Here is a 461,373-nt window from a genome sequence, read left to right on the forward strand (position 1 = left end):
CGCCAGCCCCGCGAGCAGGAGGAGCGCAACGGCGAACGCGGCCGCGCGACGGGAAAGCAGAGTTAAGGACATGGCGTTCATGGAGAGAAACGGTGGGCACTCGCGTGCCGGAGGTCGGCACGGCGAACAGGCCGCCGCGAATTCAGGAACCGTGTTCTTAGCATTTTTTTCGATTCGATGGCGCGGGTTCGGCGGCGCGATTATGACAATCGATGACCGGATAAGCAGAAAGCATGGCGCGCTGAATGTCGATGCAGCGGCGCGGCAGGAGTCTCCGGCCAGGCGCGTGCGCGATTTTCCGGCGTGGCGCAAACGCAGATCGAGCCTGGCATGTGGGTGGATTTCAATCGCGCTATTTGATTGGGCATGCTTAGCAGTGTGCCCGGGATAGGCCGCCCAGACTCAACCTCGTCCGCCGCGCATCGTCGCCGCATAAGCGATGAGTCCGAGCAGCGGGCCGGGCACGAGCAGCCACGTCGCGTCGAGTCCGATCTGGCCGAACAGCGCGGTCGTGGCCGCGATCGACACGACCGTGATCGCGAAGCCGATCGAATTCGAGATCGCCAGCGCGCCGCCGACCGCGCCCGGCGGGCACGCTTTCGCGGCGAGCGCCGAGAACTGCGGCGAATCGGCGATCACCGTCGCGCCCCACGCGAGCAGCAGCGCGCCGAGTGCCACGGGCGGCAGATGGCGCCAGGCGAGCGAGAACGTCAACGCGCACGCACCCGACATCGCCAGCGCGCCCAGCGCGACCTTTGCGCTGCCCGCGCGGCGCGACAACGATCCGCCGATCCAGGTGCCGAGCGCCCCGATGCCGATGATGCAGAACGCCACGCCCGAGACGCCGAGGCGCGGAAACGTGGCCGCGAGCGCGGTGCGCGAAACCAGCAGCGGCACCGTCGTCCAGAACGCGTACAGCTCCCACATGTGGCCGAAATAGCCGAACGTCGCCGCGCGAAACGCGCGAATCCGGAACATCGACCACGCGCTCGCGGCGATGGACGCGCGGTGCGCATCGTCATCGGCACGATCCGGCTGCGCGCGGGCGCGCGTGTACGGCCCGTCGCCGAGCGAGCCGACAAGCACGGCGCCGACCAGCGCGAGCGCCGACGACGCCGTGATCACGAGTTGCCAGGGAAAGCCCGCGCCGGCGAAGCGCATCGCGTGCGGCAGCGCCGTGCCGAGCGTCAACATGGCGACGAGCTGTGCGAGCGCCTGGCCGGTTTTCTCGGGCGCCCAGCTCACGATCAGCTTCATGCCCATCGGATAGATCCCGGCGAGAGTCACGCCCACGCAGAAGCGCAGCGCCGCGCCGCTGATGAGACCGCCCGCGAGCCACGCGAAGGCGAAATTGAAGCCTGCGCCCGTCACCGAGCTCAGCACGAAAATGCGGCTGGCGGCGTATCGGTCGGCGGCGCCCGTCGACGAGATCGTCAACGTGCCGAGAATGAAGCCGATCTGCACCGCGTTCGTGAGCCAGCCGATATCGGCGGCCGTGGCATGCCAGATGCGCATGAGATCGCCGGCGGTGCTGTTGGCGCTGAACCAGAGCGAGGTGCCGAAAAGCTGCGCGATGGCGATGGTGCCGACGGCGCCCGGCAGACGCGGCGCCTGCCGGCGATTCCCGTGGCGTTTGCGGGCGAGGGCGGTGTTCATGGTGAGGCGCGTGCGATGATTGTTCATCATAGCGAGCCCGGCAGGCGGCGAATGGCGTTTTTGTCGGCGATTCACCAGACAAATGCGCCTGGAGCACAGGTCGAGCGCAGGTCAAGCGCGTCCAGATTACGTCTTGAAGAACGCGGCATCGCTTTATAAAATTCGACCCGCACTATTCGGCGACGACATCCAATTGCGCGAATACGTCCCCGTTCCCCCGGCTTTTCCGCCAATTAACTTTGGGGCCGAGACCCGACAATTTTCATATTGCGGGGGCTATGCTCACCACCGATCGACCTGCGGTTGCGTCGATCGTCAATTTTCTTAGCGTTATCGAGGCGGATATGTCTAGCAGCAGTATTGCGATCACCGACGAACTCGTCGCTGAAATCGCGGACCGGATGGCCGAAGACGGCCAGACGGTGTCGCCCGTGGCCATCTGGTCGGAAGTCCATACCGGCTCCGTGGTCTCCGTCGCCGCGTCGCTGCGCAAGTGGCGCGAGGCGCGTGCGCCGCGCGTGCCGCAGGTTTCCGAGCGCCCGGCCTTGCCCGACGCCGTCACCGAAACGATGCGCGACGCGCTCGACCGTCTGTGGACGTCGGCGCAGGACGAGGCCGAGCGCGCCGTGACGCGCCGTCTGGCGTCGATGCGCGAGCGCGTCGAAGACGCGTGCAACGAGCGCGACGACGCGCTCGCCGAGTTGCAGAACACCGTCCAGGAACTGGATTCGCTGCAAGTTCAGCTGGACCGCATGACGAGCGCCTACGAAGCGAAGGTCGACGCCGGCAGCGGACTGGACGAGGACATCGCACTGGCCGTGCAGCGCACCGACGCCGCCGAAAAGCGCGTGCAGGAACTGACCGAGCGCGTCAACCTGCTCGAAGCGGAACTCGAGCAGGCCGCGTCGGAATTCGCGGCCGAGCGCGCGGCGCGTGAAGCCGCCGAGGCCGAAGTGGTCCGCCAGACCGAAATCGCCGCGGCAGCCACGGCCGCCGCGCAGCAGATCGTGGCGGAGCAGGCGGCGGCAGCGGAACGCGCGGCAGCCGAGCAGGCGGCAGCGCAAGCGGCAGCGGAACAGGCTGCGGCGGAAAAGGCCGCTGCGGATCAGATCGCGGCGGAGCAGGCGGCTGCCGAACAGGCCGCTGCAGAGCAGGCGGCAGCGGAACAAGCCGCCGAGCAGGCAGCGGCGGAACAGGCCGCGGCGGAACAAGCAGCAGAGCAAGCCGCAGCCGAACAGGCAGCCGCACAACAAGCCGAACCCGCCGTCGATAACGAAGCCGAGCGCGCCGCGCTGGAAGCCGCGCACGCGGAAACGGTCGCGCGTCTGGAAGGCGAGCTCGAATCGATCCGCGCCGCGCTGCAAGTCGAGCAGGAAGCCCACGCCGCGCGTCGCGACGAAGTCAGCAGCGTGCAAGCCGAACGTGACGCCGCCGCCAGCGAGTTGCAGAACGTGCAGACGCAGGTTGCCAGCCTGACCGAAGAGCGCGATGCCGGCGCGACCGAGATCGCGCGTCTGTCGGCGACCGTGACGGAAGCGCAGGAGCGCGCGGCCGAACTGTCGCAACTCGCGAAAAACGCGGCAGCCGAAGCCGCCGCGAACGCGGAAGCGATCGCCAAGGCCGAGCAGGCGGTGAAGGACGCGCAGGAAGCGCATGAGGCGCTGCAGGCGCAGGCACAAGCGCAGGCCGAGGAAGCTCAGGCAGCCGCGTCGGCGCCGCAGGAAGCGCAGCAAGCAGCGCAGCAGGACACGGCGGCCATCGAAGCGCTGGAAACGCTGAAGGCCCAGTTCACGCAGGAAGCGCAAACGCACGCCGCCGCGATCAACGAAGCGCGCGACAACCTCAAGAAGTGGGCCGACTACGCGAACGGCCTCAAGCAGCAACTGATCCAGTCCAACGAGCAGATGATGCTGATCCACGCACGCGGCGTGGGCGAAGCATCGCTGAGCCGCCGCCTCGCCGGCGAGCTGAGCCAGCTCAAGCCGGATCACGAGTTGCTGCGCAAGGAGTTCCAGCAGCGCGTCATCGTCGAGGCGATCAGCGCCCAGCTCGAAGCACAGGGCTATCGCTACGACGCGTCGACGGGCGCGGTCACGAAGCTGAACGCCGAGAACGCATCGGCCTGACGCTTTGGACGCACGCACCGGCGCGCCTCGCCGGTCGACAAAACAAAAAACGCGCGGATCGCTCCGCGCGTTTTTTTTCGCCTCGTGCCAATACCGGCAGCCGCGCTCACTTCGCCTTGTAGCCGTCCGTGAGCGTGCCGATGAACGCGATGATGTCCTGGATATCCTGATCGGACATCGCGGGCTGATCGGTCGGCTTGCGGTCGAACGGCGCATCGGCGTAATCGACGTTGCCTTGCCACGCCTTCGGAATGTCGTTGTACACCTGCACCTTGCCCGAAGCGTCACGCGGATAGATCTTGCCCGGATCGGTATTGCGCAGGTTGTAGAAGTCCATCACCTGTTTCAGATCGTGATAGACGCCGTTGTGGAAATACACGTGACGAATTGCGCTGTTGCGCAGCGTCGGCGTGAGGAACATGCCGCAATACTGCGTCTGCTTCGCCAGGTCCTGGCGGATCGGCCCGCACAGTCCGAGGTCGAAGAATTTCGGATCGCGATTCGCTTCCAGGCGCGGATTGCGCGGCACGCCGAGCGCTTCGTACTGCGTGTCGGTGAAGAGCGGCGGCAGGCCGTCCGAGGTCGGCTGGCTCAAGTGGCAACCGGCGCAATTCGCCTTCTTCGAATCGTTGAACAGACGCAGGCCGCGCAGTTCCGCGTGCGTGAGCCGCGCCTTGCCTTGCAGCCACGCGTCGTATTTGCTCGTGAACGCGTGGAAATCCGGTTCCTCGAATTCGAAGCGGCCGACCGCGAACATCGCCTCGGCGGTCAGCAAGGTCGGGTTGTCGAAGATGCGCGGGCCGAACAGTTTGCGGAAGGTGTCCGAGTACGACGCGTGCGCGAGCTTCGCGGCGACCGTGGCGGCATCCGGGTTCGCCATTTCGGTCGGATTGAGCAGCGGCCCGAGCGCCTGGCGCTGATACGAATCGGCGCGACCGTCCCAGAACAGGCCGCCCACTGGCACCATGGCGACGGTCGTGGGCGTCGCGCCCGCGACCTTGTCGGCGCGCTGCGTGCCCTTGGCGGCCTGGGCGAGCGCGTTGAAGTCGGGCGGCGCGGCGGCGTCGGCGGCATCGGGGCCGATGCTGAACGGCGCCTGGCGATACAGATACGCGAGCGAGGGCGGTGGACGATAGCTCTGGCGATCGAGATTCGGGCCGCCCAGTTGGGCGTCGAGATCGTTCGGCGGACCGTAGCCACGCGTCGCGCTATGACACGACGCGCACGACTGCTTGCCCGACGCGGACAACGACGTGTCGTAAAAAATCTGCTTGCCGAGTTTCGCGACCGCGCTCAGCGGCGCCTGCGGCGGCAACACGAGCTGCACGGGATGCGGATTGGCGCCGGTGAGGTCTTCCACCGCGTCGCCCACGGCGGCGGGCATGCGTTCGGGATAGGCGAGCGCGTAGCCGGCCAGCCCGGCGAGCGCGAACAGCGCGACCGCGCAGCCGGTCAGCAGGCGCGTGCGGCCGCGTGTCCGGCTGGCGCCGGGCGGCCCCTTGGGCGCGGAGGACTCGGCGGAAGGGGACGGACGGTACGGTTGCGTTGACATAGACGAGTGATGAGCGATGCCCGCGAGGCCCGGCGAACCTGCGTGCATGCCGGGCGCTGTAAAGAGGAACAAGCCAGGAAAAAAGCATCGGTCCGACCGTGGCCGGACCGATGCGCAAGAGCGTCCCCACACTGCGTCAAGCGATGCAGGCAGGTCGGGACGCCCGTCGATGGTCAAACAAACATTGCGCCGGACGCGACCGGTGCGACGCTTAGAGCGACGGCCCGGTGATCGCAGCGGGCGCCGACGAGAGCTGCGTGCCCTTGTTCGAGTCGAGATACAGCGGCGCGATCGGCGACGTGCTCGCGAAGTTGAACAGGTTCATGATGCTGCCCGCGTTCGCGTCGTTCGAGCCCTGGCCGATGCGCGCGCCGCCGAGCCAGTTGTCCTCGATGAAGCGCACGACCGAGGACTGCGTGACCACGGTGGTGCCGTCGACGAAATTCGCCTTGGCGTACGGCGAGATCACGAGGAACGGAATGCGCGTGCCCGGACCGCAGCGGCCATTCACGGCGCCGCCGTTCACGCCCGCGCCTTGCACCGCGCCCGTGGCGTTACACACGCCCGCGCCGTTGAGCTGGTCGGCGCCCGTCACGGCCGTCTTGGTCGTCTGGCCCGTCGTTTCCGCCGAGGTCGAGTCGAACGAGGAGGTCGTCGGCGCGATGTACTGGTGGTCGTACCAGCCGTCCGAGTCGTCGTAGGTCACGATGACCGCGGTGTTCTTCCAGTCGGGCTGCTGCTGGAGGAAGTTCACCACGCTCGTCACGAACGACTGTTCGTCGAGCGGATCGGAGTTGCCAGGGTGGGCGTCGGCGACCGCCGGTGCCTTCAGGAAGCTCACCGACGGGAAGTTGCCCGCCTTGACCGCCGTGAAGAAGTCGTTCACGTCGTACTGGTGATGCACGGGCGTGGCCGTGTTGTCGAGCGGATCGGTGTAGCCGATCGCCGCCACCGACGACGGACGCGTATGCGCGAGGTTCTGCGTGCTCGTGTAGTACTGGAACCACGCGTGATGCTGCACGTAGTCGTTTTCGCTCGCGCCGAGCACCGACGAATACGTCGAGCGGTTGCAGCCCGTCGTGCCGTTCGCGTTCACGGTCTGCAGATTGAAGCCGCCCATGAAGCCGCCCCACGTGACGCCGCTCGAATTCAGCAGATCGCCGATGTTCTTCGAGGACATCGCCGCCGTCGTGCTCGAACCGGCCGCGACCGTGCAGGCGTCGCCGGTCGGGTCGAGGTCGCCGACGAGCGTCCAGCCGCCTTGCAGGTCGTACACCACGTCGGTCGACGGGCTCGTCGTCGCGCTGCCCGTGACGACCGCGCCGCTCGACGTCACCACGGCGCCGTTGTGCTGGCCCGAGATCACCGAGATCGCGCCCGGCGTCGACGGACCGTAGGTGTCCGTGTACGCGTTGTCGCTCATCGCGAAGTGCTGCGCGTAGTTCCAGAGCGCGGTCACGGTGTTGCCGTCGAAATAACCCATCACGAGGCCCGGCTCGCCGAACGTGTTCGCCGAACCCACGGCGTTATTGCCGGTGTTCAGCGGATACAGATCCATCTTCCCGTCGTCGGCGGCGAGCTGTTCCGGCGTGTAGTTGTGGTTCTGGCTTTCCGTGGCGGCCTGCGAACGGTCGAGGCGGAACGGATTGATGTTGGTCCCGCTCGGGTTCTTCGTATTCGCGACGGTCGGGTTGCTCGTCAAGAGCGCGGTCGTGAGACCGTTGACGGTCGGCGTGCCCGAGGCTGCCGTAAACGTCGGCTCGCCTTCGGGGTTCTGCGCGTTCGGATAGGTGCCGAAGTAATGGTCGAAGGACTCGTTCTCGCCGAAGATGACCACGAGGTGCTTGATCGGCGTGCTCGTCGCGAGCGCGTCTTGCGGCGACACGGCCGCCGTCGTCGAACTGGACGGCGTGTTGTTGCTGCTGCCGCAGGCCGCGATGGTGGCGACCGCCGCAGCGAACGAGATGGATAGCAAAGCTTTTCTGTGTTGCATTTCGCGCGCTCCTGGATTTTAGTATGGCGCTTCGTCTTATTGGGTTGAAAGCAAGCAGTGGGTCAATCGCAATATTCGCAATCGGGATTCTTTGAGGCGCCGTCAAAGTGGGCGCATTGAATCATTCGAGTGTGAAACTTTTATAAAGAATTCCGAATATCCGGTAGGCGGTTTTCGGCGATTATTGCAGTCGATGCAGGTAATGAAGACGTTTGACGCCCGGCAGGAATCGGGCAATTGAAAGCCGGCGGCGAGCGGCTGGCGGGCAGGGGTTTACAGCGTGAAAAGCACAACGCGGTCGTCGAGGGCCGCGTTGCTTTGAATTAACTCGTTGATAATCAGGTTCTAATTTCTTAATTCGACGCTGAAATAAATCGTAAAATTACTGTTATTAATTTATTGAAATATTTCGATCGTATTTCGTGCGTATTTCGTTTTGCTTTTATTGACGGCGGACCTTTGCCGTTTTTGAAACCGGCGCGTGGGCGAGCGCCGGTAATTTTTCGTCATCCAATGTGCTGATTATCCGGTCAGCGAAGCGGCCACGGCTTTGCGGAACGGCGCGAGATGCGAGGCCGCGCGCAGCATGACGTTGCGCGCGAGGCGCGCGGGCAGCGTGCCGTTGGTGTAGATCTCGGTGATCAGGCGCGTGGCCAGAAACAGCGGCCGCGTCGCGCGCCGATGGCGGCTCTCGTAGCGGCGCAACACGTTCAGCGCGCCGATATCGCCGCCTTCGCGCAGCGCGGTCGTCAGGCACTCGCAAAGCGTTTCGACGCTCGCGAGGCCGAAGTTGAAGCCGTGCGCCGTGACCGGATGCATGCCCACGGCCGCGTCGCCGATCGCGGCAAAACGCGTGGCCGCGAAGCGGTCCGCGTAGACCGAAACCAGCGGATAGAGATGGCGCGTGCTGACCAGTTGCATCGCGCCGAGCCGCCGCGCGAAACGCCTTTCGAGATTCGCGCCGAACGCTTCAGCATCGAGCGCCGCGAGCGCGCTGATTTCTTGCGCGGGCAGCGTGAGCACGACCGACGACTGATGCGCGCCGCTCGGCGCATGCGCGTTCATCGGCAGCAGCGCGAGCGTCTGGCCGTAGCCGAACCACTCCCAGGCCGCCTCGCGATGCGGCAGCTCGTGCGTCATGCGGCAGACGAGCATGGTCTTGCCGAAGTCGTGCAGATCGGCGGCGATGCCCATCATGCGGCGCGTCGCGGAAAAGCGGCTGTCGGCGGCCACGACCAGCGCGCCCGTCAAGACCGTGCCGTTGTCGAGCGTCACGCGCGCCGCTTCGGCGCCGGTGTCCACAGCGCTGACCGCTTCGCCCGCGATCACCGTGACATCGCCGTGCGTGGCGATGTTCGCCTGCAACGCGTCGAAAGCCGCCTGGCGGATGACCTGGTTGGCGACCAGCCAGCCCAGCTCCGCATGCTCGCGCGAGTCGCTGCCGATTTCGAGCGCATGCGTGGAGAGGCCGTTGAAGATTTTCGCGGCGCGCATCGGCGAGCGGGCGTCGGCGTCGATACGCTCCCACAGGCCGAGTTCGCGCATCAGGCGCACGGAGGGTTGCGTGAGCGCGATTTCGCGGCCGTCGAAGGCGGGCGCGGCGATCACGTCGAGCGGCTGTTGCTCGACGAGCGCGATGCGCAGGCCGCGGCCGCTGAGCGCACGCGCGAGACAGAGACCGACGGGGCCGCCCCCGACGATGATGACATCGTGATTCATGGACCTGTTCTGCGGAGGGAGTGAGCGGAAAGGAAACAGCGATGCGCCGGAGCGCGGGCACGAAAGCGCGGCGCGCGTCAGACGACCGGCGCGACGCCGGTCTCGCGCATGTGGCCGATCATCATCGAATCCATCGTCTTGACGTGAAACGCGAACCACTCGCGCAATTCGCCGATCAGCCGCCGGCCGAGGTCGAAGCGCGCGTTCTGCGCGATCTCGTCGCGCACGAGGCCGGCGACGTGCAGCGCGTGGCGATGCTGGCCCGCGTGGCAATGACGCGGCCCGAATTCGAGCGCCTCCATCCAGCGCTCTTCTTGCGCAAAATGCTCGCGCGTGTGCGCGATCCACACGTCGAGCGCGCCGACGAGCGCCGCGTCCGGTGCATCGTGCGCGAGGTCGAGCAGGCGCACGAATTCGGTGTGCATGGCGTCGGTGACGGGCTCGCCGAGTTGCAGCTCGGGAGGCAAAAGCGAGGGAGAAGACGCGACGGGCGAGGACATGAGGCGGGGCGGAGCGAGCACAACGGCTGTCTCGGGGAAATTATCAAGATAGCAACGCTGCGCGGTTCGCTCGATGATCTCGCGCAAGGAGGCGGGCTGCCGGGGCTGCGGCAAATGGGTTCGCGCGACTGCGGCGAAAGCATGGGCACGTTCCTCGGCGCGACCTTGCGCGCCGCCCATGCGATTCAACTCGATCCGGCGATGTAGGCGCAGGTTCGGCAGTTTCGGCAAGTACGGCACGATCTGCGCGGGCCGTCGAGCAACATCGACACGCCCGCGCTTTTTTGACCAGATATCATTCGGGAAAACCCGAGCCGCGCGCCGCACGTCGTACCCTCGACACAGGCGCTCGCGGCCCGGGGACTGTCTCGCCGTGCGCGCGCAGGACCGGAGATCCCGGTTGGGCGACGCATCCGGCGTCCCCTCATCGCCGGGCTTCACGCTCGGACGTCGGATACGGCCACAAGCCGGATGCCGACCTGCACGGATATCGTCGACCATGATCGCCGCCGCCTGTTCACGCGCCGTCAACCGCGCACTGCTCCACGACCCCGAATTCGCGCGTCTACGCGGCGCCGCACGCTCCACGCTCGCGAGCCTGCTCACTGCGAGCCTTGGCGTGCCGTGGGCGCTCCAGCACCATCAGACCGCGACGCTCGCCGTCCCCGCCGCACTGTTCGCGATGATCGCGCCGCTCTTTCTGCGCGAGTCGCGGCTATCCGGCTGGCTGGTGTCGCTGCTGATCTTGTGCGGTTGCGCGTGCGCGGCGTTCGCGGCCGCCGCCACGGTCGCCGCGCAACCGATGTGGCGCGACGCGGGCTCGCTGCTTGTGGTGTTCGTCGGCATGTTGTGCCAGTCGCTCGGCGCGCGCGCGGTGGGCGCGGCGTTGCTGACGCTGGTGGCGTTTTACCTCGGCCTGTATCTGCATCCGGTGGATGCGCGCCTCGCGGAGATGCTGACCGGCATGGCGCTGGCGACGCTCGTCGTCGCGTTCGTGGGGCGCGTGTTGATTCCGGTCGAGCGTGTGGAGGCGGCGTCGTCGCGATCGCGCGCGGCGTTCGTGCGCGGCGTGCCCGCGAGCGTCGCTGCGGCGAAGGCGCGCATTGCATTGGCGCTGCGTCTTGCCGCCGATGTGCTCGTCACGGGGCGGCCTTCGCGGCGGCCGTTGAGCGAGTTGCTCGCACATCGGCTGCACCGGCTCGCGTGGCGCCCGGCGCTGGTCGCGACCGTCGCGGCGTTGCTGGCGATGCTGGCGGGCAGCGCGTTGTCGGCGGATCGCGCGATGTGGGCCGTCATCAGCACCTTCGTGGTGTTTCTCGGCACGACCTCGCATCAGGGCACGCGCGCCCGCGTGATGAAGCGCATCGCGGGCACGCTCACGGGCGCGGCGGCGAGCGTGCTGCTCATCGGCCTCTGCGGCCACGAGCCCTGGCTGCTGGTGGCGGCGACGGCCTTATCGGTGTTCGGCTGGGCCTATTACATTCTTCACGCGTATGCGCGCGGCGTCTTCTTCATCACGATGCTGGTCGGGCTCGTCTACGGGCAACTGGGTTTCGCGATCGTGCCGCTCGCGCGCCTGCGTATCGAGGAAGTGCTGGCCGGATGCGTCATCTCGCTCGTCGTGGCGATGCTGCTGATGCCGTCGGCGAGCGCGCCCGAGCGGGCGTGACACTGCACCTGAATCCGCGCGATCCATAAAAAAATAGCGCCGCAGGCCTGGAGCCTGCGGCGCTATCGGCATGGCGCTAAAACGCAAAACTGAAGAGCCGGACGACGGCGCGAATCTGCGTTTCCGCTATCGCGCCGTAGCCGCTCGTCGCGTTTAGATCTGCACGCTGTCGGCGACTTCCTTGAAGTCTTCGATCTTGTCGAAGTTCATGTACTGATAGATCTTGTCGCCGTTGGCGGTCAGCACGCCCATGTCGGCCATGTACTCTTCCTTGGTCGGGATCTTGCCCAGACGCGAGCAGATTGCCGCCAGTTCCGCCGAGCCGAGGTACACGTTCGTGTTCTTGCCCAGACGGTTCGGGAAGTTACGCGTCGACGTCGACATGACCGTCGCGCCTTCGCGCACCTGTGCCTGGTTACCCATGCACAGCGAGCAGCCCGGCATTTCGGTCCGCGCGCCAGCCGTGCCGAACACGCCGTAGTGGCCTTCTTCGGTCAGCTGCTTCTGGTCCATCTTGGTCGGCGGCGCGACCCACAGCTTCACGGGGATGTCACGCTTGCCTTCGAGCAGCTTCGACGCGGCGCGGAAGTGACCGATGTTGGTCATGCACGAACCGATGAACACTTCGTCGATCTTCGCGCCGGCGACGTCCGACAGCGTCTTCACGTCGTCCGGGTCGTTCGGGCAGGCCACGATCGGCTCATGCACGTCGGCCAGATCGATTTCGATGACGGCGGCGTATTCCGCGTCTGCGTCCGGCTGGAGCAGTTGCGGGTCGGCCAGCCACGCTTCCATCGCCTTGATACGGCGTTCGAGGCTGCGCGGGTCTTGATAGCCTTGCGCGATCATCCACTTCAGCAGCGTGATGTTGCTGTTGAGGTACTCGATGATCGGTTCCTTGTTCAGGTGCACCGTGCAACCGGCAGCCGAACGCTCAGCCGACGCATCCGACAGTTCGAACGCTTGCTCGACCTTCAGGTCGGGCAGGCCTTCGATTTCGAGAATGCGGCCCGAGAAAATGTTCTTCTTGCCTTGCTTGGCGACCGTCAGCGTGCCTTCCTTGATGGCCCACAGCGGGATCGCGTTGACGAGGTCGCGCAGCGTGACGCCCGGCTGCATCTTGCCCTTGAAGCGGACCAGCACCGATTCCGGCATGTCCAGCGGCATCGTGCCGGTGGCGGCCGCGAAGGCGACCAGACCCGAACCTGCCGGGAAGCTGATGCCGATCGGGAAGCGCGTGTGCGAGTCGCCGCCGGTGCCGACGGTGTCGGGCAGCAGCATGCGGTTCAGCCACGAGTGGATCACGCCGTCGCCCGGACGCAGCGCGATACCGCCGCGCGTGCTGATGAAGTTCGGCAGCGTCTGGTGCGTCTTGACGTCGACGGGCTTCGGATAAGCGGCCGTGTGGCAGAACGATTGCATGACGAGGTCGGCCGAGAAGCCGAGGCACGCCAGGTCCTTCAGTTCGTCGCGGGTCATCGGGCCCGTGGTGTCCTGCGAGCCGACCGAGGTCATCTTCGGTTCGCAGTACGTGCCCGGGCGCACGCCCTGGCCTTCCGGCAGACCGCAGGCGCGGCCAACCATCTTCTGCGCGAGCGAGAAGCCCTTGCCGCTGTCGACCGGTTGTTGCGGCAGACGGAACAGCGTCGACGGCTTGAGGCCGAGCGCTTCACGCGCCTTGGCGGTCAGGCCGCGGCCGATGATCAGCGGAATGCGGCCGCCGGCGCGCACTTCGTCGAACAGCACGTCGGACTTGACCGTGAATTCGGCGATCACGGCGCCGTTCTTCAGCGCCTTGCCTTCGTACGGACGCAGTTCGACCACGTCGCCCATTTCCATCTGCGACACGTCGAGTTCGATCGGCAGTGCGCCGGCGTCTTCCATCGTGTTGTAGAAGATCGGGGCGATCTTGCCGCCGAGGCACACGCCGCCGAAGCGCTTGTTCGGGATGAAGGGGATGTCTTCGCCCGTGAACCAGAGCACCGAGTTGGTGGCCGATTTACGCGACGAACCCGTGCCGACCACGTCGCCGACGTAGGCGACCAGGTGACCCTTTTCCTTCAGCGATTCGATGAACTTGACCGGGCCGCGCTTGCCGTCTTCTTCCGGCGTGATGCCGGGACGGGCGTTCTTCAGCATGGCGAGCGCGTGCAGCGGGATGTCCGGGCGCGTGGTGGCGTCCGGCGCCGGCGACAGGTCGTCGGTGTTGGTTTCGCCCGTGACCTTGAAGACCGTGATGGTCAGGCTTTGCGGGACTTCCGGACGGCTCGTGAACCATTCGGCGTCGGCCCAGCTTTGCAGCACGGCCTTGGCGTTTGCGTTGCCCTTGTCGGCGAGTTCCTTGACGTCGTGGAACTGGTCGAACATCAGCAGGGTTTTCTTGAGCGCGTCGGCGGCGACGGTGCCCACGGCCGGGTCGGCCAGCAGTTCGATCAGCGGGGCGATGTTGTAGCCGCCGAGCATCGTGCCGAGCAGTTCGGTGGCGCGCTCGCGCGAGATCAGCGCGCAGGCGGTTTCACCCTTGGCGACGGCGGCCAGGAAGCCGGCCTTCACGCGCGCGGCTTCGTCCACGCCGGCCGGCACGCGGTTGGTGATCAGATCGACCAGCGTGGCCTCTTCGCCTGCGGGCGGATTCGTCAGCAGTTCCACCAGCTCGGCAGTTTGCTGAGCCGTGAGAGGCAGGGGGGGATGCCGAGCGCGGCGCGTGCGGCTACGTGAGCACGAAAGTTTTCAAGCATGGGGACCTGCTGTATTGCGTTTCAGGGGAAGGCGTTCCAGACACGCCGAGGCTATTCCGGGCACTACCACTACTTTGACCGCGATTCTAATCGCTGTGCCGTCTATCGTCAAATGTCTTATGTCTTATATAAGAGTTGATCGGCGGAGCGGTTGGCGATGAGGGGCCGCGCGTGGGGCGGCGGGCGGGAGCGTGCGATTTGTTCGATTTGCGATAGATCGCTGTTTTAGCAGGATTTTTCTGTTGTGCGGACGAATTCAGGTGGATTCGTCGCGCGCGCCGCAAGGCAATCCGGGCCCGATTTTAGAGCGGAATCCGGAAAGGACATTTACCGGATGGGCATGTTATTCCACCATGTGAGAAGTGGGGCGAGGCGGTCGAAATCGCGTCTGAAAGTCACGTAAGGTTTGCTGCGCGACGGCCTCCGCCATGCTCAGAGATCGCCGCGCACTTCGCCGGTGCCGAGCGCGGTCCGCTGGCGGTTGACCTCCGCCCAGAGTGCGTCGCTTTCGTCGTCGCGCAGCACGATGATCCAGTCCAGTTGCTCGCCGGTCACGCCGAAGTATTCCTGCAATTCCTTGCGCACGGTTTCGATGAATTGCGCATATTCCGGCGTCGCCTGGGCTTGCGCGTGCAGCGCGTCGTACTCGGCGTCGTCCGCGCCGCCGCCACGCTCCTCGATGTAGTCCGTGAGCCATTGGTCGCGCTCGCGGTCGTAGTCGGCCTCGGCGCGCATCGCCTGCACGGCCGTGTAGAAGTCCAGTTGGGCAAACGCGGCAATCGCCGCTGTCGTGGCCGCGTCGAATGTCGTGGTCATGGTGTATCTCGTGGTTGAATGCGCCGCTTGAACAGCATCGCAAAGACAGTATCGGCTGCGGGAAACGTGTCGAATCCCCTCGGTCCGTGATACTACCTTGCGGCGTTGCCGGAAATGAATAACGCCCCGCAATATCCGCGCCGGATCGCGCCCCGGCGTCACGCGCTTTCGCTTCGTTCGCCGCTCACGTAAGCTAGGGCCGATAAAGACGACAACACAACACGGAGACGCGCATGCCCCTGCAGATCGACGACCTCCCAGGCGCCATTCGCGCCGCAAAGAATGAACTTCGCGAGCGGCTGCCCAACTATCGCGAGGTGTTCGCCGAAGTCGAGGCGGACATGATCGCGCAGGCCGAGCGCATCGCGGCGCTGCGCGAGCGCGGCGAGCCAGTGATTCCCGAGATCCGCTTCGACGATATCGCGGCCGGCCGCGTAAGCGCGGAGCAGATCGCGAACGTGAAAACGCGCGGCGCGTGCGTGATCCGCAACGTGTTCGATCGCGCGCGCGTCGAGCAATGGGACCGCGATATCGCCGACTATGTCGAGCGCAATCGCCTCGACAAAAAGCTCGAAAACCGCGCGGAGGATCGATACTTCGGACAACTGGCTTCCAGCAAGCCGCAGATTTACGGCGTGTACTGGTCGAAGCCGCAAGTGCTGGCGCGCCAGTCCGCGGAACTCACGCAGGCGCGCGTTTTTCTGAACCGGCTCTGGCGCAGCGAAAGCGAAGGGCGCGTGCATTTCGATCCCGACCGCGTGCCGGTTTACGCGGACCGTTTGCGCCGGCGTCCGCCGGGTTCGGAATCGCTGGGCTTGTCGGCGCATTGCGATGGCGGCTCGGTCGAGCGCTGGATCGAGCCGAATTTCCGCAAGGTCTATCGCGAGGTGTTTTCCGGCAACTGGCGCGCTTACGATCCGTTCGACGCGGCCTGGCGCACGGAGGTCGAGGAAATCGCCTCGCCCGCCGTGTGCTCGATGTTCCGCACCTTCCAGGGCTGGACCGCGCTGACGCAGCAGGGGCCGGGCGACGGCACGCTGCAACTCGTGCCGATCGCCAGCGCCATGGTCTACATCCTGCTGCGCGCGCTGCAGGACGATATCGCCGACGACGACCTCTGCGGCGCCATGCCGGGCCGCGCGCTGTCGATCAAGGCGGCGTATCACGCGCCGCTGTTCCGCGCGCTTTCGTCGATCCCGCTGATGCAGCCCGGCGACACCGTGTTCTGGCACAGCGACGTGATTCACGCGGTCGAGGACGCGCATCGCGGCAGCGGTTACAGCAACGTGATGTATATCGCCTCGCTGCCCGCGTGCGCGAAAAACGACGCTTATTTACGGCGTCAACTGCCGAGTTTCATCGACGGAGACAGTCCGCCCGATTTTCCCGCCGATCATTTCGAAGTGGATTTCACCGGCCGCGCGCGTCTCGACGATCTCACGGCGATTGGGCGCGCGCAAATGGGCGTCGGGCTGTAAATCGCGCGTCGTCACGGCTCAATCGCAGGACGGTTCGCGCGGCATCGTGGCCACGCGCCGGACCGACAGCGGCGCGCGCCACGTCTGCGCGAGCAGCACGCCCGCGAGCGCCACGCCGCCACCGAGCAGGTGATACGCATGCAGCCGCTCGCCGAAACAGCCGACGGCCAGCACCGCCGTGAACACGGGCAGCAGATTCATATACATGCTGCAGCGGTTCGGGCCGAGATGCTTCACGCCCTGCATCCAGAAGAACGGCAGCACGACCGAGGCGAGCGAGCCCGCGTAAGCGATCAGCGGCAGGCTCGCGCGATTGGGCAGCGCATCGGCGAGCGGCAGGCGCAGCATCAGGATCAACATGACGAGCAGCGCCGCGATCGCCTGAAAATAGGTCGATTGCCACGACGGCAAGCCGACGTGCCAGCGCCGCAGCAGCACGCCATAGAGCGCGTAGGCGGCGCCCGCGCCGAGCATCAGCAGATCGCCGGGGTGGACGCCGCCCGCGAGCAGGGCGGGCGGATTGCCGCCGGTGATCAGCCAGACGAGACCCGCGAACGACAGCACGCCGCCCGCCGCCATGCCCGCGGTCGGCGTTTCGCCGAGCAGCGCGACCGAGAGCAGCATCGTCAGCAGCGGCACGAGGGCGGTCATGATCGCCATATTGGTGGCCGTGGTTGTTTTCGCGGCTTCGTAGGAGAGGCACTGGAACAGCGCCATCGCGAGCAGGCCGAGAAAAGCGAGCTTCGGCAATTGCGGGACGATGGCGGCGCGGTTGCGCCAGGCGGCGGCCGGCACGAAAAGGCTCATCAGCGCGACGGCGAGCACGAGACGCCAGAAGGTGATCGCGTAGGGATCGATGGTGTGCGCGGACAGGCGCGACACCATGACGTTGCCGGACCACAGTGCAATCGCGACGATCGGGAACAGCGAAGGGAGCGCGGAGCGCGAAGAGGGAGCAGGCATGCGGGCCTCGTGGTTCAGGGGGCAGCGGTGGAAGGAATCAGCGAGCCCCGAGCATGCGCGTCGTGACGGTGGTCTGTCTCGCGCTAAAATGGCACGATCTGTCGTGAAACTGCCAACTCGGTTTTCAACCGGTTTTTCACCCCCTCCCGCCGATGCCCGCTATTCCGCCGCCGGACGTCCACGTCCCGTTCGAAGACACGCCCATGCCGCTCGCGGCGCTCGCCGCCGACTATCCGCACGGCGCGTTCGTCGCCACGCATCGGCATCGGCGTGCGCAACTGCTCTATGCGATCGAGGGGGTGATGCTGATCGAGGCGCAGGCGGGCCGCTGGGTCGTGCCGCCCACGCGCGCGGTCTGGATCGACGCCGGGCTCGAGCACACGGTCCGCATGAGCGGCAACGTGCGCATGCGCACCGTGTTCGTGGAGCCGCATGCGGCGCCGGATCTGCCGTATGGCAGTTGTGTCATCGCCGTGCCGCCCTTGCTGCGCGAACTGATCCTCGGCGCCGTGGACGTGCCGTTCGACTACGCGCACGGCAGCCGCGACGATCTGCTGATGCGCCTGCTGCTGGCCGAACTCACGGTGATCCAGCGTCTGCCGCTGCATTTGCCGTGGCCCGAGGACGCGCGTCTGCGCAAGCTCTGCGATGCGATCATCGACACGCCCGACGCGCCGCACGAAATCGCGCCCTGGGCGGCGCAACTGGGCATGGCCGAGCGCACGCTGCATCGTGCATTTCAGCGCGAAACCGGCATGACGCCGGGGCGCTGGCGACAGCACGCGCGGCTCTTTCTCGCGCTGGAGCGGCTTGCGAGCGGCGAGAAGATCGTCGCGGTCGCGCTCGATCTCGGCTACACGAGTCAGAGCGCGTTTGCCGCGATGTTCAAGCGGCATTTCGGCATTGCGCCATCGGAGTTTTATCGATGAACGCTCTGCCGGACATGGCCGCGTGGCGCGTTGTTGCTGCTGTCGCTGCGCCGTCGATTAAACCAGTTCGTGCAGCGAAGCCGGTTCGAAACCGCGCAGCCCGTCGACATCGCCCGAGCGCACCTTGGCGGCCCACGACGCATCGGTGATCAGCGCGCGGCCCACGGCGATCAGATCGAACTCGTCGCGTTCCATCCGCTCGACCAGGCGGTCGAGTCCGACGCTCGTCGAGCCTTCGCCGCCGAACGCGCCCATGAAATCGCCCGAGAGACCGACCGAGCCGACGCTGATCGTGGCCGCGCCCGTCAACTTCTTGGCCCAGCCCGCGAAATTCAGGCCGTTTTCGCCATCGACTTCCGGGAATTCCGGCTCCCAGAAACGGCGCTGCGAGCAATGCAGCACGCTCGCGCCTGCCGCGACGAGCGGTTCGAGCCATTGCGCCATTTCCTGCGGCGAGGGCGCGAGGCGCGCCTTGTAATCCTGCTGCTTCCACTGGCTCAGGCGGATCACGATCGGATAGTCGGGGCCGACGGCGGCGCGCACGGCCGCGATGATTTCCGCCGCGAAACGCGCGCGTTCGCCGATGCTCGGGCCGCCGTAGCGGTCGTCGCGCCGGTTCGTGCCGGACCAGAAGAACTGGTCGATCAGATAGCCGTGCGCGCCGTGCAGTTCCACCGTGTCGAAGCCGAGGCGTTTGGCGTCGGCGGCCGCTTGCGCGAACGCGGCGATCGTATCGGCGATATCGGCGTCGCTCATCGCCACGCCGCGCTCCACGCCCGGTGCGTCGAGACCCGAGGGGCTTTCGACGGGCGCGTCCGGCGTCCAGTCGGTGAGGAAGCTTTTCACCGCGCCCGTGTGCCAGAGTTGCGGGCCCATGCGGCCGCCCGCTGCGTGCACTTCGTCGATCACGTGCTGCCAGCCCGCGAGCGCCGCCTCGCCGTGGAAGAACGGAATGCCCGGATGGTTACGCGACGCGGGGCGGTTCACGACCGTGCCTTCCGACAGGATCAGGCCGACGCCGCCTTCCGCGCGACGCCGGTAGTAGGCCGCGTTCGACGGGCCGGGAATGCCGCCCGCCGCGAACGAGCGCGTCATCGGCGCCATGACGATACGGTTCGGCAGCGTCAGCGAGCCGACCGAGAAAGGTTGAAACAGGACATCGGTTGCAAACGAAGACATCGGGTGGGGCTCCGTGGAGGTCAAGGGCATGCGCGCATGCCGGTCTGAATTGCGGCTGAATCCCGCAGCACCCCGAATGGTATATTCCGGATACCTGGCGTCAAGAACGCACTTTGTTTCGCCTAGGTATCCTCGAGGAAACCTGCCCCATGTCGCCCTTGCCGCTCAAGCCCGATTGCCGCCAACATTTTTCCGTCGACTGCCCGAGCCGTCTGCTGATCGACCAGATCGCGGACAAATGGTCGATGATGATTCTGACCGTGCTCGACGCGGGCCCGATGCGTTTCAACGCGATCAAGCGCCATCTGGAAGGCGTTACGCAGAAGGCGCTGACGCAATGTCTGCGCCGTCTGGAGCGCAATGGTCTGGTGTCGCGCCGAGTGATTCCAGTGTCGCCGGTCGCGGTCGAATACGAGATCACGCAACTGGGGCGTTCGCTGCAAGGGCCGTTCAGGGCGCTCTATGCATGGACGCTGCACAACCTCGACGCCGTCGATATCGCGCGCGCGGCATTCGACGCGCGCGCTGCCAGCGAAGCGAGCGAAAGGTAAGAGGGCGCGTCAAACACCCCTCTGATGCCCTGGCGGCTTGTTCCCCCTCCCATCCGGTTTCGGAATTCGGTGTAGTATTCAGATACTCATCGGAATCTGAAAATCTGAAGCGGCGCAGGCCTGCGAAACGCGGGAATGCGGCGTGAATCGGGAGTGAAACATGACAGCGCAACTCAAGGGCCGACGCGTGGTGATCGTCGGCGGTACGTCGGGCTTCGGTTTTGAAGTGGCCCGCATGGCGCGCGATGCCGGTGCGCAGGTCGTCATCACGGGCCGCGATGCGCAGCGGCGCGACGCGGCGCTGGCCGCGCTCGCCACGCCGCAAAACACGGTGAGCGCGCTCGCGCTCGATATCGCCGACGAAGCCGCGCTAGCGGATTTTTTCGCGCGCATCGAACCGTTCGATCATCTCGTCTCGATGGCGGGCGGCGCAATGGGCGGCGGCTTTCTCGAAGCGCCGCTCGAAACCATTCGCCAGGCCGTGGAGGAGAAGTTCTACGCCAATCTGCGGCTCGCGCGTCACGCCGCGCCGCGTCTGCGCGAGGGCGGCAGTCTCGTGTTTACGGCGGGATCGGGCGGCCGGGCGCACAACGCGTCGGGCGCGATTGTCGGTAACGACGCCATTCGCACTTTGGTCGAAGGGCTTGCCGTGGAACTGGCGCCGCGTGCTCGCGTGAATGCGGTCGCGCCCACCTGGACGCGCACGCCGCTCTGGCGCAATCTGCCCGCAAGCGACGTGGATGCGATCGAGCAGCGCTTCACGTCGCTCATTCCGCTCGGGCGCACCGCCAAAGTCGAGGAAGTGGCCGCCGCGTATCTCTTTCTCATCGGCAACGGTTTCGTGACGGGCCAGACGATTGCCATCGATGGCGGCGTCACGCTCGTTTCCTGAGCGCTTCGTGCGCGTGCTCAGCGCTTCGTGCGCTTGCTTGCAGGAGCGGGCGCGGCGCTTGCGCCAAACACGCCTTGCAGTGCCACACGCAATAAATCGCCCGAAGTGGGCTGGCTGACGAAACTCATCGCGGGCGCGTAGGTCAACTCGAACACGAGCGCGCCGACCGTTTCGGGCGAGAGCGTGGTGCCGGCCGAAGTGGAAGTCAGCGCGAGCAGCCGCTCACCGAGTGCGCGCCATTGTGCGCGCAGCACTTTTTCCTGGGCTTTGCGAAACGCGCTGGCCGGTTTGGCGTGGCGCGCGTATTCGACGATCAGCGAAGGCCAGTTGCCGGTGCGCGACTGCTTGTCGGACCAGCGCGCGAGGCGTTCGATGGCATCGTCGAGCGTGTGCGCGTCGTGCAGCGCCGCGAGGATGGTGGCGAGGCTTGTCTTGCCGTGCGCATCGAGCACGTCGAGAAACAGCGCTTCCTTGCCGTCGAAATTCGAATAGACGGCGCCTTTGCTGTAGCCGGCTTCGTCGGCAATGCGTTCGAGCGAGGTGGCGGCATAGCCGTCGCGCGCGAAGAGCATCTGCGCGACGCCGATAAGCTTCTCGCGCGTCTGCGCCTGGCTTTCTTCACGGGTCATGCGGGGCATGGGCGGATTCCTTCGCAAGTGCCCTCGGCTGGCCGGTACGCGGATACCCATCGGTATGCGAGGGTATCCGGAGACCGCGGTAGGCGGTTTGTTTTTGGCACGCGGGACGTGCGGCCCGCGCGGCTGCACGCATTTTACCAAGGACGTTTCAAGGAACTTTTCATGACAGTCAATCCGGCGCCTCTCATCAAACTGGCCAACGGCGTGGAGATGCCGCAAACCGGTCTCGGCACCTGGCCGCTCGACGACGTCGGCGCGGCGAAAGCCGTGGCGAGCGCCCTGCAGGTCGGCTATCGGCTAGTCGATACAGCGGAAAACTACGCCAACGAAGTGGGGGTGGGCGAAGGCATTCGCGCGTCGGGCATCGCGCGCGAGTCGATCTTCGTCACCAGCAAGTTCAATCGCCAGTGGCATAGCGTGAACGGCGTGCGCGAGGCCTGCGAGGCGAGCCTCAAGCGCATGGGTCTCGACTATCTGGACCTGCTGCTCGTGCATTGGCCCAATCCCGATCAGAACCGCTACGTGGAAGCGTTCGAAGGGCTCGTGCGACTGCTGGAGGCGGGCAAGGTGCGCGCGATCGGCACGTCGAACTTCAAGCCCGAGCATCTGCAGCGTCTGTTCGACGCGGGCTTCGTGCCGCACGTGAACCAGATCCAGCTCGATCCCTGGCACGCGCGCGACGATATCGTGGCGATCCATGCGGAGCGCGGCATCGTGACGGAAACCTGGAGCCCGATCGGGCGCGGCGGCGACTTGCTGGCGGAAGAAGCGATCGTGTCGATCGCGCGGCGTTACGGGCGCACGCCCGCGCAGATCGTCCTGCGCTGGCATACGCAGCGCGGCTTCGTGCCGGTGCCGAAATCGGCGGACCCGGAACGTCAGGCGCAGAATCTCGACATCTTCGATTTTCGTCTGAGCGACGAGGAGATGACGGCCGTGAGCGCACTCAAGCGCGACGAGTCGGACATGCTCGACGCCGACGTGTTCGGGCACTGAGCATGCGCCGTTAAAGAGGCAGCGCGACGGCTTCGTGCCGGTCGCGCTGCGTCGTTTTGTAGCGCGTCAGTCGCCCGGCTGCGCGACGCTCGCGCCATCCACATGATGACGCGTGAGCGCCTCGGCCACGAAACCCGATTTCGCCATCTCGCCCGCGAATTGCGCGACGCAGTTCGCGGCGTCGTCGCCTTCGTTCTTGCGCACGCCCATTGCCTGGCGGATCACCATGAAGCGTCCGTCGAGCAGATGCAGTCCGCTGCCGGACGCGGCTTCCTGCGCGAGTTGTGGCTTCACACCGGCGAGCACGTCGATGTGCTGTTTCTGAAACGCGTCGAACACGGCCGACGACGGCGAAATCCGCACGAGCGTCGCATGATGCAGCGCGCGCGAAAGATAGAGATCGTAGGCGCTGCCGCGGCTGACCGCGATGCTCACGCCGGGCTGGTCGACGTCGGTGCTGCGCGCGATCGGCGAGCCGTCGCGCACCGCGTACGCGCCTTCGATCAGCACATAAGGCGCGGTGAAATGAATGTCCTCGCCGCGTTTGGGATCGATGGCGAAGAAGCCCACGTTGGCGCGTCCGCTCACGACATTGTCGAGCGAGGCGGCCGCGCTCGTCGCCGTGACGAGTTGCACGCGTGCGCCCAGACGCCGCGCGAGTTCGCCCGCCAGATCGACGGAGACGCCGACCGGCTCATGCGTGTTCGCATCGAGCGCGGCCAGCACCGGATTGCCGATGTTGATCGAAGCACGCAAGGTGCCGTCCGGCGCGAGGCTGCGGGCCGCGTTCGTGCAGGCGTTGGCGTCGGCGTTGGCGTTGGCGTTGACGTTTGCATCGTCCGTTGCCGCGACGGCGCTCACGCTGGCGAAGCAGAAAAGACCGGCGATCAGCGACGCGCCAGCGGCTTTGAATGCGTTCATCGGTTTATCTCAGTGGGCAAGGCGTCATTTACGGCATGACATGATGCAGACGCTCGTCGAACGGACCGCCGAGTATCGGTTGCAGCGTCTCGCGCAGCGTGCGCACATAAGGACGCGAAACGAACGCATCATAAGCCGCTTTCGATTTCAGCACTTCCACGAGCGTGAAATGATTTTCCGCGCCGGTTTGCTGAAGGATGTCGATGCTTGCGACGGCCGGGTCCTGTTTGGCCTGCGCTTCGAAGGCGCGCAGCGCAGGCAGGGCGTCGGGCACTTTCGGCGGTTCGATATCGACGTGAACGACCGCATAAACCGGATCGGCGGCGAGCGTTTCGGACTGCGCCGCGCTTGCGGCATTCGAGAACAGGGCAACAGCGGCGAAAGAAGCCGCGGCAAGTACAGTGAATTTCATTGCGGTAATCAAGTGCATGTCAGGCAGGCACGGCAACGCGCCGCGCCGCGCCTGCCTTTCATCGATATCAGTTTGCGGCGTTCGCTTCGGCGAGGCCGCGCAACAGGGCGGCGTGGAAGCGGTCGGGCACCTGCATTTGCGGAGCGTGACCGGCGTCGGGAAATTCCACGAGCTGAACATGCGGAATGACGCTGGCCGCATGATGCGCGAGCGCGGGGTAATTGCCGAGCGTCGGCCGGATGGCCGCCGGAGCGTATTCCTTGCCGATGGCCGTGGTGTCCTTATCGCCGATCATCAACAGCGTGGGCGGCTGGAGATGCGAGAGTTCGTAATAAACCGGCTGCGTGAGAATCATGTCGTAAAGCAGCGCAGAATTCCACGCCACGCTCGCGCGCTGCGGGCCGCGATACATGCCGGCAAGCATCTGCACCGAAGGCTCGTAGGCGTCTTTCCATTGCCCCGCGAAATAGGTGTTTTTCTCGTAGTTGCGAATGCGCGCGGCCGACGTATGCAACTCGCGTTCGTACCATTGATCGACGGAAACCGGCGGCACGCCTTTCGCGCGCCAGTCTTCGAGACCGATCGGATCGACGAGCACGAGTTGCTGCGTTTGCTCGGGCCACGTGAGCGCATAGCGGATCGCGAGCATGCCGCCCGTCGAATGGCCAATCATGATCGGATGGTCGACGCCCAGCGATTCCAGCAGCGCGTGCGTATTGAGCGCGAGTTGCTGGAAGGTGAATTGATAGTTGTCCGGCTTGCTCGATTTACAGAAACCAATCTGGTCGATGGCAATCACGCGATAGCCCGCTTCACTGAGCACCTTGATGGTGGGCGCCCAGGTGGCCGAGCAATAGTTCTTGCCGTGCAGCAGGACGGCGGTGCGGCCATTCGCTTTGGCGGCGTCGGGCGGCACGTCCATATACGCCATGTTGAGCGTCTGCCGTTGCGACGTGAACGTGAAGGTCTTGACCGGATACGGATAGTCGAAGCCTTGAAGTTCAGGGCCGTAGACGGGGCCGTCCTGCGTTTCGGCCGCGCCGGATGCCGCAGCGCTGTCCTGAGCCAATGCGCAATGGCTGGCGGAGAAGGCGAGTGCCGCTGCTATCGCCAGCGGCATGAATTGACGAAGCACTTTCATTCTTGTTGATCGACGTGACGAAGAGAGAGAAAGAGAGCGTGCGACGGGCGCGAATACTTCGCGCGTATCGATAGCAGCCTGATATTGTCGGCCACGCGTGTGAATTCGGGAATGTGTCCCGACATTGAAAGATTCTTCAGCTATTTTTGAAAATAATGCTTTCAATGTATTACGTGTAAGCTGAATCGAATAAAAAGCATAGCGATAAAAAAGCCCCGGCGAATTCCGGTCGCCGGGGCTGCAAACGAGGCTGGCGCCTCGGCTATCACACCTGGGTGTGTGAAGTCTTTCGTGTCGGTTAAAACGCTTTAAGCGTCAATGGAAATCAGCCCGCCGCCGACCACCCGCCGCCCAGCGCCTTGTACAGCGCCACGAGTTGTTCGCGCAGCGCCATGTCGGCCTGGGCGAGCGTGTCTTCGCCGCCGAGCAGCGCGTCCTGCGCGGTATCCACCTGCAGATAGCTCGAACTGCCTTGCTGATAACGCTGCGTGGCCGCCGTGAGCGCGGTGCGTTCCTGATCGACGGCCTGCGCGAGTTCGCTGCGGCGGCGCTGCGTATTGCCATACGCGGTCATCGCGTTATCGACGTCGCGCCACGCTTGCAGCACGGTCTTCTGATACGCGATCGCGGCCTCGCGTTGTTGCGCGCGGCGCAGCTTGAGCGTGCCGCGCAGACGCCCGCCTTCGAAGATCGGAATATCGATGCTCGGCCCGATCGAGAACGCGCGGCTCGCGAGACTGAACAGATTGCCGAATTGCAGCCCTTCGGTGCCGACGCTGCCGGTCAGACTCACGTCGGGATAAAACGACGCCACGGCCACGCCCGTTTCGGCGGTCGCCTGATGCAGCCGCGCCTCGGCTTCGCGAATGTCCGGACGGCGGCGCAGCAGCGCAGAAGGCAAGCCCGCCGGCACTTGCGGCGGCAGCAGCGGCAGCGCGGCGACGGGCGCGAGTTCGTCCTGCAGCGCGCGCGGCGGTTGCGCGAGCAACAGGCCGATAGCGTTGATGCTCTGCTGTTCCGTGGTTTGCAGATCCGGCACGCGCGCGGCGATCGCGTCGCGCGTGGCCTTCGCGCGCGCCACGTCGAGCGTATTGCCGATGCCGTTTTCGTACTGGTTTTCGACCAGTTCGAGCGCGTGCGTGGCGCTGTCGAGATTGCGGCGCGCGATGGCTTCGCGTTGTTGCGCGCCGCGCAGCGTCATGTAGTCGGCGGCGAGTTCGGCGAGCGCGTCGAGCGCCACGCCCCGGCGCGCTTCTTCGGCGGCGACGGTGCCCGCGTCGGCGGCTTCCACGGCGCGGCGCACGCGGCCGAACAGGTCGAGTTCCCACGACGCCGAGAGGCCCGCGCCCCAGTCGTCGTATTCGAGCGGCGCGCCGGGCGGATGCGTGACGAGCGTCGAGGTGCCCGTCGAGCTGATGCGATCGTGCGCCTGCGACACCGACGCGCCCACGCTCGGCATGCCCGCCGACGCCGTCACGCGCCGCGCCGCCTGCGCCTCGATCACGCGTTCGCTCGCGCTTGCGAGGTCGAGGTTCTGCTTGACGAGGCGTTGCACGAGGCTGTCGAGTTCGGGGTCCTGGAAGCGCGTCCACCAGGTTTCGTCGATGGCGCCCGTGGTCACGTCGCTGGTGCCGTCGCCGGGCGTGAGGTGCCAGACCGAGGGCGGCGGCGTGTCCGGTTTGGGCGGCTCGAAGCGCGGGCCGACCGTGCAGCCGCTAACGAGCGCGCCCAGCAGGGCGATGGCGCCGATCACGCCGGTCTTGAGCGCAAGCGGCCGCGCGCGAGGTTTGAGCTTGTCGAGGGCCATGCTCATGCTCCCGCTCCGTCCGCGTCGCTGGTGGCTTGTGCGGCTTGCGCGGCGCTAGTGTTGCCGGCGGCGCTGGCATCGCTTGCATGATAGGTATCGCGCAGCTTGCCCACGACATCGGCGTTATCGGTCAGCACGGTGGTTTCGACCGACATGCCCAGGCGCAGCAGATCCGCCTTCGGCTGGTCCGGCGCGAACACGATCTTCACCGGCAGACGCTGCACGATCTTCGTGAAGTTGCCCGTGGCGTTGTCCGGCGCGATGGGCGCGAACACGGCGCCCGTCGAAGGCGGCACGCTGTCGACCACGCCGTTCAGATCGATATCGTAGGCATCCACATGCACACGCACGTGTTGGCCCGGCTGCATATGCTTGAGCGCGACCTCGCGATACTGCGCTTCCACATACATGCCCTTCACGGGCACGAGCGCCATCAGCGCCGCGCCCGGGCTCACGTAATTGCCGGGCTCGACGGCGCGCTCGCCCACCACGCCGTCCATCGGCGCGACGATGCGCGTGTAGCTCAGATTCAGTTGCGCTTGCGCGAGCGCGGCTTCGTCGGCGTGCACGGTGGCGATCGCCGCTTCGTGCTGCGCCTTGAGCAGATCGAGCTGATGCTGCGCCGCGCTCACGGCCGCGCGCGCCTGCGCCAGTTGCGCGCTCTGTTCGCGCAAGGTGGTGTCGGCGGCTTCGGTGTCCTGCTTCGAGCCCGAGCCGAACGCGGCGAGGTTGCGATAACGCGTGGCGTTCGATTGCGCGAGCGCGAGGCGCGCCTCGATCTGCTGGACCTGGGCGCTGTTTTGCGCGATCACGTCGGGCTGGCGCGCGACCGATGCCGAGGCGTCGTCGACCTGCGCGCGGTCGCGATCGAGCTGCGATTGCGCGCGCTCGACGGCGGTGCGGTAGTCGCGGTCGTCGAGCGTCGCGAGCAACTCGCCCGCGTGCACGCTCTGGTTGTCCTGCACGCTTACGCTCGCGATCTGTCCGGCGACGCGCGGCGCGATCGTCGTGTAGTGCGCGGTGATGCGCGCGTCGTCGGTCCAGACGTTGGCGCTCGGCGCGTAGATCTTCCAGCCGGCGACACCGGCAAACAGCGCCACGATGGCGATGCCGATGACGAGCGGCACGCGGCTCTTTTTCGGCGGAGTTTCCTTGTGCATTTCTTTGTGCAACGTTTGAGGCGCGGACGGCTTGGCCGCTGCGGCGGCGGGTTGGGTCATATCGTTCATGGGTAAATCGGTAGCGTTAGACGTGTGGGTTCGACGCGTCGTTATTTCTTCAGGAGTGCGATGCGCGGCGGATGCGTGCGTTCGGGCAGCACCAGCAGCACGACGAAAATGAGCGTGGCGACGCCCGCGAGCAGCAGATAGTCGTCGCTGACGACCATCACGGCGCGCTGCACGTCGATGGCGTGCGCGAAGCCCGCGAGGCTGTCCGCGCCGCGTTGCGCGCCATCGGCGAGCAGCGGCGGCAGATGTTGCGGATCGAGTCCGCCGTTCGCCTGCACGGTCGAAAAGCGATGCGTGCCCGCGCTTTCAAGCAGACGCGTGGCGTGCAACTGGCCGCGAAAACGCGCCATCAGCGTGAGCAGGCACGCGCCGATCACTTCGCTCAAACCGCGCGGCATGTTCACGAGCGACGAGGCGAACGGACCTTCCTGCGGCACCAGCGCGTTGGTCGCCATCATCAGCAGCGAGAGCACCACGCAGGCCTGACCAAAACCGGAAACCGCCTGCCACAGATAGAACTGCTCGCGGCTCCAGGTCGAATCGAGCTGGCTCGAACCGATGCACGCAGTAATCAGGCACAGCAGGCCGAGGCCGTTGATCCAGCGTGCGTCGATCCATTCGATATCGAGCAGATGCACGACGAGCGGCAGAAAGATCAGTTGCAGCGCGGCCACTTCGGCCATCACGGTCCAGATCTGCATGGGCCGGAAGCCCTGTACATCGGCGAGATACTCGGACGGCACCGTCGAACTCGACATCGCCACGATCACGAAGCAGAACAGCGTGAACACGCCATACGCGAAGTTGCGGCGCTTGAGCAGTTGCGGGCGGAACAGCGGAATGGTCTGCCGGCATTCGTTGATGACCAGCAGCGGCAGCGCGATCGCGCTGATGAGCGCCAGCGTGCAGATGAACTTCGACTGGAACCAGTCGAGGCGGCTGCCGTGCTGGAGCATCGTCGTCAGCGCGCCGAGTCCGACGATCACGAGCAGGGTGCCGGGCCAGTCGTACTGGCGCAGGCGCTCGTAATGCGGCGGATCCTGCGGCATGCCGTACCAGACGCACAGCGCGGCGATCGTGCAGAGCGGGATCGCTTCGAAGAACACGAACTGCCAGCCGACCACGTCGGTCCACAGCGCGGACACGGCGGCGCTCAGGTTCGGGAAGAAGGTCGCGGTGAGCGCGTAGCACGCAAGCCCCCAGAGGCGGATGTTCGGCGTGAGGTACTTGAGCGCCGTCGTCATCAGCAAAGGGATCGTCAGGCCGTGCGCGAAGCCTTCGACGGCGCGCAGCGCGTAGAAGCAGGCTTCGTTGGGCGCGAGCGGCAGCAGCGCGGTCGCCACGCAGTTCAGCGCGATCGCGAACAGCACCATGCGCTTGAGCGTGACCGCCGCCGACCAGCACGGCGACAGCGCCATGCCGATCACCATGCCCGAGAGATAGAGGCTTTCGATCCAGATGCCGGGGTCGTGGCCGATGCCGAGCGCGCCGCGCACGTCGATCATCGCCGCCGAACCCACCTGATCGTTGAATTCGGCGGACATTGCTGCCACGATGACGCCGCCGAGCCCAATTAAGGGTTTTTTGTCCAAAATCATTTCCTTCTAACAACACGCTTGGGCGCTGCCATGCCTTGCGTCGATAATGCGAGTAACCGCAATGCGGTGCAATGTATCACAATATGGTTATTCGGTGCGATGACACCTCAGTGAGAACATGGTCAAGAAAAACGAAGTGACAGGAGCGGCCCAGGAGGAGCGCGACGACGCGCGTTCGGGCATTCAGGTGATCCGGCGCGCCGTGGGCGTGCTGCGCGTGCTGGCCGAGCAGGGGCGCAACGGCCTGAGCCTCGGCGCGATCGCCACGCGGGTGGAGTTGCCGCGCTCGACGGTGCAGCGCATCGTCGGCGCGCTGGAGGACGAGGGCATGGTCGCGCCCGCGCCGGCGGGCGGCGGCTTCTGCCTCGGCCCGACAATGAGCGTGCTGGCGCGCGGGCTCGACGCCGATCCGGTCGAGGCGTTCCGCAGCGAGATGAACCGCCTGCTCGCCGAACTCGACGAATCGGTGGTGCTGACCACGCTCGCCAACGGCCGCGTGCTGGTGCTCGAAGCGTTCAGTTCGCCGCGGCCGCTGCGCGTGGTGCTGCCCAAGGTGCTCGAAGTCGACATGTTCACGAGCGCGCCGGGCAAGGCCATGCTCGCGATCCTCGCGGACGGCCCGCGCGAGGCGCAGATCGCCGCCGCGCCGAACGCCGTCGATCGCGCCGTGCTGGATGAGGAACTGGCGCAGGCGCGCCGCGACGGCTACGCGATCGAAGAAGACGTGCCGTTCGAGGGCATTTCCGCGCTCGCCATCGCGCTCGAAATGGGCGGCAAGCCGTACTCGATCACCGTCACGCTGCCGACCGGGCGTTTCGCGGCGGAGCGCGACGCCATCGCCGAGGCGCTGCTCGAAAGCGCGCGCTCGCTGGCGCGGCGCATTTCGGGCGCGTCAGCGTGAGTGCGGGCCTGAGGGTTGGGCTGATGAGTTGAAGGCTGCGCCAGCGTCGCCCGCATGGCGTTCCCACGTCGTCTTGCTGCCGAACGTCGTGCGGTTGTCGGTGAGCTTGAGCCGCAGCAGATGAATGCGCCAGAGCGGCGCCGCCATGCCCTGCGCAAACGGAAAACGCGCGTGATAGAGCGCGAGACCCGCGCGGCGCTCGGCTTCATCCTCGATCACGCGCGCGAGGCCGTAGAACTGCACGCCGACGATCTCGTTCACCGCCGCGGGCTGGCCCGCGACCGTGCCCGCGACATGGCAATTGGCGAGCAGCATGCGCGCGTGCTGGGTGTCCAGATGGCCGAGCAGGGCGAAGCTCGCGGTGTCTTCGTCGAAGGCGAAAAAGGCGTTGGCGGCCCACGGCACGTCCTGGCTGCACACGGACAGCGACAGCACGTGATGCGCGCGCAGGACATCGACGATGGCGGACGGCAAGGCGTTCATGCGTGCGGGCTCCGGCGGGATCGAGGGCAAATCGGGCAAATCAGGCAAATCGTGCGAGGTCGGCGTTGGCGCGGCGTGGCTTACCACGCGAGTTCCTGTTCGGCGTCGAGCGCCGCGACGGTTTCGCCCCAGCGCGGCTGCGCCTTCGATTCGAAGCCGAGCAGACCGACTGCGCGCGCGGCGCTGTGCGTGATGATCGCGTCCACCGTCTGTGGGCCGGCATAGAGCGCGGGCACGGGCGGAAACACGATCGCGCCGTATTCCGTCACCGCCGCCATGTTGCGGATCTGGCCCAGATGCAGCGGTGTTTCGCGCACCATCAGCACGAGACGGCGGCGCTCCTTGAGCGTGACGTCGGCGGCGCGCGTGACGAGGTTTTCGGTCACGCCGTTCGCGATGCAGGCCAGCGTGTTCATCGAGCAGGGCGCGACGATCATGCCGGCCGTGCGGAACGAACCGCTCGAAATCGCCGCGCCGACCGCGCCGGTCGGATAGAACACGTCGGCCATGTCGATCACGTCCTGGCGCGAGAGCGTGGTTTCGTGTTCGCGCGTGAGACCGGCGGCCTTCGACATGACGAGGTGCGATTCCGCGCCCAGTTCGCGCAGAATCTCCAGCACCTTGACGCCATACATGAATCCGGTGGCGCCGCTGATTCCGACTACGACTCGTGGCTTTTGCATGATGTGACTCTCCAGTGTGCGTGTTGAGGAGCGGAGCGGGTCCCGCTGCGTGGCGGCTGGACGGCTTCCGTCGATAAGTGAAGTATGCGAGTTCTCAATCAGAAGATCGATACACTCGAACGCGCGAATTTAATAAGTTAGAACGTATGGATCGGGTGTGCCGGATCGCTCTGGAATGTGCGGCGGCGGCACGGCATCGGCGTCTGTGCCATGCCATGTCGCGCCGCGGGCGATCACTGCGGTTCGCGAAGCGTGCGGGTCAGCGCGTCGATTTCGTCGTGCAGGAATACGGCATGACGTTGCGGCCAGCGCGGCGACGCATCGCCGTCCAGATGGAGCCGGAGCACTTCGAGCCACTCCTGCGCGAGCACGTAATCCTCGAACAGCGTGGCCGCGTCGACGACGGGCGGGGCGTCGCGTTCGCCCACCGCTTCCTGCTCCCAGCAGGCGTTCAGCAGCCGGTAAGCGAGCCGTTGCGTGGCCGCCGCCGCGCTGCCGAGCGTGCGCGAGAGCGGGGCGTTGCGCTTCAGCGCGGGCGCATCGGCTTCGAAGACCTGTTGCAGCGTAATGGTCTGATGTTGCAGATCGCGTCGTGCTTCCAGCGCTTCGGGCGCGGTGACGGCGCCGTGCGACAGACAGCGCAGCACGCGCTGGGCGGCGGCGAGCGTGCGGGCCATTTCGCTGCGCAACTGCCGATGCGCGGAACGGCGCACCGTGAAGTGGAACACCGCGAGCGCGACGGCGCAGCCGATGGCCGTATCGAGCGCCCGCGCGCTGAACAGATGCGTGATGGCCGGAAAGCCCTGGCCGCCCGCCGCGATTGTCAGCGCATTCGCGGTGATGAAGATCGCGGCGACGGCGTACTGCAGCACGACCCAGATCTCGATGGCGAATTGCAGCAGGCCCACGGCCGCCGCGATCCAGAGACCTTGCGGATGGGCGGCGAGCACGGCCCACGCGAGGATCAGACCGGCGAGCGTGCCGAGCACGCGATAACAGGCGCGCCGGAACGTGCCCGGCCAGCCATAGGCCTGATTGAGCACGACGACGACGGCCGCCATGCCCCAGTACGCGCGATCCAGCCCGAGCGCCACGCCGATCCCGCCCGCGATCAACGTGGCCACGCCCACGCGCGCCGCGAGCAACAGAGGATTGGACCAGGGCACGACGCTCTCGCGCAGCGACGCGAACGCCGTGCGGCGGCTGAGCGGAAATCGGGCGGCAGCGGAAGGCGCGTCGGGCAGCGGCGCGTGGCTCGCCTCCTCGCCGAGATGGCGCGCCTCGCGCGCAAGCTGCAGGCATTCGGCGCGACGGGCGTCCTGAGCGCCGGTTTCCGTCAGCAGCTCGGAGAAGATCCGGTGCAGGCGGCGGCCTTGACGGCGCAAGGCGTCGAGCACGGGGTCGCCAGGCGTGCCCGATGAACGCTGCGGGGAAGAGAACGATTGCCAGGTGACGAGCGTGGTCCACGCGTCGTCGAGTGCGCGCGCGGCGCGGTGGCGGGCCACGACGCGTTTCGCGGCATCCTGGCTCTCGGCGAAAGCGGCCACGGCTTCGGCCGCGCTGGCGATGGCCGCTCGCTCCGGCCCGCGCCGATCAAGCAGCGCACCGGCCATGTGCGCGAGCCACGAGACGATGCCGCCGCACAGCACGTACAGCCCGCTATGGATCGGATCGGCGCCGCCGGCCGCCATGCCGGTGCCGCTCGCGCAGGCCAGCGCGAACATGTACGCGCCCGGTGGCCCGATATGCAGCGAATTACAGACGAAGGTGGCAAGCGCCGCGATCAGCGCGACCATCACGACGGCCAGCACGGCATGCGGGGCGACGCAGATGCCGAGCGAGACCACCGCCGCGAGCGCGAAGGCGATCGCGGCCAGATGCACGGCCCGGTTTCGATAAGGACGATCGCTGCCGTACAGCGCGGTGAAGGAGCCGATGGTGGCGAGCAGCCCGGCATGAATGTCGCCGGCGAACCAGCCGGCCATCACGGGGATGCCGCAGCACAGTCCGGCGCGCACGGCGAACGGGAAGCGCCGCTTCGCGGCAGGCGAGGCGAGCTGGGAAAGCAACGCGCGCAGCGCGACGAACGGCCGGCGTAGCAGGGCGGCGATGCCTGAGGGTGAGGGAGTCTGCATGAGATCGACCTTGTTCAGTCGTGCGCCGGTCACGATGAGGGCGGCTGCGCGTACGCGGCCGCGGTTCGATGCGATCGATTGATCGAGGGACAGCCGCTCCCGGCCGGACGATGCCCGGTCAGGATACGACAGGAGGGGTTCAACGTGCGTTTGAGCGCGCGTTTCAGTTGCCGTTGAAGCCCGGCAGGAAGCGGTTCACATCGACTTCGAGGAACTTCGAGCGCTCGAATTCGTGCTTGAGCTTGAACGGCACCGTGCAGTCGAAGATCGTCTTGCAGCTCGTGCCCACTTCCGGAATGCTCGGGCTGAACGCGGGCGTCTGCGACGGGTCGAGCGGATGGCAACGCACGCCGGGAATGCTGATGGTGTCGACATCGCCCTGAAAGCGCGTCTGCATGGCCCACAGCACGTCGTCGGTGTCGAAGATATCGACGTCTTCATCGACGAGCATCACGTGCTTCAGTTCGGGGAACGCCGCGAACGCGAGAATCGCGGCCTGGCGCTGGCGGCCCTCGTCGACCGCCGCCGACTTCTTGAACTGCATCACCGCGAGCAGCTTGCCGCCGCCCGAATTGTGCGCGTAGACGTTGAGCAGCTTGCCCGGCATCGCGCGCTCGACCATCTGCAGAATGCTCGCCTCGGTCGGAATGCCCGCCATGTTCACGTGCTCTTCGCCGGGGCCCATCGTGGTCTGCAGAATCGGGTTGAGGCGGTGCGTGACGGCCTTGACCTTGATGACCGGCAGCTCGTCCTTCGCTTCACCGGTGTAACCGGGGAATTCGGGCATGGCCTTGCCGGTGTCGGTGTTCTGGTCTTCGCGCTGGCGCACGTTCGGCAGCAGTTCGCCTTCGATAACGATCTCGGCGTGCGCAATGGCGCGCGCATTGATCGTCAGACACTGCGAGAGTTCGACCGGACGGCCGCGCAGCGCGCCGGCAATCTTCAGTTCGTCGTAGCCGAGCGGCGTGGTCGGCGGCTCGAAACATGCGGCCACGTAAATCGCCGGATCGACGCCGATGCTCACCGAAATCGGCAGCGGCTTGCCGGCGGCTTCGGCCTTCATGCGGAAGGCGTCGATATGGCGGCCCGGCGTGAGCCACATCGTCAGCTCGTCCTTGCTCTGCACGCACAGACGGTGAATCGTCACGTCGTGCTCGCCGGTTTCCGGATCGGCCGCGTAGCACAGGCCCATCGTCAGATAGGGACCGGCGTCTTCGGGCGTGTTGGTCGGCGCGGGGAGCAGCGTATGCAGATCGAAGCCGGGTTCGTCGGCGCGATGCACGATTTCCTGGCAGAACGCGCGGCCCGGTTCGGCGAGCACCGGTTCGATCGGATGCTGTACGGAATCCTTCAGCAGAAAGCCGAGCTTTTCCGGTTCCGCGCCGAGCAGACGCGCAACCCGCTTGCGCGAACCCAGCATGCCGATGGCGACGCGAAATGCCGGAAAGCCTTTGACGTTGTTGAACATCATCGCGGGGCCGCCGCGTTTGGTCGGACGCGCGGTCGTGCCGCCCGCGCCGACGTAGCGATAGACGCCGGACAGTTCGGCTTCGGGGTCGACAGGTTCGTTCGTTTCGACGTATTCGCCTTCGTGCTGCTTGAGCAGTTCGATGGCCGAGCGCAGGTCGGTCACGTTGGCGGCGGTGAGAGTCGGTTCGCTCATGTTCGTTTCTCCAGAATGGCGGGTTGTGCTGGACACGTGGACGGCTGCGTCCTTCCGTGGAGAAAAGTATGCAGTTTGCGATACGAAAGATCGATATACACGGACCGTCAATTTTAATAAGTGAAAACTTATGGAAAGAACGGTTGCGAAAAGCGGCTGCAAGACTGCTGCGAAGCGGCCCATCTGATTGGCGCGCGTTGCGTTGCGAGTTGTTTATCGGGCGGTGACGGCGCGGTCGGGCTGGCGCTTCGGCCCATCAAGGCATTCGCGGTGTGAGGTGTTCCGGAGTCGCCGTGATGGCGGGCGCGACGCGCGCCGCTTTCCCTTCAGTGCTGAATGCATCGGTCGATATCCCCGGCATGGAGCCGAAATCTGACTGGCTCTGCACGATAAATAACGGGAGACATCGAGGAACATGCGCAATCTCAGCTTCAAGGCGACGTTATGGAGCACCGTTGCCGTGGTGTGGTTCAGTCTGCTCACGCTTTCGGTCATCAATTCGATCGCGACCCGCAATCTGATGATGGACGACCGCGTGACCTCGCTGCGCGAGCAGGTGCAATCGGCAGTCAGCATCGTTCAGGGTTACGAAAAAGCGTCGCGCGAGGGCAAGATGCCCGTCGCCGAGGCGCAAAGCCGCGCGCTCGCGCAATTGCGCTTTATCCGATACGGCACGAGCGGTTACTTGCTCGTGGTGGATTCGTCGATGCTGCAATTGCTGAATCCGGTCAAGCCGGAATTCGAAAACAAGATCAACGATCTCGTCGACGAAACGGGCAAGCATTTCACTGCTGAAATCATCCAGCACGATCGCGACGGCACGTACACGACGACCTATCGTTTTCCGAAGCCGGGCGAAACGCGCACGCAGCCCAAAATCGCCTATGGCCAATATGTCGAAGCGTGGGATTGGCACGTCTATACCGGCGCGTATGTCGACGATATCGACCGCGAGTTTTATCTGCATCTTGCGTATGGCGTGGCCATTGTCTGCGCCGTGGGTCTCGCGGTCACGCTGGTGTTTGGTCTGATCATTCGCCGCGTGAATGGCCAGCTTGGCGGCGATCCGCAATTCGTGGCGGGCGTGTGCGAGCGCATTGCACAAGGCGACCTCACGATGCGGCTCGACGTGCGGCCCGATCAGGCGCATAGCCTGATGGCGTCCGTTCACGCGATGCAGCAACGCCTGCGTCTCGCCATCGACGCCGTGAAGCTGTCGGCGGGTTCGATTGCCGGGGCCACCAACGAAATCGCCACCGGCAACGCCGATCTTTCCGCGCGCACCGAAGCGCAGGCCGCCGCGCTCGAACAGACGGCGGCGAGCATGGAGGAACTGACTTCGGCCGTGCGCCAGAACTCGGGCAACGCGGAAACGGCCAGCGAATTCGCGTCGCAGGCGCAGCAGATCGCGCGCGAATGCAGCGCGGCGGTGTCGAGCGTGGTCGACGCCATGTCGCGTATCGACGATAGCGGACTGCGGATTGGCGAAATCATCGGCATGATCGAAGCCATCGCGTTTCAAACCAATATTCTCGCGCTCAACGCGGCGGTCGAGGCGGCGCGCGCGGGCGAACAGGGACGCGGATTCGCCGTCGTCGCGTCCGAGGTGCGTTCGCTCGCGCAGCGTTCGTCGGCGGCGGCGAAGGACGTGCGTGGCGTGATCGAATTGTCCGCGTCGAATGTGCAGCAAGGCAACGCGTCGGTGGCGGTTGCGGGCGACGCAATGCAGCGCGCGCATGCTTCGATCGAACGCGTGGCGACGCTGATTGGCGAGATCGCGTCGGCTTCGCACGAACAAAGCCGCGGCATCGATCAGATCAATCAGGCCGTGACGCAAATGGATCAGGGCACGCAGCAGAATGCCGCGCTGGTCGAACAGGCGGCCGCGGCCGCCGCTTGTCTGCGCGATGAAGCGCGCAAGTTGTGCGATGCAGTCGAGACGTTCAGAACGCAGGCATAAAAAAACGCCAGCGCGCGTGAGCGGCTGGCGTTTCTGATCCGGCGACTTCGCGCGCGATGCCTAGTTTTTCAGGCGATAACCGGTCTTGAAGATCCACGCGGTAATCGCGAGGAACAGCGCGAGAAAGGCGGCGGTCATGCCGAGACTGACGCCGACCGCCACATCGGCGAGCCCGTAAAAACTCCAGCGAAAACCACTGATCAGATAGACGATCGGATTGAACAGCGTGATCACGCGCCACGCCTGCGGCAGCATATCGACCGAATAGAAACTGCCGCCGAGAAACGTCAACGGCGTGATGATCAGCAGCGGCACGATCTGCAGCTTTTCGAAATTGTCCGCCCAGATGCCGATGATAAAACCGAGCAGACTGAACGTGACCGCCGTGAGCAGCAAAAACAGCATCATCCAGAACGGATGCTGGATCTGCAGCGGCACGAACAGCGCGGCGGTGGCGAGAATGATCAGTCCGAGCAGAATCGATTTGGTGGCCGCTGCGCCCACATAAGCGATGACGATTTCGAAATACGATACGGGCGCCGAGAGCAACTCGTAAATCGTGCCGGTGAAGCGCGGAAAATAAATCCCGAACGACGCATTCGAAATACTTTGCGACAGCAGCGAAAGCATGATCAGACCCGGCACGATGAACGCGCCGTAGCTCACGCCATTGACTTCCTTGATGCGCGAACCGATCGCGGAACCGAACACGATGAAATAGAGCGACGTTGAAATGACCGGTGCGACGATGCTCTGCATCAGCGTGCGCCGCGTGCGCGCCATTTCGAAACGGTAGATCGCGCGGATGGCGTAGAGGTTCATCGTGAGGTCTCCTGGTCCTGGCCGCTTTCGGCAGACGTAGCGGATGTAGTGGCCGTGCCGCGCGCGGCAGCCGCCGCGTCCTTGCCGACGAGACTCACGAAGATGTCCTCCAGCGAACTCTGGCTTGTTTTCAGATCGGTAAAGCCGATGCCGGCATCGCCCAGGCTCTTGAGCAGCGCGATGATGTCGTTGCGCTCGTTTTCGGCGTCGTAGGTATAGGTGAGTTCGGCGCCGTCGTTGCCCAGTTCCAGACGCCACGCGGCGAGCGCGGCCGGAATGGCGGTGAGCGGCGTATCGAGTTGCAGCGTCAACTGCTTGCGGCCGAGCTTGCGCATGAGCACGTCCTTGCGCTCGACCAGCATGATTTCGCCCGCATTGATCACGCCGATGCGGTCGGCCATTTCCTCGGCTTCCTCGATGTAGTGCGTCGTGAGGATGATGGTCACGCCGTTGGCCTTGAGGCCGCGCACGAGTTCCCACATATCGCGGCGCAGTTCGACGTCCACGCCGGCGGTCGGTTCGTCGAGAAACAGGATCTGCGGCTCGTGCGCCAGCGCCTTCGCGATCAGCACGCGGCGTTTCATGCCGCCCGACAGCGTGAGGATCTTGTTGTTGCGCTTTTCCCAGAGCGAAAGATCGCGCAGCACGCGCTCGACATAAGCGGGGTTGGGCGGCTTGCCGAACAGACCGCGGCTGAATGACACGGTGGCCCAGACGGTTTCGAAGGCGTCGGTCGTGAGCTCTTGCGGCACGAGGCCGATCAGCGAACGCGCGGCGCGATAGTCCGTGACGATATCGTGACCGGCGACGCGCACGCGGCCTTCGCTCGGATTGACGATGCCGCAGACGATGCTGATGAGTGTCGTTTTGCCCGCGCCGTTTGGCCCGAGCAGCGCGAAGATTTCGCCGCGACCGATATCCAGATTGATGTTCGAGAGCGCGCGGAATCCCGTTGCATAGACTTTCGAGAGATTCTCGATGGAGAGGATCGTTTGCATGTGCGTGACATTACCAGAATCGGCGCCGGAGCATGGCGAGCGGCGAACGCGCGGGCGCGTGCGCCGTTGAGCCGGGCCGATTGGTGTGCGAATCGTGTCTGGTCCGCGCCATTGTTGGCGTGGCCGGAATAATGCGGGTTAGTCGGTGGCGAGTCGCGCGTAGAGCATGAAGTCGCCGGGCGTGCCGCGCACCATGCGATAGCTGCGCAGCAGGCCTTCGTGGCGGAAACGGGCGCGTTGCAGCACACGCGCCGAGCGCGCATTGCTGCTCAATACCGTGCCCTGGACGCGGATAAAGCCGTACGCATTGAACGACCAGGCCGCGACCGCATTGCAGACCGCGCTCGCGATACCCTTGCCCCAGTGCGAGGGCGCAAGGTCGTAGGCAATTTCGGCAGTGTGGTTCACGTCGGAAATCGTGTGGAAGCCGATCGTGCCGATCAGCTTTGCGTCGTCGTCGCTGACCATCGCGAGGCGTCGCACCGATTGCGTCGCGGTCGATTCGAAAGCGTCGAACATCGGCAGGAGATCGGCTTGCGAGCGCAGATTCCAGCTCGTGTGCTCGACCACATGCGGTAACGACAGATACGCGTACCAGGCGTCGATGTCGGCGCGTTCGAGTTGCCGTAGCGAAATGCCGGGATAACCGGACACGGGAGGCGATTCGATTTGCATGAAGACTCACGAAAATGGGAGCGTGGGTTTTAAGCGAATCAGCCGTGATGAAATGGCCCACTTTGATTGATCGATTGTCGGCGATTTACGCACCGGGGTCGAGTGGCACGCTATGCGTAACGATTGCGGCCACTGACATGCTTCACCTTCAAATTCCTGACCGCTTGCCGACAGAATTATTTATCGGCTTATACTGAGCGTCGCCTGAATGGCTTTCGCGGCTTTCACTTCGGGTCCCACGCTGCACGCCAGTAAAACAAGACCTTAATCGACAAAACGGCACGCGATTCACGTTTCGCAACCGCAGTTCTTACCTCACAGGTGGGGCCTCCTATGCTTAATCGTGCTTTTTATGCAGTGCTTTCATCGTGGCTGGTGGCGGGCGCAGTCGCTGCACCGGCTATCGCCCAGGCCGACGACAGTTTCGCGCAGGACGACGGCGGTTCGCACGGCCGTCCGGTCAAGGTGATGATCATCTCCATGTTCGGCCCCGAAGGCCAGGTGTGGCTCGATCATCTCGGTCCGTGGCAGGACATCACCGTGGCGGGCTTGTCGCCCGATTATCCGGCGGTGCATTGCAATCGCCAGGATGTCTGCGTGATGACGACGGGCATGGGTCACACGAATGCCGCCGCGTCGATCATGGCGCTGACGTTCTCGCCGCGTTTCGATTTGCGTCACACCTATTTCATGGTGGCGGGCATCGCGGGCATCGATCCGCAACAGGGCACGGTAGGTTCCGCCGCGTGGGCGAACTGGCTCGTCGACTTCGGCATTCAGTGGGAAATCGACGGACGCGAAATTCCGGCGGGCTGGAATACGGGTTATCTCGGCATCAACACGACCGACCCCACGCAGAAGCCGCCGCTCGATTACCGCACCGAAGTGTTTCAGCTCAATCCGGCGCTCACGAATGCGGCTTTCGCACTGTCGCGCAACGTCACGCTTAGCGATAACGCGCAGGCGCAGGCGGCGCGCGCCAAATACAGCTATGCGCCGGCGAATCGTCCGCCGACCGTGATCCAGTGCGATACGCTGGCGGGCGATACGTGGTGGTCGGGCACCGACATCGGCGAGCGCGCGCGGCAGTGGACAAAGATTCTCACCGACGGCAAGGGCACTTATTGCACGACGCAGCAGGAAGATAACGCCACCTACGAGGCGCTCAAACGCGCGGCGGCGACGCATCGTGTCGATCTCAATCGCGTGGCGGTGCTGCGCGCCGGTTCGGATTTCGATCGGCCCTATGCGGGGCAAACAAGCGCCGATAATCTGCTGAATTACGCGGCGCAGGGCGGCTTTACAATCGCCATCGATAATCTGTATCTCACCGGCAATCCGCTGGTGCAGGATATCGTCAAGCATTGGGGCGAATGGCGCGACGGCGTTCCGCAGCGCTAAGCCATTTGCTGCTGCGCGTAGCGTTCGCGAAGCGTAATCGCGAACGCTATGCGTGCGTTCGGTTATGACGCCGACAAACGCTTGACTAAGAAATCGATGGCACTCCGTAGCATGGCCGTGGGCCGCAACTCGCGCGAATGGACGAGATGCATCGGCGTATGCACGTGGCTCCATTCGGGCAGTACCGGCACGAGGCGGCCTTCGGCGAGATCGTTTTCCAGCAGCAGGTCCGGTTGCAGCACGATGCCCGTGCCGCGCAGGGCCGCGGCGCGCAACGCTCGACCGTCGTTCGCAGTGAAGCGACCTTCCACCGGCACATGGCAGATCTGCTGATCGGGACCGACGAGCGCCCAGAAAAACTCCTTCTTTTTCCAGTAGGCGAGGCCGAGGCAGGCGTGATCGCGCAATTGCGCAGGCGATTCCGGCTGGCCGTGGCTTTCGAGATAGGACGGCGCGGCGGCGAGCACGCGTCGATACGCATGCAGCGGATGCGCGACGAGATCCGCGCTGTCGAGTTCGCCGATATGAATCGCGAGGTGATAGCCCTCGCGCATCAGATCGACCGGTGCATTGTCGAGCGTGAGATCGACGCTGACTTCGGGATGCCGTTCGAGATAATCGGCGAGCACCGGCGCAAGTTTTTCGCTGCCGAAGCTGACCGGCGCGACGATTTTCAGTCGGCCGCGCGGACTGCTGCGCAATTCGGCGGCGCTGGCTTCGGCCTGTTCGAATTCGTGCAGCGCGCGTTTGCATCGCTCGTAATAGAGCGTGCCGATTTCCGTGAGCTTGTGTTGACGCGTGGTCCGATGCAGCAGCCGCGCGCCAAGTCGCTCCTCGATCTCTCGCACGTGTCTCGCGGCCATGGTCGCGGTGACGTTGCTCAGTGCGGCCGCCGCGGCAAAACTTCCGGATTCGACGACGCGGACGAACATTTGCATTCCCGCTAATTTATCCGCCATGCGCATCCCCGTTTGATCGTGCAATTGATATTGCACTTGCTGCCGTATTCAATGCCGCATTCCAAACTGCGCGGTTTGGAGTATCCCAACCCGTAGCCCGTTTATCCATGCTTCGCGCTTCCCGATAATGACTGCGTCCGCGTCGATGGAACGCGGTAAAAAACGGAGTCATTATGCCTATCCTTCGAATTGAAATGCATCCGGGCAAGACGCTCGAACAAAAGCGCGAACTCGCAAGCGGCATTACGCGTGTGTTCGTCGAAACCTTGGCGTGTCCGCCCGAGGTCGTCGAAATCGTCTTTAACGAAATCGAAAAGGACGCGTGGGCGGTCGGCGGAAAACTGAAATCCGATACGTGATGTGAGTGCTTCGGCATTCGCCGGAAAAGTGGCTTTCCGTAGTTGAGGAAAGCCACTTTTCGTTTCGGCGCCGAAGCTGCACGTTCACTTTACGATTTTCTTACGCGCAAACCGGAGGTCGTCGGGCATCGACGAGATATGAAGTTTAACTTTGTAGTTTGACTTCATATCTTCTAGAATGCGTGCATGACTTCCTCACATGACGAACCGGTTTCCGAACTGGCCGGCGCGCTGGCCGGCGACCTGCGCGCGTTGGTCGGCAAGCTGCGGCGGCGCATGCGCGAGCAGGGCAGCGCGGGCGATTTCACGCCGTCGCAGATCGCCGTGCTGCTGCGGCTCGAACGCGACGGCGCCGCCACCGTGTCCAGCCTCGCGCGCGCCGAAGGCATGCGCCCGCAGTCGATGGGCACGATCGTGGCCGCGCTGGAGGCGCTCGGGCAGATCGAGGGCGCGCCGGACCCCGCCGACGGCCGCCAGACGCTCTGGTCGCTCACCGAGACCTTCCGGCGCTCGGTGCGCGCGAGTCGCGCGGCGCGCGAGGACTGGCTCGGCCACGTGATCGACGCGCGGCTCTCCGCCACCGAGCAGACACAGCTCGCGCGCGCGGTGCTGCTGCTCAAGCGCCTCGTGGACGAGTGAGGCCGCACGCATGAGCCAGCCGCAAGATTCCCAGGGCGCGACCGCGCGCGCCGAACCGGCGACCGGCATGTTCCGCTCGCTGCGCAGCTTCAATTACCGCGTGTGGTCGGCAGGCGCGCTGGTGTCGAACGTCGGCACGTGGATGCAGCGCACCGCGCAGGACTGGCTCGTGCTCACCGGCCTGACGCATCACAGCGCGGCGGCCGTGGGCATCGTCATGGGCCTGCAATTCGGGCCGCAACTGCTGTTTCTGCCGTGGTCCGGCTATGCCGCCGATCACTTCGATCAGCGTCGTCTGCTGATGTTCACGCAGGCTACGCTCGGCACGCTCGCGCTGCTGCTCGGCCTGCTCACGATCACGGGCACGGTGCAGCTCTGGCACGTCTACGTGTTCGCGTTTCTGTTCGGCAGCACCACGGCGTTCGATTCGCCGGTGCGCCAGACCTTCGTCTCCGAACTGGTCGGCGACGCCGATCTCGCCAACGCCGTCGCGCTCAACTCCACCTCGTTCAACGCCGCGCGGATGATCGGGCCGGCCGTGGCGGGCGTCGTGATCGCCTCGGTCGGCGTGGGCTGGGCGTTCGTGCTCAACGGACTGTCGTTCATCGCCGTGCTGGTGTCGCTCACGCGGCTGCGCACCCGCGATCTGCGCCTGCGCGCGCGGGCGAAACCGGCGAAGGGCAGCCTGGTGGCGGGGTTTCGCTACGTGTGGTCGCGCCCGGACCTGAAGGCGATCGTCGTGATGCTGTTCCTGATCGGCACGTTCGGCCTGAACTTTCCGATCTTCATTTCGACGATGGCGGTGCGCGTATTTCACGCCGATGCAGGCGGCTACGGTCTGCTCTCTTCGCTGATGGCGGTGGGCACGGTGTCGGGCGCGCTGTTCGGCGCGCATCGCAGCCGGCCGCGCTTCGAGTCGCTGCTGATCGCCTCGGCGGTGTTCGGTGTCGGGTGCGCGCTCGCGGCGATTGCGCCGAGCTACGGCTGGTTCGGCGCGGCGCTGGTGCTGATCGGCGTGGCGGCGCTCACGGTCACGACCGAGACCAACAGCCTGATGCAGCTCTCGACCGAACCGTCGATGCGCGGACGCGTGCTGGCGATCCGGCTCGCGGTGGCGCTGGGTGGCACGCCGATCGGCGCGCCCATCGTCGGCTGGGTGGCCGATCACCTCGGGCCGCGCTGGGCGCTGGTGGTGGGCGCCGCGTCGGGCATCGCGGCCGCGGCGGTGGCGGCGCGCGTGATGTGGCGGGAGAAACGGCGGGAGGACGCGCCGGAGGAAGAGTAGGCCATCTGCCAAATGTCTAGCCAGGATCGAAATCAAGCCCCCGCATGGGCGATATCGATTCCAGGACACGCTGGCGGGCATGCTGCCCGATCCGGCAAAGACGTTGCTCTCGCCACGCGCGCGCGAAGGCAGCGGAGGTGAAATTAACCTACTTGCCAAATTAACCGAGTAGGTTAAAATCCCGATGGAAAAGCGTACGCCGCATTGCAAACTCGCGCGGGTTCACGAACTGGTACGGGCCGGGCGCGTTCGCGCCACGCGCAGCGCTTACGAAGGCGCGCTCGAACTGGGCATCCGCGATCTCTCCGGCATGTGCTCGGTCGTGTTGTGCCTCGCACCCGGCGATTTCCACAAGAGCATGACGACCTATGCCGATCATCGCGTGTGGAAGACGTCTATCGCGCGACCGTCGAGCACGGGCGCAGCGTCTATCTCAAGTTGACCGTCATCGACGACGTCCTGATCGTCTCGTTCAAGGAGTGGTGATCGTGAAATGTCCGGCCTGCGGCGGTGCGAATCTGGTCCACGAGAACCGCGATCTTACTTACGCGTACAAAGGCGAGTCGACCGTGATTCCGGCCGTGACGGGCGACTATTGCCCGGCGTGCGGCGAGGCGGTATTCGAGCGTGTGCACGGTGACCGCTACGCCGAGTGCGTCGCCGCGTTTCAACGCCAGGTCAACGCCGCTTACGTCGATCCGCTGTTCATCGCGTCCGTGCGCCGCAAGCTCAATCTCGATCAGCGCGAAGCCGCCGAAATTTTCGGCGGTGGCGTCAATGCGTTTTCCCGTTATGAGAACGGTAAGACGAAACCGTCGCTGGCGCTGGTGCAACTGCTCAGGCTGCTCGATCGTCATCCTGATCTGCTCGGCGAGATCCGCGCCGCCTGACGCGCACAGTTTTCCTAAACCACCCGCTCCGACACCACCCGAAACGCCGCTCTGGGCACGACAAAACAAAAAGGCTCGCCGGTCGCGCCGATGCGTTCGAGAAACGCGCCTTGCACGGCCCCGGCGGCTGTTTCCAGCGGTTGCGCGGTGGCGATATCGATCGGCAGATCGATCAATGCATGCGCAAGCCGCTCGCAGTCTTCCACCCGCGAAAGCGCGCCGTCCTGTAGACAAAGCCATTCCACCGCGCTCTCCCACGTTTCGAAGAACGGCGCGAGCGCGGGCGTCAGCGCGCGTGTTGGCGTGCGTTGTGCTTCGCAGCGGAATTCGGGCGCGCTGCCGCGTCCGCTTTCGATCGACGTCACGTAGCGCCCGTCGTCCGTGCGATGCGCGAAACGCCGTGCGAGATGCGACGGCAGCGCATCGCTGAACAGCCGGCTGCCGATCGCGTAGAGCGGATCGTCGAGAATATTCTTGACGAACAGCACCGTCGGCGCCGTCGTTTCGACCCCGCCAAACGCCTCCACATAAAAGCGCCAGTTGCTTTGCAGCAGTGACGGAAAAAGCCGCCGCAGCGGTCCGGCGAGCGCCGGGCCGAAGTGCCGGTGCGCGTAGGTGAGGATCGTGAACAGCGTCTTGCCGTCGCGTTGCACGAGTTCGACGTTAGGCGGGACGAGCGCCGCGATGCGCGCCGCATCGACGGCCCAGGTGCAATAGACGATGTCGCGCACATCGCTGGCCAGTTGCATGAACGGCAGGCGCGAGAACAGGGCGCGGCGCGCGCGCAGCAGCGTCGGGCAGCCGACGAGGCGCTCGCTGATCGCGCCCAGCGCGCCGGGCCAGGGGGACACGAATGCGTTGTCGAACAAACGGGGCTCCGCAGGTTTCAGAACGACCGGCAGTATGCCCTGGCGGCCTGCCAGGCCACGCCACGCCGCGAAATTCGCCCCGGCGTGCAATGTTTTGTGTCGCCCACAAACGCAGATACATTGCGATACAAACGCCGTCTCCCGCTGCGCTATAAAGCATCCATCGCCATTACACGCAACGAGGAGCCCGCATCATGGAAGCCAGCCGCCTGCACGGCTCGTGTCACTGCGGCGCCGTGTGCTTCGAGGTCCGCACCGCGCTCACGCCCGCCGCCCGCTGCAATTGCAGCCTGTGCCGCCGCAAGGGCGCGCTGATGTCGCCGCCGTTCGAGGCCGCCGATCTCACGGTCGTCGCGGGCGAGGACGCGCTCACGCTCTATCAGTTCAATACGCAGGTCGCGAAGCACTATTTCTGCAAGCACTGCGGTATTTATCCGTTTCATCAGACGCGCAAGGACCCGAAGCTGTGGCGCGTCAATCTCGGCTGTCTCGAAGGCGTCGATGTCTACGCGCTCGAAGCCGGTGTGAACGACGGCGCGAGCCTTTCCGTGGTGGAGGACGCATGAAACGCCTGCTTGCCCTGTTCGCCTTGCTCGCGGGCGGTCTCGCGACGGAAGTGGCGCATCCGCTGTCGTGCACGCTGATGTCGTCCACGCGGCGCGAAAAACGCGAAGGCAGCAATGCCGCCCCCATCCGGCGCAGCGTGCGTCGGCAAACGCAGCCCGGAGTATGATCGGCGCATGGAAAAAATCGACCACATTCTGATCGTCGACGACGATCGCGGCATCCGCGAACTGATCGCGGGCTACCTCGAAAAGAACGGCATGCGCGTGAGCGTCGCCGCCAACGGACGCGAGATGCGCGCCGCGCTCGACAACGGCGCGCCCGATCTGATCGTGCTCGATCTCATGATGCCGGGCGAGGACGGTCTCGTGCTCTGCCGCGATCTGCGCGCAAGCCGTTTTCGCACGGTGCCGGTTGTCATGCTCACGGCGCGCAGCGAGGAAACCGATCGCATCGTCGGCCTCGAAATGGGCGCCGACGACTATGTGCCGAAGCCCTTCGCCGTGCGCGAACTGCTCGCGCGCATCCGCTCGGTGCTGCGCCGCACGCGCATGCTGCCGCCAGGCATGCAGGTGACCGAAACCGCGCCGATGCTCGGCTTCGGCGAATGGCGGCTCGACACCACGGCGCGCCATCTGCTCGACGAGGAAGGCACGCTGGTCGCGCTGAGCGGCGCGGAATACCGGCTGCTGCGCGTGTTTCTCGATCATCCGCAGCGCGTGCTCACGCGCGATCAACTGCTCAATCTGACCCAGGGTCGTCAGGCCGATGCGTTCGATCGCTCGATCGACCTGCTCGTGAGCCGTCTGCGTCAGCGTCTGCGCGACGGCGCGCGCGAGCCGCGCTACATCAAGACGCTGCGCAACGAGGGCTATGTGTTCTCGTCGTCGGTCGACGTGATCGAAGGTTCGGCATGAGCACGGCCACCCACGATGCGGCAGGCGCGGCGCCGCCCGCTGCGCGCGGCGGCGGTCCGCTGCACTGGCCGCGCTCGCTGTTCGCGCGTCTCGCGCTGATTCTCTGCGTGGGCCTTGTGCTCGCGCAGACGCTCTCGGTCTGGCTCACGCTCACCGAACGCGACGAGACCACCGCGAACATGATGATGGATTACGTCGAGCGCGAAGTGGCCAGTTCGGTCGCGCTGCTCGACAATCTGCCGCCGTCCGAGCGTGCGGCCTGGCTGCCGCGTCTCGCGCGCCGCAGCTATACGTTCATGCTCGATCCGGGCGTGCCCGGCGTCGCGCCCGATGCGACGCTGTCGCGGCGCTACGAGTCGGCCATCGAGCGCGGTATCGGCAAGCATTACGCGCTCACGGTCAACGCGATTCCCGGCGACGACGAGCATCTGCAGGTGCATCTGCGTCTCTCGGACGGCTCGCCGCTGACGATCGACGTGCGGCCGCAGACCGCGCTGCCGCTGTCGCGCTGGCTGCCGCTCGTGCTGATCGTGCAGCTCGTGCTGCTGGCGTTCTGCTGCTGGCTGGCGGTGCGCGTGGCGACGCGTCCGCTCGCGGCGCTGGCGCGCGCCGCCGACGGCCTCGGGCCCGACCTCAAGGCCGAGCATCTCGACGAGAGCGGCCCGTCGGAAGTGGCGCGCGCGGCGCGGGCGTTCAATGCGATGCAGGCGCGCATCGCGGGCTATATGGCCGAACGCATGCAGATACTCGCGTCGATCTCGCACGACCTGCAAACGCCGATTACGCGCATGCGTCTGCGCGTCGACACGATGGACGACGACGAGCAGGGCACCAGGCTGCGCCAGGATCTGCAGGAGATGGAACAGCTCGTGAAGGAGGGCGTGGCGTATGCGCGGACCTTGCATGGTGCGTCGGAAGTGCCGGTGCGTCTCGATCTGGACGCGCTGCTCGACAGCCTCGTGTGCGATTACGTCGATGCGGGCAGCGACGTGGTCTACGACACGCGCACGGCCGTGGCGGTGGTGACGCGTGCGAAGGCGCTCAAGCGCATCGTCGGCAATTTCGTCGATAACGCGCTGAAGTTCGCGGGCGCGGCGGAGATCGCGCTGAGCGCCGGACCGGGCGGCGACGACGTGACCATCGCCGTGCTCGATCGCGGGCCGGGCATTCCGGAAGAGTCCCTGGAGAAGGTGTTCGAGCCGTTTTACCGGCTGGAAACGTCGCGCAATCGCGGCACGGGCGGCACCGGTCTCGGACTTGCGATCGCGCGTCAACTGGCCTCGGCGATGGGCGCGCAGCTCACGCTGCATAACCGCGCGGGCGGCGGCCTGGAGGCGCGGCTCGTGTTGAGAAAGAATGGGGTGGCGCAAGCGGGGCGATGAGCCGTCTGCGCATCGCGCGTTGCAGCCGCGAATCGCCAACGGCGCCGTGTCCCGGCGCCGTTGGCTTTTGAGGTCCACTCGCCGCATCGCCAGCCGTGAACGCGGGTGCGGGCGTTGTCGTAATCCACCTGAACTATGGCGGCTCGCGCGCGTGCGCGTGAGGTATTGATGTGAGCATTGCCCGCCTCGCATCGAACGCAACCGGCCACGACCTCATGCACACGACGACCCACGGCGGACCGCGCCACACGCTGCGCCGCGCGCTCAAGCAACCGTTGCTCAACGTCGTCGCGCGGCTGCCGGACGGCGTGCAGCGCGCCATGTTCGCGCCGCGCATGCGCCGCATCTGCATCCGCGTGCCGCTGCTGCGCGCGGTCTATTCGGGCTGCCTGCGCCGCCATCCGTTCGACCTGCAATACGGCATCGATACGAGCGGTCTCGTCGATGCCCAGGCGCTCCAGCGCGATCCGGGCCTCGTCGCGCAACTGAATCCGTACATGGGCTCGCAGCCCACCATCATCCGGCGCGCGCTCGACACGCTCGGCGACATCGCGGGCTACACCTTCATCGACATCGGCTGCGGCAAGGGGCGTCCGCTGGTGGTCGCGTCCGAGTATCCGTTCGCGCGCATTCTCGGTTGCGACATCAGTGCCGAACTCGTCAAGACCGCCAACGAGAACGCCATCGCGATCGCGGGGCGCTTCGCGCATCGTCCGCCGATTCGCGCGATTGCGGCCAACGTCGCCGATCTCGCGCTGCCGCCGGGCAACGCCGTCGTGTTCCTGTTCAATCCGTTCGGCCCCGAGTTGATGGCCGCGCTGCTCGCCAAGCTGGAGGCGGCGCTCGCGAGCGGCGCGAGCGGTCATTTGTTCGTGGTCTACGACAACCCCGTATGCGGCGATGTGTTCGATGCCTCGCCGCATCTGCAGCGCTGGTTCGCACGCATGTTCGCTTACGACAGCGGCGAACTCGGCTTTGGGCCGGAGGAACGCGAGGGCGTGGTGATCTGGCAAAGCGTGCGCGGCGCGCGGCCCGACGCGTTCGCCGACCGCCATCGCCGTATCACGACCCGCGACCGCATGAGCGCGTCGCTCGATTAGCACGCGGGGTCCTGTGCCCGCTACCGCTCAACGAGGAGTTCCGTGACGACCACCACGATCCCGCTGCCCGCCGCCTCATCCGCGGCGGCGCCATTTCGCTTCGAAGTGCTGACCTGCGCGACGATCGAGGCGTTTCGCGCCTTGCAGCCGCAATGGCGTGCGTTGCTGGGGAAAAGCGAGGCGGCGTCGCCGTTCGTCGATTTCGCCTACGCGGAACTGGCCGCCGAGCGCGCGCTGGCGAGCGGCGCGATCGTCGAGGTCGCGGCCGTCTACGAGGAGCTCGACGTGTGCGTGCTGTGGCCGGTCGCGATCGAGCGCCGCGGCGTGCTGCGTTGCGCGCAACCGCTCGGCAGCGGTTGCGGCGAGGAATACGGCGGCCCGCTGATTGCCGATACGCGGCGCGCCGAACTCTACGAAGCGGCCGTGCGCGCGGTGCGGCGTCTGCATGCCGATCTGCTGACCGTGCCGATGCTCGAGGAAGGCAGCGCGTTGCAGCGCGCGCTCGCCGCCGCGCCGCAATCGTGGGTGCGCCGCCGCTTGCCCGCGCGCTGGCGCGTGATGCCGGGTTATGCGATCGGTCTGCGCGCCTGTGCGAACTGGGACGACTATCTCGCGACGCGCCATGGCTCGTTGCGCACGGCGCTGCGCGCTAGCCTCAAGCGGCTGCGCAAGCTCGGTCACGTGAGTTTCGACTGGTGTGCGAACGCCGACGAAGCGCGCACCGTGCTCACGTGGCTGTTCGCGAACAAGCGCCGCTGGGCGCTCGCGCGCGGCATCGATTCGCCGTATCTGATGGATGACGGCGTGCGCGACTTCTTCATCGAGCTTGCGCAGCGCATGGATCTGTCGCGCACGCCGCTGGTCGCCTGCGTGAAGGTGGAAGGGCGGCCGGTGGCGGCGTCGGTGAATCTCGTTGGCGCGCAGTCGGTCGAGTATTTCATCACGACCTACGACGAGGCGTTCGGCACCTATTCGGTCGGCAATCTGCTGGTCGAATTCATCGCGCAATGGGCGCATGCGCACGAGCGCGATTTCGATTTTCGGCCGCTCTACGGCGACTACAAGGTGCGCTGGGCCGATCGGCACACGCTGCACGAATCGCGGCTCGTGGTGCTCGGCGCGCGCGGGCGGCTGATCGAATTGCCCTTGCTGGCGCGCTTCGCGAAGCGCGTGGGACGCAAGCTGCTGTCGATCGCACGCGCCCGCAGAAAGCGCGACTGAGTGTGAAGCGGCGCATGCGTTCCGATGCGTCTCAGCACGCCAGCGGAATGAACACGTTGAACTGGCCTTCGTCGGGATGACGCGAGCGATGGCCCTTGCCCGTCGTGTCCTCGCAGAGGACGACCGTGCCGGGGTCGCAGCGACGCGTGTCGCCGTCGCTGGTTTCGAATTCCACCCAGCCCGTCATCCAGATCACGAACTGGCGCACGGGCGTCGTGTGCCAGTCGGCTTCCTTGAGCCCGGCGGGCACCCAGCCGAAGCGCACGGCTTTCGCGGGCTCCCACGTCGAGAGAAAGATCGGCGGGATGCCGGGAAAGAGTTCGAGCGGCGTGAGCGCAATGTCGATGTCCTCGAAATGGGACTCGCCCTCAGCGTCGGCATAGATGCGTAGGCATTTCATGGGGCGCGTCCTCCGGGCGGCCCCGGCGGCCGCATCGAGAACGATCATGCGCCACGCGTTCCGTTCGCGCAATTTGGGCGCTTGCCGCGCTGCAGCGTGCCGGCGTGCTTAAGACGTGCTTCCGACGCGATTTTCGTGCGGGTGTGTATCGCTATGTGTCTACGCTGCGGGCGGACACACGGCCTTGCAAAAGTACCGCACTGCGCAAACACGCCAGATACGTGCGGGGATTCAAATACCTCCATGCCAGTCAGCAACGCCGCAAACGGCGCAACGAAGCGGACTGGACACCGCGCCCGACGCGCGGTTCACATCAACCGAACCCGGAGGTGCATACCATGAAGCTGATCCAATCCCTGCTCGTCGCCGCTGTTGTCGCTGTTCCCGTCGCCCTGCCGGCCGCTGCGTTCGCGCAGTCGAATGCGCCGCTCACGCGGGCGCAGGTGCGCGCGGAACTGGTGCAACTGGAAAAGTCGGGCTACAACCCGGCCGCCGATTACACGCAGTATCCGCAGAATATTCAGGCTGCGCTGGCGCGTGAGAGCGCAAAGAACGGGGCGGATGCGTCGGCTTATGGCGGTGCGGCGAATAGCTCGGCTGGCAGCGTGGACAAGGGCGCATCGGTGTCGCCGTCGGCCGGGCAGGACGTGGTCGGTCTCGGCCCGATCTACGCGCACTCGTGATGGCTGGCGGCGGACGCGCGGGCGTCTTTGACAACGGCCGCGCGGGCGAGCGGCACGCGCACCCAGACGTAGCCGTTGCGTTCGTGCGCGTCGTGCACGGTGGCGTGGATCTTTGCGTCGCAGCGCGCCGACTGCGTGCTGTTGATCAGCCGGATCTGCTGACCGTTCACGTCGAAGCGCCAGCCGTGCGAGGCGCAGGCGATCAGGCCGCCCGCCACCACGCCGTCCGACAAGGTCTCGCCGCGATGCGGGCAGCGGTCGTCCCAGACGTGGATGCCGCCTTCGCCGTCGCGCCAGACCACGAGTTGCTTGCCGTCGAGCGTGGCGGCGCGCGCGCGATTTTCCGCCACGTCGCTGCTGGCGCATAACGGCGTCCAGCGCGGCGCGTCCTCTTGCGAGGTCGGATTCGGCAGATCTGGCGGATTCAGCGGCTCATTCATCGGCGCAATTCGGAAAACACAAAGCCGGCACGCGGCCGGCAGGTAAGCAGAGGGTTCCTGCGATCTTAATGGATCGCGCGGCAGTGTGCCGGACACCATGCAAAAAGCCCCGGCGAGCCGGGGCTTTTCTTCATCGCGCGTGAATCGATGTGTCAATCAGCGCCACATCACGACGACAGCTTCACCGACACCCCCGTCGACGTATAAACCGGCGTGGCCTTGAAGCCGTCGACGGTCACGCTCGTGAAGGACTTCGTCGCGCCGGCGCCGTCGATCAGGTCGAGCGTGTCGCCGGCCTTCGGCGTGTAGCCGTTGACGAACTTCACGTGCAGCGCGCCGCCTGCGATCGTGAGCTGGCCGCCCACGCGCAGACGTCCGCCGCCGTTGCCGTCGATATCGAGTTCGAGCGTGGTGTTGGCAAGCTGCGTGTACTTGCCCGTCACCGCCACCGGCGCGCTGGCGCTCACGGCCACGCCGCCGGCGCCGACGTAGACGTCGCCGCTGCCGAACGCGTTCGCCGATCCGGCCGCGAGCACGCCGCCGCTGATCTGCGTGCCGCCGCTATAGCTGTTGTTGCCCGCGAGCGTGAGCGTGCCGCTGCCTTGCAACGTGAGCTTGCCCGTGCCGCCGATGTCGTTGCGCCACGTGTCGGCGGCGTTGAAGCCGCCCTGGGTGGCGTCCATCGACACGATCACGTTGCCGTTGAACTGGCCGTAGCCGTCGCCGGCCGCGAACATGTTCAGGCGGCCCCAGCCTTCGGCGTCGTCCATCACCGGATAGCCCGAGGCGAGTTCCGTCGTCTTGAGCACGACGCGGCGCTGGTCGGCGCTCAGATACGGGAAGCGCGTTTCCAGCAGCACTTCGGCGCCCTTGGGCACGACGGGCGGCGCGTCGGTCGATTCGATCGGCGAGAAGCCGAAGGTCATGCGGCGCGCGAACTCCGTTTTGTTGGTCGCGTAGTCGGCGAAGCGGTCGGTCGTCGTGGTGCCCGAATGCGCGTAGGCGGCGAAGCTCGTCGCGTCGGTGCTCGTGGCCTGCATCAGCGCGCTGTGCGCCTGCGTGTATGCCGCGCTCTTGAGCGTCGCGTTGGCCGGATCGTAGAGATTCGCGGCCGTGGCGGCGAGCGCGAACATGCGGCCGCCGATCACGTCGAGCGGCGAATGCATGCCCGCGAGAATGCGGTTTTCGCCGAGTTCGAGGCCGCGGCTCGCCATTTCCTGGAAGCGCTCGGGCACGACGTAGGCCATCGTCATCGCGTCGCGCATGGCTTCGGCTTCGTGACCGCTGATGAAGCCGCCGTCCGTCGAAGGCGTCGTGCTGATCGCGGGGACGAGCGTCGGATCGACCACCACGGCGGTGCTCCAGCGGAACGGCCGCGCGTACTTGTAGAAGCGCTTGGCCGGTTCCGTCGACGCGTTGTTGCCCATCGTGTTGAGCAGATCGACGACCTTGCCGAAAGTGGCGTTGGTCGTGCTGCCCACGCCGATGTTGTTGCCCGAGTCGTTGTAGAGGACCGTGGTGGCGTCGCCCGGAATCGACGTGATGCTCGTGGTCTGCTGCGCCGCCGTGCGCCACGCGCTCGTGAGCGGGCCCATGCCGTCGGTCACGCTGTAGCCCTTGCCGCGACGGTCGTCGTAGTAGGCCGCGTCGGCCTGCGCCTGGGTGCGCTGCGTGGTGGCGTTGACGACGTACTGCACGTTCGCCGTGTGCACGGTGTTGTTGAGCACCGCGCCGCCGGGCGTACCGTCGTTGGGCAGGCCGGTCCACGTCGATTGCACGACGGCCGGGAACGAGCCGTTCGCGGCGGCGCTCACGCCCGCGTCGACGAGCAGCGTGAGCGGCTGCCAGATGTCGAGAAAGCGCGCGCCCACGCGCACGCCCGCATTCGTCGCGAGCGTGGCGTAGCGCGCGTCGCCTCGCTGGTTGGTCGCGATGTTGTCGACGAACGCGGGCACGTCGGGAATCGGCGCGTTATCGACGAAACCGGGATCGGCGGGCGCGGCGGGAATCGCGCTCGTGGTCGTGGCTGCGTCGTGGCTGCCGCCGCACGCGGCCAGCGCGGCGAAGCTCGACAGCACCGCGAGGCGCAGGGGAAGAAGGCGGCGCGAGGCGCGGCGGCATGAAGCGGACATCTGATAACTCCGTCGTCGTGGTTAACGGCGGCGGATTATGGTCATGCCCCATTACTCTGGAATTACGGAAATATTTCGTAAGTGTTAATCCGTTCACTATTTGAAAGCCGCGGAAGGGTGCGTCGTGAAGGAAAGCCGCGCATGAAAAGGCTTTGCTCGGGTTTTATCGTGCGCGAAATGGCAATCGAATCAGGGTTCTAATTACGTGATTATTTTTGCGTGGCCGCGGTTTTGCGTGCGCGCGGCGCGGCGCCCGCGCTGGCGCTGCCCGCGGCGGCAAGACGCGGCGACACCATTTTCTTACCGCGATGGCGGATTTCCTTACTGAATTCGAGGCAGGTTTGTGTCATCAGATCGGTGGAGCGATAGACCATATAGACGTGGTAATCCGGTAATTCGTCGCGAATCGGCAAGGGCTTGAGCGCCTCGGGATTCAGGACGAGCGGACCATTGCGGCCGTAAAACACGAAATCGGACCAGACGCTGATGAGGTCGGTGCAGGTCGCGAGTTGCAATCCGAGCAGATTCGAACTGCTTTGCACGACGTTGCGCGGCATCTCCAGCCGGTGCAGCCGCATCAGGCTCGCGAGCGGGCTGCCGGGATCGTCGAGCGGATCGAGCGTGAGCCATTCGGCGTCCACCAGCGAGCGGATGCGCGTGCTGCGTCCGAGCGGATGGCCGGGCCGTGCGGCGACCAGCATGCCCACGGAAAAAAGCGGTTCCCACTGGAAGGCGCTCGTCCCCGCGCCGCTGTTGGTGGAGATCAGCGCGATGTCGAGATGGCCCTCGCGCAGGCCTTCGAGAATCTGCTGCGGGCGCATTTCATAGGCGTGAATCGCCACGCCCGGATAGCGCGCGCGAAACGCGGCGATGGCCTCGGGCAACGGGCCGCTCGACGCCACGGCGGAAAAGCCGATATTCAATTGCGCCTCGGCATGGCCGCGCATCGATTCGATGTCTTCGAGCGCGTGCCGCAATTCATGCTCGACCACGCTCGCGCGTTTGACGAGCGCGCGGCCGTATTGCGTGAGACTCACGCCGCGCACGGAGCGCGAGATCAGCGTCACGCCGAGTTCGCGTTCGAGTTCGGCCATGGCCTTCGAGAGCGCGGGCTGCGAGACGTGCAGGCTGCGCGAGGCCTCGTGCATGCTGCCGTGCTGCGCGAGCGCGAGCAGGACGCGCAACTGATGCAGTTTCATCGGATGGATTCCTTCGGCGCGCGGCGCGAAAGCGATGTCACGACGCTCGGTAGTTATCCCGATGGCCCGTGCACATCGGTTATGAAAGCGATTCTATCTGGTTATCACGATGAAAATTTCTCACTTCTTTCAAAAAGGCGCTTGGCCTGAATATCGAATCGCCTGATGCGCGGACTGCGATGCGCACAGCGTGAACCGTCCCGAACGCGCCGTTCGACCCAGCCCGCGGAGATTCGCCATGAATGACGTAACGCTCAGCAGCGCCGACGACGCGCCCGTCCGCCAGTCGCACACACAAACGCGCGCCAGCCAGGTCCGCCTGATCGCCGCATGCTCGATCGGCAACGCGCTCGAAATGTACGACTTCACGGTCTACAGCTTCTTCGCGCTGCTGATCGGCCACCTGTTTTTCCCCTCCGATAGCCCCTACGGTTCGCTGCTGCTGGCGGTCGCGACGTTCGGCATCGGCTTCGTGATGCGCCCGCTCGGCGGCCTCGTGATCGGCAGCTATGCCGACCGGCGCGGCCGCAAGGCGGCCATGACGCTCACCATCGCGCTGATGGTCGGCGGCACGCTCTGCATCGCGTTCGCGCCCACGTATGCGCAAGCGGGCGTCTGGGGTTCGCTGGTGCTGCTCGCGGGCCGCCTGTTGCAGGGCTTTTCGCTCGGCGGCGAGATCGGCGCGTCCACCTCGATGCTGATGGAAGCGGGCGCGGTCAACCGGCGCGGCTTTCGCGTGAGCTGGCAACTGGGCAGCCAGGGCATCTCGGCGCTGCTGGGCGCGCTCACGGGCGCCGCGCTGTACGCGACGCTCACGCCGACGTCGCTCGAAAGCTGGGGCTGGCGTCTGCCGTTTCTCGGCGGCCTCGCGATCGCGCCCGTGGGCCTCTATATCCGCTCGAAACTCGACGAAACGCACCACGCCGAACCCGATGCGGCCAGCCCGCTCGGCACGCTCATGCGCGAGCACGGCGCGAAGGTCGGGCTCGGCATTCTCGCCGTGACGGCGGGCACGGTGGGCATGTACCTCGTCGTGTTCTTCATGCCGACGTACATGATCCGCGTGCTCAAGATGCCGCCGTCGCTCTCGCTGCTTTCGGGCTGCGCGACCGGCGTCACGATGCTGATCGCCTCGCTCGTGTCGGGCCGTCTCGCCGACCGGCTCACGCGCCGCAAACCGCTCGTGATGGCCTCGGTTCTCTTCAACATCGTCACGGTGATACCCGCGTTCTGGCTGATGACGCGCTTTCCCAGCGTGCCGCTCGTGCTGCTGCTCTCGGTCGTCATGACGGCCTGCGCCAACCTCGGCTCGACGCCGATGCTGCTCGTGCTCATGGAGATGCTGCCCGCCTCGGTGCGCGCGAGCGGACTGTCGGTGATCTACAGCGTGGGCGTGACGGTGTTCGGCGGCAGCTCGCAGTTCATCGTCACCTGGCTGATCGCGAAGACCGGCAATCCGCTTTCGCCCGCGCTTTACATGGTGGCGTGCGGATGCGTGACGCTGTTTGCCGTGTGGCGGATCCGCGAGCGCCGCGTCGCTTGATGGCGGATCCAACACGCTGCATCGAATACGAATATCCACGCCGACAAGGCCCAGGAACCTGAGAGGAGTCCATCGACATGAAGCGCGAATCCACCCTCACGCCATTTCAGCTGTTGCCGACGCTGCTGCCCGAGATCGAAATCGACGCGGAGACCTTCATCGGGATTCGACGGCAGATTCATTCGCAGCCCGAACTGGGTTTCGAAGTCGGCGCGACCGCGAAACTCGTGGCGATGCTGCTGGAACAATGGGGCTACGACGTGCATACGGGCATTGGCCGCAGCGGCGTGGTCGGGCAACTGAAGCTCGGCGCGGGCACGAAGCGGCTCGGCATTCGCGCGGACATGGACGCGTTGCCGATCGTCGAAAACACGGGGCTGCCGTATGCGAGCCAGCACGCGGGCAAGATGCACGCGTGCGGTCACGACGGCCACACGGCGATTCTGCTCGCGGCGGCGAAAACGCTGGCGCAGCGGCGCGATTTCGACGGCACGCCGAACCTGATTTTCCAGCCCGACGAAGAAAACCTCTGCGGCGCGAAGGCGATGATCGATGACGGCCTGTTCGAGCGCTTTCCCTGCGATGCCGTCTACGCGCTGCACAACATGCCGGGCATCGCGGCGGGCACGTTTCGCGTGCTGGCGGGCCCGGTGAGCCTGTCTTCCGATGTCGCCGACGTCACGCTCAAGGGCGTGGGCGGACATGGCGCGATGCCGCATCGCGTGAAAGATCCGGTCGTGGCCGCCGCCGCGCTGATCACGGCCTTGCAGACGGTGGTCGCGCGCAACGTCGCGCCCGACGACACGGCCGTGGTCTCGGTCGGTTTCATTCGCGGCGGCGCGACGCATAACGTGATTCCCGAAACGGTCACGCTCGGCGTGAACATTCGCGCCGCGCGCCCGGACACGCGCGCGCTGGTGGAGCAGCGCGTGCGCGAGATCGTCGCGTTGACGGCGCAGGCGCATGGCGTGGAAGCGCAGATCGACTATCGCCAGCTCACGCCGCCGATGGTCAATGCGCCCGAGGAAACGTTGCTGGCGCAACAGGTTTGCACGGAACTCGTCGGCGCGGACAACGTGGTGGTGCAGGCCCCGAAAGGCCTCAACGGCAGTGAGGATTTCGCGTGGATGCTCAACGCGGTGCCGGGCTGCTATCTGCTGCTCGGCAACGGCGAGGGCGAGTTCGGTGGCTGCATGGTGCACAACCCCGGCTACGATTTCAACGACCAGGTGCTGCCGCTCGGCGCGGCCGCGTGGGTGCGCCTCGTGCAGCGCTATCTCGTGGCTTGAGGCGTTGCTTGCGCGTTCAGGACGCGTCGATCATTTTGTCGACGATGCCGCGGCCCACGCTGTAGCCGCCCATCAGCGCATCGGCTTCGGACTCGAAGGCGCGGCCCGTGGTGCGGTCGATGCGCAGGCGCGCGTACGGTTGTGTGTCGGGGTGCTCCGGCGAAGCGTCGGCGGAAATCAGCAGCACGGCGATATGGTCGAGCGCCGTGGCGCCGCCGTCCGGCGCGCGGCAGACGGTTTCGACGCTGACGTCGATCACGTGGCCGCGATGGTGATAAAGGCGTTTCATGCGTGAGGCTCGGGCGCGGCAAGGCGCGGTGGACGAGCGCCGATTATGCGGGCCGCGTGCTTAGCACACGCTTAAGACAATGAACGTTGCCGGCAAGCTCGCGTCCAACTTTGGTTAGACGAATGAGCAGACTGCCTATTGCCGATCGCGTTCGAGGCTGGCGTGGCGGGCATGCGCGTTGCTTGCGCGCAGGGTCCCTGGCCGACGCGGTGCGCTCGCGCGCTGCTCGACCTTCGCCACAGGAGAGCCCATGAAGAAATTGATGACGATATTGACCGCGCTGTTCCTGACCGCCGCGCTCGGCGGTTGCTGGTGGGGGCCGCCTCCTGGCGGCGGTCCCGGCGGACCGGGTGGCGGCTATGGTGGCGGCCCCGGTGGTCCCGGCGGCGGCCCTGGCGGTGGTGGCGGCCCTGGCGGCGGTGGTGGTCCCGGTGGCGGCCCGCGTTAAACCGATGGGTTCGTAGTGCCGCGAAAAGAAAGGGCTCGTTCGTATCTCACGAACGAGCCCTTTTTCATGATGCCGCGCTGAAGAAAGCGCTGGCGCTAAAGCCTCACGCCGTTGCGACCGCCTTCGCGGGCGCCTGACCCGTTTGCTGGCGCGAGCGGCCCGAACTCAGATATTCGGCGATCGAGTCCTGCGTGATCTCGCCGACGTAGCCGCCATCGGCGTCGAGCACCGGCATCCACGAAGCGCTGAACTGATACATCTTCGAGAGCACCACGCGCAGATTGTCTTCGGCCGACACCGATGCGGCGAACGGCGTCACGCGCTCGCCGCATACACCGTCTGCGCCACGGGCCGCGCGGCGCGTGACATAGCCGAGCGCATGACGCGCGTCGTCGAGCACGGTGAGGTAGCGCGTATCCGCTTCGTCCATCACCGAGAACGCGTGCGTGAGCGGCGTTTCCACGCGTGCCGTTTCGGGCTGCGTGGCGGCGTCGCCGGCCTTCACGAGCAAGAGGCGCTTGAGCGTGCTGTCCTGGCCGACGAACTGTGCGACGAATTCGTCGCGCGGGCGGGCGAGCAGCGTATCGGGATGATCGTATTGCACGAGCTGGCCGCGACGGAACACGGCAATGCGGTCGCCGAGCTTGATCGCTTCGTCGATGTCGTGGCTCACCATGATGACGGTCTTCTTCAGTTGCCGCTGCATCTGGAAGAACTCGTTCTGGATGGTCTCGCGATTGATCGGATCGACCGCACCGAACGGCTCGTCCATCAGCAGTACGGGCGGATCGGCGGCCAGCGCGCGAATCACGCCGATACGCTGTTGCTGACCACCCGACAATTCGCGCGGATAACGCTTCAAATACAGCTTCGGATCGAGCGCGACCATCGACATGAGTTCGGTCGCGCGTTCGGCGCAACGCTTCTTGTCCCAGCCGAGCAGACGCGGCACGACCGTGATGTTTTCCTCGATCGTCATGTTCGGGAACAGGCCGATCTGCTGGATCACATAGCCGATATGGCGGCGCAGATCGACTTCGTTGAGGCCGGTCGTGTCCTCGCCGTTGATCAGCACGCGCCCGGAGGTCGGCTCGATCAGGCGGTTGATCATCTTGAGCGTGGTGGTCTTGCCGCAGCCCGACGGCCCCAGAAACACGCAGATTTCGCCTTCAGGCACCGAGAGGCTCACGGAGTCCACGGCCTTCACGGGCTGGCCGCTTTTCTGTGCAAAAGTCTTGGTCAGTTTGTCGAGTTCGATCATGTCTTCTGTACTCCTTTCGGTGTGAGCGCGCGTTGCAGGGCCTGCAACAGCAGGTCGGCGACGATCGCCACGATACTGACCAGCACGGCGCCGACCAGCAGCTTCATCATGCTGCTCTGGCCAATGGCGCGCAGAATCAGCGTGCCGAGTCCGCCCGCGCCGATCACGGCGGCGATCGTCATCACGCCAATGTTCATCACGACGGCGGTGCGCACGCCCGCGAGAATCACGGGCACCGCGAGCGGCAGGTCGACGAGGCGCAGACGTTGCCACGAGGTCATGCCGATGCCGGTGCCGGCTTCCTTGATGCCGGGATCCACGTTGCGCAGCGCGAGATAGGTGTTGCGCATGATCGGCAGCAGCGAATAGAGGAACACCGCCGTGATCGCGGGCACCGCGCCGATCCCCTGACCGAAGCGCGAAAAGAACGGGATCATCAGGCCGAACAGCGCAATGGACGGCAGCGTGAGCACGATCGTGGCGATGCCGAGCAGCGGACCGGCGAGCCATTCGTGACGGCTCACGAGCACGCCGAGCGGCACGCCCGCGATGATCGCGCAGCCCACGGCAATGCCGACGAGCCAGATGTGCTGGAGCGTGAGCTGGAGCAGCTCGGGCCAGCTCGAGGCGAGATAGTCGAATACGTTCATGCGTGCTCCTTCAAGGCAACGTGTGGGCGCGCAGGAACGCATCGGCCACATCGCGCGGCGACTTGCCGTCGAGGTCCACGGCCTTGTTCATGTCCTGCATCACGTCGTTGTTGAGCGCCGCCGAGAGCGCGTTGAGCTGCGCCGCGAGCTTCGGATTGTGCTCGAGCGTCTCTTTGCGCACGACCGGCACGGCGTTGTACGGCGGGAAGAAATGCTTGTCGTCTTCGAGCGGCACGATGCCGAAGCCCTTCACGCGGCCATCGGTCGTGTAGACGAGGCCGATCTTCAACTGGTTGTTATGCAGCGCCGTGTAGACGAGGCCCGGGTCCATCTGCTTCATCTGCGAACGCTTGAAGTGCATGCCGTAGGTTTCGAGCAGCGGCTTCAGGCCGTCGGGACGATTCGCGAACTCGGCGTCCATGCCGAACACCATACGCTTCGCCTTGGGATTCGACTTCAGATAATCCGCGAGCTGCGAGACCGTCTTGATGCCGGTCTGCTGCGCGAATTCGCTGGGCAGGCCGATCGCGTAGGTGTCGTTGAGCGTGGAGGCATTGAGCCAGATGAGCCCGCGCGGTTCGTCGAGCGCCTTCACGCGCTGGTACATGGCTTCGGGGCCGAGCTTGTCGGTGAGCTTGTCGTAGACCAGCGCCGCCGTGCCCGTGTAATCCCACACCATGTCGAACTGGCCGTTCTCCAGCGCGCTGCGCATGAGCGTGCTGCCGAGGCCCGAGCGCACTTCGACGTCGTAGCCGCGCGAGCGCAGATATTGCGCCGTGACTTCGGCCAGCACGTATTGCTCGGTGAAGTTCTTCGCGCCGAGCACGATTTTGGCGGCGAACGCCGAGGTGCTGGCCGCGAAACACAGCGTACCGATCACGCAGGCGCTCGCGAGGCGTCGTATCGTACTGCGAAACATCATGCGAGACCTCCGTGACGGAGCATCCATTGACGACTGCCGGTCGCGACAATGCCGTCGAGCACGAGCGCCAGAATCGCCGTGATGGCCGCGCCCAGCAGCAGCAAGGGCTGATTGTCGAGATAGATGCCGGGGAAGATCAGCGAGCCGAGGCTGTCCGCGCCGATCAGATAGGCGAGCGGTGCCGTGCCCACGTTGATGGCGAGCGCCGTGCGCACGCCGCCCACCATGATGGGCACCGCGTTCGGCAGTTCGACGCGCACGAGCGATTGCCAGCCCGTCATGCCGATGCCTTTCGCGGCTTCGCGCAGCGAAGCGGGCACGTTCTTCACGCCTTCATAGGTGTTGCGCGTGATGGGCAGCAGCGAGGCCAGAAACAGCGCGACGATGGCGGGGATGTCGCCGATACCGAAGATGCCCAGCGCGATCGCCAGCACGGCGAGCGAGGGAATCGTGTTGCCGATGTTGAAGATCTGCATGAAGCGTTCGGCCTGGCGCTGAAAGCGCGGGCGGCTGAGCATCACGCCGGCAGGCACGCCCACGAGGATGGCAAGCGCCATCGAATAGCCCACGAGCAGCATGTGCTGACCCGTGTAATACGCGAGATCGCCCGCATGGCTGCGGAACGTGTCGGCGCCGATACCGCGGGCTAGCGCCCACGCTATGACGGCTATCGCTATCAGGCTGCCCACGAGTTGGACAGTGCGTCGAGTCATGAAGATACGCCTCCTTGTAGACGAAACGGCGCGCGCAGGCACGCCGCGGGAGCGCCAGGCAATGGCGCCGCGAAGGAAGTTCGTGATCCCGGCATGGCCGCGATTGAACTGACGGAAACAGTCTGTACCGGCGCGCGATCAATGGGCGGCCGGCCGTCGAATGAACGCTATGGCGTTCGTCTGGTTGTCATGTTCAGTCCGGCTGCGCGTTGTGCGTGCCAGACATGGGCGCCGTTCGAACCTGCAACGGCAAGAGTGCGGTAGCAATTTGCGTGCCGCTGGAACCGGAGGTTCCCTTGATGGTGCGAGCCGGCTGCGAGCGTGAAACTTGCACGACGTTGCAGCGAGAATCGCAAGAGATGTTGCGTTTTGTAATTAAGACGAATCGAGTATAGAGGAATAAATTAAATGCGTCCACCATAGTGGCCGCACATAACGTGAAAGGCTCGATTGCAAAACGGCTATGAAAGTGACACAACGTGTCACATCGGTAAATTAATATGGATGCCGAAATAAAATGGTCGGGATGATTTTCCGAATTACGTTTTGATCCTGTTTTCAGGCGTGTTTCGTTGAAAGGCGCTTGCGTGCGCAAGGTGGCGCGAAGTGGCGCAATTTGTCGCATGCAAAAAAACGGCGCCGCATATCGCGACGCCGTCGATCGAACACCGTGAAGCGCGGGTAACTTCAGATCTCTCCGCCCGGCACGATCGGCATGCCCGGCGCGAAGCGATCGAGCGAGAACGGTGCGAGGTCGATGCCCGCATTGCGGCCTGTTGCGACGTCGGCGGCAGCGCGTCCCGCTGCGGGACCAATGCCGAATCCGTGACCCGAGAAGCCCGTCGCGACCGTGAGTCCCGGCACGCTCGCCGCGGGGCCGATATACGGAATGATGTCGGGCGTCACGTCCATATAACAGGCCCATTCCTGCACGATGCGTGCGTCGTTGAACGCGGGATAGAGGCGACGCATGCTGTCCATCGCGGCTTGCACGCCGCGTTGCGAAGGCTGCGGGTCCATCGTGCGCGTGCGTTCGAACGGGCTCGTCTGTTCGGCGTTCCAGCCCGGACGATCGCGAAACTCGCGCCATGCCGCCGAATCGAAACGCGGCCGGATCGTGCGCCAGTTCTGCTTGAGCAGCGGGGTGTATTCGCGCAGATATTTGAAGCCTTCGGGACTCACGGGCGTGTAGCGATGTCCGCTATAGCCGATGGTGTAGCCGCCGTCCGCGCGCTTGCGATAACCGATGTCGCCGAGCCAGCCGCACGTCGGCGGGCCGTTCTCGACGGGCGAGGTGCGCAGCACGGTGCCGAGCACTTTCAGTTGCGGCAGACGCACGCCTTCGTTCGCGCAGAACAGGCTCGACCACGCGCCGCCCGCGAGAATCACGGCGTCGCAGGCGATGCGGCCGCGGCTCGTGACCACGCCGGAGACGCGGCCCGCCGAGCGTTCGAGCGCCCGCACCGAGCAGTGCGCGATGAGCGTCGCGCCGCGCGCCTGCGCAGCGCGGGCCATTGCGGGCACGGCGCGCTGCGGTTCCGCGCGGCCGTCGGTCGGCACGAAAAGGCCGGCGCGATACGCGCGCGACGCACCGGGCATCAGCTTCGCGAGTTCCGCGCCGCGCACCATGCGTGCGCCCGTGTCGTAGCCCGATGCGTCGTCGAACCATTGCTGGAAGCCCGCTTCGTCTTCCTCGTTCGCGCCGATATAGAGCACGCCGCATTCGTGGTAGCCCACGTCGGCGCCGACGGCCTCGGCCATGCCGCGCCAGTGGCGCATGCTTTCGGTGATGAGCGGCATCTCGCGCATGTCGCGGCCCGCCTGGCGGCACCAGCCCCAGTTGCGGCTCGACTGTTCGCCGGCGATATGGCCTTTCTCGCAGAGCACCACGCTCAAGCCCTGCGAAACGAGGTGCCACGCCGCCGATACGCCGATCACGCCGCCGCCCACGATCACCACGTCGGCGCGTGCGGGCAGCACTTCCGCCGAGGGCACGGCGTCTACATACGGTCCCATCTGGTCTTCCTTGTCGACGATGGCGCGCGCGGCGCCGCCGTCCTTGTCTGTCGTTGTTTCCGGGGCCAGCAGTATAAAGGCAGACGGCGGATGCACGCGCCGGTGCCTGCGTGCGCATGCGCACGAGCGCAATCTGTGCATGCGCACAGATCACGGCTTGCCAAAGAGAAAGCGTTCGAACGCCGATAGCGCCGTTATCGCGGCGCGCGCATGCCCGCCACGGAGAGCGTGTGCTCGGCGAGCACGGCGTCGCGCTTGGCCAGCAGGTGCGAGCGCAGGATCGCGGAGAGCGCCGCGCCGTTGCGCGCTTCGAGCGCGGCGATCATCGCTTCGTGATCGCGAATCGCGCTGTCCCACTTCGCAGTCTGGAAATTCGAGCGGAAGCGCAGCGCCTGCAAGCGGCGGTTGAGCGTCACATAGGTCTGGCGCAGCGCCACGTTGCGCGCCGCCGCGTTGATGAGATCGTGAATCGCGTGATTGCGCGCGTAATAGCCGGACAGGTCGTTCTGCGCGCGGCAGACGAGCATGGCCGCGTGCAGCGCCTTGATCTGTGCCAGCTCGCCTTCGCTGATGCGCGCACACGCGAGTTCGCCCGCGAACGATTCGAGCCCGCTCATCAGCTCGAACATGTCGCGGATCTCGGCTTCGCTCAGTTGCGCGACGGTCGCGCCGCGATTCGGCGAGATCTCGATCAGCCCTTCGGCGGCGAGCACCTTGAGCGCCTCGCGCAACGGCGTGCGCGAAATGCCGAGCACCTCGCAGAGCTTGCGTTCGTTGAGCTTCACGCCCGGCGCGAGCTGCCCCTCGACGATGAACTCGCGCAGATGATCGACCACCGTGTCGTGCAGGCGCTGGCGCGCGAGCTTGGGCAGCGCCAGTTCGTGCGCCTCAGGCTGCGCGGACGCGAGTTGCGCGTCCGGAATGTCTGCATTTTGCATACGAAACCCCGATCGTCCGACGTGCCCCCATTCTAGCGTGATCGCCCGAGAACCCACGCTGCACTGCATCGGCGGGTTTCCCCTGGGGCATTTCATGCCAATTGAGCCTTGCATCTGCGGCTGGGTGGACTAGAGTATTTTGCATGCAAAATGCCATTTCGGCGTAAGAGCAGCTGCCGGGTGGCTTCGAACGCAGTGCGTGTGACTTCCGACCTTTCCTGAACGTGGGACGCCTTCATGCTGAAACTCGACTTCCATCCCGCCGGCCGCCATTTCCTGCAGATTCCCGGTCCGAGCCCTGTGCCGGACCGCATCCTGAGGGCCATGAGCTACCCGACCATCGACCATCGCGGGCCTGAATTCGGCGCGCTCGGGCTCTCCGTGCTCGACGGCATCAAGAAGATCTTCAAGACCGCGCAGCCCGTGGTGATCTATCCGGCCTCGGGCACGGGCGCGTGGGAAGCGGCGCTCACCAATACGCTCTCGCCGGGCGACACGGTGCTCATGTACGAGACCGGCCACTTCGCGACCCTGTGGAAGAAGATGGCCGAAAGTCTCGGCCTCAAGCCTGAATTTCTCGGCTTGCCAGGCATCGAAGGGTGGCGGCGCGGCGTGCAGGCCGACCAGATCGAGGCGCGCCTTCGCGCGGACACGGGCCACACGATCAAGGCCGTCTGTGTGGTGCACAACGAGACTTCGACGGGCGTGACGTCCGATATCGCCGCCGTGCGCCGCGCGATCGATGCGGCAGCGCATCCGGCACTCTTGATGGTCGATACGATCTCGGGCCTCGCGTCCGCCGATTACCGGCACGACGAATGGGGCGTGGACGTGACCGTCTCCGGCTCGCAGAAAGGCTTGATGCTGCCGCCCGGCATCAGCTTCAACGCGGTCTCGCCGAAGGCCATCGCGGCGAGCCGCGAGGCGAAGCTGCCGCGCGCGTTCTGGGCCTGGACCGAAATCATCGACATGAACCAGCAGGGCTACTGGCCCTACACGCCGAACACGAATCTGCTGTATGGCCTCGCCGAAGCGCTCGACATGATTCTCGGCGAAGGGCTCGATAACGTGTTCGCACGCCATCAGCGGCTCGCCGCCGCGTGCCGCGCCGCCGTGCAGGCGTGGGGCCTGGAGATCCAGTGCGCCGATCCCGCCGTCTATTCGCCGGTGCTCACGGGCGTGATGATGCCCGACGGCGTGGACGCCGACGCGGTGCGCAAGCTCATCTACGAACGCTTCGATCTGTCGCTGGGCACCGGGCTCGGCAAGGTCAAGGGACGCATGTTCCGCATCGGTCATCTGGGTGACTGCAACGACCTCACGCTGATGGCCGCGCTGACCGGCTGCGAAATGGGCCTGCGGCTCGCGGGCGTGCCGCTCGCAGGCACGGGCGTGGGCGCGGCGATGGAGTATCTGACCGAGCACGCGGCGCGGCCGGCGTTGAAAGCGGCCGCTTGACGCAGCCAGAAGCACCCAGAAGCACCCAGACGCCGCCTGATGTCGTAATCAGCGCGGCGCGTGCGTTGACGCGCTACGTCACGCACGCGCGCCTGATCTCTCTCGTCCATAACGTTCGGATTCCTGACGTATCGATACGCGATGCTCACGTCCACGCCCAAACCGCTCGTTCAACCGATTCGCCTGATGCCCGCTTCCGCGCGCGCCGCGCTCACGCCGCTGGCCGCGCGCCTCGCGCAGGAGCTGCGCGGCGACGTGCTGTTCGACCGCGCCTCGCGCGGGCGCTACGCCACCGACGCGTCGATCTACCAGATCATGCCGATCGGCGTCGCGGTGCCGCGCGATCAGGACGATCTGCGTCTCGTGCTCGATATCGCGCGCGAAACGGGCACGGCGCTGCTGGCGCGCGGCGCGGGCACAAGCCAGTGCGGGCAGACGGTGGGCGAAGCGCTCGTGATCGACACGAGCAAATGGCTGAACCGCATCGTCGATTTCGACAAGGCCGCGCGCACGGTGACGGTCGAGCCGGGCATCGTGCTCGATCATCTGAATGCGTGGCTCAAGCCGCATGGCCTGTGGTTTCCGGTCGATGTATCGACGGGCGCGCAATGCACGATCGGCGGCATGGCGGGCAACAATTCGTGCGGCTCGCGCTCGATCGAATACGGCATCATGGTGCACAACGTGGCCGCCATCGACGCCGTGCTCGCCGACGGTCACGAAACCCGCTTCGGCAAGCTCTCGGCGATGGCGCGCGATCCGCGCACGCAGGCGCTCGTCGACGGCGTGCGCCGCATCGCCGAACGCGAGCGCGACGCCTTGCGCGAGCGCGTGCCGAAAGTGCTGCGTCGCGTGGCGGGCTACAACCTCGATCTGTTCGATTGCCAGAATCCGCTCGCCTTCGAAGCGGACGGCGAACCCAATCTCGCGAATCTGCTCGTCGGTTCCGAAGGCACGCTCGTGTTCAGCCGCCAGTTGACGCTCAGGCTGTCGCCGCTGCCGCGTCACAAGATGCTGGGCGTGGTGAACTTTCCGACCTTCTACGGCGCGATGGATCTCACGCAGCACATCGTCAAGCTCGGGCCGGCGGCGGTCGAACTGGTCGATCGCACGATGATCGATCTCGCGTTGAGCAATCCCGCGTTCAAGCCCGTGATCGAGCGTGCGCTGGTCGGCTCGCCGCAAGCGGTGCTGCTCGTGGAGTTCGCGGGCGACAACCGCGAGGCGCAGATCGCGCGGCTCGCGCAGCTGGTCGAATTGATGGGCGATCTCGGCCTGCCCGGCAGCGTGGTCGAAATGGCCGACGCCGCCGCGCAAAAAGCGCTCTGGGACGTGCGCAAGGCGGGCCTGAACATCATGATGAGCATGAAGGGCGACGGCAAGCCGGTCTCCTTCATCGAAGATTGCGCGGTGCCGCTCGAGCATCTCGCCGACTACACGAGCCGCCTGACCGAGGTGTTTCATCGACACGGCACGGAAGGCACGTGGTATGCCCATGCGAGCGTGGGCACGCTGCATGTGCGGCCGATTCTCGATATGCGCCGCGACGGCGCGCAGAAAATGCGCGCGATTGCCGAAGAGGCCGCCACGATGGTGCGCGAGTACAAAGGCGCGTTTTCGGGCGAACATGGCGACGGTTTGTGCCGTGGCGAATGGGTCGCGTGGCAGTACGGCCCGCGCATCAATGAGGCATTCGCGCAGATCAAGGCGCTGTTCGATCCGGCCAATCGCCTGAGTCCGGACCGCATCGTCAATCCGCCGAAGATGGATGCCGCCGAACATTTCCGTTTCGCGCCGGCTTATCGCGAGCGCGCGCTCGAACCGGCGCTCGACTGGTCGGCCTGGAATGTCACGCGCGATCCGCTCACGGGCGAGGAGGGCGCGCCGGGCTCGGGCCACGACGCGAGCGCGGGCCTCGCGAAAGCCGTGGAGATGTGCAACAACAACGGCCATTGCCGCAAGTTCGACGCGGGCACGATGTGTCCGAGCTATCGCGTCACGCGCGACGAGCAGCATGTCACGCGCGGCCGCGCCAATACGCTGCGGCTCGCGCTCTCGGGGCAACTCGACGGCGCGGAAGGCGGCGCGGGTGTCGGCGCGGGTGTCGGCGGTCTCGCGAGCCAGGCGGTGAAGGACGTGCTCGATCTGTGCGTGTCGTGCAAGGGCTGCAAGCGCGATTGCCCGACCGGCGTGGACATGGCGCGCCTGAAAATCGAGGCGCGCGCGGCGTGGCAGCGCGAGCACGGCTTGCGCTGGCGCGACCGGCTCGTGGCCTATCTGCCGCGCTATGCGCCGTTCGCGAGCCGCGTGCCGGGCGGCCCGGCCGCGCTCGAACGCCTGCCGCGCGTGGCGGCGTGGCTCAAGCGGCGCATCGGTCTGGCCGAGGCGCGCGCGCTGCCCGAGATCGGGCGTCCGTATCTTGCACAGCAGCGCGACCGAAGCGGTCAACGCGATCAAAGCAAGTCTGACTCGACAACGTCGACGCGCGAAGTCCTGCTCTTCGTCGATACCTTCAACAACTATCTCGAGCCCGCTGTTGCGCGCGCCGCGCAGCGCGTGCTCGAAGCGGCGGGCTATACGGTGCATCTGAATCAGCGCGCGGGCGAGCGTCCGCTGTGCTGCGGACGCACGATGCTCTCCGCCGGTCTCGTCGATGCAGCCAAAGCCGAAGCGCGCCGCTCGCTCGATGCCTTGCTGCCGTTCGTCGAACGCGGCGTGGCAGTGGTCGGCCTCGAACCGTCGTGCCTGCTGACCTTGCGCGACGAGTGGACCGCTTATGGTTTCGGCGAGGCCGCCGCGAAGCTTGCGCGCCACGCGTTCCTGTTCGAAGAATTTCTCGTGCGCGAGCACGCGGCGCAGCGGCTCGATCTCACGCTGCACGCGCTGCCGAAAGCGCGCGCGCTCGTGCATGGTCATTGTCATCAGAAAGCGTTTGGCGCGTTCACGCCGGTGCAAACCGTGCTCGGGTGGATTCCGCAACTGAAGGTGGAAGCGGTCGAGTCGTCGTGCTGCGGCATGGCGGGCAGCTTCGGCTACGAACGCGAGCATTACGCGACGTCGATGGCGATGGCCGAACTCTCGCTGTTGCCCGCCGTGCGCGCGGCCCAGCAGGCCGGCGACGCGCTCGTGGTCGCCGATGGCACGAGTTGCCGTCATCAGATCGCCGATGGCGCGGCGGCGCGCGCGCTGCACGTTGCGCAGGTGCTGGAGCGTGCGCTGCATCCGCACGCCGCGCAAACGTAGTCGATACACGCAATTGCCACACTCAGTGACCACACGTAGTCGAACAAGCAGTCGCATCACGCTACAGCAGTGAGCCCGCGCGCCGCATCCCCGCGGACGCGCCATGACTAAACAGGAGACGACGATGTTCCGCCGAGCCACCACACGCGTGCTGCTCTTGCTGTGCGCGATGTACCTCATCACCTACGTCGACCGCGTCAACGTGAGCACGGCAGCGAGCCAGTTCGCGGCCGAACTGCATCTCTCGCATACCGAAGTCGGCATCGTATTCTCCGCGTTCGCGTATCCGTACCTGCTGTTCCAGATCATCGGCGGCTGGGTGGGCGACCGTTTCGGCCCGCGCCGCACGCTCGCGGTATGCGCCTTGATCTGGGCGGGCGCGACCGTGCTCACGGGTCTCGCGGGCGGCTTCGCGTCGATGATCGTCGCGCGTCTTCTGCTCGGTCTCGGCGAAGGCGCAACCTTTCCGACCGCCACGCGCGCGATGTCGAACTGGATGCCCGCCGACCGGCGCGGCTTCGCGCAGGGCACGACGCACGCCGCCTCGCGCATCGGCAACGCCGTCGCGCCGCCGCTGATCGTCTGGCTCATGCTGATGTCGGGCTGGCGCGGCGCGTTCATCGTCACGGGCGTGGTGAGTTTCCTGTGGGCGCTGCTGTGGATCTGGTATTTCCGCGACGATCCGCGCGCGCATCCGCGTATCACCGAAGCCGAATGCGCCGGGCTCGAACGCTACACGGGCGCGAAGGAACGCGAACCGGTGCCGTGGCGTCGCCTGGCCGCGCGCATGTCGCCGGTCACTGCCGTGTACTTCTGCTATGGCTGGGTGCTGTGGCTGTTTCTCGGCTGGATTCCGCAGTACTTCCTGCACAACTATCACATGCAGCTCGGCAAGTCGGCGCTGTTCGCCTCGGGCGTGTTCTTCGCGGGCGTGCTGGGCGACTGGATCGGCGGGTCGGTGACCGATCGCATCCTCAAGAAAAGCCAGAATCTGCGTCTCGCGCGCAACGTGATGGTGGGCGTATGCATGTTCCTCACGCTGCTGTCGCTCGCGCCGATCCTGTTCGTGCAGAACGTGACGGTCACGCTCGCTGCGCTGTGCCTGAGCGGCGGCTTCTTCTTCAACGAAATGACGATCGGGCCGATGTGGGCCGTGCCGATGGACATCGCGCCGAAGCATGCGGGCACCGCGAGCGGCATCATGAACACGGGCTCGGCGGCGGCGGCCATCGTGAGCCCGGTGGTGGGCGGCTGGCTGATCGACCGCACGGGCAACTGGAATCTGCCGTTCACGGTGTCGATGGCGATCATGGCGGCGGGCATCGTGCTGTCGTTCACGATGCGTCCGGATCGCGCGCTCGACAGCGCCTCGCGTTCCGCCGACGGCGCGCATGCGCATACCGCGGCGTAAGGTGCGATGCCTGCGCAATCAGGAGGAGTCATGATGAATGATGAAGCCACTCATGAAGCGGTGAACGGCCGCATCCGCGTCGATCGGGACGAGCGCGACGACGCCATCGCCATCGTCACGATCGACCGGCCCGCGAAGCTCAACGCACTGACGCGCACGCTCTGGCGCACGCTGGGCGATACCTTCGAGACGCTGTCCGCCGATGCGTCGCTGCGCTGCATCGTGCTGCGCGGCGCGGGCGAAAAAGCGTTTTCGCCGGGCAACGATATCGGCGAATTCGCCACCGACCGCTCGAACGTCGAACAGGCGCGCGAATACGGCGCGCTCATGCATCGCACGCTGAATCTGATCGATGCGTGTCCCGTGCCCGTGGTCGCGATGATTCACGGCATCTGCGTGGGCGGCGGGCTGGAACTGGCCGCGCTCTGCGATCTGCGGATCTGCGGAGAATCGAGCCGTTTCGGCGCGCCGATCAAGAACCTCGGTCTCGTGATGGCGCATGCGGAACTCAACGCGCTGCTGCGTCTCGCGGGCGAGGCCGTCGCGCTGGAGATCCTGCTCGAAGGCCGCATTCTCGACGCGCGCGAAGCGCTCGCCAAAGGGCTCGTCACGCGCGTCGTGCCCGACGCCGAGGTGAGCGCGCACGCGCTCGACACCGCGCGGCGCATCGCGGGCGGCGCGCCATTGGTCGCGCGCTGGCACAAGCAGTTCGTGCGCCGCGCGCGCAACCCGGCGCCGCTCAGCGAAGCGGAACGCGACGAAGGCTTTGCGTGCTTCGGCACCGAGGACTTCCGCATTGGCTACCAGGCGTTTCTCGCAAAGTCGACGCCGCAATTCAAGGGACGCTGAGATGAACGTTGAGGAGCACGCAGCGCCGATGAAGCAGGGCGCAGGACCGCTCGCGGGCATGAAGGTGATCGAACTCGCGCACATCATGTCGGGGCCGGTGTGCGGCATGATGCTCGCCGACATGGGTGCGGAAGTCATCAAGGTCGAGAAGATGCCGGGCGGCGACGATTGCCGCCGTTTCGCGCCGATCCTCGCGAGCGGCGAATCGGCGTCGTTCATGATGGTCAATCGCGGCAAGCGGGGTATCGCGCTCGATCTCAAGACCGAGGGCGGGCGCGCGGTGCTGCGCCGTCTGCTCGCGGACGCCGACGTGGTCACCGAAAACTATCGTCGCGGCACGATGGAGAAACTCGGCATGGGCTACGACACGCTCAAGGCCGACAATCCTGGCCTGATTTACTGCGCGATTTCGGGTTATGGCCGCAGCGGCCCGTATGCGGACAAGGGCGGCTTCGACCTCATCGCACAGGGCATGAGCGGGCTCATGAGCATGACCGGCGAGCCGGGGCAGGCGCCGATCAAGTCGGGCTCGCCCGTCACCGATATCAACGCGGGCATACTCGCGGCGCTGGGCATTTGCGCGGCCTATGCGGGGCGGCAGGTGACCGGCCTCGGGCAGATGGTGGACACGTCGCTGTTCGAAGCGGGCTTGCAGCAGATGTACTGGGCGTTCGCGAATTATTTCGCCGACGGCACGGTGCTGCAGAAAGCGGGCTCGGCCAATCCGACCAGCGCGCCGTATCAGGCGTTCGAAACGCGCGACGGCTGGATCAACATCGGCGCGGCGAATCAGAGCAATTACGAGCGCCTGGTATCCGTGCTGGCGATTCCCGGTCTCGCCGACGACGCGCGCTTCGCCACCAACGCGGGCCGTCTCGCTCATCGGGCCGATCTGGTGGCGATCTTGAGCGCGCGCCTGCGCGAACGCAGCACCGCGCAGTGGCTAGCGACCTTCGATGAAATCGGTTTGCCGTGCGGGCCGGTGCTTAGCGTGCCGGAAGCCGCCGCGCACGAGCAGGCGATGGCGCGCGGCATGATCGTCGAGACCGAGCATGCGCTGGCCGGGAAAATGTCGGGCATCGGCTTGCCGATCCATTTTTCGCAGTCGCCGACCACGCACGCGCGGCCAGCGCCGCTCTATGGCGAACACACGCGCGACGTGCTCGGCGAGCTGGGTTACGACGCGGCGCAGATTGCCGCGCTGGAGCAGGAAGGCGCGGTGACGGCCGCGCCTTGAATGCTGTTTTGTGCCTTGTTTCCGGGCCTCATACGGCGTGCGTCTCCACGATCGCGCGTCGCGCCATGAACCAGTAGAACAGCGCGGCGCAGCCCGCGATCGCGCCGCCGATCACGAAGGCCAGCAGATACGAACCCGTGCGATCGACGATGAAACCCGCCACGACCGGCGAGAACGCGCCGCCGAAATAGCCGCCGAAATTCTGGATTGCGCTGACCGAGGCGATCATCGAATTCGGCGCGATGTCGCCCGCGAGCGCCCACGCGTTGCCGATGGTCGCCGCAATGCAGGCGAGGCCGAGCGTCATCAGCGTGACGGTGGCGCCGATGCTGTCCACGAACGGCAACGCTACCGCGCAAACGGCCGCGCCGAGCGAGGTCACGACGATCATCAGACGCTTGGCGACGATCGGCGTGGCGATGCCGCCATCGACGAGCCTGGTGGCGACGAAGCCCGCCACGATCTCGCCCACTGCACCGCCGAACCACGGAATGCTCGCGTAAAGACCGAGTTGCACCAGCGTGATATGAAAGCGGTCGAGCAGATAAAGCGGCAGGAACACGAGGAAGAGATTCCACAGCCAGATCGCGCAGAAGTAGCCGAGTATCATGCCCCAAACGCTTTGCGATGCGAACAGCGAGCGCCATTTGATGGGCGCGTTCGCGAGCGATTGCTCGTGGCCGCCGCCGCCCGCTTCGATATAGGCGAACTCTTCGCGCGAGAGCCGCTTGCTCTGCATCGGATTGCGATAGAGCAGCAGGAACAGCCCGGCGAACACGATGCCGATCGCGCCGGTCACGTGAAAGAGCGAGCGCCAGCCGAACGCGATCATCAGCGCGACGAGCACGGCGGGCGCGAGCGCCGGGCCCCATTTCGACGACGAGTCCCAGATGCCGGTCGCGAAGCCGCGTTCCTTGGCGGGAAACCAGGCGGCGGTGATTTTCGCGGACGTGGGCCAGCACGGCGCTTCGCCCACGGCGAGCAGCACGCGCATCACCACGAGCCCCGCGATGGAGCCGACCACGCCCGTGAGCCACGTCGCCACGCTCCACCAGATCATGCCGACCGCGTAGGCGCGCTTCGCGCCGAAGCGGTCGATGATCCAGCCCGCGGGCAATTGCATGACCGCGTAAGTCCACGCGAACACCGTGCCGAGCAGACCGATCTGCGTGCGCGTGAGGCCCAGATCGTGAATCATGCCGGGCGCGGCGATGGCCAGATTGGCGCGGTCGAGATAATTGATGATGCCGCCGATCAGCAGCCAGATGAGCACGCGCCAGCGGAAATTCGCGCGCGTGGTGGCCGCGGCTGCGCTCGCGGGCGTCAGCACCTTGTTGTCCATCGTGTCTCCTCCTGTGTGGTCTGCGTGAGCCCTGGGCGGTTCGGCGCGGGCCGAGGGAGGCGATTCGCCCAGAATGTGGGACGCGCCGCGATTTCATGCCTTGTTTTCAGGCATGAAATCGCCGTGACGCGTTTGCAGACCATTCTGCGCTATTGGACGCGCAGCGGGAAGAGGGAATGAAAATTCGTTGTGAGGGAAGCGAAAGAGAGCATCGACGGTGAGCCGCGCATGACCTAATCAGAACGCATGGCTCGCCGCATCGAAATAATCAGGATGCCGGAATAAATTACGCGCCGCGTCGTTCGAACACTTCCTTGAATACAGGCATCGCCGAGAACACGTTCGGCCAGCCCGAATAGAACGCGAGTTGCGTCAGCGTTTCCGAGGCTTGCGCTTTCGTGAGACCGTTGTCCATCGCGCGATTCAGATGGTAGGTGATCTGCGCGGCCTGACCGTTGGCCACCAGCGCCGTCACGGTGACGAGGCTGCGCTCGCGCGGCACGAGGCCGGGGCGCAGCCAGAGGTCGCGAAAAAGCGCGTCAGTGGTGTATTGCACGACGCCGGGTGCGACGTCGTCGAACAGTTGCGAGACGAGCGTGGCGCGTTGCGCTTCGGCGGCTTCGTCGAGCGGCAACGGTTCGCGCGCGGCGTCGGCGAGTTGGCTGGCGCCGATCCCGCGCTCCTCGAATACGGGCAGCGCCGCGGCCACGGCCGCGCTCGCGTTCGCCCAGCCCGCATAGAACGCGAGATGGGTGACGATCTCCGCGATTTCGGCGGGCGTCACGCCGTTATCGAGCGCGAGCCGCAAATGGCGCGGCTGCTCGACGACCTGATTGCGCGCGACGAGCGCCGCGTAGGTGACGATGCTGCGTTCGCGCGGCGTGAGTTGCGGGCGCTTCCACAAGCCGTTGAGCACGGTCTCCGACGTGTAGCGCGCGAAAGCGGGCGCGACGGCTTGCATGTCGGCGAGAGAGGGCGTTTTCTGCATGATCGATATCCTGGGCTGGGGAGGGCGCAAACGCGATATTTCTATCAGATCCGATCGTTTTTATTGAGCCCGTCCGGGCGCATGCCGTTATGAACGCTATTCATGAATCGCGGGCGGATTGGTTTCGCGGCGCGCGAAGTCCGCGTCAGTCTATTGATGAATCGCATTCATAAAGCCATGCCGTGAGTCGGTATTTATTTCATCGCCGCCACGCTTTCTAATAGGCGAGTACGCCGTCGACGGGACGCGCAGCAACCTTGGAGCAAAAGCGAATGGATTATCGAAATCTGGGCCGCAGTGGATTGAAGGTGTCGCCGTTGTGTCTGGGCGCCATGATGTTCGGTGGCGAAACCGACGAGGCGACGTCGGTGCGCATCATCGACAAAGCCTTCGATCAGGGCATCAATTTCATCGATACGGCGGACGTGTATCACGCGGGCCGTTCGGAAGAGATCGTTGGCCGCGCCATTGCCGCGCGCCGCGACGACTGGGTCGTCGCCACCAAGTTCGGTTTTCCGGCGGGTCCGGCACAGGGACCGAATCAGCAGGGACAATCGCGCAAGTGGATCTTTCAAACGGTCGAGGCGAGCCTCAAGCGCCTCGGCACCGACTATATCGACGTGCTGTATTTCCATCGCGCGCTGCCGGATCTGCCGCTCGAAGAAGGCGTGCGCGCCGTGGCCGATCTGATCCGCCAGGGCAAGGTGCGCTATTTCGGGCTGTCGAATTTCCGCGGCTGGCGCATTGCCGAAGTCGTGCGTCTCGCCGATCAACTCGGTATCGATCGTCCGGTGGCGAGCGAGCCGCTTTACAACATCGTCGATCGCACGGCCGAGGTCGAGCAGTTGCCCGCCGCCGCGCATTACGGCCTGGGCGTGGTGCCGTACAGCCCGCTCGCGCGCGGCGTGCTGACGGCCAAATATGGCGTCGATACGCCGCCGCCCGCCGACAGCCGCGTGGGCCGGGGCGATCGCCGTATCCAGCAGACCGAGTGGCGGCCCGAGTCGCTGCATATCGCGCAGCAGATCGCGAAGCATGCGGCCGAGCGCGGCACGAACAGCATCGCGTTCGCGCTCGCGTGGGTGCTGAACAACCGCTGCGTGAGTTCGGCGATTGCGGGGCCGCGCACGGAGGCGCACTGGGACAGCTATCGGGCCGCGCTCGATTTCAAACTGGACGCCGACGACGAACGCTTCATCGACAGCCTGGTGCCGCCGGGTCACGCCTCGACGCCGGGTTATACCGATCCGGGTTATCCAGTCGAAGGCCGCAAGCTCGTCTGAATGCGTAGCGGAGTGCGCGTCTGAATGCGCGTCCTAGGCCGCCGCCTGGCTGCGATAACGCAGCGCATCGATCACGAGTCCGAGCGCGCGCGACGACTGGCGGCGGCTCGGATAGAACGCGTGGTAGCCCGGAAATTCCGGGCACCAGTCTTTGAGCACGCTTTTGAGCGCGCCCGCGCGCACGTACGGCAGCGTCACGTCCTGCGGAATGAACGCGAGGCCGAGGCCCGCGAGCGCCGCGTTGAGCATCTGCGGCACGGTGTTGAAGGTGAGCTGGCCGTCCACACGCACGGAAAGCGCCTCGCCGTCACGGCCCAGTTCCCACGCATAGAGACCGCCCGCGCTCGTGAGGCGCAGCGTGATGCAGTCGTGTTTGAGCAGATCCTGCGGCGACTTCGGCGCCTTGCGTTTCGCGAGGTAGTCGGGCGAGCCGACGATCGCCATCTTCAGATCGGGCGCGATACGCACGGCGATCATGTCCTTCGCGACCTGGTCGCCGCCGCGCACGCCGATGTCGTAGCGTTCGGCCACGATATCGCGCAGACCGTAATCCACGTTGATTTCGAGTTTGATGTCGGGATACTGCGGCAGGAATTGCTTGAGCTTCGGCCAGATCACCGTATCGACGCAATGATCGGTCGCGGTAAGGCGGATCGTGCCGGCCGGTTTGTCGCGCAGGTCGGCGAGCGCGGCGAGTTCGGCGTCGATCTGTTCGAAGCGCGGCGAGAGCGATTGAAACAGGCGTTCGCCCGCTTCGGTGGTGGAGACGCTGCGCGTCGTGCGCGTGAGCAGGCGCAGGCCGAGCCGCGTTTCGAGCGCGCGGATCGTGTGGCTCAGCGCCGATTGCGACACACCCAGTTGCGCGGCCGCACGCGTGAAACTGCGTTCGCGCGCAACGGCGAGAAAGGCCAGGAGATCGCTGAAATTTTCGCGCGCCATGTGAGTTCCGGATTCGCAGACAGTGCTGCGCATCGTACCACCGGCGATCGCGCGAGGCGGGGCGCCGCGCGTTGCACGCGGGCCGCCGCCAGGGCTGTTACGTCACTCGTCCATCAGACGCGCGCGGACCTTCTTGCCCTTCACCTTGCCGGCGTTGAGCTTGCGCACGGCGTCGCGCGCGACGCTGCGCTCCACGGCTACATAGGTCGAAAAATCGGTCACGTTGATCTTGCCGATCTGCGCGCCCGTGAAGCCCGCTTCGCCGGTGAGCGCGCCCAGCACGTCGCCGGGGCGGATCTTTTCCTTGCGGCCGCCCAGAATCTGCACGGTTTCCATCGGCGGCAGCAGCGGCGCGTCGCTGGCGGGCTTGAGTTCGGCGAGCGGATGCCATTCGACTTCGCGCTTGAGCGCCTGCTCGATGCCGCCCACGCGACCCATTTCGTTCATGCTCGACAGGCTCAGCGCCCAGCCGTCCTGATCGGCGCGGCCCGTGCGGCCGATACGGTGCACGTAGACCTCGGGATCGGGCGTCACGTCGACGTTGATGACCGCTTCGAGCTGGGCAATGTCGAGACCGCGCGCGGCCACGTCGGTCGCCACGAGCACGGAGCAGCTACGGTTCGCGAACTGGATCAGCACCTGATCGCGATCGCGCTGGTCGAGTTCGCCATGCAGCGCGAGCGCGTGAAAGCCCTGCGCGCGCAGCACGTCGAGCAGGTCGCGGCATTGCTGTTTGGTGTTGCAGAACGCAATGGTGCTGACCGGGCGGAAGTGGTTGAGCAGCATGCCGACGGCATGCAGACGCTCGTCTTCGGTCACTTCGTAGAAGCGCTGGCGGATCTTGCTGTCGTCGTGATGCTCTTCGAGCTTGACTTCCTTCGGATTGCGAAGGAACTGTTGGATCAGCTTCGCGATGCCTTCCGGATAGGTGGCCGAAAACAGCAGCGTCTGGCGCTCCTTCGGGCACTGACGCGCGACCTTGGCGATGTCGTCGAAGAAACCCATGTCCAGCATGCGGTCCGCTTCGTCGAGCACGAGCGTGTTGAGCGCGCTCAGGTCGAGGCTGCCACGTTCGAGGTGATCCATGATGCGGCCCGGCGTGCCGACGACGATGTGCGCGCCATGCTCGAGGCTCGCGGTTTGCGGACGCATGGGCGTGCCGCCGCACAGCGTGAGCACCTTGACGTTTTCTTCCGCGCGCGCGAGGCGGCGGATTTCCTGCGTCACCTGGTCGGCGAGTTCGCGCGTCGGGCAGAGCACGGCGGTTTGCACGTCGAGGCGGCGCACGTCGAGACGGGCGAGCAGCGCGAGCGCGAACGCGGCGGTCTTGCCGCTGCCCGTTTTCGCCTGGGCGATCAGGTCGTGGCCGGCGAGCGCGAGCGGCAGGCTGGCGGCCTGGATCGGCGTCATCTCGACGTAGCCGAGGCGCGCGAGGTTCTCGAGCGTGGCGGGCGCGAGCGCAAGCTCGCTGAAGGGCGTGGCGGTGGGTGATTTCGTCATACGGGGTCTCGCGCCCTAAGGCGTGGGCAGCGCGCGGCGCGGGCGGGCGCGCTGCAGGATGGATCAGGCGGCGACGGAAAGTCGCGCGTCGCGCAATTTTACCGGATGCGCGCGGGTGGACGGTTCCGGCGTGCTGAAACGGGCGGAATCGGCTGGCATTGGCTGGAATGGTCCGCGATCGCGCCGGACCGGGCGGGGACGGGAAAAGACGCAGGCCCGGCGCGCGGATCTCGCGGCGCCGGGCCTGGAGCGGGTTCAGGCGGCCATCAGACGGGCATCAGGCGGGCATCGACAGATGGCTCAAGCCTCTTTCGCCGCTTCGGCGAGGATCTGCCGGATCGCGTTTTCGAAGGTTTCCACCGGCTGACCGCCGCTGATCAGATACTGCTCGTTGAACACGATGGCCGGCACCGACTGGATGCCCATCGCCTGCGCCTGCTGTTCCTCGCCGCGCACTTCGTCGGCATACGCGCCGGTTTCGAGCACCTCGCGCGCCTTTCCGGCGTCGAGCCCGACCGATTGCGCGACGGCCACCAGCACCGCGTGATCGCTCATGTCCTGGCCTTCGCCGTGATAGGCGCGCAGCAGCGCCATCTTGAGCGACACCTGCCGGCCTTCCAGACGCGCCCAGTAGAGCAGGCGATGCGCGTCGAAGGTGTTGTAGATGCGCGTGCGCGGACCGAACGTGAAACCGACGCTCTCGCCCCGCTCGCGGATCGCTTCCTGAGTCTCGGCGATCTGCTCGGGCGTGCGGCCGTACTTCTTGCCGAGATACTCGACGATGGATTCGCCGTCCGGCCCCATGTCGGGGTTCAGTTCGAACGGATGGACGGTCATGCGGGCCTCGACGGAATCGCCGAGATTGGCGAGCGCGCGTTGCAGCGAGCTGAGGCCGATCGCGCACCACGGGCAGGCGATGTCGGAAATGAAGTCGATTTGAAGCGCTTGTGTCATGGCGATTCCGGGAAATGGACGAGATGAACGAGTGGCAGCCTGCGGCGTGCGCATGAGACGATGGCTCGACGCCGCGGCAATGGCGCAAGGTTAGCCCGAAACGTCGATCTCTGCTGGGCGCGGCCGATTCGCGTTTGCGCCGGATCGGCCTTGCTGCCCGCGTTATTGCTGGCGGCGGCGGAACGCGGCAACCTTCGCGCGGTTGCCGCACATCGCCATGCTGCACCAGCGCCGCCGGTGCGATTTCGTGCGATCGAGAAAGTGCAGCACGCATTCGGGGTTCTCGCACTGCTTCACGAGCGCGAAATCGGCCTCGCAGACGAGCTGCGCCACCGCCGCGCTCAGTGGTGCGAGCACCTGCTCGGGCGTGCCGTGCGCATGCCGCTCGACGAGGCGCGGTTCGCCGCTTTCGTCGACGACCAGCTCCAGCGTGCGCGGCGCGTGCGCCAGAAAACGGTTGAGCGCGCGCGGATCGAGCGGCTCGCCCGCGCGCCGCGCGTCGATCAGCGCGCGCGCCGTTTCGCGCAGATCGCGCGCCGCTTCGAGCAGCGCATGCGCCTTGAGACGCGGTTTTTTCGCGGCGGCGGCGAGATCGTGGCGCGCGAGCCAGGCGGCCACGTCGGCGTCGCTTTGCCAGTTGTCGATCAGTTCGCCGTCGACGAGCTGCACCGTATTGAGCGCGTCGAGCGCCGGATGGCCGCCGAGAAAATCGACTTCGCCGTGGTCGTGCGCGTCGCTGCCGTGCGCTGATGCTGCGTCCATATCCGCTTCCTCCTTCGTGCGCTTCGTGCGCTTCGTCCGAATTGTAACCGTTTTTGGCGTGATTATCTGGTTACGCCGGATACGGACGCCACGCGTTGTTACGCCCGCGCCCGCTCCATCAACTCGCCGATGCCCGCCGCGATCTCATCCACATGCGTTTCGAGCGCGAAGTGGCCGGTGTCGAGCATCGTCACGACCGCATTCGGATTATCGCGGCGATACGCCTGCGCGCCCGGCGGAATGAAAAACGGATCGTGCTTGCCCCAGATCGCAAGCGTGGGCGGCGTGTATTCGCGGAAAAACGCCTGAAAACGCGGATAGAGCTTCAGGTTCGACGCGTAATCGAGGAACAGATCGAGCTGAATGTCCTTGTTGCCCGGACGCTCCAGCAGCAAGGCGTCGAGGTAATACGCCTCGGGTTCGACCGTCGACGGATCGGCCACGCCGTGCACGTATTGCCAGCGCGTGCCTTCCAGATTCAGCACGGCGTCGGCGACGACCTGGCGGTTCGCGGCGCTCGGATCGGCCCAGTAGCGGCGGATCGGATCCCACGCGTCGCCGAGACCTTCCTCGTAGGCGTTGCCGTTTTGCGAGACCAGCGCGCTCACGCGCTCCGGATACTTCAGCGCGAGGCGCAGGCCGACCGGCGCGCCGTAATCGAACACGTAGAGCGCGTAGCGTTCGAGGCCGAGCGTATCGACGAAAGCCGCCGTGGTGGCCGCGAGCGCGTCGAACGAATAGCGATAGTCGCGGGCCTCTGGCACCTGCGTGAAGCCGAAACCCGGCAGGTCGGGCGCGATCACGCGATAGCGCGCGGCGAGGCGCGGAATCAGGTGCCGGAACATATGCGACGACGACGGGTAGCCGTGCAGCAGCAGGATCACGGGCGCGTCGGCGGGACCGGCTTCGCGATAGAAAACCTGTACGCCGTCGGCTTCGACGGTTTTCAGTGCGACGGCGGGATATGTGGGCAATGCGGCGGTCGATGCAGTGGCGGACATGTCGGGGCTCCGGTGGGTGTCAGATTTTGAAACCGGTAAAACGTCGAATTGGTGGTTTCATTGTGTTCGCGAATTTGTAACCTGTCAAATTATTTTTAGACGGTTACTTTGTTGGATGGGGTGATGCGGGGGAATCGGATGGGATTCGATGAGAGGAGGCCGCGCGCAGTCTTTTGCCTGCTTGCGACATCAATCCGGCGACGCGTAATGACGCTGACTGAGAGCTAAGCCGATCTCAAAACGGTGGGCAATCAGAAAAGTTCGATTTGCCGAAAACCGTTGTTTCTCGCGCGATGCGACATCGACCGGCGCGAGTGCGCAGCTAATTTACGGATCGCACAAATTAGCTGGGCGAATAACTAAAAGTGAACAAGACACGCTATCGACTCGTATTCAACCGGACGCGGGGGATGCTCGTTGCCGTCGAGGAAACTGCCACGGGGGCGGGCAAGAAAAGTGGACAGACGCGCGCAAATCGTGCACGGCGTCGCGTGGTGTTTACGCTAAGGCAGCTTGCGTTCGCGGCGCTCGCGCTGGCCATGCCGGCACTGTCCAGCGCACAGATTGCAGGCGGCGGCGCACACGCACCCAACGTCATCCAGACGCCGAACGGTATTGAACAGGTCAACATCAACCGTCCGTCTGGTGCAGGCGTCTCGGTCAACACGTATAACCGGTTCGACGTGCAGCAGCGCGGCGCGATCCTGAACAACTCGCCGACGATGGTGCAGTCGCAACTCGGCGGCATGATTAACGGCAATCCGAACTTCGCGCCGGGACAGGCCGCGAAGGTCATCGTCAATCAGGTCAACAGCGCGAGCGCGTCGCAGTTCAATGGCGCGCTTGAAGTCGCGGGCCAGCGCGCGAATGTGATTCTGGCGAATCCTTCGGGGATATCCGTCAACGGCGGCACATTCATTAACACGAGTCGCGCGACGCTGACCACCGGCACGCCGAACTATGCGGCAGACGGTTCCGTGTCGGGCTTCAATGTCACGGGCGGCAACATTGCGATCAGCGGCGCGGGCCTGAATGCGTCGGACGTGGATCAGGTCGATCTGCTGTCGCGCGCCGTGCAGGCGAATGCGGCGGTCTACGCGAAGACGAACCTGAACGTCGTGACCGGCGCGAACAGTGTCGACTACAACACCCTGAACGCCACGCCTATATCGGGCGACGGCCCCGCGCCGGGTGTGTCGATTGACGTAAGCAATCTCGGCGGCATGTACGCGAACCGCATTGTGCTCGTTGGCACGGAAGCCGGCGTCGGCATTTCGCTCAAGGGCATCACGGCTGCACAATCCGGCGACCTCGTGCTGACCTCGGCGGGCAAGCTCGTGCTTGCCGGTCAAACGAATGCTAGCGGCAACATCGTCGCGAGCGCGCAGGACATCGACAACAGCGGGACAACCTACGCGCAGCAGAACGCCAACCTCTCCGCGTCTGGCGCGCTGACCAACAGCGGCATGATTGCCGCGCAGCAGAACACGAGCGTGAACGCCGGTTCGGTGAATTCGACCGGCACGCTCGCGGCAGGCGTGAACGGCGACGGCTCGCTTGCGCAAACCGGCGACCTGAACGTAAGCGCATCCGGCGCGATCACGGCGACCGGCCGCAATGTCGCGGGCGGCAACGCGAGCGTAAGCGGCTCGGCGGTCGATCTCGCGGGCGCGACGAATTCCGCGAACGGCTCGCTCATACTCGCGGCAAACAGCGGCGACCTGAACCTGTCCGGCGCAAGCACGACCGCGGGCGGCACGCTCGACGCACGCGCCGCAGGCACGCTCACGAACGACAACGGCGCGATGTCGTCGGGCAGCGCGCAAACCCTCACGGCCGGCGCGCTCTCGAACCGCGCCGGCCAGATCGTTTCAGGCAGCACGCTGACCGAAAACGTCGCGGGCGCGACGAACAACCAGGGCGGCACGATGCAGGCCGCGGGCGCGCTTGCCGCGTCGAGCGCATCGCTCGACAACTCGGGCGGCCACGTTGCGTCGCTGAACGCAGACGGCGTTTCCCTTACGACGACCGGCCTGCTGAACAACGGCGCGGGCGGCACAATCGGCGGCAATGGCGCGGTCAACGTGCAGGCCGGACAGATCGCTAACGCCGGGTCTGTCACGGCGGTCCAGAGCCTGATTGCGCGCGCCGTGCAGACCCTGTTCAACAGCGGCACGTTCGCGACCAACGCGGACATGACGCTGTCGGCCGGGTCGACGCTCACGAACGCGGGCCAGTTCGGCGCGGCCCGCTTGCTCACGTTGTCGGCTGCTACGTTCGACAACAGCGGCGGCGCATCGAGCGCCAGCCAGTTCACGCTGCACGCCGCCAACCTCGTGAATCGCGGCGGCACCCTCACGCAGACCGGAACCGGCGCGATGACGCTCGACGTGACCGGCACGCTCGACAATTCGAACGGCACGCTGCAAACCAACAGCACGGACCTGACGATTGCACCGGCTGCGCTCGATAACGACGGCGGCACGATCACGCACGCCGGGACCGGCAAACTGTCGGTCAATGCGGACAACGGCGCGGGCGCAATCTCCAACGTCGGCGGAAAGATCGCCACAAACGGCCAGGGCGTGATCCAGGGCGGCGCGCTGGATAACGCGTCCGGATCGATCATCGGGCAGAACGGCCTGACGGCAACGGTCGGCGGCGCGCTGAACAACACGAACGGCAAACTGCTGTCGAACACGGACACGAGCCTCACGAGCGGCGCGCTCAATAACAACGGCGGCCAGATCGGTGCAGGTACGAGCGCGAGCATCAACACGGGTTCGCTGACCAACAGCGGCGGCTCGATGGTCGCGCCGAATCTCACGCTGACGACCACGGCGACGCTCGACAACAGCAGCGGCGATATCGAAGCGAACCAGCTCGCGCTGAAAGCGGCCGACCTGCTGAATCGCGGCGGCACCATCACGCAATATGGCGCGTCGGCGACAGGCTTCGATGTCAGCGGCACGTTCGACAACTCGAACGGCGGCACGCTGCAAACGAACAGCACGGATTTCACGCTCGCACCCGGCGCATTGAACAACGATGGCGGCTCGATCATCGACGCCGGCACGGGCACGCTGACCATCAAACCCGGCAACGGTTCGGGCAGCTTCTCGAACGTCGGCGGGAAGATCATTTCGGCGGGCCAGATCGACGCCCAGGCTGCGAGCCTGAACAACGCGAACGGCGTGCTCGCTGCGCAAGGCCGGATTGCGGCGAACATCGCGGGCGATCTGAACAACTCGCAGGGCTCGGTTCGCTCGCTCTCGTCGCTGACGCTCGCGAGCGGCGGCACGCTGACGAACACCAACGGACAGATCCAGTCGGGCACAGGCGCGGCTGGCGACACCGGCACGTTCCGCATTCAGGCCGCAGCGCTCGACAACACCAACGGCCTCGTCAGCAATCTCGGCACGGGCGACATGAACGTGCAAGGCGGCAGCCAGACCGTGAACAGCGGCGGCGTGATCACCGGCAACGGTAACGTGGCCGTGAATACGTCGGCGCTCCTCAATACGCAGAACGGTCAGGTCAGCGGCGCGGGCGTCACGGTGCATGGCGATACCGTCGACAACAGCGGCGGCAAGATTGGGAGTTTCGCAGGTTCGAATGGCGATGTCGCGATTACGACGACAGGCGCGGTCACGAACGCGAACGGCCAGATTGGCGCGACGCATGATCTCGCCATCAACGCAGCCGCGCTCACGGGCGGCGGCAGCTACAGCGCGGCCAACGATGTCGCTGTGACCGTGCAAGGCGATTTTGCGCCGACGCCCGATGTCCGGTTCAATGCCGGTCACGACCTGACCTTTACCCTGCCGGGCACATTCAGCAACAACGCGCTCGTCGAAGCGGCGAACAACCTGAACGTCAACGCGGCCGACGTGCAGAACCGCGGCGTCATGATGGCGGGCGGCACGCTCGCGACGCATTCAAACACGCTGGAAAACACGGGCACGATGGTCGGCGGCAGCGTTTCGCTCAACGCGACGCAATCGCTGACCAACACGGGGCCGACTGCGCTGATTGGCGCAACCGACAGCGACGGCACGCTCGAACTGCTGTCGAACGACATCGAAAACCGCGACGACACCACTGCGACCGATACGCAGGCGACGACGGCGATTTATGGGCTCGGCAAGGTGGTGCTCGCGGGCGGCAAGGACGCCAACGGCAACTATACGAACGCGGCCCTGATACGCAACCAGTCAGCGCTGATCGAATCGGCCGGCGACATGGAACTGCACGCGGGTCAGGTGACGAACACGCGCACGACGATGACGACCACCGGCCTGAACCAGCCGGTCGACCCGGCGCTGCTCGACAGCCTCGGCATCAGCCTGTCGGGCTGCACGTCTACCGTTGCCGCGGCCTGCTCGGCCGGTCACCCGTTCGTCGGCTGGACGAGCGGCGACGCGAGCCTCATCGGCGGTATGCCGGTCGATCCGCCGCACGGCGGCCAGTGGAACAGTGGCTGGCAGTACACGACGTACACGGGCGTGGCGGTCGCAAACCTGATTGCGGGCATCAGCCCTCAAGGCCAGATCATTGCCGGGGGCAATCTCGATGCCGCGTCGGTTGGCCTCTTCGAGAACCACTGGAGCGCGGTCGCGGCAGTCGGCAACATCGCGGCGCCGCAATCGCTCGACCAGAACAGCTGGCAGGGTCAGACGGCACCGGGCATGCAGGTCACGTACTCGGGCTACTTCCATTACACGAACTATGACCACAGCATCAGCGACTGGACGCTGCCGTTCGGCGATGCGCCGTTCAGCGGCTCGCGTCCGGGCGGCTATACGCAGGCCGCGCCCGCTGATATCCGCAATTACGCGCTGCCGTCGTATGAGTCGAGTTTCGTCGCGGGCGGCACGCTTTCGGGCAACGGCATCAGCATCGACAACACGGCAGGTAATGCGGGCGTGCCTTCGCTGAATCTCGCGCCGGGTCAGATGACTTCGGGCGTCAGCGTCAACGGCATCAGCGGTAACGCGAGCGGCGGAGAGTCTGGCGCGGCATCGGTGAATGGCGGCTCGGGCATGGTCAATCCGGCCATTGCCAGCGCCACCGCGCAGAACGTCCTGCAAAACCTGTCGATTCCCCAGGGCGGACTGTTCAGCCCCGCGAGCGCACCGGGCGCAACGTACCTCATCGAAACCAATCCGGCGTTCACGAACCAGAAGACGTTCATTTCGAGCGACTACTACCTGCAACAGCTTGGCCTGAATCCGCAGACGACGATCAAGCGTCTTGGCGATGGCTTCTACGAACAGCAACTCGTTCGCAACCAGATTACGTCACTGACCGGCAAGGCGGTACTCGGCCCGTACACCGACCTTCAGGGCATGTACGAGTCACTGCTTGCAGCGGGCGCGTCGCTGTCGAAGTCGCTCGACCTGCCGCTCGGCATGAGTCTGACGCCTGAACAGGTGGCGGCGCTGACCAGCAACGTCATCATCATGCAGACCGAGACCGTCAACGGTCAGCAGGTTCTGGTGCCCGTCGTCTATCTCGCGAAGGCCAGCCAGCAGAATGTGAACGGACCGCTGATCGCGGCAACCGACATCGACATCCAGAACGCGCAGACCTTCACGAACAGCGGCACCGTGCAGGCTGGAAACACGATGTCGATTCAGGGCGAGCAGATCGACAACGCGTTTGGCACGCTGCAAAGCGGCGGCCTGATGTCGCTGACGACCAAGGGGAATGTCGACCTGACTTCGGCGACCGTGAATGCGGGCAGTCTCGCGCTGAATGCGGGCGGCGACCTGCTGCTGAACACGGCGGTCAAGACGGTCGATCAGGTGAGCGCCACCGGCGCGACGCGCACCACGACGACGCTCGGGCCGATTGCGAACCTGAACGTGGCAGGCAATGCGGTCATCGTCACGGGCGGCAACGTCGAGCAGAACGCGGGCAACCTGAACGTCGGCGGTAGTCTCGGGATGTTGGTCGGCGGCAACTACGATATCGGCTCGGTGCAGACCGGCGAACACAAGATCGTCGAGCGCGCGAACGGCGTGTCGAATACCGACATCAACCAGGTAAACGGTAGCTCACTGAAAGTTGGCGGCATTTCGCAGATCGCCGTGACCGGCGACCTGAACGCGTCAGGCGCGAACATCAACCTGGGCGGTGGCGGTGTCGTCGCGGCGAAAGGTAACGTGAACCTGGAAGCGGCCAAGTCCACGTCAACGGTCGATAGCAACAGTTCGGGCAAGGACGGTCACGGCAGCTATTCGGAGTCGTCGCACCTCTCGGACGATACGCTCACCGCAACCACCCTCAACGCGGGCAATTCGCTGACCGTGGCAGCGGGCAAGGACGTCAATGTAACAGGCAGCACGATCAGTCTCGACAAGGGCACGGCGGCACTCGTCGCAGGCGGGAACGTCAACATTGGCGCGGCGACCGAAACGCACGTCGACAACAGCCAGGAACAGCACAGCCACAGCACCGTCGTGAGTGGCATGAAGGTATCGAGTTCGAGCGACACGATCGCTACGCTTTCCAGTGGCAGTCTCATCTCTGCGGACAGCGTATCGGTGAAAAGCGGCAAGGACATCAACGTGACCGGCAGCGCAATTGTCGGCACGAACGATGTGAACCTTGCGGCTGCGGGCAATGTGAACATCAACACGTCACAGGACACCTACTCATCGCAAAGCAGTGTCCAGAAGCGCGAAACCGGCTTCCTCTCGGGACTGAATCCCGTGAACCAGCTTGACGGTGGGCTGCAAGGCTATTCAATCGGCGTGCGTAAGCAGACCGATGCACAGCAGTCGACGCAGGTCACGAACAACGCAAGCACGGTCGGTTCGATCAACGGCAACCTGAACATTTCTTCGGGTAACGACCTGCACGTCACCGGCAGCACGTTGCACACGGGTAATGACGTGAACCTTGCCGGCAAGACGGTCACCGTAGATGCCGCGCAGAACACGGCCACGCAAAGCGAGCAGCAGTCATTCAGCCAGACGGGTATCACGGCGGGTATCAGCAGCTCTGTTATTGCGGCTGTGCAGACCGCGAACCAGATGCGCAAGGACGTCCAGAAGACGAATGGCGATGCGCGTCTTGATGCGCTCGCCGCTGCAACGACGGGGCTTGCCGGAAAGAATGCCTACGACGCTGTCGCGAGCGATCCGACCCACCTTGGCGGTATCGGCATCAACGTGTCGCTCGGCACGAGTCACAGCAACAGCAACACGGCTGGATCATCATCAACCGCAGCGGGCAGCACGATCAGCGCGGGTCACAACGTCAATATTGCTGCGGCGGGCGCAGGCGCGAATAGCAACATCAACGTGACCGGCAGCGATATCACGGCGGGCAACAATGCGACGCTCAACGCACAAGGCAACGTCAATCTTCAGGCTGCACAGAATACCGACAGCACGCAGAGCACGAACAGCGGATCGAGCGGCAGCATCGGCGTGACCTTCGGGGTGGGTCAGCAAAATGGCTTTTCCATTCAGGCCGGCGTGTCCGGCACGAAGGGCAACGGCAACGGCAGCGACACCACGAACACGAACACGCATGTCACGGCGGGCAATACGCTGACGATCCAGTCGGGCGGTGACACGAATATCAAGGGCGCGGTGGCAAGCGGCGCGGAGGTGGTTGCCAACGTCGGCGGCAACCTGAACGTCGAGAGTCTTCAGGACACGAGCCACTTCGACTCGAAGCAGACGAGCGGCGGTGTTTCCGTCAGTGTGTGCGTGCCGCCGATCTGTTACGGCAGTTCGAGCGCTTCGGGGAACTTCAGCCAGGACAAGCTGAATAGTAACTACGCGAGCGTTACCGAGCAGTCAGGCATCAAGGCTGGCGACGGTGGATTCCAGGTCAACGTCAAGGGCAATACGGACCTCAAGGGCGGTGTTATCGCCAGTAGCGACGCGGCAGTCGATAGCGGCCTGAACAGCTTGACCACGGGGACGCTCACGCACAGCGACATTGAAAACCGCGCGTCGTATAGCGGCTCGTCAATCGGCATCAGCGGAGGCTACGGCGGCGACATCGGCAAGACGCAGCAAGGCACGGCGACGAACGTCAATCCCGTGCCGGGTACGACCTTGCCGAGCGCGGGCGGCGTCACGATGGCGCCTCCTGTCGCGTTGAGCGCATCGGGTGACGCCAGTTCGACCACGCGCAGCGCGATCAGCGGCGGCGCGATCCATGTGACGGACGGAGACAAGCAGCAGGCGCTGACCGGGCAGACTGCCGATGAGGCAGTTGCAGGTCTCAGCCGGGACACGAACGGCACGCAGGCGACGATTGCGCCGATCTTCGACAAGGCCAAGATCGAAGCCGGGTTTGATATCACACGCCAGTTCATAAATGAGGCTGGGACATTCGTGAACAACCGCGCGAAGGAAGCGGACGCGGCGAAGAAGGCGGCCAACGATCCGAGCCTGACACCGGACCAGCGCGCAGCCGCGCAGCAACAGGCGGACCAGTTGAATGCGGAATGGGGACCGGGCGGCTCGTATCGTCAGGTGATGACCGCTTTGACAGTGGCCGCTGGTGGCAACGTGACGGGTGGCATGGGACAGTTCGCGCAAGGCGCTGCGGTCGCGTACCTTCAGGAACTCGGCGCGAATCAGGTCAAGCAGATTGCAGACTCGCTGGATAGCGAGACGGCTCGTGCTGCGCTGCATTCGATTGTGGGTTGTGCGGGCGCTGCGGGTTCCGGCGCGAGTTGTGGCGCGGGCGCAATGGGCGCGGCGGCGAGTTCGGTGATTGGCTCGCTGCTCGGGCCGACGACGAATATGTCGGCCGCAGATCGCGAAGCGCGTGAGAATCTGGTGACGAGCCTGGTAGCGGGAATTGCTGCTGGCGGTGGCGTGAATGCTGCGACTGCGACAGGTTCGGCGCAGATTGAGGCGGAGAATAATCAGCTTGCATCGGTGGCCCCGCCTCCGTCGTGGTTGCCGGGACTGATCAAGCTGCCGGGGTTCAAGGGCGAGACGGCTGGTAAAGGCGATGGCGTCATTGCTGACCCAGCAACGGAACTTGACCCATCGGCGAAGGCTGGCCCATTGGTTACGCCCGATCCGGGGCCAGGGAAGATGGAGGCGCTGATTACCGCGCTCACGCCGGACTGGCTGAAGGACGTTGTCAATGGGCCGACGACGATGGCCGGGTATAAGCCGAATGCATCCGCAGTTGGTAATATGAAAGAGTTTCTCAATAGCCCCGGGTTTGGCTCGGATTTGTCAGATGCTTCGCGCAAAACCAGCCGACAGGTCGACGGCCAGAGCGTCTATAAGGCGACTGATGATGTTGGTAGCATTGCAAAGGGTGATCTTTTCTATCTCGATGGTCAACATATGGATCATCTGGAAGTCTTTGACAGTAGAGGCAATTTTAAGGCCGTCGTGAATCTTGATGGAACCGAGAACGCGAACAAGACCGACGCGGGTTCTGGCCGAAAAATCAACGTTAAGTGATGAACATGGATCTCAATCGAATCAAGCTGTTGATACAAAGCCTTGCACGTGCGCATGGACTGACCGAGGATGATCTGAACCACTATAACGAGGCCGAAGACGACAATGATTGGCATATCGCCTGGAAGCACAATCAAACTGCGTTATTTAATAAGCGTATTGAACGTCTTGAGTCGGCTATAGACCTGTATGAAGCGGCGGTAGCGAAAAATGACAAGCTTGCTGCAAAAGCCGGTCTCATACATGCGGGCATCCAGCTTCAAAGCTTGGCAAGTTTTTTTGATGGAATGACGCACGACGTTAAGAAGGCGTATGGTGATCCGCGCTTTGGCTGGCCACAGTTCCCAGACGATCAGTGGAAGGTTCCTCCTGAGTATGGATTCAAAGAATAGTTTTGTTCACGCGCGAGCGGGGGATTCACGATGTCGCAGATAATCTGACGTGTGGAAGTTGAGCCTTAATCGAAAACGGCATTACTGACTTCGAAGGTAAAGTGATGTGAATTGCGATGACCGAAAATATGAATCCAAGAGTAGTTATTGAGCAAAATTGCTCATGGTGCGAAGCCTTCTCTGAGACGTCGTTTGTTTCGATCTTGCACGAAGATGGCTTGTGGCAGCGAGAGCAATATTGGCTCCTTGAGTGGGCCGTTTGCAATCTTATTTCAAATGCGGTCGAGCATGCTGATGTGTGCGCCCCCATATTCCAGATATTCAGTCGGACGATCGGCTTGATATGTTCGCACCTTGATTCCAATGATTTGTTTGAAATCAAAAATCTTGAGCGTGACGATGTCTATGCCTTCCGCGAGCGGATACAGATAGTTTTCGAGGGATTTTTTTTGAAACGCTTGCCAAAGAATGCGCTGTTCGATGAATTGAATCCTTTGCTTCCCAAGGATGGGTCGTGAAAAATTGCAGTTGCTCCGACCAATGAGCATGGCAATACCTACGAAATCTAGTTTTGCAAAGACTTCTCGCAATGAAAATTAGAAAGAGCTTGGCGGCGTTGCCGCTGACGGCTTTGGTCGCGCTCGCGCCCAATGTGCAGGGGCAAAGCCTCGGCGGCATCGAAACCGAGCAGAACCAGCAGCAGCGCCGCGACGCGCAGCAGCGCGAAGCCGCAGTGTCCGCGCCTGCGGTTCGCTCGACTGTGACGAAGATCGAAGCCTATCCCGCGCTGCCAGCCGAAACGCCGTGTTTCCGCATCGACCGGTTCGCGCTCGACGTGCCCGAGACGCTGCCGGCCGCAGCGCACGCAAAAGGCGCATCCGCGCTCCCGCTCGATCCGTTCGCCTTTGCGCGCGAATGGCTCGACCACTACACAGGGCAATGCATCGGCAAGCAAGGCATCGACATACTGAGCAAGGCGTTACAGCAGGCCGTGCTAAGTCGCGGCTATGTGACCACGCGCGTACTCGTGCCGCAGCAGGATTTGACGACCGGCACGCTGTCGTTCGCGCTTGTGCCGGGTCTCGTGCGTCAGATTCGTCTGGCCGATCCTTCGATGTGGGGGACGTGGAAGAACGCGTTTCCGGTCAGCGGCGGCGACCTGCTGAACATGCGCGATCTGGAGCAAGGTCTGGAGCAGATGAAACGCGTCGCAAGTCAGGACGTGGACATGAAGATCGAACCGACCGACATCCCAGGCGAAAGCGATGTCGTCGTGTCGGTAAGACGTGCAAAGCCCTGGACGTTCGTCGCATCGGTCGATAACTCCGGAACCGAGTCGACGGGCAAATGGCAAGGCAACGTCAGCCTTGGCATCGACAACCCGCTCGGCCTGAACGACGTGTTTACGGTCGGCGCGAATCAGGATTTGTCGTTCGGCAACAAGGCGCTCGGTTCGCACGGGTTCAATGGTTCGTACTCCATTCCGTTCGGCTACTGGACGGCGACCCTGTCGGGCAACACGAGCACGTACTACCAGAACATCGCGGGCGTGAACGAGACATTCGTATCGAGCGGCAACTCACAGACGGCCGCGCTGCGCATTGCGCGCGTGCTCTCGCGCGGCCAGAACGACGTGCTCGGCGGCTACGTGCAGCTATCGAAGCGTTTCGGCGACAGCTTCATCGACGACACGACGATACCGACACAGGCGCGCAACAACACGTTCCTCGAACTCGGCGCGACCGACCGGCATTACTTCGGCGCGGCGCAATTCGACGGCACGCTCGCCTACCGTCAGGGCATCGGCGGACTCGGCGCAACGCCGGACCCGTATATCGATGGCCCGACGTACCGCTTCCATATGGCCGTGCTCGATGCGAACCTGTCGGTGCCATTCGCGATTGCAAACCAGCCATTCCGGTACGTCACGACATTCCACGGCCAGTTCACCAACGACACGCTTTTCTACATCGACGACCTGACCATCGGCAGCCGTTACACCGTGCGCGGCTTCGACGGCGAAACGATGCTCGCGGCCGAACGCGGCTTCTACTGGCGCAACGAGCTGCAATGGCCCGTGCTCCAGACGGGACAGACGTTGTACGCGGGGATCGACTACGGGCGCGTGTTCGGGCCGAACACGGCAGCACTGGCTGGAACACAACTGGCGGGCGCGGTGATCGGCATTCGCGGCGGCGTGCCGACGAAATATGTTGGCGTCTCGTACGACCTGTTTGCAGGGACGCCGATCTACAAGCCCAAAAACTTCCCGACCGCGCGCTGGACGGTCGGGTTCCAGCTAACAGCAGCGTTCTAACCGCCCGCACGCGCCAACCGCACAACCACTACACCCAAAACACTCACCGATTCACATCAACCACAATCCGCCCACGCACGCGTCCCTCGAGCAAATCCGCCGCAGCAGGAATCGCCTCCGCCAGCGCGATCTCGCGCGTGATCGTGTCGAGCGTCGTCAAATCCAGCGTATGCGCGAGCGCCTGCCACGCCTCCTGACGTTCTTCGAACGGACGCGTCACGCTGTTGATCCCGAGCAGACTCACGCCGCGCAAGATGAACGGCGCGACCGTTGCAGGCAATTCCATGCCTTGCGCGAGGCCGCAGGCGGCCACCGCGCCGTTCGCGCGCAGGCTCGCGCAGACGTTCGCGAGCGTGTGGCCACCCACGGAATCGATGGCCGCGGCCCAACGTTCCTTTTGCAGCGGCTTGCCGGGTTCGGTGAACGCGGCGCGATCAATCACATCGGCGGCGCCCAGTTGCCGCAGATAATCGGCCTCCTGCACCTTGCCGGTCGAGGCGACCACGCGATAGCCGCGCTGCGCGAGCAGGGCGATGGCGAAACTGCCCACGCCGCCGCTCGCGCCCGTCACCAGCACGTCGCCGTGGCTCGGGCCGATGCCGTGACGCTCCAGCGCGAGAATGCAGAGCATCGCCGTATAACCGGCCGTGCCGACGGCCATCGTCTGGCGCGGCGTGAGTCCGGCGGGCAGCGGAATCAGCCAGTCGGCCTTGACGCGTGCGCGCTGCGCGAGGCCGCCCCAATGCTGTTCGCCCACGCCCCAGCCATTGAGCACGACCGCATCGCCGACCGCGTAACGCGGGTCGGCGCTCTGTGCGACCGTGCCGGCGAAGTCGATGCCGGGCACCATCGGAAAGCTGCGCACGACCGGACCTTTGCCGGTGATCGCCAGGCCATCCTTGTAGTTCAGCGTGCTGTACTTGACGTCGACGAGCACATTGCCCGGCGGCAATTGCGCGTCGTCGAGTTCGGCAACGCGCGCCGAGTATGTTTCGGATTCCTTTTCAATCAGGATGGCTTTGAACATGGTTCGTTTCCCGTGTGACGTGAGCGGTGCGATCGAATGAATGGATCGCCGCGGCGCTACTGCGCGCGCGGCAGCCCGGCGATAAATCCCTTGAAAAACGTATCGAGCGGCGCGTCGCTGCGCACCAGCCGCGCACGCATCACCGCGCCTTCCCAGCCGATCCAGAAGCAGGCCGCCAGCGCGTCGAGGTCGGCGTGCGGCGCGAGTTCGCCCGCTTGCTGCGCATCGTGCAAACACGCGGCGACACGCGCCTGCCAGCCCTGGAACACGCGTTCGAGCGTGCCGCGAAAATCGTCGGGCAGGATATCGACTTCGATGCCGAGATTGCCTGCGAGGCAGCCGCGCGTGTAGTCGTGACGCGCCATGCCCGCCTTGGCGTCGTCGACGAAGGCGGCGAGGCGATCGAGCGCGGGCCGCGATGTGTCGAGCAGCCAGCGGTCGAGCTTGGCGAGAAAGTAGGCGTCGTAGGCGTCGAGCAGGACGCGGCCGAACGCCTCCTTGCTCTCGAAGTAGTGATAGAACGAGCCCTTCGGAATGCCGACGCGCTTGAGCACGGCGTCGAGCCCGGTGGCGGCGAAGCTTTGCCCGGTCAGCAATTCCATGCCCGCGCGGATCAGCGCGGCGCGCGTGTCGGCGTGCGCGAGCGGGTCTTTGCGGGGGCGGCCGCGACGCGGCCGGTCAATCGAGGCGTCCATGCCGGGGATATTAGACCGATCGTCTCAAAAATTCAATCCCCGGCTTGAACACGCTTGAACACGCGCGATCTCAAGGCGTCCAGCGATGCACGATCACGCTCGTGCCGTTGTAATTGTCCTTGGTGATCACGTATTGCCCCGCCGAATTCAGATACACGCGCAGGCCGTACATCGAATCGACGTCGTTGCCCACATCCACGTTGGTCGGGTTCGCATTCGTCAGCGTGGTGACGAGCTTGCCGGTGGTGAGATCGTAAATGTCGATGTTCGGCACCGTATGCACGTAGCCGACGAACAGATAATTGCCCGCGGCGGCAATCGATTTCGGATTCGCGCTGGTGAGCGTGATAACGGGGCTCGGCCGGTTGATATTGCCCGACGTCCAGCCGTGATAGACCTCGATATAGCCGTTCATCGCGGTCCAGTCCCAGTTGCCCGCGAGGCCCTGGGCGAGAATCATCGTGTCGCTTTCGGGCAGATAGAGAATGCGCGCCGTGGGCCGCACGCTTTCCGGCGTCGAGATCGTCGTGGCCGCGCCCCATTGCGGTTTGCCGGTGCTGTCGAAACCGGTCAGCGGATAGTGGTAGATGTGATTCGTGCGGTTGAGTCCGGCCCAGACGTCGCCGCGGCTGTCGAGGCAGAAGCCGCCCGTCACTTCGAGCGAGGTGTTGAACGGCGTGCCCGGAATCGAGCCGTCCGGAATCGCGATATAGCCGCTGCCCACGTTGAAGTGATAGAAGTAGAAGATGCCCGGATTTTGCCCCGACGCCACCAGAATGCGGTTGCCGTTGACCGTCACGAGCTGGCCGAAGTGTTCGTCGCGCTGCGTGTCGTTCATGTTCAGGCGCGGGTCGTTCGGGTAGGTGAACGGATCGACCGTATTGGCCACGAAGGTGCCGCCCGCGGTCCCCGTATAGATCGCGGTGCCGCTGTAGAACAGCGCGCCGTCGGTGACCGGATCGGGCGCGGCGACGCCTTCGAAATTCAGGCCCTGAAGCTTCCAGAGCAGCGTGCCCGCCGCGTTGTACGCGTGGATATCGGTGCCGCCGTTGCGGCCGAGATCCCAGCCGCCGCCCCACGGATTGTTGAGCACGTAGAGATTGCCGCTGCTGTCCTTGCCGATGCCGGTCACGCGCGTGAAGCGCTTGTCGCCCACCTGGCCCTTGATGCCGGTCGTGGTGTCGAGGTAGCCGCCTTTTACGCCGAAGGTGCCGGTTTGCGTGGGCGTGCCCGCGAGGCTGTAGAGCTTGATGTTCTGGTCGGGGCCGCTGTCGCCGATCATCAACTGGGCGGTCGTCGCATCGAAATAGAGCGCGGAGGGTTGCGAGCCCGCGGCCATCTGGATCTGCTGGAGCTGTGCGCCCGCCGGACTGAATGCGGTGACGGTGCCCGCGCTCTTTTGCGCGATCCACACGTTGCCCGCGTTGTCGAGCGCGAGCGCGCCCGGATTGGCGATCGAAATATCGCGCTGCCACGCGCCGTCGGTGGTGTAGACGCGCACGCGGTTGCCGTAAAAGTCGCTCACGTAGAGCAGCGTGCCGGCGGTGGCGAGTCCGGTGATGGCGTCGACGCGGCTCAGGGCGTTCCACACGCTCACGTTGAAAGTGAGGTCGCGCTGGCCGCTCGCGCGGTTGTAGCGGCCCACGGTGCCGCTGCCGTTCGAGGTGTTCACCGAGAGCGCGACGAAGATATCGGTGGCGTTGCCGGTGATCGCGCCGCCCTGGAATTCGTCGTGGATGCCGATCGAGCCGAGACTCTTGTCGTTCTGATAAATGGCGACGCCGCCTTCGTTTTCGTCCCAGAACGATGACGTATAGATGACACCTTCGGGCGCGACCCACATCGAGCGCGCGCCGTTGCCCACGTGCGCCGCGAGCGTACCGTAAGTGTTGGCGAGCCAGTCGGTGGTGTACTGCTGCGCATGGGACGCAGGCGAGATCGCGGCCGTCGCGGCGCAGACGAGAGTGGCGCACATGCGCTTCGTGAACATGGATGAGGCTCCTGGTGCGGATAAACCGGTGACGCGATGACGATGAGCGCATCCGGCGGCGCTCGATGACATGGCGGAATTGGACGAAACGACGTGCGTGATCCGCGTGTCGCAACGGGCGTTTTTGCGAGCGCCTGTGCGGGTACGGTTGCGGGTTTACGCGCGCGCATCGGAGCAAGCGGCATGCCGCGCGGCGCACTTTTTTGTAGGCTATGCGCGAGGGATTGAAACGTCGTTATGCGCCAGTGGGTTGGGAGTCGTCGAAGGCGCTATGCGGATTGCAAGACATGGGTGAACGGTGTTTTGCGCTGCAAATTCGGTGGCTGACGCAGGAAGAATGTGCATGCAACGTTTCTTTTTAGCGCACGTTTTGCGGGGGCGATTGCAATGAACATGACGAAGGCGGAGCGAGCCAAAGCGGTGCACGCTCGCGTGAATGAATGTCGAACTCTTTACGCGCGCGGCGATCTCATGCGGAACGCGTCGCCGTTTATGCTGGATGTCACCGGGAGCGCGTATAGTCTTTAAACCCGGACTTTAGACCCGGTCGACAAAAGCAGTCAGCGAATTCCATCGCCGAAATTTCATGCGGGCGAAATGAAAACGCGGACACATTCGGGCGCACAATGCTTGCTTTTGCCGCGCCCGCCCTTAGGTAGAGGACTTCGTTTCAGTAGCGGCGTGGCGCCTTCCACGCCGGGAAATCAGGGACAGCAAGCCGTGAAAGTCGAATTTGTCGAAGCGAGCAGTGCACGCCCCGACTTGCTCTGCTATCTGGTCGCGATTGCCGCGTCGTCGTATGCGCTCACGCAGGAGTGGCGCGTCGATCACGTCGTGCAGTGCTGCCGCGAATGGCTGGACAAGAGCGCGCTGACGATGCACTGGCTCGACCGCGTGCGCCTCGGCCAGCTCGCGCTGAAAATCGCGAGCCGCGACCTGCTGGGCGCGGGCATCGCCGTGCGTCTGTCGAGCGTCTCGGTGCTCTTTACCGCCGAGATGGAACTCAACGAAGCCTCAACGATGGTGCAGCGGATGATGTCGCTGTGCCACGAAGCGCTCTGACGCGTCACGTCGCGTTGCTCGCCGCACGGCGCTGAAATCACGCGCCGAATCTACGCACCGAACCTACGCGCCGAAAGCCGCCACCACTTCCTCCACGAAATACCGCAGCTTGAGCGTCGTCGGGCTGCTCGCCATCACGATGTGCATGGGCCGCGCCACCGGTTCGTACTGCGTGAGCAGTGGCACCAGCGAGCCGTCGCGCAACGCGTCGCGCACGGCGGTTTCGGGCGCGAGCGCAATGCCGAGCCCGTTGACGGCCGCCGTGATCAGCGCCTTCATGTCGTTGGCGCGCAGGCGCGGCGCGATCGGCGCGGTCCAGGCCTGACCGTTCTCGATGAAGCCCCAGCCGCTCGCCGGCGGCGCCGATGTATAAGCAAAGCCCAGGCACTCGTGCTCGATCAGCGCGTGCGGCGTCTCGGGTGCGCCCGCCGCCGCGAGGTAGGCGGGCGACGCGCACACCACGAAGCGATACGGCTTGAGCGCACGCGCGACGAGCGTCGAGTCGTTGAGCGCACCGAGCCGGATGGCGGCGTCGTAGCCTTCGTCGACGATATCGACGAAACGGTCGGTCAACGTGAGATCGATCTGCACGTCGGGATAGCGGTTTAAAAAGCGCGCGATCGCCTCGGGCAGCGCAAAGGCGCCGAAGGTCACCGGCGCGGTGATGCGCAGGCGTCCGCGCGGCGTGTCGGCCAGCGAGCGCGCCTGGGCCTCGGCGGCTTCGGCGTCGGCGAGCAGCGCGCGGCAGCGCTCGTAGAACGCCTGTCCCGCCTCCGTGAGGCTTTGCCGCCGCGTCGTGCGGTTCAAGAGGCGCGTGCCGATGCGCGTCTCCAGTTCCGCCACGTGACGCCCGGTCATCTGCGGCGTCATGCCGAGCGCCTTGCCCGCGGCGGCGAACGAACCGCATTCGACCGTCTTTACGAAGGCCGCCATGCCGGTCAATCGATCCATCCTGGCTCCCAGATTCGAAACTGTCCTTTTCGACAGCCAACCATTTTCGCCGCTTTATCGCGTCCAGTGTTCGAATCATAGTGGTATCCGGGGCGTGCGCGAAAGCGCCGCAACAAGCCAACCACGCACATCGGCGACGGCGCGAAGCCGTCAGGAGGACATCGGCATGAAAATCGGCATTATTGGCGCGGGCTTTATCGGACGGGCGATGGCGGAACTCGCCATGCGCCACGGCGACTCCGCGATGCTCAGCAACTCGCGCGGCCCGCAGACCTTGACGAGCACGCGCGCCGCCATCGGCTGCGAACTCGGCACGACCGGCGAGGCGGCCGCGTTCGGCGACGTCATCGTGCTCGCCGTGCCGTTCGGCAATCTCGCGCAACTGCCGCCGGGCCTGCTCGACGGGCGCATCGTCATCGACACCTGCAATTACTATCCGGACCGCGACGGCCACGTTGCCGCGCTCGACGCGCACGAGACCACCACGAGCCAGCTCGTGGCCGCCGGCTTCCCGGGCGCGCGCGTCGTGAAGGCGTTCAACGCGATCCTGGCCGCCGATATCGGCACCACGGGCGCGCCCGGCGGGCAGCCGGGGCGGCGCGCTCTGCCGCTCGCGAGCGACGACGCGGCCGCGAAGGACGTCGTGAGCACCTTGCAGGACCGCTATGGTTTCGATGTCGTCGATACGGGTGGCCTCGCGCAAAGCTGGCGCTTCGAGCGCGCGAAGCCCGCGTACTGCATCCCGCTCGATCGCGCGGGCATGGAGCGCGCCATCGCGCAGGCGCAGCGCGACGTGGAACTGCCGCACGGTTCGTGGCGTAAATAGCGCTCGGGGCGGCCGGGCAGGGAAGTTGGCACCGATGCGCGCACCGAAGCGGACACGGGCGGCGGCCCGTGTCATGCGCCGTTACAGAAAGGCGGACGCGCGGCTGTCCCTTTTCGGGTCGCTCGCGTGTCATGAAAGATGAGCGCGCACGTTCGCCGGGCTGACGGATGGAACCGTCGGCACCGGCCGAACGCGGCGAAATCGGCAGCAATGCGCATTTGCTGGCGAACGCGCGCAACTTACGAGATCATTGCGGCGCTCGCCGCTTTCCGTTTTTCCGCTTTCACGATCACCGCCATGCCTGTGTTGTTTCACCTGCCGTTGTTCGAGTCGTTCGCCGATTTGCTGACTTTTGTGCCCGCCGCCGCGGCCCGTCGCCCATGAGCGCGGCGTTGGCCCAGGTGCGCCGGGTGGCGCCGCTCGTCTCGCGTATCCTCGCGGCGATTGTCGGCGGCTACGCACTGGCCGCGCTCACGAGCGTCGCGGCGCTCGCGTTGCCGATTGCCGCGTCGCAAGGCGTCATCACAGGCATGCTGGCGAGCTTCGTCGTCTACACCTGCGTTGTGATCGGCGTGTTTCTCGCGCGTAGCGCGCGGCGCGCCTGGGGCGGGCTGCTGATCGCGGCGGTGCCGCTGTTGCTGGCGTCGTGGTCCGTCTGGACGTCGGCCGGAGGCGCAAAGTGATGGCGAATCCCAACGACGCAACGCCGCAAGTGCGCGATAACGGTCGCGCCCCAAAATCGGCGAAATCGACGAAATCGACCGGAACACAGAGCAAGGGCGTGCGCCAGAGCATGTCCGATCTGCACACGTGGGCGGGGCTGCTGGTCGGCTGGCTGCTGTACGCGATGTTCCTGACCGGCACGGTCAGCTACTTCAAGGAAGAGATTTCGCAATGGATGCGGCCCGAGCTGGCGCATCAGCAGCAGGTGCCCGATCCGGCCGCCGTCGCGCAGCGCGTGGCCACGACGCTCGCCACGCTCGCCGACGGCACCACGCAATGGAGCGTGCAACTGCCGACCGCGCGCAGCAATCTCGCCAGCGCGTTCTGGCGCACGCCGCCCGGCTCGGCGCAAAAGGGCATGTTCCAGGAAGGCGTGTTCGATCCGGCGACGGGCCACGCGGTCACGGCGCGCGACACGCTCGGCGGCGAGTTTTTCTATCGCTTCCACTTCCAGTTCTATTACATGCCGGTGATGTGGGGCCGCTGGCTCGCGGGCCTTTGCGCGATGTTCATGCTGGTGGCCATCGTGAGCGGCGTGATCACGCACAAGAAAATCTTCGTCGACTTCTTCACGTTCCGCTGGGGCAAGGGCCAGCGCTCGTGGCTCGACGCGCATAACGCGCTGTCGGTCTTCGGCCTGCCGTTCCATCTGATGATCACCTACACGGGCCTCGTCACGCTGATGACGATGTACATGCCGTGGGCGGGCGAGGTCGCGCTCAAGTCGGCGGCGCAGCGTCAGGAAGTCGCCGCGCAACTGAATGCGTTCATCCGCCCCGGCAAGCGGCAAGGCGTGGCCGCGCCGCTCGCGAACGTCGACCGGATGGTTCGCGAGGCACAGGCGCGCTGGGGCGAAAACAACGTGCTGCGCGTGACGGTGACGAATCCCGGCGATGCGAGCGCACGCGTGGCGGTTTCGCGCGGCGAGGCGCTGCGCGTGTCGGTGAGTCCGCAATATCTGCTGTTCGACGGCGTGCGCGGCAAGCTGCTCGAAACGCACGACCACGTCGGCGGCGCGGCCGAAACGCGCGGCGTGCTTTACGCGCTGCACATGGGCCGCTTCGGCGATCTGCCGGCGCGCTGGCTGTATTTCATCGTCAGTCTGGCGGGCACGGCGATGGTCGGCACGGGCCTCGTCATGTGGACCGTCAAGCGCCGCCAGAAGCTGCCCGATCCGATGCGTCCGTACTTCGGTTTTCGCCTCGTCGAGCGGCTCAATATCGCCAGCATCGCGGGTCTGTCGATCGCCATGACGGGGTATCTGTGGAGCAACCGGCTGCTGCCGGTGGCGCTGCCGCATCGCGCCGATACCGAAATCAACGCCTTCTTCGCGATCTGGGCCGCGACGCTGCTCTACGCGCTCGTGCGCCCCGCGAAGCGTGCGTGGATCGAATTGCTCTGGCTGGCGGCCGCGCTGCTCGCGCTCCTGCCGGTGCTCAACGCGCTCACGACGCAGCGTCCGTTCTGGCGCAGCGTCGCGCAAGGCGACTTCGTGTTCGCCGGTTTCGATCTGATGATGTGGGCGCTGGCGGCGCTGCATGCCGCGCTCGCGTGGCGCACGGCGACGCATCGTCCGCGTGAGAAAGCGGCGGGCAAGCGCGCGACGGCGACGCTGCCGCAAGAGGAGGAAGCGTGATGGTCGGGCTGACGTTGGGGCTGTGCGTGATGGCGTTCGCGTTTCTCGCGCTGGGCATGGAGCGGCATCAGCAAGCCGTGCTCGGACGCACGCTCGACGCCGGGCGCACGCGCGGCTTCAGGATCGCGGGATGGTGCGCGCTCGTCATCACGCTGCGCATGATCGTGGGCGAGGCGGGCTGGGCGATGGGGCTCGTCTATTACGCGGGCTGCACGAGTCTCGCGGCGGGCATCGTGTATGGCGCGATCCTGTGGCGTCAGCGCGCGCGGGCTTGAAGCGGAGATTCTGGGCGAGGAAGAACGCAAGAAGCGGAGTTCGATCCGCGAGCATTGCGCGTAGACTTTCGCTGAAACGGCTTGGGGCTTTTTCAGGGACGCGCCATGAATTATGCAGTGCAGGATGGCTTCGATTTCACGCCGCACGAATCGGATGAAGCGGACGAAACGGACGAAGCGGATGAATCAGGCGAGGCGGACGAGCGCGCCATCGCCTGGCAAGCGGCCGCCACATCGCTCGACCGATACGGCAACGCGATCCTGCCTGCGTTGCTCACGCCCGCGCAGTGCGAAGCGCTGATCGCGCTCTACGCGGACGAACAGCGTTTTCGCTCGACCATCGTGATGGCGCGCCACAATTTCGGGCGCGGCGAGTATCGCTATTTCGCGTATCCGTTGCCGCCTTTGCTCGACGAGTTGCGTCACGCGCTCTATGCGCGGCTCGCGCCCATCGCGAATCGATGGAATGCGCAACCTGGTATCGACCCAAATACCAATGCAGCGTATCCCCGCGATCTCGACACCTTTCTCTCGCGCTGCCATCGCGCCGGACAAACGCGTCCGACGCCGCTGATCCTGCGTTACGGCAGCGGCGATTACAACTGTCTGCATCAGGACCTGTACGGCGATCAGGTGTTCCCGTTGCAGGTCGCCATTTTGCTTTCCGAGCCGGGCCGCGATTTCACGGGCGGCGAGTTCGTGATGACGGAATCCGCGTCGAACGGACAGCGCGCCGAAGTCGTGCCGCTCGCGCAAGGCGACGCCGTGGTGTTCGCCGTGCATCATCGCGCGGCGGCGGGAAAGCGAGGCGGCATCCGCAAGGTGGCGATGCGGCATGGCGTGAGCGTCGTGCGTAGCGGACATCGCTACACGGTCGGTTTGATCTTTCACGACGCGCGCTAAATCGAACGGATGCCGGATCAACATGAATATCGATAATCGGGATTGGCACGCCGTCGAAGCGCAATTGAACGACGAAGGCTATGCCGTGCTGGCGGACGGGTTCGACGCGACGCAAGCGCTCGCGCTCGGGCGCGAACTCATGCAGGCCGATGCGCGGTGCTATCGCAGCCGCGTCGCGCTCGACACACTGGATCTCGGGCGCGGCGAACTCCGCTATTTCGCCGACGATTTACCCGCGCCGCTCGACGCCTGGCGCGACGCGCTGTACCGGCATCTCGCGCCCATCGCGAATCGCTGGAGCGCGAAGCTCGGCGCGCCGCATGCGTTCGCGCCTGACTTTCACGGCTTTCTCGACGCCAATCTCGCGGCGGGGCAAACGCAGCCGCAATCGAGCGTCTCGCGTTTGCGCAGCGAGGACTGGCAGGCGCTGCATCAGCGCGACGCGGGCCGCGAGGTGTTTCCGTTTCAGGTCGTTGCCGTGCTCTCGGAACCGCAACGCGACTTCACAGGCGGCGAATTCGTGATGACGGAGCGACGCCCGCGCATGCAGTCGCGTCCGATCGTGGTGCCGCTGCGGCTCGGCGATCTCGCGGTGGTGGCGACCTCGCTGCGTCCGTGCGAAGGCGCGCAGGGCGTGTATCGCGTGTCGCTCAAGCACGCCATCAGCCGCGTGCGTGGCGGCGAGCGCATCGGTCTCGAACTGGCGTTTCATCACGAGGCGGACTAAGGCGCGCGCTAAAGCGCCGACACGTCACCTCGCTGTGCCTCACTGTCCTGCGATCGACTTGCGTGCGCTGTTGTCGTCGGCGTTGCGGGTCTCGCCGTCGTGCCATTGCGCACGGATCTTCGCCACGACCGCGCCCGGCAAGGGCACGTAATCGAGCGCCTGAATCGTGGTCTCGCCATGCGTGAGCGCCCAGTCGAAGAACTTGAGCGTTTCCTTGTCGCGGCCAGGTTTCGCGGGCGTCGTGCCCAGCAGCACGTAAGTCGCGCCCATCACCGGCCACGCCTCCTTGCCGGGCTGATTCGTGAGCAGCCGATCGAGCGAGCCCGACCAGTCGGCGTTGGCCGCCGCCGCATTGAACGACGCCGCGCCCGGTTCGACGACCGCGCCCGCCGCATTGGTCATCGCCGTATAGGTGAGGCGATTGTGCTTCGTGAAGTCCCAGGCGATATAGCCGATCGCGCCGGGCAGATATCCGACGAACGTCGCCACGCCCTCGTTGCCCTTGCCGCCGATGCCGAGCGGCCAGTGCACGCTCGTGCCTTCGCCCACGCGCCGCTTCCATTCGGGGTTGACCTGCGCCAGGTAGTGCGTCCAGATCAGCGTCGTGCCCGAGCCGTCCAGGCGCCGCACCACGGCGATCGGCGTGTCGGGCATCTTGAGCTTCGGGTTCAGGCGCGCGATGGCGGGATCGTCCCAATACTGGATCTTGCCGAGGAAGATGTCGGCGAGCACGTCGCCCGTCAGCATCAATTCGCCCGCCTTGAGGCCCGGCAGATTCACGACCGGCACCACGCCGCCGATGGCGGTCGGGAATTGCCGCAAGCCCGCCTTGCGTAGCTGATCGTCGGTGAGCGGGGCGTCGGAGCCCGCGAAATCGACAGCGCGCGCGAGCACCTGCTTGATGCCGTCGGTCGAGCCGGTCGGCAGATAGCTGACCTTGCCGCCGCCCGACTTCAGATAATCGGCGGCCCAGCGCGCGTAGAGCGGCGCGGCGAAGGTGCTGCCGGCGCCGGTCACGCAGTCGGCATGCGCGACGCCAAAAGGCAGGCCGCTCATCGACGCGCCCAGCAGCGCGGCGATCAGGATTCGCGTTGTTTTCACGAGCGTCTCCATGCGAATGGCGCTGCGCGGCGCGCCTCGATGTGCTTCGCCAAAACGCGCAATACAGCCTGCATTAGAAGCCCGTGACCGGCGGGATTCAAATTGAATCGCGCTATCGTGCGAACGCTGGGTGCGCTGGCGCACAGAGCGGCGGCGAGGATAGCTAACGAACTCGCGGCAATACGGCGCGCGCCGCGATCGAAGCTTGCTGTGAAAGGCGCTGTGAAAGCCGCTTTGTAAATGCGCTTGAAAAGCCGTTTGAATAAACCGGTTAATTCCCGCGCCGGTTGATTCGGGTTTATTCGTATCGCGGCGAAAGCGCGCATTAAGGTTCCCCTAAGCCACGAGCGGAGAAAATCGCACTCGATGATGGGAGGCGCTTGTGCGATTGCTTTTACTTGAAGATGACGAAACGGTCGCTGGCCCGATTTATGAATTGATGTGCAGTGCAGGTCATGAAACGGACTGGGCGAGCAACGACTACGAAGCCGAATTGTCGCTGCAAAACGGCAGCTACGATCTGGTGCTGATCGCGCTCGGCTTCGCGCGTCTCGACGCGCTCGACATGCTGCGGCGTTACCGGCATCGCGGCGGCAGCGCGCCGGTCATCGCCATGATCGGCCGCAATACGCAAGAAAGCCCGATGGCCGCGCTCGACGCGGGCGCCGACGACTACCTGATCAAGCCGTTCGATCCCGCCGATTTCAGCGCGCGTATCCGCGTGCTGCTGCGGCGGCCGCAGCAAAACGCCGATCCCCGCCCGGACGGCGACCTGAAACTCGATCACACCCGTTGTTCGGTGCAGGTCAAGACCGAATCTGTCGCGCTCAAGCCCAGCGAATTCCGTCTGCTGTTTGCGCTCGTCAACGAGCCGCTGCGAATCTTCACGCGCGCCGAACTGGCCATGCGCATCTATGGACGCCGCAAGAGTGTCGTCAATAATGCGGTCGACGTCCACGTGCATGCGCTGCGGCGCAAGCTCGGCGCGGAGCAGATCGTGACGGTGCGCGGCGTGGGGTATCGGCTGCGCTAGGCCGGGCGGCGAAAGCGGGGGGGATCAGGCGCAAGTCGAGTAGCAGTCGGGCGCAAACTCCGCTGCTGGTTTACCATGCCAGCACGACGCCGCCGCACCAGGGGCGCGCCTCTAAATTCGAGGCGGACGTCTAAAGTTCGTGGGCCGGATGCCGAAAATCCGGGCATGACGCACGAACCTTCCCAACTTCCCGAGGACGATCCTATCTGGGCCGAAGCACGGGCACTCGAGGCCAGCATCCGCGCGATCCGGCGGGCTCAGGGCAAGAAGAATCCTGAGGATTTCCCGGCGGGCAGCGAGGAATGTCTCAACGCGATGGAAGCGTTCGTCCGCGACGTCCAGCGCGTTCTGGTTCTCTACGCCGAAGACCCCGATCAGGACGACGACGATCTGTTCGGCGCGGGCGCGTCCGGCTGATCGCGGCGTACGCCGCTCAGTCGCGGAGCGGCGTGGCTGCGGCCGTGCCTGCGCTCGTGGCCGCGATCAGCCGGCGCCGGTGCCCGTATGGGCCAGCACGAACGCGAAAACGTTTTCGAGCTCGCCGACGATCCGCGTGCCGGGCGGCACGCCCTCGAAAGCCGGTTCGGGGCCGACGCAGATCAGCGGCTTGCCAAAACGCGTCGCGAGGCGGATTTCGTCGAGCGTGCCCGGACCGCCCGGCAGCGCCACCACGACGTCGCTTGTCAGCACGTTCACGTAATTGCGGTTCAGCGCGTCGGCGGGCGCGTCGGGCTGCTTGCGCGGCAGCGGCGTGAGCACCGGCAGGTCGATATACGGATTCGGATAGCCCGCGAGCGGCACGAAACCGTGCTCCGGATGCGCTTCGCTCGGCATGATGCCGATCGAGCGTCCCTTGCGTCCGGGCGTGGTCGCGAACGCGCGCGCCGTCGACAGCATCACGCCCAGCCCCGCGCCGGTCAGCAGATCGAATCCCTGCCCGGCGATCCAGTGTCCCAGCGGGACCGACAGTTCCGGCCATTCGGTCTTGCCGGATCCCATGACGCCAACGATTGCCACCGCGCGCTCCTTGTATCCATGACGGTTTGGTGGACGGGATTTTACGTCGGCGCGCCGCTTATCGACCACCAGGCAGCGTTCAATCGACCACGAAAAGCGTCGCGCCCTTCGGCGACGACGAGCGGTGCGGCTCGGCGTGATCGGCGACCTGATAGCTCATGCCCGGAGTCAGCACGAAGCGGCGTCCGTCCGCGAGTTCCGTCTCCAGTTCCCCTGAAACGCACAGCAGCACGTGGCCCTTGGTGCACCAGTGATCGGCGACATAGCCGGGGCTGTACTCGACGAAACGCACGCGGATCGTGTCGAAATGGCGCGTGCGCCACGACGCGCTGCCGCGCTCGCCCGCGTGGATCGCGGGCGCTACGGTATCCCAGTTCGTGATGCCAAAAGGTACGGCGTCGATGCGCATGCGGGCTCCGCTGAGGTCGGTAGGGGTCGATTGAGTCGACAGGGCGAATCGAACCTTACCGAAGCACCGCCGCGAGCGTCAGAGGCAGACTAAGCCGATTTGAACCGATACAGGCGCATCGACGCCCGCGCAAACCTCACATCAATCATCAAGCGCCGATCGCCACCGCGCGCTTGCCGCTGAAATCCCAGCGTTGCGCGTGCGCCGTGTCCACGGCGACGGGCAGCAGACGGGCGGCGAGGAAGGTATCGGCGATCTTCTGCTGCTCGCCGAAATTCGCGGCTTCGACCGGGCGCACGAGATAGCTGCGGCGCGCGTTGGCGCGCTCGATGGTGGCGGCGTCGAGTCCCCAGACCGGCGCGAGCAGACGCGCCGCGTCCTGCGGCGACTTGCGCACCCAGTCGCCCGCCTGGCGTAACTGCGCGAACACGGCGGCGAGCACGTCGGGGCGCGCTTCGGCGTAGCGCGTCGAGGCGAGATAGTAGCGCTGGTATGAGGCGAGTCCGTTGCCGTCCGCGAGAATCCGCACGTCGGCGTCCTGATCGACGGACGCCACATACGGGTCCCACGTCACCCACGCATCGACACTGCCGCGCTCGAAGGCGGCGCGCCCGTCGGCGGGCGTGAGGTAGTGGATGCGCGCGGCGTCGGGGGGCACGCCCGCTTTCGCGAGCGCCGCGAGCAGCAGGTAATGGCTGCCCGCCGCCTTCGTCACGGCAATGTCCTTGCCGCGCAGATCGGCGGCCGTGTGCAGCGCGCCCGCGCGTTTGACGATGATGGCCTGCGCGCCCGGCGAGGGCGCTTCCTGGGCGAGATAGACGAAACGCGCGTGCGCGGCCTGGGCGAAGATCGGCACGGTGTCGGCGACGTCGGCGCTGAGGTCGATCGCTTCGGCGTTGAGCGCTTCGGTCAGCGGCAGGCCGCTCGCAAACTCGCTCCAGCTCACGGTCACGCCGAGCGGCGCGAGCGCCGCGTCGAGCGTGCCTTGCGTCTTGAGCACCGTAATCAGCGTCGACGACTTCTGATAGCCGATGCGCACGGTCGACGCCGACGTCGTTGCTGTCGCTGCGAAACCGGACCGCGCGAGCAGCGCGCCTGCGCCGAGCAACGAAGTCTGGGAGAGAAAACGACGGCGGGTACGCGAGAACATGGCAGGTCCGTGGCAGTGAGCGGCGTTGAGCAAAACGAGCACTCTAAAACCGGCACCGCCGCGCACCAACCAAGCAATGCTGATAAGCATCGAAGCGCGTACACGGCGCGCTCAAATGCAAAAGTTCAAACGCGCTCGCGCACCGCGCCGAAGCGTTGATACACCGCACGCGCCGCCGTATCGAGCGCAAAGCCCAGCGCGCCGATCACGAGCACGACCGCCATCAGTTCCGAATACGCGAGCCGGTCGCGGCAATCGAGAATCAGAAACCCGAGCCCGGAATTCACGCCGAGCATTTCCGCGGGCACCAGCACGATCCACAGAATGCCGATGGCGAGCCGCACGCCGGTCAGCACGTGCGCCGCGATGCCGGGCACGTAGATGTGCCAGAGCATTTCGGCGCGCGTCGCGGCAAGGCTTTCGCCGAGCTGGACCCAGCGCGCGTCGATCTGCTGCACGCCCGCCGCCGTGCTGATGACGATGGGCCAGACGGCCGCGAACGTCAGCAGGAAATAGACGGGCGGATCGCCGACGCCGAGCGACATCACCGCAATCGGCATCCACGCGAGCGGCGAGATCATGCGCAGAAATTGCAGCGCCGGCGACAGCGCGGTTTCGAGCGCCTTGAAGCGGCCGATCAGAAAGCCGAGCGGCACGCCGAACAGCATCGCCCACGCGAGCCCCACGCCGATCCGCCGCAGACTCGCGACGATATGCGTGAGCAACTGGTCTTCGCCGATCAGCGCGGGAAACGTGCGCCATGCCGCGAGCGGCCCGAACTGCGCGGCCAGCGCGCTGTGACGCGACACCAGCGCCACGCCGATCCACCAGGCGAGCACGATCGCCGCGAGCCCGGTCACGCCGAGCAGCACGCGCGCGGCGCGACGGTGCAGATTGCCGGCGTTCGCGCGAGGCGCGACGTCGCGCGCGCCCGGTGTGCCCGTCGCGCCGGATTCTTCGCTGAGGCTAGACAACGATGGTCTCCGTGCGCGCGTAAGTGTCGGGCAGACCGAAGGTTTTCATGCCGCCGACCGCCTCGATGCTCTTCTTCACGAAGCGGTCGTCCACGAGATCGCGTGCGACGAAAGCCGGATCGAGCGCGGCGAGGAATTGCCCGTTGCCTTGCAGTTGCGTCGTCTTGAGCCGCCGCACGAGTTCCTCGGTATAGGCCGGATACGGATAGGGCTGAAAGTCGATGCGCTTCTCGTGCCAGTCGGCGTGCACGATGGCGCGGTCGGCGAGATAGCGGCCTTCGTCGGCGGCCGTGGGCGCGAGCACGGTCTGCAGAATGCCCGCCGCGTGCGGCGTGTAGCGGTTCGGCCCGGTTTTCGACAACAGCTGCGCCGCTTCCTGCGGATGCGCGCGCGTCCAGGCCTGCGCCTTGACGATGCCGTCGACCACTTTCTGCGACCACGCGGGCCGTCCGCTCAGATCGCGCTCGTGCATGAACACGACGCAGCAGGCGTGATCGCGCCAGACGTCGCCGGTAAAACGCAGCACCTTGCCGACCTTGAGCGCTTCGGCGGCCGCATTGAACGGCTCCGCGACGATGAAGCCCGCGATCTGCTTCGCGGCGAGCGCGGGCGGCATGTCCGACGGCGCCATCACGACGAGGCGCACCTCGTTCGGCTTGAGCGCGCCGTCCTGCGTCAGCACCGGCGTGAGGCCCTGCGCGCGCAGCATGTCCTGCACCACGACGTTGTGAATCGAATACCAGAACGGCACGGCCACGGTCTTGCCGCCGAGATCCTTGAGCTGTCCGATCTCGGGCGCGACCGTGAGCGCCGAACCGTTGACGTGATTCCACGCGACCACTTTCGCGCTCGCCTGGCTGCCGTAGCGCGCCCAGATCGTCATCGGCGCGAGCAGGTGGACGACGTTGACCTGGCCGGACAGGAACGCCTCGACGAGTTGCGCCCAGCTACGCAGCAGCGTCGGTTTTTCGACTTTCAGGCCCGCCTGCTCGAAGTAGCCGTTGTTGTGCGCGACGAGCAGCGGCGCGGCATCGGTGATCGGCAGATAGCCGATGCGCAGCGGCGCGTCGGCGTCGGCGGCCGCGCGCGCGTTGGCGGCGCCCAAAAGCGGCGCCGCGCCCGCGACGGTGAACATCGAGGCGAGCTTGAGCCACTCGCGGCGGGTCATGGGGAGCTGGCACATGCGGTGGTCTTCCTCTTTGGGTATTTCGGAGCGGTGGGGTGTGGCGGCGGTTCAGGCGGACAGCGGCGCGTGGGTCGAGGCGTGCATCGACGCATGCATGCTCGCGTGCAAAGCGCCGACGAGCCGCACGCGCAACGCGCCGAGCGCTTCGACCTGATCCGCGCGCGGCTCGGGCAAGGCGATGGCGAGATCGAGCGCGATGCCGTCCGGGCCGAGCACGGCGACGCGGTCGGAAACCAGCAGCGCTTCGTCGATGTCGTGCGTGACGAGCAGCGTCGCCGCGCCGCTTTCGCGCACCACGCGCACGAGCAGGCGCTGCATGTCGGCGCGCGTGACTTCGTCGAGCGCGCCGAACGGCTCGTCGAGCAGCAGCGTGCGCGGCGCACGCGCGAGCGATCGCGCCAGCGCGACGCGTTGCGCCATGCCGCCCGACAACTGGCGCGGCGAGAAATGCGCGGCGTGCGCGAGCCCGACCGCCTGGAGCGCGGCGCGCACACGCGCATCGCGTTCGCGGCGCGCGAGCTTCGGCTGCTTGCGAAAGCCGAGGCCGAACGCGACGTTGCGCTCGACCGACAGCCACGGCAGCAGACACGCGTCCTGAAACGCGAGCGCCACGTCGGGGCGCGGACCGTCGAGCGGCGCGCCATCGACCTGAACGCTGCCCGCGTGCGGCGCGATCAAGCCCGCCACGACGCGCAGCAGCGTGGATTTGCCCGCGCCGCTCGCGCCGATGATCGAGACCAGTTCGCCGGGCGCGACGTCGAGATCGACATTCGCGAGCACGCTGCGTTGCTGGCGGCGCAGGCCGACGCCGCGCAGCCGCAGACGCGGCGTCTCAGGCGACGAACCGGCGATGTCGATCAAGCCGTTCAGGCCGCTCGTGCCGTTCATGCGGCCTCGCTGCGCCGCTGCTGCGCGAGTTGCGATTTCAGTTGCACGAGGCTCGGCGTGACGATCGGCACGAAGGCGGCTTCGCGGCTGCGGCGCGCGGTGTCGTTGGGCGTGGCGCGCGACGCGTGCGAGCGCAGATAGCCGCGTCCGCCCGCCGCCTGTACGTCGAGATGCGCGGCGGCGTCCACCACGGCGGCCAGGCCGATGCGCAATTCAAATTGCGCGGCGGGCGCGGCGACGAACGCGCCGCTCGTCACCCCGGCGTAGAGGCGCGCGGTGAGGGCGTCGAGTTCGTGGCGCAGCGCTGCTGCATCGTCGGCGAGTGCGGCGCGCACGGCGGGGCTGCTCTCCTCGACGGCTTCGAGCGCGCGGCGCGCGAGGCCGATCGACATGCCGCATTGCAGGCCGAGGAAAGCCGGGCGCGCGCGGACGAGAAAGGCGCGCGCATCGGCGTCGATCAGCCAGCCTGCGTCGAGTTCGGCGCCGTCGAGCGTGAGCGCCGCCGTGTTGCTGCCGCGCAGCGCGATCAGGTCGAGGTCGTCGCTGCGCGCGACGCCGGGCGCATCGTGCGGCAGCGCGAAGATCGCGGGCGGTGCGCCGTCGTGACGATCAAACGCCGCCGCGACCACGAAGCCCTCGCGACGCAGATTGGTGATCCACGGCAGCGCGCCGTCGAGCGCGAAGCGCGTCTGCGCGGCGTCGAGCGGCGCGGCGCGCATCTGCAACGGCTCGATCGCGCTCAGGTATTTCATCGCGTTAGACAGGCCGGTCGCGCCCGCGTGCTCGCCCGCCAGCAGCGCGGGCAGCCAGCGCGCGCGCAAGCCGGCGTTCGTGCTTTGCAGCAGATATTCGATGAACGTGCGCTGCCCCCAGAACACGAAGGCGCTCGCGAGCGAGTGGCGCGCGACGGCGGCGATCGCTTCGATGGCGTCGACGGTCGTGCCGCCCGCGCCGCCCAGTTCCGGCGCGACGCCCACGCGAAACAGCCCGGCGCGGCCCAGACGCGGCACGACGTCGGCGGCGTGCGCGGCGTCCGTATCGAGCGATTCGGCGTGTGCGTCGAGCCAGGCGGCGAGATCGGCGGGCAGCGTGGGCGCGGCGGGGCGTGTCATGCGGAGTGCTCCGTGGCGGGCTGTGTCGCGCGATGCAGATAATCGTCCGCGTTCCAGCGATAGCCCGCAAGTTGGGGGTTCAGTTCGTTCTGCGCGAAGTTGTTGGCGAAGTTGCACAGCGTGGCGAGACTCACGCCGAGGATCACTTCGAGCGCGTTCGCGTCGCTGAAGCCGGCGGCGGCGAAGGCCGTGCGCGCGGCGTCCGGCACCGCGCCGCGTGTGGCGATCACGTCGCGCGTGAAGACGGCCACGGCATCGAGGCGGGCGTCGCCGCTTGGGCTACCGGTGCGCAGCGCGTCGACCACGGGCGCGGCCAGTTGCGCCTTTTTCAGCGCGACGGCCGTGTGGCCCGCGACGCAGAAGCCGCAGCCGTGGATCGCGGCGGCGGTGATCTGCACGGCTTCGCGTTCGGCGAGCGTCAGGCCGCTGCGGCCATTGATTTCGCCGACGGTCAGATACGTTTCGAGCGCGACTGGCGCGTTCGCGAGCGAGGCGACGAGGTTCGGCAGGAAGCCGTTCGCGGCGAGCGAGCGCTCCAGGAAAGGACGGCTCGCCTCGGGGGCGCTTTCGACGGTGTGCAGCGGCAGACGGCTCATGGGATTCCTTACGGATAGAAGCGGATCGATGTGCCGATTCTGGGCGCGGCGCGAAGCGCGGGCAATGCGCCGCTGTCCGCGATTCATGCGGGATTGTCTTGCGCGGTGCGGACGGGTTCGCGATCGGGCCGCGTTGAAGCGGCGCGCGGCTCGGATCAGCGCAACTTAGTGCAGCGCGGCGAGCGCCGCGTCGCCCGAGGCTGCGCGCCGCCATGCGCCGGGCTGGACGCCGGTCACGCGCTTGAACGCCTGGGCAAACGCCGATTCGGACTGATAGCCCACCTGCTCGGCGGCGTCGGGCATGCTCGTGCCGGTGCTCAGCATCGACGCCGCGAGCCTCATGCGCACGAGCGTCAGGAACTGCGCGGGCGGCTGGCCGCAGAGTTCGGCGAACAACTTGCAGAAACGCGCGCGCGACATGTGCGCGAAATCGGCCATGCTCGCCGTGGTCCAGCGCCGCCCCGGCTCGGCGACGATGGCCGCGACCAGCGGCGCGAACGCCGGACGGCGCAGCAGCGCCCAGAAGCAGGGCGTCAGTTCGTCGTTCGAATCGAGCGCGCGCAGCGTGTAGAGAAACAGCAGGCTCGTGAGCCGCGCGATCAGGGGCGAGGGCGTGTGCGGATCGAGGTGCGCCTCGGCGCGGATCAGCTCGAAGATCTGGCGCGCGCCGTGCAGCGCGGGCTGATCGTGCCGCGCGATCACGTGATCGGGCAGCAGGTCGAGCATCAGGCCGTCGAGGCCGGACTTGAACTCGAAGAAGCCGCACGCGAGACCGAGACTGTCGCGCGCGGGCAGGCTGGCCGCGTCGAGCGGCGTCATCGCGCCGTGACGCGCGTGTTCCGCGCCCGCTGCGGGCGGCAGCGCGTGCGGCGACAGACAGTGCGCGACGTCGTCGAGCAGGAACACGGCGTCGCCGGCGGCGAGCGCCACGCTGCGCGCCGGACGGCCGGGCCGCTCAGGCAGATGCAGCCAGCAGCGGCCATGCAGGACGAGGTGGAAACTGGCGCGGCGATGACCGCTCGTCGAGGCCTGCCAGGCGCCGCAATACTGGCCGACGTGAAACAGCGTGCTGGTGACTTCGAGGCCTTCGATCAGCCAGGCGGAAAACGCATCGACTTGGGACGGCATGGAATCGGAACGGAAAAACGCGCGCGGACGTCGCGCACGGTCTCTCACCATAATGCGTTTTGACGGCGCGCTTACGAAGTTATTGTTCGATGCTTATGGGGGATGGCGGATTGGTGCGGTGCCTGGCAGCGCGATGCGGATAGCGATGCCTCGTTGATGCGCCCCGCCATGTCGGCGGCGATCCGGCAAAACTCATCAGGGTCTTCGAGCATCATCATGTGGCCGGTGTCCTTTTGCTCGACGTATTCGAGCGCGGCGGCGCTTGCCCAGTCCGGCATGTGCCAGCCGGATGCCGAGCGCGCGCCCGCGAGAAGGGACAGGCGGGTGCCGCTTTCAATCGTTGGGCGGATGCGCGACATGTAGTCCGGGGTGTCGGTTTCCACCACGACCGCGTGCGCCATCGCCTGAATCGTTTCGCGGGGCTGGTTGGCGAGCGCGAGTCGCGCCCATTCGAGGCGCTGCGGCGTGATCGCGATGCCGGCATTCGTCAGCCAGGCCTCCGGATTCCCGACCAGCTGGCGGTGTTCCTCATGCCAGTCTTCGATGGGGAGCGCGGCGATCTTGCGGCACCAGAAGGCATCTTCGAGCGTAAAGTTCCCTTCGACGTTGATGATGCCCCTGACGCAATCGGGTGCGGCTCGCGCAACCAGCATGGCGATGGCGCCGCCGACACTGTGCCCAAGCAGAACGCAAGGTTCGACGACGACTTCACGGAGGTAGCGCACAACGTGTGCGGTCTGGCTGGCGAGCGTGATCGCCTCGAAAGGCGTGTCTTGCTCCTCGCCGTAGCCCATCAGGTCGGGCGTGTGAACGACAAGCGCGGGGATACGCTCATGTGCCGAGAAGAAGTTCAACGATCCCATGAGGCCGTGAATCATGACGAGAGAGGGGGGCTCATGGAGCAGGTTTTTGTTGCGGGTATCGGGTCATTATTGACTAGCACGGGCCAAAAGTGGCCCAGGGAAAGCCGCGCAATGTCAGGGGATGCACGCGTGTCGAGCCAACGATGGCCCGACACCTGCGGAATATGGTTGAGAACGCATCGATTCGCCAGGCGCATCATGGCTCGAAATCGCCGAATTCTCGGTGAAACTGGGCTGTTCAAGCTGTTGGCACGGATACTGCATTAATGCCCTCGTCATGACTTTGATGACGCGCGGAACATCCGTTTCGCGCATGCAGACAGTTTATTCAAGGATCGTATATGCCGACTCCCGCCTATATCAGTATCACTGGCAAGACCCAAGGCAATATCACCAAGGGTGCCACCACGGCCGACTCCGTCGGTAACGTCTTCGTCGAAGGGCACGAAGATCAGATCCTCGTTCAGGAAATTGAGCATCGCGTCACGACCCCGACCGACCCGCAAAGCGGTCAGCCTTCGGGGCAGCGCGTGCACAAGCCGTACGTCTTCACGTGCGCGCTGAACAAAGCCGTGCCGCTGCTGTACCAGGCGCTCGCGTCGGGTGAAATGCTGCCGGTCGTGGAGACACACTGGTATCGCACGTCGACGGAAGGCAAGCAGGAGCACTTCTTCACGACGCGGCTCGAAGATGCAACGGTCGTCGACATCAACACGGTGTTGCCGCACGCCCAAGATGCTTCGAAGTCCGACTACACCCAACTGATCAAGGTGTCGCTCGCCTACCGCAAGATTACGTGGACGCACGCGATCGCCGGTACCGAAGCTGCCGACGATTGGCGTAAGCCGCTGGAATCCTGATCGTCTGATCAGATGAAAAACGGCCTGCGTTTCGCAGGCCGTTTTTTTCTATGGCGGTGCCGGTTGACAGTGGACGGCCGCTCAACGCCTCAGCATCGTATCGAGCGAGTGCAGCACCTCGTCGGCGGTGCTGTGCAGACTGACCGCATAGAGCGTATAGACGAGTGCGAGCACCGCCAATGCCGAGAGCCACGGCGTCCACCATGGCCAGGACCAACCCATCAGGTAACGTCGTGAGGCGACGTGGTTGCGCGCTTCGGTCAGGGTGTCTGGGGCGTCGCCACGCAGGCCGCGCAGCGTGCCATGAAGCTTCGCGATCAAGGCCTGAAGCGCCTCGGACTGGTTGTGCTGCAGGCCGTAACGGCCGCGAAAGCCCAGGCAGAGGCACAGGTACTTGAATTCGAGAACGTCGCGGTATTTGCGCGGATCCATGAGCATGCGCGAGAGGACGGTAAAGAACTTCTCGCCGCCCCAGGTTTCGTTGTGAAAGTTGCTGAGGAGCGAGCGAGCCGCCCAGATGGAATGCGAGCCCCACGGCGTGCTCATGACGGCTTCGTCGATGAAGGTGCAGAGGGAGTAGCGAAAGGCCAACTGGGTGGCACCGTCGTAGCCCAGCCCGTGTATCTCTTCGTCGAGCGCCGCAATCTGGTCGCGTACGGTGCCGTAAAGCTTTTCGACGTCGTCGTAGTGGCCGAGCTTGCGCAGGCGTATGACGAGGCCAAAGAGCGGCAATGCGCCGTTTACCAGCGCGTTATAACTCTTTCCGCGCAATGCAAACCCGAGGTCGGCATCGAGATCGATGCCGTCGATGGTGTCAAAGCCGATATCGCGTTTGCTCGCAACGGGGGGACTGGCGCCGCGTTCAGCATGCCGGTTGGCTCGATGAGGTGATCCCGGTTGAGCATGTCATTCGCTCCGAATAGCCCAGAACTGGAGTTCCAGCTCGGGGAAGTCACCGGCGATGTGGAAACCAAAGCCGGCCGTATCGTGCATCAGCTTCCATGCAGGATGGCTGCGCTCGAGCTGGAAGTAGGTGAAGCCCGCGTGGTAAGGCAAATGGCGAGGGGCGACCGGCATCGGGCTGAGCGGAATGCCCGGCAGTTGGAGGCTGACGAGTTCGCCCAGCTTTTCCATGGACGCGACCTTGGCTTGCTGAACGAACTGCTGACGCAGCACCTCCAGCGGCATGCGCGCCCGGACCGCGAGGATGAAGTCCGCACTGGCGAGCAGGCTGCGGTCCTGAACCGTTGCCGTGAGAACACCATACTGCTGCCGGACGATGGGCAGCGACACAGCACGCGGCTGCAACACGGTGCTCAGCGAACGACGCAGCGTCTCCTCCAGCAGTCGAAACGACAGACGCAGATTGTCGTGTTGATAGGCCGGATATTCTTGCGGCAGGCGCCCGTCGTCCGTGAACGTCACCAATTCCCCGCAGGCCTGACTGAAAGCCACATAGACCTGCTCCGGATGGACGTGCCGCAGGCGTGCCAGATGCTGGAAATGCGGTTGCAGACGATTCAGCGTCTGTAGCAGGTTGAAGTCCGTGACATCGGCGACGCCGGACTGCGCGGGCGAACCAATCCGCTCGGCGATGTTCTTCGCACGTTCTCGCATGAGGCCCGCCGTTTCGCCGAGGAATCGCTGCAACGGCGGCACTGCGCTGAGCGAAAGGCTGGTTGGATAGAACGCTTCGTCGAGCACGAGGCTACCGTCGGGACGCCGGTCCAGGATGCGCGCGATTGCGATGCCGGTAAAGGCACTGCGGTCATCGCGTTCGAGGCTTAGCTGCATATTCGCGCTGGCCAGTTCGATTGAGACGTAGTCGCCTTCCTGGCTATGCATGTCGTGCACCTCCTCGGCGCGCGCGCGATAACGCGCGTTGGCGTAGCTGTCGGGCCACTGCACTTCGAGTACCCCGTCCGATCGCAACGGCAGGGTGAGATAGACGATCTGGTTGGCAGCCGAACCGTCCGTGATCGCAAGCGGCACAGGAGGCGGCTGGTCGTTCGGGATGTCGAACACCGTACCGTCGGGCATAATGCCGCGCGCACGCACGATAGCGAGCTTGCCGAAGCTCAGGTATTCCTGATTGAGCTCCAGCTCAGTGAATCCATAGAGGTGATCGCTGATGCTGTTCACTCGTTGATTGATGAGATGCTCAAGCGCGCGGGTCTGCTGCTGGAAATGCTGCGGCTTGACGAACAGGCCTTCGGCCCAGATGACAGGATTACGTGAAGTCATGGTTATTTGCCCGGCGGTGGCGAGCGATAGCCTTCGTCCGCGATGGAGACTTCCGAACCGCGGAAGACCACGAGAAGCGCATAGCGATAGCCTCGTTGTTCAAGACGAAGGACCTGTTTCCAGGTCGCGCCATTCTGGTTGTGAAAGTTGGCAAGGACAGCGATGTAACGGGTGCTTTTACTGATCGCCGAATAGTCGATGTATTTGTATTGCCCTGGCTGCAGGACGTAATCCTCGTCGTCGATGTAGGTGCTGCCCAGTGACTTCTTGAGATCCTTTGCGAGCTGGTCGTAACCCGCATTCAGGAACATAGAATCGTCTTTCAGTTGAAGAATCTTGAAGGTGATCGGTGTGGCCACCGCGCGTAGTTCGGGGCGGGTTGCGGGTGCGTCTTGCGCCAGGGCTGCCGAGCCGCTGTCCGCGTACTGACCGAGCGCGGGCGCCCCCCCTGGTTTGCCGGGTACGTCGAGCGGCAACGGCGGATTGTCGACGATGCGCGAGACGGGCGCCCCTTTGGGCAGGCTCCATTGCGTGGGGAGCGCGACGGTCTGCGGCCCGAGGCCATAATACGGGGGCGATGCGTCGAGTCCGATGCCCGTAGACGGCGTTGCATCCGGATTGAACTGCACACGTGTAGCCAGTGTCCGTATGTCGCTAGCCTTGTTCTCATGCTGCAGATAGTCGAGCAGGGAGCGTAGCTGTGTGGTCAGATCGACCTTGCTGGTGCTCTTCAGATTAAGTAGGTAGGGACCGCCCGTAGCCGTCGGGTCCACCGTGAGCGCCGGCGGCTGCGGCACGACGTATCCTTGCTCCGCCATCTCCCCGGACGCGCTATCCGGGTTCGGATTCACATCGGGACTCGCGTAGAGGCCCAGCCCGACCTGGGTGACCGGGCCATTGTCCCGGCTGCTTCCGCTTCCCAGGCCGAGTACGCTGCACCCGCCCGCGGACAGGGCCGCCACGCTGACCGCCAGCAAGCGCAATGACATCGTCGGCGTCATGGTGCTTCGTTCCGCAGGGCCTGGTCGTAGGATTGCTCGAACACTTCCCAGAACAGCTTCTCGAACCCTTTTTGCCGGGGAGACGCGAGCTCGTTGTAGTAGTGCGTGTACATCTGCCACGCCCACTCCTGCGCATCGGACTGCTGAGCGCCGTCAGGACGGTATCGGCGAAAGCGCTGCAGTAGCACTTCGGGCGAGAAGGCGCGCAGAAGCGCCTGCAGGCTCGTGTTGATCGCTTCGATCAGCGCCTCGTTGTGACGGCGGACCTGCGTCAGGCTTTCGTCGATGGCGGCCATGGGCGAGAGGTGCACTATGCTGCGATCGCTTGCGAACAGCGCTTCGACGGTATCGGTGTAGCCAAGCCCGAGTCGCAACGGATTGTCTTCGATCGGCTGCAGCGTACGGTCGAGCAACGCGGGGCCGCGCGAAGGATCCTGTTTGCTGCCGTAAAGCTCGGTCAGCCGACGGATCGTCGCGTTCAAAGCCAGTCCCGCCTCGTGCAGGAGGCGATAGGCTTCATGCTCGTCGAGCGCGCCGAGCGAAGCGCTTGAAGACAAACCGAGTCCGCGTAACAACGGGGCCACAGTTTGGTGGGGCGTGCTGTGGGACGACGACTGGGCGTTGATCCATTCCTGAACGAGTGGCGATTCAATCGGTTGGGATGCCATGCAGAATTCTCCGGATTGGGATCTTGGTGTGCCGGATACGGCTTCGAAGCGGGTGGCTGCGTGATCGACCTGGGGCCGCGCGGGTGCCATGCCGTAGTGAACGGGGTCGAAACTCTCCGACAAGGCAACGGGCTGTGCTGGGCGTTCGGCCGCATCGAGCGCCAGCAGAGGGTCGAGGTCCGGCAGGGAACTCCTCGACGTATCCTGCGTCTCCTGCGCCGCGTAACCTCGCGGGCCGCGGCTATCATCACCGGCCGTCGGCAGATCGGTGATGGCGCTTTGACGGACTGCGGATCCAACAAGGTCATCCACGCTCTGTTGTACGGCCGCACCGGCGTCAGCAAGATGGACGGACACCCGGTAAGGGCCGATCTGCATGAGATCGCCGTCGCTCAACTGGGCGGCCACCAGATGTCCGAGTGGCGTGTCGTTGCCGTTGATGAAGGTCTGGCCGCTGCGGTCCACCACGCAGAATCCCCCGTCCTTCATGAGAATTTCGCAATGGATGGGCTGAATGAGATCGGATCGATCGGCGAGGATCCAGTTGGCTCCACGGCAACCGATCGTGCCGCCAGTGCGGTCAAAGCTGTGCCGCGGCGTGCAACCATGCTGCAGCAAGTGGGGGTTGGTGACGACCAGCGCGATATGGCGAGCGGTAACAGCAGGATTCATGAGCGCACTCTGATTCTGACAGTGGAAGTACGTTGGACAATCTTGTTGTCGATGAAGGTGGTCCAACCCAGATTCGCACCGCTTGTGCGGCCCAGGTTGAATGGCGGCACCTCCTCGTGCTGCAAACCGAGTTCGAGATCCCAGGCGGCGGGATCGCGTAAGAGAAAGTCGATTAGCTTGCGCAAGCGTGCGTGATCCACGCCATTGGGAAGAAAGTGGCGAAAGCGCTGTTGGTTCAGGCCGGAAATCACAACAGTAAACTTGCTGTGGCGCGTGCGTACCCGGGAGCCAATCACGAAACTGTCGCCGAGTTCGCCGTTGCGCCTGCCGAGCGACAACTGCTGCTCTGCGGGAATATGCACATACCGAGGCTCGAATTCGCGGATATGAACGTTTTGCAAATCGAAGCAATGTGCGATGACGCCTGCAACGATAGTCGGCGACCGGCTTGGGCTCGCAATGAGCCCGGCATAGCTGAGCAGGCGGCTCCATGGCAGCGGCGTGGCGCCGCGCAGTTGCGCGTCGTTTAGTCCGATCAGGGCAAAGACGTAACGCGAAAATCGATCCTTCGCTTCGCGACGGAAGCGCACGTAGTAACGGTATTTCCTCCAGGTCTGATGCAGCAGCGTCAAAAGCCGGTGATTGAAAAAGTCCAGAAAAGCCGCCCGGATGCCGACACCTTGCCCCTGCTCCCACGCGAGACGGTCGAGGTAGTAGCCGGGTAACGGGGAGTCGGCGCCGTGCATGCCGAAAAACGTCGTCTGAACGCGATACGCACTGCGTGAGTGCGCAGGCATGCGCTCCGCCATCAACACGTCGGAGGCAGGGAAACCCAGGCCGGCGTGGCTGCCAAGTCGCACGCGCTGGTGCTCCGGCTCAAACGTATCTGGCATTTCCAGGTCGTCGCCATGCAAGCCATGCAGATGCTCAATCAGGCGGAAGAAATCGTAATTTCTTGCATCGGCCAATAGCGCGTCGGCTAGATCAGGGGTTGCTTGCCCGTGTGCCATGGCCATTGATAGCGCTCGTTATTGCTGGTGTTGAGAACTTCCAGCTGGTGGAATGAGTTGATGCTTGCATACAGCGCGAAAAAGTGACTCAGCACCGTACCGAACAGGTAAAGATCGCCTTCGCAGAGAAAGGCGGACTGGTCGAGTTTGAGTAGAGTCTTGAGGCCGCGGATCGGGAGACCTTTGATCAGCATGTCCGTGGGAGCGGTGATCGCTTCACCGATACCGTCGAGACGTTTGCGCGTCGCGCGCGCCAGCTGGATGTCATGCAATGCTGCGAAGTCATACGCCCGAATCACGGCTTTGAGCGGCTCCGTCGCGAGCAATGACAGATAGTTCAGCGAGAGATTGGATATCAGCGTCCATTGCAGTTCGCCATCGAGGACGGGGCGATACGCGGGTGTTGGACGCGTGATGTTGCTGAATGTGGCGAACGTCGGCGTTGTCTGGGTGGGCAGGCAGATATCGCCGACACCCAGCGACAAGGGAAGATCGCGGTTGGTACAGGTCAGTGCGATCGAGATGGTTTCGTTTTCGCCGATATAGCTCTGCTCGTCTCCCCGTATGAACCCAATTCGGTGTACGACGCCGTCGCCCGTGAGTGCGGGTTCAATGCGGGTGCGATAGTAAAGCGCTGTGCGTCCGTGCGCATGCTCGATTTCGTGCTGGAACGACTCAAACGGATGAAATGTCCGCAATGGCTGATCATGCCGATCGTCCGTCCCGCGACGCCAGCTGTGTACCTGATCGATGCTGAATATTTCATGAGAACCCGGACGTTGCCCGGCTGGACGCAAACGCTGATCGACCGAGCGACCATTCAGGGTGATCGGTTCGGCGTCGTGCTCGAAGAGATTGACCGCCGGCGTGCAATACAGCGAGATGTCCGTCTCCCGAAGCCGGGTATTGGCCGGCATCGGCCGCGAGAAATGAAGCTCCAGTCGCACTTGACCGGCTGCATCAGATGGCCACAACGATCGTAGGCCCGTCAACGCGAAGCAGTGAAAGCGCTGAGGGAAGATAAAGTATTCCTGGAGGATGCGATAGCCGTCGAAGACGTTCTTCGGATAAGGCAGCAAGGCCTCTTCCGGAGAGAAACCTGGAAACACGAGACGACGGGGAGAAAGGTGCTGAGTCTTGCCATTGATCTCGACGCGGATCTCGGTGAGGTACGAGGCGAGCCACAGATAGAGCGTCCGTGCTGTCAGGTCGTCGCCGGTCAGATGAAAGTCGAGTCTGTCGCAGTCGATAGTGTCCAGCGCATTGCCGGCGACTGTTGCCAGGTCGATGCGGACAATCGACTTTTCGCGGGAGTGCGCGTCGCTGACCGATGCCAGGCGCAGCGGATAGAGCGCGACATCCGTGCAGGTGCGGAACTGGCATGTCACACCGTCGACTGGGCGTGAGAGCATGCAGGTACCTTTCGGAATGACCTGACGCTGAGTGATGGATCGATCGACCAGGTCGAAACGCATCATGACTGCGCTGGGCAGCGGGCGCAGGTAGTTGGGCCATAGGACCTGCAGCAGGGAATGGGTGAGTTCCGGAAAGTCGTCTTCGATCTTCACGCGGATCCGGGCCGTCAGGAAGGCGAAGCCCTCAAGCAGGCGCTCGACGTCGGGGTCGGTTGCCTCGTCGCCAAGGAAGCGCGCGAGTTGCGGATTTTCCCGGGCAAACTCGCGCCCGAGCCGGCGGAGATAATTCAGTTCCTCGCGAAATTTCTGTCGCAACGGCATGGTTTGCTGCGTTCCCTTGCAAGACGTCAGGCGACATGGGCCTGTCGGTTTCGATGACTGATCACCAGGTCAATCTCGACCTGTTCATCCTTGTGTTGCACGGGAACGAGGCAATCGAGCCTGAAATGCAGATCCAGCGGCTGTTCGTCGCGCGGGCACGCCCGCACGCCGAGCACGACGACGCGGGGCTCGAAGGCACGCACCATCACCTCGATTTCCCCACGTAGGCGCAGCATCAGGTCGGTCGTACCGGCCAGTGCGTCGTTGAAGTCGCGCAGACCGAGCTCGGGGCTGCTCTGCGAGCAGCCTTGCCGGCTATTGAGCAGCCACTGCAAATGCTGCCGGATTGCAAGTACACGCCCGGCAACCTGCTGCTGACGGTTACGAACGGGCGGTGCGTCCGGATCGAGGCGCTCGAACAGGCTTCCTTGGCCTCGCGACCGTGGCATGGCGTTCGTTCCTTATTCCCGGTCGAGACGGCCGACGAGCGACAGTTCGAAATTGGCGCCCATGTATTTGAAGTGGGGGCGCACGGCCATCGACACCTGATACCAGCCAGGATTGCCGCTGACTTCCTGCACCTCCACATGAGCGGCCCGCAGCGGACGACGACTGCGCACATCCGAGGAGGGATTTTCCTGATCGGCGATGTACTGCTTGAGCCACTTGTTGAGTTCGCGCTCAAGATCCTGACGTTCTTTCCAGCTGCCGATCTGCTCGCGTTGCAGCACTTTGATGTAGTGCGCGAGGCGATTGATGATGAACATATAGGGCAGTTGGGTGCCCAACTTGTAGTTGGTTTGCGCCTGTTGCCCTTCTGCTGTCTTCGAGAAAAGTTTCGGCTTTTGAACCGAGTTCGCCGAGAAAAAGGCAGCATTGTCGCTGTCTTTTCGCATGGTTAGCGGAATGAATCCCTCTTCGGAAAGCTCGAACTCCTTACGGTCGGAGATGAGTACCTCGGTGGGAATCTTGGCCTGAAGCTGACCAAGCGACTCGTACAGATGCACCGGCAGATCGTCGACGGCGCCGCCCGACTGCGGGCCGATGATGTTCGGGCACCAGCGATAGCGGGCGAAGCTCTCGGTGATGCGGGTGGCCATAAGCCACGCCGTATTGCCCCAGAGATAATTGCTGTGCTTGCCATCGATCGATTCGCGATAGTCGAAGCTGCGGATTGGGTTTTCGAGCGGATCGTAGGGCTGGCGCAGCAAGAAACGCGGCATCGTCAGGCCGAGGTAGCGTGCGTCCTCGGACTCCCGCAGGCTGCGCCATTTCGCAAAGCGCGGACCCTCGAAGATGTCCCCGACTTCCTTGAGGTTGGGGAGATCCTCGAAACTCTGCAGGTTAAAAAATTCGGGGCCCGCGGCGGCAATGAAGGGAGCGTGGGCCATGGCGCCAACGGACGCCACGTAGCTGAGAAGCTTCATGTCCGCAGCAGACGGTCCGAAGGTGTAGTTGCCGACGATGGCGGCCACCGGCTCACCGCCGAACTGGCCGTAACCGGACGTATAGGCATGCTTGTAAAGCCCGCTGCGCGTGATGTCCGCCGATCCCTCGAAGTCGTCCAGCAATTCGCTCTGGGTGACATGCAGCATCTCGATGCGGTTGTTCTCGCGGAAATCGGTGCGGCTGACGAGAAGATTGAGCCCTCGCCATGCCGACTCGAGTTCCTGCAACTGCGGATGGTGCAGGATGTCATCCATCTGCAGACTGAGCTTGCGATCGATCTCGGCGATCATCTGGTCGACGAGGAGCTTGTTGACGGGCTGCTCCTGTTCTCCGGACCTCAGCATTTCCGCGATGAAGGCAGCGACACCGCGTTCGGCGACTGCGTAGCCTTCGTGACTCGGTTCGATGTGGGTCTGAGCCATGATCTGCTCGATCAGGCCGGTGGAGGCGGCTCCGCCAGCGACGCCGGAGCGATCCTGCTCTGCAATGGGGCTTTCCTGCTGATTCATTGGACGACGATCCTTAAGTCAACACGTGCGATTAGAGATGAGTGTGCGAGAGCGGCTGTGGCTTGCGCGAATCAGTGATTGCTCGCCGGATCCAGCACGAGATTGAGTTCGCTGGCGAGTTGCGCGCGAGCTTTGTCATCGGCGAGAAGCGACTGCAACTGTTTTCGGAATGCGGGCACATTACCCAGCGGCCCCTTGAGTGCGACGAGCGCTTCGCGCAGATCCAGCAGCTTGCGTAATTCCGGGACCTGACGTGCGATCGCGTCGGGAGCGAAGTCCTTCATCGAGCGGAATTTCAGATCGACCGCAAGTGTGTCGTCATCCCCGTTGCTGGCGAGTTTTGCGGGTACATCCAGTTTGAGACTGAGTTCGGCTTTCGCCATGACATCGTCGAACGTGTCTTTGTCGATAACAACAGCCTGGCGCTCTTCCAGCGGCGTTGCTTCTTCATGTCCCTTGAAATTACCCGTCACGAGGAGTTTCAGAGGGAGTTCCATCTCCGCCTGTTCATCGCCTGTGGCGGGAACGTATTTGATATTGATGCGCTCCTGAGGCGCAACGGATGTTGCTTTCTTGGCCATGCGTTCAGACTCCTGACGAATATCGGAAACAACGTGCCTGCATGCGCCTGGATCTGATGCCCGCCTCGGCATGACACAGTTTCGAACAGCAATTACGCGAAGCAACTCATAAAGGAGTCCGGGTTGTATCGCGCCCATTCAGGCTATATCGGGCTAATTCAGGCTATATCCAGCTAATGCAAACAAGCAAACAGGCAACACAGAAACATCGGTGGCGATCCTATCGGCTTTCCTTGGAGATTTCGATGCGGAAATTTGCACTTACACCTGTTGCCGCAAGGCCAGTTCCTTTGTCGGACGAATTTAAGAATGATCCTATGTCGTTGAGAGGCGTGAAATGGTCTTTTAAGACTTTTGAAAAAAATGCATGGCGTGCGACGGCCTGACTCAACGTCGTTTGCTTATAAAAACGAGTTGCTATAGCAACGAAAGTCCAAATGCCGGCCGGATGCGGGCTTTATTGAATAAAGACTGACAGCATGATCAGAATAGAACTGGCAGCAATCGTAGGAAAGTTGAACCAGGTATGCAGACAGAGCCTCGAAGAGGCTGCGAGTCTATGTATCAGCCAGCGCGGCGCCGAAGTCACTATCCCGCATGTGCTCTTCAAGTTGCTGGACACGCCGGAGAACGACCTTCGCATCGTACTCACGCGCTCGGGTCTGGATCTCGACGCGGTACGCCATGCCCTGTCGACCGGATTCTCTGCGCAGGACGAAATTGGCGGCCAATACCCCACATTCTCGCCATTGCTGGTCGAATTGCTTCAGGACGCGTGGTTGCTCGGTTCCGCGGAACTCGGGCAGGACGCCATCCGTAGTGGCACGCTGATCCTCGCGGCGTTGCTTAATTCGGCCCGTTACCTGCCGCTCGCTGCGGTCCGTCTCTTTGAAACGGTAAACCGCGAGACCTTGCGAAAACAGTTCGCGGCGTTGCTCGATACCTCGGTTGAAACGCCTGAGGCCGTCGCATCGCCGTCCTCATCCAAAACGGAAACAGCCGATACGGCATTAGCAAAGTTTGGCCACGATTTCACGGCCCAGGCGCGCGCGGGCGGTATCGATCCGGTGTTGTGCCGGGATGCCGAAATCGACCTGATGATCGATATCCTTTCGCGGCGCCGCAAAAACAATCCCATCGTCGTCGGCGATGCCGGTGTGGGCAAGAGCGCCGTCGTGGAGGGACTGGCCTTGCGTATCGTGCAAGGACGCGTGCCTGATCCGCTACGCAACGTCTCGTTGTGGGGCCTGGATCTGGGTGCCTTGCAGGCCGGCGCCGCGGTCAAGGGTGAGTTCGAGAAGCGGCTGAAGGCGGTGATCGACGAGGTCAAGGCGTCAGTGCGGCCCATTGTCCTTTTCGCCGACGAGGCGCATACGCTGATTGGCGCCGGTAATAGTGCAGGCGGCACCGACGCCGCCAATCTGCTCAAACCCGCGCTGGCGCGCGGTGACTTGCGTATGGTGGCGGCGACCACCTGGTCTGAATACAAGAAGTATTTCGAAAAGGATCCGGCGCTCTCACGCCGCTTCCAGCTGGTAAAGCTCGACCAGCCTGACGAAGCACAGGCGATGCATATCCTTCGCGGTTTGCGGTCGATCTATGAGCAGGCACATCGAGTCTATATCGGTGACGACGCGATCCACGCGGCTGTCGCGCTCTCCGCGCGTTACCTGTCCGGTCGGCAACTCCCCGACAAGGCAATCGACGTGCTCGACACCGCATGTGCGCGCGTGGCGACGGCCCTCGGTGAGCCGCCACGACGGCTCGCGGCGCTGGAGAACGAGCGACTGCAGATCGAAGCGGAGGTCGCGCATCTCGAACGAGATCGCCGCGCCGGCCGTGCCGTGAACGCCGCTCGCATCGATGAGCTTGTCGACCTGCGCTGCAACGTCGATGCGCAGATCGTCTCTCTGCAAGATGCGTGGCATCAGCAGAAGGCACTCGTCGACGAAATTCTCTCGCTGCGTCAGGCAGTTGAGCGGACTGGCGGCGGTCCTGCTCATGGCGATGTCGCTGCCCATGTCGAAACACGCGCAACGCTGATCGATGCTGTCGCGCGACTGTCTGCGCTTCAGCGTGATGGTGCGTTCCTGCATGCCGACGTGGGCGAGGAGCAGATTGCCCAGGTGATCGCCGACTGGACCGGTATCCCCGCGACCTCCATCACGAGCGACCGTATGGGGCGACTCGAGTCGCTTCCCGGCATGCTGCGCGAACGGGTGAAAGGGCAGGATAAGGCGCTTGATCACATCTATCGCCATTTGCTGACTGCGATGGCCGATCTGCGTCGGCCGGGCACGCCACTCGGTGCCTTCTTGCTTGTCGGACCGAGCGGTGTGGGCAAGACGGAAACGGCGCTCGCACTGGCCGATGCCTTGTTTGGCGGGCGGCAGTTCCTGACGACGATCAATATGTCGGAATATCAGGAGAAGCACACCGTATCGCGTCTGCTCGGTGCGCCGCCCGGATACGTGGGTTACGGCGAGGGTGGCGTACTGACCGAGGCCATTCGTCAACGTCCCTATTCCGTGGTGTTGCTCGATGAGGTCGAGAAGGCCCATCCGGAAGTCCTGAACATTTTCTATCAGGCGTTCGACAAGGGCGAAGTCGCTGACGGCGAAGGCCGGCTGATCGACTGCAAAAACGTGCTCTTCATGCTGACGTCCAACCTCGGCTTCGATCAGCGGGACGAATCGCTCAGCGATCTTGAAGAAGAGGCCTTGCGTGCAAGGCTCGCGAAGTTTTTCAAGCCGGCGCTGCTTGCGCGTATGCAGGTGGTGCCGTATCGCTATCTGGATGAGAGCGTGCTTGCCGAGATTGTCGATGCGCGTCTGTCGCGATTGCAGGCGCAGTTCTCGCTACGTTACGACGCAAACCTGATGGTGGATGAGAGCGCACAGGCAGAACTGCGCGCGCGATGCATCCGCCACGAAAACGGTGCGCGTATGCTGGACGCGAGCATCGACGGCGAACTGCTGCCGCCGCTTTCGCTGGCTGTACTGCAGCGTATCGCATCCCGGGAGCCGTTTAACGGCGCGGCAATCGCATGGGATGGTCATGCGTTCTCTACCGCGTTGCTTTGATGGAGCGGGCGATGAATGCAAACGAGGTCGCAGCGATCGGCTTCGACATGGTTTCATCGGCCAGCCTGGGGGCGTTGACCGGTGGCTTTCTGCATCGGGCACGGCGCGCTGCTGGACTGAGCGCCGCGTTCTGCTACCTGTGCGATGCCACGCGGGAGCGTTTGATTCCGCTAGTGGGAGACACCACGTCACTGGATGGCTGGCCAGACATCTGCATGGAAGAACTGGAGAATCCTCTGGTCTACAGCCTGTTGAAACGCAAAGCCTGTCAGGTCGAGGACATCAATCGACTGGTCGCTGTCGGGAAGGGTTTCGAGTTGCTGCGCGAGCGGCTGCCTGCCTGTCCCAGCCTTCTGGCCATTCCGTTGCTTGATGCCAGGGGGCGGGCATTGGGCGTTCTGGTGGTGACCGCGGGGGCCGATGTATTGCGCGGATGGCGCAGCGACCCCGTTTGGCAGTTGCTGGTCGACACACACGAGCGTCTATTCGCCAGGCTAGGCAGCGAACTCGACGCAGCGGCGCGCAACGGACGTGCTGAGCGGCAGAAGCTCGAACCCGACGAGGGGCAAAGCCGCGCCGCGCGTCTACTGGCGTCTGGCTTCGTGGGTGCCAGTCCTGCGGCACAGCGTATCCGCGCGGAGATGCTCCGTCTCGCCGAATCCAGTCTGTCGACGCTCATCACCGGAGAAACCGGCTCCGGAAAAGATCATGCGGCCTGGTTGATACACCAGGCGTCGTCCCGCGGCGGCCAGTTCGTACCGGTGAATTGCGCGGCTATCTCGGCTGAGCTCATTGAAGCCGAGCTTTTTGGCAGCGTCAAAGGCGCCTTTACTGGAGCGACGCAATCGCGCAATGGATTGGTGGCGGAGGCCGATGGCGGCACCCTCTTTCTCGATGAGATTGGCGATATGCCCATGCCGCTTCAGGCCACGCTGTTGCGTGTGCTCAATGAAAAGCGGTACCGGCCTGTTGGCGCGACCAAAGAGCGCGAGTCGAACTTCCGGCTGATCTGCGCGACGCACCAGCCTTTGCCGCAGATGATCAGGGAAGGGCGCTTTCGTGAGGACCTGTATTTCCGTATTCGCCAGACGACGCTGGCGCTTCCGCCGCTGCGCGAGCGCGCGGAGGATATTCCCGCACTGGCGACCCACGCACTGTTTCAATATAACCGGGAGCAGCAGTCTCACGTCAGCGGGTTCGATGCACAGGCGCTTGCGTGGCTGAAACTGCAGCCGTTTCCAGGCAATGTGCGCGAACTGCGAAATCTCGTTATGGCCGCCTCCGAACAGGCCAGGAGCAACGGCATGATCGGCCTCGAGATCGTGCGGGCGCTGATGAACAGTCTTGAAGTTATATCGGTCCCCGATGATGCGGAGCGGGGGGTGCAGGGGCTTCTCGCCATGGATGACCTGCCGGCTGCAATGGAGGCTTTCGAGCGGCTACTGATCAGCCGTCGACTGAAGCTCTCCGAAGGATCTCGCACCCGCACCGCGCAAAGCCTCGGCATACCCAAACGAACACTGGCCAGAAAGTGCCGCAAGTGGAAGCTGGATCAGGAGATCAATGCCTCATGAGGCTCACAGGTTTATCAGGATTATTGGCTGCCCTGTTATTTATCGCAGGCTGCCATCCCCGCCAGGAAAACCCCGCTGCGGCCACGAATCCCATTGCTGCCTGCACCGTCATCGTGTCACCCATGCAACGCCTGGCGTGCTTCGACACCGTTGCCGGCACACCGGCCGGACTGGCGCGGCTGACTGCAGAGCCGGCAACTGCGGGTTCGCCGAGCATCGCGGCTTCGGCCGCCGCCGAGGTTCAGTCCGAATCAGCACCGGCCGTTGCGGAACTCGTCCGGCGTAACGAAGCGTCGAGAACAGGCGATAGCAGTCAGTTTGTGATGTCGCGCTGGCCAGATGGCGATCAAGGGCGACTCCAGGTCGTCATTTCGGCGCCTGCGATCGGCTCGGGTGCACAAGGCCCCTGGCTGGCAATCAGTTGCAAATCGGGTATCACACGGCTTCAGTTTCTGAGTTCGGAGTCGCTATTGGATAACCGCATCCGTATTCGTCTTTCGATGGATGGCCGCTCACTGTCGGACGCGACGATCTGGCAGGTGCTGGAGAGCGGGAACGTGATCGATGCGGGAAGAGGGCTGGTGGCAATCGAACTGCTGCGGCGCATTGGGAATGGCGCGCGGCTGCGTATTGAGAGCAGTTATCCGGCATTGGACGGTCAGGAGTTTGATGCGACGCGCCTCAAGGCACTCATCGACGAGGAACGTGAGGCCTGTCACTGGTGAACGGATATCGTGCCCTTGACCTGAAGCATTTGCTGGAGCCCCTGGAGGCGCTTCAGCCGGCGGGTCATTTCGATGAGAACGACGAGCGTTACCAGATTATTGACCAGGAGATGGTCAAGCTTGGAGGCTTGCATGAAGCGAGCATGGACTGGTCACGCATCGACGAAGCAGCCAGGCAGTACTTGACGCAGCAGTGTAAGCATTTCCGGGTAGCCGGCCACCTGATCACCGCATGCCTGCGCGCGCGAAGCTGGCAGGCCTGGGTGGATGCGCTCGGGCTGCTAACAGGCATGGTGCAGGACTACTGGGAGACCGGTTTTCCGAAGCCCGGGCCAGCCGGGCATGCGGCACGGCGAAAGCTGGTCGCCATGCTGATTGGCCGTCTGACCGAAGCGCAGGGGGCGCTCGATCCGCAGGCCTTCGAGAAAGATCTGCAGGCGCAGGCGCAGCGCGCTCTGGCCGCCATTCAGGCGGCGGCCATACCTGCGCAACTGGATGCAGCGCCACTCGCGACACTGGAATTGAGGCTGAACCAAAGTGTGGATGCTACGCGTGCGCCTGAGCCGACCGAAAGTCGGTCCTCGGCGTCATCCGTCCGGCAGGCTGCCACTGGAATCAGCGAGGAATTCTTCAGCGCGGGCAGTGCGCTCAGGCTGGGCGAAGAGCGTGAGAATCGTCGCTCGCTGTTGACGGTCGCCGAGTTCGTCAATGTTCAGGATGCCTATGATCCAACGGGTTACCAGCTTCGTCGATTTGCGCTGTGGGGACACCTGCGCGCCGCGCCCCCAGCGCGGCATGAGCAGCGTACGGAACTGGCGGGCGTGCCCATTGACATCGTGGACAGTTACCAGGAAGCGCTGGCGCGCAACGCCGTGACGCCCGTGCTGCTGCAAAGGGTCGAGAAAAGTGTCGCTGGTTCGCCGTATTGGATACGCGGGAGTTATCTCGCGGCGGGCATTGCGGACCGGCTGGAGATGAAGGAAGTGGCCGATGCGATCTGCCACGCCGCGGCCCGCTTCGTGCGGCGCATGCCGATGGTGGCGAAGCTGTGTTTCAGCGACGGGCGGCCCTTCGTCGACGACGAAACACTGCATTGGCTGAGCGGGGTGGCTTCGGAGTCGAGCCCTGCAGCCGCGGTGCAGGAATATTCGAGTCTGCGCGACGAACTGGTTGCGCAACTCGACCGCGAGGGCGTGGAAGTCGTACTCAAGCGCCTTCAGGATATGCAGGCGGGTTTTCATGCGCCGCGCCAACGCTGTCACGTGACGGTCATTGCCGCCGACTTGCTCGCCGCGCGCGGGTTGGCCTGGTTGGCCGCCGATCTATACGCCAATGTTGCGCGCGCCATGCAGGGCACGCTCGCAGCGCAGTGGGAACCGGATCTTTGGGGGCACCTGGCAAAACAATTACCGCCGACAGTGGCCATTGAACAGGGAAGAAAGGGGCAGGAAGCATCATGATGATGAAGTTGAAATCATTTTTCACGCGATACGGCGGTTCCCTGAAGAAACCGATCCGGGGCGCCGTGCCCGTGCTGCTGATCCTCGGGCTCGTATTCGTGCTCGCGGCCATCTGGTGGCTCGGGCCGAAGTGGGTTTGGCGCGCGGGTCACCCGCTAAGCGGGCTCACGGCGCGCACCTTGTTGACGCTGGTGGTTCTGCTCGTGCCGCTTGTTGTCTGGTCATTGATCCTGCGCAGCCGTAACCGGACGCTCGAGGCAGAGAGAAAACGCGATCAGGAGCTCGAAAAGAACGACGCGCTGCGCCATGTGCAGGCACAGGAGCGCTCGCTCGACCGTAGCCTGGCGACGCTTCAGGCGAACCTGACAGGGCGTAACGCGCTTTATCAGCTTCCCTGGTACCTGGTCCTTGGACAGGAAAACGCCGGCAAGACGAGTTTCATCAATCGTTCCGGCCAGCAGTTTTCGGTAACCGGTGTGGCCAAGGCAGCCAGTCAGCAGGTTTCCCGCGATCCCGATCTGATCTGGAACATCGACTGGTGGATCGGCGATCACGCGGTCCTGATCGATCCGCCAGGCGAAATTATCAGCCAATCCGACGATTGGAACGCCAGTGAACCAGCGACGCAGGCCGCTGTCGAGGGCAAGGAACATGATGGCGTAACCGGAAGTCCAGTCCCCCGCTTGTCTGAAGGACCACATGCCCCGCCCGGTACGAAGGCTCGCCTGTGGGAGAACCTGATCGACTGGCTCAATCGTAATCGCAGCCGCCGCCCGCTGAATGGCGTGGTGCTGGTTGTCGATCTGGTCACGCTGATCAACCAGAAGCCGAGCGATCGCAAGGCGCTCGCGATCCTGCTGAGGACCCGCCTGACAGAACTGAGTCGCCGTCTGGGAACACGCCCGCCGGTCTACGTACTGCTCAGCAAGATCGATCAGCTCGAAGGTTTCGATGCATTTTTCTCCCGGCTGCCGCGCACCACGCGCGAGGACATCCTGGGCTTTACCTTCACGCTGGATTCGGTGCAGCACTTCAACGCGTGGCAAAAAGAGCTGGCCGATTGCTACGATGCCTTTATTTCGCGGCTGAACGAGCAGGTCTTCGACGCCTTGGGGGAAACCGCCACGCTGGAACACAGAGAGGGGCTATTTTCGCTCGTACGCGAACTCGATGGCGTACGCCCGGTCTTGTTCGCGTTTCTCACGGAAGTCCTTGGCAGTGACCGCTATGCCACGCCCGCTTTGCCGCGCGGTGTTTACTTCTCGTCGGTTTATCAGCAGGGGTTGCTGGACAATGCGTTCGTCGCGGCAGCGGCGCGGTCCTATGGACTCGCAGCGCCGCTTTCTCGTGCGCAGCCGGCTGGGCGCGGCTCCGTTTATTTTGCGCAGCAGCTCTTTCAGAAGGTCATTTATCCCGAAGCCGGGCTCGCAGGCGATAACCTTCGGGTGCTGGCCGACAAGCGACGCACCATGCTGGTGAGCTGTGGCGTCGCGGCGCTGGGCAGTCTTGTGATCATCGGCGGCTGGCAGCACTATTACACCGTCAACCGCGACATGGCGCTGAGCGTGCTGGCCAAGAGCCGTGAATTCAGTGCTCGCGATATTGACGGCGAACTGGATCCCACAGGCCGCAATCTGTTGCAGCCACTGGACCAGATCCGTAAGGCGGTCGCGGTGTACGGCGATTACCGTTCGGCATGGCCTGGATTGGCCGACATGGGTTTATATCAAGGACGCAAGATCGGCCCGAAAGTGGACGAGGCTTACTTGCAGCTGCTGTCGCGTCGCTTCCTGCCAGAACTGGCTAGCGGCGTGATGGATGCGCTCAACGGAGCGTCTGCCAATAGCAGCGCGCAACTGGACGCGTTGCGTGTGTATCGCATGATTGAGGACCGGTCCAACCGGCGCGCGCCGATCGTCGAGGACTGGATGTCACGCTACTGGCAAGTGGCCATGCCGGACAACGGCACGACCCAGAAGGCGCTGATGCGCCATCTCGACTATGCGATGAAGTACGCCGATACGAGTCTGCCTCAGTACAGCGCACGCGTTATGGAAATTCAGCAGGAATTGAGGCAACTGCCCATGCCGCAGCGCGTTTACCTGACTATGCAGCAACAGGCGCAGGAGCTGCTGCATGCGCCACTCGATCTTCGCCAGGAAGTCGGGCCGGCCTTCGACATCGTATACAAGTCCGTTGTGCAGACCGCCAGCGAGCAGACGGGTGCTGCGAATGGCGATGCCACACAAAGCACGTTGATTCCTGCTCTCCTGACAGCACGGGGCTTCCGCGACTATTTCGGACCACGCAGCCACAATCTCACCGAGCTTGCCATGATCGATCAGTGGACGCTGGGCGAGCGTAAGCGTATCGACTACTCGGCCGCCGATGAACAGGCCCTGGACGAGCGTGTGCGCGCTATCTACAGCGCTGACTATATCGGCACGTGGCGTCGTGCGCTCAAGCAGCTCGATATTGTCGATTTCAACGATATCGGACAGGCGGCCAGCGTACTGGAAAGCCTCACCAGTCCCGCTGCCCCGCTTCGGCGTCTGCTGGAAACCACGCGTGACAATACAATGCTCTACGCACAGGACACGGACCCCAAGGTCAAGACCAAGGGCATCGCCGAGCCCAGTGATGTCGATCGCACTCAGGCGGCCGATATTGGCCGACCATTTGCCTCGCTCACCGGGCTGCTCGCGGCGAGGGATAACAAGCCAGCCTATCTTGATGAGGTAATGGCCGGTATTGCCAGCGTGCGTGACGTGGTGAAGTCCGTGCAGGACAGTCCGGACCGTGGCAAGGCTGCGCTGACAGTGGTGCTTGACCGCTTTGCGCTGAAGGGACCGGATCCGATCACCAATCTGCAACGTATCGCCTCGGGTCTTCCGGAGCCGCTCAACCAGCAGGTCAAGGCCATCGCCGATCAGTCCTCGCAGGTGCTGCTGGTAGAAGCGCTACGGGAACTGGAGCGCCGCTGGGACACGGACGTATACAGTTTCTACGGCACTCACCTGGCGGGGCGCTATCCCTTCGATCCATCGAGCCGTACTGATGCGTCGCTGGAGGACTTCGAAGCGTTCTTCGGGCCGCAGGGCAGGTTGCAGCAATTCCGTGACAAGTATCTCAAGGTGTTCCTCGAAGACAATCTCGACGCGTTGTACTCCGAACGGCGCGGTGGATACCTCGTGCGCACGAACGTCATGACTCAACTCGAGGCCGGCGCGCGTATCCGCGACGCGTTCTTCAACAACCGCGGCGCGCTGGGTGTCCAGTTCAACGTTGAGCCGCTCGGCCTCACGCCAAACCGGCGCAGCAGCTTGCTCGGCGTGGAAGGGCAACTGATCCCGTACGATCATGGTCCAAGCACCGGCGTAAGCCTCATCTGGCCGAACAGTCTGGGCAGTAGTACCGAGAGTCGGATCACGCTCGTGAACAGCAGCGGCAATAGCAGCAGTCTTGTCTATCAGGGGGCCTGGTCGGTATTCCGACTGCTCAGCCGGGCACGGCTCAATGGGGCCACGGCGAACAGCGTCGATCTGGGTTTCACCGCAGAGGACGGCGCCGCAATGCGCTATCGGATTACAGCGGAAAAGGCGAATAATCCGTTCACGCAACGCATCTTTACAGGCTTCGCGTTGCCGCGAACCTTGCTCAAGGACGACTCCGGGCAATTGGGTACGCCAGTTCAGCAGGCAGCCCCCGTGCGTGGCGTGGGTGAGGCCGGTTGAATTGCCCGGCGGCCAGCGCTGCGTCATATGCGGCAAGGCGGTGAATCGATCGCGGCGCAGGACAAACCGGGCCGGTGGACGACAATTGCCTGTTGATCCCAACGCGCCAGCGGGCGGAGACGAGATAAACGTCAGCTGGCGCGTGGCAAGGCAGAAAACCTGCGTGCCACGCGCTAGTCGAGCAGTCAGATTCTATGCAGCTTCGGCTCGATTTAACGCTTGTGTCGTTTCGGTCCAGGCCGTGCCAGGACCGTAGAGACACGTCTTGAGCGATGACAGACGCGGCGCGCCAATCGCAAGACCCCGCGCAAACGCTGGCGGCAAGCTCTATTCGAGACGCTCGCCCACAGATCGCGCAGCATTGGCTTTCACACCCTCCGCGTCACATCCCGTTCTGGGACTCCATCGCACTCTCCTCACACAGCAGTTCGAGAAAAGTCTGCTGGAACGCGGTGCCGAGCCAGTCGGTCCGCACCGTGTATCCAACCGCGCGGCTCGCACCGGGCAATTCCAGATTCAGGGCGACGAGTTCGCGCCCCGGATACGCATCGCGAATCTGCGCGCGCGACAGCAGGGTCAGGCAATCGCTTTCCATGAGCATCGCCAGCATCATCGCGAGCGAACTGGTTTCCACGACCAACGGCGGCTTGACCGGCAAGCGCGCGAATATCGAATCGATCACCGCGCGGCGCGGCACGTTGTGTTGCGGCATGACCCAGTCATGGTCCGCCAGATCAGCGAGGACCACGGATTTACGCCTTGCCAGCGCGTGCCCTTTGCGCACGGCCACGACGTAAGGATCGGCAAACAATTCCGTTTCGTGGACCAGGCCGGTGAGACGCGGCTCGCGCAGTCCGCCAACGAGGAAATCGATCCCGCCGCTGCGCAACTCGCGGAGCAGATGCGCATGGGACCCTTCCTCGACGGTGACGCGCGACGCGGGATAGCGTTGGCGCAGCCGTTGAATGGCGCGCGCGACGAGGCGCGGCGGCAGCAAGGGCAGCACGCCGATCGACACCTTGCCGGTGAGTTGCCCGCGCGCGTAGGCGAGTTCATCGACCGCCTGGGTGATTTCATAGAGCGCGAGGCTCAAACAGCGCGCGAACTCGACGCCGGCGGGGTTCGCCGACACGTTATGCACGCGGCGGCGATAAAGCGACACTCCGACGTTCTGCTCAAGCTGCCGCGCCGCCCGATGCACCGCGGGCTGGGAGATGCCCAGCGACAACGCGGCCTCGGCGGCGGACCCGCCCTCGGCAATCGCCATGTGGCAGCGCACCTGCGCATCGGTCAGGCGCCGGCAAATCTTGGCCGCATTCGCCGCCGACTGACCGGTGAGCACGACCACCGCGCGTTCCATCTGATCGAGCATGCGCCGCACGCGCCGCTGCACGATGATCCCGTCGCCCGTCAATTCACTGCCGCCGAATCCCCGCTCGAACAACTGGCAATTAAAACGCGCTTCGAGTTTGTTGATCGCCATGCTCACGGCCGGCTGCGTGCGGCCGGCGTGAATGGCGGCCTGCCCGATTCCGCCCGCTTCGCACACCGCGTCGAAGAGAAAGAGACGCCTTAATCGCGCCAGATCATCGTCTGGCGATGTGTGTCCATCGACCTGCATCGAGCCTCCAGCATGACCAGGAGAAAACCCTGAGCTTAACGTAAATTGATGGCCTGCGGCTCACTTCGTATTGAGTCCTGGCGCGGCATCTCACTTACAGTAACGTTCAATTCAGCAGGACATTTTCAGCCAGGAGCACCTTCATGTCCGTCGTGATCGACACGCATACACACGCAATTTCGCCTGATACGCAACGTTATCCGCTCGCGCCGGTGGGTGGCCATCAATCGGAGTGGTCCGCCAAACGACCGGTCGATTACGAAGGTCTGCTCGCATCGATGGATGAGGCGGGGATCGACCGCGCCGTGGTCGTGCAGGCGTCGACCGTCTACGGAAACGACAATAGTTATGTCGTGGATGCGGTGCGCGCGCACCCGGATCGTTTTGCCGGCGTGTTCTCGATCGATGTGCTGGCAAGCGATGCCGTCACGCAAATGCAGCGCTGGCTCGACGCCGGTCTCTCGGGTCTGCGCCTGTTCACGACCGGCAGCACGATGCCGGGGCAAGCGGGCTGGCTCGATGACGAACGTTCGTATCCGGTGTGGGACTATGCGCAGCGCCATGGCGTGTCGATCTGCCTGCAGATGACGGCGCAGGGTATTCCCGCGCTGCTGAACATGCTCGCGCGCTTTCCGGATATCCGCGTGCTGCTCGACCATCTGGCGCGTCCGGAACTCGCCGGCGGCCCGCCTTATGAAGCGGCGGCGCCGCTGTTCAGCCTCGCGTCGCATCAGGGCGTCTATCTGAAGCTGACCAATCGCACGATCGCCGCCGCCGCGCAAGGCGCCTCGACGCCGGCGCAGTTTTTCCCGCGCGTGCTCGATGCGTTCGGCGCAAAGCGTATTGCGTGGGGATCGAATTTCCCCGCGGCCGAAGGCGCACTGTCGCAATTGCTGACGGAAGCGCGCGAGAGCCTGTCGATGTTGCCGACCGAAGCGCAACAGGCGATTTTCAGCGGAACGGCGCGTGCGGTGTATCCGTCGCTCGCCGCGTGAACCTGCACCATGCAAAGTGAAATCCTGAACGTGAACCGCCCAACCCAACCTTTGCGATTGAAGGCCGCGCTGAAGTCCTATGCGCACACGCGCGCGCTCAAAGCCGGCGAACTGACCGACCCGTCGGTCGAACTCGTGTTCGACGAAATCGAGCCCATTCACAACGCGTTCGCGCCGATGGCGCGTCGTCAGGCATTCGACGTCAGCGAACTGGCCATCGTCACGTATCTGCAGGCGAAGGCCTATGGCAAGCCGCTGATCCTGTTGCCTGCCGTGGTGGCCGCGCGTTTCCAGCAAGGCTGCATCATCTGCAGCACCGCGCGTCCCAAGCCCACGCTCGACGCATTGGCGGGCAAGCGCATTGGCGTGCGTGCGTACTCGCAAACCACCGGCATGTGGGTGCGGGCGATCCTCGGCGAAACCTATGGCGTGCCGCTCGAACAGATCGATTGGGTGACGCTCGATCGGGGCCATCTGGAGGAATACGCCGAGCCGCCTTTCGTCAGCCATGCCGAGCCGGGCAAACAGCTTTTATCGATGTTGCGTTCCGGTGAAATCGACGCCGCCATTCTCGGTAACGATCTGCCCGACGATCCGGACTTTACGCCGCTGATCGACAACGCCGCCGCCGCCGATCGTGAATGGTATGCACGGCACGGCTATGTGCCGATCAATCACGTGGTCGTCGTGACGGAAGATCTCGCCAGGACGCATCCGCTGGCGGTGCGTGCCGTGTACGATTTGCTCAAACGCGGCAAGGACTCGGTCGCCGCGCAGAACGCCGGCGCGCCCGACAAACTGCTGTTCGGTTATGACGCGCTGCGCGGGCCGCTCGAAGAGACGATCCAGTATTGCGAGCAGCAGAAGTTATTACCGCGCAAGCTGAGCGTCGATGAAATCTTCGCGGATAGTTTGCGCATCCTGGGCGAATCCGGAAGCTGAAGGATTGGCTTTCGCGTGACCCGCGTTCGAGCGAATCTGAATTCGCCGCTGTTTTTCAAGGAGATATCATGGCTCTGCCAGGCAAAGGCACCGCTTCGCCACCGAGAGGTCGCCGTCCGTTCTATCGCGACTTGTCGCTCCAGGTGCTGGCCGGCATGGCGTTGGGTACCGCCACGGGCTATTTCTTCCCGAAGTTCGGCATCAATCTGCAACCGCTCGGCGATGCGTTCATTCGCATTATCCAGATGCTGATCGGTCCCATCATCTTTTGCACTGTCTGCAGCGGAATTGCGGGCGTCAACGACTTCAAGAAAGTGGGGCGGGTCGCCATCAAGGCGCTCGTTTATTTTGAAGTCGTGACGTCGCTCGCGCTCGTGCTGGGGCTTGTCGTCGTCAATGTGCTCAAACCGGGTGTCGGCATGAATGTCGATCTTCATGGCATGCATTCGGCTGCGGTCGATAGCTATGTCGCGAAGGCGCATCATGTCGTGACGACGAGCGAGTTCCTGCTCAACGTGATTCCGCACACGGCGATTAGCGCCTTCGCGGGCGGCGATGTGTTGCAGGTGCTGTTCTTTTCGGTGCTGTTCGCGTTCGGTCTTGCAGCAATCGGCGAGCGTGCGCAACCGGCGTTGAATCTGATCGAGTCCGTGTCCGGCGCGCTGTTCTGGATCATCGGTCTGACGATGAAGATCGCGCCGCTTGCCGCGTTCGGCGCGATTGCCTTTACGGTCAGCAAATTCGGCTTCGGTACGCTCATGTCGCTCGGCAAACTGCTGCTGGAGTTTTATCTGACCTGTGCGCTGTTCATTCTGCTGATTCTCTGGCCGATCGCGAAGGTCAATGGTTTCAGTCTGCTGCGTCTGATGCGCTACATCGGCGCGGAGTTGTTGCTCGTGATCGGCACGAGTTCGTCGGAGACGGTGTTTCCGCAATTGATCGACAAACTCGAACGACTGGGTTGCGAGAAGTCGGTGGTCGGTCTCGTGTTGCCGACGGCCTATACATTCAATCACGACGGCACCTGCCTTTATTTCGCCGCAGCGGCGGTATTTCTCGCGCAGGCCACCAACACGCCGATGAGCTGGCACGATCAACTGGTGCTGCTTGCCGTTCTGCTGCTGACGTCGAAGGGCGCGGCGGGCGTTTCCGGCGCGGCGATCGCCGTGCTGGCCGCCACGCTGGCCGCATCGAACACCATTCCGGTCGAATCGATCGCGTTGATACTCGGCATTCACAAGGCGTTGTCGAGCGGCTTCGTGTTCACCAACATCGTCGGCAATACCGTGGCGACCATCGTGGTGGCGAACTGGGAAAAGGCGCTGGACCGCGTGGCGCTGCGCCGCGAGTTGAAGTCGGGATTCAAACCCGCGCCGGTTGCGTCGGCGCGTCTCAATCAGACTCATAGCGGCCACGCCGGCAACTAGCCGCACGGCGTCGCGGCACTGGCGGAACCGATGGAGCGGTTCCGCCAGTGCAAGGAAGCAAGCGCATATCAAGGAGTTTCATTCAACTAGTTAGGCATGCATATCGTCTGGAGGTTGTCGTTTCCTCCGCACGATAAAAATAAAATACATAGACGGAGACATGGCATGAAAGCACTCGCGTGGAGAAGCATTGGCGTTGGACTGTCACTCGCAGCCGGCGCGTCGCCGGCCTGGTCGCAAAGCAGCGTTCAGATCTACGGCACGGCAGACGGCGGCGTTCGTTACCAGACCAACGCGGTCAAAGGAGGAGGCACTGTGGTGACCATGAATTCGAATGGTTACTACAGTTCCAACAAACTGGGCTTTCTTGGAAAGGAAGACCTGGGCGGCGGATGGAATGCGCACTTCCGTCTGGAAAGCGGCTTCAATCTCGGCAACGGGCAACTGGACAACACCACCAATACCTTGTTCAACCGCCAGTCGTTTGTCGGCATCGGCAATCGCAAATACGGCTCGCTCGATTTCGGGCGGCAATACACGATCGCGCACGACATCATCAGCATTTACGATCCATTTGGTTTTCACTACACGCCGATTCTGCCGCTCACCCAGGCATCGGACGGCACGCGCAACAACAACTCCGTCAAGTACAAGAACGACTTCGGGCCTTTGTTGTTCGAGGTGGACAATTCGTTTGGCGGCGTGGCGGGCAATTTCAGCAGCGGCGCGACGCGCTCGGTCGGCGTGAGCTACAGCATGGGACCGGCGAGCATAGGCGGCGTGTACGGGCATCGCAACATTCTCACCGGCACGGCCTATATCGGTGACAGCTATTACATGGCGGGTGCCGCTTATAGCATCGGTCCGGTCAGGCTCTCGGGCGGCTTCATGTCGGAGGATCTCCAGAATCCGGCCGCGCCGCACCAGGTGACGAATAACGCGTTCGGCGGGTTTTCGTGGAATATCCAACCCTATCTGATTCTCGGCGGCGGCTATTACCAGACCACCGTATCGACCGACAAGGCCGGCCGCCGGGGGCTCGCGATCATGTCGCTCGCGTATCTGCTTTCCAAGCGCACGACGCTCTATACCGAAGTCGATTACACGTCTTACCGGCACGCGGTTGTCAGCACGCTCAACCCCGCCGGTGCGTCGAGCCAGACGGCCGTGACCGTGGGTCTCGACGTGCTGTTCTAGCCGCACCGATTGCGCGGATACGCGCGCTCAAAAGCTCCGGCTCAACCAGCCAAACGCATGTAGCGTCGAGGTCGAAATCGGCGTGGCGATGGCGGCGCTGATATTGCCGGGCATCGGCAGATCGATCACGCGGATGGCGTTCGCGTCGTCGCGCATCAGCGACATCGCGCCGACGCGATGCGCGCACAACGCTTCGACATAATCGACAGGCTGTGCCAGCAATTGCGATGCACAGGCGGCGCGCGCGCTCGCGAGGCTCATATCGGTGTCCGGGCGCGCGGTATCCGGCAGCAGGGTTTCCAGGCCGAATGCGTCGGCGCTCATCGCGAGCGTGATCCAGATGCCCGCGAAGGCGATGCGCAGCGAAAGCGGCGAGGGGCAGCCCGATTCGTCGAGGACCGGCTGGCCGTGCGCATCGTCGGAAAGGGCGACGGTTTCGGGCGACTTGTCGAGCGCATCGCCGAGAATGCGGCGCAACGAGACGCGCGCGATGGCGTAGCGCCGCGCAAAGGCGGGATTGCGATGATGGCGCATCCGTGCCGTTTCCTCGCGCGACAACCACAGCGCCGCTTCTTCGCGATTCAGATAATCCCAGCTTGCAGCGAGTCGCCAGATCATCAGTTCGCCGCTACGCGGCAGTGCGTGTTCCTTGCGTGTGTGCAGGCCCGAACGGTGCGGAATGAACTCGATGCCGGGTGTTGCATAGATAGGGTGTGACGAGTGGAAACCGCGCGCGGCTCCCGCATGCGTCGTGTCTTGCACGCTGCCTCCTTGTCGTTGAAATCGCGGCGCTTGCTGGCGCGCCGGCTTGGGTGACTGGCGCGGCGCAACGCCTATTGCGAGGTGCCGAACCACTCGCGCACATAGTGGGCGCCTGGCGGGCGCGGTTTGTCGGCGGATGAGGCGGGCGGCGTGCCGACGAACAGGAATCCGAGCACCTGCTCGTTTTCCGCGAAGCCGAGCGCGTCGTGCATGCGTGTGTCGTAGCTGTCCGCGCCGGTCGCCCAGAATCCGCCGTAACCCAATGCGTGAATCGCGTTGAGCATGTTCATTGTCGCGGCGCCGAGCGCGAGCACCTGTTCCACTTCGGGAATGCCGGTGTCGTGCGAGATCGCGGCCGCGAGCGCAATCACGAGCGGCGCGGCAAATGCCCTTTGCCGACGATGCGCGTGCGCTTCGCGCGGCGACTCAGGCGTGCGCGAGGCCGCGATATCGACAAGCAAGTCGCCCAGTGCGCCACGGGCTTCGCCGCGCACGACGACGAAGCGCCACGGGCGCAACTTGCCGTGATCGGGCGCGCGCATGGCGGCCTCGAAGATCAGATCCAGCTCGGCGTCGCGCGGAGCGGGTTCGGCGAGCGGCCAATGCGAGCGGCGCGAGAGCAGCACGTCGAGTGCAGCATTGGCGCGGACGTCGTGCGACGCGTCGTGCGCCGGTTCGTGTGCAGCGTCGGCAGCGGGGCGCGAAGGCGCGAGCGTGGAGGTTGTCATGAATATGAAAGGTTGACTGGAGAATCAGGACGCCGTCTATGATGCGTAATTTTCGGCGCAATTACAAATGATTCGCATTCAGATTTTTAAAGAAAGGCCCGAAGCGGACATGCGAGCGCGGCGTGAAACCGCGTATCGGCGGGCTTTTCAGCGAATTGGGAAAGGAGGGCGCGCGCATTCGAGAGCGCGCTTGCAGACGACGGAGAGTCGACGCATCTTATGCGCAACGAATCTCGCACACGACAATCCGGCAATTAATTCGGATTGCAAAGTGAAGTGGCGGTAAGTCTTGCCCGGGATCGGCTCGCCACGGGTTTGAAGCGTTCTGCACATTGCCGCCGCGGTTTGGGCGTCGTGCGCGCGAAGGGTAGCGCCTGAGCATGACACTTTCCATAAAGCCCCTTCAGCCATCAGTTTTAAATTGGCTTTCATACATTCAATTACAAATTCGCTTGCGCACCTTAAGGCCTTTGACGGAAAGGAAAAATGCGCGCGCGCCTGCGCCGCCGAGCGGATACCTCCCTCCCAGTCAGGTTGACACACCGAACCTCGGGATCTACTGTTTGCGGTATGAATAGGAATGATTAGCGTTTACGTTTGCATTTGTTAATGAATGCGAGCGCAACGATGCGTCTTGCATCGACTTCAAGAACGACATCGATAAGCGCTTCGACATTCACACCGAGATCTATCCGAACCATCGCTTCGAACCAAGGAGGGCTGCAATGAGCTGGGGCGACGAGAACACCGTTTTCCATGTCGTGCTGAATCACGAAGAGCAATATTCGATCTGGCCGGCATACAAGCCCGTGCCCGAGGGGTGGCGCGCGGAGGGCAAGACCGGTACGCGCGACGAGTGCCTCGCGCACATCGAGACCGTGTGGACCGACATGCGTCCGCTGAGCTTGCGCGAGGCGATGGCCGCGCAAGGCGCGCAAGCCTGATATGCCGGCGCGGCACGCCGACGTGGCGCTCACGCTGTACTGCCTGCCCTATGCGGGCGGCAATGCCGCGACGTATCGCGGCTGGGGCGCGTTGCTCGGGCCGCGCATCGAGTGCGTGGCGCTCGATCTGCCGGGCCACGGCCGCCTGCGCGCGACACCGGCGCTCGCCGACTGGCCCGCGCTCATCGACGCGCTGCTCGCGAACCTCGATCCCTTGCCGACACGTCCGTTCGCATTCTTCGGTCACAGCATGGGCGCGCTGGTCGCGCTGGAACTGGCCCATGCGATCCGCGAACGTCACGGGCGCGAGCCGCTGTGGCTCGGCGCATCCGCCTGCGTGGCGCCGCGCGAGCGCGAACTCGACGACGAACACCCGTCGCACTGGCTCGCCTGCAGCACGGCGGAGATGGTGGCGGAGTTGCGGCGTCTGGGCGGTACGCCCGACGAACTGCTCGCCGACGCGGAGTTTCTCGATCTCGCCTTGCCCGCCTTGCGCGCCGATTTCCACCTGTGCGCGAACCAGGCGCGGCGCGCGCGCGACCGTTCGATACGACTGGGCTGCCCGATCTGGAGTTTCGGCGGAACCGATGATTCGGTATCCGAACGATATGAAAACCTGTCAGCGTGGCGTCACGAAACCACGGGAGGATTTCATCAGCGCATGTTGGAGGGCGGGCACTTTTTTGTCGAGACGGCGCGCGAGCAGGTGATCCGCGACATTGCGGCGGCGCTGCACGCGCTGGCGTTCGCTACGGCCACGCACGCGGACGAGCCGGCTTATCCCTATTGATTTGATTCGATCCGATTTCGCCGCCATGCCGGCACAAGGAGCTTTCTTCATGACGCAGCGTTATCCCGCTCTATTCGATTTCGGCGACTTCGCCGGGCAAAGCGAAGCCTATGTCGCGCTGATCAAGCAATTCGCGGCCGCGCAGGCATTTCGCAGCGCCACCGTCGATGAACTCGTGCTCGACGACGATTTCCATCGCCGCCCGTTGCGCCCCGAGGATTTCGAATTCCTCAAGTTCATGAAGCCCGTGCGCAGCGACAACGTGAGCCGCCTGCCGTCGCTGGCCTCGAATCGCACGCTGCTGTCGATCTACGAGCTCGACGTCACGCGCGCGCCGCGCAGCGCGGACGCCGCCGACTGGGCGCGTTTCACCGACTTCTATCGCGACGACGTGCGCACGCTCGGCGCGCAACTCACGCCGTTCCTCGAAGCCTATGCGTTCTCGTATCTCGGCGATCAGGCGGCGGGCGACGAGCGCGACGACTTCGTGACGCAAGGCCTTGCGCAACTCTTCGACAGCGAAACGCGCTTCTGGGGTGAAACGTTTGCGCGCCTGATGCGCAACGACTATCTGGAAGAAGGGCTGCGCTTTATCGCGATCCAGCGCTGGGCGCTCGCGCCGTCGCGCCGCCATGCGCTCGGCCGCGCGGCGGCGGGCGGACGCTTCGACGGCCTGCCCGACGACGCGCGTCCGTCCGTGGACGTGATCGATCAGGATCGCGAACTGATCGAAAAAGTCGCGCAGCATGTGGGCGTGACGCGTCAGCAGCATGCGTACTGGCAGTTCTATCTGCCGACCAGCATGGCCAAAACCAATCTGCTGCTTGCGCTGGCGCGCCGTCCGGACCGCGCCTTCGCGCTCGCGGGCGCGGCCTTCGCCGCCGAAGCCGAATGGCTCGCGTTCATGGGCGCGCTCGAACGCGCGTGTGCGCATCTGCGCGGACCGCAGCGCGCGGGCAGCGAGATCGCGGCGCGTCGCGCGGAACTCGAAGCACGCGCGAGCCGCGCCGTGCGGGCGATCGGCGAGCGCTTCGGCGCGGCGGCGCGTGCGCAGTTCATCAAGGGTTTCGCGGCCGGCGATCATCTCGGGGAACGCGCGCGGTGGGATCTGGGCGAGCAGCTCAAATGGCTGTCGGCGATTCCGCGCTTCTGCGATTTCGCGCGCCGCATCAGCGCGCGCATCGACGTGGAATGCCCGGACATCGACCGCGAAACGTTTATCGAGCCGCATGAAATGTGCTCGACCACGCACGTGCACAACGACCATCGGCTCGTGACGATCCAGGAAGGCGAGATGCTGTTCTGGGGCAATCTCGGCATGCAGTTGCAGATGTTCGAAGGCGACATGGTGCTGATTCCCGACGGCCGTCTGCATGGTTCGACGGTCACGTCGAGCGAATGCACGTATCACCAGCCGATCATTCCCGACGACTGGGTTCAAGCGCTCATGCTCGAACTTGAAGCGCCCGACGCCGCGCGCGCCGCGGCCTGACGCACGGGCCACGCGCCTGATCGTCAGCGCGGCTTCAAGCGTAGATTCAGACGCGGATCCAGACGCACCAGCAAGCACAGCTTGACCGCAGCACGACGCGCCGCCGCCCGGCGCGCGTCATCCGTTCTCCAGCCACCTCGCCAGAAGGTGCGGACGCTCCCCACATAAAAATCATGACCCGATTGTCGCGGGGCCACGCGGCGCGCCGCCGCTGCCGCCGTGCGCGGCTCGAGCCTCGCGACAGACCCGTGCGGAACCCAAGGAACGAGACGATGCAACCCAACGACGAACTGATGCAGCAAGAGACGCCGAACGCAGCGCTGAACGAAGCGCCGGTCTTCACGGCGCAGGACTGGAAAAGCCGCATTATCAAGGGCCGCGCGTGCGGCGCCGACGTGCAGCCGCCCGCCTGGCTCGACGCCTCGTACGCGACGCTGCGCGAGCAGGTGATGCATCCGGCGTATCCGTGCTTCTTCGGCACGCAGGCCGAGCGGCGCGGCGAAATGTTCTATTCGTTCGTGCACGGCAAGGACATCGCCGATCTGCCGGCCACGATGCAAACCTTCGCGGAACTGGCTTCGCTGCCGCAATACCGCAAGAACAACATCGCCGTGTTTTTCGAGCCCGATGCCGAGCCGCTCTCGCACGACGCGTATCACGAACTCTTCTGGCACGCGCTGCAGCAACTGCACAACGTCGATCCCGATCCGCAGGCCGATCAGCAGCCCGAACCGTCCGACGAATCGTGGGAGTTCTCGTTCGCGGGCGTGCAGATGTTCGTGGTGTGCGCGTGCCCGTCGTTTTCGCTGCGTCACAGCCGCAATCTCGGGCCGGGCATGGTGCTGCTGTTCCAGCCGCGCAGCGTGTTCGTGGACACCATCACCAACAAGGTGATCGGCCGCGAGGCGCGCAACCAGGTGCGCAAGCGCCTCGAAACGTGGGATGACACGCCCGCGCATCCGGACCTTGGTTTTTATGGCGATCCAGGCAATCTCGAATGGAAGCAGTATTTCCTCGACGACCACAACGTGCGCGCCGCCGATGTCTGCCCGTTCCTCAAGCGCAAGGCGCGCGAGGCGGGCGTGCAGCCGCTCGCGGCGCGGCGCGAGCGCGAGCTTGAATCCGCCACCGAACCTGGGCCTGCCGCCATGACGCCTGCATCGCCTGCATCGCCCGCGCCCGCATCGACGGCGGATTTCGCGGCCATCGCGCGCAACTACGCGAGCCTGCCCGCCGACCGGCGCGCGACGTTCCGCGCGCGTCTGCGCGAGCGCGGGCTGAGCGGCAAGGCGCTGCCGATCGTGCCGCTCGCGGACCGCACGCAGCGCTTCGCGCTGTCGCCCGCGCAGGCGCGCCTCTGGTTCCTCTGGCAACTGAATCCCGACGACGCGGGCTACAACATCGCGGGCGCGCTGCGTCTCGAAGGCGCGCTCGACGTCGACCGATTGCGCGCGGCGCTCGATCATGTGGTCGCGCGGCACGAGGCGCTGCGCACGCATTTCGAGGAACGCGACGGGCAGGTCGAGCAGATCGTCGGCGGCGTGAATTACGCGTGGTCCGAGGTCGATCTGCGCGACGCGTCGCTGTCCGATGCGCTCGACCAGCAGCTTCAGTCGCTCTCGCTCGCGCCGTTCGATCTCACGCGCGGCCCGCTGCTGCGCATCGCCTTGCTGCGCGAAGCGGCAACGATCGACGATAGCAACGAAAGCGCGCAGCGCCACGTGCTGCACGTCGCGCTGCATCACATCGTGGCCGATCACGCGTCGGTCAAACTGCTGCTCGACGAATTCGTCGCGGCCTATGGCGAACTGATGGCGGGGCGCACGCCCGCCGCCTCGCCGCTGGCCGTGCAGTACGGCGACTTCGCGGCGTGGCAGCAGGAATGGGCCGACGACGGCGAGCGCGACGCCGCCTTGCACTACTGGACCACGCAACTCGGCGACACGCCCGCGGCGCTCGATCTGCCGGTGACGAAGCCGCGCGGCGGCATTCGCAACGTGCCGGGCGCGCGCGCGAGCGTCGATCTCGACGCGGCCACCGCGCGCGCGCTCAAGTCGCTCGCCGCCGCGCGCCGCACGACCTTGCCGACGCTGCTGCTCGCCGCGTACGCGGTGCTGCTCGCACGCTACACGGGCCAGCAGGATCTGCGCATCGGCATGCCGGTGTCGGGCCGCAATCGCCTGGAAACCGAGCCGCTGATCGGCTTCTTCGTCAACACGCTGGTGATTCGCGCCGATCTGCGCGGCGCGGCGAGCTTCGGCGCGCTGCTCGATCGTCTGCATCAGACCGTGCTCGATGCGCATCGTCACGACAGCCTGCCGTTCGCGCAACTGGTCGAAGTGCTGCAACCCGAGCGCAACGCGGGCCAGACGCCGCTGTTCCAGGTGATGTTCAACCACACGCGCGCGCAGCGCGTGGCATTCGAGGTCGCGGGCCTGCAGGTGAGCGAATTGAGCGCCGATCTGCCGACCGCGCGCTTCGACCTCGTGCTCAACGCAATCGAGCGCGACGACGGCGTGCGCCTCGCGTTCAACTACGCCGCCGATCTGTTCGAGCCGGCCATCGTCGAGCAGATGCTGAATCATCTTGCGCGTCTGCTCGCGCAGGTTGCCAGCGTGATCGAGCAGCCGCTCGCAAGTTTCGCGCTCGTGGACGAACGCGTGCGCGAACGCACGCAACCGGACGCCGCCGCGAACGCCGCCGCATTCGAAGCCGTCGGCGCGCGATTCAGCCGCCGCGCCGCCGCGCAGCCGCACGCGCAGGCCGTGCATTGCGAAGGCGAGACGCAGCGTTACGGCGAACTGGAACGCTGGAGCACGCGGATCGCGACGCGTCTGCGCACGCTCGGCGCGCGGGCCGATCAGCGCATCGGCCTGTGCGTGGAGCGCTCGGCCGCGCTGGTCGCGGGCGTGCTCGGCGTGCTGAAGTCGGGCGCGGCCTTCGTGCCGCTCGACCCCGCGTATCCGCTCGAACGCCTCGCCGCGATGCTCGACGACGCCGGAATCGACTGCGTGCTGGCCGATGCGGCGGGCGCGGCGCGTCTGGGCGCGCTGCTGAACGGGCGCGAAACCGTCGACATCGCCTCGCTCGCGAGTGAAGCAAATGATGCAGACGAAAGCGCCCGCGCCACGTCCGCCGCGCCGATCCACCCCGACCAGCTCGCCTACGTGATCTACACCTCGGGCTCGACCGGACGCCCGAAAGGCGTGGCGATCACGCACGGCACGCTCGCGCGTCACCTCGACGATTTCATCGGCACCTACGCGATCGGCGCGCACGACAAGCAACTGCAATCGTCGACGATCAACTTCGACGTCGCGCTGCACGAAATGCTGCCCGCGCTGCTGATGGGCGGCCAGATCGAAATGCGCGGCCCGCAGCTCTGGGACCCGGAAACCACGAGCCGTCATCTGATCGAGCAGAAGGTCACGTTCGCGCGCATTCCCACCGCTTACTGGCAGCAATGGCTGCGCGAGCCGCCGCCCGCCGACGCGCTCGCAGCGCTGCGCCAGATCACCGTGGGCGGCGAGGGCCTGCCCGGCGACGCGCTGCGTCAGTGGCGCAGCGGCCCGCTCGGCCATATCCGCCTCGACAACCTTTACGGGCCGACCGAAACCACCATCGCCTGCCTGTATCGCGAGACGCGCGCGCAGGACGAGGCGCAGGCGATCGTGTCGATCGGCGGCCCGTATCCGTCGCGCACCGCGCGCGTGTGCGACGCCGACGGCAACGAAGCGCCGGTCGGCGCGCTCGGCGAACTGTGCGTCGGCGGCGACACGCTCGCGCGTGGCTATCTGGGCCGCGCCGCGCTCACGGCCGAACGCTTCGTGCCCGATCCGCAGGGCGCGCCCGGCAGCCGTCTCTATCGCACCGGCGATCTGTGCCGCCGGCGCCTGGACGGCAGCATCGACTTTCTCGGCCGCCTCGATCAGCAGGTCAAGCTGCGCGGCCATCGCATCGAACTCGGCGAAATCGAAGCCGTGCTGCGCGAAGCGCCGGGCGTCGAAGCGGCCGCCGCCGCATTGCGCGGCGAGGGCGACGCGAAGCGCCTCGTCGGCTACGTGGTGGGCGAGGCCGACGACACGGCCGTGCGCCGTCTGCTGCAAAGCCGTTTGCCGGGCTACATGGTGCCGTCCGCGCTGGTCTGGCTCGACCGCCTGCCGACGATGCAAAACGGCAAGCTCGACCGCGCCGCGCTGCCCGAGCCGGGGCAGGACGCTGCGCGCCGCCGCACCGCGCCGCGCAGCGAGACTGAACGCACGCTGCTGGCGATCTGGCAGACCGTGCTCGGCCGCGACGATCTGGGCGTGACCGACAACTTTTTCGAAATCGGCGGCCATTCGCTGCTGATGATGCAGGTCGCCGCGCGCGTTCGCGAGGCGCTCGCTCGCGCGGTCTCGCTGCGCACGCTGTTTCTGAACCCCGTGCTTGCCGATCTCGCCGCGGAACTCGACGCGGAAAGCGACACGCCGGCGAACGTCGACACGATCGTGCCGCGCGCGCCCGGCACGCCGATCCCGCTGACCGACGGCCAGCAGCGTCTCTGGTTCCTCTGGAAGCTCGATCCGGCGAGCGCCGCCTACACGATCTCGGGCGCGGTGGCGCTGACGGGCGCGCTCGACCGCGCGGCCGTGCGCCGTTCGCTCGATGCGCTGGTCGCGCGTCACGAGACGCTGCGCACGCGCTTCGTGGAGCATGCGGGCGAGGCGTGGCAACACGTCGATGCGGCGGGCAGTTACGACTGGCGCGAAGAGCAGCTTGCTCGCGCCGACGAACTCGACGCGCGCCTGAAAGCGCTCACGCGGCTGCCGTTCGATCTCGAACGCGGCCCGATGCTGCGCGTGACGCTGCTGACGTATCCGCACGCAGAGACGCAACTCGCCGACGAAACCGTGTTGCATTTCGCGATGCCGCACATCGTCTCCGATGCGTGGTCGCAAGGCACGTTGCTGCGCGAATTCGCGCAAGGCTATGCGGCGGCGTTGCGCGGCGCGTCGCCCGCGTTCGCGCCGCTGCCGGTGCAATTCGGCGACTACGCGATCTGGCAGCGCGCGCGTCTCGCCGTACAGGACACGGCGCAGATCGACTACTGGATGCGCGAACTGGGCGGTGAAAGTGGCACGAATGACGCGATCGACACGCAGCCGCTGCTCGCGCTGCCCGTCGATCGCGTGCGCACCGGCCCGCGCAGCACGGCGGGCGCCACGCTGCGCCGCACGCTCGATCCCGCGCTGGCGCAGGCGCTCGACGCCGGCGCGCGCGAGCAGGGCGCGACGCGCTTCATGATGTTGCTGGCCGCGTTCGGCTCGCTGCTGCAAGGCTATGGCGGTCAGCAGGACGTGCGCGTCGGCGTGCCCGTCGCGGGCCGCCACCGGCTGGAAACCGAGCCGCTGATCGGCTTCTTCGTCAACACGCTCGTGATCCGCATGACCACGCCGCGCCACGCGCCGTTCAGCGCGCTGCTCGACGAAGTGCGCACGCGCATGGCGGGCGCGCACGCTCACGCCGACGTGCCGTTCGCGACGCTCGTCGAGCGTCTGCAACCGCAGCGCAGCGTCGCGCATACGCCGCTGTTCCAGGCGATGTTCAACTACGTCGAGGAAAACGACGCCGCGCACGGCGCGCCGTGCGCGCTGCCGGGCCTCACGGTGCGCACGCTCGCGGGCACGGCGGCGTCGGCGCAGGTCGATCTTGCGCTCGATGTCGCGGCGCAGGGCGGCCACATCCAGCTCGCGCTCACCTATGCGAGCGACGTGTTCGATGCGGCCACCGTCGAGCGCCTGTTCGACAGTTATCTCGGCGTGCTGCAACAGATCGCGAGCGAACGCGAGACGCGTCATCCGGCGCTGCTCGACGCCGCCGAACGCGCGCGTCTGCTCGCGCTCGGACGCAACGCGCGGCGCTTCGCGCAGGCCGCGTGCGCGCATCGGCTGATCGAGCGCCAGGCGGCCACGACGCCGCACGCCGTCGCGCTCCAGTTCGGCGGCGTCACGCTCAGCTACGCCGAACTCGACGCGCGCGCCAACCGGCTCGCGCATCGGCTGCTGACGCTCGGCGTCGCGCCGGAAACGCGCGTCGGCGTGTGCGTCGAGCGCTCGGCCGACATGGTCGCGGCGCTGCTCGCGGTCCACAAGGCGGGCGGCGCGTATGTGCCGCTCGATCCGGCGCTGCCGGCGGCGCGGCGCGCGTTCATGCTCGCCGATAGCGGCGCGCGCGTGCTGATCGCCGATAGCGCACACGTCGACGACTGCGATCCGCAAACGCGTCTTGCGCGCGTCGAACTCGACCGCGCCGATCTCGGCGACGAACCCGCGCATCGTCCGAATGTGGAGGTGACGGGCGCGCAACTCGCGTATGTGATCTACACCTCGGGCTCGACGGGCACGCCCAAGGGCGTGATGGTCACGCATGGCGCGCTGGGGCACTTCCTGCTCTCGATGCGCGAGGCGCCGGGCCTCGCCGCCGACGACGTGCTCGTGGCCGTCACGTCGCTCTCATTCGACATCGCCGCGCTCGAACTCTTCCTGCCGCTCACGGTGGGCGCGCGCGTGGTGATCGCGCCGCGCGAGACGGTGCGCGACGGTGCGGCGCTCGCGCGTCTGATCGACACGTCGGGCGCGACGGCGCTGCAATCGACGCCCGCGGGTTGGCGGCTGTTGCGCGCGGGCGGCTGGCCTTCGGCCGCGTGGCGGCAAACATCGACGCAAGCGCAAAACACAGCGCAAAACACAGCACCGCGCCGTTTCAAGGCGCTGTGCGGCGGCGAAGCCTTGCAGGCCGATCTCGCGCGCGATCTGCTCGCGCTCGGCGAAGGCATCGAGCTATGGAATCTCTACGGTCCGACCGAAACGACCATCTGGTCGGCGGCGGGCCGCGTGACGGACGCGGCGCCCGTGATCGGCGCGCCCATCGCCGCGACGCAGCTTTACGTGCTCGACGCGAATCTCGATCTCGCGCCTGCGAACGTGGCGGGCGAACTCTATATCGGTGGCGTGGGGCTCGCGCGCGGCTATCAGGGCCGCGCGGGCTTGAGCGCGGCGAGCTTCGTGCCGAATCCGTTCGACACGCCGGGCGCGCGTCTCTATCGCACCGGCGATCTGGCGAAATGGCGCGGCGACGGCAGGCTCGACTATCTGGGCCGCGCCGATCATCAGATGAAGATTCGCGGCTTTCGGATCGAGCCGGGCGAAATCGAGGCGCAATTGCTCGCGCAGGAGGCGGTGCGCGAAGCGATCGTCGTGGCGCAGCAGGCGTCGGCGACTGACGAGCGCGATGTGCGTGATGTCCGCCTCGTTGCTTATGTCGCGCCGCACGCACCTGGTGCCGCAGCCGACGATGCCGCCTTCGGCGCTGCACTGCGCGAACGGCTCTCGCGCGCGCTGCCCGATTACATGGTGCCGGCCGCCGTCGTCGTGCTCGACCGGCTGCCGCTGAACAGCAACGGCAAGATCGACCGTCACGCGCTGCCCGCGCCCACGCTTGAAGCGGGCGCCGACACCTTCGAGCCGCCGCAAGGCGACATCGAAACGCAACTCGCCGACGTGTGGCAATCGCTGCTCGGCGTCGCGCGTGTGGGCCGCCGCGATCACTTCTTCGCGCTCGGCGGCCAGTCGCTGCTCGCGCTGCGGATGACGGCGGCGCTGCGCGAGGCGTGGCGTATCGACGTGCCCGTGCGCCTGGTGTTCGCCGCGCCCGTGCTCGCCGATCTCGCGCGCGAACTGAGCGCGTTGCGTGGCGGTGCGAGCGCCGATGCCACGAACACGAACGCAAACACGGAAACGCACACGCTGCCCGCACGTCCGGCCGACATGGACGCCGCGCCGCTTTCGCCCGCGCAGGCGCGTCTGTGGTTCTTCGCGCGTCTCGATCCGCGCAGCGCGGCCTACAACCTGCCGGGCGCGGTGCGTCTCGAAGGCACGCTCGACCGCGCGGCGGTGCAGGGCGCGCTCGCGGCGCTGGTCGCGCGTCACGAAAGCCTGCGCACGCGTTTCGTGGAAACCGACGGCGAGGCGCTGCAACGCTTCGACGCGCCCGCGCCCGTGCTGTCGGTGCTCGATCTCGCGGATGTGCCGTGCGCGCAGCAGGCCCAGCGTCTCGCCGACACGCTCCAGTCGATCTCGCGCACGCCGTTCGATCTGGACGCGGGGCCGCTGCTGCGCGTGACCTTGATCCGCCTCGGCGAGCGCGATCACGTGTTGCACGTCCTCACGCATCATCTGATCTCCGACGCCTGGTCGAATCAGCTCCTGCTCGACGAGTTCTCACGCGCCTACGCGGCGCACATTCACGGCTTGTTGCCCGAATACGAGCCGCTGCCGCGTCAATACGCCGATTACGCGCTGTGGCAGCGCGACGCGGCGCAAAGCGCGCGCGCCGAAGCCGATCTCGACTTCTGGCGCGTGCGGCTCGCGGGCGAGCACGCCGCGCTCGAACTGCCGTTCGACCGGCGGCCGGGCGCGCGGCGCAGCCAGGCGGGCGGACGCGTCGGCGTCGCGCTTCCGGAGGCGACCGCCGCGGCGGTGCGCACGCTCGCGCGCCGTCACGACACGACCAGCGCGGCCGTGCTGCTGGCGGCGTTCGACCTGCTGCTCGCGCGCTACAGCGGCCAGTACGACATCCGCGTGGGCGTGCCCGTGACGGGACGCGACCGGCTCGACACGCAGCGCATGGTCGGCTTCTTCGTCAACACGCTGGTGGTGCGCAGCGAACTCGACGGCCTCGGCGACGTGAGCGCGCTGGTGCGCCACGTGAGCGAGCGGCTCGTCGAGGCGCAGGCGCATCAGCAGGTGCCGTTCGCGCGCGTGGTCGAGGCGCTGAGCCCCGAGCGCAGCCTTTCGCACACGCCGCTTTTCAGCGTGATGTTCAACTACGACGGCGGCGCGCCGGGCGACGGTTTGCATCTGCCCGGACTGCGCGCGTCGCCGATTGAAACGTCGACGGGCACCGCGCGCTTCGACCTCGTGCTGACCGCGCGCGAAGTGAAGCACACGGCGACGAACACGACGAACGCGACGACGAACGCATCGAAGAACGCATCGAAGAACAGCACGCTGCTGTCCTTCACCTACGCGCGCGACGTGTTCGACGCGGCGACCGTCGATCGTCTGCTCGCCGATTACGTGACGATGCTCGGCCAGATCGTCGCCGATGCGAACACGCCGCTGGCCGCGCTGCAACTCGCGCCCGCGCGGCCGCAAAGCGCAGAACCGTTGCACGCACATCCTTTCTCGCCGGTGGGCGCGCGCATCGCCGAACGGGCGCGCATGCAGCCGCACGCACGCGCGTTGCACTGCGAGGGCGAGCACCTGAATTACGGCGAACTCGACGCCTGGTCGGCCCGCATCGCGCGCACCTTGCAGTCGCACGGCGCGGTCGCGGAGCAGCGCGTCGGTCTGTGCCTCACGCGCTCGGTCGGGCTGGTGGCGGCGCTCGTCGGCGTGCTGCGCTCGGGCGCGGCCTTCGTGCCGCTCGATCCGGCCTATCCGCCCGAGCGTCTGCGCACGATGATCGACGAAGCGCAGCTTGCCTGCGTGCTCGCCGACGCCGCGACGCTCGACGCCTGCGGCGCGCTGTTCGCGGGCCGCGACGCGCTCGACATCGCCGCGCTGCGTGACGGCGCGCGCGACGTCATCGCGCCCGAGGCGCACGCCGCGATCCACCCGGATCAGCTTGCGTACGTGATCTACACCTCGGGATCGGCGGGGCGGCCCAAGGGCGTGGCGGTGAGCCACGACGCGCTGAGCCGCCATCTCGACGACTTCATCGCCACGTATGGCATCGACGCGCGCGACACGCAGCTGCAATCGTCGACGATCAATTTCGACGTCGCGCTGCACGAGATGCTGCCCGCGCTGATGCAAGGCGGCCAGGTCGAAATGCGCGGCCCGCAGTTGTGGGACGCGTCCGCGACGAGCCGCCATCTGAAAGAGGGCCGCGTGAGCTTCGCGCGCATTCCGACGGCCTACTGGCAGCAATGGCTGCGCACGCCGCCGCCGCGCGAGGATCTGGCCGCGCTGCGCCAGATCACCGTGGGCGGCGAGGGCTTGCCCGGCGACGCGCTCGCGCAATGGCAGGCGGGTCCGCTCGCGCACATCCGTCTCGACAACCTCTACGGTCCGACCGAAACCACGGTCGCGTGCATGTATCGCGAAACGCGCGCGGAGGACAGCGCGCAGACCATCGTGTCGATCGGCGAGCCGTATGCGTCGCGCTGCGTCTACGTGATGGACCGCGACGGCAACGAGCTGCCGCCGGGCGCGCTGGGCGAGCTGTGTATCGGCGGGCTCACGCTCGCGCGCGGCTATCTCGGGCGGCCCGGTCTCACGGCGGCGAGCTTCGTGCCCGATCCGCAGCGGCCCAGCGCGCGTCTGTATCGCAGCGGCGATCTGTGCCGACGCCGCGCGGACGGCAGCATCGACTTCCTCGGCCGTCTCGATCAGCAGGTGAAGCTGCGCGGTTTCCGCATCGAGCCGGGCGAGATCGAGGCGGTGCTGCGCGAGGCGCCGGGCGTCACGGCGAGCGCCGTGGCGCTGCACGGCGAGGGCGACGCGAAGCGGCTGGTCGGTTATGTCGTCGGCGATGCTGACGAAGCCGACGACGGCGCACTGCGCCGCGTGCTCGAAAGCCGGCTGCCCGCGTACATGGTGCCGTCGGCGCTGGTGCGGCTCGAACGCCTGCCGCTGATGCAGAACGGCAAGCTCGACCGTGCGGCGCTGCCCGCGCCGCAGGCGGGCGCATCGGCGGCGCGCGTGGCGCCGCGCACGCCGCTCGAAGCGCGTCTGCTCGCGCTGTGGCAGGAGGTGCTGCCGCAAGCCGAATTCGGCGTCACCGACGACTTCTTCGCGGCGGGCGGTCATTCGCTGCTCGCGCTCAAACTGCTGGCGCGCGCCCGCGATCTGGATTTGCCGGGCCTCACGCTCGAAGCGCTGTTCCAGCACGCGACGGTGCGCGCGCTGGCCGCGCATATCGAATCGGCGACGACCCAGGCGCACGGTGCGCCGCGTGCGTCGAATATCGTCGCGCTGTCGCCGTGCAGCGACCTGCCGCGCGTGTTCGCGCTGCATGCCGCGTCGGGTCTCGTCGCCGACTACCGGCCGCTCGCCGAAGCGCTCGACGGCGTGGCCAGCGTGCATGGCGTGCAGGCGCCGTTCCACACCGAAAGCTGGTGGCCCGGCGATCTCGCGCACCTGGCCGCCGATTACGCGGCGCGCATCCGCAGCGTGCAGCCGCACGGGCCGTATCGGCTGATCGGCTGGTCGGTCGGCGGACTGCTCGCCGCCGAGGTGGCGCGCGCGCTCGTCGAGGACGGCGCGCAGGTGGCCTTCGTCGGACTGATCGACGCCTACGTGCCGCACGCCGACGACGCCGCGCCCGACGACGCCTTTATCAGCGCCGACACCGCGCAGAACTGGCACGCGAGCGACGCCGAACTGCGCACGCTGCTCGACGGCGCACGCCGCCGCTGGCCGCTGCCGGACACACTCGACGACGATCCGCAGACGCGCGCGCTGCTCGGCAAGGTGCTGCTGTTCCAGCGCCATCTGGGCCATATCGCGCGCGTGCAGCCCGCGTCCCGCGCGCCGGTCGATCTGACGCTCTGGTGGTCCGGGCGCGCGCCGCATCGTTCGGTGGCCGAGTCCGCCGCGATGTGGCAGGCGCGCGTGGCGGGCCGCGTCACGCAGGCCGGTTCGATCGACGCGGATCACCAGGGCATCGTGCGGCACCGCGACCTGTTCGAGGCGCTCGCGCGCGAACTGCGCGCGAGCCTCGCGCAAGCCGCCTGGCTGGAGGCAACGCGATGAACGCCGCGCAACACATTGTGTTTCCCCACGGCATCGACACCGACGCCGTGCCCGCGCACGGACTCGCGGCGCGCCTGCGCGCGCTCGCGCAACAGCGGCCCGAGGCCACGGCGCTGATCGTCATCGACGCCGACGGCGACACGCGCTACGACTACGCGCAACTCGACCGCCGCGCGCGGGCGCTGGCGGCGCGTTTCGCGCGCGACGGCGCGGCGGCCGAGCGCGCGCTGATCCTGATGGATAGCGGCGTCGATTACGTGAGCGCGTTCTTCGGTTGTCTGTACGCGGGCGTCGTGGCCGTACCGGTCTATCCGCCGGAGTCGAAGCGCGAACAGCATCTCGCGCGTCTGCGCGGCATCGCGCGCGATGCGGGCGTGCGCTACGTGCTGACGACCGCCGCGCTGCACGAGCGCCACGCCGACGCCTGGTCGATGCTCGCGCCGGGCGCGGACGTGGTGGCCGTCGATACGTTAGACGCGCGCGATACGCCGTCCGATGCGCCGCTGCATCCCGTGCGCGCGGACGATCTCGCGTTTCTCCAGTACACCTCGGGATCGACGGGATCGCCGAAGGGCGTGATGGTGAGCCACGGCAATCTGCTCGCCAACGAGATCGCGATCCAGGCGGGACTCGGCGTGCGCCCCGACGACGTGTTCGTCAGCTGGCTGCCGCTGTATCACGACATGGGATTGATCGGCAGCCTGTTGCAGCCGGTGTTCAGCGGCATTCCGCTCGTGCTGATGTCGCCGCAATACTTTCTGGAGCGGCCGTTGCGCTGGCTCGACGCCATCGCGCGCCATCGCGGCACGATCTCGGGCGCGCCGGATTTCGCCTATCGGCTGTGCGCGGAACGCATCAACGACGAGACGCGCGCGAAGCTCGATCTGTCGAGCTGGCGGCTCGCGTTTTCGGGCTCGGAACCGGTGCGGCGCGACACGCTCGACGACTTCGTCGCGCGCTTCGCGCCGGCGGGTTTCGACGCCGCCGCGCTCTATCCGTGCTATGGGCTCGCCGAGGCGACGCTGTTCGTCACCGGCGGCGTGCGCGGCGCGGGACTCGTCTCGCACGCGTTCAGCAGCGCGGCGCTTTCGGCGGGACGCGCCGAGGCGGCGCGCGCGGACGAAGCGGCCACCGTGCTGGTCGGCTGCGGCGCGGTGCAGGCCGGGCATCGCGTGGCGATCGTGGCGCGCGCGGCGGCTGAATCGCATGAATCGCATGAAGCGGATGTCGAGACAGAAACGTCGCGCGCGGGCGAACGGCTCGCGGATGGCCGCATCGGCGAAATTCACGTGAGCGGCCCGAGCGTCGCGCACGGCTACTGGCAGCGCGCCGACGCGAGCGCGCAGGCGTTCGTCGACGCCCCGCGCCACGCCGACGGCAGCGGCCCGGCGCGCTGGCTGCGCACGGGCGATCTGGGTTTCGTGCACGACGGACAGCTGTACATCGCGGGCCGCGTGAAGGATCTCGTGATCGTGCGCGGACGCAATCTCTATCCGCAGGACGTCGAGCAGGCCGTGGAGGCGCATGCCGAGTTCGCGCGCAAGGGCCGCGTGATCGCGTTCGGCGCGACGCTCGGCGGCGGCGAGACGCTGGGTCTCGCGCTCGAAATCGCGCCGCGCATGAAAAAGCGCTTCGCGGCCGCGCAGATCGTCGAAACCTTGCGCCGCATCGCGTTCGATGCGTGCGGCGAGACGCCCGCCGCGATCGCGCTGCTCAATCCGGGCGCGTTGCCGAAAACGTCGAGCGGCAAGCTCCAGCGCGCCGCGACGCGCGAAGGCTGGCGCGCACGCACGCTCGACCTCTACGCGCTCTGGGAGCAGGGCGCGTTCGTGATCGGCGGCGACGACGATGCGGCGCGCGCGCCCGACGCACCGGCCGCGCTCGATGCACGCGAAAGCGCGCTGGCCGCGCTCTGGTGCGAGGCGCTCGACGCGCGTCTCGCGCTCGCGCCCGATGCGCATTTCTTCGCGAGCGGCGGCAGTTCGCTGAGCGCGGCACGGCTCGTTGCGCTGATCGGCGCGCGGCTGGGCCGCCGCGTCGCGCTCGCGCAGATCTTCGAAACGCCGACGCTCGCGGCGATGGCCGCGGCGCTTGCGGAACCTGAATCGGTTGAAGAGGCGCAGGACGACGCGCAAGACGAGGCGCAGGACAACGCGCCGATCGAACCCGCCGAAGAGGCCGTGATTTCGCATGCGCAGCAGCGTCAGTTGTTCGCGTGGAGGCTCGATCCCGCGAGCCGCGCGTATCACGTCGCGGCGGGCATCCGGCTCGACGGCGCGCTCGATCGCGAGGCCTTGCGCCAGAGCCTCGATCGCCTGTGCGAGCGTCACGCGGCGCTGCGCACGCATTTCGTCGAAACCGGCGACGCCGCGCACCTTTACGCGCCGCGCACCGAAGCCGCCGCGCCGCTTGCGTGGGCGCATGTCGATTTGAGCGATCTCGGCGATATCGACGAACACGACCGTGAGCGCGCGCTCCGCGAATGCGCGCAACGTTTCGCCGACGCGCCGTTCGACCTGCTGCGCGGGCCGCTGCTGCGCGCGGGACTCGTGCGCATGAGCGACGAACGTCACGTGCTGATGCTCGCGCTGCATCACATCGCCACCGATGGCTGGTCGATGCAGTTGCTGGTCGAGGAACTCGTCGACGGTTATCGTGCCGCGCTTGATGGCGCAACGACGCATGGGGAAGCGCAAGCAAAAGCAAAAACACGCATCACCTACGCCGATTACGCCGCGTGGCAACGCCGCTGGCTCGCGAGCGATGCAGCGGCGCGGCAACTCGCGTACTGGCGCGCGGCGCTGGCCGACGACGCACCGCCGCTCGCGCTGCCCTACGACCACACCGCCACCGATACCGCAAGCGAAAACGCCGATCCGCGCGCCGCCGCGCGCGTCGCGTTCGCGCTGCCTGCGCCGCTCGCGCAGGCGGTGCGCGCGTCGGCGGCCCGGCATCGCGCGACGCCGTTCGTCGTGCTGCTCGCCGCGTATCACGCGTGGCTTTATCGCGTGACCGGGCAGCGCGCAATCCGCACCGGCGTACCGGTCGCGAACCGCACGCGGCCCGAGACGCACGACGTAATCGGCTTCTTCGTCAACACGCTGGTGCTGCACAGCGATTGCGAGGCCGCGACGCCGCTCGCGAGCCTGTTCTCGCAACTGCGCCAGCGCACGCTCGACGCGCAGGCGAACCAGGCGCTGCCGTTCGACGTGCTGGTCGAGCATCTGCGGCCCGCGCGCGACGCGCAGCACGGTCCGCTGTTCGAGACCAGTTTCAATTACCTGAGCGACGATTACCCGGCGCTCGCGCGTTGGCCGGGGGCGCGCGCCGAGCGCGTCGAGATCGCGGAGACGCACGTGAAGGTGCCGCTCGCGCTCGACCTGCGCGAAAGCCGCGACGGCTCGATGCGCGCTTACTTCACCTACGCGAGCGCGCGCTTCGACGCGGCCAGCGTCGAGCGCATGGCCGCGCAGTATCTGCGCGCGGTGGAGGCGTTCGCGCACGCACTCGGCGATCGAAGCGCCGACATGACCGATGCCGCCGCGCCGACGCTGGCCACGCTCGATCTGCTCGATGCCGACGAACGCGCGCGCGTGAGCGCCGCAAGCGTCGCGCGGCGCACGCCGCCGGGCGAGCCGATTCATCTGCGCGTCGCGCGGCATGCGGACACGCAACCGGATGCGCCGGCCGTCATCGATGGCGCGCTGCGCATGAGCTACGCGGAACTCGACGCGCGCGCGGCGCACGTCGCGCAATGGCTGCTCGCGCGCGATCTTCAGGGCGGCGAGCCGGTCGCGATCGTCGCGCATCGCTCGGCGCGCTTTGTCGTGGCGATGCTCGGCGTGCTCAAGGCGGGCGGTGCGTATGTGGCGCTCGACGCGGGCAATCCGACGCAACGCCTCGCGCAGACGCTGCGCGATTGCGGCGCGCGTCTCGTGCTGTGCGAGGACGATTGCTCCGCGCTCGACCTCATGGGCGTGCAGCACGCGCGCATCGACGCGGCGCAAGAAGAAGCACAGCGAGAGCAACACCTTCGCGCGCCCCATGCATTGCCCGCCGTCGATCCGCGCAGCGCCGCCTACGTGATCTACACGTCGGGATCGAGCGGCGCGCCCAAGGGCGTGGTGATCGCGCACGGGGCACTGACGAACTATGTCGACGCCGTGCTCGCGCGGCTCGATCCGCCGCCGCGCGCGCGCTTCGCGATGGTCTCGACCATCGGCGCCGATCTCGGCCATACGGTGCTGTTCGGCGCGCTCGCCTCGGGCGGCGCGCTGCATCTGATCGATCGCGACACCACGCTCGACGCCGACCGTTTCGCGCAGACGCTGGCGGCCGCGCGCATCGACGTGCTCAAGATCGTGCCGGGCCATCTGCACGCGCTGCTGCAAGCCGAACGCGCCGCCGACGCGCTGCCCGCGCATACGCTTGTGCTCGGCGGCGAGGCGACCTCGTGGGAACTGCTCGACACGATCGCCGCGTTGCGGCCCGATTGCCGCGTCCACAATCACTATGGCCCGACCGAGACGACGGTCGGCATTCTCACGCAGCCTGCCGCTCAGGCGTGCCGCGCGGCGGCGACCTTGCCGCTGGGCCGCCCGCTCGACAACAACGAAACCTGGCTGCTCGACGAGCATCTGAATCCGGTCGGCACGGGCGGGACCGGCGAGCTGTATCTGGGCGGCGCGGGCGTCGCGCTCGGCTATCTGCACCAGCCCGCGCTCACGGCCGCGCGCTTCGTGCCGCATCCGTTCGCGGCGGGCGCGCGGCTGTATCGCAGCGGCGATCGCGCGCGGCGTCTCGCCGACGGCAGCCTCGAATATCTCGGCCGTATCGACGATCAGGTGAAGATTCGCGGCTATCGCGTGGAGCCCGGCGAGATCGCGGCGCGCCTGAAGGCGCTCGACGGCGTGCGCGACGCGGCGGTGATCGTGGTGGCGGGCGCGCGCCTGGCCGCGTTCGCGACGCCGCAGCCCGGCGCGTCGCTCGACGCGGCGGCGCTCAAGCGCGCGCTGGCCGCGCTGTTGCCCGACTACATGGTGCCGTCGGTGTTGCGGGTGATCGACGCGCTGCCGCTGAATCGCAACGGCAAGCTCGATCGTCAGGCGCTGAGCGCGCTCGCGCGTCCGGCCGCGCCGCATCGCGAGGCCGCGCGTGCGGCGCCGCAAGGCGAGACCGAAACGGCGCTCGCGCAATGCTGGGCCGCGCTGCTGGATCCGTCGAATGGCACAGACAACGCAACGGACAACGCAACCGCCACGCCATCGCTGACGATCGCCCGCGACGACAGTTTCTTCGCGCTCGGCGGCCATTCGCTGGCGGCGATGCGGCTCGCGTCGCGCGTGCGTTCGCGCTGGTCGGTCGAACTGCCGCTGCGCGAGATCTTCGCGTCGCCGACGCTGGCCGCGCTCGCCGCGCGTATCGAAGCACAGCGTGCGGATTCGGATCGTGCTTCGAATCAGGTGTCGAACAAGGCCGCAAACGCCGAATCCGCCACGCCGCTGCACGCGCTCGCGGACCGCAGCGCCTTGCCGCTTTCGCTGATGCAGCAGCGCATCTGGGTCGTCGATCAACTCGCGGACCGCGCGCTCGCGTCGTACAACATGACGGCGGGGCTCGATCTGCGCGGCCCGCTCGACGCGGCGCGGCTGCAACGCAGCCTGGCCGCCTTGATCGCGCGTCACGAGGTGCTGCGCTCGGCCTTCGACGCCGACGACGAGGGCGATCCGGTGCTCAAGATCGCGCCGCGCATGGAGGTGTTGATGCCGGTGATCGAGCCGCTCGCGCATCCGGACAACGACGCGAACAGCCACACAAACAGCCACACAAACAGCGACGAGAACGCGCGGACCCAAGCCACCGCCCAGGCGCTCGACGACGCCGCGCGCACGCCGTTCGATCTGTCTCGCGCGCCGCTCGTGCGCGCGACGCTGCTGCGTTTCGATGCCGCGCATCACGTGCTGATCGTGTCGCTGCATCACATCGTCGCCGATGGAGGGTCGGTGCATATCCTGCTCGACGAACTGTGCGAGCTCTACCGCGCGCAACGCGACGGCGCGCCGCCCGCGCTCGCGCCGCTGGCCGTGCAGTACGCCGATTACGCACACTGGCAGCGCGCGCGTTTCACGCCCGACGCGGTGCGCGAGGCGCAGCAGTTCTGGCGCGGCTATCTCGCCGATGCGCCGGCGCTGCTGCCGCTGTCGACCGATCGCGCGCGGCCCACGCGGGTGTCGCACGCGGGCGCGGCGCGCCATTTCCGTCTCGACGCGACGCTCGGCGCACGCGTGCGCACGCTCGCGCAGGCGCACGGCATGACGCCGTTCGCCGTGCTGCTCGCGAGCTTCCAGTGGTTCCTGCATCGCCACACGGGCGCGGACGATCTGGTGATCGGCACCGATGTCGACGGACGCGAGCGCGCCGAGCTGGAAGCGCTGATCGGCTTCTTCGTCAACGTCGTGCCGCTGCGCTCGCGCATCGCCGCCGACGGCGCGAATCTCGCGAGCTTCGACGCGTGGCTCGACGCCGCCAGACAGTCGACGTGGGACGCGCTCGATCATCGCGCGCTGCCGTTCGACCGCATCGTCGACGCGCTCGCGCTCAAGCGTCGCCGCGACGCCAATCCGCTCGTGCAGGTGCTGTTCGTGCTGCGCGACCTGCCGCGCGGCAACACGCGCGTGCCGGGACTCGCGGTCGAGTTGCTGCGCCCGCCGACGACGCAGTCGAAATTCGACATGGCGCTGTTCGTCGAAGCCGTGGACGGCGGCTACGACATCGAATGGGTCTACGCGAGCGCGCTGTTCGACGCCGCGACCATCGAGCGCGCGTTCGACGCGTGGCGCGCGACGCTCGACGCGGTGAGCGCCGATCCGCGCGCGCCGCTTGCATCGTCCTTGTCTACCTCGCCGTTATCCGCGGACGTCGCGCACGACGCCCGCAGCCCAGAACGAGAGTGCTGAAATCATGAATGCATCGCTATTTCCCGACGCCGCCATCGCGGCGTCCCTGCTCGACGCTACCCACACCACCCACGCCATGCCGCTGGTGCTGACGCCGCGCGCGCCGCTCGATCCCGCGCACGACGCGCGCGCGTGGGTCCACACGCATCGCGAGGCGCTCGAAGCCGCGCTGCTGCGCCACGGCGCGGTGTTGTTCCGCGACTTCGGCCTCGCCGATCCCGCCGCCTTCGAGGCGTTCGCGGAGACCATCTCGCCGGGACTGTACGGCGAATACGGCGACCTGCCGAAGAAGGAGGGCGGGCGCAACACCTACCGCTCCACGCCGTATCCCGAGAAGCAGATGATCCTGTTTCACAACGAAAGCGCGCATCAGCCGCATTGGCCGCGCCGCCAGTTCTTCTTCTGCGAGCAGCCGTCGCCGGTCGGCGGCGCGACACCCATCGTCGATTGCCGCGCGATGCTGCGGGTGCTGCCCGAGGCGCTCGTCGAGGCGTTCGAACGCCGGCAGATCATGTACGTGCGCACGTTCACGCGCGGACTCGACGTGCCGTGGCGCGAGTTTTTCCACACCGACGATCGCTGCGAAGTGGAGACGCGCTGCGAGGCCGCGGGGGTGCAATACGAATGGCTCGCCAACGACGAATTGCAGACGCGCACCGTCTGCCCGGCCGTGATCGCGCATCCGCGCACGGGCGAGCGTGCGTTCTTCAACCAGGTGCAACTGCATCACGTGAGTTGTCTCGACGAGGACGTGCGGCTCGATCTGCTCGAATTCGCGGGCGCGAAACGCATGCCGCGCCAGGCGTATTTCGGCGACGGCGGCGAGATCGGCGACGAGGCGATGGCCGCCATCGGCGCGGCCTACGAGCGCTGCGCGGTGCGCTTCGCGTGGCGCAAGGGCGACGCGATCATGCTCGACAACATGCTGGTCGCGCACGCGCGCGATCCGTTCAGCGGGCCGCGCAAGATCGTGGTGGCGATGAGCGAACTCGTCGCGCGCGCGGACGTGCTGGCGGCGACGGTCTGACATGCGGGCGCGCCGCGCGCGCCTTTTTTCATCACTCAGGATTCAGGATTCACCGCTATGCAAACCCAGGCAACTTCACTGGCTCAGCCGCTCGACGCCGACGTGCGCGAGCTGTTCGCGACGCTGCTCGGCCTCGCGCCGCACGAGATCGGCGACGATCAGGACTTCTTCGAACTGGGCGGCGATTCGCTGCTCGTCATCAAGCTGGTGGCGCGCATCCGCCGCAAGCTCGGCGTGGAGCTGGCGCCGGGCGACGTGTTCGATCACCCGAGCGTCGCGTCGCTGAGCGCGTTGCTGGCGGCGCGGCAGGGCGCGTGAGCTTGCGTCGCTTGTCCTGTCGCGTTTCGTGTCGCTCATTGCGACGCTTACTGCGCCGCTTACTGCGCCGCTTGCGGGGGTTGCGCCGCGCCCGCTTCCAGCCCGCCGCGATTGCGCAGGAAGCGCTGCGGCGTCTCGCCCATCGCGCGCCGGAACATGGTGATGAACGCGCTGGAATTGCTGTAACCCAGCTCGGTCGCGATGGTCGACACCGCCATGCCCTTGGCGAGCCGCGAGATCGACTCGACGAGACGCAGCCGCTGACGCCACTGGCCGAAGGTCAGGCCGGTTTCGTCCTTGAAGGCGCGTTCGAGCGTGCTTTCGCTCGCGCCCACGCGCATGCCCCAGTCGTTGAGCGGCGTGTTGTCGGCGGGCGCGTCCATCAACTGGCCGCAGATCTGTTGCAGTCGGCGATCCTTCGGCAGCGGCAGCAGGCCTTCGCTGGCGAGTTGCGCCTCGCGCATTTCCTGGAGCAGCAGCGGGTCGATCAGCGCGGAGCGGCGCTCGGCCTGGCCGTTCTGCTGATCGAGCACGAGCGCCGCCACCAGTTCGTGCAGCAGCGACGAAATCATCAGCACGTGGCAGCGCGGTTCGTCGCGCGGCGCCACATCGACTTCGAAATAGACCGTGTACATCACCGTCGGGCTGACCGCCTGCAACTCGTGCGCGACGAGCGGCGCGATCCACAGCCCGCGGTACGGGCCGAGCGTCCACGCGCCGTCGGGCGTGATGACGCGCAGCACGCCGCGCGTCGTGTAGACGAATTGCGGCTGCGTATGCGAGTGCCAGCTCTCGCTATCGCCGGTTTCGAAGTCATAGCGTTTGGCAATGACTGGACGCTTGAGGTATCGCCGCTGCATACCGTTAAAACGTTGCCAGATCTCGGTCATTTTGTGAGTCAACGAAAAAAGTATGGCAAAACCGTCAAATATCGACGGCTTCGCGCAGCTATTTGACAGGACGACGGCGAAGCACAGCCCGTATTCTATCCTCCGCGTGCCGCATACGAATGACAATAGTAATGAGTCGCATTTGTATTGAGGCTAATCTTAAATTTTTGAACAGGGCGCAAGGGCATGAATCGGGGATGGGGCGGGGAGTCATTGAACCACATGGATAACGGCGTGGGCGACGCGGGAACGGGCAAGGCGAAGCGCATCAGGCTGCGCACCATGACGGCGGTCGTGGCGCTGGCGATCGCGAAAATCGCCAGTGCGCAGACGGCCGCGCCGGTGGCGGCATCGGATGCCGCGGCCGCGCAGCCGGTCCAGGGCGGCCAGCAGCTGCCGGCCGTGGTCGTGAAGGGCACGGCCAGCACGGAAACGGCCACCGGTCCGGTAGTCGGCTATGTGGCCAAGCGCAGCGAGGCCGGCACCAAGACCGACACGCCGATCATCAAGGTGCCGCAGGCGATCTCGGTCGTCACGCGCGACCAGATGGACGTGCAGGGCGCGCAGAGCGTGGCGCAGGCGCTGCGCTACACCTCGGGCATCAACCCCGAACAGCGCGGCACCAACACCGACTCGCTCGAATATCTCTATGCGCGCGGCTTTCTCGTCGACGAGTTCTGGAACGGGCTGCGCACGCCCGGCCCGAGCGGCGGCTTCGGCTACAACGTGACGAGTTTCGATCCGTACATGTTCGAGCGCATCGAACTGCTGCACGGTCCGGCGTCGGTGCTGTACGGCCAGGGCTCGCCGGGCGGCACGGTCAATCTCGTCAGCAAGATGCCGACCGACACGCCGTACCACGAAGTCGGCATGCAGACCGGCAGCTATGGCCGCGTGCAGGGCTTCTTCGATTTCAGCGGTCCCGTGGACAAGGCCGGCACCGTGCTCTACCGCGTCACGGCCGACGGCTACAACACCGGCACGCAGACCGACTACGTGAACCAGCAGCGCTTCTCGATTGCGCCGACCATCGAGTTCCGCCCGAGCCGCGACACCACGTTCACGGTCTTCGCGAACTACCAGTCGGATCCGGAAGCGGGCATCTACAACTCGGTGCCGCGCACGTGGACGAGCCGCAGCGAATACCCGGGCGAGCCGACGTGGGACAGCTTCCGCAAGACCCAGGAGTCGATCGGCTATCAGCTGGAGCACCGTTTCAACGACACGTGGTCGTTCAAGCAGAGCTATCGCTTCCTGCACAACAGCGAGACGATCCAGTACGTCGCCAACGACGGCTTCAAGAGCGGCACCGACACGCTGTCGCGCGACGCCTACCTGAACCGCGGCATGGTGAATTCGCATACCGTGGATAACCAGTTGAACGCGAAGTTCAACACGGGCGCGCTCAAGCACAACGTCACGTTCGGCCTCGACTACCAGAACATCCAGTTCAACCACTATTTCTTCGGTGGCGCGGCGCCGGGTCTGGAAGCGAGCAACCCGCTTTACGGTCAGACGATCCCGTATCCGACCACGATGTTCGCGACCTCGACCGCCACCTCGATCAAGCAGCTCGGCGTGTACGCGCAGGATCAGATCGACATCGGCAAGTGGTCGTTCCTGTTCGGCGTGCGCGAGGACTGGGCCAACGAGGATCAGACCTCGTACAAGACCGGCGCGACGACCGAGCAGTTCAACCGCGCCTTCACGTGGCGCGCGGGCGGCGTGTACCAGTTCGACAACGGCGTGGCGCCGTACTTCAGCTACTCGCGCTCGTTCCAGCCGCAGGTCGGCACCTCGTATAGCGGCGAGGCGTTCGCGCCGCTCACGGCCGAGCAGTACGAAGTGGGCGTGAAGCTCCAGCCGAAGGGCTATAACAGCTTCGTCACGGTGTCGGCGTTCCATATCACGCAGAACAACGTCGCGACCACCGATCCGTTGCACACGAGCTTCAGCGTGCTGACGGGCCAGGTGCGCTCGCAGGGCTTCGAGGTGGAAGGCCACGCGAGCCTGACCAACAACCTGCAGCTGATCGCGAGCTACACCTACACGAACCTGCTCAATACCAAGAGCAATACGTCGAATCTCGACAAGGTGCCGGTCGGCATTCCGCGCAACACCGCGTCGCTGTGGGCCGATTACACGGTCTCGGCGGGACCGCTCGCGGGCCTGCTGTTCGGCGGCGGCGTGCGCTACATCGGCGGCTCGTATGGCGATACGGCGAACAGTTTCATGACGTCGTCGGCGACGCTGGTCGATCTCTCGCTGCGCTACGACCTCGGCCGCCGCTTCTCCAGCCTGCAAGGCTGGACGACGTGGATCAACGTGTCGAACCTGCTCGATCGCAAGTACTTCGCCTCGTGCACGAGCGCGAACTACTGCTACTGGGGCCAGGGCCGGCTGTTGCTGGCAGGAGCGAAATATCAGTGGTAATTCAACAGGAGGCAGTGCTGCCATGCAGGTTCCCGCAGAACGAACAATGAGTGTCGCCGGCGTGTCGTCCGCGTGGCAGCGGCTGTCTCCCGTGCAGGAAAGCATGTGGTTCATGCAGCGCCTCGCGCCCGATTCGGGCGCGTGGCATCTGGCCCGCGCGTTTCATCTGCGCGGGCCGCTCGACGGCGCGGCGCTGCATCGCGCGCTGTCGCGCGTGCGTGCGCGCCAGGCGGTGCTGCGCACGCGCTTCGAGGAACGCGACGGCACGCCGTATCAGATCGCCGATCTGCGTGCCGACGCGCCGCGCGATCCGCTTCTTCTCGACGATCGTGACGATCTCGACGACGCATCGCGTAACGCCATGCTCTCGCGCGTGCTGGAAGACGAAGCGCAACGTCCGTTCGACCTCGCGCGCGACGGCGCGGCGCGGTTTCGCCTCGTGCGTCTCGCGCCGCACTGGCACGTGCTGTCCGTGGTCGTGCATCACCTGATTTCCGACGGCGGCTCGAACGCCGTTTTCGCGCGCGAACTCGCCCAGGCGTATGGCGATGCGCTGCGCGATCCGGCATCCGCGCATCATTCGGATGCCGAATCACTTGAATGGCAATACACCGATTTCGCCGCGTGGCAGCGCGCGCAGCTCGCAGGCGAAAAGGCCCAGGCGGATCTCGCGTGGTGGCGCGCCTACATCGGCACGCCCGACGACAGCTTCGAACTTCCCGGCGATTTTCCGCGCGCGCCGCAAGCCGAACGCCGCGCGCTCGCGCATACGTTTGCGCTGCAAGACACGACGCTCGCGGCGTTGCGCGAGCGTTGCAGGGCGGCGCGCTGCACGCCGTTCGTCGCGCTGATGGCCGCGTATCAACTGCTGTTGTGGCGTCACGCGGGCAGCCGCGATTTTTGCATCGGCGTGCCGACGAGCGGGCGCACGCTCGCCGAATGCGACGACCTGATCGGTCTGTTTGTCGATACGCGCGTGCATCGCGCGCGCCTCGATCCGTCGATGACGGGCCGCGCGCTGCTGGAGAACGTGCGCGCCGACGCGCGCGCCGCGCTCGATCACGCCGACGTGACCTTGCCGCTGCTCGTCGACGCGCTCGGTGTGCGGCGCGAGGCCGATCGTCATCCGCTGTTTCAGACGCTGTTCAACGTGCAGGGCGAGGCGGCGTCGGGGCGGCTCGCGCTCGACGGTCTGGACGTGGAAATCGTCGACGCCGAAAATCCGCTCGCGCGCTTCGATCTGAGTTTCGATGTGCGCGTGGGCGCGCAGGCGGTGAGCGTGACGGCGCGTTACGACGCGACGCGTTATCGGCCTGACACCGTCGCGCGTTTCTGCCGGCATTACGAGGCGCTGCTCGCGGCGCTGTGCGCGCAGCCCGATCGCGCGATCGTCGAACTGCCGTATCTGGGCGACGACGAGCGCGCGCGGCTGGCCGCGTGGAGCCGCGCGCACGCCGACTACGGTCCGACCGTGCCGGTGCATCGGCTGTTCGAGCGCGAAGCGGCCGCGCATCCGGACGCCGACGCCTTGCTGTTCGGCGATGCCGTGCTCAGCTACGCCGAACTCGACGCGCGCGCTAACCGGCTCGCGCAACGGCTGCGGCGGCTGGGCGTGGGGCCGGACGTGAAGGTGGGCATCGGCGCGGAGCGCTCGGTGGAGATGGTGGTCGGCCTGTTCGCGATTCTCAAGGCGGGCGGCGCTTACGTGCCGCTCGATCCCGACTATCCGGCCGAGCGCCTCGCGTACATGATCGAGGACAGCGGCATCGGTCTGCTGCTCACGCAGCACGCGTTGAGCGAGCGCTTCGAGGCGCTGATTCCTCATGAGCAACACGCCGATAACACCGATAACACGGATAACGCCCACGCGCGCTGCACCGTGCTCGCGCTCGACACGCTCGATCTCGCGCAGGAATCCGCCGCGTGCCCCGAGGTCGCGCTCGACGCGGAAAACCTCGCCTACGTGATCTACACCTCGGGCTCGACCGGGCGGCCGAAGGGCGCGGCGAACCGGCACGGCGCGCTCTTCAACCGGCTCGCGTGGATGCAGGCCGCGTACCGGCTCGACGCGCGCGACACCGTGTTGCAAAAGACGCCGTTCAGCTTCGACGTCTCGGTGTGGGAATTCTTCTGGCCGCTGATGACCGGCGCGCGCCTCGCGCTCGCGCAGCCCGGCGACCATCGCGATCCGGCGCGGCTTGTCGGGCTGATCGACGCGCATCGCGTCACCACGCTGCATTTCGTGCCGCCGATGCTGCAGGCCTTCGTCGCCGCGCTCGACCGCCGTGCCGCCGATGCCGATCAAGCCGATCGTGCCGATGCGCCGCGCGTCTGCGCGAGCCTGCGCCAGATCGTCTGTAGCGGCGAGGCGCTGCCCGCGCCGTTGCAGGACCAGACGCTCGCGCGTCTGCCGCACGTGCAGGTGCACAACCTCTACGGCCCGACCGAAGCGGCCATCGACGTCACGCACTGGACCTGCCGCGCGGGTGACGCCGTGGTGCCGATCGGCCGGCCGATCGCCAATGTGTCGACGCATGTGCTCGACGCGGCGCTCAATCCGCTGCCCGAGGGCGTGGCGGGCGAACTGTATCTGGGCGGCGCGGGGCTCGCGCGCGGCTATCTGAACCGGCCCGCGCTGACGGCCGAGCGCTTCGTGCCCGATCCGTTCGAGCCGGGCGCGCGTCTCTACCGCACGGGCGACCTCGCGCGCTGGCGGCCGGACGGCGCGCTCGACTATCTGGGCCGCCTCGATCATCAGGTGAAGATTCGCGGCTTCCGGATCGAACTCGGCGAAATCGAGGCCGTGTTGCAGCGGCAGCCGGGCGTCGAAACCTCCGTCGTCGCCGCGCTCGATGGTCCTAACGGCAAGCGGCTGGTCGCCTATGTGAGCGCGCGCGCGGGTTGCCGCATCGAGCGCGCCACGCTTGCGGCGGCGCTCGGCGCCGAACTGCCCGAGTACATGGTGCCCGCCGCGTGGGTCGAGCTGGCGAGTTTTCCGCTTTCGCCGAACGGCAAGATCGACCGGCGCGCGCTGCCGCAGCCGGGCCACGACGCGCGCGGCTGGGAAGCGCCGCAAGGCGCGGCCGAGACGGCGCTCGCGGCGATCTGGCAACAGGTGCTGGGTGTGGCGCGCGTCGGGCGTCACGACAATTTCTTCGAACTCGGCGGCGACTCGATCCTGAGCCTGCAGATCGTCGAACGCGCGCGCCGCGCAGGCTGGAAGCTCACGCCGCGTCAGGTGTTCGAGCGTCAGTCGGTCGAGCAACTGGCGAGCGTTGCGCAGGCGATTGAGCGTGGACACAGCGCGGAGCACAGCACCGAAGCCGCGCAGATCGCACCCGTGGGCGCCGAAGCCGCGCTGCTGCCGATGCAGGCGTGGTTTTTCGCGCAGCCGTTCGCGCAGCGCCATCACTGGAATCAGGCAGTGTTGCTGACGAGCCGCGCGCCGCTCGACACGGCGTTGCTGGCGCGCTCGCTCGATGCGCTCGTCGCGCATCATGCGGCGCTGCGACTGCATTACAGGCAGGATGAGCGGGATGATGGGGGCCGCTGGCGCGCGACGCACGGCGCGCCGCCCGCGCCCGGTACGCTGCTGTGGGTGCGAAAAGCCGCGACGCAGGACGAACTCGCCGCGCACTGCAACGAGGCGCAGCGCAGTCTCGATCTCGCCGACGGACCGCTGCTGCGTGCGCTCGCCGTCGAGATGGCGGACGGCAGCTGGCGGCTGATGCTGGCGATCCATCACCTGGCCGTCGATGGCGTGTCGTGGCGTCTGCTGATCGCGCAATGGCGCGAGGCCTACGCCGCGCTGCAAACCGGCACATCGCTTCAATTGCCCCCGGCGACGGTGACGGCCGACGGCTGGGCCGCACGCCTCGCCGCGCACGCCCGTACGCCCGCGATGCGCGACGAAATCGGCTACTGGCAGGACGTCGCGCGCGTGAGCGCCGCGTTGCCGTGCGATGCGCCCGAAGGCGCGAACACAGTCGCGCAGCAGCGTCACGTCGCGTTCTCGCTCGATCGCGACGAGACGCGCGCGCTGCTGCACGAAGCGGGCGCAGCCTGGCGCACCCAGGTCAACGACCTGCTGCTGACCGCGCTCGGCCGCGCGCTGTGCGGCTGGACCGGCACGGAGTCGATTCGTATCGACCTCGAAGGCCACGGGCGTGAAGAACTGTTCGACGACGTCGATCCGGGCGGCACGGTCGGCTGGTTCACGAGCCTGTATCCGGTCGTGCTCGACGTGCACGGCGACGCCGGCACAGCGCTGCGGCGCGTGAAGGACACGCTGCGCGCCGTGCCCGCGCGCGGCATCGGTTACGGCGTGCTGCGCCATCTCGGCGACGATGCGGCGCGCGCGGCGCTCGCGCAGTCCGCGCCTTCGCAGGTGGTGTTCAACTATCTCGGCCAGTTCGACCAGCAGTTCGACGCGGCGCAGGCCTGGCAGCCCGCGCGCGACATGAACATTGCGCAGGCGGGTTCGCAGGCCGCCGATGCGCCGCTTGCCTGGTCGCTCGCGGTCGGCGGCAAGGTGCTCGACGGCGCGCTCACGCTGACGATCGGTTACAGCGGCGCGCGTTATCGCGATGCCACCATCGAGCATCTCGCTGCCGCGTTCGGTGCGGCGCTGCGCGAGTTGATCGCGACGTGCGCGCAGGCGCAGGCCGCGCGCGGCGCGGGCGCGACGCCCGCCGATTTCCCGCTCGCGGCGCTCGCTCAGCCCGAACTCGATGCGCTGCCGCTCGCGCTCGCGGACGTCGCCGATCTGTATCCGCTTTCGCCGATGCAGGCGGGCATGCTGTTTCACGCGCTCTATGCGCGCGGCGGCAGCGTGTATCTGAACCAGTTGCGCGTCGATCTCGACGGGCTCGACGCCGCGCGTTTTCGCGCCGCCTGGCAGGCGCTCACGCAGCGTCACGACATCCTGCGTACGGGTTTCGTCGCGCAAGGCGAGGGCTGGCTGCAATGGGTCGCGCGCGCGGTGGAACTGCCGCTCGAAGAGCACGACTGGCGCGTGCGCGACGGCGAAGCGGGCGCCGATATCCGCGACGATTCGAATGCCGAACTCCGCGCCGAACTCGACGCCTTCGCCGCGCAGCAACTCGAACGCGGCTTCGACCTCGCGCGCGCGCCGCTGCATCGGCTGGCGCTGATCCGCACCGGCGCGCGGCGCTATCACTTCGTCTGGACGCACCATCATCTGCTGATGGACGGCTGGAGCGTGTCGCAACTGCTCGGCGAAGTGCTGCGCCACTACAGCGGCGAGGCGCTGCCCGCGCAGGGCGGCCGTTATCGCGATTACATCGGCTGGCTGCGCGGCCACGATGCGCACGCGAGCGCCGCGCACTGGCAGGCGCAGCTCGCGCGTCTCGACGGCCCGACGCGGCTCGCCGAAGCGTTCCCGAAACGCGCCGGCGATGCATCGAGCCAGGCATCGGGCCAGGCGCTCTACACGGTGGAGCTGGACGCCGCCGACACGGCGCGCCTCGTCGCGTTCGCACGCGAGGAACGCGTGACCGTCAACACGCTGTTGCAGGCCGCCTGGGCGCTGCTGTTGCAGCGCTACACGAATCAGGACGCGGTGGTGTTCGGCGCGACGCTCGCGGGCCGTCCCGCCGATCTGCCCGGCGCGGCGCATCTGCTCGGCCTCTTCATCAACACGCTGCCGGTGGTGGCGCAGCCGCGCGCGGCGCGCCAACTCGGCGACTGGCTGCGCGCGTTGCAGGCGCAGGGCATGGCCGCGCAGGAGCACGCGCACACGCCGCTGCACGAGATCCAGCGCTGGGCGGGCGCGAGCGGGCAGGGCCTGTTCGACAGTCTCGTCGTGTTCGAAAACTATCCCGTCGATGCGGTGCTCAAGGAAGCTTCGCCGGGCGGTCTTGAGATCGGCGAGGTGAGCGCGCGCGACGAAACGAGCTACGCGCTCACGCTCGGCGTCACCCAGGGCGAGACGCTGCGGCTCGGTCTGCGTCATGCGCGCGCCGCCTTCGACGACGCGGACGCCGCGCGGCTCGCGCAGCAGATGGCGCGTCTGCTGCGCGCGTTCGCCAGCACGCCGGGCGCGGCGCGGCTCGCGCCCGCCGCATTCGAATTGCTCGACGACGGCGAACGCGCCGATCTGCTCGCGCTTGGCCGCGCCGATAGTGCCGATACCGCCGATACCGCCGATACCGCGTCGTCACTTACGCACGCGCCCGTGCATCTGCGGATCGCCGCGCGCGCCGCGCTCACGCCGGATGCGCCCGCCATCGTCGCGGACGACGCGCGACTCTCGTTCGGCGAACTGAACCGGCGCGCCAATCAGCTCGCGCACCGGCTCGTGCGCGCGGGCGTCGGGCCCGAGGTGCGGGTCGGGCTGGCGGTGAATCGCTCGGCGCAGATGGTCGTCGCGATGCTCGCGGTGATGAAGGCGGGCGGCGCTTACGTGCCGCTCGATCCCGCCTATCCGGCCGCGCGCCTCGCGCACATGATCGAGGACAGCGGCATCGGCCTCGTGCTGCTGCAAGGCGCGGACCCGCACGCCGCCGCGATGCTCGCCGCCGCGCCGCTGAGCGTGCTCGATCTCGACGCGCCCGATCTCGCCGATGAACCGGCGCATGATCTTGCGTCCGATGTCACCCCCGCGCCGTACGCCGGCCATCTCGCCTACGTGATCTACACCTCGGGCTCGACGGGGCGTCCCAAGGGCGTGGCCGTCGCGCACGACGCGCTGTCGATGCACTGCGCGGCGATCGCCGAACGCGACGGCATGCACGCCGCCGACCGCGAACTGCACTTCGCGTCGATCAATTTCGACATCGCGCACGAACGCTGGATCGTGCCGCTGTGCGCGGGCGCGGCGCTCGTGATCGCGGAGCCGTCGCGCTGGTCGACCGCGCGCCTCGTCGACACGCTGCGCCGCGAGCGCGTGTCGGTGGTGTTTCTCACGCCGTCGTATCTGGCCAATCTGGTGGCCGAATGCGCGCTCGATGACGCGGGGGATCTGCCCGCGCTCGCGCTGCGGCTGTGCATCGTCGGCGGCGAGGCGTGGAGCGCGCAGGCGATGCAGGCCGCAGCGCGCGCGCTGCCGGGCTGCCGCCTCATCAACGCCTACGGGCCGACCGAAACGGTGATCGCGCCAACGGCCTGGGATGTCGATGCGAGCTTCGACGGCGCCTACGCGCCGATCGGGCGGCCGATCGGCGAACGCGTCGCCTACGTGCTCGACGCGGCCATGAATCTCGTGCCGCGCGGCGCGCCGGGCGAGCTGTATCTGGGCGGCACGGGGCTCGCGCGCGGCTATCTGCAACGGCCCGCGCTGAGCGCCGAGCGCTTCGTGCCCGATCCGTTCGACGCGGCGGGCGGACGTCTCTATCGCACCGGCGACCTCGTGCGCTGGCGCGACGACGGCGCGCTCGACTACCTCGGCCGTCTCGATCAGCAGGTGAAGCTGCGCGGCCTGCGCGTGGAGCTGGGCGAAGTCGAGGCGGCGCTGCTCGCGCAGCCGGGCGTGCGCGAAGCCGTCGCGCTGGTGGACGGCAACGGCGGCGGCGCGCGTCTGCTCGCGTGGGTGACAACGCAAACCGGCGTACTTGATCCGCAAGCACTCAAGCACGCGCTCGCACTCACGCTGCCCGACTACATGGTGCCCGCCGCGATCACGGTGCTCGACGTCCTGCCGCTCACGCCGAACGGCAAGATCGACCGCCGCGCGCTGCCGGTGCCGGCGCTCCAGGCCGCGCACGATTACGCCGCGCCGCAAGGCGACACCGAAACGGTGCTCGCGCGTCTGTGGAGCGAAGTGCTGGGCGTCGAGCGCGTGGGCCGTTTCGATCACTTCTTCGAACTCGGCGGCGATTCGATCCTGAGCCTTAAACTTCAGCGTCGCGTCGCGCGCGAATGCCAGGCGGACGTGGAGCTGGCCGCGCTGTTCGCCGCGCCCACGCTCGACGCCTACGCGCGCGCCGTGGACGCCGCGCGCGCTCAGAACAGCGCCGCGCCGGACGCCGATACCCTGCAATCCCTACTTTCCGATCTGATGCAATGAATCGCAGGACTTTGCTCGCCGCGCTGCTGGGCGGCGTCTGTCTCAATCTCGCCAGCACGGGCGCGCGCGCCGGGACGACGCCGGCCGCCGTGCCGCGCCGCGTGATCGTGCTCGACTGGGGGCTCGCGGAGCTGACGCTGGCGCTCGGCGTGGTGCCGGTCGGCATGGCGAACACGCCGGGTTTCCGGCGCAACTTTGCGGCCTGCCCGGTGCCCGATTCCGTGGTCGATCTGGGGCTGATGTTCCAGCCGAACATGGAGTTGATGCTCGCGCTCAAGCCGGACCTCATCGTCATCACGCCCGCGCACGCGTCGATGCGCGGCTCGCTCGAACGCCTCGCGCCGACTGTCACGCTCGGCCAGTTCCACGCGAGCCCGACGCCGTACACGGACGCCTGTGCGGAGACGCTGCGGCTCGGGCGCATGCTGGGCCACGAGGCGCAGGCCGAGGCCGCCGTGGCGCAGTCGCAGCGCGCGGTCGCGGCGGCGCGCGCACGGCTCGATGCGCTGCCGGCGTACGCGAACGGCGGCGCGCCCGTCTTCCTGACGCGTTTTGTCGACGAATCGCGTCTGCGCGTGTTCGGCACGCACAGCCTGTTCGGCGAACTGGTCGCGCAACTCGGGCTGCGCAATGCGTGGAGCCGGGCGGACCGTGCGTCGGCGGCGATGATCGGCTTCGACGCGCTCGACGCCGATCCGCGCGCCACGCTCGTCTACGTCAAACCGCTGCCCGCGATGACCGCGTCGATGATGCAGACGAGCCGAGTCTGGCAGGCGATGCCGTTCGCGCGCGCGGGACGCATGACCGGCATGGCCGAGGTGTCGCCCGAAGGCGGCATCCTGAGCGCGGCGTATTTCGCGCGGTCGCTGGTGGAGGCGCTGGCGGCGCTGCCTGCGGGTTCGTCCGCAGTGACGTCCGCAGTTTCGTCCGTGGCTTCGTCCGCACGGCTGCGGGAGGCCGCATGAAACAGGCCCTCACCACGCCGTTCGCGCCGTCGCGCCGCACGCCGCTCTGGCCCGTCTGCGCGCTGTTCGCGCTGGCGGCGCTGCTGTTCGCGCTGCGTCTGGACGCGCGGCTCGCGCCCGCGCTCTGGTGGCAGGCGCTCGTCGCGCCGTCCGCGACCGACGTGGCGCAACTGCTGGTGCACTACGGCGATTACCCGCGCGTGGCCGTCACGCTGCTGTGCGGCGCGGCGCTCGGGCTCGCGGGTGTCGCGACCCAGCAGGTGCTGCGCAATCCGCTCGCGGAACCGATGACGCTCGGCGTGTTTTCGGGCGCGTGGCTGGCGCTCGCGCTCGCCACCGTCTACGCGCCGTTCCTGCTGACGGGCGGCCGCGACGCCGTCGCGCTCGCGGGCGGCGCGGTGGCGCTGGCCGCCGTGTTCGCGCTGGCGGCGCGGCGCGGGATGTCGCCGCTCGCGCTGATTCTCGCGGGCATGATCGTCAACCTGTGCGGCGGCGCGTTCTGTCTCGCGCTGGCGATCTCGCACTACGACCTGCTGAGCGGCCTGCTGGTCTGGGGCGGCGGCTCGTTCGCGCAGCACGACTGGCGCGTGGCGCTCGCGCTCGCCGTGCGCTTCGCGGCGTGCGCGGTGCCGTTGCTGCTGTTGCTGCGGCCGATGGCGGTGTTCGATCTCGGCGAAACGGTGGCGTCGAGCCTTGGCGTCTCGCTGCGCGCCACACGCGGCCTCACGCTCGCGCTGACACTGCTGATCGCCGCCTTCGTGGTGAGCGCGGTGGGCGTGATCGGCTTCGTCGGGCTGTCCGCGCCGGCGGTCGCGCGGCTCGCGGGCGCGCGCCGTCTGCGCGAGCGCGTGATCTGGTCGCCGCTGATCGGCGCGGTGCTGCTGTGGCTCGCCGATCAACTCGCGCAACTGTGCACGGCGCGCTTCGGCATGGCGATTCCGACCGGCGCGATCACCACGCTGATCGGCGCGCCGCTGCTGCTGGCGATGCTGCGCCGTCTGCGCGGCCGTCCCGATCTCACGCAGACGCCCGTGCAGCACAGCGCGCCGCTGTCGCCGCGCGGCCTGCGCCTCGTCGCGGGCGCGAGCGTGCTGGCGCTGGCGGCGGTGGTGGTCGTTTCGCTGATGCTCGGGCGCGGGCTCGCGGGCTGGCATCTGAGCAACGCGCACGAAGCGGGCGCGCTGCTGTTCCTGCGCCTGCCGCATGTGGTGGCGGCGGCGGGCGTGGGCGTGCTGCTCGCGCTCTCGGGCGGCGTCGTGCAGCGCATGACCGGCAATCCGATGGCGAGCCCGGACCTGCTCGGCATGTCGGCGGGCGGTGCGCTCGGCCTGACCGGCGCGCTGTTTCTCACGACGCATCCGGACCTGCCGACGTTTCTCGTCTGGTGCGCGGCCGGGTCGATGCTCACGCTGGGCGCGCTCGTGCTGATCGCGCGCGCCTCGTCGTTCGCGCCCGACACGCTGATCCTCGCGGGCATGACGCTGAGCGCGGCGTTCCAGGCCGTGTCGGTGATCGCCGTATCGAGCGGCGACCCGCGCGTCATCGTCCTGTACAACCTGCTGGCGGGCTCGACCTACAACGTCGGGCCGACGATGGCGGCGCTCGTCGCGGTCTGCGCGCTGCTCGCGCTGGCGGCCGTGCCGCTGTGCCGGCGCTGGCTGGAAATCCTGCCGCTCGGCGACGCGGTCTCGGTGGGGCTCGGCGTGCGCATCGCCGGGGCGCGCCTCGGCCTGTTGATGCTGAGCGCGCTGCTGAGCGCCGTGGCGACGCTCGTGATCGGGCCGCTGTCGTTCATCGGCCTGATGGCGCCGCATATGGCGCGCATGCTCGGCATTCGCCGCGCCATGCCCTTGCTGTTCGTGGCGGCCGCGTTCGGCGCGACGCTGATGATCGGCTCGGACTGGCTCGGCCGCTGGGTGCTGTTCCCGCAGGAAATGCCGGCCGGCGTGATGGCGACGCTGCTCGGCGGACTTTATCTGATCCTCACAATGTTCCGGCGGCCGGCGCAAGATCGGCCCGGTTCATGACGCACTCTCTCAAGGAGTCCCATGTCTTTGCTCTTGAAGCTCGCCCGCAACGCCCGATGGACCTTGTTCGTTGCGCTCGCAACCAGTCTCGTCAGCGGTTTCGGTAACGCGGGCCTGGTCGCGCTCATCAATCAGGCGCTGTCGGCCTCGACTTCGCAGCTCGCGCGTCTGGGCTGGCAGTTCGTCGTGCTCGGCGTGATCGTGCTCGCCACGCGCACGCTCTCGCAAACGCTGTTCATGGACCTCGGCCAGCGCGCCAAGGCGGATCTGCGCATGCAGACGATCCGGCGTCTGGGCGGCGCCTCGTTCCGCCATCTGGAGCAGCAGGGCGCGGCGCGCTCGCTCGCCGTGCTCACGCAGGATCTCGACGCCATCGTGATGCTGTTCGTGCGCATGCCCGCGCTGGCGATGCAAAGCGCGGTCATCATCGGCTGTCTTGCGTATCTGAGCGTGCTGTCGTGGCAGATTCTGCTGGTGGCGATCGTGACGATCGGCATCGGCGCGGCCGGTTTTCGCGCCGCCAACGGACGCGCGCTGTTTCACCTGCGCGCGTCGCGCAAGCGCGAGGACGATCTGGTGCGCCACTTCCGCGCGCTGTTCGACGGCGCCAAGGAACTGAAGCTGCATCGCCTGCGCCGCGCCGCCTTCATCGACGACACGCTCTCCACCAACGTCGAAGCCGTGCGCGTGCAGCGCACGCGCGGCTACGTGCTCTACGCGGCGGCGGCGAGCTGGGGCAGCTTCATCCTGTTCGCCTTCATCGGCATCACGCTGTTCGTGGTCGCGCGCCTGTATCCCGTGAATACGCATGTGATGTCGGGTTACGCGATGGTATTTCTCTACATGATCATGCCGATCGAGTCGCTGCTTTCGGCGATTCCGAACATCAGCACGGCGCGCGTGGCGCTCGAACGCATCGAGGAAGTGAACGCCGAACTGCCGCTCGAAAACGGGCTCGATGCGCCGGTCAAACGCGGCTTCCAGAGTCTCGTGCTCGACGGCGTCACGCACCGCTATTTCCGCGAGAAGGAGAATGATGTCTTCACGCTCGGGCCGATCAATCTGAGCTTCAAGCCCGGCGAACTGGTCTATCTGATCGGCGGCAACGGCAGCGGCAAGACCACGCTCGCGAAGATGATCGTGGGGCTGTACGCGCCCGAGAGCGGGCGTATCCTGGTGGACGGCGCGCCCGTGAGCGAAGCGGATCGCGACAGCTACCGGCAGTTGTTTTCGGTGGTGTTCAGCGACTTCTTCCTGTTCGACAGTCTGCTCGGCATGCGCTTCGACGGGCTCGATCAGACCGCGCAGGATCTGCTCGTGCATCTGCAGCTCGATCACAAGGTCAGCATCAAGGACGGCGCGTTTTCCACGCTCGAACTCTCGCAGGGACAGCGCAAGCGCCTCGCGCTGCTGGTCGCGTATCTGGAGGATCGCCCGTTCTATCTGTTCGACGAATGGGCCGCCGATCAGGACCCGCTGTTCAAGGATGTGTTCTATCGCAAGCTGTTGCCCGAGCTGAAGGCGAAGGGCAAGACCGTGGTGGTCATCACGCACGATGATCGCTATTTCCATCTCGCCGATCGCTATATCAAGCTCGAATACGGTCAGCTCGTGGAAACCGGCCTGGGCGCCGATCTGGGCGCGCGCGCGGCGGGCAACGGCGAGCAGGGCGCGGATCATGCGCCGCTCGCACGCGTGGCCACGCGCTGAAACCGATGCACGCACGGCGTCGATGATGTCGATGTCATTTACCGTTGAAGATGCCAATGAGCTTGACCATGAATCTTTCGCACGACGAGACGTTGCCCGAAGCGCCCGCCAATGCCGATGCAAGCAACAATGCAAGCGCGGACGCCATTCATCCGGCGACACGTCCGCAGGACGCTCACGCGTCGGCGATGTTCACGCTCGACGGCGTGTCGTTTGCGGCGGACGGCCGCACGCTGCTCAAGCCGCTCTCGCTCACGCTGGCGAAGCACCGCATGTATGGCCTGATCGGCCATAACGGCTCGGGCAAGTCGACGCTCGTGAAGCTGCTCGCGCGCCAGCAGCAGCCCGCCGCGGGCACGCTCACGTTCGCGGGGCAGCCGCTCGCGCAGTGGGACAACCGCGCGTTTGCGCGCAAGGTCGCGTATCTGCCGCAGCAACTGCCCGCCGCCGACGGCATGACGGTGCGCGAGCTGGTCGCGCTCGGCCGCTATCCGTGGCACGGCGCGCTCGGGCGTTTCTCGCGCACCGACACGCAAAAAGTGCTGGAGGCGATGGAGCAAACCGACGTGGTGCGCTTCGCCGATCGCGCCGTGGACAGCCTCTCGGGCGGCGAGCGTCAGCGCGTGTGGCTGGCGATGCTGGTCGCGCAGGACAGCGACTGTCTGCTGCTCGACGAGCCGATTTCCGCGCTCGACATCGCGCATCAGATCGAAGTGCTCGCGCTGGTGCGCCGCCTGAGCGAGGAGCGCGGCATCGGCGTGGTGGTGGTGCTGCACGACATCAACATGGCGGGCCGCTTCTGCGACGAGCTGATCGCGCTCAAGGGCGGCAGTCTGCTTGCGCATGGGCCGTCCGCCGAGCTGATGCGCGCCGAGACGCTCAGTGCGATCTACGGCATTCCGATGGGTACGGTCGCGCATCCGGACGGCGGCATGCCGATCAGTTTCGCGCATTGAGCGCGCGATTCGCGCCCGCCGAACGCCATTGAAACGCCGCCCAAACTTCGTTTTCCGACACCGCACCCGACGCCACCTTCGATGAAACGATTTTCCGCAGCAGGCAATCTCCTCGCCGGCGCGCTGTGCGCCGTTCTGGCCGGCGCGTGCACGACGTCCACGCAACAGCAGACGCAACAAGCGCAGCAGTCTCATCAGGCCTATCGCGCGGACATCCGCCGCACCGCCGACGGCATCCCGCATATCCGCGCGAACGACTGGGGCAGCCTCGGTTATGGCACCGGCTACGCGCAGGCGCAGGACAATCTCTGCACGCTCGGCGATGCCTTCGTGACGTATCGCGGCGAGCGCTCAGAGCAGTTCGGCGCCGAAGCGCGTCCGCCGGCGGCCGCGTCGTTCGGCCAGCCGCACAATCTCGACGCCGACTTCTTCTTCCGCTTCGTCGCGGGCAACGACGCCGTGGCGCGCTTTCGCGACGCGCAGACGCCGCGCACGCGCGCGCTCGTCGAAGGCTATGCGGCGGGCTATGACCGCTATCTCGACGATCTGCGCGCGGGGCGCTTCGCCGACGCGCATGCCGCGTGCGCGAACGCCGCCTGGCTGCGCCCGATCGACGCCGACGATGTCTATCGCCGCCTGATCGCGGCCGCGCTCGCGGGCGGCGAGGCGCATTTCGTCGAGGCCATCGTGCACGCGAAGCCGCCATCGGCCGAAGCCGCGCCTGCCGCGAGCGCGCCGCAAGCCGCGCGGGCCAGCGCCACGACGGCGTCGATCGAGATCGCGCCGACACGCTTCGACATCGACCAGCGTGCGGGCATCGGCAGCAATGCGCTGGCGTTCGGCGCGGCGAAAACGCGCGAGGGCGCGAGCCTGCTGTTCGGCAATCCGCACTGGTTCTGGCAAGGCCCCGACCGCTTCTACGAGGCGCAGCTGACGATTCCGGGCCAGCTCGACGTGGCGGGCGCGTCGTTTCTCGGCGTGCCCGTAGTGATGATCGGTTTCAACGACAACATCGCGTGGACGCACACCGTTTCGCAGGCACGCCGCTTCGGCATCTTCCAGCTTGCGCTGGTGCCGGGCGCGCCGACGCACTATCTCTACGACGGCCGCGACGAAGCCATGCAGGCGGTGCCCGTCACGGTGCCGGTGCGCGGCAGCGACGGCACGATCACGCACGTCACGCGCACGCTCTATCGCTCGCGCTTCGGCCCGCTGATCAATCTGTCGACGATGTCGCCCGCGCTCGCGTGGAATGCGCAGCACGCGTTCGCGTTGCGCGACGTGAACGCCGACAACACGCGCGTGTTCGAGAACTTCCTCGCGTGGGGCAGCGCGTCGTCGCTCGACGACTTCATCGCGATCCAGAAGCGCTACGCGGCCATGCCGTGGGTCAACACGTTTGCGATCGGCCGCAACGACCCGCGCGTGTGGTTCGCCGACATCGGCGCGATGCCGGGCGTGAGCGACGCGCTCGCGCAGGCCTGCACGCCGCCGCTCGGCCGCGCGTTCGACGCCAAGGCGCCGGGCGTGCCGTTCCTCGACGGTTCGAAAAGCGCCTGCGCCTGGCAGAGCGCGCCCCACGCGCCGCAGGCGCAGACGCTGGGCGTGGCGCAGATGCCGTCGCTCACGCGCGACGACTACGTGGGCAATTTCAACGGCAGTTACTGGCTCACGAATCCGGCCGCGCCGCTCATGGGTTTTGCGCGCGTGACGGGGCTCACGGGCACGCCGCAGACGCTGCGCACGCGTCTGGGCCACGCGCTGGCTGCGCAATTGCAGGCCGCGCCGGGCGGCGTCACGCGTGCGGCGCTGGAGCAGGGCGTGCTGGCGAGCCGGTCGATGTCGGAGGAGCTGTTGCGGCGGCCCGTGCTCGACGCGCTGTGCAAGCGCGATCGAGCTACCCAGGCGACGACGGCGAATCCCGCAGACGATGCCGACGTCGCGCAAGCCTGCAACGTGCTCGCGAAATGGGACGGCACGGCGCGCAGCGACGCGCGCGGCGCGAATCTCTGGGACGAGTTCTGGACCCGCGCGAGCAAGGTGCCTGCCGACAAGCTTTATCGCGTGCCGTTCGATCCGGCCGCGCCGCTCACCACGCCGAACGGCCTGAATACCGCCGATGCCGACATCGTCGCCGCGCTGCGCCACGCGCTCGCCGAGTCCGTGCGCGCGCTGCGCGGTTTCGGCTTCGCGGCCGACTCGCCGCGCGGTCAGTTGCTCTACACGCAGCGCGGCGCGGTGCGCGTGCCGCTCTACGGCGGCTGCAACGACGCGGGCTATTTCACGGTGGTGTGCGCGCAGCATCCGCTGAACGCCGGCGGTTATGCGATGGACGGCAGCGGCCACGGCGACAGCTATGTGCAGGTCGTGAGCTTCGGCCCGCAAGGCGTGCATGCCGACACGATGCTCGCTCACTCGCTCTCCGACGATCCCGCTTCGCCGCATTTCAGCGACGCGACGCGCGAGTTCGCGCGCGGCGCGTGGCAGCGTTTCCGTTTCACCGAAAGCGAGATCGAGGCCGATCCGGCCTTGTCGTCCACGCTGCTGGAGGCGGCGCCGTCACGTTGACGGCTGCGTGGTCGGGCTCGCGCCCGGCATGACTGCGCCAGCGTTGCCACGTCGTGCCGATGTCGCGACGGCGTCCCTTGTCGCGAGACGGGCACGCGGTGAAGCGCGTACGTATGTGCTTCGTTCGGGAATGAACGGCGCGGCCGTCATGGCGGCCGCGCCGTGTTGCCGGGGTCAGTCGGGGCGGCTAGGTGCCGATCACCACTCGACCACGACCTTGCCGAAGTGGCCGCCGCTTTCCTGAAAACGGAATGCATCGGCGAGTTGTTCGAGACCGAAACTGCGATCGAGCACCGGACGAATGCGCGTCTGCTCCAGTGCGGCGACGAAGTCCCGCTGCTGCTGGCGGCTCCCGACAATCAGCCCTTGCAGACGAGCCTGTTTCGCCATGAGCACCGAAGTCGGCACATCGCCTTGACGGCCCGTGAGCACGCCGATCAGCGAAATATGGCCGCCCACGCGCACTGCGTCGATCGACTGGGCGAGCGTGCCCGGGCCGCCGAGTTCGACGACGTGATCCACGCCACGGTCGCCCGTCGATTCGCGCACGGCGCGGCCCCAATCGGGCGTGGTGCGGTAATTGACGCCGTCGTCCGCGCCCAGTCCACGCGCACGCGCGAGCTTCTCGTCCGAGGAGGACGTCACGATCACGCGCGCGCCCATCGCCTTGGCGATCTGCAAGGCGATGATCGACACGCCGCCGGTGCCGAGGGTGAGCACGGTGTCGCCCGCTTTCAACTGGCCGTCGCCGACCAGCGCGCGCCATGCGGTCAGTCCCGCAGTCGTGATCGTCGCCGATTCGGCATGCGTCCAGCCGCGCGGCGCGTGCGTGAACGCATTGGCGGGACGGACCGCATACTCCGCCGCGAAGCCGTCGATGCCGTCGCCCGGCGTGCCCTGGAAATTGCCGACCTCGGCGAACGCAGGACCGGCGGGCCAGTGCGGAAAGAAGCACGACACGACGTGATCGCCGGGCTTGAATTCGCTCACGCCCGCGCCGACGGCCTCCACCACGCCCGCGCCGTCGGCCATCGGCACGCGGCCGTCGGCCGTGGGAATGCCGCCGTTGGCGACCAGCAGATCGTGAAAGTTCAGCGAAGTCGCGTGCAGCTTCACGCGGATTTCGCCCGCAGCGGGCTGCCCCGGATCGGGCAGATCGGTCAGTTGCAGGTGATCGAGGCCACCTGGCGTACGCACCACAATTGCTTTCATGCTCGTTTCACCTTGCGTGAGGCGGCGACGAGGCCGTCGAGCCAATCCTGATGACCGTTGATCATCGGATTCGGCTTCGTGTTATGCAGTTCGACTGCGGGCTTGCCCTTCTGGCTTTCCTGCGTGAGGATGCGCACGCGTTTGCCGTCGAGATCCTCGACGAGCCACGCATGAATCACATCGAGACGCGAATCGCCTTCGCCCGTCCAGCCATGCCACGCCACCCGGCCTGGCTGCCCGCTGGTCGGCGCGACATATTCGGTGCATTGCGATTCGACGGGAAAGCCGAACGTTTCGAAGTAAAAGCGCGCGCCGCTTTCAAGCACCGGGCCTTTGTCGTCGTGAAAGCGAATATTCGCGGAGTTCGCGTAATACGCCGGCCAGCGGGCCGGGACGCTCAGCTGCGGCCAGACCTCGGCGGCGCTCAAGCCCGCGACGATCACTTCGTTCGAGCAGAAGTTGTCGGTGAAGCCCGGGGTGTAGCCGTCGGGCCAGATGATCGCATTCATTTGCATGGCATTGCTCCGTCGCGCGCCGACTCGACCGGTCCGGCGCGAATTCAGTGAACCCGCAACGAGCCGTATGGTGACACGTTGCCGAAAAGCGTTGCGCCATGATGGCCGGTTCGCTGAAATCGATCCAATCGAATCTTCGTATTTTTGTCATTACGAATGTTGATATCTGGATCGAAACGGTTGGATTGCGCAGCGCAGCGGACGAGCCGGGGGATGAGGGGCAGGTAAGGAACTGATGGGTTTGCTACGCGTTTTGCAACGTCTGCGCATGAAATGAATGGTGGGGGCGAGTGCCGTCGACGCAGCCGCCCCCACAGAGTCAAACCGCCGGCACTTGCTCGAGCGGCGATTCGTCCCGCGCGGCCAGGCGCGTCAGGTTGAACAACAGCAGTTCGATCGCAACCAGCGCAATGGCGGCATAGCCGATCGCACCGAAGCCAATGAACTTGACCAGCGTGCCGCCAAGAAATGGCGCGATGGCGGCGCCCACCATCAGCATGGCGGGTGTGGCCGCCACCGCGCGTCCGGTCGGGTCCAGGCGAGCCAGCAGACCAAATGCAAAGGTGTGCGTGAACAGAATCGTGAACGCCATCAGCGCTCCTGAAGCGGCGAACAACAGATAACTCCAGGTATGCGTCACGATCATGGCAAACACCGCCTGCATGATCGGTCCGATCGAAATCACCGTGGTGGCCTTGATGCGCTTTTCGAGCAGACCGGCGAGGGGCGCCGGAAAGAGCGTGACGATCCCATAGAGCACGAGCGCGAGCGTCACCAGTTCACGGCCAAAGCCGCGTGCGATGCCGATGCGTTCGTAAAAGCTCAGCGTCATCGCCTGGGTCATGGCGAGCAGGGCGATGCCGACGATCGAGTACCAGACTGCACGCGAGAGCGGTTGAGCCCGCGCCGACGATCCCTCGCGTTGCTCATCGTCTTGCCGGCTCGGACGCGGGAAAGACAGCACGCCCATCACGGCGGCCAGCGCCATGATCGCGGCAAAGCCGATGAACAGCGTCGCGCCGCCGAATCGGGCCAGCAAGCCCGGCGTGCCGCCCAGAAACACGATGCCGAATATGCCGATCGCCAGCCCCGCCCACGCAAAAACGCGGTGCGGATTGAGCGCGCGCCCGATGGTGCCGTGCGTAAAACTCAGCGCGGTTCCCGCCGCGAGGCCGCCTGCGAAATGCAAGGGCGCCAGCGTGCTCATGCTCGTCTGGCCATAACAGAGCGCGAACGCCAGCGCGGCAATCGCAAAGCCCGCGACGGCGGCCCACCGCGCGTTCACGCGGTTGAAGCGGGAAGCAAAGAATACGCTCGACAACGACGCGCCGATCAGAAACAGCGTCGGCAGGGTGCCGGCCTGTTGCGGATTGAGACGATAGTACGCGATCAGTGTGCCGACCCACAACGGCAGCGCGACGAGATCAAGCATGCCGGCGCAGTGGGCAATCATCAGCGTGGCCATGCCGCGCGCGCTTTCGATTTTTGGATGTTGGCTTGGCTGTTGCATGTTCGTCTCCTTGTCAGAACGCATGAATCCAGCGCAGATTCACGTGCGTGCCGGAGTAGGTGTTACGTTCGACGACGGGAAAGTAGAGGTTGGCGAAGACGAAGTTATGTCGATTGATGGTCCACTCGGCGCCCGGGCCCAGCGAAAGATTCGTCGTGCGCGCCGCGGGCTGGCTCGCGCCGTTGACGCGGTCGTCGGTGATTTGACGAAACCAGAAGCCGTTCAGGCCCACTTCGAGATTCGGCAAGATCTTGTAGGCCGCCGCGAAATTGGCCCACACCGCCTGGCCCGCCTGAAAGTTCATCATGTCGGGTACTTCGAATGGGTTATTGATGCCCGGATTGGTGTTCTTCAGGTTGTACAGATAGTGCATACGCACCGACACTTCCGTTTTTGGCGTAGGCAGAATCGTCACCGACCAGTACGGGTTCAGCGACCAGAAGTTCGAGCCCGGATTGACGAGCCGATTCGGGTCGTAAGCGCCCGTGGGCGCGATGACGTCGAACTCGAAACGCTGCACAAAGACCGGACGACCGTTGCTGATCACGGGCGCCATCTGCAGGAACGGACCGAAGGTAATGTCGCCGAAGCCGGAACGCGAGGTCAGCGTGGGCGCATAGGGATTGAATTCGGTCGAGTGCGAATTCAGCCAGGCAACCGGCAGCATCGCCGTGAATCCGAGCGAGCCGCCGAGAATGTGAATCGGCGACGTATAGACGATCTGCGGCATCCAGACCAGCGCATTGAGCTGCGCGTCCTTGAACGCCGGGCTGCGTGCGCCCGTATTCGTATAGAAGTTCGTGTTGTGTTCGTACTGGAGGAGTTGAATGCTCGTCCAGCCCGGCTCCGTCGAGCCGAATGCGTCGTTGAACGTCGTGGCGCCGAGGTCGATGCCGGCCGGTTGATAGGTCGAGGCCTGCACGAGGCATGACATCGCGGCCAATGTCGCGCCAGCGACGACCTGTCCATATCGACCCATCCTGCTGTGATATCCGATTCCGTTTGTCATGCTGTCTCCTTTATATAGTAGTACTGGTTATTGCATGTGAATCTTTACATCCGGGCACGACTCCCAAGGTCTGGCAATGGCGAACGGTCCGCGACGATTCGATCGCGGCCGTTTCTTATGATTAAATAGTTCGTAGTCCGATAAAAATGAACGACTACTCAGTCGTTCATTCACGGATGATTCAGGCTAATTCAACTGCTGCCGCCACTTCTTCGTTTATCGGCTTGACGATGCGAAAGGCAGAACGAGGCGCGACAGGTGCGTGGCATCCCGGTAAATCGTGTGACTGACTGCGCGGCCAACGGGCAGATGGAACGCATCGGGCGGCAACAGCGAGTTGTGTTCATCCACCAGCGGCTCGTTGCACATGAGTTCGACCACCAGCTTGTGGCCGGGCTTGAACTCGTTGGCGAACGGATAGAGCCGGATGACGTACTCGTTGATCACGCCAGGCTCGACCGGCACGCTGCGCGTGTGCGGGTGATACGGATTGCCTTCGGTGGTCCGCTCGTCGAGTTCGCGGTGCGACGCCTTGAGAAAACCCGTCGTGACGAGTTGACGCTTGCCGGTCGGCGCTTCGTCCCACATGCGCAGAATGAAGTTGGTGTCGTCCTGATCGATGGCCGCGTAGAGGTGCGCCGCGCCCACGCCATGTACCGAGGTTGCGCTCTGGAACGGTTCGGTGGACCACGTCAGCTTTTCGACCTTGTCGACGACCGTCAGCGGCGCCTGATAGAAGCCTTCCGCATGCGCATGCTCCGCGTCGAGCGGTTCGGGTTCGAACGCCAGCTTGCTACGGGTGCGCAGATACAGCGAACGGTATTCGACGGGCGTGACGGGCCAATGCTCGCCGCTCATCCACTGGCGGCTGCCCTCGACATGCACTTTCACGGGCGGCTCGTCCATGATGCCGTTGTCGATGCCCTTGAGCCAGTAGTCGTACCAGCGGAACATGGTGTCGTGCTCGTCGACCCACGGGCGCGTCTGCATCGGCGGATACGGCCCGATCTCCAGCTTCTTGGGGCCTTTGAGCACGTCGAAAAGCTCGAGGGTGCCATCGACGGTCCAGCCTCGACCCTGGTTGATCTGCAGATACACCGGGATGTCGATGTTGCTCGCCAGGTTGATCGGATTCTGTTCTTCGTACCACTCGCCGTCGAGGTGATTGGTGACGATGTCGAACCACGATTCATGGTGAATCGGATAGTTCAGCACATGCACGAGGTTCGGCCAGGCCGCGACGTCGGGATCGGCGAGACGCTCGGCCACGCGCTGGCGAACCGCTTCCTCGGAGTACGTTTCCAGCATGCGCGACTTGTGCCGATGCGTGAATGCCCAGCCCGAATCGCCGCCGCGGCCTTCGCGCGCCGCGCGCGGCATGAACCACATCACGCCGCCGTGATAGGTCGTCTCATAGAAGTCGAAATGACCGCCGCTGACGAAAATAGCCTTGAGATGGGGCGGGCGTTCGGCGGCGGCAAAGATCTGCATGGAGCCGAAATACGAAATGCCGATCATGCCGACGACGCCGTTGCACCACGGCTGCGCGGCGACCCATTCGATGAAGTCGTACGCGTCCTGCCCGAGCGGCACGCCGCCCGCGTTGTAGTTGCCGATATGTTCGCCTTCGGATGCGCCCGAGCCGCGCACATCGCCGATCACGTGCACGTAGCCTTCCTTCACCACGCGCGCGATGTCACCCGCTTCGATGCAGCCGTCCCACAGCGGAGAAGGGCGGCGCTGCGGCGGCATGGTGAGCGCCAGCGCCTGAAGTTCCTTGCCGTAAGGGCTCAGTGCGACCAGCGCGGGACGCGGCTCGTCGCCTTTGGCGTGATAGGCATCGGCGGCCAGATGAACGCCGTCGCGCATCGGAACGCGCAGGTCTTTGTGTACGACGATCATGACCGATAACCCTTGTGAAAGTAGCCGTGCATAGTGGTGAAAAACGGTGAGGGTTCGAGCGTGGGATCGCCCTCGTAGCGCAGGTATTGCGCGATACAGCAGAAGGGCGAACAGGAGGCTTTCGCTACGGCGTCGCCGTCGAGGCCGAATTGTTCGGTGGCGGCGCGCACGCGGGCCTCGATGTCGAGGCTTTCCTGGATTTTTGCCGCCGCCTGTTCGCGATCGAGCACCACGCCGAGCGATTCGGCGTTCTGGCTGCGATAGGGATGGCCGAGGAACAGGCGGTTCGGCTTGACGTGGTCGCGCAGGTGTAGCAGGCTCGCGCGGTACGCGTCCGGATCGGCGTAGCTCGGAAAGCCGTTGGCGGCGCCGTGAATCTGCACCGCGTCGCCGACGAAGACGTCGCGCTGACCTTCTACCACGTACGCGACCGAACCGGCCGTGTGGCCCGGAACGGAATGCACGGTGATCTTCACGTCCGGTCCCAGCGAGATTTCATCGCCGTGGCGCACGATCACGTCGGGTTCCATTTCGCCGGAGATCGCGGCCTCGCAGGCGGCCGTCAATTTCGCTTCCGCGTCCGCGTCGTCGATATAGCGGCCGCGCGCGGCCAGATACTCGTCCACATGCGTGCGGCGGGAACGAAGGAACGGTACGTCCGCCTCGTGAATCACGATTTTTGCTTTGCGGCCCGTGAGTTCCCACAGCGCATGCGTGCCGCCGATATGGTCGATGTGTCCGTGCGTCAGCAGAATCCAGCGCACGTCTTCGATGCGCCGGCCCAGTTGCGCGAGCGCCGGCGCGATGCCATTGGCGGGCGATGCGGCGATGCCGGTATCGACAATCGCCGGCTCGCTGCCGTCGATAAAAAAGCTGTAGAGGCCAAAGCGTCCCCACTGCGAGAACAGCGGGTGGATATCGACGGTTTTCATCGTTGAGGATTCCGGATGAAATCGGCCGTCTCGGCGAACACGCCCTGAAACTCGGGAAGCCACGCGAAGTACTGAACAAAGCCATGCGCCGCCGACTCGTAGCGATGCACCTTCACGGGGACGCCCGCTTGCTTCAGGGCGTGGCCATACAACTCGCCCTCGTCACGCAGCGGATCGCACTCCGCCGTGACGATGAGCGCCGCGGGCAATCCGGCCAGATCGTTGCGCTTGATCGGCGAGACGAGCGGGTTGGCGGGATCGGCGCCGCTGTCGATGTAGAACGCGTTGAACGGCTTCAGCGACGCGGTCTCCAGACCGTTGCCGACGGCGTTGGTCTTCAGCGACGCGTAGCGCTCGACATCGAAGTCGAGATCGAGCGACGGGTAATAGAGCACCTGATGCGTGATGCAGTTCAGGCCCGCGTCGAGCGCCATCGCGGTGACGGCGGCCGCGAAGTTGCCGCCCGAACTGTCGCCGGCCACCACCAGCGTCTCGCCATTCCAGCCGATGCCGTTCTCCGGCTCGCGGCCATGCTGGGCGATCCACTCGAGCGCGGCGTAGCAGTCGTTCAGACCCGCGGGAAACGCGTGCTCGGGCGCCAGCCGGTAGTCGACCGCCACGACGGCGCATTGCGTCGCATTGGCGAGCGCGCGCGCCACATGATCGTGCGTGTTGAGGCTGCCGAGAAAGAACGCGCCGCCGTGGAAATACACGAGCACCGGATGCGTGTCCGCCGCCGTCGGCTGATAGATGCGCACGGGCACGTCGCCCGCGGCCGTCGGCAAGATGCGTTCGGTGACGGCGTGCACGGGCAGGCGCTGTTCGATGGGCGCAACGTGGCTTTCGTCCGCCGCCCGCATGGCGGCCGGATTGAGCGGACCCGCCGGCGGGGGCGGCAGGGAAGCGATGAACTGGGCAACCTGAGGATGAAGGGCCATGATTTAGCTCCGTGCGGCGAGTTCGCCTTGATGCTGGCTCGGGAAGACGCTTTGGACTTCGTCCTCGCTCCAGCTTTGGCGCGACAGACGTTGAAGTTCGTCGGTGACGGGCTTGCGGCTGGCCTGGTATTGCGCCAGCGCTTGCGGAATCGACTCGGCCTCGCTCAGGCAGGCGGCGAGCGCGCCCGCGTCGAGCACCGCCGAGTTCGCGCCTTGGCCCTGATGGTGCAGCATCGCGTGCGCTGCATCGCCGATCAGCACGACCGAATTCGAGTGCCACGTCGGCACCGGGTCGATGTCGTAGACGGCGCGCAGGTTCACCTTGTCCATGTCGAGCCCCTCGGTGATCGCCACCAGTCGAGAATCGAAGCCCGCCACGACCTTCAGCAACTGTTCCTTGCTCGCCACCGGCGCGGGCGTGGAGTCGGTCGCGAGACAGGTGACGTCGAACGACACTTCGTCGCGATGACGCAGCGGCAGCAAATAGATCTTGGTGCCGTGGCCCACGTACATGCGCAGGTTGCCGTCGTCCACGAGACCGCAGGTATCCGCCGCCGGGATAACCGCGCGATACGCGTGTTCGCCCGCGAAAACCGGCGGCTTGTCGCTGAACAGATGCTGACGCACCTGCGAGCGAATGCCGTCGGCGCCGACGATCAGATCGGCCGTCACGCTCACGCCGTTCGCGAAGACCGCCGTGGCGCTGTCGCCGTTGTCGACGATCTGGCTCAGACGGTGATTGAGCTTCACCATGCCTTCGGGCAGCACGCCCAGCAGCGCGTCGATAAAGTCGCCACGGTGCACGAAACGCGTGGTCGCGCCGAAGGCTTCTTTTTCGGGCCACTCTTCCATCGCGATGCGTTGCCCGAGTGCCGTGAGGATTTCGAAATAATCGCTCGCCGACGTCACGGCGGCGATGCGCTCGAATATGCCGAGCTTGCGGAACTGGTCCATCGTGGAGGGACGCAGGCCGATCCCGGCACCGACCTCTTTCACTTCTTGCGCCTGCTCGTAGACCGTCACCGTGGCGCCGGCCTGGCTCAGCGCCAGCGCGGCCGTGGCGCCGGCATAACCGGCGCCGATCACGGCGATATTCAGGTTCTTCAAATTACCGGGTGTCATGATGTGTCTCTTGAGTTGATTGTTCTGTCAATGCTGCGGGTTCGGCGTCAGGGCGAGAAACTCCGCCGTGTTCTGCACGAACAGCTGGTCGATGACCGCGTCCTCGACGCCTTCGGCGCGCAGGTCGGGCAACAGCTGTTCGAACAGATAATTCACGGTGTGGCCCTTCACGCCGGGCCAGCCGAGCGGCGAGCAGTTCGCATCCGCCGACGCCAGCACCTGTTTCACCAGACCGGTGTTGAGGAAGCGCAGGAAGTGCTTGAGACGCTCCTGACGATGGCGGCCCCAGAACGGCGGATCGGGCAATTCGAGGTCGTAGCCGAAGGTGTCGAAGCCAATCCGGCCGCCCGCTTCCAGAATGGCTTTCTCGTTGACGAGGCCTTGACTGACGCCATCGTCGGCGTGGCCGAACAGCACGCGATGGCAGGGCAGTTCTTCTTCCGCGAAGATGTTCAGTGCCGGCGCGGAATCGACGGCGAGGTGGGTGAAGATCGGCGCGCCCGTGATGCGCGAGGCGCGCGCCGCCGCGCGATAGATGCGCAGATCGAGCTCCTTCATCTTGAAGCCGCGGCTCACGCCCACCTTGATGATCCCGGCCTTCGCGCCCGTATCGCCGATACCGACCGTGATTTCGTGCACGAACTGATCGGTCAGATACTCCACGCTCGCGCGCTCGAAGAACGGCAAGGCGGTGTCGCCGCCGACAAAGCCCGTGCTCGCGACGATATGCACGCCGGTCTTGTCGGACAGCGACTTGTAGTAGTCGATGTCGCGGCCGTTGCAGATGCCCGTGGCTTCCACGAAGGTCGCCGCGCCCCACGGTTTCGTGTTTTCGTGAAACCGGCGCAGCTTGGGCACCGTCTCTTCATAACGCTGCTCCGGCGTCTTCCACCAGCGGCTGTCGAGCTCGCAACCGGGCATGCCGTAGCCGATGTGTTCGTGGATCGCAACAAAGCCAAGCTCCGCCGCCGAAATCGTGCCCAGCACTGTATTTACGCGTGTCATTTGGCTTCCCCGTTGACGCTCAGGAGTTGGGCGGTGTTGGTCATCAGAATGTGGGCGATGTGTTGCTGCGACACCCCGGCTGCCTCGAGCATGGGCGCGAATGTCGTGAGCACGTCGCAGTACGGAAGGTCATTGCCGGCTTCGCCGAACGCGATGCCGGTGGCGCTCGACGAGAGCACGATGCGATCGACGTGGCCGGCCTCGATCAACGCGACGATCAGGTCGACGCGCTCGGCGTCGGTGATGTAGAGCGGGTCGGTCGAACCAATGTGGTCGATGCCGACTCGCACGCCCGCGCGTGCAACCGCCATCGGCCAGTCTTTGGCGACGGCGTCGCGGCGATCCATGCCGCCCATGACCAGACGGTCCGGGTTCAGCGCTTCGTCGAGCGCCAGTTGCATGTCTTCCAGCGCGTTGGCGCCGTATCGGATGAAGACGGGCACGCCGTAGGTCGAACCGGCGCGCGCCGCGCCGCGCACGAGGCTGCCGTCGGTCGGCGTCATGCCGCTGCGGGTCACCGCCGTGGCGACGAGGCCCGCGGGCGCACGGCGCTCGAAACGCGGCACCACCATGCCATCGTTGACTTCGCGGCCGAACATCTCGGCGAACTTCGCGGCCGGCCAGGGCGCGGGCGGATTGGTCTGCGGCGTCAGAAAGTAGCCGCCGAGCATGACTTCCGGACCTTGCCCGGTGGACGCGACGATATGCACGCCGGTGGCGCGTGACAGCGCTTCATACAGGCGCAGGTCGCGCCCCTCGAACATGCCGGTCGCGTCGACGATCGCGCCGCCGCCTGCGGCCTTGAACGCGCGCAGCTTGGCTGCGATGGCGTCGAAAATCTCCGCGCGATCGAACTTGAGGTCGTAGGCGTACTGCGCGCCGGGCAACACGTACAGCAGCGATTCGCTGATCAGCGTAATGCCCAGTTCGCGGGCGTCGACGGGGCCGAGCACCGTGTTGACGGTCCCGGCATCGACGCCGCCATCGTTGCGTGCGGCAAGGATGAGGGACGTGAAGGGCGGCGTCGGCTCCGGGACGCCCTGGCTGTGTTTAACGCACATGTCGGCCTCCGAGGGACTCAGGACTGCGATGCACGTCGCCAGCAATAGAAACGGTCATGCGACTCAAGAGGATGTCTCCTGTTCATTGATTACAATGTTGTATTGTTATGACAAAGCGCCGGGCAAAAAAAACCGTCAGCGGCTCAGACCGAAGGCGTACTTGAAGTCTTCGGCGCGGTGTACTGCCCGGCGCCAGCCGCCGGGATGCCCGTCACTGCTGAAAAGCGTCGTCTCGGCGACCAGCACCGGCGCGCCAACGTCGACTTCGAGCGCCTGCGCCTCTTCCGGACTCGCGCCCGACGCCCAGATGTGCTGCTCGCCGCGCGTGTACACGACGCCCAGCGCTTGCTCGATCAACGCGAACACGGTGCCGACGCGCTCGAGCTCTTCGACCGACGGCGCAAAATCGGGCGGCGTGCAAAGGTAGGTACAGGCCCAGACCAGCGGGGCGCCTTTGACCGAAATGACGCGCTGGAGATAAAGCAGCTTCTCGGGCGAGGTGAGGCCGAGCGCCTCCATGACGGCTTCCGGCGGCTCGACACGCTGAAGGCCGGTCACGCGCGAGGTCGGCGTCAAGCCTTGCTCGGTGAGGTAGCGGGTCAAACCACCCAGTTCGAGCGCCGGAGGCAGGCGCACATTCACGCCGTGAACCGGAAACGTGCCTTTGGCGCGCTGGCGAACGACGTAGCCCTCGTCGACCAGTTCCTTGAGCGCCTGACGAATCGGTGCCCGGCTCACATGAAACCGTTTCATCAGGCTGGCCTCCGTCAAGGCCGGCGCGGTCGCGCTGCCCGCACCCTGCAACTCGTTGATCAGGATCTGCTTGATCTGGCTGTACAGGGGAATGGTCGAAATCCGGTCGATGGTCTGTTGCATGGCAGGATATTGGTACAAGGTTGTACCAATAATATTGTTATGCCAAAGTGATGTCAACTTGAACCTGAAAACGGGCGAGGAGGCGGTTCTTGTCGTCGGTGAGGCGGGCGGTGCGCGGGAGGCGCCGGCGCGCCGAACCTGGACTACGCACCGGATGGCCGACGACCGCCTGCGCCCGCGATGTCGCCGATTCAGGCGTTCGACTGCCGGAGGACGTCGCAGTGCCGTAGGTCACTGAATCGGAGTTTGTTCGCGGACCGCGCGATGACCGGGCATCGCGTGCTCCCGCGAAATACCATGATCCCGTCACCGGTAAGACGGGGTTGTGCAAAAGTCCGCGATCAAGCTCCCTGACGGCAATTCGTTCACGAAGTCGCGCTGGTTCCCACAAATGGCGAGTTGGAAGCCAGCGCGTCGATCTGAAGTCCAGCCTGCTCTCTGCCGTGATTTTCCTGCTCCAACCAGATCTGGCTGTCGGGAAACCAGAAAGCGTTTGCGCGCGGAGGTGCGACGAGCCTGACTGGCAATGACGGATTGAAGATCCTGGACCACGCGGACAAATACGAGGGCGTCTTGATCAGATACCCGCAACTCGAGAGAAGCAGGCTCGTAATCAGCGCTTCGCGCCCGATCGCAAGCCCGGGGTGTCCGCTGAAGTGCACCGGCTTTTCTCCATTTGCCAGCATTGTCGCGGGCGCGATATCGACTGGCACGGCGAATCCCCAGTTCTTGAAAAAGTCGAGAAAGGTCTGCTCGTCGCTCGACACGAAGATGTTCGTGAGATGCGGATGGTCGGAGAGCGTTTTCTCTACCATCCGGCAAAAGGCATCTCGTTCGATTACATGGGCTTCGTGCTTCTTGTCGGTTCCGCGAAAATGCACCCCGAGTGTAGATGGACCAATACCCAGTCTCCGGCATGTCGTGTCGACCTCGGTCCGGATCGATGGAGCAGGGCGATACTGCGAGAGAAACACCGTGCTCGCGTGTGTCAGCTGAAGGCCCGACTCGTATCGACGAAACCCCAGATTTCCAAGGTCTTCCACTCGTGACGTTCGCAAACGCAAGTTTGAGTCCCGCGGCGTAGCACCGTGTGCGATGTTTTCGAAGCACTCGGCAAGCCAGTCGACTTTGCCCTGCGCGTCACCATAACTGCCGCCTCGCGCGGAGATGAATGGCGTCAGATTTTTTTCTTCGCAGTAGAGCAGGATGCACAACACGATTTGCATCACGGAGAAAAATCCCGAATTTGCGCGAATTTCTATCGCAAAGTATCCGTGATTGAAGTGCTGCTTCAGATGGAGCGACAAACGCGACGGGGAATTGAGCGCGTTCTTGAAGGCTTCACTTCGCCGGATCTGTTTTGCGAGGTCAATAAAGTCTTCGAACATGTCAGCTCTCTCCTGTCACCGGCAACACGTTACCAGCCCGGTGCGCGTTATCAATGACGATCCGGTGGATATATATTTCGCAAACCTTATTAAATGGCGTGAAGTGGATATTCGAAAATCCATGTCATCGTATCGAACCTTGGTGTACGTCGCCGAATGAAAAAATAAGATTATGTGCGGCACCGCACCATGGCTGGCGCCATGCGCATGCACCGCAATGGCGAGACGGCGCGGAGTTGGTTGCCTGAAGGGTAAAGGTTTCCAATCGCTAACTGAGCGTCATGGAAGGCAGGCAAGCCCGTCGCCGACCGATAAATCAGCGCACCCGGGTCATTGTGATTGCCATCGGGATTATGCGAGCGCGCCAGGCAGGCCTTTCGACACACGCTATTTGCATCACGGCAAGTTAGGAAAATCTGACATGCGCATATGGGGAAGCCGCTGAATTCGTGCGGCAAACACATTCATCCATTCGACCAGAAGCTCATGGTCAGCGCGGTGCAATCGCCCCAGAACCGCAGATAGCGCCAAAGCTAGCCTGGTCGTTTTCGCGGTCGGAAGTCTCTGTGACAAGTATGTGAAATACTGCACTGGTCAATCTCGGCCAGGGGCGTAAGTCGCGCCACCGTCAAATTCGCGACCCCGTGTTCCATTCTCAAATGAGGCCGATGAAAGTATGCGTGCGGTTATTCACACGAGAATACGATGTTAATTTCCGCACAGCCTATTTTCGAATCGTTACCAATCCGTGTAAGTATTTCCCGCGAGCTCTCTAACCGGCGGCCCGGCAATTCCGCACGCGCGGTACGGTAGGATGGTTGCGCTTTAACCGTCCTTCACGTTCTCGTCCTATCATCCGCCCCAATGCGCAAGCCTGCCCAATCCGACGCTCTCGCCTCGCACATTCACGCGCGCTCGCTGCGCTACTTCGACGCCATCCGCCGTCACCGCTCGATTCGCGAGGCGGCGCGGCAACTGCATGTCGCGTCGTCGGCGGTGAACCGGCAATTGCTGAAGCTCGAAGCCGAAGTCGGCACGCCGCTGTTCGAGCGTCTGCCGGGCGGCCTCGCGCTCACGGCGGCGGGCGAGGCGTTCGCGCGTCACGTCATCACGGTGCTTCAGGACGCGCGCCGCTTCGACAGCGAAATGGATGCGCTGCGCGGTATCCGGCGCGGCGAGATTTCGCTCGTGACCGTCGAGGGGCTCAACACGAGCCTGCTGCCCGACGTGGTGGAGCGCATGCTGACGCGCTATCCGGGCATCCGCTTTCATGTGTATACGGCGGGCTCGGCGGCCATCCGGCGCATGATTCTCGACGGCGACGCCGATCTCGGTCTGGCGTTTTCGCTGCCGCACACGGGCGATCTCCAGCAACTGGCGGTCGGCCGCTTCCAGCTGGGCGCGATCGTGGCCGCGGGGCACGCGCTCGCGGCCGAGGCGAGCGTCACGTTCGCACAATGCGCGCGGTTTCCGCTGTTGCTCGGCAACGCGCGGCTGTCGATCGGTGGCCTGCTCGAACCGCTGATCCGCCGCTATGCCAAGCCGCTCGACACCGTGCTCGAAAGCGATTCGATCGAGCTGATGCGGCGTCTCGCGGCGCGCGGCCACGGCGTGGGCTTTCAGACGCGGCTCGGCCTCGAAAACGATTTCGCCGAAGGTTCGCTCGTGCACGTCCCGCTGCGTTCGCCGCGTCCGCTCGTCTCGGAGCTGGGCGTCTACGCGCGCGCCGGCCGCACGATGACGCCGGCGCTCGACGCCTTCGTGCGCCTGCTCGCGGAAGCCATCGCCGAACGCGAACAGGACGAGCCGATCGTGTGAGCCCGGGGGAAGGCAACGGCCACCCGCCAGCCCCGGCGCGTGCACGTGCGAGCCGATGCCGAAACGGCATCACCATGGACACTTTTCTCTGCTTTTTTGAGCACGGCGGCGCGGCTAGACTTGCCTGAAATCCTTTTGCAAGGAATCCGCATGTCAGTCTGCCCGCCCGCCGAGGCGCCGTTCGCCGCGCGCATCGTACCCACGGCCACGCTGCCGGTCATCGATATCGGCGGTCTCTTATCGGCGCAGGCCGACGATCGCGCACAGGTCGGCGCGGCGCTGCACGCCGCCTGCGCCGACAAAGGCTTCTTCTACATCGCGAACCACGGTGTGCCCGTCGCGCTCGTCGACGCCGCGCGCCGCGAAGCGGAAGCCTTCTTTGCGCTCGACGAGTCCGACAAGCGCCGTGTCGACAAGGCGCTTTCGCCCTGCAACCGGGGGTACGAGCCGTTGCGCGGCCAGGTGCTGGAGGCGGGCACGCCGCCCGATCTCAAGGAAGGCTTCTACATCGGCAACGAACTCGCCGACGACCATCCGCACGTGCAGGCGCGCACATTCAACTGCGGGCCGAATCAGTGGCCCGGCCATTCGCCGACGTTTCGTCCCGCGATGCAGGCGTATTTCGACGCGCTGTATGCGCTGTCGAAACGTCTGACGCGCGGCCTCGCGCTGGCGCTCGGTCTCGCCGAGGACCACTTCGACGGATTCTGCGACGACGCGATGGCCACCCTGCGCCTGCTCCACTATCCGCCGCAACCGGCGGGCGCGCTGCCGGGGCAGAAGGGCTGCGGTGCGCACACCGACTTCGGCTGCCTCACGCTGCTCTGGCAGGACGAGCACGGCGGCCTGCAAGTCGAGGACGGCGACGCCTGGATTCACGTGCCGCCGCTGCCGGGCACCTTCGTCGTCAATCTCGGCGATCTGATCGCGCGCTGGACCAACGGCCGTTATCGCTCGACGCTGCATCGCGTCGTCAACGTCTCGGGGCGCGAGCGCTACTCGATGCCGTTCTTCTTCACCGGCCGCCCGGACTATCTCGTCACCTGCATAACGGCCGCGCCGGGCGAAGCCGCCGCGTGGCCGCCGATCACGGTCGGCGACCACTTGCAGGCCTGCTACCGGAGAACCTACGGATGACGCGCGCGGCCGGCATGCTGCTGATCCACGGGGCCTGGCAGGGCGCGTGGGCATGGGACGCGTGGCGCGCGCCGATGCGCGAGCGCGGCTGGCTCGCGCACGCGCTCGATCTGCCCGGCAATGGCTGCAACGGCGGCAACGGCGGCGATCTCGCGCGCACCGCCGCGCCGGGCGAGATCACGCTCGATACCTATGTCGGAGCCGTGCGCGCGCAGCTCGATCGTTTCGACGGCCCGTGCGTGATCGTCGCGCATAGCGGCGCGGGCGTGATCGCCTCGCAGGTGGCCGAAGCCGTGCCGGAGCGCGTCGCGGCGATCGTCTACGTCGCCGGGATGATGCTGCCGTCGGGCATGGGTTACGGCGAGCTTGTCGAAGCCGCGAGCGCCGAGTTCGAGAACGCGGGCGGCATCGCGCCTTACCTGGTCTGGAGCGACGACGGGCGCGTGTCGCGCGTGCCCGCCGCCGCCGCGCTGGAAATCTTTCTGCACGACTGCCCGCCCGACGCGGCGCGGCGAGCGGCCGGCCTGCTCACGGCGCAGGCCGAAGGCGGCCGCGCGCTCGTCGCGACGCTGAGCGCGGCGCGCTTTGGCCGCGTGCCGCGCGTCTACATCGAGGCGACGCTCGATCGCTCCGTGCTCTTGCCTTTGCAGCGCCGTATGCAGGCGCTGGTGCCCGGCGCGCGCGTGCGCACACTCGAATGCGGCCACGTTCCGCAACTCGCCCAGCCCGAAGCGCTTGCGCGGATCGTCTGCGAAACGCTCGCCGAACTCGGTATCACCCATGACGATCTGTCCGCCGCCGCACGCTCCGCTTCCTCACCTCGCGCCCTGAAGGGAACGCCCACATGACGACGCCCGCCTGTCTTAACGCCTGTCTCAACGATTTGCCGTCCGCTGTTATGTCCGCTTTTTCGTCCACTGCGTCTTCCGCTTTTCGGTCCGCTTCGCTCGTTGCGCTCGTCGCCGCCGCGCTCGCGGGCCCGCTCGACGTCTGCGCCGCGCAAAACGCACCCGCCACGCAAGCCGCTTCCGGCGCGCCGCTCGACGTGTCGATCGTCTATCTCGGCAATCCCGGCGATGCGGGCTGGACCTACGCGCACGAACGCGGCATCAGCGCCGCACAGAAGGTGCTCGGCGGCGAGATGCAGCTCAAGCGGATCGAAAACGTCCCTGAAAACGCCGATGCCGAACGCGTGTTCCGCGACCGCGCGGCGAAGGGCGACAAGGTCGTGATCGGCACTTCGTTCGGCTACATGGACGCGATGATGAAAGTCGCGCGCGACTATCCCGACACGGTGTTCCTGCATTGCTCGGGCTACAAGAGCGCGCGCAATCTCGGCAACTTCAACGGCAAGGTCTACGAATCCGCCTACCTGGCCGGCGTGCTCGCGGGCTATACGTCGAAAACGCATGTGCTGGGCTTCGTCGGTTCGGTGCCGATTCCCGAAGTCATCCGCAATATCGACGCGTTCGCGCTCGGCGCGCGTTCGGTCGCGCCGCAGACCGTCGTGAAGGTCGTGTGGATCAGCAGCTGGTTCGATCCGGGCAAGGAGCGCCAGGCCGCTGAAACGCTGATCGGCATGAACGCCGACGTGCTGATGCAGAACACCGATTCGACCGCGACGATGAGCGTGGCCGAAGCGCACCATGTCCACGCGTTCGGTTGGGACTCGGATATGAGCCAATGGGGACCGCACGCGCATCTGGGCTCGGTCGCTTACGACTGGAGCAGGTATTACGTCAAGGCGATCGAGGCGGTGCGCCAGGGCACGTGGACGAATCAGCCCGTGTACTGGGGCGTGAAGGAAGGTATCACCGATCTCGTGCACGTCAACGCGCAGGCCGTGCCGCCCGAGGCGCTGAGCAAGCTGGCGGAGCGCCGCGCCGCGCTCGTCGCGGGCACGCTCGATCCGTTCGCCGGGCCGATCAAGGATCAGAAGGGCCAGACGCGCGTGGCGGCGGGCACGGCGCTGTCGGCGGCGGACGCCAACCGGCTCGACTGGTTCGTCGACGGCGTGCAGGGCAGCCTCGCGCAGTGATCGCGCGCACCACGAAAAAAGAACTGGGAGACGGGCAGATGGATACGTCAAACGACGCAGCGCGCGACGCGCTGATCTGGAACGACTGGCATCCCGTGGCCGCGCTCGACGGCCTGCGCGCGGGCCGCACGCAGCTGCTGGGCGTTGCGTTGTATGTCGAGCCGGGCGACGGTTCGCCGAATGCGCCGCGCGTGACGCGGCTCGACCTCGGCACGCCGTGTCACGCGCGGGCGCGGCATGGCGTGGTGTGGGCGTGCCTCGGCGAGCCGCGCGCGGACATCGTCGCGATTCCCGAGACTGCCGAGCCGGACCGCCGCCTGCTGCACGCCGGTGCGTTTCGCGTGCATGTGAGCGGTCTTCGCGCGGTCGAGAATTTTCTCGACATGGGTCATTTCCCGTTCGTGCATACGGGCTATCTGGGCGTCGAGCCTTACACCGAGGTCGCGCCGTCTCGCATCGAACACGACGAGGCGAACGACGAACTGTACGCACGCGATTGCCGTTTCTATCAGCCGCGCGCGGCGATGACCGCCGATGCGGCGCTCGACGTGCAATACGTTTATCGCGTGGCGCGGCCGTATATCGCCGTGCTGTACAAGACCTGTCCGCCGCAGCCCGCGCGCTTCGACGTCATCGCGCTGTTCGTGCAGCCGCTTGACGACGAGTGGTGCGTGGCGCACACGGTCATGAGCTATCTCGACGATGCGAGCCCAGACGAAGCCTTGCGCGGCTTTCAGCAAACCATTTTCGCGCAGGACATCAAGATTCTCGTCAACCAGGTGCCCAGGCGTCTGCCGCTGACGGCGGGCAGCGAACATCCGGTGCTGGCCGACGCGATGTCGGTGGCGTATCGGCGCTGGCTGCGCGCTCGCGGCGTGACGTATGGGACAACCGATGGCGCGGTGGCTGGCACAACGGCGTCGCCGTCACAAGGAGCGCAGCATGGATGAGCGCAGGCAGGAGCCGGCGCGCTGGTACGCGCTGTGCGCGGCGGGCGCGCTGGACAAGGGCGCGATTCATCGCACCGAACTGCACGGCGAAGGCCTCGTTGTCTGGCGTGCCGACGACGGGCGCGTCAATGTGTGGGAGGACCGCTGCCCGCATCGCGGCGCGCGGCTTTCGCTCGGTCATCATCGCGGCGATACGCTGCAATGCCAGTATCACGGCTGGCGCTTCGCGAGCGGCGAGGGCGCGTGCCGCGCGGTGCCCGCGCATCCGCACGCGAGCGCGCCGCCGATCCACGCGACGACGTGGCCCGCGATCGAGCGCTACGGTTTCGTGTGGACGTGCGCACGCGTGGAAGGCGCGGCGCCGACGGCGTTTCCGGCCATCGACGCGCTCGCCGCCGCCCGGCCGCCTGACTGCGTGCCCTTGCGCACCACGACGATGGACGCCGATCTCGCGAGCGTGAAGCGTGCCTTGTCGGCCTATGTGCTGCCGCAGGCCGATGCCGCGGAGTGCGCCGCCTTCGAATGCGAATCCGGCACGCTCACGGTCGAGTCGCTCGACGGCGCGGCGTGCCCGGCGATCTTCGTGCTGCAACCCGCGCAGAAGGGCAAGACGCGCGTGCACGGCGTCGTGCCGGGCGACTTCGACGCGGCGCAGCGGCTCGCGCTCCAGCGCGCGCATCAGGCTCGACTCAATGCCGTGCGTGATGCGCTCGAAGCGGTGAGCGAAGAGCAGCCCGATGCGTTAACCGGTTCGCTCGCCGAAGCGCCCGCGCAAAACCGCACGCCGCGCGCGCAGCTATCGCCCGTCGCCGTCACGATGCCGCTCGTGCGCATGGACGCCGCCCCGAGCGCGATGTCCCCGGCCATCGACGCATCGAACCAGGCATCGAGCGACCAGGACGGTCCGTTCATCGTGCATCTCGCGCGCAGCGGCGGCAGCGTCGACGTGCCCGCGAATACGAGCCTGCTCGACGCGCTGCGCGCGCACGGCGTCGAGGTGCCGACGTCGTGCGAGCAGGGCGTCTGCGGCACCTGCCTGACGCCCGTGCTCGACGGCGAGCCGCTGCATCGCGACGTGTGGCTCGACGCGCGCGAACGCGCCGCCGGCGACTGCATGCTCGTGTGCGTCTCGCGCGCACGCACGCCTACCTTGACGCTCGACCTGTGAGGCCGCCGATGCTCAAACTCCACGACGACGAACTCTGCGGCGACAGCTACAAGGCGCGTCTGCTGCTGGGCTTGCTCGGCCTGAACGCAGAGCGCATCCGCGTCGAGCGCTATCCGTCGCGCCAGCAGGATGCGCCCGCGTTTCGCGAGCTGAGCCCGCTGGGCGCGTTGCCGGTGTTGCAGGACGGCGGCACCACGCTCGCCGACGCCCACGCGATCCTCGTCTGGCTGGCGCAGCGGTACGACGCAAGCCGCACGTGGCTGCCCGAACACGACGCGCAAACGCACGCGGCGATCCAGCGCTGGCTCGGCGTGGCGACGCGGCTTTCGCACATCGTGTTTACGCGCCGCGAGCAGGTGCTCCACGACGTAGGCGCGCCGGTGCCTCGCGCGGATCGCGACGCGCGGCCCTTGCTGCGCCTGCTCGACGAAACCTGCTGGTTCAACGAGGCGATGGACACGCCGTTCCTCTGTTCGACCCGCACGCCGACGATTGCCGATATCGCGTGCTTCGCGCCCGTCGTGCTGCTCGACGAAGCGCAGATCGAGACGATCGACTATCCGTCGCTTGCAACATGGTGTACGCGCATCAAGCGCCTCGATGGCTTCGTGACGATGGCGGGCGTTTATGCGGCCCACTGAAACCGTCGGTGGTTTGGCGGGCGCGAGGGCATGCACGCACGCCTCTGGTGCTTCGATGCCCAGCCAGGGTGCCGCCAACGGCGACGCCGTGGCGCATGCAGCGCTTTGCGCCACGTCATTGCAGGGATGCGGCGTTTCGTGCGTAGCTGGCACGAAGCTCGCTTGAAACACGGCACAGAGTAGAAGCGGCTAGCGACCGGCACGGCCTTCGAGGCAGCCGGCACCGTGGGGCATTGCTCTTGGGGCGCATCGTGCGCCCACGCCGATCATCGATCGGCGTTTGACCGGAATCGTCGGATTCCGCCAACAAGGAGCGAGCGATGCAGCGGCCCCAGACGATTCATCACCACGACGTTGCCGAACCGGCGCACACACGCGCCGCGGATCGGCTTCGCGCCTTCATTTCCCACAGCACCCGGAGTTTCCCCATGAGCAACCTGCTTTGCGTTGCGCGCTGGCTTCGGCTCGCGCGTTTCCTCGGTGTTTTTGCGTCGACGGCTTTGGCGTCGGTTTTCATGACGGCCTGGCCCACCGCCGCCCGCGCCGACGATCACGTCACGCTCCTCACGAGCTGGTATGCGCAGGCGGAGCACGGCGGCTTCTATCAGGCCGTCGCGACCGGCATCTACAAGAAGTACGGGCTCGACGTGACGATCCGCATGGGCGGCCCGCAGGTCAACGGGCTGCAACTGCTGGCGGGCGGCCAGGCCGACTTCATTCTCGGCTACGACTTCCAGGTGCTGTCGGCCGTGGAGGCGAAGATTCCCGTCACGACCGTGGCCGCGTCGTTCCAGTTCGATCCGCAGGGCATGCTCACGCACGACGACGTAAAAACGCTCGCCGATCTCAAGGGCAAGACGATCCTCGTGGCGGGTTCGGGCCGCACGAGCTGGTGGCCGTGGCTCAAGGCGAAGTACGGCTACAGCGACGCGCAGGCACGCCCCTATACGTTCAACCTGCAACCGTTCTACGCGGATCGCGACGTGGCCATGCAGGCCTATCCCACCTCGGAGACCTTTCAGGCCGACGCGGCGCACGTGAAAACCCACTTCTTCCTGTTCGCCGACGCGGGCTATCCGCCGTACAACACCACGATCGTGACGATGCGCGACACGCTCAAGCACAAGCCCGAGATGGTCGCGCGCTTCGTGAAGGCGTCGATGGAAGGCTGGAAGAGCTATCTCAGCGATCCCGCGCCGGGCAACGCGCTCATCAAGAAGGACAACCCGCAGATGAGCGACGCGCAGCTCGCCTACGGCGTGGCGCAGATGAAGAAGCTGCGGCTCGTTACCGGCGGCGACGCCGCGACGCTCGGCATCGGCGCCATGACGGACGCGCGCTGGAAACGCACCTACGACTACATGGTCGAAGCGGGCCTGCTGAAGTCCGATACGGATTACCGCAACGCCTACACGCTCCAGTTCGTCGACACCCTCAAGGTCATGCCCTGAACCTCGCGCGCGCGATAAGGCAATCACGAGGACAACAAGAGGATCACATCATGCTCGTCACGCAACAGAAAGTGCTGCGCCGCTTCTGGTACGCCATCATGCCGCTGTCGCAACTCGACGCGGGCCCGCAACCGTTCACGCTGCTCGGCGAACCGATCGTGCTCTGGAAGGGCGCCGACGGGCAGCCGCACGCGCTGCGCGACCGCTGCTGCCATCGCACGGCGAAACTCTCGAAAGGCTTCGTCGACGACGACGGCAACATCGCCTGCGGTTATCACGGCTGGACCTACGATTGCAGCGGCCGCTGCGTGAAGATTCCGCAAAACGACGGCGCCGCCATTCCGTCGCGCGCCGTGGTGCCCGCGTATCGCTGCGAGGCGCGCTACGGCTATGCGTGGGTCGCGCTCGACGAACCGTTGCAGCCGATTCCCGACTTTCCCGAGGAAACCGCGGGCGGCTATCGGCGCGTCCTGCAGTTCTACGAGCGCTGGCAAACGAGCCCGTTGCGCATGATGGAGAACTCCTTCGACAACTCGCATTTCAGCTTCGTGCACAAGGCCAACTTCGGCTTGTTCAGCAGCCCGAAACCGTCGAAATACGCATTCCGGCCCAACGATTGGGGCTTCGAAGCCGAAACGCACGTGCCCGTGCGCAATCCGGCCGCCAGCCATCGCATCACCGGCACGACCGAGGAGATCACCGAACGCCATCTGCTGAACCGCTGGTTCATGCCGTTCGCGCGGCGTTTTGGTTGCGTGTATCCGGCGAGCGGCGTGCATCACATCATCTACAACTGCGCGACGCCGATCGACGACCGCACGATCATGCTGTCGCAATGGCTCTATCGCAACGACACCGAGGACGCGTGCTCGACGCAGGAGCTGATCGACTGGGACCGCCCGATCACGGATGAAGACCGCGACATTCTCGAAGCAACGGACTACGACGCCTGCATCGACGTGCGTCGCCAGCAGGAGTGCCACATGGAATCGGATCAGCCAGGCCTGCTGATGCGCCGCATGCTGCTCAAGCTGCTCGAAACGCATGGCGAGCGCGAAGTGTTCCGTATCGAAACGGAGGTCTGATCATGTCGATTCCCTTGCTTGCAGTGCAGCGCGTGGACAAGCGCTATCCGAACGGCACCGTCGCGCTCGACGACGTGAGGCTCGACATCGAGCCGGGCGAGTTCGTCTCGCTGCTGGGGCCGTCGGGTTGCGGCAAGAGCACCTTGCTCAAGATGTTCGCGGGCATCGAAACGCCCACGCACGGCCATCTGCGCTGGTGGGGCGGCCCGTTCGCGACGGTGGGCGCACCGGGGCGGCGGCTCTCGTTCGTGTTTCAGGAGGCGACCTTGATGCCGTGGGCGACGGTCGCCGAGAACGTGCGGCTGCCGCTCGATCTCGCGGGCGTGCCGCGCCGCGAGGCGCAGGCGCGCGCATGCGAGGCGCTCGAAGGCGTGGGGCTCGGCAAGTTCTGCGCCGCGCGGCCGCGCGAGTTGTCGGGCGGAATGCAGATGCGCGCGTCGCTGGCCCGCGCGCTCGTCACGGAGCCCGATCTGCTGCTGCTCGACGAACCGTTCGGCGCGCTCGACGAATTCACCCGCAACCGGCTCGACAGCGATCTGCGCGCGCTCTGGCAGCGCCGCGCGATGACGGTCGTGTTCGTCACGCACAGCATCCAGGAAGCGGTATTTCTGTCGAGCCGCGTGGTGGTCATGCAGGCGCGGCCGGGCCGCGTGATCGCCGACGTGCCGATCGACGGGCCCGCCGCGCGCGACGACGACTGGCGAATCAGCACGCCGTTTATCGAACATACGTGCGCGCTTTCGAAACGCATTGCCGACGCGCACGCCGCGTTGCAGATCGACGAGGACAGCGAGGTGCAATCATGAGCGGACAAACCGTGCAGCCGCTGCGCATCGCGCGCGCGGCCGGTGAAACCGCCGGGGCAGCCACGACCGCCGCGCGCGAGCGCGTGCCGCTGCTGCGCCGCCCCGGCGTGGCGCGCGCGCTGGCGCCCTGGTGCGTGGGCTTTCTGATGCTCGGCATCTGGCAGGCGTGGTGCACGCTCGGCGCGGTGCCGGCGTATCTCGTGCCGTCGCCGGCCGCGATCGTGCAGCAACTGGTGCAGGACTGGCCGATGCTGTTCGCGAGCCTGCTCGCGACGCTCAAGATCACGCTGCTCGCCTTCGCCGTGGCGACGGTGCTGGGCGTGGCGATCGCGTTGCTGTTCGTGCAGAGTCCGCTGATCGAGGCGAGCCTGTTTCCCTATGCGATCCTGTTGCAGGTCACGCCGGTCGTGGCGATTGCGCCGCTGATCATCATCTGGGTCAAGAACACGACGGCGGCGCTGGTCGTCTGCGCGATGCTGGTCGCGCTCTTTCCGGTCATCTCCAACACGGCGCTCGGACTGCGCAGCGTGAACCCGGGGCTCGTCAATCTGTTCCGGATTCATCGCGCGACACGCTGGCAGACGCTCGTGCGCCTGCGCATTCCGAGCGCGCTGCCGTATTTCTTCGGCGGGCTGCGCATTTCCAGCGGGCTTTCGCTGATCGGCGCCGTGGTGGCCGAGTTCGTCGCGGGCACGGGCGGCAGCGGGGCGGGGCTTGCGTATCAGATCCTGCAAGCGGGCTTTCAGCTCAACATTCCGCGTCTGTTCGCCGCGCTGCTGCTGATCACCGTGACGGGCGTGCTGCTGTTCGGCATGACCGTGTGGCTGTCGCGGGTTTGCCTGCGCGGCTGGCACGAGAGCGAACTGTAGAGCGAGCGGTCGATGGCCGGACAATCAACGCAACGGCATTTTCATGAGGCGTCACCGATGACATCCACGATTTCCACCACGCTGATCCGCCATGCCGCCGCGATCATGACGGGCGGCGACCCGCGCGCGGGCGAAGCGACGCGGCTCGCCGGTCCCGACATTCGCTTGCGCGGCGACAGCATCGAAGCGATTGGCGCGCTCGCGCCGCTGCCGGGCGAGCGCGTGATCGACGCAACCGACTGCGTGATCTACCCGGCGTGGGTGAACACCCACCACCATCTGTTCCAGTCGCTGCTCAAGGGCGACCGCGCGGGGCTCGACGCGAGCCTCACGCCCTGGCTCGCGGCCACGCCGTACCGGTTTCGTGCGGGCTTCGACGAAGCGCGATTCCGGCTGGCGGCGCGCATCGGCCTGATCGAGCTGGCGCGCTCGGGTTGCGCGACGGTCGCGGATCACAATTACCTGTACTACCCGCAGATGCCGTTCGACAGCTCGGCGATTCTCTTCGACGAGGCCGAGCGGCTGGGCCTGCGTTTCGTGCTGCTGCGCGGCGGCGCGACGCGCACGCGCCAGCTCGAGGCCGAATTGCCGACGGCCTTGCGTCCCGAGTCTTTCGACGACTATCTCGCCGATATCGAGCGGCTGGCCGCGCGCTATCACGATCCGTCGCCGCGCGCGTCGCGCCGCGTCGTCATGGCGCCGACCACGGTGCTCTATTCGATTTCGCCGCAGCAGATGCGCGAGAGCGCGGCGTTCGCGCGGCGGCTCGGCCTGCGCCTGCACAGCCATCTGTCGGAGACGGTTTCGTATCAGGACAGCGCGCGGACGATGCACGGCTGCTCGCCCGTGGCGTTCTGCGGCGAATACGACTGGCTTGGCGACGACGTCTGGTTCGCCCATCTCGTCAAGCTCGACGCGGACGAGATCGCCATGCTCGGCCAGACGCGCACGGGCGTGGCGCACTGTCCGCAAAGCAACGGGCGGCTCGGCAGCGGCATCTGCGCGCTGACCGAACTGGCGGAGGCGGGCGCGCCTGTCTCGATCGGCGTGGACGGCGCAGCATCCAACGAGGCCGCCGACATGATTTCGGAGGTGCATATGACGTGGCTCGCGCAGCGCGCCCGCGTGGGCATGGCGGCGCGTCCCGAGTATGCGGGCGGCAGCTTCGAGGGCGGGGCGCACGCGGCGAGCGTGGAAGACGTGATTCACTGGGGCACGGCGGGGGGCGCGCACGTGCTCGGCCTGACGGATCTCGGCCGCATCGCGCCCGGCGCGCCCGCCGATCTCGCGATCTACCGGCTCGACGATCCGCGCTATTTTGGCTTGCACGATCCGGCCATCGGCCCGGTGGCGAGCGGCGGGCGGCCCGCGTTGAAGGCGTTGTTCGCGGCAGGCCAGACCGTGGTGGTCGACGACACCATTCCAGGGCTCGACATGGTCGAACTCGGGCGCGAAGCGCGCGATGCCGTGCGCGCGCTCATGGCGCAGGCGCAGGCGTGAGTGGACTTGCCGGGCGGCGTGCGTGCGTCGACTTCTACGCAGCGATAGTTAGCGAAACGTCGTGGATATGTGCAGGAAACAAGCGCCGGAAGTCATGTGAAGCAAGGCTTTCAGCGCCTTGCCGTCCCGCCTCATGGCGGCGGACTAGCGACAATTGACTCAGCGATACCTCGCCGCTCCGCAGAGCACCTCCGGTGTAATCCCGATGGCGCCCGGCAGGGCTCGGCAAGCCGACGCGTGAGCACGGGAAGGCCCACATTGGGCCGCGTTCCGTATCGTCCACACAGCAGCCGACCCGTCGCACGACCGTGTTGAAGAGTATTGAAATAACGTCGCTATGCCGAAGCTCTCCGCATCGGCAGGCGCTCCTCAAATGCGTTCGAAGCGGTGTCAATAATTTCCCGGTAGTGCTTTTTGACGTGCTTATCCCGTGCGCCAGGATGGAATGTCCTGAAACACTCGATGCCATTCGACCGGAAGTGCCAAAGAGCTTTTGGCTCGACCTTCACAGTCTGGCGTTCGGGAAGCACAGCTTTCAAGGCGCGATCGTACGTGTGGCCGCTACCGAAAATGATGAGATCCGGTTTAAGCAATTCGATTTCGAACTTGACGGTTGCTACCGAAAAATCAAACAAATAGAGAACGGGTTTCGATATTTTCTTTCCGTCTTAGTGTTCAGTCCCGGAAATAGCTTTGCATTGTCGAGCCACTCTCTGGAGAAGTGAATCGGCGGTCGGGGGCCATACGAATGGCAGGCTCCTGTTGTTGGTACCGCTTGGTATATCGCTCGATGCTGGCAATGAGTTGGCGCACGTTCTTGAACGCCCCTCGACGGATCGCCCACCGTGTATTCAGGCCAACCCGCCATTCAACCTGATTAAGCCAGTTTGAGCGGGTCGGCGTGAAGTGCATAAGGTAAAGCGTGTGCCTGGCCAGCCATGCCTTGACTTTCGGATGCTTGTGCGGCGCATGGTCGTCGATAATCAGATGTACATCGAGATCGGTGGGCGCCGCCTGATCCCCATGCCTGAGAAACCCCAGAAATTCCTGATGCAGGCGACGCGGCTGACATTGCGCGATGACTCCATTCGTTGCCGTGTTGAGCGCGGCGATAGCGGACATAATCATGCGTCACTCCTTCGAGATAGTACAGTCCCATCGGCTGCGTACGGCCCACCGCCTCACGCGTGCGTTTTCGATAACCGGTCACGCAAAACCTTGCCCGTCATGGTGCGTTCGAATTCATCCACGAAAAACAGACGTTCGGGGCAGATCGGTCCCAGTTCCCGCCTCGCCCATGCGAGCAATTCTTCCGTGGGCAGGCGCGCCGACACCATGACGGCAACAGCAAGCAGGTCGAGTCCGGACAGCTGCGGCAGCACGAATGCAGCGGCCTCGCGCACCGCTGGATGTTTCTCGAGCACGGTTTCGACGTCGCGGAACTGCACCTTGTTGCCGCCCACGTTAAATACGTCATCCTGACGACCTTCTATATACAGCAGGCCGTCCGCATCGAGCCTGGCATTATCGTAGGGGTAGTACCAGCCGTCGCGAAAGCGCTCGGCGGTAAGTTCCTGATCGAGATAGAAACGATCGAACATCTGATCCGCCTTCAGCCGCAGACGCCCGGACTGTCCGGCTGGCACCGGACGCTCTCGCTCGTCGACGATCTGCACCGTGACCCAGGGCGCCACCTCGCCGGCGCAATCCGGCGTGCGCCTGATGATCTCGGGCGACGCAATTGCCACGATGCCGACTTCCGAAACGCCGTAGTCGGCGCGCACGTTCGGCGTGAATTTGCGCGCCATCGCGTCGATCAGACGGGGGCTGGGCGCACCGCCCAGTATGCGCAGGCTGACGAGTGACGGAAAGTGGACGTCGTCGTCGTCGAGCAACTCAAGGATCCCCTCAGCGATCGCCGGCGACAGTAACCAATGCGTAACCGCATGCGAGCGGACCATATAGGCCAGATTGGCGGCCGTTCTTTCCGGTGCCAGCACCACCGCGCCGCCGAGCAGCAACATGCGCAAGGCCTGGCCGAAGCCGACCGAGAAATTCAGGTCCAGCGGCAGAAGTCGGGAGTGTTGGTCGCGTGCGTCGGCATCTGTGCCGACCCGGTCGAGCATATAGCCATGTGTGCGCAGCACGCCTTTGGGGTCCCCGGTCGTGCCCGAAGACAGGGATAGCCAGCACGGATCGTCGGCCCGCGTCGTCGTGGCGGGCAGCCAGGGCACACGACGGCCGAGATCAATCGCAGCGAGCTGGATGAATGGCCAGCCGTCAAGTCGCATGTCCTCGCGTCCGGACACCACCGTCACCACGTTGAAACGCCGCGCCGCCAGCATTCTGCGCTCGGGCGTCAATGCGCCGTGCAGCGGCACCGCAATCGCGCCGATGCGCGCGATCGCCAGCAACGTCGCCAGATGCAGCGAGGTTTGCGCCATCGACACGCCGACCGTCTGGCCCTTGTCGATACCGCTGGCGAGCAGCTTGATCGCAATGACATGAACGGCCGTGACGAGTTCGCGATAGCTGAAGACGCGGTCGGGAAGAATCAGCGCGGGGGCGGCCGGGTGAAGGCGCGCGCGGTGTTCGATGACTTCCGTGATATTCCAGACGCTTTCGGGGAGATCCGGCAGACGCAGATGCGATTTATTAAAGACGGTCATTTTTTATCATCCACGATATATAACCAGGTGCCGACTACGGAAAATTCAGGATGTCAATTGGTGTTCACGACTAAATTCATGCAAATACTGGATTTATTCATGACGGATAGATCCGCACATGGGTAAACGGCATTGGGAATGCAGGACTTTAATCCGAAAACGTTTGCGCGGAAAAAATATGAAAATCAAACCGGGCCGGATTGAAATTGCGGATTGATTTCGCGTAAACCCCGATTTGACGCGGCTTGTGCGGAATACAACAGTCCCAGAAAAAATAATTTCGGCACTTTCCGGATACTGCATACTCGCCTCCGCTTTTAAAAATAATCTTCCACCGGGGAATCGTTCATGAGCTTCGCGACCAGGCCACCTAAGAAACGCGCATTAGTCATTGCCATTACCGGAGTATTGGCTGGCGCAACACCGCTGATCGCGAAAGCAAATTGTCAGATAAGCGGCACGATTACCAGTAACACGCCTGAAATCGAGTGGGCGTCGGGTAACTGCACGGTTGCCTCGAATGTCGTCATCTCCAATAACGAGACCGCTACGGCGTTACTTGCTGTCGGCACCGGGCTCGGAACGTTGACCAACAACGGCACGATCGCGGGCACACGATACGGCTTCCTGAATGCGGCCTCGGTCGGCACCTTGATCAACAACGGCCGGATCAGCGCGCTGACGGTCAGTGCGGCCGCGATCTATAACAATTCCGCGATCGGCCAGTTGATCAACAACGGCACGATCACTTCTGGCAGTGAAGCCCTCTTTAACCCTGGCAGCATCGGCACGCTGACCAACAACGGGTTGATCAACGGAAGCGGCGGCTATGGTTATACGCCTCGCGCCGGCGTCCGTAATGCCGGTGTGCTCTCCGTGCTGGATAACGAGGCCGGCGGCACCATCATCGGCGGCAGTTCGGCTGTTATCAACTCCGGGCAGATCGGCACGCTTACCAATAGCGGCACGATCAACTCGACGAATGCGGCTGGTGTGGGTGGGATAAGCGGCCCGGACAGATTCGGCATTTATAACGCCACCACCGGGAATATCGGCACGCTGACCAATAACGCCAGCGGCTTCATCAGCGGCGGCACGGCCGCAATCGGAAATGCCGGCACCATTGGCACGCTGACTAACGCAGGCACGCTGTCCGGTACTGCTGACGGGTTGTCCAATACCGGCACGCTCCAGAGCATGAGCAACAGCGGGCTGATTTCCGGCGGACAATGGGGCATTGTCAACGCGGGCGATATTGTTACGCTCACCAACACCGGCAGCATCACAGGCGCAACCGGCGGTATCGACAACACCGGCACGATTGGCGCATTGATCAACGCGGGTGCCATCGCTACGGCTGGCGCGGACATGACGATCGGGAGTGGGACGGTCGTTTCCGGTTCCGCGCTAACTGTCACCAATACCGGCATCATCGGCACGGCAATCGACGCCGGCATCTACAACGACGTTGCTATTGCGGGCATCGCCAACAGCGGGACGATCACTGCCGGCGGTCTCAGCATCACGGGCAATGGAACGGTGGGTGCGCAATACGCAGCTGCTCTCTACAACGATGCGGGCGGCACTATTGGCACCCTGACGAACGCGGGCGTGATCGGCGGCGCGCTGCCAAATTTCGGCATTGAGAGCAGCGGTTCGATTGGAGCGTTGACGAACAGCGGGTCGATCCTCGGGTACCGGGAGGCTATTCTGAACGCCGGTTCCATCGGAACCCTGACCAATCAGTCTGGCGGAACAATCGCGTTGGCGTCGGTGGGCGCACAAGGCTCCGACATCGTCAATACCGGTACGATCGATGTGCTCTCCAATAGCGGCGTAATCGGAAACGGCACGACCGAACTGTATGGTGTCGACAACGCCGCGGGCGGCACGCTCACTCAACTCAACAACGAGCAGGGCGGCACCATCTACGGTTACTACACCGCTATCGAGAATGCGGGGACCTTGGGTACGCTGTCGAATAGCGGCACGATCATCGGCTGGACGGCCGCTGTCGATAACAAAGGCACGATTGGTCAGCTCGCCAATACGGGCGCCATTCGCGCAATCCTGGGCGGTGGTTCGTCAGGCGTCGGTGTCAACAATAACGCGAGCGGCAACATCGGGTCGCTGACCAATAACGGCTTGATCTACGGTTCGAAGTCGGGTGTTTATAACGACGGCACGATCGGAACCTTGAGCAATACCGGCACGATCACGGGCGCCTTGTACGGGATCACAAACGACACGACCGGCACCATCACGCAGCTCTCCAACTCGGGAACGATCAGCGGTGCGCAGTTCGGTATCGGCAATGTCGGCACCATCGACAACCTCCTTAACAGCGGCGAGATCAGCAGTGCCGGAACGGCCATCGGTATCGCCAACGCCGGACGTATCGGCCTGCTCAACAACGCGGGCGTCATTGCCGGCAACATCGTGAACCAGTCGACGAACGACCTGTCGATCAGCGGCGGCACGGGCTCCATCTTCGGCACCTTGACGGGTTTCGGCAATACAGTGGGCACGATTACGAATACCACATCGAATGTAGTGTTCGTATCGGGCAATCAACTGTTGAACGATAACGTCAACGTGGGTAGCAACGCGGTGAACAACACGGGCGCGACGCTGCAGGTCAATCACGTCGTCGCGATCACTGGCAACTACGCACAAGACGCCAATGCCACGCTGTTGGTCGGCGTGTCAGACGGCGCGGCCGCGAGCGGCTCGCTGACCACCGACGCCGGCTACGGCCGGCTCGTCGTATCGGGCAGCGCCACCGTGGCATCCGGCTCGAACGTCACACTGCAAAAACTCAACGCATACGGATTTGCGGCCGGGCAGCGTTTCGTCGTTATCGACGCAAACACAACCGGGACCAACTACAACGCGAACCAGCTTGTCTATTCGATTGCCGGGGGGGCGAGTGGGCTCACGGTCAGCGGCGCAGCCGTCGCAAACGGTACGAAGAGCGACCTGGTGCTGACGGTGGCCGATGCATCGACATCGACGCCCACACCGACGCCGACTCCCACGCCGACTCCAAGTCCCACGCCAACTTCGACGCCTACGCCGACTCCGAGCCCAACGCCGACCCCGACGCCGACCCCGGCGACCTCGCCAAATGCGCGCTCTGCGATTGGCGCACTACAGGGATACCAGGGCATCAGCAACCTCGCGTTGCTGAATCTGTACGACGCGTCGCTTGCGCTATCGGCGACAGGCTCCGCTGGCGAAATCAATCGCGCCGGCAAGCAGCTCGGGCCGACCGCACAATCCACTTCGAGCATGGCGGCCGCAGCCCCCACTTTCGAGACGCTCAACGTCGTGGCGAGCCACGTCAACGGCATCCGTCTCGCGCAACGGGACGGCGGCAGCGGCATTTCGACAGGCGAAAGCGCACCGCAATGGGGTGTCTGGGGTCAGGCGTTCGGCGGTCATGCCAGCCAGGACGAGCGCGACCAGATTGACGGCTTCAGTTCCAACTATGCCGGTCTGCTGTTTGGCGTCGATCGTACGTTGACGGACTCGTGGAATGTGGGGGGTGCGTTCAGCTACAGCAACGCGGCGATCAACAACACGGGCGACTCGGCAGGCGACAGCACCCGCGTCAACTCATACGGCCTGATCGGCTACGCGAGCTACAACGCCAGCCGGTGGTACGCGAACCTGTCGGTAGGCGCCGTGCAGCAACGCTACGATACGAACCGTTCGGTGAATTTCACCGGCTTCTCGGGCGATACCAATGGTGCCTTCAACGGCCAGCAGTACGTTGCGCGCGGTGAGGTTGGCTATCCGATCGCACTCGGCGCCACGACGGTCACGCCGCTTGCGACCCTGACCTACAGCTACCTGCATCAAAGTGCGTACACCGAAAGCGGTGGCAACGGTGCGGCTTTGTCGGTTGATGCTTCGCATCTGAGCTCCGTGACCACGGACCTGGGCGCGAAAATCGAACGGGAATTTCCGACTCCGTATGGTGTGCTCGTACCGGAACTCACTGTTTCGTGGCGTCATGAGTACAACAACACCAGCCAGCTGACGACGGCAACCTTCGCTGGCGACCCGAGCGGCGTGAACAGTTTCACGACGCTCGGCACGAGCCCGCTGACGAACTCGGCCGTGGTCAGCGCAGGCGTTACGCTGCTGCGCGAGCGCAATCTGAGTGTCACCGCACGTTATGAAATGCAGGCGGGCAGGGGCTTCCTGTCGCAAGGCGGCACGTTGCGTCTGCGTCAGTTGTTCTGATGCCGTACGGGAGGCTGGAGCATACGCCGGCCTCCCGCGCGCGCCTGCTGAATGACGCGAACGTTCTTCGCACCGCATCCCCACGTGCGCACATTCGTCAGACCGTCCTCCCACCTCCACCACGGCACACGGACCGACAAACAACGGCTCGGGAAACCGCGACTCCATCTCGCCATACTCGACCATCGCACGCCCGGACGAGCACATGGGGCGAAGCAACCGGGATGTGCTGCGTCCGAGGCGATCGGGATGCGCCTGTCACGATCGATGGAACGCGGATGACGTTTAGCCATCCCGACGTATGCATCCGTTACGGCTCAATCAAGATGCGCATTTCGATCCAATGTACGCATGTTACGATCGAAAAGTCTGTTTACTCATGGATCACGGAATCGCGCCATGTCCAGTACCCCATCCTCTCCTGGCAGCATGAACATTCAGGAAGCATTGTCGAAAGCCTATGCGCACTGGAATGCCGGCCAGGCCGACCAGGCCGAAATGCTCGCGCAGCGCGTGCTTGCCGCGTGGCCGGGGCAGCCCGATGCGCTGCATCTGCTCGGCTTGATGGCACATGCATACGGCAATCTGGATCTGGCGATCTCGCATCTGCGTCAGGCCTGTCTGGCACCGCGAGCGCCCGCGGTCTACTCGAGCAACCTCGCTGAAATGTGTCGCCAGAAGGGTCTGCTCGCCGAGGGCGTGGAGGCTGCGCAGCGCGCAGTGAACATGGATCCGGCGCTCGTTTCCGGCTGGAACAATCTGGGCATCCTGCAGCAGGAAACGGGGCGATTCGAAGAAAGCCGCCAGTGCCTGGAACGCGTTATCGCACTCAATCCGGGCTGGCCGGAGGCGCACAACAACCTCGGCAACACATGGCGGCGCCTCGGGCGCATGGACCGCGCCGAAGCCTGCTACCGGCAGGCGTTGGCACTCAATCCGTCCTACCCTGAAGCGCACAGCAACCTTGCCTACCTTTTGTCGAGCAAAGGCAATTTCGACGATGCGGCAAAGCATGCGCGTGAGGCGATCGACCTCAATCCACAGCTCGTCGATGCTTACCTGAATCTCGCGGAGGTCGAGATTTCGCGCCAGCGTGCCGACGCTGCGCTGCGGGCGCTCGACATGCTCAACGCCTTCGCTCCGCGCCATCCTGCTGCACTCGTCGCGCGCGCCAAGGCGCTCAAGCATCTGGATCACAACGAAGAAGCACTCGAGTTCGCTCGCGCGGCCATTGCGCTGACGCCAGACAACGCCGACGCACATCAGACAGTCGCGCAGTCGCTGCAGGATCTCGGCAGGACAGAGGACGCGCTGCGTCACTACGCACAGGCGGCAGCGCTGCCAGGCATCTCGGCCGAAACGGCCATGGCCGGTAGCGCGTTGCTGCTGACGGAAGCCGGCCGTCGCGACGAAGCCCTCGCGGCATTCGACGCCGCGCTGGAACGTTTTCCCGGCTCGGCCGTGATCATGGCCGCGCGCTCGGATCTGCGCACGTACAGCGCGAACGATCCAGATATCGCCGCCATGGAAGCCTGGCTCGTCGATGGCGACGATCGGCCACTGCCTGACCGCATTGGCGTGCACTTTGCGCTTGGCAAGGCGTATCTCGACGTCGGCGATAGCGCGCGCGCCTTCGCGCATTTCGAAGCGGGCAGCCGCCAGAAGCGCTCGACCTTCGATCACGACAGCGCGAAAACCGCAGCAACGATGCAAGCCATCTGCGCGACGATTACGCCCGAGCGTTTCGCACGCCTCTCCGGCCTGGGCGAACCTTCGTCGATGCCGGTGTTCATCATCGGGATGCCACGCTCGGGCACCACACTGATCGAGCAGATCATTTCGTCGCATCCGCTGGTCACCGGCGCGGGAGAACTCTCCGCGCTGCGTCACGCGGTCGACCGTATGGGCGAGTTTCCCGACTGGCTGGTGAAGCTCGACGACGCCAGCGCGAGCGCGGCCCTGAAGCGCTGCGGCGAGGATTACCTGTCACGCGTGAAGCCCCTCGCGCAGGGGCGGCCTCACGTCGTTGACAAAATGCCTGGCAATTTCGTGCACGCCGGCTTGATTCCTCTGGTCCTGCCAGGCGCGCGCATCATTCATGCGCGACGCGACCCCGTCGATACCTGCCTGTCGTGCTACACGAAACTCTTCGGGGGCTTGCAGCCTTTCTCGTACGATCTGACCGAACTCGGCCTCTTCTATCGCGAATACGAACGCATGATGGCGCACTGGCGCTCGGTCCTGCCCGCGGAGCGCTTCCTGGAAGTCGAGTACGAAGCCGTGGTTGATGATCTGGAGGGCGAGGCGCGGCGCATGATCGAGTTTCTCGGACTGCAGTGGGACGACGCGTGTCTGAGCTTCCACACCAACCAGCGCATCGTCCGTACAGCGAGCGTCAATCAGGTGCGCAAACCGATCTACCGCACCTCGAAAGGCCGCTGGCAGAAACACGCAGCCTATCTGAAGCCGCTGCTCGATGTGCTCGAAATCGAGGCGCCTTGATGGCAGGTCCGGCAGCCGGTCTACCAGGCGTTGACCAGCAATTTCGATCGCTCACCAATGCGAATCGATACGAAGAAGCTGAAGCGCTCGTGCGCCCTTATCTCGCGAGCGGGAGCGGGCCGCTCGCCCTGTGGAAAATGCTCGCGACCGCTTTACGTCATCAAGGACGGATTGTCGAAACGCGCGCTATTCAGGAGATGGTGGTCGCGCACGCGCCGGGAGATTTCCCGGCGCGCTTCGATCTTTCGGAGACCTTGCTGCTGCTGGGCGAATTCGAACGCGGCTGGCGCGAATACCGGTATCGCTACAGCCTCGCGCACACCACCTCGATTGAGCGCAAAGTGCAGCGTCCCCGCTGGGATGGTCAACCTATTGTGGGCAAGACGCTGCTGATCCACGACGAGCAGGGTTATGGCGACACGTTCCAGTTCATGCGGTTGACGCGTCGGGTGAAAGAGATAAGTGGCGCACGCGTGATTCTGGAGGTGAACGCGGAAACGTTATCGCTGGCGCGGCGCATGGAGGGCCACGACGACATCATCGCGCGTGGCAGCCTGCCGCCCGCGTTCGACTTTCATTGCGAGATGATGAGCCTGCCAATGGCGATGGGGCTCGAAGCCGCAGACCTGCCGGGCCCCATGCCCTATCTGAGTCCCGATCCGCAGCGCGTCGCGCACTGGCGCAAACGCCTCGAAGGGCTGCCGCGTCCACTCGTGGCACTGGTCTGGGCGGGACGCCCGACCCACGTGAACGACGCGAACCGCTCATTGAGCCTCGACCAATTCGCACCGCTCGGTGTGCCCGGCGTCACGTATGTGTCGATCCAGAAAGGGCCCGCCGAGACGCAGGCGATGAGTCCGCCGGCGGGGATGTCGCTCGTGTCGTTAAGCAGTGAGATCCGCGACTTCGAGGATACGGCGGCGATCCTGAGCGTGGTCGACCTGCTGATATCGGTCGATTCGTCGCCGGTGCATCTCGCGGGTGCGCTGGGGCGGCCGGTATGGGTGATGCTGCCTTTTGTGCCCGACTGGCGCTGGCTGCTTGGACGGAGCGACACGCCCTGGTATCCCTCCACACGGCTCTTCAGGCAGCGCTCGCGCGGGGACTGGGCGAGTGTCATGGCGGCGATGGCGGGCGAACTGGGCAGCGTCGCCGCCGCCGATCCGTCCCGCAACGAACGGCATGTGTCCGCAAGCTGATGAATGAAAGAACCACACCGCCTGCCGCCACGCTGTGGCTGACGGGCCTGAGCGGCGCGGGCAAGACGACTCTCGCCCATGCCGTATCCGACGCGCTCGCGGCCGCGGGCGCATCGTGCCGGATCCTCGACGGCGATCTCGTACGCCGCGAACTGAGTGCCGACCTTGGGTTCTCGCGCGCTGACCGCAGCGAGAACGTTCGCCGTGTGGCCCTCAAGTGCAGGCAGTTGAATGAGGCAGGTGTGTGGGCCATCGCCGCGCTGATTTCTCCCTATCGCGACGATCGTGAGCTAGCGCGCCGCACAGTCGGGCAAGCACGCTTCGTGGAAGTTTATCTGGCGACGCCGCTCGCGGTATGCGAGTCGCGCGATCCGAAGGGCTTGTACCGCCAGGCGCGCAGCGGGGCGATCACGAACTTCACGGGCATCAGCGATCCTTACGACGCGCCGCTGGATCCCGAACTTCGGTTCGATACCGGCGTGCAGTCGCTTGCCGACTGCGTGGCCGGGACAATGACGTGGCTGCTGGGTGAGCGAGCGATCGGGGTGGGGGCTCAGGAGGCGGCCCACGACGGGCGCGATGCGGTTCGCGACGCGCTGAGAGCCTGCGACGTCCCTGCGTCCGAGCCACGCGACGTTAGTCCCACAGGAGGCGAGATCCATGCTGTCCGTTGACGCCGACTGGCAAGCTTGGCTAACCACGAATTCGAATCGCGGTTGCAGTGCGCAATCCATGATCGACGCGATGGTAAAAGCAGGGTTTGATGCGGTGGTGGCCCGCGCCGCCGTACAGGGGCTGGCCGGCCGCGACGCCGGCGTTCAGGCGGAGCCAGCCCAGGGCAAGCCGCGCGAATTTCAATATGACGGCTGTCCGGTCGCGGGCGGGAATCTGATTCATGCCCATGATCGCGCCGTCAACGTTCTGGCGCGCCTGGAACGGCCGCAGGTCATCGTCTTTGGGGACGTCTTGTCGCCGCAAGAGTGTGCGGAGATGATCGAGCGTTCGCGACACCGGCTCACGCGATCCACAACGGTCAATCCTGAGACGGGGCAGGAGGACATTATCCGCAATCGCACGAGCGAGGGAGTCTGGTTCCAGCGCGAAGAAGATGCATTCATTGCACGTCTTGAGCAGCGCATTGCGAGCCTCATGAACTGGCCGGTTGAAAACGGCGAGGGTCTGCAGATTCTTCACTACAACCGCGGCGGCGAATACCGGCCGCATTTCGACTATTTTCCACCCGACCAGGCGGGCAGCGCGGTCCACACCGCGCACGGTGGTCAGCGAGTGGCGACGCTCATCGTCTATCTGAACGACGTGCCCCGCGGCGGTGAAACGGTCTTTCCGGAGGCCGGCCTGTCGGTTGCGGCAAGGCATGGGCATGCCGTTTATTTCCGTTACATGAACCGGGTACGACAGCTCGATCCGCTGACACTGCACGCAGGCGCACCGGTCGAGGCCGGTGACAAATGGATCATGACGAAGTGGGTTCGCGAGCGCGAGTATGTGTAAGACTTGAAGGAAACCTAACGGTAGGTCGTGGGATTCGCGAAGCCAGGTGAAACAATCTAGTGGTCAACTCATCCCGGACACTGCGTTAGGTTTTTGTTCCGCAACTGCCGGTGCCAGTCCGTCATTGAACTGATGCGGCCGTATCCAGTTGTACCGATGCATCAGGGAGTGGCCAATGTCCCGATGCGCTTCCTGCGCCGGCATGCAAAGCATTGACGGCAGTCATTCCGTTTTGAAGCTGCGAAACAGCGTTTCGACTGGCCGCCTTGATCCGGGTCGAACGGCAATCCTTGCGGCGGCCACGCTGGTCATAAGCCATCCCAACGCCTGCGCCGCGAGATCGGCATCCGGGCTTCGAGAATGCCCAGCCAGCAGCCCGGCGTTCGACCTGCTCTATATCGTCTCCGCCACCGTCATTTACGATCTGATGGAATGATAGTCACGAACATGGTGGCGACCGGAATAGTGGTATGTCTGAAGGTCGACGGGTGTAAGCGATGAACCGCTGTTACTCAACGGCGCGGATTGACTGAGCAGACAGAAAGAATCTACGCGCTCCCCAAACGAATGATTGCGTATCTGCACGAAAAGAACGCATGGGGCGCATCGACGGATGAGCGTGCAAATTCGCAAAGAAGCGGTGGCCCGCGCAACAGGCGTTCCGTCGACTGATCAATACTGCGTCGCAACGCCGGACGATCCGGCGGACCGTGCAACACAGCGCTTCATTCGTGGACACGAAACGCACACCGCAATGCGGCGCTGATGTCGCTCAATCCAGGGAAATAGGAGTTACATCATGACGACGCTCACACTCAAGGACGGCACGGAACTGTTTTACAAGGACTGGGGCAACGGGACGCCGATTGTCTTTTCGCATGGCTGGCCGCTGAACGCCGACGCCTGGGACGCGCAGATGCTGTTTCTGGCAGAGCGTGGTTTCCGTGTTATCGCGCATGACCGTCGAGGCCATGGCCGGTCGAGCCAGCCATGGGCGGGCAACGACATGGATCATTACGCCGACGATCTCGCTCAGCTGATCGAGCATCTTGATCTGCGTGACGCCGTGCTGGCCGGTCACTCGACCGGCGGCGGCGAAGTGGCGCGCTACATCGGCCGGCATGGCACGCAGCGTGTGAGGAAGGCCGTGCTGATTTCGGCGGTGCCGCCCATCATGCTCAAGTCCGATGCGAATCCGGGCGGCTTGCCGCTGTCCGTTTTCGACGAGATCCGCGCGGGCGTGCGCACGAATCGCTCGCAGTTCTTCAAGGACCTCGCGCTGCCGTTCTACGGTTTCAACCGGCCGGGCGCGAAGGCGTCGCAAGGCACCATCGACGCGTTTTGGCTGGCGGGCATGCAGTGCTCGATCAAGAGCGCTTACGACTGCATCAAGGCCTTCTCGGAGACCGACTTCAACGACGACCTCAAGAAGATGACGATTCCGACGCTCGTGATTCAGGGTGACGCCGACCAGATCGTGCCCCTTGACGACTCGGGCCGGCTTTCGGCGCAACGCGTGCCGACGGGCAAGCTCGAAGTCATCGCAGGCGCGCCGCATGGTCTGTGCACGACCCACGCCGATCAGGTCAACGCTGCGCTGCTCGACTTCATCGCGAGCTGATGGCGGCGTGCGCCTGTCGGCCCATGTGGTGCGGCAGGCGCAGCGTGTTGCAGCACCGTCGCTTGCATCGACACAGCAGGTTGCCTGATATGCCGTTGGCAGCGAGATCGGCGAGCTCGCTCAGGCGATGGGCAAGGTCATTCGAAACTCGGCGCCATCGTCAAGACCGAAGGCATCGAGCGTGCCATGATGCGCTTCGACGATGGAGCGGCAAATGGCGAGCCCCATCCCCATGCCAGTGGACTTCGTCGTGTAAAGCGGCTCGAAGATTCTCTCCATCACGTGGTCCGGAATGCCGGCGCCGTGGTCGCGCACGGACATGACGACCTGCGCGCCCTCGACGAGCGTGGATATCGTGAGCGTGCGCCTGTCCACGGCGGTCTCGCTCATCGCTTCGACGGCATTCGTGAACAGATTCAGCACGACTTGCTGGAGCTGTATGCGATCGGCCTCGACCGTCGCGTCGGCAGCGTCGAGAAGGCTCACGACGCTGACCTGCCTCGCCTCCGCTTCGGGTTGAAGCAAGTCCAGGACATCGCGCACGACGTCGTTGACGCGCATGGGTGCGAGCACCGCAGGCGCCTGCTTGGCGAGCGCCCGCAACGCGCGGATGATTTCGAGCGCGCGCAGACTGGTGCGCTTGATCTGCATGAGCCCCGACGTCACTTCCTCCAGATCCGCGGGGTCACGCTGCAGCCAGCGCAGGCTCGCATCGACCGTGGTGGTGATGGCCGCGAGCGGTTGATTGACTTCGTGCGCAATCGAGGCCGCCACGTTGCCCATCACGGTCAGGTGAGCCGTGCGCGCGAGTTCATCGCGCGCGGCCCGCAGGCTGATTTCCGCATTCAGACGGTGATCGCTTTCGTCGACGAGCCGTTCATACAGCCGCGCCGTTTCGAGAGACACGGCAACCTGAGGCGCGAGCACTTCGAGATCCGTCACGCGCGTCGGGTCGAATACGCCGGGCGCGAGATTGTTCTCGAGGTAGACGACGCCGACGAGCGAGCCTCCCCGTAGCAGAGGCGTGCACAGCACCGAGCGCTGCACGCGCCCGGCGCCCACGCGGGATCGCAATGATGGGGACTCGAATCCGGCATCCGCGAATACGAGCGTGTTGCGGGTGCGAACGACGCTGTTGAGAACGGCCAATGGCAACGCATCGTCGTCCGGTGCGGCGTTGCCGTGCGTGATGACCACCTTGGTCGACTCCACGCGCGCCATCGCGACGACCTTGAGCCCGTCATCGTGCGAAAGCAACAAGAGGCCGTATTGCGCGCCCGCGTAGACCACGATACCGTTCAGCAGCTTTTCGACCAGCCGTTCCGTGACGGCCTCGCCAGAAATGGTCTTCGCCGTTTCGATGCCCAGATCGACGAACGGTTGCTGGCGCGAGGGCGCCTCGACCTCGGTCTGTTCGGCCGCGTTGCCGAGCAGCGATGCATGCCGCTCGTGGAGCCGCTGTTCCGCGTTCACCGCGCCCCAACGGCGGTAGCAGGCGGCCGCCTGACGCAAGTGATACATCGCGGACGATTCCAGCGTCTGCGACAGGTAAAGCTCGCCGGCCAGTTCATGAGCGAGACCTTGCTCGTGAACGAAGCCCACCGTTTCCGCCGCACGCGCGGAATGCTCGTAGGCGATCAGCGCAGCCATCACGTCGCCGCGAAGGCGCGCGATTTCCGCTTCGATCAAAAGGAGCTTGTTGCGAAACGTGGCACCGTTTCGATTGGCCCATTTCACGAACTGGCTTCGATGCCCGGAGAGTTCAACGAGAGCGTTTGTCGGGGACACGTTTTCTGCATGCGCGAAAGCGATCGCGCGATACAGCCTGGAATCGGCAACGTTGATGTGTGCGGGGACGGTCCAGGCGAGATCGGCGGCCTTATCCAGCAGGGAAAATGCCGCAGCAAAATCCCTGGCGAAAATCTTCGTCAGGCCGCCGTAGAAGAAGATAAAGAATCGGGCGATCTGGGAGACCGAGGCCAGGTTATCGACTTCGCGTTTTTCCAACCGTTGCGTGGACGCACTGTCGGTATCGATCTCGCTCGCTGGCGCTGCGCTCATCAAGGCCCGCGCAAAGTCGCGCTGCGCCTGGAGCACGGCTTCGATATCCCGATAGCGAATGATGGCCGTGAGTTCCAGGCCGCGTTCGACTTCGTCATCGACGATGGACAGATGCTCGCCCATGGCGATCAGGTCGGAAACGATGTGATTGCACGCATAGCACGCCATTCCGATGTCCCCCGAGGCGCGTCCGAGCGCTCTCGCCTGGCGCGCATAGCCGAGGGCAAACGAAAGGGGACGTGTCCAGACACTGACCTGGTCGATCGCGACGAGCGTCGCCACGCGCTGCGCTTCGAAACCGTGCTGGTCGATCAGCGCCAGCGCGGCCTGGCCGTATTCATAGCCTGCGTCGGGGGCGTCGTACATGCCCGCAAAAAGGACGCCAAACCACGCCAGGCCGCTGGGAGACTCGGGCGTCACGCCATGTTCGATCGTGAGTTCGACCATCTTGGCGAGATGCAGAATGCCAACGCCGTCGGTGACGAAAAACGACGAAGTCATGGTGGCGAGCAGCCCCATGATGACCTGGATTCGCGGGTCATCGCAGCGCGGCAGGTGCCGCATGGGGTGGATCGTTTTGTTCTTGAGCGCGCGTTGGGCGGACTCGCAGGCGCGCCGCATCTGTTCTGCGGTTGGCGCGCGATGTAGATGGACATCGAGAAGCGCCAGCCCGGCCAGCGCGGCCGACAACGCGCCCTCGTAGTCGGACTGGACGGTCTTCAGGACGGCCTTTAGCCGGTGCACGTCGGCCCGATGAAGCGGCGTGAGCGGGTGCGCAAGCAAATCGTCCACGCCGTGTTGAGCGTCGACGAGGGCCGCTTGCGCCAGCGAGCACTCGCAATACTGCAGTTTCGCCCCATAGGCGAGATCGTAATGGCTCGACCACCAGGGTTCGTCCACCATCGCGAGCGCGATATTCGCATATACCGTTGCCTGGTCGAGCGCGGCCGCATTGCGCGCGCGTTTGCCCGCGAGGATGAGAATACCCACGTACGCGACGCGTGTGTCTGGCGACAGGGCGTCCATGGCGGCGCGCTCGATCTGGCTCGCGATCTCGAACGCGTACTCGGCGAGTCTGGACTGCCAATAGCCGATCATGGCCGAGGCGATGTGCGCGTGATGCAGCGGCTTCGACGCGGAGTCGATGCGCGAGTAAGCCGACTCCAATACGCGATCGTGCTGGAACGCGTAGGAGTCGGAATCCTGCACGAGCAGATTGGCGTCGACAAAAGGACGAAGCGTGTGATGCACCTCGTCATTCGACAGGCCGCTGATTTCAGCGAGCAATCCCGTTTCACAGCGAATTCCCACGCAGGCCAGACTTTCCAGCAGCTTCGTGCCTTCGGGCGGGAAACGTTCAATGCGGCGTACCAGCAGGTCGATGACGTTATCCGAGTAGAGCCGTTGCGCAATGCTCGTCTCATCCCACGTCCACGCGCCGCTCTTGACGCTGAATCTCAGTACCTCATCGTCGATGAGCATGCGCAGAAGCTGGCGGGAAAAGAACGGATTGCCGCCCGTCTTCGCATGCACGGCGCGCGCGAGCGCTTCGACGCGATCGGCCGATTCACCGAGCGTGAAGCCAATCAGCGCGGCCAGGTTCGCCACGGAGAGCGAGTGCAGCGGCACGTGTGTCAGATGCATCGTCGTGCTATCGCGCAACGCGTGTTGCCATTGCAGTTGACCGATCTGTTCGGCGGAAAACTCGCGGCACGCGCAGAGCAATAACACGTTCGGCGGCGGTTCTGCGGAGAAGGCTTTGAGGAAGCTGAGCGAGGCCGGATCGGCCCACTGCAGGTCGTCGACGAACAGCACGACAGGTGCGCCCGGCGAGGCGAATGCCGCGATCGTATTCAGCAGTGCGCGAATCAGGCGAGTCTGCGCGAGCGGACCCGCGACCTCGGTAAGCGGCGTGCATCGTCCGATGATGTGCTCGACTTCAGGCACGAGTTCGGCGACTGCCCGTCCCTGGCCTTCGAGGAGCGCGATCCAGCGCTCGCGAACGGCGGCCAGCAGGTCGTCATCCGCGCCAAGCAATTCGAGCGTCAGCGTGCGGACGATCTGCACGACAGGCGCATACGGAATGCCGGAGCGTTGCTTGTCGGCTTTACCGGAGGCATAGCGAAAGGCGCGGCGTCGTACATCGTTGAACAGCGACTCGACGAGCGCCGATTTTCCGGATCCCGCGCTGCCGGAGATGAATACCAGCTCGGTTTTTCCGGTCTCGACCACGCGCGCGAGCGCCCGGTCGAGGTGGGCTTTCTCCGCGGCGCGGCCAAAGAGCATGCTCGACATGCTGAGCAAGCGCGATGAGACGGCGGCATCGGCGGCAAGAGGCGTTTCATGGCCATGAAAACGGATCGCGTCGCGAATGAGTTGCAGGTCCGCTAGCGCTTGCGTGGCGCTCGTGTAGCGTTCGAGCGGATCTTTCGCCATCAGCCGGAGCAACACGACGGACAGAATATCGGGCACATCGGGCCGATGCCGCGAAGGGTGCAGCGGCTCGACCGCAAGGCGCGCGTGATACCAGCCGGCCGCGCTTTCGGCCGTGAATGGCAGCGCCCCGGCCAGCAGCGCATAAAGCGTGACGCCGAGGGCGTAGAGATCGGCGCTCTTTTCGCGCTTATGATCAGGCTCCGCATCGATGATGCCAAGCTCGGGCGCGAGGAATGGCTGGGCGCTCAGCCGCTCGCGATACGCTTTGGGGGCTTCGGGATCGAAGCCGATCAGACTGACCGTGCCGTCGTCACCGAGAACGATGCACGCGGGCCGCAGGTCGCCGTGGCAGATTCGCGCGGCATGCGCGTCGCTCAGCGCGCGCGTTGCACCGATGGCGATCCGCAGGAACGCGTCGATCGTCAACTGCCGGGGATCGACATTCGATGCTAGCGTTGCCGTGGACGACAGCGGGTAGATGACGATGACGCGCTCGTCCTGCCAGAGCGTGGCGATTTGCGGCAATCCCCACGGCAAGCGGATTCGCGCACTCCATTCCAGTTCGCGTTTCAGGCGCTCGGATGCGGAAGCGGACGAATGCGTTTCATAGCGTGCGAGCCAATGGCGATCGCCGGCGCGCTCGGTGAGCAGGCCGGTCACGACACCGTCCGAGTGATCGAGTTCGTGCTTGTGGCACCCGTCGAACCAGGCGATGTCGAAGGGCTTTCTTGTGGTTCCCGCGCCGTCTGCATCGCGATCTTCGATCGACGTATCGGACGAACGGGAAGGCGTGCCTTGCGTGGTCATTTTGCGGCCATGCGTATGTCGAGTTTCTGGACAATCGATAAAAAGCCGGCAGCCAGGGCGTGACAGTGTCTGACGCGCATCCGGCCGCGCTGCTGGTGTATCGATACTTCGCTACGTCTTCTTCATGAAGTCCTGCCGCCGCAGACAAGTCGTTACATGACCGTCGCGCGCTTCGCCTTGGATTGCATCGAAAATGTGGCGGCAAAGACTTCGTCGAGAAGAGCGCCAAAAGTAGCACGGGAAAATATTCGATGCGCGTAAGAGCCGACCGGTGCGAGTCACGCGTGGCTCTCGGGGCGACGGCCACGCATGCGGCGCGGGTCGCGCCCGGCGATGTTGATACGGGCCATTGTGCGCATTATTGGTGCAAGGGGAGCCGGGCGTTCGCCAGAATGCCGGACGAGCGGCGGATGACCGTGCGAATCTATAAACGCGCGGCCAATTCGCGCACGTCCCGCCGCCTGTCTGTCCATCATCGCTCCATCGCCAGCACGCGCAATCCGGCATGGTGCGCGGCGCTAACCACACGTGGAGGGACTCGCTATGGACATGTTCAAATCACTCAAGGCTTTTATCGCGGTGGGACAGTTGGGCAGCTTTACGCAAGCCGCGCGCGCATCGGGACTGTCCACGCCGGCGGTGAGCCGTGCGGTGTCGGAACTGGAGGGCGCACTGCGGGTGCAATTGTTCAATCGTTCGACACGCCGCGTGAGCCTCACGGAAGAGGGCACGCTTTTCTTCACGCCCTTGAGCCAGGGCATTCAGATGATCGAGTCGAGCATGAGCGCAGTCTGCCGCTCGAATACCGACCTGCGCGGCGTGATCCGGATTGGCGGAGCCCCGAGCATCAGCGCCATGCTCACGCGGTTGATCGCGGAATTCAGCGAACGGCATCCGGAGATCGAATTCGACGTGTCGATCGACGAGCGGCACAACGAAGTGCTCGACGAACAGATTGACGTCGCCGTGCGCGTGGGTAGCGAGCCCGAATGCCGCTGGGTCGTGCGCTCGCTCGGTCCGCTGCGGCTCGTGCATTGCGCCGCGCCTCACTACCTGCGCCAGCGCGGCGCGCCCCGAACGCCCGACGACCTCGGGCGGCATCGCTGCATTGGTCGTCGCGACACGCGCTCGGCAAGAGCGCGCACATGGGATCCGGCGGGCAGCGGCGAGAGCCCGCGTGGCCAGATCAACGCCGTGGCCACATTCAATGACGACGGCGCCATCATCCAGGCCGCCCTCGCGGGCGTCGGCATCGCGCAGATTCCCCAGTATCTCGTGCGCCGGGAACTCGACGCGGGGCGGCTTGTGCAGGTCTTGCCGGAACATACGAGCGAGCGCAGCAAGGTGATGCTCTGCTATCCTCGCCGCGCGCCCATGCCGATGCGGGTGCGAAGCTTCATCGACTTTGCCGTCAGTCGGGTGACCGAGGAACTCAACGGCCCGCCGGATGGCGCGCAGGCCGACATGACCGCGCGCCGCGTCCCGCACTGACCCAACCATACTTAGATATAGTTGCACCAGATCGAAATATAGTGTTATTGGATCGCACACCTGTCTAAGATAACGAACGTGAGCGGTCAGCCCTTCTATGCCCCGCCCGAATTGCCGTTTTGGACGAGGACTATTCGCTTGCAAACCCCCATGATTGTTTCCATTGTCGACGACGACGAAAATGTCCGCGTCGCAACGTGCAGTCTCGTTCGCTCCCTGGGTTGCAAGGTGCGGGACTACGCTTCGGCGGAGGCGTTTTTGCGCGCGGATGGCCTGAGGGAGGTGCATTGCGTGATCTCGGACGTTCAGATGCCGGGCATGGATGGGATCGAGATGCAGCGCAGGCTCAACGAAACGCCAGGCGCGCCGCCGGTCATCTTCATTAGCGCGTTCGGCTCGGAGGCGCGCCGCAGTGAAGCACTCGCCAACGGCGCCCTGTGTTTTCTCGACAAACCGGTCGACGGCGATGTCTTACTCGCATGCCTGGAAAAACTCGGTCAGAATGCGGATGGAGTTTGAGCGTCCCCGCTACGTATTGCGAAACGGAGTGGTCGCTCGCGGGCTGAACCGCCGGATCGTCGCAGCAGATGATTGCCGATGACCTGGTCGGGGCCGCCGCTTTTAAATGCAAACGTCTCTGGTGTCATGGCGAGTTTCAGTCCGGTTTTGAATACGGGTTCGCCTGATTTTCCAGTTCACATCCGAATGTTGGTGAAATGAGCGGCGCTCTTTAGCGCCGCCACCTGTTTCCGGCAAAGCCGCCCGTGAATGCAACCCTGATCCGATCGAACACGAAGCGAGCGCTCCCCGAGGGGCCGATCGTTTTCTGGTTCGCTGCAATCGTCGCGCTGACGGTTTTTAGTATCGACGCCTTTACGTCGCTCGATATTGCGGTCGCTGTTTTCTACGTGGTGGTCGTGCTGCTGGTGGCATCCAGCGGCTCCGATCTCGCGGTCATGGGCGCGACGGTCATCGTGGCGATGCTCACGCTCGCCGGTTTCCTGATTTCGCACGACAGCGATTACGCCGGCGGCGCCATCGCGCGCTGCGTGCTGAGCCTGCTCGCCATTGGTTCGACTTCGATACTTTCGCTGCGCAATCTTTCCAATACGGCGCGACTGCTCGAACAGATCGACATGCTGAATCTGACCCACGACGCCGTGCTGGTCGTGGACCTCGAAGGGCGAGTGACGTTCTGGAATCACGGCGCGGAATCGCTGTACGGGTGGAGTGCGGAGCAGGCATTGGGGCAGCGCATTCATGAACTCACGCAGACGCGCGCCGCGTTGCCGCTCGACGAAATCCACGCGAAGTTGCTCGACAGCGGAAGCTGGTCCGGCGAACTGCAACGCGTTCGCCGCGATGGGCGTACGGTGACGGTCATGAGCCGCGTCGCGGTGTGGCGCGATGCGAAGGGCGCGCCCCGCGCGATCCTCGCGACGAACAACGACATCACGCTGCAAAAGCGGATGGCCAACGAGATCGAGGCGCAGCAGGCGGAGTTGCGCGCGGCCATCGACACGATTCCCGGCATGGTGTGGAGCGCCTCGGGCGACGGCGACGTGGTGTACGTCAATCGCCGCTGGCAGGAGTCCGGCGTCGATACGGAGGGCCGCGGCGCCGATCTCTGGGACGCCGTCGTGCATCCGGACGATCTCGGCGCGATGCGCCGCGACTGGCTGGACGCGCTCCGCTCCGGGAGTGCGCTCGACAATATGTCGCGCGTGCGCCAGAGAGACGGCGGCTATCGCTGGATGCACATCGCCGCCGAACCGCTGCGCGATGCAGACTGCGCCGTGCGCCGCTGGTATGGCGTCAATACGGACGTCGAGGCGCGCAAGCGTGCGGAAGATGCGCTCACGCGAAGCGAGGCGTTTCTCGTCGACGCGCAGCGCCTGAGCAAGACGGGCAGCATCGGCATCGAAGCCGTGCACGGCAAGATGATCTGGTCGGCCGAGGCTTACCGGATCTTCGGTTACGAGCCGTCGCCAGCGTTGACGCCCGGTCTCGCGCTCATACTCGAACGTACTCATCCCGAGGATCGCCGCCAGGTTGAAATCGCGCACGGCGCCGCAATGGCGACGCCGTTGGTCGATTTGAAATATCGGCTGATCATGCCCGACGGCGAGCTTAAATACGTGCATTACGTCGCGCATTCGGGACCGCCGCTTTCCACGGATCTCAACTACGTCGGCGCGCTCATGGACGTGACATCGTCGCAACGCACGCAGGAGGCGCTGACACGTTCGATGGCGGAGCTCGCGCACGCCACGCGCATGACCACGCTCGGCGAGATGGCCGCTTCGATGGCGCATGAGGTGACGCAGCCCATGGCCGCGGTGATCACCTCGGGCGACGCGGCGCTGCGTTGGCTCGGCAGGCCGGAGCCGGATATCGGCGAAGTCTCCCGATCAATCGGCCAGATGATCCATTCCGCGCGCCGGGCGAACGACATCGTGCGACAGATTCGCGCGATGGCGCGAAAGCGGCCGTCGGCGCTCAGTCGCGTCTCGCTGGTCGAGATGGTTGAAGAGGCGGTCAGCATGATGGCGCCGGAACTGGTGCGCCACGGTGTGATCTGCGAAGTGCAGCCGCCGCCGGATGCGATTCACGTACACGCGGACAGCGTCCAGATTCAGCAAGTCGTCGTGAATCTCCTGTTGAACGCGGCGCAGGCGATGGCCGATCTGCCGGGCAAGCCGCACCGCATCGTCATTTCGATTTCCGCGCCGCGCGAGGGCAGTGTCGACCTTCGCATCGAAGATTCGGGCAACGGCGTACCCGAGGATGTTCGCGAGCGGCTTTTCACACCGTTTTTTACGACGAAAACCAATGGCATGGGCATGGGCTTGTCGATCTGTCGATCGATCATCGAGGCACATGGCGGCCGTATCACGCTTGAAGATTCATTGGCGGCAGGTGCCCGGTTTTTGATTACGCTGCCGTTGGATGCTGAAAAAAAGGAGAATAATCCATGAACCTTCAGCGCGGTGGCGCTGGCGACGCCGAGCCAAACCGGATGGTGTACGTCGTGGACGACGACGAGTCGATGCGCGATGCCGTCAGCAATTTGCTGCGCTCGGTTGATTTGCCGGTGCAGGCATTCGCTTCGGCGCGCGAGTTTCTTGCCTTCGAGCGCCCGGATGTCCCCAGTTGCCTGATTCTCGACGTGCGCCTTAAAGGACAGAGCGGATTTGCCGTTCAGGAACAGATCGCCGATGGCGCATTAAGCATTCCGATCATCTTCATGACGGCGCACGGCGACATCGCCATGACGGTCAGGGCGATGAAGGCGGGGGCGATGGACTTTCTCGCCAAGCCCTTTCGCGATCAGGACATGCTCGATGCCGTCGATCAGGCGCTCGCGGCAGATGAAAAGCGTCGTGCAGCCGATCGTTCTGTTTCGAATCTGCGCAAATGCTACGGTTCGCTGACGCAGCGGGAGCGCGAAGTGATGGCGCTGGTCGCCTCGGGGTTGCGCAACAAGCAGATTGCGGCGGAAATGAACCTGAGCGAAATTACGGTGAAGATTCACCGCGGCCAGGCGATGAGAAAGATGGAGTCGAACTCGTTTGCTGACTTTGTGCTAAAAGCCAAGACGTTGGGAATCGGATCGTCGGCGGAAGATTCCTGAAAACTGTTTGCTTCACGTCACCGTTTTTATTTTCGACGCCCGGTCATTTTTATATTTGAAAATGACCGGGCGTTTTCATTCGCGAGCGAAATTTTTCGCGTTGCCAAAAAAATATCGCGGCATTAAACAATAGTATGAGTGCGTAAAACTTATACGCGAGAGGCGCATTCTATTGTACGACTAGAATCGAATATTTGAGTCGGGTAACGTAGAGGCTAATCACACAACCTGTCTTGCTGCGTCGCGGGTCTGATCGATTCTGGATTGCGCCGACAAAGGAGAGCACCGTATGAATAGTTTATCCGACAGCCTCTCGCCACCGCGCACTGCGCGTCATCCCATCGAAATGGAACGTGAGTGGCGTCGGCCGGAAAGCGTGGAAGACGCATCGCACGAAATTCGGGTGCTGCGCTGGTCGAATCACTGCTCCGAACCTCTCGACGTGTCGAGCGACGGCGCGGCGCCGATGCATTGTGTCGCGCTGAATCTGAAATGTACCGTTGTCGATTTCGATTATGCGGCGCGTCCGTTGATTCGCGGTCGCGTGGCGGCGGGAGTAGCGCATATTGGCGCGCCCGGTGTCGCTGCGCGCGCCCGCTTTTCGTCTCAGTTCGACGTCCTGCACCTCTTTGTCACGCAGCGCGTTTTGAAGGAATGCTACGCGGACCTGTTTGGACGCACGCCCGGTGAAGAACTCACGCTTGGCGATGGCAGCGTGCTGCGCGACCCCGCGATTGAGCGGCTGAGTCAGGCGCTGGCGGTCTCGCAGACCCACGACGCGGCGCTGGGAAAAGTATTCACCGATAGCGTGAGCCTGGCCATTGCTTCGCGCCTTGTCGCGAGCCAGTATGCGGGCACGTCGCGCGGATCGCGGGGCGCCTCGGAGTTGCCGAAATGGCGCATGACCCGCGTGATGGATTATGTGGACGCGCATCTCGGCGAGCCGATTGGTCTGGCGGACATGGCCGACAGTGCGGGACTCACGCGCATGCATTTCGCCGCCCAGTTCCGTCAGGCGAGCGGTTTGCGCCCCCACGAATATCTTCTGCGCAGGCGCATTGAACATGCGCAGTCGATGCTGCTCCGCTCGCAACACAATGTGCTCGATGTTGCGCTTGCCAGCGGATTTCGTTCCCAGGCTCACTTTACGACCGTATTCAAACGATTCGTTGGCGAGACGCCCTGTTCATGGAGAAAAAATCACGATGGGCTTCGATAGCCAGATTGTCCGCTTTATGGCATGCAGCGCCGAGTATCTGTTTGGTCCGGTTTCCGCGGGTCAAGAGGCGTGCACCATCGAACGATCGCTCGCGCAATGCGCTCTGGAGCTGAGCATGCGCGAACCGAGGATGCACCCCTTGTTTTTGGATAACGGAGCGAAACGATCCTCGGAAGTTTCGGCGGGCTGACGGTCAGGGCAACAGTAAAGAATCTCTTTAAAAGCACGCGCTAAACATTCAACGGTATTGTCTACTCATGTAGGAGTGCAATATATGATTCCGCAGATTCAAACGATTGTCGATCCGTGGCAGATGACGGTTGGCTTGCTCGGCTTGTTGTCGAGGGAGAAATATGAAGGCGTTCAGGTGCCGTCTGCACGCAGGTACGTCGCGCGTCGATGCGCCGATCAGCCGGTCGCCGGCCTGACGGTTCAGCTCGTCGAGCGGGCCACCGCCACGCGTGTGACCTTGGCCTGGCGCGATCCGTCGCGTTGCGCATATTGCGATCAGGAGTGGTTTCGCACGCGGGCGCGTCGCAATGGCGTATGCGCGGTATCCGGTCGCTCGATTCGCCGGGGCGACGACGTCTATCGGCCGCGAGCCATGCGGCCACGCGCGATCAATGCCGACATGATGCTTCACTGCAACGTCGTGGAGGCGTTGTCCTGAGCGCGGATCGCCAACCAGACTGGAATCCACGCATCTGCGTATTCGAACTGACATTGATGCCCGAGGAGCCGATCCGGCTTTCTCGGGCATTCGCTCAACGCATCATCCGTTACTTTCCGCCGTTGGGCCGACCGTGCCGCGAAAGATCGCGTACTGGTAGAGGTTGCAGCCAATCATGATCGGAAACACGAAGCCAATGCCGATCAAGACCGGTGCTGATCGGCGTTGAGCCGAAGGTTGCCATTTCTATCGGGTTTCGCGGTGCGGCGAAGCGTTCGAGCGCACGCTCGCGAAAGGGATTGAACGAGATGATGCTCGAACCGCTCACGATCGATTGCGGCGGCATGAAGGTCGCTCATCATGCGCGGACTGTTGGTGCCGAATCGGGCGTGCAGCGCATTTCCGTCGCTTCCCACGCGACCGCCTTCGCGCTTCTCTCGCAGAACTCGAACGAAGATGTGTGCTTCGGATCGGGCCACGCACAACCGGGGATAAGCATGAATAAGCACAAGTAAGAACGAGTAAGCGCGAAAAGATGCGACTCGCTACGTCCAGTATTGGTAGCCGTCTCTGCGGCTTCGCATGGACGGCGTTTCCTGAAGACGCAACAGGCGGCTTTGCTGCGCGCGCGTCGGTCTCGTCGACGAATTGAGCGGCAGCGTTTCGCGCCGAGGTGTGCGTGTGTCGTCGGCGTTTGTTGCACCGACTGCCACGCGTTCCAGTGGCAATTCCGTTTGTGCGCCGACCTTCATTAACGCGGTGCGCAGTCCCACGCCGTTCTGCAGCGATACGGCAACGATCAGGCAGGCACCGAGGGCGGCGAGCGAGGAGGCGAGAAAGCGAATGGGCACGATGTAGCTCCGTGAGCAAACTGAATCGTCGGGAATCGACGAGCGCCATTCTCGAGGGGCACGCACGCGTTCATTTTCGGATTGGCACCCGGTTGATGAAAAACGCACGGTTGCGGCTGGGGAGGGAGCGTTATGTTATTGCAGGCGGAATGGGGCAAGGGAGTGGCGTATTCGCCGAGCGTGCGAATACGAAAGATCAGGAAAGCGCAGGCGATGGCTGGGTACTGGCGAGTAGGGCGAACATCTCGCGCACCTCCGGCACCGCGCTGCACGCATCGAATCGATTCGCAAGCGCCGACAGGGCATTCCGCGCCTCGTTGGCTTCCTCATCACCAAGCGGCAATTTAATCAGATCGAGCGTCGCGCGCAATTCCCACATGCGCGCGCCCTGCGACTGTGCCATCGCGATCGCCTTCGTAAAACACGCCTTTGCACGCGTCAGCGCGTGCGCATCGTATGGGCGGTCGGTATCGAGCGTGCGGGACATGGCATGCGCGCATAAACCCCGGCCGCGCAGGATTTCAGGCATAAAGTAAAAAGAGCCGTTGATCTCGCAGAATGCCTGTGCGTCCTGCAAGCGATCGAGCGCATCCGAGGTCCGGCCCACGCTGATGAGCGCTTGCGCGCATTCGACGATCAGCGGCGACGTCAAGCGCCGGAACCCTCGCGCCAGCAGCGAGTCGAGCGTGCGCTCCAGCCTGGATAGTCCTCTGACCACATCCCCATCGTGAATGAGGAGGATGGCGGCGAGGCATTCGCCGAACTCGTGCCAGATAGTCAGGCGGTGCAGCGTCGTTTGCGAGCGCATGATCGACAGATAGTGGCGCGCACGCTCGCGATCTCCCGAGATCAGCGCAAGCGGCGCCGCGACAACGCCGAGGACGTGCGTAAACCACGGCTCCATGGTCTCGGCGGGAATCAGGTCCAGCGAGCGACTCGCGAGGCGCGCGGCCTCGCCGACGTCTCCTTCGAGCCAACGGATACGGGCCAGCCCCGCGTAGCAGACCGCGAGCGGGTCCACCGCGAACTGCCGGATCTCGGCAGCATCGTTGGGATAGGCTTGAACATGTTGCACGACGGCTTCGAGCGTCGCGGCCGCGCCATGATGATCGCCGGCGCAGTGCGCCGCGGTGGCGGCGAGCGTCGTCGCGAAGATGTGCTGCCACCGGCAATGCTTCTGACGCGCGAATTGTTCGAATTGCTCTGCATACCGGCGCGCGTCGCTGACTTTGCCGGAAGAGAGCATCGCATTCCACAATCCCCAGTAACTCCGCGCGCGCAGGCCGTCGTCTTCGATTCGCAGCGCATGCTCGTGCACTTCGCGCCAGAGTTCGCACGCGCGTTCCACCGGCCCTTCCAGATTCGGCAGCACGGCGGCGAGTGCGATTTTGAGGCGAATCGCGGCAGCGGGTGGCATGGCGGGCTCAGGCAGCGCCTGACGTGCCTGAAGCGCCAGCGCGGCGCGGCGGCCGCATTCGTCCAGCTTGGCGCGCGCCAGCAGCGCGCTCACCAGCGTGGACGAAAGCTCCACGCCTGTACGCACATCGCCATCGGGAGAAAAGGCCCAATCCACCGCGTTGCGCGTGTCGTCCAGCATGTCCTCGGGATGCTCGCCAGTGGCGAGCGCCGGCCCGCTTCCGGCGGCTTCCTGGTTGCGGAAGCGCGAAGCCAGATCGCGTGCATGGCGTGCCGATACTTCCTTGACTTCGCCCGCCGAGAGGAGATGTTCGAGGGCGTAGGCGCGCGTCGACTCCGACAAGCGATAGTGAGCGATCGGACCGTCGAACGACACCTTGACGAGCGATTTCGCCAGAAGCTCGCCGATTCCGTCGATGACGGTGCTCACCGGCAATGTCGCGTCGCAAGCCACCGCGCACAGGGATTCGACCGAGAAGCGGCGGGTAAACAGCGCGAGGCGTCTCAGCAGCGTGCGGCTGCGTGAGTCGAGCAGCGCGAAGCTCCAGTCCAGCGTTGCACGGAGCGTGCGATGGCGCGGCATCGCCGTGCGAAAACCCCGTGAAAGCAGCGTCAATTGATCGGCGAGACCGCGATGGACGCCTTCTACGCCCAATGTCGGCACCCGCGCGGCGGCCAGTTCGATCGCGAGCGGCAAGCCGTCGAGCCGGCGGCAGATTTCGCCGATCAGGCCGATTTCCTCGGGGTCTCCGTGAACAGGGCGGCCCGTTGCCTCGACGCGCTTCATGAAAAGCTGCACAGCGGCTTGGCGGCGAACAGTCTGCTCGTCGGCTTCTCGCTCGGGGACGGCGAGCGGCTCAACCGGCATGAGTGTTTCGCGGTCGATCGCCAGCGCTTCCCGGCTCGTCACGAGCACATGCAACGCCGGGTAGTCGTCGAGCACGCGATGCACGATGTCGGCGACCGCCGCGATCATGTGTTCGGCGTTGTCGAGCAGAAGCAGCGAGCCGGAATTGCCGCTCGTACCGCTCGCGCCGTGCGCCGACAGTCGGGTCTTGACGGCGCGGGCGACTTCGTCGGCCGTCGCCATCGCCGCGAGTTCGATCACCATGACGTGACCGCCGCGCTCCGCTTCAAAGCGCTGCGCGACCGCCATCGACAGCGTGGTCTTACCGATTCCGCCCGATCCGATGAGCGTCAAGGCGCGCCCGCAGGTCAGCGCGCCGAGCACCGACGAAATGGCGTGGTCCCTGCCAATCGGCGGGGGAAGATTCGGCAGTCGTGCGGCAGGTGGCGTCGGGTGATCCCCGTTGCCCGGCACATTGCGTCGGCCGTTTGCGACTTCGCTGCGTGAACGCTCGTTCGCACGCGCGGCGAGAAGCCGATAGCCGCGTCCCGATTCGGTGACGATACAGGCGCGGTCATCGCCCAGCGCGCGGCGCAGCTTCGACAACTGCACCTGCAGATTGTTTTCCTCGACGACAACGCCGGGCCAGGCGCGCGCGAGGAGTTCGTGCTTCGTGACGAGCCCGCCGTCCGCTTCGATCAGCGCTTCGAGAATCGCATAGGCGCGCGCGCCCACCTGGACCAGTTCGCCGTTTCGCAGCAGGACACGCTCGCGGAGATCGACGCGCGCGTGGCCAAGCTGGAAGACAGCCGACGGCGGCTCGGAAAGCGAAGGCATGCGATCAGGACCGGAAGGAGACGGGTGACAAAACGGCTTGCTGTGCCGACGCGGAACGTGCGGCGCTTCGCAAGTAGTCCGCGCGACGTTCGACCATCGTTGCCAGTTCGCCCGCTTCGGCAAGCCTCTGCCTTCCGAACGATTTCGAAGGCGTGAGCAGGCGGTACGTTACTGCCGCGCCGTCGAAATGAATGTCGAGCAGTGAGTGATCGACCAGCTCGGACACACATTGCATCACCGCCGTTGGCGACATCCTGACATCGCTTGCGAGCGCACTCGCGGCCTGGGCGTCGAACGCGCCGTCGAACACAGAAAGCCGCTGAAACACGGTCTGTTCGCTCGACTCGAGCATGTCGAAGCTCCATTTGATCGACGCGAGCAAGCTCTTGTGCCGTGCGCATGCGGTGCGGTAACCGCCGTCGAGATAGGGCAGCGGATCGGCGAGATTGTTCAGGACAGGCTCCAGGCCGAGAATCGCTGCGCGCGATGCCGCCAGTTCGATGGCAAGCGGTATGCCGTCGAGGCAGCGGCAGATCTCGGCGGCTTGCGTCATGAGTTCGTCGTCGATGACCCGGTGCCGGCCGTCGTGCGACAGGCGGCGCAGAAACAAGGCGATCGCGGGCGATGGACTGCCGTTCGCGTCACAGGGCTCGGTCGCTTCGCCCGACACGGCGAGCGGCGTCACGCGATAAACCGTCTCGGCAGGAATGCGCAGCGGCTGGCGGCTCGTGACGAGAAAGCGCGGTGGGTTGGCGGAATGGCACGCCCGTTCGAGCAGTTGCGCGACGGGGTCGGCGACGTGTTCGGCGTTGTCGATCACGATCAGGCCGCGAATACGCGTGAGCATGGCGGCCGTTGTGTCGAGATCGGGCTCGCCGTCTTCGCGCGCCACGGGGCCAATTGCGCCGAACGCCAGCAGGACTTCGCCCAGCGAGCGTTGATCGGACACATCGACGAAGTGGACGTCGTCTTCGTTGCTGCCCGATGTGCGATGCGCGATTTCCAGCGCGATCGACGTCTTGCCGATGCCCCCGGGGCCCGCGAGTGTGAGCACGCGAGTGTCGCGCATCATGGCGCAGATCACGTCGATCGCCGTCTCTCGGCCCAGCAGCGCCGGCCGCATCGGCATCATCGCCGTACGCAGTGTACGTTGGCTGTCGTCCTCGAAATTCGCTGCGGGCACCGGCGTGGACGGCGACGCAATCAACTGGTAGCCGCGTCGGGGGACCGTTACAATAAGCTTGCTGTCTTGCCCGATTACTTTGCGTATTGTGGAAAGATGCACGTGTAGTGCATTTTCGTCCACGATCGTATCGGGCCAGACACTGTCTATCAGCTCATCCTTGTGTACGACGCGCCCGCTCGCCTGTGCAAGCGTCGCGAGCAGGTCGAATGCGCGCGAGCCGAGTTCCAGCACGCGGCTACCCTGGCGAAGTACGCGCATGCCGATGTCGAGTTCCGTTTCGCCGAATCGTATGAACCGGGAGCCGAATTCATGCGCCGACGCGAACGTGCAAAGCTCAGAGGTCGCTGACGTCATGGTGGTTGCGTCCGTGTCGATCCGGGTGGCCCGGCGGGTTGGCAGACGGCGGGAAACAGGCGGTGCAGGGCTCCGTGACGAGCCTGCTCGCGGAGAATTGATGTCGGCTGAAGCATAGCCAGATTGTATTTTGCTGTCATTAACCGCGGATTAAATTTGGTTAATGTTCGGATTTAATTGAGGCCGTGACGGCTGGATGAGGCCCGACTCGATTCCAGCGCGAATTTACCGCGGCGTTTTTCGGGCGGATTATTTTGAAATGCCGAAGCCTGTCTGCTTCGGCGGCGAAATGAAACGCCAGAGGAAACGCCAGAGTGGACATTAACGAAATTTAATGTGCGGCACAAAGACAGTCATTCGGATCGCAACCGATAATTCACCTTTCCGAAGCCTGAAGCCGCAAACCCCGGGTCATCGAAGCGCCTGCGCGTGTCGAATCGGCCGGACACCATGAATGGGCCAGATGAAGATCTTGTTAGTCGAAGACAACGTGCAGGTGGCCGGATTCCTGAAGAAGGGGTTGACGGAAGCCGGGCATGGCGTCGACTCCGCCGACAACGGCCGCGATGGCATGTTGCTGGCGCTGAGCGGCGTCGCCTATGACGCGGTGGTGCTCGACCGCATGCTGCCGGGCGGCGTGGACGGGCTCAGCATCGTCGCGGCCATGCGCGCCACCGGCAGCAAGGTGCCGGTCCTGATCCTGAGCGCGCTCGACGCCGTGGACGAGCGCATCCGCGGGCTGAAGGCGGGCGGCGACGACTATGTCGTCAAGCCGTTTGCGTTCGGCGAAGTGCTCGCGCGGCTCGAAGTCCTGCAGCGCCGCACGCAGACCGATCCCGTGACGTCGTCGTTGCGTTGCGGCGACCTGAGCATCGACGTGCTGTCACGCAAGGTCTCGCGCGGCGGCAAACCCATCATCCTCAAGCCGCGCGAATTCAAGCTGCTCGAATATCTGATGCGTCATGCCGACAAAGTCGTCACGCGCACCATGTTGCTCGAAAATATCTGGGATTATCATTTCGACCCGCAAACCAATGTGGTCGACGTGCACGTGAGCAAGCTGCGGCAAAAGATCGACGCGGGTTTCGACACCTCGCTGCTACGCACCGTGCGCAATGCCGGCTACATGCTCACGGCTGAAGCATGACGCGCGATCGGGAAGACGCAATCCGCCTCGGCGACGACGGCCTGTTCGTGCTCGCGCGCGTCGCCGATGGAGCGAGTGCGAATCCGGACGCGCCCGCGCGCCTTGTCGTGTTTCCCACGTCGCCGCAACCTTCGACGCATACGCTCGCGATGCTGGAAAACGCGTGGGCATGGCGCGCGCGCCTCGACAGCCCGCGTTTGACCCAGCCGCTCGATTTTGTTCGCGAGGGCATGACGGCCACGCTCGCGCTGCTGGATCCGGGCGGCGTGCCGCTGTCGACGCTCGATCTGCGCGCATTCACGCACCCGCAGATCATGACGATCGCCGCCAACGTCGCGCAGGCGCTCGACGCGTTGCATCGACGGGAACTGGTGCATAACGACCTGCGTCCGGAACACGTGCTGGTCGACCCGGCCACGCTTGCTGTCGCGCTGACCGGCTTCGGCCTGACCGCGAGTCCCACGCCCGCCGGCAACGTGGCTGCGCCGCCCTTGATGGTGGCGCAGGCGCTGCCGTATCTCGCGCCCGAGCGCACCGGCCTCGTCAACCGTCAGGTCGATGCGCGCGCCGATCTCTACGCGCTCGGCATCGTGACCGGCTGGATGCTCACCGGGCGCTTTCCGTACGCCGCGGCGTCGCCCGGCGAGTGGCTGTATTGCCATACTGCGAGCGTGCCGGTGCCGCTGCGCGACTGGTTGCCCGCGCTGCCGGAAACGCTCGATCTGCTGGTCGCGCGACTGCTCGCGAAGGCCGCCGAGGATCGCTACCAGACCGCTCGCGGTGTCGAGCACGATCTGCGCGAATGCGCCGACCGGCTGCGCGGCAGCGGTGCGTTCGCGCCGTTCAGGCTCGGCAGCGCCGATACCGACGATCGCCTGCTCATCCCCGACCGCCTCTACGGCCGCGCCGCCGAACTCGATGCGCTCACGCAGGCGTTCGAGCGCGTCGCCCGCGACGGCTCGACCGAATGCGTATTTATCTCCGGCTATTCGGGCATCGGCAAATCGTCGCTGGTCGAGGATTTTCACCGCAGCATGACGCGCGGGCGTTTCGCATCGGGCAAATTCGATCAGCACCGCCGCAACGTGCCGTACGCCACGATCGCGCAATGCCTGGAGCAATTGTTGCAGCGGATTCTGCGCGACGAGCCGCGCGAGCAGGCGCGTTGGCGCAAGCGCATCCAGCAGGCGCTCGGGCCGCATGGACGCCTGCTCGTCGATCTGCTGCCGTCGCTGGAACAGCTCGTCGGGCCGCAGTCCGCCGTCGCCGAAGCGCCGCCGCACGAAGCACTGACGCGCTTCGTCGCCGTGCTGACACGCTGCATCGCGGCGTTTGCCGGTGCCGGCCAGCCGCTCGTGTTGTTTCTCGACGATCTGCAATGGCTCGACGCCGGCACGCAGTCGATTCTTGAAGCGCTCGGCCGCGGCGCGGGCAACGATGCGTTGCTGATCGTCGGCGCGTATCGCGAGAACGAAGTCGGCGCGGCGCATCCGCTCGCGCATGTGATCGCCGATCTACGCGCGCGCGGCGCGCGTGTGAGCGACCTGTTGCTCGCGCCGCTCACGGTGGACGACATCGAGCGCCTCGTGCGCGACGCCACGCGCAGCGATACGGCGGCCAGCGGCCAGCTCGCGCGGCTGATGTTCGAGCGCACGGGGGGCAATCCGTTCTTCGCGGTGCAGTATCTGCACGCGCTCGCCGACGACGGCTATTTGCGTTTCGACGATACGGCGCGCCACTGGGTCTGGAGCGTCGAGCAGATTGCGCAGCGCGCGTTTCCTGAAAGCGTCGTCGATCTGATGATCGGAAAGATCGAGCGTCTTTCCGCGCCGACGCAACGGCTGCTGACCGATTTCGCCTGTGTGGGCGCCACGGCGTCGCGCACGGTGCTCGCGAGCGTGCACGACCGGACCGCCGCACAGATCGACGCCACGCTGGCGGAAGCCGTCGAGCAGGGGCTGGTTTATCGCCGGGCGCACGCCTACGCGTTCGTGCACGATCGCGTGCAGGAAGCGGCCTATGCGCTGCTCGGGCCGCACGAGCGGGTCGCCGCGCACGGGCGAATTGGACGGCGGCTCGATCTCGACGATGCCGATCCGGAACTCGATCGCACGATCTTCGATATCGTCAATCAATATAACCGCGCCCTGAGCGCCATCGACGACGCAGCGCTGCGCCTGCGCGTCGGCCTGCTGAATCTGCGGGCGGCGCAGCGTGCCCGCGCGGCGTCTGCTTACGCCACGGCGCTCAACTATCTGGTCGCGGGCAGCGAGATTCTCGACGAAACGGCGTGGCAAACGCATTATCGCGAGAAGTTCTCGCTCGAACTGCTGCTCGCCGAATGCACGTTCCTCGCCGGTAATCCGGGCGACGCGGAAAGCCGTTTGCGCGCGCTCGCGGCGCTGGCGCGCAGCATCCCCGAAAAAGCGGCCGTGGCGTTTCTGCGCATCACGCTGCATACAGCGCTCGACGAAATGAGCGTGGCCGTCGACATCTGCCTGCATTATCTGCGCGAAGTGGGCGTCGACTGGAGCGCGCATCCCGAGCGCGCGGCGGCGCACGCCGAATACGCAAAAGTGGCTGCGCGCGTCCGGGAGCGCTCGATCATGGCGATGCTCGATAATCCCACGCTCGCCGACGAAACGCTCGAGGCGACGCTCAACGTCTTCACGGCGGTGCTGCCGCCCGCGTTTTTCACCGATGAAAATCTCGTTTGCCTCGTGCTGGCGCGCATGGCGAACCTGAGCATGGAGCACGGCAACGCGGGCGCATCGTCGCTCGGCTTTGCCTATCTGGGCATGGTGGCGGGGCCCGTATTCGGCGATTATCCGGGAGGTTATGAGTTCGGCAAGCTCGGGATGGCGCTCGTCGACGAGAAGGGCCTCGATCAGTTTCGCGCCCGCGTCTACATGTGCTTCTCGTACCACGTCATGCCGTGGACGCAACCGATTGGCCACAGCCTGCCGATTCTGCAGCGCGCCTTCGAGGTCGCCACGGAAAGCGGCGATCTCACCTACATCGGCTTCAGCAGTTGCTGTCTCGTCACGACGCTGCTCGCCGCATCGACGCCGCTCGCGGAAGTGGAAGCGCGCGCGCTCGAACGGCTGCACGTCGTACGCGAGGCCGGGTTCGGCCTGATCGTCGATATCATCAACGCGCAGCTCGCCTTGATTCGCGATCTGCGCGGCACCTCGCCGTGGTTCGGCTCGCCTGACGCCGATTACGCCGACACGGCCGCGCTGGAAAATCATTTCGAGCACAATCGCGCGCTCGATATCGCCGCGTGCTGGTACTGGATTCGCCAGCAGCAAGCGCGCTATTTCGCGGGCGATATCGAAGGCGCGCTCGCGGCGGGCGCGCGTGCCGCGCCGCTCGTGTGGACGTCGTCGGGCCACTTCGAACTCGCCGAGTATCACTTCTTTTCGGCGCTCGCGGGCTTGCGTTCGGCGCAAACCGTCGACGCGGCGCTCGAAGCACACGTGAGCAAGGTGCAGGCGTGGGCCGCGAGTTGTCCCGCCAATTTCGAAGCGCGTGCGGCTTTGCTCGAAGCCGAGCTTGCGTGCGTGCGCGGCGCGGAAATGGAGGCGATGCGGCTCTATGAACGCGCGATCGACAGCGCGCGCGCGAACCGCCTGCTGCACGTCGAAGCGCTGGCGGCGGAGCGTGCGGGTCACTTCTACCTCGCGCGCGGCTTCGCGGCGATTGCGCCCGTGTATCTTCGCCGCGCGCGCGAGGCTTACGAAAGCTGGGGCGCGAGTGCGCGTGTCGCGGCGCTCGACGCGGCGCATCCGCAACTCGCCTTCGACGCGCCGCGCGCCGTCACGCCGGACGCGGCTGCGAATCTGCTCGACGTGGAGTCGGTCGTGCGTGCGTCGCAGGCGATTTCGAGCGAACGCGTGCTGGACCGGCTCATGCACACGCTCATGACGATCGTGCTGGAGCACACGGGCGCACGCCGTGCACTGCTGGTTCTTCCGCACGAGGAGCGGCTGCACGTCGAGGCCGAAGCGCGCGAGGGCGGCGAGGTGCGCATCGGACGGCAGCCCGGAACGCCGCGCACCTTGCCGCTGACCATGCTGAACGCGTGTTTGCGCACGCACGACGCGCTGCTCGTCGACGACGCGTGCGCTCACAATCCGTTCGCGGCTGACGAATACTTTCAGGACCGCGTCTCGCGTTCGGTATTGTGTCTGCCGCTCGTCAAGCAGACACGCGTGATCGGCGCCCTGTATCTGGAAAACGAGCTCGCGCCGGGCGTATTCACGCCGCCACGCATGACGGTGCTGCGCCTGCTGGCGTCGCAGGCCGCCATCTCGCTTGAAAATGCCAGTCTCGAACAGGTCGAGGCCTTGCTCGAAGAGAAGGATGCGTTGCTCCACGAGGTGCATCATCGCGTGAAAAACAACCTGCAGTTGATCAGCAGCCTGCTCAACCTGCAGGGCGCGCGCGTGCCGGATCGCGCGGTCGCCGAACTGTTCCAGGAAAGCCGGAATCGGGTCCGGTCGATGGCGATGGTGCACGAAAACCTCTATCGCGCAGGCAATTTCGCGCGCATCGACATGGCGCCGCACATACGCAATCTGTGCGCGCATCTGGCGCGCGTCTACGAAATGAGCCAGTCGGGCGTGGTCCTCGATGTCAAGGTGGACGACGTTCAACTCGACATGAATCGCGCGATTGCGTGCGGCATGATCGTCAACGAGCTGGTGTCGAACGCGCTCAAGCACGCGTTTCCGCAAGGGCGGCGCGGGAACTTGCGCGTGACGCTGAGCCTCGACGACACGGTGGAGCATGCGCCTCGTCACGCGGATGCCGCGCCGCGCTGCATCCTGAGCGTCGCCGACGACGGCGTGGGCTTGCCCGTCGCGTTTGCCATCGAAGAGGTCGATTCGCTCGGGCTGCAACTCGTTCACGATCTGAGCCGCCAGTTGCGAGGCGTCATCGACATCTCCCGCCATGGAGGGACGTGCTTTGCGATCCAGTTCTGAGCCGGACGCGCGCGCAGCGTCCGCGACGCCTCCCGCGCGCATCCTGATCGTGGAAGACGATTGGGTGGTGGCGCGCGATATCGCCCAGCAGATGCAGCGCTGCGGACATAACGTGATCGGCCAGGTCGCGACCGGAGAGGACGCGCTGGCGCTGGCCGCGCGCGACAAGCCGGGTCTGGTGCTCATGGACATCCGGCTCGAAGGCGCGCTCGACGGTATCGACGCGGCTCGGCAGCTCCGCGCGGCGCACGACGTGCCCGTCGTATTCCTGACCGCTTACGCCGACGAGGATACGGTTCGCCGCGCGACGCTCAGCGAGCCGTTCGGCTACGTGCTGAAACCGTTCGACGATCTGCAACTGCGTACCGTCGTGGACATGGCGCTCTACAAGCACGATGCCGAACGCCGCCTGCGCGAGAGCGAGCAGCGTTATGCCGTGACGCTGGCCAGCATTGGCGACGGCGTCATCGCAACGGACACCGATGGCCGCATCACGCTGATGAATCCTGTCGCCGAGCGGCTGACCGGATGGCGCGGCGACGCAGCGGCGGGACGTCCGCTCGCCGATGTGCTCGCGCTGGTCGACGAGGACACGAATGCGCCGGTAGCGGTCAGCGTGGCCTTCGCGCTGCTGGCGGGCGGCAACGTGCCGTATCCGGCGCACACGCGGCTGGTGGAACGGAGCGGACGGACGCTGCCTGTCGAGATCCGCAGTTCGCCGATCGTGAGCGATGGAGGCGCGGTTTACGGCATGGTCTTCGCCATCCGCGATGCGACGGAGTCGAGACACGCGTCGCAAGCCGCAATCCTGCGCGAAACCAACGAACGCCTTGGCGTGGCGATGCGCGGCTCGAAAGTCGGCGTGTGGGACGTGGAGATTCCGCGCACACGTGTGCGTGCGACGCGTCTTCAGTGCTGGAATATTTCCGCGTGGCTCGGCTATGCGGAGCGCGATGCCGAGCTGGATTCCCTCCGCGTGCTGGAGCTGGTCCACGAGGACGACCGCGCGGTGCTGCGCCGCGCCTTTGCACGATGTGCGGCGCGACCGGGAAGCGGCTTCGAGATCGAGCATCGCGTGCGCAAACGTGACGGCACCTATCGCTGGGTGCTCACGCGCGGCACGTCGACGGCGCTCGCGGCGCGGGGCGGCACGCGCGTGTCCGGCACGGCGGCGGACATCACGGAACGCAAGGCGCTCGAGGAAACGGTGCGAGTCGCGCGCGACGACGCGGAAACCGCCAATCGCGCCAAGGACCAGTTTCTCGCCAACATCAGCCACGAACTCAGAACGCCGCTCAACTGCATCCTCGGGTATTCGCAGATCCTGCGGCAAGATATGTCGTTGGCCGATCGGGCGAAGACGCACATTGCATTGATCGAGCAAAGCGGTTCGCATCTGCTGACCTTGATTACCGATCTGCTCGACTTCGCGCGTGCGGGTGCCGGGAGCGTGCTGCTCGACGTCGGTGACGTGCTGCTCTCGCCATTCGTCGAAACGTTGTCGGACATGGTGTGCCTGCGGGCGCGCGAGAAAGGTCTCGCGCAGACCTGCGTGCTCGCGCCTGACACCCCGCGCGTCATTCGCGCCGACGAGAAACGCTTGCGCCAGGTGCTGCTCAATCTGCTCTCGAACGCGGTCAAATTCACCGACTTCGGCAGCATCCAGTTTTCGGTGAGTATGGCGCGCCGCGACGTGCTGCGTTTCGAGGTCCGCGATACGGGAATCGGCATTCGTGCGGACCAGCTCGAACGCGTATTTCAGCCGTTCGAACAGGCCGGCGACAGTGAGCGCAGGCGTGCAGGGCTCGGGCTTGGCCTGTCGATCAGTCAGCATCTTGCGAATCGCATGGGCAGCGCGATCCGCGTGGAGAGTGTGCTGGGGCGCGGCAGCCGGTTCTGGCTGGATTTCGCGGTTGACGCAGATGTGGAGCGCGCGCCTGCCCGTGAGACCACGCGTGAACTGGCCGGCGCCACGCGCCGCGCCGAGGGCGAGCCCTCCAGGCGCGCCGAGCCGGCCAGATCGGCGGCGCCGTTCGAGCTGCCTTCGCGCGCCAATATGGAGGTGCTCCATGCGCTCGCGCTTCGCGGGTCGATGAGTGAAGTGGTACGGCACGTGCAGAACTTGTGCGAAGGCCCCGAAAATGGCCGCTATCGTGTGTTTGCAGGGCAAGTCCGTGCACTCGCGCAGACCTTCGAATCGCGTCAGTTGCTTGCACTGATCGAAAAGCATTTGAACGAGACTTGACGTCTATGCCCGACGAATTTCAAATCAGGCCGCCCGTCGTGCTGGTGGTCGACGATACGGCGTCGAATCTGGGCATCGTAGTGGACTTTCTGGAAGCAAGCGGTCTTCAGGTGTCGATCGCGCGCGATGGTGAGGAGGGGCTGAACCGGGCGGAACTGGTGCGTCCGGATCTGATCCTGCTGGACGTCATGATGCCTGGACTCGACGGTTTCGAAGTGTGCCGCCGGCTCAAGGCGCAACCCGAAACGTGGGAGATCCCGGTGATCTTCATGACCTCGCTTTCGCGTGCCGACGACAAACACCGGGGATTTCAGGTTGGTGCGGTCGATTACGTGACCAAACCGCTTCAGATGGAAGAGTTGCTTGCGCGTGTGCAGACGCACGTCAAGTTGCGGCGGCTTCAGCAGGCACTACAAGAACGCAACGCTCGCCTGCACGAAGAGATAGAGCGCCGCCAGGTCGCGCAGGAAGCGCTGGTCGAGATGATCAACAGCGTGCGCAACTCGTCGAATGCCATCGCTCACGATCTGCGAACGCCGCTCTCCGAGCTGCGCGCGCGTATGGAAGTGATGATCTTCGAATTGCGCAAGCAGGTCGGCACCGACACGCTCGAACGCCTCGAAGGGGCGCTCGGCGATATCGACCGTGTGATCAGCATCTTCAACGCGCTGCTGCGTCTCGCGGAAATCGATGCGGGCGTCAGGCGCTCAGGGTTCGTTTCGAGTAACGTTGCGGACATCGTTTCGGAGGCCGTGGACTTCTATCAGCCGCTCGGCGACGTGCGGGGCATCGCGCTGTCTCTCACGTGTCCACTCGAACTCAATGCGATCGTCGACCCGCTACTCATTGCGCAGGCGATCGGCAACCTGATCGACAACGGGCTCAAGTACGCTTGCACGCGAGTGCATGTGAGCGTCAACGAGCGCGAAGGCGTGATCGAAATCGAAGTCGCTGACGACGGCCCCGGCATTCCGCTGTGCGAGCGCGAGAAAGTGACGGAGCGTTTCTATCGCGGCGACGCGAGCCGCGGGACGCCTGGCGTCGGACTTGGCCTGGCACTCGTGAAGAGCGTGGCGACACTGCATCGCGGAACGCTTACTCTGGCGGACAATGGCGGCGGCCTCGCGGTGACGCTGGCTGTTTCGAGCCGCCCGGTGTATCGGCTTGCGACCTCGCCTTGACGTACGGCACAGAGGGCGTTCCTCGCGGTTATACGAAGGTTTCGTTCGCTCCTGCCTTCTAGTGAAATCTTCATGCGACGGCATGATTGTCAGACCGTCAAGCCCGGCGATATTCTGGAACACATCGGTTGCCGCGTTAGGCGGTAACTCACTGAAGCCCATCAGGAGCGTTCCCGAACATGAACACGTCGCCTTCCGTACATCATGCTTCCCCGCTGCAGCCCGGTGCGCAAGCGCCGGACTTCACATTGCCCGCCACGCCGGACCAGACGATGTCGTTGTCGGAGTTGCGCGGCGCTCCGGTCGTCCTCGCGTTCTATCCAGCCGACTGGAGTCCGGTTTGCAGTGACGAACTCGGTCTTTTCAATGCCGCGCTCGACATGTTCAAGCACTACGAAGCACAGCTCGTCGCCATTTCCGTAGACAGCGCCTGGTCGCACGCGGCCTTTTCGACGCAGCGCGGCTATCACTTTCCGATGCTCGCCGATTTCGAGCCCAAAGGGGCAGTCGCCAGAAGTTATGGCGTTTATCGTGCAGCGGAGGGCGTGAGCGAGCGGGCGCTTTTCGTGATCGATGGCGCAGGCTTCGTGCGCTGGTCGGACGTCTCGCCCATCAGCATCAATCCCGGCGTGGACGGCGTACTCGACGCCCTGCAACGCCTCGCCCCCACCACGCAACAGGTGCTGTCATGAGCAATCTCACGCCGCCCGTGCACGCCGCCGACCATATTCAGGGCACCGCTGATTCGCCGGTCACGCTTGTCGAATATGGTGACTTCGAATGTCCGTATTGCGGCGCGATGTATCCTGTAGTCAAGGCCGTTCAGCAAGCGATGGGCAATCGTCTGCGCTTTGTGTTCCGGCAATTTCCGCTGACTTCGATGCATCCGCATGCGCTCCATGCGGCCCAAATGTCGGAGGCCGCCGCGGCGGTCGGACGCTTCTGGGAGGCCCACGACCTGCTATATGAAAACCAGGGCGCATTGAACGATGCTGCGCTCGCGAATTACGCCGCGCACGTCGGCGTGAGTGCGAGCGACTTGAAATCGGCCTTCGAAGGCGCTTATGACGAACGGATTCAACGTGACTTCGACGGCGGCTTGCGTAGCGGCGTAAATGGTACGCCGAGCCTGTTCATCAACGGTCGGCGTTATGACGGCGATCGCGACGCCAGGAGTCTGCTCGAAGCCCTCGATGCTGCCGCGGCCGGCGCGTGAGCGGCGCCGATCCGGTGGTGGAGACACTGGGCTCCGAAAGCCTTCTAGGTTGAGAAACCCTCGACAAAGCGGATGAAAGCGCGAACTTTGCGCGAGAGGCGGCGGTTGGGAAGGTAGGTGGCATACACGAAAGCCTCGCCCGCATCGGCCGTGATTTCCCAGTCTTCGAATAGCCGCACGAGGCGTTCGGCTTCGAGGTCGGGTGCCACGAGCCATCTGGGCAGCAACGCTACGCCCTGGCCACCAATTGCGGCTCCCGCGATCATGTCGAGGTTATTGGTCACGAGTTGACCGGTCACGATAACGGGCTCCGTCGTGTCGCCCAAGCGAAAATTCCAGCGCTGTCGTCGCCCCGGCTTATAGGCGAATTGCAGGCATTCGGCCCGAGAAAGGTCGGAGGGCGTGGCGGGGCGTCCATGCCGCTCCAGCCACGCAGGACTCGCTACCAGAAAGCGTTTGCTTTTGCCGAGCGTCTTGACGATGAGGCGGTCGTCGAGGTCGGGCACGCCAACACGCAGGGCCACATCGAGGCGGTCATTCACGAGATCGAGGTGGACGTCCGACACGACGAGATCGATGGTGATCCTGGGATAGGCCTGAAGAAACTCGGGTATTCGCGTGGCGAGGTGAAGACGGCCATAGGTCGCGGAAACCGACACACGCAAATGCCCCGTGAGTTCGCTGCCGCGATCGATCACGCTGCTATCGGCATCGTTCAGATCGGAAAGCACCTGCCGCACCTGTTCGACATAAGCGCACCCCGCATCGGTGAGCGAGACGTTGCGCGAGGTTCTCGTGAGCAGGGGCGTGCCAAGCGATGCCTCAAGACCGTCCATGATGCGCGCGATTGAAGACGTTGTTTTGCCGAGCTCCTGTGCCGCCGCCGTGAATCCCCCGCAGTCCGCGACTTTCAGCAAGGTATGCAGGGCTAACAACTTGTCCATGTCGGTTCCCGATTGGCTTGTGGGCCCGTTCGATTCTAAGTCAACCCGGCGCCTGAACGAAAAGAGTCGAGCGAGAGAATGCAGCTCGGCTGCGGGGCCTTTCTTGCGTCCCCTTAGAACTTGTGCTTGATCCCCAGCGTGACGACGAGCTGGCGATTGCCGCTGGCCGGTCCATATCCGAGTATGGTTGCATGGTGAGCGTCGCCTGCGGCCTGCTGCATGAATGTGAGCATCGAAAGGTCCGTGCGTTTGGACAGCGAATACACGATGGCGAGGTTCAGTTCGTGCCACATGGGTATCTCGCGCGGGCGATCGTAGACGCCGCGCGTGAACACATACGCCGCGCCGAGCAGCAACCATGGTCTCAAGTAATAGCGCGCACTGACGTTGAAGTTGTTGAGCGTGAGGTGCGTGGCGTCGAGATAGTCGTAGTTGACGTTGCTGTACATCGCACCGAATATCGCCGACCCCGCCGTGTAGAATCCGCCGGTGCCGAAGATCTTCTGGCGGCTCGCGTAGGCGTGCGGGTCCGCCGCGCTGTGCGTAAAGATCAGATAGCTTGCCGAATAATCATTATCGACCGCGCCCGGCTGATTCGTCGAGCTATAAGGCGAGTCGTATTCCGCATAGGCAACGTTCCAGTTCAAACCGCCGTAGTCGTAACTCGCCCCAAAGCTGAACGCCCGATTGTTCGCAAATCCTCCAGGCGCGTTGCTCAACCCGTAAAGCGCGGTCGCCTTGAAGCCTTTGATGTTCGGCGTCACGTACTTGAGCGAATTCTGGATGCGGATATTGTTGAACGTGTTGTCGCTGTCGCCAACGCTGCCCAGCCAGCTCCACGCCGTGTTCGGCCCGAGGTAATCGACCACGGCGTCATATTGACGGCCGGCCGTGAACGTGCCCCATCTCGGGCTGGAAAGACCCACATAGGCCTGGCGTCCGAACAGGCGGCCACTTTGGCTCGCGCTGCCGGTGTAGGGATTGAAGCCATTTTCCAGCACGAATACGGCGCTATTGCCGCCGCCCAGGTCCTCCGTGCCGCGCAGGCCCCAGCGGGGGCTTTGATTCTGCCCGCTCAGCGCTTGCCAGGTGTGATGGCCGGATTGATTCGGCGACCACGCAATGCCCACGGAAATGAGACCGTACAGAGTCACGGTGCTTTGTGCATGGGCCGCGCCGGCATGTGCGCCGGCCAGACAAATCAGTGCGAGTGCGTGCGTTTTTAATTTCATTCTGGATTCCGGTCATTCCGCGGACCAAAGCGCGTTCAATGGACGTGGCGATTCCCGCGTCCGCGCACGATTGCGCGGACGCTGCAATAACGCGTGAGCGTGTGGGGAAAACGGGAGATCAGGCTGCGATGGGACTGACCGGAGCGCGGCGAATTACCTTCTCGCCCGCGTCGGTCTGGACACCCAAGGCATAGAGGCCTGAATGCTGCTTGTTGTAGCGAATCTCGAACGGAAAGTCGGCGGGACGCGCGATATCGCCAAGCCAGCGCGCGAGCGCATCTTCATCCTCGCCAATTTCAATCCAGTTGAGGCCCTCGCCGCGCACCGACCCCGATCCCGGCACGACCGGCAGCGTTGCAGGATGCGGACCGTTCGTCATCTTGAAGTACAGGTTCGGCTTGCCGATGGGCCAGGCGGTCAACGCGCTGGGCGTCTGCAAGGCAAAGCTGCGATTGCCGTTCATCATCTGACGGCCGGCCTCCTTGCCCGTGGTGTTCGGATCGACCACGGTATGGTGGTGACGCGCGAAGGCCTCCAGTTCATCGAGCGTGTCCGCACGCAGGCACCATCCAACGAAGCAGTCGCCTGTTTGCGTTTGGCGCGCGAAGAATTCCGCAAGCGGTTGCCCGCGCTTGAGGACCGTATGATCGACAATGCTTTCGACCTCGATGTAAATATCTTCGGCGAGCGGCACGACGCGATGCCCGATGCCGTAGAGCGGGAAGAATCCGCCGTCGTAATTGCCGATGCCGGTTTCCTGGCTCAGTCGAAATGTGGCTTCGTACACGTTTTGCGCGGCGAGGCAAATATGATCGAAGTGAATCATCGTGAGTGCGTTCCTTGCTGTGGGGGGGAGAGGGCGAGCCGTTTCTGCCTTGAATTCGGGGCAGGCTTACCGGTTATGAAGCGATGGCCCGATTTGCGGTGAAGTCGACGACGGGTTCGCGTTTTTAGATGAAGCATCGTTCTGTTCGTATCGAGGCATCAAGGCGAAGACTGCGGAGGCTGCAATGGCCAGCAGCGCGCTCAGCATGAGGCCGGGCTGATAGCTGCCGAACCGGTCGGCGAGCCAGCCGATGGAGAACGGGCCGATGCCGGCGACGATGCAAAGCGAGCCGTATTGCCACGCGTAGACGCGAGGAAACACACGCAGGCCGAAATACCGCGTGCACATGTATGAGACGAGGTCGATTTCGCCGCCGAATGTCCAGCCCACTGAGAACGCATAGAAAGCCGCATAACGAATGCCGCCGAAATGGATCGCGAGCAGGCCCGCTGCGCCTACCAGGCACGAAAAGACCATGAGCCAGGAAGCCTGAACATAGTCGGAAAGCCACCCGCAGATCAGTCGCACGCAAATCGTGCCGATGCCGACCAGGCTGATGTATTTCGCGGCGGTGCCCGGCGCCGCGCCGGACTCAGCGAGCAACGGCGCCATGTGCTGAGCGTTGCCGGATACCACGAGGGTGGAGAGCGTGAAGGCGACGAACATCAGCCAGAATGTGCGGCTGCGTTTGGCATCGGCGAACTCACGCTCGAGCGCTTGCATATCGACGGCGTGCGGTCTCTCCTCGCGCTGCGGCGGCGTTTCGGACGTCGTCGCTTCGGCGCGATGATCGCGCAGCACCAGGAGAGCGATGGGCACACCGGTCGCGGCCAGTGCGGACAACGCCATGTAACCGACATGCCAGCCTAGCCGGTGAATCACGGCGGCGATCAACAACGGGAACGCCGCGCCGCATAGACCCAAACCGACCTGCGTGAGGCCCAGTGCGAGACCCCGGCCGCGATCGAACCAGCTGCTGACCACGCGCGTGTAAGGCAGGCCGCTGGTGCCGCTACCCACTAAACCAAGGAGTCCGATGAGTCCGATATACGTCACGGGGGAGCGCGCGCCGGCTGCAATCGCGAGAAAGCACAGCGCAAGCGCGAGCGCGCTGGCGGCGACTGTGCGCGCGGCGCCGAAGCGAGACAGCATGCGCCCCCAGAACTGCAATCCCACGGCAAGGCCGAGTGTGAACGCGAGATATCCCGCGCCGTACTGCGTTTTCGTGAGACCAAAGGCCTGTTCGAGGTCCCTGGCAAAGAGACCGAGGTTATAAGAACCCAGGCCGATCACTCCGACACCGAGGCCGGCCGTGCAAGCAATCAATTGAGGCCAGCCTCGGTGAAATTCGTCAAGCTTGCGCATACATGTCCTGTGTCTGGATGATTTCGTCGTGCCGACGCACGCGCGAAACAAACCGGGGTTATCGTTCAAGCGCCGCTGCACATGCATCGACGGGCTCAAGAATAGGGCCGAAAAAAAACACGATAAACGGAGATCTTGCGAACGCCGCGTTGCGTTTTCTGCAATGCACAGGCGTGAAAAGGGCATGCACGCGCCGCGGAATACGCGGGTGCGCCAGGCAATGGATGAAGTGGATTAAAGGAATGCGACGCGAGGGAAATAGCGCGTCCAAGCTGAACCAAACGATCCAGCTCGGCTCAAGAAAGGGAAATCAGACGCGGGCGTGCCCCGCGCTGTAGCGGGACGCTCGCGTAGTGCAGCAGGCGGGCCCGGCTAAATGCGCAGCAGTCGTGCGGCGTTGCCGCCCACGATCATGTTGCGCCCGGCGTCATCGATCGGAACGTGGTCGAGAAAGCGCACGGGCTGCTCGTATCCCATATCGAAGCAGTAGTCGCTGCCAAGCACGAGTCGATCCACGCCGACGTTCTTGATGAGAAACTCGAGTATGGGCGCCGAATGGGAAACCGAGTCGTAGCTGAAGCGGCGCGCGTAGCTGCTGGGCTGCTGGGCGAGCTTGCGCGTTTCAGGCCGCACATTCCACCCGGCATCGATGCGCCCCAGCAGAATCGGCAAAGCCCCGCCCGCATGCGGCAGCGTGATTTCCAGCGTGGGATAGCGGTCCATCACGCCGCCGAGAATCAGATGCGACGCGGCAATGGCCGTGTCGAAAGGATTGCCAAGCAGATTGCTCAGATAGTAGTCGGCGAGGCGGCTCCCACCGACGGTTTGTTGGGGATGCAAAAAGACCGGCAGCCCCATTTGGGCGATACGGGCGAAAATCGGATCGAAGCGGGGATCGTCGAGATCGTGATTGTCGATGTTCGTGCCCATATACACGCCGCGCACGCCAGGCAAGTCCGCGGCGCGATCGAGTTCATCGAGCGCGTCGCGCGCGTCCAGCATCGGCAGCGTCGCCAGCACGACGAATCGTGTGGGGTGGGCGCGATAGACGTCCGATGCTGCCACATTCCACGTTCTCGCCAATCGCGCATTGAACGGGCGGTCGCCCCAGTATGCCATGGGCACACTCAGTGATAGCGCCTGAACATCGACGCCACTTGCGTTCATGTCCCGCAGGCGTTGGTCGACATCGATGAACTTCATGGGCAACGGACCCAGGCCGCCGGCCGGTGTCTTGAAGGTGAACGAAAGGCCGTCGGACACAAAACTGCCGCCGTATTTCGAACCCTCCTTACCCACGAGGTCGCAATACGCTTCGGGGTAGTAGTGCGCGTGAACATCGATCGAACGCTGGTTGGCGGCCGCCGCCGAAGCCTGTTTGCCGCTCACGCCGAGTGCGGCTCCCCCGGCGACCGCGCCCAGTGCGCCGAGCAAACGGCGGCGAGCCGGGGAAATACAGCATGTGCAATCCATACCTTGTCTCCTTCTGTTTATATGTGGTGAGTACTTGCGAGGCTTACGCACCGTGCGTGGTGCCTATTTCACATCTGACAGTTTGCGAATCGAACAGCATGCGCTCGCGTTGCGCGCGGGCTGAGCGGTCGGTGACTGAGAAAAACCAGATGCCCGCAAATGCGCAAATCATCGAAAAGAGCGCGGGATATTCGTACGGGTAAGCCGCATGAACGTGCCCCAGCACCTGCACCCATACTGTTGGGCTGAGTATGGTCAGCACCACGGCGACGGCGAGTCCAATCGTGCCGCCCGCCACGGCGCCGCGCGTGGTCATGCCACGCCAGTAAATCGACAACAGCAGCACCGGGAAATTCGAGCTTGCGGCGATCGAAAACGTCAGGCTGACGATAAACGCGATATTCTGCTTTTCGAACGCGAGTCCGAGCAGGATGGCGAATATGCCCAGAACAAAGGTGGTCGCGCGCGAGACGCGCATTTCGTCGCGCTCGGAAGCCTTGCCACGGCGCAGCACGTTCGCATAGAGGTCATGCGAGATCGCAGAAGAGCCCGCGAGCGTGAGCCCCGCCACGACGGCAAGAATGGTCGAGAACGCAACGGCGCAGATAAAGCCTAGAAAGACATTGCCGCCCACCGCGTGCGCGAGATGAATCGCGACCATATTGACGCCGCCTGTCACCGCGCCCGAAGGCGTGTGATAGCGTGGGTCCGTCGCCACGAGCGCAATCGTGCCGAACCCGATCACGATAATGAGGGCGTAGCCTATGCCGACGATGCCCGTCGCGTAAAGAATGCTCTTGCGCGCCGCCTTGACGTCGCGGACTGTGAAAAAGCGCATCAGGATATGCGGCAAGCCCGCGGTGCCGAATATGAGTGCGAGGCCCAGCGAGATGGCCGAAACCGGATCGGAGACCAGGCCGCCCGGTCGCATGATTGCGTCGTGCGCCGGATGCACGGCAACGGCTTGGGCAAAGAGTGCGTTCAGGCTGAAGCCGAAGCGCGAGAGCACCATGATCGCCATGAACGCCGCGCCCGCGAGCAACAGCACCGCCTTGATGATCTGGATCCACGTGGTGGCGAGCATGCCGCCGAAGAATACATAAACGACCATCAGCACGCCCACCATCACCACGGCCACGCTGTAGTGCAGGCCGAACAGCAGTTCGATCAGCTTGCCGGCGCCGACCATCTGCGAGACGAGATAGAGCAGCACGATGACGATGGAACTCGACGCCGCGAATGCACGGATCGGGCGCTGTGCGAGACGCCAGGACACGACGTCCGCGAGCGTGTATTTGCCGAGATTGCGCAGCGGTTCTGCGATGAGGAACAGAATGATCGGCCAGCTTGCGAGAAAGCCAATCGAGTAGATCAAGCCGTCGTAGCCGCTCGTAAATACTAGCGCGGAGATGCCGAGCAGCGAAGCGGCCGACATGTAGTCGCCCGCAATGGCCCAGCCGTTCTGAAGTGCGGTGATCTTGCCGCCTGCCGCGTAGTGGTCGGATACGCTGTTGTTCCTGCGCGCCGCCCATTTGGTGATGACGAGCGTGGAGGCGACGAAAACGAGGAACATGCCGATGGCGAGCGTATTGTGGCCTTGCGCGATAGAAGAAGTCGTCGCGGCTTGCGCCGCAACGGGCAGGACCGCCAGCGTATAACACGCGAGGAGTGCAAGGCGTTTCATGACGTCCCTCCTTTTGCGCAGGCTTCGACCATCGCGTCGTGTACGCCGTTGGCGCGCGCGACATAGATCGCCACGAGCGCGAACGTGAATACGAACATGCCGAAACCGACCGGGAACCCCCAGGTCATCGGCTTGCCTTGCGTGATCGGCATGCCGAGCCATTTCGCGTTGAAAGCAAGTGACAGGATGAACGCGAAATAGACGCCGAGCATCAAGGCAGAGAGGCCCCACGAGAAGGCGCGGCGCGTTTTCACGAGCGCGGTAAAGCGGGGATTGCCGACCAGCGTCAGCGGGGGATCGGCGGACAGGGCCGCTCCTTCGGGCCCGTATGCGCCGTGAGAGGAAAGAGTGGGTTCCACGTAGTCTCCGTTTCGATTGTGTTTGGCTCGCGCGGCGTCACCCGGGTATGGCGTTGCCGATGTGCGCCACGCGGGTGCCGTCAAGCCGTCCAGGGAACGGCGGTCTCGCGCATCACCGCCTCGGGCGTGCGGTAACGTTCGGCCATCTCGCGCTCGGACGCGTCCTTGAGTTGCGCCTGCATGTACGCCCCAAGGTGGCGCGCATGCTGAACGATGGCGGCCCCGAATTCCGTGCGAACGGCGCTATAGGCTTCCAGCGCAGCGCGCACGTCGGCACCTTCGCGCAATGCCTTGACGAGTTCCATCGCATCGCCCGCGGCTTTGGTCACGCCCATTCCGCAGTGCGGGCGCGCCACGAATGCGGCGTCGCCGAGCAGGGCGATGCGGCCAAAGGCCATGCGCGGCACTTCGAGATCGAAAATGGGCTGGAAGAGCGGCTGCGCGGCTTTCGTCACGACCTCGGCGAACTGCGGCGCAAGCAGCGCATGCGCGGCGTCTTCCATGTTGGCCAGCACGTCGTCGCGAATCAGCGTCGGCGGGATGCCGCCCTCCCAGCGTTTGCCCGACGCATCGGTGAGCATGTCGCGAAGTGCCACCTGCTCGTCGGTCGCGCGGTACCAGACAAAGTTGTAGCGCCGCTCGCCGGGCCGGGTGCTGTTGGCGTGGCCGGCCACCGGGTAGCCAAGAATCTGTTCGCGCGGGGGCAGGCAGAACGCGAATTTGTCGAAGAGCGCAGCATGCGTGGGCGCGGAAATGGCCGCTTCGTCGACAAGACCGCGCCATGCGACATAGCCCGCATACTGCAACGCCACGCGCGGCAAAAACTGCTCGCGGATTGCCGAGCGCAGCCCGTCCGCCGCGATCACGAGATCCGCCGTGTGCGTCGTGCCGTCGGCCAATGTGACGGTGGCGCGCTCGGCGTCTTCGTCCACGCGGACGACCGACATGCCCGGGTGATAGTGAGCATCGTGGATCGATCCGCGCAACACGCTGTACATCTTGCCCCATGCGGTGAGCACTTGGGGCATATGGCAGGACGAGATCAATTCGCCATCCTGATCGAATGTGCCGCGCTTGTCGATGCTGACGCCGATCGTGTCGTCAAAGTGGATGTCCGCCGCGCTCAGCGCCGCGAACAGCTCCGGATGCGTGACGATACCCGCACCGCGTCCCGAGAGCGCCTCCGGGACGCGTTCGAAAATCTTCACCGTCCAGCCGTCGCGCGCGAGCAGGTTGGCGGCGAACAAGCCGCCGAGCGAGCCGCCCACCACGATCGCGGTGCCCTTCGTAATCTTGCCGTTCATCTCAGTTCCCTGCCTTTGCCAGATTGCCCGATTCGTTCAGTGATGCTGACGATCGTTTCTCGCCGTGTTCGACCTCCGAGGCGGGGAAGTTCAGTTCGATGGTGACGCCCGAGGGGTCTTCCACGAAGATCTGGTGCAGGCCGAGGCTGGGCACCGTGCGATCGCGCCATTTGAGCCCTTCGGCGCGCAGCGTTTGCCACATCGCCTGCACGCCGGTTGCGAGAAAGGCGATGTGATCGACATTTCCCGTGCCGCTTTCTACCAGGGCCTTGTCGCCCAGGTACGCGGTCAGTCCATCGGGGTTGTGCGCGTCCACGCCGATGATGTGGACGATGCCGAAGTCGGCTTCGTCGCCACCCCGGTAGAGCCACGCGCCGGGAAAGTCGAAGGGCGGCCGGTAGCCGCGCGTGAAGCCGAGCACACGTTCGTAGAACCCGCATGAACGTTCGAGATCGGTCGTGCGGATCGAGTAGTGGGCGAGTCTGGTAATCGGCATAAGATGTTCCTCATAATTTATCGATCGATAACTGATCGGTTGATAAATTGTAGGGAGGAAGGCGCCTGAATACCAAGCGCAAAAGCGCGGGTGTTTACCCTGGAGCGGACGGGCGTTCCAAGGGGCGTATCGCTCGAATCAGGCCAGGCTCGGGGCTTCGTGGATGCGCAGGGGCGTGCGCGAAATCGCGGACTGTTTGCGAGGTGGCACGTGTATGTTGGGGAGGGTGTGGCAACGCGGGAATCTGCGGCTAATGCAATGCCGCGTTGCGGACCGTGCAAGCTGCGCGAAGCTCGCGTCAGCGCGAACGTCCCACGCATGACGTGCGAGGACGAACGAGTGCGTCAGGACGCCGCTTTCGCCTGTTTTGCCCGCGTCGCTTTGGCCGCGGGCGCGGGCCGCAGATGCTTGAGCGCCGCCGGAACGCCGTTGAGGAAGGCGTCGATCTGCAAGGCGATCTGGCCTTCGAGGTCGTCGGGAACCGGCAGCCCGTAAATCCATTTGCGCACGCCAATATAGAAAATGCTGGCGTGCAGGCTCCAGATCAGTTCGAGATCGGCCGCGCGTTGTTGCGCATTGTTCGCGGGTTCCACGCCGTATGCCTCGCGAATCTCGTTCATCACGGGGACGAACACGCGCTCGCGCAGGCGCGCGAGGTATTTCGAGTTGATGCCTTCCTTTGTCAGCCCCGCGAAAATGAAAATGCGAATCCACTCGCGGCGCAGGATGACTTGGGAATAGCCGTGATAAAACGTGACCATGCGCTCCTGAATGGGAACCGTGCGGTCGAGAATTAGCTTTTCCCACGACGAGTCCCATTGGTAGACCTCGTCGTACACGCGGTCGATGAGCGCTTCCTTGCTGGAGAAATAGCGGTAGAGCAGGGGTTGCGTGACCCCGAGCTGGCGCGCCAGTTCGCGCGTGCTGCCCGAAAAGCCGTGCGTGGCGAAGTGGTCGATGGCCTTGAGCAGGATCTGCCGCTCGCGCACTTCAGGCGCAAGGCGGCGCGCCGTGGCGGATTGCGCCTGCGGCGTCGCGGCTCCCTCCGTTTTCTTTCGCGGCATGCTGGATCACCACTGGTTGCGTCGTGGGGATCATACAAAGATTGCCCGCCGATGGCTAGCGGGCCCCATGCCGCGCCCTCCCGCACTCGCGAGCGCGCGCTCATGAAAGACGCTGCCCCTGCATGGCCGGAATGCCCGCGTAGAGCGCCGAGAGCCAGTCGATGAAGACCTTCAGCTTCGGCGGCATGTGGCGATCGGGCGGATACACGACGGAAACCGGCCGCGGCTGGGTGTTGCAGTCGGGCAGCACCTCGCACAACCGGCCTGCGCGAATGGCGGGCTCCACGAGGTAGAGCGACGTTTTGACGAGACCGAGACCGGCGAGCGCGCATTCGACCTGCGCGTCGGCGTCGCTCACCGCTATCGCCCCGCGCAGGGCTACCGTGCGCCGCGCACCGCCCACCATGTACTCCAACGGGCGCGGGCGCCCGGTGTCCGCCGACACGTAGTCGACGGTGCTGTGATGCATAAGGTCGTCCACGCTCTCGGGCGTGCCGTGCCGCTCCAGATAGGCGGGCGTCGCGCAGGTGCAGGTGGACATGCTGCCGATGCGCCTCGCGACCATGGAGGAGTCCGGCAGCTCGCCCACGCGCACGACGCAATCCACGCCTTCGCCCACGAGGTCCACCCGGCGGTCGGTGACCGCGAGGTCGATCGAGATGTCGGCAAAGCGTTCCACGAACTCGGGCAGCGCGGGAATCACAATGCGCCTCGCCATGGCCGTCGGCATGTTGACGCGCAGTTTGCCTTTGGGCGCGATGCGCGCGCGCGACAGCGAGGCCTCCATGTCGTCGATCTCGCTGAGTACCGCAACGCAGCGCTGATAGTAGGTGCTTCCGTCTTCCGTGGGCGACACGCGGCGCGTGGTGCGGTTGAGCAGCTTGCAGCGCAGATGCTGTTCCAGTTGCCGCAGCAGCGCGGAGGCGCGCGGCGTGGTCAGCCCCGTGAGTTCCGCAGCGCGGGTGAAGCTGCCGGTTTCGACGATGCGTGCGAACACGTGCATCGACAGTAGCGTATCCATGCTCTTTTACACCTCGATGAGCTTGCGCAGCGAGTCGCCGGCCAGCGGCAGGTCGCGAACGCGCTTGCCGCTTGCGTCGAACAAGGCGTTGCCGAGCGCGCCGGCGGTCGGTCCCATGGCTGCTTCGGCCGCGCCGAGGAAGGGCGCGCCGGGGCGGTCGATCAAATGCACGTTGATCTGTTTGGGCGCCGACGAGTAGCGCAGGATGGGGTACGTGCCCCAGTCGAAGCTGCGGATGCGCTGCGTGTCGAATTGCAGGGACTCGTGCAGCGTCCAGCTCGCGGACTGGATGATGCCGCCCTCGATCTGGTTGCGGATGCCGTCGGGATTGACGATCTGCCCGCAATCGACCGCCGCTTCCGCATGCTCGAGCGTCACCTGACCCGTCTCCGGCTCGATCGAGACTTCGACGGCAACGGCAACGTACCCCATGAGGTTCTTGTACCTGGCGAATCCGAAGCCCACGCCACGATTGCGGGCGCGCGGCGCGCGCGGCCAGCCGAACTGTTTTGCGGCGAGCTTGATGACGTCCTTCGCGCGCTCGTCGTCGAGATGCCGCAAGCGGAACTCGACGGGATCGACGCCGGCCATACGGGCGAGGTCGTCCATCGTGCTTTCGATGGAGAAGACGTTCATGTGCGCGCCGAGCGAACGCATGGCCGAGGTTTGCAGCGGCATGGTCGGCGAAAAGTTGTTCATCACGTAGATGTTCGGCAACACGTAGAGCGGAATGCCGTTTCGGTCGCCGCCGCCTTCGGGTTGCAGCATCGGTGTGGAAGGCGCGGAGACGAATGGCTTTTCCAGCATGCGCGCAGGCAACAGCCGCCCCGCGTTGACGATGCGCTCGTTGTGCGAGCTGCTCCACAGTGCGTAGTTCCAGTCGACGATGCGGCCGTTCGCGTCGATGGCGGCTTTCACCTCCGTCACCATGGCGGGGGTGTAATGGTCCCAGGTATGTTCCTGCTCGCGCATCCATTGCACGCGAACCGGCTGGCCCGGCATGGCCGCCGCGATCAACGCCGCATGGGCGGCCACGTCGTCCGCGCCGTTGTGCCCGTAGCAGCCCGAACCCTCCACGTGTACGCAACGCACGTGCTCCTTCGGCAGCGAGAGCATTTCTGCGAGCGCGTCGCGCAGCGGATACACACCTTGCGAATGCGTCCAGACGGTCATCTGCGTGCCGTCGAACAGGGCGACCGAGCATGACGGACCGATCGAGCCGTGCATCATGTAGCGCTTCGTGAACTGCGCGCTGAGCGTCTTGACGGCGGGCGGCATGGGCGCGTGGTGATCCGCGATCTTGATGGGCTCCGTCGCGATGACTTTCAGGTCGCGATGCACCGTATGCGGATCGGGCAGCGCGCGGCCATTCGTCCAGACGCTTCCGGCCGAGAGCACACGTTGCGCCTGGACGGCTTGCCATTCGCCTTTCGCCACGACGGCCAGCATGCTGCCGTTGCGCACGATCCTGACCACGCCGGGCATCTTCATGACCGTGGCCTCGTCGTACGCCGTGAGGTGCGCGTCGTAGACCGGCGGCATCACCACGCGCGCGTGCAGCATGCCGGGCAACGCCATGTCCTGAACATAACTCACGCCCCCCGTCACTTTTGAGGGGATATCCACGCGCGGCAGTGAGGTGCCGATCACGCGGAACGTTTTCGGGTCCTTGAGCGGCGAGGTGGGCGTGGCGCTACGATGGAGGTTGACGAGTCCAACCGCCTCGTCATAGCTCATCATCCGGCCGTCGCGCGCGCGGATCACCGCGTTGTTCGCGACGAGCGTCGCGCCGTCCACGTTGAAGTGCGTCGCGGCGGCGTCCACGAGCAGGCCGCGCACCTGGGCGGCGGCGTTCAGCAGCGCCGACCCGCTGTCGGCGATGGTATGGCTGCCCGCGGTCAGACCTTCGTCGGGAGACGCGCCGGTGTCGGCGGTCAGGAAGGTGATGAGCGCGGGCGCCATATTCAGTTCTTCCGCCGCGACCTGGAGCAGTGCCGTGCGCACGCCCGTGCCGAGTTCGACCTTGCCCGTGAAAACGGTGACCTTGCCTTCGGGCGTGATCTTGATCCACGCGTCGAGCATCGGGTTGGTCTTGAGGCTGCCCGCGAGCGCCTGGGTCTCCTTCGAGACATGCACCGCCGCGCCTTCGTCGGCGATCACTTCCTGAGCGAACAGCTTTGCACCGGGCGCCATGCTGAAGGCAACGAACAGGGCGCCCGAGATCATGAAGTGGCGGCGGCCTTCGTCGACGAAATCGTCCTGGTGGCTCATCGTTGCGCCTTCGTTTCGATGTGAGGTTGAGCAACGGCTTGCGCAACCGATTGAAGCGCGGGCTGTGGCATGCCCGCGACCTCGCGCACGGCGGCGAGAATGCGCATGTGCGTGCCGCAGCGGCAGAGGTTCGGCTCCATGTGATCGCGCAGTTCCTGCTCGCTCGGGTGCGCGTTCTTGTCGAGCAGCGCTTGTGCGCGCATGATCATGCCCGCGATGCAATAGCCGCATTGCGCCGCCTGGTGCTTGATGAATGCGTTCTGCAAGGCTCCGGGATGCGCAGCGTTGCCGAGCCCTTCGAGCGTGCGTACGGGGCGTGCGCCAATCGCGCTCACCGGCACGAGGCAGGAAAACGTGGCCTCGCCGTCGACGATCACCGTGCATGCGCCGCATTGACCGAGGCCGCAGCCGAACTTCGCTCCGTGCAGTTTGAGATCGTTTCGCAGCGCATACAAAAGCGGCGTGGACGGGTCGATATCGAGCGTGTGCGTGGCACCGTTGACATTCAGGGTAATCATCGCGCACTGTCCTCCTTTCTGAGCTTGGCGACGAGCGGGACGGTGTCGGGCCACGCGGGTTTCGCAGACCACTTTGCGCGCACATAAGCGAGCAGATCGGCGACTTGCCGGTCGTCGTATACGCCGCTGAATGCGGGCATGTAGTTCATTGCGTCCTCGCCGTGCCAGTTGATGCCGTTCAGGATCATCTGGATTGCGTTGCGCGGCGTGTCGGCGTTGATGGCCGTGCTGAAGGCAAGCGAGGGGCGTTCGCCGATCGTCTGCATGGGTGAGCCGTCGCCGTGGCACTGCGCGCACGATGCGCTGAACAGCACCGCGCCGCGTTGCTCGGCCGGTGTGGTCTCACGCGCAGCGCTCATCATGCTCGTGGCGGCCGCTGGCGTCGTATGCGGCGCATCGCCGTTTTGAAGCGACATGATGTACGTGGCGATCGCCTCGACGTCCGACTCAGGCACGGTTGCGAGGTCGCGCGTGACGGGCAGCATCGGGCCAGCTGCCGCGCCGTGCTCGGATGCGCGGCCCGTGCGCAGGTACGTGACGAGTTGTTCGCGCGTCCACGGCTGTGACGCGCCGTGGAGCGCGTTGAGCGGCGGCGCTTCCCAGCCGTCGACAATGCCGCCTTCGAACGCCTGCCCTGACTTTTCTCCGCCGATGGCATTGAGCGGCGAGTGGCACGACGCGCAGTGCCCGAGCCCGTCCACCAGCAGTTTGCCGCGATTCCATTGCGCGTCGTGCGCGGGGTCTGGCTGAAGCGGGCCGGGGCGCAGGAACAGCACGTTCCAGAAGGCCACGAGCGGGCGGAAGTTCAGCGGAAAAACGAGCGCGTTCGCGGGCGCGGTGGCCTTGACCGGCTCGCGGCTCATCAGGTATGCATAGGCTGCCGAGACGTCATGGCGAGACATATGCGTGAAGTGCACGTACGGAAAGGCGGGATAAAGCTGATGCCCGTCGCGCGCGATGCCGCGGCGCAAGGCGCGGGCGAAGGCCGCCTCCGACCAGTTTCCGATGCCTGTTTGCGGGTCGGGCGTGATGTTCGTGGCATAGATCGTACCGAACGGCGTAGCGAGCGGCAGGCCGCCCGCGAACGGCTTGCCGTTCTTCGCGGTGTGGCATACCACGCAGTCGCCCAGAGCGACCACGCGCGCGCCTTCCTGCTTGAGCTGGACGTCGAAGCTGTCGGGCGACGGCGGCGTGACGGGCGCGATGGCTGGCTCGTACATGACGGCGCCCGCCACCGCCAGGCCCACGACAGCGAGCGCGCCAACGGCCAGCGCAATGCGTTTGCGATTCATGCTATCTCCTCGCTTCCTCGTTCATGGGCGCCTTTGCGGTAAGGCTTCACGAGGAGAGGGCGTCGGCGGCGGACGGTTCGCCGGAGGGAGCGCCATGCGGCGGGTAATCGACGTAGCCGACATCGTCGCCGCCATACCAGCCCACCGGGCGCGGCGCGGCCAGTTCGAGATTCCCGGCAATACGCTCGACGAGGTCCGGGTTCGCGATGTACGCGCGGCCGAACGAGACGAGATCGGCGTCGCCCGCGGCGATCAGGCGATCGGCGGCCGAAGGCGTAATGGAGCCGTTGAGCATCAGCGTGCCCTTGAACGCGGGACGCAGGGTCTCAATCATGCGGGGCAAGTCCGGCTGGCCGCTCCAGCCGTTCGTGTCGGCCGCGTGCAGATACGCGATGCCCGCTTCGTCGAGCATGCGCGCGACGTACGCGTAAGTGCCATCTGGATCGGCGTCGCGCACGTTGTTGTAGGCCGCATACGGCGAAACGCGCACGCCCACTTTGGCGAGCGGTATGACTTCGCCCACGGCCTTGATGACTTCGGCGAGAAAGCGCGTGCGGTTGGCAAGCGAGCCGCCGAACTGGTCTTCGCGCGTATTCGTCGTCGACGAGAGGAACTGATGCAGCAGATAGCCATTGGCGGCGTGGATTTCAACGCCGTCGAAACCGGCGGCGAGCGCATTGATGGCAGCGCGCCGGTACTCTGCGATGGCCTGGACGATTTCGTCCGTCGTCATGGCGCGCGACGGCGTGGCGTGGATCTTCGTGTAGAAGCCGTTTTGCAGTTGCCCCCACACTTGCAGTTGCTCCAGATCGTCGTTCAGGCCCGAAGGCGAGAGCGGCTGATTGCCGTCGAGTAGCGCCAGCGAACTCACGCGGCCGCTGTGCCAGAGTTGCACGAACAGGCGTCCGTGCTTCGCGTGCACCGCTTCGGTCACGGGTTTCCAGCTCTGCACCTGGGCGTCGGTCACGAGGCCCGGCGCCAGTTCGAACGCGGCGGAGTGCGAACTGACGTTCGTGGCCTCGCTGATCAGGAGGCCCGCCGACGCGCGCTGCGCGTAATACTGCGCCATCCGCGCAGTGGCTTCGCCTTGATGTGGCGCGCGTGCGCGCGTCATGGGCGCCATCGCGATCCGGTTGGGCAGCGCGAGACCGGACAGGTCGTAAGGAGTCAGCAACGAAGACATGGCGAGTTTCCTGTGGGGCACTTTCCTGCAGTTGAACTGTGGGTACGGACTTCGGGGTCTAGCGGCCGGTGCGCACGTGGGTGCGTCCGACGAAAAGAAAGTGGACAAACGCAATGAGCGGGAAAACGAGGGCGACGCCGGCAACGAGCGTCCAGCCGCCGCGCGCGAACAGCGTGCTGGCGAGCGCCGAGCCGATCGCGCCGCCCACGAAGATGCTCGTCATGTAAAGCGCGTTGAGGCGGTTGCGGCTCGACGCATGCAGCGCGTAGATCTCGCGTTGGCCGAGCACCATGTTCATCTGCACCGCGAAATCGAGCGTGATGCCGGTGACGACGAGGCCGAACACGCCCCATGCCGGATGCACGAGGGCTGGCAGGAAAGACAGCGCGGCCGTCACCAGGGCGACGAACGTGGCGCGCACGGAATGACCGGCGTCGGCCAGTCGGCCCGCCACGGGCGCGGAGGTGGCGCCGATTGCGCCCACGAGTGCGAACAGTGCGATCTCCGACTGCGTGAGCCGGTACTGGCGCGTCAGTTCGATCGGCACCGCCGTCCAGAAGAGACTGAACGTGGCAAACATGAGGCCCTGGTAGAGCGCGCGATGACGCAGCACGGGCAGGCTTCGGGTGAGCGCGACGAGCGAGCCGAGCAATTCGAGGTAAGTGGCGCGGTGCTCGGGACGGCGCTGCGGGATCGTGAGCGCGAGCACGGCCGTGACGAGCGCCATCAGAACCGCCGCGCCGCCGAACACGACGCGCCAGCCCAGGTGGTCGGCGACCACGCTCGCGAGCGGGCGTGAGAGCAGCACGCCGAGCAGCAGCCCGCCCATGATGGTGCCGACGATGCGTCCGCGCGAGTGGTCGGGCGCGAGGTGCGCCGCGAGCGGAATCAGGATCTGCACGGCGACTGAACTGAAGCCGATCAGGAAGGAGAGCACGAGAAACCAGCTTGCCGAATGTACGAGCGACGCCGCCGTGAGGCTCGCGATCGACACCAGTGCGGTCACGATCATGAGCTTGCGGTTTTCCAGCAGGTCCCCGAGCGGAACGATGAAGAACAGGCCGAGCGCATAGCCGATCTGCGTGAGCGAGACGACGAGGCTCGCGGTGTCGGCGGACATGTGGAGCGACGAGCCGATCAGCAGCGTGATCGGTTGCGCGTAGTACAGGTTCGCAACGATCGCGCCGCAAGCGAAGGCAAACAGCGCGACGAGTCCCGACGTGAGTTGGACGGAATCCGATTTGCCGCCGAGGGCGCGAGAGGGCATGGACATGTTTGCTCCTTGAGCGGTGGCCGCGTGCCACTGACGCGGAAGACTCAACAGATCGCAACGTTAGAAGAGTCGCCGGCCTTGTGGAAGCCGAACACAACGCAACCCCGCGTTGCGTAAATTGCAATGAAAGCGCAGTGTCAGGTGCAGTATGTGCAGGTCGGAGAGTCCGCGCTTTGCGAATTGCGGTCCGTTTTTTGGATTCGCACGATGTCGATTCGACGCGAGTTGTGGAGGGCGCGATTGACAATGCCGCTCATCAATGCCGCTCATAATCGGTCGGAGCGTCTGGAAGTTTGAACGATGGGCGCGTGGCGGCGGTTACTGAAGTTGCGGATCCTGTTGCACTCGCATCTTTTACGCGATGCGTGCCGGCGAAACGTTCGCGCGAAGGCATTGATGTCGTAGCAGCAGCCGGCCGCGTAAAGAGCGATCTACCGAACAGGATTGAGTGGTCCGCACAGGCGTCGGGAATGGCCTCAGCAACCCACGCTCCATGCCAAACATTGAATGACGATGACGGACTTGGCGCCTCACACAGAGGTGAGGTTCTTTGATTTTACATAATCTAAGTTATCGCACTTTTCAGTATCAACCAAACGCCCCCATCCCCAACCACCTTGCATCAAACCCAATAAACGATAATAATTCTCATTCGTAAAATAACCGTAAGTGACATGAAACCGGCCGCCCGTGCGGCACTGGTGCCGTGCAGACCGATCCGTGCAGCCGTCTTCCAGCCTCGCCAACGCCTTTGCCGCGCATTACCGGACGCTCGTCGCGTTCGCCGCGCGCCGCATGAAGTCGGCGGAAGCCGCGGCGGATCTGGTCCATGACGCGTTCGTCAAAGTGGCGTCCTTGCCCGGCACCGCGGAGGTCCGGCAGCCGCGCGCGTTCTTCGTGCGCGTGATCGAGAACCTCATGATCGACCGTTTCCGCGAAAGCCGCGCGTCGGCGCACGCACGCATCGACGTGACGCCGCTCGACGACGATAATGACGCCTTTGCCGATCTGGCGATCGATCCCGTCGATCCGAGCCAGCTCGCCGAGGCCATGCAGACGGCGCGCGCGCTCGAAAGCGCCGTGAACGCGCTGCCTGCGCGCTGCCGCGAGGTGTTCGTGCTGCGCAAGGTGCACGGGCTCTCGCACGAAGCAATCGCCGAGCGTCTGCAGATCAGCAAGAACATGGTCGAAAAGCATTTGCGGCGCGCCCTGCTGGGTCTCGTCGAGTTCGATCGAGGCGCGCACGGCGACGACATCCCGCCGGCTCATGACTAAGGAATTCCCGCAACCGGCCATGTCCGTTTCCACTTCAGCCGACACCCCGAGCGACGCGCGGGCGGCCGCGCATGCGCGCCGCATTCGCGCCGAGGCGGCCGTCTGGGTCGTGCGGATCGACGCGGGCCGCGCAACGCCCGACGATGCGCGTCTCGCCCGCTGGCGAGCGCGCTCGCCGCTGCATTGCGCGGCCTTCGACGACGCGCTGGCGCAATGGCGCAGCGCCGATGCGCTGCACGTTTCGGCGCGCACTGATGCTGCCGCACAGCGCGTCGACCGGCGCGCCGAGCAACCTGTCGAACAACGCATGGAACCGCGCGCCAGGCGCCCTGCCGCGCGTTTCGCTTTGGCTTCGATCTTCACGCCGCCGCGCGCGGCCTTTGCATCGCTGTGCGTGGCGCTCGGCGTCGGCGCGGCGTGGTATGTGCATGCGCCCGATTTGTCGACATCAGCGGGCGAAGTGCGCACGTTCGCGCTCGACGACGGGAGCATCGTGAAACTCGACGCCGATTCGGCCATCGACGTCCGCTACGACGCGCACGAGCGCCGCATCGTGCTGGCGCGCGGACGCGCCGCGTTCGACGTGAAGCACGGCGACGCGCGCCGCTTTGTCGTGCGCGCGGGCGATGGCGAGGTCGTCGACATCGGCACGGCCTTCCAGGCGAGTCTGCCCGGCGACGACGCCCAGCACAGCGGCGAATCGCTCGTCACGGTCACGCAGGGACGCGTGGACGTGCGCAACGCGTGGGGCAATCTGGAAGCGGGCGCGGGCCAAAGCGTCGCCTATGGCGACGCGGTGCGCGCGCCGGCCGCCGCCGTGGTGGATGCCTACTCGGTCACCGCGTGGCAGCGCGGGCGCATGGTGTTCACCGATGCGCCGCTCGCCGACGTGGCCGCCGCGCTCAACCGCTATTGGAAAGGCCATTTCATCTACGTGCGCGGCAGCGCGGCGACGTTGCGCGTATCGGGCAATTTCGCCATCGGAGCGCCGGCCCAGGCGCTCGACACCCTCGCCGAAACGTTGCGTTTGCAAGCCACGCGCATTGCGGGCCGCGTCGTGATCTTGTCGGCGCCGTCGTGAGCCTCACGCGATAAACACGTCGCGCAAAAATATTTCGCGCGCGACGTCCGGTTTCTTCTCCGCACAACGTCTATTCCCTCAGTAAGACCAAACAATCAGGGGAATTTCGTTGTTCACGCAAGCATCACTTCGACCACTCGCGATCAGCGCGGCGGCTGCCGCTCTCTCCGGCGCTTCGTTGCCCGCGCTCGCCCAGCAAACTGCTCAATCGGCTCAAGCGACGCAATCCACGCAACGCGATGCGCGTATCGACTATCGCATCGCGCCTTCCGACCTCAACACGGCACTCAACCGCTTCGCCGAAGCCAGCGGCGTGCAGCTCGCTTACGCGAGTTCGCTCGTCGCCGGCAAGCAGTCGCCCGGCTTCACGGGCCGCGCCGATGCAGCCGGCGCGCTCACGCAGGTCCTGCGCGGCACGGGTTTGCGCGCGGTGCGCGGCCAGAACGCGGCCTTCGTGCTCGAAGTCGATCCCGAACCGCCCGGCACCGACGCGAACGTAGCCGCCGAAACATCGCTGCCCGCGATGACGATCCGCGCGCAAAGCGAAGCCGATGCGCACGATCCGACGGTTGCCGGCGCGGCGCTCAAATCGTCCACGCCGCTCACGCGCACGCCGCAATCGGTGTCGATCATCGAGCGCAAGCAGATGGACGAGCAGAACGTGCAGTCGGTCGCGCAGGCACTGCGTTATTCCGCGGGTATCGTGCCGGAAACGCGCGGTATCGGCGATCGCTACGACAGTTTGCAGATGCGCGGTTTCGGCGGCTTCGGCGGCAATGCCGTGTACGTGAATTTTCTCGACGGCCTCAATCTCGGGCGCGGTCTTTCGTATGCGGTGCCGCAGATCGAGCAATACGGTTTGCAGCGTATCGAAGTGCTGCGCGGACCGAGTTCGATTCTGTATGGTCAGGCGAATCCGGGCGGCGTGGTGGTGCTCGAAAGCAAGCGTCCCGAAGCCGATCACGTGAATGAAGTGATGCTCGGCGCGGGCACGCACAATCGCTGGGAAGGCGCGTTCGATCTCGGCGGCGCGGTCGACGCGGACAAGCGCGTGCTCTATCGCTTCGTCGGTCTCGCGCGCGATGCGGACACGCAGGTTTCCGGCACGAAGGAGCAACGCATTTATGTGGCGCCGTCGCTCACGCTGCGTCCCGATGCGAATACGGAATTCACGCTGCTCGCGAGCTATCAATACGATCCGAACAACGGCTATTACGGTTTTTTGCCGCGCTACGGCACGGTTTCGTATAACCCCAATGGGCAGATCGGCACCGGCTTCAACGACGGCGAACCCGATTACGATCACTTCCGCCGCGAGCAGGCGAGCATCGGCTATGCGTTCACGCACCGCTTCAACGACGTCTTCACGGTGCGTCAGAACGCGCGCTACACGCATATGTGGAGCGATTATCAAACGGTCTATTCGAGCGGCTACACGAACTCTAGCAACCGCTACCTCAATCGCCTGACCACGGCTTCGCTCGAGCATCTCGATGCGCTCTCGACCGACACGCAGCTCGAAGCCGATTTCAACACCGGCCCCGTGCGTCATGCGGTGCTCATGGGTCTCGACTATCAGATGACGATGTCCGACCGCCGTCTTTCGTCAGGCAAGGCGCCCTCGCTCGACATTACCGATCCGATCTACGGCCAGTCGCTGACCGCGCCCAAGCTCGCTAGCTACACGCGCCAGCGCACCGACGATCTCGGCCTCTACGTGCAGGATCAGATGACGATCGGCAAATGGTCGTTCGTGCTCGGCGCGCGCGAGGATTACGCGTCCACCAGCGCGAATGAATATGTGAAGCACACATCGTCGTATCAATTCGATCGCGCATTCACGTGGCGCGCGGGCGTGCTTTACGCATTCGACAACGGCATTTCGCCGTTCGCAAGTTTCTCGCGCTCGTTCCAGCCGGTCACGTCGGGCACGACGGCGGACGGCAGCTCGCTCAAGCCGTCGACGGGTCGTCAATTCGAAGTGGGCGTGAAGTATCAGATTCCGGGCACGACGAGCTTCACCACGCTGTCGCTCTACGATCTTCAGCAAACCAACGTGTCGACGCCCGATCCGAACAACGCGAATTACCGCGTGCAGACCGGCGCGGTGAAAAGCCGTGGCGTCGAACTGGAAACGCATTTGAACATCACGCGCGATCTTTCGCTGATCGCGGCATACAGCTATACGAGTGCGTATGTGGCGAGCGCGAACGATAGTTCGCTGGGTCATACGCCGGCCGCCGTGCCAAAGAATACCGCTTCGCTGTGGGCCGACTACACGCTGCATCGCGGTACGTTCAAGGGTCTCGGCATGGGCGCGGGCGTGCGTTATATCGGCAGCACGTATGGCGCCGCCGACGATTCGTTCAAGGTCGGTTCATTCACCCTCGTCGATCTCGCCTTGCATTATGAAATGCGCAATTGGCGTTTCGCGCTCAATGCGTCGAATCTGTTCGATCGTCAATATGTGGCGGCGTGCGCGAGCGCGACGCAATGTTTCTGGGGCGTACGTCGCGAAGTGATTGGCACGGCGCGCTATCAATGGTGAGTCTCACGATGAAATCCTCACGCGCTTTCGTGCGACGCACGGTGTGTGTCTTCGCGGGAATGTCGATGGCGGCGGCTGCGTGGGCGGCAACGCCCAATGCAGCGTCCGACACTGCATCAACGCATTCGGAGACGAAAGTCATTGGCGCGGCAAACGCCCTGCTTCCCGACACGGAATCGTTCGTGATCGACGCCACGCCGAACGGGCCGCGCTATCGCATCTGGCTGTATCACCCCGCGTCGTCCGTTTCAGGCCGCCCTCAGCCCTTGCTCGTGCTGCTCGACGGCAACGCGACTTTCGCGCTCGCCGTAAGCGCGGCGCGCCTGCAGGCGAAGCTGATCGGTCCGGTGACGATCGCTGCCATCGCCGCCGATAACGACGCCCTTTTCGATGAAAGCCAGCGTTTTCGCGACTTCACCACGCCGGCGCGCGACGGCTGGGGCGTGCCGAACGACGCGCAAGGCAAACCGCTCGACACCGGCGGCGCGCAGGCGTTCGAGACCTTCGTGAACGAGACCTTGCCGCGCGCCATCGAAGCCCGCACGCAGCTTGCGCCGCGCGCCCGCATGTTGTTCGGGCATTCGCTCGGTGGCTATTTCGTGCTGAACGATGCGCTCGCGCATCCGCAGGCATACTCGCGATATATGGCGGCGAGTCCGTCGATCTGGTGGAATGGCGCGGAGTTGCTGGCGAATGTTCGCGCGAGCGCGCAATCGTCGGCGGGAAAAAACTCGCACCACGCGCAAGCGCGCATTCCGCTCGCCATCCGCATCGGCGGCGACGAACAGAAACTCGCGCCCAATGCGCCGCCGGCGCGCGTCGAGCGCGTGACGCACGCGGCGATGCTCGACAACGCACGCACCTTCGCGGACCTCCTGCACACGACGCCCGCGCTCGGTTTCGACGCCGACTTGCAGATCTACGCGGGGCAGAATCACGTGTCGTATCTGCCCGCTGCGATCAGCGAAGCCGTGGCGCTCGCGGCGCGAAGCGTGCCGTAATCGGCACGCTGGCACATTCAAGCACGTTCGAGCGCCGCCATCGCGCGCGCGATCACCAGCAGCACAGAGAGGCTCACGTTGCTCGACGCACGCAATTCGGCGAGCAGATGGCCATAGCGTTCGAGCGCCGCTTCGTGCTGCGCGCACCATGCGTCGACGATCGCTTCGGCGTCGGCCGTGTCGGGCGACTGGGCGAGCGCGCTGGTCGTGAGCGCGCGCTTGAGCCGCGCCACTTCGGCGAGCGCGGCCGCGCGCGCCATCGTGTCCCAATGCGTGGGCGTGGGCAAAGTGGCCGCGCGTTCGCTAATCCAGCCATAATTCAGACGCGTGCCGAGCGCGAAGTATGCGGATGCGACCAGTTCGAGCGGACGTCCGCAGGCCGCTGCCACTTCGGCGATATCGAGCAGCGCCACCGGAATTTCGCCGCTCGCCGCGCGCAGAGCGAGCGTGCTCTCCACGCCCGCGTTCACGAGTTCGCCCTGGCGCACCGAGAGCGCTTCGAGATCGGCTTCCGGCAAAAGCGCGGGCAATTGCGGCGCGAGGCGTTGAGCGGCATCGCGGCAGCGCGCCAGCAGCGAACCCACACCGTCGCGATCCACCGCGCCCGCCTGCAGATGGCGCAGGAACCACAGCGCCGCGCGTTCGAGCAAGCGCGCAATATCGACGAACATGCGTGCCTGCACATCGTCGGGCACGCGATTGTCGAGCGCGTCGATCGCGCGCCAGATCTCGTCGAGATCGAACACATCGCGCGCCATGATGCAGGCGCGCACGATTTCGTCGGGCCGCGCGTCGGTCTCCTCCATGAGTCGGTGCACGAACGCGCAACCCACGCGATTGATAAGCGCATTGGTCAGATGCGTCGCGAGAATTTCGCGGCGCAACGGATGCCGCTGCATCGGTTCGCTGAAACGCTGCTGCAAAGGCTTCGGAAAATAATCGATCAGCAAGGCCGCGACGAGCGGATCTTCGGGGACATCGGAATCGAGCAACGCATCGTAGAGCCACATTTTGCTGTACGCGAGCAGCACGGCGCGCTCGGGCGACGTGAGGCCGAGTTTCGACGCCTGGCGCTCGGCCACTTCCTCATCGGTCGGCAGGAATTCGATCACGCGATTGAGTCGCCCGGCGCGTTCGAGCCAGCGCATCACGCGCGTTTCCGCATCGAGCAGCGGCACTGCATAGCGGCCCGCAATCGAGAGCGACTGAGTTTGACAATAGTTGTCGCTCAATACGAGCAGGCCGACTTCGTCGGTCATTTCCGCGAGTAACGTATTGCGCTGCCGGGTGGTCATTTCACCATCGGATACCACCAGTCCGAGCAGAATCTTGATGTTGACTTCGTGATCGGAACAATCCACACCCGCTGAATTGTCGATCGCGTCCGTATTGATACGGCCGCCGCGTTGCGCGAATTCAATGCGCCCGAGTTGCGTGACGCCGAGATTGCCGCCCTCGCCCACCACCTTGCAACGCAGATCCGAGCCGTTCACGCGCACGGCGTCGTTGGCACGGTCGCCCACTTGCGCGTGCGTTTCGCGCGCGGCTTTCACATACGTGCCAATTCCGCCGTTATAAAGCAGATCGACCGGTGCCTGGAGAATCGCGCGAATGAGTTCGTTCGGCGTAAGTGCAATTGCGTCGATACCAAGTACCTCGCGCACCGCGGGCGAAAGCGGAATCGTCTTGACGGTGCGCGGAAAAATACCGCCGCCCGCTGAAATCGCGGCAGTATCGTAATCGGCCCAACTCGATCGCTCCAGTGCGAAGAGCCGCTTGCGCTCCGCGAAACTCAGCGCCGGGTCGGGCGAGGGATCGAGAAACACATGGCGATGATCGAATGCCGCCACGAGCTTGATATGCGGTGACAGCAGCATGCCATTGCCGAATACGTCGCCCGACATATCGCCGACACCGACCACGGTAAAATCGCTCGCCTGCGTATCCACACCCATTTCGCGGAAATGGCGTTTGACCGATTCCCACGCGCCGCGCGCGGTGATCGCCATTTTCTTGTGGTCGTAGCCCACCGAGCCGCCCGATGCGAAAGCATCGTCGAGCCAGAAACCATATTCGGCGGAAATGGCGTTCGCATAATCGGAAAACGTGGCCGTGCCTTTGTCGGCGGCGACGACGAGATAAGGATCGTCCGGATCGTGACGCACGACATCGGGCGGCGGCACGATGGCGTTATTCACGAGATTGTCGGTGAGATCGAGCAGGCCGCGCAAAAAGGTCTGATAACAGGCCACGCCTTCGCGCATCCACGCTTCGCGATCGCTGGGCGGCGGCGGATTCTTGACGACGAAGCCGCCCTTCGAACCAACCGGCACGATCACCACGTTCTTCACCATCTGCGCTTTCATCAGGCCGAGCACTTCTGTGCGGAAATCCTCGCGACGGTCGGACCAGCGCAGGCCGCCGCGCGCCACGCGTCCGCCGCGTAAGTGCACGCCTTCCACTCGCGGCGAATACACCCAGATTTCGAACATCGGTTTCGGTTCGGGCAATCCGGGAACTTTCGCCGGATCGAATTTGAACGACAGCGACGGGCGCGGCGCGCCATTCGGCTCGCGACGGAAATAATTGGTACGGACCGTCGCGTTGATCACGCCGAGAAACTGGCGGAGAATGCGATCCTCGTCGAGATTCGGCACCTGATCGAGCGCGGTTTCAATGGCCTTGAGCGCAAGTTCGATGCGCTGTTCGCGCGCCGCTTCTACGTGTGGATCGAAACGCACCATAAACAATTCGACCAGTTGCCGCGCAATGGCCGGATTGCCCGTTAGCGCGCGTTCGATATAAGCGTCGCTGAATGTCGATCCCACCTGGCGCAGATACTTCGCGTAGGCGCGCAATATCGTCACCTCGCGTGCGCCCAGATACGCGCGCAAAACGAGGCGATTGAAATCGTCATTCTCGATGCGCGCACTCCATACGGCTTCGAACGCGTCCTCGAACAGATCTTTCACGCGCTCGATATCGAATTCGGCATCGTCGGCGAGTTCGAGCCCGAAATCGTGCACCCACGCGGGATCGCAGCCCGGCACCTGAATCACATAGGGCCGCTCTTCATCCACGCGCACGCCTAGATGTTCGAGCATCGGCAAACTGCGCGAGAGCGCAATCGCTTCGCCCGCGCAATACACCTTGAAACGAAACGCGCGCGGCCCCGATTCGATGGGCCGATACAGATTCATGGCGATGCCCGCACTGCCCTGCACACGTTCGATCAATTCGATATCGCGGACCGCCGTGCGCGCCGGATAATCGTCGCGATAACCGGCGGGAAACGAATCGCCGTAACGATGCAGCAAGCGCGTGCCCTGCTCTTCGCCAAATGCGTCGAGCAATGCATCGGCGAGATCGTCTTGCCAACGCCGCGTGACCTGCACGAGCCGCGCTTCCAGTTCACGCGTATCGACATCGGGCATCGTGCCGGGCTCGGCGTGCACGACAAAATGAATACGCGCAATGGCCGATTCGGAAAGCAGCGGCGTAAATTCCACGGAAATTCCGTTGAATGCCGAAGCGAGCAGATTGGCGATGCGTCGGCGCAAATCGGTATTGTATTTATCGCGCGAGACATAAACGAGGCAGGAGACGAAACGATTGAAACGATCGCGCCTCACGAACAGACGCGTGCGCTGATGCTCCTGCAAACGCAATACACCAAGCGCGATATCGTAAAGCTCGTCTTCCGTGGCCTGAAACAGTTCGTCGCGCGGATAGGTTTCGAGGACGGTCACGAGCGATTTGCCGAGATGCCCTTTCGGTAAAAAGCCCGCGCGGCGCACGATATTCGCGCACTTGCGGCGCACGATCGGAATGTCGGCGGCGGGCACCATATACGCCGTCGAGGTATATAGACCGACGAAACGGCGCTCGCCGCAAATCTTGCCGTCCGCGCCAACGAGTTTCACGCCGACATAGTCGAGATAACCGGGCCGGTGCACCGTTGCGCGCGAATTCGCTTTCGTCAGAAAGATCGGCGAGGCGCCCGCGATGATGTCCGCCGCGGCGGGCGGCAGCGGCGTAATGTCGGGGGTGTCGGGCGTGCGCAACGATTCGCGCAGAATACCGAGACCCGAATTGCCTACGCCGCGCAACCCGAAACCGTCGCCATGCTCGACGAGCGCATAGTCGCGCTGACCGAGAAACGTGAAATGGTCGGCCACCATCCACTCGAGAAACGCACGGGCTTCGAGCTCTTCCGCGCTCGTTTCCCGGGCCTTCATGCCTTTGATGGTTTCGCGCGCCACCTCGACGATTTTCGGCCAATCCTCGACGGCGGCGCGCACATCGCCCAGCACTTTGGCAATATCGCGGCGCAATTCGTCGAGTTTTGCTGCATCGCCGCAGCGGTCGACTTCGAAATGAATAAACGACGTGAGTTGCGACGGCCCGTCTTCGGCGCCGGACGCCCCGACGTCAATACGCTCGATGCCGCCTTCCTTGCCTCGCCAGACGCGAAACACCGGATGCATGGCCGAATGCAGCGCGAGCCCGAGCTTGTTGACGGCCATCGACACCGAATCGACCAGAAACGGCATATCGTCATTCACGATTTCGATGACCGTGTGATCGGAATGCCAGCCGTGCTGTTCGAGAATCGGGTTATAGACCCGCATGCGCTCGGAGCCGGGCACGAAACGCTGCGCCGTTTGCCAGTGCGCCATCGCCGCGCCATAGAGATCGGCGATGCTGCGGCTGCGCAAATCCTCGGCATCGACGAAATCGTAATAGTGGCGCAGGAACGGTTCAACCGTTTGAAAGGCGGGTTCCGGCAATCGCGCTCGCGCGAATGCCAGAACATCGGAGAGCAGATGGGCGACGAATTCCTCGTTCCTCGCTTGCATGGCGGACTCCTCGACGGATGGCCATCGACTGCATCGGCGGTAAAGCCATTATGCACCGGCAAGGTGATTGAACGATGACTGCGTGTGCGGTGTTCTACTTACGCGAGCATGCCCGAGTTCGCGTTTAGAATGAATGTTTTAAAACGTTATTGCGTCGAACACACGCACGGAGCTGTTTAATCGGGCCAACGCGCCCGCAAACGGCTCGCGGGCGAGCGCCGCGTCGTCCAGACCTTTGCGCGCGGTGGTCACATAAGCCGTCCGCAGATCGTCGCCGCCGAATGCGAGTTTCGTCACGTTCGAACAGGGAAAGGCAACGTGCCCGACGCTCAGGCCATTTGGCGCGTAGCGTTCGATGCGCGCGCCGCCGAACGTCGCGACCCAGACCTAGCCTTCGGTATCGACGACAAGACCATCGGGATCGCCCGGCGGCGCGTGCGTACTAAAGAGCTGCCTCGACGAGAGTTCACCGTCATCGCCCACGTCGAATGTATAAATGGCGCGGCGCAGCGAATCGACATGATACAGCGTGCGAAAATCCGGACTCATCGCGGGACCGTTCGTGATGATGTAGCCGCTGTCGTGCACGCGCGGCGCCTGATCGCCCTCGACGGGCCAGAGCGAGCCGGTTGGTTCCCGTTCCGCGTCGTCCATCGAGCCGAACCACAGGCGCCCTTCGGTATCGACATGCGCGTCGTTGAGCCGGTTGCCGGGCAGACCGCTTTCAACCGGCACGCGCAACACGAAGCGCCCGTTTTCCGGCGTGAAGCGATGCAGCCCGCCCTGCAATCCGCAGACAAAGCCGCCGTCCGCGTGCGGCAGCACGAAACCGGTTTGCGCGGGCGCCTCCCAACTGCTGCGCTCGCCGCTTTCGGGTACATAGCGATGCACGCGGCGTCGTTTGATATCGACGAAATACAGCGCGCGCTCGCGCTCCACCCACACGGGGCCTTCGCCGAGCAGCGCGCCCACGTGCCATTCGACCTCGGGTGGCAGCATATTCATGCGCCGTACCAGCCGGCGTCGACGAAATAATCGCGGCCCGTGCAACGCGCGGCGTCGTCGGAAGCGAGAAACAACACCATGCGCGCGACATGCTCGGGTTCGATGCGGGCGTGCAGGCATTGCTGCCCGAGCAGCTCCGATTCGCTTTCGTTCGATTGCCAGAGCTTCATTTGACGCGGGGTGCGAACCGCACCGGGAATCACGCAATTCACGCGAATACCGTATTCACCGAGATCGCGCGCGAGCCCGCGCGTGAGGCCCTCGATTCCTGCTTTGGCAGTCATATACACGCTGAGATTCGGCGTGGCCAGATGCCAGGAAATCGAGCCGAGATTGACGATCGCGCCTGCGCCCTGCTTGCGCATGCCGTCGACGACGGCTTGTGCACAAAAGAATTGATGGCGCAGATTCACGGCGAGCCGATCGTCCCAGTAAGCCGCGCTGACGTCGCCGACGTCATGACGGTCGTCGTTGGCCGCGTTGTTGACGAGAATCTGTACGCCACCGGCAGCCTGAGCGATGGCGTCGAAACAGCGTTGCAGGGCGTCGATATCACGCAGATCGCAGCGATGGTAGACGGGTTCGTATTGCGTCTGCCTGCACGCCTCGACGAGCGCGAGGGACGGTTCGTCGGCTACGTCCAGAAAATGCACGCGCGCGCCTTGTGCGCTGAACGCTCCCACCATGGCGGCGCCAATGCCGGTGCCGCCGCCCGTGATCACGACCACCTTGTTGTTCAGGCTCGGATAAATTGCATAAGACATGGGTTATTTCGCTTCCGGTTCAATCGATGCGTGATGGCACGCGCACGGGACATTCAATCGACGCTCACATCGCTCGTCATGCGCCAGTCGCGCGGCAGCGTACGCGTCGCTTTACCCGTGACGGCAAGCGTCGCGTGCAAGTGAATATCGCGGCTTGAACTGCCAATCATCAGATCGAATTCGCCGGGTTCGACAATGCGCTCGCCGCGACCATCGGTGAAATTCAACATGTCGACGGGCAGACGAACATGCACGCGCGCCGCGCCGCCCGCTTGCACCGTCACGCGTGAAAACGCCTTCAATTCACGCACCGGACGCGCACTTGACGCCACGCGATCACGCAGATAAATCTGCACGACTTCCACGCCGCTGCGAGCGCCCGTGTTCTTCACCGTGAATGAAAACGCGAAGGTGCCGGTTTCGATGGGCGCAGTGGGCGTCGCGATGTCGAGCGCTTCATAAGCGAAGCGCGTGTAGCCGAGTCCGAATCCAAACGGATAACGCGAGCCGAAATGCCACGCAACCGGCGTGCCCGCGCTTTTGAGCCGATGGTTATAGACGTAAGGCACTGCGCCCGCGCTGGTCGGCACGGAAAGCGGCAGGCGGCCGCTGAAATTCTCGCGCCCAACAAGCAGAGCGGCGAGCGCTTCGCCGCCCTTCTCGCCCGGCGCGAACGCCATCAACTGGGCAGCGACGCGTTCCTCCTGGCCGCCGAGGTTGTAAGGGCGCCCGCCCGTCATCACGACGACCGTGGGCGTGCCGGTCGCGAGCACGGCGTCGAGCAGCGCCTGCTGCACGCCGGGCAGCGCGAGGTTGTCCGTATCCGAGCCTTCGCCCACGGTGCCCGACTGGAACAGGCCCGCGAGGTCGCCGACAAACACGATCGCCACATCGGCGGCGCGTGCCGCTTCGGCGGCGGCGATAATGTGCGTGGTGTTGGTACTGATCAGTGCGTCGCGGGTGCCCACTTCACGCGTGTCGAGCGAGACGTCGCCCGGAAAGACCGGCGCGCCCGCGCGGCGTTCCTCGATAATCGCGCAGCCCTGCGCGTAGCTGACGTGCGCCTCGCCGAGCATATTGCGCAGCGCTTGCAGCGGCGTCGTCATCGACGAGTGCGCACTCTCGCCGCTATTGATCAGATGCACGGGAAAGCTGTAACCCGCGAGCAACGCCAGCGGATCGTCGGCCGTCGGCCCGATTACGGCCACGTTCTGCCTGCCGTCGTTGGCGAGCGGCAGCACGCCGTCGTTGCGCAACAGCACCACCGATTCGAGTGCCACCTCGTGAGCCACATCGCTGGCGGCTTCACTGCGTACGTTCACGCGCGCCACGTCGGCATAGGGCTGTTCGAATAAACCGATGTCGAACTTCGCACGCAACACGCGTTTGACTGCCGCATCGATCGTGACTTCGCTGATCTCGCCACGCGCCAGGGCTTCCTTGAGATGCAGCGCACACTCGTGGCCGGGCAACTCGATGTCGAGTCCGGCGTTGAACGATTGCGCCGCGGCATCGGCGACGTCGCGCGCGATGCCGTGATGCGTGTAGAGCAGATTCACGGCCGCATAATCGGCGACGATCAAACCGTCGAAGCCCCACTTATCGCGCAGCACGCCTTGCAGCAGATCGCGATTCGCATGGCACGGCACGCCGTCGATGTCGTGATACGCGGGCATGATCGAGCCTGCGTGCGCGAGCTTCACCGCCATTTCGAATGGCAGCAGGAAGGTGTCGTTGAGTTCGCGAGGCCCGACGTGCACGGGCGCGTGATTGCGCGCGCCTTCGCTCGCCGAATGCGCAACAAAGTGCTTGAGCGTGGCAAGTACGTCGCGCTTCTCGCCTTGCAGGCCCTGCACATATTGGCACGCCATCACACCGACCAGATACGGATCTTCGCCGAACGCCTCTTCCGTGCGCCCCCAGCGCGGATCGCGCGAAACGTCGAGCACGGGCGCGAGTCCCTGATGACAGCCAATCGAGCGCGCCTGCTCGCCGATGACCTCGCCCACTCGTCCAACGAGCGCCGGATTCCATGTGGCCGCGTAATTGAGTGGCGACGGAAACAGCGTGGCGTCCTTGATCATCAGCCCGACGAGACACTCCTCGTGCGCCATCACCGGAATGCCCAGACGCGTATGCTCGATCATCTGCCGTTGCAGCGCGTTGAAGGCCTCCACGCCCTCTTGCGGATCGACCGTGTGCGTGCCGAGCGGGCGCGTGACCTGACCGAGCCCGTGTTGCAGGAGCGTGTCGAGCGGCACGCCCGTATCGCGCTGCGCGAAGTCTTCGGTGCGCCACTCGTGACGGCCATTCGCGCGCAGCTTGAGCCAGACGGCATGCAACTGCGCGATTTTTTCGTCGATCGTCATGCGCGCGAGCAGATCGGCGACACGCGCTTCGGTCGGCGTATCAGCGCGACGATAAACGGGCACCTCGCTTTGATGGTCAAGCGACATCACAACACTCCTAGTTGGTCGTGCGCCAGGCGCAATGTTCGCCCGAACACATTAGTTATCCTGCTTAATATTTCAACGCGACGGCTCATTGAATCACCCGCACGCAACGATCAATGCATGCGCTTGAACGCCATGTCCCGATCGTCGAACAGATGGCAGGCTTCGGGCGGCAGCGCGATCGTCACGTTCTCATCGAAGGCCAGCGCACTGTCGCCGGGCAGCTTGGCGATCAGCGTGGCAGAACCCGCGCGTGGCTGAACGAGATGCACATAGCTGTGCTCGCCCATACGCTCGACGAGCCGTACGCGACAGGCGAGTGTAGGCGCGTTGCGCACGGAGTCGGCGAGACGCAGATGCTCCGGGCGAATACCGAGCGTCACCTTCATACCGACACTTGCGTGGCCGGGTTCGACGCGCGCGAGCACGCGCTCGCCGCTATCCAGCGTGACGTGCACGCCGCCCACGTCCGCGCTCGTGATCGTTCCCGCAAAGAAGTTCATCTTCGGCGAGCCGATGAAACCCGCCACGAAGCGGCTGCGGGGATGGTGATAGAGATCGAGCGGCGCGCCCACCTGCGCGATGCTGCCGTGCCGCTCCATCTCCGTGCCCGCCTGCAGCAGTACGATGCGGTCGGCCAGCGCCATCGCCTCGACCTGGTCGTGCGTGACATACACGGCGCTCGCTTCACGGAACTCGCGATGCAGGCGCGCGATCTCGGTGCGGGTCTGCACGCGCAGCGCGGCATCGAGATTCGAAAGCGGTTCGTCGAACAGAAATACGCCCGGCTCGCGCACGATGGCCCGGCCAATCGCCACGCGCTGACGCTGTCCGCCGGACAGCGCTGCGGGACGGCGTTCGAGCAACGCGTCGAGTTGCAGCGCGGCGGCGGCACGGCGCACTTTCGTATCGATGAGCGCTTTATCGATCTTCGCCTGGCGCAGGCCGAACGCCATGTTTTCGTACACGCTCATGTGCGGATAAAGCGCGTAATTCTGAAACACCATCGCCACGCGACGCTGCGCGGGCGCAACGTCATTCATGCGCTGGCCGTCGATACGCAACTCGCCGTTACTGATCGATTCGAGGCCTGCAATCATGCGCAGCAGCGTGGATTTTCCGCATCCGGACGGTCCGAGAAACACGCAGAACTCGTTCTTCCCCACTTCGAGCTGCGCGTTGCGAATCACCGCCTGACCGTTTGCATAAGACTTCTGTACGTTTGCGAGAGAGATGCTTGCCATGTCGTGATGTCGGTGTCGGTGTCGGTTCGGTTTAAACGGTGCGTCAGCCTTTGAGCGAGCCGGCCATCATCCCCTTGATCACGCGTTCCTGACCAAAGGCGTACGCCACGATCAACGGCAGCGAAGTCAGCGTGACGACGGCGAGCATCGCAGGTACGTTCGACGAATACTGGCCCTGAAAATCCCATACCGCGAGCGGCAGCGTGCGATGCTCGGAGGTGGAGGTGAGCATGTAGGCGAAGATGAATTCGTTCCACAGGCCAATGCCGTTGTAGATCGCCACCGTCGCGAGGCCTGGGCCGGACAACGGAAAGAACACGCGCCAGAAGATGCCGAACGGGCCGCAGCCGTCGAGTTGCGCGGCTTCTTCGAGTTCGCGTGGAATCTGCCGCATGAATTCCGTGAGGATGAAAATCGACACGGGCAGGCTCAACGCGACATATGGCCCGAGCAGCGCGAACGGCGTGTCGTAAAGGCCGAGATTGCGCGTGAGCAGATAGATCGGCACGAGCGTGGCGTGCAGCGGCACGATCATCCCTGCAACCACGAGCGCGAACAGGGTCTTGTTGAACGTGAAGCGCAGGCGCGCGAACGCATAGGCGGCCATCGCGCTCACGATCACGATCAGTACCACGGACACGCCCACGACGAACAGGCTGTTGCGGAAGTAGGTGAAATACGGGCCTCCGAGTACGGCCGCGTAGTTGCCGACATACAGATGTTTCGGCAAGGCCCAGACCGGCGAGGAGAAGGTTTCGTCCTGCGTTTTCAGACTCGTGGCCACCACGAAGATGAACGGCACCGTCGTGACGGCCAGCCAGATCAGCGCGAGCAGCGGCACACCCACGCGGAGCTTGCGCAGACTGAATGCGCGTTGATGCGGGAGCGTCGACATCGCTTAAACCTCCGTTGCGTAACGACGCGTGAAGCGCAGCGAAATCGCCGCCACCGTGCACACGATGAGGAACATCGCCGAGCCGATGGTGCTGCCGTAGCCGAGCTGGAACGAACTGAACACGGTGCGGTACATATACGTCGCCATGAGTTCGGACGAGCCTTCGGGACCGCCACCCGTCATCACGTAGATCAGATCGAAATAGCGCAGCGAACCCAGGACGGACAGCAGCACGGCGGTGCGCACGGTGCCTTGCAGATGCGGCAGCTTGATGCGCCAGAAAATGGTCCATTCGGAGGCGCCGTCGAGCCGCGCAGCTTCCGCGATTTCCTGCGGCAACGAAGAAAGACCCGCGAGAAACAGGATCATGTAGAACGGCGTGTTCTGCCAGCAGATCACGGCGATGGTCGAGCCGAGCGACAGATGCGGGTCGCCGAGCCAGTCCTGCGCGAGCGCGTCGAGTCCGAGTCCATGCAGCGCCGCGTTGAGCGGGCCGAAGTTCGGATCGTAGACGTTCTTGAACAGCACGCCGATCGCGACACTCGACATCAGCAGCGGCAGGAAATAAAGAATCTTGAGCAGACGCGAGCCGCGCCCCGCTTTTTCAAGCATGACGGCGAGCGCGAGCGCAATCGGCAACTCCACCACGATCGATGCGGCGGCGAGCAGCGCATTGTTCGCGAGCGATTGCCAGAACACGGCATCGTGCGCGAGCTTGGCCCAGTTGGACAGCCCCACGAAACGCGCGTTGCTGCCGAGTCCGTTCCAGTCGAGCAGGGAAAGCCGCAAGCTGGAAACGAGCGGATAAAGCAGAAAAACGGCGAGCAGCACCACCGCGGGCGCGAGAAAGGTGGCGGCAACGAGCCACTGCGCGGAGAATCGCAAGCGGCGTTCTGGAACGGCGGAAAGTGCGATATTCACGGAGCGTTCTGCCGGCGACGCTCTCGCGAACGCGCCGGTCTTAAAGATAAATTGATCAGGATAGCGAATCGTAATAGCGTGAATCAGCCGCCCGACTTCGACGCGGCTTCCATTTGCTGCGCGGCGGCCTGCGGGGTGACCGAGAGGCCGAACAGCGCCTGGGTCGTGTCCTTGTGCATTTCGCCCAGCCGCGGCGGCAGCGCCTGGTCGTACCAGAGCTGCACATTCGGCGCCTGCACGATGAGCGCCTGCAGACGCTTGAGGAACGGATCGGGAATCGCCACGTCCTTGATCGGCGGCACCTTGTGATCGGTCACGCGTGCGCGCATCGACTCGTCGTCGGTGAGCGACTGAATCAGCTTGAACGCCTGATCGGGATATTTGCACGCGCTCGAAATGCTGAGGAAGCCGTCGCCGACCGTGCCGATCACGTCGCGCGGATCGCCCTTGCCGCCCGGCACGCTCGGGAACGGGAAGAAGTCGAGCTTGGCCGAGAAGGCGGGATTTTCATTGGCGATGGTCGAGGCTTCCCAGCCGCCCATCAGTTCCATCGCGGCGCGGCCCGAATACAGCAGGCGGCGCGAGGCGCCCACATCGTAATCGAGGCCGTTGTAGCCCTGCGCGAACGCGCCCGCTTTCACGAGATCCTGAATGTACTTGCCCGCCTCCACGAAGGCCGGGTCGCCGAAGCCTTTGCCACCGCCTTCCACCGCGCCGCGCACGACGTCCGGGCCGCCGATGCGATCGACGAGATACATGTAGTACATCGAGCCCGTCCACTTGTTCTTGTTTGCGAGCGCGAATGGCGCGATGTCGTGGGACTTGAGCACCTGCACCACGTGCATTAGTTCGTCCCACGTAGCGGGCGCCTTGAGGCCGTATTGCCTGAACAGGTCCTTGTTATAGAAGATCACGGCGGCCGAGGCGTTTTCGGCCGCAACGCCATAGGTCTTGCCGTCGAAAGTCACGGATTTCCAGGAGGCGGGCAAGAATCGATCGCGATACGCGGGGTCTTTCTGCAGATACGGCGTGAGGTCAGCGATCTGGCCGGCCTTCACATATTCGTTGAGCGTGCCGCCGCCCCACGATTCGAACACGCAAGGCGGCTGATTCGCACCGAACGCCACTTTCAGCTTGGTCTTGTAAGCGTCGTTCAGGATGTGCGAGTTTTCGACCTTGTAGCCCGGGTTTTTCTGCTCGAAGCGGTCGGACGCGTCGCGCAGGATCTTGCTGGAACTGGCATTGGTCTGCTGATCCCACGTCGTGATCACTTTCGCGTCCTGCGCGTGCACCACGCCCGCCGCCGCGAGTGCGGCGAACAGCACCGCCGCGCGCGTCGTTTTCGCTACCACCGCGTACGCCATCTTGGTGTCTCCTGTCGTTGGTTTTGTTTGCGACCGCTTAACGTTAGCCTTAACGTTACAGGATCGTAGTCGTAACGTTACAGGCTCGCCAGACAGTGTTAACCCTCGAACTACGCCACGGGCAATGGTTGAGCGACGTTTCCGTACAACGCTTGCTGCACGGCCTGTGCGTGCCTGAAGTGTCGCGCTGCGCGGTTCTGCTAGAATCATTTCCACTGTAACGCTAGCGTTACCAAGACCTGCCCAGTTGCGGTTCGTGTCGCGCCGCCTCACTCTTTCATAACAAGCTAGTCGCATGACCAAGCAAAATCCCACGCTGGCCGACGTCGCGAGGCTGGCCGGCGTGTCGCAGATGACCGCATCGCGTGCGCTCAACGGGCGTCCGGGCGTGTCGCGAGAAACGCGCGACGAAGTGCTGCGTATCGCGTCCGACATCGGTTACGTCGTCAATCGCACCGCCCAGAAGCTCTCGGGCGGACGCAACGGCATCATCGGCATCATGACGCCCACGCTCGACACGCAGTTCTCGAGCGAGCTGATTCTGGGTGCGGGCCGCGCCGCGCGTGCGGCCGGTTGCGAAGTGCTCGTCTACACGGTGTCAGACGACAGTCACTCGCATCAGGAACTCATCAAGCTCGTGCGCCAGTTTTCCGATGGTCTGCTGGTGATCCTGCCGCGCGAGACCATGTGCCTCGATGCGCTCGCCACCGCGCACGTGCCGGTCGTGGTGGTCGATCAGCGCGGCACGCTCAATCGCTTCCCTTCGGTGTCGGTCGACAATTACGGCGGCGCGCGCATGGCGGTCGAGCATCTTGTGTCGCTCGGCCACAAGCGCATTGCGTTTCTCGGCGGCGACGAGGCGATCGAAGGCGTGCGCGACCGGCAGCGCGGCTATCACGACACACTGGTGCGCCACGGCATCGAGCTCGATCCGGCGCTCGTCGTGACCGGCGATCTTTCACAGATGACCGCCTTCGAAGTGGCGACCGGGCTGGTCAACCTGCCCGATCCGCCCACGGCCATTTTTACGGCCAACGACCAGAGCGCGTTTGGCGCGATTGCAGCCGCGCGCGAGGCGGGTCTGCGCGTGCCCGACGATATCTCCGTGATCGGTTTCGACGATATCCCGATGGCCGAGCAGTTTCATCCCGCGCTCACCACGGTGCGTCAACCGTTTCAGCAGATGTCGAGTTCGGCGGTCAATGCGCTGCTCGCGCAGATCGCGGGCAGCGACGCGGTCGCGCAGCGCACGACCTTCCCCGCCGAGCTGGTGGTGCGCCAGTCCACGGCGCAAGCTCCTGCTGCCGCGCGGCGGCCTGCGGAAGCTGCACGGCGTGTGGGGCGTCAACGCGCGAAAGCGTAACGGTGATTGAATAGAAAGCGGCGCGCATTATCTTCGGATAACGCGCGCCGCTTTTTGCGTTGAGGCCTTTATTTGCGCTGCCTTTCACCAGATGGTGTCGAGATGCGTGAGCGCGCGCACGCGTGCGTCGGGCGTGACGAGCGGCACGCCGAGCGTGCGCGCCGTGGCGGCAACAAGCCGCTGCGATGACGGCAATTCCGGCGACAGCGTGGTGGCACGCACCGCGATCGCGGTATCGACGGGCACCATGCGCACGCCTTCGATCGACGCGAGCGTGGCGAGCCAGCGCCGCGTATCCATCGACAAGGCGAGCCGGCCGTTTTCCACGAATTGCGCCAGTTCCAGCACGCTGATCGTCGAGATCAGCACCTCGCCGTTTTCCAGCGCGCCGTCGATGGCCGTGCGCGCGGGCTCGCTCAGCGCCTTGTCGTCGCGCAGCCAGTAGACGAGCGCGCAGGTGTCGAGCGTGACCATGGCCGCATCTTATTTGCCGACGGGCGACGCGCGACGCGTGCTCGCGCCCTCGCCCACGGCCTCGCTCAGTGCATCGACGCGCGCATCGACCGGCGCGTTGAAATCGCAATGAACGATGGCCGCGCGCAGCGAGTCGAGCGGACTCTTGCGCTTCGCGCGATAGGGACGTATTTCGATGGTCGGCTGGCCGCGGTCGGTCACCACCACGCTTTCGCCGAGCATTTCGACTTGCCGGAACAGTTCGCAGGCTTTCGCCTTGAACATCGCTTTCGATACCCGTTTTTCCATTGAAGGATCTCCACCCATCGTGATCGGCGCGCTGTAGTTTTGTAGGAGTCGCATTGCGAGACGTCGCGCGCCGTGGACGTTATCGCTAACGTCGGCAAGATAGCATGGTCGTCGGGCGACATTCAAGGGCGGATGAACGCGGGGTTTCCCGAGTGCGCGCCGACCCCGGAATGCGTGGATACGCGGGAAATAGCGATGAAACGGAAAACACCCGGCTTTGAAGCGGAGGCTGAAAAAAAGGACGCCGGCGTGTCAGGGTGGAGGAGTTTGACCACGCCGGCGCGGCCCGGACCAACGTCCGGCCGGGCCTGTCCATACGACTCGCTACTGCTGAGAACTCACTGGATACTGCATGGAAATTGCGGTTGCTGCCGCAGACTGCGTCTGTTCCGCCCGAATCAGAACAGATGCATGACGCCCGCGAACACGCCGAACTGGCCCTGCCCGTAATTCGGATTGCCGTTCGCCGACGAGCCCGTGGTCGGATCGTAGTCGTTGTTGCCGTACGAACCGTTGCCGAGGTTGATATTCGACGTCGAGCTGTTATGCACGTAGCCCGCTTCCGTGTAGAGGAAAGTGCGCTTCGACAGGTTGTACGTGCCGCCCAGCGTATAGAGCGTGGCGTTACCGTTGCCCTTGTTGGCGTTGGCGTGGAAGACCGCCGCCGTGATGGCCGCCGCCGCGTTGATCTGCCAGGCTGCGCCGATCCATTCGTGATCGACCGCCGTCGGTGCGGATACGCCGCCAGGCTGCGAAGCATCGGTCACGCCCACGCTCGCGTTGGTCGCGTTCGGCGCGCTCAGATGCTGATAGCCCGCGTAGAACTTGACCGGGCCGAACACCAGCGTGCCGCCCGCGAGGATCGAGCGCGAGTGCTGATAGACGTCGTTGAACGTGCCGTCTGCGCCGCGCACTTCGTCGTAGATCACGCGGAAATCGCCGAGGCCGTACGAATAGACCGCTTCGATGCCGTCCGTGCGGCCCTGCCCCGTGGGCGTCGAGGCCGCGTTCCACTTGGTGTTGTTGGTCAGCGCGTACTGGCCGCGCATGTAGAAGCCGCCCCAACTCGGCGTCTGGTATTCGAAGCCGTTCGAGGCGCTCGCCCAGTTGCGGCCGCGCACCAGCGTCGCGATTGCGTAACGCTGCATCAGTTGCGGGTCTGCGCCCCAACTGTCCTGCGAGATTTCGCCCGCGCCGAGATTACCCATCTTGAAGGTACCGTAGCGGTCGTTGTCGAAACCGACGATCGCGTGACGGCCGAACAGCGCGCCCGCCGACTGGCCCGTCTGCGTGTTGAGCTGGCCTTCGAGCTTGAAGATCGCCTTCGTGCCCGCGCCGAGATCTTCGGAGCCTTCGAGGCCGAACCACGAACAACCCCAGTCGCCGCTTTCGGCGCTCACGGCGTTCTTGTTGCCCGGCAGACCTGTTTCGTACTGAATGCCGTTGTCGATACGGCCGTACAAGGTGACTTGGCTTTGCGCCTGGGCGGCGGACGATACCGCAGCCAGCACGGCGAGGCCAATCAGCTTCTCTTTCATCAGGTATCCTATCTTTTTGCGTGTGTCTCCAAACCACGTCCCGGCTTCGTGGGGCTTGCCGGCGCAGCGACCCGAAATGCGCGAGGCTCAGGCCCCTTGCACTTCGGGAGCCGATTATAAAAACGCCCCGCGCGCTCGCGGCGGCCTCAAGCGCCAGGGAAAATGCGCCCCAGTTCTAACGTTGTTTCCACTCGGGAGTTGCGCTAGCGCTAACGTTATGGCCATGTCATGTGGTCAGATCCGGCGGCGAAGCCGGTCGCAGCGTGGCGCGACGCGGGCGCGCCAGCGTTACACACGTGTGCAAACCGCGGTGGAAACGCGTTCCACCGTGTTACCGACCGGACGGTCGCGCTTAACGTTAAAGGTGGGTGTCGCGCTAACGCGACGCTGGCGGGCATGGCTTCTGCGGGCTGAAGTACAGCGGCGCATGTGCGCCACCCCGCCCACCCTTCTCTCTCTGCGATGAATCGACATTCGTCCGCGCCGGGGCCGGCCCCGGCTTCCGCGTCCCTTCGCCCGCTGCGCGTGGCCATCTGGCTCGGCCTGGTCGGTGCGCCGCTGCTCTGGGTGCTGCAACTTGCGCTGGCGGTCACGCTCGTCTCCGCAGCATGCGGCGACGGCATCCAGCGCCACGCCGACATGCCCTGGCCTCACGTCGAGGGCATTGTGGGGGTGGCGTCAGCCTGTGCGTTCGTTATCGCGCTTGCGCTGGCAATCGCGGCCGGTCGCGCGTGGCGCCGGACCGTGTCGCTTTCGCCGGACAAGCACGACTCCCAGCGCTTTATTGCGTGGTGCGCCGCCTCCTGCTCCGTGCTGTTTCTGGCACTCATTGCATTCTCCACGTGCGTGCTGGTGATCGCGCCGATCGAGCGGTTGTGCACCCCGTTCAATTGAAGCGTGTGTGAAAATCCTGCCCCGTTAAAATCGTCTGATCAACGAAATATTTACCGCTTTTACCGCCTGTATTAGAACGCGAAAATCGGGGCCATGGCGAGGAATCGAATGTCTGCGAATGCATTTTGATTTGCGATGCCAAATGCCCGCATCTCGTGCAATTGAATAGTGCGGATGAACCGTAAAGTCGAAGCCGTCGGGGAACCCATAGCGAGCGTTTCCCGGTTTCAGGGAGAAAGGCAGTGACTTCGGTAAATATGGGTTGGGCGCTGCGCGCGACAGTAATGGGCGCGGCGATTTTGGGAGCGGCGGCCGTGCAGGCGCAGGAAGTGTATGTGACGGGGGGCACGCTCGGCGCAGGTCTCGGCGGCGCGATCAATCTGGGCCCGCATTTCGGCATGCACGCAGAAGCAGCGGGATTCGGCCTGAGTCACACCGTGACAGTCGACGATAACCGCTACGACGGGCACCTCACGCTCGCACAGGGCGGCACCTATCTCGATCTGTATCCGTTCGCGTCGAGCGCGTTCCGGTTGACCGCGGGCGCCCTCTTCAACGCGGACTCGCTTTCGGCAACGCTTTCGCCGAACGCGCAAGGTAACTATCAGATCGGCGGCCAGACAGTGCCGGCGCTCGGTCCTTCGCCAACCGCGAAAGCAACGCTGCCGCACGTGATGCCGTATATCGGCATTGGTTATGGTCACAAGAAGCCGGCACTCGGTCTGGGCTTCTCGTTCGACCTGGGCGTAGCGTATGGCCGTCCGCGTGTGTCGTACGACGTGCCGTCGATTTACGATCCGTATGTCTCGCAGCAGGATATCGCCAACGAAGAACAGAAGTTCAGCGACAAGATCACGCGCTATCACTGGTATCCGGTTGCGCAGATCGCATTGACGTATCGCTTCAATTAAAAATAGGGCGAGGCTTCACGCATGCGGGCCTCGCCACATATTGCATCGGCAATCAGAACGACATATCGATGCCAAGCATGGCGACGATCTGCGTAGGTGTCGATGATCCCGTGAGGTTTTGCGAATCGCCGACGGCCGGGGCGGCGTTCACCACTTGCCCCGTGCTGTCCAGCGTCTGGCCGCTCGCGTGCTGCCACGCTTCGAGCGCGTAGAGTTCGGTGCGCTTGGAAAGCCGATAACCCTGCTTCAACGAAAGCTGCGCATAGCGCGCGGCATGCGCGACACCATTACCTTTCGAGGCCATCGTGTACGAGACGCCCGCCGCCAGATTGACGTCCGCCTCGACTTGCCAGCGCGCAAATGCACCGTACGTATTGAACGAAGCCGTGTCCGCGAAAAGCGAACGCGCGCCGGGCAAATAGCGCACGTTGGAATACATCAATCCCACGCGCGTCGGGCCGAAGGTGAAGCTGCCTGCCATGGCGACATCGCGCATCGATCGCGCCGTGACGTAGCCCTGATTCACCTCGGAGACGCCGAACGAGCCGGTCGATGTCGAATCGAATGCGGCGCTCGTGCTGCCTTCCGTGTTTGCCGTGCTGGTGAGCGCGTTATCCATGCGCAGATAACCGGCGGCGAGCGCGAGCGGTCCGTGCGCATAGCGCAGCGCGACGCTCATCGTCTGGCCGCTGCCGATGCTCCCCGCCACGCCACCCAACGCATACATACCCGCTGCCTGCAAGCCATGCCATTGCGGCGACACGTACAGGGCCGCGTTGCTCGCGCGCACGGTCGTGTCCATGCCATCGAGGTCGCCGGGATGCGCGCCCGCCGCGCCGGTCAGCGAACCGACCGACGAAAGCGGCCCCACGAACAGGAAATAAGGCGTGTATTGACGACCAAGCGTGCCGGTGCCGTAACGGTCGTTGGAAAGGCCCACGTAGGCCTGTCGATTGAATATCGAACCGCTCGAAGCCGCTTCGCCTTCATTCAAATCGAAGCCCGATTCCAGCACGAAAATAGCGTGCGTGCCGCCGCCGAGCATCTCATCGCCTTTCAGGCCGAATTTCGAAGCGTACAGATTGCCCTGGCGAAGATAGAGATTCGCGTGACCGTGCTGATTGTTGACATAGCTGATGGCGTCGTCGGCCACGCCGTAGAACGTGAGGCTGCTTTGCGCGTGCGCGGACGGTGATGCCACGGCGGCAACGGCGAGCAAAGCGCTGGCCGATGCACCCAAAAAGGAATTGTTCTGTTTCATTCGATGGGGTGATGCGCACAGAACAATGCTATGGAGTCCGTAGTTAACAATGCGATTCTCTGTTCTATGCATGAATGCTGCTTTGATGCGGCATTTGTCCGGAAGATTCTCCAGACGAATACCGAAACCTGAATAGAAACCGCGCGCACCGCTCAATAGCGCGGTGCGCGCGTTTCAGGGTGAGCAGCCAGCGCAGCCGTCTTGTGACGGCATGCGTTACGTAGCTTGCTCGGCGATCGTCGTGCGGATTACTTGCCGCTCGCAGCCGTATCGATGGTATTGAGCACCTGGCGCAGCGATTTTGCATCGACCTGGCCCGGCGCTGACGCCTGGCCGATCATGCCGAAGGTCAGATCCGAGCCGAACACTTCGCCCGAGAAACGCGAGACCGCACCAAGACCGCCCATCGACATGGTCAGCAGCGGCTTGCGGGAATAGTGATCGCGAATCTGTTCGGTGGCGTCGAGCAGTTTCAGCACGTCAGCGGCGTTATGCGGCATGACGGCGATCTTGAGAATGTCCGCGCCCATCTTGTCCTGCTTGCGCAGCCGCGAAATGATTTCGTCTGTCGACGGGGTTTTCTTGAAGTCGTGGCTCGACATCACGACCTTGATCCCGGCCGCGTGTGCAGCCGCCACAACTTCGCGCACGACGCCCGGATCACGGAACATTTCAACGTCGAGAATATCGATGAAATGCGCCTTGATCAACGCCAGATACAGATCGCCGTATTGTTTGTCGCTGATTGCCTTCGCACCGCCTTCGGCCTTGGTGCGGAACGTGAGAATGAGCGGCTTGCCGTTCGCCACGGCCGCGACCTGCTTGCCCAGTCCGGCGACGCGCGTGGCGTCGGTATCGAAGTCCAGATAGTCGACGCGATACTCGATGATATCGACATCGGGGTTGCTGCCAATCGCGCGCGCCTGAGCCAGCACGTCGTCGGCCGTCGAACCCGTGGTCGGAACGATGATCTTCGGTGCACCCTGGCCGATCACGACGTTGCGGATGGTGATCGGCTCGGCATGCCGTTGTGTGACTGCTGCCGCCGGGGCGCTGGTCGCCGCCGACGCGGTCGTGACCATTGCGAGCCCCTGGGTCGCCAGCAACATCGAAAGCGAAATCACCGTCTTGCGCATCTTCATCGTTTCAAACTCCTTGTCATGTATTCGGGTGTACTCGGGCGTGGACCTCGCGGCGCGCGACGGGCTGGCAAGGCGAAGAAAGACGAAGGTCAGGAAGAAATGAACCGAGGCCGAATCGCGTTTGCGCCGCGTCGTTCATGAACGTGGCCATGCGTGCGCGAGAGCGCACCGGTATCCGGTTCGCGTCGCAGAGTATGAGGGAATTCATGACATGCTGCGCTGTTTCCGCCACGCCGCACGCGAGAAAACGAGCGGTATCGTAGCAAGCATGCCGCGGAAACAGCGCCGCAAAAAATGAAGCTTTCTTTAGGAAGTGTGTTCGGAACCGTTAAAGCGAGCGAGAAGCATCGCGCGTAACGATGCGCTGCGCGTGAGCGCTGTGTTACGGATGCGCGGCCACGCAGTCATGCCGATAGTCGACGGCGAGCTTTTGCTCCGCCGTATTCAGGTCGGCGGGAAACACACCGTTATCCGAGCCGGGTTGATAGCCGCGTGCTTCGAGTTCGCCGAGTTCTTTCATCAGATCGGCGTGCGTGACGCCTCCGGCCGTTTTCTTGAACGGATACGACAGGCATTGTTGATGCGAAAGATGCGTCGCGGCAGAAGCGGCAAAGCTCGACGTGAATACAACGAGGGCCATCGCGAGATGAGGCAAGCTTGATTTGAGGTTCATAATCGACTTTTTTATAGGTTGCGCAGCGCGCTGAACTCGAACCATTAGACTAGCCGACGCCGCTCGCCAGATAGTCCCCCGAAAAGTTAAAGATAATTTAGGTATCGCGACCACGCAATCGTCATTGCGCCGGTTTCAGCCTGCGCTTTCGGGCGACACGTCCACGTCGGCGCGATAACCAAGACGCGGAATGACCACGAGCTTCACCGGCGCGCCGGCTTTCGCAAATCGGCCGCGCAATCTGGACACCAGCCGGTGTAGTGATGTCGGGTCAACCTCGAGTTCGCCGAATACATAATCGACCAGTTCGGCATGACGAACCGGTTCACCAGGATTGCGCAGCAAGCGATCCATCAGCAGATATTCGCGACGACGGAGCAGCAGTGCGCTGCCATCGCTGCAAATCAGGCTGCGCGTGGCGCGCGAGAGCAAGGGTTGCGATGCACTGTCTGACGTCGTTGTATTGGTCGCGGTTTGTATCGTATGGCTGCCGGGGCGCGTGATGGCCTGAAGGCGAGCGTGCAACTCGACATAGTCGCAGGGCTCGTCGAAACAGATATCCACGCCGGAATCCAGTAGTTTGACGCGCGTTTCCGTCGTGGCCTGCGACTCGACGATCACCAGCACCGTATGATTCGGTCGCGCCGCAAGCGTGCGGGCGACGTGCTCCGCCTCGCCGTTCGTCAGCGCGATAATCGCGTCGAGATAGTCGGTGCCGGCGAGCCAGGCAGCGTCATCGGGGCCGTCGAGTTCGACGACGCTGTGATTCGATTCTTCCAGCGCCCTGGCGAGATAGCGCCGCCGTCGCTCGACGCCGATGCAAAGGATGCGCATACCTTCTCTCCTCCGTCGTCCATTCAGTCACGCTTGAATTGCATCCAGCAATCGAGCCGGACGCAGAGACCCGGATGCGCATCCGTAAGCGTCAGGCCGAAATCGTGCAAGCGAACCACGGCCTGCACCACCGAAAGGCCCAGCCCCGAGCCCGGCACGACGCTGGTGAGGTCGCTGCGATAAAAGCGTTGAAAGACCGCTGTGCGTTCGGTATCGGGAATGCCGGGACCGGAATCGGAGACCACAATGGTCGGGCCATCGCTGCCGTCCACCACACTCAGCAATACCGTGCCGCCTTCCGGCGTGAATTTGATCGCATTGTCGAGCAGATTGACGAGCACCTCGAACATCAGCGGATAATCGGCGCGGATGGTGGCGCGCGAGCGCAGATCCACCAAAAAATTCAGACCGTTCGCAGCCGCGACCGGCTGATAAAGATCGGCGGCTTTACGGCACAACGCCTCGATTTCGACATCGCTGAAACCTTTTTTGCGTTTCATCGATTCGATTTCGGAGATCCGCATGATCGCTGCAAAACGCTGCAGCACGTCTTCGGTTTCTTCGCGCGCCTGTTCCAGCAATTGCGCGTGCGACGAAGACAATTCATTGCCCTGAATACGCGCCAGTAGCGAGCGAATGTGAATGACGGGCGTGCGCAAATCGTGTGCGATGCCGTCGCTTGCGCCTTTCACTTCATGCATGAGCCGCGACACTTCGTCGAGCATGTGATTCACCATGGTCGAGAGCCATGCAATCTCGTCGCGCCCCGCTTCGGGCAGACGCGCCTCGAAGTCGCCGCGCGTGATCTGTTGCACGACGCGGCGTACGTCGCTGACACGACGCAATTGCGAAGTCGACACGAGAATGCCAATCGCCAGTCCGCCGAGCACGACAATAGCCGCGCTCCATGCGAGTCCGCCCAGCATATAGGCGCGCAAACGGGACATTTCGTCGACGTCGCGCGAGACGACCAGGATGTCGCCGTTCTCCAGTTTCATCGCCTTCGTGCGCATGTAATCGGGTAGCGCGGTGGCCTGCTCGGCGAGTAGGGGTTTGCTCCAGACGCCCTCGCCGTCCGGCTGCACCCTGGAGGGAAAAGCGAGAATGTCGCCCGCGATATGCCGATGGTTATCGCTGAACAGTCCGTAAAAGTTGACCGGACGGCGCACTTCGCTGCGAATATGGGCCGCGATCTGCATCGGCACCTTGTCGACTGGCAGCGCCGAGAAATACGCGAACTGCCAGGCAATGTTGTAATCCGCCTGCGTCGCCGTATAAGAAGCGGAATTCCAGTAATTCATATACACGACGCCGGACATCGAGCCTGCAAACACGAATCCGTAAATCAACAGCAGCCGGAAAATCGCGCTGCGCCATAGGCTCATCTTCATACGGCTCATCCAAGCATATATCCCGATCCGCGGATCGTCTTGATCAGCGGCTTGAGGCCAGCCCGGTCGATTTTCTTGCGCAGATTGCCGATATAGACTTCAATCAGATTCGTGCCCGGATCGAAGTGCATGTCCCACACCGACTGAAAAATCATGGTCCGCGTCACCACCTGTCCGGAATTGCGCGCGAGATATTCGAGCAAACGGAATTCGACGGGCGGCAGATTGACTTCGATATCCGCGCGTGTCACGGAACGCGCGATCAGGTCGATTTCGAGGTCTTCGACTTTCAGTGTCGTGATCACCTGTTGCTGCAGACGTCCCCTTCGACGCAACAGCACCTGAATGCGGGCGCGCATTTCCGTGGCCGAAAACGGCTTGGCGATGTAATCGTCGCCGCCTGCCAGCAGGCCGGTGACGCGCTCGTCCACGTCGCTGAGAGCGCTGATCATCAGCACCGGCGTTTCGATGCCGACGCTGCGTATGGTCTTCACGATCGTGAGACCGTCGATGCCGGGCAGCACGCGATCGAGCGTAATGGCGTCGAACTCCGGGCTGAGCGCACGTGCAATGCCTTCCGCGCCCGTACGCGCCCACTCGACCTCGAAACCCGCGTTGGTGAGTTCTTCCGTGATGTCCCTGCCAACGATGGGATCGTCTTCAATCGTGAGAATTTTGCTCATGCTCCAACCTGGTTCCAGCCTGATAGATGGGGGACGCCGATCACCCCGTTTTGCGCTCGTGTTTTACAGCCCGCCTTTTCAGCCAGTATCGCAAAGGCGAAATTGGCGAGAATGAAGAATCCTTTAGGTAGGCGCGGACAGGCGCGTGGGGAAACGGACGCAAGCGAAGCGGCGGCGCGCGGGCGCAGTATGCCACCGACGGCGCGAGCGCCACGACGCGGGAATCAGGCCGAATGGACGCCATGTCGCCCAGGCGCGGGATCGAGACCGCGGCAGGCGACAATACGTCGCATTGGAGCAGGTGAATCGGCGGCGAGCTGCCGCGATTGATGAGACGAATGCCTTATCGGCGAGGCGAAGGTGAAGCCCGACAAGGCCGGCGCGGCGCCGTTTTCGCGGCCGCCGCGCCACGCTACGCTAGCGCGTCTTGAACACGTCGATCGACGAAAGCGCGTGACCGTGAAAGTCGAACAACGTGTTGTTGTCCCACTGATCGCCGCCGCCCACTTTCCAGCCGACATCAGGCGTGGGAATCCACTCGGGCTCCCACCAGAAGATGCCCTTGCCGCGCCCGTCCGGAATACTCTTCACCACGTTCGTCAGCGCCGCGAAGAATTGCGACTGGCCTTGCGGAGAAGGCGGGAACGTCGCGGTGCCGGTATTCGTCATTGCGTTGGGCTCCGCGTCGCCGTCGCTCGTGGTCCACGGGTACGCCGTTTCCACCACGATGATGTCCTTGCCATAGCGCGCGGAAAGATCGTTGGCGTTGTTCTGCAGGTCGTCGAGCGAGCCTTGCCATTGCGGATAATACGAAAGCCCGATCAGGTCGAAATTCACACCGCGCTGCACGGCGCTGTCGAACCACCAGCGGCTCTTGGCGTTATCGCCGCCGCTGTCAATATGCAGCATGTGCTTGATATTCGGATCGACGGACTTCACCGCGTCGTGCGCGGTCTTCAGCAGCGTCGCGAGGTTGTCCCATTGATCGTACTTGCCGAGCGGCCAGAGCATGCCGCCGGTGATCTCGTTGCCCGTCTGCACCCATTCGGGTCGCACGCCTTCTTCGCGTAGCATGTGCAGCACACTCGTGGTGTATTCGCCGAGCAGATCGCAGGTCTGCGCGAGATCCTTGCCGGCCCATGCGTGAGGCGGATACTGCTTGCCCGGATCGGCCCACCAGTCGCTGTAATGGAAGTCGATCAGCACGCGCAGCCCGAGTTCGGCGGCGCGGCGTGCGAGCACGCGCACGTGCTTCGCATTGTTGTAGCCCGTGGCGGGACTTTGATTCGCCGGGAAATAATCAGGATTCCCAGGATCATTCCAGACTTTGATGCGGATGGCGTCCAGGCCATGACGCTTGAAGATGCGCAGGCAGTCGTCGGCTTTGCCATGATCGTAGAAGCGTGCGCCGTTCGCTTCGAGTTCGAGCAATGTCGATACGTCGGCGCCCATCGCGAGGTGCTCACCGGGTGCTTCGCGCGCCCCGTTTTCCGTTTCGCCTGCGCGCGCGAGGCCCGGAAGCGAGGCGCCCGACGCGAGCGCCGTGCAGGCCAGCCAGGACAGCATGTCTCTTCGATTCATCTGTGCTCCTCCTTGTTATGCGGCGGGCCATGCGAACGCTGCGACGGTCCGCCTGATGGTCCGGGCATAGCGGCATCATCCATGCATACGATGCTTCCGATACGCCCGACGTGCCGGGTCAGCTCAGCTCGGCTCCGTTATTCGCCTCGACTCAGCGCGGATCGCGCCACGCGCTGACATCGCCGCGCGCGAGTTCCGGAGCGCCGAGCACGAACTGCGCGCCTTCGGGCGCAGGCGCACGCACGCGCGCTTCGCCGAAGTTGAACGCGAAGCTCAAGCCGCCGCGACGCGCGAGACGCACGCCTTCGGGCAGCGTCTGCGTATCGAGCCCGGCCGCGCGTGCCGCCGCACCGAGCAGCGCGCGATGCAGATCGTGCGTGAGCCACGCCGTGGCGTATTGCACGCGGCCGCTCGACAGCAGCGCGGGCCAGCCGTCCTCGAACGTGGCGTCGACCTGCGCGCCTTCGTTCGCACGCACGTGTTCGCGCCAGTGCAAAGCTGCGCCGCTTACGTCGCCGAGCGACAGCGCGGGCGCGAGCGTGGGCCGCAGCGATTCCGCTTCGAGCACCTGCAGCGGCAGCACGCGTTGCAGCGGCCCCGGCGGCAGATTGCCGGGAATCGCGAAGTGCGTGGTTTTCGAGCCGGTACGCGGGCCAAACAGCCAGCGCGCGTCGCTCTGTTCGACCTTGGCGATAAACGCGTCGTCGAGCACGGCCAGCGACGGCACCACGACGAGGCGGTACGCAGAGAGATCCGCGTGACGCGAGACGATATCGACGTCGAGGCCTTGCTCGCGCAGCGCACTGTAATAGTCGAACGCGAGCGTCTGATAATCGAAACCCACGCCGTGGCGTTGAATCTCGAACATCCATTGCGTCTCGTAGTCGAACACGAGCGCGACGGCGGCAGGTGCGGGCGCGCCGAGCGTGCGCAAGGTCTCGCTCAGCGCGATTTCGCGCGCGGCCTGCGCCACTTCCTCGCCGCCCGGCGAGAGTTCGTTATTCGGCAGATTGAGGCCCGAATGCATCTGTTCCTGCGCATACGGGCACTGACGCCAGCGGAAATACGACACGAGTTCCGCGCCGTGCGCGAAGGCCTCATAGGCCCACAGGCGCACCATGCCCTTCGCGGGCACCGGATTCCACGGCGCCCAGTTCACCGGACCGGCCTGCTGCTCCATAACCCAGAAACGGCCCGCGCCAATCGCGCGATAACGGTCGTGATCGAACGCCGACACATCGGGATGCGCGGTGCGTGCATAACGCGCCTTGTCCGCTTCCGGCACGCCGATCACTTCGGTACGCGCGATCGGATAACTGTCCCACGTCGCCACGTCGATGGCGTTGTTCGCCGCGAATTCGTAGTGATCGAAGGTCGTGAAAAAACCCATGAAATTGTGCAGCACGTCCGCATCCGGCGCGTGACGGCGCAGCACCTCGGCTTGCTCGCGATGGAAGCTCGCCACTTCGTCGGACATGTAGCGGCGGAAGTCCAGCAGATGCGAGGGATTGGCGTCCGTAGGCGTGAGCACGGGCAGACCGACCGTCTCGAACGACGGGTACTCCATGCTCCAGAACACGTTGCCCCACGCTTCGTTGAGCGCCTCGATGCTGCCGTAGCGTTGCGCGAGCCACGCCTGAAAACGCTGCTGCGCGGCGGCCGAATAGCTCGGCACCGTGTCGTGGCAACCGAGTTCGTTATCGGTTTGCCACGCGACCACGGCGGGATGCCGGCCATAGCGCTGCGCCATCGCTTCCGTAATGCGCTCGCATTCCTTGCGATACGCGACGCTGGCGATGTCGTAATGGCGTCGCGAACCGTAATTCCAGCGCGTGCCGTCCGCGCGCACCGGCAGCATGTCGGGAATCGAATCGACAAGCCATTTCGGCGGCGACGCCGTGGGCGTACCGAGCATGAGTTTCAGGCCGCGCGCCGCGAGCGTTTCGATCGCTTCATCGAGCCACGTCCAGTCGAACACGCCCTTGCGCGGCTCCATGCGGCTCCACGCGAATTCGGCGATACGCACGTGCGAAATGCCGAGTTCGGCCATGCGCCGCGCGTCGTCGGCCCACATCGTGCGCGGCCATTGTTCGGGGTAGTAGCAGACTCCGATTTGCATGAGTGAAAAACCCGGTACGGTTAAACGTTGAACAGCGGAAAAAGCACCTTCGACACCAGCGAGGATTCGTTTAGCCCTTGCTGGCGCCGAAGGTGAGACCCGCGACAAAATGCTTTTGCATGGCGAAGAACATCAGCACGGAAGGCAGCGCCGCGAGCACCGAGCCGGCCGCCACGAGATTCCACGCCGTGGTCCACTGCCCTTTCAGCGCGGCCACGCCCACGGTGATCGGCGCGGCGTCGTCGCCCTGTGTGAGACAGAGCGCCCAGAAGTAGTCGTTCCACACGAAGGTGAACACCAGAATGCCGAGCGCGGCGAGCGCGGGCCGCACGAGCGGCATGACGATACGCCAGTAAATGGTCCATTCGCTCGCGCCTTCCACGCGCGCCGCTTCGATCAATTCGAATGGCAACTGCTTGATGAAATTGCGCAAAAACAGCGTGCAGAAACCCGTTTGAAACGCGACGTGAAAAATAATCAGCGCCCACACGGTGTTGTAGAGGCCCACGCGCAGCGCCATATCGCGCACCGGAATCATGAGAATCTGGATCGGCACGAAATTGCCCGCAACAAAGGCGAACAGCACGGCGGTATTGCCGCGAAATTTGTAGGTCGAAAGCGCGAAGCCCGCCATCGACGCCAAGACGATTGCGCCAATCACCGAAGGCACGGTAATGAGCACGCTATTGGCGAAGTAATGCAGCATGGGCGTTTGCGTGAGCGCCGCGCCGTAGTTATCGAACAAGGCGAAATGTTTCGGCCAGCCCCAGTAATCGCCTTGCTGGAGTTCTTCGGTGGAGCGGATCGAGGTGACGAGCACGGCCAGCATCGGCAGCAGCCAGATCACGAGCGCGATGGGCAGCGAGAGTTTATAGAGCGCGCGATTCGCGGGTTTCCAGCGTTGGACGGGAAGCGGATACATAAAGGCAACTCCCTTGTTTCAGTGTTCTTCGCGCAGCATGCGGCGCAGATGGAACACGATGTAGACCAGCATGATGGCGAACAGCACGACGGCGATCGAAGCCGAATACCCTTCGCGGTAATACTTGATGGCCTGGTCGTACATGTAATAGGCGAGCACGGTGGAGCTGTCGAACGGACCGCCGCCGCTCATCACCGCGATCAGGTCGAAGCTGCGCAGCGCGCCAATCACGGTCAGCACGATCGCCATGAACGTGACGGGACGCAATTGCGGCAGAATCACGTGCCAGAAAAGCTTGAAACCCTTCGCGCCTTCCATGCGCGCGGCTTCGACAATTTCCGGATTGATCGACGTAAGGCCCGTGAGATAGAGCACCATGCAGAACGGCGTTTGCGGCCACAGCGCGGCGAAGATGATGCCGTAGGTCACGAGCTTGGGATCGCCGATCACCGGCACGCCGTGGCCCAGAATCAGGCGCAGCAGACCGAACGTGGGATCGTAGAACCACGAAAACACGAGACCCACCACCACGCCCGAGAGCACGAACGGCGCGAAAAACAGCGACTTCACGATGCGAATACCGCGCACCGTCTGATTCAGATAGAGCGCGAACATCAGGCCGACGGGCGGTGCGAGCTGGAACAGCACGAGCCAGAGCAGATTGTTCTTGAGCGCCGTATAGAACGTGTCGGTCTGGAATAACTCGATGTAGTTCGCGAGGCCCACGAACGTCTTTTCGGTCATGCCGTCCCAGTTATAGAAACTGAGCGCGATGCTGCTGAAAATCGGGTAGATCACGCAAAGCGTAAACAGCACGCCGCCTGGCAACAGGAAATACAACGCGGCGCGATTCTGCTGGCGACGCGACGTGGAAGCGCGACGCGGCCGCGCCGCCCCCATGGGGCGCGCTACGGTATCGGACATGTTCAGGCCTCGCTATTTATTACGGATGACGAATCAAGCGAATGAAGATTTGCGTGGCGGGCCGGCGGCTGCGCGCCGCCGGCCGTCATGCAATGACGTGCGATTTACTTGTGGTAAATGCGCTGACGCGTGGTTTCGAGTCGCGCGAGCAGCGCGTCGATCTGCGTCGGATCGGAATAGAACTGCTGCATGGCCTTCATGCCTTCGTCGGCCATTTCCTTCTGCATGTCGCGGTCGTAGAACTGCGCGATGCCGCCCTTCGTGTTCGCGAGCGTCTGGAAGCCGACCTTCGAGATCGCATCTTCAGGCTCGGCCGCCTTGTTGTTCGACGGCAGCTGGCCCCAGCCGCGCGCGAGATCGGCGTTGATTTGCGGCGATTCCATGAAGGCGAGCAGACGGCGCGCGTCGGCCTTGTTCTTCGCCTTCGCGGCCACCAGCAGCACGTTCACGGGACCGTCTTCGGCGGTTGGCACGTTGGCGTCGATGATCGGGAAGCGGAAGAAGCCCACGTCCTGCTTCATGTTGGCCGGGAAGCTGGCCGAGAAGAACGTGCCCATCAGCATCATCGCGGCCTTGCCGTTCACGAGCACCGGCGCGATCGAATCGACGTCGTAGGACAGCGCGTTGTCCATGAAGTAGTGGTTGTCGATCAGCGTCTTCCAGGCGGTGAAGACCTTCTTCACGCGCGGGTCGGTGTAGGGAATCTCACCGGCCATCAATTGCTGATGGAACGCGTTGCCGTTGATGCGCAGATCCAGATAGTCGAACCACGCAGCGAGCGTCCAGCTGTCGCGCGCGGCGACGGCGATCGGCTGCACGCCGACGGCCTTGAGCTTCTTGCAGGCGTCGAGGAATTCGTCCCACGTTTTCGGTTCTTCCTTGATGCCGGCCTTCTGGAACAGGTCCTTGCGATAGAAGAAGCCGTACGCGTCATAGCCGAGCGGCGCGGCGTACTGCTTGCCCTTGTACGTCGACGCTTCCTTCACCGAAGCGTATTGCTCGTTCCAGCCGTTCTTCGCCCAGTCGGACGAGAGGTCTTCGAGCAGGCCGCGCTGCGCGTAATACGCCATGCGCTCGCCGTCGTGCCACGACACCACATCGGGCGGATCGGTCGCGAGCCAGCCGCTCATCTGCACCTTGTAGGCCTCTTCGGTCACGTACGACACCTTGAGGTCGACGTCGGGATTGGCCTTCTTGAACTTGTCGAAAGCGTCTTGCCAGGTCGAGCGCTGATTGCCGCGCGCCGATACGTTGACGGTGAGCGTGGCCGCGTCGGCGCCGGCGCTCGCGAGCGTGGCGGCCACCAGCGTCACGGCCGCCGTGGCGCGCGCGAGCGTGCCGAAGCTGCGGAAGCGTTGTGCGAACATGTTTTGTCTCCAGATGTGCGTTGTTTGCTCGTCTTGCATGCGGTTACTGCGTGCGTGTTGACTGCTTCACTGCTTGTTTACCTGTGTGCTTGCCTGTGAAACTCGCCCCGCTCTCGCGGCGGGGTAAAGCTGACTACGCGCGAGCGCGTTTTTATCAGATCAGCGCTGCGGCCGCCGCCGAACCCGCATCGGCGTGTGTGCGCGCAACAGCCAGCCGCTTGCGCGCGAGACCCGCTGCGTCGAACAGATGGCAGGCGTCGGCGGGCACGCGAATGCGCAGCCGCTCGCCCACGCCGATAGGCGTGTCGCCAGGCGCCTTCGCCACCAGCGTGCCGGCGGCGTGATCGGCGTGCAGATAGCTGTGCTCGCCCAGACGCTCGGCGAGCACGGTCGCGCCCGAGATCGATTGACCTTCGCCATCGAGACGCAGATGCTCGGGCCGCACGCCCAGCGTCACACGCTCGCCGCGTTGCAGACCGCGCCCGTCGACGCTCGCAAGCAGCGTGTCGTTGCCGCCCGCGAAGGCGACGCGCACGCCCTGCTCGCTCACGGCGTCGACCGTGCCATCGATGAAATTCATGCGCGGCGAACCGATGAAGCCCGCCACGAAGCGCGACTTCGGATGGTGATAGAGATCGAGCGGCGCACCGCTTTGCGCGACGCTGCCGTACTTCTCCATGTCCGCGCCCGCATGCAGCAGCACGATGCGGTCGGCGAGCGTCATCGCCTCGACCTGATCGTGCGTGACGTAGACCACGCTGGCATTGTCGAAACGTTGATGCAGACGCGCGATTTCCACGCGGGTGTGGCTGCGCAGCGCGGCGTCGAGATTGGAAAGCGGTTCGTCGAACAGAAACACGCCGGGCTCGCGCACGATCGCGCGGCCGATCGCGACGCGCTGGCGCTGGCCGCCCGAGAGCGCCTTGGGATGGCGGTCGAGCAGCGTGTCGAGTTGCAGGCTGCGCGCGGCGTCGAGCACGCGGCGCTCGATTTCGGGCTTCGGCACCTTGGCGATCTTCAGGCCGAAGGCCATGTTCTCGAACACCGTCATGTGCGGGAACAGCGCGTAGCTCTGGAACACCATCGCCGCGCCGCGCTGGGCCGCGGGCACGTCGTTGACGACGCGCCCGCCGATGCGCAGCTCGCCTTCGGTTACCTCTTCGAGGCCCGCGATCATGCGCAGCAAGGTGGATTTTCCGCAGCCCGACGGGCCGAGGAATACACAGAATTCGTGGTGGCCAATCTCGAGATCGACGCGCCGGATCACGGGCGCGTGGTCGCCGTATTGCTTGCCGACGTTCGATAACTGGATCGTCGCCATCTTGTCTCCTCCGGATTTAAGCGCTTAAATTCTACGCTATAAATATGGCCGGGGGCTTGTGCATCGGGCATTTAACCGCTTAAATTGCTGTGCGGAGATTCCCTGCGCTCATCGCCTTCCCGGCATGGTGTGGGTGAAAATTATCAAATTCCCCCGGCGGCTTGCAACATTTGAGTCGCAGTCCCTGAATGTGGGAAACGACACAACAAAGGCAGCCCATGGTCACCTTGTCAGAAGTCGCGCGGCACGCCCGCGTCACCGCGGCCACGGTTTCGAACGTGCTGCGCAATCGCGAGAAGGTCCGCCCGGAGACGGCCGAGCGCGTGCTCAAGGCGATCGCCGAACTCGGCTATCGGCCCAACCTCAACGCGCGCGCGCTCGCGCAGGGCCGCTCGTCCACGCTCGCGCTGATGCTCTCGAACATCGCCAACCCGTTCTATCCGGAGTTCGTGCTGGCGGCCGAGCGCGCGGCGCGCAAGGCCGGTCATTTCCTGATGGTCTGCAACACCGACGACGACGCGCAGATCGGCCGCGCCTACCTCAACCAGATCGCGGGCACCTTCGCCGACGGCGTGCTCGTGATGAACACCGACATCGCCATGAACGAGCTGTGCATCTCTGCGATGCACAACGGCCCGATCCTGCTGGCGATGTGGGAGCACCCGGAAAAACCGCCCGCGCTGCCCTGCGTGGCGGTCGACTTCGCGCGCGCGGGCAGGCTTGCGGCGCAGCATCTGCTCGAACTCGGGCACCGCAAGATCGGCATGCTGATCGGCGACGGTTGCGGTGGCCTGCAGGACGCGCGTTCGGACGGTTTTCACGCGGCGCTCGCCGAAGGCGGCGTGGCCTGCGCGGCCGCCGAATTGCAGGTGCGCGACTCGATCGACGCGGGCCACGCGGCCTGCCTGACGCTGATGGCGGCGCACCCCGAACTTACCGCGATCTTCGCGTCGAACGACCTGCTCGCGATCGGCGCGATCCAGGCGCTGGTGGGCATGGGGCTGGCAGTGCCCGGCGATGTATCGGTCATCGGCATTACCGATATCCAGCTGGCGCATCAGGTGCGCCCCGCCCTCACGACCGTCGCGATCCAGACCGAGGCCGTGGCGGAACTGTCGATCAGCAGCCTGATCCGTTTGATCGGCGAGCCGGTGCAGGCGCCGTCGATGGCGATCGGGCCGCAGCCTCAACTCGTCGTGCGCGATTCTACCGGGCCGGTGAGAAAGCGCGCGCGTCGCGCGGCTTCTAAATAATACGGATGCCGAACTATCTGCGTCGACGCCTAGGCGACAGGAGTCGTGCGCCAGCGAATCAACAGTGCAATGACGGCCACGCAGCCGCAGAACACCGCCAGCCAGGAGAGCAGATTCGCGCTGGCCACGAGCGTCGCCTGGGTTTGCAGCGCGGTGGCCATGCGCATCATCTCGGGCATCGGCGGCACGCCGCCCAGATCGAACGGCGTGATGCGCTCGATGAGGTGTGTGCGCGCAACCGTCTCGCCATATTGCAGCCACAGGCTCGCCGCGCCGGTGCCGCTCGCGGTCGCGATCTGGCGCACGATGTTCTTGAAGGCGTAGGCGTCCTGGAAATCGTCCTCGTCGAAATCGACGAAGGTCATGCCCGCGACCTGCGCCATCACGAATGGCACGGTCAAGCTCTGCAAAAGGAGCGCGGGCAGGATCGCCGCCATCGATGCGCCGCTCATCGTGCGCAGCGAAAGCATCAACAGCGCGGCCGAGAAGAGCACGTAACCGAACGCGATATAGCGGCGTCGGCCGAACATCCTGGGCGCGACCAGCGAAAAGCACATCATTGCGCCGAGACTCACGGTGGACGCCCAAGTGAGTGCCGCGCCCGTGACCTGAAAACCGAAGCCGAAACCGCTTTGCAACAGCGTCGGAATCAGATAATTCCAGAGGCCGTTGAGGAAATAGTAAATCGCGTAAAACAGAATGCCGATGAGAAAACGGCGGCCGAGCAGCGCGTGCGGATCGAGCCAGAGCTTCGACTCGCTGCGCAGCCGCACGAATGCGGCGCCGATCAGCGCGAAGCCCAGCAGCGGCGTGAGCGCAACGGCGGGGGAACTCGCGAATTCGTAGAAGCGCAGGTCGCCGAGTCCATGCATGAGCACCATCGCGCCGAGGCTGAAGAGAATCACCACGGTCCAGTCCATCGGATCGATGTCGAGTGCCCAGAGGCCGCCCGGGGGCGGCACGCGACGCGGATACGTCAGCAGCACGAGCACCAGCACCACGAGCGCGAGCACCACCTGGATGGCGAACACCATTTGCCATGCGGCGCTTTCAACGAGTTCGGCCGCGAGCCACGGCGTGATCGCGAGGAGTCCCTGCGAGCCGATGTTGAAGCCGAAGTAAAGCGCTCCGCGTTCGTCACGCGTGGCCAACAGTTGCATGATGATGCGCGAGGCCGCGAACAGGCCGCCCGCGCCGAGGCCCTGCACGCCGCGCGCAATCGCGAGTTCGAACGGCGTTTCGCTGAGCGCGCACAGCAGCGAACCGACGATCGCGATGATCAGCCCGATTACTGTGAACGAACGATAGCTGGTGTGGCGCGCGATGCGCGCGAGCATGAGATTCGCCACGCTCGCCATCGCGGCATAGGAGGTCATGCTCCAGAGAAAATCTTCGGGTGAGGCGTGCACGCCGCCGCGGATGTGCGTGCCGGCGATACCCATCATCGACGAGGCGACGAAGTCCACGCCTGCCGCACCGCCTAACGCGACCGTGAAGAAGAATATGCGCAGTGGCGAAAAGTCAGGCAGCGCGCGCAATCTCACCGGCGCGCTCCGTCATGGACGCGCGCACCGCGAGTAGAAACCGGAGACCCGCCAACGATGCTGTGCGTCACGCTCTCCCCTGGGCGCCTCTGCTGGCGCCGCGTTGAAATGAAAAGATAAGGTGTCTAGAAGCGGTCGATCATGCCGAACTGCACGCCGCGCACGGTCGCACCGGGCCATGATGGCGTCAGACCCGTCACGTTCACGCCGCGCAGCGTCATCTCGCCTTCGCCGCGATTGCGCAGCCAGCCCGCGCTCGCGTAGAGCAGAACGCGCTTCGAGAAATCGTACTCGCAGGCGGCGCTGAACTGGTCGGCGTTATCGCCGCCACCTTTGCGGTCGCGCATATAAGTGTAGCCGAGCGAGGCGCGAAAGCGCGCGCTGACGGCATAGCGCGCGGACACCGAGACGCCGTCGTTGTGATAGCGCGGCGTACCGCCGTCGCCGTTGAAGAACGACAGAAAGCCCGTGACCGGTCCGTAGACGTACGAGATGCCGCCGAGGTTCGCGCGCAACGCGCCCGAGCCGTGCGTCTGCTGATGCGCATATGAAATGCGGAACGGGCCGTCGTGGTACGCGAAGGTTTCGATGTGGCCAGCGAGGCCGTTGCCGTCCCCGTCGCTCGCGCTGCGCAGCGAGGCCATGATCGTCGTGGAGAAGCCGTGGTACTCCGGCGACAGGTACGTGATCGCGTTGCTCTCGTACGGCGTGATCTTCGAGAGATTGTTCAGGCCCGAGGCGATGGTGCCCGCGCCGAACGCGTCGAGTCCGCCCTTGAACGGGATGTAGATCGGCGAATACTGGCGGCCCATGCGCAGCGTGCCGTACGGCGTGCCGAGGCCGATCCACGCCTGACGATTGAAGATCGTGTTGGCCACGGCGTAGGTGCCGTCGCCGGAACCGAAACCATTCTCCAGGTCGAAGAGAATCTTCACGCCATTGCCGATATCTTCCGCGCCGCGCAGGCCGATGCGCGAGCCGCGATACGCGCCCGAATCCATGCGCGCGACATAGCCCGCGCCCGGATTGGTGATTTCGATGCTGGTGTCGATTGCGCCGTAGAGCGTGACTGAGCTTTGCGCGTGGGCGTCGCCGGCATGCGTGGCCAGTGCGACGCAAACGGTGAAAGCGGAGAACGCGCGCGGAGCGAACTGCGCGAACGGCATCAGGCGGCGCTCGCAAACGCGCGCGCGTGAGACAGACCGGTGCGGGCCGAACGGCGCACGGAAGCTTGAATGCATACGGGAAACAGAAAAACGGCGCGTGCGTGGCTGCGCGGCGCGCGGTGGGAATGGCGGGAGAAGCCGCATGTCAGGCCGCGCGATTCACGCGGCGGGAGATGCTGCCTGTTCCGGCGGACTCATCGTATCAAACGACTCGTTTCGACTACTGAATACTGGCATCGGCGCTCGCCAGCCAGCCTGCCAGCCTGCCAGCGCTTCCACGAAAGCGCCGCATTTTACCGCAGCGAAATCGCATCGCGATCCGTAAATTAACCGGTTGGTACAAATACCACAAACGCTTCGGGCGCACGGAAGGCCCCGTGAAACACCTGCGAAAAACGCATGAAAAAAGCGCGGCGCGCCCGGACGGTCACGCTCGATCTGAGCGTTTCCGGCCGGCCGCGCCGCGCCTTCTGCTATCGCCTCGCCCTTACTGCGGCAGTGCGTAAGCGATCACGTAGTCGCCCAGCTTGGTGCCGAACGAACCGTGGCCGCCCGCGGCGATCACCACGAACTGGCGGCCGTTGACCGAGTAGGTCATCGGCGTGGCCTGGCCGCCTGCCGGCAGGCGGGCTTCCCAGAGCTGCTTGCCGTTGTTCACGTCGAACGCGCGCAGATAGTTGTCCGCCGTCGCGCCGATGAACGCAACGCCGCCGGCCGTGACCATCGGGCCGCCGAGCATCGGCATGCCCATCTTGAACGGCAGCGGGATCGGCGAGCTGTCACGCACGGTGCCGATACGCTTCTTCCACACGATCTCGTTGGTCTTCAGGTCGACGGCCGAGATGTAGCCCCATGCCGGCTGCTTGCACGGCAGACCGAACGGCGAGAGGAACGGGTTGAGCGTCACGCCGAACGGAATCCCGTACTGCGGCTGGATGCCCGATTCCGTACCGCTGCCCTTCGCGCCCGGTTGCGGTTCCTGCGGATTGCCCGGACCACGCGGGATCAGACGCGAGACGAACGGCAGCGCGATCGGGTTGGCGATGGCGATCTGACGATCCGTGTCGAGTGCAATGCCGCCCCACTCGAACATGCCCAGGTTGCCCGGGAACACGAGCGTGCCTTGCAGCGAAGGCGGCGTGAACGTGCCTTCATAGCGCAGCTTGTGGAACATCACGCGGCAGACCAGCTGGTCGTACATCGTCGCGCCCCACATGTCCTTGTCCGTGAGGAGATTCTTCGGACGGAACGTGAGTTCGGAGAACGGCTGCGTCGGCGACGTGTGATCGCCCGGCGCGGCGCCTTGCGGCACCGGCAGTTCGGGCGCCGGCACGACGGTCTCGCCGGTGCGGCGGTCGAGCACGAACAGGTTGCCGGTCTTGGCCGGCGCGTACACGACCGGCACGGTCTTGCCGTCCTTGTCGGTGATGTTCGCGAGCGTCGGCTGCGACGGCATGTCCATGTCCCAGAGGTCATGGTGCGCGGTCTGGTAGAACCAGGCGAGCTTGCCGGTCGATGCGTGCAGCGCGAGCAGGCCGCTGGCGTAGCGCTCCATCTCCGGCGTGCGGTCGCCGCCCCAGATGTCCGGGGTGCGCACGCCCATCGGCAGATAAACGATGTCGAGCTTCGCGTCATAGGCGGCCGGCGCCCACGAGTTCGGCGAGTTCCACGTGTAGTGCTCGCCCGGACCCGGGATCTTGTTCGGATCGGCTGCACCCGGATCGAAGGCCCACAGGAGCTTGCCCGTGCGCACGTCGAAGCCGCGGATCACGCCCGACGGTTCGCGGTTCGAGAAGTTGTCCTCGACTGCGCCCGCGACCACGATCACCTTGCTGGTGATAATCGGCGGCGACGTCGGCTCGTACATGCCCGGCGTCGTGACCGGCATCGCATGCTGCAGATCGAGCTTGCCGTTATCGCCGAACTCCGGGCACGGCGCGCCGGTCTCGGCGTCGAGTGCGTAGAGATGGCCGTCGTTGACCGGCAGATAGATGCGGCGCGTGCAGGCGGCGTTCGCGGCCGGAGCGGCGGCGAGCGTGGCCGGTGCGTCGCTGGCCGGTGCGGCGGCGTCGGTGGCCGAAGCGCCCGAGGCGGCAGCGGTCGCGCTCGAAGCGGCGGCGTCCGATGCGGCGGCGTCCGATGCGGCGGCGTCCGATGCGGCGGCTTGCGCCGGCGCGGCCGTGGCAGCCGAATCGTCCGATTGCGCGCTCGCCGACAGGTCGACGTACGACACGCCACGGCAGGTCACGTGCTGGAACGACGGGTCCGGCTGCAGCTTCGGATCGAACTTCCACTTGAGCTGGCCGCTTTGCGCGTCGAGCGCGAACAGGATCTGGTGCGGCGAGCACAGGTAGAGCAGGTTGCCGATCTTGATCGGCGTCACCTCGTTGGTGATCTCGACCGGATCGTTCGGGCCTTTCAGGTCGCCCGTGCGGAAGGTCCAGGCCACCTGCAGGTTCTTCACGTTGTCAGGCGTGATGGTCTGCAGCGGCGAGTAGCGCGTGCCTTGCTGGTCGCGGCCATAGGCGGGCCAGTCGGACGGCGCGATGCCGTCGACATGCGCGGCCGGCGTGCCGGTCGACGCGTTCAGCGTGCCGTTGACCGTCTGCGGATCGTTGAAGCAGGCGTACACGAGCACGCCCGCCCAGATCACGAGCGAGCCGACGAGCGTCTGCACGCCGAGCTTGCGCGGCGCTTCGAGACGCCAGCTCACGAGCAGCAGCAGCCACACGCCGAACACGACGAGGACGCCCGAGCGCGGTGCGAGCGCCCAGAAGTCGGGACCCGACTCCCACAGCGCCCAGATCGCGGTGCCCACGAGCACGAGCGCGTAGAGCACGAGCGCGGAGGCGCGGCGGCGGTACAGCAGCCACGTCACGCCGAGCAGCAGGACGCCGGTGATGACGTAGTACGCCGAGCCGCCGAGCGAAAGCAGGTACGCGCCGCCTATCAGCAGATAGAGCGACGTGAGCGCAATAAAGATTAGGGTGATGACGCCGATGAACCCCGGCGATGATGATTCTCTGGATCTGGACATGATGATCTCAACCTTCTTTTGAGGACGCCGCTTGCCTCGTCTTTCACACGAAGCCGGCGGCGAGGCGCGCCGGCGCGAACGCCGGCGAGTCGTCCAGCCACTCCGCTACGCCCGGAGTGGCCGGCAATGCGGAAAAACACTCCGCGAAAAAAGCCTTTAGAAGACGTGCATCATCCCGACGTACGCGCCGGTCTGCGACTCGCCCACGTTCGGGCTGGTCGGCGAACTCGAATCGCGCGGCGTGGCGAACACCGAGAAGTTGCCGTTCTTGCTGTTGTCCACGTACGCGACGGTGCCGTACAGGAACGTGCGCTTGCTCAGGTTGTAGGTGGTGCCGAGCGCGTACAGCATCGCGTGGCTGCCCGGGTCGTGCGAAATGTCGCCGCTGCCCTCGCCTACATGAATATAGAAGCCGGCCGCCGTGACGGCCCACTTCGGCGTGGCCTGATAGGTCGCGCCGAGCCAGTAGTGATCGGCCGAGTCGGCCACGCCAACCGGTGAATCCGGCGCGCTGTAATGCGTGTAGGCCGCCTGGATCTTCCACTTCTGCATGCGCAGGTTGCCGCCCACGAAGTATTCGCGCGAGGCGGTGAAGATGTTGGAGAAGCGGCCGTTGGAGTCGCGCAGTTCGTCGTAGATGCCGCGCACGTCGAACAGCGGCGAGTGGTACGTCAGCATGACGCCGTCCGAGCGGCCGAAGTCGCCGTCGGCGCCATTGTTGAAGCCGCTCGTCTGGTTGCCGAAGGCGTACTGGCCTTGCACGTCGAAGCCGTTCCACACCGGGCTGTGGTACTCGACGTTATTGCTGGTCTGCTGCCAGTTGCGCCCGCGCACGAGCGACGCCGACGACACGGCCTGCTGCACGAACGGGTCGAATTCCCATACGCCGTCGCTGTCGATGAAGAGATTGCGACCGGCCTGGATTTGCCCCCAGGTGTCGTTCTTCAAACCGACATAGGCGCGGCGCGAAAACAGTTTGCCGCCGCCGGACGTGCCGTCCATGATCTGCAGCGCGGTTTCGAGGTCGAACAGCGCGCTGGTGCCGCCGCCGAGATCCTCGGTGCCCTTCATGCCGAGCATGCTGGTGCCCCAGTCGCCGCCTTCCGCGCTCCAGCGGCTCGAGGTGCCGCCGTTGCCATTTGCAATGTGATTCAGATATTCGATGCCGCCGTCCACGCGGCCATACAGCGTCACGCTCGATTGCGCCGATGCCGCCGAACTGGCTGCGAGCAGCACGAGTGCGCCCAGTTGATATTTCACGTCAGCTCCCAGGTGGATTCTTCTTTCGTTTGTCCGTGCCGTCCGGGCGCTGCCCGCCGTGCCTGACCAGACATGGGCGAGAACGCAAACGGGCCGATCCATCCGCACCGCAGGGTTGCTTTACGCGGCGCCCGGCGGCAACGCAGGGGTGCAATGCGAACCGGCCAGGCACATGGCGTCTAAAAAATATAGCGCGTCATCCGGAAAGGTGCTTTCTGGCTGGTTGCAGCGGGGCGCGACTATAACAGCCTGCGGCAAAATGTGCATTGAAAATTGCGCAATTGGGCAAAACCCGCACGCAGCGGGCGCTCACGGCCGCGCGAGCGCGCACCGACAGCACGTTGCGTACCTTACTTTTCTATTTCAAGCGCGTTGAGAAGAGGCAGATTGGCGCAGCGTCAGGCGCCGGGCAGCACCGTGCCGCCGCGGCCCGTGCGCACGCGTTCGGCGGCCACGGCGAGGATGCAGTCGACAAAATATTCCGCCGGTTTCGTGAGCTGCGCCTCGGGCGGCGAGTAGAGATAGAGCTGCAGCGGCGGCGGACGCTGCGGCAGCGCGAGTTCGACGAAGGCGCGGCCCAGCTCCGCCGTTTCGAGCGTGTGGCGCGTCCAGGCGAACACGGCGTCGTTGCTCAGCGCGAGCCCGTAGAGCAGCCCGTACGAGGTGCAGCGCGTGACGCGGCGCGGCGGCGCAAGCCCTTCGCCCTCGAACATCGCGCGGATGCGCTCGGGATAATGGTCGGTGGCGTCGGTGTGAATCCACTCGGCGTCCTGCAACTGTGCGAGCGACGTGGCGCGCGCGAACGCACCCTGCGCGCGCGTCACGAACACGGAATCGAACGCGAACAGCGTCTTGACCGCTTCCGGATCCTGCTCGGCGGGATTGGCCGGAAACGCAGCGAACGCGAGATCGAGCGTGCGGTTGCTCAGTTGCTCGCGCAACTGGTTGAAGCCCAGCTCGCGAAACTCGACGGTCACGAGCGGCCAGTGACGCCGAAAGTCGGCGAAGGCGTCGGCGAGACCCGCCGTGCCCGCGATCGGCGTCACGCCGATCACCAGCCGCCCTTCGCGCTGGCCCTTCAGATGCGCGAGATCTTCCTGGGCGCGCTCCAGCTCGCGCAGCACCGTGCGCGAGCGCCGCAACAGCGCCTCGCCTTCGGCGGTCGGCACCACGCCCCAGGGATTGCGCTCGAACAGGCGCACGCCGCACTCGTCCTCCAGATCGCGCACGGCCTTGGTGATGGCGGGCTGCGTCACGTGCAGCCGCCGCGCCGCGCCGTTGATGGTGCCCGTGGCGGCGATCTCGACCAGCGCTCTCAGTTGGTGGATTTTCATGATGCGGTGGATATTACCATCGGTTATCGGCATGCCGATTTTTGCTTTTTTATTTCGACCGATCGTCCTTAGTCTGTAACAAATGCGGCCGTTGCAGCACACGGCAACCACGGCCGACCGCACCCTGACTCCAGGACAAGGACATGACGCAGCAAATCCCGCAAGCCAGCCAAGCCGCCACCGCACCCGAGCGCGCCGACCTGATCGACGCCATCCGCGAGCAACAGCAGCCATTTATCGCGATTCGCCACGATATTCACGCCCATCCCGAACTGGGCTTCGCGGAGACGCGCACGTCGCAGATCGTCGCCGAAAAACTCGCGCAATGGGGTTACGCGGTGACGACGGGCGTGGGCGGCACGGGCGTGGTCGGGCGTCTGCGTCGCGGCAGCTCGACGCGCGCGATCGGTCTGCGCGCCGACATGGACGCGCTGCCCATTCAGGAAAGCACCGGCCTGCCCTACGCGAGCACCGTCGCGCAGACCATGCACGCCTGCGGCCACGACGGCCATACGGCCACGCTGCTGGCCGCCGCGCATCACCTCGCCAGCGCCGATTTCGACGGCACGCTCAACCTGATTTTCCAGCCCGCCGAGGAAGGCCTGGGCGGCGCGTCGAAGATGATCGCCGACGGTCTGTTCGAGCGCTTTCCGTGCGATCAGGTGTTCGCGCTGCACAACGCGCCCGGCGTGCCCGTGGGCCACTTCGCGGTGCGCCACGGCTGCATGCTCGCGTCGTCGGACTCGGTCACGATCACCGTGACGGGACGCGGCGCGCACGGCGCCATGCCGCAACTGGGTTGCGATCCGGTGGTGGCGGCGGCGAGCATCGTGATGGCCTTGCAGAGCATCGTCGCGCGCAACGTGGAGCCCACGCGCGCCGCCGTGGTGACGGTGGGCGCGATCAACGCGGGCAAGGCGGGCAACGTGATTCCCGAAACGGCGACGCTGCAACTGTCGGTGCGCGCGCTCGACAGCGAGACGCGCAACCTGCTCGAAGCGCGCATCCGCACGATCGCCGAGTTGCAGGCGCAGTCGTACGGCGCGACGGCCACGGTCGACTATCACGCGATCTCGCGCCCGCTCGTGAACGAGCGCAACGCCACGCTGCTCGCCATCGACGCGATCGAGTCGCTGGTCGGCCCGCACGGCCTGACGATGATGCCCGACGCCGTAATGGGCAGCGAAGACTTCTCGTGGATGACCGAGGTGCTGCCCGGCTGCTACGTGTTGATCGGCAACGGCGTGGGCAGCGTGGGCGGCTGCTCGGTGCACAACCCCGGCTACGACTTCAACGACGACGCCCTCGCCTACGGCGCGGCGTGGTTCGTGGCGCTCACGCAGCGGTATCTGCGCGCGAGCTGAGGTTCATTCCCTGTGCGATGACCCATGCGATGCCGCGTTCGTGCGGCTCGCCCGGATCACCACGACTTGATACGGATTCCTGATCGATGGACCGACGGCGGCGCCGCATTCCGCTTCTCGCCCGCGCGCACCGCTTTCCCCGCAGTTTCTGACCAACCTGAAGAGCTAATAACAATGTCAGCAAGCAGCAAGACGTCGTCTTCCCACGAACCCCGGCGCGCGCGGACCACGCGCGCCGCGCGTCTGCTCGTTTGCGCCACGGCGCTCGGCGGCGCCTCGCACGCGGCGCTCGCACAGACCTCGGATCTGTTTCTCCTCGACTACTTCCAGGGCATCCCTTACGCGACGACCGGCGCCTACACGCCCGGCGTGCGCCTTTATGGCGCCGTCGACCAGTCGATCGGCTTCACCAAGGGCGCGCAGACCGCCTTCGTGCAGCAGAGCGGCGGTGAATGGACCTCGAAGATCGGCCTGTACGGCGTGGAAGATCTGGGCGGCGGCTATCGCGTGCGCTTCGCGCTCGAAAACGGCTTCGACGCGGCGACCGGCAAACTGGGCAGCACGAACACGATGTTCAATCGCGAGGCGTGGGTGGGCATCGGCTCGGCGAAAACCGGCGAGCTGAAGTTCGGCTTGCAGGACGACGTCGGCGTGCCGCTGTTCGTCGACGTGTTCGGCCAGGTCGGCACCGTTTCGACGGTCGCGTATCTCACCGCGTGGACCTACGATCTCGGTCCCGGCGCGAGCTTCGAAGCGGCGCGCCTCACCAATGCGGTCAGCTATTCGTCGCCGTGGTTCGGGCCGCTGAACGCGCAGGTGGCGCTCGCGCTGCACGACGCGGGCTCGACAGCGCCGACCATCCAGACCAAATCCATCGCGCTCAATTACTTCGACGGCCATCTGTTCGGCACGCTCAGTTATATCGGCAATTACGGCCTGAACGCGCTCACGACCTCGCAGTACGTGCGCACCGACAACTTCGCGGCGGGCCTGCTCTACGACCGCGGCAACTACGTGCTGTCGGCGGGCTACAGCTTCCTCGCGCCGCGTCTCGAAGGCGACCGCGTGGCCTCGCTTTACACGCTGGGCGCGCTCTATCGCTACCTGCAGCGCAACGATTTCCGCATGGAACTCGCGTATCGCGACGTGGCGGGCGCGGGCAGCCATTCGTACGGCGTGACGCTCGGCTACGACTACAACCTCTCGAAGCGCACGGCGCTTTACGTGCGCGGCTCGCTGATCCACAACACCGGCACGACGCCGACGTACGGCAAATATCCGACGATGCAGCCGACCGTCGACAACATCGCGACGAGCTATACGGGCTCGGAAGGCACGACGGCGTATCAGTCGCCGCATCTCGTGCTGGTGGGCATGTATCACAAGTTCTGAGCCGCACTTCAGCGAATTGGACGATCGAATATCAACGTGGAGACCTGACATGAAACAGCGAATCTTTTTGCGCCTCGCCGCCGCCACGCTCTGCGTGGCCGCGAGCCTGAGCGCCCACGCGCAGGGCGATAACGCGTCGCAGACCGGCGCGGCCTCGATGCATCCGGCGACGAGCGCCACGAGCAAAGCCGCCGACCGCGCACTCGCCAACGACGTGCGTCACGCACTGCGCGCGGCGCGCAAGCAGGGGCTCAAGGCGACGTTTATCCGCGTGCGCGCGCACGACGGCGACGTGACGCTCACGGGCGTGGTCGCGGACCAGAAGCAGATCGACTTCGCGACGTCGATCGCGCAAGGCGTGAGCGGCGTGCGCTCGGTGACGACGAAGATCACCATCCGCGACGGCGAAGGCATCAAGGGCAGTCAGTAACGCCCGTGTTTGAACGGAGCCACGCGCGTAGCTCCGGCTTTGACCTGGCTTCAACCTGGCTTTAATCCGGCGCCCTCGCCGGTCTTGTCATCCGAACAAGGTTTCATCATGAACGTCGCACACCAACGCGCCGCCTCGGGCGCAACGCAAGCACCGGACGCTTCGGCCACGCGCACGAAGCGCTCGATGGTGCTCGCCGCCGCGCTCGGCAACGGTCTGGAGTTCTTCGACTTCACCGTCTACAGCTTCTTTTCGGCGCTGATCGGCCAGTTGTTCTTTCCGGCGCACGACGCTCTCACCTCGCTGATGATGTCGCTCGCGACCTTCGGCGTCGGCTTCGTCGTGCGACCGCTCGGCGGCGTGCTGATCGGCGCTTACGCGGACCGCGCGGGACGCAAGCCCGCGCTGATCCTCACCGTGCTGCTGATGGCGCTCGGCACCGGGCTGATCGGCCTGGCGCCGACTTACGCGCAGATCGGCCTCGCCGCGCCCGCGCTGATCGTGCTCGGGCGTCTGCTGCAAGGCTTTTCGGCGGGCGGCGAAGTGGGCGCGGCCACCACGCTGCTGATGGAAGCGGGCCGCGAAGGTCAGCGCGGCAGGCTGGTGAGCTGGCAGATGGCGAGCCAGGGCGGCGCGGCGCTCGCGGGCGCGTTGATCGCGGTGCTGCTCTCGAAGTCGCTGACGCACGAGCAACTGGTCGCGTGGGGCTGGCGCGTGCCGTTTCTGGTCGGGCTCGCGATCGGGCCCATTGGCTTCTGGATGCGCTCGCGTCTGGACGATACCTTGCCCGCGCATGCCGTCTCCGCTTCGCAGACGAACGGCCGCGCGGCCGCTCCGGTGCGCCGCAAGCTGCCGCTGCGCCAGATCGTGGCGGGCACCATGCTCGTGATCGGCGCGACCGGCACGATGTACACCATCGTGTTCTTCCTGCCCGCATTTCTCGCGCTGACGCTGCATATGCCGACGGCCGCCGCCTCGGCCAGCGGCGGCATCGCGGGCGTGGTGCTGCTGGTCGGCTCGCCGCTGGCCGGTCGGCTCGCGGATCGCGTCAAGCGCCGCAAGCCGATGCTCGCCGCCGGTTCGCTCGTCTCGCTCGCGCTGCTGTTTCCGGCCTTCGCCGCGATTGCCGCGTGGCCTTCGGTGGGCACGGTGCTGGCGGTCGTGCTGGTGCTGGTCGGCCTGATGACGCTCACGAGCCCGGCCGGTTTTCTGATGATGCTCGAAGCGCTGCGACCCGAGGTGCGGGCGACCTCGCTCGGCATCATCTACGCCGTGGGCGTGACGCTGTTCGGCGGCTTCGCGCAGCTCGCCGTCGGCGCGTTGTGGCGCGCGACGGGCAGTTTCTATGCGCCCGCGTGGTACGTGTTCGGCTGCGGGATCATCAGCCTCGCGGGTTTGATGCTGTTCGAGGAAAAGACCGCAACCGCGCACTGAGCATGCATGACGCGCCTCAGTGCGCGTCCTGCGAGGCCTCGTCGGCCGCCGCTTTGCGCGGCGGCTTTTTCACGAGGTCGCGCGTCTGAAACACCGGCAAACGCCAGCCGTAGTAAAGCGCCGCGAGCCGCAGCGCGACACAGGCGGCGGTAGCCACCCACGGCGTCCAGAACGACGACCAGTCGAAGTACGTGAGCCCCATCTGCACCGAAGCGCCCAGCAGCGCCGCCGACGCGTAGATCTCGCGTTCGAGAATCGCGGGCACGCGCGAGAGCAGAATGTCGCGCAGCACGCCGCCGCCCACGGCGCTCACCATGCCGAGCACGATGGCGGTCTCCGCGCTGTTGGTCCAGATCCACGTTTTCTGCGCGCCCGCGACCGCGAACAGCCCGAGCCCGATCGCATCGAAGAACAGCACCGGATGGCGCAGCCGCCGCACCTGCGGATAGGCTGCGATGGTCAGCGCCGCCGCGAGCAGCGAGACCGCGAGATACGCCCAGTTCGACAGCCCCGCGGGCGGAATCGCGCCGATGCAGACATCGCGCACGATACCGCCGCCGCACGCCACCATGAACGTCACCACGACGATGCCGAACAGATCGAGCCGCCGCTGCCGCGCGGCCACGGCGCCCGAGATCGCGAACGCGAACGTGCCGATCAGATCGAGCACGGTATAGGCCGTGTGGGCGTTCATATGCGCGCCCACGTGCGCGCCCAGCGCCAGGCTCATGCGGCCTCGCTTTCGTGGCCGAGCCACGCGGCGGCGGCGCACAGCATCGCTTCGAGGCCGGTGCGCAAGGTGCCGTCGAGCACCGGCGCGAACTTCGGCGAGTGGTTGCTCGGAATCTCGTTGATCTTCTTCGCGGTCTTCGCCTTCTCGAAGGTCTCGGGATCGGTGCCGCCGATGAACCAGAACGCGTACGGCACGCCCCATTCGCGGCCGAACACGCTGAAGTCCTCGCTCGCCGCCGCGGGCTGCGTTTCATAGGCGCGCGCGCCGAAACGCGCTTCGAAGGCGCTGCGCAGACGCGCCGTCGTGGCGTCGTCGTTGACGGTCAGCGGATAGCTCGACAGCGTGGTGAATTCCGGCTCGCGCGGCGCGTTCGAGGCCATGCACTCGGCGCAGCAGATGCGGCGGATCGCGCCCAGCATGTACTCGCGCACGTCCTCGTCGTAAGTGCGCATGTTGAGCTTGAGCGTGGCGTCGTCGGGGATGATGTTTTCCTTCGTGCCCGCCTGCAGCGCGCCCACCGTGAGCACGGCGCTGTCGCGCGGCGAGATCTCGCGCGAGACGATGGTCTGCAGACGCAGCGTCGTCGAGGCCGCCATGATGACGGGATCGATCGAAGTCTGCGGCTGCGAGCCGTGCGAGCCGCGCCCGAACAGCTTGACCTTGAGGCTGTCGCCGGCCGAGAGAATCGTGCCGCTGCGATAGCCGACCGTGCCCGCCGCGCCCACCATCACGTGCTGGCCGAGGATCACGTCGGGCTTCGGAAAGCGCGCCATCATGCCGTCGTCGATCATGCTGCGCGCGCCGCGCCCGACTTCCTCGCCGGGCTGAAACACGCACATCAGCGTGCCGCGCCACGCGTCGCGATGCTGCGCGAACAGGCGCGCCGCGCCCATCAGCCAGGTGACGTGCAGATCGTGGCCGCAGGCGTGCGCGACGCCCACCTGCACGCCTTCGTCGTCCTTCGCCGTGACGCTGCTCGCGTACGGCAGGCCGGTCCCTTCGGTCACGGGCAGCGCGTCCATGTCGGCGCGCAGCATCACGGTCGGGCCTTCGCCGTTGCGCAGGATCGCCACGACGCCGGTCACGCCCACCTCGCGCGTGACTTCATAGCCGAGCGCTTCCACGTAATCGGCGGCGATCTTCGCGGTGCGGAACTCCTGCATCGAGAGTTCGGGATGCTGGTGCAAGTCCTTGTAGACGGCTTCGAGCTCGGGCAACAAGGCGTCGACGGCAGGCGCGACGGTTTCGACGAGCGGCCTGGAAACCGCCTTGGACACTGGATTGGCGACCGGAATGGACATGGGCGACTCCTTCAATGACGGCTTCGGATACGGAATAGCGGGTTGGAATGCGCGCGAGATTCAGGCGGATGCCCCGTCGAGCAGACTGTCCGAGAGCTTGCCGAGCAGACGGTCGAGCGTCTTGCGCTCGGCATCGGTCAACGCGACGGCGAGTTCGGCTTCGAGCGCGGCCCCGGCCTTCGCCGACGCTTTCGCGACCTTCTGCCCTTCCGGCGTGGCGTGCAGCGCGACGCTGCGGCGGTCGTCGGCGTGGGTATCGCGGCCGATCAGCCCACGCGACTCCAGTTCGGCGAGCGTTTTCGACAGCAAGGTCTTTTCGATCAGCGCGCGCTGCGAGACGGCTTTGGGCGTGACGCCCGGCTCCGCGCAGACGATGCGCAGCACGCGCAGCGCACGCACGTCGAGGCCCCAGCGCTCGCGATACACGGCATTGGCGCGCTCGCTGAGCAACGCGCTCGTGAGGTCGAGCCTGAACGTCAGGAAATCGGAATACTGACCGGATGACACGCGCGCTCCCGCAGCCTGGCCGGCGAACCGGCGACGCATCGGAGTATAGTCAAATAGTTGAAAATTTCAACTATTCTGACGCGGGAATTTGAGTGCCGGATGAAGGCGCGGCATGCGGCTTGCTGCTCGCACTGATCCGATGAATGACGTGTTTCGCTGCGAGGTCACCATGAAGAAGGCTTTGAAGCTGACGCTGAGCGCGTGCTGTTGCGCGAGTGCGATTGGGTTGGGCCTTGGGTTGGTCGTGGAGCCCGCTTTCGCCGCCGACTCTTCCGATACCGCCGCGCCATGCGGCAAGCTTTCAGGCCCGAGCGGCCCTGACGCGCACTTCGTGCTGCGCGACGGCGAACCGGTCGATTTCAGCAGCGGCGGCCAGACCGCGCACGGCAAACTGCGGCTCTTTCACGAAGGTGCGCTCTATCACGCGTATTGGCAACCGGCCGCGAGCGCCGAGCCATACGCGCTCGCGAACGCCGCGCCGAACGGCGTGCGCCTGATCTCCACGCCGCCGCAAGGCTCGCCCGCGAACGACGGCAAACCGGGCGTCGATACGCCGCCGCTGAACGTGCTGTCGTGCCCGAAGCTGTAACGATCAACCGCAATCAACCGTTGTCGCCGCCCGCCACCGCGAGCACCGCGCCGGTGATATAGCTGGCTTCGTCGGAGGCGAGAAACAGAATCGGCGCGATCTGTTCGTCGAGCGTGCCGTAGCGCTTGAAGAAGGTCGAATCCGTCACTTGCTGGACGGCCTCGTTCATCCACGTCTTTTCCTGCTCGGTGTCGCCCGCCGCGTTGCGCGGCACGCGGCGCGGCGGCGCACTGGTGCCGCCCGGCGCGCTGGCGACCACGCGGATGTTGTACGGCGCGTATTCCATCGCCAGCGATTGCGTGAGCGCATTGACGCCGCCCTTGGCCGCCGAATACGGCACGCGCCGAATGCCGCGCGTCGCGTTCGAAGAGACGTTCACGATCGTGCCGCCGCCGCGCGCGAGCAGATGCGGCAGCGCGGCGTGACACGTATAGAGCGTGGGCATCAGCGAGCGGCGGATTTCCGCGTCGATCTGCGCGGGCTCGAATTCCGCGAACGGACGCATGCGGATCGCACCGCCCACGCCGTTGATCAGAATATCGATGCCGCCGAACCGTTGCGCGGCGAACGCCATCGCCGCGTGCGCGCCCTCATAAGTTTCCAGATCGGCGACGAAACCGGCGGTTTGTGCGCCGGGCTGCGCGACCTGCGCCTGCGCCGCCACCTCGGCGACGAAATCCGCGCGATCGACGAACACCACCTTGCCGCCTTCCGCCGCGGCGCGCAGCGCCACGCCGCTGCCGATCCCCTGCGCCGCGCCCGTGACGACCACGACCTTGCCTGCGAATCGTTGCTGCATCATGCCGCCTTCGCCGTCGTAGCCGTCGTCGCTGCGCTCGCGTTCGGCGTGAACTTCTCGTAGTGGAAGCTGTGGGGCTTCACGCCTTCGTCGTCGAAAAACTTGCGCACGGCGTCGACCATCGGCGGCGGCCCGCACAGATACACGTCGACGTCGCCATCATTGAGCGCATCGGCCGGAATATGCTGCGTAACCCAGCCTTTGCGCGGATGCGTCGACTCGGCTTCGGCCACGACGGTCGCGTAAGTCAGGTTCGGCAGTTTCGCGCGGAACGCCTCGATGGCCTCAACCTGCACGAGATCGAGATCGCGCGTGACGCCGTAGATCAGATGCACCTGCTGCTGCGCGTGCGTGCGCGCCAGCACTTCGAGCATCGAGAGGAACGGCGCGAGTCCCGTGCCGCCCGCGAGAAACAGCAGCGGGCGCTGCACGTCGCGCAGATAGAAACTGCCGAGCGGTCCGTGCAGATTCAATTTATCGCCCGCTTGCGCAGTTTCCAGCCACGTGCTCATCACGCCGCCGGGAATTTTCTTGATCAGAAAACTGATTGTCGATTCGCGCGGCGCCGAGGAAAACGAATACGAGCGATGCTGGCCGCTGCCCGGCACGTCGATATTCACATATTGACCCGGCAGAAATACGGGGGCGTTGGCGTCCATGTTCATTTCGAGCACCACGGCTGCGTCGTTGTGCTGCTCGACTTTCGAAACCGTGGCGGCAAACTGGCTCTGCCCCGTCTTGCAAGCGGTGGACGACGAGGGAATCGCAATCACGCAATCGCTTTGCGGCACCATCTGGCAGGTCAGCACGAGACCGCCGTCTTTTTCGTCGTCGCTGAGCGCGTCTTCGATATAGTCGTCGCCGAGATCGTAGCTGCCGCTTTCGGCGCGGCATTTACAGGTGCCGCACACGCCATCGGAACAATCCATCGGCAAATTGATCTTCGCGCGAAACGCGGCGTCGAGCACTTTTTCTCCGGCCTTGCAGTCGATGAAACGCGTAACGCCGTCTTCGAAATTCAGTGCGATCTTGAAACTGGACATGGGAACCTCCTCTACTGCCTCTGATACGTTGCGCCCGACATCACACGTGATAAACGTCGAGCACCTGCCGGATATAGTCGTTTTTCAAAACGATCTTCTTATAGGCAATCAGTAATTGATCGCCCGAGCGGCGCAAGGTGACGAACATCGTGCCGAAGAAATGATCGGTGACCTTGTAGCGATGATTGAGCGTGTGAAAGTTGTAGCGCACGTCCACTGCGTCGCCGCGATCGGCCAGCACTTCCACGTTCGTGACGTTGTGGCTCGTGCGCGGCTCCGGTGTCGACGCGCCGCTGCGCTCGGTCTTGATCCGGAATACGCGATCTTCGAGACCGCCTTTGTCCGGGTAGTACATCAGCGAGACCTGGCTTTCGTGGTCGTCGGTCAACTGGTCGTCGTCGTCCCAGGCGGGCATCCACCAGGTGACGTCGTCCGCGTAACAGGCGAGCCATTCGTCCCACTGGCGGTCATCGAGTAACCGTGCTTCGCGATAGAGCGCCGCGCAAATCGTTTGATAATCGATGCTCATGCCAGCGTCTCCTCGCTTTCCTTCTTGAGCGCGTCGCGCATCACGCGCACCCAGTACTCGTGCTGCACCACGAACAAGCCTTCGTCTTCACTGCGCTCGCCGGAAATGAGCGGATTCAAGCCCATCTTTTTCGCGTTGTCGTCGGCGCCTTCGACCCACAGCGGTGCGCCGCGCGAGAGATCGTTCCAGAGCGCGGCCGTGCCGGCATAACCGTTCTGGCACGCGCGAAACTCCTCCAGATCGTCGGCCGTGCCCATGCCGGACACGTTGAAGAAGTCTTCGTATTGACGAATGCGCGTGGCGCGGTCTTCGGCGCTTTCGCCTTTCGGTGCGAAACAGAAAATCGACACTTCGGTTTTATCGACGCTGATCGGACGCACCACGCGAATCTGGGTGCTGAACTGATCCATCAAAAACACATTCGGATACAGGCACAGATTGCGCGTTTGATTGACGATGAAATCGGCTTTCGTTTCGCCCACGCGCGCCGTGATTTCGTCGCGCTGACGATAAACCGGACGCACCTCGGGATTCATCGTCTTGGTCCACAGCAGAATATGGCCGTGATCGAAACCATAAACGCCCGCTACCGATTTGCTCCAGCTGTTCGCATCAACAGCCTGCGTGCCGTCTTCCTTGCGTCGGCCCATGGTGGCGGCGTAATTCCAGTGCACGGTGCTGACGTGATAACCGTCGCAACCGTTTTCCATCTGCATTTTCCAGTTGCCTTCGTAGACATACGAGGAATTGCCGCGCAGCACTTCGAGACCGTGCGCCGCCTGATCGACAATCTGGTCGATGATCACGCGCGATTCGCCGAGATAGTCTTCGAGCGGCATCACATCCGCGTTGAGACTGCCGAACAGAAAGCCGCGATAATTCTGGAATCGCGCGACTTTCTTCAGGTCGTGCGAACCGTTCTTGTTGAATTGCACTGGATATTCGGTGGTCTTTTCATCTTTGACTTTCAGCAGTTTGCCGGTATTGGCAAACGTCCAGCCGTGAAACGGGCACGTGAAGCTGCCTTTATTGCCATGCTTGCGTCGGCAAAGCATCGCGCCCTTGTGCGCGCAGGCATTGATGATGGCGTTCAGCTCGCCGGTTTTATCGCGCGTGACGACCACCGGCTGGCGGCCGATCCACGTGGTGTAGTAATCATTGTTGTTCGGCACCTGGCTTTCATGCGCCAGATACACCCAGTTGCTCTCGAAGATGTGTTTCATCTCCAGATCGAACAACGCGGGATTCGTGAAGATATCGCGACGGCAACGGTACACACCGGCTTGCTTGTCGTCCTGCACCGCAGTGGCTAACAGGTGTTCCAGTTCGTTGGCTTTGTCGATGGTGGCGGACATGTTTTCTCTCCGTAGGCGCGAGCAAGCTCCTGCACGGCTTTCGCGCATCGGTGTGCATTGATTCTCGCGGAAACCCGAACGGCGACGGTGGCATTGCACCGTCGCGCTAGCGGGCGATTACGCCGTCGCGGCTGCGCGTGGGCGATTGACGATCTGGTTGTCCTTGCCCTGCACCAGCGTGGTCAGGGAAAAGTCGAACGCAATATCCTTGTAGGCATCGGCCTTCAGGCCCAGCGCCGCGCCGCCGGTCTTGTCGACGACGTGAGGAATCAGTTCCTCGCGCGTGGCGTAGGCGAAGTCGTCCCAGATCAGCGGATCGCCTTCGATATTGAATTGCGTCGTGAGCTTGCGGTGGCCTTCGCTGGTGACGAAGAAGTGCACGTGCGCCGGACGGTTGCCGTGACGCGCGATGGCGTCGAGCAGTTGCTGCGTCGCGCCTTGCGGCGGGCAACCGTAGCCGACTGGCATGAGCGTGCGGATTTCGTACTTGCCGTCCGCGCCGGTGCGCACCGCGCCGCGCAGATTGAAGTCGTCCTGTGCGCCGGTCGGGTCGAAGTGCGAGTAAAAACCCTTCGAATTGGCGTGCCAGCATTCGACCACGGCGCCCGCCACCGGTTTGCCGTCCGGACCGGTCACGGTGCCGTGAATGACGAGCGGGCCGGCCTCTGCATCCGGATTGATGTCGATCTTCGAAACGCCCTCGCGCACCGGCGCGCCGGCCACATACAGCGGGCCTTCGATCGTGCGCGGCGTGCCGCCGTCGAGACCGGCCGCTTTATCGGCGGCATCCATGCGGATGTCGAGATATTTTTCCAGACCGAGACCGGCGGCCAGCAGCGCTGCCTCGCCGTCCTGGCCGAGCTTGTTCAGATAATGGATGCCGGCCCAGACTTCGTCGGGCGTGATGTCGAGATCGTCGATGGCTTTGAAGAGATCGCCGAGCAGGCGGCCGAGCACCTGCTTGAAACGCGCGTTGCCGCCCGCGCCTTCTGCGTTGGTGGCGGCCTTGAGCAGGTCCTGGACTTCTTTCGTGTCGAACACTTTCACGTTCATGATCACTGTCTCCACTGAATCTTTTAGCGGGGGAAATTTTTAAGGGGCGTGCACGCCCTCTAATGGATTGCGTTACTCAGGTTCCAACCGGTTTTCAACTTCGACTCACCGACTCACATTCAAATATCGTTTTCGCGAATCGACGACGGATGACGGCACAGCGGCGTCACCGAAATCTCCATATACGGAAACAGCGGCAGCGCAGTCAGAATGTCGTGCAGTTCTGCATTGCTTTCGACGTCGAAAATGCTGAAATTCGCGTATTCGCCCACGAGACGCCAGATGTGGCGCCACTTGCCGCTGCGTTGCAGATCCTGCGAATAGGCCTTTTCGCGCGCCTTGATTTCGTTGGCGACGTCGGCGGGCATATCGGACGGAATCTTCACGTCCATGCGTACCTGGAAAAGCATCGTTGACTTCCTTTATCTGAAGCGGAAATTGCGTGATTGAGCGCGCAATCTAGCGCGTGACCTTGGTAAGTCCGTCGCGCGTGAATCGCTTGACCTTCGCCTCGTCGAGTTCGATGCCGAGTCCCGGGCCGGTCGGCACGGTCAATTCGAAATCGCTGTAATCGAGCGGCTGGGTCAGAATTTCCTCGGTGATGAGCAGCGGGCCGAACAATTCGGTGCCCCACTGCAGATTGGCGAAACTGGCGAACAGATGCGCCGAGGCCGCGGTGCTGAATGCGCCTTCGAGCATGGTGCCGCCGTACAGTTCGATGCCCGCGGCGTCAGCGATCGTCGCCACGCGCTGCGCGGCAAAGAGTCCGCCGCTTTGTTCGATCTTGATCGCGAAAACGTCCGCGCCGTGCTGTTTCGCAATCTCGAAGGCGCTTTCGGGACCTTGCAAGACTTCGTCAGCCATCAGCGCGACCGGGAAGCGGCGCATCAGGCGTCCAAGCGCCGCCGCGGACGCAACCGGCTGCTCGACGAGTTCGCAACCCGCGTCGGCAAGCGCCGGAATCGCCCAGGCCGCCTGGGTTTCGCTCCACGCCATATTCACGTCCACACGCACCGCTGCGCGATCGCCGAGCGCGCGCTTGATCTGCGCGACGTGCTCGATATCGGTCTTGACCGCCTTCGCGCCGATCTTCAGCTTGAAGACGCGATGACGGCGTGCGTCGAGCATCGCTTCGGCTTCCGCGATGTCTTTGGCCGTGTCGCCCGAGGCGAGCGTCCACGCCACCGGCAGACGATCGCGGCGGCGTCCGCCGAGCAGTTCGCTCACGGGCACGCCAAGGCGCTTGCCCTGCGCGTCGAGCAAGGCGGTTTCGAGCGCGCTCTTCGCGAAGTGCGTGACCTTCACGAGCTTGCCGAGATGCGCCATCAGTTCCTGAATGCGCGTGGCGTCCTTGCCGATCATGGCGGGCGCGAAGTACGCGTCGATCGCGAGCTTCATCGCTTCCGGGCTTTCCGGACCGTAGGCCATGCCCGCGATCGTCGTGCCCTCGCCCACGCCAATCACGCCGTCGCTGCACAACACCTTCACGAGCATCAGCGTCTGGCCGTGCATGGTGGCGACCGAGAGCTTGTGCGGGCGGATCGTCGGCAAATCGACGAGACAGGTTTCGATACGTTCGATCGTCGCGGATTTCATGGCGGCAACGGCAGGAGTGGAGTTCATGGATTGGATTTATACGCGCCGCGCAAAGGGACCGTCCAATACTTTTCGGGCTGCGGTTTCATACCTTTGAGGTATAGTGATAAGGTCAAATACGGGGGAAAACCCGTATTTACCGGATAAATTCATGCTCGCGAGGTATCGTAGGCGGGCGAATCGGCAGGCGGGGCTTTATGGAACTGAGACACCTGCGCTACTTCGTGGCCGTGGCCGAAGAGCGCAATTTCACGCGCGCGGCGCAGCGGCTGCACATCGCGCAGCCGCCGCTGTCGCGGCAGATCCAGCAGCTCGAGGAATTGCTCGGCGTGCAGCTGTTCGAGCGCGACGCGCGTCCGCTCAAGCTCACCGACACGGGTCGCTTTTTCTATCAGCACGCGGTGCAACTGCTTGCGCAGACCCACGAACTCGAATCGATGACGCGGCGTGTCGGCAAGATCGAGCGCGGTCTCACGGTGGGTTTCGTCGGCTCGACGCTGTACGGCATGCTGCCGAAGATCATCCGGCGCTTTCGCCAGGAGAATGGCGCGGTCGAACTGAGCCTCGTGGAAATGTCCACGATGGATCAGATCAAGGCGCTCAAGGAAGGTCGTATCGACGTGGGGTTTGGGCGCATCCGGCTCGAAGATCCGAGCATTCGCCGCGTGGTGCTGCGCGAGGAGCGCATGATCGTGGCGCTGCCGCTCGGGCATCCGCTGATCGACGCAAAGCCGGAGCTTTCGCTGCACGACCTGCTCAACGAAACCATCATCATCTTTCCCAAGCATCCGCGTCCGAGTTACGCCGACCAGGTGCTCGCGGGTTTCCACGATCGCGGACTCGAACCGATGCGGATTTACGAAGCACGCGAATTGCAGATCGCGCTGGGCCTCGTGGCGGCTGGCGAAGGGATTTCGATCGTGCCGAGCAGCGTCTACGGCCTCAAGCGCGACGACGTCTCCTACAAGGATCTCGACGACAAGCAGCTCGTTTCGCCCGTCATCATGAGCATGCGCATGCTCGACGAATCGGCGGATATTCGCCGCATGCTTGAACTGATCTACGTGCTCTACGGCGAAGCGAAAATGGAACACGTGGCGCCGGCGGCGCGCTGAGTTGCGCGTCGCCAGTCGCTCGCGCGGTTTATTCCGCGAGCCGTTGCGCGGAAAAACGCAAACCGTCGAACAGTTTTGCGGCGACGCGCTCCGGAAATCCCGCAGGCAACGCCGCGCTCACGGTTTCAATCGCGGCGGGCGTGCGTTCGATCAGTCGATCGATAATTGATTCGGCATCCGAACCATAGTGACAAAGCTGCGCCGTGGCATTGAAATGCGCGCGCTTCACGTCGCGCATGCGGTAGTGCCGGCTCTTGCCCCACACCGCCATCGCCAGCGACGCCTTGTGCCACGACCACTGATTGCCGCCGTCGCCGGCCACGGGCCAGATCGACATCACGTCATAGAGCGGCGCGAGCTGAAAGCGCCCGCCCGGCAGCAGACGCAGGCTGAAGTTCTTCGCGTGGCCATCGGGCGCGGCCATCATCCAGTAGACGATCTGCGCGGCGAGAAACGTGTCGATATCCGCGCGCGCCTGTTGCGACTGACGCAGCAGATCGGCGATCTCGCGCACGCCGGGGCCGCCGTCGGTTTCGTACTTGAAGTGCGGCGCGACGCCGAGCGCCTGGCAAAAATCCTCCTGCGGCAGGCGCAGCAACGCGCCCGTGCGCGAGACGGCGCGATCGAAGCGCTCGACCGCCAGCACCTTCTGCGCGCCGAACGTGGCAATGCGCGCCGACGACACCGGCAGCCCGTACGCCGCGAGCAGCGCGAGACACAGCCACTCGTTCTCCACCGAGGTGTTGAAATCGACCTTGCGATGGCCGATCAGGCCGAGCGGCAGCTTGAGAATGTGCGTGGTGGGCGTGGCGCCGTGCGGCAGCAGCCAGCGGCCTTCGTGATGGAGCAGCGCGGTTTTCTCCTGCGCGCCCGCCAGCGAAATGCGCAGCGGTTCGTCGTCATCGTCGTTGCCTGCGGGCAGCGCGCCCGCCGTTTCGAGCAGCAGCCGTTCGATGTCGGCCTCGTCAAGCGGCGTGCCGTCGATACGGCCCTGCGGCTCGGGCGTTTCGTCTTCGTCGAGCAGTTGCACCGCGCCCACGCAGTCGCGCCCGATCGCCTTGAGCAGATCGAACGCGTCGATCGACCCGGTGCGAAAGCGCGCGGCAATGCGGCGGCGGATCGGCATGCTGTCCGGCAGCAGATTGTCGAAGTAATGATGGACGCGCTCACCGCGCAACGGCCGCTCGCCGACGCCGAACGGCAGCGAGAGCGACAGCGGCCGCCCGGCTTCCGAGACCTTCCAGGCGGCGTCGTAACGCAACTCGGCTTCGCCCGTCACGCCGAGCGTCCAGGTGCCGACGCGCTCGCCGTTCGCCCAGATCGACAAGCTGCTCGAATGCGATTTGCGGCCCATGCGCTACCACTCCAGCCGGTCTTCGCGCGCCGCCAGCACCCCGCTGGTGTCGCGCGACTGCACGCACAGTTCGAGTCCGTAGAGCGAAAGCAGCGTGAGCATCTGGGCCAGCGAGATGCTGGCCGTGCCGGTGGTTTCGAGCGCCGACAGGCGCGGCTGGCCGATGCCGAGCGCGCTCGCGGCCTGCGCCTGGGTCAGGCCGTATTCTTTTCTGGCCGACAGCAGGATTTCGGCGAGCGCCGCCGGCGTATTGACGATAATCTTCATGTGATATTCCTGTGAAGCATAAAGCGATTATATGCCTGTGAGGCATAAACTACAAATATCGCTGACACGCATAAACAGGAAATATCACTGACACAAATATTCAGGGCGCGATAACTCGCCCGCCGCCGGCCTCACACCGTCTCCGTTTCCTTGCGCCGGAAGCCCGCGCCGGTGTGACGATCGGGCAGCGTATCGCCCGCGCCGAACAGCTTGTGGCGCAGCGAGCCCGGCTCGTAAGCGGTTTTATAGAGCCCGCGATTCTGCAACTCGGGCACGATCAGATCGACGAAATCCTCGTAGCTTTCGGGCACCACCGTGCGGCTCAGATTGAAGCCGTCCACGCCCGCTTCCTCGACCCACGCCTGCAACTCGTCGGCCACCTGCGACGCGCTGCCGACGATGGCCGGATAGCGTCCGCCCAGCTCGAACATCTCCAGCAGCGAACGGCGCGTCCAGCCGTGCTGCTGCGCCGTGCGCGTGGCCGACTCGATGGCGTTGCCGGGCGTGTAATCGACCGGCGCGTCGAGATCGTATTGCGCGTAGTCGATGCCCGTGCTCGCCGCGAAGTGCGCGAGACCGGCCTCGCGGCTTGCGTACTGGCGGTAATCCGCGTACTTCTCGCGCGCTTCGCGTTCGGTCGCGCCCGGCACCACCGCCGCGCCGACGAACACCTTCACGTCGTCGGGACGGCGCCCCGCGCGCACGAGCTGCTCGCGCAGCGCGCGCACCGTTTCGCGACCGACCGCGCGATTGGGCGGCGAAATGAACACGCATTCCGCGTGGCGCGCGGCAAAGCGCTGGCCGCGTCCTGAACTGCCGGCCTGAAACAGCACCGGCGTGCGCTGCGGCGACGGCTCCGCGAGATGGTAGCCGTCCACGTCGTAATAACGCCCCTTGTGCTGCACGCGATGCACTTTCGCCGGATCGGCATACACGCGCCCGGCCTTGTCGCGCAACACCGCGCCCGCTTCCCAACTGCCTTCCCACAGTTGATAGAGGACGTCCAGATATTCGTCGGCGCGTTCGTAGCGCTCGTCGTGCGGCAACTGTTCGCGCACGCCCATCGCGCGCGCCGCGCTGTCCAGATAGCCCGTCACGATATTCCAGCCGATGCGCCCCTGCGTCAGATGATCGAGCGTGGAAAAGCGCCGCGCGAGCAGATACGGCGCCTCGTAAGTGAGATTGACCGTCACGCCGAAGCCCAGATGCTGCGTAGCCGCCGCCATCGCGGGCACGAGCAGCGTGGGATCGTTGACGGGCAGTTGAATCGACTCGCGCAGCGTGACGTCGACATTGCGCTGATAGACGTCGTACACGCCGACGATATCGGCGAGAAACAGCCCGTCGAACAGGCCGCGTTCGAGCGTGCGCGCGAGATCGGTCCAGTACGCGAGTTGGCGGTAATCGGCCGAGCGGTCGCGCGGATGCGTCCACAGACCGTGATTGATATGGCCCACGCAATTCATGTTGAACGCGTTGAGCAGGATCGGCTGTTTCGTCTTCGGCATGACAGGAGGGCTTCGAATGGACCGGAATGCGCCTCGCCCGCGCGTCGCGCCGGGCGAGTCCAGCGGTCATTTGAACAGCCCGTGCCGCAATCCCCTACTAGAAAATCCGCGATTGCATATGAGCTTTTCGGCTATGCGCGATTGGCGCCGATGTTTTTATGCTCAGCCGCGCATGCAGGCGGGGCAATCGTCGGCGCGTCGCGCGGTGTCGCCCGCTTGCGGCGTGTAATCCTCGCCGTCGATGTCGTAGCCCGACGGCTCCCAGCGAATCGCCAGCAGCACGAGCAGCGACGTCAGCGGTGCGACCGCGATCACCCAGAACACCTTCGTGCCGAGCGCCGCCGCCAGCACCGGAAAGAGAAACAGCGAAATGGTCGACGACGAGCGCACGAGCGTCTGGTTGAACCCCACGCCGATGCCGCGCAGCGAAGTCGGATAGCTGAGCGACGCATACGTCATCGAATGCGAGCCGGGGCCGAAACCTTGCCCGAACAGATAGGCGCCCAGCAGCAGAATCGCGAGCGCGACGAACGCACCGCTCGACGGATGACCGATCAGCGCGAGTCCGACCAGCGCGCTCACCTGCAACGCGTGGCCCGCCACGGTCATCTTCCACGCCCCGATGGTGGGCGCGGTGCGCACGCCGATCAGGCCGCCGACGAAGGCGAACAGCAGATTGAGCAGCAGCGAAGCGACGATAGTAGTGAGCGGCCCCTGTTTGAAAAAGCTCGCGATGATGACCGGCAAGCCGAAGATGATCGCGTTATAGCCGAACGACGAGGCCGCGCCGATGGTGGCCGCGAGGATCGTGCGACGCCGATAGGTGGCGTTGAACAGCACGCCGTAATTGCGCCACGAGGCGGCGCGCGGCGTGTGCTGCGCGGGGTTGGCATCGTCGCGCTCGACCACCGCATCGACGCCCCACGAACGTTTGAGAATGCGCGCTGCGCCTTCCAGATCGCCCTGATTCGCGGCCCAGACCGGCGACTCGCTGATATAGCGGCTGCGCACCGCGATGATCAGCAGCGCCGGCACCGCGCCGAACGCGAGCGTCAAACGCCAGAGCCAGCCCGCGTGATGCGCCGGCAGAATCGCGTAGAGCGCGAGAATCAGCAGATAGCAGGTACTCGTGGCCGCGTACCACGCGGGGCACCAGGCGGCCACGCTCGCCGCCTTGTTGCCGCGGCCCGCCACGCGCGAGAACTCGGCGAGAAAGGCCATCGCCACCGGCAGATCGAGCCCCACGCCGAAGCCCATCAGGAAGCGCGCACCGCCGAGCACCCATGCATTGGGCGCGAGCCCGGCCGCGATGGCTGCGACCACGAAGAACAGCATGTCGGCCATGAAGACGCGATAGCGCCCGATGCGGTCGGTCAGATAGCCGCCGAACAGCGCGCCCAGAATCGCGCCAAACGTGATCGCGGCGGAAACCACACCGACCTGAACCGGCGAAAGCGCGAATTCGCGCGCGATGTCCTTCACGCCATAGGCGAGCGAGGTGAGATCGTAGGCGTCGAGAAACACGCCGCCGAGCGCGATGGCGATCACCACGCGCGCCTTGCTGCCCGTCTGCGCCCCTTCGTTGACGATGCGCGCGACGTCCTGCGCCGAGCGGATGACGGGGCGCGCGTGCGGCGCGGCGGCGTCGCTCCATGTATCGACGTGACCGGCTGGATCGGCACGATCGGTACGGTCGGCATGAGCGGGGACGGCGACGGTCGACATGAGGGGAATCCGGACAAAGTGACAATCGAAGCATCGTAGTCATCGCCCGGTCCGTGGCAAAACGACGTATACGCATATGCTTCGCGCGAGACGTGCATTGCGCGATCGCCCCATAGCACGCGCCATCGCGCCCTGACCCGGCCCTTCAATCCCCCGTAAGCACGCGCCGCGATGTGCTTATCAGCGTGCGTGCGATAACGAACGTGCGCGAAATTGGTTGGACGCGGCCCGCGCGCGCCCTAGCATCGCCCCATCTTTCACTCCGCCACGGGCGCACGCATATGAACAAGAACAAACGAACCCTGATCGCCGCGGGACTCGCCTCGCTGACGCTCGTCGCCGGTCTGTTCGGGCCGCTCGCCTCGACGGTGCAGGCGGCGCAGACGCTGCGCGTGGGCATCATGTCCGGCGAGGACGAAGACGTCTGGCGCGTGGTGGCCGCGAACGCCGCCCAGCACGGCCTCGACATCAAGGTGACGACGTTCTCCGACTACACCCAGCCCAACGAAGCGCTGTCCGAGCACGATCTCGACGCCAATTCGTTCCAGCACAAGCCCTATCTCGATGCGCAGGTGGCCGCGCGTCACTACACCATCGTGCCGGTGGGCTTCACCTACGTGCAGCCGATCGGGCTCTACTCGCGCAAATATCCGTCGGTCGCGGCGCTGCCGCAGGGCGCGACTATCGGCGTCCCGAACGATCCGAGCAACGAAGGCCGCGCGCTGCTGCTGTTGCAGGGTCAGGGTCTCATCAAGCTGCGTAGCGATGTCGGCCTGCTGCCGACGGCGCGCGATATCGCCAGCAATCCGAAGCAAATCAAGATCAAGGAACTCGATGCGGGCATCGTCGGGCGCGCGATTGGCGACCTCGACGCCGCCGTGGTCAATACCGACTGGGCGATCAAGGCCGGCATCCGCATTCCGCAAGAACGCATCGCGCAGGAAAAGGTCGATGGCAGCCCGTATCGCAACTTCATCGCCGTCAACGAGAAAGATGCGAACGCGCCGTGGGTGAAGACGCTCGTGGCCAGCTACCAGCAGCCGAACGTGGCGGCGAAGATTCTCGCCGTCTATCACGGCGTGACGCTGCCCGCGTGGAACGGCGCACCGCAGCAGTAAGACGCACGGCCGTCATCCGTTTGTCATGACCGGGCGGCGTCCTGCCGCCCGAACTCGCAGTGCGGCGTGCCGCAAGCGGCCATTTCGACTTCGCCCTACACTGGAGCGAGCGCCACACGCGGCAATCGCCACGGCCGTGCGCCCAATGCCCACTGCCGACTGCGAGGAGCCGCGTCATGCAAACCAGATCCGTCAAGATTCCCGGCCCGGACCATCCGATCACGATCGAGCTGCTGGCGAAGCACGTGGTCGTGAAGGTCGCGGGCCATGTTGTCGCCGACACGCGCCGCGCGCTCGAACTGCGCGAGGCGAACTACCCGCCCGTGATCTACGTGCCGCGCGAAGACGCGGACATGTCGCTGCTCACGCGCACCGACCACACCACCTACTGCCCCTATAAGGGCGACTGCGCGTACTACTCGATCGTGCCGGGCGGCGAGCATTCGGCCAACGCGGTCTGGACCTACGAGCATCCGCATACGGCCGTCGCGGAGATCCAGAACCATCTGGCGTTTTATCCGGATCGCGTGGACGCGATCAAGCAGCTCGACCTCTGAGCGCGCCGCGCCAAACGCGGGCGCGATTTCCTCATACCCGGCGATACGCGAATCCGCCGGCGATCGCGCCGTTCAACGCGCCCTGTCCGGCGCCGGTACGCCGATCAGCAACGCCGCGCCGCTCGCCACGAGCAGCGCGGCCAGTATGTAGAGTGCATTGTCCATGCTGCCGGTGTGCGTCTTGATGAGGCCAATGGCCCACGGACTCAAGATGCCGCTCGTAATACCGATACTGCTGATCAGCGCGATGCCCGCCGCCGCGGCCTTGCCGGAGAGATACGCAGGCGGCACGGCCCAGAAGATCGGCAGCGCAGCGAAAATCAGCACGGCGGCCATCGAGAGAATCGCCATCATCGCCGCGAAGCTCGCCAGATGCAGCGTGAGCAGCGAAAGCGCGACGCCGCCGCCCACCGTGCACGCCGCGAAGTGCCAGCGCCGCTCGCCGCGCCGGTCCGAGCGACGCGCGATCAGCATCAGGCCCACCGCGCCGACCGCGTTCGGAATCACCGTGTAGAGACTGATCGCGAGCACGTCGTGCACGCCGAAATCGCGGATCATCAGCGGCATCCAGAAGTTCAGCGTGAGCGACGCGCAGGTCAGCGAAAAATAGATGAACGCGAACAGGTAGACGCGCGGATTGCGCAGCGCCGCCCCGAACGAACGCGAAGCGTGCGCTGAATGTGCGGAATGTGCCGACGATGCGCCCTCGCCCTCGCCCTCGCCCTCGCCATCGCGCTGCGCAAGCAGTTGAGCCTTTTCAACGTCGCTGAGCCAGCGCGCCTGTTCGGGGCCGTCGACGAGCCAGAACGCCGCCATCAGACCGAGCAGCACGGCGGGCAGTCCTTCGATCGCGAACATCCAGCGCCAGCCTTCGAGTCCCATGACGCCGCCCATGTCGCGCATGATCCAGCCCGACACGAGGCCGCCCAGCACGCCTGCCACCGCCACGCCCGCGAAGAAGATCGAGAACACCGCTGCGCGCCGCCGCGGCGGGAACCAGTAGGTCAGGTAAAGCACGATGCCCGGAAAAAAGCCGGCTTCGAACACGCCGAGCAAGAAACGCAGCGCGTAGAAATGCGTAGGCGTGTGCACGAACATCATGCAGGTCGACGCGATCCCCCACAGCAGCATGATGCGCATGAACGTGCGGCGCGCGCCGAAACGGGCGAGCAGCATGTTGCTCGGCACTTCGCACAGCACATAGCCGATGTAGAAGATCGCCGCGCCGAGTCCGTACATGGCGTCGCTGAAAGCGAGATCGTGCTTCATCTGCAACTGCGCAAAGCCGATGTTGATGCGATCGAGAAACGACACGACATAGCAGACGAACAGAAACGGAATGACGCGCCACGCGACCTTGCGGAACAGCAGGTCGTCGCTAACGCTCCCGGCGCCCGAAGCATGGGCGGCTGGCGCGAGCGGACGCTCGGACACGCGGTCCGAGATGATCGATTGAGGCATGGGCCTGTCTCCAGACATTGTGGCGAATCCCGCGCGGCGGGTCTTCGGTAGCCGGCGTCTGACGCGCCGTACGCACACAGCAACCGCACTGACCGCGCTTAACGTGCGCGGCCCGGTGTGGCGACTGTGCGGCCATCATAGGAGTGGCGCATTTTATTTGTCAATAGCAAATCAATTCGCCAAATACAAACATTATTTATCGGATGAATGCGGTGTGTCGGCCGGCATGCGTAGCGAAACGCCACGGGCGGGCGATGCAGGCGCCGGCGCGCAAGGACGTGTCTGCGTGAGGCGGAGGGACAGCCCGACCGGGCAAAAGAGAAGGACGATTCGGGCAGCCTGCGCCTACGCGCGCCACGGCCAGATCGCCGGAAAATACCGATTAGCGAGCCTGACGACGCGACAACCCCGTGCGGCGCGCGCCACGCGCAAATTGCTCGCGATATGCCGCCGGAGTGGTGAGCGCGATGCGCCGGAAATGCCGTCGCAACGACTCTTCCGAGCCGAACCCCGCGAGTTCCGCGACGCGCTCCATGCTCAATGTCGGGCGCGCCTCCAGCAGATCGCGCGCGACGCTCACCCGCTCGCGCACGACCCATTCGTACGGGCCCATGCCGGTGGCGTCGAGAAATTGCCGTTGCAGCGTGCGCGGGCTCATCGCCGCGCGCGCGGCCAGCGACGCGACGCTATGTTCGAGGCGCGGATTCGCGCGCACCCAATCCATCAGCCGCGCAAGCGGACTGCTTTCATCGCGCGGCATCGGACGCGGAACGAACTGCGCCTGCCCGCCTTCGCGATGCGGCGGCACGACGAGCCGCTGCGCCACGCGATTGGCCACTTCGCCGCCATGATCGCGGCGCACGAGATGCAGCAACATGTCGATGCCCGCCGCCGATCCGGCCGACGTCAGCACCTGCCCTTCGTCGATATAGAGCGCATCGGCTTCCACCTGAAGTTGCGGATAGCGCTGCTGCAACGCCTCCGCATAACGCCAGTGCGTGGTGACGCGCTTGCCGTCGAGCACGCCCGCCGCCGCCAGCACGAACACGCCCGAGCAGATCGAACACAAACGCGCGCCGCGCGCATGGGCGGCGCGCAGCTTGCGCAGCAGCGCCTCGGGCGGACGCTCGTCGGCATCGCGCCAGCCCGGAATCACGATGGTCTGCGCGCGATCGAGCATGGCCAGCGTATAAGGCGCCGACACGGTCACGCCGCCCGCCGCGCGCAGCGGCCCGCGCTCGGCCGCGCACACGGCGAAGCGATACCACGCGACGTCGAGTTCGGGCCGTTCGAGCGCGAACAGCTCCGTCACGCAGCCAAATTCAAAGGTGCAGAGACGGTCGTAAGCCAGCGCGACGACGAGATGAGGAGCGGTGCGAGACATGGCGCGATGTTACCGGAAAATGACGATCGCGCCACTGTCGGCGAAGTCGCAGCGCACGCGACAATGCCTCGCATCGACACTCGAATACGGAGCGCAACCATGACCGTTCAGACGCAGCTTTCTTCGCAGCCTTCCTCTCTCGTCAGCGACATTCCCGCCGCCGCGAGCGCGGACGCGCTGACGCATTTCAGCGCCTCGCTGGCGTTCGAAACCGATTGCTGGGACGTGCATGCGGCGCTCGCCGATCGCAGCCGCCAACCCGATTTCGTGCTGCTCGACGTACGCAGCCCCGCGCTCTACGCGCAGGGTCACGTGCCGGGCGCGATCAACCTGCGGCACGGCAAGATCGTCGCGTCGAAGCTCGAAGCGTATGCGCTCGACACGCTGTTCGTGACGTATTGCGCGGGGCCGCACTGCAACGGCGCGACGCGCGGCGCCATCCGGCTCGCGCGGCTCGGCCGCCCGGTGAAGCTGATGATCGGCGGCATCACCGGTTGGCTCGACGAAGGCTTCGACCTCGAGCGATCCTAGCCGCCGGCTTCCGTCGATTCCTCGGCGCCGCCGCCGGTTTGCGCGGCGGCGCCGGCATCGTCGGCGCGCACCAATAGCACCGGACACGGCGCCTGACGCGCGACACGCTCGGCCACGCTGCCGAGCAATGCACGACGCATACCCCGCCGTCCATGCGTGCCGATGACGACGAGCCGCGCGCCGCAAGCCGCGGCCTCGCGCGCGACGCCGCCCGCAATGTCGTCGTTCAGGTTCGCGAGCTGGATCAGCTCCGTCTCGCAGGCCACGCCCGCCACCCGCGCCTGTTCGTAGGCTTCCCTCAGCAAGCGCCGCGCGTCGCCGCGCATGGCGTCCAGCAGATCGGCGGGCACATAGCCCGCGCCCATCCCGAACGGCGACACGGCGTCGAGCACGTGCACCACGCGCAGTTCCGCCCCGCAGATATCGGCGAGCCGGATCGCATGGGTGAGCGCGGCGCGCGACATCGCGCTGCCGTCGTAGGCGACCAGAATCCTTTCATACATCGCGTACCCTCCTCTCGTGTCGCGGCCGTTGTCTTTACACTTTTTGACTTTAGAGGCCGAGGAGAAGCGTGCGTTGACAGGTATCAAACAGATATCCGGCGCGCGTTCCGGATCGCTACAATCGTGCGCATCCGTCACACGAGGCGCGCGCCGATAGCTTTCACGGTGAGCCCTCCGCATTCGCACAAGGACCGCCGCCGTGATCACCTGCACCCTGCGTTACGTCATCGACCCTTACCGCCTGGCCGAATTCGAGACTTACGCCAGAATGTGGATTCCGCTCGTCGAGCGCTTCGGCGGCCAGCATCACGGCTACTTTCTGCCGTCCGAAGGTGCGAACAACATCGCGCTCGCGCTGTTTTCCTTCCCGAGTCTCGCGGCTTACGAAACCTACCGCGAGCGTTCGGCGACCGATCCCGACTGCCAGGCGGCCTTCGCCTATGCCCACGAAAACCGTTGCATCGTGAGTTATGAACGCAGTTTCATGCGGCCCGTATTCGGGTAGGATGCCGGATATCGCGCGCCTCGCAACACAACGACCCTCGCACCCAGCCGCCGCGCGCGGGACCGGGCGCGCTCCCAACCTCGCCACCACACCGCACCGCTATGCAACAAGGCACTCCGGCCACCGCCGCCAGCTTTGCCAATATGGGCGTCGACCTGCTCGACTTCTTCGACGTCACGCCCACCTCGTTGTGGCTCGAAGACTATAGCCAGTTGCGTGCGCTGTTCGAGCGCTGGCGGGCGGCGGGTGTCGTCGATATTCGCGCCTTTCTCGAGGAAGATCCGCGCCGCGTCGCCGAATGCTCGGCGTGCATCCGCGTGCTCAAGGTGAATCGGCACACGCTCGAGCTTTATGGCGCGAGCAGCCACGAGGAACTCACCGCGCGCCTCGCCGACGTGCTGCGCGACGACATGTTTCAGGCCCACGTCGGCGAACTCGAACAGATGTGGGCCGGCGAGCCGCGCTTCCAGAGCAAGAGCGTGAACTACACGCTCGGCGGCCGGCGCATGGACATTCTGCTGAACGGCGTGATCCTGCCCGGCCATGAGGCCGACTGGAGCCGCGTGCTGGTGGCGATCGAAGATGTCTCCGCGCTGGAAGATGCGCGTCAGCGCGCGGCCGCGAGCCAGCTCTACGCGCAGGGCATTTTCGAGCACGCGCCGGTTTCGCTGTGGGTTGAAAATTTCTCGGCGATCCGCGAATTGCTGGAAGAAGCGCGCATGCAGGGCATCGTCGATTTCCGCACGTTCACCGACGTGCATCCCGAGTTCGTCGAGCGGTGCATGAGCGAGATTCAGGTGCTCGACGTGAATCACTACACGCTCGGCATGTATCGCGCGCCCGACAAGGCCACGCTGCTCGCGCGCCTGCCCGACGTGTTCCGCGACGAAATGCGTCCGCATTTTCGCGAGCAGTTGCTCGATCTCTGGGAAGGCCGCCTGTTTCAGCAGCGCGAAGTCGTGAATTACGCGCTCGACGGCAGCGAGCTGAACGTGCATCTGCAGTTCTCGGTGTTTCCCGGCCACGAGGAAAAGTGGGATCTCGTGCTGCTCGCGCTCACCGACATCACCGCGCGCAAGAAAGCCGAGGCCTACCTCGAATTCCTCGGCAAGCACGACGTGCTCACGAAGCTCAAGAACCGCTCGTTCTATGTCGATGAATTGAACCGGCTGCAACGCAAGGGGCCGTTCCCGGTCAGCGCGATCGTGGTCGACATGGACAATCTGAAGACCGTCAACGACCAACTCGGCCACGCGGCCGGCGACGCGCTGCTGCGCCGCGCGGGCGAAGTGCTTGCGAAGGCGATCCAGAAGCCGTATCACGCGGCGCGGATCGGCGGCGACGAATTCGCCGTGCTGATGCCGGGCGCCGACGCGCGCGATGCGGAAATCGTCGCCGACAGCATTACGAAACTCGTCGAGCTGAATAACCAGTTCTACGGCGGGCCGCGTCTGAGTTTTTCGCTCGGCTGGGCGAGCTGTGGGGAAGGTGAAAGCGTGGAGGGCATGCTGCGCGAAGCCGACGCCGCGATGTACGAAGCCAAACGCCAGCGCTACGAACTGCACCGAAACGGCGCGGTGAACGAGAGCGTGCGCGCCTCGGCGGGCAAGAACGAGGCATAACTGCACGCGTAATGGCGCGTAAAGAACGCCGCGTAAAAAACCGTAGCGTAAAACAGCGCGGCGTGAAAAAAGCCGCGCCAGAAATGCACACCGGGAGCAAGGCGCGACGCGCCCTGCTCCCGGCTTGAGATGCGTTGCCGCCCGAAGGCGTGCCACGCGGCGGAGGCAGACGACCTGTGGCCGCCCGCCCCCGCCTGGTTCGACGACGCGGCTAACCGGACTAATCAGCGAGCCAATCAGCGGCGGTCAGCCGGCGGCAGACGACATCACGACGCGTTGACGGCGTCCTTGAAGGCCTTGCCAGCCGTGAACTTCACCGTCTTCGCCGCAGCGATCTGGATTTCCGCGCCCGTGGCCGGGTTACGGCCGACGCGAGCGGCACGTTGGCCGGTCGAGAACGAACCGAAGCCGACGAGCTGCACGGAATCGCCCGACGTGACCGCCTTGGTGACCACTTCGAGGATCGCGTCGATTGCGGCTCCCGTGGCTGCCTTGGTCTCGCCCGTGCTTGCGGCGACTGCGTCAATGAGTTCCTGTTTGTTCATCTGCTTCCTGTGTTGAGTTGAGAAAACCTGCATACCCTACCGCACAAGGGCGAAACAGGCAAATCGCGTTGCATATCGAAACCTCCGGCACACGGGGCTTACACCATCCTGCCGCGAGCTGGAACGAATCGTGCAGAGCGATTTTCCCGCCTAATTCATGACTATTTCGCGTATTTTCACAAAAACCACCGATATTCGCGTGCGTGGATGGCGTTCATGAAATCGAGATGGTCTTGCCGTTTATTTTCACAAAAAACCATCGTGAAGTCCTCGCCGAGCCCTTCCCGCACGCCCGCATGCGAGCGCATCGCGGCCACCGCCGAGAGCATGTCGCCCGGAAAATCGACGCCGCTCGCACGGTTTTCGTTGAGCGGCGCAATGGGTTCGTGCTGCGCATCGAGGCCGTATTCGATGCCCGCGAGAATGGCGGCGAGCACCAGATAAGGGTTCGCGTCGGCGCCCGCGAGACGGTGTTCGATACGCAGATTCGCCTCGTCCGACTCCGGAATGCGGATACACGCATCGCGATCCTCGAAGCCCCAGCTCGCCCGGCTCGCCGCGTTGACCATCGCGCCGTAACGGCGAAACGCGTTATGGTTCGGCGCAAAAACCGGCATGCAATTCGGCAGCAGCGCGAGGCAGCCGGCCACCGCGTGACGCAGCCCGCGCCGGCCGTTCGCCGCGAGTGCGTTGCGGCCGGCGGAGTCGTAGAGACTCACGTGCACGTGCATGCCGCTGCCTGGCGCATCGAGCCACGGCTTCGACATGAAGCTCGCGCGATAACCGTGCTGCATGGCCACGCCGCGCGTGCTGCGGCAAAAGAGCGCCGACCAGTCGGCGGCACGCAAGGCGTCGTCGCAATGGCCGAAGTTGATCTCGAACTGGCCCGGCCCGAGCTCCGCCGTGATGACCGTCGCGTCCACGCCCTGCTCGCGCGCCGCGTCGACCATCTCGTGCAGCACCGGCGCGAAACGCGACAGGCGCTCGATATGCATGTTCGGTTGATCGTCCTCGTCGCCGCCGAGCGGATCGCGCGCGTGACGCGGCAGGCCCTCGCTGAGCTTCGCATCGAACAGATAGAACTCCAGCTCGAATGCGACGACCGGCCTGAGTCCGCGCCGCCGGAAACGTTCGAGCACGCGCGCGAGCACTTCGCGCGGCTCGAAGCCGATGGGCGCCGCCGTGCCGTCCGAGGTGATGAGCATCTGCGCGAGCGGCCGCGATTCCCAACGTACACGCTTGAGTGTGCCGGGCACGAGACGGCGCGGCGCGTCGGGATCGCCGTCGCGAAAACAATAGTCGCCGATCGGATACACGCCGCCCTGCGTGCCTAACAGGATGCAGTTTTGCGGCAGTTTGAGCAGCGCGCCCGCGGCGACCTTTTCGAGCATGTCGATCGGATAGCGTTTGCCGTAGAAATGCCCGGGAAGATCGAGGCAGATCAGATCGACGTAACGCACGTCGGGATGCGCGGCGCGAAACGCGCGGACTTCGCGCAGCAGATCGGCAGCGTTGGCGGGTTCATGCGCAGTTTCATGCGCAGTTTCATGGACAGTCACTTCGATTTCCTCTTGTTCGTGTCGCGAGAATGACAATGTTTTTCGGGTTTTAGTTCGACATTTAATTCGGAGTACAAATAACCATGAATACGCCGCTACGCGACGTACGGCAGCTATCGCCGCCAGCAACAGGCGTAATTATGCAAACACCCAGAGCACGCGTGCGTTCTGTTCCGAGCGGTTCGCGTAGCTGAAACGACAGCGCGAGGGCAACTGGAAGCTGTCGCCGGCGCGCAGCGTGACTTCGTCGTTTTCGCCGTCGACCCAGATCGTGAGTTCGCCTTCGAGCACGAAACCGCCCTGCTCGTCGCTGTCGTCGACGGGACGCTCGCCGCTCGTCGCGCCCGGTTCGAGCAGACTCTCCAGCATCGAAAATCCGCCCGACGACATGGTCGGCGACACCAGCACGTCGGTAATGCCGCCGCCGTAATAAAGCGTGCGCCGCTCGCCGGGCCGCGTCACCCACGGCAGCGCGCGCGGCTTGCTCACGCTGTAAAAGTACGTGGTGGGCGTCTGCAGCGCTTCGCCGATAGCCGTGAGATCGGCCACCGTGGGCCGCGAGAGACCGCGCTCGACCTGCGAGAGAAAGCCCACCGAGCGCCCGATCTTCTGTGCGAGGTCGGAGAGCGTCACCTTCTTGTGCTTGCGCAGATCGCGAATCAGGATCGCGAGACCTTCGATTTCTTCCTGCTTGTCCATGTGCATTCCATCGGGTCGGGCGGAATTGAAGCGCGGGCGGCGGCGCTAGACGACATCGCGCAGCCGATACCAAAGCTTGCCGAGCGCCTCGAGCGGCGCAGCGAGCGCGTCGCCGCCAGGGAAACGCGGATTATGGATGGCCTCGTAATGCGAGAGCAAGCGCGTGTCGCCGAGGATCGCGTCGGTCACCGCGCGCGCGGCGGCCAGCGTCGGCAATACGCCGTGGCCGGAAAAACCTTGCAGCCAGTAGCGTCCGCGCGCATGGCCAACATCGGGCGTACGCCGGATGCTGATATCGATATGGCCGCCCCACGCATAGTCGAGCGCCACGCCGCGCAACTGCGGAAACGCGCGTTCGAGGCTCGGGCGGATTGCCGCGCGAATGTCCTTCGGGATACCGCCGAGATAGGTGCACGCGCCCCCGAACAGCAGGCGATGATCGGGACTCAGGCGGAAGTAGTCGGGCACGAACTGGTTGTCGATCACACAGCTATTGCGCGGCAGCAGCGACTGCGCAAGCGACGGATCGAGCGGCGCCGTGGCGACCTGATACGTGCCGACGGGCAGCACGCGGCGCGCCAGATCGCGGTCGAGGCGATCGATATAGGCATTGCAGGCGAGCACGAGCGTCCCGGCGTGCAGCGTGCCATTCGGCGTCGTGACGACGAAACCGGCGGGCGTTTCGCGCCACTCGCGCACGCGCGTCAGCTCGAAAATGCGCCCGCCCGCGCGCTCGATGGCCGCCGCGAGACCGAGCGCAAGCTTGAGCGGATTCAGATGTCCCGCCTCGCGATCGTACAGCGCCGCGCGATAGCGGCGGCTGCCCACCCATTCGGGCATCTCCGCTTCGGGAATCACGCGCAGCGCGTCGTAACCCCACTTCTGCTGCGCTTCGTCGCGCGCTGCTTCGAGCAGCGCAACGCGGCTGCGCTTCACGGCGGTCCACAAACTGCCCGGCCGATAGTCGATGTCGAAACCGTGACGCGCGGGCAACTCGCGCACTTCACGCGCGGCCCAGCGCATGCTGTCCCACAGTTCGCGTGCGCGTTCGACGCCGAGCGAATGTTCGAGCGGGCCCATGTCGCAGGACCAGCCGAGCAGCGCCTGGCCGCCGTTGCGCCCGGACGCGGCCCACGCGACCCGGCTCGCCTCTACCAGCGCCACGCGCTTGCCCGCCAGCGCGAGCCGCAGCGCCGTGTGCAGGCCGCTGAACCCGGCGCCGACGATCGCCACCTCGGCGTCGTGATTGCCCTCCAGCACGGGGCGCTCGGGCAACGCGCCCGGCAAGGTGCGGGCGTAGTAGCTATCAACGTGTTGAGTCGATTCGACGAACATCGCGGCATCCGTGAAATTTTATCGGCCAATTTTCATGAAAAATTAGCACGACAATTTCACGGATGCAAATCGGGGATGCCCGAGGGCGTCGCCGATCAGTTCGCGGCGGTTTGCGCGCTCTGCTGCAGAAAGCGCGCGCGCATCGGCTTGAGCACGAACAGCGCGAGCACGGCGGTGACGATGTCGAGCGTGATCGCCGAGGCGAACACCGGCACCCAGCTGCCCGCATGCAGATGCAGCAGCGCTGCGAGCGGGCCGCCGAAGATCGAGCCGATGCCCTGCGAGATATAGAGCCAGCCGTAGTTCTCGGTCGCGTGACGCGTGCCGAAGGTGTCGGTCAGCGTGGACGGGAACAGCGAGAAGATCTCGCCCCAGCCGAAGAACACCACGCCCGAGAGCAGCACGAACAGCACGGCGTTATCGCGCGTCAGCAGCCAGAGCGCCATCGCGACGCCTTCGAGCGCAAAGGCGAAAAACATCGTGTTTTCGCGGCCAAAACGATCGGAGACCCAGCCGAACAGCGGTCGCGTGAGGCCGTTCGTGAAGCGATCGATGGTCAACGCGAGCGGCAGCGCGGCCATGCCGAACACCACCACTTTCGTGATGCCGAAGTCCGCCGCGAAGGTCGCCATCTGCGAGGTGACCATGAGGCCCGAGGTCGACATCATCGTCATCATGGCGAACATCAGCCAGAACAGCGGCGACTTCATCATCTGCGACGGACGCAGGTTCGGCACGCTTGCCGACGCATTCACGTTTGCTGCCGAAGCCGTCTGTGTCGGCGCAGCATCGCGCGGCACGCGCAGACCTTGCGAGGCCAGAAAGCCCACGACCGCGAACGCGATGCCGTACATCCACAGCGTCGCGTCGAGGCCGCGCGTCGCGAGCGAAGCCGAGATCGGGAACGTCGTGACGATCGCGCCCATGCCGTAACCGGCCGCCACGGCGCCCGCCGCGAAGCCGCGTCGATCGGGGAACCAGCGCACCATCAGCCCGACCACGCCAACATAAACGATGCCCGTGCCGAGCCCGCCCACAAGGCCGTACGTGAGGTAGAGCATCGATGTGCTCGTGACCAGCGAAGCGAGCACCCAGCTCAGCCCCGACATCACCGTGCCGAGAGAAATCAGCAGACGCGGGCCGAAGCGGTCGATCAGCTTGCCCTGAAACGGCGAGAAAAAGGTCTGCAGGATGATCAGCAGCGAGAACGTGACCTGCAGTTCGGGCAGCGGCACGCCGAGTTTCGCGGACAGCGGCTTGGTCAGCAGCGTCCACACATATTGCGGACTCGAAATGGCCATCATGCACAGCAGGCCGAGGCCGAGCTGGAGCCAGCGATTGTGCGTCGCGACGGCGTGCATGCTTGCGGTGGTCTCCGCGCCGAGCGTCTGAATGCGTGTATTCATGTGTTTTCCCCGTTGAATGCGGATGAAAAAGGACGAGTGCCGCCCTCCGGTTCGGCACAACGCCGAACCGGATATAAAAAACAGTCGATGAGTTAACTCGGTGAATGCGTCAGGTCATGCGATGACTCGCGCTACCAGCCCGCGGCCGAACCATCGCTGCGTGGATCGCTGCCCGCCTCCAGCAATCCATTCGGATACCGAACGATTGCACCGGCATGCCCCATCGCTTCGTCGTAGGCGTCGAGCACTTCGACGTCGTGGCCGAGCGCGCGCAAGGCATCGACGGTGGCCGCCGGGAAACGTGCTTCGAGTTTCAGCGAATCGGTCGATTGACCCCACGTGCGCCCGAGCAGCCAGCGCGGCGCGTCGATCGCGGTCTGCGGATTCCAGCCGTAACGCGCGATGCGCGAGAACACCGCGCTTTGCGATTGCGGCTGGCCGTCGCCGCCCATGTTGCCGTAGACCATCGTGCGGCCATCGGTGAACTGCGCGAGCGCCGGATTGAGCGTGTGGAACGGACGGCGCCCCGGCATCAGCGGATTCAGCGAAGCGGGATCGAGCGAGAAACTGCAGCCGCGGTTCTGCCAGTTGATGCCCGAATCCGGCAGCACGATGCCGCTGCCGAACTCGTGATAGATGCTCTGGATAAAGCTCACGGCCACGCCGTCGTTGTCGACGACGCCCATCCAGACCGTGTCGCCGGGCCCGCGGCCGTTGCCCCACGGCATCGCGCGCGACATCGACACCTGGCGCGCCATCGCATCGAGTGCCTCGGGCGCGAGCAGCGCGTCCGGATCGATGCGCATATGGTCGGGATCGGTCACATGCTCGTCGCGCACCTTGAATGCGAGCTTGGTCGCTTCCACGCAGGCGTGCACGAAGTCGGGGCCGAGCGGGTCCATGCCGTTGGTCAGCAAGCGATCGAGCACGCCGAGAATCAGCAACGACACGAGGCCTTGCGTCGGCGGCGGCATGTTGTAGACCGTGCCGAGCGTGTGGTCGAGCGCGAGCGGCGTGCGTTCGCGTGCACGATGGCGTTCGAGATCGTCGAGCGTGATGAGCGTTTCCAGCGACGAGAGATCGCGCGCGATGCTGCGCGCGAGATCGCCGCGATAGAAGTCGTCGAGACCTGCGTCGGCGAGTTGTTGCAGCGTCGCGGCGAGACGCGCGTTCGTGAAGCGCTCGCCGGTCTGCGGCGCGCGTCCATCGGTCATGAAGGTCTGCGCGAAGCCCGGCACGTGCTGCAGTTCGACGCCCTTGCGCGCGACGCAATCGGCGTGACTGCGCGTGACCGGCGCGCCGTGTTTCGCGTAGTGAATCGCGTCTTCGAGCAGGCGCGCGACGGGCAGCCGACCGCCGAGCGCGGCTTGCGAATAGCGCTGCGCGAAGTCCCAGCCGGACACGGTGCCCGCCACGGTATTCGCGGCGAGCGGGCCGCGCGCCGGCACGGTGTCCAGCCCGAACGCGCGGTACGTGGCGATGTCCGCGCGCATCGCCGCCGCGCCGCACGCCTCGATGCCGATGGGCGCGTGACCGGGACGCGAGATCAGCCAGAAGCCGTCCCCGCCGATGCTGTTCATATGCGGATACACCACGGCAATGGTCGCGGCGGCGGCGATCATTGCCTCGACCGCGTTGCCGCCTTCGCGCAGGACGGCGAGCGCGCTCTGCGACGCGAGCGCGTGCGGCGCGACCGCCATGCCGCGCGAGCCGCGCGTGGGATTCAGGATGGGTGCAGCAGTGTGTTCGAGAGGCATCGACGTTTCCTTGTATACAACGAAAACGTTAATGCGAGATTCGTGCCAGACCTTGGTAAAAACCCTGAGAATGCCGATTGGATAAGGCTTTCAGCCTGCCTACGCTGCGCTTCGCCGGTGGCCGCGCCGTGCCGTCAGGTGGTGCGCCGAGGCCGCGCTGGTGCGTGCGCAACGACATCGCGCCCCGTGTCGGTGCGCACGGCGCGCAGGCGTTGCAGCGTGAGACCGTTGACGCTCGCCTGACTGCCGCCGATATGACGCGAGACGAGTTCGACGCTCAGCGCGCTGTCGCCACGGCGAATGGCATCGAGGATCGCGGCGTGTTCGTCGTAGGTTTCGGCGATGCCGTCGCCGTGCACGAGATCGAGCCGCCGAACCACGCGGATGCGGTCGGTCACGCGCTGCATCGTCGCCGTGAGTTCGTCGTTGCCCGCCGCCGCGACCAGCGCGTGATGCAGCGCCTCGTCGAGTTCGACGAGCCGGTGACCATCGGCGATACGCTGGGCGCGCCCCACTTTCCACGTGCGATCGAGCGCGTCGAGCAGCAGATGCAGTTCGGCTTGCGGCGCCTCGCCGCTGCACAGCTTGCGCACCGCGAAGGTTTCGATCATCTGGCGCATTTCGTAGAGATCGTCGAAACGCTTGTTGTCGATCGGCACGACTTCCCAGCCGCCGCGCACATAGCCCTGCATCAAGCCGTCGCTTTGCAGACGTTGCAGCGCTTCGCGCGCGGGCGTGCGCGAGACCGCGAAACGCTCGGCGATCGCGCCCTCGGTGAGCCGGTCGCCCGGCAGCAGGTGCATATCGAAAATTTCGTTGCGCAGCGTGTAATAGACGCGGTCCGCCCGCGTCAGCGCGGCGTCCGCTGCTGCGATCGGCGCGGACGGCGGGCTGTCGTGGAGCGAGAGGTTCAGCTTGATGTCGGGCATGGTCGGAAAGCTTATCAAACGCGCCTGCCCGGAAGAAAACAATTGCGACGCCGCGCGGCTATCGCGTCGCGCTAGCGTGGCCCGTCGGGTGGCCCATCGTGCGGCACGAGCCCGTATTCCTGCAACAGCGTGCCGATCTGCGTCGCGTCGAGCTTCTTCAGCAGCAGATTGCGCAGGAACGCGGGGCCGGGAATATCGAGCGGCTTGCCGTCGCGCAGTCGCCCCGTCGCGGCCAGCAGGCTGCGCACATCGTAGGTGGAATTGAACACCTCCGGCACGCCGCGCTCGACGCCGAGCAGCGTGTAGACGGCTTCCATCGGCGTGCGCACCGAATACTCGGTGGTGAAGATGCAGTCGCGCTGCCGCGATTCGGCGAACTGGCCGATAAACGCGAAGTTGACCGCGCCCTTGGGCACGACATCGGGGCGATCGCCCGCACGGCGCGGCATGAAGAACGCGGTCACATACGGCATCATGACCGGCACGGTTTTCGCGCCGCTCGCGGCCAGTTCGTCGATCTGTTCGCGCGGCACGCCGAGGTGATAGAGCCACTCGCGCGTGATCTCCTCGCCGGTGCAATCCTGCATGGGCTTCTTGACGTAATCGCCGGGCGTATCGACGAACAGCGCGTAGAACCACACCACGATCTGGTCTTTCGGCTGCTGTTTAAAATGCGGCTGGCGATTGACTGTCCAGCTCAGCAGCCAGCTCGAATCCTTTGCCGTGACGATGCCGCCGGTCACGACCTTGCCGCTGAACGGATCGCGCTTCGCGATCTTCTGGATGTACTGAGGGATGCGCACGTCGAGCGTGGTGATCGTCGCCGATTCCCATTTGGTTTCGGCAATATGCGAGCCAAAGACCTCGGGGCGGCCGAACGCCGCGTCGCGCGCCGCGATGCGTTTCCACAGTTCCCAGGCGGGCGCCGGGCCCGCGTCGAGTTCAGCCGCAGTGTGGTGATCACCGTTGCGGGAGTTTTCGGTCAGCGAGCCGATGGTCATGAACACGAGATCGTCCGCGCCGAGATCGACGCCGCCCGCCGCGCCGTCACGCAGCCAGTGAATACGCGTGGCCTGCTTGCGGCCCGGCTCGATGCGGAAATCGACGTCGACGACCTCGGTGCCGTACTGGAACGTCACGCCGTGATCCTGCAAATACTTCACGAGCGGCAGCACCAGCGACTCGTACTGGTTATAGCGCGTAAACTTAAGCGCAGAAAAATCGGGCAAGCCGCCAATATGATGAATGAAGCGATGCAAATAGAGCTTCATTTCCAGCGCCGAATGCCAGGCTTCGAACGCAAACATCGTGCGCCAGTACAGCCAGAAATGGCTGGCGAAAAAATCGTCGCCGAATACCTCGTTGATGCGCTTGCCTTCCATTTCCTCGCGCGTGGCGAGAAATAATCGCACGATGTCTTTCTGCGCCTGCTCGCTCAAACTGAACTGATTGTCGGTATGAGCGTCCTGCCCCTGGTTCACGGTGGCGCGCTGCAAGGAGTAATTGGGATCGTCCTTGTTGAGCCAGTAGAACTCGTCGAGCACGCTCGCATTCGGCACGTCCAGCGACGGAATGGATCGAAACAGATCCCACAGGCATTCGAAGTGATCTTCCATTTCGCGACCGCCGCGAATCACGAAACCTTTTTCCGGCTCCTTGATGCCGTCGAGCGCGCCGCCGGGAAGGTGCTGCTGTTCGAGAATGGTGATGCGCTCGCCCGCCATCTGCGCATCGCGAATCAGGAACGCCGCACCTGCCAGCGACGCCAGTCCCGAACCGACGAACCAGGCGCGCTTGCCATCGACACCGGCTGGCTTGCGAGGACGGGCGAATGCTTCGTAATTGCCGCTGCTGTAGTACATGGCGCGAATCCTTTCGGAAAATCAAACAGAATTGGCTGACTCAAGCGACTCTAGCTTGAATGGCCGAATCGTGATCCGAAAGACGCCACAGTGCGCACGCGCGCTAAATGGGTGAATTCGCGTGTCTATAAGCGGTTGAATGACGTCGATGCGCGATTCACTGCCCTTTCGCGAATCACGCATGCGCGCATTTACCGCATACGATTGATTAACGTGACAGCGACGACGCCTGCTGCGCCCACGCTTTCACATAATCCGGCGCGTCGTCGGGGCACTCGCCCGCCTGCGCGGCGACGCGCTCGGGCGGCAAGGGCTTGAGCGCCAGCGGCAGCACGCCGGCCCAGACGGGCAACGCGAGATCCGCTTCGTCGTCGCTCGGACCGCCGGTGCGAATCTTCGACACCGCTTCGTCAAGCGGCAGACGCAGGATCGTCGTCGCGGCGAGTTCGTTGCGGTCGCCGCGACGCACTTCATTCACGCGTCCGCGCGCGATGTGATTGAGAAAGGCGTCGAGTGCGGCAGCCTTCTGCTCGGCGGGGACGACTTCGAACGCGCCGTAGATCATCGCCGAGCGATAGTTCATCGAATGGTGGAATGCGGAGCGCGCGAGCACGAGGCCGTCGAGATGCATGACCGTCACGCAGCACTGCGCGCCCTCGGCGGCGAGCTTGAGCATGCGGCTGCCATTCGAACCATGAATGTAGAGATGATCGCCCTCGCGCCAGCACGCTGTGGGAATGCAGTGCACGCCGCGCTCGTCGGCGAATGCGACGTGGCATACATAGGCATCGTCGAGAATCGCGTGCAGCGTGGCGGTCTCGTAGTCGGCGCGTTCCGCCATGCGACGCACGCGCGTGCGGGGCGACGGCGGCGTGCCCTTGCTGGCGACGGTATCGGTCTCGGACATCCTCGGCATCTCCTGGCTGGATGAAATGCCGATCAGACTAGCGAAGCGGTGGCTCCAGCGCTAGACCCAGCATATGCAACTTGCGTAGAGCCACGCCGAACCGCGAACTTCCGCGGGATTATGACTTTGTGGCGGTTTTGCGCGCGGGCCGCAGCGGTTTGGCGGCCGCTTCGGCAGGCCGCCCCGCGCGACGCGGCGCACGGCGGGCCGGCGCCTGCGCACTGGCCGAGCCCGATTTGCCACGGGCCGCATCGAGCTCTTTGGCTTGCGCCGCATGCGTGGCGCGCAGCGCTTCGAGCCGACCTTCCAGCACACCGGCCTGATGGCGCAAATCGCCAAGCTGCCCTTGCAGCGACTGGATTTCGGCACGCGCACTTTCCTCCGCGCGCGCCGCGCGCTTCGCGGCGGCTTCGCTATCGCGCTGCAAACGCGCAGCGGACGTGCGCTCGCGCTCAATCTCCAGCAGCGCGCGTTTCTCCGCGGCTTGCAGTCGCGTTTCGGCAAGCTCGGCGCTGGCGCGCTGTTTTTCGAGTTCGGCAGCGAAGTCCGCACGCGCCTGCGCCAACGCGGTGTCGCGCTCGCGATTGCCCTGCTGGAGGCGCTCGACCTCGCCTTCGAGCGCCTCGCGCGTAGCCACCGCCGCAGCCTGGGCCTGCTCCAGTTCCTGAATACGCACCTGCGCCGCCAGCAGGGCAGACGTGCGCTGCTCCAAGGCGGTTTCCGTGCGCGCGAGATCGCTCTGCAAACCGGTGACGGCAACTTCGGCTTCCTGGCGCGCCGCCTCGACCTCCTCGCGCAGCGCGTCGAGCGACGCCTGGGCCGAGGCCGTTGCGCGCTGCCAGAGCGCCCCGATGAGTTCGCCCGCCGCGCCCTGCAACTCCTCGGGCAAGTCCGCGTGCTCGATGCGCACACGGCTCTTCTCGCGCAACTCCGCCCAGAACTCGGACAGCACCGCCGTGGGCGTGCCCATGCTGCCGCGGCGCACGAGCTGATACAGCCGGTTCGCGGTAGGCGTTACGCCGAAGCGAAAGAACAGCAGCGCGCACACTTCGCGATACAACTCGCGCGTCTTGGGAAAGTCGGCTTTGAGACGCTCGATTTCCGCGGCGATGCGGACTTCGTCGGGGGCAATGTCGGACATGGCGAACTTTGACGGCAGTAATTTCTAAAATAATACTACGTAAACCGTCAACTTTCTACTTGTCATACCTATAAATTTGACATTAACTGTATAATGTCGCCACTTCAGCCGTCTCACCCCGTGCAAATGCCACGCAGCGTTTTGCCAGCACATCGGTCGGGTCGATCAGCGTCACACGCGCGCCGCTGGCCGATTGATACGCCCCACCGGCGAGGAGCAGTGGCAACTCGGTGCAGCCCAGAATGACCACCTCCACGCCTTCGGCAATCAAACCATCCAGCGCGGCCGCGATATCGTCGAAACACGGCCCGCTCGTGAAACCCGCCTTCACGCCCTGCTTGCCGTAGATCGCCGCCATCACACGCGCCTGCAAGGCGGCATCGGGCGCCATCTCGCGCAATCCCTGCGATTCGAGCGCCTGGCGATAGACCCCGCTTTCAATCGTCCCCGACGTCGCGAGCACGCCCACCTCGCGCAGCGCCGGAAACGCCGTCCGCAGATAACGCGCCGTTTCGGTCAGCATATTGACGATGGGCACGCCCAGATGCGGCTGGATGCGTTCGACGAACGCATGCGCCGTGTTGCACGGCATGGCGATCACATCCGCGCCGCCCTCCTCCAGCCGCTTGCACGCGGCATAGAGCGAGAGCGTGGGATCGACGCCGTCACCGATCAGGTTTTCCGTGCGATCGGGAATTTGCGGATTTTGCTCGACCAGCATTTTGATGTGGTCCTGATCGCGCGCAGCGGGCGTATTGCGCACGACCTTGTGCAGAAAATCGACCGTAGCGGCCGGACCGATGCCGCCCACCACGCCCACTTTGATGGGCTGTACCGGCACGGCACAGCGGCCCTCAATTGCATACAGTGCGTAAGCGAGATTCGCGTCGATAACCGGCACGCCGCGCGCGGCGCTTTCGACGGCGCCACGCGCGTCATCGTCCAGATCGTGCACGATGATTTGCGCGCCTTGCTCGATCAGGCTTTCGCACGCCGCCTGAACTTCGCCGCGTTCGATGCCTTGCTCACGCGGATAAACACAAGTCAACGGCAACCTCGCGTGCGTATCATCGGCATTCAGAAAGCCCACGCACCGTGCGTCAGGAAACGATTCCACCACGACACGCTGCACCGCGTCGCCCCGGTCGAGAATCTGCACACGCGCATTCGCCCTCAATTCGTCGATGAACGCAGCACTCGTGAGAGACGGCAACAACACCGTCGTCACGCCGCTTTTTTCGAATTCGCGAATCGTGTCGAATATCCGCAGTTTCCATGCGGATGAATCGAGCGCCTCGCCACGCCACGGCAATTGCCGATAGATCGCATCGAAATCCGCAGCGTCCGCGCGCGCCGATGCCAACTTCGCCAGCAGCCGGACCAACTCCGCGCCCGCCAGCGGCACGACCCCGCCAATCACACCAAACTTCCGTCCCTTCAGGCCAGCGCATTGCATCACTTCGCGTCTCCCTGCGCCTGCGGAAACAGTCCTTGCACCGATGCATCGCGCTGCGGCTCACGCGCGGCTTCCCACTTTGCGATCACGGCGGTCGCCACGCTGTTGCCGATCACGTTGGTCATCGTGCGACCCATATCGAGAATCTGGTCGATGGCGAGCACCATCGCCACGCCCGCAGCGGGCAGATGAAACATCGGCGCCACGGCGGCCACCACGACCACCGATCCACGCGGCACGCTCGCCATGCCCTTACTGCTCAGCATCAGCACGAGCAGCATGAAAATCTGCTGCGAAACCGGCATATCCACGCCAAAAGCCTGTGCAATGAAAATCGCGGCGAACGCCTGATACATCATCGATCCGTCAAGATTGAACGCATAGCCGAGCGGCAGCGTAAAACCCACCACTTTCTTTTCCACACCAAATCGTTCGAGTTGCTCCGTGAGGCGCGGATAGGCCGCTTCGCTGCTCGCCGTCGAGAACGCAATCATTGCGGGCTCGCGAATCGCCTTGAGCAAGGGCCCGACACGTCTGCCCAGAAACAGATAACCGATACCGACAAGCATCGCCCACAGCACCAGCAAGCCCAGATAAAACGAGCCAATCAATTTGCCGTACGTGTAAAGCACGTCGAGGCCGCGCAGCGTCACCGCCGAAGCAATCGCGCCGAAAACACCGAACGGCGCGGCGCGCATCACGTAATTCGTCACGCGCAGCATGACCGGCACCATGCCATCGATACAGTCGATCACGACGGCTACACGCGACTGCCGTTTAAGCGCGCCGAGCGCGAGCCCGAGAAACACCGAGAACACCAGAATCTGCAGGATGTCGTTGCGCGCCATCGCATTGAGCAGACTGGTCGGAAACGCGTGCGTGAGCACGTCCTTCACGTTGAGCGCCGCCGTGTTGAGCCCGGTATCGACTTCGCCCGTACCGGCCGTCATGTGCAACCCCGCGCCAGGTTGGAGCGCATTGGCAAGCACGAGGCCCAGCGCCAGCGAAATGAGCGACGCGCACACGAACCAGCCCACCGAACGCAGACCGATCCGCCCCACGTCCTGCCCGCTCTCCATACCCGCCAGCCCCGAGACGAGCGTGACGAACACCAGCGGCGCGATAATCATTTTGATGAGCCGCAGAAAGATGTCAGTGACGATCGAGAAATAACCGGCAATGGTTTTGGCGCTCGCGGCGTCGACGGCATGCGTATGGCAGACATAGCCTGCCGCCACGCCCAGCAGCATGCCGATGCCAATATTCAGAGTGAGGCGATTCTTCATATCCGTCCTTGAATGGCGCGCGACGAAGGCCGCGCAATCAGAACGGATGGTAAGGAGGAGAAAAAAGAGGTCGATGCCGGTCTGGCATATGCGTATGCGAAACTCGCATAACGCGTGATTTTTCCAAATGGATCAGCGACTGTCTTGTGCGACCGCGCGCAAATGCTGCCAGAGCGTATCGATGAATTCGCTGCGATTCGAGGCGTCGCGGTACACGCGCAATTCCACGTCGAGATGCCACGCGGACGGCCCTGCCGGCACCAGTTCGCCGTCGGCCAGTTCACGCGCGATCGCGCTTTTCGGCAGCCATGCAACGCCTTCGCCTTGCATCACGAGTTCCTTGAGCACCGCCGCCATGTCCGATTCGTAGTGCAGGCGCAAGAGCGGTTTCGTGGCCGCGCGCCCGAGCAGCAGCGCCACGCAGCGGCCGAAATAACTCGTCTCCGTATAGGCGATATGCGGTAAAGGCTGTTTCGCGGTGCCGGGCAAACGGTAAGCGGGCGCGGATCGCGCATTCGGGCGACTGGCAGGCAGCAAGGTGTCGAGGCCCACAGTCACGTGCTCGTATCGGGCGGGATCGAGATGCAACGGCAGTTCGGGATGGTGATACGCGAACATGAGTTCGCAATTGCCATTCACGAGCATCAAGATCGAATCGTGCACGTTGGTCGGCACCACGCGCGCGGGAATCTCGCCAACATGTTTCGCGAGCTGTTTGAGCCACGCCGGCAGAAAATTCAGGGCGATCGTATGACCCGCCGCGATTTGCAGGCTCTTTCCGCCAATCCGCTGCTCGGTACGGATGATCGCGCGCGTATCGTAGAGTTTGCTGAGCACGTCGTCCGCCGCTTCGCGAAAGAGTTGCCCGGCGGGCGTTAAAACAGGCGGAAAACTGCTGCGATCAATCAGTTCCGCGCCCACCCATTGTTCGAGCGATTGAATGCGTCGGCTGAATCCGGATTGCGTGACGTTGCGAAACTCAGCCGCGCGCGAAAAACTCTGATATTGCGCGAGCGCGATGAAGTCTTCGATCCATTTGATTTCCATGCGCAAGACCGGCGCGCCATTCGCCGCGTGCTGTGATTGAACCGCGCCATTGTACGCCCGCGTGATCGCCGAACGCTTTACGGTTCAATACGGCGAATCGATTTGCGCAAGACGCGCTGCGAGCACGTCGATTTCCCAATCGGCAAACACTTCGATGCCATTCGCGCGCAATAACGCCGCCGTGACGCCTTCGCCTGCGAACTTGTGTCCGCTGAATGTGCCGTCGTATATGAAGCGGCTCCCGCATGAGGGACTGCCGTCGATCAGCAGCGCAAAACGACAGTCGTGTTCGCGTGCGAGATCGAGCGCCGCTTGCGCGCCCGCGATAAAGCGCGCGCTCACATCGGCGCCATACTCGTCGATCACATGCGCCGCGCCTGCGAGCACGGCATCGCCCGATTGCGACTGCGCGATTTCCGCAGCCGGACGCGGCACGGAAAATCCGCCGCTCAATTCCGGACAAATCGCCACGACGCGGCCTTCACGCTGCCACGCATCGAGCGCGGCATGCGCCAGCGTTTTCGCCGAACCGTTGTAACGCACGGGACGGCCCAGCAAACACGCGCTGACCAGAATCTTGTGAGACATACGGATGCAATGCGCGGCAAGCGCTTAATCGAGCAAGGCGCTATCCAGTTCGGCGACCGGCGCGCCCAGCGGCAAGGCGTCCGATTCGCCGTCCATCAGCGCGATGCGTGCGTAAAGATCGTCCCAGTCGACTGCGAGCAGCGGCGCCGTCAAATCGCCGCGCGCGCGATAGGCGAGAAACCGCATCCAGCCGTCGAGAAACACGCCGGCACCGGGCATCAGCAAACAAGGCGGCCTCGCCATCGCGGGATAGCGCACGGCGCTTTCGTCGAGCGCGGCGCGCAATGCCAGGGTATCGGCGCCACGCGTTCCGTGATCGGATACGAACTTTTGAACCGCCGTATCGACAATCGCCATTGGCAATTCAACATAGGCGGCGCGTACTTCGCCCAGTGTGCATTGGGTCGATTTCGACGATTCTTCAGTTAATTCATTCATGCACAGTCGTTTAAACACGACCGTTCGCGCCTGAAGCGGCAAAGCATTCAACGACGTGGCGCCGTGCCGGAGCGCCTCTCTGAACAGGGGATAACGGCCCAACCAATGATCGATTTCGGACATGCATGACTCCGGCGCGGGACCGCGAGGCGTGCATCATGAAAACGGCGCCTCCTGCCCTGCTGCTGCTCTCAGGTTTTTTTATTCCAAAAACTATAACGTTGCGTCTTGCATCGCACAAGTGAAAGGTTCCGCATCATCGGTATTCATGCATTCGTCATAAAACCTGCAAGCGGAATTATTTTCGAATTTTTTTAGCGGAACACCGATTTATTTTTGGAACCAAGCCATCGAAAGCATTTCGTAAACATCGATCGCCACGCCGGCGTCGTCGCATCCCCACCCGCCGGCTCATCATTCTGGAGCCTCGATCGATGAATCATCCGAAACGCTTTCTGCTTGCCAATCTCGCGTGGTCTTCGGAGGTCGCCGCGCGCGAGCCCGAATTCTTCACGCAGCTCGCGCAAGGCCAGCGCCCGCGCGCGCTCTGGATCGGTTGCTCGGACAGCCGCGTGCCCGCCGAGCGCATCGTGAATGCGCAGCCGGGCGAACTGTTCGTCCATCGCAACATCGCGAACCTGTTCACTGCCGACGACGCCAACGCGTCGAGCGTGGTCGAGTACGCCGTGCATGCGCTCGAAGTCGAGCACATCATCGTCTGCGGACATCACCATTGCGGCGGCGTGCGCGCGGCGCTTTCCGCGCCGCTGGACGCGCTGCCGAACGTGAACCGGCGCATCGCCGGACTGCGCGAACTGGCCGGGCGTCACCGCGCCAAACTCGACGCCATCGCCGATCTCGATGCCCGCGTCGACCGTCTCGCGGAACTCAACGTGATCGAGCAGGTGCAGCGCCTCGAAGCCTCGCCGATCGTGCGCGCGGCGCGGCGTCCGCCGCAGATTCACGGCTGGGTGTTCGGTCTGCGCGAAGGCCGCCTGCTGCAATTGACCGAAGCCAGCGCGGCAGTCTGAGCAGACATTCCCATCGATCCTGAGCGCCAACGCCCGCTCATTCACGCCTTTCACGTCACCTTAGCGGACCCTTCACATGCCGAACTCCCGTCACATCGACCTCGCAAGCCTGCGCAGCGATTTATTCGCGGGCATCGTCGTCTTTCTCGTCGCGCTGCCTTTGTGCCTCGGCATCGCCACCGCATCCGGCGTCGAGCCGTTCGCGGGACTGCTCTCCGGCATTGTCGGCGGACTCGTCGTCGCCCTGCTCAGCGGCTCGCATCTGAGCGTGAGCGGCCCTGCCGCCGGGCTCGTAGTGATCGTCGTTTCCGCGATCGCCTCGCTCGGCAGCTTTTCGGCGTTTCTCGCCGCCGTGCTGATCGCGGGCGTCTTGCAGTGCGTGTTCGGCATGCTGCGCGCGGGGCAACTCGCGAGCTTCGTCCCGGTGCCGGTCATCAAAGGCATGCTCGCGTCGATCGGTCTGCTGCTGATCGTCAAACAGGTGCCGCTCGCCGCCGGTTTGTCCGAGGGTTTGTCCGCTTCCGCCGCGTCGCTCGCCACGCCCTTCGGTGCGGTGCTCGTGCCCGCGCTCGTGCTGGCCGTGGTCTGCGTGATCCTGCTGTTCGTCTGGGAAACGCCGCGCGCGAAACGCTACGCGCTCGTGCGCATCGTGCCGGGACCGCTAGCGGTCGTGGCGCTGGGCATCGCGGCGACGCTCGCGCTCGACGCCTTCGCGCCTGCATTCGCCTTGCCGGGCGAGCAGCGCGTGGCGCTCGACGCGCTGCAATCGTTCGACACGCTCGCGGGCGCGCTGGCGTTTCCGGACTTCACGCAACTCGTCGATGCGGACGTCTGGCGCGTCGCGCTCACGCTCGCCGTGGTCGCGAGCCTCGAAACGCTGCTGAGTCTCGAAGCCGTCGAGCAGATGGACCCGCAACGCCGCCGCGCGTCGCCCGATCGCGAATTGAAGGCGCAAGGCGTGGGCAACATCGTGGCGGGCGCGCTCGGCGGCTTGCCGATCACCGCCGTGATCGTGCGCAGCTCCGCGAATCTGAACGCGGGCGCACGCACGCGTCTCGCGGCGTTCGTGCACGGCGCGCTGCTGCTCGCGAGCGTGTTCGCGCTGACCGCCGTGCTCAACCTGATTCCGCTCGCCTGCCTCGCCGCGATTCTGATCCAGACCGGCTACAAGCTCGCCAAACCCGCACTCTTCGTCTCGATGATGCGCGAAGGCACCGACCGCATCGTGCCGTTCGTGGCCACGATCGTGGGCGTGCTCGCGACGGACTTGCTGATCGGCATCGGTATCGGCATTGCGGTGAGCATGCTGCTGGCCATGCGCGCCAATCTCGACGACACCTTCGCGCTCGCCGAGCACGACGACCATTATCTGCTGTCGTTTCGCAAGGACGCGTCGTTTCTCGCCAAGCCGATGCTGATGCGCTGCCTCGCGCGCATTCCCGACCACGCGACGGTGTTGATCGACACGGAACGCGCCGATTTCGTCGACCGCGATATCCGCGACACGCTCGAACGCTTTATCGCCGACGCGCCGCGCCGAAGCATCGCCGTGGAAAACGTCCAGTGGCCGCGCCTGAATTCGACGCCGAAAAAGCGTTTGCCGTGGGCGCGTTCGCCAGGCGCGACGTCATAAAAAAAGCCGGGTATCGCTACCCGGCTTTTCTCCCCGTTTAAAGCGCTTATTCGAAATGCTCGCGCAACCATTTCTTGTTCAGTTTGCCGACGCTGGTTTTCTCCAGCGCCTCGACAAACTTCACGACCTCCGGCACCGCGTATTTCGAAATCGTCCCGTTCTCGCTGAACTTGAGCACGTGCTGTTTGAGTTCATCGGCCGTGACGGGATTGTGATCGGCGCGCAGCACGACGAGCGCGGCCGGGCGCTCACCCCATTTGTCGCTCTTGATGCCGATGACCGCCACTTCCGCCACGGCGGGATGCTGCGAAATCAGGCTTTCCACTTCCAGCGACGAGACCCATTCGCCGCCCGACTTGATCACGTCCTTGATGCGGTCGGTGATCTGCAAATAGCCGTCCGCGTCGATACGCGCCACGTCCTGCGTATGCAGATAACCGCCTTCCCATAGCGTGGCCGACGCTTCCGGATTGTGCAGATAGCCTTGCGTGAGCCACGGCGCACGCACGACCACTTCGCCGCTCGCGCTGCCGTCGTGCGGCAGATCGCGCATTTCCGTATCGACAATCCGCAGATCGACGAGCGGAATCGGCAAGCCCGTGCGGCAACGCAAACTCACTTCCTCGTCGAACGAAAGCGCTTCCTTCTGCGGCTTCAATTGCGCGAGCGTGAGCACCGGACACGTTTCCGACATGCCGTAGCCCGTGAAAATATCGATGCCGCGTTCGAGCGCCGCGCGCGCGAGACCATGCGGCAGCGCGCCGCCGCCGATCACGACTTTCCATTTGCTGAAGTCGGCGGATCTGGCCTGCGGGCAATTCAGCAGCATGTGCAGAATCGTGCCCACGCAATGCGAGAACGTCACGCCTTCGTCGCGCAGCAATTCGACCAAACGGTCAGGCACGTAGCGCCCCGGATACACCTGCTTCACACCCAGCACCGTGGCGATATACGGCATGCCCCACGCGTGCACATGGAACATCGGCGTGATCGGCATATACACGTCGCCGCGATGAAAACGCTGGCCCGATTCGGGACTCGTCAGCGCCGCCATCACCGTAATCGTATGCAGCACCAGTTGCCGATGCGAGAAATAGACGCCCTTGGGCAAACCCGTCGTGCCCGTTGTATAGAACGTGGTGGCGCGCGTGTTTTCGTCGAAGTCGGGGAAGTCGTAGTGCTCGCTGCACGATGCGAGCAATTGCTCGTATTCGCCGGCGAATTCCAGACCGTGCGTATCGCTGACGTTGCCGTCGTCGTCGATCAGAATCAGCGTGCGGACCTTCTCCAGCTTGTCCCGAATCGCCGCGAGCACGGGCAGAAAATCCGCATGGACGAGCAGCACTTCGGCGCCCGCGTGATTGATCGTGTAGGCGATCTCGCTTTGCGACAGACGGATATTCACCGTTTGCAGCACCGCGCCCATCATCGGCACGGCAAAATACGCTTCCAGATAACGATGGCTATCCCAATCCATCACTGCAACCGTGGTGCCAAATTGCGTGCCCACGTTTTTCAATGCGTTCGCCAGCTTGCCCACACGCTGACCGAATTGCGCATACGTAATGCGCGTCGTGCCGCGATAGACGATTTCCTGGTTCGGCGTTTGCTGCAACGGCGTGAGCAGCAAGCGTTTGATCAACAAGGGGTACGAATACGCCGATGCCATCGTTTCGCTGGAATGGTCGTGCATCGCTGTCTCCATCTTGGGATAGTTCAATTGCGGTGTTCAATGCAGACATGCCGCAGCGCGCGCTGCGGCATGTCGATATGGCCGGTTTAGCGGGATCGACGAAAAACGCGAAATACGCCGCGTTTAAGCCGCGTTCTCGAAGATCGCCGCGATGCCCTGGCCGCCGCCGATGCACATCGTCACCAGCGCATAACGGCCGCCGATGCGTTGCAGTTCGTGCAGCGCCTTCACCGTGATGAGCGCGCCGGTCGCGCCGATCGGATGGCCGAGCGAAATGCCCGAACCGTTCGGGTTCACCTTGGCCGGATCGAGGCCGAGTTCCTGCGTCACCGCGCACGCTTGCGCCGCGAATGCTTCGTTCGATTCGATCACGTCGAGATCCTCGACGCGCAGGCCCGCGCGCTGCAGCGCGAGACGCGTGGCCGGCACCGGTCCGATGCCCATGTAGAGCGGTTCGACGCCCGCATGCGCGTAGGCGACGAGGCGCGCCATCGGTGCGAGGCCGCGCTGTTCGGCAGCTTCGCGCGACATCAGCAGCACGGCGGCCGCCGCGTCGTTGATACCCGAGGCGTTGCCCGCCGTCACCGTGCCGTTTTCCTTCGCGAACACCGGCTTGAGTTTCGTGAAGTCTTCGAGCGTGGCGTCGGTGCGCAGATGTTCGTCGGTGTTGAACACGACTTCGCGGCCCTTCACGGTGCGCGTGACCGGCACGATCTGGCCCGCGAAACGGCCTTCGGCGATCGCCTGCGCGGCGCGGCGATGCGATTCGAGCGCCAGCGCGTCCTGACGCTCGCGCGAAATCTCAAAGCGGCGCGCGACATTCTCGGCGGTCACGCCCATCGGCACCGTATCGAACGGATCGTTGAGCGCGCCGAGCATCATGTCGATCAGACGCGCGTCGCCCATGCGCGCGCCAAAACGCGCGTCGGGCGCGATATAGGGCGCGCGGCTCATGTTTTCCGCGCCTGCGCCGATCGCCACGTCGGCGTCGCCGAGCAGAATGGTTTGCGCCGCCGAAACAATCGCCTGCAAGCCCGATCCGCACAGACGATTGACGTTGAACGCGGGCGTCGATTCCGGAATGCCCGCGTTGATCGCGGCCACGCGCGAGAGATACAGGTCCTTCGGCTCGGTGGCGATGACGTTGCCGAACACGACGTGCCCCACGTCGTCGGCCTTCACGTTGCTGCGCGCCAGCAGTTCGCGCAGCACGATCGTCCCGAGTTCGGTCGGCGCCACGTCTTTCAGGCTGCCGCCGAACTTGCCGATTGCGGTGCGTACACCGCCCACTACGACGACTTCTTTGCTCATGTCTCTTCCTCGTTTGCTGGTCTGCGCAACAGCGCTGCGCACGCGTTACATATTCGGATAATTCGGCCCGCCGCCACCTTCCGGCGTGACCCAGACGATATTCTGCGTCGGGTCCTTGATATCGCAGGTCTTGCAGTGCACGCAGTTCTGCGCGTTGATCTGCAGACGGTCGCTGCCGTCGTCGTTCTTCACGAACTCGTAGACCGCCGCCGGGCAGAAGCGCGCTTCCGGACCCGCATACGTGCGCAGATTCACATCGACCGGCACCTTCGCATCTTTGAGCGTCAGATGCGCGGGCTGATTCTCTTCGTGATTCGTGTTCGAAATAAACACAGAAGAAAGACGATCGAACGTGAGCTTGCCATCCGGTTTCGGATACTCGATCGGCTTGCACTGCGACGCCGGACGCAGCATCTCGTTGTCGCGATGCTGATGATGCAGCGTCCACGGCACATTGCCGCCCATCAGCTTCTGCTCGAGCCCGACCATCAGCGTGCCGAGGTAGAGGCCCTTGCTCATCCACTGCTTGAAATTGCGCGCCTTGTACAGTTCCGTGTAGAGCCACGACTGCTTGAACGCTTCCGGATACGCCGTCAGTTCATCGCTCGTGCGACCGGCCTGCACCGCGTCGAACGCCGCTTCCGCCGCGAGCATGCCGGTCTTGATCGCCGCGTGACTGCCCTTGATGCGCGCCGCGTTCAAAAAGCCCGCGTCGTCGCCGACGAGCGCGCCGCCCGGAAACACGAGCTTCGGCAGCGACATCAAACCGCCTGCGGTCATGGCGCGCGCGCCGTACGAAACACGCTTGCCGCCTTCGAGATATTTGCGGATCGCCGGATGCGTCTTGTAACGCTGGAATTCCTCGAACGGCGACAGATACGGATTCGTATAAGCGAGGCCGACGACGAAACCCACCATCACCTGGTTGTTGTCGATGTGATAGAGGAACGAGCCGCCGTACGTATCGTTTTCGAGCGGCCAGCCGGCGGTGTGAATCACGAGACCCGGCTGATGCTTCGCGGGATCGATTTCCCACAGTTCCTTGATGCCGATGCCGTAGACCTGCGGATCGGCGTCCTTGCCCAGCTTGAGTTTCTCGTTCAGTTGACGGCCCAGATGCCCGCGCGCGCCTTCGCAAAACAGCGTGTATTTCGCGTGCAGTTCCATGCCGAGCTGGAAATTCTCGGTGGGCTCGCCATCCTTGCCGATGCCCATGTTGCCCGTGGCGACGCCCTTGACCGAGCCGTCGTCGTTATAGAGCACTTCGGCGGCCGGGAAACCCGGGAAAATCTCGACGCCCAGCGCCTCGGCCTGCTGACCCAGCCAGCGCGTCACGTTCGCGAGGCTGATGACGTAATTGCCGTGATTCTTGAAGTTGTCCGGCAGCGCCCAGTTCGGCACAGCCTTAGCCCCGGTTTCGGAAAGAAAAAGGAACTTGTCCTCGGTCACGGGCACGTTCAGCGGCGCGCCCTGGGCTTTCCAGTCGGGAAAGAGTTCGTCGATTGCGCGCGGATCCATGACCGCGCCCGAGAGGATATGCGCCCCGATTTCCGAGCCTTTTTCCAGGACGCATACGCCGATTTCGACGCCTTTTTCCGCTGCGAGCTGCTTCAGGCGGATGGCCGCGGACAGCCCGGCCGGGCCGCCGCCGACGACCACGACGTCGTATTCCATCGACTCGCGTGGGCCGTATTGGGCGACCAGTTCATTCGCATTCATGCTGTGTCTCGTGTGTTTTCTTTTTTCATCATGCCCGCATTACATCCGCTTGCGACGACCGGTTTCAGAACTGATCCTCGGCGAGCGCGAGCACGCCTTCGCCGCCTTGCGCGCCCACAATCGCCGTGGCGAGACCGCCCGCCTGCGAAAGCACGTGCTCGGCATAGAAGTGCGCCATCGCGATCTTCGCACCGTAAAACGCGGGGTCTTCGTCATGCTTGCGTTGCGCCGCGAGCAGCCCGCGCGCGAGTTGCCAGCCGCACAACACGATGCCCGCGAGTTTCAGATACGGCACGCTGCCCACGAACACGGCGTTCGGATCGCGCTTCACATTCTGTACCACGAAATCCACCACCTGCGCGAGCGCGTTCGCACCCTGCTGAAGTTGCGCGCGCATCGAAACCGCCGCCGCGCCGCTTGCACTGCCGAGCGCTTCCACCGTCTGCGCGACCTCGTCGAGCAGCGCCTTCGCCACCGCGCCGCCGTCGCGCGCCGTCTTGCGACCGATCAGGTCGTTCGCCTGGATCGCCGTGGTGCCTTCGTAAATCGCGAGAATACGCGCGTCGCGATAATGCTGCGCCGCGCCCGTCTCTTCGATGAAGCCCATACCGCCATGCACCTGCACGCCGAGACTCGTGACGTCGTTGGCCATTTCGGTGCTCCAGCCCTTCACGATCGGCACGAGGAATTCGTAAATGGCCTGGTGACGCGCGCGCACCGCTTCGTCGGCGTGACGATGGGCGATGTCGCAATGCGCCGCCGCCACGTATGCGAGCGAGCGTGCGCCTTCGGTGAGCGAGCGCATCGTGGCCAGCATGCGGCGCACGTCCGGGTGATGAATGATCGTGACGGATTCTTTCGCCGAACCGTCGACGGGGCGGCTCTGCACGCGGTCCTTCGCATACGCGAGCGCCTGCTGATACGCGCGCTCGGCAATCGCGATGCCCTGCGTGCCCACGCCGAAGCGCGCCGCATTCATCATCACGAACATGTATTCGAGGCCGCGATTTTCCTCGCCGACCAGATAGCCGGTCGCGCCGCCGTTGTCGCCGTATTGCAGCACCGCCGTGGGGCTCGCCTTGATGCCCAGCTTGTGCTCGATCGACACGCAATGCACGTCGTTGCGCGCGCCGAGCGAACCGTCTTCATTGACGAGGAACTTCGGCACGATGAACAGCGAAATACCCTTCACGCCCTCGGGCGCGTTCGGCACCCGCGCCAGCACGAGATGCATGAGGTTCTCGGCCATGTCGTGCTCGCCCCACGTGATGAAGATCTTCGTGCCGAAGACCTTGTACGAGCCGTCCGACTGCGGCTCGGCGCGCGAGCGCACCAGCGCGAGGTCGGAGCCCGCCTGCGGCTCGGTGAGGTTCATCGTGCCGGTCCACTCGCCCGAGATGAGCTTCGGCACATAGCGCTGCTTCTGGTCCTCGCTGCCGGCCGTAAGCAGCGCTTCGATCGCGCCGTCGGTCAGCAGCGGGCACAGCGCGAACGACAGGTTCGCCGCGTTGAGCATTTCGTTGCACGGCGTGCCGATCAGCTTGGGCAAGCCCTGGCCGCCGTATTCGGACGGATGTTGCAAACCTTGCCAACCGCCCTCGGCGAACTGGCGGAACGCATCCTTGAAACCGGGCGTGGCGGTCACTTCGCCGTCGTGCCAGCTACTGGGATTGCGGTCGCCTTCGACATTCAGCGGCGCGAGCACTTCCGCGCACAGCTTCGCAGCCTCTTCGAGCACGGCCTGCGCAGTGTCGAAACCGGCCTCTTCGTAGCCCGGCAGTTCGGCGATAGTGTCGATGCCGGCGAGCTCTTTCAGCACGAACAGCATGTCCTTGACGGGGGCGTTAAAGCTCATGGCAAACCTTTCGATCACACGTTGAATGAGAAAGACCGTGACGGCTGGGCGCAATGCCCGGCGCGGCCGGTCATGTTCATCAAATCGTAGCCTCAAAGGCGCGGGCGGGGACTGTCCGATCCGGCCCATCTAGTGACAAATCTGGCCACGGCGTGACGCAGCGCACCATGCGCGGCAAGGCACCCAGGGTCAACCCGAAGCAATATTCGTGTGAAATCGGGGCTCAGGCGCGCCCGCGATAGGTGCCCGGCGTGCTGCCGGTCCAGTGGCGAAACGCGCGATGGAACGCGCTCGGGTCGTCGAAACCGATATCGGCGCCGATGGCCGCAATGGTGTCCTGCGTGTCGGTCAGACGCTGGATTGCGATATCGCGACGCAATTCGTCCTTGAGCGCTTGAAACGCGGTGTCTTCGGCGGCGAGGCGGCGGCACAAGGTCCGCACCGAGCAATGCAGATGCTCGGACGCCGCCTCGATCGTCGGCAGATCCGGCAGCGTGCTGGCGAGATACTGACGCACCTGATGGCTGACCAGTTGCTCGCTGAACGATTCGAAGATCCAGTCGCCCGGCGAGCGCGCGAGAAATTGACGCAGATTGCGCTTGCTCTGACGAATCGGCATGTCGAGATACGCCGCGCTGAAACGCAGCAGCGGCGCTTCGCAACCGAAGCGCACCGGCCCCGAAAAGAAGTAGCGATGATCGGCGGCGTGCGGTTGGCGCGCACATGCGAGTTCCACTTGCAGCAGCGGGATTTTCTGGCCGATGAGCCAGGACGACACGCCATGCGCGAGCTTGAGCATCAGTTCCTGGCCGAGCGGGCCAATCGGTCCGAACGCCGGATGCGGACGCAGTTCGACCTGCGCGACGAGTTCGCTGCGGCGCGACTCGACGCGGAAATCGTCGAGCACGATATGGAAGAACTGGCCGAAGCGGTGCAGCGCCGTTTCCAGATTGCGCGCGTCGAGCAGGCTCAGGCAGAGGAACTTGAGCGTGCCGCTGCGAAACGGGCGGCTGAAAATGCCGGGCATTTCATCGTCGAGTTCGATTGCGAGCATGCGATAGAGCGTCGAAAACTGCTCCTCGGTCACGCGCGCGCCGGGTTCGTCGAGCAATTCCTCCGGAATGCCGGCCTGCTGCAGATAGCGCTCGACCACGTCCGGCCGCGCGCGGGCGGCGGCGAGAAAACCCAGGACGAGTGAGATCGGGACGGTGGAGCCGGGTAATTGCATGCCTGGTCGATCTGGCGGCGGCGCCGGAGCGGAATCGTTTCGGAGCGTTCGAACGGTGAATGCGCACGCGGCGGCGCGCGGAATCGATTTTACCTGTTGGCGATGCGTTTGCGCCGTGCTTGCGCCCTGATTGCGGCAGGTTTGCCGCGATTCGGCCGGCGTCGGGCGACGCTGAACAGGCGGGCAGCGTCAGGCCGTGTAAGGCGAGCCAGGGCGACTCCCCCTAAAGAATCGGCCGTGCGCTGCCGTTATCCCAAACAGGGGCTTCATCTGCGCGTTTTGCGGACGATGCCCGGACCGCTTCGCCGCACCGCTCAACGTCGAGGACACGCCTCCATGCAGATTCAGCCCACCAGTTCCGCCACCTCGACCATCGCCACGACCGCCAGCGGCGCCAGCGCGAACACGTCGAATACGTCGAACGGCAATAACAGCGCCACTTCGTCGAACGCTTCGAGCGACACATCATCGTCGAGCAGCACGTCGAGCACGACGTCGACGACTTCGACTTCGAAAAGCGGCGGCGGAGGTGGAGGCGGCGGTGGCGGCGGTTCGTCGTCGAGTTCGAGCAGCACCACGACGGCCATCGATCAGCTTAAGGCGCTGATCAAGGCGCTCGAATCGCAGCTCGCCTCGTTGCCGAAGAATGGCGGTTCGGCGCAGGCGACGAGCAGTACGACCAACGCCAGCGATGCGAACAACAACGCGAATGCCGATTCGAACAACAGCACGACCGGCGCATCGCAATCCACGAGCACCGGCGGCGCCGCCAAATCGAGCCAGGATGCGACGCTCAGCGCGGCCAACCAGCTCGAAGCCGCGATCCAGACGGCGCAAGCCGAACTGGTTCAGTTGATGCTCGCGAGCGGCCAGAGCACGGGCGGCCTGATCTCGACGACAGCCTGATCGCAGGCACGCACGATCTACAGGCGTGCGCGCCAGGTTCAGCGCGCCGCGCCGCGCACGCCCATGAACAGCGCGTACACCGACGACGTCGCCGTCACAAAAAGCCGGTTGCGATTGAGCCCGCCGAACGTGAGGTTCGACACCACTTCCGGCAGCAGGATCTTGCCGAGCAATTCGCCTTGCGGCGAATAGCAATGCACGCCGTCCTCGGCGCTGGTCCAGACATTGCCCTGCTCGTCGACGCGAAAGCCATCGGGCACGCCGTTCTGAATCGAAACGAACACGCGCGAATTCGACAACGCGCCGTCGCGCACATCGAATACGCGGATATGGCGCGGGCCGCCCTCCACGTGCGAAGCGCCCGAATCGGCAATATAGAGCAGCGATTCGTCCGGTGAAAACGCGAGCCCGTTGGGCTTGACGAAATCGTCGGTCACGCGCCGCGCCTCGCTCGCGCCGGTTTCGAGCGCATAGACGTGACAGCCGCCGATTTCGCCTTCCGCGCGAAAGCCCTCGTAATCGCTCATGATTCCGTAGTCGGGGTCGCTGAACCAGATCGTGCCGCGCGAATCGACGATCACGTCATTCGGCGAGTTGAAACGGCGGCCCTGATAATGCGACGCGAGCACCACCACGCTGCCGTCGTGTTCGGTGCGCGAAATACAGCGCCGTCCGTGCTCGCAGGTCACGAGGCGGCCTTCGTTGTCGCGCGTATTGCCGTTGCTGAAATTCGCGTTGGCGCGAAACACGCCGACACCCGCACCGGGCGCCCAGCGCATCATGCGATTGTTCGGAATGTCGCTCCAGAGCAGCTGATCGGCGGCCGGAAAATACACCGGCCCCTCGTTCCAGAGACAATCGCCCGCGATCTTCTGCAACGGTGCGTTCGCCTGAATCAGCCAGCGAAAGCGCGCATCATGGATTTCATACTCGTTCTTGTTCATTCGTCATCCTGACTGATCGCGCGCTTTCGATCGCGTTGCGCGGCTAGTGATGCCCGTGATCGCGTTTGGGCAGTATGTGCAACTCGTCTTCCAGATAAGTCTGCACGATCGCGCGGAACGTGGTCTCGCCGCTGAAGCCCAGCTTTTTGGCGTGGCGCACGTTCCAGCTCGACGGCCAGCTGCTGACGATGCGCTCGATCGTCTCGTCCGGCGCCCATTCGATACGGGCCACAGCCTTCGGCCCGGCGAACTGGCTCAGCGTTTCGACCATTTCGTCGACGGTCACGCACACGCCTGGCAGATTCACCACACGCGTATGACCGAGCGCCGCCGCGTCGATTTCCGCGCCCACCACGATGTTTTCGATCGCGATACGCGGCGACAACAGCCACACGCGCGTCGCGCCGCTCACCGGCACCACGCTGATCTCGCGATTGAGCGGCTCGCGAATGATGCCGCTCGCAAACGACGACGCCGCGCCGTTCGGCTTGCCCGGCCGCACGCTGACCGTGGGCAGACGCAGCACGCGCCCGTCGACGAAACCGCGCCGCGAATAATCGCTCAACAGCAGCTCGGCCATCGCCTTCTGCGTGCCGTACGACGACTGCGGATTGAGCGCGGTATCGTCCTGCACCTCTTCGGGAATGTCGCCGCCATAGACCGCCACCGAACTCGTGAACACGAGGCGCGGCGCATGGCCGCGCGCGCGGCACACTTCGAGCAATTCGCGCGTGGCATCGAAATTGATGCGCATGCCGAGCTCGAACGCCGCCTCGGCCTCCGCGCTCAGAATCGCGGCGAGGTGGAAGATCACGGCCGTCTCGCCGTCGATCACGCGCTCCAGCACGGCGCGCTCCGCAATATCGCCTTCCTCGATGCGCACGCGCGGATCGTCGGGGCCTTCTGCGCGCGTCACGTCGAGGAGCACGATTTCGTCGATGCGCTGCTGCACGCCGCCAATCTTCAACGACTCGCGCGCAAGCAGTTCGCCCGCGAGTCGTTGGCCGAGAAATCCTGCACCGCCGGTAATCAGCACTTTCATAGTCGAACGCTCCGTTCAAGCCTGATGGAATGCACCGCGTACCGCGCACGCACGAACGACTGCCTCAGGCGCGCGCCTTCATCGCACTTTGACCGTGTTTTATCGCGGTTTCATCGCGGTTTCATATAAGGCCGGATCCAGCCGAGCCCGTCCGACGCTTTCGCGCGCGGCCAGTACTCGCAACCGATCCAGCCGGTATAGCCCAGTTCGTCGATGAGCGAAAAGAGCCACGGATAATTGATTTCCCCGCTATCGGGCTCGTGCCGCTCGGGCACGCCCGCCACCTGAATATGCCCGATCCGCGCGATATCGCGCTTGAGCTTGACCGCGAGGTCGCCCTCCATGATCTGGCAGTGATAGCAATCGAACTGCACCTGCAGATTGGCCGCGCCGATTTCGGCACAGATCGCGTGCGCGTCGTCCTGACGATTGAGCAGATAGCCCGGCATGTCGCGCGTGTTGATCGGCTCGATCAGAATCGTGATGCCTTCGCCGCGCGCGGCCTGCGCCGCGTAGTCGAGATGCTTCAGATACAGCTCGCGCTGCTGCGCACGCGTGTCTTCGGAAGCGACGATACCCGCCATCACATGCAGCTTGCGATTGCCGAGCACGCGCGCGTAATCGAGCGCCTTGTCGATACCGCGGCGGAATTCGTCCTCGCGGCCAGGCAGCGCGGCGAGACCGCGTTCGCCTGCGGCCCAGTCGCCGGGCGGCGCGTTGAAAAGCGCCTGCGCGAGGCCGTTTTCTTCGAGCCGCGCCTTCACTTCGGCGGCGGGATGGTCGTACGGAAACAGATATTCCACGGCGTCGAACCCATCGTGCGCGGCGGCGGCGAAGCGGTCGAGAAACGCGTGCTCGTTGTACATCATCGTGAGATTCGCGGCGAAGCGAGGCATCTAGACACTCCGGTAACGGATGCGGGCGCAATCCAGCATGCTAGCGAGATTGGCGACGCCAGTGAAGTCCTCGACGCAATGGCTGGGCGAATGCACGGGCAAGGAAGCGGGGGCGGGAGTGTGGGCGTTCATGAGGCTGCGTGGCCCGTCACGCTCGACGCGGCAGCGACGACTGCGCAGCCGCAGCGCATGAGCGGGAGCATCGGCATGTCCTGGCCCATCATACAAATCGGTGCGCGAACGCAGCCATTCGCGATAACCCTGAGACCGGTAACATGCGTGCGAACGACGTGACCGATCACGCATTTTCCGGCGCATCATGCGCCCATTTGCAGCGATTTCGCCGGAAAAACAGCAAGAATGCGCGCGGCGAGGTGTTCTACCTGTACCATTGAGTCTCGCGCGCGGCGATACGCCTCGCATCGAGCTGCTGCTATCCAGCCGTTTCCCGGTGCTTCGTCGCGCCTCTTCGCCCTCTTTCGAACTACCCGCCTCAACTTCTTCTGCCGGTGATTTCCCTTTCTCGACTTCCGCTCCTCGTTTCCGCCCTCCTGCTCGCCGGCCTGACGGCCACGGCGAGTTTCGCCGCAACGACGCCTCGGCATCGCGCCGATCCGCATGTCCACGCGGCCGCCAAGAAGAAGAAAATCACCCGCAAGCCGCGTTCGGCGCAGCGCACCGTGCCCGCGCTCGCCGCGGCGAAAACGCCTGATGCGAAGCGCCGCGGCAAGCGCGCGAAAACGAAGCCGTTGCCGCACGGGCATGCCGCTCACCGTTCGATCGCGCAAAGCAAGTCGCACGTCAAGCCGCATGCGAAGGTGCACGCGAAGCCGCACGTTAAGGCGCATCCGAAAGCCCACGTGAAAGCGCCGGCCAAACGTCACCACGCGAAACCGCCCGTCACGACCGCGCAAACCGAGTCGCCGAATTTCGCGCCGACAATCATTCCGTACGTCGCGCCGCAAACGAGCGTGTCGACCACCGCATCAGCCACCGAGGGTCCGCATCTGCTCGCGCGCTGCGGCTACACGCCGGCTTCACGCAAGCGGCTTTTCTCGCGCTCGGTGTTCATCGTCGACGAACAGACGCACACGCCGCTGTTCGCGCGTAACGCCGACGCCGTCGTGCCCATCGCCTCGGTGTCGAAGCTGATGACGGCCGTGGTCTGGCTCGACCAGAATCACGCGCCGCTCGCGCGCCGCATCGACGTGACCGACGCCGATCTCGACACGCTCAAGTTCACGCATTCGCGACTTACCGTTGGGTCGAGCCTCACGCGCGCGAACATGCTGCATATCGCGCTGATGTCGTCGGAGAACCGCGCGGCGTCGGCGCTGTCGCGCGACTATCCGGGCGGCCAGCCCGCCTTCGTCGACGCAATGAACGCGAAGGCCGCGAGCCTCGGCATGCCGCACACGCACTTCGTCAACGCCACGGGACTCTCGCCGCAAAACGTCTCGACGGCGCGCGAACTCGCACGGCTCGTGCGCGCGGCCAACGGCTACCCGCTGATCCGCCGCTATTCCACCGATCATCAGGAACGCGTGCCCACGGGACGCGGGCAGCTTCAATATGTGAACAGCAACCGCCTCGTGCGCTACAACCGCGTGCAGGCGAGCTTGCAGAAAACCGGCTTCATCAACGAGTCGGGCCACAACATGGTCATGCGCATGATGGTGCACGGCCGCCGCCCGGTGATCGTCACGATGCTCGGCAGCGCGAGCGCCGAAGGCTCGCGTCTCGACGGCGAGCGCATCCATCACTGGCTCAACTGTTCGCTGCGTTAAAGGCGAACCCGCGCGTCCGCGTGCGTGAGAACCCACGCGGACGCGCCGTGCCGAACCGGCGTTACTCGTTCGACCCGGTGTAACGCACCACTTCCACCCAGTTCGCGCCCTTGTCCACGGGCACCTGCCCCGTTTCTTCGAGCGCGCCCGTTTTCGCATCGATGCGATACACGCTCATCTGCGTCGACAACTGGCCGACCGCGAACAGCCAGCGCCCCGACGGATCGATATTGAAGCCGCGCGGCTGCTTCTGCGTGGCATAGGTGCCGATGCGCGCGAGCTTGCCGGTCGCGCGATCGACGCGATAGGCGCCCAGCGTGCTCGACGTGCGCTCCGACGTGTAGAGAAATTGCCCGTCGGGCGTCAGGTGCAGATCCGCGCCCCACGGCTTGTCGCCATGAAAATCGGCGGGCAGGATCGAGACGGTCTGGATCGGCTTGACCGTATCGTGCGCGCGGTCGAACGCGAGCACGTGCAGTTTGCCGTCGAGTTCGTCGATCAGATAGACGAAGCGGCTGTCCGACGAAAACACGAAATGGCGCGGCCCCGACTTCTCGGGCAGCGCATACGCGGGCGCGGCGTCCTCGGTCAATTGACCGGTCGTGGCGTCGAAACGCAGGCGCAGCCACGCGTCGGAACCGAGCACGGACGCAAACGCGTAACGGTTGTCCGCCGACGTGCGGATCGCGTGCGCCATCGGCCCGGTCTTGATCGTCTGCTGCACCTCGCCCGCCACGCCGTTCTCGCCGATGCGGTTCACCGCAAGCTGGTTGCCGCCATACGAGGCCGACAGCAGATAGCGGCCGGTCGCGTCGGTCGAGAGATAGGCCATGCTTTCGGCGAGCGGCGCGCGGCCGAGTTCGGCGAGCCGCCCGTCGAGCGGATTGATCGCGAAGCTCACCACGCGATACGGCTGCGAGCGCAGACCGGCGTACAGACGGCGATGATCGGGCGAGAGCGTCATCGGCATGACCGTGCCGCCGACCGGCACCGTCTCGACGGCGGCGAGCGTGCCCGCGCTTTCGTCGACGCGAAACACCGAGATGTTCTGGCTATCCGCATTCGACACATAAACAAAGGTCGCCGCGTGCGCCGCCACCGCGCCCGCGACGCCCAGCACCGCGCCCATCACTGCCTGCGCCATTTTCTTCCTGTTCAAATTCGCCTCCCCGGGCTGTTGTAGTCGGGGGCGCCACTGTTAACATCATCACCGCGGCGCCCGTCATGTTGTCGAACAACTTGGCGAACAATTCCACAAGCGCGCGCCCCGCTCAATACCACGTTTACCCTGAATTCAACCGAAACATGCGCCGAGACGATTGCTCCGCCGCCGTAAGACATTGTAGGATGCCTTCTGACAAGTCGGCTCGATGTCTTACAACTCGCGCCGCTCGGAGACATTACGCGGAGACGCTCGCCCGTTCCCCCGCGCACGAACCAAGGTGAACCCATGCCGTTGAGCCGTACCGCCAACCCGGCCGCCAGCGCAGCCGATGCCGCGAGCCGCACGAAAGTCCGCTACGTCATCCTTGCGCTGATCTTCGTCATCACCACCCTCAACTACGCGGATCGCGCGACGCTCTCGGTCACTGGTTCGGCGATGCGCGCGGAGTTCGGCTTCGACGCCATCCGCATGGGCTACATCTTCTCGGCGTTCAGCTGGGCCTACGTGCTCTCGCAACTGCCCGCGGGCTGGATTCTCGACCGCTTCGGCGCGCGCCGCGTCTACGCCACCAGCATCTTCCTGTGGTCGCTGTTCACGCTGCTGCAAAGCGCGATCGGCGTGCTCGGCAGTACGGCGGCGGCCGTCGCGGCGCTGTTCGCGCTGCGTTTCGTGATGGGCGCGGCGGAAGCGCCCGCGTTCCCGGCCAACGCGAAAGTGGTCGCGAGCTGGTTCCCCACCCAGGAACGCGGCACGGCGTCGGCAATCTTCAATTCGGCGCAGTATTTCGCGGCCGTCGTCTTCACGCCGCTGATGGCGTGGGTCACGCACGCCTATGGCTGGCACCACGTCTATCTGATGATGGGCGTGGCCGGGCTGCTGCTCGCCTTCGTCTGGCTCAAGGTCATGAAGAATCCGGCGAACCATCCGGGCGTGAATCCGCAGGAGCTGGAGTACATCGAACAAGGCGGCGGCCTCGTGAACGGCCATCTGCGCAAGTCGCGCGCTGCGGACGATGCCGGCCGGACGCAAACGACGGGCAACGGCTGGCGCATCATGCGTCAGTTGCTGTCGAACCGCATGCTGCTGGGCGTGTATCTCGCGCAGTACTGCATCAACGTCATCACCTACTTCTTCCTGACGTGGTTCCCGATCTACCTCGTGCAGGCGCGCGGCATGACGATCCTGCAAGCGGGCCTCGTGGCGTCGCTGCCGGCGGTCTGCGGCTTTCTCGGCGGGGTGCTGGGCGGCGTGATTTCCGACTCGCTGATTCGCGCGGGCTGTTCGCTCACGCTGGCGCGCAAGGCGCCGATCGTGGGCGGCATGGCGCTGTCGGCGTGCATCGTCGGCTGCAATTATGTGCAGAGCGACTGGCTCGTGGTGCTGCTGATGTCGCTCGCGTTTTTCGGCAAGGGCATCGGCGCGCTCGGCTGGGCCGTGGTCGCCGATACCGCGCCGAAGGAAGCCATCGGCCTCTCGGGCTCGATCTTCAACATGTTCGGCAACGTGGCCGGCATCGTCACGCCGATCGCGATCGGCTACCTCGTGGCGAAAACCGGCTCGTTCGACGGCGCGCTGGCCTTCGTCGGCGTGAACGCCATGATCACCGTGATCAGCTACCTCGTGATCGTGAAGGAAATCAAGCGGGTCGAGCTGGTCTGAACCCGCCTGAGGCGCGCTTTATCCGCCGCCCGTCGTCGCCCGCGTCGCCCGTCAGGTCACGCGCCGTGCGCGCCCTTTTCCACCATCTCGGGCGACATCCACATCAACTCCCAGATATGGCCGTCGGGGTCTTCGAAGCTGCGGCCGTACATCGCGTCGCCATAGTCCGTGGGCGGACGCTTCGACGTGCCGCCCGCCGCGAGCGCTTTCTCCGTGAGCGCATTGACCTCCTCGCGCGACTCGCATGAGAGACAGACCAGCACTTCGGTCTGCTCGCGCGCGTCGACGAGCGGTTTGTCGGTGAAGCCGCGCATGAAGTCGGGCGTCAGCAGCATGGCGAAGATGTTTTCGCCAATGACCATGCAGGCGGCCTGCTCGTTGGTGAATTTCGGCTCGAACGTAAAGCCGACCTGAGCGAAAAAGTCCATCGAGCGCTTCAAGTCGCGCACGCCCAGATTGACGAAGATGTGCTTGTGCATAGGCGTTTCCCTGGCGGATTCATTTCGACGACGACGCGTTTGCCTGTTGCGCAGCAATGAAAATACGCGCCACGCGGCAGCGAATTGAGAATCTAACGCGTAATCAGAGGCGACTCAACCGGCCGACGGCCATGAGCGGTTCCCTGATTGCAGTTCCCGAAAAAGAAAACGGCTCGAAATGAGCCGTTTTGACTGCTGGATTCACGCAGGTTTTTCGATTTCTACTTTCTGCCAAAAATCGGAATTTTGATCGAGCACGAGCCCTTTCCCGTGCAGATGTTTTTCGACGAACCAGAGCTGCCAGAGCCGCCAGCCACGCCAGCTTTGGCCAGGTCGTTTCGCGTAATCGGTTGCATTGTGGATTTCCTTCAGTATGTTGGAAGTTGCACCTTGCTCTGTGGCGAACAGGGCGAATGCAATCTAGCATGCAAGGCGGCCTGGATAATTCCGAATCCCGCACCCTCTCCATTCATTCGTCATCCATACGAATCAGCATTTTGATCGCCGACAAACCACCCCGGACCGCGCGCTTTTTTTAACGCACTCCTGCGTGCTACGAGATCGTCCCGGACGATTGCGATGCGCGCTCGGCACACGCAAACGGCTACCGACGGATAATCGTTTCCAGCAACGAGCCGACGACGGTACATGCTTGTTGCCTCGAGTTGGCCGCAACCGGGCACACGCCCACATTTCTTTCATTCACCCAACAACCGTTGGGCAATGCTATGTGCGGCCACATTCATGCCCACCCCGCGCCGGGATTTCCCCAGGCTGACACGGGACGAAATCCGGCATTAAATAAATCAACTTGATTTATTTAGTCGCCGACGAACGCCGCACACCGTCCGGTCGACACGCATCGAGAGCTACGGAGGAGACGCGTGAGAAGTCCGCATGTCGGTCAAGGCAGCAATTCGGCCAATGTCCGCCGCTTCAACGAGCGTCTGCTGCTGCAAGCGCTGCGGCGCGCCGGCGAGGCGTCGAAGGCCGACCTCGCGCGCCTCGCGAACCTCACCAGCACGGCGGTGGGCAGCATCATCACGTCGCTGATCGACAATGGTCTGATCGAAATGAGCGGCCGTCGCCTCGACGGCGGACGCGGCCAGCCCGCCTCGCTGCTGCGCCTGTCGCCGCGCGGCGCATTCGCCATCGGCGTGCGTCTGGACCGGACCAACATCGAAACCGTGCTCGTCGATTTCGCGGGCCGGATGATCGGCCGCCGCTCGCATGACATGCTGCTGCCGCAACCCGCGCTCGCGCAGGAAATCGTGCAGCGCGACATCGGCGAACTGTCGGGACTGCTCGACAAGGACGAGCGCCGCCGCCTCGCGGGCATCGGCGTGGCGCAGCCGTACAACCTCGGCAGCTGGCTGCGCGAACTGGGCCTGCCCGCCGATACCTTCAGCGTCTGGAGCGACGTCGATTTCGCCGCCGAGCTGGGCCGCGCGACCGGCCTGCCCGTGTTCAGCGAAAACGACGGCAACGCCGCCGCCATCGCCGAAATCTTCTACGGTTGCGGACGTCAGCGCGACGATTTCCTCTATCTGTTTCTCGGCCCGGCGATCGGCGGCGGCGTCGCCATCGACGGCGATTGCGTGCGCGGCCTGACCGGCAACGCGGGCGATTTCGCGGTGATGCCGGTGCCGCCCTGCAACCTGCCTTCGGCGCACAAGCCCGACGGCAAATGGGACATCCTGCTCTCGCGCGCGTCGCTGATCGCGCTGCGCCGCCATCTGCAATATTGCGGCGAGACCGTCGACAGCCGCGCCGATCTCGAAGCCTGCATCGCGCGCCGGCATCCGGCGGTCGAGGAATGGCTCGACGATTGCATCGACGCGCTCGCGCCCGCGCTGCGCGCCGCGCTCTGCGTGCTCGACGTGCCCGCCGTGGTGCTCGACGCCGACGTGGACGCGGGCCTCATCGACACGCTCATGCAGCGCCTGCGCGTGGCCGTGGCCGCCACCGCCCCGAGGCGCGCGGCACGCCCGCGCTGGTGCGCGGCACCTTCGGCCCCGACGCGGGCGCGCTCGGCGCGGCCACGCTGCCGATGTTCTTCAACTTTTCGCCGCGTGCGGGCATCCTGATGGGCGCCGGCGCACAAACCAACGTACAAGCGCAGGAGGAGAGCCATGTCGAGCTCTGAGACGACGCCGCCGCTGCTGGAAATGCGGGGCATCAGCAAGACCTTTCCCGGTGTGCGCGCGCTCGACAACGTGCGCCTCTCGGTCTGGCCCGGCGAAGTGCATTCGCTGATGGGCGAGAACGGCGCGGGCAAGTCCACGCTCATGAAGATTCTCTCGGGCGCGTATCAGGCCGATCCCGGCGGCGAGATTCTCATCGAAGGCAAGCCGGTGACGATCGACGGGCCGCTCGCCGCGCGCGAACTCGGCGTGGCCGTGATCTATCAGGAACTGAGCCTCGCGCCGAATCTGTCGGTGGCCGAAAATATCTACGCGGGCCGCGAATTGCGGCGCGGCAACTCGCGCTTCGGCATGGTCGATCGCGCGGCGATGGAGCGCGGCTGCGAAGACGTGCTGCAACGCCTCGGCGCCACCTTCGGCCCGACCACGCTGGTCGGCTCGCTCTCGATCGCCGAACGCCAGCTCGTGGAAATCGCGCGCGCCGTGCATACCGAAGCGCGCATCATCGTGATGGACGAGCCCACCACGCCGCTCTCCTCGCGCGAAACCGAACGCCTCTTCAAGCTGATCCTGCAACTGCGCGAAGACGGTCTCGCGATCATCTACATCAGCCATCGCATGGCCGAAATCTACGAGCTGTCCGATCGTGTTTCGGTGCTGCGCGACGGCAGCTACGTCGGCACGCTGATGCGCGACGCGCTGAGCGCCGAAAGCCTCGTCAGCATGATGGTGGGGCGCGATATTTCGGGCTTCTACAAAAAGGCGCACGCGCCCTACGATCCGGGCAAGGTCGTGCTCACCGTGCGCGACGTCGCCGACGACAAGCGCGTGCGCGGTTGCAGCCTCGATCTGCATGCGGGCGAAGTGCTCGGCATTGCGGGGCTCGTGGGCGCGGGCCGCACGGAACTCGCGCGCCTGATCTTCGGCGCGGAACCGCGCGTGCGCGGCGAGATCTCGATCGACGGCAAAACGCTGCACGTCCACACGCCGCGCGACGCGATCAACGCGGGCCTCGTCTATCTGACCGAAGACCGCAAGCATCAAGGCCTCTTTCTCGACATGAGCGTGCGCGACAACGTCAACGTGTCCGTGGCGGGCCGCGACGCGCGCTTCGGCGTGCTCGATCTCGCGCGCGGCTCGGCGCGCGCGAAGGAGTCGATCCGCGCGCTGACGATACGCGTGCCGAGCCCGCGCGTGAACGTGGGCGCGCTCTCGGGAGGCAATCAGCAGAAGGTGCTGCTGTCGCGTCTGCTCGAAACGAAACCGCGCGTGCTGATCCTCGATGAACCGACGCGCGGCGTGGACATCGGCGCGAAGTCGGAGATCTACCGCATCATCAACGACCTCGCCAAAACCGGCGTGGGCATCATCGTGATTTCGAGCGAGCTGCCCGAAATCATCGGCGTGGCCGATCGCGTGCTCGTCATGCGCGAAGGCCTGTTCGCCGGAGAACTGGGCGGCTACACCGGCAGACCCATCGGCCAGGAAGCCATCATCGAACTCGCCACCGGCTCGCAGGGCGCGCTGGACGAAGCCGCGTAAGCGCCGCGCCCGACGCGCATCGCCCCGTCAAAAGAGATATTGAGGAGCACGACATCATGAAAAGCATTCTTCCCCGCCATGCGGCCGAGGCCACGCCTGCCCAGGGCGCGCAATCCACGCGCGGCCAGACCGTTGACGGCCATCGCGCGCGCATGAAGTCGATCATGCGCACGGCGGGCATGCTGCCCGTGCTGGTGCTGCTGTGCATCGGCTTCGGCCTGCTCACCGACGGCTTTTTCTCGCTCGAAAATCTGTCGATTGTCACGCAGCAGGCGTCGATCAACATCGTGCTCGCGGCCGGCATGACCTTTGTGATTCTCACGGGCGGCATCGATCTTTCGGTGGGCTCGATTCTGGCCGCGTCCGCCGTGGCCGCGATGCTCGGCTCGACCATCGTCGGCTGGGGCTGGCTGGGTATTCCGGCCGCGCTCGGCGTGGGTCTCGGCTTCGGGCTCATCAACGGCGCGCTGATTTCGCTGCTGCGCCTGCCGCCCTTCATCGTCACGCTCGGCTCGCTCACGGCCGTGCGCGGCGTGGCGCGTCTGATGGGCCACGACACCACCATCTTCAATCCGCAGCTCTCGTTCGCCTTCATCGGCAACGGCACGGTGTTCGGCGTGCCCTGGCTCGTGATCATCGCGCTCGTCGTGGTGGCCGCGTCGTGGTTCGTGCTGCGCCGCACGGTGCTCGGCCTGCATATCTATTCGGTGGGCGGCAACCCGGAAGCGGCGCGTCTCTCGGGCATCAAGGTGTGGGCGATCGAGATGTTCGTCTACGCGGCCTCGGGCCTGCTCGCCGGGCTCGGCGCGGTGATGTCGGCGGCGCGCCTCTACGCCGCCAACGGTCTGCAACTCGGCCAGTCGTACGAACTCGACGCCATCGCCGCGGTGATTCTCGGCGGCACCAGCTTCGTGGGCGGCGTGGGCTCGATCGTCGGCACGCTGATCGGCGCGCTCATCATCGCGGTGCTGTCGAACGGCCTCGTGCTGCTCGGCGTCTCGGACATCTGGCAATACATCATCAAGGGCCTCGTGATCGTCGGCGCCGTGGCGCTCGACCGCTATCGCCAGCGCGGTTCGGCCCGCACCTGATTCCTCGCTTTCCCTTGCAGCACGCATCACATTGACACAGCACGTTGACACAACACACCAACACGACACACGACATAACTCGAAGGCACCCTCAGGAGACATCATGCTGAAAAAGAAAACCGCCGTTGCCGTCGCCGTTCGCACCGTTGCCGCCCTCGCCCTGGGCTGCGCCCTGCAGGGCGCGCACGCCGCCGACAAGCAGTTGAAGTCGATCGGCATCACCGTGGGTTCGCTGGGCAATCCGTACTTCGTGACCATCGTGCAAGGCGCGGAAGCGAAGGCCAAACAGATCAATCCGAACGCGAAGGTCACGGCCGTGTCCGCCGACTACGATCTGAACAAGCAGTTCACGCAGATCGACAACTTCATCTCGGCGCACGTCGACATGATCCTGCTGAACGCCTCCGATCCGAAAGCCATCGAGCCCGCCGTGCGCAAGGCGCGCGCGGCCGGCATCGTGGTGCTGGCCGTGGACGTGAGCGCCGCGGGCGCCGACGCCACCGTGCAGACCGACAACGTGAAGGCCGGCGCGATCTCCTGCGAATACCTCGCGAAGAAGATCAACGGCAAGGGCAACGTCATTATCGAAAACGGCCCGCAGGTCTCGGCGGTGATCGACCGCGTGAACGGCTGCAAGCAGGTGCTCGCGAAGTCGCCGGGCATCAAGATTCTCTCCGACGATCAGGACGGCAAAGGCTCGCGCGAAGGCGGCATGAACACGATGCAGGGCTACCTCACGCGCTTTCCGAAGCTCGACGGCGTATTCACCATCAACGATCCGCAGGCGATCGGCAGCGACCTGGCCGCCAAGCAACTGCACCGCAGCAATATCGTGATCACCTCGGTGGACGGCGCGCCCGACATCGAAGCCGCGCTCAAGGGCGACACGCTCGTGCAGGCGTCCGCGAGCCAGGACCCGTGGAAAATGGCGCAAACCGCCGTGCAGGTCGGCTACGACATCATGAACGGCAAGAAGCCCGCCAATCCGATGATCCAGATGACGCCCGCGCTCATCACGCGCGACAACGTCGGCAGCTACAAGGGCTGGACTTCGCCGCACTGATTCTTGCGCTGAGGCTTGAAGACAAACGGGCGGCCGATCAGGGCCGCCCGTTTTTTTGCATCGATCGAAAGCCGCTGAGGTCGCCGGATTACGTTGCTTCGCGCGCTGCCGCCACAACCGGGGCGGGAAACGGCGCCATGCCCGGCCCGCGATACCAGCGCCCGAAATCGTCGGCGGGCATCGGCTTCGCGTAGAAGAAGCCCTGAATCCAGTTCGTGCCGCGCGCGCACAGATAATCGAATTGCGCCTGCGAAGCCACGCCTTCCGCCACGAGTTTCGCATCGAGACTGTGCGCGAGACCGATGATGCTGTCGAGCACCACGGCGCTGCGCTCCTGCGCATCGATGGTCAGCACGAAGCCGCGATCGATCTTCAGGATATCGAACGGAAATTTCTCCAGATACGAGAGCGAGCAAAAGCCCGTTCCGAAGTCGTCGATGGCCACGCGCACGCCGTCGCGGCGCAGCGCCACGAGATTGCGCTGCGCCACGTCGGTATTGCGCACCAGCGAACGTTCGGTGATTTCCAGCACCACCTCGATGCCGCGTCCGCCAATGCTGCGCGTGAAGTTGCGCACGTCGGGCAGCAGCGCCTCGCTCGACAGATGTTCGGGCGCGAAGTTGATGCCGAGGTGAAAACCCGGCAACGTCGCCCATTTCATGACGTCCTGGGCAATCAGCGTGAGCAGATGCTGCGTGAGCGGCACGATCACGTGCTCTTCTTCGGCAGCCTGAATGAACTCGTCCGGACGCACCGTGCCGATGCCGGGCCGCACCCAGCGCAGCAGCGCTTCCGCGCCCTCGCAGCGCCCGCTCGCCACGCCGAACAGCGGCTGATATTCGACATGAAATTCGCCCGCGCGGATCGCGCGCAGCAGTTGCTCGCGGCGCGACCGGCGGCTTTGCTGCACGCGATACACGAGCCAGACCAGCAGCGCGGCGAGCAGCGCCGTCCAAGGCAGATAGCGAAACAACAGCACACGCCATGTGGCGTTCAGCCGTTCGGGCAAGCCTTGCAGACGCAGTTCGATCACGCTGCCGTCGAGCGTGCGGCGCACGTCGGCGAGCAGCGGCGCGGATTCCATCGGGCTGTCGCCGCCCGCCTCGTCGCGCGCGGGGTCGCCGCCAGCGGGAATTTCGTGCAGCGCGGGCCCGGTGCCCACGCGCAGCGTCGCCTGCCGAAACTCGTTATGCGGCGCGGCAGCGTGCAGCAGATCGAGCAGATACTGCGAGTCCACCGCCGCGACCACATTGCGGCCGCCGATGGCGCGCACGGCCACCAGCAGCGCGGGCCGGTTCGCGACAAGCGGCGTGCCCGGGACGATCATCAGCCAGTCGCCGCGCGGCGTGCGCACGTTGCCGTTGAGGAAGGTCTCGACCGCGATCGACTGATTGCCGGTCGCCGACGAGCAGGCGACGTGATCGCTGTCGAGAATATTGAGCGTGCGCACATAGGGCTGCGTCGCGGCGGCGAGCGAGAGTTCGCGCGACAGCGTCTCGCACGGCGCGCCCGCATGCGGCGCGACCGAGCGCGCGGCGTCGCGCGCCTGCTCGACGATCGCCATCACCTGATTGACGACGAAGTTCGAGGCCAGCGCGGCCTCGCTGCGCCCGATGCGCACGGCTTCGTAGCGCGTCAGCAGCACGCAGAGCACGAGCGGCACGCCGGCGGCGAGCGCGATCACCAGCCCGCGCGCGGCCAAGTTCGCGAGCCGCGCGAGCATGCCGGGTGCATCGGAAGAACGGGGTGACTGAAACGGCACAGGTTTCTCCGTCGCGACGCGCGCGCGAAATGGCGTGAGCCTTGCCGGAACGTTACACCAAGGGACAGAATGAGGAGCGCACACTGCTCCGCAGCCGGGAGACGCGCATGTTCACGGCGATGCCCGAAAACCGCGCGCTCAGGCGCACTCGATGCGGTTGCGGCCGCCCTTCTTGGCGCGATAGAGCGCCACGTCGCTGCGCGAGAGCGCGGCTTCGGCGGCGCTGTCGTCGGCGCTCATCTGCGTGATGCCGATGCTCACGGCGAGCGTGACCGGCCCGGCGACGCTGAGCAGCGGGTCGACGGCGATGCGGTCCTGAATGCGGCGCGCCACGCGGCACGCGCCTTCCACGTCGGCGCCGTCGAGCAGAATGGCGAACTCCTCGCCGCCGATGCGGCCCGCCACGTCGCCCGCGCGCAGATGCGTGCGCAGGATTTCGGCGAAGTGGCGCAGCGCGTCGTCGCCGACCGCGTGGCCGAAGCGGTCGTTGATCGACTTGAAATGATCGAGGTCGCACATCATGACCGCCGCCACGTTGCCGATGCCGCCGAGTCCCTTCATGCCGACCATGCCCGTCACGCCGGCCGCGCTCGCCACGCGGCGCAGCAGCGCGAGCTTCGCTTCCACGCGCGCCATGAAATGACGCCGGTTCGCGAGCCGCGTGAGGCCGTCGGTGGTCGCGAACTCCTGCAACTCGGCTTCGATGCGCTTGCGCTCGGTGACGTCGGTGATAAAGCCGTGCCACACGGTCGCGCCATCGGCGAGACGGCGCGGCTTCGCATCGCCCTGACGCCAGCGCAAGCCCTGCTGCGGCAGACACACGCGATATTCGAGGTGCCACGGCGCGAGCACGGCCGCCGACGCCGCGAACGACGCGCGATACGCATCCAGATCCTCGGGATGCACGAGCGCCTCGATGCCGCTCGCGTCGGCCGCGACCTGCGCGGGCGTCAGTTCGTAAATCTCCGCGATCCCCGCACTCGCATACGGAAACGACACATGGCCGTCGCGCGCCTGATGGCACTGGAACACGAGGCCCGGCACTTCATTCGTCAGATTGGTGACGAGATTCACCGACTCGCGCAGACGCTCGGCCATTTCGCGCATCGAGGTGATATCGGTCGTGGTGCCGATCATGCGCAGCGCGCGCCCGTCCGCGTCGCGCGCCGTCACCTTGCCGCGGCTGCAGATCCACTTGTAGCTGCCGTCTTTACAGCGGATGCGGTGCTCGACTTCGTAGTGCGCGGTGCGGCCTTCGAAGTGCGCCTGCATGGTCGCTTTCACGTAATCGCGGTCGTCGGGATGCAGGCGCAGGAGGCTGTCTTCTACGCGGCTCGTCACTTCGTCGTCCTCGTAGCCGAGCATCGCTTTCCAGCCGGTGGAATAGCGGATCTCGCCCGTGACGACGTCGCGATCCCAGATGCCCGTGCCGCTGCCCGCGATCGCCAGCGCCAGCAGACGCTCGCGCGCACGCAACGCTTCGACTTCGTCGTGCGCCGGCGGCGCCTGCACCGCGAGCGTGGCGATCACGCGCGCGAAATCGTCGAGGCTCGCGCGCTCGGCGGCGTTCAGCTCGCGCGGCGCGTGATCGATCAGGTAGAGCGTGCCGGGCGAGTCGCCGTTCGCGCCCGCCAGCGGCCAGGCGGCGACGAAGCGAAATGGCAGCGCGCTCGCGCGATTCAGACAGGCCTGCCAGGCCGGATCGCCCGCCACGTCGCTGACGACGATCGGTTCGCTCGCGAACGCGCCCGTTTGCGCGCCGCCCAGGCGTTCGGCGCGCTGCAGTTCGAGCAGCGCGTCGCGCAACGGTGCATCGACGCCCTCGCCCAGCCACGCTCCCGCGTGCGCGTCGTCACGCATGTGGCCCGGCAGCACGCAGGCGGAAGCCACGTTGAAGTGGCGCGCGATCACGCGCATCAAGGCGTCGAGCGGGGCCTCGCGGGCGACTTCATGAAGGGCTTCATGAGCAGGCGGCAACGCGCCATCGTCCATGCCGCGCACGCGTGCGCCGCCGCTTTTGGAGGCAGCGGGGGCAGTCGCGGATTCGACGGATGGCGGAGGGACGGCCATAGCGTTAGCACACAGGCTGGAGGGGTGGAAAGGGTCAAAACGGCGCGGGGCCGACGGTTCGAGCGCGTAGTATAAGGCCTCAAATAAAGGCCTCAATTTTCGCCGCCAGTCCGCGCGTGCGCGTTATGGCACGCGCGCCTAGCTGTCGCCGCGGCGGCGGAACACCCACCAGCCGAGCAGCGCCGTGAAGCTCGCCACCACCAGCACCATCAGCCAGAAGCCGTGCCGGTTCTCGGCGAGCGGAATGCCGCCCACGTTCATGCCGAAAAAACCCGCGACGATATTGATCGGCAAGGCGAGCACGGTGACCAGCGTGAGCGTGAAGAGCGTGCGGTTGTTCTGCTCTTCGAGACGCGCGGCGATCTCTTCCTGCAGGAGCTTGATGCGCTCGACCAGCCCCGCCATGTCGCCGAGCACGAGCGAGAATTCTTCGGTCGCCTCGCGCAGATCCTGCACGTCGGGCGATTGCAGCCAGCGCGGCGGACGCGCGAGCAGACGGAAGATCGAGCCAGGTTCGGGCGCGAGCATGCGCTGCAATCGTACGAGGATACGGCGCATGGCGGCCAGTTCGTGGCGGCTTTTCGAGCGGCGCGAGGCGAGGAACTGATCTTCGGCGCGATCCACGTCGATGCTCGTGCGGCGCACGATTTCCACCATCAGGTCGGCCTGATCGCGCATCAGATGAATCAGCAGTTCGGCGGGCGAGCGGAACGTCTCGCCATTGCGCACGTCGCCGCGCAAACGGTCGATCGAGCGCAGCGGCTTCATGCGCAGCGGCTTCATGCGCGCCGTCACCAGCAGGCGTTCGTGCGTATAGGACCAGAGCGTGGCGATCTGCGAAGGCGTCAGCTCGAAATCGAACATCACGTCGTTGACGACCGCGAACAGCGCGCCGTCCATGTGTTCGATACGCGTGGAATGCGAGCCTTCGACGAGCATTTCGAAAAAGCCGTCGGGCAGATCGAGATGCGAGCGCATCCACGAGGCGCTCGCGGCATGCGCGAGATTGAAGTGCAGCCAGTAGAAGGCGCCGTCGTCGGCCGGACTGGGCTCGGGCTGCACAGGCGCGCAATCCGGCGTGGCGAGATCCGCATTCTGGCGCGCGGCGGCGGCAAGCGCCGCTTCGGCGGCCTCGGCGGCCAGGGCGCGCGCATGCTGAAGCCCGCGCAGCACTTCCTCGCCGCTGACGGGCTGACCCGGCTGGCCAGGCGTGAAGCGGAATCCGCATATCAGGCCCGACATGTCGGCGCCATAAGTTGCAATGGACGAAGCGAGATCCATGGTCGTGTGGCCGTTTGATCGCCGCAAGCATGCCACACGGGTGCTTTCGCGGGCAAGCTTGCACGCGCTCAAAGACACAAAACCGTCATATTGCGCCGATGTCCCGCCCAAACTCCGAGGCGCGTTCCGCCGAGTTTGCCGACCGCCCCGCTTACATCGCTACACGAAGATACACACGCGAACGGAATAGCACGGCGCGCCATGCGTTCATCTCCATGCAGGCCGACATGAATCCAACACGATCGATTCCGGTCACGCACCAACCTCACATTATCAGGAGTTCGAAATGTCCATTCGCCACGCCATGTTCGCCACCTTCATCGCGCTTGCCTCCGTGGGCGCCGTCACGCAAGCCTCGGCACAAGGCCTCACGCGCGCCGAAGTGCGCCAGCAGTTGATCGAAGCCGAAAACAACGGCTCGCGTTTCGTGACCGATGCGTCGTACCCGGACGTGAGTCCCGTGTTCGCGCAGCAAGTGGCCGCACAGCAACATCAGCAGCCGCCGCGTGTCGCGCAGACCGCGGCCGATCCCGTCGCGCAAAGCGGCATGGGCATGCCGATGCCCGGCACGAGCGAGTCGGGCGCGCCGCAAATGTGCGTCGGCCCGGCGAGCTTCTGCAATATCTATCAGGGTAGCTGAGCGCAGAGAAGACGCTGTTCGACACCGTGCAACGCCGACGCCCCGCACTCGATGAGCGGGGCGTCGGCGTTCGCATGCGAACCATGACGCGGCAAGAACGGTGCGGGCAATCCGCACCGCTACGTCATGAATACCGCTTCAATAGAGCTTCAATGCGGCGTCAATTGCGAATAGACGTCGTGCGCGAGTTGCAGCATCACCTTGTGGTCGATGCCGCCGGACAGCGCGTAGCCGAAGTCGCCGTCGATCCAGTAGAACACGCTCACGGGGCCATCCTCGTAGAGCTTGAACGCCGTGGTGTTGCTGCTGGTCTTGCGGTGCGAGATGCACAGCGTCACGCGTTCGCCCTGCGCGTTGTGATACATGAACTGCGCGACTTCGCCGTCGGGACCGGGCAGCAAACGGCCGCCCGCCAGCTCGAAACCGCTTTTCGCGAGCATGGGCGGATGCACGTCGGTGCCGAGCCGGTTCGCGAGCCATTGCACGAAGTCCTGCTCCTGATGGCTGCTCATGGTGTCCGGACGCCCGACTTCGGGCATGTAGACCACATGGGCGAGCGCGGCTTCGTGGACGAAGCTCATCGTCGTGTCGGCGCTCGCCGTCTGCTGATCGCCGCGACCGGCAGTACCCGGCATGAATGCCGCGCCGTAATGCGTGCCCCAGCCGATCCCCACGCCCAGCACCAGCGCGGCCGCCATGCCCGCGTATTTCGGCCAGTTGGCGGCCGCACGCACGGGCGCTTTCAGCGTTGGGTTCAGCGTTCTGGTCGCGTCCACGCGCGCGGCAGGCGCTTCGCTCGCCGCGCGCAGACGCGCGGGCACCGGCTCGCTGAGCAGGCTGTCGAAGCGCTCATGCAGCAGGCTGTTCAGCGAAAAGAAGTCGCCGACACGAGCGGCGAGGTCGGGATTGCGTTCGAGCTCGCGCTCGACGTCGGCGCGGCGCGCTTCCGAGAGCGTGCCGTCCACGTAGGCGTGGATTTCGTCTTCGGTCACGGGAATTTGTTGCTCGCTCATCGCACCACCTTCAGATTCGCGCGTGGCACCGCGCCGGCCATGAGCGCACGCAGGCGCTCGCGTCCGCGCGACAGCCGCGACATCACCGTGCCGATGGGGACGTCCAGCGCCAGCGCCACATCGGCATAACTCATTTCTTCGAGGCCCACCAGCAGCACCACTTCACGCTGTTCGACCGGCAGCCGCTGCAACGCGAAGTCGAGATCGCGCACTTCGAGCGCGCCGGTCTGGGTCGCGGGCACGGCGTAGTCGGTTTCGGGCACGCTGTCGTCGTCGACGGAGACATGCGTGCCGCGCGCCGCCGACTTGCGCACCTGATTCACGAAGATGTTGTGCATGATCGTGAACAGCCACGCGCGCAGGTCGGTGCCCGCGCGGAACAGCTCGGTGCGCGCGATTGCGCGTTCGAGCGTGTCCTGCACGAGATCGTCGGCGAGCTCGCGGTTGTTGATCAGCGCGCGCGCATAGCGCCTCAGGCGCGGCACGTGATCGATCAGTTCGTCACGGATGTCCATGTTGCATCCTTCTCTGCCCTCTTTATTCGTGCGTGCGGCGCTCGCGACGCGAGGCGCCCTGCTGCGTGGCGACGTCGGCGGCGCGCATCAGACCGTGCGTCGCGGCATTGCCCGCGAGCACCCAGCGCGTGCCGTGCGACGTCCAGCCGAGCAGACGCAGCGCACCCACGCGGCGCGCGCTCCACTGCGGCGCGTCGGCCGCGAACCAGGCGCGCGCGCCCAGCAGCACGACCGGTTCGCCGTCGCCATTTTCGTAGACGTAGCGCGCGGCGCGCGCAAACGGACCCAGCTCCATCTTGCCCGCCGACACGAGCCGCAAGCCCGCCGAGGCCAGATCGAACGGCGCGGCGTCGGCGGCTGCATCGACGTGATAGATGTTATCGACGCTTGCGCCTTCATGGGCGTGATCGGCGCCGATTGACGCGGCCGGAGCCGCTTCCATCAGCGCCATGACGGCCGCGTTGTTCAGCGTGTGGTCGTCCGGTTCGGTCAGCGCCAGCCAGGCCGCGCCCGCCGCGAGCATTGCACACACCAGCGCGAGCGCGGCGGCGCGGCGGCGCCAGACCGCGCGCAGACCAAACCCGGCGCGCCGCGCCGGCATGCCGGACTGCGTGCTCGCCAGGGCCGGATGCGACGCTGCGGCCGCGTGAAACGAGCGGCGCATCTGCGCATTGAGACGCCGATAGAACAGGATCCGATGCCATTCGCCGGGCCGCCGTGCCAGATAACGCCGCACGCGCGCGGCGTGCTCGCCGGCCAGCGAGCCGTCAGTGTAGGCCTGAATATCGGCCTCGGACACCGGCCGCTCGTCGGGCGGCCCTTGGGAAACCATGATCGTCGGCCTGCGTGGATGGAGATAATGGACTAACAGGCGGCCCGGCGATTTATTCCGGGCGGGGGCGAGAAAGGCAGGGACGAGGACGGGGAAACAGGAAGGAACCGCGTGGATTCAGCGCAGATTCAACGCAGATTCAGCGCGTAAAGGCGAACACCTGCTCCGCGAACAGCAGCACGGCGACGAGGATCATCGCCACGCCCGACAACTGGCTGACGCGGCGCGCCGCGGCGGGCCGCGTGCCGAGCACGGCCTTCGAGCCAAACCCGACCACCGAATAGACGGACGCGCAATTGATCATATGCAGCACGCCCAGCGCGACGATCTGCGCGGACACCGACCAGCCGGCGTCGCGGCGCGTGAACTGCGGCAGGAGCGCGACGAACAGCAGAATCGCCTTCGGATTGAGGCCGCTGATCGCGAAACCGCGCATCGACCAGCCCCAGCGGCTCTGCCGTCCCGTTTTCGGACCGTCTTCCTGGCCCGCCGAGAGTTCGGCCGGATGCATCACCGTGCGTACGCCGAGCCACAGCAAATAAGCGCCGCCGACCACCGTCAGCACCGAAAGCAGCGCGGGCACGCTCGTGACCAGCGCGCCGACACCGGCCGCGACCACCAGCGTGATCGCAAGATAGCCCAGCAACATGCCGCCGACGGCCGGCGCAATCACGCTGCCGCGCAAACCCGCCGAAATCGCGTAGGCCCAGTCGGCGCCCGGCACCATGACGAGGGAGAACGAAACGATCCAGAACGCCGTCAACAAGCTCACTTCCACTGCTGTACTTCCGGTAAGACGGGCGCCACCGCCCGAGGGCGCAAATCTTACGGTTTGCGCACCGGAATGTGCTCCCTATTTCTTGCCAGTCGGCGTCCTCAGGCGCTAATATTTCTCACATGGATGCCATTGACCGCAAGATTCTTGCTGAGATTCAGCAAGATGGACGACTTTCAATCACGGAACTCAGTGAACGCGTGGGCCTGAGCCTGTCGCCGTGCCAGCGCCGGCTGCGCGCGCTCGAGAGCGCCGAGGTCATCAGCGGCTATCGCGCCACCATCGACCCCGCCACCGTCGGGCTGAATTTTTCGGCCATCGTCTTCGCCACCTTGCGCGAGGGCAGCAGCGAGAACGTGCAGTCCTTCGAGGACGCGCTCATCGACATTCCGGAGATCACGCGCGCCGAACGCCTGTTCGGCGAGCCCGACTACATGCTGCACGTGGTCACGCGCGACCTGAAGGCGTTCCAGACGCTCTACGACCGGCGTCTGCTGCCGCTGCCCTGCGTGCTGCGCCTCACCTCCACGCTCGTCATGAAGAGCATTTTTCAGGACCGGCCGCTGCCGTTGTGAGGCGGCGTGCTTTCTCGCATGCGTGCGCGATGGCTTTTAGCGCGTGTGAATCGTGATCTGAAGTTCAGGGATGCGCTTGCGCAATCGGGCGACGAGCGCCGCGACTTCGGTAGCGTCGATTGCGGTTTCGGTGGTGAAATCGATGGTCGTGCCGGTCGTATTCGTCGCGCCCAGCAACGCGGCCGGGCCGGATGGCTGACCGTATCTGAAGCTTTGCGACCAGACCTCGCCTTCTCGTCGACTGGTGAATCTCAGCGCCGGGCAGGCGAAGTTGGCAAGCGAAGGACCGAGTGAGCCGTGGTCGCCCCAGATCAGTTCCTGGAGTATGGCGTTGTCGTGCTCGTTCGACGACAGACACGGATAGAAGCCGGTCAGCGCTCGCTCGGCATGGGAAATCGTATCGCCCAGATCCGGCGTGAGTCGCATGCCTCTGCCTGTGTCGGCGAGTTGGCCTTCTGTGCCGTTTAGCGTCAGCACGACGCTCAAGCCCGGCGCGCGGCTATATTCGACAACGCTTAAAGCAAGCAGTTGTGCACACACTTCGGCTGGCGAAAGATGCCGCGAAATAAAGAGCAGGTCGTTGTGATGCATCGTCGACTCACGCGCGCTGGACATGAATCATTGTCCGCATTCTAAGAGCCGCTAACACAAGTCGTCAACGAAGCGCGAACAGATAACGGCAGCAGCCAGGGAAAGCAACGCAAAATGAATGTCGAGACGACGCTCGAAACGTATGCGCAGTTTGCCGAAACCGGCAAACCAGGCATGCGTGCGCTCGACCACCCAGCGATGCCGTCCGAGCCGCTCCTTGCTTTCCACACCGCGACGGGCGATACGGGCCGTGATGCCGCGCTCCTTCAGGTAACGCCGACATCGGGCAAAGTCATAGCCCTTGTCCGCATGCAGCTTGCCCGGGCGTTTGCGGGGCTGGCCATTGAGGCCCGACACTGCCGGAATGGCATCGAGCGTGGGTTCGAACGCCATCGAGTCGTGCCGGTTGGCACCCGTGACCGTGATGGCCAGAGGAATGCTGCGCGCATCTACGACGATGTGTCGTTTGGACCCGATTTGCCCCGGTCTGTCGGGTTCGGGCCGGTTTCCTGGCCCCCCGGGGCTGGAAACACTGGCGGCATCAAGACTGGCCCGTTCCCAATCAATCTGGTCATGCTCACGCAACCGGCGAAGCATCGCCAGATGCAGTTGCTCCCACACGCCTTCGGCCTGCCAGTCCCGCAGCCGTCGCCAGCATGTCATGCCACTGCCGAAGCCCAGTTCCTGCGGCAGGTCTTCCCATGGGATGCCCGTTTGCAGCACATACAGGATGCCGTTCAGTGCTGCGCGCTCATCCACCGTTCGGCGTCGGCCACCTTTGGGAGACGGGATGAATACCGGAATCAGCGGCTCCAATGCCGCCCATACCTCGTTGCTGATTTTGAGTCTCGACATGACGCCAGGATATGACTTTCATGGCGTCATGTCCTGGTTGTGTTAGCGACTCTTAGTGAGATGTCGACTGGACGAAAATCGGGAGTACAGATTCATGCTTTACGCATTTTCCATCCATTGGAGGTGGAAATGAATACAGAATTCGACCGATAGATGCACAGGCGGTCCTCAAACTACAATTACCATTCGCGCACCTATCGTCACGTACCAGTTATTGTGGGACACTACTATTCCGTCACATTGCCTCACATGACTTAGAGGCAGAGGCTTTGCGGGGAGACTCGGAGTTCAAGCCACAAAGCGTTGCCGGTCCACGTTCGCTCTAGCCACAACGATCGTGGATATCGAATCGATCCATAACGAAGAGATGTCTTCGTTAAGCTCATCCGTCATAAAACCAAGAACTAGACCAATGAACAAGGCCTTCCTATCTCACAATAGCTTTGACAAAGATTTCGTCGGAGCAGTCTTTGATCGACTCGGCGCACTGCAGTCCATCTATGACAAGGAAACGTTTAAGCGAAACTGCGATCTTGCAGAGCAAATCCGCGAAGGTCTATACGATTCCAAGGTTTACGTTTTATTCCTTTCCCGTGCCGCTCTCGATTCCGGATGGGTGCGAAATGAGCTAGACCTTGCCAATGAATTAAAAACAAAGTGGCAAATAAAAGAATTTCTTATCTTTCAACTTGACGACACAAATTGGTCTGATCTCCCTGCATGGGCATCCCGATTTGTGGTCTCTTGCCCCCCTCACCGGGTCAAGTAGCATTGCGCATCCGCGATGTGCTCCGAAAAGAAAAAATTGAGGAACAGGAGCCCTACGGCAGGGACCTCGACATCCGAAAAATAAACGAGATGGTCCTTCATCGAGACACCCCGCCGAAATTTCTTTTTTTATCGGGTCCCACTGGGATCGGCCGACGTACTATCGCCAACGCCGTCTTCAAATCATTCTATAAGACCGTTGCGTCTCACAAGATTCGCGTAGAATTCAATGCTCACGATGACATTGGTTCTCTCTATCGCAATCTTCTCGGTTACAGCGCAAATTGGCGAGCGAGGGAGCTATTTGAAGCGATGGAAGCCTTCTCTGCATTGCATGAGACAGAGAAAATCGCTGCGCTTGCAAAATTGATCAACACCGTTACCGTAAATTTCAACCAAATCCTCATTCTCGACGTCGGTGGATTCGCTTTCGATAATGATAGTCGGCCGTTAGGCTGGCTGATATCATTGCTTTCAGCTTTAGGTGATGCCTCGTACCCGTACCTCATAATACTGTCCAGCCGAAATATGGAGTCAGTAAGCGATGAGGGTATTTTTTATCACCTTCGCCCGCTCTCCGAAGAAGATTCAAAATATCTCTTCAAAATGCTTATCAATCAGTTTGAAATTACGCTACCTAGCAAAAAAGAAAGAGATCTTATTGAAAATAGCGTAATCGGCCACCCCGGGCTAATCGTCGCAGTTGTGAACTACCTTCGTCACAACCCACACTATCGGCCAAACAAGACACACTCAAGCATCATTCAACTGATACGTGTCGAAGTCGAAAAAATGCTTCTTGATTTCCTAAATGGTCGATCAGAGCATGAAAAAGCGGTCGCTTTTTTTGGGGAAGCTTACATTCTCTCATATGCAGACATCGTCGCTGTAAATGAATGCTGGAAAAATTTTGACGAAATAGTATCCCAACTTCTTGACACAGGGTTTGTCGTTGAAGAGGGCGGTAATTACCAGTTAGCACCTTATATTCAGCGCCACGCGCAGAATCTCTCAGCCAAATACTTTAGTACATTGGAATCCGCTCGCCGCGCTGTTTTTGATTTGACGGCTATCGATAGCGAGAATTCGTACGTCTCCACTGAATTGCTGGATGCACGGATCGTCGAACATTTTGTGTCTGGGACACAACTCCCCACCTACATGTCAAATCTCGTAATGCCTGCGCAGCAGCTCAAAGCAGCCAGACGGGAGTATGATGGCGAGCGCCACAAAAGAGCGCTGCAACTTGCGATAGATGCTTATTCCCAGCAAACGAAGCTTAGTCAAAATGGCCTTATCGAAGCCTGGAGACTCATCGGACTTGCATCAATCCGACTTGGCAGTGATTCCGATTTCGCTTATTTTGAGGATGAATTCAAAAAACTCCCTAAATCGGATAGACGGGATGCAACATACAATTTTGCAAAGGGCCTGAAGGCAAGGTTGAATGGCAACCTTCGGGAAGCATTACCACCTTTTGAGAAGGTGATCAGCATGGGCATGGCCGATGCTCACTGCCTTCGTGAAGCGGCATATATTTATGCTTTCGATGGCCGCTATGACGTAGCATCCGAAAGAGTCCGGGAAGCGCGTCGACTCGTACCGTCTAATCCCTATATCGTAGATATGGAAGCATTTGTTTTACTAGAACGATTTAGGAAAAGCAAAGATTCCTCACTGCTTTCGGAACTCGACGGATGTCTGGACCGTTTAAAGGATGCTGACGATAGAGAGGGAACGCATTTTTACCCAATCAGAAAAAGTATGATGGACGTGTTTGTTCACAATCAAGTCGATTCGGTAAGGCAAATATATAGTAGACGCGAAAAATTATCGACGCATCCGAAACTTGCGTTACTAGATCTGCTTTCAACCAAGGGAAAAAATGATCAGTACGATCAACTTCTCTCTGAACTCGAAGCAGCTTTGCGCTCGAAGCCTAATCGCCTTGCTGAGATCGAGCTTGCGAAAATTAAGGTTGTGCATTTTTCTTACGCCGGAAAGTTCCAAGATGCGGAAGACATACTAAGGAGATTTAAGAACAGACTAACTGATACGTGTATTGAAGGATTGACTCGACTTATTGGTAGCTCTAAAGCACAGACTGCTCGTTGACACAGCGCCTCCCCATACCCCGAAGCGCATCGAACCCGCATCGCTTCGGGGGCTGCTTTACAACTGCCTAGCACACGAGAAGTTCACGACAAGGTCAAAAAAAAGAAGAATGACTACCATCCGATCCAGATTGTTTGCGCTGTGCAACAGCAGCAACCTGAATCAACCGCCAGTAAGATCGGCAACTCGAAATCTATTATCCCTTCAACCTCACGCTGTACTACATCTCCAACCCGTTCCCCTCAAAACCGCCACGCCAGCCGCCCGGAAATCGCATTGTCATGCGAGCCGCCGCCATACTGCCCGCTATACGCGACGCCCAGCGTCAGATTCTTTGCGACGCTCGCATCCAGGCCCAATTCGACCACCGCCGTATCCCGCGCGATCGGCACACCGGCCACCGAGAACGCCGACCCGCCATCGATAAACGCCAGTGTCGAAGTCGGTTGCGTATTGCCGAACGCATGCCGCCAGCCCGCCATCGCATGCGCGCTCACGCTCGCGAGCGGCAGTTCGCCGAGCCGCGTCGCCACTCGCAGACCCAGGGTCGAGAAGCCGATATTCTCCGTATCGCCCTGAGCCCGCAGCGCGCTCTGACCGCCGTTCTCCGAAAAGCCGTCGCTATGCAGATTCACATACGCCAGCCCGGCGAACGGTTCGACCGCGAAGCGATCGAACGGCACCGCGTAGCCCACTTCGCCGAACACCTGCGCGGCCTTCGCGTCGTAGTTCGCACTGTCGTGATCGGAGAAGCCCGTGAAGGCCGGATAGCGATCCTCGCTCGCATCGTTCCAGGTGTACGCCGCGCCGAGCCGCACGCCGATCGGCCCGTACTGCGCGCCGCCGTACATCGCCACGTGATACGTATCGACCGATGCCGACGAGTTCAGCCCGTTCTCCAGCGAGCTGTGCGCAAAGCCGCCCGCCACGCCCACACGCCACCGGTCGTTCAGCGCCATATCCGCGCCGCCGATGAAACCGGCCGTGGTGCGGTCGAGGCCCGCGGCATTGGCGTCGCCCGCCAGCCGGCTATCCGCGCCGTAGCCCTGCGCCCAGACCACCGGCTGATACGGCGTGCTGTTCGCGCACGCGCCCTGCGAACCGCCGTGCACGCTGTCGCCCGACATTGCGCCTTGCGAGAGACGCGAATCGCACAGCGCCGGTCCCGACGACAGCGCCCCAAGCGGCCCGTCGGTCGGCGCGAGACCCTGACGCAGGCGGTCCGTGACCGCGTCGCGCAGATAGCGCGTATCGAGCAGGAACACCGTCTTCGCATCCGAGATCAACTGGCCGTCGATCATGTTGTAGGCCTGGCGCGCCGTGGCGGCATCGGTCGCGAGGATCGACTGATACAGCGGGCCCGTCGTCGAGAGCGAGGCCACCGCCGTCGCCACGCTGCTCTGGTTCGGCGTCACCGCCACCGACGTGAACGGCTGGTCGTTGCGCGTGAGCGTCAGGTTGACGGTGTTCGGCGTATAGCTCAGCGACGGCGTGAGGAACGCGAGGTTCGAACTGACGCTCTGGAACGCGCCGCTCACGCCGCCCGCCGCCGTGAGGATCGGATACTGCGTCTGCGGCGACCAGGCGCCCTGGCCCGCGAGCACGCTGACCGCGCCGCCGTTGAGCGTCGCCGTGCCCGTCGCTGCGATCCTGCCCGCCTGGGTCGGCGTGGCCGCGACCTGGTAGTTCGATCCCGATTCGAAGGTCACGTTGCCCGCCACGTTCAGGCTCTGGCCCGGCGTGAGCGCCGCCGCGGTACCGCCGCTCTGCACGATCAGGCCGCCGACGGTGCCGGTGCCCGTGAGCGTCGCGCCGTTCTGCACGGTGGCCGTCGAATTGGCGGTCGAGCCGCTTACGTCGAGCGTGCCGCCCGAGACCGTGGTCGGGCCGCTATAGGTGCTGGTGCCGCCGAGCGTAAGCGTGCCGCTGCCCGACTTTGTCACCGAGCCCGTGCCCGTGAGCGAGCCCGCATAGCTGCCGCCGCCGTTCACAGTGAGGCTCGAATTGCCGAGCGAGACGCTCGAACCGGACGCGCCGTCGAGCGAGCCCACCGTCACGGCGAGCGGCGCGCCGCCGGTCGTGCCGAGCGCGAGCGTGCCTCCGTTGACGGTCAGGCCGCCGGTGCCGAGCGCCGTGTTCGAGCCGACCGTGAGCGTGCCGTCGTTGAGCGTCGTGCCGCCGCTATACGTGTTTGCGCCCGTCAGCGTGAGATCGGCCGCGCCGTTCTTCACGACCGCGCCCGTGCCGGAGACCACGCCGGACAGCACGGTGTCGGCGCTGCCGCCGATCGTCAGCGTGTCGTTGAGCGCGACCGCGTTGGCGAGCGTGACGGCCGTCGAGGCGTCGAGCGTCGCGGGCGCGGCGACCGTCAGCGTGCCGGTGCCGAGCGCCGCGTCGTTGCCCGCCACGAGCGTGCCGCCTTCGAGCGTCGTGCCGCCGCTGTAGGTGTTCGCGCCCGTGAGCGTCTGCGTGCCCGCGCCGGCCTTGACGATGCCGCCCGTGCCCGAGATCGTGCCGCCGTAACTGCCGTCCGAACCGCCGCCGAGCGTAAGCGTATTGCCGCCGAGCGTGACGCTCGTGCCGCCGACGCCCGAGAGCGAGCCGACCGTCGGGGTGGCCGTGGAATCGCTGCCGCTGATGTCGAAGCTCGTGCCCGCGTTCGCGAGATTCACGTTGGTCGAGTCCGAGAGCGTGCCGCCGCCCGCGAGCGCGAGCGTGCCGTCGTTGATGGTCGTCGCGCCCGTGTAAGTGCTCGTGCCGGTGAGCGTTTCGGTGCCGCTGCCCTGCTTGACGATGCCGCCGCCCGTGCCCGCGATGCCGCCCGTGAAGGTGCCGTCGGTGGCGTCGCCGAGCGTCAGCGTGTTCGCGCCGAGGTTGATCGTGCCGCCGCCGACCAGCGTGCCGAACTGCTGCTGCCCGTTGCCCGCGGAGAGGTCGAAGGTCGCGCCGTTCGCCACATCGACGATACCGCTCGCGGCCAGGCTCGCATTCGCGCCGAGCGCGAGCGTGCCCGCGTTGATCGTCGTGCCGCCCGTGTAGGTGTTCGCGCCGTTCAGCGTGAGCGTGGCCGCGCCGTCCTTCGTCAGACCGCCCGTGCCGCTCAGCGCGCCGTTCAGCGTAAGGTCGTTGCTGCCGAGCACCGTGAGGCCGTTGTTCAACGTGATGTCGTTGCCGAGCGTGACCGGCGCGGTGCTGTCGAGCGTCGAGGCGCCGTTCACCGTCACCGCGCCCGTGCCGAGCGCCGCATCGTTGCCGACGACGAGGCCGCCCGCGTTCAGCGTCGTGCCGCCGCTATACGTGTTCGCGCCCGTCAGCGTTTCGGTGCCGCTGCCTTGCTTGACGATGCCGCCCGTCCCCGAGATCGTGCTGCCGACGGTCTGATCGCTCGCGTCGCCGAAGGTCAGCGAATTCGCGCCCAGCGACACCGTCGTGCCGCCCACGCCGCTCAACGCGCCGATGGTCTGCGCGCCCGACGCCCCGCTGATGTCGAAGCCCGCGCCGCTGTTCGCGAGATTGACCGCGCCGGTCGAAGCCAGCGAGCCGCCCGCGCCGAGTGCGAGCGTGCCCGCGTCGACGGTCGTGCCGCCCGTGTAGGTGTTCGCGCCCGTCAGCGTTTCCGTGCCGCTGCCTTGCTTGACGATGCCGCCCGTGCCGTCGATCGTGCCGCCGAACGTCTGGTCGGTCGTGTCGCCGAAGGTCAGCGTATTGCCGCCGAGCGTCACGCTGCTGCCCGCGACGCCGCTCAACGCGCCGATGGTTTGCGCCGCCGACGCGCCGCTGATATCGAAGCCCGTTCCCGCGTTGGCCAGCGTGACCGCGCCCGTCGAGGCGAGCGAGCCGCCCGCACCGATGGCGAGCGTGCCCGCATCGATCGTCGTGCCGCCCGTGTAGGTGTTCGCGCCCGTGAGCGTTTCCGTACCGCTGCCGATTTTCGTCACGCCGCCCGTGCCCGCGATGCCGCCCGTGTAGGTGCCGTCGGTCGCGCTGCCGAGCGTGAGATCGTTCGAGCCGAGATTCACGGTGCCGCCGCCGACCAGCGTGCCGAATTGCTGCTGCCCGTTGCCCGCGGAGAGGTCGAAGGTCGCGCCGTCCGCCACATCGACGATACCCGTCGACGCAAGGCTCGCATTCGCGCCGAGCGCGAGCGTGCCCGCGTTGATCGTCGTGCCGCCGGTGTAGGTGTTCGTGCCGTTCAGCGTGAGCGTGGCCGCGCCGTCTTTCGTCAATCCGCCCGTGCCGCTCAATACGCCGTTCAGCGTGAGGTCGTTGCTGCCGAGCACCGTGAGGCCGTCGTTGAGCGTGATGTCGTTGCCGAGCGTGACCGGCGCGGTGCTGTCGAGCGTCGAGGCGCCGTTCACGGTCACCGCGCCTGTGCCGAGCGCGGCGTCGTTGCCGACGACGAGTCCGCCCGCATTCAGCGTCGTGCCGCCGCTATACGTATTCGCGCCCGTGAGCGTTTCCGTGCCGCTGCCTTGTTTGACGATGCCGCCCGTCCCTTCGATCGTGCTGCCGACGGTTTGATTGCTCGCGTCGCCGAACGTCAGCGAATTTGCGCCGAGATTCACCGTGCTGCCCGTCGCGCCCGACAACGCGCCGACGGTCTGCGCGCCCGTCGCGCCGCTGATGTCGAAGCCCGCGCCTGCGTTCGCGAGATTGACAGCGCCGGTCGAGGCCAGCGATCCGCCCGCGCCGAGCGCGAGCGTGCCCGAGTTGATCGTCGTGCCGCCCGTGTACGTGTTCGCGCCGTTGAGCGTTTCCGTATCCGTACCGCTCTTGACGATGCCGCCCGTGCCGCCGATGCTGCCCGCAAACGTACCGTCGTTCGCGCTGCCGAGCGTCAGCGTGTTGCCGCCCAGCGCAACGGTCGAGCCGCTCACGCCGTTCAACGCGCCGATAGTCGGTGCAATGGTCGCGCCGCTCACGTCGAGCGACGTCCCTGCATTCGCCAGCGTAACGTCGCTCGATGCAGACAACGTGCCGCTCCCTGAAAGCGCCAGCGTTCCGTCGTTGATTGTCGTCGCGCCCGTGTAGGTGTTCGTGCCGGTGAGCGTTTCCGTGCCGGAACCCTGTTTGACGATGCCACCCGTCCCCGTGATCGCGCTCGCCAGCGTCTGGTCGCTCGCATCGCCGAAGATCAGCGAATTGCCGCCGAGCGAGACCGTCGTGCCATCGACGCCACTCAATGCGCCGATCGTCTGCGCGCCCGTCGCGCCGCTGACGTCGAAGCCCGCTCCCGCGTTCGCGAGATTGACGGCACCCGTCGAGGCCAGCGATCCACCCGCGCCGAGCGCGAGCGTGCCGGAGTTGATCGTCGTGCCGCCGGTGTACGTGTTCGCGCCAGTCAGCGTTTCCGTATCCGTGCCGCTCTTGACGATCCCGCCCGTGCCGCCGATGCTGCCCGCAAACGTACCGTCGTTCGCGCTGCCGAGCGTCAGCGTGTTGCCGCCCAGCGCAACGGTCGAGCCGCTCACGCCGTTCAACGCGCCGATGGTCGGCGCAATGGTCGAGCCGCTTACATCAAGCGACGTCCCTGCATTTGCCAACGTAACGTCGCTCGATGCAGACAACGTGCCGCTCCCTGAAAGCGCCAGCGTGCCGTCGTTGATTGTCGTGGTGCCCGTGTAGGTGTTCGTGCCGGTGAGCGTTTCCGTGCCGGAACCCTGCTTGACGATGCCGCCCGTCCCCGTGATCGCGCTTGCCAGCGTCTGGTCGCTCGCATCGCCGAAGATCAGCGAATTCGCGCCGAGCGAGACCGTCGTACCATCGACGCCACTCAATGCGCCGATCGTCTGCGCGCCCGTCGCGCCGCTGATGTCGAAGCCCGCTCCGGCGCCCGCGAGCGCCACCGATCCCGTCGACGCCAGCGATCCACCCGCGCCGAGCGCCAGCGTGCCCGCGTCGATCGTCGTGCCGCCCGTGTAGGTATTCGCGCCCGTCAGCGTTCCCGTGCCGCTGCCTTCCTTGACGATGCCGCCCGTGCCGCCGAGCGTGCCGCCGAAGGTCTCGTTGCCCGCATCGCCGAACGTCAGCGTGTTGCCGCCCAGCGTGACCGTGCTGCCGCCGACGCCGCTCAAGCCGCCGATCGTCTGGTTCGCGCCCGCCGCGCTGATATCGAAGCCCGTGCCCGCGTTGGCGAGATCGACCGCGCCCGTCGCGGCCAGCGAGCCGCCGAGGCCGAGCGCGAGCGTGCCCGCATCGATGGTCGTGCCGCCCGTGAAGGTGTTCGCGCCCGTCAGCGTCTCCGTGCCGCTGCCGATTTTCAGCAGGCCGCCCGTGCCGCCGATCGAGCCGCTGAAGGTGCCGTCCACGTCGCTGCCGAGCGTCAGCGAATTGCCGCCGAGCAGCACCGTGCCGCCGCCGATCAGCGTGCCGAACTGCTGCTGCCCGTTGCCCGCCGACAGATCGAAGGTCGCGCCGGTCGCCACATCGACGATGCCCGTCGACGCCAGGCTCGCGTTCGCGCCGAGCGCGAGCGTGCCCGCGTTGATGTTGGTGCCGCCGGTGTAAGTGTTCGCGCCGTTCAGCGTGAGCGTGGCGAGGCCGTTCTTGGTCAGGCCGCCGGTGCCCGCGAGCACGCCGTTGAGCGTGACGTCGTTGCTGCCGACCACCGTGAGGCCGCTGTTCAGGATGAAGTCGTTGGCGAGCGTCGTGGCCGTGCTGCTGTCGAGCGTCGCGGCGCCGTTCACCGTCACCGCGCCCGTGCCGAGCGCCGAGTCGTTGCCGACGACGAGTCCGCCCGCGTTCAGCGTCGTGCCGCCGCTATAGGTGTTCGCGCCCGTGAGCGTTTCCGTGCCCGTGCCGTTCTTGACGAGACCGCCCGAGCCGCCGATCGCGCCCGCGAAGGTCTGATTGGTCGCGTCGCCGAAGGTCAGCGCATTCGCGCCCAGCGTCACCGTCGTGCCGCCCACGCCGCTCAATGCGCCGATGGTCTGTGCGCCCGACGCCCCGCTGATATCGAAGCCCGCGCCGGTTCCGGCGAGATTGACCGCGCCCGTCGACGCGAGCGAACCGCCCGCGCCGAGCGCGAGCATGCCCGCGTCGATCGTCGTGCCGCCCGTGTACGTATTCGCGCCCGTGAGCGTCTGCGTGCCGCTGCCCTGCTTGACGATGCCGCCCGTGCCGCCGATCGCGCCCGCGAAAGTCTGATCGCTCGCATCGCCGAAGGTCAGCGCGTTCGCGCCCAGCGTCACGCTGCTGCCCGCGACGCCGCTCAACGCGCCGAGGGTCTGTGCCGCCGACGCGCCGCTGATATCGAGCCCCGCGCCGGTTCCGGCCAGACTCACCGCGCCCGTCGACGCCAGCGCGCCGCCCGCGCCGAGCGCGAGCGTGCCCGCGTTGATCGTCGTGCCGCCCGTGTACGTGTTCGCGCCGCCGAGCGTCAGCGTGGCCGCGCCGTTCTTCGTCAGTCCGCCCGCGCCCGAGAGCACGCCGTTCAGCGTGAGCGCGTTCGAGCCGCCCACCGTCAGCGTGTTGCCGAGCGTGAAGGCGTTGGCGAGCGTGGTCGCCGCGCTGCTGTCGAGCGAAGCGGGTCCGGCCACCGTGACCGCGCCCGTGCCGAGCGCCGCATTGTTGCCGACGACGATGCCGCCCGCGTTCAGCGTCGTGCCGCCGCTGTACGTGTTCGCGCCGCTGAGCGTTTCGACGCCCGCGCCGTTCTTCACCAGCCCGCCCGTGCCGCTGATCACGCCCGCGAAACTCTGGTTCGTCGCGTCGCCGAAGCTCAGCGTGTTCGCGCCGAGCGCCAGCGCGCTGCCCGCCACGCCCGAGAGCGCGCCGAGCGTCTGGTTGCCGCCCGCGCCGCTGAGATCGAGCGTCGATCCCGCGCCGTTCAGCGCGACGTTGCCGCCGAGCGTCGCGCCCGCGCCGAGCGCGAGCGTGCCCGCGTTGACGGCCGTGCCGCCCGTGAAGGTGTTCGCGCCGTTCAGCGTGAGCGTGGCCGCGCCGTTCTTCGTCAGGCTGCCGGTGCCGCTCAGGCCGCTCGCGAGCGTCAGCGCGTTCGAGCCGAGCACCGTGAGCGCGCCGTTGAGCACGACGCCGTTGGCGAGCGTGATCGCGCTCGTGTTGTCGAGCGAGGCCGGGCCGCCGATGGTCAGCACGCCCGAGCCGAGCGCCGACGCGTTGCCCAGCACGAGCCCGCCCGCATTGAGCGCCGTGCCGCCGCTATAGGTGTTCGCGCCGCTGAGCGTCTCGACGCCCGAACCTTGCCTGGTCAGCCCGCCCGTGCCGGAGATCGTGCCCGCGAAGGTCTGGTTCGTCGCATCGCCGAACGTGAGTCCGTTCGCGCCGAGCGACACCGTCGTGCCGCTCACGCCGCTCAATGCGCCGATCGTCTGCGCGCCCGTCGCCGCGCTGATATCGAAGCCCGCGCCCGCATTCGCGAGATTGACCGCGCCCGTCGACGCGAGCGAGCCGCCCGCGCCGAGCGCGAGCGTGCCGGCGTTGACCGTCGTGCCGCCCGTGTAGGTGTTCGCGCCCGTCAGCGTTTCGACGCCCGCCCCCTGCTTGACGATGCCGCCCGTGCCGTTGATCGCGCCCGCGAACGCGCCGTTGGCCGCGCCGCCGAGCGTCAGCGCATTGGCGCCGAGATTGATCGCGCTGCCCGTCACGCCGTTGAGCACGCCAATGCTGCGCGCGCCGCTCGCCGCGCCGAGGTCGAACACGCTGCCCGCATTCGCGAGCGTGAGCGCCGAGTTCGCCGCCAGCGCGCCCGCGCCGGAGAGCGCGAGCGTGCCCGCGTTGACGGTCGTGCCGCCCGTGTAGGTGTTCGCGCCGCTCAAGGTCTGCGTGCCGGCGCCGTTCTTGACAACGCCGCCCGTGCCGCCGATCACGCCCGCGAAGGTTTGATTCGTTGCGTTGCCGAACGTCAGCGCGTTCGCGCCGAGCGCGACCGTCGTGCCGCTCACGCCGCTCAATGCGCCGATGGTTTGCGCACCGCTCGCCGCGCTGATATCGAAACCCGCACCGGCGCCCGCGAGCGTCACGCCGCCCGCCGCCGCGAGACTGCCGCCCGCGCCGAGCGCGAGCGTGCCCGCGTTGATCGTCGTGCCGCCCGTGTAGGTGTTCGCGCCCGTCAACGTCTGCGTGCCGCTGCCTTGCTTGACGAGACCGCCCGTGCCGCTGATGACGCCCGCGAAGGTCTGGTTCGTCGTCGTGCCGAAGGTCAGCGCATTCGTGCCGAGCGCGAGCGTGCTGCCCGCCACGCCCGACAACGCGCCGATCGTCTGCGCGCCCGACGCGCCGCTGATATCGAAGCCCGTGCCCGCGTTCGCGAGCGTGAGCGCGCCCGTCGAGGCCAGCGAGCCGCCCGCGCCCAGCGCGATCTTGCCCACGTTGACCGTCGTGCCGCCGGTGTAGGTGTTCGCGCCCGAAAGCGTCTGCGTGCCGCTGCCCTGTTTGACGAGACCGCCCGTGCCGCTGACGACGCCCGCGAAGGTCTGGTTCGTTGCATCGCCGAACGTCAGCGTGTTCGCGCCGAGCGCGAGCGTGCTGCCCGTCACGCCCGAGAGCGCGCCGACCGTCCGCGCACCCGATGCGCCGCTGAGATCAAAATTCGCGCCGCTCGCGCCCAGCGTGAGCGCGCCCGCCGACGCGAGATTGCCCGCGCCCGAGAGCGCGAGCGTGCCCGCATTGATCGTCGTGCCGCCCGTGTAGGTATTGACGCCCGTGAGCGTCACCGTGCCGCTGCCTTGCCTGGTCACGCCGCCCGTGCCGCTGATCACGCCGCTGAAGGTCTGCGCGGTCGCATCGCCGAACGTGAGGCTGCGCGCGCCGAGCGTGACGTTGCCCGAACCGGAGAGCGCGCCGATCGTCTGATTCGCGCCCGATCCGCTGATATCGAGCGCCGCGCCCGTGCTCGCGAGATTGACCGCGCCCGTCGCCGCGAGCTTGCCGCCCGTGCCGAGCGCGAGCGTGCCCGCGTTGATCGTCGTGCCGCCCGTGTAGGTGTTGACGCCCGTGAGCGTCACGGTGGCCGCGCCGCTCTTCACCAGCGCGCCCGTGCCGGCGATCACGCCGCTGAGCGTCGCCGCATTGCTGCCGCCGAGCGTGAGCGTGTTCGCGCCGAGATTGACCGCGTTGCCGAGCGTGAGGCCCGCCGTGCTCGTATCGAGCGTGGCCGCGCCGCCCACGTTGAGCGCGCCGCTGCCGAGCGCCGCCGCATTGCCCGCGACGAGCGAGCCGCCGTTCAGGTTCGTGCCGCCGCTATACGTGTTTGCGCCCGTGAGCGTGAGCGCCGCGGTGCCGGTCTTGGTCAGCGCGCCGGTGCCCGACAGCACGCCCGAGAGCGTGAACGCATTGCTGCCTTGCGCGATGAGTCCGCCCGTGCCGAGCGAAATCGTATTCGCGATGTTCAGGCCCGCCGCCGCGGCTTCGAGCGCGCCGCCCGTCGCCGTGATCGTGCCGGTGCCGAGACTCGTGGCGTTATCGACGATGGCCGTCGCGGTGCTGGCGAGCGTCGCGTCGAGCGCGCCCGACGGACCGTTGAGCGTCCACGTCCCGCTCTCCAGCGAGAGATGGTTGAAGTTGATGTAGTTGGACATCGTGACCTGGCCGGCCGCCGGACCGCCCGTGGCCTGCGCGAGATGCAGCGTGTTATTGCCGCCGCTGCCGCCATCCACGTAACCGGCCTGCGCAAAGCCCAGATTCACGCCGACGACACCGAGCACGCCCACGTACGCCCCCGTGCCCGCCGACACCGACGAACCCGTGTACGCATAGAAGTTGTTGGTGCTGCCCGCGCCCATCGACACGCTGCCGATCACGCTGCCCGCGTTGCGGAACGTGTTGCCCGCCGTCGACGCCTGAAAGCCCACGCGGCCCGAGATCGTGCCGTTGTTCGTGAAGTTGACCTGACCGCCGCCATACACCGCGGCGGTGACGCGATCGGCGGGCGCGACCGTCACGCCCGCGATGGCGCTGGAACCGATCGTGCCGTTATTGACGATGTTGCTCACGCCGCCCGCGCCGTTCTGCACGGCGAGCGCCAGCCCGGTGAGATTCGACAGATTGACGGTGACGAGCTGCGCGGTGCCGTTCATCGTGCCGTTGTTGGTCACGTTGATGGTGCTCGCGCTGCTGTTGCCGATCACCGTGCCGCTCGACAGGATGCTCAGTATGCCTAAAAGAGAAGGATCAATCGTGCCGCTGTTATTGAAGGTGACGTTGCTGCCCGTGAGCGACACCGCCGTGCCGCCCACGCCGAGCAGGACGCCGAAGTTGGTCGTGGAATCGGCGTTGACGGTGATACCGCTGGTGGTATTCGCATAGTTCGGCGCGAGCGGATTGGCTGCGCCCGTGCAATTCACCACCGAGCCTGCCGTCGTGCAGGTCGTCGCCGGCGCACGGCCTGGCGTCAGCAGGAAAATGCATAACGCAATAACCAAAGAAGCGCACAACGAAGCGCACTGAACAATTAACGCGACAATAACGTCGCCGGAAACAAAGCCGCCCATTGCGCGAGGCGCAACGCGTAGCACGCAAATACCGTTCGATTCCCTCACGCCCTTTCCCCTTAGAAGATCGTGAATCGGCACTACGTCGATATCCGTTTCGCAGGCGCGCACAGACCCGTCCCGCACGGATGGCATGCGCGAGTCAAATCGGCGCCGTCGCGGCCGTGCGCGCGCGGGCGCCGGTCATGGACGGCGCGCGCAGACACGCGACGCAAGGCGCACGGGCGCTTTGCGGGCAAGCGGCGATCAAGGCGAACGGATGGCGACCGCGGACGAGCAACACGCGTACAGCAAGCGTGCAGGACTCGCCGCGCCAATCAGGATGGGCTGGTGAGCGGTTTCATGGAGGGTGCCTCCCGGTGTACTCTCGTGGATCGTTTGTTCACATCATTGACTGTCATCCAGAGCATAGACAAAAGCTTGCTTACTTCAAGCTTTAAATCGCGCTTTAAATCATTTTTTGCGCACTGGATTAAATTACGGCAAAACCGCCAATACGTAAAATCGCGCCCAGCAAAATTGACAGGGAACGGCATATGCGAATCGCTTTTTAAAGCGCGGAAATAACTGCTTTGAATGACGATAAATGCCGGTAAAAAATTCGTGCGAGCCGCCTGGATCATGGACGGACTATGTTTAAAGCGGGAATGCCGTCTGCTCGACCTTGTCCGATATATTGCCGGGCCTGCGCCGCACAGTTTGGCTGTCAGGCAGCGCGATCATCGAGTCACGAAATCGCTGCGCAAGTGCGCCATAACCTGAAAAAAGAAAAAGCCCGCTCGAAGCGGGCTTTTTTTCTTCAGACCGTTGCCGACGCAACCAGTCAAGGCACAACGACGCACATCAACGCATCAATTCCGCCCCGACACACCCGTCGAAAACTCCACGCGGTTGCGCCCTTCTCGCTTGGCGCGATAGAGCGCGGCGTCGGCTTCCTCGATCAGCGCGGTTTCGGCGATGCCCGCCGTCGGCGTCAACGTCGCGACGCCCACGCTGATCGTCAGATGCTCGCTCACCTTCGAGCCGACGTGCGGCAGTTGTAGCGCGGCCACGTCGCGGCGCATCTTCTCCGCGAGCATGCGCGCGAACACGCTACCCGCGCCCGGCAGCACAACGGCGAACTCCTCGCCGCCAAAACGCGCCACCAGATCGCGCGGCTGCTTCACCTCGCGGCGAATCGTCGTGGCGACCGAGCGCAGCACGTTGTCGCCAGCCACGTGGCCGTAGGTGTCGTTATAAGGCTTGAAGTAATCGACGTCGATCATCAGCAGCGACATCTCGGTGCTCTCGCGCTGCGCGCGACGCCATTCCGCGCCGAGAAATTCGTCGAGATAGCGGCGATTCGAGAGCCCCGTCAAACCGTCCGAATGCGTGAGACGGCGCAGCTCCAGATTCGCCTTTAGCAGTTCCTGCTGCGAGCGGCGCAGCGCGCGGTACGCCTCGTCGCGCTGGAGCATGTTCACATAGGAGCGCGAGTGATACTTGATGCGCGCGATCAGCTCGATGCTGTCCGGCAGCTTCACGAGGTAATCGTTCGCGCCCGCCGCGAACGCCGCGCTCTTGATCGCGGGCTCTTCCTTGGTCGACAGCACGATGATCGGCACGTCGCGCGTGGCGTCGTTGGCGCGATAGGCGCGCACGAGCGTGAGGCCGTCGGTGCCCGGCATCACGAGGTCCTGCAGGATCACCGTGGGCCGCACTTCCCCGGCCATGCGCACGGCCTGCTCGGGATGCGCGCAGTAATGGAAGTCGATCTCGCGCTCGGCGGACAGCGCGCGCCGCACGGCCTCGGCGACGATCGCCTGGTCGTCGACGAGCAGCACCATCATCGGCACGTCCGCGTTCGGCAACGGCTGTTCGAGCGCGGTGCGCACGGCCTCCAGCGCCCGTTCGAGCGAAGCCTCGTCGGGGCCGCCATCGGCAAGTGCGGGCTCGGCTCCGGGTGTCAGATTCGGCTTCTCGGTCATGATTTCGGTCGCATGATGTGGGTCGGATCGAAGCTCGGTACGTGCTTCGACCCGGTTCCTCTCGTTACTCGGGTCGCCCCGCGCCGGGCAGTCCGACGCGTTGGCAAAGTTCGGCGGCAATCACGGGCAGCGGCAAAATCGCGCGCGCGGCATCGAGCGCGGCGGCGGCCTTCGGCATGCCGTAGACGGCGCTCGTCGCGGCGTCCTGCGCGATCGTGTAATAGCCCTTCGCACGCATGGCCTTCAGGCCGATCGCGCCGTCGCGGCCCATGCCGGTCAGCAGCACGCCGATGGCCGTGCCGCGCCAGTGCTCGACCACGCTGTGAAAGAACGTGTCGACGGAAGGCCGGTACGGCGTGTCCGCCGGCTCGCGGGTGTAAGCGAGCTTGCCGGCGGCCGTCATGCACAGATGGTCGTTGGTGGCCGCGAGCAGCGCCTCGCCGGGCGTGGGCCGGTCGCCTTCCTTGGCGACGCGCACCTTCAGCGCGGCCTGGCCGTCGAGCCAGTCGGCCATGCCCGCCGCGAACGACTGATCGACGTGCTGCACGATCACGATCCCGGCGTTGAAGCTGGCCGGCAGCGCGCCCAGCACGGTGGCGAGCGCCGTGGGGCCGCCCGCCGATGCGCCGATCGCCACCAGCGGCGTGCGCGCGTCGGTGGCGATCGCGCTGGCGCCCTGGGTGCGCGCGACGTCGCTCACCACGTTCACGCGGCCGATCTGTTCGATCTTCGCGAGCAGCAGATCCATCGTGCGGCGCGCATCGGGGCCCGCGAGCGTGGGCGTGTCGACGGCGTCGAGCGCACCCGCGCCCATCGCCTCGTAGACGCGCCAGGCGTTCGCGCCAACGCTGCTCGTGACGATCAGGATCGGGCACGGCGAGCGCGCCATGATGCGCCGCGTGGCTTCCACGCCGTCGAGCCTGGGCATGACGAGATCCATCAGGATCACGTCGGGCGGCTGCGCGGCGCAGAAGTCCACCGCCTGTTCGCCGTCCTGCGCCACCCATAGCACACGATGCCCCGGCCGCCTGGCGATGGCGTGACGCAACGCCTCCACGGCCAGCGGCATGTCGTTCGCGATGCCGATATTCATCAGGTCGCCTCTCCGATCAGATCGTTCACGGCGTCGAGCAGCGCCTCGTCGTGGAAGCTGCCCTTGGTCAGGTAATAGTCGGCGCCCGCGTCCAGGCCGCGCCGGCGGTCGTCCTCGCGATCCTTGTACGAGACGATCATCACCGGCACCGCGCGCTGCTGCGGATCGCTGCGGATCATCGTGACGAGTTCGATGCCATCCATGCGCGGCATGTCCACGTCGGTGATCACCAGATCGAACTGGCCCGTGCGCAAGGTGTTCCAGCCGTCCATGCCGTCCACCGCCACGGTCACGGCGTAGCCGCGCTTTTCGAGCAGCTTGCGCTCCAGCTCGCGCACGGTCAACGAATCTTCCACGACCAGAATGCGCTTGCGTTCGCGCGCCGTGGTCTGCGCGCCGCGCGCGACGCCCGCGAGCTGTCCTTCGCGCACCAGCCGACCGACCGACGCGACGATATCCTCGACGTCGACGATCAGCGCCACCGTGCCGTCTTCGAGCAGCGACGCGGCCGCCACGTTGCGCACCTTGCCCAGACGCGCGTCGAGCGGTTGCACGGCGAGCGTGCGCTCGCCCGCGAAGGCGTCGACGGCCACGCCGTAGAGCGCGGCTTCGTGGCCCGCGTCGTCGCCGACCAGCACCACGCTTACGTCGTCGGCGTCCGCTGCGGGCACGCCGCGCCCGTCGGCGCCAAGCAACTGGCGCGCGGTCACGAGGCCCACGGGCCGCCCTTCGTAGGCGATGTGCTGCTGGCCTTCGAGCATTTCGATCGCGCTGCGCGGCACGCGCAAGGCGCGCCGCACGTGTGCGAGCGGGAACGCATAGGCCTCGCCCGCCACATCGACGATCAGGCTGCGCATGACCGAAAGCGTGAGCGGCAATTGCAGCACGAAACGCGTGCCGCGCCCCGCCGTGCTTTCGATGCGCACCGTGCCGTGCACGGCCTTGGCGAAATTCTGCACGGCGTCGAGACCCACGCCGCGCCCGGACACGTCGGTGACGCGCTCGCGCATCGTGAAGCCCGGCAGCAGCAGGAAGTCGAGCAGTTCCGGCTCGGACATGAGGGCCACGGCGTCGGCCTGCGCGAGACCGCGCGCGACGATGGCGCGTTTGAGCGCGTCGAGATCGACGCCCGCGCCGTCGTCGGCCACGGCGATCAGCAGCTTGCCCGCGCTGTGGCGCGCTTCGAGCGTAAGGCGCGCTTCCTCGGGCTTGCCCGCGCTCAGCCGCGCGACCGGATCTTCGATGCCGTGATCGAGCGCGTTGCGCAGCAGGTGGCCGAGCGGCGCATCGAGCATTTCGAGGATGTCGCGGTCGACCTGGGTCGATTCGCCATCGACGACGAAACGTACGCGCTTGCCGAGCGAACGCGCCAGATCGCGCACCATGCGCGGCCAGGCGTGGGCCGCGTCGCCGAACGGGCGCATGCGGCATTGCAGGGCTTCGTCGTAGAGGCGCTGCGCGAGCTGGGTGCCGCGCCGGTCGATGCGGTCGAGGTCGTCGAAACGTTCGGCGAGTTGGCGTTCGAGCGCGCCCAGCGCCGCGCGCACATCGGCGAGCGAGGCGCGCGCGTCGGCGTCGAGCGTGTCGCCGTGGCGTTCGTGGAACTGGCCGAGCGCCGCCAGCACGCCGCTCTGCGCGCGGCGCACGCGCAGCAGGCCGTCGGCGAACGGACGAATGCGGCGCGACTCCACCAGCGACTCGCCCGCGAGCCCGAGCAAACGGTCGAGCGTGCCCGCGCGCACGCGCAGCATGCGGTGGCTTTCGTGCGGCGTGCCGGGCGTTGCGGTTTCGGGCGGCGTTGGCGTCGGTGCTGGCGTTGGCGGTGCTGCGGGCGGTTCGTCCGCTTGTGGCGATTGTGGCGATTGTGACGGCTGCGACGATTGCAGCGCCGCGATGCTCGCGGCCAGCAGCGCTTCCGCGTCGTTGGGCGTTTCCGCTTGCGCCGAGGCCCGCGTCTCCTGCTGCACCTGCGCCGCACCCACGAGCCGCGTCACGAAGGCCTCGACCGCGTCGCGCGCCAGCGGCGGCGCAGCCGGATCACCGGCCGCGAGCAGCATGTCGATGCCGACCAGCAGCGCGTCGATATGCGCCGCGCCGATCGTCAGCAGGCCGTGCTGGGCCGCGACGAAACAGTCCTCCATCGCGCTCGCCACCTCGACCGCCTCGGGCAGCCCGACGATGCGCGCCGCGCCCTTGAGCGAGTGCGTCGCGCGCATGCAGGCTTCGAGCGTGGACGCCTCCGTGGGCGCCGCTTCGAGCGCGAGCAGACCGGCGGACAGCGTGCGCGTCTGCGTCTGCGCTTCCTCGTGAAAGAGGTCGAGCAGCGAGCGCCGGCTCAGGTCGTCGGCGCTGTCGTTATCGTCGTGGTCGCCGTGCTGGCTGCTCATCGCAGACTCCTCGCAAGCGCGCCGAACAGCGCATCGGGTTCGAGCACGCCCACCGAACGGCCGCGCCAGACGAACACGCCGCGCACGTGGCGGCCCGCCGCCTGCGCGAGCGTGGCCGGCGCGGGCAGCAGTTCGTCGTCGCCGAACCAGGCGACGCCGTCCACATCGTCGACGGGAAACGCCGTTGTCTCGCCGCCCCACTCCGTCACCAGCAGGCGCGGCGTGGCTACGCGCACCGAGGCGGATGCAACGGTCGCGGCGGCATCGATATGCAGCAACTCGGCCAGCGACGCCGCGAGCGTGAGCACGCCGCGCACGTTCACGACGCCGAGCACGGCCGCGCTGCGCCGGTGCGGCAGCGAATGCACGGGCCGCGACTCGCCCACGTAGCGCAGCGCCTGCGCGGGCAGCGCGAGCCATTCCGCGCCGACGCGAAACACCAGCGAACCGGTCTGTCGCGCGTTGCTGCGCACCGCATGATTATTTCGCGATCCTGATAATTCGGCATGCCGATTATTGTCTCGCGGATCACGAAGATCGCGCACCTCACGCGGCGCCGGCCGATCGAGCATGCGTGCGGCGGCCTGCTCGAACACGGGACAGTTGAGGCAGCGCACGTATTCGGCGAGCCTGGGACACGAGTTGTCGCCGAGCACGCCGATGCTTTTCCAGCAGGCGTCGAACGGCACGTCCTGCGGCGCGCTCAGTTCGTCCATCGCATGCGCGTCACGCATCGGCGCCTCCTCGGTCCGGCGCACGCTGCGCGGCGCGTTCGGCGCGGCGCATCAGGCGGCGCGCGCCCTCGGCGTCGCCCTGCACTTCGAGCAGCGCCGCGAGATGCGTGAGCGCTTCGTAATGACCGGGTTCCAGATAAACCGCCTTGCGATAGTGTTCCTGGGCGAGCGCGCCGTTACCTTGCGCGTCGGCGATCAGGCCGAGCAGATACCACGTCGGCGCGTCGTGCGGCGCGGCCTGCGCGGCCTCGGTCGCGAGGCGCTGCGCATCGTCGAGCGCGCCCGCGTCGGCGAGACGCCGCGCTTCGCGCAGCGCCGCATCGGGCGTCGGCGCGCTCGGCTGCGTGCGCGTCGAGAGCGCGGTGAACGGCGCGAGCGGCGCGGTGTTTTGCGTGGGCGTCACGCCAGGCGAGAAGCCGTTGAGCGGCGCGCCTGCGCGGGCGGAAAACGCCGCCGCCGGCGCACTCGCCGCCCCCGGCACCACGCCGACGAAACCGGCCGCGCGCGCGGGCGGCGCGGCATGCAGCGGACGCAGCGCAGCAGGCGGCACCGCGCCGGGCGCGCTCGCCACCGGCGCACGCGCGTTCGCCGTCACGCTGGCGCCCGGCAGACAGCCCACCGCCAGCGACGACGCCAGCGCCTGCGGCCCGGCGGCCTCGCCATCGGCGCGCGCGGCCTCGGGCACGCGAAAACCGAATGCGAGCGGGATATACGCCGACTGGAATTCGTGGCGCATCATCAGCCCGGTCTCGGCGGGACCGACGAAGATCATGCCGCCGTCGGCGAGACGCCCGCGCAGCAGACCGATCGCGCGGTCCTGCGCGGCGCGGTCGAAGTAGATCAGCACGTTGCGGCAGAAGATGAAGTCGTAACGCACCGGATGCGCCGCGAGCCACTCGAACAGATTCGCGCGCTCGAAATGCACGGCGCGGCGCACCGTATCGGCCAGCCGCCAGCCGTCCGGCCCGGCGTGAAAATAGCGTTCGCGAAACGACAGCGCGTCGCCGCGAAACGCGTTGCGGCCATACACGGCGCGCGCGGCGGCTTCGATCGACGCGGCGCTGATGTCGAGTGCGTCGATGCCGAACTGCGCGTGCGAGAGCCCGGCGTCGAGCAGCGCCATCGCCGCCGAATACGGTTCCTCGCCCGTCGAACACGGCACGCTGAGCACGCGCAGCACTTCGCCCGGATGCTTCGTCAGATGCTCGGCGCCGATGCGCGCGAGCGCCATGAAGGCTTCGCGCTCGCGGAAGAACCAGGTTTCGGGCACGACCAGCGCGTCGATGAGCGCCTGGCGTTCGGCGGGCGCGGTCGTCAGGTAGGTCCAGTAGGCGTCGCGGACCTTGTCGGGCAGCGCGAGGCCGCCTTCCCATTGCGCCGGAACCGGCGGCTGCACGGGCGCGGCGTGAGCATGACCGTGATGCGAGGCGCGATGGGAATCGTGATGGGCGTTGTGATGCCCATGGTGATGCACGCTGCGATGGCCGCCGTGGTGCGAAGCATGGCCGTGCGCCGACGCGTCGCCACCCTCGCTGGCCGCCAGCATCGCCGCGATCATCGCCGCCGCGCGCGACGCCACCGCGCGCGCCAGCGCGTGCGCGCCGAGCGATTCGGCTTCGATGCCGGTTTCTTCGAGCAGCCAGGCGGAAAAGCGCGGATCGACGGTCTTCATGGCGCACGCCCGTCAGTGGCCGCGCGCCGCCACGAAGGCGGATCGGGGAACAGCAGCGCGCGTACGCGCGCGTCGAGCAACTGATCGACCTTCACCCATTGCACGAAACCGTGCGCGTCGCTGGCCACGGGTCCGAGCCAGCGCGCCTCGGGCGTGGCGATGCCGCCTTCGGCGAAGGCGTCGGCGGCGAGGGTCTGCGTGCGCGTCGCGCTTTCGAGCAGCAGCGCGAGGCAGCGCGACGGCGTATCGATGTCGGCTGAAGCGCCGCCCGATGTATCGACGCCCGACGCCCCGTCGTTCACCAGCACGAGCCGCGTCGACATCAGCGCGCGCGACGGCCGCCCGAGCGCGAGCCTCGCCAGATCGACGACCGGCACCGGCGCGCCGTCGTGATCGATCACGCCCGCGATATACGGCGGCGTGCCCGCGAACGCGCGCACCGGCTGCAACGGCAACACGCGCACGATTTCGCGCGCGTCGAGCGCGTAGCGTTCGCCATCCAGCTCGAAGACCAGAAAGAGCATCGCGGCTCCGTTCAGCGGCGCGTCATCATGGGCGTCGTCATCCGCGTCACGCCTCGATCCTGAAGCGCGACACGCCCGTGCGCAGTTCGTTGGCCACGAGCGTCAGATTGTCGATGGCCTGCGACGACTGGCGCAGCGACTCCGCCGTCTGCTGCGCCGCCTCGGAAAGCTGGATCAGCGCCTGGGTAATCTGCTCGGCGCTGGTCGCCTGCGCCTGCATGCCGTCGTTGACCACCTGGAAGCGCGGCGCGAGCGTCTGCACCGCGCCGATGATCTGCGAAAGCTGCCCGCCCACCAGTTGCACGTCGTGCATGCCGCGGCGCACTTCCTCCGCGAACTTGTCCATGCCCATCACGCCCGCCGAGACCGCCGACTGGATCTCCTTGACGGTCTGCTCGATGTCGTAGGTCGCCACCGCAGTCTGGTCGGCCAGTCGCCGGATCTCGGTCGCCACCACGGCGAAGCCGCGGCCGTATTCGCCGGCCTTCTCGGCTTCGATCGCCGCGTTCAGCGACAGCAGATTGGTCTGATCCGCGACCTTGGTGATGGTCGCCACCACCTGGTTGATGCTGACGGCCTTCTCGTTGAGGATCGCGAGCTTGGCGTTCACCGAGCCCGCCGCTTCCATCACGCTGCGCATGGTGTCTTCCATGTGCGTGAGGCCGCTCTGGCTCGTGGTGGCGAGCGAAGCCGACTGCTCGGCCACGGTCGCCACCTCGCCCATCGTGCGCACGAGGTCGCGCGCCGTGGCGAAAATCTCGCGCGAGGTCGCGCCGATCTCGGTCGTGGTGGCCGCCGTCTCGCTCGCGGTCGCCTGCTGCTCCTTCGAGGTCGCGGCCACTTCGGCCACCGAGGTCGTCACCTGCAGCGACGACTTCTGCGCCTGCGCCACGAGGCTCGCGAGTTCGTCGCTCATGCGGTTGAAACCGTCTTCGAGCACGCCGAATTCGTCCTTGCGTCCCAGCTCCAGACGCTGCGAAAGATTGCCCATGCGCATCGCATCGTGGACTTCGACGAGCCGCCCCATCGGCCGCGTAATCGCGCGATAGAGCAGATAGCCGGTCGCGAGCGAGGCCAGCAGCACGACGCCGAGCGCCGTGGCGAGCGTGATTTCCGTGCCGGTCACCGAACTGCGGATCGCGCGCGCGGACTCGTCGGCGCGCCGGCGGTTTTCGTCGACGACCACGTTGGCCGCGTCGATCACTTCGCGCCAGCTCGCGTCGAGCTGCACGAAGGCGCCTTGCGCGGCGGCGCGCTGCGCGGGCAGTTGGCGCGCGATGGCCATCAATTGCGGCAGATAGCGGCCGTACGCATCGCGAAAGCGCTGGAAGCGCGCGCGGTCGTCGGCGTCGTACATCGAGGCCTCGTAGTGCGCCGCGTCCTGCTGGGCCTGGTTGACGGCAACCGGCAGTTGCGCGAGGACGCGCGCCACGGCGGCCGGATCGGTTTCCACGAAGACGGCGCGCTCGACCAGCGCGTAGGTCTGATTGGCGGCGGCACGCATCGAGGTGGAGTAGAACAGGCCCGGCACGGAATCGTGCGACAGGCTGAGGGCTTCGTCGTCGATGGCGCGCAGGCGGTCCCACGAGAGGGCGGCCGTGGCGAGCATCAGCACGAACAGCAAGCCGAAACTCACGACGATGCGCGTCCCGAGTGTGTAGCGACCGTGGGTCTGGCGCGGCAGGCCGGCTGAGCCGGAACGGGGCATGGCTGTGCTCATTACGCTTGGGCTTTTCCGGTTGGCGGCGGGAGGCGGCGTTTGCCGTCCGCGCAAGGTGCGCGAGCGCACAGACGCCCCGGCGAAGGCCCGTCACACGGGCTTCCGGGGCGTAGTGTAATGCGTTTGAGCACTTTTATGCGATGAGGACACTACCTGACGAGGCGGCGCGGCAACGCTGAGCGCGTTTTTCGATATAGCAGCAAAGCGCGGCGGGCACGCTCGCTCGGCTCGTCCGGGCTGACATCGCCTTCGGGTGTGCGCCGCGACGGGCTTGAAACGCTTGCTTAATCCGTTTTGCGCACGAAGCGCGCGACCGCGTCCACGACCATTTCGCGATGACGCGCGCGCAGGCGCGGATGCGACGGATCGCGGCCGAACGCGGCGCCGAACGTGTGGCGGTTGCCCACGCGATGAAAGCACATCGAGCTGATCAGCAAGTGCAGGTCGATCGGGTCGATATCGGTGCGGAACACGCCGGCCGCCACGCCGCGCGCGAGCAGATCCTCGATCGTGCGGATCACGCTGGCGTTACGCGTGCGGAACGTCTTGAGCCGCTCGATGTACTTCGCGCCGTGGATGTTTTCGATCGTCACGAGGCGCACGAAGTCGCGATGGCGGTCGTGGTAGTCGAAGGTGAATTCGACGAGGCGCTTGAGGCCTTCCTCGGGATCGAGTTCGTCGATATGCAGGTCCTGTTCGAGCGCACGGATGTCGCCGTAGACCTTGTCGAGCACCGCTTCGTACAGCCCTTCCTTGCTGCCGAAGTAGTAATACAGCATGCGCTTCGTGGTGTTCGTGCGCTCGGCGATCGCGTCCACGCGCGCGCCCGACAGCCCCATCGCCGAAAACTCGGCGGTCGCCACTTCCAGAATGTTGCGCTTGGTTTGCTCCGGATCGTACTTGCGCCGGCTTTCGGATTGAGCGTCGTTGCGTTCGGCCGAAGCCGCCGGTCTTGCCATATCGTTGTTGTGGACCGCAGGGAGGGAGGGATGCGGCCGATTCTAGCATGGCGGGCGCCGCGTCCCGCGAGGCCGGGCCAAGCCGGCCGGTGTTCCGCAGGCCGTCTGGAGCAGGCGCGCGGCGCGCGGATTGCAGCGGCCTTGCAGCGGTATTTCGCCGATCTTGCCGCCGCGTTGCAGCGCGCTTTCGGCGCGGCTTCATCGAGGTTTCATTGACGCCTCGACGAAGCCGCGCACCAGACCGATCACACCAGCTCGATCCGCTTGATATCGCCGACGATGAAGATATACGACGCCGCCCCGATCAGCGCGATCACGCCGATAAACACCAGCGCCCAGACGAACGAGCCCGTCACGCCCACGATCAGCCCGACCACCAGCGGCGTGATGATGCCCGCGAGGTTGGCCGCCAGGTTGAAGATGCCGCCCGTCAGGCCCAGCATGCCGGCCGGCGCGATGTCGGAGACCAGCGTCCAGCCCAGCGCCGCCATGCCCTGCGCGAAGAACGCGATCGAGAGGATCACGATCACCGTCACGTTGCTTTCGACGAAGTTCGCCAGAATGATCGTCGAAGCCAGCAGCAGCCCGGCGATGATCGGCAGCTTGCGCGCCACGTTGGCCGAGTAGCCGCGGCGCAGCATCCAGTCGGAGAACGTGCCGCCGAACATCACGCCGATCGAGGCGGCGATGAACGGCATGATCGCGAAGAAGCCGATCTTGAGCCAGCCCATGTGGCGCTCGGTGGCGAGATAGGTCGGGAACCACGTCAGGAAGAACACGAGCGTGGAGTTGCCCGCGAACTGGCCGAGGCAGATGCCCGCGAGCTGACGGCGGCGCACCAGTTGGCCCGCGAGACGCCAGTCGAAGCCCTTCTTCGCGCTCTTGTCGCCCGCCTGTTCGGCGGCGGCCTCTTCCTTCGCGGCCTTGCGTTCGTGCTTCGCCAGGCCGCCGCCCGCCTCGATGTAATCGAGTTCGGCGCGGTTGGCCGCCGGGTGCTCGTGCGGCTCGCGATACAGGAACCACCAGATGAAGCCGAAGCCGATGCCCGCCGCACCCACCACGTAGAACAGCGAGCGCCAGCCGTAGGCGCCCATCAGCGCGAACAGAAACGGGCTGAAGAACGCGAGGCCGATGTACTCGCCCACGGTGTAGGTGCCGGTCGCGAACGCGCGTTCGTGCTGCGGGAACCAGGTCGCCACCACGCGGCTATTGGTCGGAAAGCACGGCGATTCGGCCGCACCCAGCCCGAGCCGGCAGGCGAACAGCGCGCCCACGCTGCCGACGAAACCCTGGATCAGCGTGCAGGTCGACCACAAGGTCATCGCGAGAAAGTACGTGAGCTTGCTGCCGAAGCGGTCGAGAAACACGCCGCCCGGAATCTGCGCGACCACGTAGCTCCACGAGAACGCCGAGAACACGAGGCCCATCAGCGCCGCATTGATGCCCAGTTCCTTGGTCAGTTGCGGCGCCGCGATACCCAGCACGGTGCGGTCCAGGTAGTTGATCATGGTGCCGACGGCGAGCAGGCCGAGGATGCGATAGCGCGCTTTCGAGCGCCGTACTGCGCCTGCGGCGGACGTCGAGGAAAGCGTCGGCGCGTCGCGGCCCGTGGATACGGGAGGTGCCATGTCTGTCTCCATTCCTGTTAATGGCCGGATTGGCCCGGCTTGTTATTGGCCGGCGCCCTGGGCTGCGCCCGGTGCCAGCATCGACTGCAAATGCGCGTACATGCGCTCCGCGTCCGGCTCGACGCCGGTGAAGAGGCGGAAAGCGTCCACGGCCTGATAGACCGCCATGCCGCCGCCGCTGAGCGTGCGGCAGCCGCGTGCCTCGGCGGCTTCGAGCAGCGCCGTGCGGATCGGGAAATAGACGATGTCGGCCACCCACAGGCCCGCGTGCAGATACTCGGCGGGCAGCGGCAGCCCCGGCAGCTTGGCCATGCCGGTCGGCGTGCAGTGGATCAGGCCGGTGGCCGCCGCGAGCGTCGCTTCGAGCGAACCGCCCGCGCTCACGCGCGCCTGCGGGAAGCGCGCCTGCAGTTCGGCGGCGAGCGAGTCGGCGCGCGTGGCGTCGACGTCGAACAGCGTGAGCGCGCGGGCGCCCATTTGCAGCGCCGCGTGCGCGACCGCCGCGCCCGCGCCGCCCGCGCCCAGTTGCACCACCGATTCGAGCGACACGTCGGGCAGGCCGCGCCTGAAGGCGCTCGCGAAGCCCGACCAGTCGGTGTTGTGGCCGATGCGCTTGCCGTCGCGCAGCAGCACCGTGTTGACGGCGCCCAGCGCGCGGGCGTCGTCCGAGAGTTCGTCGAGCAGCTCGATCACCGCCTGCTTGCAGGGATAGGTGATGTTCAGGCCGTCGAAGCCCATGCGCTCGGCCGCGAGCAGCAGCTCGGGCAGCGCGGCGGGCGTGAGTTCGAGCGCGTCGAGATCGATGCGACGGTAGACGTAGTTGAAACCGAGTTCGCGCCCTTCTTTCTCGTGCATCGCGGGCGTGAGCGAGCCGCCGATGCCCTTGCCGATCAGGCCGCAAAGGAACGAGCGCGGTTTGTTGCTGTCGTGCTGGCTCATTGCGTCACCTGCTTCGCGAATTTCGTGGTCAACAAGGTCTGCATGCGTTCGAGCGCGAGCACGTAGCCCTGCGTGCCGCAACCGACGATGATCGCTTCGGCGATCGGCGAAACGAACGAGTGGTGCCGGAAGGCTTCGCGTTTGTGAACGTTGGAAATATGGACCTCGATCACGGGCTTGGCGATGGCGGACAGCGCATCGGCGATCGCCACCGACGTATGCGTATAAGCGGCCGGATTGATGACGATGCCGTCGACGCGCGTGCGCGCCTCGTGCAGCCAGTCGATCAGCTGATGCTCGGCGTTCGACTGCCGAAAATCGACTTCGAGATGAAGGCGGGCCGCCGCGTCATGGCACATCCGCGCCACGTCGTCGAGGGTTTCCGCCCCGTATATCGCGGGTTCCCGCGTTCCCAGCAGATTCAGATTCGGCCCGTTCAGGACCAGTACCGACGGCAATTGCATCACACACTCCACAACAGCGCACAACAACGGTTTGGCAAGCGCGGAATCTTCGGTCGAAATTCGCTGCGGTTGATTCTCAACACAAGACGGCGCCTAATAACATTCTTGAGATTGATTGGCCGCATGGCATCCCACGCATGGCCGCCAGTGTGCCGCGCGCGCGCCCCGGGGTCACCCTGGGGTTTCCGAGAATTTGTACTAACTGGTTAGTTTGGTTATTCTTGCGACACTCCGGCGGGCATCTGTATCCGCACCGCCGGCCCGGGTCGTACGGCTCATACCGGTTACAGTTATTGCTGCATTTACGCCATGTCCAAGCTGCCCCACGCCTCCGCTCCCGCGCCCCTGCGCCGCTCGATCGCGACTGTTTCGATTAGCGGCACGCTCGCGGAGAAGCTCGCCGCCATCAGTGCCGCGGGCTTCACGGCGGTGGAAATCTTCGAAAACGACCTGCTCTATTTCGAAGGCTCGCCCGCCGACGTGCGCCGCATGGCCGCCGATCTGGGCCTCGATATCGTGCTGTACCAGCCGTTCCGCGACTTCGAGGGCGTGAGCGCCGAGCGCCTCGCGCGCAACGTCGAGCGCGTCAAGCGCAAGTTCGACGTAATGCACGAACTGGGTACGGACCGCATGCTGGTCTGCAGCAACGTCTCGCCCGACACGATCACCGACGACGCGCTCGTCGCCGAACAGCTCGGCGCGCTGGCGAAGGCGGCCGGCGAAGCAGGCGTGGTGACCTGTTATGAAGCACTGGCGTGGGGCCGTCACGTGCGAACCTACCGCCATGCGTGGCAGCTCGTGAATACGGTGAATCATCCGAATCTCACGCTCGCGCTCGACAGTTTCCACACGCTTTCGCTCGACGATACGCCCGACGCCATCGCGCAGATTCCCGGCGGCCGCATCGGCTTCGTGCAGATCGCGGACGCGCCCAAAATGCAGATGGACGTGCTCGAATGGAGCCGCCATTACCGCTGCTTCCCGGGTCAGGGCGACTTCGCGCTCGCCGATTTCACGGCGCAAGTGGTGAAAAGCGGCTACACCGGTCCGCTTTCGCTCGAGATCTTCAACGACGGTTTTCGCGGCGCGCCGCCCGCGGCCACGGCCGCCGACGGCCATCGTTCGCTGCTGCTGCTCGAAGCGCTCACGCGCGACACGCTGGAAGCCGAACACGACACCGCGCATGCCGCGCCGCTCTATCATCCGCCTGCCGCGCCCACGCACACGGAGTGGCAATTCCTCGAATTCGCCGTGAACGATACGGCGCGCGCGCAAGTCGCCGACTGGCTCGGCAAGCTGCATTTCCGCCGCGCGGGCCAGCATCGCTCGAAGAACGTCACGCTTTATCAGCACGGCTCGGCGGCCATCGTGCTGAACGCCGAGCGCGATTCGTTCGCCGACGCCTTTTTCCAGCGCCACGGTCTCTCGCTGTGCGCCTCCGCGCTGCGCGTGGACAACGCGCAACTGGCGCTCGAACGCGCCGCCGGTTTCGGCTATCAGCCGTTCTCGGGCCGCGTCGGGCCGAACGAGCGCGTGGTGCCCGCCGTGCAGGGTCCGGACGGCAGTCTTAACTATTTCGTTAACGAAGAACCGGGTCAGCCGACGCTGTTCGAAGCCGACTTCGTGCTCACCGATGTGGACGGTCCGACCGAAGTCGGCCCGATCAGCGGCATCGATCACGTGAGTCTTTCGCTGCCCGCCGGTTCGTTCGACGCGTGGGTGCTGTTCCTCAAATCGGTGTTCGGTTTGCAGGCCAGCGCGCCTGTGATGCTGCCCGATCCGTATGGTCTCGTGCGCAGCCGCGCCCTGTTCAGCGCCGATCGCGGCCTGCGCATGGTGCTCAACGCGTCGGTCGATCAGCACACGGCGGCTGCCGAAACCGTGCGCGCGTATCACGGCAGCGGACTGAGTCACGTGGCCTTCACGACCGCCGACATCTTCCGCGCGGTGACGGAATTCGAAGCGGCGGGCGTGCCGCTGCTGCGCGTGCCCGCGAACTATTACGACGATCTCGACGCGCGCTTTGCGCTGCGCGGCGATTTCCTCGACGCATTGCGTCAACACAATCTGCTCTACGATCGAGACGAACGCGGCGGCGAATTCCTGCACGCCTACACGGAGACGCTCGACCAGCGCTTCTTCCTCGAACTCGTGGAACGGCGCGGCGGCTACGACGGCTATGGCGCGCCGAACGCGGCCGTGCGTCTCGCCGCGCAGGCGCGTCAGCGTGCGCAGTCGCAGAAGTAATCAACGAAGCATCGAAGCACAAGCACAGTACGCAACACCGGCGCGGCACCTGCCGCGACCACTTCTCGCACAGAACTTATAAGTGCTCGAAAAAGCACATAACAATAAGTATTCCTACTTTTCCTGGAGACGCACAACGATGAAGAAATCCGCCTTCGGTCCCGGCCTGTTCCTCGCAGCCGGCGCTGCCCTGATCGCCAATCCCGCCTTTGCGCAGAGCAGCGTCACGCTGTACGGCGCCATCGACGACGCCATCACCTACGTGAACAACCAGAACGGCAAGTCGAACGTCTATCTGCGCCAGGGTAATGTCTACGCCTCGAAGTTCGGCTTTCAGGGCAAGGAAGATCTCGGCGGCGGCACCTTCGCGATCTTCGATCTGCAAAACGGTTTCGATCCGAACACCGGCGCGATGCAGTCGAGCGGCCTGATCTTCAACCGCCAGGCGTATGTGGGTCTGCAAAACCGCAGCGCGGGCACCTTCACGATGGGCCGCCAGTACACGCCCTACTACCAGTTCGTCGGTCCGCTCACGGGCAGCAACTGGCTGACCGGCGCAACGGGCGCGCACCCGGGCGATATCGACGGCCTCGACACCACCGTGCGCATCAACAACTCGGCGATCTACACCACGCCCTCTTGGAACGGCCTGCAGGCAAGCGCGATGTACGCATTCGGCGGCATTGCGGGCAGCACCGGCAAGGGGCAGACGTGGAGCGCCGCGCTGCGCTACCTGAACGGCCCGATCTCGCTCGCGGCCGCTTACCTGCGCATGGACAACGCCGCGCTGACGAGCGGCTTCGACACCTCGTCGACGGCGAGCTTCGGCAAGTCCTCGCTGAATACGGGCTATGTGTCGGCGCGCGCGGTGCAGCATATCGCCGTGGCGGGGAACTACGCGATCGGCAATCTCACGCTCGGCGCCTCGTATTCGAACGTCGAATATCTGCCGGGCGGCAAGTCGATCTTCGCGGATACGGCCGTCTTCAACACGTGGGCCGCGCTGGCCGTCTACCGCTTCACGCCGGCGTTCGACGTGGGCGGCGGCTACGCGTACACGATGGCCTCGAAGGCGAACGGCATCAGCAGCGCCGCGCGCTATCAGCAGGTGTCGCTCAAGGAAACCTACCACCTCTCGAAGCGCACCTCGCTCTACGCGTTGCAGGGTTATCAGCACGCGAGCGGCCAGACGCTGGGCGCGAACGGCGCGGGCGACATCGTCGACGCGACGCCGGCCGTGGGCGATTCGCAGAACAGCACGCCGTCGAGCACGCACTCGCAGTTCGTCGGCATGGCGGGCATCGCGTTCCTGTTCTGAGGCGGCGCGTCAATACGACGCGAATCCGCGCGGCACCACGCCCCACGGGCGTCGCGCCGCAGGGACATATCCGCGCGCGGCCAGGCTGACGCGCCGATTCCGGTCGATATGCGACACTTGTCCGTCTCGATCGAGCGGCTCCCGATTGCTCCCGATTGCGCTGACGACGTTCGCAAACCGCGTCGTCATGCGCGATGATTCACGGCGCGGCGCGCGAGGCAAACCAGTCTGAACTCATTTGCCCCAGTTCGCTCAAGCGCACCGTCATGCCGGACCTTCCCTTACCTCCCGCAACTCGCCACTTGCGCGCGCAACCGCGCCGCCGCCACTTCGCGATCGTCCTGTTCTTCGCGATCATCGCCATCGGCACCCTCTACGTTCTCGATCATCTGTTTCTCGACCTGCACGCGGTGCGCGAGAGTTCCGCGCTGCCCTTCGTGCTGCTCGGCCTCGCGCTGCTCATCGCGCTCGGCTTCGAATTCGTGAACGGCTTTCACGATACGGCCAACGCGGTCGCTACCGTGATCTACACGAACTCGCTCGAACCGCATGTCGCCGTCGCGTGGTCGGGCGCGTGGAATTTTCTGGGCGTGCTGGTGTCGAGCGGCGCGGTCGCGTTCGGCATCCTGCAACTGCTGCCCGTCGAACTGATTCTCCAGGTGGGCAGCAGCGCAGGCTTCGCGATGGTGTTCGCGCTCCTCATCGCGGCGATCGTGTGGAATCTCGGCACCTGGTATTTCGGGCTGCCTTCGTCGAGTTCGCACACGCTGGTGGGCTCGATCATCGGCGTGGGCATCATGAACCAGTGGATCAGCGGGCCGTCCGGCACGAGCGGCGTGGACTGGGCCCAGGCGGCGGGCGTGGGCAAGGCGCTACTGTTCTCGCCGGTGGTGGGCTTCGTGCTCTCGGCGCTGGTGCTGCTCGCGCTCAAGTTCGCCGTGCGCGCGCCGCGCCTCTATCGCGAACCCGAAGCGGCCAAGCCGCCGCCGTTCTGGATTCGCGTGCTGCTGATCTGCACCTGCACAGGCGTGTCGTTCGCGCACGGTTCGAACGACGGCCAGAAAGGCATGGGCCTCATCATGCTGATTCTGATCGGCGTGGTGCCGACCGCCTACGCGCTCAACAAGGCGGTAACGCCGGAGCAGACCGAGGCCTTCGTGGCGTCGGCGCGCGCCGCCTCGCTTACGCTCACGCACTATGCGCCGCCCGACCCTGCCGCCGCGCTCGTGGCCGCGCCCGCCGATCCGCGCGCCGAGGTCGAAAAGTATGTGCGCACGCGCCAGTTGCAACCGCAAACGCTGCCCGCGCTGCGCGCGCTGACCGACACCATCGGCGACCAGGTGAGCCTTTCGGGTTCGCTCGCGAAGGTGCCGGAAGTGATCGTCGACAACGTGCGCAACAACATGTACGTGGCCTCCGAAGCAATCCGCCTGATGGAAAAGGCCCACGCGCCCACGTTCGCGCCCGCCGACGCCGCCGTGCTCGACGACTTCCGCAAGCAGATGGACCACGCGACGAAATTCATCCCGACGTGGGTGAAAGTGGCGGTGGCGATCGCGCTCGGTCTCGGCACGATGGTCGGCTGGAAGCGCATTGTCGTGACCGTCGGCGAGAAGATCGGCAAGCAGCACTTGACCTATGGCCAGGGCGCGTCCGCCGAAGCGGTGGCCATGCTCACCATCGGCATGGCGGACGTCTACGGCCTGCCCGTTTCCACCACGCACGTGCTGGCTTCGGGCGTGGCGGGCACCATGGCCGCGAACGGCTCCGGACTGCAATGGAGCACCATTCGCAATCTCGCGCTGGCGTGGGTGCTCACGCTGCCGGCTTCCATCGCGCTGGCCGCCGCGCTGTACTGGGTGTTCCGCCAGATCTTCTGACGATCTTGCGCGCTACGCGGGCACCGCCTCGCGCCCCGCGTTCGCACGCGCGATGATCGTCTTCATGATCTGCGCGGTGCCGTCGCCGATCTGGAAACCGAGGATGTCGCGCAGACGCTGCTCCATCGGTCCGCGGTCGTAGCCACCGTGGCCGAACGACAGCAGGCACTGATGCACCACGTCGTAGGCCAGCTTCGGCGCCCACCATTTGCACATGGCGGCTTCGGCCGTATGCGGCAGCCCGCGATCCTTGAGCCAGAGCGTTTGCAGACACAGCAGGCGCGCCGCTTCCACTTGCGTCGCGTATTCGGCCAGCGGATGCGAGACCCCCTGAAACGCCGCCAGCGGCTTGCCGAACGCCTCGCGCTGCGCCACGTAAGTCCATGTCTCTTCGAGGCTTGCTCGCGCGACGGCGAGCACCTGCAAGCCGATCAACGCGCGCGAAAAATCGAATCCCTGCATCACCTGCACGAAGCCCTTGCCCTCGTCGCCCACCCGATGATCGACGGGCACGCGCACGTTGTCGAAGAAAATCGAACCGCGCCCGATCGCACGCTGACCGTGGCAATCGAAACGATTGCGCGTGATGCCGGGCAGATCCATCGGCACGAGCAGCGCGGACACGCCGCGCGCGCCGTCCTCCACGCGGCCGCTGCGGGCGAACACCACGGCGGCGTCGGCCTGATCGGCGGCGGAAATCGAGGTCTTTTCGCCGTTGAGCACGTAGTGGTCGCCCACGCGCTCCATCTTCAGACGCAGATTCGCCGCGTCGGAACCGCCGCGCGGTTCGGTCAGTGCGATGGCGAGCAGCGCGCGGCCCTGCGTGAGCCGTTGGAGCCACGGCCGCGCGAGTTCGGGACGCGCGTGCTGCGCGAGAATCTGCCCGTTCAGCGACGCGAGCAGGTTGATGTACGAAAGACTCAGGTCGGCGGCCGCGATCGCTTCGTGAATCACGCCCGCCGCGAGGCAGCCCAATCCCTGCCCACCGAACGCTTCGGGCAGTTCGGGCGCGATAAAACCCATCTCGCCCATCTCGCGCATCAGATCGCGATCGAGCACGCGCGTCCGGTCGCGCTCCAGAAAGCCGGGCGCAACGCGCCCTTGCGCGAAACGCTGCGCGTGTTCGGCGAGCGCCGCGAGATCTTCGTCGATATAGGGGTTCATGCGCGCTCCTGAATCACGACATCATTACGGAATCCAGATTAATTTTAAACGTCTTTACTTCGCGTACTTGCGAAACTCGGGAGGACGTTTTTCCTGGAACGCCTTCACGCCTTCGCGCGACTCCTCGGTGTCGTAATAGAGCTTCAGCGCCATCATGCCCATGCCCGCAATACCCGCCTGATGCGCGGTATCCATATTGAACGAGCGCTTGGCGATGGCAATCGCCGTCGGGCTCTTCTCCATGATTTCATCGCACCACTTTTGCACTTCGTCGTCGAGCCGATCGTGCGGCACGACCGCGTTGACGAGTCCCATCGCGAGCGCTTCGGCCGCCGGATATCGGCGACACAGATACCAGATCTCGCGCGCCTTTTTCTCGCCGACCGCGCGCGCCAGATACGCCGTACCAAAGCCCGGATCGACCGAACCAACTTTCGGCCCCACTTGCCCAAACACTGCTTTTTCCGAGGCAATCGTGAAATCGCAGATCGTGCAGAGCACGTTGCCTCCGCCAATCGCATAGCCTTGCACGCGCGCGATCACGGGCTTCGGCACGTCGCGAATCGCGTTGTGCAGTTCCTCGATCGGCAAGCCGATCGTGCCGCGCCCATCGTATTGCCCAGCGTGCGCCGATTGATCGCCGCCCGTGCAGAACGCTTTCTCGCCCGCGCCTGCAAGCACGATCGCACCAATCTCGCGCGTATAGCCTGCCCGATTGATCGCGTGAATCAGCTCGTCGCAAGTGCGGCCGCGAAACGCGTTCATCTTCTCGGGCCGGTTGATCGTGATCCATGCCGCGCCGTTGCGCACTTCGTAGAGAATGTCGTCGTATTGCATCGTCGAGTCCTGGTGAGGTGATGGCGTGCCGTGTGCGTGCACGTTCGCGTGTCAGCCGGCCATGGTCAGGCCGCCGGATACGCTCAGCACCTGGCCCGTGATATAGCGCGCGTCGTCGCTGGCGAAAAAGGCGATGGCGCCCGGCAGATCGTCGGGCTGGCCGATGCGTCCGAGCGGAATCGCACGTTGAAAGGCTTCGAGCAGTTTCTCCGGATTGCCCGCGCCTTCCTTGTAGTCGGCGAACAGCGCGGTATCGGTCGGCCCCGGACAGACCACGTTCACCGTGATGCCGTGGCGTGCATGTTCGCGCGCGATCGTCTTCGAAAACGCCACGAGTCCGCCCTTGCACGCCGCGTACACCGCTTCGCCCGAGGAACCGACGCGCGCCGCATCGGAAGCAATATTGACGATGCTGCCGCGCTTGCGCTCGACCATGCCGGGCAGCACCGCATGGTGCAGATGCAGCGCGCCGACGAGATTGATGGCGATGAGCCGCTCCCATTCCACCGGCGTCGTCTTCGTGAACGGTTTGAAAACGTCCCAGCCCGCGTTGTTGACGAGCACATCGACCGGTCCGAGTTTCGCCTCGATCTGCGCGATCGCGTCGTTCACGTCGGCGCGCACCGTGATGTCGCCGTGCAGCGCCAGCGCCGTGCCGCCTTGCGCGACGATCTGCGCGGTCACCTGCTGCGCGGCATCGAGCGATAGATCGAGCACCGCCACCCGCGCGCCCTCCGCCGCGAAACGCCGGCACGCCGCGCCGCCGATGCCGCCTCCGCCGCCCGTGACCACGACCGTTTTGCCTTCGAACCGTTTCATCGCGCCTCCTTGCGTGGCGAGGTTGTTACCATGGAGTCCGTCGACGTTGGCGCCTTCTTGTAGCTCGCGCCAATTACGTCAATATATTGACGTATACTAGGCAGACCATCCGATGTCGGCAAGCGCGGCATCATCAGGAGAAACCCTTTGTCATCAACGAAAAATACCCCGGAAAATACCGTTCAATCGGAGGACGCGACGCGCTTCGAACTGGCGAACCGGCTGTTCTTTCGTCTTTATCAATCCGCCAATATGTTGCATAAAACGGGCACGCGCGCGGTGGAAGAGGAAGGGCTGACCACGCAGCAATGGGCGGTGCTGGGCGCACTCTCGCGCGAAGAAGCACGCGACGGCATGAGCGTGGGGGAACTCGCGCGTTATCTGCTGGTAAGCCGCCAGAATCTCTCAGGGCTGCTGAGCCGCATGGAGCGCGACGGGCATCTGAGCGCGACGCCCGACGCGCAGGACCGCCGCTCGCGCCGGGTGCGCATGAGCGAATCGGGCCGCAAGCTCTGGCTGAACGAGGCCACGCCCAAGATTCAGGCGTATTACGAGGAAGTGCTGGGGAATTTTTCCGTCGACGACATGACGCACACGCTGCACTATCTGCTCAAGCTGCTCGACAACATGAAGCAGATCGACGCGCGGCGCGGCGCGGTCGAGGAAGATTGAATCAACCGGGTAAATCAAACGCGCGCCGCAAGCTCCGCTTCCACGCGCCGACGCAGATCGCGCACGATCTTCGCGGCCGGCACGAGCCACCACGTCGGCGCATCGACGGTGAAACCCCATGCGAGACGCGTCTCTTGCGCATCGGTTTGCTGCGCGCGGCAGTGAAAGCGCAGCGTCTGATGCGCCTGTGAATCGGCGCCTGCTTTCGTCGAATAAGTGAGGACCGCGCGCAGATCGAAACCGGAATCGCCCGGCGATAGCGTGCACGATTCGATCTGCCAGGTCGCGCCATAACGGCCCGTGCCGCGCAGCGCCGCGTTCACGCGCCGCCACGTTTCGGGCGCGGGCAGCGCGACGGCGTGCGCGCGCCCAGCGCGATCCGCACGATAGAAGTGACGCTGCGCCCAAGCAAAACCGCCCGCGAAAACCACGCCCGCCGCAATCAACGCGGCTTGCAACGTGTCGCCGAGCCAGCGCCAGCCGCCCGTCGCGTCGAACACGCTGAACACGATCCGGTGCGCCACGACGAACAGCACGATCATCGCCACGACGATGCCGCTCAGCGTGATCAGCCAGCCGCGCGACGGATCGTCGAGACGCCCAAAGCACGCGTCGCGCACCGCATGCTTCGCGGGCGGCCACGGACCGGCGGCCATCGCGGCGTCGCGCGTGGCGTGCGAGGCCGCCTCCGACGCCGCCTGCGCGGCAGACGCCGCCTCATCGCGCTCGCGCTGCGCCTGCGCCTCGGCGGCTTGCTCGCGCGTGCGTTGCTGCGTGCGTTCCTGCATGCGCTCCATATCGCGCCGCGCGGCCTCGCGCATCCGCGCTCTCGACACTTCGTCACGCAACTGAATCAGCTCGCTCGCGAGCCGTTCGCGCTCGGCCTGCATGCGCGTGAGTTCAGCGACGCCGCGTGCCTGCTCGCTTTGCATCGCGTCGATTTCGCCACGCAGACGTTCGCGCCGCAATTGCAGATCGCGCATCTGGCCGCGCGCATCCGCGAGCTGCGACTCGCCGAGCGCCGTACGGCTCGCGGGCGCCTCGTGATGCGCGAGCCAGTAGCCTTCGAGCACTTCGCGCGCTTCCTTGATCTTCTTGAACTGCTCGTCGGCCCAATGCAGCGAGGCCGCCGTGGGATGGCGCCACTTGTCGGGATGGAAAATCTGCGCGAGCTGGCGATAGTTGTGCTTGATGTCGGCCGCGCTCGCGCCGGGCTCGAGTTCGAGCCGGTAATAGAGGCGGTCGTAATCTTCGCGGGTCCTCGGATGGGGAGCGGGCATGTCCGAAGCCTTGTTTCAAGGGGTTTGTTCAGTCGAATCACGAACCGCCGGAAAGCAGCCGCAGACGACCGGCGAGACGCACAAGGTTAAAACACGCTTTGCCGCATCGCAAGAAAAGCGCGGCGCGCACGCAACAGCGGTGGCACAGGATTCGGGGTCGTCAGGCTTCTCGCGTGCGCCGCGCGAGCATGCGGCTCAGGGTGGCGAAGGCCACGGCGGGTAATTCGTGCAGTTTGCGCACCACCACCGAATGCGGATAAAACGCTTCCACCGCGTCGTCCTGAATGCCGATGCCGACGAGTTCGATGCCCTGCCCGCGCACCTCGGCCACGCGCGCATGCAGATCGCGGTGCAGCACGGCGGGATCGCCGTCGCTCGTGGAAGGCGAGCCGTCCGAGAGCACGAACAGCAGACGCCGCCGCGCCTTGCGCGCCATGAGCCGCGCAGCGGCCCAACTGAGCGCCTCGCCATCGGGGTTCTCATGACCGCATTCGATGCGCGCGAGCCCGCTCAGGTCGCGCGCATCGAAGCGCTTGAACACGCGCAGATCGAGCCGCTCCACGAAGCGGTTATAGCCGCGCAGATCGGCGTGCGCCGCGCGTTCGCGCTCGTAGTGCGCGCGCATCGCCGGCGAGTCGATCGAGCTGTAGCCCAGCACTTCGGCCTCGAAATCGAGTTGCGCGAGCGCGTCGGCGAGCGCCGCCGCGCATAGGCGCGCGAGTTCGATCTTGCGCCCCGCCATCGATCCGCTGAGATCGAGCAGCAGCGTCACGGCCGCGTCGCGCCCGCTCGCGCGCGTGCTCACGCGAAACGGCGTGCGATAGCCGCGCGAGACGGCGAGCCGCGCCAACGCCGCGCGGTCGATCTCGCCGCGCTCCTGCTCGCGCTTCCAGTGCGTGAGTTCGTCGGCCTTGAGCACGCGTTCGAGATGCGTTTTCAGCGCGCCCGTTTCCGCGCGGGCCAGCGCGCGCAGCTTGCGCCAGGCGGTGGCGTCGCCGCTGCCGGTGAGGTCGGTGATCACGTCGAACGCCGTGGTGAGCGGGATCGAGCGCAACGGTTTGCCGGGCGCCGATGCCGCGTCGATGGCGCGCGGCGAGGCGGCGGCATCCGCTTCGGACAGCGCCGCGCCGGGCGCGGACACGGCCTCGTTGCGCGCCTCGCCGGTCTGGCCGGGCGTCTGCGTATCGGCTTGCCGCGCGGGATCGGCGCCGTCGAGATCGAGCGCGAACGCGAGATCGTCGTGCTCGCCGAAGCCGTCGAGTTCGCGCGCGAGCGCCGTTTCGTCGACGGTCTGATCGGGACCGGCCGTCTGCATCATGTTGTTCGCGCCGGCCGAGGCGAGCGAGCGCACGCCCGCCACGATGGCGCGTGCGGCCTGCACGCTTTGCGCGGTCGAAGCGCTCGCGCGCGCCGTCTCGAACGCGCCGCCCGCGCCTTCGAGCACGCGCAGCGCGGCGGCGAGCGTATCGGCGTCGGGACCGCTTAGCGTCGGCGGTTCGTTCCAGAGCGTACGCTCGATCGCCCACACGAGCCGTTCGCGCCACGCGAGCGTCTGCCAGCGCTGCGCCGCTTCCTTCGCGGACTGCGCGCGCCAGCGCTCGACGTAACGGCGCGCGCCCGGATAATCGGCGAGCAGGCGCGCGAGCACGCGGCGGTCCTCGACCGCTTGCGCGATGCGGCCCGTCACGCCCGCTTCGGCGAGGTCGAGCCGGATCGCGCTATGACGCCAGCGCGCCGCCAGCAGATCGAGATAGCCGAGCAGCAGGTCTTCGTCGTGCGTGGCTCCATCAGCGGGATCATTCGTCGACTGGTGCGTCGGCAGCACGAAACGCTCGCGCTCCACGCGCGGGCCGCCCGCCCCCATCGACACCGTCACGCGCGGCTCGCCCGTCAGCACGCGCGCGAGCTTGCCGAGGCGCGCTTCGAGTTCGTCGATCTGGGCGGTCTGCATGGCGCGCCGCGTTCAGGCTGCGGGTTGCCCGTCGGGCGCGGCATCGAAGATCGCGTGATGGCGGATGATGCTGCGGATCAACGCGGCGTCTTCGGCGCTCACCTTCGAGTAGATCGCGGGCGCGGCGGCGCGCTCGGCGTCGCCGGTTCGCAGCATCAGTTCGGCCCAGTCGAGCAGACGCCGCGTGGAAAACGCGCTCGCCAGATCCTCGCGCGCGAAGGCGGCGCGGCAGTCGGCGGCAATGGCCGCGAGCGTGTGCGCCAGCGCGGGCGTGAGCGCGGGCAAGGTCCGCAGTAATACTTTGGTTTCCTCATCGTTCGAAAGATAATCGAACAGATACACGCGCCAGCGGTCGAGAAAGGCTTCGTTGAGCAGATTCGCGCCTTGATAGAGGTGCCGGTACGCACTCATCGCGCCTGCCGCGTTCGCCGTGCCGAACAGCCGGAACGACGGATGCGGCGTGACGATCTCGTTGCCGCGCTCTTTGAGCAGCAGCTTGCCGCCCGGTTCGAGCACGGCCGTGAGCACCGCGAGAATCGACGGCTCGGCGAAATCGAGTTCGTCGATGATCAGCCAGTAGCCCGCGCGCATCGCCACGGGCAGCACGCCGTCGACCCACAGGGTTTCGCCGCCTTTCACGGTCCAGAAACCGACGAAGTCGCCGACGGTAGTCTGGCCGTTCATGTTCACGCGCAGCACGCCGTGGCCCGTGCGCGCCGCCACCTGCTCGACGAAACTGGTCTTGCCCGAACCCGTATGACCGATCAGCATCACGCGGCGGTTTTCGACGATATCGAGCGCGATGTCGTCCGCGCGCGGCGTGAAGAGATACGCGTCGTTGATGCGCGGCACGAGCGCGGCATTCGCATCGCTCGAATCGGTCGAAACCGGCATATCCACGTTGCCGATGCGCACGGTACGTTGCGCCGAACTCAGCGAGCGCGCGGCTTCGCGCGCTTCGCGGGCCGCCTGCGCGGCGCGTTGCAGATCCGCCGCGAACGCGCTGCCCACTTGTGCGGCGCGCGCCTCGTCTTCGTGATCGGCGGCGGAAACGAAACCTTCGCGCCGCCACTTCAGCAGTTTCGCTTCGAGATTGTCGAGGTCGACGACGGTGTCGATATCCACCTGACCCGCACCGTCCTCGCCATGACCATGCTCGATGCGAAACATGTTCGCGCGCTCGGACAGCGAGACGCGCCACCATTCGCGCGCGGCCTTCGCGCCGCGCGTGTAGACGCCTTCGGGGCTGTTGTCGGGCACGGCGAGTGGCGTGGCGTTCATCGGCGTGAAAGGCGCGGCGCGCAAAAAAGGTCCAGCGGAAGATCTTACCCGCTGGACCTCGTTCACGGCACGAAACGCGTTACGCGGAGCGCGGCCCGCTCAGGCGAGATCCTCCACCGCGCGAATCGGAATGACCGTGCGTGCGCCGCAATTGCGCAGCACGTCGCGCAACTCGTTGATGACCGGAAACACCTCGTGATTCCAGTCGGCGCCCTGATTGTCGTGCGCGGCCTGCTCCAGTTCGACGATCGCGCGGTCTTCCTTGAAGATGCGCTCCGTGAACCACACCAGCAGCGGCCACGCGGCGTCGAGCAGCAACGACACCTTCGGCTTGCGGATCGACAGCATGCCGAAGGTGCGGTTGGTGCGCTGCTGCGCGTCGAGCGGCACGTAGACGATCCACAGGTCCATCACCAGCGAGTCTTCGCTCGAACGGATCTGCAAGGTCTGATACGGATAACCGGTGCGGATCGTCATGACGCTGCTGTCGCTCTGGTCTTCGCTGCGCTTGCTCGACCCGAACACCAGCGCCTCGCCCGCGGGCTGCTTGCCCGCCTCGCGCATGAAGGTGTAATCGACTTCGATCCAGTTCTCGCCGCGGCGGCGGCCGAGCGAACGCGCGCGCATCTGGCCCATCTGGCGGCGGTGCAGAAACTGATGGTTCATGTCCATCAGGTTTTCGTGCATGAACGAGTAATGGCACTTGACGGGACGCCCGAAACGGCGCGTCTTGTACGCCTTGTCGGTGACCGAGGGCATCTCGGGAAACGGCGTCTGCTCGGCCAGCGTGGCGTCGCCGGGAAACACGAAGATCATGCCGTGCGCCTCGCGGCACGGATACGCGCGCACGCCGTTGGGCAGGCGCTCGCGGCCGAGGTACGGAATGTCGACGCACTGGCCGCTGCAGTCGTAGGTCCAGCCGTGATAGCCGCAGCGAATGCCCTCGCCTTCGACCACGCCCGCGTGCAAGGGCACCTGTCGATGGGCGCAGCGGTCTTCGAGCGCGAACACGCGCCCCGATTCGGTGCGCGCGAGAACGATGGGCTCGCCGGCGAAATGCACGCCGTGCGCCTTGCCGCGCTTGACCTCTTTGGACCACGCGAGGGGGTACCAGAAGTCGGGATGAATGGGGACCCGGCGCAGATCGCGCACGGATGCCTCGCTCGCCAGGTTGTCTTGGGACTGCACTGCGGACATGCGGGATGTCTCCTTGGGGTTCGCGTCTTCCGCCCGATCGACCGATGGCTACCGATGGCCAGGGGCCGTTGGCGACGGACTGATCAGTACGGATGGGCCGAAAACGCACGAATCGCCTTCACTGACCCGGCTTCATCGACGTCGCTTCACAGCGGCTGAATTCTGCAACGACTTCAATGGGCCGGCTTCACTGCACCTGCACATCGGAACCTGGACTGCCCTGCCCGGGCCGCCCGCACGGCGATGCTGCGGTGCGGCGGCGCAAGACAGGCAACTGGCTCCATAGTACCGGACATGTTTGGAATCGGTGTACGGGGTTTGAACGGATGCGGCTACGGCGGCCGCGCCCGAAGCCGTTGAAGTAGCAATTTTCTTGCCCGGTGGGACACAAGGAGGACAACCCGGTCCGCGAGCGCGGTCGGGATCGCCCAAATAATCAGCTCGACTGATTAAATGACGCGACGATGCACGCTCACCGCCAGCGCTGTTTTATCGACGCCAGAACGCCGAAACGCTCAGCCGAGCAGCGCGTGCAGGCCGCCCGCCGCCGCGCGCGCCACGGCGGCGAGACGCGCCTCGCTCATGCCTTCGCGCGCGCTGCCCGAAAGACCCGACATCACGCTGGCGACGTAATCGGTCACGGCGTCGGCGGCCTCGGGGCGCGTCGCGGCCACGTAGGCGCGAATCTCGTCGCGGCGTTCCTGCGCGACCCGGCGCGCGAGTACCGCGCTTTCGGTGTCGCCCGCGCCGCGCGCCGCTTCGAGCACCAGACAGCCGCGTCGGCGCGGGTCCTTCGCGTAGGTGCGCGCCGCGCGCTCGAGCAGATCCGCGAGTGCATCGGCGGGCGGCCGGCCCGGCGCGAGCAGATCGGCGGCGGGCAACGCCGTTTGCGCGTAACGTTCCATCACGCGCTCGAAGAAGGCCGCCTTGCTGCCGAACGCCGCGTAAAAGCTCGGCGCTTTGATGCCCAGCTCCTCCGTGAGCGCGGCCAGTCCCACAGCGTCGTAGCCGTGTTCGTGAAACATCCGCTCGCCGATTTCCAGCGCCGCCTCCGGGTCGAAAACCCGCGGCCGGCCACGACCTGGCTTGCGTCCTGAATTTAAATTAGTGACCACTATAAAAATTCCTTGCCTTACCCGAACCTGAAATATATAGTGGTCACTACTTTAATTCAAGGAGGTCATCCATCATGACGCAGTTCTCAGGCAAATCGGTTCTGGTCGTCGGCGGCAGCCGCGGCATCGGCAAGGCCATCGTCAAGCTCTTCGCCGAAGGCGGCGCGCAGGTGCGCTTCACCTACGCCGGTTCGCGCGAAGCCGCCGAATCGCTGGCGAAGGAAACCGGCGCGAGCGCCGTCCATGCCGACGCGGCCGACCGCGACGCGCTGATCGCCGCCGTGAAGGCAGCGGGACCGCTCGACGTCTTCGTGTACAACGCCGGGCTGCTCGTGGTGGGCGATCCGCTGACGATCGACGCCGACGCCGTCGATCGCATGCTCGACGTGAATGTGCGCGGCGCGTATCACGCTAGCGTCGAAGCGGCCCGCTTGATGCACGACGGCGGCCGCATCGTCGCGATCGGCTCGGTCAACGGCGACCGCATCCCGTTCGAGGGACTCACGGCCTACGGCATGACCAAGTCGGCGCTGCAAGGCATGGCGCGCGGACTCGCACGCGATTTCGGCGCGCGCGGCATCACCGTGAACGTGGTCCAGCCGGGCCCGACCGACACCGACATGAACCCCGCCGAAGGCCCGATGGCGAGCATGATGCACAGCGTCATGGCGCTCAAGCGTCACGGCACGGCCGAGGACGTGGCGAGCCTCGTCGGCTATCTCGCGGGTCCGCATGCGAGCGGCATCACCGGCGCGCTGCATACGATCGACGGCGGCTTCGGCGCCTGAGTGCGGCTGTGCCTGAACGGCGCGCGTCATCGGCGCGCCGCCGCGAAAGCGCACTATGATGGCCGGATCGTTTCCCCAGGAGCGTCCGGCTTGAACACTTTCAAACCGCTTGTGTGGCTGGCGCTGGCCGCGCTGCCGCTCGCCTGCACGACACAGCAGCACGCGACGACGCCCGCCACTTCCAGCGAGTCGGCCAACGACACCACCCGTATCGCCACGAACGCGGCGCGTTTTCCCGCCGCGCAATGGCGTCACGCCGATCCCGCCAGCCTCGGCTGGTCTCCCGCCCGCCTCGCCGACGCCGATACCTACGCGCATCGCGTCGGCGCCACTTCGCTGATGATCGTCCAGCACGGCGCGGTCGTGGACGAATGGGGCGACACGCAGGCGAAAACGCCGCTCTACTCGGTGCGCAAGAGCTTGCTGAGCGCGCTGATCGGCATCGCCGTCGCGCAGCACCGGATCGATCTCGACGCCACGCTCGCACAACTCGGCATCGACGACAACGCGCCCGCGCTCACGCCCACGGAACGCCAGGCCACCGTGCGCGAACTGCTCGAAGCGCGTTCGGGCGTTTATCACGCCACCACGTACGAAACGCCGTGGATGCAACGCATCAAGCCGCCGCGCGGCAGCCACGCGCCCGGCGCGTTCTGGTGCTACAACAACTGGGATTTCAATGCGCTGGGCGGGATTTACCGGCAGCAATCGGGCCACGATATTTTCACGGCCTTCGCCGATGAAATCGCCAGCCCGATCGGCATGCAGGACTATGCGCCTTCCGATGGCCGATACGCGTCCGGCGAACCGGACACGCGCTATCCCGCCTACCCGATCGACATGAGCACACGCGACCTCGCGCGCTTCGCCTGGCTCTATCTCAACGACGGACGCTGGAACGGCCGGCAGATCGTGCCCGCCGCCTGGGTCGAGGCATCGACGCGGCCCGGCTCGAACACGCCGTGGGGTGGCTACGGCTATATGTGGTGGACGAGCACGCCCGCCGATGCCGTCGATACCGCCGGAAACACCGCCAGCGCCCCGCAGATCGCGAGCTATTGGGCCGACGGCCATCTCGGCCAGTACGCGATCGTGGTGCCGTCGCTCGATCTCGTGGTGGTGAGCCGCGTCGATCCGAAACAGACGTCGAAACACGTGAGCGAACCGGCGCGCGCGCATCTGATGACGCTGATCGAAGCCGCGCGCCCTCGAAAACGGTGCCGTGAACGCGAGCTTTTCACTCGCCGTGTTCACGTCATAACCGCGAATACCTCTTGTTTTGCCGGCGTTTCGATGCCAGTGAGACGTGCGCTCAATGCGAGTATCGAATGCGAGCATTTGCTTATATTCTGAACTCCTCGGGCGAACACGGCATGGGGCCGTCGCCACCGCAAAGAGACCCGCAATGACCGACGTCACGCACATCATGAAGCTCAACCATCTGAGCTTCCCTTCTTCCGATACCGCCGCCACCGCGCGCTTCTTCGAACGCTATCTGGGCTTCACGATCGCCGGATCGTGGGAGCAGTCGTACATTCTTAAACGCCCCGGTTATGACGTGGTGATCGACCACTCGAGCAGCGAAACGCCGGTTTGGCCGGGGAATTTTCATGTCGGCTTCGAGCTGCCCAACGTCGAAGACCTGCAACAGCTTTATGCCCGATTCAAGGCCGAAGGCGTGCAGATGGAAACCGAGGTGTTCAATAACGGGCGCGGCTCGCGCTTCTTTTGCCGCGCGCCGGGCGGCGTGATGTTCGAATTGAATACGCGTAAAGATGCTGCGCCGGAGTATCAGGGGACGTTTGATAATTGAGTATTCATGCCTGCGCGATAGCGGATCGATTGACAATTAATTAGCTATACATATCGTTATCGCAAAGCCAGAATAAAAAACGGCGGCAAGGTCGAGCACCGCGCCGCCGTTTCCTGTGTGCCCGAACGCGCTAAAGGCCGCGTCCCGTGCTAGCGTATTGCATCGGCGCTATCGCCTGCCACGTACCAAACGTACCAAACGCACGAACGCACGCAAGACGCACGTCCCCCATGCCTCAAGCCACCCCACCCACCCTCGACGACGCCCCCGGCCACACCCGCTCGCTCGCGCGCCATTATCCGCGTGGCCTGCAGATCGAGCCGCATTCGCACACGTGGGCGCAGGTGCTGTATGCCGTCTCCGGCGTGATGTGGGTCGAAGCGGGCCGCGAAGCGCTGGTGGTGCCGCCGCAGCGCGCGGTCTGGTTGCCGCCCGGCACGCCGCACGCGATCCATATGATGAGCGCGGTCGAGATGCGCAATCTGTATCTGCACGAGCACGACATCCCACATCTGAGCACGCGCTGCGAGGTGTTCGAAGTCGACGGCCTGCTGCGCGAACTGATCAAGAATCTCGCCGAACGCGAGCACGATCGCGACGACGCCTGGCGTGCCGCCGCGTCGCGTCTCGCGGGAATGGAACTGGCCCACGCGCGCCGCTCGACGCTGCGCATTCCCTTGCCCGATAGCTCGGGCAGCGCCGATCGCCGCCTCGCGATGCTGTGCCGCGCGGTGATCGACAATCCATCGAACGAGATCCCGTTCGAGCAACATGCGGCGTCGGTGGGCGCGAGCGTGCGCACGCTCGCGCGCCTCTTCACGCGCGAGCTGGGCGTGGGTTTCGCGCAATGGCGGCGGCAGGTGCAACTCGCCATCGCGGTGTCGCGGCTCGCGGAAGGCCAGTCGGTGAGCGCCGTAGCGCGCCTGCTCGGCTTTTTGCCCAGCAGTTTCAGCGACATGTTCCGCCGCGAGCTGGGCGTCCCGCCGAGCGAGTATCGGCCGGAGGACACGCTGGCGCTCGGAGCGTCGGCCTCTGCGTCCGTCGACTCGAAAACACCGGCCGACGAACGCTAGCGACGCTCACTGCCTATACCACGCGCCTATACCACGCGCTTACGCCGCAGGATCAATCGGCGAAGGCGGCGCGCCGCGCGCCTCGATGGCCTTGCCCGCCAGCAGGCACAGGTCCTCGCGATAATGCCCGGCGACGATTTGCACGCCCACCGGCACGTCGTTCACCATCCCCGTCGACACGACCAGCCCCGGCAAGCCCACCGCCGGCAACGCGCGCAGCGTCAGTTGCGCCTCCCACACGCGCTGGAATCCCTCCGGCCCCTGCAGATCGAGCCCGTCCGCGAACGGCAGCTCGCCCGACACCGGCAGCAGCAGCACCGGATGCCCGGCGAAGAACAGCCGCCACTGGCGCGCGAGCGTCGTGCGGCGCACCAGCGACTTGCTGACCACGTCCTCAGGCATCGCCGCGACCTTCGCGCGCACGCCCTCCACCACGGCGCGCGCGCCCGGGTCGCCATCGCGCAGCACCGCATCGACCAGCGCCGGATAGCCGTCGCCGAGCCACAGGCGCTCCTGCACTTCGGCGGCATCGCGCATCGACGGTGTGTCGTCGATCTGCTCGACGGTCCAGCCCGCATCCGCGAGACGGCGTCCGGCGTCGAGCAGCGCGTCTTCCACTTCCTTCGCGATCGTCATGCCGCCGGGGCGCAGACAGATCGTCGCGCGCAGCGGCGCGTCCGGTCCCTTGAACGGCGCGGGCACCCACCACGGATCGCGCATGTCGGGCTGCGCCAGCGCCGTGAACGCGAGGCTCACGTCGTCGATGCTGCGCGCCATCGGTCCCGCGCCCGACATCAGTTGCGCGCCGATCGGCCGTTCCGGCGACGAGGCGTTGAACGCCGGAATGCGTCCGAGGCTCGGCCGCAGCCCGTGCACGCCGCACGCGTAGGCCGGATAGCGCACCGAGCCGCCGATGTCGGTGCCCAGCGCGATCTGGCCGATGCCCGCCGTGACCGCCGCCGCCGCGCCGCCGCTCGATCCGCCCGGCGTGAGCGACGCGTTGCGCGGATTGCGCGTCGCGCCGTGCACCTGATTGCTCGTGAACCAGCGCAGCGCGAAGGTCGGCGAATTGGTGCGGCCGAGCAGCACCGCGCCCGCGCGCACGAGGTTGTCGACGGCCGGGCTGTTGGCCGGCGCGATCAGGTCTTTTTGCAGCACCGTGCCGTTGGTGGTGGCGAAGCCCGCCTGATCGACGTTGATCTTGGTGGTGACCGGCACGCCCGCGAGCGGGCCCGGATCTTCGCCGCGCGCGATGGCCGCGTCCACGCGGTCGGCCTGCTCGTAGACCCGCGCCGGGTCGTGCGCGACCACCGCGTTGATGCGCGGGTTGACGGCGTCGAGCCGCGCGAGCGCATCGGTCGCGGCCTCGCGGGCCGACACTTCGCGGGTTCGAATGCGCCGCGCCAGTTCCGTTGCCGATAGTCGCCAAAGTTCAGTCACGTTTCCTCCGGTTCTTCTGGGGTGATGGGATGTTGCGTCGGGTAAAAAATTCGCGATGTCGATGAGGGAAATCGCCCGGGTTCATCACAGTCAAGCACTCGCCGAAAGCGATCCGCCGCGCCGCCGGTCGCGCAGGATCGCCAGCGCGAGCGCCGCCAGTCCGCAGCCCGCGATCAGCGCGAGCAGCGCGCCCTTGCCGCTGTGCACCAGCACCCAGCCGCCGAGCGACGGAAAGCCGAACGCGCCGATGAAATACGCCGCCACGAACCAGGTGAGCGCGGCGCGCCGGTGCGCGGCAGCGGCGTCGTCGATGGCCTGCACCTGCACAATCGGATAGGCAAGGCCGTAGCCCGTGCCGAGCAGCACCGCCGCCAGCGCCTGGAAACCCGCGTGGTACGGCACCGCGAACATCGCAGCGCTGCCGAGCACCATCATCGCGAGCAGCACCTTGGTCGCTGTGGCCGCGCGCATGCGCACGACGAGCCGCGCGAGCAGCCAGCGCGTGGCGATCACCGTGATCGTGTAGAGGCTGAAGAACGTGCTCGCCTTGGCCTGCGTGCCTTGCACGAGCGACATCTGGAACGTCATCAGGCCGGAAAACACACAGCCGCCCAACGCGATGATGACGATCGGATACACGGCGCGCGTGCGCGCAATCGCGCCGATGCTGCGCAGCCAGCGCTCCTGTGCGGGCTGCACGCGCGCGAGGCGGCCGAAGATTTCGAGCGTGAGCGCGCCGATCAGGCACAACGCGCCGATCGCGTACAGCACGCCTTCGAGCGGCATGCGCCAGAAGCGCATCGCGAAGGCGGCGAGCGCCGGGCAGCCGCCCACGCCCGCCATCTGGAAGGTGGCGAAGCGCAGGAACCAGAGGCTGCGGTCGGCGTCGCTGGTGCGTTCGGCGAGCGCCATCGGCGCGGCGAGACAGAACGCGCCCCAGCCGAGGCCGACGAGAAAACCGGGCAGCGCGTCGATGCCGCTCGCATGCGCCATGAGCGCGAAGCCCACCACGCCCGCGCCCACGCAAAGCGCCGCGAGCGCGGCCATGCGCGCCGCGCCGACGTGCTGCGCAACCCAGCCGGTCAGCGAGACGCCCGCGAACGTGCCGAGCGCTGCGCCCGCGAGCGCCACGCCGGTGTCGAAGTCGGTGCCGCCGATCGCGCGCACGTGCATCGAGAACAGGAACGTCGCGCCATAGCCGCCTGAGGCAAGCAGCACGCCAATGAGCAGGATTGCGGCATGAATGGGGCGCACGGTCGGGTTCCCGGTCGGTGGCGGTGATCGGCCAGTGAATGAGGCGGATATGAGGCGGATGGTCGGCAGCGTATCAGGGCTGCGCGCGGGCCGGCCGCGCGCGTGTCGGGCGCAAGGCGATGCACGGGCAATGCGTGTGCATTACGTGCGCATTACGAGTGCGCGTAGATGGGGCCGAGGCCGGGGACGTCCGCGTCGGGGCCGTTCACCGGCGCATTCAGTTGGACGCGCGGTGCGCGACTGCCCGCCGCCGATGCGCCCTGCGTCACGCCGCCATACGACGATGCCGACGACACTGAAGCTGAAGCCGTTTCGCCGTTCGCCGCGCTCACGCGCGCCAATGCGGCTTGCAGGTTCGCCGGGTATTGGGTGTTGTCGCTGGCCGGGTTGTAGCCGGCTTGCTGAAGCTGCACGAGTTCGGCCTTGACCTCGGCGCGGGTGACCGGCGCGTTCTGGACGCCGGACTGCGCGAACGAGAGCGCGGGCACGGCAACGAGAGCGGCGACGACGAGCGATTGAACGAGCTTCATGGTGTTTCTCCTGGCATTGAGTAGGTGGGATGCAGTGGATGAGGGATCAACCGTGCACAGGAGTTATTTGAACGCCGCGATGTATCTGGCTTGTTTCCGCGCGCGTGCCAATTTGCAAGCGTGTATGTCGTATCTGCGTCCCGATACATTGCGATACATACCGCACGTTTAAAAGCCCCCTGCCGCGCTATGGATGAAGCGATAACGCTTCACTTGCCGTATCGCCACCTGCATCGAAAGCCGATTGCAAGCAAACGCCGTTCGCGTGCGTTACGCCGTGGCACGCCCGCTTGTCGATGCGTACGAACGCCTTCGCCCAGCTTGCGTTCGTAACGGCGCATGACGAAAACGAGCCCTTGTAACAAGGCAAAACCTTTCAAAAAACTAACGTTTCGAAATTAGCGCGCGAGTTGGTTAGACTGCGAGTCTCGCCTTTCGCTGCGTGATGCGCAGCCACGGGCGGCCCACAACAAACACGAGAATGCGTATGCGAATCGACGTCGAACGGCACGTTTCCGAAGCGGGAAAAACGCCGTGTCCCGCACATGGCCCCTGCAAGCGCGTCAACGCGCGTGCCGCACACGAAGACCATCGCGCTGATTGCGGGATCGACAGCGACGCCGCATCGACCGGGAGACTGGCATGAGCGATACGCCGAACCGCCCCGCCGCCCCGCAAACGCCACCGCCCACGCCGCCTTCGCCGCCTTCCCGGCAAACTCCGCCGCCCGCGCGCAAGCGTCGCGGCGTGTGGATTCTGGCGCTCGTCATCCTCGTGCTGATCGTGCTCGTGGTGCTGCACGTGCTGCACCGCAAGAAGCCCGAACGCGGCGCGGCGGCGCAGGTCGTCACGGTCGCGCCCGCCGCGCTCGGCGCAATGCCCGTCACGCTCAACGCGCTCGGCACGGTCACGCCCGTGGCCACCGTCACGGTGCTGCCGCAATTGAGCGGCTATCTCACGGAAGTCGGGTATCGCGAAGGTCAGGACGTGGTCAAAGGCCAGTTCCTCGCGCAGATCGACCCGCGCCAATACGAGATCAACAAGGAGCAGGCCCAGGCCACGCTCGCCAAGGATCAGGCCTCGCTCGCCCAGGCCCGCTCCGACCTCGCGCGCTACACGTTGCTCAACGAGAAGAAGTCGATCGCCGAGCAGACCTACGCCGACCAGAAGTTCCTCGTCGCGCAGGATGAGGCGGCCGTGAAGTCGGACCTCGCCACCATCAAGCAGTACGAGCTCGACCTGATCTATTGCCACATCACCGCGCCGGTGTCGGGCCGCGTCGGCCTGCGCCTCGTCGATCCGGGCAATTACGTGACGGCGTCCAGCTCCACGGGCATCGCCGTCATCACGACGATGAAACCCACCACGGTGCAGTTCACGGTGCCGCAAAACGCGCTGTCCGACGTGCTGCAACGCACGAACGCGGGCGCGAAGCTGCCGGTCACCATCTATAGCGCCGACAACACCAAGGAACTCGCCACCGGCACGCTCTACGCGATCAGCAACCAGATGGCCACGGCCACCGGCACGGTCACGCTGCGCGCGAGCGTCCCGAACGACGACGAGGCGCTGTTCCCGAACGAGTTCGTCAACGTGAAGCTGCTGGTCGACACGATGCAGAACGCCGTGCTCGTGCCCACGCCCGCGGTGCAGTCGGGCGCGCCCGGCGACTACGTGTATCTCGTCAACGACAACAACACCGTGTCGGTTCACAAGGTCACGATCGGGCCGGGCGACGGCCAGCATACGGTGATCGTCTCGGGCCTGAGCGCGGGTCAGCGCGTGGTCACCGACGGTCTCGACCGCCTCAACGACGGCGCGAAGATCCAGCCCGCGGGCGCGCGCCCGGCCAGTGCAGCAAGCGGCGCCAAAGCGGCGCGCATGGGCAACGCCTCGCACGCGCATGCGCATGCCACGACCGCAGCGTCGGCCGCCCCGGCCGCCAGCGCGGCCACGGCGGATTCCGCTTCGCAAGCGTCCTAAGCAACCCGTCCCGCCCCGATGAATATTTCGCGTCTTTTCATCCTGCGGCCCGTCGCGACATCGTTGCTGATGATCGCGCTGGTGCTGGTCGGCCTCGTGGCGATGAAGTTCCTGCCGGTCTCATCGCTGCCCGCGGTCGACTATCCGACCATTCAGGTGCAGACTTTCTACCCCGGCGCGAGCCCGACCGTGATGGCCACCACCGTCACCGCGCCGCTGGAAGTGCAGCTCGGCGAGATTCCGGGCTTGCAGCAGATGGTCTCGTACAGCTCCGAGGGCGCCTCGGTCATCACGCTGCAGTTCGACCTCTCGCTCAATCTCGACGTCGCCGAGCAGAACGTGCAGCAGGCCATCAACGCGGCCAACAGCTATCTGCCGAGCGGCCTGCCCGCGCCGCCGACCTACGCCAAGGTCAATCCCGCCGACCAGCCGATCCTCACGCTCGCGGTCACGTCGAATTCGATGTCGCTCACGCAGTTGCAGGACGCGGCCAACAACCGCCTCGCGACCAAGATTTCCGAAGTGCCGGGCGTGGGTCTCGTGAGCACGGCGGGCGGCAACGTTCCGGCCGTGCGCGTGGAAGCCGATCCGCAGAAGCTCGCCGGTTACGGCCTGAATCTCGACGATCTGCGCACGCTGCTCGCCAACGTGAACGTGAGCGCGCCGAAGGGCAACTTCGACGGCCCCGAGCTCGACTACACGATCAATTCGAACGACCAGATTTCCGATCCGAAAGATTACGAAGACACGGTCATCGCGTACCAGAACGGCGCGCCGGTCTACATGAAGGACGTGGCGCGCGTGTCCACGGCCGCGCAGGATGTGGAGCGCGGCGCCTGGTACAACAAGCAGCCCGCCATCGTGCTGAACGTGCAGCGCCAGCCGGGCGCGAACGTGATCGCCACGGTCAACCAGATCATGCGCCAGCTGCCGCTGCTCGAAGCGACGCTGCCGGCCGGCATGAAGGTCACGGTGGTGTCGAACAGCGTCGGCGTGATCCAGTCCTCGGTGCACGACGCCGCGTTCGAACTCGTGCTCGCGGTGGCGCTCGTGGTCGCCGTGATTTTCGTGTTCCTGCGCAATCTGCCCGCCACGATCATTCCGAGCATTTCGGTGCCGGTCTCGCTGATCGGCACGCTCGCGATCATGTACGAGCTGGGCTATTCGATCGACAATCTCTCGCTGATGGCGCTCATCATCGCCACCGGTTTCGTCGTCGACGATTCCATCGTGATGATCGAGAACATCGTGCGTTACCTCGAAGAAGGCGAAAAGCCCTTGCAGGCCGCGCTAAAAGGCGCGGGACAGATCGGCTTCACGATTCTCTCGCTGACCATTTCGCTGATCGCCGTGCTGATTCCGCTGCTGTTCATGGGCGGCGTGATCGGGCGTCTCTTCAGCGAATTCGCGGTCACGCTCGCGGTGACCATCGTGCTCTCCGCCGTGGTCTCGCTGACCGTGGTGCCGATGATGTGCGCGCGCATTCTGCGTCCCCAGGCCGAACGCCATCCGAGCCGCTTCGAGCGCATCAGCGAAGGGCTGTTCGACAAGACGCTCGCCGCCTACGAGCGCGGCCTGCGCTGGGTGCTCGACCATCAGA

347 protein-coding genes and 9 pseudogenes (2 of these 356 running past the window's edge) are annotated in these 461,373 nt (G+C 65.1%); 144 read left to right on the plus strand and 212 right to left on the minus strand.

From position 1 onward, the window contains the following. On the minus strand, positions 1 to 72 hold the start of the coding sequence (locus G5S35_RS35010) for a tannase/feruloyl esterase family alpha/beta hydrolase (RefSeq protein WP_183040139.1). 1,815 nt of this gene lie to the left of the window's left edge; only the first 72 of its 1,887 coding nucleotides appear in the window; it begins with the start codon at positions 70 to 72; the stop codon falls past the left edge of the window. Between the two features lie 330 nt (positions 73 to 402). Then, positions 403 to 1,656, minus strand: coding sequence for an MFS transporter (locus tag G5S35_RS35015; protein WP_183040140.1), 1,254 nt, complete (start codon positions 1,654 to 1,656; stop codon positions 403 to 405). A gap of 344 nt (positions 1,657 to 2,000) precedes the next feature. On the opposite strand from G5S35_RS35015, the gene G5S35_RS35020 reads away from it, so the two are divergent. Next, positions 2,001 to 3,782 (plus strand): DNA-binding protein, encoded by a 1,782-nt coding sequence (locus G5S35_RS35020; protein WP_237181815.1) that lies wholly within the window; start codon positions 2,001 to 2,003, stop codon positions 3,780 to 3,782. A gap of 106 nt (positions 3,783 to 3,888) precedes the next feature. On the opposite strand, the gene G5S35_RS35025 is transcribed toward G5S35_RS35020, so the two are convergent. The 4 genes from G5S35_RS35025 to G5S35_RS35040 form a co-directional block, all read right to left on the minus strand. Next, positions 3,889 to 5,334, minus strand: a complete 1,446-nt coding sequence (locus G5S35_RS35025) for a cytochrome-c peroxidase (RefSeq protein WP_183040141.1) — start codon at positions 5,332 to 5,334, stop codon at positions 3,889 to 3,891. A gap of 211 nt (positions 5,335 to 5,545) precedes the next feature. Continuing rightward, positions 5,546 to 7,327, minus strand: coding sequence for a phospholipase C (locus G5S35_RS35030; RefSeq protein ID WP_074983106.1), 1,782 nt, complete (start codon positions 7,325 to 7,327; stop codon positions 5,546 to 5,548). A 522-nt stretch (positions 7,328 to 7,849) separates the two neighbouring features. After that, positions 7,850 to 9,046: a 5-demethoxyubiquinol-8 5-hydroxylase UbiM gene (gene ubiM, locus G5S35_RS35035; RefSeq protein WP_183040142.1), complete on the minus strand. Its 1,197-nt coding sequence runs from the start codon at positions 9,044 to 9,046 to the stop codon at positions 7,850 to 7,852. Positions 9,047 to 9,123: 77 nt separating this feature from the next. After that, positions 9,124 to 9,546: a hemerythrin domain-containing protein gene (locus G5S35_RS35040; protein ID WP_065064081.1), complete on the minus strand. Its 423-nt coding sequence runs from the start codon at positions 9,544 to 9,546 to the stop codon at positions 9,124 to 9,126. A 499-nt stretch (positions 9,547 to 10,045) separates the two neighbouring features. On the opposite strand from G5S35_RS35040, the gene G5S35_RS35045 reads away from it, so the two are divergent. Beyond that, positions 10,046 to 11,215, plus strand: a complete 1,170-nt coding sequence (locus G5S35_RS35045; protein WP_110327039.1) for an FUSC family protein — start codon at positions 10,046 to 10,048, stop codon at positions 11,213 to 11,215. 153 nt (positions 11,216 to 11,368) lie between these two features. Here G5S35_RS35045 and acnB read toward each other — a convergent pair. Then, a pseudogene (gene acnB / locus G5S35_RS35050) lies at positions 11,369 to 13,953 on the minus strand (bifunctional aconitate hydratase 2/2-methylisocitrate dehydratase). 432 nt (positions 13,954 to 14,385) lie between these two features. Then, positions 14,386 to 14,769 (minus strand): ATP-dependent protease, encoded by a 384-nt coding sequence (locus tag G5S35_RS35055; protein ID WP_065064087.1) that lies wholly within the window; start codon positions 14,767 to 14,769, stop codon positions 14,386 to 14,388. A 233-nt stretch (positions 14,770 to 15,002) separates the two neighbouring features. Here G5S35_RS35055 and G5S35_RS35060 point away from each other — a divergent pair, with 233 nt between their 5' ends. Beyond that, a complete protein-coding gene (locus G5S35_RS35060; RefSeq protein WP_065064089.1) occupies positions 15,003 to 16,247 on the plus strand; it encodes a DUF1479 domain-containing protein in 1,245 nt (414 codons plus the stop codon). A gap of 18 nt (positions 16,248 to 16,265) precedes the next feature. On the opposite strand, the gene G5S35_RS35065 is transcribed toward G5S35_RS35060, so the two are convergent. Next, a complete protein-coding gene (locus tag G5S35_RS35065; protein WP_074983099.1) occupies positions 16,266 to 17,210 on the minus strand; it encodes a DMT family transporter in 945 nt (314 codons plus the stop codon). A 152-nt stretch (positions 17,211 to 17,362) separates the two neighbouring features. Between G5S35_RS35065 and G5S35_RS35070 the strand changes: the two genes are divergently transcribed. Continuing rightward, on the plus strand, positions 17,363 to 18,139 hold the full coding sequence (locus G5S35_RS35070; protein ID WP_237181817.1) for an AraC family transcriptional regulator: 777 nt from the start codon (positions 17,363 to 17,365) through the stop codon (positions 18,137 to 18,139). Positions 18,140 to 18,196: 57 nt separating this feature from the next. On the opposite strand, the gene G5S35_RS35075 is transcribed toward G5S35_RS35070, so the two are convergent. Next, on the minus strand, positions 18,197 to 19,318 hold the full coding sequence (locus tag G5S35_RS35075) for an NADH:flavin oxidoreductase (RefSeq protein ID WP_183040143.1): 1,122 nt from the start codon (positions 19,316 to 19,318) through the stop codon (positions 18,197 to 18,199). Positions 19,319 to 19,467: 149 nt separating this feature from the next. Between G5S35_RS35075 and G5S35_RS35080 the strand changes: the two genes are divergently transcribed. Together G5S35_RS35080 and G5S35_RS35085 are read left to right on the plus strand one after the other, a co-directional pair. Continuing rightward, the gene (locus G5S35_RS35080; RefSeq protein ID WP_074983095.1) at positions 19,468 to 19,869 is read left to right on the plus strand and encodes a winged helix-turn-helix transcriptional regulator; all 402 of its coding nucleotides are present in this window, start codon (positions 19,468 to 19,470) and stop codon (positions 19,867 to 19,869) included. 160 nt (positions 19,870 to 20,029) lie between these two features. After that, positions 20,030 to 20,761 (plus strand): SDR family oxidoreductase, encoded by a 732-nt coding sequence (locus tag G5S35_RS35085; RefSeq protein ID WP_183040144.1) that lies wholly within the window; start codon positions 20,030 to 20,032, stop codon positions 20,759 to 20,761. 17 nt (positions 20,762 to 20,778) lie between these two features. Here the strand turns inward: G5S35_RS35085 and G5S35_RS35090 are convergent, their stop codons facing one another. Beyond that, the gene (locus G5S35_RS35090; RefSeq protein WP_074983086.1) at positions 20,779 to 21,399 is read right to left on the minus strand and encodes a TetR/AcrR family transcriptional regulator; all 621 of its coding nucleotides are present in this window, start codon (positions 21,397 to 21,399) and stop codon (positions 20,779 to 20,781) included. 162 nt (positions 21,400 to 21,561) lie between these two features. Here G5S35_RS35090 and G5S35_RS35095 point away from each other — a divergent pair, with 162 nt between their 5' ends. Then, positions 21,562 to 22,395 carry an aldo/keto reductase gene (locus G5S35_RS35095; RefSeq protein WP_183040145.1) on the plus strand — a complete coding sequence of 278 codons (834 nt, stop codon included), beginning with the start codon at positions 21,562 to 21,564 and terminating at the stop codon, positions 22,393 to 22,395. Between the two features lie 66 nt (positions 22,396 to 22,461). Here G5S35_RS35095 and G5S35_RS35100 read toward each other — a convergent pair whose 3' ends face one another. The 6 genes from G5S35_RS35100 to G5S35_RS35125 all read right to left on the minus strand — a co-directional run bounded on the left by G5S35_RS35100 (position 22,462) and on the right by G5S35_RS35125 (position 29,449). Next, positions 22,462 to 23,316 (minus strand): transporter substrate-binding domain-containing protein, encoded by an 855-nt coding sequence (locus G5S35_RS35100; RefSeq protein ID WP_183040146.1) that lies wholly within the window; start codon positions 23,314 to 23,316, stop codon positions 22,462 to 22,464. Positions 23,317 to 23,344: 28 nt separating this feature from the next. Further along, complete coding sequence (locus G5S35_RS35105; RefSeq protein ID WP_074983082.1) at positions 23,345 to 23,728, minus strand: putative quinol monooxygenase; 384 nt, start codon at positions 23,726 to 23,728, stop codon at positions 23,345 to 23,347. A gap of 67 nt (positions 23,729 to 23,795) precedes the next feature. Continuing rightward, positions 23,796 to 24,869 carry an alpha/beta fold hydrolase gene (locus G5S35_RS35110; protein WP_074983081.1) on the minus strand — a complete coding sequence of 358 codons (1,074 nt, stop codon included), beginning with the start codon at positions 24,867 to 24,869 and terminating at the stop codon, positions 23,796 to 23,798. A gap of 325 nt (positions 24,870 to 25,194) precedes the next feature. Further along, entirely contained in the window at positions 25,195 to 26,682 is a 1,488-nt protein-coding gene (locus G5S35_RS35115; protein ID WP_183040147.1) for an efflux transporter outer membrane subunit, read from the minus strand. After that, complete coding sequence (locus tag G5S35_RS35120) at positions 26,679 to 27,905, minus strand: HlyD family secretion protein (RefSeq protein WP_202035034.1); 1,227 nt, start codon at positions 27,903 to 27,905, stop codon at positions 26,679 to 26,681. Before G5S35_RS35120 ends, G5S35_RS35115 begins: the two co-directional genes overlap by 4 nt. Before the next feature lie 41 nt (positions 27,906 to 27,946). After that, a complete protein-coding gene (locus tag G5S35_RS35125; RefSeq protein ID WP_197520385.1) occupies positions 27,947 to 29,449 on the minus strand; it encodes an MFS transporter in 1,503 nt (500 codons plus the stop codon). A 172-nt stretch (positions 29,450 to 29,621) separates the two neighbouring features. Between G5S35_RS35125 and G5S35_RS35130 the strand changes: the two genes are divergently transcribed. Beyond that, positions 29,622 to 30,404, plus strand: a complete 783-nt coding sequence (locus G5S35_RS35130; protein ID WP_065064108.1) for an IclR family transcriptional regulator — start codon at positions 29,622 to 29,624, stop codon at positions 30,402 to 30,404. Here the strand turns inward: G5S35_RS35130 and G5S35_RS35135 are convergent. From G5S35_RS35135 to G5S35_RS35150, 4 genes are all read right to left on the minus strand, one after another. Further along, on the minus strand, positions 30,396 to 30,887 hold the full coding sequence (locus G5S35_RS35135; RefSeq protein WP_065064110.1) for a pyridoxamine 5'-phosphate oxidase family protein: 492 nt from the start codon (positions 30,885 to 30,887) through the stop codon (positions 30,396 to 30,398). The genes G5S35_RS35130 and G5S35_RS35135 overlap by 9 nt on opposite strands. 80 nt (positions 30,888 to 30,967) lie before the next feature. Continuing rightward, complete coding sequence (locus G5S35_RS35140) at positions 30,968 to 31,570, minus strand: UbiX family flavin prenyltransferase (protein ID WP_065064112.1); 603 nt, start codon at positions 31,568 to 31,570, stop codon at positions 30,968 to 30,970. A 233-nt stretch (positions 31,571 to 31,803) separates the two neighbouring features. Further along, positions 31,804 to 33,705: an FUSC family protein gene (locus tag G5S35_RS39330; RefSeq protein ID WP_202035035.1), complete on the minus strand. Its 1,902-nt coding sequence runs from the start codon at positions 33,703 to 33,705 to the stop codon at positions 31,804 to 31,806. Positions 33,706 to 33,868: 163 nt separating this feature from the next. Continuing rightward, positions 33,869 to 35,368, minus strand: a complete 1,500-nt coding sequence (locus G5S35_RS35150; RefSeq protein ID WP_183040148.1) for a UbiD family decarboxylase — start codon at positions 35,366 to 35,368, stop codon at positions 33,869 to 33,871. Between the two features lie 415 nt (positions 35,369 to 35,783). Between G5S35_RS35150 and G5S35_RS35155 the strand changes: the two genes are divergently transcribed. Next, positions 35,784 to 37,328 carry a methyl-accepting chemotaxis protein gene (locus G5S35_RS35155; protein ID WP_183040149.1) on the plus strand — a complete coding sequence of 515 codons (1,545 nt, stop codon included), beginning with the start codon at positions 35,784 to 35,786 and terminating at the stop codon, positions 37,326 to 37,328. A gap of 60 nt (positions 37,329 to 37,388) precedes the next feature. Here G5S35_RS35155 and G5S35_RS35160 read toward each other — a convergent pair whose 3' ends face one another. The 3 genes from G5S35_RS35160 to G5S35_RS35170 all read right to left on the minus strand — a co-directional run bounded on the left by G5S35_RS35160 (position 37,389) and on the right by G5S35_RS35170 (position 39,823). After that, complete coding sequence (locus tag G5S35_RS35160) at positions 37,389 to 38,150, minus strand: ABC transporter permease (protein ID WP_065064119.1); 762 nt, start codon at positions 38,148 to 38,150, stop codon at positions 37,389 to 37,391. Beyond that, a complete protein-coding gene (locus G5S35_RS35165; RefSeq protein ID WP_110327027.1) occupies positions 38,147 to 39,148 on the minus strand; it encodes an ABC transporter ATP-binding protein in 1,002 nt (333 codons plus the stop codon). The genes G5S35_RS35160 and G5S35_RS35165 overlap by 4 nt, the downstream gene beginning before the upstream one ends. Before the next feature lie 138 nt (positions 39,149 to 39,286). Beyond that, complete coding sequence (locus G5S35_RS35170) at positions 39,287 to 39,823, minus strand: GNAT family N-acetyltransferase (protein ID WP_074983071.1); 537 nt, start codon at positions 39,821 to 39,823, stop codon at positions 39,287 to 39,289. 333 nt (positions 39,824 to 40,156) lie between these two features. On the opposite strand from G5S35_RS35170, the gene G5S35_RS35175 reads away from it, so the two are divergent. Further along, positions 40,157 to 41,224, plus strand: a complete 1,068-nt coding sequence (locus G5S35_RS35175) for a purine-nucleoside phosphorylase (RefSeq protein ID WP_065064123.1) — start codon at positions 40,157 to 40,159, stop codon at positions 41,222 to 41,224. Positions 41,225 to 41,286: 62 nt separating this feature from the next. Here the strand turns inward: G5S35_RS35175 and G5S35_RS35180 are convergent, their stop codons facing one another. After that, entirely contained in the window at positions 41,287 to 42,156 is an 870-nt protein-coding gene (locus G5S35_RS35180; protein WP_237181820.1) for a LysR family transcriptional regulator, read from the minus strand. Between the two features lie 200 nt (positions 42,157 to 42,356). Between G5S35_RS35180 and G5S35_RS35185 the strand changes: the two genes are divergently transcribed. From G5S35_RS35185 to G5S35_RS35205, 5 genes and pseudogenes are all read left to right on the plus strand, one after another. Then, positions 42,357 to 42,542, plus strand: a complete 186-nt coding sequence (locus G5S35_RS35185; RefSeq protein WP_065064125.1) for a 4-oxalocrotonate tautomerase — start codon at positions 42,357 to 42,359, stop codon at positions 42,540 to 42,542. A 186-nt stretch (positions 42,543 to 42,728) separates the two neighbouring features. After that, positions 42,729 to 43,181 (plus strand): MarR family winged helix-turn-helix transcriptional regulator, encoded by a 453-nt coding sequence (locus tag G5S35_RS35190; protein ID WP_065064127.1) that lies wholly within the window; start codon positions 42,729 to 42,731, stop codon positions 43,179 to 43,181. A gap of 10 nt (positions 43,182 to 43,191) precedes the next feature. Next, entirely contained in the window at positions 43,192 to 44,466 is a 1,275-nt protein-coding gene (locus tag G5S35_RS35195) for an MFS transporter (RefSeq protein WP_183040151.1), read from the plus strand. Positions 44,467 to 44,650: 184 nt separating this feature from the next. Further along, positions 44,651 to 44,952, plus strand: a pseudogene (locus G5S35_RS35200) (type II toxin-antitoxin system MqsR family toxin). Between the two features lie 2 nt (positions 44,953 to 44,954). Next, a complete protein-coding gene (locus G5S35_RS35205) occupies positions 44,955 to 45,356 on the plus strand; it encodes a type II toxin-antitoxin system MqsA family antitoxin (protein WP_065064248.1) in 402 nt (133 codons plus the stop codon). A 14-nt stretch (positions 45,357 to 45,370) separates the two neighbouring features. Here the strand turns inward: G5S35_RS35205 and G5S35_RS35210 are convergent, their stop codons facing one another. Beyond that, positions 45,371 to 46,225 carry a DUF2071 domain-containing protein gene (locus G5S35_RS35210; protein ID WP_183040152.1) on the minus strand — a complete coding sequence of 285 codons (855 nt, stop codon included), beginning with the start codon at positions 46,223 to 46,225 and terminating at the stop codon, positions 45,371 to 45,373. Positions 46,226 to 46,419: 194 nt separating this feature from the next. On the opposite strand from G5S35_RS35210, the gene G5S35_RS35215 reads away from it, so the two are divergent. The 6 genes from G5S35_RS35215 to G5S35_RS35240 all read left to right on the plus strand — a co-directional run bounded on the left by G5S35_RS35215 (position 46,420) and on the right by G5S35_RS35240 (position 51,409). Continuing rightward, on the plus strand, positions 46,420 to 46,791 hold the full coding sequence (locus tag G5S35_RS35215) for a GFA family protein (protein WP_183040153.1): 372 nt from the start codon (positions 46,420 to 46,422) through the stop codon (positions 46,789 to 46,791). After that, a complete protein-coding gene (locus tag G5S35_RS35220; RefSeq protein ID WP_183040154.1) occupies positions 46,788 to 46,958 on the plus strand; it encodes a hypothetical protein in 171 nt (56 codons plus the stop codon). Before G5S35_RS35215 ends, G5S35_RS35220 begins: the two co-directional genes overlap by 4 nt. A gap of 7 nt (positions 46,959 to 46,965) precedes the next feature. Next, complete coding sequence (locus G5S35_RS35225; RefSeq protein ID WP_065064135.1) at positions 46,966 to 47,706, plus strand: response regulator; 741 nt, start codon at positions 46,966 to 46,968, stop codon at positions 47,704 to 47,706. Then, on the plus strand, positions 47,703 to 49,088 hold the full coding sequence (locus G5S35_RS35230) for a sensor histidine kinase (RefSeq protein ID WP_080180269.1): 1,386 nt from the start codon (positions 47,703 to 47,705) through the stop codon (positions 49,086 to 49,088). The genes G5S35_RS35225 and G5S35_RS35230 overlap by 4 nt, the downstream gene beginning before the upstream one ends. A gap of 170 nt (positions 49,089 to 49,258) precedes the next feature. Further along, positions 49,259 to 50,188, plus strand: a complete 930-nt coding sequence (locus G5S35_RS35235; RefSeq protein ID WP_110327023.1) for a class I SAM-dependent methyltransferase — start codon at positions 49,259 to 49,261, stop codon at positions 50,186 to 50,188. Between the two features lie 42 nt (positions 50,189 to 50,230). Further along, positions 50,231 to 51,409, plus strand: coding sequence for a GNAT family N-acetyltransferase (locus G5S35_RS35240; RefSeq protein ID WP_183040155.1), 1,179 nt, complete (start codon positions 50,231 to 50,233; stop codon positions 51,407 to 51,409). Between the two features lie 31 nt (positions 51,410 to 51,440). Here the strand turns inward: G5S35_RS35240 and G5S35_RS35245 are convergent, their stop codons facing one another. After that, the gene (locus G5S35_RS35245) at positions 51,441 to 51,809 is read right to left on the minus strand and encodes a cupin domain-containing protein (protein WP_065064139.1); all 369 of its coding nucleotides are present in this window, start codon (positions 51,807 to 51,809) and stop codon (positions 51,441 to 51,443) included. A gap of 338 nt (positions 51,810 to 52,147) precedes the next feature. Between G5S35_RS35245 and G5S35_RS35250 the strand changes: the two genes are divergently transcribed. Then, positions 52,148 to 52,492, plus strand: coding sequence for a DUF4148 domain-containing protein (locus tag G5S35_RS35250; protein WP_065064141.1), 345 nt, complete (start codon positions 52,148 to 52,150; stop codon positions 52,490 to 52,492). Here G5S35_RS35250 and G5S35_RS35255 read toward each other — a convergent pair. The 3 genes from G5S35_RS35255 to G5S35_RS35265 all read right to left on the minus strand — a co-directional run bounded on the left by G5S35_RS35255 (position 52,477) and on the right by G5S35_RS35265 (position 56,263). Further along, positions 52,477 to 52,932: a Rieske 2Fe-2S domain-containing protein gene (locus G5S35_RS35255; protein ID WP_065064143.1), complete on the minus strand. Its 456-nt coding sequence runs from the start codon at positions 52,930 to 52,932 to the stop codon at positions 52,477 to 52,479. The genes G5S35_RS35250 and G5S35_RS35255 overlap by 16 nt on opposite strands. Positions 52,933 to 53,099: 167 nt before the next feature. Further along, positions 53,100 to 55,064, minus strand: a complete 1,965-nt coding sequence (locus G5S35_RS35260; protein WP_183040156.1) for an acid phosphatase — start codon at positions 55,062 to 55,064, stop codon at positions 53,100 to 53,102. Positions 55,065 to 55,273: 209 nt separating this feature from the next. After that, entirely contained in the window at positions 55,274 to 56,263 is a 990-nt protein-coding gene (locus G5S35_RS35265) for a LysR family transcriptional regulator (RefSeq protein ID WP_080180271.1), read from the minus strand. Between the two features lie 238 nt (positions 56,264 to 56,501). On the opposite strand from G5S35_RS35265, the gene G5S35_RS35270 reads away from it, so the two are divergent. Beyond that, positions 56,502 to 57,806 (plus strand): MFS transporter, encoded by a 1,305-nt coding sequence (locus G5S35_RS35270; RefSeq protein ID WP_183040157.1) that lies wholly within the window; start codon positions 56,502 to 56,504, stop codon positions 57,804 to 57,806. Positions 57,807 to 57,883: 77 nt separating this feature from the next. Continuing rightward, positions 57,884 to 59,095 (plus strand): M20 aminoacylase family protein, encoded by a 1,212-nt coding sequence (locus tag G5S35_RS35275; RefSeq protein WP_183040158.1) that lies wholly within the window; start codon positions 57,884 to 57,886, stop codon positions 59,093 to 59,095. Positions 59,096 to 59,111: 16 nt separating this feature from the next. Here the strand turns inward: G5S35_RS35275 and G5S35_RS35280 are convergent, their stop codons facing one another. From G5S35_RS35280 to G5S35_RS35315, 8 genes are all read right to left on the minus strand, one after another. Continuing rightward, positions 59,112 to 59,384: a hypothetical protein gene (locus G5S35_RS35280; RefSeq protein WP_176081669.1), complete on the minus strand. Its 273-nt coding sequence runs from the start codon at positions 59,382 to 59,384 to the stop codon at positions 59,112 to 59,114. 551 nt (positions 59,385 to 59,935) lie between these two features. Further along, complete coding sequence (locus tag G5S35_RS35285) at positions 59,936 to 61,093, minus strand: osmoprotectant ABC transporter ATP-binding protein OsmV (protein WP_065064153.1); 1,158 nt, start codon at positions 61,091 to 61,093, stop codon at positions 59,936 to 59,938. Beyond that, positions 61,090 to 61,743 carry an ABC transporter permease gene (locus tag G5S35_RS35290; RefSeq protein ID WP_065064155.1) on the minus strand — a complete coding sequence of 218 codons (654 nt, stop codon included), beginning with the start codon at positions 61,741 to 61,743 and terminating at the stop codon, positions 61,090 to 61,092. The genes G5S35_RS35285 and G5S35_RS35290 overlap by 4 nt, the downstream gene beginning before the upstream one ends. 10 nt (positions 61,744 to 61,753) lie before the next feature. Beyond that, positions 61,754 to 62,665 (minus strand): glycine betaine ABC transporter substrate-binding protein, encoded by a 912-nt coding sequence (locus G5S35_RS35295; RefSeq protein ID WP_065064157.1) that lies wholly within the window; start codon positions 62,663 to 62,665, stop codon positions 61,754 to 61,756. Further along, positions 62,662 to 63,378, minus strand: a complete 717-nt coding sequence (locus G5S35_RS35300) for an ABC transporter permease (RefSeq protein ID WP_065064159.1) — start codon at positions 63,376 to 63,378, stop codon at positions 62,662 to 62,664. Before G5S35_RS35300 ends, G5S35_RS35295 begins: the two co-directional genes overlap by 4 nt. A 193-nt stretch (positions 63,379 to 63,571) precedes the next feature. Beyond that, entirely contained in the window at positions 63,572 to 64,003 is a 432-nt protein-coding gene (locus G5S35_RS35305; RefSeq protein ID WP_183040159.1) for a hypothetical protein, read from the minus strand. A 62-nt stretch (positions 64,004 to 64,065) separates the two neighbouring features. Beyond that, a complete protein-coding gene (locus G5S35_RS35310) occupies positions 64,066 to 65,394 on the minus strand; it encodes an NAD(P)/FAD-dependent oxidoreductase (protein WP_065064256.1) in 1,329 nt (442 codons plus the stop codon). A 194-nt stretch (positions 65,395 to 65,588) separates the two neighbouring features. Then, the gene (locus G5S35_RS35315; RefSeq protein ID WP_065064161.1) at positions 65,589 to 66,332 is read right to left on the minus strand and encodes a GntR family transcriptional regulator; all 744 of its coding nucleotides are present in this window, start codon (positions 66,330 to 66,332) and stop codon (positions 65,589 to 65,591) included. A 237-nt stretch (positions 66,333 to 66,569) separates the two neighbouring features. Here G5S35_RS35315 and G5S35_RS35320 point away from each other — a divergent pair, with 237 nt between their 5' ends. The 5 genes from G5S35_RS35320 to G5S35_RS35340 all read left to right on the plus strand — a co-directional run bounded on the left by G5S35_RS35320 (position 66,570) and on the right by G5S35_RS35340 (position 74,530). Next, positions 66,570 to 67,790: a pyridoxal-phosphate-dependent aminotransferase family protein gene (locus G5S35_RS35320; RefSeq protein ID WP_065064163.1), complete on the plus strand. Its 1,221-nt coding sequence runs from the start codon at positions 66,570 to 66,572 to the stop codon at positions 67,788 to 67,790. A gap of 141 nt (positions 67,791 to 67,931) precedes the next feature. Next, positions 67,932 to 71,033 (plus strand): FAD-binding and (Fe-S)-binding domain-containing protein, encoded by a 3,102-nt coding sequence (locus G5S35_RS35325; protein ID WP_183040160.1) that lies wholly within the window; start codon positions 67,932 to 67,934, stop codon positions 71,031 to 71,033. Between the two features lie 124 nt (positions 71,034 to 71,157). After that, positions 71,158 to 72,444, plus strand: a complete 1,287-nt coding sequence (locus G5S35_RS35330; protein WP_074983048.1) for an MFS transporter — start codon at positions 71,158 to 71,160, stop codon at positions 72,442 to 72,444. Between the two features lie 33 nt (positions 72,445 to 72,477). Continuing rightward, positions 72,478 to 73,293, plus strand: coding sequence for an enoyl-CoA hydratase/isomerase family protein (locus G5S35_RS35335; protein ID WP_074983355.1), 816 nt, complete (start codon positions 72,478 to 72,480; stop codon positions 73,291 to 73,293). Positions 73,294 to 73,321: 28 nt separating this feature from the next. Further along, the gene (locus G5S35_RS35340) at positions 73,322 to 74,530 is read left to right on the plus strand and encodes a CaiB/BaiF CoA transferase family protein (RefSeq protein ID WP_237181946.1); all 1,209 of its coding nucleotides are present in this window, start codon (positions 73,322 to 73,324) and stop codon (positions 74,528 to 74,530) included. A 28-nt stretch (positions 74,531 to 74,558) separates the two neighbouring features. On the opposite strand, the gene G5S35_RS35345 is transcribed toward G5S35_RS35340, so the two are convergent. Continuing rightward, positions 74,559 to 75,872, minus strand: a complete 1,314-nt coding sequence (locus G5S35_RS35345; protein ID WP_183040161.1) for an MFS transporter — start codon at positions 75,870 to 75,872, stop codon at positions 74,559 to 74,561. A 286-nt stretch (positions 75,873 to 76,158) separates the two neighbouring features. Then, positions 76,159 to 76,860 carry a carboxymuconolactone decarboxylase family protein gene (locus G5S35_RS35350; RefSeq protein WP_183040162.1) on the minus strand — a complete coding sequence of 234 codons (702 nt, stop codon included), beginning with the start codon at positions 76,858 to 76,860 and terminating at the stop codon, positions 76,159 to 76,161. Positions 76,861 to 77,132: 272 nt separating this feature from the next. Between G5S35_RS35350 and G5S35_RS35355 the strand changes: the two genes are divergently transcribed. After that, positions 77,133 to 78,143: an aldo/keto reductase gene (locus G5S35_RS35355; RefSeq protein ID WP_183040163.1), complete on the plus strand. Its 1,011-nt coding sequence runs from the start codon at positions 77,133 to 77,135 to the stop codon at positions 78,141 to 78,143. Between the two features lie 33 nt (positions 78,144 to 78,176). Here the strand turns inward: G5S35_RS35355 and G5S35_RS35360 are convergent, their stop codons facing one another. The 5 genes from G5S35_RS35360 to G5S35_RS35380 all read right to left on the minus strand — a co-directional run bounded on the left by G5S35_RS35360 (position 78,177) and on the right by G5S35_RS35380 (position 83,299). Next, entirely contained in the window at positions 78,177 to 79,082 is a 906-nt protein-coding gene (locus G5S35_RS35360) for a LysR family transcriptional regulator (protein ID WP_065064176.1), read from the minus strand. A 102-nt stretch (positions 79,083 to 79,184) separates the two neighbouring features. Further along, the gene (gene dbpA / locus G5S35_RS35365) at positions 79,185 to 80,582 is read right to left on the minus strand and encodes an ATP-dependent RNA helicase DbpA (protein WP_183040164.1); all 1,398 of its coding nucleotides are present in this window, start codon (positions 80,580 to 80,582) and stop codon (positions 79,185 to 79,187) included. Positions 80,583 to 80,882: 300 nt separating this feature from the next. Continuing rightward, the gene (locus G5S35_RS35370) at positions 80,883 to 81,536 is read right to left on the minus strand and encodes a DsbA family oxidoreductase (protein ID WP_065064179.1); all 654 of its coding nucleotides are present in this window, start codon (positions 81,534 to 81,536) and stop codon (positions 80,883 to 80,885) included. Positions 81,537 to 81,698: 162 nt separating this feature from the next. Continuing rightward, a complete protein-coding gene (locus G5S35_RS35375) occupies positions 81,699 to 82,298 on the minus strand; it encodes a CGNR zinc finger domain-containing protein (RefSeq protein ID WP_074983039.1) in 600 nt (199 codons plus the stop codon). Positions 82,299 to 82,396: 98 nt separating this feature from the next. Continuing rightward, the gene (locus G5S35_RS35380; RefSeq protein WP_065064183.1) at positions 82,397 to 83,299 is read right to left on the minus strand and encodes an alpha/beta fold hydrolase; all 903 of its coding nucleotides are present in this window, start codon (positions 83,297 to 83,299) and stop codon (positions 82,397 to 82,399) included. A 365-nt stretch (positions 83,300 to 83,664) separates the two neighbouring features. On the opposite strand from G5S35_RS35380, the gene G5S35_RS35385 reads away from it, so the two are divergent. The 4 genes from G5S35_RS35385 to G5S35_RS35400 all read left to right on the plus strand — a co-directional run bounded on the left by G5S35_RS35385 (position 83,665) and on the right by G5S35_RS35400 (position 95,463). Next, positions 83,665 to 92,754 carry a hemagglutinin repeat-containing protein gene (locus G5S35_RS35385; RefSeq protein ID WP_183040165.1) on the plus strand — a complete coding sequence of 3,030 codons (9,090 nt, stop codon included), beginning with the start codon at positions 83,665 to 83,667 and terminating at the stop codon, positions 92,752 to 92,754. Then, positions 92,754 to 93,146, plus strand: coding sequence for a hypothetical protein (locus tag G5S35_RS35390; RefSeq protein ID WP_065065595.1), 393 nt, complete (start codon positions 92,754 to 92,756; stop codon positions 93,144 to 93,146). The genes G5S35_RS35385 and G5S35_RS35390 overlap by 1 nt, the downstream gene beginning before the upstream one ends. A gap of 116 nt (positions 93,147 to 93,262) precedes the next feature. Continuing rightward, the gene (locus G5S35_RS35395; protein ID WP_082992299.1) at positions 93,263 to 93,664 is read left to right on the plus strand and encodes an Imm41 family immunity protein; all 402 of its coding nucleotides are present in this window, start codon (positions 93,263 to 93,265) and stop codon (positions 93,662 to 93,664) included. A 71-nt stretch (positions 93,665 to 93,735) separates the two neighbouring features. Next, complete coding sequence (locus G5S35_RS35400; RefSeq protein WP_183040166.1) at positions 93,736 to 95,463, plus strand: ShlB/FhaC/HecB family hemolysin secretion/activation protein; 1,728 nt, start codon at positions 93,736 to 93,738, stop codon at positions 95,461 to 95,463. Between the two features lie 43 nt (positions 95,464 to 95,506). Here G5S35_RS35400 and acuI read toward each other — a convergent pair whose 3' ends face one another. From acuI to G5S35_RS35415, 3 genes are all read right to left on the minus strand, one after another. Beyond that, a complete protein-coding gene (acuI, locus tag G5S35_RS35405) occupies positions 95,507 to 96,490 on the minus strand; it encodes an acrylyl-CoA reductase (NADPH) (RefSeq protein WP_065062829.1) in 984 nt (327 codons plus the stop codon). Positions 96,491 to 96,546: 56 nt separating this feature from the next. After that, positions 96,547 to 97,185, minus strand: a complete 639-nt coding sequence (gene acuR, locus G5S35_RS35410; protein ID WP_074987218.1) for an acrylate utilization transcriptional regulator AcuR — start codon at positions 97,183 to 97,185, stop codon at positions 96,547 to 96,549. 70 nt (positions 97,186 to 97,255) lie between these two features. Further along, a complete protein-coding gene (locus tag G5S35_RS35415) occupies positions 97,256 to 99,175 on the minus strand; it encodes an SMP-30/gluconolactonase/LRE family protein (protein ID WP_065062832.1) in 1,920 nt (639 codons plus the stop codon). A gap of 720 nt (positions 99,176 to 99,895) precedes the next feature. Here G5S35_RS35415 and G5S35_RS35420 point away from each other — a divergent pair. Further along, positions 99,896 to 100,237 carry a hypothetical protein gene (locus tag G5S35_RS35420; protein WP_065063018.1) on the plus strand — a complete coding sequence of 114 codons (342 nt, stop codon included), beginning with the start codon at positions 99,896 to 99,898 and terminating at the stop codon, positions 100,235 to 100,237. 63 nt (positions 100,238 to 100,300) lie between these two features. Here G5S35_RS35420 and G5S35_RS35425 read toward each other — a convergent pair whose 3' ends face one another. Next, the gene (locus tag G5S35_RS35425; protein WP_065062834.1) at positions 100,301 to 101,188 is read right to left on the minus strand and encodes a LysR family transcriptional regulator; all 888 of its coding nucleotides are present in this window, start codon (positions 101,186 to 101,188) and stop codon (positions 100,301 to 100,303) included. A 166-nt stretch (positions 101,189 to 101,354) separates the two neighbouring features. Here G5S35_RS35425 and G5S35_RS35430 point away from each other — a divergent pair, with 166 nt between their 5' ends. From G5S35_RS35430 to G5S35_RS35460, 6 genes are all read left to right on the plus strand, one after another. Beyond that, positions 101,355 to 102,014: an NADPH-dependent F420 reductase gene (locus tag G5S35_RS35430; protein WP_110329094.1), complete on the plus strand. Its 660-nt coding sequence runs from the start codon at positions 101,355 to 101,357 to the stop codon at positions 102,012 to 102,014. 380 nt (positions 102,015 to 102,394) lie between these two features. Beyond that, on the plus strand, positions 102,395 to 102,697 hold the full coding sequence (locus G5S35_RS35440; protein WP_065062838.1) for a DUF3649 domain-containing protein: 303 nt from the start codon (positions 102,395 to 102,397) through the stop codon (positions 102,695 to 102,697). Beyond that, complete coding sequence (locus G5S35_RS35445; protein WP_183040167.1) at positions 102,697 to 104,373, plus strand: PepSY-associated TM helix domain-containing protein; 1,677 nt, start codon at positions 102,697 to 102,699, stop codon at positions 104,371 to 104,373. Before G5S35_RS35440 ends, G5S35_RS35445 begins: the two co-directional genes overlap by 1 nt. Continuing rightward, complete coding sequence (locus tag G5S35_RS35450) at positions 104,373 to 104,648, plus strand: DUF3325 domain-containing protein (protein WP_183040684.1); 276 nt, start codon at positions 104,373 to 104,375, stop codon at positions 104,646 to 104,648. The genes G5S35_RS35445 and G5S35_RS35450 overlap by 1 nt, the downstream gene beginning before the upstream one ends. 105 nt (positions 104,649 to 104,753) lie before the next feature. After that, positions 104,754 to 105,551, plus strand: a complete 798-nt coding sequence (locus tag G5S35_RS35455) for a 2OG-Fe(II) oxygenase (RefSeq protein WP_183040168.1) — start codon at positions 104,754 to 104,756, stop codon at positions 105,549 to 105,551. A gap of 22 nt (positions 105,552 to 105,573) precedes the next feature. Then, positions 105,574 to 106,278: a 2OG-Fe(II) oxygenase gene (locus G5S35_RS35460; RefSeq protein WP_183040169.1), complete on the plus strand. Its 705-nt coding sequence runs from the start codon at positions 105,574 to 105,576 to the stop codon at positions 106,276 to 106,278. Between the two features lie 39 nt (positions 106,279 to 106,317). On the opposite strand, the gene pstS is transcribed toward G5S35_RS35460, so the two are convergent. Then, positions 106,318 to 107,379: a phosphate ABC transporter substrate-binding protein PstS gene (pstS, locus tag G5S35_RS35465; protein WP_420874552.1), complete on the minus strand. Its 1,062-nt coding sequence runs from the start codon at positions 107,377 to 107,379 to the stop codon at positions 106,318 to 106,320. Positions 107,380 to 107,818: 439 nt separating this feature from the next. On the opposite strand from pstS, the gene G5S35_RS35470 reads away from it, so the two are divergent. Together G5S35_RS35470 and G5S35_RS35475 are read left to right on the plus strand one after the other, a co-directional pair. Further along, the gene (locus tag G5S35_RS35470; protein ID WP_338048740.1) at positions 107,819 to 108,412 is read left to right on the plus strand and encodes a response regulator transcription factor; all 594 of its coding nucleotides are present in this window, start codon (positions 107,819 to 107,821) and stop codon (positions 108,410 to 108,412) included. A 165-nt stretch (positions 108,413 to 108,577) separates the two neighbouring features. Further along, positions 108,578 to 108,829 carry a hypothetical protein gene (locus G5S35_RS35475; protein ID WP_065062845.1) on the plus strand — a complete coding sequence of 84 codons (252 nt, stop codon included), beginning with the start codon at positions 108,578 to 108,580 and terminating at the stop codon, positions 108,827 to 108,829. Positions 108,830 to 108,895: 66 nt separating this feature from the next. Here the strand turns inward: G5S35_RS35475 and G5S35_RS35480 are convergent, their stop codons facing one another. The 10 genes from G5S35_RS35480 to G5S35_RS35525 all read right to left on the minus strand — a co-directional run bounded on the left by G5S35_RS35480 (position 108,896) and on the right by G5S35_RS35525 (position 117,735). After that, complete coding sequence (locus G5S35_RS35480) at positions 108,896 to 109,429, minus strand: SLOG cluster 4 domain-containing protein (RefSeq protein ID WP_176080636.1); 534 nt, start codon at positions 109,427 to 109,429, stop codon at positions 108,896 to 108,898. A 79-nt stretch (positions 109,430 to 109,508) separates the two neighbouring features. Next, positions 109,509 to 109,838: a DHCW motif cupin fold protein gene (locus G5S35_RS35485; RefSeq protein ID WP_183040171.1), complete on the minus strand. Its 330-nt coding sequence runs from the start codon at positions 109,836 to 109,838 to the stop codon at positions 109,509 to 109,511. A 148-nt stretch (positions 109,839 to 109,986) separates the two neighbouring features. Continuing rightward, positions 109,987 to 110,988, minus strand: coding sequence for an aliphatic sulfonate ABC transporter substrate-binding protein (locus tag G5S35_RS35490; RefSeq protein WP_183040172.1), 1,002 nt, complete (start codon positions 110,986 to 110,988; stop codon positions 109,987 to 109,989). 125 nt (positions 110,989 to 111,113) lie between these two features. Continuing rightward, positions 111,114 to 111,962, minus strand: a complete 849-nt coding sequence (locus G5S35_RS35495; protein WP_080180088.1) for an ABC transporter permease — start codon at positions 111,960 to 111,962, stop codon at positions 111,114 to 111,116. Beyond that, positions 111,955 to 113,145 (minus strand): ABC transporter substrate-binding protein, encoded by a 1,191-nt coding sequence (locus G5S35_RS35500; protein ID WP_065062853.1) that lies wholly within the window; start codon positions 113,143 to 113,145, stop codon positions 111,955 to 111,957. The genes G5S35_RS35495 and G5S35_RS35500 overlap by 8 nt, the downstream gene beginning before the upstream one ends. A gap of 51 nt (positions 113,146 to 113,196) precedes the next feature. Further along, positions 113,197 to 114,036 carry an ABC transporter ATP-binding protein gene (locus G5S35_RS35505; protein WP_176080639.1) on the minus strand — a complete coding sequence of 280 codons (840 nt, stop codon included), beginning with the start codon at positions 114,034 to 114,036 and terminating at the stop codon, positions 113,197 to 113,199. Continuing rightward, the gene (locus tag G5S35_RS35510; RefSeq protein ID WP_183040173.1) at positions 114,033 to 115,148 is read right to left on the minus strand and encodes an acyl-CoA dehydrogenase family protein; all 1,116 of its coding nucleotides are present in this window, start codon (positions 115,146 to 115,148) and stop codon (positions 114,033 to 114,035) included. Before G5S35_RS35510 ends, G5S35_RS35505 begins: the two co-directional genes overlap by 4 nt. Beyond that, entirely contained in the window at positions 115,145 to 115,744 is a 600-nt protein-coding gene (locus G5S35_RS35515; protein ID WP_183040174.1) for a carboxymuconolactone decarboxylase family protein, read from the minus strand. The genes G5S35_RS35510 and G5S35_RS35515 overlap by 4 nt, the downstream gene beginning before the upstream one ends. 165 nt (positions 115,745 to 115,909) lie before the next feature. Further along, positions 115,910 to 116,872, minus strand: a complete 963-nt coding sequence (locus G5S35_RS35520; RefSeq protein ID WP_183040175.1) for an AraC family transcriptional regulator — start codon at positions 116,870 to 116,872, stop codon at positions 115,910 to 115,912. Between the two features lie 71 nt (positions 116,873 to 116,943). After that, positions 116,944 to 117,735: an alpha/beta fold hydrolase gene (locus tag G5S35_RS35525; protein ID WP_237181827.1), complete on the minus strand. Its 792-nt coding sequence runs from the start codon at positions 117,733 to 117,735 to the stop codon at positions 116,944 to 116,946. Positions 117,736 to 118,076: 341 nt separating this feature from the next. Here G5S35_RS35525 and G5S35_RS35530 point away from each other — a divergent pair, with 341 nt between their 5' ends. Beyond that, positions 118,077 to 118,595 carry an Hcp family type VI secretion system effector gene (locus G5S35_RS35530; protein ID WP_110329082.1) on the plus strand — a complete coding sequence of 173 codons (519 nt, stop codon included), beginning with the start codon at positions 118,077 to 118,079 and terminating at the stop codon, positions 118,593 to 118,595. An 81-nt stretch (positions 118,596 to 118,676) separates the two neighbouring features. On the opposite strand, the gene icmH is transcribed toward G5S35_RS35530, so the two are convergent. From icmH to tssB, 9 genes are all read right to left on the minus strand, one after another. Beyond that, positions 118,677 to 119,366 carry a type IVB secretion system protein IcmH/DotU gene (gene icmH, locus G5S35_RS35535; protein WP_202035037.1) on the minus strand — a complete coding sequence of 230 codons (690 nt, stop codon included), beginning with the start codon at positions 119,364 to 119,366 and terminating at the stop codon, positions 118,677 to 118,679. Between the two features lie 135 nt (positions 119,367 to 119,501). Next, the gene (tssK, locus tag G5S35_RS35540; protein WP_110329080.1) at positions 119,502 to 120,839 is read right to left on the minus strand and encodes a type VI secretion system baseplate subunit TssK; all 1,338 of its coding nucleotides are present in this window, start codon (positions 120,837 to 120,839) and stop codon (positions 119,502 to 119,504) included. Positions 120,840 to 120,841: 2 nt separating this feature from the next. Continuing rightward, positions 120,842 to 121,840 carry a type VI secretion system lipoprotein TssJ gene (tssJ, locus tag G5S35_RS35545; protein WP_183040176.1) on the minus strand — a complete coding sequence of 333 codons (999 nt, stop codon included), beginning with the start codon at positions 121,838 to 121,840 and terminating at the stop codon, positions 120,842 to 120,844. Next, entirely contained in the window at positions 121,837 to 123,180 is a 1,344-nt protein-coding gene (gene tagH / locus G5S35_RS35550) for a type VI secretion system-associated FHA domain protein TagH (RefSeq protein ID WP_183040177.1), read from the minus strand. Before tagH ends, tssJ begins: the two co-directional genes overlap by 4 nt. Beyond that, a complete protein-coding gene (gene tssG, locus G5S35_RS35555) occupies positions 123,177 to 124,196 on the minus strand; it encodes a type VI secretion system baseplate subunit TssG (protein WP_110329104.1) in 1,020 nt (339 codons plus the stop codon). The genes tagH and tssG overlap by 4 nt, the downstream gene beginning before the upstream one ends. Continuing rightward, complete coding sequence (tssF, locus tag G5S35_RS35560) at positions 124,160 to 125,926, minus strand: type VI secretion system baseplate subunit TssF (RefSeq protein WP_183040178.1); 1,767 nt, start codon at positions 125,924 to 125,926, stop codon at positions 124,160 to 124,162. The genes tssG and tssF overlap by 37 nt, the downstream gene beginning before the upstream one ends. 26 nt (positions 125,927 to 125,952) lie before the next feature. Then, entirely contained in the window at positions 125,953 to 126,375 is a 423-nt protein-coding gene (tssE, locus tag G5S35_RS35565) for a type VI secretion system baseplate subunit TssE (RefSeq protein WP_110329076.1), read from the minus strand. A 12-nt stretch (positions 126,376 to 126,387) separates the two neighbouring features. Then, entirely contained in the window at positions 126,388 to 127,884 is a 1,497-nt protein-coding gene (gene tssC / locus G5S35_RS35570; RefSeq protein ID WP_110329075.1) for a type VI secretion system contractile sheath large subunit, read from the minus strand. 71 nt (positions 127,885 to 127,955) lie between these two features. Beyond that, complete coding sequence (gene tssB / locus G5S35_RS35575; RefSeq protein WP_183040179.1) at positions 127,956 to 128,465, minus strand: type VI secretion system contractile sheath small subunit; 510 nt, start codon at positions 128,463 to 128,465, stop codon at positions 127,956 to 127,958. A 479-nt stretch (positions 128,466 to 128,944) separates the two neighbouring features. On the opposite strand from tssB, the gene tssH reads away from it, so the two are divergent. The 5 genes from tssH to tssM are packed head-to-tail and all read left to right on the plus strand — an operon-like array spanning position 128,945 to position 139,041. Further along, a complete protein-coding gene (gene tssH, locus G5S35_RS35580) occupies positions 128,945 to 131,548 on the plus strand; it encodes a type VI secretion system ATPase TssH (RefSeq protein ID WP_183040180.1) in 2,604 nt (867 codons plus the stop codon). An 11-nt stretch (positions 131,549 to 131,559) separates the two neighbouring features. Next, entirely contained in the window at positions 131,560 to 133,122 is a 1,563-nt protein-coding gene (locus G5S35_RS35585) for a sigma 54-interacting transcriptional regulator (protein ID WP_181441080.1), read from the plus strand. Further along, positions 133,119 to 133,847, plus strand: a complete 729-nt coding sequence (locus G5S35_RS35590; protein ID WP_110329071.1) for a type VI secretion system-associated protein TagO — start codon at positions 133,119 to 133,121, stop codon at positions 133,845 to 133,847. The genes G5S35_RS35585 and G5S35_RS35590 overlap by 4 nt, the downstream gene beginning before the upstream one ends. Further along, the gene (tssA, locus tag G5S35_RS35595) at positions 133,844 to 135,307 is read left to right on the plus strand and encodes a type VI secretion system protein TssA (protein ID WP_202035038.1); all 1,464 of its coding nucleotides are present in this window, start codon (positions 133,844 to 133,846) and stop codon (positions 135,305 to 135,307) included. Before G5S35_RS35590 ends, tssA begins: the two co-directional genes overlap by 4 nt. Beyond that, the gene (tssM, locus tag G5S35_RS35600; RefSeq protein ID WP_202035039.1) at positions 135,304 to 139,041 is read left to right on the plus strand and encodes a type VI secretion system membrane subunit TssM; all 3,738 of its coding nucleotides are present in this window, start codon (positions 135,304 to 135,306) and stop codon (positions 139,039 to 139,041) included. The genes tssA and tssM overlap by 4 nt, the downstream gene beginning before the upstream one ends. A gap of 382 nt (positions 139,042 to 139,423) precedes the next feature. On the opposite strand, the gene G5S35_RS35605 is transcribed toward tssM, so the two are convergent. Then, the gene (locus G5S35_RS35605) at positions 139,424 to 140,662 is read right to left on the minus strand and encodes a LysR family transcriptional regulator (protein ID WP_183040181.1); all 1,239 of its coding nucleotides are present in this window, start codon (positions 140,660 to 140,662) and stop codon (positions 139,424 to 139,426) included. Positions 140,663 to 140,805: 143 nt separating this feature from the next. On the opposite strand from G5S35_RS35605, the gene G5S35_RS35610 reads away from it, so the two are divergent. From G5S35_RS35610 to G5S35_RS35625, 4 genes are all read left to right on the plus strand, one after another. Next, positions 140,806 to 141,657: an amidohydrolase family protein gene (locus tag G5S35_RS35610; RefSeq protein ID WP_065062862.1), complete on the plus strand. Its 852-nt coding sequence runs from the start codon at positions 140,806 to 140,808 to the stop codon at positions 141,655 to 141,657. A 9-nt stretch (positions 141,658 to 141,666) separates the two neighbouring features. Continuing rightward, positions 141,667 to 142,599: a substrate-binding domain-containing protein gene (locus G5S35_RS35615; RefSeq protein ID WP_237181829.1), complete on the plus strand. Its 933-nt coding sequence runs from the start codon at positions 141,667 to 141,669 to the stop codon at positions 142,597 to 142,599. Positions 142,600 to 142,667: 68 nt separating this feature from the next. Then, positions 142,668 to 144,026 carry a C4-dicarboxylate transporter DctA gene (gene dctA, locus G5S35_RS35620; RefSeq protein WP_065062866.1) on the plus strand — a complete coding sequence of 453 codons (1,359 nt, stop codon included), beginning with the start codon at positions 142,668 to 142,670 and terminating at the stop codon, positions 144,024 to 144,026. A gap of 165 nt (positions 144,027 to 144,191) precedes the next feature. Beyond that, positions 144,192 to 145,223, plus strand: a complete 1,032-nt coding sequence (locus tag G5S35_RS35625; protein WP_183040182.1) for a porin — start codon at positions 144,192 to 144,194, stop codon at positions 145,221 to 145,223. 27 nt (positions 145,224 to 145,250) lie between these two features. Here G5S35_RS35625 and G5S35_RS35630 read toward each other — a convergent pair whose 3' ends face one another. Together G5S35_RS35630 and G5S35_RS35635 are read right to left on the minus strand one after the other, a co-directional pair. Continuing rightward, positions 145,251 to 145,985: a 4'-phosphopantetheinyl transferase family protein gene (locus tag G5S35_RS35630; protein ID WP_065062870.1), complete on the minus strand. Its 735-nt coding sequence runs from the start codon at positions 145,983 to 145,985 to the stop codon at positions 145,251 to 145,253. A gap of 71 nt (positions 145,986 to 146,056) precedes the next feature. Further along, on the minus strand, positions 146,057 to 146,713 hold the full coding sequence (locus tag G5S35_RS35635) for a nitroreductase family protein (protein ID WP_183040183.1): 657 nt from the start codon (positions 146,711 to 146,713) through the stop codon (positions 146,057 to 146,059). A 725-nt stretch (positions 146,714 to 147,438) separates the two neighbouring features. Here G5S35_RS35635 and G5S35_RS35640 point away from each other — a divergent pair. The 7 genes from G5S35_RS35640 (at position 147,439) to G5S35_RS35670 (ending at position 170,041) form a co-directional block, all read left to right on the plus strand. Further along, a complete protein-coding gene (locus G5S35_RS35640) occupies positions 147,439 to 147,657 on the plus strand; it encodes an MbtH family protein (protein ID WP_065062873.1) in 219 nt (72 codons plus the stop codon). Position 147,658: 1 nt separating this feature from the next. Beyond that, entirely contained in the window at positions 147,659 to 148,447 is a 789-nt protein-coding gene (locus tag G5S35_RS35645; protein ID WP_176080647.1) for a thioesterase II family protein, read from the plus strand. A gap of 49 nt (positions 148,448 to 148,496) precedes the next feature. After that, entirely contained in the window at positions 148,497 to 149,939 is a 1,443-nt protein-coding gene (locus G5S35_RS35650; RefSeq protein WP_183040184.1) for a cupin domain-containing protein, read from the plus strand. A 272-nt stretch (positions 149,940 to 150,211) separates the two neighbouring features. Further along, entirely contained in the window at positions 150,212 to 161,740 is an 11,529-nt protein-coding gene (locus tag G5S35_RS35655) for a non-ribosomal peptide synthetase (protein ID WP_183040185.1), read from the plus strand. After that, a complete protein-coding gene (locus G5S35_RS35660) occupies positions 161,737 to 168,696 on the plus strand; it encodes a non-ribosomal peptide synthetase (RefSeq protein WP_183040186.1) in 6,960 nt (2,319 codons plus the stop codon). The genes G5S35_RS35655 and G5S35_RS35660 overlap by 4 nt, the downstream gene beginning before the upstream one ends. Before the next feature lie 4 nt (positions 168,697 to 168,700). Beyond that, positions 168,701 to 169,723 carry a TauD/TfdA family dioxygenase gene (locus G5S35_RS35665; protein WP_183040187.1) on the plus strand — a complete coding sequence of 341 codons (1,023 nt, stop codon included), beginning with the start codon at positions 168,701 to 168,703 and terminating at the stop codon, positions 169,721 to 169,723. A gap of 57 nt (positions 169,724 to 169,780) precedes the next feature. Continuing rightward, the gene (locus tag G5S35_RS35670) at positions 169,781 to 170,041 is read left to right on the plus strand and encodes an acyl carrier protein (RefSeq protein ID WP_065062885.1); all 261 of its coding nucleotides are present in this window, start codon (positions 169,781 to 169,783) and stop codon (positions 170,039 to 170,041) included. Between the two features lie 59 nt (positions 170,042 to 170,100). Here G5S35_RS35670 and G5S35_RS35675 read toward each other — a convergent pair whose 3' ends face one another. Further along, positions 170,101 to 170,901, minus strand: coding sequence for an AraC family transcriptional regulator (locus tag G5S35_RS35675; RefSeq protein ID WP_181441078.1), 801 nt, complete (start codon positions 170,899 to 170,901; stop codon positions 170,101 to 170,103). 252 nt (positions 170,902 to 171,153) lie between these two features. Between G5S35_RS35675 and G5S35_RS35680 the strand changes: the two genes are divergently transcribed. The 9 genes and pseudogenes from G5S35_RS35680 (at position 171,154) to G5S35_RS35710 (ending at position 189,616) form a co-directional block, all read left to right on the plus strand. Continuing rightward, positions 171,154 to 173,364, plus strand: coding sequence for a TonB-dependent siderophore receptor (locus G5S35_RS35680; protein ID WP_110329060.1), 2,211 nt, complete (start codon positions 171,154 to 171,156; stop codon positions 173,362 to 173,364). 112 nt (positions 173,365 to 173,476) lie between these two features. Beyond that, positions 173,477 to 174,736: pseudogene (locus G5S35_RS40435) on the plus strand (condensation domain-containing protein); the annotation flags it as partial. A gap of 102 nt (positions 174,737 to 174,838) precedes the next feature. Next, a pseudogene (locus tag G5S35_RS40440) lies at positions 174,839 to 176,692 on the plus strand (amino acid adenylation domain-containing protein); the annotation flags it as partial. An 81-nt stretch (positions 176,693 to 176,773) separates the two neighbouring features. Further along, positions 176,774 to 181,390, plus strand: a pseudogene (locus tag G5S35_RS40375) (amino acid adenylation domain-containing protein); the annotation flags it as partial. Then, a complete protein-coding gene (locus G5S35_RS35690) occupies positions 181,387 to 182,355 on the plus strand; it encodes an ABC transporter substrate-binding protein (RefSeq protein WP_183040189.1) in 969 nt (322 codons plus the stop codon). The pseudogene G5S35_RS40375 and the gene G5S35_RS35690, both read left to right, overlap by 4 nt. After that, positions 182,352 to 184,382 (plus strand): Fe(3+)-hydroxamate ABC transporter permease FhuB, encoded by a 2,031-nt coding sequence (gene fhuB, locus G5S35_RS35695; RefSeq protein WP_110329057.1) that lies wholly within the window; start codon positions 182,352 to 182,354, stop codon positions 184,380 to 184,382. Before G5S35_RS35690 ends, fhuB begins: the two co-directional genes overlap by 4 nt. A 21-nt stretch (positions 184,383 to 184,403) precedes the next feature. Continuing rightward, the gene (locus tag G5S35_RS35700) at positions 184,404 to 186,092 is read left to right on the plus strand and encodes a cyclic peptide export ABC transporter (RefSeq protein WP_082992130.1); all 1,689 of its coding nucleotides are present in this window, start codon (positions 184,404 to 184,406) and stop codon (positions 186,090 to 186,092) included. A 188-nt stretch (positions 186,093 to 186,280) separates the two neighbouring features. Then, positions 186,281 to 187,048, plus strand: a complete 768-nt coding sequence (locus tag G5S35_RS35705) for an ATP-binding cassette domain-containing protein (protein WP_065063033.1) — start codon at positions 186,281 to 186,283, stop codon at positions 187,046 to 187,048. Between the two features lie 81 nt (positions 187,049 to 187,129). Then, positions 187,130 to 189,616 (plus strand): penicillin acylase family protein, encoded by a 2,487-nt coding sequence (locus tag G5S35_RS35710; RefSeq protein ID WP_183040191.1) that lies wholly within the window; start codon positions 187,130 to 187,132, stop codon positions 189,614 to 189,616. A gap of 198 nt (positions 189,617 to 189,814) precedes the next feature. On the opposite strand, the gene G5S35_RS35715 is transcribed toward G5S35_RS35710, so the two are convergent. From G5S35_RS35715 to G5S35_RS35770, 12 genes are all read right to left on the minus strand, one after another. After that, positions 189,815 to 190,828, minus strand: coding sequence for a zinc-dependent alcohol dehydrogenase family protein (locus tag G5S35_RS35715; RefSeq protein ID WP_176080655.1), 1,014 nt, complete (start codon positions 190,826 to 190,828; stop codon positions 189,815 to 189,817). Then, positions 190,825 to 191,343: an SRPBCC family protein gene (locus tag G5S35_RS35720; RefSeq protein ID WP_420874553.1), complete on the minus strand. Its 519-nt coding sequence runs from the start codon at positions 191,341 to 191,343 to the stop codon at positions 190,825 to 190,827. Before G5S35_RS35720 ends, G5S35_RS35715 begins: the two co-directional genes overlap by 4 nt. Before the next feature lie 319 nt (positions 191,344 to 191,662). After that, positions 191,663 to 192,853 (minus strand): MFS transporter, encoded by a 1,191-nt coding sequence (locus G5S35_RS35725; protein ID WP_124261923.1) that lies wholly within the window; start codon positions 192,851 to 192,853, stop codon positions 191,663 to 191,665. A 13-nt stretch (positions 192,854 to 192,866) separates the two neighbouring features. Beyond that, on the minus strand, positions 192,867 to 193,862 hold the full coding sequence (locus G5S35_RS35730) for a SphA family protein (RefSeq protein ID WP_110329052.1): 996 nt from the start codon (positions 193,860 to 193,862) through the stop codon (positions 192,867 to 192,869). A gap of 216 nt (positions 193,863 to 194,078) precedes the next feature. After that, entirely contained in the window at positions 194,079 to 195,764 is a 1,686-nt protein-coding gene (locus tag G5S35_RS35735; protein WP_110329051.1) for a CocE/NonD family hydrolase, read from the minus strand. Beyond that, the gene (locus G5S35_RS35740) at positions 195,761 to 196,696 is read right to left on the minus strand and encodes an MBL fold metallo-hydrolase (RefSeq protein WP_183040192.1); all 936 of its coding nucleotides are present in this window, start codon (positions 196,694 to 196,696) and stop codon (positions 195,761 to 195,763) included. Before G5S35_RS35740 ends, G5S35_RS35735 begins: the two co-directional genes overlap by 4 nt. Continuing rightward, entirely contained in the window at positions 196,693 to 197,634 is a 942-nt protein-coding gene (locus G5S35_RS35745; protein ID WP_183040193.1) for an alpha/beta hydrolase, read from the minus strand. Before G5S35_RS35745 ends, G5S35_RS35740 begins: the two co-directional genes overlap by 4 nt. A 3-nt stretch (positions 197,635 to 197,637) precedes the next feature. Beyond that, positions 197,638 to 198,756: an FAD-dependent oxidoreductase gene (locus G5S35_RS35750; protein WP_183040194.1), complete on the minus strand. Its 1,119-nt coding sequence runs from the start codon at positions 198,754 to 198,756 to the stop codon at positions 197,638 to 197,640. Between the two features lie 27 nt (positions 198,757 to 198,783). Beyond that, positions 198,784 to 199,761 (minus strand): phosphotriesterase family protein, encoded by a 978-nt coding sequence (locus tag G5S35_RS35755; RefSeq protein WP_176080659.1) that lies wholly within the window; start codon positions 199,759 to 199,761, stop codon positions 198,784 to 198,786. Continuing rightward, positions 199,758 to 200,822, minus strand: a complete 1,065-nt coding sequence (locus tag G5S35_RS35760) for a phosphotriesterase family protein (protein ID WP_183040195.1) — start codon at positions 200,820 to 200,822, stop codon at positions 199,758 to 199,760. Before G5S35_RS35760 ends, G5S35_RS35755 begins: the two co-directional genes overlap by 4 nt. A gap of 135 nt (positions 200,823 to 200,957) precedes the next feature. Then, positions 200,958 to 201,698 carry a GntR family transcriptional regulator gene (locus G5S35_RS35765; protein WP_065062913.1) on the minus strand — a complete coding sequence of 247 codons (741 nt, stop codon included), beginning with the start codon at positions 201,696 to 201,698 and terminating at the stop codon, positions 200,958 to 200,960. A gap of 365 nt (positions 201,699 to 202,063) precedes the next feature. Then, entirely contained in the window at positions 202,064 to 203,086 is a 1,023-nt protein-coding gene (locus G5S35_RS35770) for an O-fucosyltransferase family protein (protein WP_074987188.1), read from the minus strand. 864 nt (positions 203,087 to 203,950) lie between these two features. Here G5S35_RS35770 and G5S35_RS35775 point away from each other — a divergent pair. The 12 genes from G5S35_RS35775 (at position 203,951) to G5S35_RS35835 (ending at position 216,549) form a co-directional block, all read left to right on the plus strand. Beyond that, complete coding sequence (locus G5S35_RS35775; RefSeq protein ID WP_183040196.1) at positions 203,951 to 204,904, plus strand: LysR family transcriptional regulator; 954 nt, start codon at positions 203,951 to 203,953, stop codon at positions 204,902 to 204,904. A gap of 150 nt (positions 204,905 to 205,054) precedes the next feature. Continuing rightward, complete coding sequence (locus G5S35_RS35780; RefSeq protein ID WP_176080661.1) at positions 205,055 to 206,041, plus strand: isopenicillin N synthase family dioxygenase; 987 nt, start codon at positions 205,055 to 205,057, stop codon at positions 206,039 to 206,041. Then, positions 206,038 to 206,889, plus strand: a complete 852-nt coding sequence (locus G5S35_RS35785) for an alpha/beta fold hydrolase (protein WP_183040197.1) — start codon at positions 206,038 to 206,040, stop codon at positions 206,887 to 206,889. The genes G5S35_RS35780 and G5S35_RS35785 overlap by 4 nt, the downstream gene beginning before the upstream one ends. Positions 206,890 to 206,939: 50 nt before the next feature. Further along, a complete protein-coding gene (locus G5S35_RS35790; protein WP_183040689.1) occupies positions 206,940 to 208,079 on the plus strand; it encodes a BMP family ABC transporter substrate-binding protein in 1,140 nt (379 codons plus the stop codon). A 38-nt stretch (positions 208,080 to 208,117) separates the two neighbouring features. Then, on the plus strand, positions 208,118 to 209,029 hold the full coding sequence (locus tag G5S35_RS35795; RefSeq protein ID WP_183040198.1) for an aromatic ring-hydroxylating oxygenase subunit alpha: 912 nt from the start codon (positions 208,118 to 208,120) through the stop codon (positions 209,027 to 209,029). Then, on the plus strand, positions 209,022 to 210,197 hold the full coding sequence (locus G5S35_RS39805) for a Rieske 2Fe-2S domain-containing protein (RefSeq protein ID WP_237181834.1): 1,176 nt from the start codon (positions 209,022 to 209,024) through the stop codon (positions 210,195 to 210,197). Before G5S35_RS35795 ends, G5S35_RS39805 begins: the two co-directional genes overlap by 8 nt. An 8-nt stretch (positions 210,198 to 210,205) precedes the next feature. Then, positions 210,206 to 210,838 (plus strand): glutathione S-transferase family protein, encoded by a 633-nt coding sequence (locus G5S35_RS35810; protein ID WP_065062927.1) that lies wholly within the window; start codon positions 210,206 to 210,208, stop codon positions 210,836 to 210,838. A 515-nt stretch (positions 210,839 to 211,353) separates the two neighbouring features. Next, complete coding sequence (locus tag G5S35_RS35815; protein ID WP_124261940.1) at positions 211,354 to 212,289, plus strand: ABC transporter substrate-binding protein; 936 nt, start codon at positions 211,354 to 211,356, stop codon at positions 212,287 to 212,289. Between the two features lie 50 nt (positions 212,290 to 212,339). Beyond that, on the plus strand, positions 212,340 to 213,374 hold the full coding sequence (locus G5S35_RS35820) for an aromatic ring-hydroxylating oxygenase subunit alpha (RefSeq protein WP_065062931.1): 1,035 nt from the start codon (positions 212,340 to 212,342) through the stop codon (positions 213,372 to 213,374). Between the two features lie 2 nt (positions 213,375 to 213,376). After that, positions 213,377 to 214,180 (plus strand): ABC transporter ATP-binding protein, encoded by an 804-nt coding sequence (locus G5S35_RS35825; RefSeq protein ID WP_065062933.1) that lies wholly within the window; start codon positions 213,377 to 213,379, stop codon positions 214,178 to 214,180. Positions 214,181 to 214,326: 146 nt separating this feature from the next. After that, a complete protein-coding gene (locus tag G5S35_RS35830; RefSeq protein ID WP_231957685.1) occupies positions 214,327 to 215,049 on the plus strand; it encodes an ABC transporter permease in 723 nt (240 codons plus the stop codon). A gap of 57 nt (positions 215,050 to 215,106) precedes the next feature. Beyond that, on the plus strand, positions 215,107 to 216,549 hold the full coding sequence (locus tag G5S35_RS35835; RefSeq protein WP_183040199.1) for an amidohydrolase family protein: 1,443 nt from the start codon (positions 215,107 to 215,109) through the stop codon (positions 216,547 to 216,549). Positions 216,550 to 216,884: 335 nt separating this feature from the next. Here the strand turns inward: G5S35_RS35835 and G5S35_RS35840 are convergent, their stop codons facing one another. Genes G5S35_RS35840 through G5S35_RS35850 form a run of 3 tightly spaced genes read right to left on the minus strand, consistent with a single transcriptional unit; the run spans position 216,885 to position 219,218 of the window. Then, positions 216,885 to 217,184, minus strand: coding sequence for a uracil-DNA glycosylase family protein (locus G5S35_RS35840; RefSeq protein ID WP_183040200.1), 300 nt, complete (start codon positions 217,182 to 217,184; stop codon positions 216,885 to 216,887). 40 nt (positions 217,185 to 217,224) lie between these two features. Beyond that, a complete protein-coding gene (locus tag G5S35_RS35845; protein WP_237181836.1) occupies positions 217,225 to 217,677 on the minus strand; it encodes a transposase in 453 nt (150 codons plus the stop codon). Positions 217,678 to 217,730: 53 nt separating this feature from the next. Continuing rightward, complete coding sequence (locus tag G5S35_RS35850; protein ID WP_183040201.1) at positions 217,731 to 219,218, minus strand: class I adenylate-forming enzyme family protein; 1,488 nt, start codon at positions 219,216 to 219,218, stop codon at positions 217,731 to 217,733. A 348-nt stretch (positions 219,219 to 219,566) separates the two neighbouring features. Between G5S35_RS35850 and G5S35_RS35855 the strand changes: the two genes are divergently transcribed. The 5 genes from G5S35_RS35855 to G5S35_RS35875 all read left to right on the plus strand — a co-directional run bounded on the left by G5S35_RS35855 (position 219,567) and on the right by G5S35_RS35875 (position 228,682). After that, positions 219,567 to 223,469 carry an autotransporter outer membrane beta-barrel domain-containing protein gene (locus tag G5S35_RS35855; protein WP_183040202.1) on the plus strand — a complete coding sequence of 1,301 codons (3,903 nt, stop codon included), beginning with the start codon at positions 219,567 to 219,569 and terminating at the stop codon, positions 223,467 to 223,469. 399 nt (positions 223,470 to 223,868) lie between these two features. Further along, positions 223,869 to 225,971, plus strand: coding sequence for a tetratricopeptide repeat-containing sulfotransferase family protein (locus tag G5S35_RS35860; protein ID WP_183040203.1), 2,103 nt, complete (start codon positions 223,869 to 223,871; stop codon positions 225,969 to 225,971). Beyond that, positions 225,971 to 227,170, plus strand: coding sequence for a glycosyltransferase family 9 protein (locus tag G5S35_RS35865; RefSeq protein ID WP_237181838.1), 1,200 nt, complete (start codon positions 225,971 to 225,973; stop codon positions 227,168 to 227,170). Before G5S35_RS35860 ends, G5S35_RS35865 begins: the two co-directional genes overlap by 1 nt. Further along, positions 227,170 to 227,844: an adenylyl-sulfate kinase gene (cysC, locus tag G5S35_RS35870; protein ID WP_183040205.1), complete on the plus strand. Its 675-nt coding sequence runs from the start codon at positions 227,170 to 227,172 to the stop codon at positions 227,842 to 227,844. The genes G5S35_RS35865 and cysC overlap by 1 nt, the downstream gene beginning before the upstream one ends. Beyond that, complete coding sequence (locus G5S35_RS35875; protein WP_183040206.1) at positions 227,831 to 228,682, plus strand: 2OG-Fe(II) oxygenase; 852 nt, start codon at positions 227,831 to 227,833, stop codon at positions 228,680 to 228,682. The genes cysC and G5S35_RS35875 overlap by 14 nt, the downstream gene beginning before the upstream one ends. A gap of 63 nt (positions 228,683 to 228,745) precedes the next feature. On the opposite strand, the pseudogene G5S35_RS40380 reads toward G5S35_RS35875, so the two are convergent. Beyond that, positions 228,746 to 229,064 (minus strand): annotated as a pseudogene (locus G5S35_RS40380) (IS3 family transposase); the annotation flags it as partial. 417 nt (positions 229,065 to 229,481) lie between these two features. Between G5S35_RS40380 and G5S35_RS35890 the strand changes: the two are divergent. After that, a complete protein-coding gene (locus G5S35_RS35890) occupies positions 229,482 to 230,303 on the plus strand; it encodes an alpha/beta fold hydrolase (protein WP_065062953.1) in 822 nt (273 codons plus the stop codon). A 120-nt stretch (positions 230,304 to 230,423) separates the two neighbouring features. Here the strand turns inward: G5S35_RS35890 and G5S35_RS35895 are convergent, their stop codons facing one another. Next, positions 230,424 to 235,460: an AAA family ATPase gene (locus G5S35_RS35895; RefSeq protein WP_420874559.1), complete on the minus strand. Its 5,037-nt coding sequence runs from the start codon at positions 235,458 to 235,460 to the stop codon at positions 230,424 to 230,426. Between G5S35_RS35895 and G5S35_RS39815 the strand changes: the two genes are divergently transcribed. The 9 genes and pseudogenes from G5S35_RS39815 (at position 235,422) to G5S35_RS40445 (ending at position 243,136) form a co-directional block, all read left to right on the plus strand. Further along, on the plus strand, positions 235,422 to 235,670 hold the full coding sequence (locus G5S35_RS39815) for a hypothetical protein (RefSeq protein ID WP_237181979.1): 249 nt from the start codon (positions 235,422 to 235,424) through the stop codon (positions 235,668 to 235,670). The genes G5S35_RS35895 and G5S35_RS39815 overlap by 39 nt on opposite strands. Positions 235,671 to 236,150: 480 nt before the next feature. Continuing rightward, on the plus strand, positions 236,151 to 237,098 hold the full coding sequence (locus G5S35_RS35900; RefSeq protein ID WP_065062957.1) for a LysR family transcriptional regulator: 948 nt from the start codon (positions 236,151 to 236,153) through the stop codon (positions 237,096 to 237,098). Between the two features lie 150 nt (positions 237,099 to 237,248). Next, entirely contained in the window at positions 237,249 to 237,617 is a 369-nt protein-coding gene (locus G5S35_RS35905) for a response regulator transcription factor (RefSeq protein ID WP_065062959.1), read from the plus strand. Positions 237,618 to 238,234: 617 nt separating this feature from the next. Continuing rightward, a pseudogene (locus tag G5S35_RS39820) lies at positions 238,235 to 238,519 on the plus strand (PAS domain S-box protein); the annotation flags it as partial. 48 nt (positions 238,520 to 238,567) lie between these two features. Next, entirely contained in the window at positions 238,568 to 240,076 is a 1,509-nt protein-coding gene (locus G5S35_RS35910) for a PAS domain-containing sensor histidine kinase (protein WP_234775268.1), read from the plus strand. Then, on the plus strand, positions 240,073 to 240,732 hold the full coding sequence (locus G5S35_RS35915; RefSeq protein WP_065062962.1) for a response regulator transcription factor: 660 nt from the start codon (positions 240,073 to 240,075) through the stop codon (positions 240,730 to 240,732). Before G5S35_RS35910 ends, G5S35_RS35915 begins: the two co-directional genes overlap by 4 nt. Before the next feature lie 289 nt (positions 240,733 to 241,021). Then, entirely contained in the window at positions 241,022 to 241,951 is a 930-nt protein-coding gene (locus G5S35_RS35920; protein ID WP_183040208.1) for a helix-turn-helix domain-containing protein, read from the plus strand. Positions 241,952 to 242,225: 274 nt separating this feature from the next. Next, positions 242,226 to 242,621 carry a DUF3331 domain-containing protein gene (locus G5S35_RS35925; RefSeq protein WP_074986871.1) on the plus strand — a complete coding sequence of 132 codons (396 nt, stop codon included), beginning with the start codon at positions 242,226 to 242,228 and terminating at the stop codon, positions 242,619 to 242,621. 212 nt (positions 242,622 to 242,833) lie between these two features. Next, entirely contained in the window at positions 242,834 to 243,136 is a 303-nt protein-coding gene (locus tag G5S35_RS40445) for a hypothetical protein (RefSeq protein ID WP_183040209.1), read from the plus strand. A gap of 30 nt (positions 243,137 to 243,166) precedes the next feature. Here G5S35_RS40445 and G5S35_RS35935 read toward each other — a convergent pair whose 3' ends face one another. The 3 genes from G5S35_RS35935 to G5S35_RS35945 all read right to left on the minus strand — a co-directional run bounded on the left by G5S35_RS35935 (position 243,167) and on the right by G5S35_RS35945 (position 248,112). Then, positions 243,167 to 243,472 carry a hypothetical protein gene (locus G5S35_RS35935; protein ID WP_065062971.1) on the minus strand — a complete coding sequence of 102 codons (306 nt, stop codon included), beginning with the start codon at positions 243,470 to 243,472 and terminating at the stop codon, positions 243,167 to 243,169. A 196-nt stretch (positions 243,473 to 243,668) separates the two neighbouring features. After that, a complete protein-coding gene (locus G5S35_RS35940) occupies positions 243,669 to 246,572 on the minus strand; it encodes an ATP-binding protein (protein WP_183040210.1) in 2,904 nt (967 codons plus the stop codon). Between the two features lie 4 nt (positions 246,573 to 246,576). After that, positions 246,577 to 248,112: an ATP-binding protein gene (locus G5S35_RS35945; RefSeq protein WP_183040211.1), complete on the minus strand. Its 1,536-nt coding sequence runs from the start codon at positions 248,110 to 248,112 to the stop codon at positions 246,577 to 246,579. A gap of 463 nt (positions 248,113 to 248,575) precedes the next feature. Between G5S35_RS35945 and G5S35_RS35950 the strand changes: the two genes are divergently transcribed. The 6 genes from G5S35_RS35950 to G5S35_RS35975 all read left to right on the plus strand — a co-directional run bounded on the left by G5S35_RS35950 (position 248,576) and on the right by G5S35_RS35975 (position 258,889). Next, complete coding sequence (locus tag G5S35_RS35950; protein WP_065063058.1) at positions 248,576 to 249,259, plus strand: response regulator transcription factor; 684 nt, start codon at positions 248,576 to 248,578, stop codon at positions 249,257 to 249,259. Continuing rightward, positions 249,256 to 254,247: an AAA family ATPase gene (locus tag G5S35_RS35955; protein WP_183040212.1), complete on the plus strand. Its 4,992-nt coding sequence runs from the start codon at positions 249,256 to 249,258 to the stop codon at positions 254,245 to 254,247. Before G5S35_RS35950 ends, G5S35_RS35955 begins: the two co-directional genes overlap by 4 nt. Further along, entirely contained in the window at positions 254,231 to 256,492 is a 2,262-nt protein-coding gene (locus G5S35_RS35960) for a hybrid sensor histidine kinase/response regulator (RefSeq protein WP_237181840.1), read from the plus strand. The genes G5S35_RS35955 and G5S35_RS35960 overlap by 17 nt, the downstream gene beginning before the upstream one ends. Before the next feature lie 5 nt (positions 256,493 to 256,497). Beyond that, positions 256,498 to 257,673: a hybrid sensor histidine kinase/response regulator gene (locus G5S35_RS35965; RefSeq protein ID WP_065062981.1), complete on the plus strand. Its 1,176-nt coding sequence runs from the start codon at positions 256,498 to 256,500 to the stop codon at positions 257,671 to 257,673. Positions 257,674 to 257,852: 179 nt separating this feature from the next. After that, positions 257,853 to 258,365: a redoxin domain-containing protein gene (locus G5S35_RS35970; protein ID WP_065062983.1), complete on the plus strand. Its 513-nt coding sequence runs from the start codon at positions 257,853 to 257,855 to the stop codon at positions 258,363 to 258,365. Continuing rightward, a complete protein-coding gene (locus G5S35_RS35975; RefSeq protein WP_176080681.1) occupies positions 258,362 to 258,889 on the plus strand; it encodes a DsbA family protein in 528 nt (175 codons plus the stop codon). Before G5S35_RS35970 ends, G5S35_RS35975 begins: the two co-directional genes overlap by 4 nt. A gap of 44 nt (positions 258,890 to 258,933) precedes the next feature. On the opposite strand, the gene G5S35_RS35980 is transcribed toward G5S35_RS35975, so the two are convergent. The 16 genes from G5S35_RS35980 to G5S35_RS36055 form a co-directional block, all read right to left on the minus strand. Then, entirely contained in the window at positions 258,934 to 259,833 is a 900-nt protein-coding gene (locus G5S35_RS35980; RefSeq protein WP_183040214.1) for a LysR family transcriptional regulator, read from the minus strand. 113 nt (positions 259,834 to 259,946) lie between these two features. Further along, positions 259,947 to 261,065, minus strand: coding sequence for a porin (locus G5S35_RS35985; protein ID WP_065062989.1), 1,119 nt, complete (start codon positions 261,063 to 261,065; stop codon positions 259,947 to 259,949). Between the two features lie 118 nt (positions 261,066 to 261,183). Continuing rightward, on the minus strand, positions 261,184 to 261,891 hold the full coding sequence (locus tag G5S35_RS35990) for a VOC family protein (protein WP_065062991.1): 708 nt from the start codon (positions 261,889 to 261,891) through the stop codon (positions 261,184 to 261,186). A gap of 66 nt (positions 261,892 to 261,957) precedes the next feature. Continuing rightward, positions 261,958 to 263,256, minus strand: coding sequence for an MFS transporter (locus tag G5S35_RS35995; RefSeq protein WP_183040215.1), 1,299 nt, complete (start codon positions 263,254 to 263,256; stop codon positions 261,958 to 261,960). Positions 263,257 to 263,628: 372 nt separating this feature from the next. Next, the gene (locus G5S35_RS36000; protein ID WP_408583088.1) at positions 263,629 to 264,690 is read right to left on the minus strand and encodes an amidohydrolase family protein; all 1,062 of its coding nucleotides are present in this window, start codon (positions 264,688 to 264,690) and stop codon (positions 263,629 to 263,631) included. 82 nt (positions 264,691 to 264,772) lie between these two features. Beyond that, positions 264,773 to 266,413 carry a cation acetate symporter gene (locus tag G5S35_RS36005; protein ID WP_065062996.1) on the minus strand — a complete coding sequence of 547 codons (1,641 nt, stop codon included), beginning with the start codon at positions 266,411 to 266,413 and terminating at the stop codon, positions 264,773 to 264,775. Beyond that, positions 266,410 to 266,772, minus strand: a complete 363-nt coding sequence (locus G5S35_RS36010) for a DUF485 domain-containing protein (RefSeq protein ID WP_124261720.1) — start codon at positions 266,770 to 266,772, stop codon at positions 266,410 to 266,412. Before G5S35_RS36010 ends, G5S35_RS36005 begins: the two co-directional genes overlap by 4 nt. 80 nt (positions 266,773 to 266,852) lie before the next feature. Next, positions 266,853 to 268,076 carry an FAD binding domain-containing protein gene (locus G5S35_RS36015; protein WP_176080685.1) on the minus strand — a complete coding sequence of 408 codons (1,224 nt, stop codon included), beginning with the start codon at positions 268,074 to 268,076 and terminating at the stop codon, positions 266,853 to 266,855. A gap of 1 nt (position 268,077) precedes the next feature. After that, positions 268,078 to 268,572: a VOC family protein gene (locus G5S35_RS36020; protein WP_176080686.1), complete on the minus strand. Its 495-nt coding sequence runs from the start codon at positions 268,570 to 268,572 to the stop codon at positions 268,078 to 268,080. A 344-nt stretch (positions 268,573 to 268,916) separates the two neighbouring features. Continuing rightward, entirely contained in the window at positions 268,917 to 269,636 is a 720-nt protein-coding gene (locus tag G5S35_RS36025; protein ID WP_065063004.1) for a TetR/AcrR family transcriptional regulator, read from the minus strand. A 100-nt stretch (positions 269,637 to 269,736) separates the two neighbouring features. Continuing rightward, the gene (locus G5S35_RS36030; protein WP_183040216.1) at positions 269,737 to 270,657 is read right to left on the minus strand and encodes a LysR family transcriptional regulator; all 921 of its coding nucleotides are present in this window, start codon (positions 270,655 to 270,657) and stop codon (positions 269,737 to 269,739) included. Positions 270,658 to 270,663: 6 nt separating this feature from the next. Further along, on the minus strand, positions 270,664 to 272,928 hold the full coding sequence (locus G5S35_RS36035; RefSeq protein WP_183040217.1) for a xanthine dehydrogenase family protein molybdopterin-binding subunit: 2,265 nt from the start codon (positions 272,926 to 272,928) through the stop codon (positions 270,664 to 270,666). After that, positions 272,925 to 273,446 (minus strand): (2Fe-2S)-binding protein, encoded by a 522-nt coding sequence (locus G5S35_RS36040; RefSeq protein WP_065063010.1) that lies wholly within the window; start codon positions 273,444 to 273,446, stop codon positions 272,925 to 272,927. The genes G5S35_RS36035 and G5S35_RS36040 overlap by 4 nt, the downstream gene beginning before the upstream one ends. After that, the gene (locus G5S35_RS36045; protein WP_183040218.1) at positions 273,443 to 274,738 is read right to left on the minus strand and encodes a c-type cytochrome; all 1,296 of its coding nucleotides are present in this window, start codon (positions 274,736 to 274,738) and stop codon (positions 273,443 to 273,445) included. The genes G5S35_RS36040 and G5S35_RS36045 overlap by 4 nt, the downstream gene beginning before the upstream one ends. A 46-nt stretch (positions 274,739 to 274,784) precedes the next feature. After that, positions 274,785 to 275,921 (minus strand): alkene reductase, encoded by a 1,137-nt coding sequence (locus G5S35_RS36050; RefSeq protein ID WP_176080689.1) that lies wholly within the window; start codon positions 275,919 to 275,921, stop codon positions 274,785 to 274,787. 58 nt (positions 275,922 to 275,979) lie between these two features. Next, positions 275,980 to 277,194 carry an MFS transporter gene (locus G5S35_RS36055; protein WP_110328967.1) on the minus strand — a complete coding sequence of 405 codons (1,215 nt, stop codon included), beginning with the start codon at positions 277,192 to 277,194 and terminating at the stop codon, positions 275,980 to 275,982. Between the two features lie 720 nt (positions 277,195 to 277,914). Between G5S35_RS36055 and G5S35_RS36060 the strand changes: the two genes are divergently transcribed. The 4 genes from G5S35_RS36060 (at position 277,915) to G5S35_RS36075 (ending at position 283,099) form a co-directional block, all read left to right on the plus strand. Beyond that, positions 277,915 to 278,469 carry a sigma-70 family RNA polymerase sigma factor gene (locus G5S35_RS36060; RefSeq protein ID WP_065059246.1) on the plus strand — a complete coding sequence of 185 codons (555 nt, stop codon included), beginning with the start codon at positions 277,915 to 277,917 and terminating at the stop codon, positions 278,467 to 278,469. A gap of 19 nt (positions 278,470 to 278,488) precedes the next feature. Next, entirely contained in the window at positions 278,489 to 279,550 is a 1,062-nt protein-coding gene (locus tag G5S35_RS36065) for a FecR family protein (RefSeq protein WP_183040219.1), read from the plus strand. Between the two features lie 109 nt (positions 279,551 to 279,659). Continuing rightward, positions 279,660 to 282,098, plus strand: a complete 2,439-nt coding sequence (locus G5S35_RS36070) for a TonB-dependent siderophore receptor (protein WP_183040220.1) — start codon at positions 279,660 to 279,662, stop codon at positions 282,096 to 282,098. Between the two features lie 182 nt (positions 282,099 to 282,280). Continuing rightward, entirely contained in the window at positions 282,281 to 283,099 is an 819-nt protein-coding gene (locus tag G5S35_RS36075; RefSeq protein ID WP_074986852.1) for an alpha/beta hydrolase, read from the plus strand. A gap of 17 nt (positions 283,100 to 283,116) precedes the next feature. On the opposite strand, the gene G5S35_RS36080 is transcribed toward G5S35_RS36075, so the two are convergent. From G5S35_RS36080 to G5S35_RS36115, 8 genes and pseudogenes are all read right to left on the minus strand, one after another. Next, the gene (locus G5S35_RS36080; RefSeq protein WP_183040221.1) at positions 283,117 to 287,958 is read right to left on the minus strand and encodes an NAD-glutamate dehydrogenase; all 4,842 of its coding nucleotides are present in this window, start codon (positions 287,956 to 287,958) and stop codon (positions 283,117 to 283,119) included. Positions 287,959 to 288,096: 138 nt separating this feature from the next. Then, a pseudogene (locus G5S35_RS36085) lies at positions 288,097 to 288,963 on the minus strand (SMP-30/gluconolactonase/LRE family protein). Then, a complete protein-coding gene (gene xylB / locus G5S35_RS36090; protein WP_183040222.1) occupies positions 288,960 to 289,727 on the minus strand; it encodes a D-xylose 1-dehydrogenase in 768 nt (255 codons plus the stop codon). Before xylB ends, G5S35_RS36085 begins: the two are co-directional and overlap by 4 nt. Before the next feature lie 53 nt (positions 289,728 to 289,780). Further along, complete coding sequence (locus G5S35_RS36095; protein WP_183040223.1) at positions 289,781 to 292,183, minus strand: glycoside hydrolase family 3 N-terminal domain-containing protein; 2,403 nt, start codon at positions 292,181 to 292,183, stop codon at positions 289,781 to 289,783. 110 nt (positions 292,184 to 292,293) lie between these two features. Continuing rightward, positions 292,294 to 293,424 carry an ABC transporter ATP-binding protein gene (locus G5S35_RS36100; RefSeq protein WP_065059239.1) on the minus strand — a complete coding sequence of 377 codons (1,131 nt, stop codon included), beginning with the start codon at positions 293,422 to 293,424 and terminating at the stop codon, positions 292,294 to 292,296. A 43-nt stretch (positions 293,425 to 293,467) separates the two neighbouring features. Further along, on the minus strand, positions 293,468 to 294,319 hold the full coding sequence (locus tag G5S35_RS36105) for a carbohydrate ABC transporter permease (protein WP_074986847.1): 852 nt from the start codon (positions 294,317 to 294,319) through the stop codon (positions 293,468 to 293,470). Positions 294,320 to 294,322: 3 nt separating this feature from the next. After that, on the minus strand, positions 294,323 to 295,204 hold the full coding sequence (locus G5S35_RS36110) for a carbohydrate ABC transporter permease (protein ID WP_065059237.1): 882 nt from the start codon (positions 295,202 to 295,204) through the stop codon (positions 294,323 to 294,325). A 119-nt stretch (positions 295,205 to 295,323) separates the two neighbouring features. Then, positions 295,324 to 296,604, minus strand: coding sequence for an extracellular solute-binding protein (locus tag G5S35_RS36115; protein WP_183040225.1), 1,281 nt, complete (start codon positions 296,602 to 296,604; stop codon positions 295,324 to 295,326). 295 nt (positions 296,605 to 296,899) lie between these two features. Here G5S35_RS36115 and G5S35_RS36120 point away from each other — a divergent pair, with 295 nt between their 5' ends. Further along, a complete protein-coding gene (locus tag G5S35_RS36120) occupies positions 296,900 to 297,967 on the plus strand; it encodes a LacI family DNA-binding transcriptional regulator (RefSeq protein WP_065059235.1) in 1,068 nt (355 codons plus the stop codon). 84 nt (positions 297,968 to 298,051) lie between these two features. Here the strand turns inward: G5S35_RS36120 and G5S35_RS36125 are convergent, their stop codons facing one another. From G5S35_RS36125 to G5S35_RS36135, 3 genes are all read right to left on the minus strand, one after another. Continuing rightward, on the minus strand, positions 298,052 to 298,441 hold the full coding sequence (locus G5S35_RS36125; protein ID WP_065059234.1) for a type II toxin-antitoxin system VapC family toxin: 390 nt from the start codon (positions 298,439 to 298,441) through the stop codon (positions 298,052 to 298,054). A 9-nt stretch (positions 298,442 to 298,450) separates the two neighbouring features. Continuing rightward, the gene (locus tag G5S35_RS39830; RefSeq protein ID WP_237181842.1) at positions 298,451 to 298,729 is read right to left on the minus strand and encodes a type II toxin-antitoxin system Phd/YefM family antitoxin; all 279 of its coding nucleotides are present in this window, start codon (positions 298,727 to 298,729) and stop codon (positions 298,451 to 298,453) included. A gap of 398 nt (positions 298,730 to 299,127) precedes the next feature. After that, positions 299,128 to 300,267 (minus strand): porin, encoded by a 1,140-nt coding sequence (locus tag G5S35_RS36135; protein ID WP_065059232.1) that lies wholly within the window; start codon positions 300,265 to 300,267, stop codon positions 299,128 to 299,130. Between the two features lie 525 nt (positions 300,268 to 300,792). On the opposite strand from G5S35_RS36135, the gene G5S35_RS36140 reads away from it, so the two are divergent. Together G5S35_RS36140 and G5S35_RS36145 are read left to right on the plus strand one after the other, a co-directional pair. Continuing rightward, positions 300,793 to 301,161, plus strand: a complete 369-nt coding sequence (locus tag G5S35_RS36140) for a hypothetical protein (protein ID WP_110328957.1) — start codon at positions 300,793 to 300,795, stop codon at positions 301,159 to 301,161. Positions 301,162 to 301,403: 242 nt separating this feature from the next. After that, positions 301,404 to 302,072 carry a hypothetical protein gene (locus G5S35_RS36145; RefSeq protein ID WP_231957503.1) on the plus strand — a complete coding sequence of 223 codons (669 nt, stop codon included), beginning with the start codon at positions 301,404 to 301,406 and terminating at the stop codon, positions 302,070 to 302,072. Between the two features lie 52 nt (positions 302,073 to 302,124). Here G5S35_RS36145 and G5S35_RS36150 read toward each other — a convergent pair whose 3' ends face one another. From G5S35_RS36150 to G5S35_RS36205, 12 genes are all read right to left on the minus strand, one after another. Then, a complete protein-coding gene (locus tag G5S35_RS36150) occupies positions 302,125 to 303,333 on the minus strand; it encodes a porin (protein WP_065059229.1) in 1,209 nt (402 codons plus the stop codon). Between the two features lie 248 nt (positions 303,334 to 303,581). Continuing rightward, positions 303,582 to 304,475 (minus strand): type I 3-dehydroquinate dehydratase, encoded by an 894-nt coding sequence (aroD, locus tag G5S35_RS36155; protein WP_183040226.1) that lies wholly within the window; start codon positions 304,473 to 304,475, stop codon positions 303,582 to 303,584. Between the two features lie 382 nt (positions 304,476 to 304,857). Next, the gene (locus G5S35_RS36160; RefSeq protein WP_080180410.1) at positions 304,858 to 305,115 is read right to left on the minus strand and encodes a DUF4148 domain-containing protein; all 258 of its coding nucleotides are present in this window, start codon (positions 305,113 to 305,115) and stop codon (positions 304,858 to 304,860) included. Between the two features lie 168 nt (positions 305,116 to 305,283). Then, positions 305,284 to 305,982, minus strand: coding sequence for a winged helix-turn-helix domain-containing protein (locus G5S35_RS36165; protein WP_183040227.1), 699 nt, complete (start codon positions 305,980 to 305,982; stop codon positions 305,284 to 305,286). A gap of 23 nt (positions 305,983 to 306,005) precedes the next feature. Beyond that, positions 306,006 to 307,373: a sensor histidine kinase gene (locus tag G5S35_RS36170; RefSeq protein ID WP_183040228.1), complete on the minus strand. Its 1,368-nt coding sequence runs from the start codon at positions 307,371 to 307,373 to the stop codon at positions 306,006 to 306,008. 5 nt (positions 307,374 to 307,378) lie between these two features. Continuing rightward, positions 307,379 to 308,056, minus strand: coding sequence for a response regulator transcription factor (locus G5S35_RS36175; RefSeq protein ID WP_065059225.1), 678 nt, complete (start codon positions 308,054 to 308,056; stop codon positions 307,379 to 307,381). A gap of 417 nt (positions 308,057 to 308,473) precedes the next feature. Continuing rightward, a complete protein-coding gene (locus G5S35_RS36180) occupies positions 308,474 to 309,637 on the minus strand; it encodes a glycoside hydrolase family 53 protein (protein ID WP_183040229.1) in 1,164 nt (387 codons plus the stop codon). Between the two features lie 151 nt (positions 309,638 to 309,788). Continuing rightward, entirely contained in the window at positions 309,789 to 311,756 is a 1,968-nt protein-coding gene (locus G5S35_RS36185) for a beta-galactosidase (RefSeq protein ID WP_183040230.1), read from the minus strand. Between the two features lie 70 nt (positions 311,757 to 311,826). Continuing rightward, entirely contained in the window at positions 311,827 to 312,678 is an 852-nt protein-coding gene (locus tag G5S35_RS36190) for a carbohydrate ABC transporter permease (protein WP_065059222.1), read from the minus strand. An 18-nt stretch (positions 312,679 to 312,696) separates the two neighbouring features. Further along, positions 312,697 to 313,602, minus strand: coding sequence for a carbohydrate ABC transporter permease (locus tag G5S35_RS36195; protein ID WP_065059221.1), 906 nt, complete (start codon positions 313,600 to 313,602; stop codon positions 312,697 to 312,699). Between the two features lie 104 nt (positions 313,603 to 313,706). Further along, positions 313,707 to 314,969, minus strand: a complete 1,263-nt coding sequence (locus G5S35_RS36200) for an ABC transporter substrate-binding protein (RefSeq protein WP_183040231.1) — start codon at positions 314,967 to 314,969, stop codon at positions 313,707 to 313,709. 154 nt (positions 314,970 to 315,123) lie between these two features. Then, the gene (locus G5S35_RS36205; RefSeq protein ID WP_124261660.1) at positions 315,124 to 316,290 is read right to left on the minus strand and encodes an ABC transporter ATP-binding protein; all 1,167 of its coding nucleotides are present in this window, start codon (positions 316,288 to 316,290) and stop codon (positions 315,124 to 315,126) included. Positions 316,291 to 316,508: 218 nt separating this feature from the next. On the opposite strand from G5S35_RS36205, the gene G5S35_RS36210 reads away from it, so the two are divergent. Continuing rightward, a complete protein-coding gene (locus G5S35_RS36210; protein WP_110328949.1) occupies positions 316,509 to 317,543 on the plus strand; it encodes a LacI family DNA-binding transcriptional regulator in 1,035 nt (344 codons plus the stop codon). Positions 317,544 to 317,572: 29 nt separating this feature from the next. Here G5S35_RS36210 and G5S35_RS36215 read toward each other — a convergent pair whose 3' ends face one another. The 5 genes from G5S35_RS36215 to G5S35_RS36235 all read right to left on the minus strand — a co-directional run bounded on the left by G5S35_RS36215 (position 317,573) and on the right by G5S35_RS36235 (position 325,884). Further along, a complete protein-coding gene (locus G5S35_RS36215) occupies positions 317,573 to 319,087 on the minus strand; it encodes an MFS transporter (RefSeq protein ID WP_237181844.1) in 1,515 nt (504 codons plus the stop codon). A 125-nt stretch (positions 319,088 to 319,212) separates the two neighbouring features. After that, positions 319,213 to 320,253 (minus strand): porin, encoded by a 1,041-nt coding sequence (locus tag G5S35_RS36220; protein WP_183040232.1) that lies wholly within the window; start codon positions 320,251 to 320,253, stop codon positions 319,213 to 319,215. A gap of 487 nt (positions 320,254 to 320,740) precedes the next feature. Next, the gene (locus G5S35_RS36225; protein ID WP_183040233.1) at positions 320,741 to 323,290 is read right to left on the minus strand and encodes a glucose/quinate/shikimate family membrane-bound PQQ-dependent dehydrogenase; all 2,550 of its coding nucleotides are present in this window, start codon (positions 323,288 to 323,290) and stop codon (positions 320,741 to 320,743) included. Between the two features lie 156 nt (positions 323,291 to 323,446). Beyond that, entirely contained in the window at positions 323,447 to 324,550 is a 1,104-nt protein-coding gene (locus tag G5S35_RS36230; protein ID WP_065059214.1) for a porin, read from the minus strand. A gap of 398 nt (positions 324,551 to 324,948) precedes the next feature. Then, positions 324,949 to 325,884 (minus strand): LysR family transcriptional regulator, encoded by a 936-nt coding sequence (locus G5S35_RS36235; RefSeq protein ID WP_074986832.1) that lies wholly within the window; start codon positions 325,882 to 325,884, stop codon positions 324,949 to 324,951. Between the two features lie 143 nt (positions 325,885 to 326,027). Here G5S35_RS36235 and G5S35_RS36240 point away from each other — a divergent pair, with 143 nt between their 5' ends. From G5S35_RS36240 to G5S35_RS36255, 4 genes are all read left to right on the plus strand, one after another. Next, the gene (locus G5S35_RS36240) at positions 326,028 to 327,248 is read left to right on the plus strand and encodes a M20 aminoacylase family protein (RefSeq protein ID WP_176080711.1); all 1,221 of its coding nucleotides are present in this window, start codon (positions 326,028 to 326,030) and stop codon (positions 327,246 to 327,248) included. Positions 327,249 to 327,422: 174 nt separating this feature from the next. After that, the gene (locus tag G5S35_RS36245) at positions 327,423 to 328,640 is read left to right on the plus strand and encodes a porin (RefSeq protein ID WP_183040234.1); all 1,218 of its coding nucleotides are present in this window, start codon (positions 327,423 to 327,425) and stop codon (positions 328,638 to 328,640) included. A 49-nt stretch (positions 328,641 to 328,689) separates the two neighbouring features. Continuing rightward, complete coding sequence (locus G5S35_RS36250; RefSeq protein ID WP_065059210.1) at positions 328,690 to 329,070, plus strand: BON domain-containing protein; 381 nt, start codon at positions 328,690 to 328,692, stop codon at positions 329,068 to 329,070. 108 nt (positions 329,071 to 329,178) lie between these two features. Beyond that, on the plus strand, positions 329,179 to 330,504 hold the full coding sequence (locus G5S35_RS36255; protein WP_237181845.1) for an MFS transporter: 1,326 nt from the start codon (positions 329,179 to 329,181) through the stop codon (positions 330,502 to 330,504). Between the two features lie 16 nt (positions 330,505 to 330,520). Here the strand turns inward: G5S35_RS36255 and G5S35_RS36260 are convergent, their stop codons facing one another. The 3 genes from G5S35_RS36260 to G5S35_RS36270 are packed head-to-tail and all read right to left on the minus strand — an operon-like array spanning position 330,521 to position 333,045. Further along, entirely contained in the window at positions 330,521 to 331,198 is a 678-nt protein-coding gene (locus G5S35_RS36260; RefSeq protein WP_080180418.1) for a trimeric intracellular cation channel family protein, read from the minus strand. A gap of 32 nt (positions 331,199 to 331,230) precedes the next feature. Next, positions 331,231 to 332,538, minus strand: a complete 1,308-nt coding sequence (locus G5S35_RS36265) for a M20 family metallopeptidase (RefSeq protein ID WP_183040235.1) — start codon at positions 332,536 to 332,538, stop codon at positions 331,231 to 331,233. Positions 332,539 to 332,598: 60 nt separating this feature from the next. Further along, positions 332,599 to 333,045 (minus strand): MarR family winged helix-turn-helix transcriptional regulator, encoded by a 447-nt coding sequence (locus G5S35_RS36270; RefSeq protein ID WP_234775255.1) that lies wholly within the window; start codon positions 333,043 to 333,045, stop codon positions 332,599 to 332,601. A 169-nt stretch (positions 333,046 to 333,214) separates the two neighbouring features. Between G5S35_RS36270 and G5S35_RS36275 the strand changes: the two genes are divergently transcribed. After that, a complete protein-coding gene (locus G5S35_RS36275) occupies positions 333,215 to 333,634 on the plus strand; it encodes a hypothetical protein (protein WP_183040236.1) in 420 nt (139 codons plus the stop codon). A gap of 13 nt (positions 333,635 to 333,647) precedes the next feature. On the opposite strand, the gene benD is transcribed toward G5S35_RS36275, so the two are convergent. From benD to G5S35_RS36310, 7 genes are all read right to left on the minus strand, one after another. After that, positions 333,648 to 334,436 carry a benzoate diol dehydrogenase BenD gene (gene benD, locus G5S35_RS36280; protein ID WP_183040237.1) on the minus strand — a complete coding sequence of 263 codons (789 nt, stop codon included), beginning with the start codon at positions 334,434 to 334,436 and terminating at the stop codon, positions 333,648 to 333,650. Beyond that, positions 334,433 to 335,476: a benzoate 1,2-dioxygenase electron transfer component BenC gene (gene benC / locus G5S35_RS36285; protein ID WP_183040238.1), complete on the minus strand. Its 1,044-nt coding sequence runs from the start codon at positions 335,474 to 335,476 to the stop codon at positions 334,433 to 334,435. Before benC ends, benD begins: the two co-directional genes overlap by 4 nt. A 40-nt stretch (positions 335,477 to 335,516) precedes the next feature. Next, positions 335,517 to 336,005 carry a benzoate 1,2-dioxygenase small subunit gene (benB, locus tag G5S35_RS36290; RefSeq protein ID WP_110328939.1) on the minus strand — a complete coding sequence of 163 codons (489 nt, stop codon included), beginning with the start codon at positions 336,003 to 336,005 and terminating at the stop codon, positions 335,517 to 335,519. Beyond that, on the minus strand, positions 336,002 to 337,360 hold the full coding sequence (locus G5S35_RS36295) for an SRPBCC family protein (protein WP_065059203.1): 1,359 nt from the start codon (positions 337,358 to 337,360) through the stop codon (positions 336,002 to 336,004). The genes benB and G5S35_RS36295 overlap by 4 nt, the downstream gene beginning before the upstream one ends. Positions 337,361 to 337,477: 117 nt before the next feature. After that, complete coding sequence (catA, locus tag G5S35_RS36300; protein WP_183040239.1) at positions 337,478 to 338,413, minus strand: catechol 1,2-dioxygenase; 936 nt, start codon at positions 338,411 to 338,413, stop codon at positions 337,478 to 337,480. A 119-nt stretch (positions 338,414 to 338,532) separates the two neighbouring features. Next, complete coding sequence (gene catC, locus G5S35_RS36305) at positions 338,533 to 338,823, minus strand: muconolactone Delta-isomerase (protein WP_065059201.1); 291 nt, start codon at positions 338,821 to 338,823, stop codon at positions 338,533 to 338,535. Positions 338,824 to 338,872: 49 nt separating this feature from the next. Beyond that, a complete protein-coding gene (locus G5S35_RS36310; protein ID WP_183040694.1) occupies positions 338,873 to 340,009 on the minus strand; it encodes a muconate/chloromuconate family cycloisomerase in 1,137 nt (378 codons plus the stop codon). A gap of 197 nt (positions 340,010 to 340,206) precedes the next feature. Between G5S35_RS36310 and G5S35_RS36315 the strand changes: the two genes are divergently transcribed. Further along, a complete protein-coding gene (locus tag G5S35_RS36315; protein ID WP_074986823.1) occupies positions 340,207 to 341,124 on the plus strand; it encodes a LysR family transcriptional regulator in 918 nt (305 codons plus the stop codon). Between the two features lie 28 nt (positions 341,125 to 341,152). Here the strand turns inward: G5S35_RS36315 and G5S35_RS36320 are convergent, their stop codons facing one another. The 4 genes from G5S35_RS36320 to G5S35_RS36335 form a co-directional block, all read right to left on the minus strand. Next, positions 341,153 to 342,478 carry a type II toxin-antitoxin system HipA family toxin gene (locus tag G5S35_RS36320; protein ID WP_065059198.1) on the minus strand — a complete coding sequence of 442 codons (1,326 nt, stop codon included), beginning with the start codon at positions 342,476 to 342,478 and terminating at the stop codon, positions 341,153 to 341,155. A 3-nt stretch (positions 342,479 to 342,481) separates the two neighbouring features. Further along, on the minus strand, positions 342,482 to 342,745 hold the full coding sequence (locus G5S35_RS36325; RefSeq protein WP_183040240.1) for a helix-turn-helix domain-containing protein: 264 nt from the start codon (positions 342,743 to 342,745) through the stop codon (positions 342,482 to 342,484). A gap of 131 nt (positions 342,746 to 342,876) precedes the next feature. After that, entirely contained in the window at positions 342,877 to 344,253 is a 1,377-nt protein-coding gene (locus tag G5S35_RS36330) for an LLM class flavin-dependent oxidoreductase (RefSeq protein WP_065059196.1), read from the minus strand. A 162-nt stretch (positions 344,254 to 344,415) separates the two neighbouring features. Then, a complete protein-coding gene (locus G5S35_RS36335; RefSeq protein ID WP_183040241.1) occupies positions 344,416 to 345,978 on the minus strand; it encodes an MFS transporter in 1,563 nt (520 codons plus the stop codon). Positions 345,979 to 346,259: 281 nt separating this feature from the next. Here G5S35_RS36335 and G5S35_RS36340 point away from each other — a divergent pair, with 281 nt between their 5' ends. Next, entirely contained in the window at positions 346,260 to 347,096 is an 837-nt protein-coding gene (locus G5S35_RS36340) for a MetQ/NlpA family lipoprotein (RefSeq protein WP_183040242.1), read from the plus strand. Between the two features lie 176 nt (positions 347,097 to 347,272). Then, positions 347,273 to 347,653 (plus strand): DUF427 domain-containing protein, encoded by a 381-nt coding sequence (locus G5S35_RS36345; protein ID WP_065059193.1) that lies wholly within the window; start codon positions 347,273 to 347,275, stop codon positions 347,651 to 347,653. 72 nt (positions 347,654 to 347,725) lie between these two features. On the opposite strand, the gene G5S35_RS36350 is transcribed toward G5S35_RS36345, so the two are convergent. Together G5S35_RS36350 and ftrA are read right to left on the minus strand one after the other, a co-directional pair. After that, entirely contained in the window at positions 347,726 to 349,114 is a 1,389-nt protein-coding gene (locus G5S35_RS36350) for an MFS transporter (protein WP_183040243.1), read from the minus strand. A 382-nt stretch (positions 349,115 to 349,496) separates the two neighbouring features. Then, positions 349,497 to 350,498, minus strand: a complete 1,002-nt coding sequence (gene ftrA, locus G5S35_RS36355) for a transcriptional regulator FtrA (RefSeq protein ID WP_065059191.1) — start codon at positions 350,496 to 350,498, stop codon at positions 349,497 to 349,499. A 99-nt stretch (positions 350,499 to 350,597) separates the two neighbouring features. Between ftrA and G5S35_RS36360 the strand changes: the two genes are divergently transcribed. Beyond that, positions 350,598 to 351,029: a rhodanese-like domain-containing protein gene (locus G5S35_RS36360; protein WP_183040244.1), complete on the plus strand. Its 432-nt coding sequence runs from the start codon at positions 350,598 to 350,600 to the stop codon at positions 351,027 to 351,029. Here the strand turns inward: G5S35_RS36360 and G5S35_RS36365 are convergent. Beyond that, the gene (locus G5S35_RS36365; RefSeq protein ID WP_183040245.1) at positions 351,026 to 351,532 is read right to left on the minus strand and encodes a universal stress protein; all 507 of its coding nucleotides are present in this window, start codon (positions 351,530 to 351,532) and stop codon (positions 351,026 to 351,028) included. The genes G5S35_RS36360 and G5S35_RS36365 overlap by 4 nt on opposite strands. A 199-nt stretch (positions 351,533 to 351,731) precedes the next feature. Here G5S35_RS36365 and G5S35_RS36370 point away from each other — a divergent pair, with 199 nt between their 5' ends. Together G5S35_RS36370 and G5S35_RS36375 are read left to right on the plus strand one after the other, a co-directional pair. Beyond that, positions 351,732 to 352,037 carry an NIPSNAP family protein gene (locus G5S35_RS36370; RefSeq protein ID WP_065059188.1) on the plus strand — a complete coding sequence of 102 codons (306 nt, stop codon included), beginning with the start codon at positions 351,732 to 351,734 and terminating at the stop codon, positions 352,035 to 352,037. Positions 352,038 to 352,138: 101 nt separating this feature from the next. Then, complete coding sequence (locus tag G5S35_RS36375) at positions 352,139 to 353,659, plus strand: sensor domain-containing diguanylate cyclase (protein WP_373681703.1); 1,521 nt, start codon at positions 352,139 to 352,141, stop codon at positions 353,657 to 353,659. Between the two features lie 266 nt (positions 353,660 to 353,925). Here G5S35_RS36375 and G5S35_RS36380 read toward each other — a convergent pair whose 3' ends face one another. From G5S35_RS36380 to G5S35_RS36450, 15 genes are all read right to left on the minus strand, one after another. Continuing rightward, a complete protein-coding gene (locus G5S35_RS36380; protein ID WP_027818693.1) occupies positions 353,926 to 354,204 on the minus strand; it encodes an HU family DNA-binding protein in 279 nt (92 codons plus the stop codon). 176 nt (positions 354,205 to 354,380) lie between these two features. Next, positions 354,381 to 355,763, minus strand: coding sequence for a glutamine synthetase family protein (locus G5S35_RS36385; protein ID WP_237181846.1), 1,383 nt, complete (start codon positions 355,761 to 355,763; stop codon positions 354,381 to 354,383). 138 nt (positions 355,764 to 355,901) lie between these two features. Beyond that, positions 355,902 to 356,462, minus strand: a complete 561-nt coding sequence (locus G5S35_RS36390) for a helix-turn-helix domain-containing protein (RefSeq protein WP_065059185.1) — start codon at positions 356,460 to 356,462, stop codon at positions 355,902 to 355,904. A gap of 45 nt (positions 356,463 to 356,507) precedes the next feature. Continuing rightward, positions 356,508 to 357,797 carry an NAD(P)/FAD-dependent oxidoreductase gene (locus tag G5S35_RS36395; RefSeq protein ID WP_176080722.1) on the minus strand — a complete coding sequence of 430 codons (1,290 nt, stop codon included), beginning with the start codon at positions 357,795 to 357,797 and terminating at the stop codon, positions 356,508 to 356,510. Positions 357,798 to 357,892: 95 nt separating this feature from the next. Then, on the minus strand, positions 357,893 to 359,203 hold the full coding sequence (gene oxlT, locus G5S35_RS36400; protein ID WP_183040246.1) for an oxalate/formate MFS antiporter: 1,311 nt from the start codon (positions 359,201 to 359,203) through the stop codon (positions 357,893 to 357,895). A 131-nt stretch (positions 359,204 to 359,334) separates the two neighbouring features. After that, on the minus strand, positions 359,335 to 360,960 hold the full coding sequence (locus G5S35_RS36405; RefSeq protein WP_183040247.1) for a gamma-glutamyltransferase family protein: 1,626 nt from the start codon (positions 360,958 to 360,960) through the stop codon (positions 359,335 to 359,337). A 134-nt stretch (positions 360,961 to 361,094) separates the two neighbouring features. Then, on the minus strand, positions 361,095 to 361,889 hold the full coding sequence (locus tag G5S35_RS36410) for a GntR family transcriptional regulator (RefSeq protein ID WP_183040248.1): 795 nt from the start codon (positions 361,887 to 361,889) through the stop codon (positions 361,095 to 361,097). Positions 361,890 to 361,960: 71 nt separating this feature from the next. Then, on the minus strand, positions 361,961 to 363,751 hold the full coding sequence (locus G5S35_RS36415; protein WP_183040249.1) for an oleate hydratase: 1,791 nt from the start codon (positions 363,749 to 363,751) through the stop codon (positions 361,961 to 361,963). Between the two features lie 208 nt (positions 363,752 to 363,959). Then, positions 363,960 to 364,658 carry a pyridoxamine 5'-phosphate oxidase family protein gene (locus tag G5S35_RS36420; protein WP_074986812.1) on the minus strand — a complete coding sequence of 233 codons (699 nt, stop codon included), beginning with the start codon at positions 364,656 to 364,658 and terminating at the stop codon, positions 363,960 to 363,962. Positions 364,659 to 364,776: 118 nt separating this feature from the next. Continuing rightward, positions 364,777 to 365,799: a DNA-binding protein gene (locus G5S35_RS36425; RefSeq protein ID WP_183040250.1), complete on the minus strand. Its 1,023-nt coding sequence runs from the start codon at positions 365,797 to 365,799 to the stop codon at positions 364,777 to 364,779. An 82-nt stretch (positions 365,800 to 365,881) separates the two neighbouring features. Then, positions 365,882 to 367,219: a cysteate racemase gene (gene cuyB, locus G5S35_RS36430; protein WP_420874554.1), complete on the minus strand. Its 1,338-nt coding sequence runs from the start codon at positions 367,217 to 367,219 to the stop codon at positions 365,882 to 365,884. Positions 367,220 to 367,254: 35 nt separating this feature from the next. After that, positions 367,255 to 368,541 carry a dicarboxylate/amino acid:cation symporter gene (locus G5S35_RS36435; protein WP_183040251.1) on the minus strand — a complete coding sequence of 429 codons (1,287 nt, stop codon included), beginning with the start codon at positions 368,539 to 368,541 and terminating at the stop codon, positions 367,255 to 367,257. Between the two features lie 132 nt (positions 368,542 to 368,673). Further along, entirely contained in the window at positions 368,674 to 369,588 is a 915-nt protein-coding gene (locus G5S35_RS36440) for a LysR substrate-binding domain-containing protein (protein WP_074986809.1), read from the minus strand. 84 nt (positions 369,589 to 369,672) lie between these two features. Then, positions 369,673 to 370,176, minus strand: coding sequence for a 2-thiouracil desulfurase family protein (locus G5S35_RS36445; protein WP_074986808.1), 504 nt, complete (start codon positions 370,174 to 370,176; stop codon positions 369,673 to 369,675). 24 nt (positions 370,177 to 370,200) lie between these two features. Next, entirely contained in the window at positions 370,201 to 370,737 is a 537-nt protein-coding gene (locus G5S35_RS36450; protein ID WP_124263343.1) for a hypothetical protein, read from the minus strand. A 311-nt stretch (positions 370,738 to 371,048) separates the two neighbouring features. On the opposite strand from G5S35_RS36450, the gene G5S35_RS36455 reads away from it, so the two are divergent. Next, complete coding sequence (locus G5S35_RS36455) at positions 371,049 to 371,645, plus strand: carbonic anhydrase (RefSeq protein WP_074986807.1); 597 nt, start codon at positions 371,049 to 371,051, stop codon at positions 371,643 to 371,645. 76 nt (positions 371,646 to 371,721) lie between these two features. Beyond that, positions 371,722 to 373,278, plus strand: coding sequence for a SulP family inorganic anion transporter (locus G5S35_RS36460; RefSeq protein WP_110328918.1), 1,557 nt, complete (start codon positions 371,722 to 371,724; stop codon positions 373,276 to 373,278). 46 nt (positions 373,279 to 373,324) lie between these two features. On the opposite strand, the gene G5S35_RS36465 is transcribed toward G5S35_RS36460, so the two are convergent. From G5S35_RS36465 to G5S35_RS36490, 6 genes are all read right to left on the minus strand, one after another. Further along, positions 373,325 to 374,971, minus strand: a complete 1,647-nt coding sequence (locus tag G5S35_RS36465) for a fatty acid--CoA ligase (protein ID WP_065059170.1) — start codon at positions 374,969 to 374,971, stop codon at positions 373,325 to 373,327. 123 nt (positions 374,972 to 375,094) lie between these two features. Then, the gene (gene bktB / locus G5S35_RS36470) at positions 375,095 to 376,282 is read right to left on the minus strand and encodes a beta-ketothiolase BktB (protein ID WP_065059169.1); all 1,188 of its coding nucleotides are present in this window, start codon (positions 376,280 to 376,282) and stop codon (positions 375,095 to 375,097) included. A 45-nt stretch (positions 376,283 to 376,327) separates the two neighbouring features. After that, the gene (locus tag G5S35_RS36475; protein WP_080180484.1) at positions 376,328 to 378,001 is read right to left on the minus strand and encodes an electron transfer flavoprotein-ubiquinone oxidoreductase; all 1,674 of its coding nucleotides are present in this window, start codon (positions 377,999 to 378,001) and stop codon (positions 376,328 to 376,330) included. Positions 378,002 to 378,065: 64 nt separating this feature from the next. After that, positions 378,066 to 379,856, minus strand: coding sequence for an acyl-CoA dehydrogenase (locus tag G5S35_RS36480; protein ID WP_110326054.1), 1,791 nt, complete (start codon positions 379,854 to 379,856; stop codon positions 378,066 to 378,068). 223 nt (positions 379,857 to 380,079) lie between these two features. Continuing rightward, a complete protein-coding gene (locus G5S35_RS36485) occupies positions 380,080 to 381,084 on the minus strand; it encodes an AraC family transcriptional regulator (protein ID WP_065063566.1) in 1,005 nt (334 codons plus the stop codon). A 344-nt stretch (positions 381,085 to 381,428) separates the two neighbouring features. Further along, entirely contained in the window at positions 381,429 to 381,671 is a 243-nt protein-coding gene (locus G5S35_RS36490; protein ID WP_183040252.1) for a hypothetical protein, read from the minus strand. A 49-nt stretch (positions 381,672 to 381,720) separates the two neighbouring features. On the opposite strand from G5S35_RS36490, the gene G5S35_RS36495 reads away from it, so the two are divergent. Continuing rightward, positions 381,721 to 381,990, plus strand: coding sequence for a hypothetical protein (locus G5S35_RS36495; protein WP_065063562.1), 270 nt, complete (start codon positions 381,721 to 381,723; stop codon positions 381,988 to 381,990). 38 nt (positions 381,991 to 382,028) lie between these two features. On the opposite strand, the gene G5S35_RS36500 is transcribed toward G5S35_RS36495, so the two are convergent. From G5S35_RS36500 to otnI, 3 genes are all read right to left on the minus strand, one after another. After that, the gene (locus G5S35_RS36500) at positions 382,029 to 382,934 is read right to left on the minus strand and encodes an SMP-30/gluconolactonase/LRE family protein (protein ID WP_074984879.1); all 906 of its coding nucleotides are present in this window, start codon (positions 382,932 to 382,934) and stop codon (positions 382,029 to 382,031) included. Between the two features lie 43 nt (positions 382,935 to 382,977). Then, entirely contained in the window at positions 382,978 to 383,976 is a 999-nt protein-coding gene (denD, locus tag G5S35_RS36505; protein ID WP_110326060.1) for a D-erythronate dehydrogenase, read from the minus strand. A gap of 110 nt (positions 383,977 to 384,086) precedes the next feature. After that, entirely contained in the window at positions 384,087 to 384,872 is a 786-nt protein-coding gene (gene otnI / locus G5S35_RS36510; protein WP_065063556.1) for a 2-oxo-tetronate isomerase, read from the minus strand. 509 nt (positions 384,873 to 385,381) lie between these two features. Here otnI and G5S35_RS36515 point away from each other — a divergent pair. Next, on the plus strand, positions 385,382 to 386,659 hold the full coding sequence (locus G5S35_RS36515; protein WP_237181847.1) for a serine hydrolase: 1,278 nt from the start codon (positions 385,382 to 385,384) through the stop codon (positions 386,657 to 386,659). Between the two features lie 61 nt (positions 386,660 to 386,720). On the opposite strand, the gene G5S35_RS36520 is transcribed toward G5S35_RS36515, so the two are convergent. After that, on the minus strand, positions 386,721 to 387,803 hold the full coding sequence (locus G5S35_RS36520; RefSeq protein WP_183040697.1) for a lactonase family protein: 1,083 nt from the start codon (positions 387,801 to 387,803) through the stop codon (positions 386,721 to 386,723). Between the two features lie 306 nt (positions 387,804 to 388,109). On the opposite strand from G5S35_RS36520, the gene G5S35_RS36525 reads away from it, so the two are divergent. Next, positions 388,110 to 389,483, plus strand: a complete 1,374-nt coding sequence (locus G5S35_RS36525) for an MFS transporter (protein ID WP_183040253.1) — start codon at positions 388,110 to 388,112, stop codon at positions 389,481 to 389,483. A gap of 56 nt (positions 389,484 to 389,539) precedes the next feature. Here G5S35_RS36525 and G5S35_RS36530 read toward each other — a convergent pair whose 3' ends face one another. Continuing rightward, positions 389,540 to 389,962: a VOC family protein gene (locus tag G5S35_RS36530; RefSeq protein ID WP_183040254.1), complete on the minus strand. Its 423-nt coding sequence runs from the start codon at positions 389,960 to 389,962 to the stop codon at positions 389,540 to 389,542. 884 nt (positions 389,963 to 390,846) lie between these two features. On the opposite strand from G5S35_RS36530, the pseudogene G5S35_RS36535 reads away from it, so the two are divergent. The 4 genes and pseudogenes from G5S35_RS36535 (at position 390,847) to G5S35_RS36550 (ending at position 395,802) form a co-directional block, all read left to right on the plus strand. Beyond that, positions 390,847 to 392,108 (plus strand): annotated as a pseudogene (locus tag G5S35_RS36535) (ROK family transcriptional regulator). Further along, positions 392,095 to 393,648: a sugar ABC transporter ATP-binding protein gene (locus tag G5S35_RS36540; RefSeq protein WP_183040255.1), complete on the plus strand. Its 1,554-nt coding sequence runs from the start codon at positions 392,095 to 392,097 to the stop codon at positions 393,646 to 393,648. The pseudogene G5S35_RS36535 and the gene G5S35_RS36540 overlap by 14 nt, the downstream one beginning before the upstream one ends. A gap of 56 nt (positions 393,649 to 393,704) precedes the next feature. Then, positions 393,705 to 394,739, plus strand: a complete 1,035-nt coding sequence (locus G5S35_RS36545; RefSeq protein WP_065063545.1) for an ABC transporter permease subunit — start codon at positions 393,705 to 393,707, stop codon at positions 394,737 to 394,739. A 103-nt stretch (positions 394,740 to 394,842) separates the two neighbouring features. Further along, complete coding sequence (locus G5S35_RS36550) at positions 394,843 to 395,802, plus strand: ABC transporter substrate-binding protein (RefSeq protein WP_065063543.1); 960 nt, start codon at positions 394,843 to 394,845, stop codon at positions 395,800 to 395,802. Positions 395,803 to 395,890: 88 nt separating this feature from the next. On the opposite strand, the gene G5S35_RS36555 is transcribed toward G5S35_RS36550, so the two are convergent. The 3 genes from G5S35_RS36555 to G5S35_RS36565 all read right to left on the minus strand — a co-directional run bounded on the left by G5S35_RS36555 (position 395,891) and on the right by G5S35_RS36565 (position 400,915). Beyond that, complete coding sequence (locus tag G5S35_RS36555; protein ID WP_124263336.1) at positions 395,891 to 397,564, minus strand: EAL domain-containing protein; 1,674 nt, start codon at positions 397,562 to 397,564, stop codon at positions 395,891 to 395,893. 138 nt (positions 397,565 to 397,702) lie between these two features. Beyond that, positions 397,703 to 399,556, minus strand: a complete 1,854-nt coding sequence (locus tag G5S35_RS36560) for a sensor domain-containing diguanylate cyclase (RefSeq protein WP_074984890.1) — start codon at positions 399,554 to 399,556, stop codon at positions 397,703 to 397,705. 216 nt (positions 399,557 to 399,772) lie between these two features. After that, the gene (locus G5S35_RS36565; protein ID WP_183040256.1) at positions 399,773 to 400,915 is read right to left on the minus strand and encodes a transporter; all 1,143 of its coding nucleotides are present in this window, start codon (positions 400,913 to 400,915) and stop codon (positions 399,773 to 399,775) included. A 286-nt stretch (positions 400,916 to 401,201) separates the two neighbouring features. Between G5S35_RS36565 and G5S35_RS36570 the strand changes: the two genes are divergently transcribed. Then, entirely contained in the window at positions 401,202 to 401,555 is a 354-nt protein-coding gene (locus tag G5S35_RS36570; RefSeq protein ID WP_065063538.1) for a DUF4148 domain-containing protein, read from the plus strand. A gap of 149 nt (positions 401,556 to 401,704) precedes the next feature. On the opposite strand, the gene G5S35_RS36575 is transcribed toward G5S35_RS36570, so the two are convergent. The 4 genes from G5S35_RS36575 to G5S35_RS36590 all read right to left on the minus strand — a co-directional run bounded on the left by G5S35_RS36575 (position 401,705) and on the right by G5S35_RS36590 (position 404,693). Next, complete coding sequence (locus G5S35_RS36575) at positions 401,705 to 402,568, minus strand: anti-sigma factor family protein (protein ID WP_074984892.1); 864 nt, start codon at positions 402,566 to 402,568, stop codon at positions 401,705 to 401,707. Next, positions 402,565 to 403,083 carry a sigma-70 family RNA polymerase sigma factor gene (locus G5S35_RS36580; protein WP_065063534.1) on the minus strand — a complete coding sequence of 173 codons (519 nt, stop codon included), beginning with the start codon at positions 403,081 to 403,083 and terminating at the stop codon, positions 402,565 to 402,567. Before G5S35_RS36580 ends, G5S35_RS36575 begins: the two co-directional genes overlap by 4 nt. Positions 403,084 to 403,105: 22 nt before the next feature. Next, positions 403,106 to 403,915, minus strand: coding sequence for an anti-sigma factor (locus G5S35_RS36585; protein ID WP_183040257.1), 810 nt, complete (start codon positions 403,913 to 403,915; stop codon positions 403,106 to 403,108). A gap of 139 nt (positions 403,916 to 404,054) precedes the next feature. Then, positions 404,055 to 404,693, minus strand: coding sequence for a LysE family translocator (locus G5S35_RS36590; RefSeq protein WP_110326074.1), 639 nt, complete (start codon positions 404,691 to 404,693; stop codon positions 404,055 to 404,057). 119 nt (positions 404,694 to 404,812) lie between these two features. On the opposite strand from G5S35_RS36590, the gene G5S35_RS36595 reads away from it, so the two are divergent. After that, entirely contained in the window at positions 404,813 to 405,265 is a 453-nt protein-coding gene (locus G5S35_RS36595) for an Lrp/AsnC family transcriptional regulator (RefSeq protein WP_065063530.1), read from the plus strand. A 36-nt stretch (positions 405,266 to 405,301) separates the two neighbouring features. On the opposite strand, the gene G5S35_RS36600 is transcribed toward G5S35_RS36595, so the two are convergent. Both G5S35_RS36600 and G5S35_RS36605 read right to left on the minus strand, forming a co-directional pair. Continuing rightward, a complete protein-coding gene (locus G5S35_RS36600; protein WP_176080238.1) occupies positions 405,302 to 405,856 on the minus strand; it encodes a hypothetical protein in 555 nt (184 codons plus the stop codon). A 51-nt stretch (positions 405,857 to 405,907) separates the two neighbouring features. Beyond that, a complete protein-coding gene (locus tag G5S35_RS36605) occupies positions 405,908 to 406,711 on the minus strand; it encodes an IS5 family transposase (protein WP_183040258.1) in 804 nt (267 codons plus the stop codon). A gap of 412 nt (positions 406,712 to 407,123) precedes the next feature. On the opposite strand from G5S35_RS36605, the gene G5S35_RS36610 reads away from it, so the two are divergent. Beyond that, the gene (locus G5S35_RS36610; protein ID WP_183040259.1) at positions 407,124 to 407,480 is read left to right on the plus strand and encodes a toll/interleukin-1 receptor domain-containing protein; all 357 of its coding nucleotides are present in this window, start codon (positions 407,124 to 407,126) and stop codon (positions 407,478 to 407,480) included. After that, positions 407,432 to 409,594, plus strand: a complete 2,163-nt coding sequence (locus G5S35_RS36615; RefSeq protein WP_183040260.1) for a tetratricopeptide repeat protein — start codon at positions 407,432 to 407,434, stop codon at positions 409,592 to 409,594. The genes G5S35_RS36610 and G5S35_RS36615 overlap by 49 nt, the downstream gene beginning before the upstream one ends. Before the next feature lie 242 nt (positions 409,595 to 409,836). Here G5S35_RS36615 and G5S35_RS36620 read toward each other — a convergent pair whose 3' ends face one another. From G5S35_RS36620 to aroQ, 12 genes are all read right to left on the minus strand, one after another. After that, on the minus strand, positions 409,837 to 420,900 hold the full coding sequence (locus G5S35_RS36620) for an autotransporter-associated beta strand repeat-containing protein (RefSeq protein ID WP_183040261.1): 11,064 nt from the start codon (positions 420,898 to 420,900) through the stop codon (positions 409,837 to 409,839). Between the two features lie 995 nt (positions 420,901 to 421,895). Next, complete coding sequence (locus tag G5S35_RS36625) at positions 421,896 to 423,011, minus strand: diguanylate cyclase (protein ID WP_082992167.1); 1,116 nt, start codon at positions 423,009 to 423,011, stop codon at positions 421,896 to 421,898. 64 nt (positions 423,012 to 423,075) lie between these two features. Then, the gene (gene cheB / locus G5S35_RS36630) at positions 423,076 to 424,104 is read right to left on the minus strand and encodes a chemotaxis response regulator protein-glutamate methylesterase (RefSeq protein WP_065063520.1); all 1,029 of its coding nucleotides are present in this window, start codon (positions 424,102 to 424,104) and stop codon (positions 423,076 to 423,078) included. Then, a complete protein-coding gene (locus G5S35_RS36635; RefSeq protein ID WP_183040262.1) occupies positions 424,104 to 426,491 on the minus strand; it encodes a hybrid sensor histidine kinase/response regulator in 2,388 nt (795 codons plus the stop codon). Before G5S35_RS36635 ends, cheB begins: the two co-directional genes overlap by 1 nt. Then, positions 426,488 to 427,225: a chemotaxis protein CheW gene (locus G5S35_RS36640; protein ID WP_231957707.1), complete on the minus strand. Its 738-nt coding sequence runs from the start codon at positions 427,223 to 427,225 to the stop codon at positions 426,488 to 426,490. The genes G5S35_RS36635 and G5S35_RS36640 overlap by 4 nt, the downstream gene beginning before the upstream one ends. Next, complete coding sequence (locus tag G5S35_RS39835; RefSeq protein ID WP_237181848.1) at positions 427,218 to 428,897, minus strand: CheR family methyltransferase; 1,680 nt, start codon at positions 428,895 to 428,897, stop codon at positions 427,218 to 427,220. Before G5S35_RS39835 ends, G5S35_RS36640 begins: the two co-directional genes overlap by 8 nt. Beyond that, positions 428,894 to 429,421: a chemotaxis protein CheW gene (locus G5S35_RS36650; RefSeq protein WP_065063514.1), complete on the minus strand. Its 528-nt coding sequence runs from the start codon at positions 429,419 to 429,421 to the stop codon at positions 428,894 to 428,896. Before G5S35_RS36650 ends, G5S35_RS39835 begins: the two co-directional genes overlap by 4 nt. Positions 429,422 to 429,467: 46 nt before the next feature. Next, complete coding sequence (locus G5S35_RS36655) at positions 429,468 to 431,141, minus strand: methyl-accepting chemotaxis protein (RefSeq protein ID WP_065063512.1); 1,674 nt, start codon at positions 431,139 to 431,141, stop codon at positions 429,468 to 429,470. 284 nt (positions 431,142 to 431,425) lie between these two features. Then, on the minus strand, positions 431,426 to 432,100 hold the full coding sequence (locus G5S35_RS36660; RefSeq protein ID WP_065063510.1) for a TetR/AcrR family transcriptional regulator: 675 nt from the start codon (positions 432,098 to 432,100) through the stop codon (positions 431,426 to 431,428). A 245-nt stretch (positions 432,101 to 432,345) separates the two neighbouring features. Then, a complete protein-coding gene (locus G5S35_RS36665) occupies positions 432,346 to 433,728 on the minus strand; it encodes an MFS transporter (RefSeq protein ID WP_065063508.1) in 1,383 nt (460 codons plus the stop codon). Between the two features lie 42 nt (positions 433,729 to 433,770). Further along, the gene (locus G5S35_RS36670) at positions 433,771 to 434,667 is read right to left on the minus strand and encodes a shikimate dehydrogenase (protein ID WP_080180479.1); all 897 of its coding nucleotides are present in this window, start codon (positions 434,665 to 434,667) and stop codon (positions 433,771 to 433,773) included. Further along, positions 434,664 to 435,131: a type II 3-dehydroquinate dehydratase gene (gene aroQ, locus G5S35_RS36675; protein ID WP_065063506.1), complete on the minus strand. Its 468-nt coding sequence runs from the start codon at positions 435,129 to 435,131 to the stop codon at positions 434,664 to 434,666. Before aroQ ends, G5S35_RS36670 begins: the two co-directional genes overlap by 4 nt. Positions 435,132 to 435,476: 345 nt before the next feature. Between aroQ and G5S35_RS36680 the strand changes: the two genes are divergently transcribed. The 3 genes from G5S35_RS36680 to G5S35_RS36690 all read left to right on the plus strand — a co-directional run bounded on the left by G5S35_RS36680 (position 435,477) and on the right by G5S35_RS36690 (position 440,576). Beyond that, entirely contained in the window at positions 435,477 to 437,378 is a 1,902-nt protein-coding gene (locus G5S35_RS36680; RefSeq protein WP_065063577.1) for a bifunctional sugar phosphate isomerase/epimerase/4-hydroxyphenylpyruvate dioxygenase family protein, read from the plus strand. 139 nt (positions 437,379 to 437,517) lie between these two features. Then, a complete protein-coding gene (locus tag G5S35_RS36685; protein WP_176080243.1) occupies positions 437,518 to 438,696 on the plus strand; it encodes a porin in 1,179 nt (392 codons plus the stop codon). Positions 438,697 to 438,962: 266 nt separating this feature from the next. After that, the gene (locus G5S35_RS36690) at positions 438,963 to 440,576 is read left to right on the plus strand and encodes an inorganic phosphate transporter (RefSeq protein WP_183040263.1); all 1,614 of its coding nucleotides are present in this window, start codon (positions 438,963 to 438,965) and stop codon (positions 440,574 to 440,576) included. A gap of 12 nt (positions 440,577 to 440,588) precedes the next feature. Here the strand turns inward: G5S35_RS36690 and aliB are convergent, their stop codons facing one another. The 3 genes from aliB to badH are packed head-to-tail and all read right to left on the minus strand — an operon-like array spanning position 440,589 to position 443,396. Next, positions 440,589 to 441,740 carry a cyclohexanecarboxyl-CoA dehydrogenase gene (aliB, locus tag G5S35_RS36695; protein WP_183040264.1) on the minus strand — a complete coding sequence of 384 codons (1,152 nt, stop codon included), beginning with the start codon at positions 441,738 to 441,740 and terminating at the stop codon, positions 440,589 to 440,591. A gap of 54 nt (positions 441,741 to 441,794) precedes the next feature. Beyond that, entirely contained in the window at positions 441,795 to 442,577 is a 783-nt protein-coding gene (gene badI / locus G5S35_RS36700) for a 2-ketocyclohexanecarboxyl-CoA hydrolase (RefSeq protein ID WP_074984908.1), read from the minus strand. A gap of 51 nt (positions 442,578 to 442,628) precedes the next feature. Then, on the minus strand, positions 442,629 to 443,396 hold the full coding sequence (gene badH / locus G5S35_RS36705; RefSeq protein WP_065063498.1) for a 2-hydroxycyclohexanecarboxyl-CoA dehydrogenase: 768 nt from the start codon (positions 443,394 to 443,396) through the stop codon (positions 442,629 to 442,631). A 252-nt stretch (positions 443,397 to 443,648) separates the two neighbouring features. On the opposite strand from badH, the gene G5S35_RS36710 reads away from it, so the two are divergent. Continuing rightward, complete coding sequence (locus G5S35_RS36710) at positions 443,649 to 444,068, plus strand: MarR family transcriptional regulator (protein ID WP_080180489.1); 420 nt, start codon at positions 443,649 to 443,651, stop codon at positions 444,066 to 444,068. Positions 444,069 to 444,082: 14 nt separating this feature from the next. On the opposite strand, the gene G5S35_RS36715 is transcribed toward G5S35_RS36710, so the two are convergent. The 5 genes from G5S35_RS36715 to G5S35_RS36735 all read right to left on the minus strand — a co-directional run bounded on the left by G5S35_RS36715 (position 444,083) and on the right by G5S35_RS36735 (position 450,802). Beyond that, positions 444,083 to 445,348, minus strand: coding sequence for a J domain-containing protein (locus G5S35_RS36715; protein WP_183040265.1), 1,266 nt, complete (start codon positions 445,346 to 445,348; stop codon positions 444,083 to 444,085). Between the two features lie 160 nt (positions 445,349 to 445,508). Beyond that, positions 445,509 to 447,299: a cobaltochelatase CobT-related protein gene (locus G5S35_RS36720; protein ID WP_183040266.1), complete on the minus strand. Its 1,791-nt coding sequence runs from the start codon at positions 447,297 to 447,299 to the stop codon at positions 445,509 to 445,511. Between the two features lie 12 nt (positions 447,300 to 447,311). Next, positions 447,312 to 448,580, minus strand: coding sequence for an AAA family ATPase (locus G5S35_RS36725; protein WP_183040267.1), 1,269 nt, complete (start codon positions 448,578 to 448,580; stop codon positions 447,312 to 447,314). A 99-nt stretch (positions 448,581 to 448,679) separates the two neighbouring features. After that, on the minus strand, positions 448,680 to 449,777 hold the full coding sequence (locus tag G5S35_RS36730) for an aromatic ring-hydroxylating oxygenase subunit alpha (RefSeq protein ID WP_065063488.1): 1,098 nt from the start codon (positions 449,775 to 449,777) through the stop codon (positions 448,680 to 448,682). A 515-nt stretch (positions 449,778 to 450,292) separates the two neighbouring features. Continuing rightward, positions 450,293 to 450,802, minus strand: coding sequence for a TetR/AcrR family transcriptional regulator (locus G5S35_RS36735; RefSeq protein WP_080180478.1), 510 nt, complete (start codon positions 450,800 to 450,802; stop codon positions 450,293 to 450,295). Between the two features lie 164 nt (positions 450,803 to 450,966). Between G5S35_RS36735 and bdcA the strand changes: the two genes are divergently transcribed. The 4 genes from bdcA (at position 450,967) to G5S35_RS36755 (ending at position 454,566) form a co-directional block, all read left to right on the plus strand. Further along, positions 450,967 to 451,680 (plus strand): SDR family oxidoreductase, encoded by a 714-nt coding sequence (bdcA, locus tag G5S35_RS36740; protein WP_065063484.1) that lies wholly within the window; start codon positions 450,967 to 450,969, stop codon positions 451,678 to 451,680. 90 nt (positions 451,681 to 451,770) lie between these two features. Next, positions 451,771 to 453,033: a serine hydrolase domain-containing protein gene (locus G5S35_RS36745; protein ID WP_183040268.1), complete on the plus strand. Its 1,263-nt coding sequence runs from the start codon at positions 451,771 to 451,773 to the stop codon at positions 453,031 to 453,033. Between the two features lie 52 nt (positions 453,034 to 453,085). After that, on the plus strand, positions 453,086 to 453,493 hold the full coding sequence (locus tag G5S35_RS36750; RefSeq protein ID WP_173816847.1) for a VOC family protein: 408 nt from the start codon (positions 453,086 to 453,088) through the stop codon (positions 453,491 to 453,493). Between the two features lie 230 nt (positions 453,494 to 453,723). Continuing rightward, positions 453,724 to 454,566 (plus strand): AraC family transcriptional regulator, encoded by an 843-nt coding sequence (locus G5S35_RS36755; RefSeq protein ID WP_065063481.1) that lies wholly within the window; start codon positions 453,724 to 453,726, stop codon positions 454,564 to 454,566. A 39-nt stretch (positions 454,567 to 454,605) separates the two neighbouring features. Here G5S35_RS36755 and G5S35_RS36760 read toward each other — a convergent pair whose 3' ends face one another. The 3 genes from G5S35_RS36760 to G5S35_RS36770 form a co-directional block, all read right to left on the minus strand. Next, positions 454,606 to 456,006 carry an amidase family protein gene (locus G5S35_RS36760; protein WP_183040269.1) on the minus strand — a complete coding sequence of 467 codons (1,401 nt, stop codon included), beginning with the start codon at positions 456,004 to 456,006 and terminating at the stop codon, positions 454,606 to 454,608. A gap of 90 nt (positions 456,007 to 456,096) precedes the next feature. Then, on the minus strand, positions 456,097 to 457,260 hold the full coding sequence (locus tag G5S35_RS36765) for an MFS transporter (protein ID WP_065063477.1): 1,164 nt from the start codon (positions 457,258 to 457,260) through the stop codon (positions 456,097 to 456,099). Positions 457,261 to 457,412: 152 nt separating this feature from the next. Next, positions 457,413 to 457,790: a DUF4148 domain-containing protein gene (locus G5S35_RS36770; RefSeq protein WP_065063475.1), complete on the minus strand. Its 378-nt coding sequence runs from the start codon at positions 457,788 to 457,790 to the stop codon at positions 457,413 to 457,415. Positions 457,791 to 458,432: 642 nt separating this feature from the next. Between G5S35_RS36770 and G5S35_RS36775 the strand changes: the two genes are divergently transcribed. Continuing rightward, positions 458,433 to 459,773, plus strand: coding sequence for an efflux RND transporter periplasmic adaptor subunit (locus tag G5S35_RS36775; protein WP_183040270.1), 1,341 nt, complete (start codon positions 458,433 to 458,435; stop codon positions 459,771 to 459,773). An 18-nt stretch (positions 459,774 to 459,791) separates the two neighbouring features. Then, on the plus strand, positions 459,792 to 461,373 hold the start of the coding sequence (locus tag G5S35_RS36780) for an efflux RND transporter permease subunit (protein WP_183040271.1). It continues 1,595 nt past the right edge of the window; only the first 1,582 of its 3,177 coding nucleotides appear in the window; it begins with the start codon at positions 459,792 to 459,794; the stop codon falls past the right edge of the window.

This window comes from Paraburkholderia tropica, assembly GCF_014171495.1.
GTDB lineage: Bacteria > Pseudomonadota > Gammaproteobacteria > Burkholderiales > Burkholderiaceae > Paraburkholderia > Paraburkholderia tropica.

What these genes read in the sequence shown, in the direction of transcription:
- G5S35_RS35015 (WP_183040140.1), bottom strand. Translation starts at nt 1,656, where the DNA reads ATGAACACCGCCCTCGCCCGCAAACGCCACGGGAATCGCCGGCAGGCG.
- G5S35_RS35020 (WP_237181815.1), top strand. Translation starts at nt 2,001, where the DNA reads ATGTCTAGCAGCAGTATTGCGATCACCGACGAACTCGTCGCTGAAATC.
- G5S35_RS35025 (WP_183040141.1), bottom strand. Translation starts at nt 5,334, where the DNA reads ATGTCAACGCAACCGTACCGTCCGTCCCCTTCCGCCGAGTCCTCCGCG.
- G5S35_RS35030 (WP_074983106.1), bottom strand. Translation starts at nt 7,327, where the DNA reads ATGCAACACAGAAAAGCTTTGCTATCCATCTCGTTCGCTGCGGCGGTC.
- ubiM (WP_183040142.1), bottom strand. Translation starts at nt 9,046, where the DNA reads ATGAATCACGATGTCATCATCGTCGGGGGCGGCCCCGTCGGTCTCTGT.
- G5S35_RS35040 (WP_065064081.1), bottom strand. Translation starts at nt 9,546, where the DNA reads ATGTCCTCGCCCGTCGCGTCTTCTCCCTCGCTTTTGCCTCCCGAGCTG.
- G5S35_RS35045 (WP_110327039.1), top strand. Translation starts at nt 10,046, where the DNA reads ATGATCGCCGCCGCCTGTTCACGCGCCGTCAACCGCGCACTGCTCCAC.
- G5S35_RS35055 (WP_065064087.1), bottom strand. Translation starts at nt 14,769, where the DNA reads ATGACCACGACATTCGACGCGGCCACGACAGCGGCGATTGCCGCGTTT.
- G5S35_RS35060 (WP_065064089.1), top strand. Translation starts at nt 15,003, where the DNA reads ATGCCCCTGCAGATCGACGACCTCCCAGGCGCCATTCGCGCCGCAAAG.
- G5S35_RS35065 (WP_074983099.1), bottom strand. Translation starts at nt 17,210, where the DNA reads ATGCCTGCTCCCTCTTCGCGCTCCGCGCTCCCTTCGCTGTTCCCGATC.
- G5S35_RS35070 (WP_237181817.1), top strand. Translation starts at nt 17,363, where the DNA reads ATGCCCGCTATTCCGCCGCCGGACGTCCACGTCCCGTTCGAAGACACG.
- G5S35_RS35075 (WP_183040143.1), bottom strand. Translation starts at nt 19,318, where the DNA reads ATGTCTTCGTTTGCAACCGATGTCCTGTTTCAACCTTTCTCGGTCGGC.
- G5S35_RS35080 (WP_074983095.1), top strand. Translation starts at nt 19,468, where the DNA reads ATGTCGCCCTTGCCGCTCAAGCCCGATTGCCGCCAACATTTTTCCGTC.
- G5S35_RS35085 (WP_183040144.1), top strand. Translation starts at nt 20,030, where the DNA reads ATGACAGCGCAACTCAAGGGCCGACGCGTGGTGATCGTCGGCGGTACG.
- G5S35_RS35090 (WP_074983086.1), bottom strand. Translation starts at nt 21,399, where the DNA reads ATGCCCCGCATGACCCGTGAAGAAAGCCAGGCGCAGACGCGCGAGAAG.
- G5S35_RS35095 (WP_183040145.1), top strand. Translation starts at nt 21,562, where the DNA reads ATGACAGTCAATCCGGCGCCTCTCATCAAACTGGCCAACGGCGTGGAG.
- G5S35_RS35100 (WP_183040146.1), bottom strand. Translation starts at nt 23,316, where the DNA reads ATGAACGCATTCAAAGCCGCTGGCGCGTCGCTGATCGCCGGTCTTTTC.
- G5S35_RS35105 (WP_074983082.1), bottom strand. Translation starts at nt 23,728, where the DNA reads ATGAAATTCACTGTACTTGCCGCGGCTTCTTTCGCCGCTGTTGCCCTG.
- G5S35_RS35110 (WP_074983081.1), bottom strand. Translation starts at nt 24,869, where the DNA reads ATGAAAGTGCTTCGTCAATTCATGCCGCTGGCGATAGCAGCGGCACTC.
- G5S35_RS35115 (WP_183040147.1), bottom strand. Translation starts at nt 26,682, where the DNA reads ATGAGCATGGCCCTCGACAAGCTCAAACCTCGCGCGCGGCCGCTTGCG.
- G5S35_RS35120 (WP_202035034.1), bottom strand. Translation starts at nt 27,905, where the DNA reads ATGAACGATATGACCCAACCCGCCGCCGCAGCGGCCAAGCCGTCCGCG.
- G5S35_RS35125 (WP_197520385.1), bottom strand. Translation starts at nt 29,449, where the DNA reads ATGTCCGCCGAATTCAACGATCAGGTGGGTTCGGCGGCGATGATCGAC.
- G5S35_RS35130 (WP_065064108.1), top strand. Translation starts at nt 29,622, where the DNA reads ATGGTCAAGAAAAACGAAGTGACAGGAGCGGCCCAGGAGGAGCGCGAC.
- G5S35_RS35135 (WP_065064110.1), bottom strand. Translation starts at nt 30,887, where the DNA reads ATGAACGCCTTGCCGTCCGCCATCGTCGATGTCCTGCGCGCGCATCAC.
- G5S35_RS35140 (WP_065064112.1), bottom strand. Translation starts at nt 31,570, where the DNA reads ATGCAAAAGCCACGAGTCGTAGTCGGAATCAGCGGCGCCACCGGATTC.
- G5S35_RS39330 (WP_202035035.1), bottom strand. Translation starts at nt 33,705, where the DNA reads ATGCAGACTCCCTCACCCTCAGGCATCGCCGCCCTGCTACGCCGGCCG.
- G5S35_RS35150 (WP_183040148.1), bottom strand. Translation starts at nt 35,368, where the DNA reads ATGAGCGAACCGACTCTCACCGCCGCCAACGTGACCGACCTGCGCTCG.
- G5S35_RS35155 (WP_183040149.1), top strand. Translation starts at nt 35,784, where the DNA reads ATGCGCAATCTCAGCTTCAAGGCGACGTTATGGAGCACCGTTGCCGTG.
- G5S35_RS35160 (WP_065064119.1), bottom strand. Translation starts at nt 38,150, where the DNA reads ATGAACCTCTACGCCATCCGCGCGATCTACCGTTTCGAAATGGCGCGC.
- G5S35_RS35165 (WP_110327027.1), bottom strand. Translation starts at nt 39,148, where the DNA reads ATGCAAACGATCCTCTCCATCGAGAATCTCTCGAAAGTCTATGCAACG.
- G5S35_RS35170 (WP_074983071.1), bottom strand. Translation starts at nt 39,823, where the DNA reads ATGCAAATCGAATCGCCTCCCGTGTCCGGTTATCCCGGCATTTCGCTA.
- G5S35_RS35175 (WP_065064123.1), top strand. Translation starts at nt 40,157, where the DNA reads ATGCTTAATCGTGCTTTTTATGCAGTGCTTTCATCGTGGCTGGTGGCG.
- G5S35_RS35180 (WP_237181820.1), bottom strand. Translation starts at nt 42,156, where the DNA reads ATGTTCGTCCGCGTCGTCGAATCCGGAAGTTTTGCCGCGGCGGCCGCA.
- G5S35_RS35185 (WP_065064125.1), top strand. Translation starts at nt 42,357, where the DNA reads ATGCCTATCCTTCGAATTGAAATGCATCCGGGCAAGACGCTCGAACAA.
- G5S35_RS35190 (WP_065064127.1), top strand. Translation starts at nt 42,729, where the DNA reads ATGACTTCCTCACATGACGAACCGGTTTCCGAACTGGCCGGCGCGCTG.
- G5S35_RS35195 (WP_183040151.1), top strand. Translation starts at nt 43,192, where the DNA reads ATGAGCCAGCCGCAAGATTCCCAGGGCGCGACCGCGCGCGCCGAACCG.
- G5S35_RS35215 (WP_183040153.1), top strand. Translation starts at nt 46,420, where the DNA reads ATGGAAGCCAGCCGCCTGCACGGCTCGTGTCACTGCGGCGCCGTGTGC.
- G5S35_RS35220 (WP_183040154.1), top strand. Translation starts at nt 46,788, where the DNA reads ATGAAACGCCTGCTTGCCCTGTTCGCCTTGCTCGCGGGCGGTCTCGCG.
- G5S35_RS35225 (WP_065064135.1), top strand. Translation starts at nt 46,966, where the DNA reads ATGGAAAAAATCGACCACATTCTGATCGTCGACGACGATCGCGGCATC.
- G5S35_RS35230 (WP_080180269.1), top strand. Translation starts at nt 47,703, where the DNA reads ATGAGCACGGCCACCCACGATGCGGCAGGCGCGGCGCCGCCCGCTGCG.
- G5S35_RS35245 (WP_065064139.1), bottom strand. Translation starts at nt 51,809, where the DNA reads ATGAAATGCCTACGCATCTATGCCGACGCTGAGGGCGAGTCCCATTTC.
- G5S35_RS35250 (WP_065064141.1), top strand. Translation starts at nt 52,148, where the DNA reads ATGAAGCTGATCCAATCCCTGCTCGTCGCCGCTGTTGTCGCTGTTCCC.
- G5S35_RS35255 (WP_065064143.1), bottom strand. Translation starts at nt 52,932, where the DNA reads ATGAATGAGCCGCTGAATCCGCCAGATCTGCCGAATCCGACCTCGCAA.
- G5S35_RS35260 (WP_183040156.1), bottom strand. Translation starts at nt 55,064, where the DNA reads ATGTCCGCTTCATGCCGCCGCGCCTCGCGCCGCCTTCTTCCCCTGCGC.
- G5S35_RS35265 (WP_080180271.1), bottom strand. Translation starts at nt 56,263, where the DNA reads ATGAAACTGCATCAGTTGCGCGTCCTGCTCGCGCTCGCGCAGCACGGC.
- G5S35_RS35270 (WP_183040157.1), top strand. Translation starts at nt 56,502, where the DNA reads ATGAATGACGTAACGCTCAGCAGCGCCGACGACGCGCCCGTCCGCCAG.
- G5S35_RS35275 (WP_183040158.1), top strand. Translation starts at nt 57,884, where the DNA reads ATGAAGCGCGAATCCACCCTCACGCCATTTCAGCTGTTGCCGACGCTG.
- G5S35_RS35280 (WP_176081669.1), bottom strand. Translation starts at nt 59,384, where the DNA reads ATGAAACGCCTTTATCACCATCGCGGCCACGTGATCGACGTCAGCGTC.
- G5S35_RS35285 (WP_065064153.1), bottom strand. Translation starts at nt 61,093, where the DNA reads ATGATCGAACTCGACAAACTGACCAAGACTTTTGCACAGAAAAGCGGC.
- G5S35_RS35290 (WP_065064155.1), bottom strand. Translation starts at nt 61,743, where the DNA reads ATGAACGTATTCGACTATCTCGCCTCGAGCTGGCCCGAGCTGCTCCAG.
- G5S35_RS35295 (WP_065064157.1), bottom strand. Translation starts at nt 62,665, where the DNA reads ATGATGTTTCGCAGTACGATACGACGCCTCGCGAGCGCCTGCGTGATC.
- G5S35_RS35300 (WP_065064159.1), bottom strand. Translation starts at nt 63,378, where the DNA reads ATGACTCGACGCACTGTCCAACTCGTGGGCAGCCTGATAGCGATAGCC.
- G5S35_RS35305 (WP_183040159.1), bottom strand. Translation starts at nt 64,003, where the DNA reads ATGCGACAAATTGCGCCACTTCGCGCCACCTTGCGCACGCAAGCGCCT.
- G5S35_RS35310 (WP_065064256.1), bottom strand. Translation starts at nt 65,394, where the DNA reads ATGGGACCGTATGTAGACGCCGTGCCCTCGGCGGAAGTGCTGCCCGCA.
- G5S35_RS35315 (WP_065064161.1), bottom strand. Translation starts at nt 66,332, where the DNA reads ATGCAAAATGCAGACATTCCGGACGCGCAACTCGCGTCCGCGCAGCCT.
- G5S35_RS35320 (WP_065064163.1), top strand. Translation starts at nt 66,570, where the DNA reads ATGCTGAAACTCGACTTCCATCCCGCCGGCCGCCATTTCCTGCAGATT.
- G5S35_RS35325 (WP_183040160.1), top strand. Translation starts at nt 67,932, where the DNA reads ATGCTCACGTCCACGCCCAAACCGCTCGTTCAACCGATTCGCCTGATG.
- G5S35_RS35330 (WP_074983048.1), top strand. Translation starts at nt 71,158, where the DNA reads ATGTTCCGCCGAGCCACCACACGCGTGCTGCTCTTGCTGTGCGCGATG.
- G5S35_RS35335 (WP_074983355.1), top strand. Translation starts at nt 72,478, where the DNA reads ATGAATGATGAAGCCACTCATGAAGCGGTGAACGGCCGCATCCGCGTC.
- G5S35_RS35340 (WP_237181946.1), top strand. Translation starts at nt 73,322, where the DNA reads ATGAAGCAGGGCGCAGGACCGCTCGCGGGCATGAAGGTGATCGAACTC.
- G5S35_RS35345 (WP_183040161.1), bottom strand. Translation starts at nt 75,872, where the DNA reads ATGGACAACAAGGTGCTGACGCCCGCGAGCGCAGCCGCGGCCACCACG.
- G5S35_RS35350 (WP_183040162.1), bottom strand. Translation starts at nt 76,860, where the DNA reads ATGCAGAAAACGCCCTCTCTCGCCGACATGCAAGCCGTCGCGCCCGCT.
- G5S35_RS35355 (WP_183040163.1), top strand. Translation starts at nt 77,133, where the DNA reads ATGGATTATCGAAATCTGGGCCGCAGTGGATTGAAGGTGTCGCCGTTG.
- G5S35_RS35360 (WP_065064176.1), bottom strand. Translation starts at nt 79,082, where the DNA reads ATGGCGCGCGAAAATTTCAGCGATCTCCTGGCCTTTCTCGCCGTTGCG.
- dbpA (WP_183040164.1), bottom strand. Translation starts at nt 80,582, where the DNA reads ATGACGAAATCACCCACCGCCACGCCCTTCAGCGAGCTTGCGCTCGCG.
- G5S35_RS35370 (WP_065064179.1), bottom strand. Translation starts at nt 81,536, where the DNA reads ATGACACAAGCGCTTCAAATCGACTTCATTTCCGACATCGCCTGCCCG.
- G5S35_RS35375 (WP_074983039.1), bottom strand. Translation starts at nt 82,298, where the DNA reads ATGGACGCAGCATCAGCGCACGGCAGCGACGCGCACGACCACGGCGAA.
- G5S35_RS35380 (WP_065064183.1), bottom strand. Translation starts at nt 83,299, where the DNA reads ATGTCCGCCACTGCATCGACCGCCGCATTGCCCACATATCCCGCCGTC.
- G5S35_RS35390 (WP_065065595.1), top strand. Translation starts at nt 92,754, where the DNA reads ATGAACATGGATCTCAATCGAATCAAGCTGTTGATACAAAGCCTTGCA.
- G5S35_RS35395 (WP_082992299.1), top strand. Translation starts at nt 93,263, where the DNA reads ATGACCGAAAATATGAATCCAAGAGTAGTTATTGAGCAAAATTGCTCA.
- G5S35_RS35400 (WP_183040166.1), top strand. Translation starts at nt 93,736, where the DNA reads ATGAAAATTAGAAAGAGCTTGGCGGCGTTGCCGCTGACGGCTTTGGTC.
- acuI (WP_065062829.1), bottom strand. Translation starts at nt 96,490, where the DNA reads ATGTTCAAAGCCATCCTGATTGAAAAGGAATCCGAAACATACTCGGCG.
- acuR (WP_074987218.1), bottom strand. Translation starts at nt 97,185, where the DNA reads ATGGACGCCTCGATTGACCGGCCGCGTCGCGGCCGCCCCCGCAAAGAC.
- G5S35_RS35415 (WP_065062832.1), bottom strand. Translation starts at nt 99,175, where the DNA reads ATGTTCACGAAGCGCATGTGCGCCACTCTCGTCTGCGCCGCGACGGCC.
- G5S35_RS35425 (WP_065062834.1), bottom strand. Translation starts at nt 101,188, where the DNA reads ATGGATCGATTGACCGGCATGGCGGCCTTCGTAAAGACGGTCGAATGC.
- G5S35_RS35430 (WP_110329094.1), top strand. Translation starts at nt 101,355, where the DNA reads ATGAAAATCGGCATTATTGGCGCGGGCTTTATCGGACGGGCGATGGCG.
- G5S35_RS35440 (WP_065062838.1), top strand. Translation starts at nt 102,395, where the DNA reads ATGAGCGCGGCGTTGGCCCAGGTGCGCCGGGTGGCGCCGCTCGTCTCG.
- G5S35_RS35445 (WP_183040167.1), top strand. Translation starts at nt 102,697, where the DNA reads ATGGCGAATCCCAACGACGCAACGCCGCAAGTGCGCGATAACGGTCGC.
- G5S35_RS35450 (WP_183040684.1), top strand. Translation starts at nt 104,373, where the DNA reads ATGGTCGGGCTGACGTTGGGGCTGTGCGTGATGGCGTTCGCGTTTCTC.
- G5S35_RS35455 (WP_183040168.1), top strand. Translation starts at nt 104,754, where the DNA reads ATGAATTATGCAGTGCAGGATGGCTTCGATTTCACGCCGCACGAATCG.
- G5S35_RS35460 (WP_183040169.1), top strand. Translation starts at nt 105,574, where the DNA reads ATGAATATCGATAATCGGGATTGGCACGCCGTCGAAGCGCAATTGAAC.
- G5S35_RS35470 (WP_338048740.1), top strand. Translation starts at nt 107,819, where the DNA reads ATGTGCAGTGCAGGTCATGAAACGGACTGGGCGAGCAACGACTACGAA.
- G5S35_RS35475 (WP_065062845.1), top strand. Translation starts at nt 108,578, where the DNA reads ATGACGCACGAACCTTCCCAACTTCCCGAGGACGATCCTATCTGGGCC.
- G5S35_RS35485 (WP_183040171.1), bottom strand. Translation starts at nt 109,838, where the DNA reads ATGCGCATCGACGCCGTACCTTTTGGCATCACGAACTGGGATACCGTA.
- G5S35_RS35490 (WP_183040172.1), bottom strand. Translation starts at nt 110,988, where the DNA reads ATGTTCTCGCGTACCCGCCGTCGTTTTCTCTCCCAGACTTCGTTGCTC.
- G5S35_RS35500 (WP_065062853.1), bottom strand. Translation starts at nt 113,145, where the DNA reads ATGTGCCAGCTCCCCATGACCCGCCGCGAGTGGCTCAAGCTCGCCTCG.
- G5S35_RS35505 (WP_176080639.1), bottom strand. Translation starts at nt 114,036, where the DNA reads ATGAACGGCACGAGCGGCCTGAACGGCTTGATCGACATCGCCGGTTCG.
- G5S35_RS35510 (WP_183040173.1), bottom strand. Translation starts at nt 115,148, where the DNA reads ATGACACGCCCCGCCGCGCCCACGCTGCCCGCCGATCTCGCCGCCTGG.
- G5S35_RS35515 (WP_183040174.1), bottom strand. Translation starts at nt 115,744, where the DNA reads ATGAGCCGTCTGCCGCTGCACACCGTCGAAAGCGCCCCCGAGGCGAGC.
- G5S35_RS35520 (WP_183040175.1), bottom strand. Translation starts at nt 116,872, where the DNA reads ATGCCGTCCCAAGTCGATGCGTTTTCCGCCTGGCTGATCGAAGGCCTC.
- G5S35_RS35525 (WP_237181827.1), bottom strand. Translation starts at nt 117,735, where the DNA reads ATGGGATCGTTGAACTTCTTCTCGGCACATGAGCGTATCCCCGCGCTT.
- G5S35_RS35530 (WP_110329082.1), top strand. Translation starts at nt 118,077, where the DNA reads ATGCCGACTCCCGCCTATATCAGTATCACTGGCAAGACCCAAGGCAAT.
- tssK (WP_110329080.1), bottom strand. Translation starts at nt 120,839, where the DNA reads ATGACTTCACGTAATCCTGTCATCTGGGCCGAAGGCCTGTTCGTCAAG.
- tssJ (WP_183040176.1), bottom strand. Translation starts at nt 121,840, where the DNA reads ATGACGCCGACGATGTCATTGCGCTTGCTGGCGGTCAGCGTGGCGGCC.
- tagH (WP_183040177.1), bottom strand. Translation starts at nt 123,180, where the DNA reads ATGAATCCTGCTGTTACCGCTCGCCATATCGCGCTGGTCGTCACCAAC.
- tssG (WP_110329104.1), bottom strand. Translation starts at nt 124,196, where the DNA reads ATGGCCATGGCACACGGGCAAGCAACCCCTGATCTAGCCGACGCGCTA.
- tssF (WP_183040178.1), bottom strand. Translation starts at nt 125,926, where the DNA reads ATGCCGTTGCGACAGAAATTTCGCGAGGAACTGAATTATCTCCGCCGG.
- tssE (WP_110329076.1), bottom strand. Translation starts at nt 126,375, where the DNA reads ATGCCACGGTCGCGAGGCCAAGGAAGCCTGTTCGAGCGCCTCGATCCG.
- tssC (WP_110329075.1), bottom strand. Translation starts at nt 127,884, where the DNA reads ATGAATCAGCAGGAAAGCCCCATTGCAGAGCAGGATCGCTCCGGCGTC.
- tssB (WP_183040179.1), bottom strand. Translation starts at nt 128,465, where the DNA reads ATGGCCAAGAAAGCAACATCCGTTGCGCCTCAGGAGCGCATCAATATC.
- tssH (WP_183040180.1), top strand. Translation starts at nt 128,945, where the DNA reads ATGATCAGAATAGAACTGGCAGCAATCGTAGGAAAGTTGAACCAGGTA.
- G5S35_RS35585 (WP_181441080.1), top strand. Translation starts at nt 131,560, where the DNA reads ATGAATGCAAACGAGGTCGCAGCGATCGGCTTCGACATGGTTTCATCG.
- G5S35_RS35590 (WP_110329071.1), top strand. Translation starts at nt 133,119, where the DNA reads ATGAGGCTCACAGGTTTATCAGGATTATTGGCTGCCCTGTTATTTATC.
- tssM (WP_202035039.1), top strand. Translation starts at nt 135,304, where the DNA reads ATGATGATGAAGTTGAAATCATTTTTCACGCGATACGGCGGTTCCCTG.
- G5S35_RS35605 (WP_183040181.1), bottom strand. Translation starts at nt 140,662, where the DNA reads ATGCAGGTCGATGGACACACATCGCCAGACGATGATCTGGCGCGATTA.
- G5S35_RS35610 (WP_065062862.1), top strand. Translation starts at nt 140,806, where the DNA reads ATGTCCGTCGTGATCGACACGCATACACACGCAATTTCGCCTGATACG.
- G5S35_RS35615 (WP_237181829.1), top strand. Translation starts at nt 141,667, where the DNA reads ATGCAAAGTGAAATCCTGAACGTGAACCGCCCAACCCAACCTTTGCGA.
- dctA (WP_065062866.1), top strand. Translation starts at nt 142,668, where the DNA reads ATGGCTCTGCCAGGCAAAGGCACCGCTTCGCCACCGAGAGGTCGCCGT.
- G5S35_RS35625 (WP_183040182.1), top strand. Translation starts at nt 144,192, where the DNA reads ATGAAAGCACTCGCGTGGAGAAGCATTGGCGTTGGACTGTCACTCGCA.
- G5S35_RS35635 (WP_183040183.1), bottom strand. Translation starts at nt 146,713, where the DNA reads ATGACAACCTCCACGCTCGCGCCTTCGCGCCCCGCTGCCGACGCTGCA.
- G5S35_RS35640 (WP_065062873.1), top strand. Translation starts at nt 147,439, where the DNA reads ATGAGCTGGGGCGACGAGAACACCGTTTTCCATGTCGTGCTGAATCAC.
- G5S35_RS35645 (WP_176080647.1), top strand. Translation starts at nt 147,659, where the DNA reads ATGCCGGCGCGGCACGCCGACGTGGCGCTCACGCTGTACTGCCTGCCC.
- G5S35_RS35650 (WP_183040184.1), top strand. Translation starts at nt 148,497, where the DNA reads ATGACGCAGCGTTATCCCGCTCTATTCGATTTCGGCGACTTCGCCGGG.
- G5S35_RS35655 (WP_183040185.1), top strand. Translation starts at nt 150,212, where the DNA reads ATGCAACCCAACGACGAACTGATGCAGCAAGAGACGCCGAACGCAGCG.
- G5S35_RS35660 (WP_183040186.1), top strand. Translation starts at nt 161,737, where the DNA reads ATGAACGCCGCGCAACACATTGTGTTTCCCCACGGCATCGACACCGAC.
- G5S35_RS35665 (WP_183040187.1), top strand. Translation starts at nt 168,701, where the DNA reads ATGAATGCATCGCTATTTCCCGACGCCGCCATCGCGGCGTCCCTGCTC.
- G5S35_RS35670 (WP_065062885.1), top strand. Translation starts at nt 169,781, where the DNA reads ATGCAAACCCAGGCAACTTCACTGGCTCAGCCGCTCGACGCCGACGTG.
- G5S35_RS35675 (WP_181441078.1), bottom strand. Translation starts at nt 170,901, where the DNA reads ATGCAGCGGCGATACCTCAAGCGTCCAGTCATTGCCAAACGCTATGAC.
- G5S35_RS35680 (WP_110329060.1), top strand. Translation starts at nt 171,154, where the DNA reads ATGGATAACGGCGTGGGCGACGCGGGAACGGGCAAGGCGAAGCGCATC.
- G5S35_RS35690 (WP_183040189.1), top strand. Translation starts at nt 181,387, where the DNA reads ATGAATCGCAGGACTTTGCTCGCCGCGCTGCTGGGCGGCGTCTGTCTC.
- fhuB (WP_110329057.1), top strand. Translation starts at nt 182,352, where the DNA reads ATGAAACAGGCCCTCACCACGCCGTTCGCGCCGTCGCGCCGCACGCCG.
- G5S35_RS35700 (WP_082992130.1), top strand. Translation starts at nt 184,404, where the DNA reads ATGTCTTTGCTCTTGAAGCTCGCCCGCAACGCCCGATGGACCTTGTTC.
- G5S35_RS35705 (WP_065063033.1), top strand. Translation starts at nt 186,281, where the DNA reads ATGTTCACGCTCGACGGCGTGTCGTTTGCGGCGGACGGCCGCACGCTG.
- G5S35_RS35710 (WP_183040191.1), top strand. Translation starts at nt 187,130, where the DNA reads ATGAAACGATTTTCCGCAGCAGGCAATCTCCTCGCCGGCGCGCTGTGC.
- G5S35_RS35715 (WP_176080655.1), bottom strand. Translation starts at nt 190,828, where the DNA reads ATGAAAGCAATTGTGGTGCGTACGCCAGGTGGCCTCGATCACCTGCAA.
- G5S35_RS35720 (WP_420874553.1), bottom strand. Translation starts at nt 191,343, where the DNA reads ATGCAAATGAATGCGATCATCTGGCCCGACGGCTACACCCCGGGCTTC.
- G5S35_RS35725 (WP_124261923.1), bottom strand. Translation starts at nt 192,853, where the DNA reads ATGCAACAGCCAAGCCAACATCCAAAAATCGAAAGCGCGCGCGGCATG.
- G5S35_RS35730 (WP_110329052.1), bottom strand. Translation starts at nt 193,862, where the DNA reads ATGACAAACGGAATCGGATATCACAGCAGGATGGGTCGATATGGACAG.
- G5S35_RS35735 (WP_110329051.1), bottom strand. Translation starts at nt 195,764, where the DNA reads ATGATCGTCGTACACAAAGACCTGCGCGTTCCGATGCGCGACGGCGTT.
- G5S35_RS35740 (WP_183040192.1), bottom strand. Translation starts at nt 196,696, where the DNA reads ATGAAAACCGTCGATATCCACCCGCTGTTCTCGCAGTGGGGACGCTTT.
- G5S35_RS35745 (WP_183040193.1), bottom strand. Translation starts at nt 197,634, where the DNA reads ATGGCCCTTCATCCTCAGGTTGCCCAGTTCATCGCTTCCCTGCCGCCC.
- G5S35_RS35750 (WP_183040194.1), bottom strand. Translation starts at nt 198,756, where the DNA reads ATGACACCCGGTAATTTGAAGAACCTGAATATCGCCGTGATCGGCGCC.
- G5S35_RS35755 (WP_176080659.1), bottom strand. Translation starts at nt 199,761, where the DNA reads ATGACACGCGTAAATACAGTGCTGGGCACGATTTCGGCGGCGGAGCTT.
- G5S35_RS35760 (WP_183040195.1), bottom strand. Translation starts at nt 200,822, where the DNA reads ATGTGCGTTAAACACAGCCAGGGCGTCCCGGAGCCGACGCCGCCCTTC.
- G5S35_RS35765 (WP_065062913.1), bottom strand. Translation starts at nt 201,698, where the DNA reads ATGCAACAGACCATCGACCGGATTTCGACCATTCCCCTGTACAGCCAG.
- G5S35_RS35770 (WP_074987188.1), bottom strand. Translation starts at nt 203,086, where the DNA reads ATGTTCGAAGACTTTATTGACCTCGCAAAACAGATCCGGCGAAGTGAA.
- G5S35_RS35775 (WP_183040196.1), top strand. Translation starts at nt 203,951, where the DNA reads ATGCGCAAGCCTGCCCAATCCGACGCTCTCGCCTCGCACATTCACGCG.
- G5S35_RS35780 (WP_176080661.1), top strand. Translation starts at nt 205,055, where the DNA reads ATGTCAGTCTGCCCGCCCGCCGAGGCGCCGTTCGCCGCGCGCATCGTA.
- G5S35_RS35785 (WP_183040197.1), top strand. Translation starts at nt 206,038, where the DNA reads ATGACGCGCGCGGCCGGCATGCTGCTGATCCACGGGGCCTGGCAGGGC.
- G5S35_RS35790 (WP_183040689.1), top strand. Translation starts at nt 206,940, where the DNA reads ATGTCCGCTTTTTCGTCCACTGCGTCTTCCGCTTTTCGGTCCGCTTCG.
- G5S35_RS35795 (WP_183040198.1), top strand. Translation starts at nt 208,118, where the DNA reads ATGGATACGTCAAACGACGCAGCGCGCGACGCGCTGATCTGGAACGAC.
- G5S35_RS39805 (WP_237181834.1), top strand. Translation starts at nt 209,022, where the DNA reads ATGGATGAGCGCAGGCAGGAGCCGGCGCGCTGGTACGCGCTGTGCGCG.
- G5S35_RS35810 (WP_065062927.1), top strand. Translation starts at nt 210,206, where the DNA reads ATGCTCAAACTCCACGACGACGAACTCTGCGGCGACAGCTACAAGGCG.
- G5S35_RS35815 (WP_124261940.1), top strand. Translation starts at nt 211,354, where the DNA reads ATGACGGCCTGGCCCACCGCCGCCCGCGCCGACGATCACGTCACGCTC.
- G5S35_RS35820 (WP_065062931.1), top strand. Translation starts at nt 212,340, where the DNA reads ATGCTCGTCACGCAACAGAAAGTGCTGCGCCGCTTCTGGTACGCCATC.
- G5S35_RS35825 (WP_065062933.1), top strand. Translation starts at nt 213,377, where the DNA reads ATGTCGATTCCCTTGCTTGCAGTGCAGCGCGTGGACAAGCGCTATCCG.
- G5S35_RS35830 (WP_231957685.1), top strand. Translation starts at nt 214,327, where the DNA reads ATGCTCGGCATCTGGCAGGCGTGGTGCACGCTCGGCGCGGTGCCGGCG.
- G5S35_RS35835 (WP_183040199.1), top strand. Translation starts at nt 215,107, where the DNA reads ATGACATCCACGATTTCCACCACGCTGATCCGCCATGCCGCCGCGATC.
- G5S35_RS35845 (WP_237181836.1), bottom strand. Translation starts at nt 217,677, where the DNA reads ATGATTATGTCCGCTATCGCCGCGCTCAACACGGCAACGAATGGAGTC.
- G5S35_RS35850 (WP_183040201.1), bottom strand. Translation starts at nt 219,218, where the DNA reads ATGACCGTCTTTAATAAATCGCATCTGCGTCTGCCGGATCTCCCCGAA.
- G5S35_RS35855 (WP_183040202.1), top strand. Translation starts at nt 219,567, where the DNA reads ATGAGCTTCGCGACCAGGCCACCTAAGAAACGCGCATTAGTCATTGCC.
- G5S35_RS35860 (WP_183040203.1), top strand. Translation starts at nt 223,869, where the DNA reads ATGTCCAGTACCCCATCCTCTCCTGGCAGCATGAACATTCAGGAAGCA.
- G5S35_RS35865 (WP_237181838.1), top strand. Translation starts at nt 225,971, where the DNA reads ATGGCAGGTCCGGCAGCCGGTCTACCAGGCGTTGACCAGCAATTTCGA.
- cysC (WP_183040205.1), top strand. Translation starts at nt 227,170, where the DNA reads ATGAATGAAAGAACCACACCGCCTGCCGCCACGCTGTGGCTGACGGGC.
- G5S35_RS35875 (WP_183040206.1), top strand. Translation starts at nt 227,831, where the DNA reads ATGCTGTCCGTTGACGCCGACTGGCAAGCTTGGCTAACCACGAATTCG.
- G5S35_RS35890 (WP_065062953.1), top strand. Translation starts at nt 229,482, where the DNA reads ATGACGACGCTCACACTCAAGGACGGCACGGAACTGTTTTACAAGGAC.
- G5S35_RS39815 (WP_237181979.1), top strand. Translation starts at nt 235,422, where the DNA reads ATGGCGATCGCCGGCGCGCTCGGTGAGCAGGCCGGTCACGACACCGTC.
- G5S35_RS35900 (WP_065062957.1), top strand. Translation starts at nt 236,151, where the DNA reads ATGGACATGTTCAAATCACTCAAGGCTTTTATCGCGGTGGGACAGTTG.
- G5S35_RS35905 (WP_065062959.1), top strand. Translation starts at nt 237,249, where the DNA reads ATGATTGTTTCCATTGTCGACGACGACGAAAATGTCCGCGTCGCAACG.
- G5S35_RS35910 (WP_234775268.1), top strand. Translation starts at nt 238,568, where the DNA reads ATGGCCAACGAGATCGAGGCGCAGCAGGCGGAGTTGCGCGCGGCCATC.
- G5S35_RS35915 (WP_065062962.1), top strand. Translation starts at nt 240,073, where the DNA reads ATGAACCTTCAGCGCGGTGGCGCTGGCGACGCCGAGCCAAACCGGATG.
- G5S35_RS35920 (WP_183040208.1), top strand. Translation starts at nt 241,022, where the DNA reads ATGAATAGTTTATCCGACAGCCTCTCGCCACCGCGCACTGCGCGTCAT.
- G5S35_RS35925 (WP_074986871.1), top strand. Translation starts at nt 242,226, where the DNA reads ATGATTCCGCAGATTCAAACGATTGTCGATCCGTGGCAGATGACGGTT.
- G5S35_RS35940 (WP_183040210.1), bottom strand. Translation starts at nt 246,572, where the DNA reads ATGCCTTCGCTTTCCGAGCCGCCGTCGGCTGTCTTCCAGCTTGGCCAC.
- G5S35_RS35945 (WP_183040211.1), bottom strand. Translation starts at nt 248,112, where the DNA reads ATGACGTCAGCGACCTCTGAGCTTTGCACGTTCGCGTCGGCGCATGAA.
- G5S35_RS35950 (WP_065063058.1), top strand. Translation starts at nt 248,576, where the DNA reads ATGAAGATCTTGTTAGTCGAAGACAACGTGCAGGTGGCCGGATTCCTG.
- G5S35_RS35955 (WP_183040212.1), top strand. Translation starts at nt 249,256, where the DNA reads ATGACGCGCGATCGGGAAGACGCAATCCGCCTCGGCGACGACGGCCTG.
- G5S35_RS35965 (WP_065062981.1), top strand. Translation starts at nt 256,498, where the DNA reads ATGCCCGACGAATTTCAAATCAGGCCGCCCGTCGTGCTGGTGGTCGAC.
- G5S35_RS35970 (WP_065062983.1), top strand. Translation starts at nt 257,853, where the DNA reads ATGAACACGTCGCCTTCCGTACATCATGCTTCCCCGCTGCAGCCCGGT.
- G5S35_RS35975 (WP_176080681.1), top strand. Translation starts at nt 258,362, where the DNA reads ATGAGCAATCTCACGCCGCCCGTGCACGCCGCCGACCATATTCAGGGC.
- G5S35_RS35980 (WP_183040214.1), bottom strand. Translation starts at nt 259,833, where the DNA reads ATGGACAAGTTGTTAGCCCTGCATACCTTGCTGAAAGTCGCGGACTGC.
- G5S35_RS35985 (WP_065062989.1), bottom strand. Translation starts at nt 261,065, where the DNA reads ATGAAATTAAAAACGCACGCACTCGCACTGATTTGTCTGGCCGGCGCA.
- G5S35_RS35990 (WP_065062991.1), bottom strand. Translation starts at nt 261,891, where the DNA reads ATGATTCACTTCGATCATATTTGCCTCGCCGCGCAAAACGTGTACGAA.
- G5S35_RS35995 (WP_183040215.1), bottom strand. Translation starts at nt 263,256, where the DNA reads ATGCGCAAGCTTGACGAATTTCACCGAGGCTGGCCTCAATTGATTGCT.
- G5S35_RS36005 (WP_065062996.1), bottom strand. Translation starts at nt 266,413, where the DNA reads ATGAAACGCCTTGCACTCCTCGCGTGTTATACGCTGGCGGTCCTGCCC.
- G5S35_RS36015 (WP_176080685.1), bottom strand. Translation starts at nt 268,076, where the DNA reads ATGAACGGCAAGATTACGAAGGGCACCGCGATCGTGGTGGGCGGCTCG.
- G5S35_RS36020 (WP_176080686.1), bottom strand. Translation starts at nt 268,572, where the DNA reads ATGCCGATTACCAGACTCGCCCACTACTCGATCCGCACGACCGATCTC.
- G5S35_RS36025 (WP_065063004.1), bottom strand. Translation starts at nt 269,636, where the DNA reads ATGCCGCGAAAGAAAACGGAGGGAGCCGCGACGCCGCAGGCGCAATCC.
- G5S35_RS36030 (WP_183040216.1), bottom strand. Translation starts at nt 270,657, where the DNA reads ATGGATACGCTACTGTCGATGCACGTGTTCGCACGCATCGTCGAAACC.
- G5S35_RS36035 (WP_183040217.1), bottom strand. Translation starts at nt 272,928, where the DNA reads ATGAGCCACCAGGACGATTTCGTCGACGAAGGCCGCCGCCACTTCATG.
- G5S35_RS36040 (WP_065063010.1), bottom strand. Translation starts at nt 273,446, where the DNA reads ATGATTACCCTGAATGTCAACGGTGCCACGCACACGCTCGATATCGAC.
- G5S35_RS36045 (WP_183040218.1), bottom strand. Translation starts at nt 274,738, where the DNA reads ATGAATCGCAAACGCATTGCGCTGGCCGTTGGCGCGCTCGCTGTCGTG.
- G5S35_RS36050 (WP_176080689.1), bottom strand. Translation starts at nt 275,921, where the DNA reads ATGTCTTCGTTGCTGACTCCTTACGACCTGTCCGGTCTCGCGCTGCCC.
- G5S35_RS36055 (WP_110328967.1), bottom strand. Translation starts at nt 277,194, where the DNA reads ATGTCCATGCCCTCTCGCGCCCTCGGCGGCAAATCGGATTCCGTCCAA.
- G5S35_RS36065 (WP_183040219.1), top strand. Translation starts at nt 278,489, where the DNA reads ATGTCCGTTTCCACTTCAGCCGACACCCCGAGCGACGCGCGGGCGGCC.
- G5S35_RS36080 (WP_183040221.1), bottom strand. Translation starts at nt 287,958, where the DNA reads ATGCAAGCGAGGAACGAGGAATTCGTCGCCCATCTGCTCTCCGATGTT.
- xylB (WP_183040222.1), bottom strand. Translation starts at nt 289,727, where the DNA reads ATGTCTTATGCAATTTATCCGAGCCTGAACAACAAGGTGGTCGTGATC.
- G5S35_RS36095 (WP_183040223.1), bottom strand. Translation starts at nt 292,183, where the DNA reads ATGTCGCTTGACCATCAAAGCGAGGTGCCCGTTTATCGTCGCGCTGAT.
- G5S35_RS36100 (WP_065059239.1), bottom strand. Translation starts at nt 293,424, where the DNA reads ATGGCAAGCATCTCTCTCGCAAACGTACAGAAGTCTTATGCAAACGGT.
- G5S35_RS36105 (WP_074986847.1), bottom strand. Translation starts at nt 294,319, where the DNA reads ATGTCGACGCTCCCGCATCAACGCGCATTCAGTCTGCGCAAGCTCCGC.
- G5S35_RS36115 (WP_183040225.1), bottom strand. Translation starts at nt 296,604, where the DNA reads ATGGCGTACGCGGTGGTAGCGAAAACGACGCGCGCGGCGGTGCTGTTC.
- G5S35_RS36120 (WP_065059235.1), top strand. Translation starts at nt 296,900, where the DNA reads ATGACCAAGCAAAATCCCACGCTGGCCGACGTCGCGAGGCTGGCCGGC.
- G5S35_RS36125 (WP_065059234.1), bottom strand. Translation starts at nt 298,441, where the DNA reads ATGGTCACGCTCGACACCTGCGCGCTCGTCTACTGGCTGCGCGACGAC.
- G5S35_RS39830 (WP_237181842.1), bottom strand. Translation starts at nt 298,729, where the DNA reads ATGGAAAAACGGGTATCGAAAGCGATGTTCAAGGCGAAAGCCTGCGAA.
- G5S35_RS36135 (WP_065059232.1), bottom strand. Translation starts at nt 300,267, where the DNA reads ATGAAAGAGAAGCTGATTGGCCTCGCCGTGCTGGCTGCGGTATCGTCC.
- G5S35_RS36150 (WP_065059229.1), bottom strand. Translation starts at nt 303,333, where the DNA reads ATGAAACAGAACAATTCCTTTTTGGGTGCATCGGCCAGCGCTTTGCTC.
- aroD (WP_183040226.1), bottom strand. Translation starts at nt 304,475, where the DNA reads ATGAAGATGCGCAAGACGGTGATTTCGCTTTCGATGTTGCTGGCGACC.
- G5S35_RS36160 (WP_080180410.1), bottom strand. Translation starts at nt 305,115, where the DNA reads ATGGCCCTCGTTGTATTCACGTCGAGCTTTGCCGCTTCTGCCGCGACG.
- G5S35_RS36165 (WP_183040227.1), bottom strand. Translation starts at nt 305,982, where the DNA reads ATGCGCATCCTTTGCATCGGCGTCGAGCGACGGCGGCGCTATCTCGCC.
- G5S35_RS36170 (WP_183040228.1), bottom strand. Translation starts at nt 307,373, where the DNA reads ATGAAGATGAGCCTATGGCGCAGCGCGATTTTCCGGCTGCTGTTGATT.
- G5S35_RS36175 (WP_065059225.1), bottom strand. Translation starts at nt 308,056, where the DNA reads ATGAGCAAAATTCTCACGATTGAAGACGATCCCATCGTTGGCAGGGAC.
- G5S35_RS36180 (WP_183040229.1), bottom strand. Translation starts at nt 309,637, where the DNA reads ATGAATCGAAGAGACATGCTGTCCTGGCTGGCCTGCACGGCGCTCGCG.
- G5S35_RS36185 (WP_183040230.1), bottom strand. Translation starts at nt 311,756, where the DNA reads ATGCAAATCGGAGTCTGCTACTACCCCGAACAATGGCCGCGCACGATG.
- G5S35_RS36190 (WP_065059222.1), bottom strand. Translation starts at nt 312,678, where the DNA reads ATGTATCCGCTTCCCGTCCAACGCTGGAAACCCGCGAATCGCGCGCTC.
- G5S35_RS36195 (WP_065059221.1), bottom strand. Translation starts at nt 313,602, where the DNA reads ATGTCCGATACCGTAGCGCGCCCCATGGGGGCGGCGCGGCCGCGTCGC.
- G5S35_RS36200 (WP_183040231.1), bottom strand. Translation starts at nt 314,969, where the DNA reads ATGTTCGCACAACGCTTCCGCAGCTTCGGCACGCTCGCGCGCGCCACG.
- G5S35_RS36205 (WP_124261660.1), bottom strand. Translation starts at nt 316,290, where the DNA reads ATGGCGACGATCCAGTTATCGAACGTCGGCAAGCAATACGGCGACCAC.
- G5S35_RS36210 (WP_110328949.1), top strand. Translation starts at nt 316,509, where the DNA reads ATGGTCACCTTGTCAGAAGTCGCGCGGCACGCCCGCGTCACCGCGGCC.
- G5S35_RS36220 (WP_183040232.1), bottom strand. Translation starts at nt 320,253, where the DNA reads ATGCCGTTCGCGCAGTTCGCTCCGCGCGCGTTCTCCGCTTTCACCGTT.
- G5S35_RS36225 (WP_183040233.1), bottom strand. Translation starts at nt 323,290, where the DNA reads ATGTCCAGATCCAGAGAATCATCATCGCCGGGGTTCATCGGCGTCATC.
- G5S35_RS36235 (WP_074986832.1), bottom strand. Translation starts at nt 325,884, where the DNA reads ATGAAAATCCACCAACTGAGAGCGCTGGTCGAGATCGCCGCCACGGGC.
- G5S35_RS36240 (WP_176080711.1), top strand. Translation starts at nt 326,028, where the DNA reads ATGACGCAGCAAATCCCGCAAGCCAGCCAAGCCGCCACCGCACCCGAG.
- G5S35_RS36245 (WP_183040234.1), top strand. Translation starts at nt 327,423, where the DNA reads ATGTCAGCAAGCAGCAAGACGTCGTCTTCCCACGAACCCCGGCGCGCG.
- G5S35_RS36250 (WP_065059210.1), top strand. Translation starts at nt 328,690, where the DNA reads ATGAAACAGCGAATCTTTTTGCGCCTCGCCGCCGCCACGCTCTGCGTG.
- G5S35_RS36255 (WP_237181845.1), top strand. Translation starts at nt 329,179, where the DNA reads ATGAACGTCGCACACCAACGCGCCGCCTCGGGCGCAACGCAAGCACCG.
- G5S35_RS36260 (WP_080180418.1), bottom strand. Translation starts at nt 331,198, where the DNA reads ATGAACGCCCACACGGCCTATACCGTGCTCGATCTGATCGGCACGTTC.
- G5S35_RS36265 (WP_183040235.1), bottom strand. Translation starts at nt 332,538, where the DNA reads ATGTCCATTCCGGTCGCCAATCCAGTGTCCAAGGCGGTTTCCAGGCCG.
- G5S35_RS36275 (WP_183040236.1), top strand. Translation starts at nt 333,215, where the DNA reads ATGAAGAAGGCTTTGAAGCTGACGCTGAGCGCGTGCTGTTGCGCGAGT.
- benD (WP_183040237.1), bottom strand. Translation starts at nt 334,436, where the DNA reads ATGATGCAGCAACGATTCGCAGGCAAGGTCGTGGTCGTCACGGGCGCG.
- benC (WP_183040238.1), bottom strand. Translation starts at nt 335,476, where the DNA reads ATGTCCAGTTTCAAGATCGCACTGAATTTCGAAGACGGCGTTACGCGT.
- benB (WP_110328939.1), bottom strand. Translation starts at nt 336,005, where the DNA reads ATGAGCATCGATTATCAAACGATTTGCGCGGCGCTCTATCGCGAAGCA.
- G5S35_RS36295 (WP_065059203.1), bottom strand. Translation starts at nt 337,360, where the DNA reads ATGTCCGCCACCATCGACAAAGCCAACGAACTGGAACACCTGTTAGCC.
- catA (WP_183040239.1), bottom strand. Translation starts at nt 338,413, where the DNA reads ATGAACGTGAAAGTGTTCGACACGAAAGAAGTCCAGGACCTGCTCAAG.
- catC (WP_065059201.1), bottom strand. Translation starts at nt 338,823, where the DNA reads ATGCTTTTCCAGGTACGCATGGACGTGAAGATTCCGTCCGATATGCCC.
- G5S35_RS36310 (WP_183040694.1), bottom strand. Translation starts at nt 340,009, where the DNA reads ATGAAATCCGCGACGATCGAACGTATCGAAACCTGTCTCGTCGATTTG.
- G5S35_RS36315 (WP_074986823.1), top strand. Translation starts at nt 340,207, where the DNA reads ATGGAACTGAGACACCTGCGCTACTTCGTGGCCGTGGCCGAAGAGCGC.
- G5S35_RS36320 (WP_065059198.1), bottom strand. Translation starts at nt 342,478, where the DNA reads ATGGGCCGCAAATCGCATTCGAGCAGCTTGTCGATCTGGGCGAACGGC.
- G5S35_RS36325 (WP_183040240.1), bottom strand. Translation starts at nt 342,745, where the DNA reads ATGAAGATTATCGTCAATACGCCGGCGGCGCTCGCCGAAATCCTGCTG.
- G5S35_RS36330 (WP_065059196.1), bottom strand. Translation starts at nt 344,253, where the DNA reads ATGCCGAAGACGAAACAGCCGATCCTGCTCAACGCGTTCAACATGAAT.
- G5S35_RS36335 (WP_183040241.1), bottom strand. Translation starts at nt 345,978, where the DNA reads ATGTCGACCGTCGCCGTCCCCGCTCATGCCGACCGTACCGATCGTGCC.
- G5S35_RS36340 (WP_183040242.1), top strand. Translation starts at nt 346,260, where the DNA reads ATGAACAAGAACAAACGAACCCTGATCGCCGCGGGACTCGCCTCGCTG.
- G5S35_RS36345 (WP_065059193.1), top strand. Translation starts at nt 347,273, where the DNA reads ATGCAAACCAGATCCGTCAAGATTCCCGGCCCGGACCATCCGATCACG.
- G5S35_RS36350 (WP_183040243.1), bottom strand. Translation starts at nt 349,114, where the DNA reads ATGCCTCAATCGATCATCTCGGACCGCGTGTCCGAGCGTCCGCTCGCG.
- ftrA (WP_065059191.1), bottom strand. Translation starts at nt 350,498, where the DNA reads ATGTCTCGCACCGCTCCTCATCTCGTCGTCGCGCTGGCTTACGACCGT.
- G5S35_RS36360 (WP_183040244.1), top strand. Translation starts at nt 350,598, where the DNA reads ATGACCGTTCAGACGCAGCTTTCTTCGCAGCCTTCCTCTCTCGTCAGC.
- G5S35_RS36365 (WP_183040245.1), bottom strand. Translation starts at nt 351,532, where the DNA reads ATGTATGAAAGGATTCTGGTCGCCTACGACGGCAGCGCGATGTCGCGC.
- G5S35_RS36375 (WP_373681703.1), top strand. Translation starts at nt 352,139, where the DNA reads ATGCAACAAGGCACTCCGGCCACCGCCGCCAGCTTTGCCAATATGGGC.
- G5S35_RS36380 (WP_027818693.1), bottom strand. Translation starts at nt 354,204, where the DNA reads ATGAACAAACAGGAACTCATTGACGCAGTCGCCGCAAGCACGGGCGAG.
- G5S35_RS36390 (WP_065059185.1), bottom strand. Translation starts at nt 356,462, where the DNA reads ATGGACAAGCAGGAAGAAATCGAAGGTCTCGCGATCCTGATTCGCGAT.
- G5S35_RS36395 (WP_176080722.1), bottom strand. Translation starts at nt 357,797, where the DNA reads ATGTTCGTCGAATCGACTCAACACGTTGATAGCTACTACGCCCGCACC.
- oxlT (WP_183040246.1), bottom strand. Translation starts at nt 359,203, where the DNA reads ATGAATACACGCATTCAGACGCTCGGCGCGGAGACCACCGCAAGCATG.
- G5S35_RS36405 (WP_183040247.1), bottom strand. Translation starts at nt 360,960, where the DNA reads ATGCCTCTCGAACACACTGCTGCACCCATCCTGAATCCCACGCGCGGC.
- G5S35_RS36410 (WP_183040248.1), bottom strand. Translation starts at nt 361,889, where the DNA reads ATGCCCGACATCAAGCTGAACCTCTCGCTCCACGACAGCCCGCCGTCC.
- G5S35_RS36415 (WP_183040249.1), bottom strand. Translation starts at nt 363,751, where the DNA reads ATGTACTACAGCAGCGGCAATTACGAAGCATTCGCCCGTCCTCGCAAG.
- G5S35_RS36420 (WP_074986812.1), bottom strand. Translation starts at nt 364,658, where the DNA reads ATGTCCGAGACCGATACCGTCGCCAGCAAGGGCACGCCGCCGTCGCCC.
- G5S35_RS36425 (WP_183040250.1), bottom strand. Translation starts at nt 365,799, where the DNA reads ATGTCCGACATTGCCCCCGACGAAGTCCGCATCGCCGCGGAAATCGAG.
- G5S35_RS36435 (WP_183040251.1), bottom strand. Translation starts at nt 368,541, where the DNA reads ATGAAGAATCGCCTCACTCTGAATATTGGCATCGGCATGCTGCTGGGC.
- G5S35_RS36440 (WP_074986809.1), bottom strand. Translation starts at nt 369,588, where the DNA reads ATGGAAATCAAATGGATCGAAGACTTCATCGCGCTCGCGCAATATCAG.
- G5S35_RS36445 (WP_074986808.1), bottom strand. Translation starts at nt 370,176, where the DNA reads ATGTCTCACAAGATTCTGGTCAGCGCGTGTTTGCTGGGCCGTCCCGTG.
- G5S35_RS36450 (WP_124263343.1), bottom strand. Translation starts at nt 370,737, where the DNA reads ATGTCCGAAATCGATCATTGGTTGGGCCGTTATCCCCTGTTCAGAGAG.
- G5S35_RS36455 (WP_074986807.1), top strand. Translation starts at nt 371,049, where the DNA reads ATGAATCATCCGAAACGCTTTCTGCTTGCCAATCTCGCGTGGTCTTCG.
- G5S35_RS36460 (WP_110328918.1), top strand. Translation starts at nt 371,722, where the DNA reads ATGCCGAACTCCCGTCACATCGACCTCGCAAGCCTGCGCAGCGATTTA.
- G5S35_RS36465 (WP_065059170.1), bottom strand. Translation starts at nt 374,971, where the DNA reads ATGCACGACCATTCCAGCGAAACGATGGCATCGGCGTATTCGTACCCC.
- bktB (WP_065059169.1), bottom strand. Translation starts at nt 376,282, where the DNA reads ATGAGCAAAGAAGTCGTCGTAGTGGGCGGTGTACGCACCGCAATCGGC.
- G5S35_RS36475 (WP_080180484.1), bottom strand. Translation starts at nt 378,001, where the DNA reads ATGAATGCGAATGAACTGGTCGCCCAATACGGCCCACGCGAGTCGATG.
- G5S35_RS36480 (WP_110326054.1), bottom strand. Translation starts at nt 379,856, where the DNA reads ATGAGCTTTAACGCCCCCGTCAAGGACATGCTGTTCGTGCTGAAAGAG.
- G5S35_RS36485 (WP_065063566.1), bottom strand. Translation starts at nt 381,084, where the DNA reads ATGCAATTACCCGGCTCCACCGTCCCGATCTCACTCGTCCTGGGTTTT.
- G5S35_RS36490 (WP_183040252.1), bottom strand. Translation starts at nt 381,671, where the DNA reads ATGGCCGTCGTGGTGCTGCTCGAACTCGACGACGAACCGCCGCCACCG.
- G5S35_RS36500 (WP_074984879.1), bottom strand. Translation starts at nt 382,934, where the DNA reads ATGAACAAGAACGAGTATGAAATCCATGATGCGCGCTTTCGCTGGCTG.
- denD (WP_110326060.1), bottom strand. Translation starts at nt 383,976, where the DNA reads ATGAAAGTGCTGATTACCGGCGGTGCAGGATTTCTCGGCCAACGACTC.
- otnI (WP_065063556.1), bottom strand. Translation starts at nt 384,872, where the DNA reads ATGCCTCGCTTCGCCGCGAATCTCACGATGATGTACAACGAGCACGCG.
- G5S35_RS36520 (WP_183040697.1), bottom strand. Translation starts at nt 387,803, where the DNA reads ATGGCGCAGGCAGTGATGGGCGCGGTGCTGGGCGTCGCGGGCGCGGTG.
- G5S35_RS36525 (WP_183040253.1), top strand. Translation starts at nt 388,110, where the DNA reads ATGCCGTTGAGCCGTACCGCCAACCCGGCCGCCAGCGCAGCCGATGCC.
- G5S35_RS36530 (WP_183040254.1), bottom strand. Translation starts at nt 389,962, where the DNA reads ATGCACAAGCACATCTTCGTCAATCTGGGCGTGCGCGACTTGAAGCGC.
- G5S35_RS36540 (WP_183040255.1), top strand. Translation starts at nt 392,095, where the DNA reads ATGTCGAGCTCTGAGACGACGCCGCCGCTGCTGGAAATGCGGGGCATC.
- G5S35_RS36545 (WP_065063545.1), top strand. Translation starts at nt 393,705, where the DNA reads ATGAAAAGCATTCTTCCCCGCCATGCGGCCGAGGCCACGCCTGCCCAG.
- G5S35_RS36550 (WP_065063543.1), top strand. Translation starts at nt 394,843, where the DNA reads ATGCTGAAAAAGAAAACCGCCGTTGCCGTCGCCGTTCGCACCGTTGCC.
- G5S35_RS36560 (WP_074984890.1), bottom strand. Translation starts at nt 399,556, where the DNA reads ATGGACGATGGCGCGTTGCCGCCTGCTCATGAAGCCCTTCATGAAGTC.
- G5S35_RS36565 (WP_183040256.1), bottom strand. Translation starts at nt 400,915, where the DNA reads ATGGATCTCGCTTCGTCCATTGCAACTTATGGCGCCGACATGTCGGGC.
- G5S35_RS36570 (WP_065063538.1), top strand. Translation starts at nt 401,202, where the DNA reads ATGTCCATTCGCCACGCCATGTTCGCCACCTTCATCGCGCTTGCCTCC.
- G5S35_RS36575 (WP_074984892.1), bottom strand. Translation starts at nt 402,568, where the DNA reads ATGAGCGAGCAACAAATTCCCGTGACCGAAGACGAAATCCACGCCTAC.
- G5S35_RS36580 (WP_065063534.1), bottom strand. Translation starts at nt 403,083, where the DNA reads ATGGACATCCGTGACGAACTGATCGATCACGTGCCGCGCCTGAGGCGC.
- G5S35_RS36585 (WP_183040257.1), bottom strand. Translation starts at nt 403,915, where the DNA reads ATGGTTTCCCAAGGGCCGCCCGACGAGCGGCCGGTGTCCGAGGCCGAT.
- G5S35_RS36595 (WP_065063530.1), top strand. Translation starts at nt 404,813, where the DNA reads ATGGATGCCATTGACCGCAAGATTCTTGCTGAGATTCAGCAAGATGGA.
- G5S35_RS36600 (WP_176080238.1), bottom strand. Translation starts at nt 405,856, where the DNA reads ATGCATCACAACGACCTGCTCTTTATTTCGCGGCATCTTTCGCCAGCC.
- G5S35_RS36605 (WP_183040258.1), bottom strand. Translation starts at nt 406,711, where the DNA reads ATGTCGAGACTCAAAATCAGCAACGAGGTATGGGCGGCATTGGAGCCG.
- G5S35_RS36610 (WP_183040259.1), top strand. Translation starts at nt 407,124, where the DNA reads ATGAACAAGGCCTTCCTATCTCACAATAGCTTTGACAAAGATTTCGTC.
- G5S35_RS36615 (WP_183040260.1), top strand. Translation starts at nt 407,432, where the DNA reads ATGGGCATCCCGATTTGTGGTCTCTTGCCCCCCTCACCGGGTCAAGTA.
- G5S35_RS36625 (WP_082992167.1), bottom strand. Translation starts at nt 423,011, where the DNA reads ATGACCGAGAAGCCGAATCTGACACCCGGAGCCGAGCCCGCACTTGCC.
- cheB (WP_065063520.1), bottom strand. Translation starts at nt 424,104, where the DNA reads ATGAATATCGGCATCGCGAACGACATGCCGCTGGCCGTGGAGGCGTTG.
- G5S35_RS36635 (WP_183040262.1), bottom strand. Translation starts at nt 426,491, where the DNA reads ATGAGCAGCCAGCACGGCGACCACGACGATAACGACAGCGCCGACGAC.
- G5S35_RS36640 (WP_231957707.1), bottom strand. Translation starts at nt 427,225, where the DNA reads ATGCGTGACGCGCATGCGATGGACGAACTGAGCGCGCCGCAGGACGTG.
- G5S35_RS39835 (WP_237181848.1), bottom strand. Translation starts at nt 428,897, where the DNA reads ATGAAGACCGTCGATCCGCGCTTTTCCGCCTGGCTGCTCGAAGAAACC.
- G5S35_RS36650 (WP_065063514.1), bottom strand. Translation starts at nt 429,421, where the DNA reads ATGCTCTTTCTGGTCTTCGAGCTGGATGGCGAACGCTACGCGCTCGAC.
- G5S35_RS36655 (WP_065063512.1), bottom strand. Translation starts at nt 431,141, where the DNA reads ATGAGCACAGCCATGCCCCGTTCCGGCTCAGCCGGCCTGCCGCGCCAG.
- G5S35_RS36660 (WP_065063510.1), bottom strand. Translation starts at nt 432,100, where the DNA reads ATGGCAAGACCGGCGGCTTCGGCCGAACGCAACGACGCTCAATCCGAA.
- G5S35_RS36665 (WP_065063508.1), bottom strand. Translation starts at nt 433,728, where the DNA reads ATGGCACCTCCCGTATCCACGGGCCGCGACGCGCCGACGCTTTCCTCG.
- G5S35_RS36670 (WP_080180479.1), bottom strand. Translation starts at nt 434,667, where the DNA reads ATGAGCCAGCACGACAGCAACAAACCGCGCTCGTTCCTTTGCGGCCTG.
- aroQ (WP_065063506.1), bottom strand. Translation starts at nt 435,131, where the DNA reads ATGCAATTGCCGTCGGTACTGGTCCTGAACGGGCCGAATCTGAATCTG.
- G5S35_RS36685 (WP_176080243.1), top strand. Translation starts at nt 437,518, where the DNA reads ATGAAGAAATCCGCCTTCGGTCCCGGCCTGTTCCTCGCAGCCGGCGCT.
- G5S35_RS36690 (WP_183040263.1), top strand. Translation starts at nt 438,963, where the DNA reads ATGCCGGACCTTCCCTTACCTCCCGCAACTCGCCACTTGCGCGCGCAA.
- aliB (WP_183040264.1), bottom strand. Translation starts at nt 441,740, where the DNA reads ATGAACCCCTATATCGACGAAGATCTCGCGGCGCTCGCCGAACACGCG.
- badI (WP_074984908.1), bottom strand. Translation starts at nt 442,577, where the DNA reads ATGCAATACGACGACATTCTCTACGAAGTGCGCAACGGCGCGGCATGG.
- badH (WP_065063498.1), bottom strand. Translation starts at nt 443,396, where the DNA reads ATGAAACGGTTCGAAGGCAAAACGGTCGTGGTCACGGGCGGCGGAGGC.
- G5S35_RS36710 (WP_080180489.1), top strand. Translation starts at nt 443,649, where the DNA reads ATGTTGCATAAAACGGGCACGCGCGCGGTGGAAGAGGAAGGGCTGACC.
- G5S35_RS36715 (WP_183040265.1), bottom strand. Translation starts at nt 445,348, where the DNA reads ATGCCCGCTCCCCATCCGAGGACCCGCGAAGATTACGACCGCCTCTAT.
- G5S35_RS36720 (WP_183040266.1), bottom strand. Translation starts at nt 447,299, where the DNA reads ATGCAGACCGCCCAGATCGACGAACTCGAAGCGCGCCTCGGCAAGCTC.
- G5S35_RS36725 (WP_183040267.1), bottom strand. Translation starts at nt 448,580, where the DNA reads ATGAACGCCACGCCACTCGCCGTGCCCGACAACAGCCCCGAAGGCGTC.
- G5S35_RS36730 (WP_065063488.1), bottom strand. Translation starts at nt 449,777, where the DNA reads ATGTCCGCAGTGCAGTCCCAAGACAACCTGGCGAGCGAGGCATCCGTG.
- G5S35_RS36735 (WP_080180478.1), bottom strand. Translation starts at nt 450,802, where the DNA reads ATGTTTCACGAACACGGCTACGACGCTGTGGGACTGGCCGCGCTCACG.
- bdcA (WP_065063484.1), top strand. Translation starts at nt 450,967, where the DNA reads ATGACGCAGTTCTCAGGCAAATCGGTTCTGGTCGTCGGCGGCAGCCGC.
- G5S35_RS36750 (WP_173816847.1), top strand. Translation starts at nt 453,086, where the DNA reads ATGACCGACGTCACGCACATCATGAAGCTCAACCATCTGAGCTTCCCT.
- G5S35_RS36755 (WP_065063481.1), top strand. Translation starts at nt 453,724, where the DNA reads ATGCCTCAAGCCACCCCACCCACCCTCGACGACGCCCCCGGCCACACC.
- G5S35_RS36770 (WP_065063475.1), bottom strand. Translation starts at nt 457,790, where the DNA reads ATGAAGCTCGTTCAATCGCTCGTCGTCGCCGCTCTCGTTGCCGTGCCC.
- G5S35_RS36775 (WP_183040270.1), top strand. Translation starts at nt 458,433, where the DNA reads ATGAGCGATACGCCGAACCGCCCCGCCGCCCCGCAAACGCCACCGCCC.